Origin of the sequence: Devosia sp. XK-2, from assembly GCF_037113415.1 — a bacterium.
Taxonomy (GTDB): Bacteria; Pseudomonadota; Alphaproteobacteria; order Rhizobiales; family Devosiaceae; genus Devosia.
The window spans coordinates 3,195,001-3,642,161 of record NZ_CP146608.1 but is presented as its reverse complement, the minus strand read 5'-3'; the positions used below and the strand labels follow the sequence as shown (position 1 = coordinate 3,642,161).

The following is a 447,161-nucleotide window of genomic DNA, read 5'->3' as shown; positions in this document are numbered from 1 at the left end:
GTGCGCGATTTTCCCCAGCGGTTGATCGGCGCGCATTACGTCAACGTCTATTTCGGCTTCCCCAAGCCCGACGATGCCACGCCCGAGGAAGAGGCCTATTTTGAGCGGAGCAATTACTGGGCCTTTACAGAGGGCGCCTATGCCATGATCCAGGGAACAAAACCGGCGACGCTGGCGGTTGGCCTCAATGACAGCCCGGCGGGCCTGGCGGCCTGGATCCTCGAAAAATTCCATAGCTGGAGCGACAATGGCGGCGACATTGCCAACGCCTTCGAAATGGAAGACCTGGCGACCATTCTTTCTGTCTACTGGTTCACCCGGACCATTGGCAGCTCGGTGCGGCTCTATAAGGAGGCTTTCGCCGATGCCGAGCTTCCAAGAAAACCGGCGAGGCACGAGGTGCCACACGGTATCATGTTGCCGCTTCACGACAATCCCGCGCCGCGGGCCTGGGGCGAGCGCAACCTGTGGAACATTGTGCGCTGGAACGAACTGAGCGCCGGCGGTCATTTTCCGGCCCTGGAATTGCCCGAGGAGATGGCGCGGGACATTCGCGCCTTCCATCGCCAGATTGCGTGACCGGAGCGCGAGCGGCATAGACCGCTCCCGACGAATCTGGCACCCAAAACGAGAAAAGCGGGGCGGGACATGGACAAGACCGAACGACTGTTTTCGATCATGGATGCGCTCAGGCGCCATCGCCGGCCGATCACGGCCGCGGCGCTGGCCGAAGAGCAGAATGTCTCGGTGCGGACGCTTTATCGCGATATCCAGACACTGATCGGGCTGGGCGCGCCCATCGATGGCGAGGCGGGCGTGGGCTATATGCTCAAGCCCGGTTTTTTCCTGCCGCCGCTGATGTTTTCCCCCGAGGAGCTGGAGGCTCTGGTGCTGGGCGCGCGCTGGGTAGAAACGCAGCCGGATGACGATCTGGGCGCTGCGGCCCGCAATGCCCTGGCCAAGATCGCCACGGCCTCGCCCGAGGATTTACGCGACCGCATCAGCGACACCGCGCTGTGGCCCGTGGCGCTATGGGGACAGCGCAGGCCTATCCCGGTCCTGAGCGATATCCGCCTCGCCATGCGGCAGGAAAAGGCCGTTACAATCGATTATGAGGACGAGCAGGGCCGTCCGACCAGCCGCACGATCTGGCCGGTGGGCCTGGCCTTTTACGAGGGCAAGCAAACCATCGCCGCCTGGTGCCTGCTGCGTCAGGATTTTCGCAATTTCCGTACCGATCGGATTGCCTGCCTGACCCTGACCGAGGAACGCTACGGCAAACGCCGCGCGGTACTGGAGCGTGAGTGGCGCGCCAGTTGGAAGCATGACCGGCGCAATCATGAGAGCGAAGGCTAGGCCGCATTGCCAAACTCGGCTGTGTATTGAGCCAGAATCCCTTCCCCCTCGAGGGGAGAAGGTGGCCCAAAGGGCGGGATGAGGGGTTCAGCACTGCGATCTGACCGAGAAAACTTCACCCCTCACCCTGACCCTCTCTCCTGCAGGAGCGAGGGAACGCGGGAGCGCTGCTTCCTGATTGTAGAGATGCCTAACGCTCAGCTCATCCGCGCGTAAAGGCTTTCTGGCCTGACATTGTCATCGAGCCGGAAGCGATGATCGGCTGGCGGATGAGCGCGCTGGCCGCATTCCATGCGTGGGCAGATGCGGCAGCCGACCCCAATGGGCACGGTTTGCAGGTCGCTCGACAGGTCCATGCCGTCCGAATAGATCATCTCCTTGGCGTGATGGATGGCGCAGCCCAGTCCAATGGACAGATAGCGGCGCGGCGCATTGTAGCGGTAGTCGCCCTTGGTGATGGTGCGGGCAATACAGAAATAGCGCTGCCCATCGGGCATCTGGCTCAATTGCACATTGATGCGCTCGGGCGCGAGAAAGGCTGCATAGACGTTCCAGCGGGGGCAGGCGCCGGAATGGCGCGGAATATGAATGCCCGAAAGGGAAAAGCGCTTGGAAATATTGCCGGCAATATCGGTGCGCACGAGATGAAGCGGAACGCCGGAGGCGCCCTTGCGCTGCAGGGTCGTCATGCGGTGACAGACCTGCTCGAAAGAAGCGCCGAAGCGCCGGCCCAGCCGCTCGATATCGTAGCGATAATCGCGGCAAGCCTTGAGGAAGGGCACGTAGGGCATGATCAGGGCGGCGGCGAAATAGGCGGAAAGCACGTTGCGCGCCAGCATGGGCGCGTCGCCCTCGGGCAATTCGGCATCGTCGATGATCCGACCAATCTCCACCTCCGCGGCGATCTGGCCCAGATGCTGGGCGAGCAGGAAATTGGCCGTTTCCGCAGGCAGCAGGTCGGACACGAGCAGGTGCCGACGCGCCGGATCGAGCTGACGGGCAATGCCCTGGGGCAGGGAGGCCAGCCGCACTTCGAGCCCGAGCACATTGAACAGATAAGTGCGTATGGCGCTCTCGAAACTGTCGCCTGAATTGTCGATATCGGCCCGGACCCGTTCGGCGGCCTCTTCCAGCGCCGGAAAGTAATTGGAATTGGCCTGCAGGAAATCGGAGATGGCGTCAGTGGCCAGGTGGAAGGGCTCGGCCTCCCCATCCTGGCGCTGCGCGGGGGTGCCGGCCGAGGCCAGGCGATAGCGGTCGTAAAGCTTGAGCACGGCCCGCGCCGCCGCCGGATTGGCCTGGGCGAGATCGCGGATTTCGAGATTGGTCAGGTCGCTATCGGCGAAGATGTCGTCGCCAAAGGCCTCCATCAGGTCGCCAACCAGCCGCCCCTCATCGCTATCGACCAGTTCGCCCGGCTCAACCCCAAAATAGCCGGCAATCGAAAACAGCAACGGCACAGTGACCTTGCGCCGATTGTGCTCGATCAGATTGAGATAGCTTGGTGAAATGCCCAGCGATTGGGCCAGGTCGGCCTGATTGAGATGACGCTGCCGGCGCAACCGCTTGATGCGGCCGCCAATCTGGCTTTCGGCTGCTTCAACCATGATTTCCTCCACCCGTATTTTACAGACTTTACAAATCTGCTGCCGGAAATTGACCGCCTCTTTACAGCTTTACTGGCGCTTCTGCGGTTATTTCTTGCATATCTGCGTCGTTTGTCAAATCTTTACAGACATCAGCGAGGAGAAATTCCATGTCCCCAACTGCCGAACAGCGCGACGAATACATCACCATCATCGCCCCCACCGCCAATGAGGCCATGGCACAGTTCAAGGCCCGCGGCCTGGCCGCCCAGGGTTTTGCCATTGCCGGGCGTATTGGCCGGCATCAATTCACTCTGGTGGGTGGCGAGGATGCCCAGGAGTTGTTCTCCGGTGCCGGCATGATTGCCGCAACCTTCTGCCGCAGGGTGGCGATCTAGGCCCGCCGGAGTTCGAGGCCCGGCCATTCGAGCGCAGCTCTCATGGCCTTCTCGCCTAAATTCGCTCCACCGGAGCGAATTTGCGGCACGTCGCCGTCGCCTTCGAGCCTAGCTCTCAGGCCTTCATCACTAAAATTGGTCCACCGGACCAATTTTGCGGCAAGCCGCCGTTCTGAAGTTCCACGTGAATCATTGCCCTCCGCCCACGCGGCGGAATGGCCCCGTCATGTCCAAATTTGAGGAGAACCGACATGCTCGACAAACCAGCTCATCCCGAACGTTTCCCAACGCCGGATTATGCGCCTGACCGCTGGGACACGATTGCGCGCACCTACAGCCCCGCCGATGTGGCGCGTTTGGCCGGCTCACTGCCGATCCGGCATTCGCTGGCGGAAAATGGCGCCAAAAAGCTCTGGCAATTGCTGCAGTCGGAAGATTTTGTGCCGACCCTGGGCACTTTTACCGGCAATCAGGCGGTGCAGCAAGTCAAAGCGGGTCTCAAGGCCATTTACCTCTCCGGCTGGCAGGTGGCCGCGGACGCCAATTCCTCGGGAAATATGTATCCGGACCAGTCGCTTTATCCGGTCGACAGCGTGCCTTCCGTGGTCAAGCGAATCAACAAGGCGCTGCAGCGCGCCGACCAGATCCAGACCATGGAGCAGGCCGACGGCATTGCCACGACCGATCTCGACTTCTTCGTGCCCATCATTGCCGATGCCGAGGCCGGTTTTGGCGGGGCACTCAATGTGTTCGAACTGATGAAGGCGATGATCGAGGCCGGCGCCGCGGCGGTGCATTTCGAGGACCAGCTCGCTAGCGAAAAGAAATGCGGGCATCTGGGCGGCAAGGTTCTGGTGCCAACCAGCCAGTTTATTCGCACCCTCAATTCGGCGCGCCTGGCCGCCGATGTCATGGGTGTTCCGACGCTGATCATGGCGCGCACCGATGCCGAAGCGGCCCGGCTGATCACCTCGGACATTGACGATTATGACAAGCCCTTCGTCACTGGCGAGCGCACTGCCGAAGGCTTTTACCGCCTGAAAGGCGGGCTCGATTGCGCCATTGCCCGCGGTCTGGCCTATGCGCCCTATGCGGACCTGATCTGGTGCGAGACCAGCAAGCCGGATCTGGGTGAAGCGCGCAAATTCGCCGAGGCTATCCGCAAAGAGTATCCCGACCAGATGCTGGCCTATAATTGCTCACCCAGCTTCAATTGGGCCAAGCATATGGACGAGGCGGCCATGGCCAGCTTCCAGCGCGAAATCGCGGCCATGGGCTATAAATACCAGTTCATTACTTTGGCCGGCTTCCATAATTTGAGCCTGACCACGTTCGAATTGGCACGCAGCTACAAGGACAATGGGATGGCCGGTTATTCGCGGCTGCAACAGGCCGAGTTCGCCGCCGAAGCCCACGGCTTTTCTGCCGTGCGGCATCAGCGCGAGGTGGGCACCAGCTATTTCGACGCGGTCTCCATGACGGTGAGTGAAGGCCGCAGCGCCACCACCGCCATGGCCGAATCCACCGAGACGGCGCAGTTCCACTAGGCTTTGCGGGCGGCCCTTTTTTGGGCCGCCCCGGCCACTTGATCGGCAAAAGCGGGCGGGTTTAGGATTTTGTTTCCCACTCACCGGACCTTGCCGACCATGTCTCGCTCTGCCAAGCGCTTTGTGCTGGACCAGCTCGACCGGGCTGGAATTACTGTCGGGCCCACGCCCCCGGCAGATGTTGCCATTCACGACGAACGGCTTTTTGCCCGCCTCTTGCGCGATGGCACGCTGGGCCTGGGTGAAAGCTATATGGATGGCTGGTGGGATGCCGAGCCGCTGGACGGCGTGCTGTTCAAGCTCGCCTCGGCCCGGATACAGGATGCCTTTCCGCGGGACCTGCCGCTGATTGCCAGCGCCTTGCGGGCCCGCTTGCTCAATCCGCAGCGTCTGCGTCCGCGTGAGGTGGGCGAGAAACACTATGATATCGGCAACGACCTTTATGCCGCCATGCTGGACCGGCGCATGATCTATTCATGCGGTTATTGGGCGGAGGCCGATGATCTGGATGCGGCGCAGGAGGCCAAGCTTGACCTCATCTGCCGCAAGATCGGCCTTGAGAAGGGCATGCGGGTGCTCGATATCGGCTCGGGCTGGGGCGGCTTTCTGCAATTTGCCGCGCAGAACTGCGGCATTTCGGGGCTGGGTGTCACCATCAGCCAGGCGCAGGCGGCGCTGGCCAATGAGCGAAACCAGGGCCTGCCGATCGAAACCCGACTGACCGATTATATGACGCTCGAGGGCCAATTCGACCGCGTGGTCTCGATCGGCATGTTCGAACATGTCGGCTATAAGAATTACCGCGCCTTTTTCAGCAAGGTCCGCACCTTGCTCAAGCCGGACGGGCTTTGCCTATTGCATACGATCGGCGGCAACCAATCGGCCACCCACGGAGATCCCTGGTCGGAAAAGTATATTTTCCCCAATGGCATGCTGCCCTCCATCGCCCAGATCGGACAGGCCATGGAGAACCTCTTCGTCATGGAGGACTGGCACAATTTCGGTGCCGATTACGAGCGGACGCTCCTGGCCTGGCGCGACAATTTCGACGCTGCCTGGCCGACGCTTTCGGCGCGTTATGACGCACGCTTTCGCCGCATGTGGCGCTATTATCTGTCGGTCTTTGCGGCCCTGTTCCGCGCCCGGCAGACTAATTTGTGGCAGATCGTTCTCTCGCCAAACGGCGTGCCGGGTGGTTATCGTCGCGTCACCTGACCGGTCGCCGACGTGATTCACGTGAAACGCTTATCCACAGACTTATACACCGGGGTCAAAAGATCGACTGGCGCAAGGGCAGTTTGATCGGGCTGGGAAAGCCGGTCCGCAATTCGTCCCAGAAACGGTCGCGCAGGATCTCGGGGAAAACATGGCCTTCGGGCAGGGCGTGGCGGGCAAACCAGCCGGCCTCGCTGATCGCTTCGCCTTCGGCGGGATTGGCCGAGACGTCGATGTCACCAGAGACGTAATCGGCCAGGAACCAGAATTTCACCATGCGCGCGGAGGGGTCGATCAGCTCATCGATATAGGCCATGGCCCGTGCCCTGACCCTGACGCCGGCCTCCTCGAAAGCCTCTCGTTCCGCGGCTTCATGCAGCTCTTCGCTGCCTTCGGCGCCGCCGCCAGGGCCGGCCCAGAAGTCATGGATGCCCGGGCGATAGTGCCGAACCAGCAGAATATGATCGTCCCGCAAGGCGAGAACGCCAGCGGAAATGCGGTGTTTCATGGGAAAATCCGTCTGGTTAGCTGGCACCGAAATTGAGCCTATAGCTCAGCGCTTCGGCAATGTGGGGCCGGCTAACCTTATCGGAGGCGGAGAGATCGGCAAGAGTGCGCGCCACTTTGAGCACGCGATGATAGGCGCGGGCCGAAAGGCTGAAGCGTTCGGCGGCCTGCAAGAGCAGGGATTGGCTTTCCCGATCCGGCTCGACCAGCTTTTCAATGAGGGCCGCGGGTGCGGCTGCATTGGTCAGGACCTGGCCGTGACCGGCCTGGGCATAGCGCTGGCGCTGCCGCTCGCGCGCCGCCGCGACGCGTTGTGCGACCTTGGCCGAACTTTCCGCCGGGGCTGCGGGCGCGATCATATCGGCAGCGCTGACCGCGGGCACATCGATGCGGATATCGATACGATCCAGAAACGGTCCTGAGACCCGCGCCTGATAATCCCCGGCGCAGGCCGGGCCGCGCTTGCAACTATGGCCCGGCGTGCCGGCCATGCCGCATTTGCACGGATTCATCGCAGCGATCAGCTGGAACCTCGAGGGATAGGCAACCCGCGCATTGGCGCGGGCGATCACCGTCTCGCCGCTTTCGAGCGGCTGGCGCAGGCTATCGAGCACATTGGGCGCAAATTCGGGCAATTCGTCGAGAAAGAGCACGCCATTATGGGCCAGGCTCGCCTCGCCCGGCCGCACTTTGAGGCCGCCGCCCACCAGGGCTGCCATGGAGGCCGAATGGTGCGGCGCACGGAACGGGCGCCGATCGGAAAGCGCGCCGCCGGCCAATTCGCCGGCAATGGACTGGATCATGGAGATGTCGAGCAATTCGCGCGGCGAAAGCGGCGGCAGGATGGAGGGCAGGCGCGCCGCCAGCATGGATTTGCCTGCGCCGGGCGGCCCGACCATCAGCATATTGTGGCCACCGGCGGCAGCCACCTCCAGCGCGCGCCGCGCCACCGCCTGGCCGCGGACATCGATCAGGTCGGGCAGGTCTCCGGGCGCGGCCAATTGCCGGGCCGGTTGCGGCCGGGCCTGCAATTGATGACCGGTCAGATGATTGGCGAGGCCAATCAGGCTTTCGGCCGCGATAATGTCGATCTCTTCCCCGGCCCAGGCGGCCTCCGAGCCGGAGGGTTGGGGACAGATGATCCCCAGGCCCTTGGCGCTTGCCGCCATGGCCGCGGGCAGAACGCCCCCGACATGGGCCAGGCGTCCGTCCAGTCCCAATTCGCCCAAGGCCACATAGCCCTCGAGCGCGTCCTGCGGAATGGCACCCAGTGCCCCCATCAGCGCTAGGGCGATGGGCAGATCATAGTGGCTGCCTTCCTTGGGCAGGTCGGCCGGCGCCAGATTGATGGTAATGCGTTTGGGCGGAAGCCCGAGGCCTGAGGCAGTCAGCGCGGCGCGCACCCGTTCGCCGCTTTCGCGCACTGCCTTGTCGGGCAAGCCGACCAGCACCAAGGCCGGAAAACCCGGCGCAATCTGCGCCTGCACGTCGACCGGCACGGCCTCAATGCCCTGAAACGCCACAGTCGTTACGCGGGTGACCATCGGCTTTGCCCCCAATTGCCGCCGGTAACGCTAGCAGATCACTTCGGGCGCAGCAAGAACGAAGAGCGAACGAAAGATGGCCTGTTAACCATGCCTGCTGCCACAAAGGTTACCCTAAATCTCCATTAACCGGGCCGTGTTGAATCAAATGTCAGCTTTGGTTCTTGCGTTCGAGTTCTTCTGAAATGGCCCTGTCCCTGTCCCGCTCCGTCTCCGCCGCCTTTCGCGGCGCCGTTCTGGGCCTTGCCGTGGCGGCCCTGGCCGCCTGTGGCAGCATGGGCGGGCTTTATAGTGCCATTCCGGGCGACAATCGCCCGCATGCCGGCGTCGACCGGGCGCGCGGCATGCCCATCCAGGGGATCGACGTGGCGCGATATCAGGAAAATGTCGATTTTGCCCGCGCCCGGGCCGGGGGCACGCATTTCGTCTTCATGAAGGCCACCGAAGGCAAGGATTATGTCGATCCCAATTTCCGCGCCAATTGGGAACGCGCCCGTGATGCCGGCATGCCGCGGGGCGCCTATCACTTCATGACCTGGTGTTCGCTGGCTTCCGAACAGGCGGCCTGGTTCACCCAGAACGTGCCCTATGATCCGAGCGCCCTGCCACCGGTGCTGGATCTGGAATGGAACAACCATTCGAGCTGCAAGACCAAGCCCAACAAGGCCGATGCGCTCGAAAAAATCCGGCTGATGCTCGATGTGATGGAGCGCCATACCGGCAAGCTGCCCATCATTTATACCGATATGACTTTCCACCGCGATATTCTGGCGGGCGAATATTTCCCCAATGCCTTCTGGCTGCGCTCGACCGCCGCCGAGCCGCATGAGCGCTATGACAATCGGCCCTGGACCTTCTGGCAATATACCCAGACCGGCATCGTGCCTGGCGTACGCGGCGAGGTGGATCGCAACGTGTTCTATGGCTCGACCGAGGACTGGCTGATGTTCCTCTATACCGGCTGCGATCCGCGCGCCGTGGCGGCCCTGCAGGCCAGCGGCCGGTGCCTGCCGGCCAAATAGGCCCGCCTCGGCCGTTTGCGCTGTTCAAGCCCGGCGCTGCCGCATAATGTCACCCGGCGTGCCGGGCCAAGGGGAGACATGGGAATGGGTATTTTCAACGATCTGGGGCTCGATGGGTTGAGTGTGACCCTGATCGGGCTGGGTATCCTGCTTGTGCTGGTGCTGTTTGCAGGCGCCAAGACCGTGCCGCAGGGCTATAATTTCACCATTGAGCGGTTCGGCAAATATACCCGTACGCTCAAGCCCGGCCTCAACCTGATCGTGCCCTTCATCGATACGATCGGCAAGAAGATGAATGTGATGGAGCAGGTGCTGGACGTGCCGCACCAGGAGGTCATCACGCGGGACAATGCCACGGTCACGGCCAATGGCGTCACCTTCTACCAAATCCTGGATGCCGCCTCGGCGGCCTATGAGGTGACCAATCTCGAAAATGCCATTCTCAACCTCACCATGACCAATATCCGTTCGGTCATGGGCTCGATGGATCTCGATTCGCTATTGTCCAATCGCGACGAGATCAATGACCGGGTCCTGCGCGTGGTCGATGCCGCCGTATCGCCCTGGGGTGTCAAAATCACCCGCATCGAGATCAAGGATATCGATCCGCCCAAGGATCTGGTGGAATCGATGGGCCGGCAGATGAAGGCGGAACGCGAAAAGCGTGCCACCATTCTGGAAGCCGAGGGCCGGCGGCAGGCCGCCATTCTCAAGGCCGAGGGGGAAAAGCAGGCCCAGGTGCTCGAAGCCGAAGGCCGCCGCGAGGCCGCTTTCCGCGATGCCGAGGCCCGGGAACGCGCGGCGGAAGCCGAGGCCAAGGCGACCCAATTGGTGTCCGAGGCCATTGCCGCGGGCAATGTGCAGGCAATCAATTATTTCGTGGCCAATAATTACATCAAGGCGCTGGAGAAGGTGGCCACCTCGCCCAATCAGAAGCTGCTGATGCTGCCCGTCGAGGCCTCCAGCGTCATCGGGGCTATTGGCGGCATTGCCGAAATTGCCAGGGAGACCTTCGGCGCGGACAGGCCTGTGCAACCGCGCGCGTCCGGCCGCCCGCCCAATAGCACAAATCCCGGCCAGGGCTGACGGGACACGCCATGCAGATCGTCAATTTCCTTATCGAGAACGGTCCCTGGAGCTGGATCGTGGCCGGGCTGGTGCTACTGGCGCTTGAGCTGGTCCTGCCCGGCGGGTTCCTGCTCTGGATGGGCATTGCCGGCATCCTGACCGGCATTCTCACCCTGTTCCAGCCGCTGGCCTGGCCCGTGCAATGGCTGATTTTTGGCGTGCTCTCGCTGGTCTCGATCCTGATCTGGTTGCGCCTGACCCGCAACCGCTCGTCCCAGACCGACCGGCCTCTGCTCAATCAGCGCACCGATCATTTCATCGGCCAGGAAGCGGTGCTCGACCAGCCGATCGTGGACGGCTTCGGCCGCTTGACGCTGGGTGATACCAAATGGCGCATCAGCGGGCCGGACCTGCCTGCCGGGCAGCGTGTGCGCATTGTCGGCGCCGATGGGGCGGTGCTGCGGATCGAGCCGGTATAGGCAGTCTCCCGAAAGCATTCATTAACCATAAAATGCAAGGATCGGCGCGGCCTCAGCGGCCAATGCCGGTCCTTTTGCGTCTGCCGGCCGACATGTGCGGAGCGGGATGTGGCCCGGCAATATCTGACAGTGCTGAGCGTGTTGCTGGCCAATATGGCACTGGGCACGGCTGCTTGTGCCGACCCACTCATCGTTGACGCAAACGCATTGACCGAGGACCGGCTGACGCCGGGCCTTTATCCCGCCGCACCGGTTCCCGAAGGGTTTGACGTTCCGGCAGAGCCGGGGCATCCGCCTTTGGAGATTGACTGGTCCATCGGGCTTAAAGGCAGCTATACCCATACCAATACCGGGGATCGTTTCGTCACCACGCTGACCCCACAGATTTCCGCCACCCATCAGGGTGTGCGGACGGACTGGTCCACATCGGGCCGGGCGGAGCTCGCCCGCGACACTGACGGCACTTTGGGCGTTACCGGTCTCAATCTCGACCTTGAAACGACGACGCATCTGGACCGCGACACCAGCCTCACCGGATCGGCCAAACTCGATTTGTCGCGCGACCTCCCCTCGACGCCCGGGCTCGACCCGGTCGTGACCGAGCCGCCTCTGGTGGTTACCGGCACTTTGGGCGGTGGGATCGAGCGCCAATTCGGGCGCTTCAATCTGGGCCTTGATGGCACGATCGCCCGCACGGTCTATGGACCCACCACCCGCACCGATACCGGGGTCACCGACAATAGCGGCCGCAATGTCTGGGAGGGCGATGCCAAGCTACGGCTGGGCCTGCAGGCGACGCCCATTTTCGAGGTCTTCGGGGAGGCGAGCCTGGGCCGCGACTGGTTCGACCAGGCCTCGGGCGGCATCAAACCCGATGCCAATAGCAGCGCGCTGCGCGCCGGCCTTGCCGGCAACTGGAACGGCCTGTTGTCCGCCAGCGCCTCGATCGGTGTCGGGCGGCATGATTTCGACGATGCAGGCCTTAATGACATCACCACCCAGCTCTATGATGCCAGCGTGACCTTCACGCCCGATCCGACGCTCAATCTCACCGCCAAGCTGACCACGACAGTGGAACCCACGGGTGCGGACAGCGCTGGCACAGCGCGTGTGGCGCACACCGCGACGGCCAATGCGGATTATACCGTCAATTCCTGGCTGCGCCTGCGCGCGTCGGCCGATTGGGGCCGGTCCTGGCTGGAGGGCAGCAGCGAAACCGAAACGCGGCATGGGGCTGGGCTGGGCGCTGATTACAAGCTCAGCGCCCACACCGCTATTTCCGCCGATTACGCTTATGCACACCGCGACAATTCTGTCAGCGGCGTGCTGGACAGCCACACGGTCAGCCTGGGCGTCACCGTGCGGCGCTGACCGGCCGGCCTACAGCTGGTCTTCGAGATCGAGCTTTTTCAGCTCGTCGATGAAGCCGGGGCGGATATCGGGACGATCCAGGGCAAAGACCACATTGGCGGTCAGGAAGCCCAGTTTCGAGCCGCAATCATAGACCTTGCCCTCATATTTGACGCCGGTGAAAGGCTGTTGGCCCATCAGGGTCTGCATGGCGTCGGTCAACTGGATTTCGCCGCCGGCACCGCGGGTCTGTTCGGCCAGGAGGGTGAATATTTCGGGCTGCAGGATATAGCGGCCCGAGATGAACAGGTTCGAGGGCGCATCCTCACGCTTGGGCTTTTCCACCATGCCATTGATGGCAAAGCCCTGGTCGGGGCCGTCGCCGCGCACTACCACGCCATAGGATGACACATCCTCCCAGGCGCATTCCTCAACGCCGATAATATTGCCAGGACGCTCTTCGTAGGCGTCCATCATCTGCTTAAGCACGCCGGGTTTTGCCTTGAAGATCATGTCCGGCAAAAGCAGGGCAAAGGGCTGGTCGCCGACAATGTCGCGCGCGCACCATACGGCATGGCCGAGGCCAAGCGGTTCCTGCTGGCGGGTAAAGCTGGTGCGGCCGGCCGAGGGCAGGTCCTTCTGCAATTCCTCGAGTGCCTGGGTCTTGCCTCGGCTTTCCAGCGTCGCTTCGAGTTCGAACTGACGGTCGAAATGATCCTCGATCACCGCCTTGTTGCGGCCGGTGACAAAAACGAAATGCTCGATACCGGCCTCGCGGGCTTCATCGACCGCATATTGGATCAGGGGACGATCCACCACGGTCAGCATTTCCTTGGGCATGGCCTTGGTCGCAGGCAGAAAACGGGTTCCCAGCCCGGCGACTGGAAACACGGCTGTACGGACACGTTTGGACACGCGATGCTCTCCTGAGTGGCATTCGATGAGTAGGCGGCGTAAAGCTAAATCAACATCTGCCACATAATGTTGCAACCAAATAGCGTTGCAATGCCGGGAGTTAGCAATAATGACAGTCTTGGTTACCGGGGGCGCCGGCTATATCGGCAGCCATATGGTGCTCAATCTGGCCGATGCGGGTGAAAAAGTCGTGGTGCTGGACAATCTGGTGACCGGCTTCGACTGGGCCATCGATGGCCGCGCCATTTTCGAAACCGGCAATGCCGGCGATATAGAGCGTGTGCTGGGGCTGATCGAAAAGCACAATATCAGCGAAATCATCCATTTCGCCGGCTCTATCGTGGTGCCCGAATCGGTGACCAATCCGCTCAAATATTACGCCAACAATACCGCCACCTCGCGCAATCTGATCGAGGCTGCGGTCAAGGGCGGGGTGAAGCATTTCATCTTTTCGTCCACCGCCGCCGTTTATGGCATGACCGGGCTCGCCCCGGTGGTGGAAGATACGCCGCTCAACCCCATGTCGCCCTATGGCCGGTCCAAGCTGATGACCGAATGGATGCTGGCCGATGTCGCGGCGGCCCATGACATCACCTATGGCGTCTTGCGCTATTTCAACGTGGCCGGCGCCGACCCAGGCAAGCGCTCGGGCCAGTCGACGCCCGAGGCCACGCATCTGATCAAGGTGGCCTGCCAGACGGCGCTGGGCCAGCGCCAGAAGATGGATATTTTCGGCACCGATTATGAAACCCCGGACGGCACCTGCGTGCGTGATTATATTCACGTGACCGATCTGATTGCCGCCCATGCACTGCTGCTCAAGCATTTGCGCGGCGGGGGTGAGAGCACCACGCTCAATTGCGCCTATGGCAGGGGCTATTCGGTGCGCGAAGTGGTCGACACGGTGCGCAAGGTTTCGGGGGTCGATTTCCGCGCCGATGAGGGGCCACGCCGCGCCGGCGATCCGGCCTCGATCACCGCGACGGGCGAAAAGGTGCGGCAGATGCTGGGCTGGGTGCCCCAGCATGACGACCTGGAAGAAATCGTCGATACCGCATTCAATTGGGAGCGGCACCTGATGACCCGCAACCGATAGGAGACCTAAATGCTCTACCGGCTGATGGCTGCGATGTGGCTGGCGCTGGTGGCGCCCACCCTGGCGCAGCCGGCGGAGAGCTTTGACACCTTCCTGCGCGCCATGCGCAGCGAGGCGGTGGCGGCCGGTGTCAACGAAGCTTTCTATGACACCATAATATCGGGATTGACGCCGGATCCGCGTGTGCCGGACCTGGTGGAAACCCAGCCCGAATTCACCACGCCGGTCTGGGATTATCTGGACGGGCGGATCTCATCGGGCCGCATCGCGCGCGGCAAGGCCGCTCTTGCGCGTCATGCCGACCTCTTTGCCAAGACGGGGCAGGCCTATGGCGTGGACCCCTATGTGCTGGGCGCCATCTGGGGCATGGAAACCGACTATGGTGCCGTGCTGTCCAATGACAGCCTGATCCGCCCGATCGTGCGGTCGCTGGCCACTGTCGCCTGGCAACGGCGCAGCCGCTTTGCCGAGGACAAGGCCGATTTCATTGCCGCCCTGAAACTGGCAGTGGCCAATGGCGGGGTTTCACCCCTTGGCTCCTGGGCCGGCGCCATCGGGCATTTGCAGGTCAATCCATCCAATGTACTGGCCCATGGCACGGATGGGGATGGCGATGGACGCGTGGACCTCCATAATTCCCTGTCCGATGCCCTGGCCACCAGCGCCGTTTATCTCCGACGCCTGGGTTATCAACCGGGGCTCGACTGGGGATTTGAGGTCGAGGTGCCGGATGGCTTTGACTATCTCCTGGCCACGCGCGAGCAATTGCGGCCTGTGTCCTTCTTCGCCGAGCGCGGCATTAGCCGGGTCGCCGGGCGGCAATTTTCCGACCTCTCCACGCCGGCCTTTCTCTATGTTCCGGCCGGCAAAGAAGGTCCCAAATTCCTGATGACCGGCAATTACCTGGTCCTTAAGGGCTATAATTTCTCCGACAGTTACGCCATGGCCGTGGCCCATCTGACGGACCGGCTCAAAGGCAGTGGCCCCTTCCTCACGCCCTGGCCGCGCGATACGCAATTCCCCAATCTGGTCCAGCGCCAGGCCATACAGCAGGCGCTCAAACGCCTTGGCTATTATGATGGGGTGGTCGATGGCCGCATCGGGCCGATCACCCAGGCCGCCTATGCCCGCTTTCAGGCCGCAAATGGCATGGTGGCCGATGGCTTTGTGACCCGCGCGGCCTACGAGGCCCTCAATGCGGCCATACGGTAACGGGGACGGGAGCGGCGTGGTCAGAAGCGGGCGCGAGTGCTAGAAAGCGGCCATTGTGGTGCGGATATGGGCATGAAGCGGCTTATCCTTTGTTTGCTGGTGGGTTTGCTGGCGCTGGCCGACCTTGGCCCGGCGCTGGCCCAGAGCGCTACGGGCGAACGCCTGGTTCTGGCCCAGAACGAGCAGCCGCGCCGCCGGACCCTGTTTGACCTCTTGTTCGGCGACGAGCCGGAACCGGCGCCGCAGGTCCAGCAAACCCGCCCCCGGCCACAGGCAGCGCCAGCGCCATCTTTGCCGCCGCCCAAACCGGCGGTGGACAAGGCCCCGGACGCAACCCGCCTCGCCGTCTTCGGCGATTCCCTGGCCATCGACCTCAGCAAGGCGTTGGAGCGCTTTTATGCCGAAGACCCCAATCTGGTGGTGATCGGGCAGGGGGTTAGCTCGTCAGGCTTTGTGCGCGACGATTATTTCGACTGGAATGCCGCTCTCGCCGAACAGATCGCGGCCGACAGCTTCGATCTGGCCGTGGTGATCATCGGCATCAATGACCGGCAGGAGATCAATGCGGACGGGCAGGCCTTCGAGCCCTTGAGCGAGGGCTGGACCAATCAATACCAGGCGCGGCTCAACAGGTTTCTGGATCAGTTGCGGGCGGCGCGAAAGCCGGTGATCTGGATGGGCCTGCCCCCCATGTCGCGCAGCCAATATTCGGCCGCCATGAGCCAAATCAGCGCTTTGCACCGGCTGGCAGCCTTTTCCGGTGGCGCGGAATATCTCGATATTTTCGACCGCTTTGCCGACGAGGATGGCAAATATGCCGCCTATGGTCCGGATGTGAATGGGCAGAATGCGCTGATGCGCAAGGATGACGGCATCCACTTTTCCGCCGCCGGATCGGACAAGCTGGCCTTTTATATCAGCCAGTCCATTCGCACCTTCTACCGGGGCGGGCGGGTGAGCGTGGCCGTGGTCGATCCGCTGCAAGGCACGGACGCGGCCAATATGTTGCGGCCGCCCTTTCAGGGGCTGGGGCAGATCAGGCTGCTGGAAGTGGCCGGCGCCGTCATGCCACTGGGCCGGACGCCGGATCGGGCCAGCGAGCTTTTGACCTCCGGCAGCAGGGATCAGGCCCCCGCCTTGTTTCCGCTCGAGCAATTGGTGGATGCGCCGGCCGGTCGGGTGGACGCTTTCGGTCTCGGGCGCTCGCCCGAGGCGCTCAATGCGCCGCGCTAGCGGCAGGAGCCCAGACGGGTCTAGAGCGCCGCTGTGATCGGGGCCAGCAGCTCGGAGCGGGCGGCATCCGTAGCGGCCGCATTGGTGGCCAGGATGGCGACGATCAGCAGAGCCAATGCAGTAGCAAGACGCATGGGAAAACTCCTGTCCGGATGAATGCGTATAGCTCTGCGCGTCTGACCGGCCCGACGCAAGAACAGCGTTAAGACTTGCTTAACGCCGAAAATTTTCAGCAATTTGAACGGATTGAAATCAGGCGCCGAGCAGGCCGCTGGCTTTGATGCCGTCGAAGACGAATTGCACGGCCAGGGCCGCCAGCAGGATGCCCACGACACGGGACACCACCGACAGCCCGGTCAGGCCCAGAAGACGCTGGATGGGAATGGCAATGAGCAGGGTCAGCCAGCACAGGGTCAGAATGACCACAATGGCAGCCAGGACCAGCCAGAATTCGACATCGGTCTTGGCGCCGGTGGTCAGCAGGATAACGGCGGAAATGGCGCCGGGGCCGGCCATGAGCGGCATGGCCAGGGGAAAGACGGAGATATCCTGGCTCTGGCGGGCTTCGCTTTCCTCCTCATCGGTGGTGCCGGTACCGCCCGAATGGCGGGCAAAGACCATGTCGATGGCAATGAGCAGCAAGAGCACGCCGCCGGCGGTGCGCAGCGCGGGGATGGTGATGCCGAAGAGATCGAGAATGGCATTGCCCAGGACGGCGAAGAACAAAAGGATGGCCAAAGCCACCAGCACGCCGCGCGTGGCAAAGGTGCGGCGCTGGGCCGGCGTATTGTCCTTGGTCAGGGCGGCAAAAATGAACGCAATATCGGCCACACCGACCGTGGCGAACAGCGTGGCGAATGCGACGAGAAATGTGTTCATGCGTGCCCCCGGGCCCAAAACCCAGCACTAGGCCATTTGATCCCGTCCGCCAACCCCAGGGCCTAGCCCCGCCGCTTTTCAATCGTATCCCAGATCAGCACCGCAATGTCCGGCCCACCGAAGCGCTTGATCTCGCGGATGCCGGTGGGGGAGGTGACGTTGATTTCGGTGAGGTAACCACCGATGACGTCGATGCCCACAAAGATCATGTCGCGTTCTTTGAGCGCCGGCGCGATGCGCGCGCAGATCTCCTTTTCGCGCTCGGTCAGCGGGGAGAGTTCGGGCCGACCGCCCACATGCATGTTGCTTCGGGCCTCGCCATCGGCGGGAATACGGTTCAATCCCATGACCGGCTCGCCGTCGATGATGATGATGCGCTTGTCGCCCTTGCGCACATCGGGCAGGTAACGCTGCACCATGAAGGGCTCGCGATAATTGGCTTCGAACAGTTCGAGCAGGCTTGCCAGATTGTGGTCGCCCTCCTGGATGAAGAAGACGCCCGCGCCGCCATTGCCGTAAAGCGGCTTGACGATGATATTGCCGTGCTCGCGCCGGAAGGCGTGGATTTCGGCCCGGTCGCGCGTCACCAGGGTCGGCGGCATCAGGTCCGGAAATTCGGTGACGAGGATTTTTTCGGGCGCATTGCGCACGGCGGCGGGCGGATTGACCACCAGCGTCTGGGGATGGATGCGCTCGAGCAGGTGGGTGAGCGTGATATAATTCATGTCAAAGGGCGGGTCCTGGCGCATCAGCACCACGTCCTGGGTGGAGAGATCGACGCGGCTGGCCTCGCCCAAGGTGAAATGCTTGCCCTTTTCCGCATCGGTCACGCTGATCGGCTGGGCCAAAGCGCTGACCACATCGCCCTTTAGTGAAAGTGTATCGGGCGTGTAATGCAGCAATTCATGGCCGCGCGCCTGGGCTTCCAGCATCATGGCGAAGGTCGAATCCCCAACCGGGTTGATGGTTGAAACATGGTCCATCTGGACGGCGACTTTGAGCTTCATAGCAAGACTCACGCTGCAGGAAAGGCGTTGATGAGATGGCGTGGCCAGCGCCCCGGTGCAAGGAAAATCACGTCGAAACGAAAATCCTTGCCGGTTTCAGAGGGGTGCCGGGCGAGCCAATATTGCGCGGCGCGGCTGATCCGATTGCGGTTGATCGCGGCATGGGTCAGATATTCGTCGGCATTCCGGGCGCGCGTCTTAACCTCGACAAAAATAACCGTGTTGCCCTTTTCGACCACCAGATCAATTTCCCCCATCGGCGTTTTGAACCGGCGGTCGCGGATGCGGTAGAGCTTTATCTGCAAGAACAAAGCCGCCAGCGCCTCGCCGCGATGGCCGCGGCGTTCGGCCGTGACGCGCCGCTCACTGGGCGTTTTTGCGGGCGAGGGCGGCATCATAGACCTCCTTGCGCTTGAGACCGAAGCGGGCAGCGATTTCATCGACTGCGGCGCGCAACGGCTGATCGGCCATGGCCTCTGCCAACGCAGCCTGCCAATCTTCGGCAGAAGGTGCGCTGGGTGCCTCGGCACCGGCCACGACGATGACCGCCTCACCCTTTGTCTCCGCTTCAGCAAATTGATCGACCAGTTCTGCAAGCGATCCGCGAAACGTTCGCTCAAAACGCTTTGTCAATTCCAGCGCCACAACTGCCTGCCGCTCTCCGAACATTTCGGCCATGCTGGTCAGGCTGGCCCCCAGGCGCCGCGGTGATTCATAAAAGATCAGCGTTTCACGTGAATCTTTCAGTTTCTCCAGCGCATTGGCGCGGGCCCCGGCCTTAGGCGGCAGAAATCCATGAAAGGCAAAGGCGTCAGTGGGCAGGCCGGCCACCACCAGCGCCGAGAGCAGGGCTGAGGCGCCGGGAATGGGAAAGACTGGCAGGTCCTGTTCGGCCAGGGCCCGGATCAGGGGAAAGCCGGGATCGGAGAGCAGGGGCGTGCCGGCATCGGAGATCAGCGCAATGGTGGCGCCGGCGGCGACGCGCGCGGCAATGTCCTCGGCCTTGTCGCGCTCATTGTGTTCATGCAGGGCCTGGCGCCGCCCCTTGATGCCATAATGGTCGAGCAATTTTGCCGAGGTGCGTGTGTCTTCGCACAGAACCAGATCAGCGGCTGCAAGAGTTTCGAGCGCCCGCAGGGTAATGTCGCGCAGATTGCCGATGGGCGTCGCCACGACATAAAGACCCGGGGCCAGGGGCGGGGCCTCGAAGCGTGTTCCGGCGATGAAATAATCCCGTGTCTCGCCGTTCATCGCCCGTCCTTGCCTGCCTCAAACATTGGTTAACCATATGCGGCGACCTTGTTAACACATTGTGAGGATTTGAAACGGCTTGGGATGAAAATGGGCGGCAAAGGAGCAGATTGGAGCCGGCGCGCGATCCTGGCCGGACTGGCCTCGGCGCTGGCCGCCTGTTCGCCCGGTTCGCTGCAATGGGGCTCGCGCTCCTTTTCCCTGCCATGGGGCGGGGATAATGGGGGAGGCGGTGGCCTCTCCCCAATCGCCAGCGCACCGAAGGAACGGTTCGGGCGTGGCCGCGTCAATGTGGCGCTATTGCTGCCGCTTTCGGGTAATGCTGCGCTCAGCCAATTGGGACAGTCGCTGGCCAATGCCTCCAAACTGGCCATTGGGTTCATCGAGGCCAATCCCAATATTGGGGAGAATATCACCATCTCGCTACGCGATACGGGTGACAGCGCGGCTGGTGCGACAAGCGCGGCCAATGCTGCGGTGGTCGAAGGGGTCAAGCTGATCCTGGGCCCGCTGACCGCCGAGCAGGTGACAGCCGCAGGCAATGTGGCGCGGGCCGCCGGCATTCCGCTGATCGGCTTTGCCAATAATGGTTCGGTGGCGGGGCCAGGTGTCTATGTGCTCAATGTGCTGCCGGAAACCGAAATGAAGCGCGCGGTGCGCTATCTGCGCGATCAGGGGCGGCGCGGACCGGCCGGCATTTTTCCCGCCACACCCTATGGCGAAGCGCTGGCCACCGCCTTTCGACAACAGGCCATTGCCGCCGGCTTCAATCCCAGTGCGGTCTATACTTTTTCAAGCATTTCCGAGGCGCAGCAGATCATCGATCAGGCCAAGCCCCTGATCGAGCGCGGCATGATCGATGCCCTCTTCATCCCCGATCGGGCCAGCGCTGCAACCTTTGCTGGTCTCCTCGCTCAGGCCGGCGTCACCAACGAGACCGTGCAATTGGTCGGCTCGGCCGATTGGGCCCATGATGCCGGCTTGTTGCGCAATCCGGCTTTGGCCGGCGCGACCTTTCCGGCGGTCGATGAGGCGGGGCTCAATGCCATACGCGCCGATTATGCCGCTCGTTTTGGTGGCAATCCGCCGCAAATGGCCACCATTGCCTATACGGCCACGATCCTGGCCAATGTGAACACGCTCTCGCTGGCGACGCCGCCTTACGAGGCGAACCTGCTCACCAATCCGGCTGGCTTTGCCGGGCGAGACGGCCTTTTCCGGCTATATGCGGACGGTCGGAGCGATTATGCGCTGGTGATCAAGCAGATCGGAACGGGCGGGATAGTGACAACCGCAGATGGGGCCAGGATTTAGTATCGGGCGCCATAGGATTCAGAACCAGACATCGCCCACATCGCGGCCATCGCGCGCCAGATCGGTCCAGCTATGAAAGCCATCGAAACGCTGGATGGGGATGTGGGCCACCGCATCGGGTTCGGCGAGCCGGACGTTGACGGCCAGACGCCGCCGGCCATCGGCACCTGGTTGGGTCCCGCGCCAATAGGCCACGCAGCCGCACTTGGCGCAGAAGTGAAAGGCAAGGCTTTTCTCGCCCCGCATATAGGCGCTTGTCGGCCCGGACACGAAGACATCCTCGTTCTCATGGCCATAAATCCAAAGGGCGCCGTAGCGGCGGCAGATTGTGCAATTGCAGGCGGTGGCCGCGTCCGGTTCGCTCTCGAACCGCCAGCACACGGCGCCGCAATGGCAGGCGCCCTCGATCACTCCAGAATATCCCGGCTCATCACGCGGACCACGCCTGCCGCTGCCATATCGGCCCAGGCCTGGTCCAGCGAGCCATTGGCATCAATGGCGCGGGTCGCATCCTCGATAACGGTGACATCGAAGCCGCCTGCCGCCCCGTCCAGCGCCGTCCAGGCGACGCAGAAATCGGTGGCAAGACCTACAACATAGAGCCGGCCGACATCGCGTTCGTTGAGATAACCGGCCAGGCCGGTCAGCGTCTGCCGGTCGGCCTCCTGGAAACCGGAATAGCTATCGATGGCGCGGTTATAGCCCTTGCGGATGATGAGCTGGGCATGGGGGATGTTGAGGTCGCGGCTGAGTTCGGCCCCTTTGGTCTGCCAGACGCAATGATCGGGCCAGAGCACCTGGGTGCCATAGTCGAGCTCGGTGGTATCGAAGGGTGCCTTGCCCTCGTGCTGGCTGGCAAAGGAAATATGATCGGAAGGGTGCCAGTCCTGGGTCAGGACGACGTTTTTGAACCGACCGGCCAGCTTGTTGATCAGCGGCACGATCTCGTCGCCGCCCGAGACGGCAAGGCTGCCACCGGGCAGGAAATCATATTGCACGTCAACGACAACCAGCACGTCGTCTTCATGAATGGCGATGGTCATGCTTTGGCGGTCTCCCGGTCTATCCATTGCGCGCGGATCAGGCCGCGCACCGAATTGCCCAGCCAGATTGCATCGGCTTTCCGCAGATCGGCAAGAGTGAGCACGCGCTCTTCTGCCTTGCCTTGAGCGATCAGCTCGGCCCGCAGCGTTCCGGGCAGGAGACCGCAGTGGAGCGGCGGGGTCAAAAGGCGTCCCTCCTGCTCGACAAACAGATTGGTGAAACTGCCCTCGGTCAGTTCGCCGCGCTCATTGATAAAGACCAGTTCGTCCAGTCCGCACTCGTCATGCGCCTTCTGCCGCGGCGCGTCGTAAAAGGCGCGATTGGTGGTCTTGTGGGCCAGCCAGACCATGTTCGAATCAAGGGTCGCATCGGCAATGGCGAAGCGGAATTTGTCCGGGCTCGGCGGCAGGGGCACCGCGGTCAGATCCAGTCCGCTTTCGGCCAGGGTCAGGCGCACCCGCATGGCTTGGGTCCAATCCCGCGCCTTCCCGAACAGAAAGGATACGACCTCGCCCCGCTTCACAGGCAGGGCAAAATAGGCCGCCGAAGCAATCAACCGGTCCAGATGCCGGTCGAGCAGGGCATAGCCTTCGCCCGGCGTCCATTTGAAGGTCTCGATCAGCACCACCGGCGGGGCAGGGTCGGAGAGAAAATTCATTTTGAGCAGCGCCTCCCGATATTCATCGCCGGCCACCGAATCGGCGACGATGCCGCCGCCAATGCCGATTTCCCCGTGGCCCGCCGCATCGATCACGGCGGTGCGGATCGCGACATTGAAGGCAAAATCGCCATTTGGCGCCACATAGCCGATCGCGCCGGTATAGAGCCCGCGCGGCGCCTGCTCGACCTGGTCGATGATTTCCATGGCCCGCACTTTGGGCGCCCCGGTAATCGAGCCGCAGGGGAAAAGGTTCTCCAGCACGTCGATTATGCCCACGCCATCGCGCCGCCGGGCCTCAATGCCCGAGGTCATGGTGTGGAGGGTCGAAAAGGTCTCGACCGTGAAAAGGTCGCTCACCTTGACCGAGCCGATTTCGGCAATGCGGCCCAGATCATTGCGCAGCAAGTCAACGATCATCAGATTTTCGGCGCGGTTCTTTTCGTCTGAGGCCAGCGCCTCCCGTCCCGCCGCGTCTTCAGCAAGACTGCGTCCGCGCTTCAGCGTGCCCTTCATCGGCCGGGCCCGCAGGCGATTCCCGGTCCCCGATACGAAGAGTTCGGGCGAGCGGGAGAGCACATGATGGTCGCCGGCATGAATATAGGCGCCATAGGCGCATTTCTGGCTATGCGCGAGCGTGCGGTAGAGCCCCAGAGGATCGCCCTCGAGATCAAAATGCGCCTTGAAAGTGAGATTGACCTGATAGCAATCGCCTGCCGCGATCAGGGCCTTCACCCTTTCAAAGGCCTGTCCATAGTCATCCGGGGTAAGCGCCGGGCTGACCGGGCCGACGCGCCCCGCCGACGCCGCCGACAAGAGAGGCGTCACCGCGCCCGCCGCCAGGCGTTTGGGCGCATCATAGAGGCCCAGCCAGAGCAGAGGGGTCTTGCTGCGCGCGGGCAGCAGGGGTTCGAGCCGCTCCTCGAACAAGAAGCCCAGTTCATAGGCCAAGTAACCGGCGGCCCAGAGGCCATGCCGGCCGGCCTCAGCCATGCGGGCAAGGGCAAGCCTCGCCTCATCTGCCGTGTGGGCCACCAGCACCTCGCGCGCAGTCTCAAACAGCAGGTTCTGGCCGTCGGGATTGAGATTGTCGTGCAGCAGCACGGTGCCGGGCGTGATCATGAGGCGCTTCTAGCGATTTTCCTTTGTCGGCGAAATGGGCAGGCTTGGCGCGGGCCGCGACTAATGGCAGACATTGCCGGTCCGGACGCAGAAGGCGGCCGGCTTGAGGGACATATCATGAAGACCTGTCTGCTGGGTGGCCTTGCCGCCCTGGCGCTGGTGGCTGGCATTCTGCCCGCCGCGGCGCAAACCGTGGAATTCACGGTCATCAACAATAGCTCCTACGACCTGCATTACTTTTTCACCACGCCCAGCAATGAGAATAATTGGGGCGAGGACCTGCTGGGCGAGAGCGGCATTCTCGAAGCGGGATACCAGGCCACCGCAACCATTGGCGATGGCTCGGACCAGTGCCTTTACGATTTCCGCTTTGTCATGGAAAACGGCGCCGAGCTGGTCGAGCCGCAGATCGATATCTGCACGCTCAATTCCTATACCATCAACGATTAACCCTGGCGGCCGCCGGCAAAACCGGCGGCGGCCTTGGCCGCGAGGCCGGATTTTCCCCAAGAGCCATGCTTGAAGCCTTGGTGACACCCCCCTATATACGCCTCGAAGCCCCTAGCGGGCGCAAGTATGAACAAACCTATGAGGGACCCCGGCCTTTGAAAGGGCCAGGAAGCTGCTTTCGTTGAGAGGGCTTTCACAAGCGGGTTCGCTGAGAAAGAGGCAGAGTAAATGGCTAAAGTCATCGGTATTGACCTGGGTACCACCAATAGCTGCGTGGCCGTCATGGACGGCACCAATCCCAAGGTGATTGAAAACGCGGAAGGCGCGCGCACCACGCCCTCCATGGTTGCCTTTTCCAAGGATGGCGAGCGCCTTGTCGGCCAGCCGGCCAAGCGCCAGGCCGTCACCAATCCGGAAAATACCCTGTTTGCCGTCAAGCGCCTGATCGGCCGCCGTTATGACGATGCGGTCGTGGCCAAGGACAAGGACCTGGTGCCCTTCAAGATCACCAAGGCCGATAATGGCGATGCATGGGTCGAAGCGTCCGGCGACAAGTTCTCGCCGTCGCAGATTTCGGCCATGGTGCTGCAGAAGATGAAGGAAACCGCCGAGAGCTATCTCGGTGAGACGGTGACGCAGGCCGTGATCACCGTTCCGGCCTATTTCAACGACAGCCAGCGCCAGGCCACCAAGGATGCGGGCAAGATTGCCGGCCTTGAAGTGCTGCGCATCATCAATGAGCCGACGGCTGCTGCGCTCGCCTATGGCCTGGACAAGAAGAATTCGGGCACCATCGCGGTCTATGACCTTGGTGGCGGTACCTTTGACGTGTCGATCCTCGAGATCGGCGACGGCGTTTTCGAAGTGAAGTCCACCAATGGCGATACGTTCCTGGGTGGTGAAGACTTCGATATGCGTCTGGTCGATTACCTGGCCGATGAGTTCAAGAAAGAGCAGGGCATCGACCTGCGCAATGACAAGCTGGCTCTGCAGCGTCTCAAGGAAGCCGCCGAAAAGGCCAAGATTGAACTCTCGAGCTCGACCCAGACCGAAATCAACCTGCCCTTCATCACCGCCGATGCTTCGGGTCCGAAGCACCTGACGCTCAAGCTCTCGCGCTCCAAGCTCGAATCGCTGGTCGATGACCTGATCACCCGCACCATTGAGCCGTGCAAGCAGGCCATGAAGGATGCCGGCGTTTCCGCCTCGCAGATCGACGAAGTCGTGCTGGTGGGCGGCATGAGCCGCATGCCCAAGGTGCAGGAAGCGGTCAAGCAGCTCTTCGGCAAGGAACCCCATAAGGGCGTGAACCCGGACGAAGTCGTGGCTCTGGGTGCTGCCATTCAGGGCGGCGTGCTGCAGGGCGACGTCAAGGATGTGCTGCTGCTCGACGTGACCCCGCTGTCGCTGGGTATCGAAACGCTGGGTGGCGTGTTTACCCGCCTCATCGATCGCAACACCACCATCCCGACCAAGAAGAGCCAGACCTTCTCGACCGCCGAGGACAATCAGAATGCGGTGACCATCCGCGTGTTCCAGGGCGAGCGTGAAATGGCCGCGGACAACAAGCTCTTGGGTAATTTCGACCTGGCCGGCATTCCGCCTGCCCCGCGTGGCGTGCCGCAGATCGAAGTGACCTTCGACATCGACGCCAACGGTATCGTCAATGTCTCGGCCAAGGACAAGGGTACCGGCAAGGAGCAGCAGATCCGCATCCAGGCCTCGGGTGGTCTTTCGGACGCCGATATCGAAAAGATGGTCAAGGATGCCGAGGCCAATGCCGAGGCGGACAAGAAGAAGCGCGAGGCCGTGGAAGCCAAGAACCAGGGCGAATCGCTGGTCCACTCGACCGAAAAGTCGCTGGCCGATTATGGCGACAAGGTCTCGGCTGAAGACAAGGCGGCCATCGAAACCGCCATTGCCGATCTCAAGTCGGTACTGGATGGCGACGATGCCGAAGCCATCAAGGAAAAGACCGCAACCCTGGCCGAAGCCTCGATGAAGCTGGGCGAGGCCATGTACAAGGCCAGCCAGGCGGAAGCCGAAGCCAAGGCCAATGGCACTGCCGATGACAGCGATGACGATGTCGTCGACGCTGACTTCGAAGAGGTCAAGGACGACGACGACAAGAAGTCGGCCTAAGTCTGGTCGAACTGAATATGAAAGCCCCGGTGGAGACGCCGGGGCTTTTTGTTTGGGTTTACGACGCGAAGGGAGATCGGCTCTGCCATTCGAGCTGCCACTCAAGCATAGCTTTCGTGGCCTGCTTTGGCTTTCGCAGCGCCACTGGCGCTGCTTGCCCCTTTGGCGCCCGCCACGCAGTCTCATGGCCTTCTCGGCTCAGGGCCCGTGCCATTCGAGCCCAGCGCTCTCATGGCCTTCTCTCCTAAATTCGGTCCACTGGACCGAATTTGCCCTGTGGGCACGGCTCGAAGTGTTCCACGTGAATCCGTGCTGGTTGATCGCACCAGCTCCCCTTGCTAATACCCGCGGGCCTGCCCATATGCGGGTTTGAGCGCCGGCCTAGCCGGCCTTTCTTGATTTCAATCCAGCGCGACGACCAGAACGGCGCGACCGACAAAGAGAGTTTATCTTGGCCAAACGCGATTTCTACGAGGTGCTTGGCTGCCAGAAGGGCGCCGATGAAGGGGCCCTCAAGAGCGCCTATCGCAAGCTCGCCATGCAGTTTCATCCCGACCGCAATCCGGGCAATGAAGAGGCCGAGCACAAGTTCAAGGAAATCAACGAAGCCTACGATACGCTCAAGGATCCGCAAAAGCGGGCCGCCTATGACCGGTTCGGCCATGCCGCCTTTGAAAATGGTGGCGGACCGCGCGGGGGCCCGGGCTTCGGGCCGGAATTCGCCTCCTCCATGTCCGACATTTTCGAGGATATTTTCGGCGACTTCATGGGTGGCGGCGGCCGCCGTGGAGGCGGAGGCGGAGGCGGCGCGGCCCGCATGCGCGGTTCGGACCTGCGCTACAACCTGGAAATCTCGCTCGAAGAGAGCTTTGACGGCCGCACTGTCGAAATCGACGTGCCAACGCTGTCCACCTGCGAGACCTGCGATGGCTCGGGCGCCAAGCCGGGCACCGGCACCCATACCTGCCGGCAATGCAATGGCCATGGCAAGGTGCGCGCGGCCCAGGGCTTTTTCACCATTGAAAGGACCTGTCCGGTTTGTCAGGGCCGCGGGGTAATGATGGACCAGCCCTGCACCGATTGCGGTGGCCAGGGCAGGCGGCAGCAGAACCGCAAGCTTTCGGTCGATGTGCCCCAGGGCATTGAGGATGGCACGCGCATTCGCCTCGCCAATGAGGGCGAGGCCGGTCTGCGTGGCGGCCCGCCGGGCGATCTTTATATTTTCGTCTCCATCAAGCCCCACGAACTGTTCCAGCGCGATGGCGCCGATCTTTATGCCCGCGTGCCCATTTCCATGACCACGGCGGCGCTGGGCGGGGAATTCGAGGTGCCCACGCTTGATCAGTCACGCGCCAAGGTGAAGGTGCCAACCGGCACTCAGCCGGGCCAGCGCGTGCGCCTGAAGGGCAAGGGCATGCCCGTGCTCCGAAGCAAGGATGTCGGCGATCTTTATGTGCAGCTCGATATCGAGACGCCGCAGAACCTCTCCAAGCGCCAGCGCGAATTGCTCGAGGAATTTGCGCGGCTCGAAACCGACGAGACCAGTCCCAATTCAGGCGGCTTCTTCGACAAACTCAAGAAAATGTTTGAGGCTTGAGCCGGAAGTGAAATCGCTCCAGTGGAGCGATTTCCCGGCTCAAGGCCATGAGAGCTATGCTCGAATGGCGAGAAGGCCCCAAGAGCTATGCTCGCGGGGCGGGCGGGTCGGCCGCCCGGTGCTAAAGGTCTGGGGGACCCGTTCGTGCATGATATCGTCCTGACTTTTGACGACAATTTCTGGGGCCCGGCCTATGCGACCATGCGCTCGCTCTGCCTGACCAGTACCGATCCGAGATCGCTGCGCTTTCATGTCTTTCACACCGGCCTCAGGCCGGACAACCGCGCGATCATCCAGTCGATCGCCGGTGATTACGGCGCAGCGCTTCATCTGACCGATCTCAAGCAGTCCGACATTCTGGGCGCGCGGATTGCGGCCTTTCCCCGCATTCGCATGAAGCGGCTCAACCCGATCGTTTATGTGCGGTTGTTCCTCAAGGAGCTGCTGCCGGCCGGAACGGCGCGAGTGCTCTATATCGATGCGGATACCTTTGTGCGCAATCCGATTGAAAATCTGTTTGCCATCGACATGCAGGGCAAGGTAATCGCCGCCGTTCTGCAGCCGGACCGCATGCATTGCATTGCCGGCAGGGATCTCAAGGCGCGGTCCTGCTTTTCCATGGCCGAGCCCTATTACAATGCAGGGGTGATGCTGATCGATCTGGAACGCTATGGCCAGGTTGATTTCATCGCCGGCATCAAGGACCTGCCGGCCGAGGAGCTGGAGCAGTTCTATTACGACCAGGACATCCTCAATTTCGTGCTGCGCGGACAATTCCTCGAGCTCGATCCGCGCTGGAACATGCAAAACCCCGAGCCGGCACACGAGGTTTTCGACCCGCATATCCTGCATTACTCGTCCGACAGTCGGCCCTGGTGGCCCTGGACGCGGGTGGCCTTCAAACGCACCTATCGGCATCTGATGACCAATGCGCATTTTTATCGCTACCGGCGCGAGCAATATAGCCGGCTGGTCAAAGGCTGGCTGGGCCTGCGCTAGGCGGGCCCCCTAGGGCCGATACCTGCTTTAGGGCAGATCGATCCGGGCAGCCTGCAATTCCCCGACGAAATCGGAAATGGCTTTCTCTGCCGCTGTTTCGACATCGGCCAGGGACGTGCCATAGGGCACTTCAAGGCCCAGGCGCTTGGATGGATCATCTGCCCAGACAAAGCTGACAAAGCTCTTCTTCAGCCCGATATCGTGACTGAGATGGCTAATGGTCATTTTCGATGGCATCTGATCCTCCAAGTGTATCGTGCAAGTGTATCGCGGCTTGCCCATATCACCCCGGAATCAGCCGGCGGGAAACTGGCTCATATCCATATAGACATATTCCCAGACATGGCCGTCGAGGTCGGCAATGGCGCGGCCATACATGAAGCCATAGTCCTGAGGATCGCGCTGTTCGCGCCCTCCCGCCGCCAAGGCAGCGTCGGCGATGGCATCGACTGCCTCGCGGCTGTCGCGCGAAAGGGCATAGAGCGCGCCGATCTGGGCTTTCGCGTCCGGGATGGGCGTGCCGGAAAAATCCCTGAACTTCTCATGGGTGAGCAGCATCACATAGATGGTGTCGCTGATGACGATCGAGGCCGCGGTCTCGTCGGTAAACTGCGGGTTGTGATCAAACCCCAGCGCCTTGTAATAGGCCATGGCGGCGGCCAGATCGCGGACCGGCACATTGATGAAGATCGACGTGGTCATTGGGTTGCTCCCTTGAAACACTGTGTCAGACTGGCAAAGGCCTATATGCCTGCCAATTGTCTTGCAGCGACGAGCCGCGCGCGTCACTTTCGACACGTTCGACAAATTTGGAGGCGATATGAAGACGGCGCTTACCCTGTCCGGGTCCATCCGCAAGGGGTCCTATAACCGCATGCTGCAGCAGCATATGGGCCGCAAGCTTACCGAGGCGGGCGTCGCCGTCACCGAAATCAGCCTTGCCGATTTCGATATGCCGATCTTCAACGAGGATCTCGAACCCGACAATGTGCCCGAGGCGGCGGTCAGGCTGGCCGAGATGTGGCGCAGCCATGACATCGTCTTCATCGCGACCCCTGAATATAATGGCGGCGTGCCGCCGCTCCTGGTCAACACGGTCACTTGGCTCAGCCGTCAGAGGCCCAGCGTCTTCCGCCATGCCATTTTCGGCATTGGCGGCGTCTCTTCAGGAAAATATGGCACCATATGGTCCCTGAGCCATCTGCGTGACAGCTTGACCAAGGTGGGGACGCTGATCGTGCCGACCCTACTCGGCATCGGCCCGGCCGAAGAGGCGTTCGACGAAAAGGGGGATCCGGTGGAACCAGCCATCATCCGCAAGGTTGAACAGATGGTCCACGAACTCACCCATTTCAGCCGGGGATAGGATTGCGCGCGCTTTACCTCACCCATCCCCAGGTCAGGATCGATGCGGCCATCCCCGTCCCGCTCTGGGGCCTTTCGGCTGAGGGGCGGGCGCGGGCCGAGGCCTTTGCGGCGCGCAATGTGGTGCCCAAGGGCGCCATGGTGTTTTCCAGCCGCGAAACCAAGGCGCTGGAATTGGCCGAGCTGATCGCAGCGGCGGCCGGTACGCCGGTCTTTGCCGATCATCTGATGGGCGAGAATGATCGCTCGGCGACCGGCTTCCTGCCTCCGGCTCTGTTTGAAGAAACGGCGGACCGGTTCTTTACCTTTCCCCAGCAGAGCATTGATGGCTGGGAGAGGGCCATCGACGCGCAGGCGCGCATCGTCTCCACTATCCGTACCGCCAGCGCCTCGGTGCCACCCGATACGCCCGCTATTTTTTGCGGCCATGGCGCGGTGGGCACCTTGCTCAAATGCCGTATCGGCAATCGCCGCATTTCGCGCGAGGAAGACCAGGGCCATATCGGCGCGCCCGGGGGCGGCAACGGTTTTGTCTTTGATCTGGCCGCCAAACAGCTCCTCACCGACTGGACGCCGATGGAGGAGATTGCGGCGGACTGGTTCGAGTGAGCCAACGCTTTCCGCCCAGGGTCGCTCTCCTGCGCTCCCTCGCCCCTCAGGGGAGAGGATTAGGGTGAGGGGTGCAAGCCCCTCGGCAGGATCGCGAGGCGCCATTCGAGCATAGCCTAACGCCCCGTCCAGCTCTCCAGCCCAAACAGGTTCAGCGCGTCGTTGAGCGCGGGGGTCAGGCGGTCCAGCCGCTCGGTTTCACCCTCGACGTCGCGCAGCCGCATCGGCCCGGCCATGGGCACGGCATGGACCAGCGCTGCGCCCGCTTCGGTCAGAAACACATTGCGCGCCCGCCGGTCATCGGGATTGGTGCGCACCTTGCACAACTCCTTGCGCCGCAGATCATCGATGGCCTGACCCAGAGTGGCGGGGTGGGCGAGCAGGGCCTTGCGCAGGGCCGCGAGTGGAATATGGGGCCGCTCGGCCACGATATGCAGCACGGCCAATTGCAGCGCGGTGATTTTGTGATCGCGCTTGAGTGCGGCCTCAAAGGCCTTGAGAGCGGTGTCGAGCCGCATCCAGGCCACCATGGCCGCCAATGCCTGTTGCTGCATGATAAGGTCCGGTAAATACAAGCAGAAAGCGGCTTGATATGATGCCATAGCATTGCGCCGCAAGACTATTATGTTGACATAGGATCAACAGAGGGCTTGCCCTTGGGGTCTGGTTGTGCGAGGCGAGGGAAATTCACAAATCGGGAGAAAGACCATGACTGGCCAGTTGATCGTGGGCCTTGATGTTTCCACGCGCGCCCGCGCCGAAGAGATCGTCTCACTCCTGGGTGACAGCGTCGATTTCTACAAGATCGGCTATCAGTGCTTTTACGGCGCCGATGGGCTTAATCTGGGCAAGGCGCTGCTGGCCGCGGGTAAGAAGGTCTTTTTCGATCTCAAACTGCTCGATATCGACAATACGGTCGAAAAGGGCGTGGCGGCCATTGCCGAGACCGGCGCCACTATGCTCACCGTCCATGCCTATCCCAAGGCGCTGCGCGCTGCCCAGAAGGGGGCCCAAGGCAGCCCGCTAACCATTCTGGGCGTCACCGTCCTCACCTCCATGGACGATGAAGACGTCAAAGAAGCCGGTTATGCCCGCGACGCGGCGGGCCTGGTTGCCCTGCGCGCCCAGCAGGCCCGCGAAATCGGCATTGGCGGCGTCGTCGCCTCGGCCCGCGAGGCGGAAATGGTGCGCACCATCGTTGGCAAGAACATGGCCGTGGTCACCCCTGGCATCCGCCCGGCCGGTGCGGAGCTGGGCGACCAGAAACGCGCCATGACCCCCGCCGATGCGCTCAGCGCCGGCGCCTCCCACCTGGTCGTCGCCCGCCCCATCATCGCCGCAGCCGACCCGACCGCAGCGGCGAAAGCGATTCTGGCAGAGATGGCGGGGAAAAGGGTGAGCGTGGCTTAGGGGTGGAGCTCGAGCGGGAAGGGCGTGGGCTGCCAGGCATATTCCAGGCCGAGTTTTTGGACCTGCTTAGCCTCCCATTGGTGGAGCAAGCCAGCGATGGCACCGCGGTCGCCTTTGCGGGCGTAGTTGGCGAGCTGCTTGACCTCGTCCAGTTGTTGAAGCCCCTTGATCGCGCCACTGATCATGTAAGCGGCATCTGAGCTTTTGGGCCTTTTGGCCTGCAGGACCAAGCCTGCGCTCAATGTTTGGTTCAGCCCTGGCTCCAATGCCGCTACTCGGGCGTCAACGATGTTGCAGACCTCGTCCAGATGCCCCATTGCCGCTTCAACCACAGCGTGCAGTACCGGGTAGTGACCGATACGGGTGGTCCCGAAGCCCCTCACGGCTTGTGTATTGTTGAGGCTGATCAGTCCCTCGATGCTGTGCAGGGGTCTGAGCGCCTCATTCACAACCTGGCGGACGCAGACGATCAGTTTTTCGGCAAATTCCGGATCGGTCGACCACCCCACAGAGAGCTGGTTGGACCATGCATAGCCGGTCGGGTAGGACGGCGGCATGAATAGAATGCGATAGCTAGCAACTGGGGTGGGAAACGTCCTGTCTGACGAGCCGGCGAAGAGAATGAAGCGATGAATGTGATGCGTGGGAGAGAGGTATAGCTCCCGCTTGTTCAGGCGAAGATCGGGATGTTCCGCGAGAATCGACTTGGTCCAGCGCTTCACTTCTGCAGCGGTCGTCATCGACTGGGCCTTAGCTCAATGACGAAGAACATCTTAGCGTCGAAGTGTTCTCGCACTAGGTCCGCTATTTTCTTAACCCTCGCGGCGGTCAGCCCGTAGTTGCTGGTTTTGATATCATAGACGCAGACCGCCCCCATATCTCCCTTTCGGTCCTCTAGGATATCGAGCCGTGTGCTGCCACTGGTGCCATAGGGCACACGTTCTTCGTCGATCGTCATACTCAGTTCTGCTCGAAGGATTTTGTCCGCTTCCGCAGAATTCTTTCTCAGATCCTCCACCATGTTCTTGACCGCTAGATGCACCTTGGTTCCCCAGGTTTGCGCGCTCATGGTCCACCGCTCCTGCGACAATAGTTGCGCCGCTTCATCTGTCCAGCGCTGCGCATCTGGTAGGTATTTGCACGATTGGCGCAATCGTTCTTCGGTCAGACTGTCGACCAATAGCGGCAAGGCGTTTCGCTCGCCACTTGCACTCCACGCGCGAAAGCTGATGACGGATCGCTCGTCCTCCGCCATGCCCTGGCTCGCCGGAGCTTCCTGTTGCGCCATGTGGAGCGCAAGGAATGCCGCGCCGAGCAGGTCCAGGCCGCCGCCGGCCCCAAACAGGTCGAGCATCGGATTGGGCGACAATATCTGCGGGTTAGGATCGCGGAATGGATCAACGCGGTCAGGCCGAAAATCCGGCTCCAGCAATGTGTCCGCGTCTCCCATGAAGGCCATGCGCCTTTGGGCGTGTGTCACACGTGGACCACCCAGCGTCCAAGCAGATCGAAAGAGAGGCTCGGACTCATTGCCTAGATAGACCTGTTGACGTCCGGCTTCGCGGTCAATGCGGACCTTGCCGCCACCGGCCAAAGTAATCGTTCGGGAAACGAGCGTACGCCAAAATTTCGATTGAATGCGCGTGCCGTCTCGCAAGGCAACGAAGCTTTCCGCCAGGCTGCCATCCGGTCGAGACAGTGATTCGATCGAGGACCACAGTTCTGTACCGGTTGCGGCGACCTGCCGGACGTGCCGCAGGGGCTGCAGCTCATCCGCTATGCCCGGATCGCCGAAATAGGATTCGGCCCAACACCGGCAATTGCGCTCGGTACCGGGTGGTCCGCCATCCGGCGGATCATTCCGGGCAAATATGCGGCCCTCGCGCGCTTCGTGTTTAGGGCGAACGCGATCATCGCCGACTGTTCTCCACACATAGAAGCGCGTTTTAGCTACGACGGGCTCTTGGCCCAAGCCGACTTCCTTGTACTCGCCATCAGTCGTCGCGAGAGGATCGATCTTGTGGCCAAACCGGAGATAGGTGTCGAAGGCGCGCCGCCGCGCCTTGCTAATCAGTCGTTGTTCGCCATCTGCACGCACCATCGCTCATCCCCTTTTGCAAGGGGATGATCTCATTGACCAGGGCTGCGGGGATAAGTTGGACTACCCGGCCCAGCGCGCATAGCGCTCCAGGCGTTCATCGCGGCAACTGCGAGGCTGGCGCGATCGATCGCCTGGAGGCGACCGGTCGTCACCCCGCCAAACCATGCCTCTGGCTCAGCTCTTCGAGATCAAGCTGCGGTCTTGCGCCAATATGGGAAATGACTTCGGAAGCCGCGAGGCACCCGGTCCTTAATGCCGCATCCATGGTCTGGCCGCGCGCCAGGCCGAGCAGGAAGCCTGAGGCGAAAAGATCGCCGGCGCCGGTGGCATCCACAACCTTGTCGACCGGGAAGGCCGGTACGGAAACCACTTCGCCGTTGAAGACGGCCATGGCGCCCTCGGCGCCCATGGTGATGGCGGCCACTTCCGCATCCTTGGCGATTTCGCGCACCGCTTCGCCCAGATCGTCGGTCTCGTAGAGCGATTTCAATTCATTCACATTGGCAAAGACATAGTCGATGGTCTTTGAGCGGATGAGATCGAGAAATTCGGCGCGGTAGCGGTCGACACAGAAGGGGTCGGAAAGGGTGAAGGCGGCAGCGCGCTCATGCTTGTGGGCGTAGTGGGCGGCCAGCACGAAGGCTTTCTTGGCCTCGACCGGGTCCCACAAAAAGCCTTCCATATAGGTGATGGCGGCGCCGCCGATTTCGTCGGGCTTGATGTCACGCTCGGTCAGCTCATGGCAGGCGCCGAGATAGGTGTTCATGGTGCGCTCGCCATCGTCAGAGACGAAGATCATGGAGCGGGCCGTGAGGGCGCCATTCTTGAGCCGGGAGGTATTGTAGTGGACGCCAATGGTGTCCAGGTCCGCCTCGAAGACGTCGCCCAACGGGTCATCGGCGACCTTGCCCACAAAGGCGGCGCGACCGCCCAGCGAGGCGACGCCTGCCGCCGTATTGGCGGCCGAACCGCCCGAAATCTGCTGCCGGCCGAGCGGCATCTTGGCATAGAGGTCCTCGGCCCGATCGGTGTCGATCAGATGCATGATGCCCTCGGACATGCCCTCGCGCTCGATGAAGCCGGCCTCTACAGGGGCAATGATATCGACGATGGCATTGCCGATGGTGAGCACATCGAAACGGGTCTGGGTCATGAAGGGGTTCCGGCAGTTGAGACAAGGCCGTGAGCCGGTTTAGAGCATGATGGCGGGTGGGGCAATTCTTTTGGGCCGCTTCCCCGGCCCACCCAGTACGCCGCTCCGCCCTCGGACTTGATCCGAAGGCCTGCCGTTACAAGGCTAGCGTTCGGAGTGCTCCTCTGGTCGCGCCCGAGAACGATTTGGGTGGCACCGGCTAAAGCGAGGAAATGATCTCCTCGATCAGCTTTTCAGTGTCCTCGCCGGCGCGGATGGCGATCTGGCCATCGAGCAGCAGCACGGCTAGGCCATGAACCTTGGCCCAGGCGGCCAGCGCCTTGATGCGTCCGGCCCGAACATCGCCCCCAACCAGATGGCGCAGCGTCTCGAAAGCGGCATCGGCCGCCATGCGCAGGCCCGGCCGGCCATCCTTCTTCAATTGCGGGGAAAACATCAGCCGGAACAGGTTCGCGTTCTGCAGGGCAAAAACCACATAGGTCTTGCCCATAGCCGCCATGGGATCGTCCGGAGCGCTAGCCGCCACGGCCTCCATGCGCGCGGCAAAGCGCTGGAAACCGGTGACCGCCAAGGCTTCGAGCAGCGCGGCGCGGCTGGCGAAATGCCGATAGGGTGCCGCCGGCGACACGCCCACCGCCCGCGCCAGATCGCGCAGGCCCAGCCCTGCCTCGCCCTCCTGCTCGAGAATGACCAGCGCCGCCTCCAGCAAAGCCTGGCGGAGATTGCCGTGGTGATAGGGGCTGTTGGACGCCGATGTTGACATTGTTTACATGTGCTTTCATATATGTGTGCACTGTTAACATCTCGAAGGTTCGGCAGCAATGGATTGGGATCTGGTTCTGGCCGGCGGGCACCACCTGGCCGTATTCACCCTGGTCGCGATTTTTGCGGCAGAGTTCGCCCTGGTGCGCCCGGGCCTGTCGGGCCAGCGCGTCACGCAATTGGCGCGGATCGACGGCGCCTATGGGGCCGTCGCCGTGCTGGTCATTGCCATTGGGCTCTTGCGCATCTTTTTCGGCGCTGTGGACCCCAGCTATTATTGGGGCAATCATGCCTTTTGGGGAAAGATGGGTGCATTCCTCATTGTGGGCCTGCTCAGCGTACCGCCTACCCTTGCCTATCGGCGCTGGGCAAAAGCAGGACAGGGCGACGCCAACTACGCGCCTTCAAATACCGAAATTGCAACAAGCCGGCGGTTCATCCACCTTCAGGCGTTATTTCTGGCCTTTATCCCGCTCTTTGCTGCCACCATGGCCCGCGGCTATGGGAGCTGAGTGGCGAAGGGTTTCCCGCACTGCCATGAGGATCAGGCCCAAACGGTTCTGCCCCGTGCCATCTGCACCGCAGCCCCAATAATAGTCCATGGGCGCGTTTTCCACGATCTGGCGATTGCCCGTCGCGAGCAACATTTCGGCCAACGCCGCATGGGTGGCAAACTTTGTCGTCACGGCGCGCTGCATGATCTCGTCGCGCACATCGTCCCAATCAGCCCTGATAGGCAAAGCGCGGGTCATGCCCAGGGCCTTGGCTTGTTTGGGCTGGGTGCAGCCCCTTATCCGTTCGCGATAGGTCGGATCGTCAAATTTCTGCGCCTGAAAATAGTGCTCGACGGTGCGCCACCACACATCGTCAATGGCCACGCCATAGGGCGCGAAATTGGAAAATTCCGCATAGGCCTCAGTCTGGGCATAAAAATAGATCGCGTCGGGGTCATATTGGGTCATGCCCCTTTATGCCCGCCGCCACCTGAACCCATGTTGAACGCCATCACGCCCGATTGGGCAGGGACGATTTAGGTTCGAATCCGCACCATTGGGATATCGGGCAGCGCCAGCATTCAGGTTTGCGCGCCTTGCAGATATAGCGGCCATGCAGGATCAGCCAGTGATGGGCATGGAGCATGAACCGCTCCGGCACCTGTTTGGCCAACGCCAGTTCCACCTCGAGCGGCGTCTTGCCCGGCGCCAGACCGGTGCGGTTGCTCACACGGAAAAGGTGGGTATCGACGGCAATGGTGGGCTGCTTGAAATAGATATTGAGCACCACATTGGCGGTCTTGCGGCCCACCCCGGGCAGGGCCTCGAGCGCGGCGCGATCGTCCGGCACCTCGCCGCCATGCTTGTCGATCAGCATCTGGGAGAGGGCGAAGACGTTCTTGGCCTTGCCGCGATAAAGCCCGATGGTCTTGATCAGTTCGGTGATCTGCTCGACCCCCAAAGCCACCATGGCGGCGGGTGTGGGGGCCAATTCGAACAGGCGTTTGGTCGCCTTATTAACGCCAACGTCGGTCGCCTGGGCCGAGAGCACTACAGCCACCAGCAGGGTAAAGGCATTGATATAGTCCAGTTCGCCCTTGGGCTCGGGCTCGATCTCGTGAAAGCGCGTAAAAATCGCCTCCGCATCGGCGCGATTGAGCTTTTTCACTTTTTTGACACTCGCCATTCTCTCGGCCCCGATTTTCTGCCAGTATTTCGGCCAAGAGGACACATGATGCAAGCCACCACAACCAGTCCGCTCTTTGCCGCGACGCTGCGACCGGACAGGTCCTTGCGTCTGGCGGGCGGTTGGCTCGGTCTGGTCCTGGCGGGCATCATCGCCGCGCCGTTCCTGATTACCATTCCCGAATTTGTCGTGCCCGGTCTCGCCGCCTTTGGGGCCGGCACCGCAGCGCTTGCCCTTTTGAGCCTGCGCCAGTCGCGCCGGAGGCGGACCAGCCAGCAGGTCACTCTCTGGCCCGATCAGATCGAGATCGCTACCATCTCTCCGGACCGGGAAAAGCTGCTACAGCGCTTCAATCCCACGCAGGTCCGCCTGCGTCTGGTCCGCGACAGTTTTGAGCGCACCACCGGGGTGTTCCTGCGAACGCCGGATGGCGAGCTGGCGCTGGGCGCATTTCTCTCCACGGCCGACAAATCGAGCTTTGCCCGGGCCTTTGGCGCTGCCCTGCGCAAGGCGCGCCGTTCGGCCTGAATTCGGTCAAATCCGGGTCGCACCGCGTTGCTGCGCCGGATAAAACGGTGCGGACCATTGCATGAAAGACCCGGACATGAACCAGCTCCTGACGCTGACGCCGGACAGCGATTACGACACCATCCGCGCCGCCATCCGCTATTTGAGCGAAAATGGCCCCGACGCCACCGATATGGCGCGCTTCTCCCGCGCGCTGGGCCTGACCGAGCGACAATTGACGGACCTCTTCCGCCGCTGGTGCGGCCTCAGCCCCAAAAGCTTCGCCCAGGCGGTCGCGCTCGATCACGCCAAGAGCCTTTTGCGCGAAAAGGCCAGCGTGCTCGACACCACCTATGAAGTGGGGCTCAGCTCCACCTCGCGGCTGCACGATCTTTTCGTCACCTATGAAGCCATGCCACCGGGCATCTTCCGCGCCCAGGGCGAGGGGCTGGACATGGTCTGGGGCGTCGCGCCATCGCCCTTCGGCACCGCCGTGGTCACGGCCACCGAATATGGCATTTCGGGCCTGGGCTTTGCCGATGCGGAGACCAGTATCGAGGATGCGCTTGCCGATCTCGCCAATCGCTGGCCCAAGGCCCGGTTCACCCGCAATGATGCCCGCATTGCCGCGCTCGCCGCCGGCATATTCGAGCCAGGCCGCTGGTCGCCGGATCACCCTGTGCGCGTGGTGCTGATCGGCACCGATTTCGAGGTCAAGGTCTGGGAAACGCTGCTCAAAATCCCCTGCGGCAAGGCCACCACCTATTCCAGCGTCGCCCAACATATCGGACGGCCCAGCGCTTCGCGGGCCGTCGGTGCCGCAGTGGGCAAGAATCCAATCAGCTTTGTCGTGCCCTGCCATCGCGTGGTCGGCACATCAGGCGCGCTGACCGGCTACCACTGGGGCGTGCCGCGCAAGCGGGCGATCCTGGGCTGGGAGGCCGGGGTGGTCTCGGCCGCGCATTGAGGGCTTTGCTTCACGTGAATCCGTGAAACCTTGCAGCGCCCCCTCACCGACTCGGCTTCGCCGAGCCACCTCTCCCCGATGGGGAGAGGAAAAGGAGTGGAGTTCGCCGCTATTCTTCTCCCCATCGGGGAGAAGGTGGCGCGCAGCGCCGGATGAGGGGGATGCCCCAGCCACCGACCCTAAAGCTTCACGCGCTCGACCAGTTTCCCATCCGGGCCGATCTTATAGGTGGTCGGCTCGCCGGTGCCGATCTCGCGGGCGAGAATTTCGTCCGGGGTCAGGCCTTCAATGGCCATGACCAAAGCACGCAGCGAATTGCCATGGGCGGCGACCAGAACGGTCTTGCCCTGCTTGAGCAGCGGCAGGATTTCGGCCTCGTAATAGGGCAGGGTGCGCGCCGCGGTATCCTTGAGGCTTTCGCCGCCCGGCGGGGGCACGTCGAAGGACCGGCGCCAGATATGGACCTGTTCCTCGCCCCACTTTTCGCGCGCATCGTCCTTGTTGAGGCCAGCCAGGTCACCATAGTCGCGCTCATTGAGGGCGATATTGCGGGTGATGGTGACGTTCTCGATGCCCATTTCCTCCAGCATCAGGTCCAGCGTGTGCTGGGCCCGGCGCAGGCCGGAGGTGAAGTAATAGTCCGGCACCACACCGGCGGCCTTAAGGGCCTTGCCGGTGGCGCGGGCCTCGCCTTCACCCTTTTCGGTCAGGTTCGGATTGCGCCAGCCGGTGAAGAGGTTCTTGAGGTTCCATTCGCTCTGGCCATGACGCACCAGGATCAGCGTACCGCTCATGTTTTGGTCCCTTGAATCGAGAAAGGTTCAGTCGTTGAGGCCGAGCACATCGGCCATGGAATAAAGGCCGGGCTTCTGCCCGGCAGCCCAGAGTGCCGCCTTGACCGCGCCATTGGCATAGATGGTGCGATCCTGGGCCCGATGGTTGAGTTCAATACGTTCGGACTGTCCGGCCAGGATCACCATGTGATCGCCAATGACATTGCCGCCGCGCAGGGTCGCAAAGCCGATCGTGTCCGCTTCGCGTGGGCCGGTATGGCCATCGCGCACCCGCACCGAATGGTCCTTCAAATTGATATTGCGGCCGCGCGCCGCCGCCTCGCCCAGCATCAGGGCGGTGCCCGAGGGAGCGTCGACTTTCTTGTTGTGGTGCATTTCGAGCACTTCGACATCATAGTCGCCAAGCGCCCGGGCCGCCTTTTCGACCAGCACCGTCAGGGCCACCATGCCGGGAGAAAAATTGCCCGATTTGACAATGCGCGCGCCTGCCACAGCGGCAGCGGCAATTGCTGCATCATCAGCCTCGGAACAGCCTGTGGTGCCGATAATATGGATGAGACCCTTTTTTGCGGCCAGTTCTGCCAGGGCGACGCTGGCCGTTGGGGCGGTGAAGTCGATAATGGCATCGGCATTGTCGAACAGTGCCCCAGCATCGTCGCTGACCGTCACACCAAGCGGCTCGAGCCCGGCCAGGCTTCCCGCGTCCTTGCCTATAGAGGCAGAACCGGCGCGGTCCAGCGCCCCAACCAGTTCCACATCGTCATGGGCGGCAATGGCGGCAATATTGGCCTGGCCCATGCGGCCGCCCGCCCCGGCCACGATGATGCGCAATCTGGTCATGCCATAAACTCCCTGCAATTGCCCTCGCCTATAGCAGCGCCACGCCGCGCCGCCAACCGGGATGCCCGGAACCTTTCGGCTGTGCTAGGATTGGCCAAAACAACAAGACCCAAACGGATCTGTTCATGACTCTTACCAATGTGCTGGCCGGGATTGCCGTGGAAGATCTCGGCCATTCGCTGGTCTGGTACGAATATTTGTTCGGCCGCCCGGCCGATGCGCGCACCATGGTCGATGTGGCCGAATGGAAATTGCCCGGTGGCGGCTGGGTGCATGTGATGAGCGATGAGGACCGGGCCGGGGCCAGCGTGGTCATGCTGATCGTGGACGATATTGCCGAAGAGCTGGCAAGGCTGGAACTGCATGGCATCAAGCCGGTGGCCAAGGCGATTGGCGACTTCTTCAAGACCGCCAAGCTCCGCGACCCCGACGGGAACCTGATCATCCTCAGCCAGCCGCAGCAGGGGACGTATTAGTAGTTTGTCCCGACAAACGCCGTGCCGCCCTCGGACTTGATCCGAGGGCCAATTGCGGCATCCATCGACCGGGCTTGGTCCCCCGGGTCAGGCCCGAGGACTTCGCTCAAAGCCGTTTCAGCTTCACCTCATCGACCCGGTGATCCTTGCCCTTTTTGAGAATCAGGTCGGCGCGGCCGCGGGTGGGCAGCACGTTTTCGAGCAGGTTGGGCAGGTTGATCGTCTCCCAGACATTGCGGCCGAAAACGCCCGCCTCTTCCTCGCTCATTTCCGAAAATTTGCGGAAAAAGGAGGTGGGGTCGCGGAAGGCGGTGTCGCGCAGACGGAAGAAGCGGGTGAGATACCAGTCGCGCAAGTCCTCGACATCAGCATCGATATAGATGGAAAAATCGATGAAGTCCGAGGCAAAGACAATCGGCTTGCCGTCGCGCGGCAATTCGCCGGGCTGGAGAATATTGAGCCCCTCGACGATGAGGATGTCCGGCCGGTCGATGATCACTTCCTCGCCCGGCACCACGTCATAGACCAGGTGCGAATAGACCGGCACCGCCACCTTGGACCGGCCCGATTTGATATCGCCCAGAAAATTGACGAAGCGGGCGCGGTCATAGCTTTCCGGAAAGCCCTTGCGCTGCATCAGCCCGCGCGCTTCGAGCACTTTGTTGGGATAGAGAAAGCCGTCGGTGGTCACAAGATCGACCTTGGGGCTCGAGGGCCAGCGCGAGAGAAGCGCGCGCAAAATGCGCGAGGTGGTCGATTTACCCACCGCTACGGAACCGGCGACGCCGATGATGAAGGGTACCTTGTCGCCCGGCGTATTGAGGAAGCGCGAAGACACGTGGTGCAGGCCCTGGATGGCCTCGACATAATAGGAGAGCAGGCGCGAAAGCGGCAGGTAAACCTCTTCGGCCTCGGCCAGCGAAATCGGGTCGGTCAGGGCGCGCAGCCGGTCGATATCTTCGGCCGTCAGCGTCATGGGCTGGCCGTTCCGGAGATCGCTCCACTGGTCCTTGGTGAAGGTGCGATAGGGGTCGAGGGCGGCGGGACGCTTGGCCATTACGACTTGGTCCCCCTTGCCGCCTTTTCGGCCAGGCCCGACTGGGCGGTACGGGCATCGAGCTCAGCCATGACCTCGGCGAGCGGCACGCCCTCGGCCTTCAGAACCACCAACAGATGATAGAGCAGGTCGGCGCTTTCCTTGACCAACTCGGCCCGGTCATGGGTCACCGCGGCAATCACCGCTTCGGTGGCTTCCTCACCCAGTTTCTGGGCGGCCTTGTTGATGCCGCGGGCGATCAGCTTGGCGGTATAGCTGTCCTCGGGCGAGGCGGCGGCGCGCAGGCCAATGCGCGCTTCAAGCTCTTCAAGGGTCATTGTCTGGTCTCCTCGGTGCGGACCATTGGCGAAAACGAAAGCCGCCTGCAATAGAACTTAAGCCGCCCTGCCAGCGGCTGCGTCGCGCCGCATGGCAATGCCATGCTCAGCCATATAGGCCTTGGCTTCAGGGATGGTGAAGGTGCCGAAATGGAAGATCGAGGCCGCCAGCACGGCGCTGGCATGGCCTTGTTTCACCCCATCGACCAGGTGCTGCAGCGTTCCCACACCGCCCGAGGCAATGACCGGTACTTCAACGCTATCGGCAATCGCGCGGGTCAGTTCGAGGTCGAATCCGGATTTGGTGCCGTCCCGATCCATCGAGGTCACCAGCAGTTCACCGGCGCCGCGTTCGACCATTTTTGCGGCAAATTCCACCGCATCGATGCCGGTCGGCTTGCGCCCGCCATGGGTATAAATCTCCCATTCGGAGCGATTGTCGCCACCCACCTTCAGGCCCAGCCGCTGCTTGGCGTCGACGGAAACCACAATGCATTGATTGCCGAATTTGTCGGCGGCGCGGGCGATGAAATCGGGGTCGTTCACCGCGGCCGAATTGATCGCCACCTTGTCCGCTCCGGCCAGCAAGAGCTTCCTGATATCCTCGATGCTGCGCACGCCCCCGCCTACCGTCACCGGCATGAAGCAATGTTCGGCGGTGCGCGCCACTACGTCGAAAATCGTGTCGCGGCCTTCATGGCTGGCGGTTATATCGAGAAAGGTCAACTCGTCCGCGCCCGCCGCGTCATAGGCCATGGCCGCCTCGACCGGATCGCCGGCATCGATCAGATCGACGAAATTGACACCCTTTACGACGCGGCCGCCGGCCACATCCAGGCAGGGAATGATGCGGGTCTTGAGGCTCACCGGCGGCTTCCTTCTTCGATTTGCGCGTCCTCGCTGCGCTGCGGGCGTCGCGGGCGGGCGACATCGAGGCAGGGAATGATTCTCGTTTTCAAACTCATGGTTTTGAAGCCTTCTGCATCCGCCCCCAGGCGATGCGATGGATAATCAGAATAACCAGCCAGACGATCAGCGCGCCACCGCCCAGGGGCAGGGTCGCCAGCGCAAACCAGCCCATGACGAAGAGCATATAGAGCGTTCCACCCCAATCGGCACCGCCGATCATGCAGGGATTGATCGATCCTTCATTGAGCACGCAGCCATTGGCCTCGGCCAGAAAGCCCCCGAGCAGCACCGAAAAGACCGGCGCCATCGCAAAGAGCAGGATGAGCACCAGCAGCAGCCAGTAGATCCACCAGGGGAATCGCACTGGCCGCTCCTCGTTCATGCCGCCCTCAATTTGGCCAGTGCTTCACGTGAATCAATGCGCCCGTCATAAAGCGCCCGGCCGGAAATGGCGCCTTCGAGCACCTGGTATTCGGGCCGCGTCATGCGCTCGATATCGTCCATGGACGCCAAGCCGCCCGAGGCAATGACCGGGATCGACGTCGCCCGCGCCAGCTCCAGGGTCGAACTCCAATTGATCCCGGCGAGCACGCCATCCCGATCGATATCGGTATAGATAATGGCAGCGACGCCCGCGCCCTCAAAGCGCTTGGCCAGCTCGATCACCGAAAGCTCTGAGGTTTCGGCCCAGCCCTCGACGGCCACCATGCCCTTGCGCGCATCGATGCCTACCGCGACCTGGCCGGGCCACTTCTTTGCGGCGTCCTTGACCAGCGCAGGATCGCGCACGGCAATGGTGCCGAGAATGACGCGGGCCAGGCCCTTGTCGAGCCAGTTCTCGATATGGGTCAGATTGCGGATGCCGCCGCCCAGCTGCACCGGAAATTTGACCGTCTTCAGGATGGCTTCGACGGCCGCGCCATTGACGCTTTCGCCGGCAAAGGCGCCGTTGAGATCGACGACGTGGAGATATTCGAATCCCTGGTCCTCGAACGACTTTGCCTGCGCAGCCGGATCGTCATTGAAGACGGTGGCCTGATCCATGTCGCCGAGCTTCAAACGCACGCATTGGCCATCCTTGAGGTCGATGGCAGGGAAGAGGATCACGGCGTCCACCTCATAAAATTCTCGATCAGCTTCAGGCCCAGCGCCTGGCTCTTTTCCGGGTGGAACTGGGTGCCGAAAATATTGTCGCGGCCGATACAGGCGGTCAGCGGGCCACCATAATCGGTGGTCGCGACCAGATGCGCCGGATCATCGGTCCTGAAATGATAGGAGTGGACGAAATAGGCATGCAGCCCATCGGGGCCGGTGGCGATCCCGTCGAGCAGGGCATGCGACCGTGTCGCGGCAATGGTGTTCCAGCCCATATGCGGGATTTTTAAAGCCGGGTCGGCTGGCGTGATTTTTTCCACCGCACCCGGAATCCAGCCCAGACCCTTGGTGACGACCTTTTCGCGGCCCTCGCTTGCCAGCAATTGCATGCCGACGCAGACGCCCAGAAACGGCACGCCGCCCTTGATGACGCGTTCATCGAGCGCGTCGATCATGCCCGACACGGCCTCGAGCCCGGCCATGCAATCGGCAAAGGCGCCGACGCCGGGCAGCATGATCCGGTCGGCCCTGCGCACCACTTCCGGATCGTCCGTCACGATCACTTCGGACCCATTGTCGAGCGCGGCGGCTACCCGCTCAAAGGCCTTGGCGGCAGAGCGCAGATTGCCTGCGCCATAATCGATAATGGCGACGCTGCTCATGCCTGATCCTCCAGAGCGGCAATCCGGGCCAGGTCCGGGTCACTGGCGAAGCGATAGCCGGCCTTGGCATAGCCACGCCGGCCAAGCGCGCGTTGCCGCGCTGCGGGTGCGGCAAAGCCACAGGCGATGGCCAGCAGGATATAGAGCCAGATCACCGCATCGGCCCCAGTAAAGGGGGCGGCAAAACCCAGCGCCACGATCCCCAGCACATAGAGCACCAACTGCCCCCAGAGCCGATGGGCCAGCGCATGCACGGGCGGCAGCAAGGCGGCGAACCACGAAAATTTCTCCGGCACAGCCCTTGGGAGGGCACCCGCATCGGATCTGAGAATGGCGTAGAGGGTCAATTGGGGACACTCCAAGGGCAAGATGGGGTCCCCTTAGTGCAAAATGCGCAGAGGGGGAAGGGCGGAGCGTACCGCCTCGTGGTTCGAGGCCACGCTTCGCTCCGCGCCTCACCATCAGGGCTTCCAAAACTTTGGTGCTTCGGAAGCCCTCATCCTGAGGTGCCGCACAGCGGCCTCGAAAGACGAGGGCGCTCACCAGTCAAAAATGCTACAGCACGCCTTTGGTGCTGGGCACCCGGTCGGCGGCACGCGGATCGATTTCGACGGCCTCGCGCAGGGCCCGGGCCACCGCCTTGAACATGGATTCGGCCAGGTGGTGATTGTTGTCGAAATAGGCGTTTTCGATATGGAGCGTGATGCCCGCATTGGTGGCGAAGGCCTGGAAGAATTCGCGGAAGAGTTCGGTATCGATCTCGCCGATCTTGTTTTGCGAAAACTCGGCTTTGAACACGAGAAAGGCGCGGCCGGACACGTCCAGCGCCGCGCGTGTCAGCGTGCCGTCCATGGGCAGGTCGCAGGAGGCATAGCGGCGAATGCCTTTCTTGTCGCCCAGCGCATCGCGGATGGCCTGACCCAGCGCAATGCCGACATCTTCCACACTGTGATGGAAATCGATGTGCAGGTCGCCCTTGCAGGTCACCTCCATATCGATCAGCGAATGACGGCTGAGCTGGTCGAGCATGTGGTCGAAAAAGCCCACGCCGGTCTGCATCTTGTGTGCGCCAGTGCCATCGAGATTGATCGAGACGGAAATCTCGGTCTCGTTGGTCTTGCGGGCAATCTTGGCGGTGCGCATGGCAGGTCTCCGAAATTCGGCGTTCCCTAGCAGATAGGCAGCATCGCGTGAAGATTGGGTTTAGCAGGTCATTCTCGGGACTCCGCTCTTACAATAATACCCCGCGAGGCGCTGACCGTCGTGCGGCGCAAAGGCACGTCTGTTGCAATCTGGGTTCGCACCCCTAAATATCAGCCAACAGTTCGGAGTATTCTTCTCGATGAGTGACAATAATTTCCCCGGCTGGCACGGCACGACCATCGTTTCGGTCCGCAAGGGCAATAAGGTGGTGGTGGCCGGTGACGGCCAGGTTTCCATGGGCCAGACGGTGATGAAGCATACCGCCAAAAAGGTGCGGCGCCTGGCCAATGGCAAGGTGATCGGCGGCTTTGCCGGCTCGACCGCCGATGCCTTTACCCTGTTCGAGCGCCTCGAAACCAAGCTCGAGCAATATCCCGACCAGTTGATGCGGGCGGCCGTCGAACTGGCCAAGGACTGGCGCACCGATCGCTACCTGCGCAAGCTCGAGGCCATGATGATCGTGGCCGACAAGACCGACACCCTTGTGTTGACCGGCACGGGCGATGTGCTGACCCCCGATCACGGCGTTATCGCCATCGGCTCGGGCGGCAATTACGCCCATTCGGCGGCGCTGGCCTTGCATCAGGCCACCGAGCTCGATGCCGAGGAAATCGCCCGCCGCGCCATGAAGATTGCCGAAGAGATCTGCGTCTATACCAATGGCAATGTGACGGTCGAAACCATCGAGCTTTGAGCCAGTGACCTATACCATACGCCGCCTTGGCCCGAGCGACGCCGCCGCCTATCGCGCCATAAGGCACGAAGCGCTGGCAAATCACCCGGAAGCCTTTGTTTCGACCGCCGAGGGTTTTGCGCAGAAGTCGGATGACGAGATCGTGCAGACGCTTGAGGCGCTGACCATATTCGGCGCCGTCCTACCCGATGGTACTCTTGGCGGCATCAATGCGTTTTTGCGCAATGAAGGGGCCAAGGAACGCCATCGCGGCTGGATGATCCAGGTCTATGTGCGGCCCGATCAGCGCGGCACCGGCATGGCGCAGGCCCTGGTCGAGCATCTGGTGGAGCATGCCAGGCACCATGTGCTGCAACTCCATCTCGGCGTCTGGTCGGAAAATGTCCCGGCCATCAAACTGTATCAGCGGCTCGGTTTTGAAACCTATGGCACCGAACCCCGCTACCTCTTCGTGAACGGTCGATTTATCGACGAACACCTGATGGTGCGCTTCCTGGATTCAGATGGGTCCGACAGCAAGGCACCTGGAGCATAACAATGAGTGAAACCAATTTTTCCCCGCGCGAGATCGTCTCTGAGCTCGACCGCCATATTGTGGGCCAGGCCGATGCCAAGCGCGCCGTTGCCGTGGCCCTCCGGAATCGCTGGCGCCGGCAGCAGCTGTCGCCCGATCTTCGCCGCGAGGTCACGCCGAAGAATATCCTGATGATCGGGCCGACCGGTGTCGGCAAGACCGAGATTTCGCGCCGCCTGGCCCGCCTGGCCCAGGCGCCCTTCGTCAAGGTGGAGGCCACCAAATTTACCGAAGTCGGCTATGTCGGCCGCGATGTCGAGCAGATTGTGCGCGACCTGGTCGAGGCCGGGATCACCGTCCTGCGCGACAAGCGCCGACGCGATGTGCAGGCCCAGGCCCATCACAATGCTGAAGAGCGCGTTCTCGATGCGCTGGTCGGCACTTCGGCCACGCCCTCGACCCGCGACAGCTTCCGCCTCAAGCTCCGCAATAACGAGCTCGACGACAAGGATATCGAGATCGAAATGCAGCCCTCGCCGGGCGCTGGCGGGTTTGAAATTCCCGGCATGCCCAATGGCGGCATTGGCATGATCAATCTATCGGACATGTTCAAGCAGGCCATGGGCGGGCGCGGGGTCAAGCGCAAGATCAAGGTCAAGGATGCCTACGAGCCGCTGGTGGCTGAAGAGGCCGACAAATTGCTCGATCAGGACCAGCTCAAGGCCGAAGCGGTGGAGCTGGTGGAAAATCACGGCATTGTCTTTATCGATGAGATCGACAAGGTCGCGGCCCGCGAGGGCGGGGTTCAGGGCGGGCCGTCGCGTGAAGGCGTGCAGCGCGATCTCTTGCCGCTGATCGAAGGCACGACCGTTGCGACCAAATATGGACCGGTCAAGACCGACCATATCCTCTTTATCGCCTCGGGCGCCTTCCATGTCTCAAAGCCCAGCGACCTCCTGCCCGAGCTGCAGGGCCGCCTGCCGATCCGGGTCGAATTGCAGGCCCTGACCCGCGAGGACTTTATCGGCATTCTCAACGACACCGAGGCGAGCCTGATCAAGCAATATGTGGCGCTGATGGCAACCGAGGGGGTCACCCTTTCGGTTACCCCGGATGCCATCGACGCGATCGCCGATGCGGCGGTCAAGGTCAATTCCAGCGTCGAGAATATCGGCGCGCGGCGCCTGCAGACGGTAATGGAACGGCTGGTCGAGGAAATTTCCTTCGACGCACCGGATAAGGCCGGACAGACCGTGACCATCGACGCCGCCTTTGTGAAGGACAAGGTCGGCGTGTTGGCCGGCGATACGGATCTTTCCAAGTTCGTGCTGTAGGACGCATCCGCGCCTTCGCCTCCCTCCCCTCAAGGGCGAGGGAGCGCACCCTACCAAGCCTGGCATTCGGACTACCGCTTCTTGCCGGCCCGCTTGACCACTTCATCGCGCAGGAATTTCAGGTCCTCGGGGCCCAACCGGCTGATATCATCGCGCAGGCGATTGGCGAGTTCGGTAGCCTCCGGGCTCATGCCGCCGGTATCGATCGTGACCTTGGGATCGGAGATTTCGGCCAGGCGCTGCAGCTCTTCGGCCTCGTCCCAGATGACGTTGAAAAAGGCGATGATGCGATGGAGGAGAAAGGATGTGGGCTGGCCGCGCTTGCCATGCTCCAGCGCCGAGAGATAGGCGCTCGAAACGTTAAGCGCCGCTGCCATTTCCTTCAAGGAAATGGCGCGCGCCTCGCGCATGGCCCGCAATTTGGCGCCGAGCGGGGTCATTGCCGCCTCAGGCGCACATACCACGCCCCCTCTCCGCCATGGCCGCGTGCCGCCACGCTCCAGCCCGAGACCAGATGCGACAGGCCCGGTTCGGACAGCCAGATGGGCAGCATGGTGCGCAAAATGCCGCGCTCGGTCATGGCGGCGATATAGTCATTGTCGGTGCGCGCGCCTTTGCCGGTGATCACCAGAATTGTTCTATCCCCGCGTGCAGCGCGGGCCCCAATATAGCGGCGCAAAGCGTCACGTGCTTCGCTCTGGGTCATGCCATGCAGGTCTATTTTTCCGTCGATCTCGATCCGTCCCCGCCGGACCTTCTTGTGAATGGCCGGATCGACGGCGCGCTCGGCGCTCGACGAACCCGGTGCGGGCGCCTGATAGGACGGCAGGAAGGATTTTCCCGCTCTGAGCGGTTTCGGCGGCGCTTTGACCAGAGGTTCGGGATCGGCCTCCGGCACCGGCAGGGTGCCCGAACCAAGCTTGAGCAGGCCCTTACGCCGCAGCGGCTCTACCGTTGCGGCAACCGAAGTCCAGAGATGGAAATCATGCGGCAGGCGTTTCGAGCCACGCTTGGACATTGTCTGGCCTGCCGCAACAAATCAATCGAGCTGGCTGGTGGCCACGACCTTCCAATTGGGGTCGCGCGATTTGGGATTGCGCGAGAAGGTCCATTCATCGGCAATGGTCTGGACCTGATCGGCATTGCCTTCAACCAAATTGCCGTCCTTGTCGCGCGTGGCCGAGACCACCTCGGCATGGAAATCGACCGTGACATTGATGTCCTTCTTGTCGAATTCGGCATCGACAATGGCGATCCGGGGCAGGCCGACAAAGGTGAAGTCCACCTTTTTGCCTTCGGCCTCGCGCTCGGCAATGGCGCGCTGGAAGCTGTCGAAAATGGGCTTGTCGAGCAGGTTCTTGAGGGTCTGGCGATCACCTTCGGCAAAGGCGGTGACGATCATTTCATAGGCTTGCTTGGCGCCTTCAAGGAAGCTCTTGGGGGAGAAGGTCGCGTCCACCGCGACCACGGATTTGAGCCCTGCGGCCAAGTCCGCATTGCCTTCGGCGGCCTGCTCGATTTCGGCCTCGAGTTTCCGGGCCCGGCGTTCGTCATCAAGATCGGGCTGGGCCGCACGGGGGCGCATAGGCACCACGGTCTCCTCGTTTGCCGCGGCCTGTTTCTCGGTCGGGGTGGAGCGAGAACGGTCGATGGGCGGACGCTCATTGCCGGTCCGCGTGCCCAGCACAGAACGCAGCCGGAACAGCACGAAAACGGCGACGGCAATGGCGATGAGTGTCGGCAGATCGAGAAATTCGGCCATGAAGCGGGCACCCTAGATGTGAGGCGTCGAGAAAAAAGTTCGCTGGCGCTCGTTCCGCGCCATATCTGGCCTATATATAGGCAAAGCTTTAGCCCGAAACCAGTTCACGATGGGGCGAGTTGCGATTTTGCCGCGCCCCAAGGTGAACAAAGACCTCGCAAGGAGCCGCATGTGCCCCGCCTGATCGCCCTTTCCGTCCTGGCTCTGCCCTTGTTGGAAATCGCCGTCTTCATCATTGTTGGCCGCGCCATCGGCGTGCTGGCAACCCTGGCGCTGGTCATTCTTGCCGCCATTGCCGGCGGCCTGCTGCTGCGCCAGCAGGGCCTGGGCGTGGTTTCGCGCCTCAGAAACAACGTCAATGCCGGCACCATCCCGGGCCGCACGATGTTCGATGCCATGCTGATCGGTTTGGCGGCCATCCTTCTGGTGCTGCCCGGCTTTCTCAGCGACATCGCAGCCTTGGCCTTGCTGATCCCGCCGGTCCGTGCCTGGCTGTTCGCGACCCTTGCCGGACGCGTCCGCGTGGTCGAGACGACCACCAGTTATCGCCGCTATGACGGACCGGGAAATGGCGACGATAGTGGCACCCGGGCCATCGAGCTCAAGGACGAGGACTGGCGCGAAGGGCGCGACTAGACCGGCGCGCTTGTTCGCGTCAGCCAAAAGTGTTAGCCACACGGCCACAATTGCCTGAACTTGAAGTCAAAAGGGACCAGATAATGGCCGATGAAAACCAGGGCGCGGCGGCGCCGCAGCCCGGCAGCGCGCCCAGCATGAACCTTGTGGGTCAATATATCCGCGACCTTTCCTTCGAAAATCCCGGCGCACCCGGCACGCTTCTGGGCGGCGGCGCCAATCCGGCGTTCAATGTGTCGATCTCGGTCGGCGTCAAAAAGCAGAACGAGGAAATCTACGCCATCGAGCTCACGCTCAATGCCAAGGCCAATCGCGAAGAGACCGTGCTGTTCAATGTGGAACTGGTCTATGGCGGCATTTTCCGCATCAAGAATGTGCCGGAAAACCAGCTTTCGCCGCTCCTGATGATTGAATGCCCGCGGCTGATCTTCCCCTTTGCCCGTCAGGTCCTGGCCAGCGTCACCCAGCAGGGCGGTTTCCCGCCCCTGATGATGGAGCCGGTGGATTTCTCGGCCATTTATCGGCAGAACCTGGCCAAGCTCGCCGCCCAGCAGGGTGGCGCCGCAGGCGCCGAGGCGCCCAAGCCGAACTGATCGCGGCACCAGCTTGGTAAAAAATAAGCCCCGGTCCTGGCCGGGGCTTTATCATTGCGGGGTCATGCAATCTATTCGGCAATGGCGCTTTGATCATATTGCGCCCAGATTGCACTTTCGCCCATTTTCTCGACAAAGGCGGCATGGGCCTCAGCCTCGGCACTGCTGATACGGCCGGGCAGGGGCGTGGGACGGCGGGCCACCGCAATACGCGTCTGAACACTGAAGCTTGTGGCCTCCACTTCGGCAACAAGCGCCAAGCTCACCTGCTTGCCGCCGATCAGTTCGAGATAGACTTCGGCCAGGATCTCGCTATCGAGCAGGGCGCCATGGAGGGTCCGGCGGGAATTGTCGATGCCGTAGTGCTTACACAGCGCATCCAGGCTAACGCGGGCGCCGGGGTGCTTTTGCCGCGCGACCATGACGGTGTCGATCACTTCATTGGTCAGACGCGGCAGGCCGGCCCATTCCATTTCGGCATTGAGAAAACCCATATCGAAGGGCGCATTGTGGATGACCAGCGTTGCATCGCCGATAAAGGCGCGGAAATCCTCAGCCACTGCCTTGAACAGCGGCTTATCGGCCAGAAAGTCGTCGCCCAGCCCGTGCACCCGGAAGGCTTCCTCGGGCATGGAGCGTTCGGGGTTGATATAGACGTGATGGGTCTTGCCGGTGGGAATATGGTTGATCAGCTCGACGCAGCCGATTTCGACCAGCCGGTCCCCGCCCTGCGGGGAGAGGCCAGTGGTTTCGGTGTCGAGCACGATTTCCCTGATCATCGGTCCTGCCGTTCGGTGCGAATTTTCGCTACGATCTCGGCGACCTCAGCCTCGATTGCGGCAATGGGCCGGGTCGTATCGAAGAGCCAGTCGGCCCTGTCCTTCTTTTCGGCCTGCGGCATCTGCCGGGCAAGCAGGCTCTCCATCTTTTCCACGGTCATGCCCGGCCGCGCCATGATCCTCTCTCGCTGGATGGTTTCGTCCACAAAGGTTACTGCAATGGTGTCAAAACCATAATCATGCCCGCTTTCGAATAGCAAAGGCACCTCCACGGCCGCCAGGGCGTGGCCGTCCGCCGCCATCCTATCGAGGAATTGAGCGATAGTCTCACGCACCAGGGGGTGAACCACGGCCTCGAGCTGTTTGAAACCGGTGGGATCGGCGGCCAGGCGCCTGGACAGTTCGGCGCGGTTGACGATGCCGTTTTCCGCGACACCGGGAAAGAGCTGTTCAACCGGAGCGACCGCCTTGCCGGCATAAAGATCGGCAACCGCCTGGTCGGCAGAAAAAACCGGCACGCCGCATTTCTCAAACGCCGCCAGCAGCGTCGATTTGCCGGTGGCGATGGAGCCGGTAATGCCGATTCTGCGCATGGTTCAGGGATCCAGGGTCGCTTCGATGCGCGCCCGCAGGGCCGGCGTCACCCTTGGCTCCACGCCGAACCAGGCGGCGAAGCCGGGTACGGCCTGATGCAGCAGCATGCCCAGTCCATCGACCACCGGCAGGCCGCGCGCTCTCGCATCGGCCAGAAGCGGAGTTTCGAGCGGGCTATAGACGATATCGGTCACCAATGTGCCGGGCCGCAGCACATTGATGTCGAACTGCTCGAAACGAGTACCATGCATGCCCAAAGATGTGGTGTTGACCACAAGACCGGCCTGGGGCGCGAGCTGGTTGATATCGTCCAGCGTGCCGACGGTAAATCCGCCCGATCCAAATTCCTGGGCCAGGCGGTCAGCCGTAGCCCGCGTGCGATTGAGCAGGATCACCGGAATATTGCGGCTTTGCAGCGCCACCAGAATGGCCCGGGCCGCGCCGCCCGCCCCCAGGACCAGAGCGGCATTGAGACTATCGGACCATCCAGGTGCGTTGGCGTCGAGATTACCCAGAAAGCCGAGATAGTCGGTATTGGTGCCGTGCACCTTGCCGTTCCTGACCACCAGGGTATTAACCGCGCCGATCTTGCGCGCCAGGTCGTCGACACTGTCGCAGAGGGCAAAAACAGCCTCCTTGTGGGGAATGGTGACATTGCCGCCGGCAAATGCCCCGCTCCTCAACCGCTCAAAAAAGCCCGGCAAAGCCTCCGGCACCGCGTCGATAGCGTCGTAAGTGCCATCAATGCCGTGCTCGGCCAGCCAGGTCCCATGGATGAGCGGCGAGCGGGAATGGGCGATGGGGTGCCCGATGACGAAGGCCTTAATGGTCAATGCTCAATCCTGGAAATTCAGAAGGTCGGGCGCGATATCGCGCAGGGCCGCCAGAAGGGGAAGCAGGGGGAGGCCGAGAATGGTGAAATAGTCGCCGGTGATGGTCTCAAACAGGCGAATGGACGGCCCTTCGAGCCGATAGCTGCCGACCGAATTGAGCAGGGCCTTCCCTTCGAGCTTCATGATCGAGGTCCGCTCCTCCATCGAGAAATCGCGCATGGTCAGCTCGGCCGTCTGCAGATCGGACCAAAGCAATTGTCCATCCCTGACCAGGGTGACGGCGGCATGCAGGCGATGGGTCTTGCCGCGCAGATGATCGAGCTGGGCGGCCGCGTCATCGGGTGTGGCCGGCTTGTGCAAAAGTTCAAGGCCCAGCGCCAGGGTCTGGTCGGCGCCGATCACCAGATCGCCCGGATGGCTAGCCGACACGGTCTCGGCCTTGAACCTGGCAAGCAACAGGGCAATGTCGCGCGCATCGCCGCCGGCATTGAGAGCGTCCTGCTCGAGCGTGCGTTCATCGAGCGTCGCCGGATGGACGGCAAAGTGCAATCCGGCCTTGTGCAACAAGGCTTTGCGGGTCGAACTGGCGGAAGCAAGAATGAGCATGGGCCAAGTTTTTCCACACTGTCATCCCCAGCTCAAGGACGATCTGTGGCTTGCTCTGACAAGTTTGCCGGCACGCCCGGTTTATTCGACCTCGCTTCGAATTTGTTAACAATTGGTTTCAGCGCTGGCCGATGGGGGGCTGTGAAAAGCAGTGGGGAAAGCGCGATGAGGGCAGCGCGAGATATTCGCAGGCTCATCCACACCCGGAATCGAATCATTGACTCGGCATAGGCCTGTTTAACCTTTCATTAACGAATGGGCTGTCGTTAAGACTTTGGTAAGGTCTGCGGACAATTCACAAGCTGTTAACCATAGGCTGCGCGCAAGTGTCACTTCGGGACGCGATTGTGGGTCCAGAGGAATTCCAGCTAAACACCGCCATAAAGATAAAGAAGCGAAGCAAGAAAGACTCTTTTTAGGGTTTTGGAAGGGATGACTCCATGGCTCCAGTGCCGCACAAACCTCTTCTGGCCACTGTCCTAGGACAGCGCCAGGAGCGTCCCCCGATGTGGATCATGCGCCAGGCAGGTCGCTACCTTCCCGAATATCGGGAGACCCGCACGAAGGCAGCGAACTTTCTCGAGCTCTGCTACACGCCCGAACTCGCGGTCGAGGTGACGCTACAGCCGTTGCGGCGCTTCGACCTCGATGCGGCAATCCTGTTTTCCGATATTCTGGTCATTCCCGATGCGCTGGGCCAAAGCGTGCGTTTCGCGACGGGGGAGGGGCCCCTGCTCGAGCCGCTGGACGAGAAGGCCATCGATCGGCTGGATGGAGCACGGGCCTTGGAGCATCTGGCTCCGGTTTTTGAAACGCTGCGGCGCCTGCGCGCCGCGCTGCCGCCCGAAAAAACCCTGATTGGCTTTTGCGGCGCGCCCTGGACCGTGGCCACCTATATGCTGGGTGGACGCGGTTCGGCCGATCAATGGACCGCCCGGCGGTTTGCGCTGGAACATCCCAAGGCTTTCGACAGGCTTATCGATGTGCTGGTGAAAACGTCCATCGATTACCTCGCGGCCCAATTCGAGGCCGGCGCCGATGTGGTGCAGCTTTTCGAAAGCTGGGCGCTCAATCTGGACGATACCAGTTTTGCCCGGCAGGTGATCGAGCCCAATCGCCGTATCGTTGAGGGCCTGCGCCAGCGTGTGCCCAATGCGCCGGTGATCGGTTTTCCCCGCGGCGCGGCGGGTAATCTCCGGCACTTTGCCGAGACCACCGGCGTCAATGCACTGGGCATCGATTTTTCGACACCCATCGATTTCGTCAATGCCCATCTGCCCCCGGACCTGCCGGTGCAGGGCAATCTTGATCCATTGCGGCTGGTCGTGGGGGGTGAGGCGATGGAAAGCCAGGCCCGCGCCATTCTTTCAGCCTTCAAGAATCGCCCGCATATCTTCAATCTGGGTCACGGGATCGTACCCGAAACCCCGATCGGGCATGTCGAGCGGCTGATCGAGATCGTCAAGGCGGAATGATGCCCGCTGGATGGTCCAGCCCGGATTTATAGAGGAATTGCCATGTATGAATGGGTCAGGGCGCTGCATGTCATTTCGGTCATCGCCTGGATGGCCGGGATGATGTATCTGCCCCGGCTTTTCGTCTATCACGCCGAAAGTGCGGTCGGCTCGGAGAAATCGGAAACCTTCAAGATCATGGAGCGCCGGCTCTATCGCGGCATTATCACGCCAGCGATGATCGCGACCTGGATTTTCGGGCTCTGGCTGGCCTTCGGCCTCGGCATTGTCGATTTTTCGCAGGGCTGGATGTGGCTTAAAGCCGTGATGGTCATCGCGCTCAGTGGCGTGCATGGCTGGTATGGATCGATGCTGCGGGCCTTCCAGCAGGACCGCAACATGCGGCCGCATACATTCTACCGGGCCATTAACGAGATCCCGTTTGTCATGGCGATCGTCATCGTCATTGCGGTGATCGTGAAGCCGTTTTGATGGTTCGGCTTGTTCTGGTGCCCCGCCATTCTAGCGTAGCTCTCATGGCCTTCGGTGCTAAAATCGGTCCACCGGGCCGACTTTGCTGCGCAGCAGCTACGCCGAAGTTTCACGTGAATCGGTTTTCGGAATTTGCTTTCAACTTGAAACAGTGAACGGATCACGCTACATGGGGGCAAGGCATCCCCTCTATGCGCGACCACCCCGGTTGCTGCGCGGTGCCGAACTTCCCCATCATTCGACTGATCAGTCTTATCGATATCCCTCAAGGGCCCATCGCATACATGCAGAATATCAAGCTCAGTGAGCTCAAGGCCAAATCCCCGGCTGAACTCTTGGCGTTTGCCGAGGAACTCGAGGTCGAAAACGCGTCGACCATGCGCAAGCAGGAGTTGATGTTCGCCATTCTCAAGGAATTGGCCGCCCAGGACATTAACATCGTTGGCGAAGGCGTGGTCGAGGTGCTCCCCGACGGTTTCGGCTTCCTGCGCTCGCCCGATGCGAACTATCTTCCCGGACCTGACGACATCTATGTCAGTCCCAGCCAGATTCGCCGCTTCGGCCTCAGGACTGGCGATACGGTTGAGGGCGAAATCCGCTCTCCCAAGGAAGGCGAACGCTATTTCGCGCTTCTCAAAGTTTCGACCATCAATTTCGAAGACCCCGAGGCGGTTCGCCACAAGGTCAATTTCGACAATCTCACCCCGCTTTATCCCGAAGAGAGGCTCCGCATGGAGCTTCCTGATCCTACGGTCAAGGATCGCTCGGCGCGCCTGCTCGATCTGGTCGCTCCGCTGGGCAAGGGACAGCGCGCACTGATTGTTGCGCCTCCGCGCACCGGTAAGACCGTGTTGTTGCAGAATATTGCACAATCGATCGCCACCAATCATCCCGAATGCTATCTCATCGTTCTGCTGATCGATGAGCGCCCCGAAGAAGTGACCGACATGCAGCGCTCCGTGCGCGGCGAAGTCATTTCCTCGACTTTTGACGAACCGGCCTCGCGTCACGTCCAGGTCGCCGAAATGGTGATCGAAAAGGCCAAACGCCTGGTCGAACACAAGCGCGACGTCGTCATCCTTCTCGATTCCATCACGCGTCTCGGCCGCGCCTATAACACCGTGGTTCCCAGCTCCGGCAAGGTCCTTACCGGCGGTGTTGATGCCAATGCCCTGCAGCGTCCCAAGCGCTTTTTCGGCGCTGCCCGCAATATCGAGGATGGCGGTTCGCTGACCATTATTTCGACCGCGCTGATCGATACTGGTTCGCGCATGGACGAAGTGATCTTTGAAGAATTCAAGGGCACGGGTAACTCGGAAATCGTCCTTGACCGCAAGGTCGCCGACAAGCGCGTCTTCCCAGCCATTGACATCAACAAGTCGGGTACCCGTAAGGAAGAATTGCTCGTCGAATCCGATATCCTGCGCAAGATGTACGTCTTGCGCCGTATCCTCAATCCGATGGGGACGATCGATGCGATGGAGTTCCTCACCGACAAGGTACGTCAGACCAAGACGAACTCTGATTTCTTCGATTCGATGAATACCTAAATCCGGGCAGGGCGGGAGCCGATCATGCAGGCGGGCGACACGATCATGGCGCTCTCCTCCGGCTCCCTGCCGGCAGGTGTGGCCGTTATCAGGCTCTCAGGCCCATTGGTGCAACCGGCGCTTCAGCAGCTTGCCGGGGTCGTTCCGAAACCCCGGCAGATGAGCCTGCGCCATATTGGCCGCAACAAACGGCTCGACCAGGGGCTGGTCGTCTTTTTTCCAGGACCCAACAGCTTTACCGGCGAGGACTGCGCCGAGCTCCATGTGCATGGCTCGCCGGCTGGGGTGAAGGCCATTCTGGCCGAGTTGCGGAACCAGGGTCTAAGACTGGCCGAAGCCGGGGAATTCACCCGTCGCGCTTTTGAAAATGGCAAGCTGGACCTGGTCGAAATCGAAGGGTTGGGCGATCTTCTAGGGGCTGAGACGGAAAAGCAGCGGCAGCAGGCGCTGGCACGCTATGACGGCCGCCTGACGCAGGAAATTGATCATTGGCGCGATATCCTGCTCGATCTGCGCGCTGAGATCGAAGCGCGACTTGATTTTTCCGATGAGGGCGATGTTGCCCAGGACTTGCCGCAAAGCTGGCAGGTGCAAATGGCCGAACTCGAGCTCGCCATTGCCACGGCGCTGGCCTCTGTTGAATCCGGACGTATCGTGCGTGAGGGCATTCGCGTCGCCCTGGCCGGACCACCCAATGCCGGCAAGTCCAGTCTGATCAACGCGCTTTCCCGCTCTGACATTGCCATCGTCTCGGACGAGGCGGGCACGACCCGCGATGTGCGCGAAGTGCCGCTCGATATTGGCGGACAATTGTTCATCCTTCTGGATCTCGCCGGCCTGCGCGACACCGACAGCCGGGCCGAGGCAGAGGGCGTGCGCCGTGCACAAAAGGCCATAAATGAGGCCGACATCGTGCTCTGGCTTCGGGCCGCGGACATTGACGATGACACAAGGCCGGAGACAAAGGGGCGGCTCCTGACTATCGGCACCAAAGCCGATCTCGGCTCGGCCACAGAATGCGATTTGCTGGTGTCCAGCGAAACGGGGCAGGGCCTCTCGGCGCTCGTTGCGCGATTGGCCGAGCTTGGTGCGGATATGGCAGGCGGCGAGCCGGCGCTTGTCAGCCACGCACGGGATAGCGCCGCGCTGACGGCGGCGCTTGATGCTTTGGCCGAATGCCGCAACCAGCTGGGCAATTGGGAATTGGCAGCCGAAAGCCTGAGACGCGCATCGGCGGCGCTTGAACGGTTGATCGGCCGGCTGGATGCGGAGAGGGTGCTGGACCGGCTTTTTGCCAGTTTCTGCATCGGCAAATGATTCACGTGAAACATTCTTATTGCCGCGGTGGCGGCATCGACAATTGATTCACGTGAAACATTGGCTTATGTCAGACGCCTCGGAGAAATTGCCATGACTGATTATGCCGTCATCGTCGTCGGCGGGGGCCATGCCGGCTCGGAGGCCGCGGCCGCGTCAGCGCGTCTGGGTGTCCCAACGGCCCTGATCACCCACCGCTTCGCAACCATTGGTGAAATGAGCTGCAACCCGGCGATTGGCGGTTTGGGCAAAGGCCATCTCGTGCGCGAAATCGACGCGCTCGATGGGTTGATGGGTCGCGTCGCCGATCAGGCCGGCATCCAATTTCGGGTGTTGAACCGCCGCAAGGGACCAGCCGTTCGGGGTCCTCGGGCCCAGGCCGACCGCAAGCTTTACCGTCAGGCCATGCAGGCGGCGATCAGCGCGCAACCCAATCTCGACGTGATCGAAGGCGAGGTCGACGATATCGAGGTTACCGCCGGGGCGATTACCGGCGTTCGCTTGCTGGACGGTCGCTGCTATGGCGCCAAGGCGGTGGTGCTGACAACGGGCACCTTCCTGCGGGGGCTTATTCACCGCGGCGAAGAGACTGTGCCGGCCGGCCGGGTCGGCGAGAAGCCGGTTCTCGGCTTGTCGACGCGACTGGAAGGTCTGGGGCTACAACTTGGGCGGCTTAAGACAGGTACGCCAGCACGGCTTGATGGTCGGACCATCAACTATGCCGTTCTTGAGGAACAACCCGGCGACAATCCACCGGAGGCATTTTCGGCGCTGACATCGGCCATAACCACACCGCAGATTTCGTGCCACATCACACGCACGACGCAGGAAACCCATCGCATTATCGAGGACAATCTGCATCGTTCCGCCATGTATTCGGGACGCATCCAGTCGCGCGGCCCGCGCTATTGCCCCTCCATTGAGGACAAGGTGGTGCGTTTTGCCGATCGTGATAGCCACCAGATTTTCCTTGAACCTGAAGGGTTGGACGATCCCACGGTCTATCCGAACGGCTTGTCGACCTCGCTCCCGGCCGATGTGCAGGAAGCGTTTCTGCGCTCCATGCCGGGGCTCGAAAATGTGGTCATTATTCGCCCAGGTTATGCGATCGAATATGACTATGTCGATCCCCGCGAATTGCGACCTACATTGGAAGTCAAGAAGCAACCCGGCCTCTATCTGGCGGGCCAGATCAACGGCACCACGGGTTATGAGGAAGCGGGCGCCCAAGGCCTGCTTGCTGGGGCGAATGCCGCCCTGAGTGCAAAGGGCGCCGACCCGCTTATTCTGTCACGGACTGAAAGCTATCTCGGCGTCATGGTCGATGATCTGGTGACGCGCGGTGTCACCGAGCCCTATCGCATGTTCACTTCTCGGGCGGAATTTCGTCTGCATTTGCGGGCCGACAATGCCGATCAGCGGTTGACGCCGTTGGGCCTGGCACGCAGCCTGGTGGGCGTGGAGCGTCGCGATGTCTTTGCGGCGCGGGCGTCGTCCTTGTCCGAAACCCGCAAATTGCTCGATCAACTGTCCGCCTCGCCCAGTGAAGCCCGCAAGGCTGGCCTGGCTGTGAATGAAGATGGCAAGCGGCGGTCGGCTTTCGACCTGCTTTCCTACCCCGATCTTTCCGCGCATGACCTGCTTCCGCTGTGGCCGCAATTGGCCGATATCGATGGTGACATTCTCGAGCAGGTCGCGATCGACGCGCAATATGCCGTCTATCTCGATCGGCAAAAGGCCGATATCGAGGCCGTGCGCCGGGATGAGCAAAGGGCCATCCCGGACGGGCTGGACTATATGACGATACCTGGCCTGTCGATGGAATTGCGGCACAAGCTGGCCAATGCCCGGCCTCAGACTATTGCCCAGGCTCAGGCGATGGATGGCATGACGCCGGCTGCCATCACCTTGCTCCTGGCCGTTATTCGTCGCGGCCAATTGGCCAAGGCGAGCTGATGGCCGACTATAGCGCGATAGCGCCCTATACCGCCGCTTTCTCCAGGCCGCTGGACGAGGTCGGACGCGATCTGGAATCCTATGCCAAACTGCTGGCTAAATGGCAGGGTGTGCAGAATCTGGTTTCACGTGAAACATTGAGTGCGGTCTGGACCCGCCATTTTGCCGACAGTCTGCAGGTTTTAACGCTGACCGGGGCGGAGGATCGGCTATTTCTGGATCTGGGAAGTGGCGGCGGTTTCCCGGCACTGCCGCTGGCAATCGGCAGCAAGGGCACGGATCGGCGTTTCGTTCTGGTGGAGCCAACGGCGCGCAAGGTCAGCTTCCTGCGCACCGTCGCCCGCGAACTGGCGCTTGATGTCACGGTTATCGGCCGGCGCAGCGACGAAATTGATTCACGTGAAACAGGCTTTCCCGATGTCATCACGTCCCGGGCCTTGGCTGCCATGCCGCAATTATGTGAGTGGATGGCGCCTTTCTTTGGACCGAAAACCCGCGCCTTGCTGCATAAGGGGCGGGAACATGTTGAAGAGCTAACGGAATCGGGTGCGCAATGGCACCATGACGTGCTAATAAGCAAAAGCGATACCGATCCGAGCGGCGTGATCGTTGAGATTATGAATCTACGCCGAAAAACAATGCGTTAGCGGCAGACGGAGGCCAATTTGGCACCCCGGATTTTGACTTTGGCCAATCAGAAGGGCGGCGTCGGCAAGACGACGACGGCAATCAATCTGGCGACCGCCCTGGCCGCCATTGGTGAACGCGTCCTGATTGTTGATCTGGACCCGCAGGGCAATGCGTCCACGGGCTTGGGCATCTCCCGCACGGATCGGGCCCTCTCCGCCTATGATGTGCTGGTAGGAGAAGCCAGCGTGCCGCAGGCAGCGATCATGACCAGCGTGCCCAATGTGGCCATCGTGCCTTCGACCATGGATTTGCTGGGGGTGGAGCTCACCATTGCCGACCAGGCTGATCGTGCCTTCAAATTGCGCAATGCTTTCAAGCATTTGGATGACCTGCGCATCAATGATCAATCGATCAGCTATATCCTGATCGATTGTCCGCCCTCGCTGAACCTGCTTACCGTCAATTCGCTGGTGGCGGCCGACGCAGTGCTTGTGCCGCTGCAGTGCGAGTTCTTCGCGCTTGAGGGGCTGAGCCAACTTCTGCAGACCATCGAGCAGATCCGCTCGACGCTGAACCCACGGCTGTCGATCCAGGGCGTGGTGATGACCATGTTCGACAAGCGCAACAATCTCAGCGAACAGGTTCTAAACGATGTGCGCAGCGAAATGGGCGAGCTGGTTTATGAGACGGTGATCCCCCGCAATGTGCGGCTGAGCGAGGCCCCGTCTTATGGCAAGCCGGCGCTGCTCTATGATCTCAAATGTGCCGGAAGCCAAGCCTATCTGCGCCTGGCGACCGAAGTTATCCGCCGCGAGCGGCGGCTGAACGCTGCCTAGGAGCTTACCATGACCGACAAACCAACGCGCTTGGGCCGGGGCCTTGCCGCCCTGATTGGCGATATGGCGGCCATGGAGGGGGCGCGGGTCACCGAATCGGCCGGGGGCAGCAAACGGTTGCCGGTGGATTTCATCATTGCCAACCGCGCTAATCCCCGACGCACATTCGATGCCGAGCAATTGGAGGAATTGACCAATTCCATCCGGGAGAAGGGTGTGATGTCGCCCCTTCTGGTGCGGCCGACCGATGATCCCAATATATTCGAGCTGATTGCTGGCGAGCGCCGCTGGCGGGCGGCGCAAAAGGCCGGTCTGCATGATGTTCCCGTCATCGTTCGCGAGGTCGATGACAAGGAAGCGCTGGAGCTGGCCATTATCGAGAATGTGCAGCGCGCCGATCTCAATCCGCTCGAAGAGGCGCTGGGCTATGGCCAGCTCATCGAGCAATTCGATTATACGCAACAGGATCTGGCGCAGGTGATCGGCAAGTCCCGCTCGCATGTCGCCAATACTTTGCGGCTGCTGCGCTTGCCGGAGGATGTGCGGGGCATGGTGGCTAGCGGCACGCTGACGGCCGGGCATGCCCGGACTTTGATCACAGTCGAGGACCCTGCCACTCTGGCGCGCCAGATCGTCGACAAAGGCCTTTCGGTGCGTGAGGCCGAGGCGCTTAGCCAGCAACGTGACCTGCCCAAGCGCAAGCCGGTGGCCGAGCCAGCGCAACGTGACGCCGACACGCTGGCGCTAGAGCGGCGCCTCGCTGACGCATTGGGCCTCAGTGTGGCGCTCAATCACTCTGAACGGGGTGGTAAGGTCGAAATTCGCTACAAAACGCTCGAGCAGCTCGACGACATCTGCTTGCGCCTGACTGGCCGAACCAATTAAGGCGCTGAATTTAAAGCTGTTCCACGTGAAACCGCCCATATAGGGCGGTTTTTTGCGTCAGTGCCGAGGCGATCAATGCGTAGCGGCCATCATGCACAGCGCCAGGGTGGTGCGGCGTAAAACCGCCTCGGCCAGGGCCGGGCGCCGGCGCGAGTCGGACACGCCCTGCAAGAGCCGCTCGCTGGCCTGCGCCAGGGCCGGATCGGTCCAGAGGCGCAATTGCTGCTCCAGGGCGCCCATGCGCGAGAAATGCGGCTTGGGGCGCTGCCCGTCCAGCACGGCGCGCGCGCTCTTTCCGGCATCCACCTCGGTGCGCCAGCGCCGGAGATTGGCAAAGTGATTGGTCAGCATGGCCAGGAGCTGCTGCGGATTGACATTGGCTGCCAGGGCCCGGTTGAGGGCCAGTTCAAGCCGTTCCGCGTGGCCGCCGCCCGTGGCGTCGAGAATGGCGTCAATGGCCAGGGCGCCATTGTCGGCACAGAGCAGCAAGACGTCCTCGCGGGTCAGGGCCTTGCTCGCGGCGGCGTAAAGCGTGAGCTTTTCAAGCTCGCGCCGGGTCACTTCGCGGTCATTGCCCAGAATTTCGCGCAATGTGGGCACGACGTCGCTGTCCGCCTTGATGCCGGCCTGGTTGAAGGTCTCGCGCATCAGCGCCATCAGGGTTTCGTCCGAATCCGGATAGCAGGGCAAAGCGCGGCCAAGCTTGGCGGCTTCCACCAGCGAGCGCAGGGCATCGCGCGGCGTCAGATTATCTGCCTCGAGGACGATAGCGGTGCCGCCCGGATCGTCGCGCAGTTCGGTCAGCGGCATGACCAGCGCCTTGGTGGCATTGCGCACGCGGATGATGCGTTTACCGCCGAAGAGCGAGACGGAGCGCGCTTCGAGAACCAATTGCGACGGGTCGGACGCCAGTTCCGGCCCATCGAAGATCGTCACATTGGCGGATGCGGGATCGTCGCCGCTGAGAAAGCGGATGAGGCGCTGAGCGGTCTCGCGGACGAGGCCACCATCGGGCCCATAGGCGAGGAAAATCCCCTCGCTGAGATCGGGGCGCGCTGAAAAGCGCGCCACTTCATGGGCCTTGAGCGCCGTCATGCTAAATGACGATGTTGACGATGCGGTTGGGCACCACCACCACCTTCTTTGGCGCTTTGCCGTCCAGGGCCTTGACCACCACGTCCAGCATCAGAACCAGGGCCTCGACCTCAGCGGCTGGCAGGTCCTTAGCGACGGTGATTTCGCCGCGGCGCTTGCCATTGATCTGGATCGGCAGGGTCACCTCATCGTCCACAAGCATGGCCGGGTCCACCTCGGGCCATAGCGCGTCTGCGACAAGTCCTTGTTTTCCAAGCACTTCCCAGCAGCTTTCGGCCAGATGCGGCATCATCAGATTGATCAATTGCACCAGCTTTTCCACCCCATCGCGCAAAATGGGGGCAAGCGCGGCGGCGTTCTTGCCTTCCTTGGCCTTTACCAGAGCATTGGTCAATTCATAGATGCGGGCCACGGCGCGGTTGAAGCCGAGCCCTTCAATATCCTGCGCCACGCCGGCTACGGTGCGATGAATGATCTTGTTCAAGGCGAGTGCATCGGAACTGTCTTGCGCAACAGTTTGAGAAGACTGTTCGGAAATCTCGATGGTATCGTTGACCAGGCGCCAGATGCGTTGCTGAAAGCGGCTGGCGCCTTCAACACCCGATTCGGTCCATTGCACATCGCGTTCGGGCGGCGAGTCGGAGAGCATGAACCAGCGGGCCGTATCGGCGCCATAGGTGCGGACGATCTCGTCGGGATCGATGACGTTCTTCTTGGATTTGCTCATCTTCTCGATCGAGCCGATGGCAATGGGCGTGCCGGTAGTGGCATGGCGCGCCGTGCGGGTTTCGCCCTCGGTCTCGATAATGACATCGGTGGGCGGCACCCATTCTCCCCTTTCGCCCTTATAGGTCTCGTGGGTCACCATGCCTTGGGTGAACATGCCCTTGAAGGGCTCGTCCAAGCCCACATGGCCGGTGGCCTTCATGGCGCGGGTGAAGAAGCGCGAATAGAGCAGGTGCAGGATCGCATGCTCGATACCGCCGATATATTGGTCCACCGGTAGCCAGTGATCGGCCACGGTCGGCACAGTGGGCGTATCGGCATGCGGGGCGGTGAAGCGCGCGAAATACCACGAGGAATCCACGAAAGTGTCCATGGTATCGGTTTCGCGCCGCGCCGCGCCGCCACATTGCGGGCAATGGACATGCTTCCAAGTAGGGTGATGGTCGAGCGCATTGCCGGGCTTGTCGAAAGTGACATCCTCGGGCAGCACGATGGGCAGGTCCTTTTTAGGCACGGGCAGGGTGCCGCAAACCTCGCAATGGATCACCGGGATGGGGCAGCCCCAATAGCGCTGCCGGGAAATGCCCCAGTCGCGCAGGCGATAATTGACCTCAACCTTACCCTGCGGCTTGCCGTCGACCGTTCGGGCGCTGAAATGGTCGGCAATGGCCTTTTTGGCGTCCTCGATGGAGAGGCCGTTGAGGAAGTCGGAATTGAAGATGCTGCCGGCGTCGGTATAGGCCTCATTGCCGATGGCAAAGCTGGCCGGGTCCGCGTCGGGCGGCAGCACGACGGGCGTCACCGGCAACTCATATTTGCGGGCAAAATCCAGATCGCGCTGGTCATGGGCGGGACAGCCGAAAACGGCGCCTGTGCCATAGTCCATCAGCACGAAATTGGCGACATAGACGGGCAGGGTCTGGCCTTCAATTACCGGATGCTTGACGCGCAAACCGGTGAAGACGCCTTTTTTCTCAGCCTTTTCAAGCGTTTCGGTCGCGGTGCCCTGGCGATGAAATTCGGCGATGAACTCGGTCAGCGCCGGATCATTGGCCGCCAATTGAGCGCTCAGGGGATGATCGGGCGAAAGCGCGATGAAGGAGGCGCCGAAAATCGTGTCGGGGCGCGTGGTGAAGACCTCGATGCTGGTGGCATCGGTCTTGTCGCTGGCCTCCAGGGCGAACAGCAGGCGCAAGCCTTCGGACTTGCCGATCCAGTTGCGCTGCATGACGCGCACTTTTTCGGGCCATTCGGTCAGCCCATCCAGGGCCTCGAGCAGGTCCTCTGCGAAGTCCGAGATCTTGAAGAACCATTGGGTCAACTCGCGCTGCTCGACCACGGCGCCGGAGCGCCAGCCCTTGCCGTCGATCACCTGTTCATTGGCCAGAACGGTCATGTCGACCGGGTCCCAATTGACCTTGGAACTCTTGCGGGTGACGAGACCGGCTTCGAGCATGTCGATGAACATGGCCTGCTGGTGCTTGTAGTAGTCGGGCGAGCAGGTGGCGATTTCGCGCGTCCAATCGATGGAGAGGCCCATCGACTTCAATTGCGCCTTCATGGCCTCGATATTCTGGTAGGTCCAGGAGCCGGGATGGGTCTTGCGCTCGATGGCGGCATTTTCGGCCGGCAGGCCGAAAGCATCCCAGCCCATGGGGTGCAGCACATTCTTGCCGCGGGCGCGGTGATAGCGGGCCACCACATCGCCCATGGCATAGTTGCGCACATGGCCCATATGGATACGGCCCGAGGGGTAGGGGAACATCTCAAGGACGTAATAGGGGTCGCGCGGATCGTCATTGGCGGTGACGAAGCTTTGGTTCTCGTCCCAGACCTTTTGCCATTTCGGTTCGCTTTCGCGCGGATTGTAGCGTTCGCCGCTCACTGGTAATCGTCCTTGAAGAGTGGTGCCGCTGTTGACCGCAAAGGGCGGCGCAGCTTGCATTTTTAAGGGTTTTTGGCTACCGGGACCATCACCAGAAATCCCTCCCAAGGTCAACAGAAACGGGGCTGGCAAATGGCCGATAGCGCTGAAAGCGCCCAAGTGCGCCTGGACTATATTCGCGCGCGCATGGAAAAAGCACGCCGCCGTTTCGGGCCGCCGTCCCAGGCGGTAGAGCTGGTAGCGGTCTCAAAGACTTTTTCTGCCGATGCCGTGGAGCCATTTCTGGCTGCCGGCCAGCGCGTTTTCGGGGAGAACCGCGTGCAGGAGGCCAAGGAGAAATGGCCGGGTCTCAGGGAAAAATATCCCGATCTCACATTGCACCTGATCGGCCCGTTGCAATCGAACAAGGCGCGCGAGGCGGTAGCCGTATTCGACGTGATCGAAACGGTGGACCGGGACAAGATTGCCGGCGCATTGGCTGCCGAAATGGCCCGGGCACAGCGAAACCTGCCCTGCTTTGTGCAGGTCAATATCGGGGGCGAAGAGCAAAAGGCCGGCATTGGGGCCGATGAGGCGGTGGATTTCGTCCGCCGCTGCCGTACCGTTCATGCCTTGAATATTGTGGGCCTGATGTGCATTCCGCCCGAGGGCCAGCCGCCCGGCCCCTATTTCGCCCATCTGGCCGCCTTGGCCCGTGCCGCCGGGGTCGAGCAGCTTTCCATGGGCATGAGTGCGGATTTCGAGACGGCCATTGCCATGGGGGCCACCCATATCCGGGTGGGCTCGGCCCTGTTCGGGCAGCGATAGGGGGCGTTCCCTTGTTCTGCCAGCGACCTTACCGCTTAACGGTTCCATCATTCGCGTATAGCGCTCATGGTCTCCTGCCCTAAATTCGGTCCGCCGGACCGAATTTGCCCTTCGGGCACGGCTCGGAGTGCAACTTTTCCCTCTGCTGCCGCGTTGCTCGGGTTGAAATAACGTCGTTGTGATTGGCTGGCCAAAACTGGGTCGCAATAGTGTGGCCTTGGTCGGCTCAGAACGGAAAAGACCGGAGAAAACAATGAACAAGCGACGCATCCTTGTCGTAGATGACGACGCGGACCTGCGCCAGACCCTGGTCGAGCAACTCAAGGGCGAGCCTGATTTTGACCTTCTCCAGGCCGGAACGGCCAATGACGCGCTGCGGGCCGTGCGGGAAAACAATGTCGAACTAACCATTCTCGATGTCGGCCTGCCCGACATGGATGGACGCGAGGCCGTCAGGCTAATGCGCCAGGAGGGCTATAAGAGCCCGGTTTTGATGCTGACCGGACACGACACCGATGCGGATGAAATCAAAGGCCTGGAAGCCGGCGCCAATGATTATCTCACCAAGCCGTTCCGCTATCCGGTGCTGCTTGCCCGTATCAATGCAGCCCTCAGGCAACGCGACCAGAGCGAAGACGCGGTCTTCACTATAGGGCAATATAGTTTCCAGCCGGCCGCCAAAGTGCTGGAGACCAATGAGGGCATCAAGGTACGCCTCACCGACAAGGAAACCTCGATCCTCAAATATCTCTACCGCCATGGTCCCAAAACCATCACGCGCGATGTCCTTTTGAAGGAAGTGTGGGGATATAATAATCGCGTCACCACCCATACGCTCGAGACCCATATTTATCGTCTGCGGCAAAAAATCGAGCGCGATCCCTCCAATGCAAGATTGCTGGTGACCGAAGACGGAGGCTACCGTCTCGTCCCCTGATCGGCGCAAGGCCTTTTAATTCCCGGGCGAACCAGACTATAGCTTGATCCCGAACAGCCGTTCGCGCCAAGCGGGCGGTCCTTTTGGCGCAATGGGTCTGGTGCTGATGAGAATGGATGATGCGGCCGGGGTCCTGGCCCGGGCCGACTTCTTCGACATCTGCGACGATGAACAATTGCGCATGCTCGGCTTTGCCGGCGACCGCAAGCATTTCGAGGCCGACGCCGTCATTTATAAGGCCGGCGATGTACCCAGCGGCGCCTATGTGCTGATCGAGGGCACAGTCAAGGCCAGGCATGAGGGTGCGGAAGCAGGAAAACCCTATGCCCTGTCCGAACCGGGCAGCGTGATTTCGCCGACATCGCTGATCCTGGAAAAGCCGCGTCCCGTCACTTTTACGGCGGTCACTGATTGCGAACTGCTGTTCGTGCCGCGTACCGCCTTTCTCAAGCTTGCACGGCAAAGTCCGGACCTGGCGGAGCGGGCGGCGCAGCGCATCCAGCAGGAGCTGGGACGCTATATGCACGCGCTCGAGCCGCTCAGGGGCAAGATGAGGGGAAGCTAAGGCGCTTCTGGCAAAGTGGCAACGGTTTGCCCCTCGGGCTTCGACGCGAGGATCGGAAACGCAACAAGAAGAGCTGTAGGGCTTCCGCAAAAGGGCCGCAAATCCTCTGCATGTCACCCAGGTGGAGCGGGGCAGCACAGCATGGGCAGGGTCAAGGCGCGATTCGGCTGCGTTGGCGGCGTCGATCGCCATACACCTGCTATTGGTCCTGGCGCTGCTTGCGCTGGCCATTCCCGAGCCCTTTGCGCCTGCCGAAGGGAGCAGTATCTCGGTCGAGCTGTTGTCGGAGGCCGACTATGCATTGCTGACGGCGCCCGAACCCGAAGCGGTGCCCACCCCAAAACCGGCAGCCCCCGCGCCGAAACCAGCGCCGCCGGCATCGGCGGAGACTGGCCTGGTTGCGGCCACAGAATTTTATGCAGCCGATATCCTCGCTGACCCGGCCAACCGCGAGGTGCAGCAGAACTTTCCCCTGCTCGCCGACCGGGAGCAGATCATCCAGCTGTGCAATATCGAGGCGCTGGAGCAGTTGCGGATGGACAATGTTGCGGACAACCCCGATGCCCTGGTGGGATATGCCTTTGAGGGAATAAGCGTGACGGGACTATCGCTGGAGGCCCAGGGCGGTGCCTATCGGGCAGCCGGCAAATGGTACCGCATTGGCTACACCTGCGAAGTAGCCCCTGATATCCGCAGCGTTTCGGCCTTCGCCTATGCCGTGGGTGCGCCAGTCCCGGAAAGCGAGTGGGAGGCGCACTTCCTCAATGCCGATGATGACTGGCTGAATTGAACCTTACGGCCGTACGAAGCGGGCAATTACCGGCACGTGGTCGCTGGGCTTATCGGTCCAGCCGCGGGCCGGCTTGATGATTTCGGCGTCAATGGACCGTTCGGCAATATCGGCCGTTGACCAGATATGATCAAGGCGCCTTCCCTTGTCGGCCAGCTCCCAATTGGCGCTGCGATAGCTCCACCACGAATAGATCTTGGTGTCATAGGGGACATGTTTGCGCACAAGATCGGTCCAGCCATGACCGCCATTGAGAATGGCGTCGAGCGCTTCGGTTTCGACCGGCGTGTGGCTCACCACTTTTAGGAGCTGCTTGTGGCTCCAGACGTCGTTTTCATGCGGCGCGATATTGAAATCGCCGGCAATCAGGTGGCCGCGCTGAAAAATGGGTTCGTTGAACCAGGTCTTGAGCTCGTCGAGAAAGCCCAGCTTGTGCTTGAATTTGGGGTTGATTTCGGGATCGGCCTCGTCGCCGCCGGCCGGAATATAGAAATTGTGCAGCGTAAAGGGCCCGTGACCCATATCGATCAGCGCCGAAATGTGCCGGCTCTCGGGGATTTCGCAAAAGACTCGGCTTGAAATATCGGCCAGGGGAAATTTCGAGACGATGGCGACCCCGTGATAGCCCTTCTGCCCATGCACGGCCATATGCGGATAACCCGCCTCGATGAAGGCATTGCGCGGGAATTGGTCGTTCGTGCATTTGATCTCCTGCAGCATGAGCACATCGGGCTGATACTGCTTGAGAAAATCGAGCACCATATTGAGGCGCAGGCGCACCGAATTGATGTTCCAGGTGACGATGGAATGGGTCATTTGGGCGTCCGGGGAATCGCGTTTTGGCGTGAGCTTCTGTTATCGCGAAGGCTGGGGCAGGGGTAAAGCCGGAAATGGCGCTGATGGCCTGGTTGCTGACGGGAGGTGGCAGGAGTGCTCTTCCCAGCACCGCACATGCTTCCGTCCTTGGGTCGGGCCCGAGGGCGGCATGGTGTATGAGACAACCTAGCGGCCCGCTCGACGTTTCACGTGAATCCAACCGCACAAAACAAAAAAGCCCGGCGCAATGGCCGGGCTTTTTCAATTCTCAAAGAGCAAAGGCTCTTATTCGCTCTTGGCTTCGCCTTCAGCGGCAGCGGCCTGTTCGGCGGCGGCAGCAGCAGCGGCGGCTTCAGCGTCCTTGGCAGCCTGTTCGGCGGCAAAGGCTTCGGCAGCGGCGATCTTTTCAGCTTCGCGGGCTTCACGGGCGGCCTGGGCGGCGGTGCGCTCGGCGTCCTGAATCTTCTTGGTACGCGAATTGGTCGATTCGAAAATACGAGCCGACTTACCGCGACGATCACGCAGGTAGTAGAGCTTGGCGCGACGGACCTTACCGCGCTTGATCACTTCGATCGACGCGATATTGGGCGAGTAGATCGGGAAAACGCGTTCCACGCCTTCGCCATAGGAAATCTTGCGGACGGTGAAGCTTTCCATGATGCCGCCGCCGGAGCGGGCGATCACCACGCCTTCATAGGCCTGCAAACGTTCCTTGTCGCCTTCGCGAATCTTGACCCACACCTTGACGGTGTCGCCATGGGTGAATTCGGGGATTTCGCGCTGCGCGGCGAGCGCGGCAACCTGCTCGGCTTCGAGCTGTTCGATGATGTTCATTTTCGATCCGTTCTGATCTTTTCATAGGGATGACTCTCTAATGGGCTTTGGGCCCCGTCATCCGGTCTTGGTTGGTAACGGAAGGGCAGTCTTTTTGGTCTTGTCGCGGGCCGGTCCGATACGCCGGGCACGCGAATGGGCGGCTCATAGGGGAATTTTGCGCCAGAGTCCAGTGGTTTTGGGCTGTTTGGGCCGGGATGATCAACAATCGCTGCACCGCCCTCGGGCCTGACCCGAGGGCCATTCGAAACGCGTTGGGTGTTGAGGCAGGTCCTCGGATCAGGTCCGAGGACGGCCGGTGCGGGGGGAATCCCAGTTATCCTTCTTCAGCAGATCCGGCCGCCGCGCCCGCGTCAGTTCCAACGACTGCTCGTGCCGCCATTTGGCGATCTTGCCATGATCCCCAGAAACCAGAACGGGGGGGATTTCGAGACCTTCGAAATTCTGTGGCCGCGTATATTGCGGATATTCGAGCAGCCCATTTTCAAAGCTTTCTTCGTCGCGGCTATCGAGGGCGCCCAACACGCCGGGAATGAGGCGTATTACGGCCTCGAGCAGCACCATGGCTGCTACTTCCCCGCCGGCGAGCACATAATCGCCGATAGAAATTTCTTCGAGATTGCGGGCATCGATGACGCGCTGGTCCACGCCCTCGAAGCGGCCGCAGACGATGACCGCGCCCGGCCCTAGCGCCAATTCGTGCGCGCGCTGCTGGGTCAACGGCCGGCCCCGCGGCGACATCAGGATGCGGGGGCGTGGATCGTTTGCCGGAGCGACGGCGTCAATGGCCTTGGCCAGAATGTCGGGCTTGAGCACCATGCCAGCGCCGCCGCCCGAAGGGGTGTCGTCCACGGTGCGATGGCGGTCGGTGGCAAAGTCGCGCAATTGGGTGGCGCGCAGGGACCAGAGCCCGTCATTGAGCCCGCGACCCAAGACCGAGGCGCCCAGGGGCCCGGGAAACAGCTCGGGAAAGAGCGTGATGATATCGGCCGAGAACATCAGTCCGGTTCTTCCTCGCCCGGTTCTGCATCGAGCGGCGGCACGATGACCAGATAGCCATCGGCGAGGCGGATATCGGGCACAACGGCCTTGGTGAATGGGTAAAGAAAGGTGTCGCCGGAAAGCGGATCGCGCACTTCCAGAATGTCGCCCGCGCCATGGTCGTAAATGGCGCTGACCGCGCCGATGGAAACGCCGCTATCGAGCTGGGCATCGAGCCCGATCAGGTCGGCGTGATAGAAATCGTCCTCGTCCTCGATTTCGGGCAATTGGTCGCGCTCGACATACAGCGCCACACCATTGAGGGCCTCGGCGGCATTGCGGTCGCCAATACCCTTGAGACGGGCGATCAGCACATTCTTGTTGAGGCGCGCAGCCTCGATGGTGACGGTCAGGCCCGGCCGGTTGGTCGCGAGCGGTCCATAATGGGCGATGGCCTCAGGGTCCTGGGTGTGCGAGTTGATCCGCACCTCGCCCTTGATGCCATGCGCGGCGCCGATCGTGCCCAGTAAAACGGGGGATGGTTTGTCTGCCATCGACCTTCTCTTATTGCCTATATGGCTCCATAGCAGCGCCCGCATCGGGCGCAAACCCTTGTTAGCGGGCCGGAACCAGCTCGATGACGTCATGGGTGGATTCAAAGCGCGGAAAGGGCAATTCGAGCCGGTAGCGCACCGGCTTGCCGCTGACCTTGTAAAGGCAGCCAACCTGGCTGCGCTCGTCCTCTGCGTCATAGGCCATGGGCTGCTCATCGCCATAATGCAGCGCACCCCGATAAAAGAGCGCGCCGCCATCGGAGGGCAGCAAATCGCCCTTAAAGCGCTGCGAACCGGTCAGTTTCTCGATCACGGCGCCCTGGTGCGAAACCGCGCAGTCGAAATAGGCATAGGCGGTCAAAGGGAGCAGTCCGCCCAGCTTGATGGTGCGGCAATCATATTGGCCGTCGGGAAGGCTGGCGATGGGTGTTTCGCCAGCGCTGAACAGCGCCGAAACGGCCTGCCGGTCTGCGGCATTGTCCGCCAGCAGCGCCTCGGCAAGTCCGCGATAGCGCGCGGTCTCGAACCCGGTCATGCGATCCCCGTCGAAGGGGCTGATGGCTGCCTGCGCTGGAACTTCGCAGGCAAAAGGCGCAAGCTGGGACTGGGCGGCAAGTCCGGCCAACACTGTGGCGAGGATACGGAAGGGGACTTTGCGCATTGCGGGGCTCTCTTGTTCCAGATCAAGGAACCTTGCACGGCAATAGCGCTTTCTCAAGCAGAGCGAATATGGAGGCATAGATGTCCAAAGTCCTGACAGATCGAGAGGCCATTCGCGAATGGGTGATCGCGCGCGGCGGCAATCCCGTATTGATGGACGTTCCCGATGGCAGCAAGACGCGCACGGTGCTGCAATTGTCCTTCGGGCAGGCGAGCCTGAATTCCCTTGGCAATGAAGGACCCGACAGGATCGGCGGTTTCCAACTGGTGAGCTGGGAGGAATGGTTTGCGGCCCTGGACCAGGGCAATCTGGCCCTGATGGTGTCCGACGACCCCTCCGGCGGCAATGAGGCCGAGTTCAGCTTCGTCGAGCGCGACGAATAGGGGCCAAGAGCGTTGCGCCGTTTCGTTGAAACGCTGACATTGCTTCGAGCCCGTGTTTCATTGCGGGTTCAATCCTCGGGTCAAAGCCCCGAGGGGTAGACCCGTTGCTTTAGCTTGAAACGCGCTAGCCGGCCGCGGCCAGACTGCGCCGCAATTGCCTTTCCGCCGTGTCGGCCGCCACCGCCACCTGGTTGCGCCCGCGGGCCTTTGCGGCATAGAGGGCCTTGTCGGCCCGGGACATGAGCGCGGCCAGCGATTCATTGCCGTCGCGCGCGGCAATGCCGGCGCTCAGGGTGACGACCCACCCGATTTCATCGCCCAGATCGGAGGCAGAAAAGCGGGTGCGGATCGCCTCGGCATAGAGTCGGGCGGCGGAGAGATTGTGGCCTTTGAGGAGGATAGCGAATTCTTCGCCGCCAATGCGGCCGGCCAGCGCCGTCGGTCCGGTATTGTCCGCGATCAGCTCGCCCAGTCGGGCAATGACCTTGTCGCCCGCCAGGTGGCCGCAGGTATCGTTTATGCGCTTGAAGTGGTCGATATCCAAAAGCACGGCGCAAACGGGCTGGTGCAGGGCCGAGGCCAGCAATTCGTGGGCCTTTTCCTCGAATGTGGCGCGATTCAGCAGACCGGTCATGGCGTCGGTGGTCGAACGCTCATGCATGTGGCTGATGCGCACCAGAAGGTCGCGCAGCACCAGGGCCACGGCCAGGCCCAACAGGGCGGCAATGGTGATCAGGGCGATGGTCAATGGCTCTCCCACTGGCGGATGATCGCCCGGGGGTGGCCTGAAATTGAGCAAGGTATCCGCGCCCGGCACTGGCCCCGGACCCCGGCCGGGGCCGAGCGGGATCCGCGCCGGCAAGGGTGCGCCGGCCGCCAGTGTGCCGCGCAGCCCGATATGGGGTGGTGGCCCCATGCGCATCAGATCATTGGCGAACCAGAGCGCGCGTATGGCGATGACCGCCATGCCGGCGCCCAAGGCCAGTCCATAGGGCCAGGCCCGGGCCTGCAGGACCGGCACGATGGACCAGGCCATGAAGACCAATGTGGGCACGGGGCCCAGGAGGAACCACCAATGCGGTGGCGCTGCCGTGGCGATCAACGCCGTGGCCAGGGCGACATAGAGTGCGCCGCCGGCCAATATGGGCAAGGTGGGATTGGTGCGGGTGGCGCCTTCCCGGAAAAGACCCAGGGCGGTGATACAGGCCGCGGCATAGAACGTGGCCCAGCTCAGGCATTTGATCCAGTGGGAGGGGCCCTCGAAGCGCAGGGTGGCGGTGGTCAGCGCAATAGCCAATAGCGCAAAGCTGGCCGCCCACCAACGGAAGGTTGTCAGCCTGCGATTGATCGCATAGGCGACCAGGAAGCCGGCTGCCAGCAGCAAAGCCGGCACCGCGACCCCAAATGAGAACACATCGATCCGAGCCAAGGCGTCCACTCCTTATCGGGGGCAGAATAAAGGCAGCTCGTTAACGCAAGCTTGGCTTATGGCCCCGGAGTGGAATTCTAGTCGTCGGCATATTGTGCTGCCGCCTCAATGGCTTCCATGTCTTCATCGGAAAAGCCGAAATGGTGCCCCAGTTCGTGGATCAGTACATGGGTGACGATTTCACCCAGCGTGTTCTCGTCATGCTCGGCCCAATAATCGAGAATGGCGCGTCGATAAAGAAAGACGGTATTGGGCAATTGCCCAGTTTGCGGCGTGGCGCCGTCTTCGGTCATGCCAATGCCCGAAAACAGGCCCATCAGCTCAAACGGGCTTTCCATGCCGAAGCCTTCGAGCACGTCATCCTCGGCAAATTCGGCTACCGCGCAGGTGACGTCCGCGGCCAGAGACGCGAAAGGCTCCGGCAGGGCGCGGAGTGCCGCGCTTGCCAGAGCCTCGATATCGTCCAGGGTCGGGGCAGGGAGCCCCGACCAGTCTGTCTTTTTTACTGCCACTCGCGGATATCGACGAAGTGACCGGCAATGGCGGCTGCGGCGGCCATGGCGGGCGACACCAGATGGGTGCGGCCCTTAAAGCCTTGGCGGCCTTCGAAATTGCGGTTCGATGTCGAGGCACAGCGCTCGCCCGGGGCCAATTTGTCCGGGTTCATGGCCAGGCACATGGAGCAGCCCGGCTCACGCCATTCAAAACCGGCATTCTTGAAGATCACATCGAGGCCTTCGGCTTCGGCCTGGGCCTTCACCAAGCCCGAACCGGGCACCACCATGGCATTGACGTAGTCGGCGACCTTGCGGTCCTTGATCACGGCGGCGGCGGCGCGCAGGTCTTCGATACGGCCATTGGTGCAGGAGCCGATAAAGACGCGGTCGAGCTTGATATCGGTGATCGGGGTACCGGGTTTCAAACCCATATAGTCCAGGGCCCGCCATTTGGAGGCACGCTTGGTCTCGTCGGCAATGTCGTCCGGATTGGGCACCGCGCCCTGGACCGAGATGACGTCTTCGGGCGAAGAGCCCCAGGACACGATGGGCGGCAGATTGGCGGCATCGAGCACCACAACCTTGTCGTAATGGGCGCCCTCGTCGGTATGGAGCGTCTTCCAATAGTCGAGCGCCATGTCCCAGGCCTTGCCGGTGGGCGCGCGGGGCCGATCCTTGACATAAGCAAAGGTCTTCTCGTCCGGGGCGATGAGGCCGGCGCGGGCGCCGCCTTCAATGGTCATGTTGCAGACCGTCATGCGGCCTTCCATCGAGAGGGAGCGAATGGCTTCGCCGGCAAATTCGATGACATGGCCGGTGCCGCCGGCAGTGCCGATTTCACCGATAATGGCCAGGATAATGTCCTTGGCGGTGACGCCTTGGGGCAATTGACCATCGACACGCACCAGCATGTTCTTGGCCTTTTGCTGGATCAGAGTCTGGGTAGCCAGAACGTGTTCGACTTCCGAGGTGCCGATGCCGTGGGCGAGAGCGCCAAAGGCACCGTGGGTCGAGGTATGGCTGTCGCCGCAGACAATGGTCATGCCGGGCAGGGTGAAGCCCTGTTCGGGGCCGACGATGTGCACAATGCCCTGGCGATTATCGAACGGGTCGTAATATTCGATGCCGAAATGCTTGGTGTTCTCGGCCAAAGCGGCAATCTGGATGGCGCTTTCCGGGTCCGGATTGGGCAACGAACGGTCGGTGGTGGGCACATTGTGGTCGACCACGGCCAGGGTGCGCTCGGGGTGGCGCACCTTGCGATTATTCATCCTCAGGCCTTCAAAAGCCTGGGGGCTGGTCACTTCGTGAACCAGGTGCCGGTCAATATAAAGAAGGCTCGTGCCGTCCTCATTGTTCTGGACCAGATGGTCGTCCCAGATCTTGTCGTAGAGCGTGCGGGCCTTGGTCATATCCGTAGGTTCCTGGGGCAGGAATGAAAGATTGGAGTGGTTCTAAGCCCAAGCCGGGGCCAGGGTCAAGCACAACCGTACTCATGGGTACGGCTCGTTGGCGGCGGGGGTCAGGCGGCGGGTGCGTCGCGCAGATGCCGGATAGACAGGACACCGACAAGACTGGTGTCGAGCCCGATGCTATAGCGGCACCACAGGGCAATGCTGAGCTGGGCGATGACGCGCGATCCCATATTGATGGTGGCAGCGCCGACCAGGCCGAAGACCGGGATCGCCACAATCTGCAGCAGAAAGCCCAGGCCCATAATGGTGCCGAAGATAACGACATAGGGCCGCTCATGCCCGGTCATCATCATCACGATCTTGGAGGGGCCGGTAATGGCATCAAAGAGCAGACCGAAAGAGAGCAGGATCAGGATCAGCCAGCCATCGGCATAGGCGGGGCCGAACAGGCCCAGAATGTCGGTGCCGAAAAAACTGAAGGCGGCAAACACCACCAGCGAAAAGGCAAAGCCCGCCCAGGCGCATAGGGCGGTGATGGCCTGCGCCTTGCGCATGTTCCCGGCGTGAAAATGCTCGGCGACCATGGGCGCGATGACCAGTTCGATGGCGAAGGTAAAAAGGGTCATCAATCCGGCAGTGCGGAAGGCGTTGAAGTAAAGCCCCGAGCTTTCAATGTCGAGCATGAGCCCGATCAGGATGACATCGGCATTGAGCGCGGCCGTCTCGATCAGGGCGCCGAGCAGCAGCCATCCGCTCAGCCCGCCCCATTGGCGCCAATGCGCTATGACGGGCGCCGGCCGGCGCGCCGGCCAGATCGTATAGAGGCGGCGTGCTGCCGCCAGCATTTGCAGACCCAGAACGCCGAGCAATAATGCCGCTGAGAGCGCCAGGGCATCGGGTCCGCTGAGCACGATGCCCATGGCAAAAAGCCCCAGAACGGCCGCTGGCAGGGCCAGGCGCCAGAAGATGTCGCGCGGCAGAAGGGCGGTCCAGAGCGATCCCTGGGCCCGCAAAACCGATGAATTATATTCCGACAAGGCCAATGGCAGGATCAGAAAGGCGGCGCCAAAGAACTGGCTGACGCTGTCGCCAGGGGCCAGGAAAGGCTGATAGGCCAGCGCGGCCAGGCAGAGCAGCAGCGAAACGAGGAGGCCCGCGCCGATAGTAATGGTCGAGCCGGCCGCCACGGCCTGGCGGGCGCCCGTTTCGTCGCCTTTACTGCGGCGCTCGGCCCAGAGCCGCAAAATGGCCATGGGCTGGCCGGCCCCGGCCAGGATGGCCAGCACGGTGGCCAGCGCCAGTCCGAAGGCAAAATGCCCATATTCGTCGCTGGTCTGGGTGCGCGAAAGCACCACATAGGTGAGATAGGTCAGGCCCGCCGTCGCGACCTTGATGCCCAATGACCCGACCGAGCGCAAAAGCCCGGCCTGCAACAAACCATTGAGATCGCTGGGTATCCGCAAACGCATTGCAACCTGTTCCATACCGCTCCAGAGGCGGAGCGGCAGAGGGACCATGGCACAACGTTATCAAGAAGCCCTTACCTTCCGGGTTGGCTGGTAATTACATTTTGGTAATGCAGCCGGGCATGGCCGTCAGTGCCGGAAATGGCGCATCCCGGTCATGACCATGGCGATACCGGCAGCATCGGCGGCGGCAATGACTTCCTCGTCGCGCATCGAGCCGCCCGGCTGGATGACGGCGGTGGCGCCGGCCGCAACCAGGGCTTCGAGCCCGTCGGCAAAGGGGAAGAAGGCATCCGAGGCCACGACCGATCCTTGCGTCAAGGCGCCCTCGATACCGGCCGCCTGGGCGGCATCGATCGATTTGCGATGGGCAACGCGGGCTGAATCCACGCGGGACATCTGCCCGGCGCCGATACCAGCGGTGGCGCCGTCCTTGACATAGATAATGGCATTGGACTTGACGTGCTTGGCCACTTTCGCGGCCAGTTTGAGGTCGACCAGTTCCTGTTCGGTCGGCTGGCGCTTGGTCACGACCTTGAGCTCGCAATCATCGACATTGCGGTTATCGCGGCCCTGAACGAGCAGACCCCCGGCGACCGATTTGACCATCAAGCCGTCGGCCTTGGGATCGGCGACCCCGCCGGTCAGCAGCAGCCTGAGGTTCTTCTTGGCGGCAATGATGTCCTGGGCTTCCTGCGTGGCAGAGGGCGCGACGATCACCTCGGTGAAGACCTTGACGATCTCGGTCGCGGTGTCCGCGTCGATCTCGCGATTGGTGGCGACAATGCCACCAAAGGCGGAGACCGGGTCGGTGCGCAGCGCCTTGATATAGGCGGTCTTGAGATCACCGGCCACAGCCACGCCACAGGGATTGGCGTGCTTGATGATGGCGACGGCGGCGGTTTCGGCCGGATCGAATTCGGAGACCAGTTCGAAGGCGGCGTCGGTATCGTTGATATTGTTGTAGGAGAGCGTCTTGCCCTGCACCTGGGTCGCGGTGGCGACGCCGGGACGGTTCTCGCCGGTTTTATAGAAGGCGGCCCATTGATGCGGGTTTTCGCCATAGCGCATGACTTCGCTCAAAGTGCCGGCAAAGCTGCGATAATTGACATCGGCAAAGTCGATCTCGCGGGCGAACCAGCTCGAAATGGCGCTGTCATAGGCGGCGGTGCGGGCATAGGCCTTGGCGGCGAGGCGCTGGCGCATGTCAAAGGGAATGCCGCCCGATTTGATCGCCTCAAGGATCGCCGGATAGTCAGCGGGATCGACCACCACGGTCACGAAAGCATGGTTCTTGGCTGCCGAACGCACCATGGCCGGACCGCCGATATCGATATTCTCGATGATCTCGTCATAGGAGGCGCCGGAGGCGACGGTCTTTTCAAAGGGATAGAGATTAACGGCGACCAGATCGATGGGGCCGATGTCATGCTCGTCCATCGAGGCCTTATGGGCCGGATTGTCGCGCACCGAAAGCAGGCCGCCATGCACCTTGGGATGCAGGGTCTTGACGCGGCCATCCATCATTTCGGGAAAGCCGGTCAGGTCGGAAATATCGCGCACCGGCAATCCGGCCTCGCTGATCAGCTTATGGGTGCCGCCGGTGGAGACCAGTTCTACCCCGGCCTCTGCGAGCCCCTTGGCAAAGTCGGCCATGCCGGACTTGTCGAATACCGAAAGCAGTGCCCGACCGACACTTACCGTCTTGCCCATGAGATCTGTCTCGCGCTGGTGAAGGAGGAATTTCGCGCGTCCGCTAGCACGAGATGGGCCAAAGGCCAATCGCTTTAGGGCCTCTTGGCGCGATTTGACCGCGCTATTGCTGCTCGAGGGTGAAAATCCAGGCCACTTCGGTGTCGCTGGCGATATCGGTTTCCAGCACCAATTGCCGGGTGCGGTGAAAGCCAAGATAGGCAGACTGGCGCACGCTATCCTCTTCTCGGAATTGCGCGCCTTCCCAAAGAAAGCTCCAGGTGACGCCATTGGGCAGGACGAGCCGGGCAATGCCTTCGCCGGTGGTGCGGCGCACCTTGACCCCCGGCGCCAGGTGAAAACGCAGCGAGAGCAGGCCCTGCGGGGTGCCGGTTGGAACGATCCTGTCCTGTCCGACCAAAGTCGTGCCCTCCGACAAAAGGGTCAGCCGGCGTTCGATCTCGGCGCCATAATGGGCGGCATAGCCGGCGCTGGTCAGGGTCAGCATGTTTTCGCCGCTGTCCAGGGTCATGGCCGGCGTGCCGGCGCGTGCGGCTTTGTGATCCGGGCCTTCGGCATCTAAGGTGGGTGCGGAATGGGCTATGGTCTGGCGAAAGAGATCGCGGCTTTCGGGCATGTCGGACGGCGCAGGACCACAACTGCCGACAACCAGTTCGCTGCCATGGGCGAATTCGAAGGCCAAGGCCCCATCATGCGCCTCGGCATCAAAGCCCGGTGGCGGCCTTGCCCCGCTATCGGCAATCACCACGGTCTGTCCGTCGCGCACAATGCCATAGCCGCCCACCAGCCGGGAGCGCCGCGAGGCCGATGGCCCATTGGCCTGCACCGCCACCAGAATGTCGTGGGGCACCTGGCCGCAACCGTTAAAGTAGACAGGCTCGCCGCTCGAGAGGGTCAGGGCGTCGAGCGCCTCATGCATGCGGTCGATGCGATTGGCCAATTCGGCCATGGCGGGGCTGCCATGGCGCCCCACGGCCCGCCGCAGGCTTGCCAGCTCCACGAGCAGGGCCAATTGCTGGCGCGGATTGCGCGAGAAATGCAGGCCGTCGCTATCGAGTTGCTGGCCGAGCAAGGCTTCGAGCCGGGCGACATTGGTGTCGATATCGGGCACATCGACCAGATTGCACAATTCGGCACCCAGCAGGCCAATGGCGGCAAAGAGGGCCTCGATCGGGTCCGCGGCAAGCGCACCGCGGATGCGCAGGCTTTGCACCTGGGTGCCCAGGCTGCGCTGGATGGTGCGGGTCTGGTCGGGGGTTGCGCCATCCAGCACCAGGGTGAGGTGGCGTAGCCAGTTGAGCACGCGTTGAGCGGTCAGCGTCAGGGTCCAGCTATCGGCCTCGAATTGGCCCTCGCGGCCGATCCAGTCCAGTACCAGGGTGCGGGCAAACAGCTTCTCGCCGGGGTCGCGCACATCGCGGAAATGCCGCAACCAGGAAAAGCTATGCAGATTGTTCCACCAGTCGGGGTGGTCCACATCCAGCGAGAAGGGCGAGGCGCCGCCGGTTTCGAACAGTTTGGATGCGAGCAGGTAACGGCCCGACATCATTTCGCGCACGGCCTGGCGGTCGGCGGGGCGGAAATCGGGAAGGTCGCCGGCATAGGCATGATCGGTCTGGCCGCGCCAGGTCCAGCGCAGCATGGGCATGGTCACCACGCTGTCGGCAAGGTCGAGCGCAAAGCGGCGCCCGGCCGTTATCAGCCGTCCGCTCATCGCCGCCTTCTCCCCATGTCCGGGGAGCAAGCCACTGCCCTATGCTTGACCAAAATCACTCGAAGAGTCCTCGCCGGCCAATGATGCCGGTTGCCTGTTACCAAAGCCCTTAGCGTGTTCGCCGGAACCGCGCCACGAAGAACCCGTCCATCCCCGCATTTCCGGTGCCGGGGGTCATGGCAGGGTGGGTGCGCACCAGGCCTTTGTCGGTCACGGCCTGTTCCAGTCCGGCCATGTCCTTGGGTTCGATGGGCCAGAGCTCGAGGCCGGGCAGGGCATCAAGGATCCAGGACACCTGGTCTTCACCCTCGGCAGGCTCAAGTGAGCAGACGCAATAGATCAGGGTGCCACCAGGGGCCAGGCACCGGAAGGCATTGGCCAAAAGCGCCTGCTGCAGGCGGACGCGGCCGGCAATATCGCGCGTATTGCGGCTCCACAGCACCTCGGGATGCCGGCGAAAGGTGCCGGTGGCCGAACAGGGGGCGTCCAGAAGCACACCATCAAAGGGCGATGCCGGGTCGTAATTGGCCGCATCGGCCTCCATGATCCTGGGCGCATAGCCGAGCCGGGCCATATTCTGTTTCAGCCGTTCAAGCCGGCCGGTGTCGTTGTCCAAGGCGGTGACCTTATAGCCGGCCTTGATCAATTGGGCGGTCTTGCCGCCGGGCGCGGCACATAGATCAAGCACGGTCTGGCCGGGCGCGAGGCCCATGAGGCGCGCCGGTATGGCCGAGGCGGCATCCTGCACCCACCAGCGGCCCTCGGCAAAGCCGGGCAGGGCCTCCACGGGCCGGTCGCGGCTTTCGAGGCGAACGCTATCGACCAGAACCGGCTCGGCATTAAGCGCGTCGATCAAATCGGCATCCTCGTCGCGCAATGTCAGGTCCAGCGGCGCGCCCTCGATCAGGGCCTGGGCAAACTGAGCGACGGCGTCGGCGCCATAGGCCGCGGTCCAGCCCGCGAGGAAAGGGTCGGGCAGCAATCGGGCATTGTCCATCAGGCCGTAGCGGGCCGAATTGGCCTGGGCCCGGCGCAGCACGGCATTCATCAGGCCGCTGAGATGCCGGGCCTTGTTGTCGCGTTTGACGGCTTCGACGGCCAGGAACAGGGCGCTATGCGCGCCCAGATCGGGCAGGAAAATCAATTGGGCCAGCGAGAGGCGCAACACCGCTTCAAAGCTGCCAGAACGGGGCGGCAGGCCTTTTTCCAAAAGATCGGCCAGCACGTCATTGATCTGTCCATGGCGGCGCAGGGCCGTGGTGATCAGCCGGTTGGCCAGCGCGCGGTCCCGGCCATCGGCCAGGTCGCCGGCATCAAGGGGCGTAAAATGATCGTAGGCCAGGACGGCTTTCAGCCGCTGAGCGGCAGCAAGGCGAAGCTTGAGGCCCGCCGGTTCGGTGCGTTGCGCCAATTCGTCAACTCAGTCTCTTGCAGACGCCTGAGAGGCGTTGCTCTATCCCCAGGGCCCGCGGGAGCGGTCCTGATCTTCGGAACGTCCGGCGGTCGGCACGCGCCAGCCACCACCACTGGTGCTGCGCGGTGCAGCGGGCCGTGGGCGGCGCTGGGGCCTGGCGCCCTTATCGTCCACAGGCATGCCGGCGGCAAGCCTTTGCAGCGCGGCAATGCGATTGCCGGTGTCCGGATGGGTGGAAAACAGATTGTCCATGCGCTGCCCGCTCAGGGGATTGACGATATACATATGCGCCATGGCGGGATTGCGCTCGGCCGCGACATTGACCTGGCGTCCGGCCAGGGTGGCGATCTTGTTGAGCGCCGACGCCAGGGCCAGCGGGTCGCCGGAAATCTCGGCGCCGTGCCGGTCGGCTTCATATTCGCGGGTGCGGCTCACGGCCATCTGCACCAGCATGGCGGCCAGCGGGGCCAGGAATACCATGAGCAAAGCGCCAATGCCGCCCAGCGGGTTGTCGCGATTATTGCCGCCGCCAAAGAACAGGCCAAACTGGGCCAGGGCCGAAATGGCACCGGCCAGGGTGGCGGTGATGGTCATGGTCAGGGTGTCGCGGTGTTTGATATGGGCCAGCTCGTGGGCGACCACGCCCGCCACTTCGCGCGTATCGAGCTGGCGCAGCAGGCCCGACGATACGGCCACGGCCGCATTATTGGGGTCGCGTCCCGTGGCAAAGGCATTGGGCTGGTCGGTTTCGATGACATAGACTTTGGGGGTCGGCAGGCCGGCGCGCCTCGAAAGCACATCGACCATGTCATAAAGCTCGGGTGCGCGGCTGCGTTCGACCGGCACGGCGTTCTGCATGCGCAGAACCATCTTGTCCGAATTCCAATAGGCGAAGAGGTTAGTCGCAGCGGCGAAAACCAGGGCAATCATCATGCCGCCGGTGCCGCCGATGAAATAGCCCACCACCATGAACAGCGCCGTCATTGCCGCCAGAAGGACAAAGGTGCGCAGCGTATTGAACATTGTTTCGAACCCTTGGGTTGGAAGCGTTGAGCAACTATGTTGTGCGCCGAGCGGTTCGGTGCAAGCAGGGTGACCAATTTGTCATGGAAGAGAGCATGAGCGAGCAGGAGAAGAGTTCACCGGAGCCTGACACGGCCCAAGAGGAAAAGGCCCTGAGCCCGGCGGCGCAGCGTGCCCTGGCCGAAGCCGAGGCCCGGCGGCAGCAGATCGATGCGGCGACCGCCATGGCCCCCAGGGAAAAAGGCGGCCGCGGCGGGCTGGAACCGGTGCGTTATGGCGATTGGGAAATCAAGGGCCTGACCAGCGACTTCTAGAGACCCGGGTTTCGTCAGCCGGGGAAGAAATCGGTGATATTGTAGCCGGCGGCGGAGACTGCAAAAGTCGTGACCACGGTAACAATGGCGGCAATCAGCACATATTCGATGCGGGTGATCAGCGGCTGATGGCGCAAATGGGTCAGAACTCGATGCAGCATGCGGCTCTCTGGTCGGGAATGCGATAACGCCCGCAGAATGCTGCAGACAAGATGAACGGAGCCTGAATGGCTCAGCTCCGGGCCCGTTCTAGGGCGGGAAGCAGTTCGGTTTCAATAGCCGAAGGCGTCAAAGGGCCGACATGCTTATAGGTGATGACCCCCTCGGCATCGACCAGAAAGGTCTCGGGGACGCCATAGACACCCCAGTCGATGGAAACGCGGCGATCGCGGTCGGCCCCCACAGCGTCATAGGGATTGCCCAATTCGGCCAGGAATGCCCGGGCGTTTTCCGGCGCGTCGGAATGATTGATGCCGAACAGGCGCACGCCGGTCTCGGCCTTGAGCGCTTCGAGCAGGGGATGCTCGTCGCGGCAGGGAATGCACCAGGAGGCAAAGACATTGACCACGGTGACTTCGCCTTCAAGCGCGGCAGTGTCGAAACCGGGCACATCCAGGCCCTCGACCGGCGGGAGGTCGAAGGCCGGGGCCGGCTTGTCGATCAACACCGAGCGGACCAGGCTCGCATCGCGATCGATCGAAAAGGCGAAAACCGAGACCAGCGCCACCAAGAGGATCAGGGGCAGGGCAAAAAGGACATAGCGCATCAGCCGCGTTTGTCCCCGAGTGTTTCCAGCCGCGCCTTGACCCGCCTTGCATCGAAAACGATCCAGCCGATCAGCAGCGCCAGGCCGAGAAATATGCCGGCATAGGCGGCGATGATGAATTGGGCATGTTCCCCCAGCGCGATCATGCGGCCTCTCCACGTGCGGCGCGGCGCTCAAGCGTCACCAGGCGGCGCCGGCGGATTTCGGTATGCATGGCCACCAATTGCAGGGTGACGAAAAGCAGGGTGAAGGCAAAGAACATGATGAAAAGCGGCGTCAGCAGGGAGGCCGGCATGGTTGGCCCGTCCGGGCGGAAGACGCTGGCGGGCTGGTGCAGCGTCGACCACCAATCGACCGAGAATTTGATGATGGGCACATTGACCGCGCCGACAAGGGTGAAGACCGCGACAATACGCGCGGCCCGCAATTGATCATCGAAGGCGCGCCACAGGGCGATGATCCCCAGATAGATAAAAAGCAGGATGAGCGTCGAGGTCATGCGCCCGTCCCATTCCCAGAACGTGCCCCAGGTCGGGCGGCCCCACATGGAGCCGGTAAACAGCGCCATAGCGGTAAAGGCGGCGCCCAGGGGCGCGGCGGCTTTCATCGACACATCGGCCAGCGGGTGCCGCCAGACCAGCGTGCCCAGCGCCGAAACCGCCATGGCGGCATAGACGAACTGGCTGAGCCAGGCGGTGGGCACATGCACATACATGATGCGCACCGTATCGCCCATCTGGTAGTCGGCGGGCGAATTGAAGAAGGCGAACCACAGGCCCAGCAGGAACAGCACTGCTGTGACAGCCACCAGCGGCCAGATCAGCGGCCGGGTCCAGCCCATGAACTGGCCGGGATGGGCCAGCCGGTTCCACCAGCTCAGTTTGGGGATGTCATCAGTGCCGTCTAGATTCATGGGCGCGCTCTACTCTTCTCCCCAGTCTATCGCAAGTGCGGCGGCAAAGGGAGACAGGGCGCAGGCCATGAGACTGAGTGCCGCAAGCAGGAGCATGGCATTTGTCGCCTGGTCGGGCCCGCCAAGAGGCGCGATGGCGCCAACCCCGAAGATCAGCACCGGCACGCAAAGCGGCGCGATGAGGATGGGCGCGAGCAGCCCGCCGCGCCGCACGGCCACGGTTATGGCGGCTCCGAAGGTGCCGAAGGCGGCCAGGGCCGGTGTGCCGATCAACAGCGACAATAGGGTGCGGGCAAAGGTCGGGCCGTCCATGGCCAGGATCATGGCCAGAAAGGGCGATGCGAGGATCAGGGGCAGGGCGGCGGTCAGCCAATGGGCGATCACTTTTGCGGCAACTGCGCTGGCCATGGACATGTCGGCCAGCCGGTAGAGCGCCAGGGTGCCGTCGTCGCGGTCGGGCCGGAACAGGCGGTCAAGGCCCAGCAGCATGGCCAGGAATGCCGCGATCCAGATGATGCCGGGGGCGATGCGGGCCAGCAGCAGCCGGTCCGGGCCGACGGCGAAGGGGACGATGGCGCCGACAATGATGAAGAACAGCACCAGCGTCATCACCTCGCCGCCGCCGGCCAGGCTCAGGCGCAAGTCGCGCTTGAGGACGCCAAGAAAGCCGCTCATGCCGGGGCTCCCAGATTGAGGGTGGTCAATTGGGGCAGGGCGATATCGTCATGGGTGGCGATGACCGCCAGCCCACCGGCCGCGAAATGTTCGGTCAGCAGCTTTGCCAGCAAGGCCTGGCCCTGGGTGTCGAGAGCGGCGCTGGGCTCGTCGAGCAGCCAGACCGGGCGGGGCGACACCAATAGGCGCGCCAAAACCAGGCGGCGCTGTTGGCCGGCAGAAAGATAGCCGGCATCGAGATGGGCTGTCCGGCCGAGGCCCACGCGGTCGAGCGCGGCTTCGCACGGCACTTGGCCCGTGCCATTGATCTCGGCCCAGAAGCGCAGCGTCTGGAGGACGCTCAAGCGCGGCCGCACGGCGTTGCGATGTCCGCAATGGTGCATCAGGGGCCCATCGTCAGGGCCTGCACCCTCAAAATGAATATGACCGCCAAGCGGTGCAAGCAGACCGGCCAGGGTCAGCAGCAGGGTGGATTTACCCGCGCCATTGGGGCCGCGCAGCAGCAGCCCGGTCCCGGCCGGCACCTCGAGATCGAGATCGCGGGCAAGAATTGTCTCGCCCCGACCGCAGGCAAGCGCCTCAGTCTTGAGAATTATCGGGTGCTGGACTTGCCTTTGCGTCATGGCCCCATCTCGTATTGAACCAATGGTACGACTGGCAAGGGCCTATGTGATTGACTATAAGCCCTGAGAGATTGGATTCATTCCAGAAAAGCGCGGATTTTTCTTCGGCCCCAAGCCCCGGACAATCCCGCGCAACAGCAGCAAGAAGGGCGGAGCATCGTGACACAGATAGACAGCTTCAAATCCAAGTCGACGCTCACGGTCGGCGGCAAGACCTATACCTATTATTCCATTGTCGAGGCCGAAAAGAACGGCCTTGCCGGCGTCTCCAAGCTGCCCGGTTCGATGAAGGTGGTGCTGGAAAACCTGCTGCGCTTTGAAGACAATCGCACTGTGACCAAGGCCGATATCGAAGCGGTGGCGGCATGGCTGGTGTCGCGCACCAGCGAACATGAAATTTCCTATCGTCCGGCGCGCGTGCTGATGCAGGACTTTACCGGCGTGCCCGCCGTGGTGGATCTTGCCGCCATGCGCGACGCCACGGCCAAGCTCGGTGCCAATCCGCAAAAGATCAATCCGCTGGTGCCGGTTGACCTGGTCATCGACCATTCGGTCATGGTGGACAGCTATGGTACGCCTTTGGCGTTCAACCAGAATGTCGAGCTCGAATATGAGCGCAATGGCGAGCGCTATGAATTCCTGCGCTGGGGCCAGTCTGCATTCGACAATTTCCGCGTCGTGCCGCCCGGCACCGGCATTTGCCACCAGGTGAACCTGGAATATCTGGCCCAGACCGTCTGGACCAAGACAGAAAATGGCGAGACCGTCGCCTATCCCGACACCCTGGTGGGCACCGACTCGCACACCACCATGGTCAATGGCCTGGCCGTGCTCGGCTGGGGTGTGGGCGGCATCGAGGCCGAAGCGGCCATGTTGGGCCAGCCGATCACCATGCTGATCCCCGAAGTTGTGGGCTTCAAGCTTACCGGCAAGATCAATGAAGGCATTACCGCCACTGACCTGGTGCTGACCGTCACCGAAATGCTGCGCAAGAAGGGCGTGGTCGGCAAATTCGTCGAATTCTACGGCCCGGGCCTTGATTATCTCAGCCTCGAAGACCAGGCGACCATCGCCAATATGGCGCCCGAATATGGCGCCACCTGTGGCTATTTCCCGGTCGACGCCGATACGCTCAAATTCCTCACCACGACCGGCCGCGACCCCGATCGCGTGGCCCTGGTCGAGGCCTATTCCAAGGCCCAGGGCATGTTCCGCACTTCGGACAGCCCCGATCCGGTCTTCACTTCGACCCTGGAGCTCGATCTCTCCACCGTCGTGCCCTCGCTTTCGGGCCCCAAGCGTCCGCAGGACCGTGTTGCCCTCAAGGATGTGACTTCGACCTTTGCCAAGGCGCTGCCCGAACTGGCCGGTGGCCGTGCCGAGCGCACCCGCCTGCCCGACAGCAATGGTGAGGCGCGCTATGTCGATGAAGGCGCCACTGGCGTCGACGACATTCCCGAAGAAGCCGCCTTCCCGGTCACAGGCACCGATTATCATATCGACGATGGTTCGGTGGTGATCGCGGCCATTACCTCGTGCACCAATACCTCGAACCCCTCGGTGCTGGTGGCGGCCGGGCTGGTTGCCCGCAAGGCGCGGGCGCTGGGCCTTAATTCCAAGCCCTGGGTCAAGACCTCGCTGGCACCCGGATCGCAGGTGGTCACCGATTACCTGACCGCTGCGGGCCTGCAGGACGATCTCGACGCCATCGGCTTTAACCTGGTGGGCTATGGCTGCACCACCTGTATCGGCAATTCGGGCCCGCTGCCGCAGGCCATTTCCGATTGCATCAATGAGCACAAGCTGGTGGCCGCCTCGGTCTTGTCGGGCAACCGCAATTTCGAGGGTCGCGTGAACCCCGATGTCCGCGCCAACTACCTGGCCTCGCCGCCGCTGGTTGTGGCCTATGCGCTGCTCGGCACGCTCAATGTCGATATCACCACCGAGCCGCTCGGTACGGGCAAGGATGGCAAGCCGGTCTATCTCAAGGATATCTGGCCCACCAATCACGAAGTGGCCGAGATCGTGCGTCAGCACGTCCATGCCGACATGTTCCGCTCGCGCTATTCGGACGTGTTCAAGGGTGACACGCACTGGCAGTCCATCGCCGTGGAAGGCGGTGAGACCTATGGCTGGAACTCGTCGTCCACCTATGTGCAGAATCCGCCCTATTTCGAAGACCTGACCATGGAACCCAAGCCGGTGACCGATGTGGTCTCGGCCCGCGTCCTGGCGCTGTTCCTCGATTCGATCACCACCGACCACATTTCGCCGGCCGGTTCGTTCAAGCCGGCAACCCCGGCTGGTCAGTACCTGACCGAGCGGCAGGTGGCTCCAAAGGATTTCAACTCCTATGGCGCCCGCCGCGGCAATCACGAGGTGATGATGCGCGGCACCTTTGCCAATATCCGCATCAAGAACATGATGCTCGATGGGGTCGAGGGCGGCTTCACCAAGGGCCCGTCGGGCGAGCAGATGCCGATCTATGATGCGGCCATGGCCTATCAGAAAAAGGGCACGCCACTGGTGATCTTTGCCGGCAAGGAATATGGCACCGGCTCCTCGCGCGACTGGGCGGCCAAGGGCACCAACCTTCTGGGCGTCAAGGCGGTCATCGCGCAGAGCTTTGAGCGAATTCACCGCTCCAACCTGGTCGGCATGGGCGTCATTCCGCTGCAGTTCAAGGATGGCGAGAGCTGGCAGAGCCTGGGTCTCGATGGCAGCGAGACCGTCGATATTGTCGGCGTCGAGAGCATCGAGCCGCGCGCCATGGTCAAGGTCAAGATCACCCGGCCAAACGGCGAAGTGCTCAATGTCGAAACCCGCTGCCGCATCGATACCGCCAATGAGCTGGACTATTTCAAGAATGGCGGCATCCTGCACTATGTGTTGCGGAGCCTGGTGGCGGCGTAAGCACTGCTCACATTAATCTGCATCTAAGGATGGCGGCCCCGGTGGTCGCCATCTTTTTTTGGCCCAAATCGTGCCCTCACCCGCTTTTGACTAGGCAATTGCCAGGGCTGCGGCCTACAACAGCGCCCATGAATTTTCGCCGCTTCTCGGGATGCATTATCGGCATATTTATGGGACTGGCCCTCGTGGGGTCAGCCGGCGCCCAATCGGTGCGCCTCAACCCCAAGGCGGTGGTGGAGCTCTTTACCAGCCAGGGTTGCGCTTCCTGTCCACCCGCCGATGCGCTGCTGACCAGCCTTGCCGACCGGGACGACCTGTTGGCCCTGGCCTATCACGTGGACTATTGGGACTATATCGGCTGGGAAGATACCTTTGGCGACAAAGGTTTTTCGGACCGTCAGCGCGGCTATGCCAAAAGCTGGGGGTCGTCGCGTATCTTCACCCCGCAAATGGTCATCAATGGCGCCGAGGGTGTTGTCGGCTCGCGGCGCGACGAGGTCTATGATGCCGTGGCCTCGGCGCAATTGCCGCTCGAGATCTCGCTCACGGCCCATGGCGATATGCTCAAGCTGTCGGTGCCGGCCGATGCGGCGCTGGAAGATGCTTCGATCTGGCTGGTCCGCTATCTCGATCGGGCCGATGTGGCCATCGAGAAGGGCGAAAATGCCGGAAAATCCATGGTCTATACCCAGGTCGTGGTCAATCGGCAGGTTGTGGGCGTGTGGGAAGCCACCGAAGGCGCGGAAATCAAACTGCCGCTCGACCAGTTCCAGGACGGCGACAATGGCGGCGTGGCCATCCTCATCCAGCCCGAGCGCAATGGCCTGCCCGGGCCGATCCTGGGTGCTGCCGCCTATAGTTTCTGACGGCCCGGAGACAAAAATGCCCGCTCCGGGGGCGGGAGCGGGCAACTGACTTGGAGTCAACTCAAATGGGAGGCTGGCAATCGGGCCTTCTGGTTTGGGGGCTCGGTCGGCCCGATTGCCAGCCACTGGAGGCAATGTTTGAACGATGCTGACGCAATGGGGCGGTGTCAGGGACAAATCATGGCCGAATTGGGGAATTTTGTGCCCCTTGCCAAGCCCCGCGAATGCGCCGATCATGACCATGCGATGACAAGGCATTGAGGCGGCGTGCAGGGTTCTTCCAAGGATAGTCAGGCCAATCTGGCGCTGGTGCATGTGGGCGAGCCTGCCAGCCAGCCCAACCGGCCTGTGCAGCCCATCGTGGCTTTCGACCGCAGGGAGCTGATGCAGATCCTGGCCGTTTACGGCCGCAAGGTGGGCCAGGGCGAATGGCGCGATTATGCCATGGATTTCCTCAAGGACAGGGCGCTGTTTTCCATCTATGCGCGGGTCTCGGAGCGCCCGCTTTTCGTGGTCGAGAAGAACCCCAAATTGCGCAATCGCCAGGGCCAGTTCATGGTCACCAATCAGCAGGGCCGTATCCTGAAACGCGGGCACGACCTGGCCCAAGTGCTGCGGGTGCTCGATCCCGATCTGGCGGTGGTGGGGTGAGCCTTGTCATCCGTCCGGCGCGGGCGGAGGATGTGCCGGCCATCAGCGAGGTCCTGATCGCCTCGATCACCCAGCTCTGCCATGCCGACCACCATGACGATCCGCAGATGATTGCCGAATGGACGGCCAACAAGACGCCTTCGGGCATTGCCGACATGCTGGCGCGAGAGGGCTTTTTCATGGTGGTGGCCGAACTGGAGGGGGAGATCGCGGCTGTGGGTGCCACCACTGCGTCCGGCGAAATCGCCCTCAATTATGTGGCGCCGGATGCCCGGTTCCGCGGGATCAGCAAAGCCCTTCTCGCCCATATGGAGGCCGATCTCATCGCCCGCGGCTTTGCCGAGGGGCGGCTCAAGGCCACGGCCACCGCAAAAGCCTTTTACCGCGCGCAGGGCTGGTCGCTCGATGCCTTGCCCGATGGCAGCACGGCCTGCTTTGCCATGCATAAGATGTTGGATCGGTCGGCCTGACCTTGGCCAAGGATTTATCATGATCTCGGTGCAAACGCTCAGCGAAGCCGATCGCCGCCTTGTCGCGGATTGGGCCGCCGCCTGTGCGGAACGGGTGCTTTGGATATTCGAGGCCGAAAAGCCCGACGATGATCGCCCCCGCGCCGCCATTGCCCGGGCAAGGGCCTATGCCCGCGGCGCGCTCGATACGGCGACTGAAATTCGGGCCAGGTTTGGTGGCGGGAGCGCGGCGCGCGGCGTGTCTCCGGCGGCAGCGGCGGCCGCCCGATCGGCCGGCCAGGCCTCAGCGGTCTGTCACATGGGCGCGCATGCTTTGGGTGCGGCGGCCTATGCCGTCAAGGCGATCAGCCTTGCCGCACCCGACCAACCCCACCTTGTCGATGTCGAGATCGATTGGCAGCTGGGGCAGGTGACGGCCGATATGCGCATGGCGCTGCGCACTTTACCCGCGATCGGTACGGACCGGTCCGGGCCATTGGGGCCCGGGCTCCTGGCTTCAGGGCAAATGAAGCGGATCATCGGGCGCCTGCAGGCCCGGCTCGCCTGACGCGGCGCGCCGGCTGCGGCCTAAAGCGCCTTTTGCATATGGACGATGTCGAGCCAGCGGTCGAATTTGAAGCCGAGCTTTTCGTGCAGGCCGATATGGCGGAAGCCGAGCTTTTCATGCAGGCGGATTGAACCGGTGCCTTCGGCGGTGATGACGGCGATCATCTGCTTGAAGCCGAAGGCGCGCGATTGCTCGATCACAGCCTCCATCATCGCTCGTCCCAGGCCCCGGCCCTGGGCATCGGGCGCGCAATAGACCGAGTTCTCGCAGGTGAAGCGATAGGCCGGGCGCGGCCGATAGACCGAGGCATAGGAATAGCCCAGCACGGCCCCGTCCTGGCCCTGGGCGATGACGATGGGATGGCCCAGTTCGAGCATATGGCCGAATTTCTCGGCGAAGAAGGTTTCGCCCGGCGCGTCGAGATCGAAGGTCGCCACCGAATGATAGACATAGTGACGATAGATCGCCGTGATCGCGGGGACATCGGACCAGGAAAAGGGGCGCAGCAGATAGTCGGACATGGCGAGAGCGTTTCGAGCAAAAGTGGTAACGGTTTTGCGGTTCGGAAACGCGGCAAAACGAGGACAAAACAAAAGACCGCGGCTGTTGTAAGCCGCGGTCCCCATTTTCGTCCAACCAAATTCCTTGATCTTATGATCAAGGCCTTGATTGCTACTCGCGATTGCCGAACAGGCGGAGCAGCATCAGGAAGAGGTTGATGAAGTCGAGATAGAGCGAGAGCGCACCCATAATGGCATTCTTGGCCATTACGTCGGCACCATAGGCTTCCGAATAGCTTTCCTTGATCTTCTGGGTGTCATAGGCGGTCAGACCGGTAAAGATCAGCACGCCCAGCACCGAGATCGCGAAATCGAGCATGGACGAGCCAAGGAAGATGTTCACGATCGAGGCGATGATGATGCCGATCAGGCCCATCATCAGGAAGTTGCCCATGCCGGTCAGGTCGCGCTTGGTGGTATAGCCGTAAAGGCTCATCGCGCCGAAAGTGGCGGCGGTGATGAAGAACACCTTGGCGATCGAAGCGCCGGTATAGACCAGGAAGATGGACGACAGCGACAGGCCCATCACGGCCGCGAAGGCCCAGAAGATCGCCTGGGACGCGCCCACGGACAGCTTGTTGATGCCGAAGCTCAAGACCAGCACGAAGGCCAGCGGCGAGAGCATGATCACCCAGGCCAGCGGGCTGCCATAAAGCAGCTCGGCGTTCGCCTGGCTCGACATGGCCCACTGGCTGGTGAAAAAGGCCACCAGGCCCGTTACCACCAGGCCGAGGCCCATATAATTGTAGACACGCAGCATATAGCTGCGAAGGCCCTCGTCGATGGCCAAGGCCGAGCCGGCCCGCGCACCGAGGGTCTGACGGTCATATTCAGCCATTCTTTGGTTCCCTTTCCAAATAACGCATATGCGGTCTTGTCACCGCCGGGGGCAATTGGCGTTGCCACTTGGCTCGGAATATGGGGAGCCAATCCTTGATTGACAAGGATAATCGGACGCGTGCGACACTGGGACTGGCCCAATAAAGCGATTGTGTTAGGGTCGAGTGACGAATCGCGCGGACACTTGCCAGGGAGGCACATCATGCCCCGGCTCTTTACCGGCCTCGAAATCCCCGCCGAGGTGGGATTTGCCCTCTCGCTCAAGCGGGGCGGCCTTTCCGGCGCCCGCTGGATCGATCCGGACAATTATCACATCACCCTGCGCTTTATCGGCGATGTCGATGGCAATACGGCCGATGAGGTGGTCGATAGTCTCGACCGGCTGTCCAATTCGCTGCAATTCCCCATCCGGCTCACGCATCTGGGCACGTTTGGCGGCGACAAGCCGCGCGCGCTTTATGCAGGGGTGGAGCCATCGGAAGCGCTCAACCGGCTGCAGGCGGCCCATGAGCGGGTGTTGCAAAGGGCGGGCCTGCCGCCCGAGGGGCGCAAATTCGTGCCGCATGTATCGCTGGCGCGCTTGCGCGGCACCACGGCCGAGGATGTGGCGCGCTTTCTCGCAGAGGCGGCCCGATTCGAACCGCTCAGTTTCGTGCCGGCGCGGTTCGTGCTGTTTTCCAGCCGGGATTCGGTTGGGGGCGGTCCCTATCTTGTGGAACAAAGCTACCCGCTGGCGGCGTGAGGGACGGATCACGCTCTTGTTAGGATTGGCTTAACCCTAAGCGGGCAGACCGGGAGGCGCGGGGCAAATCGTGCCCCATTCCCGCCGCCTTTGGCTTTCATTTGAAGCAAATGCCGAACGGCGCGGCGGGGGCCGAGAGGTTTTTGACACCTTGGTAACCATGTTCGGGGCACATTGGGCGGACAGAACGCCCCCACGAACACCAGCAAAACAAGAGGAAGAATTGGCGATGACGACGAAAACCGGTGGCCTCATCCTTGGGCTCGCGGTGGCAACGGTCATGGCTCTGGCCCCGGCCGCTCAGGCCCAGCAGGCCACCGAGCTGGGCACGTTCAACGCCTGGTCCGCCTATACGGCGAGCGATCAGAGCGGTCAGCTCTGTTTTATCATTGGGGAGCCGCAGCGCAGCGAACCCACAGGCGTCAACCGCGACCCGGTCAAGTTCCTGATCGTGCACCGCAAGGGCATGGGCTCGAAAAACGAGGTCCAGACCCAGATCGGCTACCCCTATAATACCAGCGATGCCAAGGCCTCGGCCTCGGTCGATGGCAAGAGCTATGTCATGGCCGCCCGCGGTTCGACGGCCTGGCTGGCCTCGAGCAGCGATGAGCCCGGATTTGTCGCCGCCTTCAAGGCCGGCAATCAGCTTGTGGTGCGCGGCACCAGCCAGCGCGGCACCGATACGGTCGATACCTATTCCCTTTCCGGCGCCACCGCGGCGATGAATGCCATCGATGCGGCCTGCCAGTAAGGCATAGGAGCCAAAGACGGGCCGCTTTTCCCCACCCGGTCATGGTGCGGATCGGGGACTTGCCGAGACGCCCCCAAACACCCTAACTGGGCATCGGGCAAAAAGCCCCTTGCCCGGTTCTGCTAGAGCAAAATGCGTCCCGACGGAATCGGGACGTTTGCTCTATCTGTTTGTAGTCGCATCGTTTTTCGCGGAAAACCGGTACCCACTTTTTCGCGCGATGCTCTAATGGTAAAAGACCCGATGATCCGAATTTCCGCTCTCGCGCTTGCCCTTGTCACGACGCTGTCGGCCATTTTGCCGGCCGAGGCGCAGTCGGCGCGGGTTCTGGGCGATTTCCGAGACTGGTCGAGCTATGCGGCCGATGATGGCGGCGGCACGGTCTGCTTTGCCATGACCAGGCCCAAAAGCACCGAGCCGACCCCGAGCGGCTATGGCGAGGCCTATCTCTATATCACCAACCGCCCCGGCGAAGATGTGGTGAACGAGTTCAATGTGGTGGCCGGCTATACGTTCCAGACCGGTTCCACAGCCACGGCCAATGTCGGGGGCCAGAATTTCACGCTCTTTACCCAGAACGATGCGGCCTGGCTCGATGACAGCGCCCAGTCGGCCAATCTGGCCGCCGCCATCCGTGCCGGTTCGAGCATTTCCATCACCGGTACCGCTGCCGATGGCACGCAGGTCGTGCAATCCTATTCGCTGTCCGGTGCTACCGCCGCCCAACAGGCTATTGGCGCCGAGTGCTGATTTTTCAACACTCACGGTCCCGTCCTCGGGCCTGACCCGAGGACCTTTCAAGGTTCGCACCAGATCCGAGTGGCCCTCGGATCAAGTCCGAGGGCGGCCCGGGCTACTTTGATCGTTCTGCCCTCACCGCATCCCCGCCTCCCGCCAGCGTGACTTTGCGCTTTCCACCTGCCTGTGCTAAAGGCGCGCACTTCCCGCATCTGTTGAGCCCCCCGTGCCCGCCATGAGCCTTGCGCTGAACCTTGACCATTCGACCGCTATCCGCCCGGCGTCCACGGCGCGGCCGTCGCTGATCGGCTTGTCCAAGGCCGGCCTGGCGGAAACGCTGGTCAGCCATGAGGTTGTTTCGGAAAAGGAAGGGCGCATGCGCGCCTCCCAGCTCTGGAACTGGCTCTATGTCAACGGCGTCACCGATTTCGACCGCATGACCAATGTGGCCAAGCCGGTCCGCCAGAAGCTCAGTGAAACCTTCAATCTCGACCGGCCGGAAATCGTCACCGAGCAGGTTTCAGTCGACGGCACGCGCAAATGGCTCTTCCGCTTCCGCGATCCGGCCAATCCCCATATGCCGGCGGTCGAGGTCGAAACCGTCTATATCCCGGAAAGCGACCGCGGGACACTTTGCGTCTCTTCACAAGTCGGGTGCACGCTCACCTGTTCCTTTTGCCATACCGGCACGCAAAAGCTCGTCCGCAATCTCACCGCCGGCGAAATCCTGGGACAGATCCTGATGGCGCGCGAGCGTCTGGGTGATTTCCCTGGCGGTTCGCGCCCTGACGACGGAGGCCTGGTGCCGGGCGGCGAAACCCGCGCCATCACCAATATCGTGATGATGGGCATGGGCGAGCCGCTCTATAATTACGACAATGTCAAACAGGCTTTGCTCATCGCCTCGGCCGGCGATGGCATGTCCATTTCCAAGCGTCGCATTACGCTCTCCACTTCCGGTGTCGTGCCCTATATCGAGCCGACCGGGCGCGAGATCGATGTCATGCTGGCCATTTCGCTCCATGCCGTGCGCGACGATCTGCGCGATGTGCTGGTGCCGATCAACAAGAAATGGCCGCTCAAGGAGCTGCTCGAAGCCTGCAAGAATTATCCGGGCCTCTCCAACGCTCGCCGCATCACCTTCGAATATGTCATGCTCGATGGCATCAATGACTCTGATGCCGAAGCGCGCGAACTGGTGCGGCTCTTGGCCGGCATTCCCGCCAAGATCAACCTCATCCCGTTCAATCCCTGGCCGGGTTCGAACTATGGCACCTCGCCATCCTCGCGCATCGAGCGCTTTGCCGATATCGTCAACAAGGCCGGCTATGCCTCGCCCGTCCGCACCCCGCGCGGCCGCGACATCTTCGCCGCCTGCGGGCAGCTCAAGAGCGAGAGCGAACGGATGACCAAAAAAGACCGGGACGCGCTGCTGGCGCTCTGATGGTGGCGCTGGTCCCTGAGCTTTCGGTATCCGATATTGCCGCAAGTCGCCATTTTTATTGCGATCTGCTCGGTTTCTCGGTGCGCTACGCGCGGGAAGAAGAAGGCTTTGCCTATCTTTGTCTGGACGGCGCCGAGATCATGCTGGACCAGATCGGCATAGGCCGGGACTGGCGCACTGCCGAATTGGCGCGTCCGTTTGGCCGCGGGCTCAATCTGCAAATTGAGGTCGTGGCGCTGGAGCCGATCCTTGAACGCCTGGACGCTGCGGGTGTCCAGCTCTTCATGCCGGTTGAGACCAAATCCTATCGGGTCGATGAACGCGACGTCCTCCAGCGGCAATTCTGTGTGCAGGATCCGGATGGGTACCTGTTGCGGTTCTGCGAACGAACGCTCGAACCCTAGCGGATTGCTCGCTCCCCCTTCTCCCCTTGTGGGAGAAGGTGCCCGAAGGGCGGATGAGGGGGCAGGCCGGTGGGTATTACTCCCCCGCCACCCAATCGACGCTCCACTTGCCGCGCCCCTCGTCGCTGAGTAGTTCCGCCAGAAACGGCAGCAGTACGCGCATCTCCTGTTCCAGCACGAAAGGCGGGTTGATCACCACCATGCCAGTGCCGTGCAGGCGTGGTGGCGTCGAAGGCGCGCGGATGGTCAGTTCGAGCCTGAGGATTTTTGGGATGCCGGTCTTTTTGAGCGCTTTGACATAGGCATCGACCTCGCCCGGTTCCTTGATCGGATACCAATAGGCATAGGTGCCGCCCGGCCAGCGTTTATGGCCTTTTTCGAGGCTTTGCACCATGCGGGAAAACTCGCCCTTTTCCTCAAAGGGTGGGTCGACCAGCACCAGGCCGCGCTTTTCCTTGGGCGGCAAATGGGTGCCAAAAATGTCCCAAGCGTCGAGCTGGGTCACGCGGGTCTGAAAATCGCCGGCAAAGTTTTCTTTCAGCCGGTCAGCATCGATCGGATGGAGTTCGAAGGCCATCAGCCGGTCCTGCTCGCGCAGCATGTGTCGGGTGATGAAGGGCGAGCCGGGATAGTAACGCAGCGTTCCGTCCGGGTTCTGCGCCCGGACGGCGTCGAGATAGGGCGCCAGCAGTTGGGCCACGTCGGTGGGTGGTTTCACGTGAATCAGCCGGCCGATCCCGTCCTGCCATTCGCCGGTCTTTTCGGCCTGGTCGCCGAAAAGGTCATAAATGCCAAGGCCCGCATGGGTGTCGATCACCCGGAAGGCGGCGTCCTTCTTCATGAGATAGGCGAGGATGCGGGTCAGGATGACGTGCTTGACCACATCGGCGAAATTGCCGGCGTGAAAGGCGTGGCGATAGTTCATTGCGACCCTCCGGGGCAATTCGTGCCAGTGGCACGAATTGAGCAATGAACGCCCTGAGCCATGCGAGGGGCTTGATCCATAGTTATCAGTGCCGCGCCTGTGCCGTCAGGATGGTTGCCGCAAAGGCGGCAAAAATGGCGGCAAAGCTCCAGTTGAGCGCCTTTTCCACCCACTTGCTAGAGCGAAACAGGGCCGCCAGCCTCTCGGCCAGCAGCACTGTGACGATACCCAGCGGAATGGAAAGGGCCACAAATTCGAGGCCGAGAAAAATCAGCTTGCCGGTGGCGGCGGGGTCATGGGCGTCGACGAATTGGGGCAGGAAGGTCACGAAAAACAGAACGACCTTGGGATTGAGCAGGTTGATGCCAATCCCGGTCATAAAACTCTGACGCAGGGTCGGCGTCTTCCTGGCGGCTTCGGAAAGGCGCAAGCCGCCGCCATGCACGACCGCCTGATAGGCCAGCCACAAGAGGTAGATCGCGCCCGCGATCTTGAGCGCCAGGAACAGGGGCGGGGCGGCGATGATCAGAATGGAAATGCCGAAGGCCACCAGCATGGTATGGACCAATATGCCGGCCATGGCCCCGAACATGGCGGCCAGGCCATGCGCCCGTCCGTAATTGATGGCACGGCTCATCTGCAGGGCCATGTCCGGTCCCGGCGTGATGGCAAGAACCACTGTCGCCAGCGCGAAGGCGAGAAGGACGGGCAGATCGGGGACGAACACTGGCATAACTGGTCTCGGAATGGGTCGCCGGACCATCGCATTTTTCGGCGCGCCCGGGTAGGGCGTTCAGAACCTGTTCATTGACGGGGGCCTGGCCTCACACCGGGAGTTCGCGTCCGGCCTTGATCGTTTCCATGGGCACATCGGTCTTGACGCTTTGCACGCTCGGGATGCGCATTAGATAGTCCGATTGAAACCGCCAATAGGCGTGCAGGTCCGTGGTGACGATCCGCATGATGGCGTCGCATTCTCCGGTGGTGAGGTAACACTCTGCCACTTCGGGAAATTTTCGCACAGTCTCGGCAAACTGGTGGGTGGTTTCGGCGTCCTGGGTCTTGAACCAGATGCGCGCAAAAACCGTGAGCCCGAGCCCGAGCTTGGGCCCGTTGAGCACCGCAACATACTGGTCGATAACGCCTTTTTCCTCGAGCAACTTCACGCGCCGCAGGCAGGGGGAGGGCGACAGGCCCACGGCATTGGCCAATTCCACATTGGACATGCGGCCATTGCGCTGCAATGCTCGCAAAATCCGGCGGTCGATGGCGTCGAGCATTTCTGGCATTTTCCGCTTCACATTCTTCTGTGTTTGGCATGATATGCTACAAACTGCGCCAATATTGCGATGATCGCAAGTTCATTGCGCGATTGAGAGCTTATCCTGTCATCATCAGATCCTTTGGGAACACATCATGGCAAATGACATCAAGAAGGTCGTCCTGGCCTATTCGGGCGGGCTGGACACCTCCATCATCCTGAAATGGCTGCAGGAAACCTATAATTGCGAGGTGGTGACCTTCACCGCCGATCTGGGCCAGGGCGAAGAGCTGGAGCCGGCGCGCAAAAAGGCGGAAATGTTCGGCATCAAGGACATCCGCATCGAGGATCTGCGCGAGGAATTCGTTGCCGATTTCGTCTTCCCGATGTTCCGCGCCAACGCCATGTATGAAGGCCTTTATCTGCTCGGCACCTCGATTGCCCGGCCGCTGATTTCCAAGCGGCTGGTGGAAATTGCCCAGGAAACCGGGGCCGACGCCATTTCCCATGGCGCTACGGGCAAGGGCAATGACCAGGTCCGTTTCGAATTGACGGCCAATGCGCTCGATCCCTCCATCAAGGTCATCGCGCCCTGGCGCGAATGGGATTTGCGCAGCCGCACAAGGCTGCTCGAATATGCCGAAGCCAACCAGATCCCGATCGCCAAGGACAAGCGCGGCGAAGCACCGTTCTCGGTCGATGCCAATCTGTTGCACACCTCGTCCGAGGGCCGCGTGCTCGAAGATCCGGGCGTCGAGGCTCCCGACTATGTCTATCAGCGCACCGTCGATCCCGAACAGGCGCCCGACACGCCTGAATATGTCAAAATCGGCTTTGAAAAGGGCGATGCCGTCTCGGTCAATGGCGTCAAGCTGTCGCCGGCAAGCCTGCTCGAAAAGCTCAACGAGTTGGGCGGCAAGCATGGTGTGGGGCGGCTCGACCTGGTCGAGAACCGCTTTGTGGGCATGAAGTCGCGCGGGGTCTATGAAACGCCCGGCGGCACAGTGCTTTGGCATGCCCATCGCGGCATTGAATCGATCACGCTCGATCGCGGCGCGGCCCATCTCAAGGACGAGATCATGCCCAAATATGCCGAGCTGATCTATAATGGCTTCTGGTTCTCGCCCGAGCGCGAAATGCTGCAGGCGCTGATCGACAAGAGCCAGGAATTCGTCGCCGGCGAAGTTACGGTCAAGCTCTATAAGGGCTCGGCCAATGTGGTGGCGCGCACTTCGCCCTATAGCCTTTATTCGGAAGACCTCGTCACTTTCGAAGAAGGTGCGGTCGCCTATGACCACAAGGATGCCGAAGGCTTTATCCGCCTCAATGGATTGCGGTTGAAGACCTGGGCCGCGCGCAACAAGAAGGCGAAGGGCTGATCATCCTGACGAGGCGGGCTCGGGCCCGCCTCTTTTTCATGGAGGGGCAGCATGGCCGGGCGCATCGTCATTCTCAATGGGGCGCCCCGCTCGGGCAAGTCGACCTTGGCCCGCACCATTCAGGCCAATGTCCCCGGAACCTGGATCAATTGGGGCGTGGACAGGTTCAATGCCAGTCTGCCTGACGCCCTCCTGCTCGGCATTCCCGAGCCGGTGCGCCGCTGGCAGGTGGCGGTGCATGCCGAAACCGATTATGACCTGCGGCTCGATATGGGCATATTGTCGCCCGAGGCGGCCCTTTCACGAATTGTCCCGCGACTCGATTCGGACGTACCGGTTTAATCCCGCGTTAAGCCGGTCTCATTACCGTTCGCGCAGCGTCGTGAATTGGGCTTTTGGACGGGAGGTTCGATGCGCGCGGATGATGCGGACAATCTGGGGGAAGTGGCTGAAAAGCTGCTGCTTGATGCAGCGCTGGAAAGCATTCCCTATGGCTTTTGCGTCTGGTCGCCCCAGTTCCGCCTCGTCATGTGGAACAAGCATTATCGCGACTTTTACGGATTTTCTGAGGATGCCATCCATCGCGGGATGACGCTGGAAGATGTGGTGCATCTGTCCGCGCGGCTGGGCAACCATCCCGGTGAGGGCCCCGAAGCCTTTTACGAACATTATACCAGCCAATTGCTGGCCAATCGCGGCGGTGCGCGCCACAAGGCCCAGGAAGTGGTGCATGGCGGGCGCATTATCGAGACGGCCCATGTCTATTCCGAGCAATTGGGTTGGGTGGTCACGCATGAGGACGTGACCGACGAGATCGCCCGATCCGAAAGCCAGCAGAAGCGTAAGCTGGAGCTGGAGCGGCAGAACATCCGGCTGGACGCTGCCGTCAACAATATCTCGATCGGCCTTTGCATGATGGATGCGCGCGGGCGGTTGGTGATCTGCAACGAGCCCTATGCGCGCATTTACAATCTGCCCATCCAATTGCTCAAGCCCGGCACCCAGCTCGAAGACATCCTTGCCCATCTGTTCGATATCGGTATGTCGACCGGCGGCACCAAGGAAGACTATATCAATTGGCGCCGCGACGTGATCGCCCGACGCGAATATGGCAAGAATATCCATGAGTTGAGCAACCGCACCATTCTGATGCAGCACCATCCCATGAAGGATGGCGGCTGGGTCTCCACCCATGAGGACATTACCGAGCAGCGCCAGGCCGAAGCGCGCATTCAGCATCTGGCGCGGCATGATGCCCTAACCGACCTGCCCAACCGGATCGAGTTTCTCGAACAGATGGCGCGGGCCGAAGCCGCGCTCAAACGCGGGGAAAAGGCCGCGGTGCTCTATATTGACCTTGATCATTTCAAGGCCGTCAACGACACGCTTGGTCATGCGGTGGGCGATGAGGTGATCAAGCAGGCCGCAGTGCGTCTATGGGGTACGACGCGGGAAACCGATCTCCTGGCCCGGCTGGGCGGCGACGAATTTGCCCTGCTGCTGCGGCCCATCGACAGCATCGATCAGGCGGCCAAGGTGGCGGACCGTATCGTCAAGGCCATGCGGACGCCGATGAATATTGGCGGGCAGCAGATCGAGATCGGCGTCTCGGTAGGTATTGCGGTCGGTCCGGGCGATGGCATTACCACCGACCAATTGGTCAAGAATGCCGACCTTGCCCTCTACAAGGCCAAGTCCGAGGGACGATCCACCTATCATTTCTTCGAAACCGGCATGGATGCGGAATTGCAGCAGCGCCGCTCCATCGAGGCCGGCCTGCGATTGGCCATGCAGCGCGGGGAATTGCGGCTGATGTACCAGCCGCTGCTCGGGCTGGAGGAAAACTGCGTCACCTGTGTCGAGGCGCTGCTGCGCTGGGATCACGACGACCGCACGGTCTCGCCGGCCGAGTTCATTCCGGTGGCCGAAGAAACCGGGTTGATCGTGCCCATCGGGGAGTGGGTGCTGCACGAGGCCTGCAAGACGGCCGCCGCCTGGCCGGCGGATGTGCGGGTGGCGGTCAATCTTTCGCCCGTCCAGTTCCGACACAAGGATCTGGTGGGGCAGGTCCGGGCTGCTTTGACCGAGGCGCAATTGGAGCCCACCCGGTTGGAGCTCGAAATCACCGAAAGCCTGCTTCTGGCCGATAGCGAGAGCACGATTAGCGCGCTGCATGAATTGCGCAGCATGGGCGTGCGTATTTCCATGGACGATTTTGGCACCGGCTATTCCTCCCTGAGCTATCTGCGCTCTTTCCCCTTCGACAAGATCAAGATTGACCGCTCCTTCATGCGCGACCTGACCAGCCGCGTGGACAGTCAGGCCATTATCAGGGCGGTGATCGGATTGGGGCAATCGCTGGGCATGTCGACCACAGCCGAGGGCGTGGAGACCGAAGAACAGCTGGCCATGGTGCGTGAGCAGGGGGTTTCGGAGGTGCAGGGCTTCCTGTTCTCTCCACCGCTGCAGCCCAGCACTCTGGCCAATCTCTTGCATTCGGAAACAGCCAAGATCAACGTCCACCGCAAAGCATCCTGAAACCCGCTTGCCGGGCCTTGCCGCCACTGGCACTGTCCAGCCATGCGCATTGAGCTCCATGCCAGTCTGCTCGCCATAGCCCGTCGCGAAGCCGGTGCGGATCACGCCGAGGACCTTGTCCAGGAGGCCATGGTGGTGGCCGTGGAACAGGGCCGGATCGATCTTGCCGATGCCGGCACCGCACGCTGGCTTGGCGTGGTGGTGCGCAACAAGGCGCGCATGCATATGCGGGCCGCGCGGCGGCGCGCGCGTCGCGAAAGCCTTTGGCAAGCCGGGCAGAGCGCGGCACCGGTCGATGAGGTGCCCGTGGCCGAGATATTGGCGGGGTTACCCCCGGCGCTCCGAAGCCTCGCGGCGCTGGTTCTGACCGGACACAATAGGCGCGAGATCTCTTATCTGCTCAATCTGCCCGATACCGCCTTGCGGCAGCGTGTCTCTGCGCTCAAGCGCCATCTGGTGGCCAAGGGCCTGGCGGCGCCGCACGAATTGGCGGGGCTGCATCTGGACCTTGCCTATGGCCGCATTCGCGATGCTCTCCTGCCGGCCTTGATCCGCCATGGCGGCCGCTTTGCCAGCCATGACCCGGACGGACATTTATTTCTCCTGCGCCGCTCACAAAATCCAGACCGGCGGCAATAGGCTCATGTCGAAACCGGAAAGGACCTCGCCATGAAACTCAAGCCGAAAAATGTCAGCATCGTTTTCTATGTCAGCGATATTGCCCGCACCGAAGCCTTCTACGCCGAAACGTTGGGGCTCGCGCTTGAGCGCCAAGAGGGCGCCGAACCCTACTGGCTGCAGGCCCGTATCGAGAACGGCCCTGACCTCATTTTCTTTCAGATGGATGCAAGGCGGGGCGAAAGCCCGGCCATTGTCTTCGAACTCGAAGAGGGCGGGATTGACGATGTGGTGGCCGGCCTAGCCCTGCAGGGCGTCAATATCGTGACCCCGGTTTCCGAGGCGCCGGGCGGCTGGAGCGCCGATTTTCTGGATCCGGACGGCTTTGGTCTGGGGCTCTGGCAGTCCGGGGACTTGCCGCGATCGTTGAAGTAGTCAGCGCCGCTACGTGGCGGAGGCGGGGTGTTCGCAACCCCGCCTTGCGTCTCCTGCGCTTGTGGAAAACACCGTTCTCCTGTAAGGCAGCGCCAAATGCGCCCAAACCGGGTTTCCTCCGGACCGGGTGCCGTGTTTATTCCTGCATGGTTCAGTCGTTTGTCGCCGCCCTTATCGCGGCCCAAGGTATTGGGATCATGCCAAAGAGGCCTGACCCACATATGTCCCTGCGCAATATCGCCATCATCGCTCACGTTGACCATGGCAAGACCACGCTGATCGACGTGCTGCTCAAGCAGTCCGGTTCGTTCCGCGAGAATGAACGCGTCGAAGAACGCGCCATGGACAGCAATGATATCGAGCGCGAGCGCGGCATTACCATTCTGGCCAAAGTGACTTCGCTGATGTGGAAGGACACCCGCATCAATATCGTGGACACGCCCGGCCACGCCGACTTTGGCGGCGAAGTGGAGCGTATCCTGTCCATGGTCGATGGCGTGGTGATCCTGGTCGATGCGGCGGAAGGCCCCATGCCGCAGACCAAGTTCGTTCTCGGCAAGGCGCTGGCACAGGGCCTGAGGCCCATCGTTGCCATCAATAAGATCGACAAGTCCGACGAGCGGCATCTGGAAGTGCTCGATGAGGTCTTTGACCTGTTCGTCGCGCTCGATGCCACCTCCGAGCAGCTCGATTTTCCGGTGCTCTACGGCTCGGCCAAGCAGGGCTGGATGGCCGAAGACCCCGCCGGCCCCAAGGAAACCCTGGCGCCGCTGCTCGACAAGGTCGTGGAACATGTGCCCGAGCCGCAGGTGGAAGAGGGCGCTTTCCGCATGCTGGTTACCACCATCGAGCGCAATCCGTTCTTGGGCCGCATTCTGACCGGCCGCATTGCCTCTGGTTCGGTCAAGGCGGGCGACCCGATCCACACGCTCAATCGCGAGGGCAAGGAAGTGGAAAAGGGTCGTGTTTCCAAGGTTCTGGCTTTCCGCGGCCTTGAACGCGCGCCGATTGATATCGGCGAAGCGGGCGACATCGTCGCCATTGCAGGTCTGGAAACCTCGACCGTGGCCGACACTATCTGTTCGCCTGCGGTTTCCGAGCCGATTACCGCCAAGCCGATTGATCCGCCGACCCTCTCGGTGACTTTCCGCATCAATGACGGACCGTTGGCTGGCCGCGAGGGCGACAAGGTGCAGTCCCGCGTCATTCGCGAGCGGCTGATGCGCGAAGCCGAGGGCAATGTGGCCATCCGCGTCACGCCTGGCGACGACAATGACAGCTTTGACGTGGCCGGCCGTGGTGAATTGCAACTCGCCGTCCTGATTGAAAATATGCGCCGCGAAGGGTTCGAGCTGACCATTGGACGCCCCAAAGTGCTGTTCAAGGAAGAGAACGGCGTCCGCATGGAACCGGTCGAGGAAGTCATCATCGACGTGGATGACGAATTCACCGGCGCCGTGGTGCAGAAGCTCACCGAGCGCAAGGGCGAATTGACCGATATGCGTCCCTCCGGCGTTGGCCGTACCCGCATCAAGCTGCTGGTGCCCACCCGCGCGCTGATCGGCTACCAGCCCGAACTCCTTTCGGACACCCGCGGTACCGCCATCTTCAACCGCCTGTTCCACTCCTTTGTGCCCTATAAGGGCGACCTGCCGGGTCGTCGCACCGGTGTGCTGATCTCCAATGGCACGGGCCAGTCTGTGGCCTATGCCTTGTGGAACCTCGAAGATCGTGGCGCCATGCTGATCGATGCCGGCGTCGACATCTATGAAGGCATGATCATTGGCGAGCACAATCGAGAGAACGATCTCGAAGTGAACGCGCTCAAGGGCAAGCAGCTCACCAATATCCGCACCACCTCCAAGGACGAAGCGGTGCGCCTGACCACGCCGAAAAAGCTGACCCTGGAACAATCGCTGGGCTATATCGCCGAAGACGAATATGTCGAGGTGACGCCCAAATCGATCCGCCTGCGCAAGATCTGGCTCGATCCCAATGATCGCAAGCGCATGAGCCGCGCCGCCAAGTCGGCTTGACGTCAGTCGGCGTTTGCCGATACCCCCACCCTTGGTCCCTCCCCACAAGGGGAGGGAGACGATGGAACCGATAGGCCGATGCCTGCGCCTCCCTCCCCTTGATGGGGAGGGAATGAGGGTGGGGTGGAGCCGCGAGCGAGAAGGCGGTGGCCAAGCCATGACCGAATGGATCATCCAGATCATCACCGATCTCGGCTATGTCGGCATATTCCTGGTCATGCTGGCGGAATCGATCTTTCCGCCCATTCCGTCCGAACTCATCATTCCCTTTGCCGGCTTTGCCGCCGCCAATGGCGATCTCAACCTGGCGGGTGTCCTCGCCACCGCGACCTTGGGCGCGGTCGTTGGCATGTTGCCCTGGTATTTCGTCGGCCGCCTTTTTGGGCTCGCGCGCGTGCGCTGGCTGGCGGACCGCTATGGACGGCTCATGACCATGAATGCGGAAGAAATCGACGTCGCGGTGGCGTTTTTCCGCCGCTACGGGCCCATTATCGTGTTGTTTGGCCGATTGATGCCCATTATTCGCACGCTGATTTCCATCCCCGCGGGGCTCGCCGCCATGCCGCTGCCGCTGTTCCTCCTGGCGTCGACCGCCGGCGCGCTGGTCTGGAACACCTTCCTCACCCTGGCCGGCTATATCCTGCATGAGCATTATGAGCTGATCGAGGTGGTGCTCGATCCGCTCAGCTATGTGGTGCTGGCGGCGGTGGTGCTGATCTATCTGTTCCGGGTGATCACCTGGCGGCCGACAAGGGCGACGGATTAGGCTTTCGCATTCTGCATGCCTCTTGCAATTTGCGTCAGCCGTGATCGACGCAAAATGCGAATATTCACAATAGTTTAATCTTTGATCCCGGTTTTCCGGGCGCGGCAAACTGGCACGCTTTGTGCACTTGTGAGCGGGCCCGGCTAGAAGAGTTCTGCGTACCGGGCGGTCAGTCATTCGGGCCCTGCATCGCGTTTTTGGTGCAGGGCCCTTTCTGTCTTGCCCCATAGGCAAGTTTGCTCCAATGGACCAAATTAGGCGGGAAGGCCAAGAGAGCTATGCTCGATTGGCAGGCTCTTTTCCCCTTTGCCCCGCATGCACTTGCCCCAAGGGCGCACAGCCACTAGATAATTCTGACCCTTTGTTCCGGAGACGCAGATGCGCGCCGTTCTCGACATCATTCTGATCCTGCTCCAGCTCTATTGGTGGGTCCTGCTCATCATGATCATCATGAGCTGGTTGATCTCGTTCAATGTCATTAATACGCGCAATCAGTTCGTCGCCACGGTCTGGCAGGTGCTCAATCAGCTCACCGAACCGGTGCTCAGGCCCATTCGCCGCTTCATGCCCAATTTTTCCGGCCTCGATCTCAGCCCGCTGATTGCCTTCCTTCTGATCTTCTTCATCCAGTCGATCATCGGCTATTATCTCTACCCAGCGGTTCTCCGTGCCGGGATCTAGCCATTTTGGCCGATTGGCCCGGTTTCGCGCGGCCCACCGATAGTGGCCTCACGCTTTATCTCCGCGTCACGCCCAATGCCGGGCGCGACGCGATTGACGGCGCCGAAAGTCGCGATGATGGTTCGGTGGTGCTGCGCGTCCGCGTTACCGCAGTGCCCGACAAGGGCCGCGCCAATGCCGCGGTCATCGCGCTTTTGGCCAAGGCGCTCGGCGTCTCCAAATCCTCGATCAGCCTGGTCAGCGGGGAAACCAGCCGCTTCAAGACGCTTGCCATTGACCGCACTTCTCCTGACCTGCTGGCGCGTCTGACGGCGCTTGCCGGCTAGCCGGCGCGACAAAATAGCGCAATCACCATTGCTTAACCCATTATTCCCGCTAAGCTCCGGTTCCAGAGGGGGCCCGATGGAGGGCGGGGATTGGACCGGGCGTTAAAGACCCGGCCGGGACCGGCGCGGGCCCTCGGAGGAAATTTTTCGAGGGACTTCTTATGGATCTGGCACTTTGGCTGATCGTTGTGTGCGGTGGCCTCTCTATCGTCTATGGCGTGGTGACCACCCAGGGCCTGCTCAAGGCCGATGCGGGGTCGGCGCGCATGCAGGAAATCTCGGCCGCCGTGCGGGAGGGCGCATCGGCCTATCTCAAGCGGCAATATACCACCATCGCCATTGTGGGCGTGGTCATCCTCGTCGCCGCCTATTTTCTTCTGGGCATCTATGCAGCCATCGGCTTTCTCGTCGGCGCGGTGCTCTCGGGCGCAGCCGGTTTCATCGGCATGAATGTGTCGGTCCGCGCCAATGTGCGGGTAGCCCAGGCGGCAATCGGCTCGCTGGGCAAGGGGCTGGACCTGGCCTTCAAGTCGGGCGCGGTCACCGGCATGCTGGTGGCGGGGCTGGGCCTGCTCGGCGTCACGCTCTATTTCATCGTGTTGACCGGCATGGGGTTTGAACCCACCAGCCGCACCGTCATCGATTCCCTGGTTGCTCTGAGCTTCGGTGCCTCGCTGATTTCCATCTTCGCCCGTCTTGGCGGTGGCATCTTCACCAAGGGTGCCGATGTGGGCGGCGATATGGTGGGCAAGGTCGAGGCCGGCATTCCTGAGGACGATCCGCGCAATCCCGCAACAATCGCCGACAATGTGGGCGACAATGTCGGGGACTGTGCCGGCATGGCGGCGGATCTGTTTGAAACCTATGTGGTGACCATTGTCGCCACCATGGTGCTGGCCGCCATCATCCTACCCGATGCGTTCAAGCTCATCGGCATGGTGCTGCCGCTCGCCATTGGCGGGGCCTGTGTCGTCACCTCGATCATCGGCACCTATTTCGTCAAGCTCGGCTCGGACAACAACATTATGGGGGCGCTCTATAAGGGCGTCATCGCCACCGGTGTGCTCTCGCTCGTGGCGCTCCTGCCGGTGCTCTGGCTGATGTTCGGCGATATGAACGTCGCCATTGAAACCGCCTCGAAAACCTTCACCCCCTGGTCGCTGTTCTGGTGCGGCGTGGTGGGTCTGGTCATTACCGGGCTCATCATCGTCATCACCGAATATTACACCGGCACCAATCGGCGCCCGGTGAACTCGATTGCCGAAGCCTCGGTGACGGGTCACGGCACCAATGTCATCCAGGGCCTGGCCGTGTCGCTGGAATCGACGGCGCTTCCCGCCATCACCATCATTGCCGGCATTATCGTCACCTATTCGCTGGCCGGGCTCTTCGGCATTGCGGTGGCCGTTGCCACCATGCTGGCCCTGGCCGGTATCATCGTGGCGCTCGACGCCTTCGGTCCGGTCACGGATAATGCTGGCGGCATTGCCGAAATGGCAGGGCTTGATGACAGCGTCCGGCACAATACCGATGCGCTCGATGCGGTCGGCAATACAACCAAGGCCGTCACCAAGGGCTATGCCATTGGTTCGGCGGGCCTCGGGGCGCTGGTGCTGTTCGCGGCCTATACCGAGGATTTGAAGCACTATTTCACCGACCTCACCGTCAGCTTCGACCTCGCCAATCCTTACGTGGTGGTGGGCCTCCTCTTCGGTGGGCTGCTGCCATTCCTCTTTGGCGGCATGTCGATGACGGCCGTGGGCCGTGCCGCCCAGTCGGTGGTGGTGGAAGTCAGGCGTCAATTCAAGGAAAAGCCGGGCATTATGGCCGGCACCGACAAGCCCGATTATGGCCGCGCCGTCGATATGCTCACCAAGGCCGCGATCAAGGAAATGATCGTGCCGAGCCTGTTGCCGGTGCTCTCACCCATCGTGGTCTATCTCGTCATCCTCTGGATTGCCGGCCAGGCCAATGCCTTCTCCTCGCTTGGCGCCATGCTCATGGGCGTCATCGTCACCGGCCTTTTCGTCGCCATCTCGATGACGGCGGGCGGCGGCGCCTGGGACAATGCCAAAAAGAGCTTTGAGGACGGTTTTACCGATAGCCATGGCGTCACCCACCACAAGGGCAGCGACGCGCACAAGGCCTCGGTCACCGGCGACACCGTCGGCGACCCCTACAAGGACACGGCGGGTCCCGCCGTCAACCCGATGATCAAGATCACCAATATCGTGGCCCTGTTGCTGCTCGCGGTGCTGGCGCGCATGGGGATGTAAGGCATTTGCCTCAACTACGACGTGAAGAGGCCCGGGGCGAAACTCCGGGCGATTTCATGGGATCCGATCGAGTGAATAAAGCCAATACATTCAAAGGTCAGCTAAACTACGATCTTCTTCGGCGAGATCATCAAAAACAAGTTCGAAAAATAAACGATCTGTACATCGAGGCTGTTATGTCAGTTCGTGGATTGAGCGAACTGAGAAAGGAGGTTTCTAAGACAAAGTCAGAGCGGGTGCACCTGACGGCGCCAACCTCTAAGGGAAAGACTGCTAGAATTTCCAGAAGGCGTGAAGATTTACTTCTACTTATGGATGAAAGAATTCGAAGGAGAGAGTACATACAATCTTTGGTTTTCGCCGTTTCGCTGACGGAGGAATACATTTCTCGAAATTTGGCCAGGGTGATGCGCGCGTTTCCTCAGAAGGTGCTTATTTCTCCGGCAGGCACGCCAGATGATGGGGAAAAGACCGTTCAAGTTGATCTTCGCGATCTCATACAACTGGGAAGCTTGAAAAAAGCCATATCGCGAAAAGCGGCAGAAAGAACGAGAGAAGCGATGTATGCGACGCCTGCCAAATACGAAAAATACACTCGGAGTATCTGGGGCTTCTCCTTCGATAACGGCACTTGGGAGAATTTTGTGGAGATTAAAGCCACCCGTGACCTGCATGTTCACGGCGACGGCAAAATTAACGAGATATACCTAGGTAAGGTCGGCGCAAAGGCACGCGGTGCAGTCGAAGAACAGGCGGTGATCGATGCGGAATATCTAGAACGCTCAATTAGCTGTATGAAGCAAATTTATGGTCAGATTTACGCTGGCATGCGCGAAAAGTATATGTCTAGCCTCCAACTGCACGACGCTTTCGGGGACGAATTGGACCTTGGTTACTGACAACCTTGCCTTGCTGATGTTTGATCTACCGAGAATGAAACCCCCACCGGCCGTCACCCTCGGGCTTGACCCGAGGGGTCTGTACTTCAAGATGCCGGCATGGGCGGCTTTGTTTACATCCTTGCCGATATGCGGCGTGGGCGCACCTATATTGGTGTCACCAATAACCTATTGCGTCGTGTTTATGAGCATCGCGAAGGGCTGATTGCCGGATACACCAAGACCTACAATATCAAGCAGCTCGTCTATTTCGAGCAGTTTGGCGAGATAGGCATGGCCATTCAACGCGAGACCTCACTCAAGCGTTGGTACAGCCGATGGAAGCACGCGCTGATCGAGGAACATAATCCCGAGTGGCGGGATCTCTGGGATGACATCGCCAAGTGAAGTGCAGAACCCTCGGGTCAGGCCCGAGGGTGACGCGCGGTAGGTGGGGTTGGTCGGGTGGAAAGTGGGTTGGGCCACGGCAGGTCCAACTCAGCCGGCGTCGTGTCGCAAACCGCAAAACAAAAAATGTCGAACCCCTCGCCCCTCCCTCGTCGCCTAAGCGAAACGGGCGGCATAGTGCCGTCCGGAACCAGAGGGAAATCGTAAAAAATGCGTAAAGTGACAGCCGGTCTTTTTCATTCCGTCGATGGGGTGGTCGAGGACCCGTTCAAGTTCCAGTTCGACAGTTTCGACGATGAGCTCGGGGAAATGCTGACCGGGGTGCAGAACCAGGTCGACACCGTGCTCATGGGCCGGGTCGGCTGGGCGGAATGGGCGGGTTATTGGCCCAATGCCGAGCAGGACCTGGATTTCGCCCAGTTCATCAATGACGTGCCCAAATATGTGGCCTCGAACACGCTGAAAACGGGTGACATGGCGCAATGGTCCAATTCGTCCCTTATCGAGGGCGATGTGGTGGACTTTGTTCGCGGTCTGAAGTCCCAGCCGGGCGGCGAGATTGCGGCCATGGGCGGCATTTCGCTGGTGCGGCAATTGCTTTTTGCCGGGTTGATGGACGAGCTTTCGCTCATCACCCATCCGGTGGTTGCAGGTGAGGGCCGGCATCTGTTCGAGCCGGGCGATCCGACCACGCGGCTGGAACTGGTCCGTTGCGATGTCACCTCAAAGGGCAATGTGGTGCAGGTCTATCGGAAGCGGGCGGCGTAGTTCGCAATTCGATATGCGGCTCCTGTATCCCTTCTCCCCTGAGGGGAGAAGGTGGCCCGAAGGGCCGGATGAGGGGTTCAGTTTCGCAGCTATCCCCGGCGCCGAACCCCTCACCCTGACCCTCTCCCCTCAGGGGAGAAGGGAAGCGGATCCGCGACCGGCCAGTTCTGTCAGCCTCGTCACTACCCGGTTCTTCTCCCGCGTCAGCCCCTTGTAATCGAGCTGTTCGGGCGTGAGCGCTTCGATCTGGTCGATGAGGGAAGCCGCAATCTGCGTCGCATCTTCATGCGCTTCCAGCCGCTCCAACGGGTGCACGGAAATGCGGATCGTGAAGGCAATCGCTCCGGTTTCGGGCAATTTGCGCAGGGTCTGCCGCTCGACCCTCAGGTAGACCGGGTCTGCCCGCTCGCCCGCCCCGAAGCGACTATCGTGTGGTCCCGACATATCGGGATGAAACAAACGGTCATCGCCATAGAGCGAAAAGTTCCAGCGGATCATCGGCGTTTCGACCCGCATGGCGTCGAACATGCGCGCCATCACCTCGGCCTGCCGCGTGCCGGGGCCGAAGCCTGGAACAGGCGCATGGATGTCGGCCAGCACCTTCCCCATTTTCTCGCTCAGCACCCAGGAGGAGGGAAAGCAGAGGCTTGCCGCGCTCAGGCGCCAGCCTGTTTCGTCGCGCTGGAGAATAAGCAGGTCATCCTGCACCAGTTTTGTAGCGATCAGCAGCGGGCTTCCAGGACCTGTGAGATCAATCGTCTCATTGGTCGGAATGACTTCGATTCCGGTGCTGCTATGGCGCCATAGTTCCGGAAAATGCCTTGGAAGATGGTCGGCCAGCAGGGCCAGCAGTTCGGCCTGCGCCTTGCGGCTGCCTGCCAATTCCTCAAAGACAGCGTCTTTTCGTTCTTTAAGGAGCTTTGCCTTTTCCGCCAATTGTGCGGCCATGGCGGCGTCGGGTTCGAGCCAATCTGCCGGGTCGAGCGGCCTGGTGCCGATCCGGAACAGGCGGGCGGAAAGGTCATAGGGCAGGGGCGTCATGGCGGCATATGAAAGCGCTCATAGCGCCTTGGCAATGGGCCCCGACCTGACAGGTGGCCCCACTTGCTCTTTTGCCGCTGGCATTGAGCTGCTTGTGTGAGTCTGCAAGCGCGTGCGCCCTCGGGTCGAGCCTGAGGGCAGCGTTGTCGCCGGATATTGGTTTACGCAAATGTGGGGGTGGCCAATGTTTCCTCAAAGAGCTGAGCGAGGACCGATCATTGAGTGACCCCAGAAGTGTTCACTCCACCAGTTTCAGCGCCGGTATATTCTGTCCGTTCTGGTGCAGGATCAGGGATTTGACGTCGCCATTATTGACGTCAAAGGTGATCTGCGCGTCCGTTACCTTGTAGAAAAACTGGGTTTCGCTTTCCGGGAAAATCTCGAAAGCGTCCTGACCCGTCAACTGGGCGAAGAGTTTTCCGTCTTGCGTGGTGACGGTAATCACCGCGCCGGGCGCCAGCACATATTCACCGACATAATCATCGAAGAGCGCGGGATCGATTTCAACACTGGTGCGCAGCCTGGGCTGTTCGTTTAATGGAATGGCCGGATTGAGGATATGCATACCAATGTCGTTGACGCCCAATTGGGCCGCCATATTGGTGAGCACAACAACGCCATTGCCGCTCGTGCGGTCGAATCCCGCAAAGCTCGAATAGCCGCCGGTCATGCCATTGTGCCAGACGATCTCTCCCTGTCCTGTCGTGGTGATGAACCAGCCCAGCCCGATTGAAGTGCCTTCTTCGACCGGCCTGGTGCGCGCCAGCATGGTGTTGATGGCCGGTTCGAGCTCGGACGGGATCTGGCCGCTGGCGGCGCCTATGAACTTGATGAGATCGCTGCTGGAGGTAAGCAGCGCGCCGGCTGGGGCAAAGGCATCGAAATCCCAGTTCGAGGTCGGTTCTCGCGCGCCGTTGTGACCAGAGGCCAGCGCCTCGGGCGGGGCCGTGCCCGTCAATTCGAGGCTGGTTTCAGTCATGCCGAGCGGCGCAAGGATGTTTTCACTGATCACATTGCTAAAGTCAGTGCCACTCACATGCGCTATGGCAAGACCAAGCAGCGTGGTCCCGGCATTGTTGTATTCAAAGCTTTCGCCGACGGGCCGGGGCAGGGTGTAGTCGGCCAGCCATGCTTGCAGACCTTCCACGCCATAGCCGGAATAGGGATTGTCGGTCTCGCCAGCCAACAGGTCTGGAGGCAGGCCGGAGAGGGAAGCGCTGTGGGTGGCCAGATCGAAGGCGGTGATGGCGCGGCCCGGTGCATCTGGCAGCACAAAGCCCTCCGGCAGATAGTTGATTATAGGTGCGTCGAGCTCGATTTTGCGGTCATTGACCAATTGCGCCAAAGCCAGATTGGTAAAGACCTTGGTGATTGAGCCGGCCTCGAAAATGGTGTGTTCGGTAATCGGCTCTGCGCCGTCGAGCGTGAGTGTGCCGTGCGAGACGAAGCGGGTTTCCCCGTTTTCGATCACGGCCACGGCAATGCCGACATTGGCCTGATCACGACCGATACGGTCCGAAAGAATCTGGGCGATTTCGCCATCCGAGGGCATGGCGGCCTCCTGTGCCAGAGCGGGTGCAGCCAGAAGAGCAGCGGTCAGGATGGCAACAGATTTCATGAAAAAGCCCTCGGCATTGCGGAAAATCCATTCCTACAACGCCGAGGGCCGCAATTGGATCGAAAAAGCCTTCGATCTCGGTCTTAGCCCTTCTTGGCCAATGCGATCGAATCAAGGATCACCTTGCGGGCCTCGTCGATGCCGCCAATGCGGTCGATGCGGGCCCATTTGCCGGGCTCGAGGTCCTTGTAATGGGTGAAGAAGTGCTTGACGCGCTCGAGCTGGATTTCGGGCATGTCGCCAATATCCTGGATATTGTCATACATGCGCGTGAGCTTGGAGACGGGCACGGCGATGATCTTTTCGTCCTGGCCGCCATCGTCTTCCATGAACAGCACGCCGACCGGGCGGCTGCGCACCACGGCGCCGGGCACCAGCGGGCGCGAATTCATCACGATCACGTCGAGCGGATCGCCATCGCCGCACAGGGTATGGGGCACGAAGCCGTAATTGCCCGGATAGCGCATGGGCGTATAGAGGAAGCGGTCGACGAACAGCGCGCCCGAATCCTTGTCGATTTCATACTTGATCGGTTCGCCGCCAAGCGGCACTTCGATGATGACGTTGAGCTCGTCGGGCGGGTTCTTGCCGGTGGGGATCGCGTCGATATTCATTTGGTTCAGTCGCCGTTCATGGAGGGGGTCCAGGAGTGCGGCGGTTCTGCCCGCAATGGCTGGCAAAGGCAAGGCACAAACGGCCGCAGCAGCCCTGCTTTATTTGACGATCAGCACTGGAATGGTGGCACGGGCCAGGACTTCGGTGGCCTGGCTGCCCAGCAATAGGCGCGCCAGGCCGCGCCGGCCATGCGAGCCCATGACGATGAGATCGGTGCCTTTCTGGGCCGCGGTTTCCAGAATGCCGTCGGCGGGGCGATGGCGCGGCAGGTGCAGGGTTTGCGCGGAAATGCCCGCGGCCTGGGCCTTGTGGCGCGCCGCAGCGAGCAGATTGGCGGCCTCGCTGGCATAGGCTTCTTCCAGTCGCGCCAGGATGGGGCCGGCATCAATGGTGCCGAAGCCACCAGAGCCGATGCCCGTGGCAACCGGATCGGTCGCGGTCAGAATGATCAGGCTCGCGCCGTGGAGCCGGGCCAGCTCGAGCGCGATGTCGAGGGCCTTATTGCCAAGCTCGGATCCGTCCGTGGCGATCAGCAGGTTCTTGAACATCATCGTGTCTCCTTGCCCTCATACTATGTCGGCGCCATGATGGTGACGATTTGATTTCGATCATGAAAACGCTTGTCGGCCAGGGAGATTAGCTCAATGCGTGCGCCTGTCATCCGCAATCTTGTTGCGCCTCCTGCCCTTTGCGTTTTGGCGTTGGCGGCGACCCCGGCGCAAGCGCAATCGGGCTTTACCAGCGCCTATACCGATCTTGATCTCAACCAGTGTCTGATCCTCGAGGCCGACGATTTCGGCGCCAGCTGGGCCTGTCCCGGCTATAGGGGCTATCCCCTGCTGGTCGAGGAAGGTGATCTCAGATTTTCGCTCAGCTATGGCTTTGATGCGGATGAGAACAGCGTGGGCTTTCAGACCCTGCCACCCTTCAATTCGCTGGGAAGCAAGCTCGAATGGCGGTTGTCCAATGCGCTTGGCCGCTGGTTCCCGATTGCCACCATTGTGCGCTATCACACGGCTCACCCTGAAACCGGCGAGAATTATGGACAGGTGCTGGTGGTCAGCCAGATCCAGGACGGCAATAGCTGCCATATCGCCTATGTGGATGCGCGCGCCAATGCAAATGCCAATGAGCTGGCGCGGCAAGCGGCTGACAAGGCGGGGACTTTCGATTGCGCCAATGACGAAGTCGAAATTATCGGCAGATTCGAGGCCTATTAGCCTTCCTCGGACTCCGCTTCGGCCGCGCGGCCACGGATCTGGTTGCGCAATATGGTGCGGTCGCGGCTGGATACGCCGATCAGTTCGGCAATGCGCCAGACCATATTGTCCTCCAGTTCGTGGTTTTGCCTGTCGGCAAAAACCACGGTCCACATCATGCGGATGATCTCGATGCGGTCGTCCATTTCAAGCTGGATGAGGCCGCTGGTGAACTTATAGAAATCCACCGCCTCGGCATCGCGCCTGGCCGCTTCCTGGATCAGTTTGTCCACGGCGGTTTCATCGAGATCGTAGTGATCCATCAGGGCGCCGCGGATGGCCGCACGTTCTTCATCCTGCATGGTGCCATCGACCGCGGCCAGATGGACCAGCAAAGCGGCCACGGCCAGCTTGGGATCGTTCAGGCCGGCTGGTGCCTCGGGCTTTGCAAACAAACGGGTCAGGGCCTCGAACATGGCGGTCGGCCTTCCTCGGGGTCGGTGGAAATTGCAGGTTTGGGCGCGCCGGGAGGCGGACGAAGCAAGACTTAGCCATATGTGGTGCCGGCTCAATGGGGTTCATACCGCTCTCACGCGGTCTTGACCGGGTTGATGCAGTCCCGCCACACCGCATGACGCAAAAGGGACTCGACTCCTGAAAGATTCGGAGTCTAAATGTTCTTGTTTTGTTCGTATAGCGCATAGCATCATGCAGACCCAGAACCGCCAACAGCGCCTCGTCGCGCTGCGGGACATCATTGCCGATATTGAGCGCAAACCGGCTCTGGCTGAGGCCCGAACACAATCGGTTGCGGCGCCCGAGGCTGGCTTTCCGCGCTTTTCGGGTGGGTTGGTGCAGGAGGTCTTCACCGATGCGGTGCGCAATGGTGGCGCCAGTCTGGGTTTTGCGCTGGGGCAGGCCGGAACCCTGCTGACGGAAAAACGCGTGGCGGTACTCTATCTGCAGCTTGAGCGTGATGCGCAGTTTTTCGGTCTGCCCTATGGCCCGGGTCTATTGTCTTTCGGTTTTGACCCGTCCCGCTTGATGATCGTGCGCGCCAAAGAGATGAAAGAGCTGCTCTGGGTGGCCGAAGAGGCGCTGGCCTGCCGGGCGGTTGCCGGCATTGTCGCCGATATTGGCGGTGTGCCCGAGGCCCTCGATTTCACGGCCAGCCGGCGCTTGAGCCTCAGGGCTGCCGAAAATGGGGCCTCGCTGTTTCTCCTGCGCTATGGCACCCGGCGTGAAGCCAGTGCGGCACATCTGCGCTGGTGCCTGACGCCGCAACGCTCGGGCCGCAAGCCGTTTGACGAGCGTGCACCTGGGGCGGCGCGCTGGAGCGTGACCTTGGAAAAAGGCCTCAGCCTTATCCAGCAAACCCGATTTCTTCTGGAATGGACCGCAAATGGCTTTGCAACCCTGCCTGCTGAGCCCGGCCGTGAAAGCCGGCATGGAACGGCGCTTCCTCTCGCTCTTTCTAGCCGATTGGCCGACGGATTATCTCAAGCGGGCTGATTCCGGGCTGGTGTATCCTCTGGCTCTTTACGAAAGGGTCAAGGGTGGATTGCGGCTGGCGGCCGTGGATCGGGAAGCGGCGGCCGGCGGTCTGCGCGTGGGCCAGAGCGTGGCCGATGCCCGGGCGCTGATGCCGCGGATTATCATGAAAGAACTCGATCGGCCGCTTCTGGAAAGCGCTTTTGCCGATCTGGCCGACTGGCATTCCAATGCCAGTCCCCTGGTGGCAATCCTCACCGACCATGCCCCCTATGGCGATCTCATGCTCGATATTTCCGGCGTGCCGCATCTGTTCGGGGGTGAAAAAGCCATGCTGACCATGCTGATTGGGCGGTTGCGGAAACTGGGCTACAGCGTTTCGGGCTCTATTGCCCCGACCATAGGGGCGGCCTGGGCTATCAGCCATTTTGCCACGAGCCGGATTCTTCAGCCCGAGACCATGGATATGGTTCTCGACGCTTTGCCCGTGGCAGCCTTGCGGCTCGAGCAGGACCAGGTCGCGGCCCTGACCCAAATGGGGCTGACAAGGATTGGACACGTGCGGCAGCGGCCGCGCAAACCGCTACAGGCGCGTTTCGGCGCATCGCTATTGGTTCGGCTCGACCAGGCCTATGGCGCAATAGAAGAGCGGATGGTGCCGCGCCTGCCGGTTCTGGATCACTATGCCGACCAGCGCTTTGCCGAGCCGATTTCCCAGCTTGACGATGTGCTGGCCAGTGCCGGTGACCTGGCCAAAGAGCTTTGCGAGCATCTGGAACGCCATGGACTGGGCGCTCAGAGTTTTCACCTGTTTCTCTATCGGGTCGACCACAAGGTCATGACCCTTTCGCTCAATGCGGCCCGACTGACCCGCGATCCTGAACATATTGCGAGCCTGTTCCGGCATCGGGCGCAGAAGCTGGAGACCGAGAATTACGATCCCGGTTTCGGCATTGACCTTATACGGCTGGCCGCCAGTTCACTCGACCAGCTCGATAATGCGCAATTGGGTGCCTTCGAAACCGAGACCGGCGCTGCCGATCTCGATCGCCTGGCCGACCGGCTGGCGAGCCGGCTGGGCGCGATGTCGGTCCTCAAGCTCGATTTCCGGCAAAGCCATATCCCCGAACGCGCCGCGCGCCTGGTTCCGGCAATGGTGGCTGAGGCCGGATCCGGATCTGATCACCCGGCCTTGCGGCGTCCGCTTCGCCTGTTGCCAGCGCCCGAACAGATCCGGATCAATGCCGAAGTCCCCGATGGGCTGCCCGCTTCGATGATCTGGCGTGGCCAGACTTATCGGCTGACCAAGGGTGCCGGACCGGAGCGATTGGGGCCCGAATGGTGGCGGACAGGGGAAAGGTTGCAGCTTATTAAAGATCGCAATGAGGGTGCTCTTTCCGTGGCCTTCCCGGCGGAGGGAAACATATCCAAACCGGCCAAAGCCGACAAACCCGCCCCCCATGTTCCCGATCTGCCATTGCATGATCCCGAGGCGGTGACGCGCGATTATTACCTGGTCGAAGACGGAGAGGGGCACCGGTTCTGGGTGTTCCGCCATGGCTTTCACCGGCCCGGGGCGCCGGCCCTGTGGTATCTGCATGGGTTCTTCTCATGAGCAATGTCGTTTCCTTGCCGCCCAGGCCCATTGGACAAGGCCAGTCCATTGGCCCGGCCACAGATTTTGCCGAACTGGTCACCACCAGCAATTTCTCCTTCTTGCGCTCGGGTTCGCATCCTGAAGAGCTGGTTCTGGGCGCCATGCATCTGGGTATGAATGGGCTGGGTTTGTGCGACCGCAACAGCTTTGCCGGCGTGGTGCGCGGCTATGTGGCGGCGCGCGACAATCACCAGATTCACCCCGGTTTCCGCTATCTTGTCGGGGTCAGGCTGTGTTTTGCCGATGGTACGCCCGACCTTGTCGCCTATCCGACCGATCGGGCTGCTTACGGGCGCTTGTGTAAATTGCTGACCTTGGGCAATCGCCGCGGCGAGAAGGGCAAACCGACGCTCTATTTCAGCGATCTTTTCGGCAGTGCCGAACCTGGAGAAGCGGGATCGAACGAGGATTTTTCGGCCGGCCAGCTCTTCATTCTGATGCCCTATGAGAAGGATTGGGGGTTGAGCGAGGCGGCGCTGGCGCGCCTGAGCATGGCGGCGCCGGGCAGGGTCTGGGTGGCCGGTGTGGCGCGTCTGGATGGCGAGGATCGGGCTCGTCTCAATCGCGTCGACCAGATGGCGCGGCGCCACAGTGCCAGAATGATCGCCAGCAATGATGTCGCCTATCATGAGCCGAACCGGCGCATGGTGCTCGATGTGGTCACCTGTATTCGCGAACATGCAACGCTGAACGATGCCGGTTTCCGGCTTTCGGCCAATGCCGAACGATATCTGAAATCGCCCGGCGAGATGGCGCGGCTCTTTGCCGAATATCCCGATGCCATCGCCCAGACCGGGGCCTTTGTCGAGCGCATCGGCTTTTCGCTCAGCCAGCTCGAATATAATTACCCCGAAGAAACCATCGGCAATGGTGAAACGGCTCAGGAAACGCTGGCGCGGCTCACCTGGGCCGGCGCGGCAAGGCGCTTTCCGGAGGGGGTTCCAGAGGGCATCGCCACCACGATTGCCAATGAGCTCAAACTTATCGACGAGAAGAATTATGCCGCCTATTTCCTGACCGTGCACGACATTGTGCATTTTGCCCGCTATGAGCGGGGCATCCTGTGCCAGGGGCGTGGCTCGGCCGCCAATTCCACGGTCTGTTTCTGTCTCGAAATCACCGAGGTCGATCCGCGCAAGGCCAATCTGGTCTTTGGCCGCTTCATTTCCACCGAGCGCGACGAGCCGCCCGATATCGATGTCGATTTCGAGCATGAGCGGCGCGAAGAGGTGATGCAGTATATCTATCAGAAATATGGTGGCAAACGCACCGGGCTGACCGCCAATGTCATCTCCTACCGCTCCCGCAGCGCCATTCGGGAAACGGCCAAGGTGTTCGGCGTTTCGGACGACACCATAACGGCCTTTAACCAATTGCATTGGGGATGGGGCAGCTCGCTTGATCTGCGTGACCTGGAAAGCCTGGGGCTCAACCCGGATGACCCGGTCATGGCGCAGATGTTCGAGGTGGTCAAAGTGCTGCGCGGCTTTCCGCGTCACCTCTCCCAACATGTCGGCGGTTTCGTGATCACCCGGGATTCGCTGGAAAGCCTGGTGCCGATCGGCAAGTCGGCCATGGATAGCCGCACCATTATCGAGTGGAACAAGGACGATATCGATGCCTTGAAAATCCTCAAGGTCGATGTGCTGGCGCTGGGCATGCTGACCTGCCTCAGGCGGGCTTTTGACCTGATGGAGACGCATTACAAACACAAGGTGAAACTGGCGGAATTGCAGAGCGAGGAATTCGATTATCCCGAACAGGCCAAGCCGATCTACGAGATGACCCACCGCGCCGATACGATCGGGGTGTTCCAGATCGAAAGCCGGGCGCAGATGAGCATGCTGCCGCGCCTCAAGCCGCGGATTTTCTATGATCTGGTCATTGAAGTCGCCATTGTCCGGCCCGGCCCGATTCAGGGTGGCATGGTGCATCCCTATCTCAAGCGCCGGGATGGGATAGATCCATGGCAGGCCGATCCGGACGATCCGCTCGACAGGGTGCTGGAAAAGACGCTTGGCATTCCGCTCTTCCAGGAGCAGGCCATGCAAATGGCCATTATCGGCGCCGGCTTTACGCCGGGCGAAGCCGATCAATTGCGCCGGGCCATGGCGGCATGGCGCCGGACCGGCCGGATCGGCATTTTCAGGCAACGCTTCATCACAGGCATGATGAACAATCCGAAAAAGGCCTATAGCCGCGAATTTGCAGAGCGCTGTTTCTCCCAGATCGAGGGGTTCGCCGAATATGGCTTTCCCGAAAGCCATGCGGCGAGCTTTGCCCTATTGGTCTATGCCTCCTGCTGGCTCAAATGCCATTATCCCGATGTGTTCCTGTGCGCTTTGCTCAATTCCCAACCCATGGGATTTTATGCGCCCAGCCAGTTGGTGCGCGACGCCACCGAGCATGGGGTCGAAGTGCGGCCGGCCGATGTGAACCACTCGCTGCTCGAATCGACGCTGGAGACAAGCGAACGGGAAGTGAAAGACCATATCTGGCCCCGGCATCGTCCGATGGTGGATCATGTCTGGACGCGCCATGCCGTGCGCCTGGGGCTGCGCCGGGTGGAGGGGTTGGCAGAAAAAGACATTGAACGGATCGTTGCGGCGCGGGGCGCAGGCTACACGTCCGTCCGGGATCTGTGGCTGCGCACCAGGGTATCTATTGCCAGCCTCGAAAAACTGGCTCGGGCCGATGGTTTTGCGTCCATGGGGCTCAATCGCCGTGACGCGCTCTGGGCGGTAAAGGGTTTGCTGGGCACGTATGGAGCCGAAACCCTGCCGCTTTTTGCCCTGTCGGGCTCCCCTTCATCCGATAGAGCCGATGCAGAGCCCGGCCTGCCCATGATGAAGCCGGGCGAAGAGGTGATCCATGATTATGCGACGCTGTCCCTCTCGCTCAAGGGGCATCCCGTCCAGTTCCTCAGGCCCATGCTGATGGCGCGCGGAACCACCAGGGCCGAAAATCTTGTCCATGTCGCCAATGAAATCGTGGTGGAAGTGGCCGGGCTGGTGCTGGTGCGGCAGCGCCCGGGCACAGCCAGCGGGGTGATTTTTGCGACCCTGGAGGATGAGACCGGGGTGGCCAATGTGGTGGTCTGGCCCAAGCTTTTTGCCGATGACAAGATGCGCAAAACATTGCTGTCGAGCCGCCTATTGGCGGTGCGCGGCAAGGTGCAATCCGAAAAGGGGGTCATCCATGTCATTGCCCAGGATATGGAAGATCTGACCCCGCATCTGCTCGATCTGGCTGATGGCAAGGATATCGGGGATGCCGTGGTGGCCCGGGCCGATGAGGGCAAGGCCGGGCCGCCGGCCCCTCGGGGCCGGGAGCGGCAGGCCGCAACGGAGGCGGAACTGGCGCGCCGCCGCGCCTATGCGGCCATGCCCAGCGGCCGCAATTTTCATTAGATCTACCCTGCCCGTTTCAGGTCATTAGGGCATCGATCTGGCGGGCCATGGTGATATCCTTCTGGCTCAAACCTCCGGCATCATGGGTCGAGAGGTGGATCGAAACCCGGTTATAGACATTGGACCAGTCGGGGTGGTGCCCGCTTTTTTCGGCCAAGAGGGCCACCCTGGCCATGAAGGCGAAGGCCTCGGAAAAATCCTTGAACCGGAAATCGCGGCCGATCGCGTCCTGGCCCGGCTCATAGATCCAGTTGTCGAGCCTGGCCAATTCCGCCTCTCGCTCGGCATTGCTCAGTTTTTCCACCATTACTGTCTCCTCACATTTGATCATGATTAATGTCGGGTTTACCTTTCCGACAGGAAAACTTCCCTCGCGCTTGCCCCTGCGGCTCACTGAAACGTCATCTTAACCGCACAAAGCGTCTGCTTGGTCCAAACCGCTGTAGTTCAGACAACGCGCTCATGCCCCACAAGCTCCATAGCTGGACGCTCCCGCCAAACTGGCCCATAGGGCCGGATTGTGCTTTTTTGCGCGCCGCGCCGCAGCGGGGCGCCGGACATGTTTGAGGCCGCGCATAAAATCCTGCCGCCCGTCGATTACGTTTCGATGATCCGCTCGCTCTATGCCGACCGCCTCTCCATGCTTCTGGGTGCGTTCGGGTCGGCACTGGCCGCCCTTGTGGCTTCGCTGGAGGCGGAATCGACACTTCTGGCGGTCATTGCCGGGCTTTTCGTGGTTGTGGGCGTTTTGCGCTATCTGGACATGCGGGCTTTCGACAAGGTCGATCTGGCCGATGACGACGTGCAAATGGCCCAATGGTGGGAAAAGCGGGCAACCATAGGCGCGGCCATCATTGCCCTGCTCTATGGTATATGGTGCATGGTCAGCTTCTGGATCGTCGACGATGCCTTTGCCGAGCTGACCGCTGCCTGCGTCTCGGTATCGGTGCTGGTCGGCCCCGCCCAGCGCAATTTCGCCATCGACCGGCTCATGACAACCCAGGTACTGCTGATCGCCGGGCCGCTGGTTCTGGGCCTGCTGCTGGTGGGCAATATCTACTATGCCTTGCTCACCCTGCTTTTGCTGCCTTTCTTCATCAGCCTTAGAACGATTGCCGGCAATTCGCGGAAGATCCTGCTGCATGCCGTACATGGCCGGCTCAACGCCGCCGCGCTGGCCAATCAGCTGGATGCGGCGCTGGACACGCTCGAACATGGCCTATTGATGATCGACCGGCACGGGATCATCGAAGTGGTCAATGCCCGTGCCCTGGACGCCTTTGACCGCCGCGATCCCGATTCATGGCTCGACCGGCCATTCAGCACATTATGCAGCGAATTGGTGCGTACCGGACATATGTCGCAGGACGCCTATAAGCAGCTCAGCCGCCTGATCGAGGGCAGTTCGACCGGCAAGATGCTGCTCATTTCGGCGCCCGGCCGCTATTATGAAGTCACCGTCTCCTCGCGGGACGACAAGGCGGTATTGCTGCTTGAGAACATTTCCGATCGAATCGTCACCGAGGAGCGGATCAGCTATATGGCGCGTTATGACGCGCTGACCGAATTGCCCAATCGCGCCTATTTTGTCGAGCAGGTGGCCGAGGCGCTGGAGGAGCGCCGGAGCGGCCAGATGAGCGGACATGCTGCGCTGCTTGTCATCGACCTCGACGATTTCAAACACGTCAACGACACAATGGGGCATATGGCCGGCGATCAATTGCTGGTGGCCATGGGCAAAAGACTGCGGGAAGCCCTGGGCCCCGATGCCATATGCGCGCGGCTGGGGGGCGACGAATTCGTGGCCTTCTATCCGGGAGCCACCAGTTTTGAGGATAGCCAGGACCATGCACAGCGCCTGCTGCGCAGCACGGGGGCGGGCTTTGATCTTCCCGGCAGGCATGTTGATGTCAGCATCAGCATTGGTGCGGTTACATCGAGCGAAACCGATCTTGACCTTGAGGACCTGATGATCAAGGCGGATCTGGCGCTTTACGAGGCCAAGTCCGGTGGCAAGGGGCGGGTGGTCTTTTTCCACGACCGCATGGACACTGAATATCAGCAGCGTCAGCAGCTCAAGGCCGATCTGCGCCGGGCCATCGATGAACGCCAATTGCGCCTGGTCTATCAGCCGGTGATCGATCCGCGCCAGAACCGGATCGTGGGCTGCGAGGCGCTCGCCCGGTGGACCCATCCGACGCGCGGAAACATTTCGCCGGCCGAATTCATTCCGATTGCCGAAGAAACCGGCATGATCACCGACCTGACGCATCTGGTTCTGTCCATGGCCACCCGCGATTGCCTCGCCTGGCCGGACGATATCTCGGTGGCCGTCAATATATCGGCGCGAGATTTCCGCGCGGGTCAGGTCGAGAAGATGGTCATCGATATTCTTAAGGACAGCGGATTGCCGCCTGGCCGGCTCGAAATCGAGGTAACCGAGACCGCGGTGATCGAAGAGCAGGAAGCGGCGAGCGCGGCCTTGCGCATTCTCCGTGCGCGCGGCGTGGGCATCGCGCTCGACGACTTCGGCACGGGCTATTCGTCATTGAGCTATCTGCGGTCCATGCCCTTTACCAAGCTCAAGATCGATCGGAGCTTCCTGACCGATATCGAAACCGACCCCAAGGCGATGCGGCTTTTGGCCAATGTGGCGCAGCTGGGCCAAGACCTGTCTCTCAAGACCATCGTGGAAGGCGTGGAAACTGAAGCGCAGCTGGCCCGGATATTGGAGCAGACAGGGGCGGATCTTGTGCAGGGCTTCCTTTATGGTTCGCCCTTGAGCAATGAGGCCATGTCCTTGCTCCTGGCGTCCTATCGGCCGGGGCACGCCGTGGCCGAGCCACATCGCCTGGTCGCCAAACACTAGCGCACCCGCTCAACTACTTCTCGTCAGGCATGTCCCGGGGGCGCCCTGCGCCGGCTCCGGGCAAACCGTCACCACTGCGCGCTGCAAACAGGATTGATCACCCCTCGTGCCCGCCCGGTAAGAGAAGGCGGCATGGCGCGGGTTTTGCCGTTAACCAAATTTAACGCTTCGCCTTTGGGTTTTGTTAATATTTTGTTAACCTCTAGTCTCAGGTTTTTGTAGACGGCAGAAGCAGATGGTCGATTCCGACAGCGCAGCGGCAGTCCGTGCCGGTACACCGTCACGGTTCTCGGGCACGTTGATGGACGTGCTTGACTCGGTGAGTTATGCCCGCGTCGATCCTGGCGTAATTGACGACCCGATCTACAAATTGCGCTACCGCGCCTATACGCGCGAAGGCTTCATGGATCACAATCCGGAAGAAATCTGTATCGACGACCTCGACGATGTGCCCAATGGCATGAGCTTTGGCGTCTATATCAAATCCGAACTGGTCAGCTCTATCCGCCTGCATCTGCTGACCGCCGAACATCGGCGTTCGCCCAGCATGAAGGTATTCCCCGATATTCTCGGCCCCATGCTGGACCAGGGCATGACGTTCATAGATCCCAGCCGGTTCACGGCCGACCATGACGCTTCGCTGGCCTATCCGACCATGCCGTTCCTGACCCTGAGAATAGCGGCCATGGCCTCGGTTTATTTCGGGGTCAGCCAATGCCTTGCCATTGTCCGGCCAGAGCATGGCGCATTTTACCGGCGGGTCTTTGGCTCGGAACTGATCGCCGAGGAACGCTCCTATCCCGGGCTCTATTTTCCGGTCGCCCTTTACGGCGCGAGCGTGGATTCGATCCGCTCGCGCGTGGCGCAGCGGTTTCCCTTCTTTCTCTCAACCGCCGAGGAACGGCAGCATCTTTTCGCCGGCAGCAAGCCGCAGGGCGCGGAACTGCGCGTCCGCGCCTCGGCCCGGCATGCCTTTGAAAGCGCCCGCATCGCCTTGGAGGGCGGGGCGCCGGCGCAATAGACCCGCAGGCGGTCCGGACCACGGGTTGGTCCGGTCGGCACCAATGCCGGCGATTTGAGAAATTGTGGTGCCGCAGAAGGGACTCGAACCCCCGACCCCATCATTACGAATGACGTGCTCTACCAACTGAGCTACTGCGGCGTTCCAGGGGCTCTGCCCCGGCTAGATGGCGGGTCTTTTACTGGGCGTTTTCGGTCGACGCAAGGGGCAAGGATTGTTCGGTCGGCAAGAGCGCCGTGGCTGCTTCGGCGGCGGGGGAAGGGGTAACCTGTGGGCGCGCGGTGCTGGCCACGGGCACTTTCCATTCAAAGGCGTCCAGGCGCCCGGTCACCGGAGAAACGGGCTCCCATTCGTCGCTGACAATGCCATCGGCGGTCCAGGCCGGGTCGCGCGGCGCTCGAACGGCCCGGGCCAGCCATTCGCGGGCTTTCCCCTGGTCCCCGTTCTGCCCCTCCTCGATTTCGGCCATGAGGCTGGCAACGCCCTGGGTGGCGTCGCTGCCGGCAAAGGCGGCCAGCGCGTCGCGGGCGCGTGGCCAATCATAGGCGTCAATGGCCGCCCGGGCCATCGCCATGCCGGCAGCGCGGTGCGGGGGCGGCATTTCGACGATTTCGCCAAGACGCTTCAGGCGGTCGACGGCCGAGGCACCCGGCTGGGAATGGGCATAGAGCGCGGCAATATCGGGGTGACCGGTGGCCCGCCAGATGCGGCGCAGCAGGCTTTGCGCTCGCCGCACCTCGCCACGATTGGAATAGATGCGCGCCGCGATCAGCGCGGCCGGCACGAAATCTGGTAATAATTTGAGCGCGGTCAGGGCGTGATCGAGTGCTGCATTGGGCTGGCTGGTCTCAGTCTCCCGGGCTCTCGCCGTTTCGATGACGGCCTGGCGGCGGCGCTTTCTGGCCTTTTGTTCGCGGGTCGCGTTGGGCTCTGCATTGACCATGCCAACCGCTTCGGCCCATTGGCCGCGGCGGGCCAGATCGTTGAACACAGCCTCGCCTGCCCAGGCCGTTTCGGGAGCCAGTGACAAGGTCTTGCGGGCAAAGGTCAGGGCGGCATCGGGCCGGTTCTGGGCGCGGGCCTGATCATAGAGGCCGGTCAGGGCGGCGACGGCAGTTTTCTCGCTGGCGATCAACGCCCGGTAATGTTCGCGGGCGGCGGGCATGTCCCCCAGCGCCAGATCGGCGCGTGCTTCAAGCAGCTTGGCCGCGCCATTGTCGGGCAGGCGCGCCTGGGCCTCGCGGGCCATGATACGGGCGCGGGCCGGATCGCCGGCCTGCAGGGCGATAACGGCATCGGAGAGGGCATCGACGCCCTGTTCGCGCCGCCGCGCCGCACGGCGCCTGGCCATGGCCTTTGGCGCGCCAATGACACGACGGGCAATAGCCCAGGCGGCAATGACCAGGGCTGCAGCCACCAGAAGAATGACAACCGCGGTGCCCAGGCGAGGCTGCATGCGGTAGCCGGCCAATTCAAGGGTCAATGTGCCGGGCAGGGCGATGATCCAGGCGGCAATGCCGGCGATGACCAGGCTGCCGATGATCCAGGAGGCGAGACGGATCATGCGCCGTTCTCCCCGGTCAGGGCGTTTTGCCGCAATTGGGTGAGAAAGACCTCTGCGGCGGCCAATTGGGCAATGTCGCTGGCAATGTTTCCTGCGGCGGCTCGCATGGGCTCGGGCAAGGCGTTCAATTCGGCCTCTGCGGTGACGAAATCGCGGGCGGCAATGGCTGTTTCCAGCCGTGCAATGATGGCGTCGGGACTGGTGCCCTCCACAGCGCCGGTCGGTCTCATGGCGACCAGGCCCCGGAACCAGTCGGTCGCCGCGTCCTGCCAGTTGGCGTCGGCATCGGCAGGGCGGCCGGCCAGCATGTCGGGCAGGACCGCGGCAAAGCGATTTTGCACGGCGTCGGGCTGGGGCAGGCCCGTCGCAGCCTGACCGGCAATGGCCTCGGGCACCAGCAGATCGGGCTGTGCCCGGCGCAAGGCGGCCAATTCGGTTTCAAAGGGCCGGCCAGCCGCAAAGGCGCTTTCGAGGGAGGAGAAAATCAGCGGCAGACGGGCTGTTGCCAGGTTCGTATCATCGCTTGTATCGGCACTTTCGGTCAGGGCGGCGATTTCGGCGCGCGCCTCGGCCAGAAGGGCACTTGTCTGGGCCGAGCTGGTGCGCAGGGCGGTCAGTTCGTCTTCTATGGCGGCAAGGCTCTCGACCGCCGCGGTATCGGGCCCCTGGCTGGAGATATTGTCGATCCGCGCCGCCAGGGCGGCCAAGTCCTCGGCGCTCGCCAGGCCGGACAGGTCGGGTGCGGATGGTTGGTCGCTTTCCGCGGTTTCAAGCGCTGCGACGCGATTGCTCAGAGTGGAGAGCTCGTCCTGCACGGTGCCAGTCACTGTTTCGAGTTCAGGAATGGCGGTGGCGAACTGGCTGAGGCGCGGATCGGCCGGCGGCGGCAGTTGTGGGGATGCAGGCCATAGCCCATACCAGGCCAGGCCATAGGCTGCCCCCAGCCCAATCACCCCGCCCAAAAGGCCCGCCAGCCAAGCCCTGCCGGCGCTCGAGGCCTGGGACGTTTCACCGGGCGCGGTGGAGGGGCGCTCGGTTTTGCTTGAGGGATTGGCCGACCGGGTCGAATCAGCTGGCTTGGCGCCAGGAGCGGCTTTGGCCGTTCCTTCCAATACAGGCGGCTTTACGGCCCCGGACTTTCCGGCAGCGGTGCCAGTGGCGCCCGCATCTGCTTTGGGATCGGTTTGGGGCGTTTGCTTGCCGGTAGTGTCAGCCATGGCGCTTCCTTGTGCTTTGCTCCGATCATGGCCCAGTTTGCTCGCGGGCAAAAGCCAGCGCCAGCGTCATCATTGCTTCTTCGCTGGGATGGTCGGCCAGAAGAACACGAGTGAAATGATGTTCGAGCAGCGGCGCTGCAACATTTTCCGACAGGCAGATGACGGGCAGATTGCGCCGCTGGGGCTCGGCAATGGCCGGGGCGGCCAGGGCACAGAAAATCTCCGCCGTGCGGCGGGAATAAAAGAGGGCGGCGGCAAAGATGTTGGCGGCCAGGTCGCGACAGATCGCCTCGGACAGATCGGTCTCGGCGACCATTTCATAGACCGGAACAGTCACCACCATCAGGCCATAAGGGGCAAGGGCATGGGCCAGATCGCCGCTGAGATGTTTGGCTGAGGGATAGAGTACGGGGCCATCGAGCCGGGCCAGGGCGATGATCGTTGCCAGCGAATCAAGTGTGCCTTGGGCGGCGGTGACCTTGGTAAATCCCAATTGCCGCGCCTCATGGGCGGTGCGGTCGCCCACGGCGAAGACCGGTTTGTCGAGCACCGGCTCGAGCGGGGCCAGTTCGGACAGGGCCCGCAGGGCATTGGTGCTGGTCAAGGCCAGGGCCGCGAAGCCTTGGGGCGGCGGCAGATGGGCGTGAAGCGTCTGACGGCTCATCAGCGGGGCAATATCGGCCTCGATCTCGAGCGCGGCCAGCCGCTCCCGTGTCGCCTGCGCCTCCGGCTCGGGCCGGGTGATCAGCATACGCATCATTTTGCCCATTGGCCGAGCCAGTCCGGGCCGGCCTGGTCCAGAAGATCGCGCCCCACCGCCGCGCCCAGTGCCACCGGATCATCGCCGCTGGCTGCCGCGCGAAAACTGGTCTGGCCGTCAAGGCTGAGGATTTCGCCCTTGAGGGTGAGCACACCGTTTTCCCTTGTGGTCAGCGCACCGACCGGGGTGCGGCAGGAGCCATCGAGCACGCTGAGCATAGTGCGCTCGGCGGCGATGGCCATATGTGTTGCGGCGTGGTCGAGCGGGGCGATGATCTCCGCACTGTGCGTGTCACCCTGCCGGATGGCCAGGCCGATAGCGCCCTGGGCCGGTGCCGGCATAAAGTCCTGGGGATCGAGAATGGTGGTGGCGCGATGGCCTTCGCCGAGCCGGTTGAGGCCGGCCATGGCCAGCAGCGTCGCGTCGGCCACCCCGTCGAGCAGCTTTTGCAGGCGTGTATGCACATTACCCCGGAAGGGCACGATGCGCAGGTCGGGGCGCAGGCGCAATGCCTGAGCCGCCCGCCTGATCGAAGACGTACCGAAACGCGCGCCCTGGGGAAGGTTGTCGATGCCCTTGACCGATACCGAGATGAAGGCGTCGCGCACGTCCTCGCGCTCCAGAAAGGCGGCCAGGACAATGCCGTCGGGTAGACCGGTGGCCACGTCCTTGCTCGAATGCACGCCGATATCGATGCGTCCGCTCAGCAGCGCCTCGTCGATTTCCTTGGTGAAAACGCCCTTGCCGCCGATATCGGCGAGAGTGGTATTTTCTTTCTGGCTGCGGTCGCCGCCGGTTGAAAACACTTCAATCTCAATACGATCCTTGGCCACGCCATGGGCCTTAGAGAGCAGATCGCGCACCAGATTGGCCTGGGCCAGCGCCAGCGGGCTGCCACGCGTTCCAATTCGGGCGAAGGGGGTGGGCGATTGCATAATCAGGCAGTCCTAGTGTACGCGATAGGCTCATTTTGGAGTAGACCAGTTCGTCGTGACCGGGCAAGCACAAGCCATCATCCTGGGTATCGAAACCAGCTGCGACGAAACCGCCGCGGCGGTGGTCGTACGGGATCAATCGGGCCGGGGCACAATTCGTTCCAATGTGGTGCGGTCCCAGCTCGATGAGCATGCCGCCTTTGGCGGGGTGGTGCCGGAACTGGCGGCGCGGGCCCATGTGGAATGGCTTGACCACATTATCGCTCAGGCAGCGGACGAGGCCGGGATTGCGCTGGGCGAGGTCGACGCGATTGCGGCAACGGCTGGGCCCGGGCTGATCGGCGGCGTGCTGGTGGGATTGACCACGGGCAAGGCGCTGGCCGCGTCGCTCTACAAGCCGTTGATTGCCGTCAATCACCTCGAAGGCCATGCGTTGACCGCGCGGCTGACCGATCACGTGCAATTTCCTTATCTCATGCTGCTGGTGTCGGGCGGACACAGCCAGTTCGTGCTGGTGCGCGGCGTGGGCGATTACGAGCGCTGGGGCGGGACCATCGACGACGCTTTGGGCGAAGCTTTCGACAAGGTCGCCAAGCTCTTGAGCCTGGGGCATCCCGGCGGACCTGCAGTGGAGAAAATCGCACAATCTGGCGATGCCGGCCGCTTCAAATTTCCGCGTCCGCTCCTGCGCGAGCAGCGGTTGGACTTTTCCTTTTCCGGGCTCAAAACGGCCGTGCGGCTGCAGGCCGAGGCGCTGGCGCCTTTGAGCGACCAGGATGTGGCCGATATCGCTGCCAGCTTTCAGGCGGCGGTGACCGAGATTATCGCGGTGCGTGCGCGCCAGGCGCTGGAGCGGTTCGGAGCGGAATTGCCGGAGGCTGCGCCACAATTGGTGGTGGCGGGTGGCGTGGCGGCCAATCGGGCTATTGCTGGAGCGCTGCAGACCGTGACCGCGGAGATGGGCGCAAGGCTTGTCGTGCCACCGATTGGCCTTTGCACCGATAATGGTGCCATGGTGGCCTGGGCAGGGGCCGAACGGCTAGCGCTGGGCGCGGTCGACGGGCTGGCGGTCGAAGCGCGGCCGCGCTGGCCGCTCGATGCACCCGGCATGAAGGTGGGAGCAGATGCGGCTTGAAACCACAGCGGTGATCGGCGGCGGCGCCTGGGGTACGGCCCTGGCGCAGGCGGCTGCCATGGCCGGGCGGCAAACCAGGCTGGTGGTCCGCACCGCCGAGCAGGCTCAGGCCATCAATAGGGATCATGTCAACGCATCGGCATTGCCGGGGCAGGGCCTGCTCCCCGATATTGTGGCGACGGATCGATTGGACCCGGCCGATATTGTTATCCTGGCAGTGCCGGCGCAATCGACGCGCACATTGCTCTCTGGCCTCGAACCCGATCTGCTGGCGGGCAGGCCGGTCGTGCTGTCGGCCAAGGGGTTGGAGACTGGCACGCTGGCGCGACAGAGCGAGATTCTCCTCGATATGGCGCCAGAGGCCATACCCTATGTGCTGTCCGGTCCCAGTTTTGCGGCCGATGTTGCGGCCGGTCGGCCGACGGCGGTGACGTTGGCAGGGGACGATGCCAGCGATACTTCGGATCTCGCAGCGGCGCTGGCCGGTCCCAGTTTCCGGCCCTATGCGGCTGATGACCGGATCGGGGTGGAGATCGCCGGCGCGCTCAAAAATGTCTATGCTCTGGCCTGCGGCGCCGTGGACGGCGCCAGTTTGGGGGCATCGGCGCGCGCTGCATTGATAGCGCGAGGCTATGCGGAAATGGCGCGGGTGGTCACCGCCATGGGCGGCTCGGCCCATACGCTGACTGGGCTTGCCGGGCTGGGCGATCTGGCCTTGACCTGCACTTCGGTGCAATCGCGAAACTATCAATTCGGCATGGCGCTGGGCGCCGGCCGGGCCACCCACGATATTGTCGCGTCCGGTGCCAAGCTGGCTGAGGGCGTGGCCACCGCACCGGTTGCGGCGGCGCTGGCCAAGAGTCTGGGGATCGATGCACCGCTGATCGACGCGGTCGATGCCGTAGTTGCCGGCAAGGCGGATATTGCAGCTATTGTTGCGGGATTGATGTCCCGCCCGCTCAAAAGGGAAGCCTGAAACATGCTTTATGCGATGATTGCCAAGGACGCGCCCGGCGCATTGCAGACGCGCCTTGATATCCGTCCGGCGCATCTGGACCACCTCAATTCACTGGGCAAGAAACTGGTTTTTGCCGGTGCATTGCTCAATACCGAAGAACAGCCGGAAGGCTCGATCGTGGTGTTCGAGGCGGCCGATTTAGCCGAAGCCGAGGCCCTGGCTGCGGCCGATCCCTTCGTGCCGGCTGGCGTTTTTGCCAGCTATGAGGTCAAACGGTGGCGCATTGCCATCAATACAACCGGGGTGGAGCTCTGAGTCATGGCCTATTGGCTGATGAAGTCGGAACCAGATGTCTTTTCCTTCGACGACCTGGTGGCCAAGACGGCCAAGGGTGAGGCCGAGGAATGGCACGGGGTGCGCAATTATGCGGCGCGCAACAATATGCGGGAGATGAAAGTGGGCGACGAAGCCTTCTTTTATCATTCCAATATCGGCAAGGACATTGTGGGCATTATGAAGATTGTGGCACCCGCCCATCCCGACAGCACGGCCGAACTCAATGCCAAGGGCGAGGTGGTGTGGGAATGCGTCGATGTGCAGTCGGTCAAGCCGTTTCCCCGGCCGGTGAGCCTGGCGGAAATCAAGGCGACACCCGAACTGGCGGGGCTTGAGCTGGTCAAACTCTCGAGGCTTTCGGTGTCCAAGGTCAGCGATGCCGAATGGGCCCTGATTTGCAAAATGGGTGGCTTGTAGCCGTCCTCTCGGGGCCAGGCGCGCCAGTGGCGCGACTGGAGGCTACAAGGCCCGGAGAGCTATGCTCGCAGGGCGGGCACTTCCGTCCTCTCGGGGCCAGGCGCGCCAGTGGCGCGACTGGAGGCTACAAGGCCCGGAGAGCTATGCTCGCAGGGCTCGAATCCCTCTCTGTTCAGGTCCCGCAAATCGGCTTAAATTCCCCGGTGCAACGTTGCGAGGGGGAAGAGAAATGAATTTTCTTGCCGTCAATTGGCTGGCTATCGTGCTGGCTACCGTGGCCAGCATGGCATTGGGTGCGGCTTGGTATGGCGTTTTGTCCAGGCAGTGGCTGGAGGCGTCCGGGCGTCGAAAAGAGGATATCGATCCCAAGGACTTCATGCCCTATGTCTTTGCGGTCATCGTGCAGCTCGTCATGGCCTATTTTCTGGCCGTGCTGACGCCGCCGCTGGCCGGCGCCATGACTGTGGGGCATGGGCTGCAGATCGCCTTTCTGATGTGGCTGGGTTTTGTGCTGACCTCGATGGTCCTCAACCATCGCTATCAGGGCAAGCCCTGGTCGCTGACCGCCATCGATAGCGGCTATATACTAGCCGCTCTCCTGGTCCAGGGCGTGGTGTTGGGCCTGTTTGGCTAGCGCTTTTGCCGGGCGCGGGTCTTAACTTTCAGCGCCCATTGGCGGGGTCTTTGCCGGCTCTGCCAATGGGGCATATTTGTTGAGCAGCGGCAGCTGGGTCATGGAGAAGATCACGGTCAACGGCATGATGCCCCAGACCTTGAAGGCGACCCAGAAATCGGTCGAGAAACTGCGCCAGACCACTTCGTTGAGCACGGCCAGGACGACAAAGAACAGACCCCAATTGAGGGTCAGCTTCCACCAGCCCTCGGGCCGCAGCTTATAGACATCCCCGAAGACATATTTGAGCAGCGACTGGCCGAAGAGCAGCCCGCCCAGCAGCACCGATGCGAAAAGCGTATTGGTGATGGTGGGCTTGATCTTGATGAAGGTGTCGTCCTGCAGCCAAAGCGTCAGGCCACCAAAAACCAGCACTACGACGCCGGTGACCAGCGGCATGACGGCTATTTTCTTCAGGATAAACCAGCTCAGCGCCAAGGACAGAACCATGGCCGCCATGAACCAGGCGGTGGCGACAAAAATATCGGCGCGGCCGTTCATGATGAAAAAGACGACCAGCGGCCCAAGCTCAAGCGCCAGCTTGATGATCTGGGGCCGTGTCTCGTCCCAATTGATTTCCGGTTCGGCTTTTTCCGTCATCAGTCTTTCCGTAGCGTTGCAGCCAATGTGATGGCAGCTTTGCCCCGATGCAAGCCGATAGCGGGTAAGAGTGGTCAGATTTTGACTGTACCCAGAGGTCTTTTCCTCTCCCCATCGGGGAGAGAGGTGGCCCGGCGAAGCCGAGTCGGCGAGGGGAACTCTCCCCGCCACTCAACATCGCTTTCGTGGCCGTCTCACCTCAAATCGTTCCAATGGAACGATTTGCCGCTACGCGGACGGTTAGAGGCCTGCGATGGCGCGCGCAAAATCTTTGGCCTCGAAAGGCTCGAGATCGCCGACGCCCTCGCCGACGCCGATATAGTGGACCGGCAGGCCGAACTTTTTCGCGATGGCCACGAGAATACCGCCACGGGCGGTGCCATCGAGCTTGGTCATGACCAGACCGGTTACGCCAGCGCGCTGGCCGAAAATTTCAACCTGCTTAAGGGCATTCTGGCCGGTGGTGGCATCGAGGGTCAGCAGGGTCGCATGTGGCGCCTCGGGCTCCACTTTCTTGATAACGCGAATGACCTTTTCGAGCTCATTCATCAATTCGTCGCGGTTTTGCAGACGACCGGCGGTATCGATGATCAATATGTCGCGACCCTCGGCCTTGGCCTGGGTAACGGCGTCGAAGGCCAGGCCTGACGCGTCTGCTCCGGCCGGCTTGGCGATCACCGGTGCGCCGGTGCGCTGGCCCCAGACCTGCAATTGCTCGATGGCTGCCGCGCGGAAAGTGTCGCCAGCGGCGAGCATGACCGATTTTCCCTCGGCCGCAAATTTCTGCGCCAGTTTGCCGATTGTAGTGGTCTTGCCCGAGCCATTGACGCCGATCATCAGAATAACGAACGGCCTTTTGGTGCTGTCGATCGTTAGCGGTTGGGCGACGGGGCCAAGGACTTGTTCGACCTCGGCGGCCAGAACGGCGCGCACATCGTCGCCCGAGACATCCTTGTCGAAGCGGTCGCGGCGCAGGGCCTCGGTGATGGCCATGGCCGTGTCGATGCCAAGATCGGCCTGGATCAGCACGTCCTCAAGCTCATCGAGCGTGGCGGCATCGAGCTTGCGCTTGGTAAAAACCGAGGTGATCGAATTGGTGAGGTTATCCGAGGACCGCTTGAGGCCTGAGGCGAGGCGGGCAAACCAGCCCTTTGGCTGTTCAGGTTCGGCTACCGGCTGCGGCGCAGCAGCCAGCTCGTCCTCCACATCCTCGATATAGTCGGGCGTGGTCTCGGGTGGGCCGGGCGGCAGATCGTGCTCGGGCACCGGAGGCGGTTCGGTCGGCTCGACTGGCGTTGTTGGTTCGGTCTCCGGCTCGGGCACATCGGGGATGGCGTCCGGGGTCACCGGCGTTTCCGAGGTGGTCTCCTCAGGCGCGGGTGCTGGTTCGGGCTGATTGCCGCCAAACAGGCGCTGGAAGAAGCCGGGTTTCTTTTCGCTCATGCGATGTCCTTGATAATCACGCCGCGGCCTGACGGGGTGTGCCGGCCAGCCCGTCATCGCTCAGTCCGGAAATCCGAACGTCGAGCAATTGGCCAGCCTCGGCTCCGGCAATGCGCACGGGGATGAATTGTTCAGTCCGCCCCAGGCCGTTGCGTTCAACCAGAACAGATTCTGTCTGTCCAATGCGGCTGTTGCACAGCGCGCGGAACTGGGTCTCGCCCGCCTCGCGCAAGCGGCCGGCGCGCTTGCGGGCCACGGCCTTGTTCACCTGCGGCATGCGTGCTGCGGGCGTACCGGGGCGCGGCGAATAGGGAAAGGCATGGATATAGGTCAAATTCGCCTCCAGGATGAAGCGCAGCGAATTTTCGAACATTTCGTCCGTTTCGGTGGGGAAGCCGGCGATAATATCGGCGCCAAAGACCATGTCGGGCCGCAGCGCGCGCAGCTTATCGACCACGGCCAGGGCATCATCGCGCAGATGCCGGCGCTTCATGCGCTTGAGGATCATGTCATCGCCCGATTGCAGCGAGAGATGCAGATGCGGCATCAGGCGCCTGTCGGACACGGCTTCATAAAGGGCCGGATCGGCCTCGATGGAATCGATCGAGGAGATGCGCAGGCGCGGCAGGTCCGGCACGTGTTTCAGGATCGACTGAGTCAGCTTGCCCAGCGTCGGCGCGCCGGGCAGGTCGGGGCCGTAGGAGGTGATGTCGACCCCGGTCAAAACCACTTCGGAATAGCCATTGGCGACGAGCTTTTTGATCTGTTCGACGACAAGGCCCATGGGAACCGAACGGGACGGGCCGCGGCCATAGGGAATGATGCAGAAGGTGCAGCGATGATCGCAGCCATTTTGCACCTGCACAAAGGCGCGGGTGCGGCCATCCATGCCCTCGATGAGGTGTCCGGCGGTTTCCCGCACACTCATAATGTCGTTGACCTGCACCTTGTCGTTAAGGGGCGTGCCAAAGACCATGGGCTTATAGCTTTCGGCCTTGAGCTTGTCGGCATTGCCGATAACGAGATCCACCTCATCCATGTCGCCAAAGCTGCGCGCCTCGGTCTGGGCGGCGCAGCCAGTAACGATGATGCGGGCTTCGGGATTGTCGCGGCGGGCCTTGCGCACAGCCTGCTTGGCTTGCCGGACTGCCTCGGCCGTTACCGCGCAGGTATTGATAATGATGGCATTGTCGAGCCCGGCCTTTTCGGCCTCGGCTTTCATCACCTCGCCTTCATAGGCATTGAGGCGGCAGCCGAAAGTCAGTGTTTCGACCGCCATCAGGCCGCCTCGCTGCGCGTCCAGGTGCCGGTCGCTGGATCGAGCCTGCCGGACCACTCGTTTTCGGCGGGGCCGGTCAGGGTCACATGGTCGTTGTCGAGCCATTCCACCACAAGATCGCCGCCGGGCACGGTCACGGTCGCCTTGCGGGCGGTGCGGCGGGTGCGGGCGCCATTGACCAGGGCCGCGCAAGCGGCCGTGCCGCAGGCCTCGGTCAGGCCCGCGCCACGCTCCCAGGTCCTGAGGATGATACGGTCGGGGGCGACGACATTGGCAATGGATATATTGGCGCGCTCGGGAAAGAGCGGATGGTTTTCCAGCAGCGGTCCAAACCGGTCGAGCGCATAGGACCACACGTCGTCCTTGACCCAGAACGTGGCGTGGGGATTGCCCATGGAAGCGACCGAAGGGGAATGCAGGACCGGCGCGTCTATCGGGCCGATCTGGAGTTCCACCTTGCGGGTATCGGCAAATTCCTCATTGAGCGGAATGTCGTACCAGGCGAATTTTGGCGTGCCCATATCCACCGTGATCAGGCCGTTTTCGGCCTCTTCGCCAAACAGGATGCCGGCTATGGTTTCAAAGGTGAAACGCTGCCGGCCCTGTTCGGCGCTCAGCGTCTGGACCACGCAGCGCATGCCATTGCCGCAGGCTTGGGCCCTGCTGCCGTCGGAATTGATAATCTCGATATAGTTTGCCGTGCCCGGTGTCCTGGGATCGTGGATGGCCATGATCTGGTCAAAGCGCGTTTCGGCGCGCGCATTGATGGCAATAGCGGCCTCGGGCGTGATGCGGGCCGCGGTGCCGCGCATATCGGCAACGATTATCTGGTTGCCCAGTCCGTTCATTTTGAAAAAGGGGACGTCGCTCACGCCGCAATTCCACATTTGTGCCGCCCGGCAGGGCAGGTTTGCCGTCCTATATGGCGGAACTGACCTGTAATTGCCAGTCCGGCCCGTCGCGCGACGGACACGACCTGCCTGTCGATATCATCAGGGCGCTAAAATTTTCTTTTAGTTTTAACTATTTGCGTTGGGCTCGATCTTAACCAGCCGACCAGCTTTGGGATGCATATGGGTGTAGATGCGTTAGGCTGAGCTACCAATAATTTCTTCAGCGCCGCTCTTTCCGGGGACCGCACCGATGAATATGCCGCTCATTTCCGATCAGATCATTACCGACTGGCAGCCCCATTACCCCCAGATCTGGGGCAGCCAGGCATTGCGCCTGCAACATAGCCTGGCCAATTCGCCCCTGTTTACCGATACGGCTCTGGCCGCGTTGATCGAAAACAGCCCGCGCGAGGCCTATCACGTCAATTATTCGCAGAAGACGCCGGGCAATCCGCCCAAGCGGCGGGAGGGCGAGATCAAGGGGCTGTCGGGCGCCGAGGTGATCGAGACGGTCAAAAACGGCAATATCTGGGTCAATCTCGTGGCCCCGGCCAAGACCAACCCGGCCTATGGCGAATTGCTCGATAGCCTTTATGCCGAATTCGAGGAGCGGGTGCCCGGGTTCAAGAGCTATAAGCGGAACCTGACCATTCTCATTTCCTCGCCCAATGTCTCGGTGAAATACCATTCTGACGTGCCGGGCCAGAGCCTGTGGCAGGTGCGCGGCACCAAGAAGGTTTATGTCTATCCCGCCCAGGCCCCCTTCATTTCCCAGCCGGCGCTGGAAAAGCTGATCCTGGGACAATTGCGCGAAACCGATATGCCTTTCGAGCCATGGTTCGACGATTTCGCCCAGGTCTATGATCTGGAAGCGGGGCAGATGCTGCATTGGCCGCTCAACGGTCCGCATCGCGTGGTCAATCACGGCATGCTCAATGTCAGTTTCACCACCGAGCATTGGACCGATGATCTGCGCAAGCATTATGCGGTCAATTATGCCAATGGCGTGCTGCGCTCCAAATTGGGAATGCACAAGCTCAGCCAGCAGGTGACCGGCCTTTCCTATCTCACCAAGTTGGGCATTGCCGGGGCGGTGAAGTTCTCGCCGCTTAATCCGCAAAAGAAGAAAGTCTACAGCGTCGACTTCCAGGTCGACCCATCGGCGCCCGAGGGTGTGCGGGATATTCCGGCGCACAGTTTCGAGAAATGAGTATTGCCGGCGCGATTTCCGGTTCAAGAGACCGCCGCGCCCGGGGCGCGCAAGCAGCCAGCCGCGGTCTGCGGGCCTCGGTTGTGCAGACCGGAGCGGCCCTCGAGGTTCTGGCGCACCGGTGGCTCGAACTGGAAACGCGCAGCAGCGGTCTGGGCTTGTTTCAAAGCCTGGGCTGGGTCAAAGCGGTCTTTGCTTTCGAGGCGGCGCGCGGCAATCGGGATTTCGATCCCGTCATTGCCGTGGCTGAAGATGACAGGCGATTGGTCGCTGTGCTGCCGCTCGAGCGCATCCGGACCGGCAGGCGGTCACTGCTGGTGCCTTTGGGACATGCCTTTGCGCAAGTGTCGGATGTCCTGATCGATGCCGATACCGATGCGGGCGAGGCTGTGTCCCGTTTGCTGCATGCGGCCCTGGCGGCATCGCCTGCCGACGGGGTGAGCCTACTCAAGGTGCGCGATGGCTCGGCGCTGGCTCGGGGCATGCCCAGAACCTGTATCCAAACCGGCGAGGCGCAGGGCGCGCCCTATGTCGCACTCGACGCCTATGTCGATTTTGCCAGCTATTTTTCGTCCATCCGGGCCAAGACGCGCAAGAATATGCGCAATGCGCGCAATCGCCTGGAGCGGTCCGGCCCTGCCACATTGCGCCGTCTTGACCGACCCGAGGATCAGCGGGCGCTGATTGCGCGTACGCTGGAAGGGCGGGCAGATCGGCTCAGCGAGCAGGGGCTGACCTCGCGCGCCTTCCGCGAAGGCGGGTTTGCCGATTTCTGCACGAGCCTTGTAGGGCGCGACGATATCGATATTCGCGCCTTTGTTCTGTTGCATAATGACCAGCCTCTGGCCGAGCAGTGGGGCTTCGTCCATGGCGATCGCTACTACGCCTATGTGGCCAGCCGCGACTTCTCCCATTCCGAGGAAAGTCCTGGCAGGCTGCAATTGAGCGATATTATCCGAGCCTGCGCGGAAGAGGGTCTTAAAGGCTGCGATCTGGGTGTACCGGCCATGCCGTACAAACTGACATTTGCCACACAGACCGTGGTGGTGCGCGACTATGCACTGCCAGCCACGCCGCGCGGCTGGGTCATGTTCCGGGTCTGGGACGTGCTGTTGCGGCCCGCAATAAAGCGGCTGGTTCTGGCCCTACCGACGCGGTTGCGTTCGCGCCTGATGCGGCTGGCAGGGCATGGGCATTAATCCCTAGGCACCGCGGCCCCTGACGACGACGTCAGCGCGATCGCGTGGATGGGTGGCCATATAGAGCTCAACGCTGGGCAGGAAATAATCCCGCCATTGCCTGTGCCAGGAACGTCCGTCGCGGTCATAGGCGGCAGCGAGTGTCGTTGCCGCATCGCTCTGCACCCAGATTCGCAGGTCATAGAATGGAGATAGCGTTTCGCAGAGCGCCGACACGCCTTCGATCACGACCGGGCCGGCTCCGGCATGTAAGGTTCGGGGCCCTGCGAGTTGCCCCGTCGCCCAGTCATAGGGCTGATAAGTGCAGGTCTGATCCGTAGTGAGCGCCGCTGCCGCCTCCAGAAACTCGGCATATCGCATATAGGGGAATGGATAGGCTGGCCGGTGCGGCCATGGCCAAAGGTCTTCGGGTATGACGAAATCGTCCAGATAGAGGCAGACCGCACCCAATTCCGCCTGCAGGTGCTCGGCGAGGGTCGATTTGCCCGATACAGGCAGACCATCGATCCCTATGGCCCGTTTTCCTTTGGCCAGTGCAAGCGCCTGGGCTGTTTCAATCATTGCCATGTCGCCCCCGCCGCCGCCGCAATTGCGGGATTACCATAAGACGTCCCCGGCATGGGGCGCCACTCAGTTCCCTGGTGGACCGGCGCGATATTTGTCCATCACCATGTCGAGCCGGGCGTTGGTGATATCGGGATTGATCGCCTGCAGGCAGGGCAGAAGAATGGCCTTATTGTTGCGTTCGCGCTGGCCGTTCAGCTCTGCTTCGGTCCGGGCCGGGCTGACGCCGGCAAAACAGGTGGCAAATTGCAGCGGCGTTACGTCGAGTTCGGCCGCAATAGCGGTGACCGGCCGGTTTGCATCGTTGAGTACGGCCTCGGGCGTTGAGACGGCAAAGGCGGGTATGGACACGGCCAGAAGCGGCAGGGCCAGGGCAATCTTGAGCGGGCGAGTCACGTCATTTCCTCCTTTTTTGGGATAGGAGAAAGGATGACGGCAGCCCGCGGCCGGGGACAAGTTAGGGTTTGGTCATTGTTTTGCCCGGCCCGTCACGAACCGGAAAGGCTACGGACAGGTTGGGGCGCTCCTGACACGTGGTGACGGCCCCTGACGATAAGGGAGTGCTCATGAACCAGAAGATGTCTCCCAGAATTGCCCGACAGGTCGCGGCCCTGCCGCTGCGTCCGGATATGCGCGTGCTCGAGATCGGCTGCGGCCCGGGCGTGGCGGCGCGGGCGGTCAGCCATATGCTCGGCTCGGGCAAGATCGTTGCCATTGACCGCTCGGCCAAGGCGATCGCACTGGCCATTGCGGGCTCGGCTGCGGAATTGGCGAGCGGGCGGTTGGAATTCCGGCAGGCGTCCGTCGAAACCTTCCAGCTTTATGCCAATGAATCCCGGTTCGATCTCGCCTTTGCCATGCGGGTGGGCGCGCTGGATGGCCGGCATCCCGAATTGGAACAAGCAGCCCTGACCCAGCTGAAGGGCGCGCTTGGTCCGGAGGGGCTGCTGTGCATTGATGACCGGCCGCCGATCCGCGTCCGCGATCTTGCCGGCTTTCCTTGACTCGTCGTCGGCTTTCCCCTAAAGCCAGCCCGTTCATCAGGCTTTTGCTCCTGACCAGCCGACCGGGGCCCCGCAAGGGTTCCACGATCCCGGAGGCCAACATCCGCCAGCGCGTTGCGCCCGCGGGTGGGTTTTGCATTTGGCCTTATGGACCCTATCTCTTGCGGGATTGGCCTGCGAGCGAAAAGGACGAGACATGTTTGAGAGCTTAAGCGACCGGCTTGGCAAAATTTTCGATGGTCTTCGCGGACGCGGCGCGCTCAACGCGGCCGATGTCGATGCGGCCATGCGCGAAATCCGCCGGGCGCTGATCGAGGCCGATGTTTCGCTCGAAGTGGTCCGCGCCTTTGTCGAGCAGGTGCGCGAGCGCGCCGTCGGCGCCGAGGTGACCCGCTCTGTGACGCCGGGCCAGCAAGTGGTCAAGATCGTCAATGACGAGCTGGTCCAGGTGCTGGGTTCGGACGCTGTCACCATCGACCTCAATGCGCCCGCGCCCGTCACCCTCCTCATGGTGGGTCTGCAGGGTTCGGGCAAGACCACCACAACCGCCAAAATCGCCAAGCGCCTCAAGGACAAGCAGCGCAAGAATGTGCTGCTGGCCTCGCTCGATACGCGCCGCCCGGCCGCCATGGAACAGCTCAAGGTGCTGGGCGAGCAGGTGGGTGTCGATACGCTGCCCATCGTTGCCACCGAGACGCCGGTTGAGATTGCCCGCCGCGCCGAGCGCGAAGCGCGCCTGGGCGGTTATGACGTGCTCATCCTCGATACGGCCGGCCGCACCCATATCGATGAAGAGCTGATGGCCGAAACGGTCTCCATCAAGGAGATCGCCAAGCCGCACGAAATTCTGCTGGTTGTCGATGCGCTGACCGGCCAGGACGCGATCAACGTCGCGCGCAGTTTCGATAGCCGTCTCGACGTGACCGGCATCGTCATGACCCGTGTCGATGGCGATGGGCGCGGCGGTGCGGCGCTTTCGATGCGCGCGGCCACCGGCAAGCCGATCAAGCTGATTGGTGTGGGCGAAAAAATGGATGCGCTGGAGGATTTCCATCCTTCGCGTATCGCCGACCGTATTCTGGGCATGGGCGACATTGTCAGCCTCGTCGAAAAGGCTGCCGAGCACGTCTCCGCCGAAGACGCCCAGAAGATGGCCAAGAAGCTCAAAAAGGGCTCCTTCGACTTCGAGGATCTGCGCAGCCAATTGCAGCAGATGAAGAAGATGGGCGGCATGGGCGGCCTGATGGGTCTGCTGCCCGGTGCGGGCCAGCTCAAAAAGGCCATGGCCGGCGCCAATATCGACGAGAAGGTCTTTGACCGCCAGATCGCCATTATCAGTTCCATGACCAAAAAAGAGCGGGCCAATCCGGACCTGCTCAATGCCAGCCGCCGCAAGCGCATTGCCGCTGGCGCGGGCGTCGAGGTCTCGGAAATCAACAAGCTCGCCAAGCAGCACCGCCAGATGGCCGACATGATGAAGAAGGTCGGCAAGGGTGGCATGGGCGCGCTGGGCGGTATGTTTGGCGGCAAGATGGGGCAGATGATGGGTGGCATGCCCGATCTGTCGAAAATGGACCCCAAGCAGCTCGAAGCCATGGCCCGCCAGGCCGGCGTCGACCCTGAACAATTGAAGGGCCTGCCCTCGGCAGAGCTTCCCGCGCAGAAATCGCTGCCCAGCGACGTCAATGCGCTTTTGAAATCCTCCGGCGGACCGGCTTTGCCCGGTCTTGGCGGAGCGCCCCGTTTCCCTGGCCTGCCGGGCCTGGGCAAGAAGAAATAACCCCGAATATAACAACTCGACTTAACTGACAGGACTGCAAAATGGCTCTCAAGATCCGCCTTGCCCGCGCTGGCACCAAGAAGCGCCCCTTCTACCACATCGTCATTGCCGATGCCCGTTCGCCGCGCGATGGCCGTTTCATCGAAAAGCTGGGCACCTTCAACCCGCTGCTCGCCAAGGACGCTGAAAACCGCGTCGTGCTGAACAATGAGCGCGCCCAGCATTGGCTGTCGCAGGGCGCCCAGCCCACCGACCGCGTGCTGCGTTTCCTGGACGCTGCTGGCCTTGCCAAGCGCGAAGCCCGCAACAACCCGAACAAGGGTGTCCCGGGCGATAAGGCCAAGGAACGCGCTGAAGAAAAGGCCGCTCGCGAAGCTGCGGCCAATGCTCCGGCTGAAGCCCCCGCCGAGGAAGCCGCTTCTGCTGAATAAGCGTCTGGCATTTGCCTGAATGCAAAAGCCCCGGTGGTGACACCGGGGCTTTTTGTTTGTGCGAAGTGTCCTGACTCACTCGATGTCATTCCGGCCTTGGCCGGGGTGACTGCCGATGGTCAGCTGAGATCGGTCCTTATTTCTTCAACTTCGCCAAAATCGCCGCGCCCATTTCTTCGGTGCCGACGGTCTTGCAATTGTCCTGGGCGATATCGCCGGTGCGCAGGCCATCGCTGAGCACGGCCGAGATGGCGCCTTCAACCTGATTGGCCAGCTCGCCCATATTGAACGAATAGCGCAGTGCCATGGCGAAGCTGGCGATCATGGCGATGGGGTTGGCAATGCCCTGGCCGGCAATGTCGGGGGCCGAGCCGTGCACGGGCTCATAGAAGGCCTTGCGCTTGCCGGTCACCGGATCGGGCGCGCCGAGCGAGGCGGAGGGCAGCATGCCAAGGGAACCGGTGAGCATGGCAGCAACGTCCGAGAGGATGTCGCCGAACAGATTGTCGGTGACCATGACGTCGAACTGTTTTGGCGTGCGCACCAGCTGCATGGCGGCGTTGTCGGCCAGAATGTGGTGCAGCTCGACGTCGGGATAGTCCTTGCCGACGCCCTTGACCACTTCGTCCCAGAGCACGCCGGACTTCATCACGTTTTTCTTGTCGGCAGAATGGACTTTGCCGCCGCGGGTGCGGGCCAGGTCGAAGGCCACGCGGGCAATGCGGTCGATTTCATAGGTCTCATAGACCTGGGTGTCCACGGCGCGCTTCTGGCCATCACCCAGGTCGGTAATGGTTTTCGGTTCACCGAAATAGACGCCGCCGGTCAATTCGCGCACGATCAGGATATCGAGGCCTTCCACCAGCTCGCGCTTGAGCGAGGAGGCCGAGGCCAGGGCCGGATAGCAGATGGCGGGGCGCAGATTGGCAAAAACGGCCAGTTCCTTGCGTAGGCGCAAGAGGGCGGCTTCGGGACGGTGTTCATAGGGAACATTGTCCCATTTGGGACCACCAACAGCGCCGAAGATCACCGCATCGGCGGCCTTGGCCTTGGCCACGTCTTCGTCGGTAATGGCCACGCCATGGGCATCATAGGCAGCGCCACCGGCGAGGCCCGAATCCGTCGAGAAATCCGTCAGGCCTTCGGAATTGGTCCAGGCGATGAGCTTTTCCACCTCGACCATGATCTCGGTGCCGATGCCGTCACCGGGCAAAAGGAAAAGGGAATGGGTGGCCATATTGGAACAAGCTCCTTGCCGTACTGGTGGGTACACCTTGAAATTGGTGCCGACATACAAGGTTTTTCGGGGTTTGCGCAAGGCGGCTTCAGTTAAATCCGTTCCGGTCGAACAGCACCCAGAAGGCGAAGATGTTGGTGAGGAAATGGGCCAGGCCGACATAAAAGACCGAGCCGGTGCGCCAGGCGATCCAGTTCCAGAGCAGGCCCAGTCCGGCGGCGCCGCCCACGAGCGCGAGCGCACCTCCGTCAAAGACGATGCCATGGCTCATGGCGAGCGGCACATGCCAGGCCGTGAAAAGGCCCCAGCCCAGCCAAAAGCCGAGACGCGGCCTGTCGCGAAACGTGCCCATGAAACCGCCGCGCCAGGCGATTTCTTCGACCGGTCCATTAATGGTGGCGATCAGTAGGGCCAGATACATTGAGCCACTGGTCAGGATCGAAGTATTGGGCGCGAAATTGACCATTGCCACGAGCCCGGCCTGCGCCAGCAGCAGCGGAATGATCCACCAGTCACGCCAGGGCAGCCTTTCTGAAAACAGGCGCCCGTCATTGCCCTCAAGCGCATGCCAACCGATGACCGGCAGGCAGAAAAAGAGCCAGTAGAAGGTCAGCGCGAAGAGATAGCCATATTGCGGATGCCAATTGGTCAGCGCCGGCACAATGAAAAACAGCGCCCCGATCAGGAGCGCTGCGTGAAACGTGAGGGCGATCTGCTTGCCGGTCTGGTGTGCCGGGGCCCCGTGGTTCGACAAGCTCACCATGGGGCTCTCCACCTCAGCCATGGCTGGTCGCCGCACCGATGCGGGCGGTGACTTCAATCTCGATCTTCATGCCTTCTTCGATCATCTGGACGATGAGCATGGAGGCGGCGGGGCGGATATCCTTGAAGACGGGACCGACCGCGGCCACGACCTGGTCCACGTCAGCGCGGTCGCCAACATAATAGACCACGCGCACCGTGTCCTGGATCGAGGAGCCGGCTTCCTTCAGAGCCTTGTCGATGGTGGCCAGGGCGTTCTTGGCCTGCTCTCCAACGCTTTCGGGCATTTTCATGGTGGCATAGTCATAGCCGGTCGTGCCGGACACATAGACCGTATCCTCATGCCGCACGGCGCGGGAATAGCCAAAAGTGGCTTCGAAAGGGGAACCGGTGGAAACGCGCTGGACCATTGGAGGATCACTTAAGATGTTTGAGAAGGAAGTGCCGGATGTGGCCGGGCGGATAGTCGGCAATTGCGCCGAATTCTGTGAAGCCCAGCTTTTTGTAAAAGCCCGGCGCCTGAAAGCTGAAGCTGTCGAGCCAGATGCCCAGGCATTGTCGCTCCCGCGCTAAAGCCTCGGCCCGTTGCATCAGGGTCAGACCGAGGCCCTGGCCGCGCAGGCTTTTGGGGACCGCGAGCAGTTCAACAAACATCCAACCAAAGAGAATGCGTCCGGTAAGACCCCCATTTGCAGCACCTGTTGCGGGATCACGCAGCGAAAACGCGAAAGGTTCGGGAGGGCCATAGGCTCCACCCGTTGCCTTCATATTGTGGTCGAGCAGGCAGTCAAAAATGGCCGATCGTGTCTCCGGCAGCGGCTCGGGCTCGAAGACGATCTCGACCATGGCGGGCTCAGAGCCAGGGGCGCTCGTTGGCCATCTTGCCTTCAAAGGCCGAGATGGACGGATCGGATTTGAGCGTGCCGGCAATGTCGTCGAGGCCTTCGAGCAGGATATGCTTGCGGGCCGGGTCGATGTCGAAATTGAGCGTGCCGCCGTCCGGGCCCTTGATGGTCTGGCTTTCCAGATCGATGGTCAGGGTGGCATTGGAGCCGCGCTCGGCATCGTCGAGCAGGAGCTTCAATTGTTCGGGTGTAACGACCAGCGGCAGAATGCCGTTCTTGAAGCAGTTATTGTAGAAAATGTCGGCAAAGCTGGTGGAGATCACACAGCGGATGCCGAAATCGAGCAGGGCCCAGGGGGCGTGTTCGCGGCTGGAGCCACAGCCGAAATTGTCACCGGCAATGACGATCTGGGCGTTGCGGTAAGCGGGCTTGTTGAGCACGAATTCGGCGTTTTCCGAGCCGTCCTCGTTGTAGCGCATTTCTGAAAACAGCGCGGTGCCCAGGCCCGTGCGCTTGATGGTCTTCAGGTACTGCTTGGGGATGATCATATCGGTGTCGATATTGATGATCGGCAGGGGTGCCGCGACACCGGTCAGAGTGGTGAATTTGTCCATGGGGCCAACAAACCTCGCTATTGGGCTTGGTCATCGCGCATAAGCAGGGCTGCGGTCAAGGCCTAACCGTACCGAAGCGTACGGTTGGAGCGCCGATGTATCGGTTCCGTCGTCTCCCTCCCCTTGATGGGGAGGGATCAAGGGTGGGGTGGGCCTCGCACACCTTACTCGCGGAGAGACGCCCCCGCCCTGCTCGATAACGGACTTAGCGAAGGGCTAAGTCCTATCTCGCTTCCCTCCCCACAAGGGGGAGGGTGCGAAGGAGCCGTGAGGGGTGCTCAGGGCCAGAATTACGAGTTAAGCCGCCAGGCTCTCCCGCGCCCCGACGCCAAGCATGATGTTGAGGTTCTGCACGGCCGCGCCGGAGGCGCCTTTGCCCAGATTGTCATAGACAGCGCAGATGACGGCCTGATGGAGCGCGTCATTGGCAAAGACATGCAGGGTCAGCGTATTGGTGCCGTTATGGGCCTGCGGATCGAGCGCCGGGGTCTTGCCCAGGTTCGGATCAAAGGGTGCCACGCGGACAAAGCTGTCAGGGATGGCGGCGTAGTAGTCGCTCAGCGCTGCGTGCAGGTCCTTGCCCGTGGGGATTTCGGCAGACATATCGGTGTGGATGGGCAGCGAAGTCGACATGCCCTGGGCAAAATTGCCCACCACCGGCTCGAAGAGCGGCGCCCGGCCGAGCTTGGCGTAATGGGCCATTTCGGGCAGGTGCTTGTGCTGGAAGGTCAGGCCATAGGGCATGTATTGGCTGGCCGCATCGCCCTGCGCCTCATAGTCCTCGATCATCTGCCTTCCGCCGCCGGAATAGCCCGAGACGCCGTGATAGGAGAGCGGAAAATCATTGGGCAGCAGCCGCGCCTCGATCAGGGGGCGGGCAGCGGCGATCAGGCCCTGCGGCCAGCAACCGGGATTGGCGACATAGCGGGCCTTGGCGATTTCCGCGGTCTGGCCGACATCCATTTCGGCAAAGCCATAGGCCCAGCCCTCGGCCACGCGATGGGCGGTCGAGGCGTCGATCACACGCGTTGTGTCATTCTCGATCAGCCGCACGCTTTCCCTGGCGGCATCATCAGGCAGGCACAGGATGGCGACGTCCGCCTGGTTGAGCAGGCGCTTGCGCTCATCGAGATCCTTGCGCTTGTCTTGGGCAATGGAGATGACTTCGAGGTCGCGGCGGCTGGCAAGGCGCTCGCGGATCTGCAGACCCGTGGTTCCCGCTTCACCATCGATGAAAATCTTCGCGACCATGTTTCATGCCTCCGTGTGGGACGCGGCGGTAATGCGGCCAAGCTGTCCCGACGTCAAGACCATAGCGCCCCAAGGATAGATGTGGTTCCGGGGTGGGATTGTCTTTAACTGGGGCGAATGGCACTACTTTGACCAAACGGACAAAACCGGGAGAGGCTCATGACCACGCCGCACAATCACGCCAAGCCGGGCGATTATGCCGAAGCGGTGCTGCTGCCGGGCGATCCGCTGCGGGCCAAATGGATTGCCGAGACGTTTTTCGAGAACCCGAAACTGGTCAATTCGGTGCGCAATTGCCTTGGATTTACCGGCACCTGGAAAGGCAAGCCGGTTTCGGTGCAGGCCTCGGGCATGGGCCAGCCGTCGCTCTCGATCTATGTGCATGAGCTGATCAATGTCTATGGCGCCAAATCGCTCATTCGCGTGGGCACCTGCGGCGGGCTCAATGCCAATGTCAAAGTGCGTGACGTGATCCTGGCGCAAGGCGCCTCGACCGATAGCTCCATCGTCAAGGGCCGGTTCGGGGCCTTCAATTTTGCGCCGATTGCCGATTTCGGTCTGTTGCGCTCGGCCGCGGACAAGGCCGATGCCAGGGGGCTGCGCTATCATGCGGGCAATATGCTTTCCTCGGACATTTTCTACCATGCCGACGGCTTTGCCGGTTACGACAAGCTGCCCGATCATGGGGTGATCGGCGTCGAGATGGAGGCGGCGGCACTCTATACGCTGGCGGCGCGGTTCGGTGTGAAAGCGCTGACCATCTGCACCATGACCGATTGCCTGATCACCCATGAGGAGATCGACGCGGAAGCGCGGCAGACCTCGCTCAAGGATATGGTGGAACTGGCTCTGGACGTAGCGGTGGACGCCTGATGGCGCGCGCAATTCGCATTGCGGACCGCCTCTCAGGCGCCATGGACCGGCGCGACGAGGTGCCCAATGTCGAACTGGCTGAAGAGATTGTCGGGTCCGGGGATAAGGCGGCCATTGGAGAATTGGTCGATCTGGTTCGCGAGGGCACAGTGCGGCAACGCAATGATGCTATGAAGGTGCTCTACGAGATTGGCGCACGCAATCCGGACCTGATCGGGGGCTATTGCCCGGTCTTTCTTGAAGCGCTGGGCAGCCGGACCAATCGTCAGGTCTGGGGGGCGATGCAGGCGCTGGATGCGGTGGCTGAACTCCGCGCCGACGAAATCGCGGCGGAACTGCCCAAAATCATCGAAGCGGCCGATCGCGGTTCGGTCATCGCCAAGGATCGCTGCACGTCCCTCCTGACCAAGCTGGCGCGGGCGGGCTATGCCGAGAAGGCCGTGCCGATCCTGGTGGAGCGATTGAAGGACGCGGCGCCGAACCAGTTCCCCACCTATGCCGAGGAAACAGCCAGCGTGGTGACGCCGGCGGAAAAGCCGGGCTTGATTGAAACCATTCGCAACCGGCTCGAAACCATCAGCCAACGCTCAAAGCGCGCACGCCTTGAAAAGCTGTTAGGTAAACTCAACGGATGAAAGCGTCATCCGCTCTGTCAGCTTTGCGCCGGCACATGTAACGAACATACAAGGAGGCCGATCTTGGCCATTATCGCGATGATCCTGGTGGGGCTGGTGGCCCTGATCCATATCTATATCATGCTGCTCGAAATGATCTGGTGGGCGACGCCGCGCGGCCATAACGCCTTTGGGCTGACGCCCGAATTTGCCGAGCAAACCAAAGTGCTTGCGGCCAATCAGGGTCTTTATAACGGCTTTCTGGCCGCCGGTCTCATCTGGGGGCTGGTCTATCCGGTCGCCGAGTTTGCTTGGCAGATCCAGATCTTCTTCCTCGCCTGTGTGGCGGTGGCTGGTCTTTACGGCGCAGTGACATCAAGCCGCAAAATTTTGTTCGTCCAGACCGTGCCGGCGGTGATCGCGATTATTGCAGTGATGTTGGCGTAAAGATCCCCACCCCGGCTCTGCTGCTGCCCTCTGGGCCAAGCGACGCTACCCTCCCCACAAGGGGGAGGGATTGAGGGTGGGGGGCGGTGTTGCTCCTAGCCCCGGGCCAGCGCCCCCAGCACGCGCACCCAGCTGCGGATGCCGCGGTGATAGCTTTCGAGATCGTATTTCTCATTAGGCGAGTGGATCTGGTCGTCCACATGGGCAAAGCCGATCAGAAGCGTGTCGAGGCCGAGGATCTTTTTAAAATCGCCTGCCACCGGGATGGAGCCGCCCGAACCGGTGATAACGGCGGGCTTGTGCCATTCGTCCGAAAGGCCCTGCAGCGCTTTTTGCAGATATTCGCCATCCGCCGGCACGGTAATGGCCGGCGAACCGCCATGAGGCGTGAATGTCACCGAGCAATCGGGCGGCACCATCTTTTCCACATGGGCGCGGAAGGCGGCGCGGATCTTGTCCGGCTGCATGCCCGAAACCAGGCGGAAGGAAATCTTGGCCGATGCCTTGGCCGGAATAACCGTCTTGAAGCCGTCGCCGGTATAGCCGCCGATCATGCCGTTGATTTCGCAGGTCGGGCGTGCCCAGAGCATTTCGAGCACCGAGCGGCTTTGTTCGCCAGCCGGAACCGAGAGGCCCGCTTCGCCCAGAAAGGCCTTTTCATCAAAACCCAGGCCCGCCCATTGGGCTTTGAGTTCGGGTGAGATTTCGGCCACGTCGTCATAAAAGCCGGGCAGGGTCACCGAACCATCAGGGGCGCGGAGGCTGGCAATAATGTCGGCCAGAACCTGGTTGGGATTGCGGGCCGCATTGCCGAACATGCCTGAATGCAGGTCCTTGTTGGCGGCGGTGATTTCGATTTCATCGGCGACCAGGCCACGCAGCATGGTGGTGATCGAGGGCGTCTGGCGGTCCCACATATCGGTGTCGCAGACCAGGGCGATATCGGCTTTCAGTTCCTCGGCATGCTCGCGCATGAAGGGCGGCAGGTTTTTGCCGCCGCTTTCCTCTTCGCCTTCGAGCATCATCGAAATACGGATGGGCAGCGAGCCGGTGGCCGCTTTCCAGGCACGACAGGCTTCGATAAAGGTCAGCATCTGGCCCTTGTCGTCCGATGCGCCCCGCGCCACGATCACCTTGCGGCCATCGCGCTCAACGATCGCCGGTTCGAACGGATCGGTGTGCCACAGGTTCAGCGGATCGACGGGCTGCACATCGTAATGGGCATAAAACAGCACATGCGGGCCCGGCTGTTCGGGGCCGTGCGCAACCACGATGGGATGGCCGGGCGTGGGTCGGGCGGAGGCAGCAAAACCCAAATCTGTCAGTTCACCGGCGATCCAGTCGGCCGCCTTCTGGCATTCGGCGGCAAAGGCGGGATCGGTTGAGATGGATTTGATGCGCAGAAGGTGAAACAAGCGTTCCAGGCTTTGCTCAAAGCCCTGATCGACGGCGGCCAGAACAGTGTCGATTGGGGCGGGGCTGGTCATGGCGGTCATCCTTTATGCGAATCCGTCTTGGAGCGGTGGCGCACCATCGCGCGGGCCGCGCGGCGCTGTCCAGTGGCATATGGAACGGTGTTATTGTCATACTAATGCGTGTGTGGTTAGGTCTGCCGGTTATATGGGTTGAATGGGGTTGGTATGGACAGGTCCGGTGGACGCGCGCGACATTCGGGGGATCTGATTGCCTCGCTTTCCGGCCGCAATCCGGCGCGCAATCTGCATTCGGACGTGCTTTGGGAACTGGGGCTGGCCATCGTGTCGGGCCAGTATGCCGAGGGCGAAATCCTGCCATCGGACAGCGAATTGCTGGAGCGTTTCAAGGTCTCGCGCACAGTGCTGCGCGAAGCCCTCAAGACCCTGGCCGCCAAGGGGTTGATCGAGGCCCGGGCGCGCATTGGCACGCGTATTTTGCCGCGCAATCGCTGGAACCTGTTCGATGCCGATGTGCTGGCCTGGTTCTTCGAGCTGGGGCCGGAAGTGGGGTTTTTAAGAAGCCTGGCCGAGGTGCGCATCGGTATCGAAATCGAGGCTGCGGCCCTGGCGGCGGAACGCTGCGGCGCCGAGGAGGCGGAGGCCTTGATCGGGTGGGTCGAAAAGATGGCCAGTTCGGAAACGCCGGCCGATTTCGCCCGTTATGACCTCGAATTCCACAAAGCCGTGGCCGAAGCCTCGGGCAATCCGTTCATGGCCTCGATCAGCGCGCTGGTGGAAATGGCCTTGACGGCGGCTTTCACCATTTCTTCCCCCGTCAACGATCCGGCAGCGCTGGAGGTGACGGTCGGCGTGCATCGGCGCATTGCCGAGGCGATTCGCGACGGCGATGCGCAGAGTGCGCGGCTGGCCATGCGCGACGCCATCGCCCAGGGCTTCGACCGCGCGGCCGGGCGGATGGAAAACAGCGAATAGGACAGTTCAGAGCGGGTGCCGCACCAGCCGGGAATTGAGCAGTTCGCCGCGCTCGCTCAGGATGGCATAGGCGATGCCACAGATGAGCGAGTTGACCCGCCGCAGCGATCGCACGGTTTCCAGATGCAATTCGCTGGTCTCGAAGCTATTGGGATTGCCCGAGCGCAGCCGGGAGAAATGATCGCCCATGCTCTTGCGCTCCAGAACGCCGACGGCGTCCTTTTCGGCAACCAATTGACGGGCGGAGTCCACGTCTTCCGATACGAGCACGTTGAGCGCCAATTGCAGATTGCTCATCACGCGCGCATGCAGGTCAATCAATTCTCCCCAACCTGCACTCGAAAACGTCAGGCGCCGCTCCTGCAACTGGTCGGCCACCCGCAGCAATTGCCGGACGATGATATCGGCGGCCTGTTCGAGGCTGACGGCATAATTGCTGAGATCCGAAGCGCGGCGCGCCTGGTCGTTCTCCATGCTTTCCCAGTCGAGCTGGGCGAGAAACAGCTTGATCGAGGAGTTCGATCGATCCACCTCGGGTTCCAGGGCCTTGACCCGGCGGATGGCCGCCTTGTCATCGGTCCTGAGGATTTCGATGGCCGGCTGAAGCATGACCTCGACCAATTCGCTCATGCGCAATAATTCGCGCATGGCGCTGGCCAGGGCGACGTCCACATTGCCCTGATGCTCGTTTGCCAAGGCGGTCTGGCGAAAGCGGGTGACGTCCGCGGTTTCGCTGGCCGGCGCCTCGCGCACCATACGTCCGAGCAGGTGGGTCAAGGGGGCGGCCAATGGCAGCCCGATCACCAATATGGCGAGGTTGAAGGCAATATGGAGCAGGCTTGCCTGTTGCCCGACATTGCCGGGCAAGACGGGAAGCAATGGCAGCAGGAATTGCAGCAGGATGAGGCAAGCCAATGCCCCGCCGCCGCGCAACATCACCGCGCCAATGGCAATGCGGCGGGCGCGCACATCTCCGCCCCGCGTCATGCCGAAGGCGATCAGCGTTCCGCCCAGATTGGCGCCCAAAACCAGCGAAGCGGCAATTTCGAGCGGAATGATTCCGGCGGCACCAAAGGTGATGATGACCAGCACGCTGGCCACCGAAGAATAGGATAGCCAGGTGACGGCGGCGGCTACCAGAAACCCGGTCCAGGGATCGCCGCGCAGATAGCTGACTGCGACCTCGAGAATGTCGCTATCGCGCCAGGGCGTCGTCGCCTCCGAGACCATTTCGAGCGAGAGCAGGACGAAGGCCACCCCAAGGATCATGCGGCCCAATTGCTTGGTCCGGCGGGAGCTGCCACGCAGGAACAGCGTGCCTCCGATGATGATGAGCGGCGCCAATAGCAGGGACAGGTCGAACGAGAGAATGCTGGCCACGATGGCAGAGCCGAAATAGGCGCCCAGCACCAAAGCCAGGCCCGTGGCCCCTGCAAGCAATCCCCCCGAGGCAAAACCGGATGCCAATGTGGCGACAGCGGTGGAACTCTGGAGTGCGATGGCCATGGCCGCACCGACCAATGCGGCGGAAAAGGCGCTCCTTTCTGCTCGGGCCAAGGTGCGCTTGAGCTGGGCCGAATAGGCACGTTCCACGGCGGTGCGCACCATGCGAACGGCCCAAAGCAACAGCACGATTGCCGCCACCAGATGCACGATGATGAAATACATCAAACCGTCTCTTTTCCCTCCCGCCCCAGCGTTCGGGGACGAACCTGCATAATGTTCACACGAACACGAATTACGCAACACGCTCGGCACAATCTTGAGGCCGCCAGCCCGGCCACCTGGTAAGTTCCTGATAAAACACAAATGTGTTGCCCCCAGGCCGAACGCTTCGTCGGGGCGAATGTTCATTTGAACATTTTTCGGTTGCAAAACGCGCTCTGGTCGGTACGAATCCTTCTTCGTCCTGAGGCAGGGAGGCCTCAGCGAACAATAAAAGGGAGAGAGCATGTTCAAGAACGCATTGTTCCTGTCCGCAGGATTGGCCGCCGTAATGGCCGTCACACCCGTGATGGCGCAGACGGAGATCGCCTGGTGGCACGCCATGGACGCTGAACTCGGGCAAAGGCTAGAAGCGATTGCCCAGGGCTTCAACGATAGTCAGGACCAGTTTGTGGTGGTGCCCAGCTATAAGGGCACCTATCCCGAAACATTGACGGCCGCGATTGCGGCCTTCCGCGCCAATGAGCAGCCGGCGATCGTCCAGGTGTTCGAAGTGGGCACCGGCACCATGATGGCGGCCGAGGGCGCCGTGAACCCGGTCTACAAGCTCATGGCCGACAATGGCGAGCCCTGGGACCCGAGCGCGTTTCTGGCGCCGGTGACGGGTTATTATTCCGACACCGAGGGCAATATCCTCTCGATGCCGTTCAACTCGTCGACGCCCATCATGTATTACAACAAGGACGTGTTCGAGAAGGCTGGCCTCGATCCGGAAACGCCGCCCAAGACCTGGGCAGAGCTCGAGACCATGAGCCGGCAGATCATGGAATCGGGAGCGGCCCCCTGCGGCTTCACCACAGGTTGGGTCAGCTGGGTGCAGCTCGAAAACCTCTCGGCCATTCATGACCAGCCCTATGGCACGCTCGAAAATGGCTTTGGTGGGCTGGGGACCGAATTTACCTTCAACGGTCCTGTCCAGGTCAAGCACTGGGAAAACCTGAAGAAATGGGCCGATGAAGGGCTGTTTGAATATGGCGGCCCGGTGGGCGGGGGCGATGCTCCGCCGAAATTCTACGCGCAGGAATGCGCCATCTATATGAACTCCTCGGCCTCGCGGGCCGGTGTCATCAACAATGCCAAGGAGTTCGAGGTCGGCTTTGCGCCGCTCCCCTATTATGAGGATGTGATCGAGGAACCCAAGAACTCGATCATTGGCGGCGCGACCCTTTGGGCGCTCAATGGCAAGGACCCGGAAGTCTATAAGGGCGTCGCCCAGTTCTTCACCTATCTTTCGAGCCCCGAAGTGCAGGCGCAGTGGCACCAGGCAACCGGCTACCTGCCCATCACCAATGCGGCTTATGAACTGGGCAAGGAACAGGGCTATTACCAAGCCAATCCCGGTTCCGACATTGCCATCAACCAGATCACCCGCGGCACGCCTTCGGCCAATTCCAAGGGCATCCGCTTCGGCAATCTGACCCAGGTCCGCACGGTAGTGGATGAGGAATTCGAGGCGCTGCTCTCGGGCAGCAAGACGGCGCAGGAAGCGCTGGACGCCGCGGTGGAGCGCGGCAACCAGATCCTGCGCGACTTCGAAGCGGCCAATAGCTGAACCTCCCGCGATCACCCCGGCCCATCGGTGCCGGGGTGGTCCATCCGGGCGGCCAACGGCCGCCCGGTCCATTCGGGTGTGACTGTCGGGGGAGCTTTCAGTCCATGCAAACCAAGCGCACAATCTTTCCAAACAAGCTGCTGCCCTATGCCTTGCTGGCACCACAGCTTGCCGTGACGCTGATCTTTTTCATCTGGCCGGCTGCCCAGGCGGTCAAATCCTCCTTCGAACGCGAAGACCCTTTCGGCTTTCGAACCACATTCATCTGGTTTGAAAATTACACGCGCCTGTTTTCCGAGCCCGGCTATGTCAATGCGCTGACCAAGACGGCCATTTTCGCGGTGTCGGTGACGCTTTTGTCCATGAGCCTGTCGCTCTTGCTGGCCGTGGCGGTGAACCGCGTCATCAAGACCAATCGCGTCTACACGACCCTGCTGGTCTGGCCCTATGCGGTGGCCCCCGTGGTTGTCGGTATTCTGTGGTGGTTCATGTTCAACCCCACGATCGGTATCGCGCCTTATCTGCTGCGTGGCCTCGGCATCAGCTGGAACCATCGTGTCGATGGGGCGCAGGCCATGATCCTGGTCGTCATCGCGGCGAGCTGGAAACAGATCTCGTACAATTTCCTGTTCTTCGTTGCCGGGTTGCAGTCGGTGCCCCAGGCGCTCAACGAGGCTGCGGCCATCGATGGAGCAGGACCGTTCAAACGGTTCTGGACCATCGTCTTTCCGCTCCTCTCGCCAACCACCTTCTTCCTGCTCATCGTCAACATCAACTATGCCATGTTCGACACGTTCGGCCTGATTGACGCCACCACCAATGGCGGGCCGAACCAGGCCACCAATATCCTTGTCTACAAGGTTTACGCCGACGGCTTCCTTGGCCTCAATATCGGTTCGTCCGCCGCCCAGTCGGTCGTCCTGATGCTCATCGTCATCGCCCTCACCGCCATTCAGTTCCGCTATGTCGAGCGGCGCGTGCAGTATTAGGAGCCCGGACAATGGTAGAAAATCGCCCCTGGCTCAGTGTCCTCACGCATCTGATGCTGATCACCGGCGTCGTCATCGTCGTCTTCCCGGTCTATCTCGCCTTCATCGCTTCCACCCATGGCAGCGGCGACTTCATGCGCGGCCTGGTGCCGCTCCTGCCCGGACCGCATATGGCCGAGAATTACGGCCGCATGCTCACTGAAGGCATTTCGACCGCCGGTGCCCCGCCGCTTTCGATCATGCTGATGAATTCCACCATCATCGCCGTCATCATTGCGGTGGGCAAGATCGCGATCTCGCTGCTGTCGGCCTATGCGATCGTGTTCTTCAAGTTCCCATTCCGGCTTCTGGCTTTCTGGATCATTTTCATCACGCTGATGCTGCCGGTCGAGGTGCGCATCATTCCCACCTTCGCCGTCGTCGCCAATCTGGGCCTGCTCAATTCCTATGTGGGGCTGACCTTGCCCCTTATTGCCTCGGCCACGGCCACTTTCCTGTTCCGCCAATTTTTCCTGACGGTCCCGGATGAGTTGATGGAGGCGGCCCGCGTCGATGGGGCGGGTCCGATGAAGTTCTTCCGTGATATCCTGTTGCCATTGAGCCGGACCAATATCGCGGCGCTGTTCGTCATCCTCTTCATCTATGGCTGGGTGCAGTATCTCTGGCCGCTGCTGGTGACCACCGACAGCCGCTACTACACCGTCGTCATGGGCATTAAGCGCCTGGCGGCGACCGCCGATTCCGAACCTTTGTGGAACCTCGTCATGGCCTCGGTGATCCTGGCCATGCTGCCCCCCGTCCTTGTCGTCATCTTCATGCAGCGCCTGTTCGTCAAAGGCCTGGTGGATACGGAGAAATAAATCATGGCAACCATCAACCTGGTCGACCTCAAGAAGAATTACGGCAATGTGCCGGCGGTCAAAGGCATCGATCTCAGCGTCGCCGATGGGGAGCTGATCGTCCTGGTCGGGCCGTCCGGCTGCGGCAAATCCACCCTGCTGCGCATGGTGGCGGGCCTTGAAACCGTCACCTCGGGCCGGATTGAGATCGGCGGCAAGGATGTGGTCCGCGCCGAACCGGCCGAGCGCGACATCGCCATGGTGTTCCAGAACTATGCGCTCTATCCGCATATGAGCGTGCGCGGCAATCTCGAATACGGCCTCAAGAACCGGGGTACGCCGCGGGCCGAAATCGACCGTCGCGTTCAGGAAGCGGCAGACATTCTCGAGATCGGCGCATTGCTCGATCGCAAGCCGCGACAGCTTTCGGGCGGCCAGCGCCAGCGCGTGGCCATGGGCCGTGCCATCGTGCGCGAGCCGGCAGCCTTTCTCTTCGACGAGCCGCTCAGCAATCTCGATGCCAAGCTTCGGGTGCAGATGCGGGTGGAGATCAGGCGATTGCAGCGCCGCCTCAAGACCACCAGCCTCTATGTCACCCATGATCAGCTCGAAGCCATGACGCTGGCCGATCGCCTGGTGGTGATGAATGGGGGCCTGGTCGAACAGATCGGGACACCCACCGAGGTTTATGACCGTCCCGCGACCCTGTTCGTGGCCGGCTTTATCGGCTCGCCACCGATGAACCTGATCCCGGTTGCGGCGCTGGGCAAGGGTGTGAACCTGGGTGCCGGCACCGACATTGTCGGCCTGAGGCCCGACCAGATCCATCTTGAGCGCCCGGGTGGGGACGTGCTGACCCTGAGCGGAACGGTGGAGCTGCTCGAGCCGGTGGGGGGAGAAAGTCATCTCCACATCCGGATACCGGATGTGGAGCAGGCCATTATCTTGACCGTGCATGGACGGCCGGCACTTGAGGAAGGGGCGCCAATTGACATGTTTGCGCGTCCCCAGGACATCCATCCGTTCAACCGCGAAAGCGGTCGCCGGACAGACACTATCTAGTATCACGACCTCGAACCCCGGCAGACGCCATGACCAGCAACACCCTTCCAGGACCCTCCCGCAACGAAGTGCAGGCCCATCGCGGCGCATCGGCCCTGGCGCCGGAAAATACCCTGGCCGCCTTCCAGCTCGCCGCCGAACAGGGGGCCAAATGGGTCGAGCTCGACGTAGCGCTTCTGGGTGACGGCACGCTTGTCGTTATTCACGACGACAGTGTGGATCGCACGACATCCGGTTCAGGTTCGCTCGGCGATCTGACGCGGGCGGACCTTGACCATCTCGATGCGGGAAGCTGGTTTGGCCCGGACTATGCGGGGCAGCGCCTGCCCACTCTCGACGCGGTGATCGCCGAACTCGGACGGTTAAATCTCAGTGCCAATGTCGAGATCAAGCAGCATAAGCACCACAAGTCGCTCGATCAGCTTATCGAGGCTGTCGAGGCGTCCATCAGTACCCGCTCGGCGGTAACCGAGATCATGATCTCGAGCTTTGACCCATTGGCGCTGGCGGCCATGCATCGGCGTGAACCGGGGCTTGAAATGGCCATGCTCTGGGGGCGTCCGCCGGAGGATTGGGAAGCCCAGCTCGCGGCTATCCCCGCCGCCACCATCCATATGCATTACAAGGCCCTCAGCATTGGCTTACTCGAAGAGACGGCAAAACGGGGCATCAAGGTACGCGCCTGGACCTGCAATAACCCGATGGAACTGGTTTCGTTCTGGGATGCTGGATTGACCGGTGTCATTACCGACAATCCGGCATTGTTCCTGCGCTAGGAGAGGGGGCGGCTACGGTCATGCTGTCGGACCGACAACGCAATATTCTGACCCTGATCGAGGCCGAGGGTGCTCAATATATCGAGCAGCTGGCCGAGCGCTATGAGTTGACGACCCAGACCATCCGGCGCGACATCAATGCGCTTTGTGATCAGGGTTTCGCGCGCCGCTTTCACGGCGGTGTCGACGTTCCGGTCGGGGCGAGGAACATTTCGGTCAATGCCCGCGCCGCGCTCAATGCCGGGGCGAAACGCGCCATAGGGCGGCACGTCGCTGCGGCCATCCCGTCCGGCTCCACGGTCTTTATGGGGATCGGCAGCACGGTGCAGTTTGTCGCTGCGGCTCTGCGCGAGCATGGCGCGCTGCGCGTCGTGACCAATAATATCGATGTTGTTCTGACGCTGAGCGGGGCCCCCCAGATCGAAGTGCATATGACGGGCGGCATTCTGCGTCACAATGACCGCGACGTGGTGGGGGCCGATGTCCTGCACTATTTCGACAAATTCTATGCGTCACATGCCGTGATCGGCGCCGGCGCCCTGGACGCAGCCAAAGGCATACTCGACTTCAGCTATTCGGAGGCGCAGGTGACCATGAAGCTGATCGAAAACGCGCGCCAGCAGTTTCTGGTCGCCGATGCCAGCAAGTGGACGCGGGATGCCTCGGTGCGCGTCGCGCCATTTTCGGCCGTGTCCCATTTCTATACCGATAAGCTACCGGACCAGGGGCGGGCGCGTGACGCCCTGGACGCGGCCGGCATCCATGTGGAACGCTGCGGGACGGATGGATGAGCTTTCTTGGTTCGGGGCCGGAAAGTGAAGACCTGCGCGATATCCGCCTGGTGTTCACCGACATTGACGACACCCTGACAACGGGCGGCCGCCTGCTGCCCCAGACCTATCAGGCCCTGTGGGATTTGAGCGATGCGGGTATTGCCGTCGTTCCGGTGACCGGGGGGTCGGCGGGCTGGTGCGAGCATATCGTGCGCGCATGGCCCGTCGCCGCCGTGATCGGGGAGAGCGGCGCCTTCAGCATGACCGCCCGGCAAAACCGCGTTGATATTGAATTCTGGGATGATGAAGCCCGCCAGGCCGAACGTCAATCGAAGCACCTGGCGGATATCCATCCGCTTTTGGGCGCTTTTCGCCTCGCACATGACCAGAGGCTTCGCCTCGCCGATGTTGCCATCGACATTATCGACGCCCCGCCCGCCGAAGTGGACCGTCTGGCCGAGCGCATCCGGGCCATTGGTGGCAGCGTGGCCATCAGTTCGGTGCATATCAACACCTGGCTGGGGTCGTATAACAAGCGGACCATGAGCGAGCGCCTGTTACAGCGAATGGGGATTGGTGTGGCGGATTTGAGCCGTCAGGTCAGCTTTGTCGGCGATTCGCGCAATGACGCGCCCATGTTCGCATTGATCCAGAACTCGTTCGGGGTGGCCAATATCCTGCCGATCCTGCCGCAGCTTTCGGCCCGGCCGCGCTGGATTGCTGCCGACGAAGCCGGCCTTGGCTTTGCGGCCATTGCAAAAGCAATTGTCGCCGCCAGGACCGTCCAACACGATCTTGCACGTCGCCGATAGCGTGCGTCAGTCAGCTTTGGCGATGCGCAATTGTTGCCAAGGCCGCCTGCTAGGTGATCTTGGCCATGATGATCTTGCGGGCCGCTTCAGGATCCGGCGGCAGCACGGCCCGGCTCAATGCTTTTGAATAGGCATGTTGCGGATTGCCCAGCACGTCCTGGGCCACGCCCGCTTCCACCACATCTCCCCTGTGCATGATGATGACGCGGTCGGAAATGTAATAGGCCGTCGAGAGGTCATGGGTGATGTAGATGATCGATACGCCCAACCGGTCCCTGAGGTCACGGAAAAGATTGACGATCGACATGCGCAGCGACGCATCAACCATGGATACCGGTTCGTCGGCAACGATCAGCTTGGGCTCCGGGATCAGCGCGCGGGCCACCGCGATACGCTGCAATTGCCCACCGGAGAGCTCATGCGAATAGCGCCCGCGCACTTCGGCCAGCGACAGGCCCACATGGTTGAGGGCCTTGTCGGTCGCTGCATCTATCGCGGTCTTGTCCTTGAGGCCCAGAAAGCGCTTTGCCGTCGAGAACAGGAAATAGTCGATGGCCGTCAGCGGATTGAATGCTTCGAACGGGTTCTGAAAGATGGGCTGTGCCCGGGCCATGAATTTGAGTCTGTCAGCGCGGCCGCGGATCGCGGCGATATCCTGCCCCATGAACCGCAAAGTGCCGCTGGTTGGCGTTTCATCTCCCAGGATCATGCGCGCCGTTGTGGTCTTGCCGCTGCCGGACTCTCCGACAATGGTGAAGATTTCCGGCCTGTCCTCGTCCAGGGTGAAGCTGACATTCTTGACGGCGCGCAGCGTGGCGCGGTCGAAAAATCCACCGATCCGATAGTCCTTGTTGACGTTTTTAAGCTCGAGAAGCGCGCTCATGCGACCTGCACCTCCCCGGCGCGCCAGCAAGCGACGCGGCCGGTTTGCCGCGCCACGAGAGGCGGATTTTCGCTTTTGCACTTGTCCACGGCCAGCGGGCAGCGCGGATGGAAACGGCAGCCGCTGGGGGGCTCGGCCAGATTGGGCGGTTTTCCCGGCAATGCGCTGCGCTTCTTGTTGTCGCCAATCCGGGGGAGGCTCGAAATCAGATGTGCCGTATAGGGGTGTTGCGGGTGGCGGAATACGTCGAGCGTCGGCCCTTCTTCCACCAGCCGCCCGGCATAGACAATGCCGATCCGGTCCGCGATGGCGGCATGCACTGTCATGTCATGGGTCACAAAGATGATGGATGCGCCCATGCGCTGCTGGATATCCTTGATCAAGGCCAGCACATCCTGCTGCACCAGCACATCGAGCGCGGTGGTGGGTTCGTCGGCAATGATGAAGTCAGGCTCGCAGACCGTGGCCAGCGCGATGGTCAGGCGCTGTCGCATGCCGCCTGAGAGTTGGTGGGGGAAGGATTCAAGTACGCGCGGGTCCAGACCAATGCGCTCGAGATGTGTCTCGACGCGCGCCCGAAAAGCCGTCTCGGACAGCCCCATATGCTTGAAAGCAAAGTCGTAGAAGGCGTGCTTGACCCGGCGCACCGGATTGAGCACGTTCATCGAGCCTTGCATGATGTAGCTCAAATTCTGCCAACGCGCCGCCTTCATGGCCCGCGGATCAGCATAGACATCGAGGGTGCGATCGCCGAATTCGAATTTGACCGAGCCTTCCACGACCCGCAAAGGCGGCGTGATCGCGCCGGCAATGGTCTTGATCAATGAGGACTTTCCGGACGAGGACTCGCCGGCAATGCCGTAGATTTCGTTGCGGTTGATGGTCAGGCTGACATCATCGACGGCGCGCACTTCGCGGCGGACGCCAAAATAGTTCATCTGATAATAGGCCTTGAGGCCTTCGACGCGCAGCACGGAATTGGTGGTGGTCGGCGCCTGGAGAGTATCAAGCATGTTCAGGCTCCCATCCGGCTCAGGCGGCTGCGCGGATCGATATATTCATTGACCGATATGGCGAGCAGGAACAGGCCGAGGAACAGTAGGACAATGGCGATGATGGGGAAGGCGATCCACCACCAGATACCGGCAATGATGGCCTGGTGCTGGTTGGCCCAATAGATCATGCCGCCAATGGTGGGGCGGTTGATGTCGGAAAAGCCCAGCACGGACAGGGTGACTTCGAGGCCAATGGCCCAGATGAGATTGTTCATCGCCGTAAAGAAGATGACCGGCATCACGTAAGGCAGGTGCTGGCGCACCAGGATTTGCGGCACGCTCATGCCGGCAAAAACGGCATGGCGGGTAAATTCGCGGCTGCGCAGGCTCAGCGTGACCGAGCGGATGAGGCGGGCATCATAGTTCCAGCCCAATAATGCGGCCGTCGCGGCCAGAACCGGCCAACTCATCGAGTCGCGCATGACGAAATAGACCAGCAGCAGGATGGGAATATTGGGCAGGGCGATCATGGTGTCGTTGAGCGTCATCAGCGCCTGGTCCCAGCGGCCGCCGAGATAGCCCGAGAGCATGCCGATGGCGACGGCCAGGAGACGGCTGAGTATTGTAACGGTGAGACCGAACAGCATCGTGTTCCAGATCGCCGAGCTCATCTGCCAAAGCACATCCTGGCCACGCGAAGTGGTGCCGAACCAGTATTGGGCCGATGGCGGCATGTCGGGCGGCAGGAGATAGATGGCGGTGTCCGGAAGCGGCGCCCAGAAATGGGCGAGCGCGAACAGAAAGATGGCCAAGGTCAGCACGAAGCCGATGGCGAATTCGATATTGTAGCGCAAAAGGTCGCGCAGAATCTTGAACATGGCTCAGCTCAGCCTCACGCGCGGATCGATCAGCGGATAGATCAGATCGATGATGAATACGGCAACGGCGACGGCGATGATCGAAATGGTGGTGACCCCGAGCACCAGGGCATAGTCGCCCCGGTAGATGCCCTGGATCATCAACCGGCCGACGCCGGGATAGTTGAACAGGAATTCGGTGATCACGGCCCCGCCAAAGACATTGCCCAGGCTGAGGGCCAGACCCGTCAATTGCGGCAGCAGGGCATTGCGCGCCACATATTGGGAGAAGATCTTGTTGGAGGACACGCCACCAAGCTCGGCATAGACCACATGGTCATCGGTGACGATGTTGGAGACCAGCGAGCGCATGGAAATGAACCAGCTGCCCAGCCCAACAAACACCAGGGTCAGTGCGGGCAAAGTGCCGTGCAGGATCAGCGAGCGCAGATAATCGAGCGTCAGGCCGGGCTGCAAATTCATCTGCGCGCCGCCCGATATGGGCAGGATGGGCCAGATGAAACCGAAGGCCAGCAGCAGGCACAGCCCGATAATATAGGCGGGCACCGGATGCAGCGCCATGACGGCGGCGCCCGAGAGCTTCAGGAGCAGATTTGAGCGATAATAGCCGGCCAGCGCGCCGAGCAGATTGCCCAGGCTCCAGCTGATCACCAGCGACAGGGTGAGCAGGCCGATGGTCCAGGGCAATGCGCCCATGATCAGCGACATGACCGGGGTGGGGAAGGCGGACAGGGATGGCCCGAAATCGCCACGAATGACGCGGCCCCAGAACGCCAGATATTGCTCGAGCATGGAACCCTGCAGGCCATAGAGTTCCTGCAATGCCTGGCGCATCAGCTCGACCGAGCGCGGATCGGTTGCACCGAAATTGGTCATCAGGGCCACTGACTGCTCCACCGGGTCGACCGGTGAGAGATTGGTGATCAGGAAGGCCAGCGAAACACCCAGAAAAATCACAAGGAAGAACTGGAAGAGGCGCCGGCCGAGATATTTGGCAAAGCCGTCCATCGGGGGTCCGCTCTGGTATGTGTGGTGAAAAGCGGGCGGGGCCTTGTGACCCCGCCCGCAGGCACTATTGGGCCGATTTGAGCGCGACGATCATGTAGCGCAGGTTCGACCAGAACGGACCGGAGGCCGAATAGGGATCAGCGGCGCTCGGATAGCCGGTCCAATAGGTGGTGTCGAACGGCGCGAACTTATTGTAGGCCATGAGCGGAATGAACGGCATCTCTTCCACGGCCAGCTTGAGATAGTCCATGCCGAGTTCGGCGACCTCAGGCGAGTCGAAGTTTACCGTGCGGTTGGCTTCGATGATGGCATCGAGGCGTTCGTCTTCCCAACGCGTCAGGTTGCGCGGCGGCTGTGTTTCACCCGGCGGCTTGATGAAGTCCGAGTGATAGCTTTCGAGGAAGAAGGAGAGGTCGGGGTGACCGCCCCAGGTCTCGACCGTCCAGTAGATGGCGACGTCGAAGTCACCGCCGCCCAGGCGCTGGCCATTGGTGGGGCCGGCCACATCGACCGTGGTCTGGATGCCTTCCATCGACCATTGCTGGGCGATGATGGTGCCGGCGCGGGCCAGGGTCGGGATATTGTCACCCTCGACCATCAGCTTGATGGTGAAAGGGGTCCCGTCGGGCTTGAGCCACTGATTGCCGTTCTTGGTGAAACCGGCCTTTTGCAGCAGGGCTGTGGCAGCGGCGGGATCCTGTTTCCACCAGCCGAAACCGAACATGCGCTTGAGCTGGTCGGTATCGTCGGGGATGCTGTCGCCCCATTGCGGCTTCACCAGCGCTGCGATCTGTTCGGAAATGGTCGGGTCATAGGGCTTGATGGTGCCATTGCCGGTATCGAGCTCGAAATTGGCGAGCCAGTCCTGCATCGGTACATAATAATCGGTAATGGCTGTGCCGGTGGGCGGGGTCGAGAGCGCTGCCAGATTGGCCGCGCCGCGATAGGAGCCCATGGATACCGAGCGGATATCGATCATCAGCGCCAGGGCCCAGCGCACATCCTTGTCGGCAAAGGGTTCGCGCTGATGATTGAACAGCACGGAAGGCAGTGTCGGATCGGGATGGGCAAAGGGGAAGCCGGGGAACCAGTATCTGGTGTTCTCGCCGGCATCGCGGGCGATGGTGAACATGCCTTCGGGAGCAATGTCGTTGATCACGTCGAGATTGTGGTTCATCTGCTCGATGACGCGCGCATCCGGGTTACCGGCATTGCGGTAGACGACGTATTTGACCTCCGGCTCCTGGCTCAGCTCCATGCCGATTGAGGTGCGCTGCCAGTCGTCGCGCAGCTTCCAGATCACCCAATTGCCAGCCGTGTCATAGCTGTGGAGCTGATAGGCCGAGAGCGAGACCGGCGGATTGTTATTGTAGGTGAGTGGATCGTCCACCGCTTCAAAGACATGCTTGGGCATGATCCAGGCCGCGTTCCAGCGCACGGTGAAAAGCGTGTGGAAGCGGGAATTGGGTGCCTTGAGCTTGAAGACCACGGTATTGCGATCCGGCGCCTCAACGCTGTCCACATTGACGGTGAAGGGCGCGCTCCAGCCCATGCCCGGATGCGCGATCTGGGTCTCGACGGTATAGACGACGTCGTCAGACGTGAATTCGACGCCATCGCTCCAATAGATGCCCTCCTTGAGCTTCACCGTCATCTCGGTGAAGTCCTCATTATATATCGGCTTGTCCGAGGCCAGGGCGTTGGTCCAGGCCGCATCGCCCGTGCCATCGGGATTGATGAACCAGAATGTGTCGGCGGTGAGCTGCTGCAGACCATTATTGCTGGCGCCACCGCCGGGGGCCCATAGATTGAACCATTCGGCATTCTGGGCCGCTGGCCCCTGAATGATCAGCGCCTCTTCGCGGGGAATGCCCGCAATAAAATCCTGGGCGGCAACCGGCATCACCGACGCGGCGATGGCAAGTGCGGCTGCGGCCAGCTTGTTCAATAGCATGGTCGATCCTCCTGAAGCCCGCTTAGCGGACAGCGACTGCCGGACGCCAATGCCCGGCTCGGCCGCCTTCCTTGTTTCGACACGGAGCGCACAGACTCCTCCTGCAACCCCGGTCCGCGCCCTTTATCGACAATTTCCGGCGCCAGAGCAACAGGATTATCGACAAAAATGCGTCTGCTGTTCGGATTAATCGTGGTTTTGCGCTGTTCTGGCTCGAATCTCGATCTATATTATTGACAAACTAGAGTGTGGCGATAGGCTATATATCGATGATTGCCGCCCGGAGTGGCGATCTTGTCCCGGGTTCAAGGGTGGAGAAATTCAGATGACAGCGACTTATGACGTCCGCATCGCGGTCGATGCAGGCGCGAGCCGCGGCGCGTATCGGCCATTGTGGAACTGGTTCGGCTATGACGAGCCGAATTACACAAATACCGACAATGGCAAGAAGCTGCTCAAGGAGCTGACCGAACTCAGCCCCGAGCCGCCCCGCATCCGCACGCATAATTTGCTGACGTCAGGGGACGGGAAATATGCGCTGAAATGGGGCTCGACCAATGCCTATACGGAGGATGGGAACGGCAATCCTGTCTATGACTGGACCATTATGGACCAGATCTTCGATGCCTATGTCGAGGCCGGCAATATCCCTCTGATCCAGGTGGGCTTCATGCCGGAAGCCCTGTCCGACGATCCCGGCCCCTATAAGCACAATTGGTCGCCCGAGGATAAGTACGCCACCATCATGACCGGATGGGCCAATCCCCCCAATGACCTCAAGAAATGGGGCGACCTTGTCCATGCCTGGGCGCGACACCTGGCCGATCGCTACGGCCAGGACAAGGTTCTGACATGGCCCTGGGAGGTGTGGAACGAGCCTGACGGGCTCTATTGGAAGGGCACCGTTCGCGAATTTTGCGATATGTATGATGTCACTGCCAAGGCCATCAAGGCGGCCCTCCCTGGTGCGCGTGTCGGCGGCCCGCATACCTGCGGCGCCTTCAACAATCCAAAGGCCCAGGCATTCCTCCGCGAATTCCTGCAATATGTCGTCGACAACAAGTCGCCCATCGACTTCATCGCCTTTCACGCCAAGGGCAATCCGGTGATCTGGAAGGATCATGTGCGCATGGGGCTGCACAAGCACCTTCGCGACATCGAAGCCAATCTGGCCATTGTCAACGAATTCCCGACCCTCAAGCACCTGCCTACCGTTATCGGCGAATCCGATCCGGAAGGGTGCGCGGCCTGTTCGGCCCGGGTCCATCCGCAGAACGGCTATCGCAATGGTCCGCTTTATGGCGCCTATGTGGTGGAAAGCATGATCCGCACCTACGAGATCAGCCAGCGTGCCGGCATCGAAATCGAGGGTGCCGTCACCTGGGCATTCCTGTTCGAGGACCAGCCCTGGTATGACGGCTTCCGCGACCTGGCGACGAACGGTGTCGACAAGGCCGTACTCAATGGCTTCCGCATGCTCGGCAAGCTCAAGGGCGAGTGGATCGAGGCAACGTCGGACCACGCGCTGGATGTGCAGGCTATCATGGAACATGGCGTGCGCGAGCAGCCCGATGTCAACGCCGTCGCCACCCGCGATGATGGGGGTGTCTCGATCCTTGTGTGGAACTATCACGATGACGATGTGGAAGACGGTGCGGCCAATGTGACCGTGAGCCTGTCCAACCTGCCTGCGGGGCGGCACACGCTGACCCACTATCGCATGGACAAGGACCACTCCAATTCATTCGGCGTTTGGCAGGCCATGGGCTCGCCCCAATCGGTGATCGGCGAGGACTTCAGGAAACTCGAGGCCGCAGGTCAACTCGCCGTCCTCGAAACCGGCACGGTTGATGCGTCCTCTGGCGCTGCGACCCTTGTCACCACTCTGCCCCGACAAGGCGTCTCACTGCTTCGTATCGACTATTAAGGCCGGCACGGCCGCGCCCCAACCTCCCGGTGGCGCGGCCCCTTTTCGGGTGCTTTTGCAACCGGTCTTGAGCGCAAGAGGCAATTGCCGCCGCCAGATGGGGCGTATCGGACCTCTTCTGGGGCATGTTCAGGAAAAGCGCGTGGCGGTTTCCTGGTGCGAATATGCGACAGAACATTTCAACCCGACCGGCTCTAGTGGCCGACCAGATCGATATAGCGCCGCTTGGAGGGTTGGAGATGGTCGACGCAGAGCTGGGCCAAGACCCAATTGTCCCGCCCCTGCAGCATCTCGATCATCAGCCTGTGCTGACTGTGTGAAATATCGAGCGCTTGCCGATCCGCCATGGAATTGGCCCGCACCGGCAGGCTGTAGCGCATATACAGCTCAATCGTCTGGACCAGATATTTATTGCCGCAGGCACCAAACAGGGTCAGGTGAAAACGGTCATTGGTCTCATGCACGCCGCGCAGATATCCGCTCTCGATATGCTCGCCGTGCTCTTTATGGATAGCGAGCAATTCATCCACTAGCGATTGCGGCGCCGGCAAGGGAATGAGCAGCGCCGCCTGGCGTTGCACCAGTTCGCGCACGGCATAGATCTGCTGCACTTCGTCGGGCGTCAGCGAGCGCACGGTGGCGCCCTTGTTGCGCTCGCGCACGACGATGCCCATCTGCTCGAGCTGAACCAGAGCCTGACGCACGAAATGCCGGGTCACGGGGAAGCGGGAGAGCAGGGAATCTTCGGTGAGGCGCGCGCCGGGCGCCAGGCGACCGAAGATGATGTCCTCCTCCAATGCCCGCACGATGCGCTCGTCATCAAGCTCGATATCAGTGTCCAGATCAGACATGGCGTGCCCCTCAAGCGCAACGTTCAAATACCGTTCCTATCAGATCGCGGCGGCGGGTTTAAATCCACTGATACGATAGGCAGCCTCGACCAGCGCCAATGTGTTGAGATTGTCGGCGGCCTCCGTCTCAAATCGCTCTTTATTGCGCAGGGCGGTGACGAAATGGGCGATGGCCCCATCATAGGCGGCCTGATAACTCTGTGCCGGATCAAAGCGCAGCTCGCGCGGCTGAGGCCCAAAAAGGCGCAGGACCGAAACATCAAGATGGATGGTGCCTCGGGATCCCCAGAGCCACAATTGATCAACCGGCGCCGGTGGCGCGCCGTGTACCGCCAGATTGCCCGAGATCGTCAGCGGCAGCCCGTCGTCACGCCGTGTCAACGAGAGGATGGCGCTGTCCTCGCCGATGATCTCATCATTGCTGCGCCCCAGGCGCGCCAGATGCAGATCGAGCTCACCCAGGAGATAGCGCAGACTATCCAGATGATGGATCAAGACTTCCATGACCAGAAGCCTGGCCTCCCGGCGGAAAAAGGGCTGCCGCGCCAGGGCAGGCCGCAATCCCTCGGCGTCGGCAAGCATGCCGCTGGAATGGAAATCGAGCCGCGCGGCGATCGGGTCGCCCAAGAGGCCTTCCTCGATCCAGGCGCGCAGGGCGCGATAATATGGGCGAAACCGCCAGTTCTCATGCACCATCAAAGGAACGGAACTATTGACCCGGCGCACCAGGTCGCGCGCCTGTTCCAGATCCGTGGCCAGCGGCTTTTGGCACAGCATCGGCAGGCCGTGATCACGTCCGACCAGGATATTGTCGGCATGAAACTGGCGGGGCGTGGCAATATCGAGCGCGTCGAGCTTTTCGCTGGCCAGCATTGCTTCCAGGCTTGCATAGCGGCCACCAATACCGAAGACGTCCGCCCGTGTTGCCAGCGCCTTGGGGTCAGGGTCGCAGATGGCGACGACCTCTGCGTCCTCGACGCGTTGCCAGGCGGGCAGATGATATTGCGTGACCCAGCCCGCTCCAACCACTCCGATGCGCACTCAATCACCTCTTGTCAATAATTCGGTCCGTTTGAACGGGATCGACGCTTCGGCGTCCAAAGCGTCTTCTGCTGAATTTAAGTGCATTTTCGCCCTATCCGCAATGAGAGGCGCGCGTTTTCGGCCAACATATTATTGACAATACCTTGTTTCACTGTAGGAATGACGAAAATTGCCGCAAAGGATGTCGGCGGGGAGGATGATTGTGACGCGCGGGCTTCGCAGACGTTTGACGAGCTATGGCGATCAGGACTTTTCCCTGTTTTTGCGCAAGGCCTTCATCAAGGCCATGGGCTATTCGGACGATGCGCTGGACCGGCCGATCGTTGGCATTGCCAATACTTATTCTGACTATAATCCATGCCACGGCAATGTTCCGCAGCTCATCGAGGCGGCCAAGCGCGGCGTCATGCTGGCCGGCGGCATGCCCATGGTCTTTCCCACCATCTCCATTCACGAGAGTTTTGCCTCGCCCACCTCTATGTTCCTGCGCAACCTGATGGCGATGGAAACCGAGGAAATGGTGCGGGCCCAGCCCATGGATTCGGTGATCCTGATCGGGGGGTGCGACAAGACCATCCCCGCCCAGGTCATGGCGGCCGCCTCCAGCGAGGTACCGGCTATCGTGCTGCCAACCGGCCCCATGGACACCGGCAATCATCGTGGCGAGCGCCTTGGTGCCTGCACCGATTGCCGCCGCGTCTGGGCGCAATACCGCGCCGACCAGATCGATGGTGACGAGGTCAATGAAATCAATGGCAAGCTCGCAAGCTCGGTGGGCACCTGCACCGTCATGGGCACTGCCTCGACCATGGCCTCACTGGTGGAGGCCCTGGGCCTGGCGTTGCCAATGGCCGGCTCGGCCGCCGCCACATCGGCCGAACGCATGCGCCTGGCCGAGGAAACCGGCCGCGCCGCCGTTGCCATGACAGAGACGGGACTGACCGCGTCCGAGGTGCTGACCCCTGCCGCCTTGCGCAATGGGCTGGTGACCTTGCAGGCCCTTGGCGGCTCGACCAATGCCGTTGTCCATCTCGCCGCCATTTATGGGCGCTTGGGCAAAAAGCTCGACATGGCCGAGTTCGATGCCATCGGGCAACAGGTTCCGGTCCTGGTTGACCTCAAGCCCTCCGGCAGTGGTTATATGGGCGAATTTCATGCCGCCGGCGGGGTGCCGCGGCTGCTTTCCGAGCTCTCCGATCTGCTCGATCTGTCCGCGCCCCGAGCCTTTGGCGGCACCCTTGCCGATACGATCGGCACGCAGCCACCACGCTATGAAGAGCAGATCATCCGCCCGCGCAGCCGGCCGATTTCAACCTCGGGGGCCATTGCAGTCCTCTCGGGCAATCTGGCGCCGCGCGGCGCCGTCATCAAGCATTCCGCCGCCGATCCGCGGCTGCTTTTTCATGAAGGCCGCGCCGTCGTTTTCGACTCGGTCAAGGACATGATCGAGCGGCTTGACGACCCGTCCCTCGAGATCACGGCCGACGACGTTCTGGTCTTGCGCAATGCCGGGCCGAAAGGCGCTCCTGGCATGCCCGAGGCTGGCTATATTCCCATTCCACGTCACCTGGCGCGCCAGGGGGTCAAGGATATGGTGCGTCTTTCCGATGCGCGGATGAGCGGCACGGCCTTCGGTACTATCGTCCTGCATATCACCCCGGAAGCCGCCGATGGCGGGCCATTGGCGGCGGTCAGAACGGGCGACCATATCCGTCTCGATGTCCCCAATCGCAAGCTCGACCTGCTGATCGGCGCCGAGGAGCTGGCCGCACGCATGGCCGAGTTGCCGCCAGCGCCTGCAGCCCCGGCGCGCGGCTATGCCCGCCTCTATGACCGGCATGTGACCCAGGCCGATGACGGGCTCGATTTCGACTTCCTTATGGCCGCGCGATGACTGAGCCGATCGAGGCGCCGCTGTGCCTGGCGCCGCGCCCCTTGCGCAATCCGCGCCATCTGCGCCTGCCGCCGGGAAGTTGCGACACCCATTTCCATGTCTTTGCTCATGGCGCGCCTCTGGCGTTGCCGCGCAGCTATACGCCCCGGATCGAAACCATTTCGGGCTGGCTGGCGCTGGCCGATAGTTTCGGCATTGCGCGGGGCGTCCTGGTGCAGCCCAGCGTTTATGGCCTCGACAATACTGTGCTGCTGGAGGCGCTGGCCCAAGCTCCTGACCGCCTCCGGGCCATTGTCGTTATTTCGCCCGACATCTCGGATGCAGACCTTGTCCGCCTCGACAGGGCCGGCGTGCGCGGTGTGCGTTTCAATCTGCGCAATAAATCGGGTATTGGTTTTGACGCGCTCGAAGCCCTGGCGCCGCGCCTGCGCCGGCTCGGATGGCATGCCCAGTTTCAGGTGGGACCCGAGACCATTGCGACAGTGGGCGAATTGGCCAGGCGGCACGATCTGGTCGGGGTTATCGACCATCTGGCCTTCATGCCGCTCGATCCGCCGGGCGCCGCTCTTGATGATCTCCTGCATGTGCTGGAAACCGGCCGGGTCTATGTCAAGATCTCCGCGCCCTATCGGCTCAGTGACACAAACAAGCATGATGGCTACCAGCAAGCGCTGCAAACGCTGGCGGCCCGCTCGCCAGGCCGGCTTTTATGGGCGACGGATTGGCCGCATACAGAGCTCTTCTCCAGCATGCCCGAGGATGATGATCTGGTGGCGTTGAGCCTTGAGGCTTTGCCGTCCGAAACCCATGCCGCCATCTTCGCGGACAACGCCAATATGCTCTATTTTTCGCATTGAAGAGATCAAGGAGACGCCGATGCCACTGCTGACCGAGGACGCAAAGGGCGTCTATGTCATTGCAGTCACGCCCTTTCTGGACAATGGCGAGATTGACTGGACCAGCGTCGACCGCATGGTCGATTTCTACCAGGAGAAAGGCGTTACCGGCCTGACCATTCTTGGGCAGCTTGGTGAGGCCCCCAAGATGACGTCGGACGAATCCAAGGCTATTGCCAGGCGCGTGCTGGCGCGGGCCAAGGTGCCCGTCATTGTCGGCGTCACGGCCCCGGGTCTGGCGGCCATGCGCGAACTTGCCGATACCGTCATGGAAATGGGCGCCGCCGGCGTGATGGTTGCGCCGCCCTGGACCACCAGGACGGACGATCAGGCCTATGCCTTTTACGCCTCGGTCGGCGAGGCCCTGGGCACGACCCCGTTCGTCCTGCAGGACTATCCGCTGACCACCAATGTCACCATCGCGCCCAAGGTCATCGACCGCATCGTGCGCGAGGTGCCCAATTGCGTCATGCTCAAGCATGAGGACTGGCCGGGCCTGGGCAAGATTTCCGCCCTCCGCGCTTCATCGGACAAAGGCGAAACCCGCAGAATTTCAATTCTGTGTGGCAATGGCGGCCTGTTCCTGCCAGAGGAAATGGGGCGCGGCGCGGATGGCGCCATGACCGGTTTCTGCTACCCGGAAATGATGGTTGGCGTGGTCGAAAACTATGCCAGGGGCGATGTCGAGCGCGCCCATGACATTTTCGACGCCTACCTGCCCCTGGCCCGCTATGAGCAGCAGCAAGGCCTGGGCCTGGCGGCCCGCAAATATGTCCTGGCCAAACGCGGCGTCATCTCATCCGCGGCTTTGCGCAAACCAGGCGCAAGCCTGTCCAAGCTTGACATCGTTGACGTTGAGCGCCTCCTTGCGCGCCAGACGAAACGCCTTGCGGAGATCGGCGCATGAAACTGGGACTGGACGGCAAGCGCGCACTTGTTCTGGGCGCCAGCAAGGGCCTTGGCGCTGCCATTGCGGTGGCTCTCGCCAATGAAGGCGCGCATGTCATCGGGGCCGCCCGATCCGTTGAGGCCATAACCGCGCTCGATGCGCGGGTTGATCGCGCGCTGGGCGGAGGCATCACGGCGCTGCCGCTCGACCTTGCCGACCCCAATTCGGTGGAGGCGCTGACCGCGCAATTGGCCAAGATCGACGGCGTGGACGTTCTGGTGAACAATTCCGGCGGGCCCCCGCCAGGCGAAGCGGCAAACCTGCCTGCGGATGACTATGCTAAGGCCTTCAATGCCATGGTCGCGCCGCTGATCGCGATTTCGCTGGCGGTGCTTCCGGGCATGCGCGCCCGCAAATGGGGCCGCATCGTGAGCCTCACCTCATCGGGCGTCGAGGCACCGATACCGCGTCTGGCCATTTCGAACGCCCTGCGTCAGTCGCTTGTGGGATGGAGCAAGACATTGGCGGGGGAAGTCGCGGCTGACAATATTACGGTCAATATCGTGGTTCAGGGGCGTATCCATACCGACCGCGTGGACGAGCTGGACGCGGCTGCCGCCAAGCGACTCGGCAAGAGCATTGATGAAATCCGGGCTCAGTCGATTGCGGCGATTCCGGCCGGCCGCTATGGCAGGCCGGACGAGTTGGCCGATTTGGTGACGTTTCTCTCCAGCGAGCGCGCCTCCTATACAACCGGAAGCGTGGTCCGCATCGATGGCGGGATGATCAGGTCCATCTAGGCCATTTCATCGCCAGGCTGATCATCTGTTCTTCGCCTCCCACCTTTCAAGGGGGAGGGTGGTCGAACCGCGTCGGACTCGATGTGCGTGACGCGGCCGCGGCTTGACGCTAGGCTAGCGAGCAAGAAAAGCAAAAATGCAGGTGCAGGGGAGGACGTGTGGCCGGGCAGCGCAGAGCGACATGGCATTTTCGCATTGCAGGCGCGGTCCTTGTATTCGGTCTTGCCGCTGCAGCCTATCTGCTTGCCCATGAAGCCGGCATGGATCGGCTTGCCGGCCAGTTGCGCGACCGGCTGACCCTGTCGCAACGATCGGTCGAGAGCGAAATCGAACGCTTCGCCTATCTGCCCCAGGTGCTGGGCGAGGATAATCGTGTGCTGGCGCTTTTGAATCAGCCCTCGGATGAGCGCGTGCAACTGGTCAATCGCTATCTGGCCAATGTGGCCCGGCACGCCCAGGCGGATGCGGTCTACCTCATCGACCGGACTGGCTTGACCCTGGCTGCCTCGAACTGGGATCTGCCCAGTTCCTTTGTGGGCCACAATTACGGTTTCCGGCCCTATTTCAGCGATGCGCTCGCGCTGGGCCGGGGCGCCTATTATGCCGTGGGCGTAACCACCGGCGTGCCGGGTTATTTTCTCTCCAGCCGTATCGATGGCCCGGATGGGCCGCTGGGCGTGGCGGTCGTCAAGGTCGACATGTCTCCGCTTGAGCGCGTCTGGGCGGAGGCGGGCGAAATGACCGGCGTGGCCGACAGCGCGGGCATCGTGTTTTTGAGCGGTGTGCCCAATTGGCGCTATCGCCCGCTTTATGCCCTCTCGGACACCGACAAGACGCGGATCCAGGCGGAGCGTCGCTATGACGGTAATGACGTATTTTCCCGGGTCCCTTTGGTCGACGTGCTTGAGACGTCGGGTCTGACCACGGTCAGCCAGGAGGGCTTGCCGCGTTTGGCCATGAGCACCGCCCTGATCGCGCCTAAGGGCTGGCGCCTGTTTAGCGCATTGCCCTCGGCACCGGTGCGCGATCAGGCCCAATTGGTGGCCGGTGTCGTGGGTCTTCTCACACTGGTCTGCCTGCTCCTGGGTCTTTATGCCTATCAGCGGCAGCAGCTCACGCGCTTCAGGCTTGAGCAGAATGCCGTGTTGGAGCGTCGTGTAGCCGAACGCACCGGTGCTCTGGCGCGCGAGGTCGAAGAAAGAAAGCGCGCGGAAGACGAATTGCGCCACACCCAGGACAGTCTGATCCATGCGGCCAAGCTGGCCGCTTTGGGGCGCATGTCCGCAGCCATCGTCCACGAGGTGAGCCAGCCACTCTCGGCATTGGACAACACGCTTGCCGCGGCAAGCCTGCATGTCCGCAAGCAGAATATCGAGAAATCCGCCGCCTCCATCCAGGCCGGTCGTGACCTGCTTAAGCGAATGCAGCGCACCATCAAGAATTTGAGGACCTTTTCCTCGCGCGCCAAGAGCCTGCCCAGCGAACCGATCTCCCTTGAACAATCTATCGCAGAGGCCCTCGAAATCGTCGCGCCAAGGGCCAGGGAAAGTGGCGTCACAACGGTGCTGGAGGGGGCGGACAGGGCGATCATGGCCGCGGTGAACCCGGTGCGTATCGAGCAGGTGTTCATCAATCTTCTTATCAATGCGATCGACGCCACGGCCAGCATGGGCAATTCCCAGGTTCTGGTCAGGCTCGGACAATCCGGGGATATGGCTTTGGTGGAATTTTGCGATGCTGGTCCCGGCATTCCACACGACATTGCCGACCAGATCACGGAGCCATTCTTCACGACCAAGGCGACCGGCGAGGGCTTGGGCCTGGGTCTCTCCATATCCCGCGCCATCCTTGAGGATTATCAAGGCACTCTGGGTTTCACGTCAGCGCCGGGCGGTGGCACATGCGCGACTGTTTGTCTGCCGCTGGCCTTCCATCAGCCCAAGCTCGAGCCTGCCAAATGACGCGCGGCCGGATCGTTTTTGTCGATGACGAGCCCGATCTCTGCGCTGCCGCAGCCGATTGGCTGGGTGCCAGCGGCTTTGAGGTTGAGAGTTTCAGCGATCCCCGAGCGGCGCTCGGCGGCGTCGATGGCGCGGCCTGCGACTGCGTGGTCTCGGATATGCGCATGCCCGGCCTTTCCGGCCTCGACTTGCTGCGCGAAATCCGCCAGCGCGAGCCCGAACTGCCGGTTATTCTGCTCACCGGCCATGGCGATGTGCCGCTGGCCGTGGAAGCCATTCAGGCCGGCGCCTATCACTTCCTCGAAAAGCCCTATGATGCCGATCAGCTGGTTTCCATTCTCGACAATGCCGTGGAGCGGCGGCGGCTCAAGCGGGAAATCCGACGCCTGCAGGTGGGATCGGAGGACCTGGATACCAGGCTGATCGGTATTTCTCCCGCCATGGCGGCAGTCCGCCGCTCGGTGCAGCGCCTGGCAGATATCGATGTGGATGTGCTGATCACCGGCGAAACCGGCACGGGCAAGGAAGTCGTTGCCCGGGCATTGCATGATTTCGGCCACCGCCGCGCCGGGCCGTTCGTGGCCATCAATTGCGCGGCCATTCCGGAAACGATCTTCGAAAGCGAGATATTCGGGCATGAGCGCGGCGCATTTACCGGCGCGCAGGCGCCGCGGCAGGGGCGCATAGCCTATGCTTCGGGTGGAACGGTGTTTCTCGACGAGATCGAATCCATGCCTCTGGCGCTGCAGGCCAAGGTGCTGCGCATCATCCAGGAGCGGGTGGTCGAGCCGATCGGATCCAACCGGCAAATACCGGTCGATGTCCGGTTCGTCGCCGCAACAAAGGTCGATCTCAAGGCGGAAAGCGAAGCCGGCCGGTTCCGGAGTGACCTTTATTTTCGCCTCTCTACTATTGATCTGCCGCTGCCCCCGTTGCGCGACCGGCCCGAGGATGTGCCGCTGCTCTATGCTGTGTTCGCGCGCCGCGCGGCCGAGCGATACGGCCTTGGCTTCAAGGAATTGCCACCCGAGCTCGGCCTATACCTGTCGCAGCAGCGCTGGCCGGGCAATGTTCGCGAGCTCAAATCCTATGCCGAGCGGGCGGTGATCGGGCTCGATTCTCCGGCCCTGCAGCAGGCGGCGCCCGGCAATCTGCCCGAACTGGTTGCAGCCTATGAGGCCAGGATCATTGCTACCACGCTCGCCGATACTGGCGGTGCCACGGCCGAAGCGGCCAAACGCCTCGGCGTGCCGCGTCGCACGCTCAATGAAAAAATCGCCAAATATGGCCTGCGCCCGGGGCCGGAGCCTGGCGAAACTTTGCCAGGCTGACCTTGCCGGCTGGCGAAATCTCGCCCGGTCTCGCCAGAAAGGTCAATGATTTCAATGCTGCCGGTTTGGCACGGGGCTTGCTCCTCATTGGTCGGGACGCCGCAATGACCGGCGACCACCAAACCTTTTGGGAGGAAATCGATGACTAATGTGATGACGCGCCTGGGCGCGGCAGCCTTGCTTTGCACCGCCCTTGCCACGCCGGCCGTCCATGGCCAGGAATTCATAAACGTCCTGACCGGCGGCACATCGGGCGTCTATTACCCGCTGGGCGTTGCCCTTAGCGAAATCTATGGCGACGGGATCGAAGGGTCGCGCGTCCAGGTACAATCAACCAAGGCGTCGGTCGAAAATCTCAACCTTCTGGCCCAGGGCCGTGGGGAAATCGCCTTTGCCCTTGGCGACTCGGTGGCCTTGGCCTGGGCCGGCAATGAAGAGGCCGGCTTCCCGCAACGGTTGGAAGGCCTGCGGGCGATCGCTGCCATCTATCCCAACTATGTGCAGATCGTTGCCGATGCGCAGTCCGGTATCGAAACGCTGGAGGATCTGCCGGGCAAATCCATGTCGGTGGGAGCGCCCGCTTCGGGCACGGAGCTCAATGCCCGCGCCATCTTCCAGGCCGCGGGCCTGAGCTATGATGACCTTGGACGGGTGGAATATCTGCCCTATGCGGAATCGGCCGAACTGATCAAAAACCGCCAGCTCGATTCCACCTTGCAGTCCGCGGGTCTGGGCGTAGCTTTCATCCAGGACCTGACCGCCACCCACGAGATCAATATCGTGGCCATCCCGGCAGAGACGGTCGTGCAGATCGGCGAACCCTATGTCCCGGCCATCATTCCGGCCGGCACCTATAGCGGTCAGGACGAGGATGTGCCGACCGCCGCTATCGGCAATATCCTTGTGTCCCATGAGGGCGTCAGCGAAGAGACCGCCTATCAGATGACCAAGCTGTTGTTCGAAAATCTCGACCGCATGCGGGCGGCCCACAGCGCGGCCGAAAGCATCGACATCAATGCGGCAATCAAGGGTCTTCCTATCCCGCTGCATCCGGGCGCGGAACGCTATTACCGCGAACAGGGCATCATTCAATAATGCCCACAGGGTCCGCCGTCCTAGCCGGCGGGCCCGCACCTTGCTCTTCTGGGAGGAAAGAGACCTATGACCCAATCCGGTGACGTTCGGGCCGATGCCGTCGCCCATCAATCCGACGAGGATATTGCCGAGGGCCTGCCGCCGGGCTTCGGCCCGGGCATTACCGGCAGGATCGCCTTTGGCATAGCCATTGCCTTTGCCCTGTTCACGCTCTGGACCGCCGCCTATGGCGCTTTGCCAAGCCAGGTCGTGCGCGCCATGCATGTTGGCTTTCTGCTGCTTCTGACTTTCGGCCTGGTGGCAAATCTGGTGGCCAAGTCCTCCCCGGCCAAAGCGCTGTTCTGGGCGCTGGGCGCGGTCGGGTTTTTCACCGGCGTCTATAATTGGGTCTTCTACGCGGACCTTATTCGCCGCACCGGCTTTCTCACCACGATGGACCTTGTCGTGGGCACCAGTGTGGTCGTGCTGGTCTTTGAGGCGGCGCGCCGTATCCTGGGGTGGCCGCTCGCGCTGATCGCGGGCATTTTCCTCGCCTACTGCTTTTTCGGGCAGTACCTCCCCTCGCCGCTGATCCATCGCGGCTATGATTTCGAGCTGATCGTTGAGCATTTCGGCTTCGGCACGGAAGGTATTTACGGCACACCGATCTATGTGTCGGCTGCTTACATCTTCATCTTCGTGGTCTTTGCCGCCTTTCTCGAACGGGCCGGCATGCTCAAGCTGTTCAACGACTTCGCCCTCGGCCTGGTTGGCGGGTCGCGGGGCGGTCCGGCGCAGGTGGCGGTCCTGTCCTCGGCGCTGATGGGCACAATATCGGGCTCCGGTGTCGCCAATGTCGTAGCTTCCGGGCAGTTCACCATCCCGCTGATGAAGCGCTTCGGCTACCGGGCCGCCTTTGCGGGGGGCGTGGAGGCCACAGCATCGATGGGCGGGCAGATCATGCCGCCGGTCATGGGAGCGGTTGCCTTCATCATGGCCGAAACGCTCGATGTTCCATATGCCGCGATTGTGCAGGCGGCCATCATTCCGGCCCTACTCTACTTTGCCGTCTGCTTCTGGATGGTGCGTCTGGAAGCGGCAAGGCTCGGGCTCAAGGGCATGCCCCGGGATCAGCTTCCCAATCCCTGGCTGGCGGTCAAGGAGCAATGGCCCCTGATCCTGCCTCTTGCCGCGCTGATCTATCTGCTCATGGCCGGCTATACGCCCGTCTTTGCCGGCACAATGGGCCTGGCGCTGGTGGTGGTTCTGATCCTGGGTACGCCGCTGGCGGCCCGTATCGGGCCTATGGCATTTCGCGTGGTGTTCTGGGTCGCGCTGGGTCTGGCCGCAGCCTCGTTCGCCTGGGTCGGCGTCAATCTGCTATTTGCTGTGATCGTGGGGCTGATCGGGGCCTGTGCCTTGTTCAAGGGCGGCCGGGAGACACTCGTTATCTGCCGCGACGCACTGGCCCAGGGCGCGCGCAATGCCCTACCCGTGGGGGTTGCCTGCGCGGTGGTGGGCGTGGTGATCGGCACCCTGACGCTCACCGGCATTGCCTCGACCTTTATCAGCGCCATTATCAGCATCGGGGAAAGCAATCTTTTCCTCTCGCTCGTCCTGACCATGCTGACCTGCCTGGTGCTGGGCATGGGCATTCCCACTATCCCCAATTACATCATTACCTCCTCGCTGGCCGGACCGGCGCTGCTTGACCTGGGCGTGCCGCTGCTGGTCAGCCATATGTTCGTTTTCTATTTCGGCATCATGGCCGATCTCACCCCGCCGGTGGCATTGGCTTGCTTTGCGGCGGCGCCCATCGCCAAATCGAGCGGGCTCAAGATTTCGCTCAATGCCATCAAGCTGGCGGCGGCCGGATTCGTGATCCCGTTCATGGCCGTCTTCACGCCGTCCCTGATGCTCCAGGAAGGCGGCTGGATGGCCGAGGCCTTCGGCTATCCGGTGGAGGTCGCCTATGTGATCTTCAAGGCCTGTGCGGGTATAGGGCTGACCGGCGTGGGGCTTATCGGCTTCCTCTTCGTCAGGGCCGGGGTGGTGGAGCGCGCAGCCTTCCTTGTCGCAGGCATTACGCTCATCCTGGCGCTGCCAATGACTGACGAAATCGGCTTCGCTTTGGGACTGGCCCTTGTCGCGTTCCAGATCTGGCGGGCGCGCAAGGCGCGCCAGAATGTTGCGGGGCAAGCTTCATGAGCCTGTGCATCGCCGCAAGCGGTAAGCTTATCGCGCTTGCGGCGACCGCATTCTCGCTCAGTTGGACACATTCGGTGGAAAAGACCACCTGGTCGGAAAACTGGATTGTCGAGGGCGGCGCGCTCAGGGTCGTGGAGGCCAGCGTGGAAGGATCGGGCGCCGGGATCGATCTTCCCGGCAATGCGGTGCAGCGCAATGGCAGGTGGGTCTATTCACCGCATCTTGCGCCGGTCGAGACCCTCGTTCTTGCAGCATCCGGCGCCACAATCTCGCCCTGGACGCTTTGCACCGAGCAGTCCTGTCTCGAGCTTGGTGCCGCCGCGGCAGACCCCGTCAAAATCTGGACGGCAGCGCTTTGCAGCACCGATGGGTGATCTCGGCGCGTGAGGTGGGGAAAATGGTGGAGCTGAGCGGGATCGAACCGCTGACCTCGTCATTGCGAACGACGCGCTCTCCCAACTGAGCTACAGCCCCTCACCAAGGCGCTATATGGACAATATCGGGGCCGAGGGCAAGGGGGTGTGGCGGCCGATATGATCGCGCCGCCGCCCGGCATGGGCTAGACGATCCTGTGTTTGATCAGGCTTTCGGCCGTGGCCATCAGGGCGTCATTGGCCGGGACCAGGGATTTGCCCAGAAGGGTGATTGTCGGGCCCGAATCGAGGCGCTTGGCATAGCCCAGTTCCCCCAGATTGTCGCGCACGTCCCGGTCGAACAGGGCATAGAGCCGCACGACCCAATCGGGCATTTCCAGGCGCGGTATTTTCCTGTCGGGGAAGTGCGTGCGCAGCAGGCGGGCCACGTCGATGAAATAGAGTGGCTTATCGGCCATGGGAAAGCGCTGGCCGCCGGCCTGTGGGTCGGTCATGGCCGCGATATGGGCCGCTGCGACGTCGCGCACATCGACGACGGTAATGGGAATGCGCGGGGCAGCCGGCACCGAACCGTCGAGCAGGCGCTTGACCAGAATGGCCGAGGTGCCCGGATCCTCGTCGAGCAGGGGCCCGAAAATCCCGCTCGGATTGATGGTCGCGAGGTCGTTGCGGCGGCCTGCCGCCTCCATCATTTCCCAGGCGCGCCGCTCCGCGCGGGTCTTGGATTCGATATAGGCATTGACCGGGCGGCCATCGAGCCGGGTCCAGTCGCTGGCTGAGAATAAAGGCGCGCCGGTCTTTTCATGGCCATAGGCGATGGCCGCCATGGAGGAGGTCAGAACCACGCGCTCGACCTGGGCCTTGAGGGCGGCGGTAATGGCTCGCTCCGTGCCGGCCACGGCCGGACCGATCAATTGGTTACGGTCGCTTGGCATTTTGAGCAGAAAGGGCGATGCGGTGTGCTGGAGATAGCGCACGCCATCCATGGCCGCGTCCCAGCCCTGGTCTGCGGTCAGGTCCAGTTCGACAAATTCGAGCTTCGAGATGTCGGCACCCGCTGCTGTAAGGGTGGCGCGGACCTTGTCGGCTCTTGCAAGGTTGCGGACGCTGCCGCGCACCTTATAACCGGCATTGAGCAGGGCGAGGGCAACGTGGCCGCCGAGAAAGCCGGATATGCCGGTCAGAAGAACGGTGTCACTGCTGGGCTTGGACATGGTTGGTGCTCCTTGAATTGAACGATATATACGAATATCGTTCAATTTGTTCAATACACGAGGATGAATTTGGCATTGAATGTGACCGGACGTGGAGCGGAGAAGCGGGAGCGTATCCTGTTTGCGGCGCGAAACCTGTTTTTGCGCAATGGCTTACGCGCCACCACTATGGAGGCTATTGCGCGCGAGGCGCAGATCGCCAAGCCTACGCTCTATGCGCAATTTGCCGACAAACATGCCGTGTTTGGTGCCTTGCTGGAGCAATTGGTCGCCGACAAACATGCCGCATTTGACGCCGCTTTGAGTAGTGAGGGGCCGGTGGCGGACCGGATTGGGCGGGCACTGGTGGCGAAATTCGACGTTGTCGCGGCGGCGGTGGCCGGGTCTGTCCATGCGGACGAATTGTTTGCAGCCCATCATGAGGGGGCAGAGCTTTTCGCGCGCTCGAATGAGGAAATTGCCCAGAGATTGGCCGGTGAACTGCAGGCCGCCGGCATTGCCCGGCCCGAGCCCCTCGCGCGGCTGGTTCTGGCCGCGGCCAAGGGTGTGGCCGAGGAGGGCATTGCCTCGGCCAACCTTTCCACTGATCTGATGATCCTGGCCGAGCGGCTGATCGGGCCGGAACTGGGCGGCTAGGGCCAGCCAATAGCCAGCCCGATCAGGCTTAGCGGGCCACCCTGGCCCAGGCGCCAGTCTTTTCGCTTTCGAAAATGGCGTCGATCACCCGCATGGAGGCGATGGCGTCCTCGACCCCATAGGGCAGCGGTGTCTTGCCCAGCACTGCCTGGGTGAAGGCTTCGGCCTGTTCGGTATATTGGTCGCAGGCGGGCAGGATTTCACGCCGGGCCAGCGACCCATCCACGGGCGAACCGATATCGACGGTGATCGCGGTGCGCTCATTGGCGGGCGCATTGAAGGGAATGATGATTTCGGCTTTGGCTTTGGTGCCGAAGATCTGCACGCGCTGGTGCGGTGCGGCCTGGGTGGAGCAGGTAAAGCTCAATTGCCGCCCGGTGCCAAAATCGGCAAGAACCGAAGCCAGTCGGTCGGTGCCGAAATTGGGGTCGCGCTCGACCAGCGAGACGACGCGCTCGGGTTCACCCTCAAAGAAAAAGCGCCCCGCTGTAATCGGATAGCAGCCAATATCCATAATGCCGCCGCCGCCGATATCGGCCTGATTACGCACATTGCCCGGATCGACATTGTGATAGGTGAAGACCGCATTGATCGCGCGGATCTCTCCCAGTTCGCCCGCGCGGATAATCTCGCGCGCCCGGTGCCATTGCGGGTGGAAGCGCACCATGAAGGCTTCCATGAAAACCACGTCTTTGGGGATGTCTCGGAGCTGTTCGGCCTCGGATGCCGAAAGGGCAATGGGTTTTTCGCATAAGACATGTTTGCCGGCCCGGGCCGCGGCCAATGTCATGGGCACGTGCAGATGATTGGGCAGGGGATTGTAGATGGCGTCGATATCGGGATCGGCGAAGAGCTCTTCATAGGAGCCATAGGCCTTGGCGATGCCGAGCCGGTCGGCGGCGGCGCGGGCCTTGGCCGCATCGCGCGAGCCAATGGCCACGACCTCGGAGCTGGGTGAGGCCTGAATGGCCGGGGTTACCTTTTCCATGCCGATATTGGCGGTGGACAGAATGCCCCAGCGAATCTTGTGTGTGCTCATAGTCCGGTCCCTCCTTTTTGCGTTGGGTAGCCTCGCTGTGGCCATCAGCGCAAGGGCGACGTGGCTGCATCGCTTGGCGAAGAAAGCAGCGGCGTTTCACTGTTCGGTACAACTTGCACCGGTCAACACGTCAGCTATATTGTCGCATTATCGGGAGAGGTAACATGCAAATTGACTGGGGCTGGGTGCAGTCAGTGTTGGTTGTTAGTGTTGCCGTTGGCATTCTTGCTAATTTTGGCGTAAAAATCTGCGAGACGATCTTTAGCCATGGAATGGGGTTCTTTAGCTTCCACCGGCGTAAAACCTTCACGCATCATCTAATATATATGAGAAAGCTTGCGAGCGATCCGATTGAGCGCTCCTCTTTCTTTCATTTTCATTGGTCGGATCTGGCGTTCAATGCGTTTGGCGCTCTCGTGAGCACTATCGCCTTTTTTGCCTTGTCCGGTCGTCAATTGAAATGGCCGACTCCTGACCTTGCCTCGTGGCTGCTTACCGCATTCGCGCTACTGGTATTGATGAGTGTTGCTAATGTCCTTCGGCAGATATGGAATATTCGCGTCAGTGCCTTGTGGCTGCATGACTTTGAGAGGGCGGAGGCGTGGTTCTTGAAAACCTTCGGCGCCTTTCCCGATGGATATCTGCCTCTGTTTACAAGCAGCGAGAAAGGATCTGGTGGCCCCGTTGAAGCATCGCCGCCGGCGAGGACCAAGGCGCGAAGGGCCATCAAGGGGAGGAGTGCGGCTGCTACCTCTGTGAGTTCGTCTGACTAAGGCGACCGTTCGCGTCCCATCGTCCCGCGCCGGCGTCGCACACTTGCGTGCGGGACGCCATCCGCTGCCCACTCACCAAGTCGTCATCGTGCCCCGCTTACCCCTTGGCAGTTCTGCCTCGGTTCTGCCGATAAGCTTATGTTAATCTCTTCCCGCGGCCCGGTGGCGGGCCCATAGCTTCGGGGGATCCATGCAGCTCAAGCCCAATGCTTTTCGCCTGCACGAGACGGCGCGCGACGTCGAAACCATGAGCCGGTTCGCGCTGGCCGTCCTGGCCCTGGCCTCGGGTGTTTACACCTATCTGGGTGTCCGGGGGCTGCTCGATGGATCGGCGAGCTTTGTGTTCTTTGCCGCCATCATCTATTCGGCGGCCGTCTCGGTCGCCATCTATGCCTTCTGGACCTATATGATGCGCTTCATTCCGCTGGTGGTGAGCGGGGTGCAGCGCATGGGGCTATTCGCGACCATGCTGGCGGGCTCGGTGATGATCATCGCCATGAGTTCCTGGCTCAATGCGGCCGCCTTGGCTGGCTCGGCGGCGCTGGAACAGCATATGGCCGTGACCCTTCAGGGCTATGCCGAAGATCTCGATGCCGCTCATGCCAAGGCCCTGGCCAGCCAGAGCCTGTTGCCCGATGTCGAGCGGGCCTCGGCCCGCTTTGCCGCCCTTGCACAGGATGAGCGGGAGAGCGGGGCGCTGACCGGCACGCAGGGCTCGGGGAGCGTCGTGCAATTGCTTAGCCAGATGAGCACGCAGATGACCCAGCTTGCCGGCACCATTTCGGGCTCGCGCGAAGAGGTGGCAGTGTTGTTTGAACAGGGGTCCGAACGGCTGGCGAGCATGCGCGAACTGGTGTCGACGCCGGGCCAGATCGAGCCGCGCTCTGACGCCTTCCAGGCCGAGGCGGTGCAGCTTTCCGCCGTCATCGCCGCCCTGCAGCAGACCGATGTGGCGGCCTCGGTGCGCCGCGCGGCCACAGACCTGTCCGCTGGCTTTATCGCGCCGGTGGCCGATGGCCGCGTCGGCGATCTCGCGGTGCGGCAGAACCAGGTCATGGCCACGGTGCAAAGTTCGGTCGATGCGCAATCGGCGGCATTGGTGGCGGCGGCCGATGAAATCCTGGCAACGCCGGGCGTCGAGCAGCGGCGTTTCGTGCCGCTCTCCTCTGCCGAGGCGGTCATTCGCTATTGGAGCGATTTCATCCCGTCCTGGGCGGGCGCAATTTCCATCGATCTGTTGCCGGTCGTGCTGGTGCTGGTGCTGATGATCGTCAACGATGCCATGCGGCGCGAGGCCGAGACGCTCAAGGAGGCCGAAACCATTACCGCCGCCGAAATGTTGCGTGCCATGGCGCTTTACAAGCGCATGGAGGCCGAGGGCGCGGCGGAGGCGGCCGAGGCGCTGACCCCGCAGATTGCCGAATTCGAGCGGCCCGATGCGGGCGATGGGCCCGACACCGAAGAGGCGGCACGCGCCGCCGACGAGGGTCGGGTGACGCCCATTGATGCGGCCCAGCGCAAGCGTGGCGATGGACCGCGCCCGGCATGAAGACAGAGGCTAATGCCCGCATCGCGGCAGGCGAGGCGCCATGGTACCGGCAGGCGATTGCCTGGCTGGCGCGGGTCGAGGATGGGACTATTCTGCGCTTTGCCTTTTTCGCCCTCCTGGCCGGTACGATCGGCGTGCTTTTTGTCGATTACCGCGAATTGAACGCCAATGGCGCCGCGGCGCTGAGCGATATGCCCCAACCCATCCTGCCCCCGGCAACCAGCGAGGATGGCGGTGGCAGACCGCGGCCGGCGCTTGATACGCCTCCCGATATTCTGGACCAGCCGCTCAGGATCGAACTGGGCGCGGGCGGCATCCTGCGGCTGACCGGAACCATCGATCCGGGCGCAGCAAAAAGATTTGAACAGGAGATCGCTCAAAGAGGGGAATATGTGTCAACCGTGCTGCTGGATTCGCCCGGTGGCTCGGTCAACGATGCCCTGGACATAGCAGGTCTGGTTCTGGAGAAAGGTCTTGATACGCTGGTGCCGGACGGTGCGCTTTGCGCGTCATCCTGCCCCATAATATTCGCCTCGGGCGATATGCGGCGGGCAGGGCGTGAGGCGGCGATCGGGGTGCATCAGATTTATGCGGCGGCGCTGGGCGCGTCCAGCGTGGATGCTCTGAGCGTGGCGGGGGTTGCCATGGCCGATGCCCAGACGGCCACGGCGGAGATTACCCGATACCTGGGCAAGACCGGTGTCGATCCCGCGCTCTGGCTGCATGCGCTCGAGACACCGCCGGACCGGCTCTACTATTTCATGCCCGAGGAACTCGAGCGTTATCGGCTCGTCACCCAGTGGGAGGATAACTGAAACGGCAAGCGGAACCGGAGGAGGACCGGCCCGTTTCGGACCTGAACAGACAAAGGCATCAGGCGAGGAGGCCAGAGATGAAGCAAGCCCAAATGCTGACCCGGCACCGGGATATCCAGAACTGGGTCACCGATCGCAGGGGGCGCCCTGCCATAGCCCGGGTGCGTGACCGCTTCGGGGATGAACGTGCCCAGCTCAAGCTGCGCTTTTCCCAGCATGACGAGGGGCGGGAAGATAGCGGCATGAGCCCCTGTTCCTGGACGGCCTGGCTGGCCGAACTGGACCGGCAGCATCTGGCGCTCAAGGTCGATCCGGCCGGCGATTGCGAACTGGTATCGCGTCAGGTCATGAACTGAAGCGGTTGCCGCTCTGGCCGGCTCCGCCCCTTGCGTGGCGGGACATGCCGGGAACGGCCATGCGGACGCAGTCCCGTCCTTCGCTTTTGGCTTCATAAAGCGCGCCATCGGCGCGGCGCAGCAGATCGGACAGGTGGTCGTAGGGCATGAGCTGGGCGACACCGAAAGACGCGGTGGCCGGCGTTTTAAGACCTGTGGCCCCGGCCGGCAGCCCGCGGAAGGCATGACGCACGGTCTCGGCATAAAGCTTGCCGGTGGTGAGATTGGCGCCGGGCAGAAAGGCGCCGAATTCCTCGCCGCCCAGCCGCCCCAGAACGGCATGGGGCGCGGCGCATTCCTGCAGGACCTTGGCAAAGGCGGAGATGACATCGTCGCCGGCCGCATGGCCATAGGTGTCGTTGATCTGCTTGAAATGGTCGAGATCGGCAACGATCATGACCGCCGGGACGCCGGAGCGCGTCGCCAGGGCGAGGGCCCGGTCGCCCCGATCCTCAAAGCCGCGGCGGTTCAACAGACCCGACAGGGCGTCGGTTTCCGAGCGCGCCGTCATCTCGGCCATGACGTCGCGCAGGATGATCAGCAGCATAATCAGGCCATTGGCGATCAGCAGGATCGCCCCCACCGTCTGGGAGAGAGCGGCATAGGTCGAGGACATATAGGCCTGTGGTGCGGCGCCCGAGCCGATCGCCGTGGCCAGGACCGGCTTGGCCAGGAAATGCAGGGCCGACAAAAAATAGATGGCCAGGAGAGCCAGATCCAGCGCCGCCTTCTTCTTGTTGGCCATGATCACGCTCAGCCCTATGGCCTGGATCATGGCATAGGGTGCCTGGTAGAGCAGATTGCGCGCAAAGCTGGCCCGCGGCATGTCGAGAATGGCGATATTGACCGCCAGCGAGGTGATGACGGCCACAAGCAGCACTGTCCAGGGCGGGGCGATCCGATAGTGATGCGCCAGGCCTATGACGCAGCCGGCCAGGGCCAGCAGGAAAACGGCGAAAATACCGAAGCTGACCAGTCGGTGGTCCTGCTGATAGGGCAGGATGAATTCGAGCACCACATCGACCACGCCCAGGCCATAGGCAAAAGCCAGCCAGCGCGCGCCCATTGCCGAGCGTTGATAGGCCGCGACAACGCCGAAGGCGGTGGCGAAAATGCCCGCGACAAACAGGTTTATGGCCAGCACGAAGGCGGCGGCGCTCATGGTCTCGATTCCATAGTGGATCCGGGACCAATCCTAGTGCCGCGCGCAAGAACGAGACGTTAATGGCGGCCTGCTCAGTCGCCCTGACGCGGTGCCACGCCCAGCGCCTCGGCCAATAGGGCAAAGGAACGCCGGCGCAGCGCATAGGAATGGATGGTGGTGGTGATCATCACCTCGTCGGCCCCGGCAGCGCGCGCCTTTTCGCTGATGGTCTGAGCCAATTGGCCAGGATCACCCACCAGCCAGAGCGGGGATTGCTGCTCGATGACCTGTTGCTGCTGCGGCGAAAGAACGCGGGCCGCCGCCTCTTCGGGCGGCATCAACTGGCGTTGTTCGCCGGTTACGAACAGCGCCCAGCTCACCGCCTGCGACCGGGCCAGAAATTCCGCCTCCTCCCGGGTGGGGGCGCAGATCGCCGAGAGGCACAGAATAGTGCGCGGCTCGGGGAAATCGGCGGATGGCTGGAAGGCGTCGCGATAAGCGGCAAAGGCCGGCGCGGCCGGCGTATGGCTGAAATGGGCGGCGAAAGCATAGCCAAACCCCAATTGTCCCGCCGCCTGGGCGCTGGCGCCGGACGATCCCAAGAGCCATTTGGGCGGCAGGGTGATGCCGCCGGGCGAAACCGGCACGCGGGAAAAGGGATGGTCGGGGGGAAAGCCATCTTCGTCAAAGGCCATCAATTCGGCCAGATAGGCCGAGAATTCCTCGCCGCTGCCGCTCCTGAGCGCCCGCATGGCATAGCCGTCTCCGCCCGGTGCGCGGCCCAATCCCAGATCGATGCGGCCCGGATGCAGCGCCTCGAGCGTGCGATAGGCCTCGGCAATACGCAAAGGCGCGTGATTGAGCAGCATGACGCCGCCCGATCCGACGCGGATATTGCCGGTGGCCGCCGCCGCGCTGCCAATCAGGATTTCCGGGACCGAAGAGGCAATGGAGGGCATGCCGTGATGCTCGGCATACCAGAGCCTTTCATAACCCAGCCGGTCGGCCTCCTGGGCCAGCAGCACGGTTTCGGCCATGGCCTGCTGCGTGGTGGAGCCCTGGGCGATGGGGGCCAGATCCTGCAGGGAAAGGGCAAAGGGAGCGGACATGAAAGACCTTTAAGCAATTTGTTTTATCGGTAGATCACGATGGTTGCACCATACGTCAAGGTTTGTGCGGCATTTTTGTCATCGTGCTGATGCTGCCGGGCAATTGACTCGGCCGCCCGGCAATGGCCCTATGCGCAGCAATTGCGGGAGTGTCGAATGTTAAAGTGGATCGGCCTGATTGTCGGGGGCCTTGCGAGCCTGTCGATTATGCCGGTCAGCGCCCAAAGCATGCTCGATCCGCATCCGCTGGCCGGTGTGGTCGATGAATTGCGCTTTGGCCTGCATGCCCATGACGTGCATCACGCGGCCTTGCCTTTCCTGGTGCAGGATTGGGATTTGAGCCGCGTTGAAGATATCAGCTTTGACGTGCTCTTCACCTCGCCGGATGCCGATATATTCCGCTGGATCGGATCGCCCCGGCCCGAGGTCGGTACGACCATCAGCCTGGGCGGCCGCGACAGCCTGGTTCACGCCAATCTGACCTGGCAATTGCCGGTCTTCGATACGCCGGTCTATCTCGAAGCCGGTCTGGGTGCGGCCATTCACGATGGCGCCCTGACCGGGGCGGCGCCCGGCCGGCAGAATTTTGGCTGCCGGATCAATTTCTACGAGCGCTGGGGCGTGGGGCTCAATGTGAGCGAGACGGCCACGGCAACCCTGACCTATGAGCACACCTCGAACAATGACTGGTGCGCGGCCAATGACGGCCTGTCCAATTTCGGCCTCCGCTTCGGCTGGAAGTTCTAGCCGGCCTCAGGCCGCCTGGCCGGCGGTCCAGCCTGAGGCCCAGGCCCATTGGAAGTTATAGCCGCCCAGCCAGCCCGTCACGTCCACCGCCTCTCCGACAAAGAAGAGGCCCGGAACCTGCCGCGCCATCATGGTCTTGGCGTCGAGCCCGGTGGTGTCGATACCGCCCAAAGTCACCTCGGCGGTGCGATAGCCTTCCGAGCCGACCGGCTTGAGGGTCCAGCGCGACACCTGCTCGGCGGCCACTGCCAGCTTCTTGTCCGAAAGATCCCCAACCATGCCGGGCTGGTTGAACATGTCGCCCAGAAGCTGGGCAAGGCGCTTGGGCAGTTTCTCGCTCAACACGGTTTGCAGATGCAGTTTGGGCGTGGTCTGGCGCGCGGCGCGGAACAGCTCCAGCGCGTCCTCGCCGGGCAGCAGGTTGACCGAAATGGTGTCGCCCTCGCGCCAATAGGACGAGATTTGCAAAATGGCGGGGCCGGAAAGGCCGCGATGGGTGAATAGAAGCGCTTCCTCGAACTGCGTCTTGCCGTGGCCGACAATGGCATTGGCGGAGACGCCGGCAAGGGGCTTTAATTGCTCGAGCGCACCGGGCTCGAAGGTCAGCGGCACCAGGGCCGGTCTGGTCTCGGTGACCTTGAGGCCGAATTGCCGGGCAATGTCATAGGCCAGGCCCGTGGCCCCCATTTTGGGGATGGATTTGCCACCGGTGGCCACCACCAGGCTCGAGGCGGTCACCCGTCCATCGCCGATCATGACGTCAAATTCATCGCCGGCCCTTTCCACGCTCCCCACCTGCCGTCCGGTCCAGATAGCGGCGCCGGCGGCGCGCAGGTCATTGGTCAGCATGGCCACGATCTGGGTGGCCGGGCCGTCACAGAAGAGCTGTCCCAGCGTCTTTTCGTGAAAGGCAATGCCCTGTTTCTTGACCCGGGCAATGAACATCTCGGGCGTGTAGCGCGACAACGGGGAGAGCGCAAAACGTGGATTGCTGCTCAAAAAGCGTTCGCGGCCAAGCTGGTGGGTGGCATTGATATTGGTGAAATTGCAGCGTCCGCCGCCCGAGATGCGGATTTTTTCGCCCGGATCGCGGGCATGGTCCACCACCAGCACCTTGCGGCCGCGCTTGCCCGCCTCTATGCCCGCCATCATGCCGGCGGCGCCGGCTCCCAGAATGATCACGTCGAAATCGGGCATTCTTTTCCTCGGTTCGGGGCATTCAGCCCTGCGCTGGCCTGCCCTTGGGCTTGACCCGAGGGCCACTCTCAATGCGGTATGCGCTGGTAATGGTCCTCGGATCAAGTCCGGGGACGGCACCGTCTTGGAAGAGGCATGGCTGGCAAATTCATTGACTCTTTCCTATTTCGGCGTATGACAAGTCCTGCTTTTTCATAGGAAGCCTCGTTCGTCATGCGCAGCCGCAGCAGCATCAAAGCCGCTCTTGCCACCACCCGGTTCACCACCGGGGGCATGCCTGCCATGACCAAAACCACCAAAACCGCCTGACGCTTTTCCCCGGGTCGCACTCCCGACGGGGAGAGGCGCAAAAGCACTGACCGCGATGGCCCAGCCCATCGCGCGGGGGGCGAAAATGGTAAGGAACCGGAGTTCCATTATGGGTTATCGCGTCGCTGTCGTCGGGGCCACAGGCAATGTGGGCCGCGAGGTTCTCAATATTCTGGCCGAGCGCAAGTTCCCGGCTGACGAAGTCTTTGCGCTGGCATCGTCCCGCTCCATCGGCAAGGAATTGTCGTATGGCGACAAGGTGCTCAAGGCCAAGGACCTGCAGCATTTCGACTTCTCCACGGTCGATTTCGCCATCATGTCGGCCGGTGGCTCGATTTCCAAGGAATGGGCGCCCAGGATTGCCGCGGCCGGGGCCATTGTGATCGATAATTCGAGCTATTGGCGCTATCACTCGGATGTGCCGCTGGTCGTGCCGGAAGTGAACGCGCATGTGCTGGATCGTTGGCTTGCCGATCCCAAGCGCACCAATATCATCGCCAATCCCAATTGCTCGACAGCGCAGCTGGTGGTGGCGCTCAAGCCTTTGCACGATGCCGCCAAGATCACGCGCGCCGTGGTTTCGACCTATCAGTCGGTCTCGGGCGCCGGCAAGGAAGGCGTGGACGAGCTGTGGAACCAGACCAAGGGCATTTTCGTCAATGACAGCCCGACCCCGGGCAAGTTCCCCAAGCAGATCGCCTTTAACGTCATCCCGCATATCGATGTGTTCATGGAAGACGGCTACACCAAGGAAGAGTGGAAGGTGCTCGCCGAAACCAAGAAGATCCTCGATCCCAAGATCAAGGTCACTTGCACGGCGGTGCGCGTGCCGGTCTTTGTGGGGCATTCCGAAGCGGTCAATCTCGAATTTGCCAATCCGATCACGGCCGACGAGGCCCGCGATATCCTGCGCGAAGCGCCGGGCGTCTCGGTCATCGACAAGCGCGAAGCGGGCGGCTATGCGACCCCGGTCGAGAGCGTGGGTGAATATGACACCTATGTCAGCCGTATCCGCGAGGATGTGACGGTCGAAAACGGCCTCGCCCTCTGGGTAGTCAGCGATAATCTCCGCAAGGGCGCGGCACTCAATACGGTGCAGATCGCCGAGACTCTGATCGAAAAGGGCTACAAGGCCCGGGCTTTGGCGGCTTGATCTCGACTATTCTTCTCCCCCTCGGGGGAGAAGGTGGCGCGAAGCGCCGGATGAGGGGGACACTTCCACAGCCGCTTGCGTTGTGGTCAGTTCCCCCTCACCGACTCGGCTGCGCCGAGCCACCTCTCCCCGAGGGGGAGAGGAATAAGGCATCGGCACCGCGTCAGAGGTGCCCTGAAAGTTTCGCGCATGCCGCTTCGCCACATCCTCCTGGCCCTTCTGGTCGTCGCCATCTGGGGCTTTAATTTCGTCGTGATCAAGTTGAGCGTGGAGGCCATGCCGCCGATCCTGGCGGCAGCGCTGCGCTTTGCGGCCGCCGCTTTCCCGGCCGTGCTGTTCGTCAGGCCCCCCAAGGCGCCGGCCTGGATCGTTGTCTCGTTCGGATTGGCCTTTGGCGTGGCGCTTTACGGCTTTCTCAATCTGGGCCTGGCCTGGGGCATGCCGGCGGGCCTTTCTTCGCTGGTGCTGCAGACCCAGGCCTTTTTCACCATGGTGATGGCCTTTGTGCTTCTGGGCGAACGGCCGAGCCGCTTTCAGGTCATCGGTGCCGGCATTGCCTTTGCCGGCATTGGTGTGATCGCCTCGGAGCGGCTGGAGGTCACCAATCTTTTGCCACTGGGCCTGGTGCTGCTGGCGGCTCTGAGCTGGGGCCTGGCCAATGTGCTCACCAAGAAGGCCGGCAAGGTCAATGCGATCTCGTTTACGGTCTGGGGCGTGCTGGCCGCGCCCTTACCGCTTCTGGGCCTGTCGCTCATGACAGAGGGCTGGCCGGCTATTTCGGCGGCGCTTCGAGAGTTTTCCTGGTCCGATGCGGGGTTGATCGCCTTTCTGGCCTATCCGGCGACGCTTTTGGGCGGCGGCATCTGGAGCTGGCTGCTGGGCCGGCACCCGGCATCGGTGGTGGCGCCCTTTACCCTATTGGTTCCCATTACCGGCCTGGCATCGGGCTATCTGGTGCTGGGCGAGACCGTCACGCGGATCGAAATATTGGGGGCCCTGCTGGTGATCTGCGGGCTGATCGTCACCCTGCGCAAGGCCAGGAAAAGCGAGCCGCCCATTCGCCTGGACTAGCCGGGAAAAAAGGCCGCCATTGGCGGCCTTTTCTTGAACTTAGTCCTCTGACGTGTCGGACAGCGACCCGCCCGGGTCGAGCGGTGTGGCCGGCGCGCTCATCGTGTCGTCGCCGGGTGCGGGTGCAGGCACGCTGCTGGGCTGGAGCGCGTTCAGCTCATCGACGTTCAGGCTGCCATTGGCATCGAGATCGGCGGCGTTGAATTCGTCTTCGGTCAGATCGGGCCAGACGGCCTGCAATTCTGCAAAGCTCAGCTCGCCGCTGGCATCCAGATCGACGTCGGCAAAGCTCATGGGCGTCTGGGCCAAAGCCGGCGCTGCCGCCATGGTCAGGACGGCGAGGCCGAGGGCAAATTTATGCATGGGAAAGGGTCTCCAGGTTGGGGTGTCCACACCCCGCATGTTGAAAAGCCGCGGCCACCCCGGGACGATTGGGGTGGCCGGCTGTGCGCCCTTTAATGCGCCTTGCACCCGGTATTTTGGGGGCGCCGGTGCAAGGGGCGGGGCCACCAGGTCTTATTCAGCAGCCGGGGCTGCGGAAGCGGCGACCAGGGCGTCATATTCCTCGATCGAAAGCTCGCCATTGCCATCGGTATCGGCGGCAATGAAGGCCTCTTCGGTCAGGTCCGGCCAGGCCACCTGGGCCTCGGTCAGCGAAACGCCACCGCTCATATCGGTATCGACCGAAGCGAAGTCGGTCGCGGCCTGGGCCATGGCGGCACCGGACAGGCCGAGGGCGAACAGCGAGGTCAGGACGATCTTCTTCATGGGGTAACTCCATGTTGCTTTTGAGGAGGAACGGCACGCGGTTCGAACCGGTGCCGGCGGGGCGCTGCTTGGCGATCCGCGAGACAGACAATCGCGGCCCAATGTGGCTCGCGCTGGCCGGCACAAGGGCGTGAGCGGACAATTTCCGCGGCGTTTTTTGGGCATTGTGAGGTGCTTGCGGTGCGGGGGCTTGCCAATCACGGTTGCGTGAAAGCGCGCCTGCCGGCAGTCGTGTTCACACTCTAGTGATCACGATCATGGCCGGCTCAGTACAGATTTGCGGCAAAACCGGGATAAGCGGGCCGAGGCAAATGCAGGCGTCAGGCTTGTCCGGAAAAAGCGGGGCGGGGCATTAAGCCTCAGAGTTGGGGGCGGATAAAATCGCCATTATTGTCCATGATCCACAATTCGCCGGTCGAAATATCGAACCAGGCGCCGTGTACGGCCAGCACACCCTCGTCTTCGAGCGATTTGACATAGGGGAAGGTGCGCAGATTGCGGATGGAATTGCGGATCGATATCCGTTCCATGGCCGTCTGCCGCTCGGCATCGGTCATGAGCCTGTTCTGACCCAATTGGCTGGGCAATTCTCCCAGCATGCTCATCCATTTGCCGATGAAATCGCCGCTATCGAGCGGTTTCATATGCGGGTCGAGCGCGGCGGCAATGCCACCGCAGCGGCCATGGCCCATCACCACGATATTGGCGATGTTGAGCCCCTTGATGGCAAATTCGATTGCCGCCGAAGTGCCGTGCTGGCCGCCATCGGGCTGGTAGGTGGGAACCAGATTGGCCACATTGCGCAGCACGAACAGCTCGCCCGGGCCGGCGTCGAAAATCATTTCGGGCGCCGCGCGGCTGTCGCAACAGGCGATGATCAGCGTGGTGGGTTTTTGCCCGGACTCCGCGAGGTCGCGAATGCGCTCTTTTTCCCGGGCATAGCGTCCGGACATGAAATTGGCGTGGCCGTCGAGAAGGTGCTGAGGAAAGCTGTGCATGTCGTTTCGATTAGCTGTAAGAGGCGACAAGATCAATTCCCGGCATTGGGATGCCGGAGCATAGGGGTCATGCATGCTAATCTATCGTTTCCTCAGCGGCGAGGATGACAGCGCCTTTTGCCACAAGGTGACCAAGGCACTCTCGGAAGGCTGGGAGCTGCATGGCAGCCCCACCTATGCCTATGACGCGGTCAGCAAGAAAATGCGCTGCGGCCAGGCGGTGACGCGTGTGGTCAAGGACCAGCCCTATGATCCGGAAAAGAAGCTGGTGGACTACTGACCGGCCGCAGGCGAAATCGCTCCAGTGGAGCGATTTCAGGTCAGGAGGCCACGAGACCTATGGTCGAGTGGCGGCTCGAATGGCGAGCAGCGACCAATCCCTGATATCGCCAGGAAAACGGTTCCGCCCTCGGACTTGATCCGAGGGCCAATACGAGCGCCCGAGGTGTTGAGACTGGCCCTCGGGTCGGGCCCGGGGGCGGCGCGGTGGGGGGCGAAGCACTCCGCCCGTCACCAAATCACTTCCACGAAAGCAGGAAGCCTCGTTTCGGTCGCTGCGGCCGGAATAGTTCGGGCAGACTAGCCCAGTCGCTGCAGCGCCAGGTGCTGGAGCAGAATAATGGTCTTGGCATCCACGATGCGGCCGTCGCGCGTCATGGCCATGGCCTCGTCGAAACCGAGTTCGACCAGTTCGATTTCCTCGCCCTCATGTTCCAGGCCGCCACCGGCATGGCGCAGCGTGTCCGCGCCATAGCGGGCAATAAAAAGGCTCACCTTTTCGGTCAGCGAGCCGGGGCAGGTATAGATATCGCAGACATGGCTGATATCGGCCGGCTCGTGGCCGGTCTCCTCGAGTGCCTCGCGCGCCGCCGCCTCTGCCGGCGCGTCACCATCGAGCAGGCCGGCACAGACTTCGAGCAGGTCGGGCTGATCGCCATTGAGCAGGGGCGGCAGCCGGAACTGGCGCACCAGCAGCACACTATTGCGGTCCCTGTCATGCAGCAGCATGGCCGCGGCGCTGCCATGGTCATAGACCTCGCGCTCGAGCCGCTGCAGCGTGCCGTTTTTATGCCGGTAGTCCAGCGTGACATTGGAGAGCGTGCCCCAATTCTTCGCCAGCAATTTCGCGCCGACAATGGTGATGCGTTCGGTCATGTCCAGGCTCCGTGCTGCCGCATCGCATAACCCATCCGCCATGCTCACGATAGGCGGCTTTTCCTCCTCTGCCTGGTCCGGCCGGCTGAACGGCAGCTAAATGGGCGGTTCACGCTGGCGTGAGCTGGTCTGGGCTAGACGATGCGCCATCAAAAGGCAGGCCAGGCGCCTGCCACATCATTGAAATGGAGATCTATTGTGACCAAAACCAAATTGCTTCTTGCCGCCGGCATGGCCCTTGCAAGTCTGATGAGTGCCGCACAGGCCCAGGCGGCAACCCGCGAAGTGGATATCGGCATGGAAACCTTTGCCAATCGCTGCGTCGATCAGGGCGGCGTCTTTGCCGCCGATATGCCGGTGCTGACCTGTCTTGTCGCCTCGGTGCAGGTGGACTGTACCTTCCTTGACACGCACTATGCCGAATGCAGCTGGCCCGGCATCGACAATCGCGTCGCCGTCAACCGGCTGATCGGCATGGCCGATGCCAGCACCCTGTCCGGCGGGGGCGGCAGTGCGGGCGGCAAGGGCGGTGGCATCGACCTGCCGGATTTCCCGATCAAGTGGAAATAAGACTGTCTACCGCCGGGCTCGCCCGGCGGTTTTGCTTTCCGCCGTCCAGTCCTGCCGGGTCCAGATCGTTTTGTCGTCAGGCTGGCGCGGTTTTGCCGCCCGTTCCCAAAAACAATTTTCATTTTAGGCGCTTCCCAGATTTGCGCGGGTCGCATTCATCGTCCCCCTCCCCCTTGAGGGGAGGGGTTAGGGGTGGGGGTGGTTATCAGGCCACCGATGGACCCCCACCCTCAATCCCTCCCCTCAAGGGGGAGGGAGGCGAAGGAGCCGATACTTCCCCACCTGGCCAGGTCATGGCTGCAGCCGCACGTCGAACAGGCTGTTCGTTCTGCGAACAAAGTGCGGGATGCGCCAAAAGTTGCATTCTCTCATGGTCTCAGGGCTTTGATTTCGTAACCATTGGGCGTTAAAGACTCGAACCATTCCAAACTGGACGCGACATATGCGCCGCATCAGGAAAGGCCCCGGAACGCCCCATGTCGGTTAGAGCCCGTCCCACATCCCCGCATCTGCAGATCTATCGCTGGACCGTCACCATGGCGATGTCCATCATCCACCGGATCACCGGCATCGCCAATTATGCCGGCATGGCGCTTTTGGCCATCTGGCTCCTGGCGGCCGCTTTGGGCCAGGATGCGCTGACCCAGGTCAATTACATTTATGGCAGCTGGTTCGGCCAATTGGTGCTGTTCGGCTTCACCTGGAGCCTGGTGCATCACATGTGTGGCGGCTTGCGCCACTTCGTCTGGGATTTTGCCGTGATGATGGAGCCGGGACAGCGTGAGCGCATGGCCTGGGCCACGATCATCGCTTCGGTGGTCCTCACCCTCCTGATCTGGACATTGTTTGTGTGGATGGCCTGACATGCGTGACACCGTGATAACCACCGACAAGATCGCCAATCCCAAGACCCATTATGGGGATGCGAAGGCCTCCACCCGCCATTTCATCACCCAGCGCACCACCGGCGCCATCAATATCGTGTTCCTATGCTTCCTGCTCTTCGTCATCGTGCGCCTGGCCGGGCAGGACAGGTCCGATGTCGTTGCGCTTTTGGGCAATTGGTATGTCGGCCTGCCCTTTGCGGCGCTGATCGCCATTGCCACGGTGCATATGCGCAATGGCATGCGCGATACGCTGGAAGATTACCTGGCTGGCTCGATGTATCGCCTGGCCATGATGCTCAACACGCTCTTCTGCCTGGCCGTGGCGCTGCTCGGCGCTGGCTCCGTGCTTAAAATCGTCTTCTGGGGTTGATCAAAATGGCTGAATACGAACTGATCGACCACGAATTCGACGTTGTGGTGGTGGGTGCCGGCGGCGCGGGCCTCCGCGCCACGCTGGGCATGGCCGAACAGGGGTTCAACACCGCCTGTATCACCAAGGTCTTCCCCACCCGGTCCCACACCGTGGCGGCGCAGGGCGGCATTGCCGCTTCGCTGCAGAATATGGGCCCCGACAGCTGGCAGTGGCACATGTATGACACCGTCAAGGGGTCGGACTGGCTGGGTGACAATGACGCCATGGAATATCTGGCGCGCGAGGCCCCGGCGGCGATTTACGAGCTGGAACATTATGGCGTACCCTTCAGCCGCACCAATGAGGGCAAGATTTACCAGCGCCCGTTTGGCGGCCATATGACTGAATTCGGCGATGGTCCGCCGGTGCAGCGCACCTGTGCCGCCGCCGACCGCACCGGCCACGCTATTCTGCACACGCTTTATGGCCAGTCGGTCAAGAATGATGCGCAGTTCTTCATCGAATATTTCGCGCTCGATCTCATCATGGGCGATGACGGATCGTGCCAGGGCGTGATCGCCTGGAAGCTCGACGATGGCACGCTGCATCGCTTCCGCGCCAAGACCACGGTGCTCGCCACCGGCGGCTATGGCCGCTCCTATTTTTCGGCCACCTCGGCCCATACCTGCACCGGCGACGGCAATGGCATGGTGGCCCGCGCCGGCCTGCCTTTGCAGGACATGGAATTTGTGCAGTTCCACCCCACCGGCATTTATGGCGCCGGTGTGCTGATTACAGAAGGCGCGCGCGGCGAGGGCGGCTATCTCACCAATTCGGAAGGTGAGCGCTTCATGGAGCGCTATGCCCCCAATGCCAAGGATCTGGCCTCACGCGATGTGGTCAGCCGCTGCATGACGCTGGAAATCCGCGAAGGCCGGGGTGTCGGCCCCAAGAAGGACCACATCTACCTGCACCTTGATCACCTTGATCCCAAGGTTCTGCATGAGCGCCTGCCGGGCATTACCGAAAGCGCCAAGATTTTTGCCGGCGTTGACCTCACCCGCGAGCCCATCCCGGTCCTGCCCACGGTGCACTATAATATGGGGGGCATTCCCGCGAACTATCACGGCGAGGTTTTGAACCCGACCGCCGAGGACCCCAATCGCATTGTGCCGGGCCTGATGGCCGTGGGCGAGGCGGCCTGTGCCTCGGTGCATGGCGCCAATCGGCTGGGTTCGAACTCGCTGACCGATCTCGTGGTGTTCGGCCGCGCCGCCGCCATCCGGGCAGGCAAGGTGATCGACAAGGCCGCGCCGGTGCCGGGCATCAACAAAGCCCAGGACGAGAAAATCCTCGCCCGCTTTGATCGCCTCCGCAATGCCAATGGCTCCCAGCCCACGGCCAAACTGCGCGACGAGATGCAGCGGACCATGCAGGCCGATGCGGCCGTGTTCCGCACCTCTGACTCGCTCAAGAACGGCGTCAAGGCGATGACCGAGATTTATGGTCGCCTGCCCGACGTCAAGGTCACCGACCGCTCGTTGATCTGGAATTCGGACCTGGTGGAAACGCTCGAGCTCGAAAACCTCATGACCTGCGCTATCGCCACGGTGGTCTCGGCCGAGGCCCGGCACGAAAGCCGCGGCGCGCATGCGCATGAGGATTTCCCCAATCGCGACGATCAGGAATGGCGCAAGCATACCCTCTCCAGGGTCGATGTCGGCAATGGCGCGGTGGATTTGAGCTATCGTCCGGTGATCACCGATCCGCTGACCCCACAGGCAGAGGGCGGCATCGATCTCAAGAAGATCGCGCCCAAGGCTCGCGTCTACTAGGGAAAGGCAGATGTGTCATTTGTGCGAGGAACGCAGCTATGACGGAGGCCGCAGCAATGCGGTGCCGGTGGCCCCGGCCGCCAAGCCGTTGCCTGCGCCCAAGCCGGGGCAGCCGGCCGGACAGGTGCGCAAATGAGTGACGCTGGCTATTCAGGCACGCCGCTGGCGCAGAAGCTGGGGCTCAAGGATGGCGGGCGCGTGCTGTTCGTCGACCTGCCGCGCGCCCTGTCGGAGCTGACTGTGGCGCGTGACTTCGCCCAGCTTGGGGACATTGCGCTTGATGGCCTGGGCGCCGAGAAGGGGCCCTTCGATTTCATCCACCTGTTCACCACCTCCCGCGCGGTACTGGAAAATGTGGTGGAGCGGTTGAAGGCGCTGATCGTGCCCGATGGGATGATCTGGGTAAGCTGGCCCAAAAAGGCCGCGAAGGTTGCCACCGACGTGACCGAGGATGTCATCCGCGATGCCGCCCTGCCCAGGGGCCTTGTGGACGTCAAGGTCTGCGCCGTGGACCAGACCTGGTCGGGTCTGAAGCTGGTTATTCGCAAGGAGTTGAGATGAAGCGTCTCATCGCATGTGTGCCACTGCTTTTGCTGAGCGTTCCGGTGTTTGCCGCTGCCCCCACAGCAGCACAGAAGGACGAGTTTTACCGGGTCTGTATGGATATTTCAGAAAATCGAACGCTTTGCGCCTGCAAGGCCGATGCGGCCATGAGCCTGATCGACGAGCGCTTCATGGGCGTGGTCATCGCTGCGATGAAGGGCGGCTCGCTCGCTGTCAGCGAGTCCGTCACCTATGACACTTATATCCGCAGGTCGAACCAGGTCTGCAAGCCGAACTACTGATCGGACGAAACGGAATTTCCTTGGGGCGAAAACCCCGAAGTTGAGAAGGAAGAGCGAAGAAAATGGCCGAACTGACATTGCGCAAGGCCGACCAGCCGCAAAAGGGCAAGACCTGGCCGAAACCGGAAGGCGCGACGCGCCTGCGCGAGTTCCATATCTATCGCTATGATCCGGACAAGGCCGACAATCCGCGCATCGATACCTATTTCGTCGATCTCGACAATTGCGGTCCGATGATCCTGGATGCGCTGCTCTATATCAAGAACAATACCGATCCGACCCTGACGCTGCGCCGCTCCTGCCGCGAGGGCATTTGCGGGTCCTGCTCGATGAATATTAATGGGCTCAACACGCTGGCCTGCACCAAGGGCATGGATGACTCCGCGGGCCCCATCAAGATCTACCCGCTGCCCCATATGCCGGTGGTCAAGGACCTCGTCCCCGACCTCACCAATTTCTACGCTCAGCACCGCGCCATCGAGCCCTGGCTCAAAACCACTTCGCCCACGCCCGACAAGGAGTGGACGCAGTCAGTCGAAAACCGCGCCAAGCTCGACGGGCTTTACGAATGCATTCTGTGCGCCTGCTGCTCGACGTCCTGCCCGTCTTATTGGTGGAATGGCGAGAAATATCTCGGGCCCGCTGCGCTGCTGCAGGCCTATCGCTGGCTGATCGACAGCCGCGACGAAACCACGTCGGAACGGCTCGACAATCTTGAAGACCCCTTCAAGCTTTATCGCTGCCACACCATCATGAACTGCGCCAAGGTCTGCCCCAAGGGGTTGAACCCGGCCAAGGCCATTGCCCAGATCAAGAAGATGATGGTGGAGCGCAAGGCCGCTTAAGGCCTGCTTTTGCTCGATCCGGAACGAAAACGGCGGGACCCGAGGTCCCGCCGTTTATTATTCGTTCATCAAGCGGGTCCAGGACCCTAGCGCAGGGTGATCTGGCCGGCCTCGAACAGCGTCTTGCAGTCGGCGGCATCGTGCTCGAGATCGCTATCGAGCAGGGTGGTGGCCACGCCCGGGCCTTCAAAGCGCGGATCGTCGCAGATGTTGTCATCGGCATAGGACGAGCTATTGTCGCCGAAATAGACGCCGGAAGAATCGTAGGGCGCGCCAAGGGCATAGTCGGCGGTGAAGACCGGCTTGATGGAGATTTCGCCACTGGCTTCGAGCGCGCGGCAATCGCTGGCATCGGCCATCACATCGCCACCTTCGAGCTTTTTGGCCATGCCCGGCCCGGTGAAGCGCCAGTCGTCGCATTGGCCGTCATTGGCCCATTCGGAGCTGTCCGATCCATAGTTGAAGAAGCCCCCTAAATCATTGACAGACTTAAGGAAAGCGGTTCCGGCCAGGAAGGCGGCGCGGCAGTCACTGGCATCGTGCAAGCGGTCCGCATCCAGGGTTTCTCCCGCTACGCCGGGCCCGGTGAAATCAGGGTCATCGCATTCCCCGTCATTGGCCCAGGTGCTGCTGTCGTCACCGAAATCGATGCGGGCGGCGATCTGTTCGAGCATGCCGGCGGAGGCAGTATTGGCCGCTGGCGCAGCCGGTGCGGCGTCGTCGCCGGCCAGGGTGATGGTGCCGTCCTCAAAGGCCTGACGACAGTCCGAGGCATCGTGCATGATATTGATATCCTCGAGCTGGCTGGCCATGCCCGAACCGACAAAACGCGGATCGTCGCATTCGAGGTCCTTGGCCCATTCGGAGCTATCGTCCCCAAAATCGATATCGCCGATCATGGCCGGGTCGCTGTCGCCCACAAGGGTTATGGTTCCGGCCTCGAAGGCGGCGCGGCAATCGGTGGCGTCGCGACCGATATCGGCGTCGAGCAGTTCGGACGCCATGGCCGAACCGGCAAAGCGCGGATCGTCGCATTCCCCGTCCTTGGCCCATTCAGAGCTGTCGTCGCCGAAGTCGATATCGTCATTGGCGGTCGTTGCGGCTGTTGTGCTCTCGGCCAGGCTTATGCTGCCGGCCTCGAAGGCGGCGCGGCAATCGGTGGCGTCGCGGCCGATATCGGTGTCGAGCAGTTCGGATGCCATTGCCGAGCCGGCAAAACGCGGATCGTCGCATTCTCCGTCATTGGCCCATTCGGAGCTGTCATCGCCAAAATCGATCTCGGTGCTGGCCTGTGCCAGGGCCGGAGCGGACAGGCCCGCCATAAGCAGCAGCGCCAGGCCCACGGCTCCCAGGCGCTTGTCAATTGCACGCATCGCTTGTTCTCCCTCAACGCTTTCTGTGACCCATTTGCGCTCACCTTATAGCGGCTTTGTGGCAGCCAGAAGTGTGAAAACTACCCGGCTTTGGCCCGATTGCGCGCTTCGCGCCTGGCAAAAAGCCAGGAGCCGAGCAGAACCATGGCGGTGCCGAGCGCATGGAACAGGGTGAATTCCTCGCCCAGCACGAGCACGGCCAGGATGATGGTGACAATGGGTCCGAAAGAGGCCGTCGAAGAGGTGGCGCGGGCACCAATACGCGAAATTCCGGCATTGAGCAGGAAGGACGGCAAAACGGTGCCGAAAATGCCCAGCGTCAGCCCAAGCGACCAGATATAGGGGGTGAAACTGCCATAGGCGGACAGGCCATCGGTTATCATGCTCTGCCCAATGGCGAGCACCGCGGCGGTGGACATGCCGATGCAGGTAAAGAGCGCGGTGCCCAGCACCAGCATCTGCCGCCTGGCCAGATGCTGGTAAAAGGCGAAGGTTATGGCGGAGCCCAGCACCAGCGCGGTGCCTGCAAACAGGCCTTGAGGACGGACGCTCAGGTTCCAGGCAAAGATAACCAGCAGGCCGCCATAGCTGAGCAACATTGCCGGGATCAGGTTCCAGCTCATGCGGTCGCCGAAGAACCAGACCCCGAACAGCAAGACAAAGAACGGATAGGTAAACAGCACCAGCCGCTCATATTGCGCCGTAACGAAGGCCAGGCCCGCGAAATCGAGATAGCTCGCAACATAATAGCCCAGGGCGCCCACGGCCATGGCGGAGAGCAGCCGCATGGGCGTGAGCAGGGTGCGCAATTGCGGATTGCGGCGCAAAAGCGAAAGCAGAATGAGCAGATAGACCGGCAGGGCCACCAGCATGCGCAAGGCAAGCGTGGCTTCGGTGGACACACCCTCGGCAAAGGCGAGCTTGATGAAGATGCCCTTGGTGGAGAACAGGGCAGCGCCGCTAAAGGCCAGGGCATAGCCGGTGATATCGATTGAGTCCGCGGAGGAGGGAGGCGAACGGGTCATGGACGGTTCTCTTTATGCCGCCCCGAGGTTTCCAGCCGGCCACCGCGAAGGCGGGCCGGTTGAAATCAAAAGCTGAATATCAGCCTTCGTCCCGGGCCCAGATGGGACCAAGAAGCAGAAGAATGGAAAGAGAAATCTGCGGGTACGAAAGCATATGGTGGTGATAAGCGCAGGCGTTTTCCGAGCCAAGCCCGGATTTGGCGATTCCGTCCAGTGTCGCGTCAGCCGCGGGGATGGGCCTTGGCATAGCTGTCCAGCAATCGCTCGGTATCGACGGCGGTGTAGATCTGGGTGGTGGAGAGACTGGCATGGCCCAGCAATTCCTGGATGGCGCGCAAGTCGCCGCCCTTGGCGAGCAGGTGGGTTGCGAAGGAATGCCTCAAAGCGTGGGGCGTGGCCGAGGGTGGCAGGCCCAGGGCCGAACGCAAATCCTGCATGCGCAATTGAATGAGACGCGGCGAGAGCACGCCGCCTCGTACACCGCGGAATAGGGGATCGTCAGGCCAGAGCTTGAAAGGGGCAAGCGAGAGATAGGTGTCGATTGTCTGCCGGACCGGGGTGATCAGCGGCACCATGCGGACCTTGCCGCCCTTGCCGGTGACGCGCAGCGTATCGGTTTCCAGATCGGCTTTTGTCAGGGCCAGCGCTTCGGAAATACGCAGGCCGGCCCCATAGCACAGTGAAATGACCGCCATGTCGCGGGCGGCAATCCAGGGGCGGTCTTCGATCTCGTCGGTGGTCTCTATGGTCCGCTTGGCCTCGACCACCGTCAGTGCCTTGGGCAGCGAGCGCGGAATTTTGGGTGTGCGGATGACGTTAAGGGCGTCGGTGGCCAGGGTGCCTTCACGTTCAAGATACCCAAAAAAACTCTTGAGCGCGGAGAGGACCCGCGCCAGCGAGCGTGAGCCAAGGCTTTCGGCGCGGCGCTGCGCCATGAAAGCCCGAATGTCGGCACCGCGCAGATCCTTGAGCGTTGCGAGCGTCACTGGTCCGGCCACATGGCCCGAGAGAAAGCTTATGAACTGGCCCAGATCGCGGCCATAGGCTTCAAGCGTCTTGGGTGCGAGGCGGCGAACCGATCCCAGTTCGCGCAGCCAGGCATCCATGCGGGCGCGGACGAATTCATCGGTGGCAAAGGCGCTGTCGGTCATGGCGGCAATTTACCGTTTCCCGGTTAGCAAACGGTAGCGTGGCAATGCCACCTCACAGATCGCTCCAATGGCGCAGATATTGCGGCGGGGCCAGGCCAAGATCGGCATAGAGATGGCCGGGCAAGGGGCGTGGCCGGCGACGCGGCCGGCTGATCGATAGGAGCCAGTCATATAGGCTGGCCTGTCCACCAATGTCCTCCACGCTGCGGGGATTTTCGTGGTGTTGTTTCGGTTGCATCGCCTGCTTCTCTCATTCGATGAACAAGGAGAACACTAGCGGAACATTGTGACAGTCAATGTCAGCAGGGGCGGCCGGAATGCATCGTCCCAAAGGTAAATCAAACGTCTATCGGTTTGGTAAACCTGCGCTTAACCGGATGGGTGGCATGGTCGCGTCAAAAGCCGGAGAGAGCCATGGGCATTCGAGAAATTGCGGGGCTGACATTGGCCACCCTGTCCATTGTCCCGGCAGCGGGCCAGGACATGAGCTTTTCTGGAGCCTGGTCCGAGAACGGGTCTTATTGGTCCGGCTATGGTGCGAGGAGCACGGAGGCCACCTCGGTCGATGGCAATTTTCGGCTGCGGGCCAGCCTGGGCGCGACCTATCTTGAGGGCAATGAATTTGTCTATTGGGGCAATTATAGAGCGAGCAAGCTGATCTGGCAGACGCTGGCGCCGGTGCTGCGGGGTAGCGTCTCGGCAGATTTGGGCTATGGCGTCAGCATTGCCGCTGAGGGTGGGGTCGCTTTACGCGGCGATTCCCACATGGTGGACTATGACTGGCTCAATGGCGACGATACATTCGAGAACTGGACCCATCGTTCTGAACACCCCGATACCCATCTGGCACATTTCTGGACCGGTTCGGCCACAGTCGGCTATGCGCTGGCCGATGTCGAAGACGCCGTCATCCGCCTGCATGGCGGCTTCCAATATACCGACGTGAAATGGGACGCGTTTGGTGGCTCCTATGTCTATAGCGATCCGGGTTTTCGCGACGACGTAGGCAATTTTGCCGAGGGCGAACCCGGTGTTTCCTATCGTCAGCAGATGCCCGAAATCTTCCTGGGCGTTGATGGCGAGCAATATTACGGCAAGCTACGGGTCGGCGGGGTGATGCGCGCCGGTCTGGTGATCGGCGCCGTGGCGACTGACGATCACTGGATGCGCGATCTGCGCTTTACCGACACGATCTATGTCCAGCCGTCGGTCGAACTGGGTCTGGATGCCGGCTACGAACTGGGCCGCAATGTCGAACTGACGCTGGCCGGGCGCTTCAGGCACATGTTTGAGCAGCGGGGTGACACCTCGTCCTACAATACGGTGTCTGGCGTCACCCAATATTACACCAATAGCGCGGCTGCCTCTTTCACCCAGGCCGAGATGACGGCGGGTCTGCGCGCGCGATTCTGATCACGCGACAAGGTTTGGCTTTGGCCGAATCGCCTGCTGCCCCTATCTATGGCGCAGGAGAACGGAACGCGCACAAACATGGTCGAAGCTGGTGGCATCGTTGCGGTAATGGTCGGGGTGGCCGTGGACGGCCCCTACAGCTATCGCGTGCCCGAAGGGATGAGCGTCGAGCGTGGCTCGATCGTCGCTGTGCCACTGGGGCCGCGCCTTATTCTGGGTGTGATCTGGGGGCCACCCAAGGACATGATCGCGCATAACCGGCTGCGGGATATTGCCCATGTCTATCCGGTGCCGCCGCTCTCGGAAGAATTGCTCAAATTGGTGGAATGGGTGGCGCGTTATACGCTGACGGCGCCGGGCCAGGTGCTGCGCGGGGTGCTGCGCTCGCCCGAGGCGCTCGATCCGCCCAAGCCGGTCATCGCCTATCGCCGCACCGGGCATGAGCCGGAAAAGCTGACCCCGGCACGCCTGCGGGTGCTCGATTGCCTGATGGACGACATGGCCTGGCCCAAGCCGGCCCTGGTCGGGGCCAGCGGTGTTTCGGCCTCGGTAATCGACGGGCTGGAGCGGGCAGGGGCCGTGGAAAAACTTGAAATGCCCGCGCCGCCTGTGGTGATGCCGCCGGACCCGGATGACAATCCGGCCAGCCTCAATCCTGAGCAGCAAAAGGCGCTGGACCAGATTCTGGCGCTCGATGCGCGTCAATTCGGCGTCGCCCTGCTCGATGGTGTCACTGGCGGCGGCAAAACGGAAGTCTTCTTCGAGGCGGTGGCCGATACGCTGCGCGCGGGGCGTCAGGCGCTGGTGCTGCTGCCCGAAATCGCATTGACCAACACTTTTATCGACCGCTTTACCCGCCGGTTTGGCACCAAACCTGCCGAATGGCATTCGGACATGACGCCGGTGCAGCGGGCCAAGGTTTGGCGCGGTGTGCTGGAGGGGACGGTCCGGGCGGTGGTCGGGGCCCGTTCGGCGCTGTTTCTGCCCTTTCGGGAACTGGGCCTTCTGGTGCTCGATGAGGAACATGATGGCGCCTATAAGCAGTCGGACGGGTTCACCTATCATGCCCGCGATATGGCCATTGTCCGGGCCAATCTGGCGCAGGCGCGGGTCGTCCTGTCTTCGGCAACGCCATCGGTGGAATCGCGCAACAATGCCAATATCGGCCGCTATGCCCATGTGACGCTGGAAAGCCGGTTCGCCGAAGCGGCCATGCCCGATGTCACGGCCATCGACATGCGAACCGACGGGCCGGAAAAGGGTGAATGGATCGCTCCGACGCTGGCGCGCGAAGTGTTCGCGGCGCTTGATCGCGGTGAGCAGGCTTTGCTGTTCCTCAATCGGCGCGGTTATGCGCCGCTGACCCTGTGCCGCTCCTGCGGCCATCAATATCAATGTCCGGACTGTTCGAGCTGGATGGTGGAGCATCGCTTTCGCGGCGTTCTGATGTGCCACCATTGCGGGCATGAAATGCGCACGCCCAAGGCTTGTGGGGAATGTGGAGACGCAGACAGCCTGGTCGCTGTCGGCCCCGGCGTCGAGCGGGTGGCGGAGGAGGCTGCGGCGCGGTTCCCCGATGCGCGGCGGGTTGTGCTCTCCACCGACATGGGCAGCCACGCCCAATTGCGGGAGCGTTTTGCCGAGATTGAGCGGGGCGATTATGACCTGATTGTCGGCACGCAACTTGTGTCCAAAGGCCACCATTTCGAGAAGCTTTCCGTTGTCGGCGTGCTCGATGCGGATCTCGGGCTGGCCCACGGCGACCCGCGGGCGGCGGAAAAGACCTTTCAAATCCTGACCCAGGTCGCCGGTCGCGCCGGCAGGGCCTCCAAGCATGGCAAGGCGTTTTTGCAGACCTATCATCCCGACCATCCGGTGATGAAAGCCATGGTGAGCGGGGATCGTGAGGCGTTCTACGCCCAGGAATTGCTGGCGCGGGAGGCTGGCGGCATGCCGCCATTCGGGCGGCTGGCTGCGCTGATCATCTCGGCCAATGAGCAGCAGACGGCCATGGCCTATGCCAAGGTGTTGCTAGCGACCGCGCCCATGGCCGATGGTGTGCGTCTGTTCGGGCCGGCCGATGCGCCGGTGGCGATGATCCGTGGCCGGCATCGTGTGCGGCTATTGGCGCAATCTGGCAAGGATTTCGATCTCTCGGGCTATATGCGCTTCTGGTTGTCCAATGCCGAGAAGCCCCGGGGCGACCTCAAGGTGCAGGTCGATATCGATCCGATGAGTTTCATGTAGGCGCACAAAATGATGTCGCGCCCAATAAAGAGCAAGACATCCTTTACCTTTCCGCCCCAATCTGCGGCAAGCCGCGGAGTGATGACCGAGGCTAGCGGCGGGCGGTGTGCTTACCCAGCCATCCCAAACCGCCCGCTGCGCCCCCTACCCCGGTCAGAAGACCGGCGGCGATCAGAAGATCACCAAGACATAATGCGAGCATATTCCTTAAGCCTTCGTAACAACGCGGGCGGCTTTGTCATGTCTGCATCCGGGCTGGTCCTATCACTGCTCACATGGCGCTCACGGCCGACCTATCCAAATTGACCTCCCGGGCCGATTGACCCGGCGGGCGGCAGCGGCGCCTTGCATCCTTCGGACCGGCTCCTGCCATTTGAGCGCAGCTCTCATGGCCTCCTCGCTACAAATCGCGCCACTGGCGCGATTTGGCCGTTGGGCTTGGCTTGTGCCACTCGACCATAGGTCTTGCGTCCTTCGGACCGCCTTCGAAGTGCGACACTTTTGTCGCGATTGAATCGGGCCGCCGTGCCTTGCATGGCGCGCTGGCCTTGTGCTAGAGGGGGCGCGATTTCCTGGGGGGTCGAGGTGTGCCCCCTTTCCGGACAAGAACAAGCGTCGGCAACGACCCGAAATTCCCTTCTGGGACGGGCCGGGACCGAAGCAGATAAACAAGAGGGTGAAGCGGCATTGGCAGCGCAAAATTCAGTGCTTACCCAGATTGCGCGGCCTTATGCGTCGGCGCTGTTCGATCTCGCCCAGAGCGAGAACCAGCTGGCATCGGTGGAAACTGGCCTTTCCGACATTTCCCGACTGATCGGTGAAAGCGACGATTTCTCGCGCTACCTCCGCTCTCCAGTCATTTCCGGCGACGTCAAGGCTTCGGCGCTCGATGCGATCCTCAATAAGGCCAAGGTCAATCCACTGGTTGGCAATTTCCTGCGCCTGGTGGCCAGGAATGGGCGCCTGTTTGCTCTCGATACCATTATTGCCGTGTTCCGCGAGCTGGCCGCTGCCGCCCGCGGCGAAGCCACGGCCGATGTGACATCTGCAGCCCCGCTGACCGATGCGCAGGCCAAGGCCCTTGCTGAAACGCTTAAGGCCAAGCTGGGCAAGACCGTCACGCTCAATCAATTCGTCGATCCCTCGCTGATCGGTGGCCTTCAGGTGAAGGTCGGCAGCCAGATGATCGATAGCTCACTCAAGACAAAACTCGCTGCGATGAAAATCGCCATGAAAGAGGTCGGATAATGGACATCAAAGCCGCGGAAATTTCTGCGATCCTCAAGGACCAGATCAAGAATTTCGGCCAGGAAGCCCAGGTTTCCGAAGTTGGTCAGGTGCTTTCCGTCGGTGACGGTATTGCCCGTGTTTATGGCCTCGACAACGTGCAGGCCGGCGAGCTTGTCGAGTTCCCCGGCGGGGTTAAGGGCATGGCCCTGAACCTGGAAGCGGACAATGTCGGCGTCGTGATCTTCGGTTCCGACCGCGCCATCAAGGAAGGCGATGTCGTTAAGCGTACCGGCGCCATCGTGGATACCCCGGTCGGTCCGGGCCTGCTCGGCCGCGTGGTCGACGGTCTGGGTAACCCGATCGATGGCAAGGGTCCGATCGAGCATACCGAGCGCAGCCGCGTTGACGTCAAGGCGCCGGGCATTCTGCCGCGTAAGTCCGTGCATGAGCCCATGTCGACCGGCCTCAAGGCCATCGACGCGCTGATCCCGATCGGCCGTGGCCAGCGTGAGCTGGTGATTGGTGACCGCCAGACCGGCAAGACCGCCATCATTCTCGATACCTTCCTCAACCAGAAGCCGGCCCATGATGCCGACGCTTCGGACACCGACAAGCTCTATTGCATCTACGTGGCTGTTGGTCAGAAGCGTTCGACCGTTGCTCAGTTCGTCAAGCAGCTTGAGGAATCGGGCGCTCTGCCCTATTCGATCGTGATTGCCGCGACTGCTTCGGACCCGGCGCCGCTCCAGTACATTGCGCCCTTCACCGGTTGCGCCATTGGTGAATGGTTCCGCGACAATGGCAAGCATGCCGTGATCGCCTATGACGACCTGACCAAGCAGGCCGTTGCCTACCGTCAGATGTCGCTGCTGCTGCGCCGCCCGCCGGGCCGCGAAGCCTATCCGGGTGACGTTTTCTACCTCCATAGCCGTCTGCTCGAACGCGCTGCCAAGATGAACGAAGACCATGGTCTTGGCTCGCTGACCGCACTGCCGGTTATCGAAACCCAGGCCAACGACGTGTCGGCCTATATCCCGACCAACGTGATTTCGATCACCGACGGCCAGATCTTCCTTGAAACCAACCTCTTCTTCCAGGGTATCCGCCCGGCCGTGAACGTTGGTCTGTCGGTGAGCCGCGTGGGCGGTTCGGCCCAGATCAAGGCGATGAAGCAGGTTGCCGGCTCGCTCAAGGGTGAGCTTTCGCAGTATCGCGAAATGGCCGCCTTCGCCCAGTTTGGTTCGGACCTTGACGCTGCTACCCAGCGCCTCCTGAACCGCGGTGCGCGCCTGACCGAGCTGCTCAAGCAGCCGCAGTTCAGCCCGCTCAAGACTGAAGAGCAGGTCGCTGTAATCTTTGCCGGCGGCCAGGGCTATCTGGATACGATCCCGGTCAACAAGGTGCAGGATTTCGAAAAGCACGTGCTCTCGAACCTGCGTGCAAAACATGCCGATCTCTTGAAGACCATCGCAGTCGAAAAGCAGCTCAGCGACGATACCCGCGCCAAGCTGAAGTCGGCACTGGACGAGATCAAGAAGACCTATTCGGCGTAAAGCCTGAAGGAGACGACAGGCAATGCCGTCGCTTAAGGACTTAAAAAACCGGATCGACTCGGTCAAATCGACCCAGAAGATCACCAAGGCCATGCAGATGGTCGCGGCGGCCAAGCTCCGTCGCGCCCAGGAAGCTGCTGAGGCTGCCCGTCCCTATGCCGAGCGCATGGGCAAGGTGCTGGCGGCGCTTGGCGCCGTTTATGATGGCCAGGAAAATGCCCCGGCACTGCTGGGTGGCACAGGCAAGGACGACGTGCACCTGCTGGTGGTTGCCACCGGTGAGCGTGGCCTGGCCGGCGGGTTCAACTCGTCGATTGCCCGTCTGGCTCGCGACCATGCCCAGAAGCTGATCAGTCAGGGTAAAACCGTCAAGATCCTGACTGTGGGCCGCAAGGGCCACGATATCCTGCGCAGGCAGTATCCGGAATTGATCGTGGATACGTTCAACTTCCGTGAAATCAAGCAGGTGGGGTTCACCCAGGCCCAGCAGGTCGCCGACAAGGTGCTCGCGCTGTTTGCCGCCGGTGAGTTTGACGTGGCCACGCTGTTCTTTGCCAAGTTCGGCTCGGTGATCAGCCAGGTCCCCACGGCGCATCAGCTCATTCCAGCCAAGCTGGAAAAGGTTGAGGCCGAGGGTGACGTCAATGCCCCGGCCGTGCCCTATGAATATGAGCCGAGCGAAGAAGCGATCGTCGAGGATCTGTTGCCGCGCAACATTTCCGTGCAGGTGCTGCGCGCGCTGCTCGAGAACTCTGCCTCGTTCTACGGCGCGCAGATGTCGGCCATGGACAATGCGACCCGCAATGCCGGCGAAATGATCAACAAGCTGCAGCTGAGCTACAACCGCCAGCGGCAGGCCCAGATCACCAAAGAACTCATCGAAATCATCTCGGGCGCGGAAGCGCTCTAACCCATCAGCGAGGACGAACAAATGGCAGAGAAGAAGGCCGGTCGCGTTTCGCAGGTCATTGGCGCCGTCGTTGACGTGGTGTTCGACGATCACCTGCCCGCCATCCTGAACGCACTTGAAACCACCAATAATGGCCAGCGCCTGGTGCTCGAAGTGGCCCAGCACCTCGGCGAGAACGCCGTGCGCACCATCGCCATGGACACGACCGAAGGTCTGGTTCGCGGCACCGAAGTGTTTGATACCGGTGCTTCGATCTCGGTGCCGGTCGGCGACGAGACCCTTGGGCGCATCATGAATGTGATTGGCGAGCCAATCGACGAAGCCGGCCCGGTTTCGACCGCTGGCCGCCGCGAGATCCACCAGGAGGCTCCCTCCTTCACCGAACAGTCCCCTGAAGCCGAAGTGCTCGTCACCGGCATCAAGGTGGTGGACCTGATCGCCCCCTATGCTCGTGGTGGTAAGATTGGTCTGTTCGGTGGCGCCGGCGTGGGCAAGACCGTGCTGATCCAGGAACTGATCAACAACGTCGCCAAGGCGCATGGTGGTTATTCGGTGTTTGCGGGCGTGGGTGAACGCACCCGCGAAGGCAACGACCTTTACCACGAAATGATCGAATCGGGCGTGAACAAGGACCCCAAAGAGCATGGTGGCTCGGCCGCCGGCTCCAAGTGCGCCCTTGTGTTCGGCCAGATGAACGAGCCTCCCGGCGCCCGCGCCCGCGTGGCTCTGACCGGTCTGACTGTCGCCGAGCACTTCCGCGATCAGGGCCAGGACGTGCTGTTCTTCGTGGACAATATCTTCCGCTTCACCCAGGCCGGCGCCGAGATGTCGGCTCTCTTGGGTCGTATTCCGTCCGCGGTGGGTTATCAGCCGACGCTGTCGACCGATATGGGCGCGATGCAGGAACGCATCACCACCACCACCAAGGGCTCGATCACCTCGGTGCAGGCCGTTTATGTGCCGGCCGACGACTTGACCGACCCGGCTCCGGCCACGACCTTTGCGCACCTTGATGCGACGACCGTTCTTAACCGTGCGATCTCGGAAAAGGGTATCTACCCCGCCGTGGACCCGCTGGCGTCGAACAGCCGTATTCTCGATGCGAATGTTGTGGGTGAAGAACACTACAACACCGCACGCGAAGTTCAGTCGATCCTGCAGAAGTACAAGGCTCTCCAGGACATCATTGCCATCCTGGGCATGGACGAACTCTCCGAAGAAGACAAGCTGACCGTGGCCCGCGCCCGCAAGATCGAGCGCTTCATGAGCCAGCCCTTCGACGTGGCCGAAGTGTTCACAGGTTCGCCAGGCGTGTTCGTGTCGCTCGAAGACACGATCAAGGGCTTCAAGGGCCTGGTGGCGGGCGACTATGATCACCTGCCGGAAGCAGCCTTCTACATGGTCGGCACCATCGAAGATGCCGTTGCCAAGGCCCAGAAGCTGGCCGCGCAGGCCGCCTAATATCGGATCGGGCCGCACTTGCGGCCCGCCATCTCGTCATGGGGCCCGGATGAGAATTCGGGCTCTTTTGCCAAAGGACCAAAAGAATGGCTGAAGGCCTCAAGATCGAGATCGTGTCTCCTGAGCGGCTGGTGCTGTCCGAAACCGTTGCATCGGTCACGGTTCCGGGCACGGAAGGCTATTTCACCGTTATGGACGACCATGCGCCGTTCATGACGACGCTGAGGCCTGGTTTCATCACTGTGACCAAGGATGGCGGCGCTGCTGATATCTATTTCGTGAAGGGCGGCTTTGCCGATGTATCGGCCATGGGGCTGACCATTCTGGCCGAGCAGTCTGTGCCCCTCTCTGAATTTGACCATGGCGACCTGCAGGCCCAGATCAAGGCGGCCGAAGAAGAGCTTAACCGCGCTGCGACGCCGGAAGACAAGTCTTATGCGCAGGCGGTGGTATCGGCATTGCTCAACCTGACAATCGAGGCGCAGCATATCGATGGTGCGCATGTGCATTAAGGCCCATGCGTCTTAGCTGAACTGAATAGGCCGCCTTTGGGCGGCCTTTTTGCCGCTCGATTGAGCATGCCGCACAGATTTTGTGCAAACAATTGATTTCAAACAAAATTTTACGATCTCAACGACTGTTTAACTCCTGACACGCACTCTCCCGAGCGGGGATGAGGCGAACCTGGCCGATAGCGGCCGGCTTATCGGGGGTACGACAATGGGATCCTTCCTGGGCAATGTCCGGCTGACTTTCGCCATTTCCGCCATGACCATCGGCGCCATCGCTGTCGCCATCCTGGCGGTGCTGGGCGGCCTCTATCTCAGCCTCAGCGGTACCGTGGCGCAAGACGCCGACAAGGCCTTACGTGACGCCACGCGCATTGCCGCTCAGATCCTCCAGGTTAATCTGCCCAGCCTCGACGTGACGGTCGATGAAACGGGTAATGTCGTGGCGATGACCGCGCGCAGCATGCCCCGCTTCCGCACGCATGACGTGATCGACTCGGTGGCCGGCGTGGCCGGGCACGACGTGGCTGTCTATGTCTATGATGCGGAAAACAGCCCCGATATGGTGGTGGGCAGCACCAGCCAGCTCGACCCCGCGGGAGAGCGCCTGATGGATGCGGCCATTGTCGCGGGCTCGTCCACATTCGAGACCCTCCAGGCAAATGAGCCGTTGCGCCTGTCGAGCCAGATGAACGGCAAGACCTATCTTTTAAGCTACAGGCCGATTGCGACGGCGGAGGGCGCGGTCATTGGCGCCCTGATGGTCGCGGTCGATCAGGGACCGATTGTTGCGGTGCTGAGCCAGTCGATGATGGTTCTGGGCGGCATAGGCGCCATCGGCATGGTGCTGACGGCTATCGGAGCAGTGTTGGTCGCTCGCAAGTTGATGCGACCCATTCCGGAACTGAGCAAGGTCATGGACCAATTGGCCGCTGGGGACCTGGATCTGGCCGTGCCCTACACGGCGCGCCGCAATGAGATCGGCGCCATGGCGCGAGCCCTGGAAGTGTTCCGGACCAGCGGCAAAGAAAAGGCGATGCTCGATGCGCAGGCCAGGCGCCATCTGGCTGAAGCGGTCGACCACACCGGCCAGTTGCAGGCGATTTCGCGCAGTCAGCTTGTGGTGGAATTTGCTCTCGACGGCACCGTCCAGACCGCCAATGACAATTTCCTGCAGCTATTGGGCTATGAGCTTGAGGATATTGTGGGCCGGCCCAACGCCCAGTTCCTGTTCGACGCCGATCCCGCCAGCGACAGCTATCGCCAGTTCTGGCAGCAACTGGCTGCTGGCGAATTCAAGAGCGGCGAATATCGCCGCCGCCGCAAAGACGGCAGCGAAGTCTGGATCCAGAGCACGTTCACGCCCATTTCGGACACTGATGGCAAGGCCTATAAGGTTGTGCAGTTCGCCACCGATGTGACAGCGCGCAAGCGGTCCGTTGCGGCCATTGGCGCGGGGCTGAAACAGCTCTCCGAGGGTGATCTCACCAGCGCTATTGCCACGCCATTCCCGCCCGAATTTGAAGATCTGCGAGTGGCTCTTAACGGCACTGTTATGCGCTTTGCCGATGTGGTCGGGCAATTGCGGACCACGACGCGATCCCTGCGTACGGCCAGCGGCGAATTGCTGTCCGGCGCCAATGATCTTTCCGAGCGTACCACCCGGCAGGCCGCAACGATCGAGGAGACCTCGGCGGCCATGGAGGAACTGGCGGGCACCGTGGCCAGCAATGCCGGCATGGCCGAACAAGCCGCGGAAAAGGCCGAGACGGTGTCAAAAGCGGCAGCAGAAAGCGGCTCGGTCATGGGCGAGGCCAATGGGGCCATGGAGCGCATTACCCAGTCTTCTGCCAAGATTTCCAATATTATCGGTATGATCGACGATATTGCGTTCCAGACCAATCTGCTCGCCCTCAATGCTTCGGTGGAAGCGGCAAGGGCTGGCGATGCAGGGAAGGGTTTCGCGGTGGTGGCTGTGGAAGTGCGGCGTTTGGCGCAAAGCGCCGCGCAGGCTTCGTCCGAGGTCAAGGCTCTGGTTGAAATGAGCGCCGAAGAGGTCAAGGGCGGATCGGGGCTCGTTGCTGCGGCGAGCGAGAAGCTCAAGGCTATGCTCGAAGCGGTGCAAGAGAATAGCGAATTGGTGCGATCCATTGCCCGGGCCAGCCGCGAACAAGCAGCGTCTATTGAAGAGGTCAGTTCCGCCGTCCGTACACTGGACCAGATGACCCAGCACAATGCGTCGCTCGTGGAAGAAACCAATGCAGTTATCGAGCAAACGGAAGGCCAAACCCGGGCGCTCGATGGGATCGTGGATATTTTCAAAATGGCTGACGAGCCGGGCGAGCCAAAGGCGGTCGCAAGGCGATCACGAGCCGCCTGAATTGATAACTTCCACCCGAGCAGGAATTCATCCTCCGTTTACGCAATAATCCTAACCTACTTTCCGAAGTCGGTTGCCCTTGCCGAACTGAGGAGAAGATTATGCCAAATCACCTGTTGCGTGCAGGTCTGCTAGCTCTGCTTGCAGGCGCCGGTCTGAGCGTTACCGCACCGCTGGCGCAGGATGAATTCACCGCGCCCCTGACGGCCCTGGCGGAAGGCGACATCGCCGCGTTTGCCAGCAATTCCGTACTGATCGACGCGATTACCGCCCAGAACGCAATCACGGGTGCTTATGATCAAGCTCAGATCGATGCATTGGATCAGCAGTGGCGCGCCGAAGTGGGCGCGTCCAGCCGGCCGCTGATTGATGCGACCCTGGCCAATGCCGCGTCGCAATATCTGGCAGAGGTGCAGGAAGCATCTGCCGGCAAATATACCGAAATCTTCGCCATGGATGCCAAGGGCCTTAACGTTGCCCAAAGCACGCTGACCTCCGACTACTGGCAGGGCGACGAGGACAAGTTTACGGCCAGCTATGGGGCGGGTGCAGGTGCGGTCCATATCGGCGAGATCGAGCAGGACGAAAGCACCCAGGCCTTCCAGAGCCAGGTCTCTATCCCAATTACGGATCCGGCCAGTGGTGCGCTGATCGGCGCAATCACCGTAGGCGTGGACGTTTCCATGCTTTGATCTTGTTGCGGCGGCCAGAAGGCCGCCGCAGTCCTCTTTACCGTCAGGTCATTGGCTATGTTTAAACTCACTCTCGCCCGTAAGATCGTCGGATTGGTGCTGCTCGCTTTCGTGATTGGTGCCGCCGCCATAAGCTATGTGGGGGCCAGCCAGAACGCGACCCTTCTGCGAGCGGAACTGGAGCGGGCCAATGTGACGGTCTCGATGGCCGGTACAGAGCAATTGGCTGGCGGTATTCGGTTTGGTAAGGCGGATTCTGTTTTGGCTGCCTATGAAGGGCTCACCGAGTCTCTAGGCGATCAGTTTGCGGCCGGCGCCAGCTACGGCCTGCAAGGCAATATGATAGCCGGAACGGCTCAGGACGCCGACACACAAGCCGCGCTCGACGCCGTGGCTTCCGAGGCTCTTAAAAATGACGCTGTAGACATGAACACTGTTGGCGCCATCGCCTATGTGGCGGTGCCCGCCCATTTCGGTCCAGACAAGGCCGTGGTCGGGGTGGCTGCCTTTGCCTGGGACATGAGTGAGAGCCTTGCGCGCCAAAGCCAGACGCTGGTCACATCCGGGCTGGTTGGGGCTGTGGTCATTGTTCTAGCCGTCGCCGCCTTGGCATTCTTTATCAGCCGAACAGTTACCGGACCGCTTCTGGGTCTGGTCCGGTGCGCGTCTGGCATTGCTGCCGACCCCGGTTCGGTCGACACGGTACCTGCTTCCGGGCGAGGCGACGAATTGGGCGAGATGGCCCGCGCCATTGCCGTGTTCCGTGACAATGGTCTCAAGGTCAGCGAGATGGATAAGGCGGAGGCCGCGCAAAAAGCGCGTGCCGAGGCCGAACGCGCTGAAATGATGGCTGCCCTGCATGCGGCGTTTGGCGCGGTGGTGGATGCTGCCGTCGCGGGTGATTTTTCCAAGCGCGTCGAAACCAGTTTTCCCGATACAGAACTCAATGCTCTGGCTCAAAGCGTCAACAGTCTGGTGACCACTGTTGATTCGGGCCTCACTGAGACCAGTTCCGTTCTGGCGGCGCTCGCCGATACAGATCTGACCAAACGCATGAGCGGCCAGTATAGCGGTGCCTTTGGCGAACTGGCTCAAAACACCAATACCGTGGCCGAGCGCCTGACCAATGTTGTCGAACAATTGCGCGCAACTTCTGGCGCCCTGAAAGTTGCCACCAGTGAAATTCTCGCCGGTGCCAATGATCTGAGCGAGCGCACCACCCGGCAGGCAGCCACCATCGAGGAAACCTCGGCCGCGGTGGAGCAGTTGGCGAGCACTGTTGGCACTAATGCCAGCCAGGCCACTGATGCTTCAAGCAAGGTTGAGGCCGTGCTGCGTTCCGCTGACAATGGCGGCGCGGTCATGGGGCGCGCCACCGAGGCCATGGATCAGATTACCCAATCTTCCAGTGAGATATCCTCGATCATCGGTCTGATCGATGATATTGCCTTCCAGACCAATCTTTTGGCCCTCAACGCCTCGGTGGAAGCGGCACGGGCCGGTGATGCCGGCAAAGGCTTCGCCGTGGTTGCTGTGGAAGTGCGACGCCTGGCGCAGTCGGCGGCCTCGGCGTCTTCCGACATCAAGGCATTGATCGACAAATCCGTAGGCGAAGTGGCCCAGGGCTCGCGTCTGGTCGCAGAGGCTGCCGAGCAATTGTCGGTGGTGCGTGAAGCGGTGAGAGCGAACTCCGCGCTTCTCGAAGGCATAGCGCAGGCTAGCCGTGAACAGGCCAATGCCATTGACGAAGTCAATATTGCCATTCGTCAGATGGACGAGATTACGCAGCACAATGCCGCCTTGGTTGAGGAAACCAATGCGGCCATCGAACAGACTGAGGCTCAGGCGGTGAAGCTGGACAGTATTGTATCGGTGTTTAAGCTCGACGATCGCGTGGTGGCGGCGCGCCAGGCGGCCTGAGCTCAGGCCAGAGCCGCGTGCACCAGAGCCCGGGCGTGCAGGTTGGTTGTATCGTAGGTGGGCAGGGTGCTGGTGCTGTCATCGATCAGCATGCCGATTTCGGTGCAGCCCAGAATCACGGCCTGGGCGCCGCGGGCCGCCATCCGGTCGATGGCCGACTGATAGATGCGGCGGGACTCCTCGCGCACAATCCCTTTGCACAGCTCCTCATAGATGATGCCGTTGAGATTGGTGTGGTCCACGTCGGGCACCAGCACCGTCAGGCCGTGGCTGACGAGACGGCTCTTGTAGAAATCCATTTCCATGGTGAAACGCGTGCCCAAGAGCCCTACCGTGTCATAGCCGTCGGCGAGCAGGGCCTGCGCGGTAGGATCGGCAATATGGATGAAGGGCAGATCGACGCCATCGAGCATGATGTCGGCGACGATATGCATGGTATTGGTGGCTAGCCCGAGGATTTCGGCGCCGGCCTTCACAAGGCCCTTGGCTGCCGAATTGAGTTGCCGTCCGGCCGCATCCCAGTCGCCGGATGCCTGCATTTGGGCGATCGGAGCGAAATCCAGCGAATGCATGATGACGGGCGCCGAGTGCAGGCCACCGAGCCCTCTTGCCGTTTCCTCGTTGAGAATGCGGTAGTAGTGGGCGCTGGATTCCCAGCTCATGCCCCCGATCAGGCCGATGGTTTTCATGATCGTCTCACGTGTGGGTAAACCGCTGCGGGATATCGCCGAAGGCTTCGACGACCTTTTCATAGGCGGCGCGTTTGAACGGCACGATCAAGGATGGCGCGCGGCTGAGTTTTTCCCAGCGCCAGGCGTCAAATTCGGCCTCATGCTTGCCGCCATCGGGCTCAGCAATGTCGATTTCGCTCTCATCCCCGGTAAAGGCGAAGGCGAACCAGCGCTGACGTTGTCCGCGATATTTGCCTTTCCAGGCCTTACCCAACGCGTCATCGGGCAGGTCGTAGAAAATCCATTCCGGCGCCTCGGCGAGCAGGCTCACCGAGGTTATGTTGGTTTCCTCGCGCAACTCTCGCAGGGCGGCCTTGAGCGGGTCCTCGCCCCTGTCAATGCCGCCTTGGGGCATCTGCCAGGCCGAGCCGTGTTCGGCGGACTGATCTGGGTCGCCCGCGGATTTGCGATGACCCAGCAAGACATTGCCATGGGGATTGAACACGGCGATGCCCACACAATCGCGATAGGGAAGGGATTCACGGTCCGGCCGGCTATTGGTCATCGATCTACTCAGGTTCTTTGGGGGCATGATCGTATTTCCTCCCGGGCGTCTGGCCCGGTCCGGTGACCATGTGTTATTTCATCAACGCGCTGACCGGAACCAGCGCAATTCCCTTGGCGTCGAGTTCTCGCGCCCATTCGGACACGGCCTGCACCGAAATGGGCAGCGCACTGACAATACCAATGGCGCCGCCACTTTCCATGGCCTCGGCCTCAAGGCTGGCAAGCGCTGAGAGAATAGAGGCGCGGGCAGGATTGGCATCGATCACCGCGCCGGCGCGGGCAAAGGGTACCTTGTTGGCTCCGGCGAGCTGAGCGGCAACGGAGCGGTTGGACGAACCATCATCCAGATAACCCAAGCCGCGCGCGCCCAGCTCTTCCATGATCGGGCCCATGTCGGTGGCCGAGGCGGTAAAGCGGGCGCCCATATTGTTGATCACGCCAAAATAGCCGCCGAAGCGCGCCATCAGCCAGAACAGCTTTTCAAGATTGTCGCGCGGCGTTTCGCCCGTCAGCATGGTATGCGGGCCCGGATCGTTCTGAGGGTAGTCGAAGGGCTCCAAGGGCACTTCGAGCATGACTTCATGGCCGGCGGTTCGCGCTGCCGCTACGGTATTGACCAGGGAGCGGCCATAGGGCGCAAAGGCCAGGCTCACCTCGTCGGGCAATTGATCGATCGCGTCGAGCGAGCCTTGTTCATTGATGCCCAGACCTGTCACGACGATGGCGATCATGGGGTGTCCCGCCGTCAAGGCTGCGCCGGCATCACGCCGATAGGCCAGGAACGGTGTCAGCCCGGTGCCGGACATGCGGGGGATGGCGCCATGGGCCGTTTCCTCGCTGAGGTCGGGCAGCATGCCGAACTGGTCCGGTCGCTCTCCGGGACTGGTGCCCATACCCGGGGCGGGCACCGCAATGATCGAGCCGTCGGCCGGGAATTGCCCAGGGTCGGCGGTAATGGTGGCCGGCCCGGTCGCCACATTATTGGCCACTGAATTGCCATTGCGTGTTGAGGTGATCGCCACTTCCAGGCTCGGGCGGCCGCCATCGGGATCGTCCACCAATATCAGGCGCAACGCAACGCCGCCAACTATCAGGAGGATGACGACCACAAGCAGGCGGGCGAGCGGAAAGTGAAATTTTGCCGCGCGTTCCCTGTTCCGGCGACGACGTCCGGTGAGCGGTGTGGACAGATCATCGGCCATTCGCGCTTTGCTCATCCCCGGCTGGCAATAGTACGGGATGCGGCACGAATCATGCCGCATCCCAGTCTATCATGGCGCGCTTTCATTCGCCGCTGGGCGGGTAGGCCGGATCGGTTTCCTCGCCCATGATCAGTCGGATGGCATATTGAAGCTGGGTGTCCTCCGCCCTGTCGGCCGGGATATAGACCGAGGAACCAACGGTTGATTCCTCCTGGCCCTCAATGGTGATATGCCCGGCCAACCCGGCCTCGCCAATAATTTCGTCGCGGCCCTGGAGCTCCTCGGGCACCACCTGGCGCACCTCGATATCGGGCGTGATGCCCAGCGCCTGAATCGACCGATTATTGGGCGTGTAGTAGCGCGCGGTGGTTAAGCGCATGGCGCCGTCCGGGCCCAGCGAAATGATGGATTGCACCGAGCCCTTGCCGAAGGAACGGGTGCCGACAAGGGTGGCCCGCTTATGGTCCTGCAGGGCACCGGCGACGATCTCGGACGCGGAGGCCGAGCCACCATTGATCAGCACCACCAGGGGCACATCGGCGAGGCGCGCATCAAGCGGATCGGGCGCGGCATCGTAGCGGGCGCTTTCGCTTTCCGTGCGGCCACGGGTCAGGACCACGGCACCGCGCTTTAGGAAGGCGTCAGCCACATAGACGGACTGATCGACAAGGCCGCCGGGATTGTTGCGCAGATCCAGAATTATGCCCTTGGGCGGCACATCGCTGCGCTCTTTATAGATATCTTCAATGGCCCGCTCGATGCCGACAAAGGCCTGTTCGGAGAAGCGTGACAACCGCAACAGGGCGACATCGCCATCGCCCTCGGTTTCTCCGCCCTCCATGGACCAGCGCACGGCCCGCATGGAAATGATGCCACGGGTCAGCTCGAACTCCAGCGGATCGCTGACGCCTTCGCGATAAACGGTAAGCTTGACCTTGGTGCCAACCTCGCCGCGCATTTTTTCGACGGCCTCGTCCTGGGTCATGCCCTGGACGGCCGCACCGTCGATCTCGACGATCAGATCGTTGGAGAGGATGCCGGCGCGGGCGGCGGGTGTGTCATCAATGGGAGAGACAACCTTGATCAGGCCTTCCTCCATGATGATTTCCACGCCCAGGCCACCAAACTGGCCCGACGTGTCCTCGCGCATATCGGCATATTCGACCGGCGGCAGATAGCCCGAATGCGGGTCGAGCGAGGTCAGCATGCCCTGGATGGCAGCTCGGATCAGTTCCTGCTCGTCGGGTGGGTCGACATATTCGGCGCGGATGCGATCGAAGATTTCTCCGAACAGGTTGAGGTCGGAATAGATTTCGAGGGGATCGCGCGGCGCCGCAGCGCGCTCGGCGGCGGTCGGCTCGGCCTGTTCACCACTGGGATTGGGCTCGATTTGTTCCTCCACCGGTGCCGGATCGGCCGGAGCCTGGTCCTGAGCGATCAGCACGGTGGCGGGGACCAGCACTGCCGCGGCAATGGCGGCAAGGCGAAGGATGGGCAGGCGCATGGATATCTTATCCCGTCTGTTCTTGTCTGGCCCACCACCCGGCCGGGTCGAAAGGCTCGTTGTTTTCTCGCAGCTCAATATAGAGGGTCGGCTGGTCGTTTCCAGCTTTGGTCCCCACGGTTCGTCCAATTGTGCGTGATCCCATGGTGCCGAGCGGCTCGCCCATTTGCACGAATTGGCCGATTTCGGCCGTGATGGCGCCCAGACCCGCCAGCAGAGCGGTGTAGCCGCTGCCGGCATTGAGAATGACGATCTGGCCATAATTGAGGTAAGGGCCCTTATAGAGGACCCAACCATCTGCCGGGGCCAACACCTGGGCGTCTGCACGGGTGACGACCGATTGGCCCTGGGAAATGCCGCCGCGCCCATCATTGGCACCGAAATCGACCACGGTCACGCCATTGGCGGGGGGCACCAGATAGCCCCGCGCCAGCGGGAAGGGCACGGCGGGCTGAGTGCGGGCCGCGTCGGCAAAGGCGAGTTCGATGGCCTCGGGCGAAAGCTGGGGCAGGTCCGGATCGGCGGTCGTCGGTGCCGCCGTCGCTCCGGCCGCTGCGCGCTCCGAGAGCGCGCCGATCAGTTCACGCAATGTGCTGGCGCGTTCGGCCAGGGCAATGGCTTCGGCTTCCTCGGCCTGCAGCTCGACACTCATCTGGTCGATGCCGACCTTGCGTGCAGCGATCAGCGTGGCGATGCGCAATTGCTCTTCCTCGAGCACCTCATGATTGGCCTTGAGGGTCTCTTCTTCAGCGAGGGCGGCCTGCTTGATCTCGGTCAGGGCCTGCAGGTCGGCGGCCACCGCATCGGCGCGCTGGCGCAATTGCGGGAGAATGGCCGCGATCAGCATGGCGCCGCGCGCAGAGCCCAGAGCATCGCCGGGATCGACGATCAAGGCCGGGGGCGGATTGAGGGAAATGCGTTCGAGCGCGGCCAGGACATTGGCGATTTCTGTGTCGGCGCCATCAAGCCGTCCCCGCACTTCGAGTTCGCGCACGATCAGATCGGAAATGCGCTGTTCGACATCGGCGACTTCGATTTCGGCCAGCTTCACGCGCTGCGCGGCGGCGATCAGGGCGGCATTCTGCTGGGTCCTGTCGCCCTCCATGGCGGCGATTTCGGCCTTGAGTGCATCGATCCGCTCCCGGCTGAGGGAGAGCGTGGCTTCCACTTCGGCCAGGTCGGCGGCATTATTGGCGGCGGGGTCTGCGGTCTCATCGACGAGCGTTGCCGGATCGTCTACCGGTTCGGCCCCTGCCTCGGGCGCGGCACTGTCCTGGGCCGGTTCAAGCGGCAGGGATGGCCGCAATTGGACATCGGATGCCGGATCGGCGGTTGCGTCGGTCTGGGCCATAATGGGCCAGGCCAGGCATCCAGCCACCAGTGTGCCCGCCAGCAGGGCCGCTACACGATTTGCCGGCCGCTGGGGCATGGCGTCTCCAGAATAAGGGCAGGGCCCCCGAATCAATGCGGGCACTTTAGCAAGAGCGCGGCAAACCGCCGGTTAACATTGTTTAACCATAGCGTGAGCGATCAATCGCCACGGTGGTAGGGGTGGCCCGAAAGGATGGTGGTGGCGCGATAGAGCTGTTCGGCCAGCATGATCCGGACCAGTTGATGCGGCCACACCATGGGCGAAAAACTCACCACCAGGTCTGCCGAGCGGACAAAGTCGGGATCGATACCGTCGGCGCCGCCGATGACAAAGCCCAGGGATGGCCGGCCGTCGTCGCGCCAACGTCCGATCCGGGCGGCAAAACGCTCCGAATCGATGGCTTTGCCCCGTTCATCGAGCATGATGGTGACGCCCTCGGGCAGGGCGGCGCGCAGGGCCCTGGCTTCTTCGGCCTTGCGGGCGGCGGCCGAGCCGGCGCGCGATTCATTGATCTCGGTCACCTCGAAACCGGTCAGCGCCAGAGGCCTGCCACTGGCAGTGGCCCGGTCAAGGTAACGGGCCACGAGCTCCCGCTCTGGCCCGTTTTTCATCCGGCCGATGGCCGCGATCACAATGCGCATTGAACCGGGTTTGTCCGCTCAGTGCTGGTCGGCGGCGAAATCGGCCTGCCACATCTTTTCGATATTGTAGAATTCGCGCACTTCGGGGCGGAAGATATGCAGGATCACATCGCCGGCATCGACCAGCACCCAATCGCAGTGGGGCAGACCTTCAACGCGGGGCTTGCCGTAACCATTGTCACGCAATGCCGTGATGACCTGGTCCGCCACGGCGCCAACATGGCGCTGCGAGCGGCCCGAGGTGACGATCATATGGTCGGCCAGGGACGATTTGCCGGCAATGTCCACCGAGACCGTTTCTTCGGCCTTGGCGTCATCCAGCGTATCGAGAATGAGGTCGATCAGGGGCTTTTGCGCGCCGGCCATGGTGGCGGGCGTAGCGGGGGCAGTGTTTTCGGGCAGCGCGGCCATCAGAAACGGCCTTCCGCCCATGCGAGTGCACGGGTCATGCGAGAGATGAGCATCCTTGGTTGTTGATCGGAATGTTGCGGCGTCGTGAAAACGGCAAGCCGTCTGTTCCTGTTCCGGTGACAATGATCACACTTGGTCCCGAATATGCGCTTTTGCGAGCCTTTTCGCAAGATCGGGACCATGGGCAAGCTTAATGTCGGTTTCGTGACGCCCTGATGGCGGTGGATGAAAGGCCTGATTGCCGGCCCTGCAGGTAGATCCAGGCCGGGGCCCGGCACTGGGCCAGAATAGCAGCATCGGTTTCATCGATCTGGGCATAGTCGAGCGTGGTGGCCGCACGCGAGGCGAGGGCCCGGTGCGATGAGCCGGGCCGCACATAGACGGCGATGGGCAGGCGGGCGGCAATGTCGCGCCAACGCTGCCAGCGGTGGAAATCGGCCAGGCTATCGGCCCCCATGATCCAGACAAAGCGGCGGTCCGGCAGTGTGCGGGTGAGGAAATTGACGGTCTGCCAGCTATAGGCAAAACCTCTGGCCGCTTCGAAACCGGTTACGCGCACGCGCGGGTTCGCGATCAACGCCCGCGCCGCGAGGACGCGATTTTCCAGCGAGGGCAGGTGCGAATTGTCCTTGAGCGGATTGCCCGGCGTGACCAGAACCCAGAGCGCATCGAGCTCGAGCCGCCGCAACGTCTCCTCCATGACCAGCAAATGGCCCGGATGCATGGGATTGAAGCTGCCGCCAAACAGCCCGATCCGCATGCCGGGTGCAGAGGGCGGCAGATTGGTGATGCCGGGGATGTGGTACGGCGGGCTAAGGGTCAAGGGCTAGGGCCTCAACTGCCCATTGCCGCGGACGCGATATTTGAAGCTGGTCAATTGCTCTACGCCCACGGGCCCGCGCGCATGCATCTTGCCCGTGGCGATGCCGATCTCGCCGCCAAAGCCGAATTCACCGCCATCGGCAAATTGGGTCGAGGCATTGTGCATCAGGATGGCAGAGTCGATCTCATTGAAGAACTTTTCGACGGCCGCAGGGTCTTCGGCAATGATCGCCTCGGTATGGTGGCTCGAATAGTGCTCGATATGGGTGATCGCCGCTTCGATGCTGTCGACGACCTTCACCGAGATGATGGCGTCCTCATATTCGGTCTGCCAGTCCTCTTCGGTCGCGGGTCTGGCATCGACAACCATGGACAGGACGGTCTTGTCGCCGCGGATCTCGCAGCCCTTGGCAACCAGCGCTGCAATGATCGGCCTGAGATGGGTATTCACGACGTCCTTGTGCACCAGCAGCGTCTCCGCCGCCCCGCAAATGCCCGTGCGCCGCATCTTGGCGTTAAGGGTCACGCTGACGGCTTTGTCGAGATCGGCGCTTTTGTCGATATAGACATGCACCAGGCCCTCGAGATGAGCGAAGACCGGCACCCGTGCCTCGGCCTGCACACGAGCCACCAGCGTCTTGCCGCCGCGCGGCACGATGACATCGATATTGCCGTTGAGACCCTTGAGCATTTCGCCCACCGCGGCGCGGTCGGTGGTGGGCACCAGTTGCACGCATTCAACCGGCAGGCCGGCCAGATGCAGTCCATCGAGCAGGCAATCGACAATGGCGCGGCTGGAATGAAAGCTGTCGCTGCCACCACGCAGAATGACGGCATTGCCGGACTTGATGCATAAGGCGCCGGCATCGGCGGTGACATTGGGGCGCGATTCGAAGATCACACCGATGACGCCGAGCGGCGTGCGCACGCGTTCGATATGGAGCCCGTTGGGGCGGTCCCATTCGGAAATGACGGTGCCGACAGGATCAGGCAGTTCGGCAATGGTTTTGACGGCCTCAATGATGCCGTCGATACGCGCGTCGGTCAGCAGCAATCGGTCGAGAAAGGCTTTCGAGATGCCCTTTTGCTCGGCTGCCTGCATGTCCAGCGCATTGGCTTCGAGGATTTTCTTCCGATGCGCATTGATAGCGCCGGCGGCGGTCAGTAGGGCCGTGCGCTTCTGCTCGGGCGTGGCGATCTTGAGCGCATTGGCGCCCTTGCGCGCATTGCGGCCCAGTTCGGCCATCAGGACGGAAATGTCACTCGCGGTGGCTTCAGCCAGGCTCATGATCGGCCTCTTGTCTCGGTGTCGTTTCTGCGCTGCCGGTCAGCACCAGATTGTCGCGATGCACCAATTCGGCGCGGCTGTCCATGCCAAGCAGCGCGACAATGGTGTCGCTGCGCTTGCCCATCACCAGGCGCGCATCGTCGCTGTCCAGGCCCACAAGACCCCGGGCGATTTCGCGTCCATCAGGATTGGTGACAGCAATGGTATCGCCGCGTTCGAAGTCGCCGGTGATGCCGGTAACGCCGATGGGCAGAAGGGATTTGCCTTGATTGAGGGCATGCGCCGCCCCTGCATCGACTTGTACAGTGCCCGAGACGGCCAGCGTGCCCATGATCCATCGTTTTCGCGATTGCGCCCGCGTCGTTGCCGGCCTGAAAAGCGTGTGCAGCCCGCCCTCGACCAGGCGCTTGAGCGGATGGTCGTCGGTGCCCTTGGCAATCACCATTGCGGTCCCAGCCAGGGTCGCGATCTTGCCGGCTTCGAGCTTGGTGGTCATGCCGCCGCGCGAGAGATGACTGGCTGCCCCCCCGGCCATGGCTTCAATCGCTGGCGTGATGGCCTCGATAACGGGCAGATGGGTGGCGCTGGGGTCCTTGGCGGGTGGCGCGGTGTAGAGCCCGTCAATGTCGGAAAGCAGGACCAGCAGATCCGCTTCGATCATGGTGGCGACGCGCGCTGAGAGCCGATCATTGTCGCCATAGCGGATTTCGGCCGTGGCGACGCTGTCGTTCTCGTTGATAATGGGTACGGCACCCAGGCCCAGCAATGTCTGGATGGTCGTGCGGGCATTGAGATAGTAGCGCCGCTCCTCGGTAATGTTGGGGGTGATGAGGATTTGCCCGGTGACGATGCCATGCTGGCCGAGCGCCTCGGCCCAGGCCTGGCTGAGGGCGATCTGTCCGGCGCTGGCGGCGGCCTGGCTTTGTTCCAGCGTCAGGGCAAGCGCGGAGAGACCCAACAGGCCCCGGCCCAGCGCGATGGCTCCGGACGAGACAATGACGATCTCTCGTCCCTCGGATTTGAGCGCGGCAATGTCCTCGGCCAAAGCCGCCAGCCAGGCGCTGCGCAGCTTGCCTTGCTTGTCGACCAACAGGGCCGAGCCGATCTTGATGGTGATCCGGCGATAGGTGGCGAGGGGGTTCATTTGGCAACAAACTCGATGTGCTCCCTCCCCCCTTGAGGGGGAGGGTTGGGGTGGGGGGTGGCGCAATGATCCACTGATCGACCCCCACCCTCGGTCCCTCCCCTCAGGGGGGAGGGATGCAAAGGAGCCGCATGGTCCAGGCTGATCCGGCCGGAGAAGGTCACGGCGTCCATTTCTCTTCGGTTTTTTTCCGCTCAGCCTCGGCCTGTTCCGCTTTTTCGGCGTCGAGAATGTTGAGCACGTCATAGAGCACCTGGTCGACGCCCTGCCCGGTGGCGCCCGAAATGGTGCGGATCTCGGCCTTGGACACCTTCTTTAGCGCCTTGACCTTGGCCTTGAGCTCTTCGGGTGTCAGCGCGTCGATCTTGTTGAGCACGACGATTTCAGGTTTTTCGGCCAGCACATCGGCATAGGCTGCCAATTCGTAGCGCACCGCCTCATAGGTATGCGCCACGTCTTCATTGGTGCCGTCGATGAGGTGGATCAGCACGCCACAGCGCTCGATATGACCCAGGAAACGGTCGCCGATGCCCACGCCTTCGCTCGCCCCTTCGATGAGACCGGGAATATCGGCCAGGACAAATTCGCGCTCGCCAATGCGCACCACACCCAGATTGGGGTGCAGCGTGGTGAAGGGATAGTCGGCGATTTTGGGCTTGGCGGCAGAGACGGCCGAGAGAAAGGTCGATTTGCCGGCATTGGGTTGGCCGACCAGACCCGCATCGGCGATGAGCTTCAACCGCAACCAAATGCCTTTTTCGATACCTTCCTGACCGGGATTGGCGCGGCGGGGCGCCTGGTTGGAGCTGGTCTTAAAATAGGCATTGCCGAAGCCGCCATTGCCGCCCCTGAGTAGGGTTACGCGCTGGCCCACTTCGGTGAAATCGGCGATCAGGGTCTCCTGATCTTCCTCAAAAATCTGGGTGCCAACCGGTACGCGTAGGACGACATCGGCGCCATCGGCGCCGGTGCGGTTCTTGCCCATGCCATGCACGCCCGTGCCGGCGCGGAAGTGCTGCTGGTAGCGGAAGTCGATCAGCGTATTGAGGCCATCGGCACATTCGGCGATGACATCGCCACCGCGTCCGCCATTGCCGCCGTCAGGGCCGCCGAATTCGACGAATTTTTCACGCAGGAAGCTGACGGCGCCGGCGCCGCCGGAACCGGACTTGATATAGACCTTGGCTTGGTCGAGGAACTTCATGCCTTTGCCGTGCCTTCCAGCACCTGTTGTGTCGCGCCCGCCACATTTTTGACGGGTGGCCAGCCCTGCTGGTAGCGCTCACGTGTCAATTTGGTGTCGATATGCGCCACCTCGGCGCCGCGCGCAAGGCAGAGCAGGGTTGAACGGCCAGTCTCGGTAAATCCCAGCCGGTGCTGGATGGCCAGCGATGCGGCGTTGAAATGGAATACGCCCGAATAGATGGTGGGGGCGCCGGTGGCTTCGAAGAACCACCGAATAGTCGCGATGGCGGCCTCGGTCATGATGCCTTGTCCCCAATGGGGCTTGCCCAGCCAGTAGCCGATAATTGCGCTTTCGCCCAAGGGCTGGAAACCGATATGGCCCACATAGCCGATGCCAGCCAGCTCAATGGAAAAGCTGGCCTGGTTGGCGGGCAGGTCGGCCTCCTGGGTGGCCAACCAGGCGCGCGCATCGGAGAGATGGTAGGGAAAGGGCACGCGGGCCAGATTGCCGGCCACGTCCATATCATTGAGATAATGGGCAATGGGCTCCGCGTCGCCCAATTGGGGCGCGCGCAGAACCAGCCGATCGGTGAAAAGCGTAGGGATCAAGCACGCCACTCCATGACATAGAGCGGTTTGCCGCGATGACGCTCGACGACGCTGTGTGTTTCTTCGATGGTGGCAAAGCCGGTTTTTTCCAGAACCCGCACCGAGCCGGAATTGGCCGCCAGAACGCGGGCGCGGACGGGGCTGAGGCCGATGGCGCTGGCGGCCGCCATCAGAGCCGAGACCGCCTCGGGCGCAAAGCCCCGGCCCCAATGGCGTTCACCCAGCCAATAGCCCAGTTCAGTGGGTTTATCGGCATAAAAATAGAGCCCGATTACGCCTTTGAGTCGGTCGTCGTCTCGCCCGGCAATGACATAGCTGCGCTTGTCGGGTTTGATCGAGAACCGTTCGATAAAGCCACGGCCATGCTCTTGGAGATAGGGGAAAGGCAGGCTGGCGGTGGGTTCGAGTACGTTCCAATTGTTGGCTTCGGCGACCAGGTCATCGAGATCGGAGGCATGTGGCGCACGCAGCACCAGGCGTTCGGTCTCAATGCTTTGAGGAAGCTCGTCTCTCAGGCGCATGCCTTGGTCTCCAAAATATTCCAGCGCTCGCGCGTCAGCCTGGTCAGTACATGTTGTACATTATGCTGCAGGGCGTGGGAAAATCGCATGTCGTGTCCTATCGGCTCAAAGCCCAGTTTGGTCTTGACCCTGAGAGAGGCCCGATTGTTGTGATGTGCACTGGCGGAAATATGGTCGGCGTCCGAATTGGCGAAATGCCAGTCGACTACGGCGCGCGCCGCTTCTGAGGCATAGCCCCTGCCCCAGTGGGGCCGGGCGATCCAAAAGCCCAACTCATTGGTCAGGGCGACACAGCCGATCAGGCCACGACCCGGGAGATCGATAATGAACAGCGATCTCTCCGGCCCATTTCTGGGGGCAAGGCGGAGCCAGTCGCTGGCCATGGCGAGGGTGAACGGGAAGGGCAATGGGGTCAGCCAGCGGGCGACGGCAAAATCGCTAACTCCCAGGGCGAAGCAGGGCGCGTCGTCCGGACGGGCGGGGCGTAGGAGAAGGCGGGTGGTCCGGAGTTCGGTCATCTCTGGTCGAACTCCAGCCGCATCTGCATGACCCGGCGCCCGGTCAAGGTTCCAGTCGTGTCGGTGTCTTCGCCGATCTCGATGAAGCCCAGTTTTTTCAGGACGTTGCGGGACGCGTTATTGTCGAGCAAGGCGCGGGCGCGCAAGCCCGGGGCTCGGGCCGCTCGTGCTGCGCTCACCACTGCAAGACCGGCTTCGGTGGCAAAGCCCTGTCCCCAATGAGGTTGGCCCAACCAATAGCCCAGTTCGGGCAGGCGGCCAGGCAGCAGGTGTAGCCCTATCACGCCGACAAAGGCTCCGGCTTGCTCGATTGCCCAGGCAAATTCGCTATCGCCCCGCGCGATATTTTCAACGAAGAAGCGGCCGTCGCTTTCCATATAGGGATGCGGCAGGCGCGACAGGACCTGGTGAATAGCTTTGTTATTGGCCAGCAAGGCCATTTCCGGAACGTGTGCCAGAGCCGGGACCACAAGGCTCAGACGCGCGGTGCGGATGGCGGTCGGCAGTCTGGCATCGAGGGTGGTTGCGAGAACGGTCATGGCAAATGCTCCGGGAAGAAAAAAGGGGAACCGGTGGACCGGTTCCCCTTTGCATCTGCTTTGTTTTTTCAAACGCGGCGCCGGGGAACTGGTCTCCGGCGGGTTTGAAAGGCTTGCCGGGTTATTCGGCGGCCTCTGCCGGGACGACAGACACGTGTACTTTGCTGTTCGCACGGGTGCGGAACGCAACTTTGCCGTCGATCAGGGCGAAAATAGTGTGGTCCTTGCCCAGGCCGACGCCGGTGCCCGGAGCCCACTTGGTGCCGCGTTGACGCACAATGATATTGCCGGCAATCACAGCTTCGCCGCCAAACTTCTTGACGCCGAGACGACGGCCAGCGGTATCACGACCGTTGCGGGACGAGCCGCCTGCTTTCTTATGTGCCATGGTTCTCGGTTCCTTTTATTCTTCGCTGGCCTTGGGAGCGGCCTTCTTGGCCGGGGCCTTCTTTGCCGGCTTTTCAGCGACAGTATCTTCGGTCTTGGCGGCGGCTTTCTTGGCCGCCGGCTTCTTGGCGGGAGCTTCGGCAGCAGTATCGGCCTTGGGAGCAGCCTTCTTTGCCGGCGCCTTTTCGGCAATAGCTTCAGTCTTTTCGGCCTTGGCAGCAGCCTTGACAGTCGGCTTCTTGCCGCCGGTCAGGATCTCGGTGATGCGCACGGTCGAGAGCAACTGGCGGTGGCCGTTGCGGCGGCGCGAATTGTGGCGGCGGCGCTTCTTGAAGACGATAACGGTCTTCTGCTTCTTGGTCTCGACCAGCTCGGCAGCCACGAGGGCGCCTTCCACCAGCGGAGCGCCGATGGTGTCGCCGACCATGAGGACCTGGTCAAAGGTCACAATATCACCGGCCTCAGCATCGAGCTTTTCGATCTTGATGACGTCGTCAGCAGCAACCTTGTACTGCTTCCCGCCCGTCTTGATAACGGCAAAAGTCATTCAGTTCAGCCACGCGAAAGTTCACGTGGTCCCTTTTTCTGTCGCGCTCTGCGGCGCCGCGGCTTGCATGCCATTCCGCGGGCTTTTCGAAACGTTGAGGCCGAAGATTTCGGCCGGCAGCCTCGAGCAGCGTTTTCAAACAAAACCAGCGCACCGGACGGACCAGTGCGCAGATTGGAGGGCTTATCGAGGGAAAGTCCTCAAGAGTCAAGCCATTTGGCACGCTTTGGCTGGTTCAGCCTTGGCTCAAGGCATACCAGTTTCGCAAGCGTACCTCGACGGCGGAATCCACGTCGGTCTCAAGTGGCGAGAGGTCGCTTTGACCATAATGATATGGATAGACGATGCCGGGCTTGAACGTGTTAATTGCCGCGACGGCCTGTTCGGGTGTCATGGTGTAGGGCAGGTTCATGGGCAGGAAGGCGACGGCAATGTCGGTCAGGCCCAGCATGTCGTCGGTCGGCTCGGTATCGCCTGCCACATAGACCTGGGCGTCGCCAAAACTGAGCACATAGCCGTTGCCCACGCCGATGGGATGATAACGCATCCGGTCCTCGGTTGTGTTGTGGGCGGCGATAGCGCGGATGGGAATGTCCAGGATTGTGCTGTTGTCGCCGTTGACCATGGCCATGGCATTGGCTTTCAGCGCGTCGGGCAGTTTGCTCAGGACGTCGCCATTGGTGACCAGTGGGGCATCGCCGGCAATGGCCTCAATGGTGGGAATATCGAAATGATCGCCATGACCATGGGTGATCAGGATAGCGGACGGGGCCGGAAGCGACGCATAGCGCGTGGCGCCGCCCACAGGGTCGACATAAAAGGCCTTGCCGCCAAATTCGAGCACAAGGCTGGCATGATCGACCGGGTGGATGACGAGGTCCCCGGCGCTGGTGGGTAGCGTGTCGGCCATGGGCATCTCCTGGGCGACGGATGCGGTCAGTCTGGCGGTCATGCCGGCGAGAGGCAGGCCGGCCATGCCGACGATAAATGTGCGGCGTGCAACCATAGGTGCAGTCTCCCTGTTTGTCACAAGGACCCCAAGACTAACGCCTCAAGCGCGATCTGGATGGGGCAGCACGCAATTGTGAGATGGGGGAGGTGGCTGGCCGTCTCGATGCTGTTTGTCGAAACCGCGCATAAGGGGTGTTGCAGGCGTGCCAAGGCTATGTCATAAGCCGCCCCGTATCGACCAGCCGCGCCCCTTCTGGGGCGTTTCGATCTCGCGGAGAGATGGCAGAGCGGTTGAATGCACCGCACTCGAAATGCGGCATAGGGGCAACTCTATCGGGGGTTCGAATCCCTCTCTCTCCGCCATTCTCTTTTTGTAAATGCTTGAAAGCGTAACAGGGCCCGATCTTCGTGGTCCAAAACGCGCCCGCAGAACCCCTGTTTGCTGATCCTTCGCGTCGACGTGGTCGAACGGGTGACGCCATCATGCGCAAGAAAACCGCCGAAAATCCAGGGAAGTGGATGCGCCGCTTGGGCTTTGCCAATGTCGAATTGCGGCCCAGCCATCGTTGGAGGCACCGCTCCAAGATGGTTGCACGGCGGGTCTGGATGGACTCTGGCGCGCGGGAATACATCCGGGACCCCGCGGAGTATATAGATGCAAAGGGCTACGGCGATCGGCTGGCGCCCGCTCTGACAAAGCAGCCTGCATTGATACCAGCACTCATCCTTTGTTTTTGAGCTAAAAGGACATGGCCGAGACACGCTGCGATGCTATACTTTCGCTTATCGCCTCGGCGTCCATGCTTTGAAGAGCTTCATCCTGTGCGGCAATTTCGAGCAATTCCGCAATGGCAGTGAAGCATGTCCCCATCCTCGTCGGCCGGCAGCAGTTCCATAACCAATCTCAACCACGCCATTCTGGCTGGCGGACTCTTGAGACCACACAGACCGACCGCTTCTCCGGCGGCCACTAGCGTCCAACTGCCCGGTCCATGGCTGTCGGTCCTGCTGCCTGTGATTTTGGCGCTTGGCTATGGCCCGGTTGTGGAGCGTGGCTGTTGCTTGGCGGTTCCCACCCAGGCGTTGGCACTGGCTTCATGGTTGATGTCGGCCGGCCCAATGTGGCAGGTATGGGTGCACTGTCCAACGCGAGCCAATGCATTTGACCACGCAGCGTGAAATTGCCAGACGTGCCAAAACCTCGCTCAAGACCGTGTCGCGGGTGATCAACCAGGATCCTCTCGTTAATGCCGAGACGCGGGCACGCATCGAGGCCATCATCGCCGAAATTGGCTACGAACCATCCCAGGCCGCGCGCATGATGCGCTCGCAACGCAGCAATATCATCGGTTTCCTGGCTGATCGCGTCGCCACTTATTCATCGTCCATCGACCTGATACGTGGTGCACAGGACGTTGCCTGGGAACGCGGCAAGCAGATGATGCTGTTCAATATTGAACGCGGCGGGCCCAGTGCGGCTCTGGCCGACAGCCAACTCGCCGCTTTCCGGGCCGAAGCGATCATCTATGCAGCAACGTTCCACCAACAGGTCGACATCGACCCCACAAGTGTACCGCATGTCCTGCTCAACTGCTTCGACGGGAAAGGGCGGCACCCAACCATCATTCCGGATGACTACCAATTGGCGCTGGACCTTACCGACATCATTTTCCAGCGCGGCTATCGCCGCCCGGTTCTGCTCAACCTCAACACTGACGTCGTCGCCAGCGATCTGCGCAAGCAAGGCTTCATCGACGCGGCTCGAGCTGCTGGGGTTGACGTGTCAGCGCGGGTCCATACGGCCGTGGTTTCTGCCGCAGGCGCGCCAACTCAGTTTGTGACCCGCCAGATTCTTGCCGCGCTCTTTGCCGGGCCGGACCGACCTGACCTGGTCTTGTGCGGCCAGGACATCATGGCGATGAACGTCTACTTCGAACTGGCCGAGCTTGGTTTGAAGGTTGGAGAGGATATTGCTGTGGCCAGCTTTGACAACCTCGAGCCGATCGCAGGGTTGCTGAAGCCCGGTCTTTCGACAATGGAACTGCCCTATTATGAGATGGGCCGAGCGGCCATGAACATGGCCATTGATGGCCCGCACGATGCCCAAGTGGTTCGTCTCAAAGGCAAATTCGTCGAACGTTCCTCGCTCTAGCGCGCTCGCCTCAGGCGATTTTAGTGCCGCATCAGGCACTGCAAAGCTCCAATTTTGCACAGCTGCCATGCGCTATTGACAACGTGAGACAATCGACATTAACAATTGTCTCACGTTGTCATAAAGCGATGACGCCGCTCTCGGAGGAGATAAACGATGAAGCATGCCCTTTATGCGGGGGTGGCCCTGGCCGCCTGCGCCATGTCCTCAAACGCCCTTGCCGGCCAGCTCACCGCCTGGGTGATCGACGGCGATAGCGAGAAGCCCTATTTCACCCAGCTCGAAGAGACCTTCAACGCCAAGTATGGCGCCGAGGGCATTAGCGTCGATGTCGTCCCGATCCCGAGCTACAACGACGCCATCCAGGCTGCGACGCTCTCGGGCGGCCTGCCGGATGTGATCATGCTCGATGGCCCCAACATGGCCTCCGTGGCCTGGGCAGGCACTATCCGGCCGATCGGTGACCTGCTCGACCCAGCCATCATCGACGACCTGCTGCCCGCCATCAAGGCGCAGGGCACCTATGGACCCGAGGAAGAGTTCTACTTCGTCAGCCCCTACGATTCCGGAACCATCCTGTGGGGGAACAAGGCGCTGCTGGAAAAGGCCGGCGTCCGTATCCCCACCGGCGTCGAGGACGCCTGGACGCAAGAGGAAATGGCCGAGGCGCTGGAAAAGCTTGCCGCTCTTCCGGAAGTCGAATGGCCGCTCGACGTCAAGATGAACTATGGCGCCGGCGAATGGATGACCTACGGCTTCGCGCCCTTCGCCCAGTCCAATGGCGGCGACATCATCGACCGCGAGACCTGGATTGCCGAGGGCACGATCAATTCCGGGGCCAACGTCGCTACCCTGACGACCCTGCAGGACTGGAACAAGGCCGGCTATATCGTTCCGGCCAGCGCCGGTGACAACAAGTTTTACGGCGAGAAGACCGCGGCTCTCTCCTGGGTCGGAAACTGGATGTGGCCGGCGCATCGCGAAGGCCTGGGCGATGACCTTGTCCTGATCCCGCCCCCGGCCTTTGGCGATGCCGGACCGGTATCCGCCAATGGTGGCTGGGGCTGGGCGGTACCGTCCTCCTCGACCAATCTCGAGGACATCAAGGTCTTCTTGAACTATGCCATGTCCAGCGAACAGGTTGCTGCCTATGCCGATACGACCGGCTATGTGCCTTCGCGCGCCTCAGCCATTCCGCTGTCGGAAACCTATGGTGCCGGTGGGGCCGGCGAAATCTTCGCCAAGCTGGCCGAATGCTGCGCCATTGTCCGCCCCGTCCACCCTGCCTATCCGGTGATCACCAATGCCTGGGCCACCGCGGTGGTCAACGTGCTGTCGGGCGATGTCGACGTGAAGGCCGAGCTTGATCGCGCGGCACAGACCATCGACCAGGACATTGCCGACAATGACGGCTACCCGCCCTTCGGGCAGTAAGCCGCAACACGGGCGCGCCACCTCCCGGCGCGCCCGCCAATTTTGGCCGATCCGGCCGGAGGATATCTCATGCGTATCAGGACCAAGGGGCAGGCCCAGGAATGGGCAATGCTGCTGCCGGCGCTGATCTTCATCACCGCTCTTATCGTAGTGCCCTTCCTGCTTTCGGTGTGGTTCTCCTTCACCGACCAGCGACTCGTGCCGCGGCCGATCCCCACCAAGATCATCGGCACGACCAATTACGAGCGCATGTTTGTCGATCCGCTGTTCTGGCAGGCGATCTGGAACACGGTGCTGTTCGCGCTGATCGTGACGCCGGTGCAGCTCGGCATGTCGCTAGGCGCCGCCCTGGTCCTCAATTCGGCCATCCCATTCCGGAGCTTCTTTCGCGCCATCGCCATCCTGCCGCTGTTGCTGCCGATGACGGTGATCGTCTCGATCTGGGCCGTGCTGTTCCGCATCCCGTCGGGGCCGTTCAACGCCGTCTATCAGTGGTTTGCCGGCCAGGGCGCTTATGTCGACTTCCTGGGCAATTCGTCGACAGCACTGCTCGCCATCGTGGCACTGTCGGCCTGGGCAACCTTTCCCTACCAGATGCTGATCTACCTTGCCGGCTTGCAGGATATTCCGCAGGATCTCTACGAGGCGGCCAAGCTCGATGGCGCCAAGGCCTGGCAGCGCTTCCGCTATGTCACCTGGCCGGGCCTGCGCAACGTCAACATCTTCCTTTTGATCATCACCACGGTGGGCGCTCTCAAGCTCTTCACCCAGGTCGACATCCTCACCAAAGGCGGCCCGAATGGGGCCACCACGACCATCATCCACTACCTGTTCAAGCAGGGCTATTCGACCCAGAAGGTCGGCTATGCCTCGGCCGTTGCCGTTTTCTTCTTCCTTGCCGTTACAGCCATCGCGCTACTGCAGCGCCGCTTCCTCAAGAACGAGGGAGAAGCCTGATGCGCATGCCCCGCGACGCCATCCTGCCATCGTTGTTCGCGCTGCTCCTCGCACTGGGCGTGCTGTTGCCGCTCCTGATGATGGTCACCATCAGTCTCAATCCCAATGAGCAGGACATCATGGTGTCCATGGGCTCGATCCGCTCGTTCATTCCGCAGGTCTTCAGCCTGCAGAACTATATCGATGTGTGGACCGATCCGGTTCATCCGTTTGTACGCTACCTGGGCAATACGGCGCTCATCACCTTTTCGACTCTGGTGTTCTCGATCCTCTTCAACTCAATGGCCGCCTTTGTCCTGGCACAGGGCACGTTGCCCGTCCGCAAACCGGTGATGATCCTGATCCTGGCGACCCTCGCGGTCCCCGGCGAAAGTCTCGTGCTGCCGCAATTGATGATGGCTGGCTGGGCCGGGCAGATCGACAGCTACCAGGTGCAGATCGTGCCCGGTGTGGCCAATGCCATGGCCATCTTCCTCTTCTACCAGTTCTTTTCGCGCCTGCCCAAGGAGCTGATCGAGGCGGCACGGATCGACGGGTTCAGCTTCTTCCAGATCTACCGCCATGTCGCCATGCCGCTCTCCAAGCCGGTAATTTCCGCAATTGCCGTGCTGCAGTTCCTCGAAATCTGGAACGCCTATCTCTGGCCGGTCATGGTCACGCGCGGCCCAGAATACCGCCCGCTGTCGGTGGCCATGTCAGCCTATTTCGGCACCAATCAGGCGGCATGGGGCAATATCATGGCCTTTGCCGTCTCCATGGCCGTGCCCGTTATCCTTTTCTTCCTCATTCTCCAGCGCCAGTTCATCGCCTCGGTGATGTCCTCGGGCGTCAAGGGCTAGTTCATGACCGAAACCTATCGTCCCCATCTGCACTTTTCGCCACGCCGCGGCTGGATGAACGATCCCAATGGCATGATCCGCGTCGATGGCATCTGGCATCTGTTCTACCAGCACGATCCGGACAGCACGGTGCATGGGCCAATGCATTGGGGACACGGCACCAGCAGCGATCTCGTAAACTGGACCGAGCAACCTGTGGCCCTTTATCCCAATGCCCTGGGCACCTGCTTTTCCGGTAGCGCCGTCGAAACCGACGTGGGTGTAAAACTCTTCTACACGGCCCATAGCCGCACAGCCGATGGCGAGGACTATCAGGTGCAGTGCCTCGTCCATGCCAATGACGATCTCTCAAACTTCGAGAGCGATGCTTCGAATCCCGTCCTGCCCAATCCCGGCCTTGCTGCCTTCCGCGATCCCAAGGTCATCTGGCATCAGGCCAGTGGCAAATGGGTCATGCTGGTGACCGAGGGACAGTGCGTCGGCTTCTATGGTTCGAGCAACCTGCGCGACTGGACTTATCTCTCGAGCTTCGGAGAAGCCCATGGCCGGCATAGTGGAGGCCCTTGGGAGTGTCCCGATATGGTGCCTCTTGCCGCGCCCAATGGCGAAACGGTCTGGGTGCTGATCATCGGGCTTAATCCCGGGGGATATGCGCAGGGGTCGGGCACGCAGTATTTCCTGGGCAGCTTCGACGGCACGCACTTTACCAATGCCAACCCGCCGCAAACCGAACTCTGGCTCGACTATGGCCGCGACTACTATGCCGCCCAGACCTTCTTCGAACGGGGTGGGACGAAGACACCCACGGCCATCGCCTGGGCCAGCAACTGGCTTTATGCCCGGCAGACAAAGACCGGGGCCTTTCGCGGCGTCATGTCCCTGCCGCGCGAACTGCGGCTGGTCGGTACGCCCGATGGCCTGCGCGTCGCTGCCAGCGCGCCCGCTTCCGTTGAGGCGGGCTTTGAGGGGCAGGGCGCACCCGGCACTTACCGGCTGGACCGCAGGATCACGCTTGCGCCGGGCGAACAGTTGGCGATCCACCTTTTCGGGGAAGATCAGCCGCACTTCATCGTTTCTCGCACCAGCGGTAACCGGGGTTCGATCCGGACGATGCGTCAGCCCGTCGATGGCATGGACGGGTTCGGGCACGACTATGCCGTGGACCTGCCCTGGCCTGGCACCGGCGCGCTGGACCTGACCCTCTTCATCGACCGCGGCCTCGTTGAGCTCAGCGCCGCCGACGGCCTGATCTGGATCACCAACCTGTTCTTTCCCGCCCATCCGGAAGCTGCTGTTGTCATGCGCAGCCTGGAGGCGATCGATGCGTAGGCTCGTGGTCATCCTGCTGGCCGCCACCAGCTTTGCTGCCGCGGCCGAGGCGGCACCGCTCTATTTCGCTGGCGAAGTGGCCGGGGTTGGCGACCCCAATCCGTTTTTCGAGGACGGCACCTATTCGGTCTTCTACCTGCAAAACCAGGGGCGGCATCCCTGGTGGATGGCCCAGACCTCGGACCTGCGATCCTGGTCGACCCCGGTCGAGGTCGTGCCGGTGGGCGAGGCCGGGACATCGGACTACTGGACGGGCAGCGGCAGCGTCGTCGCCGACCCCGATGGCGGCTATCGCCTCTATTATACCGGCCACAATCCGGAGGCCCGGCCCAAGGAAGTCACCATGGAGGCTCGCGCGGAGACCCTGGTGGGCCCATGGACAAAGGTCCCCCAGGCAACCTTTGCCGGCCTGCCCTCCTATGACGAGTGGGACTTCCGTGACCCGTTCGTGTTCTGGAATGCTGAGGTCGAAGCCTGGTGGATGCTGATGACTACGCGGCACGACGGTAGTGCGGCTATCGGGCTCTATACGTCGCCCGACCTCGGTGCCTGGACCGCCGCCGCTCCCCTCTATGCCGAGGAATCGCCGCTCAACCTCGAAGTGCCGGACCTCTTTACCGAAGGCGGCGACTGGTTCTTGATCTATTCGGACCAGCGCGAGGCCTCGCGGCAGGTGCGCTACCTCAACGCCGTCGACAGCACCGGCCCCTACGCATACGGACCCTATGACGCCCTCGACGGCCGCGGTTTTTATGCAGGCAAGTCGGCCGGGACCGGGGATGATCGGCTGCTGTTCGGCTGGGTGGCGCACAAGAGCCTGCGCAAGGACGCAATGAATTTCGTCTGGGGCGGCGATCTCATCATGCATGCGCTGCACCGCATGGCGGATGGCGCGCTGGCCGTTAGCCTGCCCGCACAGCTGGGCGCGCAGTTCGATACCGAACGCTCAGCGCTTTCGATGGGCGAATTGCAGGCGGGCACGCCTGACACCGCCATGCGGATTCGCGCCACGGTAAACGTGACACCCGGCACCCGTTTCGGCATCGCCTTCACGGCCACCAATTCGGGCCGGGTCAGCACGCTTGAGCTCGACACCGAACGTGGCGACGCCGTCTTTTTCTACAATGGCGACCCTAATGGCGCGCCCCGCGTGGCCTTTCCGCCCAGTCCCGACGGGGCTTATGCGCTCGATCTCGTGGTCGATCCGGAGCTGGGCCTGGGCGTTCTCTACATCGATGATTTCCGCGCCCTGAGTTTTCGCTACTACCGGGTGGGCGCCACCACGATTTCCCTGTTCGCCGTTGACGGCTTCGTCGCCCTCGACGGCACCGTATCCGTCCGCAGCACCGACCAAACCGGGGAGAAGCCCAATGGCTGACGTCACCTTCAGCAATGTCCAGAAGCGCTATGGCGTGGTGGAAGTCGTTCCCGGCCTCGATCTCACCATTCCCGACGGATCCTTCACCGTGCTGGTCGGCCCTTCGGGTTGCGGCAAGTCCACCTTGCTGCGCATGATCGCCGGCCTCGAGGAAGTCTCGGGCGGCACGATCCACATTGGCGGGGACGACGTGACCACGCGCGATCCGTCGCAGCGCGGCATCGCCATGGTGTTCCAGTCCTACGCGCTCTATCCACATATGAGCGTTGCCGACAATATTGGCTTCGGTCTCAAGCTCTCGGGCATGCCCAAGGCGGAAATCGAAGCGCGGGTGAATGAAGCGGCCGACACGCTGCAACTCACCCATCTGCTCGACCGCAAGCCCAAGCAGCTGTCGGGCGGTCAGCGCCAACGCGTTGCCATTGGCCGTGCCATCGTGCGCAAGCCCAAGGTCTTCCTCTTCGATGAACCGCTATCCAATCTCGATGCCGCCCTGCGCGCCCAGATGCGTGTGGAACTGGCCGAACTGCATAGCCGCATTGGTGCCACCATGGTCTATGTCACCCATGACCAGGTCGAGGCCATGACCATGGCGGACCGTATTGTTGTGCTCAAGGATGGGCATATCGAACAGGCCGGCGCGCCCATGGAGCTGTACCGCAAGCCTGCCACGCCCTTCGTCGCCGGTTTCATCGGCTCCCCGAAGATGAACTTCATCACCGGGGAGGAAGCCAGGAAACTGGGTGGCGACACGATCGGCATTCGTCCCGAGCATCTGCGCATCACCGCGGATGCTCAATGGCCGGTCACGGTCCGCCATGTCGAACATCTCGGTAGCGAGACGCTGATCTACGTCACCTCCGCAACACTTGGTCCACTTACGATCAAGGCCGAAGGCGACGCAGGCAGGTCAGCGGGAGAGATAATCCATGTCGGTTACGACGCCGCTGATCTCCACTGTTTCAAGGATGGCACAAGGGTCGAACGATAGTGGCCGGGAATGCGCTCGTTCAACGCGGTCCTGACGCCCCTGGAAGAGATAGATCCGACTTCGCTAGCGCTGTGCGTTGGCGATAGGGCGCAGAACTTCGGTCTGTTCAGCTTGTTCGGGCAGCTGGCGGTCTATGCCAATGTACCCTATGTCTGCCAAGCGTCTTGGGCGCGCCGCAGGGGATAGGAGAGTCCATGGCGGAAGGGAGCGCCTTTAGCCTATTGTGACCCCGAACACTGTTCCAACGGCCGCCGTCGCCACCATTGCCAAGGCGCCCCAGAGGGTGACCCTGGCGGCGCCGCGAACGACGCCGGCGCCCCCGGCCGATGCGCCCAGCCCGCCCAGAGTCGCGAGACCCAAAATGGTCGATGCCGCCACAAGAAGTGCAACGGCACGTTCCGGTACGAGCAGTGTGACGATCAGCGGAACCACCGCACCGACGGCGAAGGTGAGCGCCGAAACCACCGCGGCCTGGATCGGGCGTGCGGTCACGGTTTCGGAGATACCGAGCTCGTCTCGCGCATGCGAGCCGAGCGCGTCTCGTTCCGTCAGTTGAATAGCAACCCGCTCGGCAAGGTCCCGGTCGAGCCCACGGTCGACATAGATTTGGGTCAGTTCCTCGAGTTCCGCGTCTGGCGTTTCGGCGAGTTCGCGGGTTTCGCGGGCGAGATCGGCACGCTCGGCATCGGTCTGCGAACTGACCGAGACATATTCTCCTGCCGCCATGGACATGGCCCCGGCCACCAGGCCTGCCAGCCCGGCGATCAAGACCTCCGGCTTCTCCGATCCCGCGGCGGCCACGCCCACAACCAGGCTGGCTGTCGAAACGAGGCCGTCATTGGCGCCCAGAACGGCCGCCCGCAACCAGCCAATGCGATGCACCATATGGATTTCGGAATGGGACAGACGGCTCATGGCGCGGCTCCTTGTGCGATCTCGGCCTGTCGGTTGGGGACGGCCTCTCGCTTCATGGCGGGCTCATGCGGCGCAATACGTAGCGCGCGCAGGGCATTGAGGATTACGGCGACGTCGATGACTTCCTGCAGGACCGCGCCCTGTACCGGGGTGAGATAGCCAAAGGCGGCTGCGATCATGCCGAGCACCGAAAGGCCGATCCCGGCGACAACACTTTCCACGGCGATCCGACGCGAAGCCCGCGCAATCTCGATCCCCGGTCCCAGCCGGTCGACGCGGTCCACCAGAAGCACGACATCGGCCGCCTCGGCAGAGGCTGCCGCACCCCGCGCACCCATGGCGACGCCGACATCGGCGGCTGCGAGCGCGGGCGCATCGTTCACCCCGTCGCCCACCATCATGACGGGCCCTCGCTTGCGCTCGGTGAGAACGAGCAGAACCTTCTGGTCGGGCGTCAGCCCAGCGCGCAGCGCGTCGAGACCGAGTCCTTCGGCCACCCGTTCGGCCACGTCGGCACGGTCGCCGGTGGCAAGAAGGATGCGCGCGATCCCCTCGCGGCGCAGTCCGCCAAGCATGGCGCCCACGCCCTCGCGAAGCGGATCGGACATCACCAGATATCCCGCCAGGCGACCGTCCACGGCGACCGCGACCATGACGGAGCCGGCGGCGATTGCTGCGTGACCGCCCGGTCTCCGCCCGATGCGGGACGCGACGAAGCCATCCCCACCGACAATGACCTGGCGGTCCTCGACATGGCCCACGACGCCTTCGCCGGCGATCTCCGCCACCTCCGACGGGATGGGCAGGGAAAGGCCCCGCGCCTTTGCGGCGGCGACGATGGCCTGCGCGACGGGGTGCTTGGAGGCCTGATCCAGCGCGGCGGCGAGGCGCAGGATGTCGTCCTCTGCCAGCCCGTCATGGCTGGCGATCGACACGATCTGCGGCCGTCCGTCTGTCAGGGTGCCGGTCTTGTCCAGGATCAGCGTGTGGGTGCGGGCCATCGTCTCGAGCGGCCCGGCACCCTTGATGAGCACACCGAAATGCGCGGCACGTGACAGGCCGGCGACCAGCGCCACCGGCACCGCCAGGATCAGCGGACAGGGCGTGGCAACCACCAGGACAGCGACCGCCCGTATCGGATCGCCCGTCAACCACCAGGCCGCAGAGGCGATGCTGACGGTGAGCAAGAGAAAACCCAGGGACCAGCGGTCTGCCAGCCGCGACATCGGCGCCTTGGATGCCTGCGCCTCCTCGACCAGCCGGACGATGCCGGCATAAGTGCTGTCCTTCGCCTCGCGCGTGGCGGACAGGTCGAAGGCTTCGCCCGCATTAGTCGAGCCGCTCATGGCGTCGTCGCCGCGTGCCAGGCGGATCGGCAAGGACTCCCCCGTAAGCCCGAGGTGTCCAGGAAAGCCGCTTGGGACGCCACGGCGCCGTCCACCGGAACGACGTCGCCCTGGCGGATCAATAGACGGTCACCGGGGACGATCTCGTCGAGGGGCACGTCCTCCAGCCTGCCGTTGCGATGCCGCGTCGCCGTCCGGGGCACGCGCGAGAGTAAATCGTGCATCTCGCGTCGGGCTCGGCCCTCAGCGAAGGCTTCAAGGAACGTGCCGCCCGAATACATTACCGCAACGACCGCCGCTGCGAGGGTCTCACCGAAGACGAGCGCCGCCGACATGGACAGAGCGGCCACGACGTCCAGCCCGACTTCACCTCGCCGGGCGCTGCGAAAGATCTCGAGCGCGAGCGCGACGAGCGCCGGAGCAACGCCGACGATCCAGAACAGGTTCCCAATATCGGCCTGGCCGGCCAGGTAGAACGCCAGGCCGCCGATCAGGCCGGTCGCCGCTATGAGCAGGATGGCTGTCTTGAAGCGGTCGGTCCGAGTCGTTTCCATGCGACTCATCTCCCCTCGGTTGGGGCACCTGCCGCTGGCATTTCGGAAAAAAGTCCTCCGACTCCCACGCCCCCGATATTTTCATCATTATCGCGCAGGAGAAACAGGGCGTCGAGCCTGCGTTCTCGGGCAATCACTGCGCCTTTGACGGGTCCGAGCACCATGAGCGCCGTCGCCCAGGCGTCTGCCTCCGCACAGGTGCGGGCTACCACGGTCACGGAGGCCGGCGACGCGACCAGCGGGGCGCCGCGCATCGGGTCCATCGTGTGCGACAGACGCTGCCCCTGTACCTCAACCCAGTGGCGGTAGTCACCCGACGTGGCCACCCCGGCGTCCCCAAGCGCCAGGATCGAATGCGGTGTCCGGCGTTCGACATCCGGCAGCTCGACCGCGATGGTCCAGGCCTCGCCATCCGGTCGGAGCCCCATGGCGCGCATTTCCCCGTCAATGCCGACCAGCGCATCGGCGACCCCGTGGTTTTGCAGGACCTCGGCCAGCCGGTCGACGCCATGACCCTTGGCGATACCATTCAGATCGAGTGTGACGGGCGCGGATTTGCGCACATGGTCACCTTTGATCTTGAGGACTTGATGCGCGGGGCGCCGCGCCGCGGCCATTGCGGCACGGATACGCTCGGGCGCGGCGCCCTCTGGTCCGAACCCCCAAGCGGTCACCGCATCACCCATCCCGATGTCGAAGGCCCCACCAGAGGCACTACCGATCTCAAGGCCGAGCCTGAGGACCGCGGCCAGTTGCGAAGGAACTCCCACCCATTCGCCTACTGGCGCCGCGTTGAGCCGCACCAGATCGCTGTCGGGCTTCCAGGTGGACATCTGGGCATCCACATCGTCCACCGCTGCTTGGAGCGCCCGGCGGATCGGCTGGGGATCGAGGCCCGCGTCCGCGAAGAACAGCGCGGACCAGCGGGTGCCCATGGTCGGGCCATTCAGGGCGATGCGCGCGCGCTCAGTAGACATCTTCGACATACCGCCCCTCGGCCTTCAGAATTGCAGGCGTGAGCCCGGCCGGCGCGAGGATTTCTGTCAGCGCTTCTGCCACGCCCGCGGCCATGTCGCGTCCGCCGCAAACCATGATGCGCGCCCCATTGCGGACATGCTCCAAGACCTGCGCCGCCTCCCCGCGCAGGGCATCCTGCACATAGTGGGGCTGTGCCCCGCGCGAGACGGCCGTGACCAACCGAGCCAGACGCCCCTCGCGCTGCCAGATTGGGAAATCGTCGCCGTAGAAGAAATCACTGGCGGGGTGGCGCATGCCGAAGAACAAGTGAACCGGCCTGCGGCGCGCATTGCCGCGCACGAAGCCCGTGAGTGGTCCAATGCCCGTCCCCGCGCCGATCAGGATGAGCGGCGCCCGGCTGCGGCCCGGCCGGAAACCGGGGTTGCGGCGGAGGAAGGCAGACACCGTGTCGCCCGGCTCAAGCGCAGTCAGTTGCCCCGAGCAGAGGCCGCCGGGATGCTTCTTGACCACGATCTCGATGAAACCGTCATGGCGCCCGGAGGCAAGTGAATAAAGCCGCGGGATGGCGCTGCCCTCGGGCACGATGCCGATCAGGTCACCGGCCTGGAAGCGGACGAACCCCGCCCCTCGCAGCCTTTGCCAAAGCGAAACGCGCGGAAGCGCAAAGCGGAGGATGGCGGTCGGAGCCTGCACCTCGGCGCCATAGTCGCGGCGCGAGACGAGGGTCAGCCTGTCGATGGCCGGCAGGACTGGCTGGTGCGACAGGTCGAGCGCCATGCCGAGCACCTCGCCGAGCGCGCGGCCCCAGCGGGCGAAATCCTGCGGCGACTGACGATCGACGGTGTCGAGCGGCAGGAGCGCGTGCCAGCCTTTGGCCTGTGCTGCCTGCACGACAGCCCCGGCGAAGGCGCAATAGGCCGGAAAGCTGCGGTCGCCGAAGCCGAGCACTGCCAGCGCAATGTCTGGCACCGGCTCTAAAGCGTTTAGCCGGTCAACGAAGCCCTTCGCCGATGCCGGCGCCGCCCCGTCGCCATAGGTCGCGGCGAGAAGGATGATGCGCCGGGCGTTGGCGTAGCGCTCCGGGGCGAAGCCCGACATCGGGCCGACATGGACGCTATGACCGGCCTTGGTCAGGGCGGCGTGCAGGGTTGCGGCAAAACCCCAGGTGCTGCCGCCCTCGCTGCCGACGAGCAGGATTGTCTCGGCGCGTCCGGCCGGTTGATTGCCCCGGATGCGCGGCCGCCCGCGCCGCCCGGCAAGCCAGACCAGAAGGCCGGTCGCACCCATCGCGGGCACGCCAAGCGCCGTGAACCCGAGCACGACGCCGAGCGCCGCCGCCCCTTGTCCGGTGTGCAGCATGTAGATGGTCTCCGAGGCGCGCTCCCATCCCGTCAGCTCGACCCAGGCCAGCAGAGCACCGTCGCCCTGATCGAGATATCCGGTGCCCCGGTCCGTCCTGAGCGTGAAGACATCCGTCGCATCACCGGGATAGGGAAAGCTCAGCTCACGCAGTTCGGCGAGGGGTGTCTGTTGCAGCGTCGGCATCTGGTCAAGCGCGACCCCCATCTGGCCGCTCACTATCGTGGGGACGGCCGGCGGGGCGCCCCCGTCCGGCAAAAGATTGAAGGTGGAGGCGGTCATCCACAAGGCAGTCGTCGACGACAACGCAAGGCCGACGACGGCGATCCGGGCGATCTCGACATGCAGCCTGCCCGCGACGGGACCACGCAAGGGCGCGAACCAGCGCCGCCAGCCGCCCGCTCGCCGCGCGACGAGCGCTGCGCCGGAGAGCGAGAGGACCAGTATGGCCGCGGCGCCTGCAGCCATGGCCAGGCGCCCGCCATCTCCGAGGAACAGCGAACGGTGCAGGCCGGTCAACCAGCGTTCGATCTGGTTTGGATCAGCAGAGGCTACGCCCTGGCCCGTCGCGGGATCGATCACGGCGGCGCCCGGCGCCCCTGCATCGAACCAGTAGGCCGTGATCCGGCCTGAGGGCGAGCGGCGGATCTGCTCGACACCCGGATAGACAGCCTGGATGCGGTCTGCGAGGGCGGCGACGGTCAGACCGGCTTGCGCTTGCGGCGCAGCAGCGCTCTCAGCCGCCGGAAAGATCGACAGCGCGGCGCCGCTCAAGCTCAGGATGGTGACCAGCACAAGGGCAAGAAGACCCGGCCAACGATGGAGTGCTCGGATCATCGCTTCATCCTCACTTGTAGGTGAAACTGGCAATGTAGCGGCGCCCGACCACCGGCTTGCCCGCCCCCTCGATTGTCAGCGGCACCGCCACTTCGTTCGGGCTGTCGCGCATGTCTTCGACGGCCGCATCGACGTGGAGCGTATAGCCCGCGTCGAACAGCGCATCGGCCAGGTCGAGGGTGATCTCCAATGTGCGGCCCGCACCGACGCTGGCGCCGGTGATACCGTTCACCTGGCCCGTGTCACCACCTGTGGCGCGGTACCAGTCGCTCAGATGCTCGTAGTATTTGGACTTGCCGCCGGCCATCCAGAGGCTGCCGACATAGGCGCCCGAGGCGTCGGTGACGTAGAAGGCAAGGTAGGCGCCGTCGCCGCCGTAATTGTTGAGGGTGGTGGTGAACGTCACCGGCTGCGCCAGGGCGAGGCTGGGAAGCGTCAGCGCTGTCGTCAGCGCGAGCGTGGCGAGAAACGATTTCATCGGATGATCCCTTGTTCTCAGAGGTACTGTGGAGCGGGTCAGTTCATCTGAACCTGCGGCGGAGCACCGGTCCTGAAGAGGCCGTTCTGTGGTGGGGCAACAATGCCAGCGGGCGCAGGATTGCGGAGCCCACCGCGGCAATCGTTGTTGTCGTCGTCATCGCTATCCTCGTCGCCATCACCATCGGTGCCACACTCGGCATCATCGTGACCCCGAGGCGAACCGTTTTGCCAAGGGCGGTCATCATCCTCATCGTCGCCCACCAGAGCGATCGACATGGTTTGCGGGCCGTCATCGAAGAGCGTTGCGACCGACCGAGGGGCGCCGTCGGTCGGGGCCCGCATCGCGCTCCAGGCGGGGACGCCGATGGCAATGGTCAGCACCGTGGATGCGACCAGAAGTGTGAGGGTCTTTTTCATCGCAGGGTCTCCTTTCGTCTGCTGAGGACAATGTGGAGAGCCGAGCTGAGGGCATCCTGACGCCTTGGCAGCTTCCGCTTCAGCTTGCCGTCAGGAATATGTTGGTTGCTGCGGGGACAGGCTCCCGGGATGGCCTGGAAGATGGGGGCAAGGGATTGAGGCTGGCGTTCGGCCCGTTTTGCGATCGCAGAGGAATTTGCAGCACGCATGGCCCGAGCGGGGCGCTCGCGACGCGAAAATCCGGCAGGGGCAATCAGCCCAGGGTGTTCGAGGCACCCCGGCATCGGTAAGGCGGGTCAGGATCAGCGGGCTCAGCCGTCAACAGCGCCTTCGCGATCCCGGTGTGGGCGATCGTCCTCGTCCTCATATTCGAACGCAATGACCTGCAGCGTTGCCGGGTGGATCGTCACCTCGATCGGGCGCCCTTCGGCATCCCGGCCGATGATCTCGTAACAGCCGTCGTCGATCTTGATACGGCGCACCGTCCAGCCGTTCTCCTCGGCCAGCCGGGCGACCGCGTCGCGCGGCTGCCAGTCAGCCATCGGCACGAGACAATCGTCATCCGCCAGGGCGGCGCCAGCTGGGAGGACTGCGAGAAAGCCGAGAATTGTCAATGTCTTCTTCATAGGTCAAACTCCCGCCGCGGCCATCTTGATACCAGTCATGCAAGGCGAAGCTGACATCAGCCTGAAGGGGCCTCACCCGCCGCTTCAGCGTGCTGTCAGCCGGGCGGACCATGAAGGGTTATCAGAAAAGGACGGGGACGAGGATGCGCATCCTGCTGATCGAGGACGACACGGTTCTGGGCGCTGCAGTGCGCGACCAGATTGCGGCCGACGGCCAGTCGGTGGATTGGGTGACGCGGCTCGACGCCGCCGGCGATGCTGTAGAATCCACATCCTACGACCTTATCCTGCTCGACCTGATGCTGCCCGACGGGCGTGGTATTGGCTTTCTCAAGGGATTGCGTGCGCGGGGCGGCGTGACGCCGGTCATCATCCTGACCGCACTCGACCAGGTCTCGGACCGGATCGAGGGACTGAATGCTGGCGCCGACGACTACCTGGTCAAGCCCTTCGACCTCGCCGAACTCTCGGCCCGGATCGGCTCGGTGGCCCGCCGTTATAGCGGCAATCCGAACCCCATCGTGACCCATGGCCCGCTGGAGGTCGACCTCGCCGCGCGCAGTGTTCGCTGCAACGGCAGGCCGGTTCAACTGACAGCCCGTGAATGGGCGCTGTTCGAAGCCTTTCTTGCCCGCCCGGGTCAATTGCTGTCCAAGGCCCAACTGGAAGACAAGCTCTATGCTTTCGACGCCGAGGTGGAAAGCAACACCATCGAAGTCCATGTCAGCCGGCTGCGCAAGAAGCTTGGGGCCGCCGTTATCGAGACCGAGCGCGGTATGGGCTACCGGCTGGGCAAGCCATGAAGTGGCCCGCCAGCCTTCAGGGCCGCCTCGGTCTCTCGCTTGGCTTCGCGCTGACGGTGTTATGGCTGCTTGCGGCGACGGTGACGTCCCTGATCGTCAGGGACGAGATGGACGAGGTCTTCGACAGCGCCCTGCGCGAAACGGCGGAGCGGATCCTGCCGCTGGCGGTAACCGATATCGTGGGGCGGGAAGAACAGGGGATTACGCAACGGCTTGCCCCGATCCGGGGACATGACGAGTTCTTCACCTACCTCGTCCGGGATGTCGAGGGGCGCATCCTGCTGCAGTCGCACGAGGCCGATCCCGCCCTGTTCCTGCCCTGGGACGGGACGGGCTTCCGGCAGACGGCGACCCACCGGTTCTACAGCGACGCAGCCCTTCAGGAGACGATCCGCATCACTGTTGCCGAGCCGCTGGCGCATCGCGCATCAGTCGCGCGGGAAATCCAGATGGGCCTCGGTCTGCCGCTGCTGATCATGCTCCCGGTCGCACTGGTCGCCATCATTCTGGCGGTCCGTTTCAGCCTCGATCCTCTGCGCCGGTTTCGTTCGCGGCTGGAGGCTCGCGGTGCCCGTGACCTGTCGGTGGTCCCTGCGAACGACCTGCCCACAGAGATCGGGCCCTTGGCCGAAACGCTCAACGGCCTTCTGACCAAGCTCCGCGAGGCGTTCGAGGCCGAACGCAGCTTCGCCGCCAACGCCGCGCACGAGTTGCGGACGCCGCTGGCAGGCGCCATTGCCCAGGCGCAGCGGCTTCGGTCGGAAACTGAAGACAAAGCTGCGGCGCAGCGCGCCGTCGATATCGAGGACACACTGAAACGCCTGACGCGCCGCACGGAGCGCCTGATGCAACTGGCGCGCGCTGAGGGCGGACGCCTCCAGTCGGACATACCATACGATGTGAGGGCGGCCATGCGACTGGTCATCAGTGATATGACCCGCGGCCCGCAATCATCCGAGATTGCACTGGACCTTCCCCCGACCCCGGTGCTCTCGACCATCGACCCTGACGCATTGGGAATCGTCTGCCGGAACCTGGTGGAGAACGCCCTCCGGCATGGCGCTGGCCATGGTGAAGTCCGGGTATCCGTCACGCCAGGCGGCGATCTGGTTGTCTCAAATGCCGGACCGGTCCTGGACCCGGACCTCCTCGCGCACCTAACCGATCGCTTTCACCGTGACACGCGCAAGTCTGACGGCAGCGGATTAGGGCTGACCATCGTTGCTGCGATTGCGAACCGCACCGGAAGCAGGCTTGCCCTGGCTTCGCCGAGGACCGGAGCGCAGGACGGCTTCGAAGCGCGTTTTCACCTCCCCACAACGACATCTTCAGACTGAACGATGGTCCGCTGGACTGGAAGCAGGTCCCAATCCTGCATTCCTCGGACGATGTCGCCGGAATAGGGTGTCGTCGAAACGTAGTCGGTAATGATGCCGATGATGTTGCTGCGGCTCGAGCGAATGCTTCTGGCCGCCAGATTGGGGATATAACCCAAGCTGTCTATGGCCAACTGTACCTTCTCGATCGTACCGGGAGTAACGTTTGGCTCGCGGTTGACGACGCGCGACACCGTCTTGCCTGACACGCCCGCGACGCGCTCGAAGCTCAAGGTCTGGCGTCGCAAATCGGTTTCGACCCGTTCGCGCAATCCCCGCAGAGCATTTGCAAACTTGACCAAAGTTCCGAATTTGGTGGCACTGCGTTGCGCTATCCATTGCGCGTGATAGCAATATTGCTTGCGTCCTTTTCCGTCCCGGCCAGTTGCTTGAATATGCCCGCGGGCGTCTTTGCAGATCCACACATCTGACCAGGCGAGCGGAATAGCCAGAGCGTTGATCTGCGCCAATTCGGCCGCTCCGGGCCGTTCGCCACTATCGGCAAAATAGGAAAATCCCCTGCCGCGCTTCCGGCGGCGCTATCCGGCGTGCTCGTCGGAGGAAAAAACCAGTTGCGGCCCGGGCCCAATTTCGTCAGCGCGCATTCGGTCCAGCACTATCCTTGCCAATTGCATCTGAACTGCCTCCGATCCCAGCCACAATGGCTTGCTGGCCGGCCGCGTTCCCGGGCGCATGCAAAGGTGAACGGAACGGCCAACAGCGCCTTGCGTTGATCGGGTGTATCGAGTCGAGGAGGTGCCCATGCCCGCTACCCGCCCGATTTGGAAAGGCCAGCTGCGCCTGTCGCTTGTGTCCATCCCGGTGGAGCTGTTCAGCGCCGCGCGCAGGAGTGCCAAGCCAGGTTTCCGGCAGATCCACGAGCCGACCGGCAAGCCGATCCACTATGAAAAGGTCGTGGCCGGTGTGGGGCCGGTGGACAAGGACGAGATCATAAAAGGCTTCGAATATGAGAAGGGCGATTATGTCCTGCTCACCGACGAGGAGATCGATGCGGTCAAGCTTGAAACGCGCAAGACACTTGAGCTGACCCAGTTTGTCGGCGCCTGCGAGATCGACCCGATCTACTATGACAAAACCTATTTCGTCGTGCCGTCCGACGAACTGGCCGAGGATGCTTTCCGCGTCATTCGCGATGCTCTGCGTAAGACCGAAAAGGTGGGGTTGGGGCAACTGTCGATGCGAGGCAAGGAATATCTGGCCGCCATCAAGCCCAGTGGCACCGGGCTAATGCTGGAAACGCTGCATTATGAGGAAGAAATCCGCAAGGCCGATCCCTTTTTCTCGCAGATTTCGGGCAAGAAGGCGGAGGCTGAATTGCTCGAGGTGGCGACAGCGCTCATTGAAAAGAAGACGGCACCCTTCGACGGGGGCGCCTTCAAGGATCACTACCAGAATGCCCTGCGTGGCCTGATCAAGCGCAAACTGAAGTCCAAGGGCCGCAAGATCACAGCCAGCGAAGAGGAGGCCGCAGAGCGTCCGAGCGGTGAAAATGTGGTCGATCTCATGGCGGCGCTCAAGCAGAGCCTTGAAGGCGGCGGCAAGAAGAAAGCGGCATCGGGCAAAGCGTCGGCGAACAAGTCCGCCTCCTCGCGCAAGAAGGCGAGCTGACCATGGCGGAAGGGAAAGCTGCGGATCTGCTCAAGGACTACAAGGCCAAGCGCAACTTCGCCAAGACGCAGGAGCCCACCGGTGCCGCGCCCAAAAGCGGCAAGGCCGGCCGCAGGGCTTTCGTCGTGCAAAAGCACGATGCCACGCGGCTCCATTATGACTTTCGCATTGAACTGGATGGTGTGCTCAAAAGCTGGGCCGTGACCAGGGGGCCGTCCAATAATCCGGGCGACAAGCGCCTTGCTGTCAGGGTGGAAGATCATCCGCTCGAATATGGCGGCTTTGAAGGGACAATTCCTGCGGGTGAATATGGTGGTGGCACGGTCATGTTGTGGGACCACGGTACATGGGAGCCGATCGGAGATGCTCATGATGGCCTTGAAAAGGGAGAGCTCAAGCTCCGCCTGTTCGGGGAGCGGATGAAGGGGGAATATGTCCTGGCGCATATGAAGGGGCGTGATACCAAACGCGCCAATGCGCCGGACCGTGAAAACTGGCTGCTGATCAAGCATCGCGATAGCTATGCCCGCGACAAGGACACGTTGACCACGCGCTTTACGCGCTCTGTTGCGAGCGGCCGCGATTTCAAGCAGATCGCCAGTGGTGCCGAGCCGGTCAAAAATAGCTACGTCAAAGCGGACGTGGTTTGGCATTCCGATCCGAAGGCAGTCGAAGAGGTCGACCAGAAGACGCGCATTGGGCGCCCGGCGGCTCGCGGCAAGAGCCCCGCCTTCCGGCCGGTCCAACTGGCGACCCTGGTCGATAGCGTGCCTGCCGGTGATGGCTGGCTGTTTGAAATGAAATATGATGGCTATCGTTGCCTGGCCTCTATCGAGGGCGAGACCGTTCGCCTGTTCACCCGCAATGGCTCGGATAGGACCGAGCAGTTCGGTGCCCTCATTGAACCGCTACAAAATCTCAAGATCGGGTCGGCGCTCATCGATGGCGAGATCTGCGCCTTTGACCAAAAAGGCCGCACGGATTTCTCGACCCTCAAATCGGTCCTCTCGGGAGGCGGACGATTGGAATATTTCGCCTTTGATCTGCTTGAGGCCAATGGCACCGACCTCACCAAGCGCCCACTGGTTGAGCGCAAGGCGCAGCTTGAAAAGCTCTTGGCCAAATCGGGCATGAAAGACCCCGTTCAATATTCCTCGCATATCAGCGGACATGGGCAGAATGTTCTGGATGCCCTATGCCGCGAGGGACATGAAGGGGTCATCGCTAAACGCGCGGATGGCCCCTATCGGGGAGAGCGCACCAGGAGCTGGCTCAAGATCAAATGTGTGAAGCGCCAGGAATTCGTCATTGGCGGCTGGTCCCCATCGCGCAAGAGGCGCGGATTTGCCTCCCTGCTGCTGGGCACTTGGGAAGGGGACAAATTGCTCTATCGCGGCCGCGTGGGTACTGGCTTCAGCCAGGACGTATCGGCCGAAATAAATGAGAAGTTCGGTAAGCTGGCGCGCAAGACCAGTCCATTTGATGCTGTGCCCAAGGATCGGGCGCGCGATGCCAAATGGGTCAGGCCGGAACTGGTTGCCGAAATCACTTATGCCGAGCTGACGGCCGACCAGATTTTGCGTCATCCCAGCTTTGTCGGCCTGCGTGGCGACAAGCCGGCAAAGGAGGTTCGCATGGAAAAAAGCCAGGCCCTGCACGATGATGGCCAAGCCATTGCCGACAAGCTAAATATCCGCCTGACCTCGCCCAACCGTGTCGTCTATCCGGGCCAGGGCATCACCAAGTCGCAATTGGTCGCCTATTACGAGGCGGTGGCGCAGGCCATGCTGCCCCATATTGAAAACCGGCCGCTAAGCCTGGTGCGCTGCCCACAGGGCCGCGCCAAACACTGCTTTTTCCAGAAGCACGATACGGGCGGTTTCCCCGAGCAGCTTCACTCCCGCGCCATTGCGGAGAAGGACGGGGAGAGCAAGGACTACTTCTTTGTCGATGATCTGGCGGGCCTGGTGGCCGGCACGCAGATGAATGTCCTGGAATGGCACATCTGGGGCTCGCGCTTTGACAATGTCGAAAAGCCCGACCGGCTGGTCTTTGACATCGATCCCGATGAGGGGCTGGATTTTTCCGCCGTGACCAGTGCCGCGCTCGAGATAGGCGACCGCCTCAAGGATCAGGGCCTTGCCAGCTTTCCGATGGTATCCGGTGGCAAGGGTATCCATGTCATCGTGCCGCTCAAGCCGGTTGCCGCCTGGCCGGAGGTCAAGGCATTTTGCAAGGACTTCGCCCAGCAGATGGCCGCGGACGCGCCCGAGCGTTTCACGGCCAATCTGTCCAAGGCCAAGCGCAAGGGCCGTCTGTTCATTGATTATCTGCGCAATGAGCGCGGCTCGACGGCCATTTGCCCCTGGTCCGTCCGTTCACGCCCCGGCGCGCCAGTTGCCACACCGGTGGCCTGGGATGAAGTGGGGCAATTAAAGGCGGCCAATGCTTACTCTCTGGCGGCGGCGATTGAGCGGGCCGGCTCCGAGCGCTGGCCGGAATATTTCAACCTCAGCCAATCCCTGACCAAGTCGTGACGCGGCGCGCTGGCGCGTGCGCATCAGGTCCATTTCAGGTGTGGCGAACTATTTCGCAACTATCTGGCGCCTGGGCGATTTGTTCCTTGGGTAAGGGAACAAAGGCGCGATGGGTCATCTGTCCATTCACATGGCACAACATCTGGTGGTGATGAACCTGCTGGTGCCTGCCGGCATCTATTTTCTTGCTCGGCACTGGTCCCTGAGCGGCATCTGGCGCTGGTGGCCTTGGGCCACGGCGGCGCAACTTGCCCTGATCTGGGGATGGCATGCACCAGCCGCGCTCGGAGCCGCCATGGCCAATCCGCCGCTGACACTGTTGATGCATATCAGTCTGGCGGCGTCCGCGGCCTGGTTCTGGGCCTCAATCGCGGGGATGCCGCGGCAGGAACGCTGGCGTGCTGCCCTAGCTCTTCTGATCACCGGCAAGCTTTTCTGCCTGCTCGGCGCCCTGCTGGTTTTTGCGCCGAACGCGCTTTTCGGTCCGCCTGCTTCGCATCCGCAGGAGGTTTTGAGCGGGGCCGGGCTGGCCGACCAGCAAATGGCCGGCCTGGTCATGCTGGTTGCCTGTCCGCTGAGCTATGTCACGGCCGGTATCGTGCTGGCTGGGCGCTGGTTCCTATCCCTGGATGAGGACCAAGGGGCCCATGCCTGAGGAAGAGGTGATCAGGGTCCGGCGGTTGACACGCTGGCAGCGGATAGGCGTTGCCGTTCTTCTGGTGATCGGCGCCCTTATCCTGGGCAGCGTCATTTTCGTGCTTTCCGGCGTCTATAATATCGCAGCCTCGCGCGATCATTGGTCCGTCACGAATTTTGCGATCACGGTTCTGCGGGACCGTTCAATTGCGACGGCCTCCAGCGCGATTGAGGTCCCCCCGCTCGATGATCCGGATCTCTATCGCCTGGGCGAACAGCATGTGATGGGCGCCTGCTCCACCTGTCACGGCCGCCCGGGTCGGCCGCTCAATCCGCTCTATACCCATATGACGCCCAGCCCGCCGGACCTGACCGGCGCCATGGCGCATTATAGCGCCAATGAAGTGTTCTGGATTGTCAGCCACGGGCTCAAATATACCGGCATGCCGGCCTGGCCCGGCTCGGGGCGGCCCGACGAGGTCTGGTCGGTTGTCTCCTATCTCGACCGGTTGAACGGCCGACCGGAGATTGGCGCCAACATGAGCGAGGAGAAGATTGCGGCCGCGCAGTCCTTCGAGAGCTGCGCGCGATGTCATGGCGGTGAGGGCACGGCACCGGTCAGCGCCCTGGTGCCCCGGCTGGAGGGACTATCGGAGCCTTACATCGCGCGGGCGCTCGCGGAATATCGCAGCGGTATTCGCGCGAGCGGTTTCATGGCGCCGGTGGCGCATGACATGTCCGAGGGGGAGATCGAGGCCTTTGCCCGTTATTATTCGGGCTTGACCGTGCCCCGCCAGGACGAGCCCTTGCGGGCTGACGACATTGCGGCTGGCCGTCAGATCGCCGAAACGGGCGTGGCTGAGGACGATGTGCCTGCCTGCGATAGCTGCCATGGCGGGGTCAATCCACAGATCCCCGAGTTGCGGGGGCAGAGCGCGCGATATCTGGCGACGCAGCTCAAGCTCTGGCGCAATGGTGGCTACCGCGACGCCTCCGCGCAGGGCCGGATCATGGCGGTTATCGGCCGGCGCCTGGGAGAGGCGGAGGCCGAGGCAGTGAGCACCTATTACGCAGCGCAGGCAACGGACGGGGGGGCGCCATGATGCGCCGCGCCGCCACAATTCTGGGCCCGACTCTGGCGCTCGCAGCCTGCTCGCCGCAGCAGTCGGTCCTGCACCCCACAGGCGCTGAGGCGGGGCAGATCAGCACGCTGTTCTGGGTCATGACTGGCGGTGGCGCGGTCATTTTCGCGCTGGTTCTGCTGCTGGCTGCTTTGGCTATTTTCGGGTCGGTTGGGTTTCGGCGGCGGTTGGCGGGGGAGGGTGTCGTCAAATGGCTGGGCATTGCCCTGCCGGTGACGGTGCTGACGGTGCTGCTGGTCTATGGCTTCCTGATCCTGCGGGCTGGTGGCGCCGTGGGGGGAGGCGAGCCGACCATGCGCATCGCCATTAGCGGCGAGCAGTGGTGGTGGCGGGTGACTTACCAATTGCCGGACGGGCAACGCATTGAAAGTGCGAATGAAATTCACCTGCCGGTGGGTGAGACCGTGGCCCTTGAATTGACCACTGCGGACGTCATTCACAGCTTCTGGGCGCCCCGCCTGGCGGGGAAATTGGATATGATTCCGGGGCGCACAAATGTGTTGACCGTGACCGCGACCGAGCCGGGGATCACCCGGGGGCAGTGCGCCGAATATTGCGGCGGGGCGCATGCTTTCATGTCGTTCCATGTGGTTGCCCACGAAAAAGAGGATTTCTCCGCCTGGCTCGAAGCGGAGGCAGAACCGGCCCAGGACCCCGTTAATGAACGAGGTCTGAACGGACAGCGCTTGTTTTCGGCCAATGGCTGCGGCGGATGTCACAGTGTGCGCGGCACCGGAGCGGACGGAACCATCGGCCCTGACCTCACTCATGTGGGCGGCCGGCATTCGCTGGCGGCGGCGACCCTGCCCAATAGTGCCGAAGCGATTGCCCGCTTCATCGTCAACAACCAGCACATCAAGCCCGAAAACCGGATGCCGGAATATGCCACCTTTTCCGAAACGGAACTGGCAGATCTTGCGCTCTATCTTGAAGGATTGCGCTAATGCTCGACTTCGCCAGTGCCCCGGTCTGGATCAATATCGGCGTCTTCGTCGCGTCGGCGGTCGTGGTGTGGATCGCGGGGACCAAAATTGCCCGCTATGCCAATGTCATCAGCGAGCGGACCGGGATCGGGCAGGCACTGATCGGCATTGTGCTGCTGGGCGGGGTGACCTCACTGCCCGAATTGGCCGTGGCCATCACTTCGGCAGCGACCGACGCGCCGGACCTGGCGGTCAATTCCATTCTGGGCGGCGTTGCCATGCAGGTGGCGATCCTGGCGGTCGCCGATCTGCTGATCGGCAGGGACGCGCTGACCAGCGTGCTCCCCGATCCCAAGGTCATTTTGCAGGCAGGTTTCAAAATCCTGCTGCTCTCGATCGTTACCGCCTCAATCATTGTGGGGGACACACCCGTGCTCGGTGTGGGCCTGTGGATGTGGCTATTGCTCGCGGCAACAGCGCTTAGTCTTTATGTGCTCTCCAAGGTGCAGGGCGACGTCAATTGGAAGCCCAGCGATCCGGAGATCTCCGAGGAGAAGGAAAAGGAACGCTCGGACAAGGCCGCAAAAAAGGACGAAGACAAGACGCTCAAATGGGCCGTGTGGCGGGCGAGCATTGCCGGCGTCGCGATTATCATTGCCGGTTATCTGCTCTCGCGTACCGGCGATGCGCTGGCCGAACAAAGCGGGCTGGGCGAGAGCTTTATCGGCTCGGTCCTGGTGGCGCTATCGACCTCGCTGCCGGAAGTCAGCACGGTGGTCAGCGCTGTTCGTGCAGGCCTATACACCATGGCCGTGTCCGACATTTTCGGCACCAACCTCTTTGACATTGCCTTCCTGTTCATCGTCGACCTGGTCGGCGGTGAGGGGGCGGTGATGAACGATACCGGTCCCTATGAGGGCTTTGCCAGCATCATCGCCATAACGGTGACGGCGATTTTCATCGTCGGTCTGGCCGAGCGGCGGAACAAGACGATTTTGCGCATGGGCTACGACTCGCTGGCGGTGCTGCTGACCTACCTTGCCGGCCTTGTCGTGCTGTTCTTCCTAAGGTGAGGCTATGACAGAACAGGATTTCAAGCTTCCCAATCCCGACCCGCGGCCCGACGGCGAGCTGGAAGAGCTCAAGCGCATCTGGGCGACGCCCAAAGGCCTTGGTTTGCTCACCGCGGTCAACAATACCGTGGTGGGCACGCTCTATATTGGCGCCGCTTTCCTGTTCTTCGTGCTGGCCGGCATTCTGGCATTGCTGATGCGCACGCAATTGGCGGTGGGCGACAACAGCTTTCTCAGCCAGGACCTCTACAACCAGATGTTCACCACCCATGGCACGACAATGATGTTTCTGTTCGCCGTGCCGGCGGTGGAGGCACTGGGCGTAATGCTCTTGCCGCAAATGCTGGCGGCGCGCGACCTGCCCTTTCCGCGCCTCTCGGCCTTTGCCATCTGGGCCTATATCATTGGCGGGCTGGTGTTCTTTTCGACCATTTTCTACGACCTGGCGCCCAAGGGTGGCTGGTTCATGTATCCGCCGCTGACGCTGACGGAATATCAGCCCGGGGATAATGCGGACTTCTGGCTGCTGGGCATCGGCTTTATCGAAATATCGGCCATTGCCGGGGCCATCGAAATCATTGTCGGGGTGCTGCGGACCCGCCCGCCGGGCATGACGCTAGCCAAAATGCCGATCTTTGCCTGGTCGATGCTGATTTTTGCGGCGATGATCGTCTTCGCCTTTCCCGCGGTGATCCTTGCCACCATGCTGCTCGAAATCGAGCGTGCCTTTGGCTGGCCCTTCTTTACTGCCGCGCTGGGCGGCGATGCGCTCCTCTGGCAGCACCTGTTCTGGTTCTTCGGCCATCCGGAGGTCTATATCATCTTCCTGCCGGCGGCGGGGCTGGTCTCGATGATGATCCCGACCATGGCGCAGACCCCGCTGGTCGGCTATCGGCTGATCGTGGTGGCACTGATCGCCACCGGTTTTTTCAGCTTCGGGCTCTGGGTGCACCACATGTTCACCACCGGCATTCCGGGGTTGAGCCTGGCATTCTTCTCGGCGGCCAGCATGGCGGTGGCCATTCCCTCGGGCATTCAGGTCTTTTCCTGGATCGCGACCATGGCGGCGGGGCGGCAGCGGTTCCGGATCACGGTGCCATCGCTGTTCATCCTCGGTTTTCTCTTCATCTTCGTGCTGGGCGGTCTGACCGGGGTTATGGTCGCGGTCGTGCCCTTCGATTTCCAGGCCCATGACAGCTATTTCATTGTTGCTCATTTCCACTATGTGCTGGTGGGTGGCATGGTGTTTCCGCTCTTTGCGACCTTCTATTACTGGGCGCCTTTGGTGAGCCGGAAAATGCTGTCCGAGCGCCTGGGCAAATGGGCGTTCTGGCTGATGTTCATCGGCTTCAACACCGCCTTTTTTCCCATGCATATTACCGGGCTTGCGGGCATGCCGCGGCGGGTCTGGACCTATCCGTCCAATCTGGGCTGGGACGCGCTCAACTCGATCTCGACGCTGGGCGCATTCATCATGGCCGCCGGGGTCGGGGTCTTTATCATCGACCTCATTCGCAACTTCCGCTTTGGCGAGGGCGGCCCGGAAAATCCCTGGGGCGCGGGCACGCTCGAATTCCTGCCCAATGGCGTCTATTCGACCCGCTCCATACCTCATGTGACGAGCCTGGAGCCTGTCTGGGACCGGCCGAGCCTGGGCCAAGAGGTCGAGGCTGGGCAACATTATTTGCCCAACGCGCCGACCGGGCGGCGCGAAACGCTGGTCACCTCGGCCATTGAGGCCAAGCCGCAATATGTGCTGCAAATGCCGGGCCCGAGCTGGTCACATCTGATTGCGGCGGCGGGCACGGCCGGCTTTTTCCTGTTGCTGACGATCAAACAGGTGCACCTGGCCCTGGCCTGCGGCGTCATCGCCATCGGCGCCTGCATTTTCTGGGCCTGGCATCTCGACCGCCCCAGCCAGGGCGAGGTTGAGGTGGCCAAGGGCCTGCGCCTGCCGACCTATATTACCGGGCCGCTGTCCCATAGCTGGTGGGCCATGGTGGTGCTGATGCTGGTCGGCGCCTCGCTCTATGTCAGCTATGTCTTTTCCTATCTCTATCTCTGGACCGTGTCGCCGGAGGTCTGGGCTCCAATTGGTGCACCTGATCTGCCGGGACTGACCTATCCTCTGCTCTCGGCTCTGATGCTGGTGCTGGGCACTGGCGCCATGATCCTCAGTGGGCGGATGCTGCCCGAGAGCGGCCAGCGGTCGTGGACCGGCATGGCGTTGCTGATTATGGCTGCCGCGCTGATGGCCGGGGCCGTCGCGCTGGAAATCCGGGGCCATTGGCAGACCGGCCTGCGCCCCGGCGCATCGTCCTATGGCGCCATGGTTTATATGGCCTCGGTGCTGCAGGCGCAGGTCAGTTTCGCCGTGGTGGTGCTCGGCCTGTTTGCCTTGGGACGGCTTGTCACCAGGCAGCTCGATCGGGTGCGGCGCGTGACCTTCGACAATGCGGCGCTGCTTTATTATTACGCCGCCGGGCAGGGCCTGTTCGGCCTATTGCTGGTGCACGGCTTCCCAAGGACTTTGGGGTGAGCGAGATGGACGACAGAACTTCCTCCCGCCAGATGATCGGCACGCTGGTCTTTCTTATCTTCGGCCCCGTTCTCTGGGCGGCGAACCTGACGGTCATTTATGGCGCGCAATCCTCGCTGTGCGCATTCGGCGCATTGCCGCCCGCTGCCATTGCGCTGCTGATCGGCGCGGCGACACTGGCATTGGTCGCGGCCGCCATCCTGGCGCTGATATGGCCCGCCGGGCTGTTTCATCGCTTGACCGGGGTGAGCGCACCGGCAGAGCAATGGCCGTTTCTCAGCGGGGTCATGCGGCTGCTCGCGGGGCTCTCGGTTCTGGCCATGATCTATTTCGGCGCCGCCATCCTTGTCATGCCGACCTGCGCTCCGCTGCGGTAGCGCAGGTCACGTTTGTGCTGGCGGGGTTTTGTCGCCCCCCTTGAGGGGGAGCGTCAGGATGGGGCGCTGAGGTTCTAGCGAACTGTGCATGTGCGGATAGGTTGACACCCCCACCCTCAATCCCTCCCCACAAGGGGGAGGGAGGTGAAAGAATAGCGGGTCCAGCGAAAAGTGAAGCGCCCTAATCTTCCTCGGCACAAGAAAAAGCCCGGCTTAGGAGCCGGGCCTTGTCGTTCCGCCTATCGGGTTCAATCCTCTTCGGGCAGGGCCCAGGCGATGAGGTAATCGCCAATGGGCGTTTCCATGAAATGGTGGCCGCCCGGGGCGATGGCGATGAACTGGCGATCGCCCACCGAATAGGTGATGGGTGTGGTCTGGCCGCCCGCAGGCAGGACGTCGCTCCAGACCGTTTCGCCCGTCTCGATATCGATAGCGCGGATGAGATTGTCCGTGGCGGCGGCGATGAAGATCAATCCGCCGGCGGTGACCAGGGGGCCGCCATTATTGGGCGTGCCGATCTTGAGCGGCAGCATGGACGGGATGCGGAAGGGGCCATTGGCGCGGGCGGTGCCCAGCGGCACATCCCAGAGCGTTTCGCCCGTTTCCAGATCGATGGCCCGCAACCCGCCATAGGGCGGCTGCTTGCACATCAGGCCCGTCCAGCTTTCGCGCCAGCCGGCATTGACCGAGATGGCATAGGGAGATCCCAATTGCGGCCCGGCCTCGGAGGCGCCCGGTTCATATTCCGGCTCGAAAATGGCATGGGCTTCGCCCGCTTCCTCACGGGGGATGAGGCGGTTGTAATTGGGCATGTCGTTATAATTGGCCACGAGAATGCCACGCTCGATATCGACCGCCATCGACCCCCAATCCTGCCCGCCATTATAGCCCGGATATTGAATCCAGCGCCCGTCGCTGGTGGGCGGGGTATAGGCGCCCTCATAATTGGCCATGCGGAACTGGATGCGGCACCAGAGCTGGTCGAGCGGGCTCATGCCCCACATGTCCTTTTCCTCCAGAGCCGGGAAGAGCAGGCTGTGATAGGTGGAAAAGGGCTGGGTGGGCGAGAGATAGCCCGGCTCCACGCCGGTGCCGGTGGGCACTTCGCGCTCCTCGACGGGGAACAGGGGCTCCCCGGTTTCCCGGTTAAGGACGTAGATGTCGCCCTGTTTGGAGGAGAGGATGATGGCCGGAACCGTGCCGCTGTCGGTGGGGAAATCGACGAGGCTGGGCTGGGAACCGAGGTCATAGTCCCAGACGTCGCGGTGCACGGTCTGGAAATGCCAGATATCTTCGCCGGTCGTCACATCCACTGCCACCAGCGATGTCGCATATTCATTCTCCAGTTCGCTGCGGTTGGAGCCGTAATAGTCGACGGCGGAATTGCCGAGCGGCAGATAGACCAGGCCGCGTTCCTCGTCGGCGGCAGCAGTGGTCCACATATTGGGCGTGCCGCGGGTGTAGACTTCGCCTTCGGCAGGCGCGCCGCGATTGTCCGGATTGCCCAGGTCCCAGGCCCAGGCCAGTTGGCCGGTAACCGCGTCATAGCCGCGGACGACGCCCGAGGGCGAGTCCTCGGCCTGACCGTCCTGCACCTGCGCGCCGGTGACGACGATGCCGCGCACGATGGTGGGCGCCGAGGTGATCGAATACCAGCCCGGAACCGTATCGCCGATGCCGTCTTCGAGATAGACCTCGCCATTCTCACCGAAATCGGGGCAGGGTTGGCCCAGTTGCGCATCCACCGCGATCAGGCGCGCATCGAGCGTGCCCCAGATGATCCGGGTGGCGCAGAGCGCGTCCGGTTCGGCATCGGGCACCGTGTAATAGGCGACGCCGCGGCAGGTCGCGCCATAGGGGATGGCGTCTTCGGGGACTTCGGGATCGAAGCGCCATTCCTCGCGGCCGGTGGCGGCATCCACGGAAATGGCGATGCCCATGGCGCTGCAGATGTAGAGATCGTCGCCGACCTTGAGGGGCGTGTTCTCGGGCGAATATTTACCCTCGGCCTTCTGACTGGGCATGTCGCCGGAGCGATATTCCCAGACGCGTTCGAGTCGGTCGACATTGCCCGGGGTGATGTCGGCGAGCGGCGAGAAGCGCCGGGCCTGATAGGTGCCGCCATAGGCCGGCCAATCGGCGCCGGTCTCGAGCGTTTGGGCCGCGGCGCGCAATTGCACCCCGGTCGGCGTGGTGGGTGCCGCAGGCTCGGCCGGCTCGGCCTCAGCGGGCGGTTGTGGCACATTCCGGGGATCGGGCGGGGTGACCTCGACATCAGGCGCCGCCTCGGGCGCAGGCGGCTCGACCGGCTCGACTGGCGCGCTGGCATCGGGGGCGGGCGTAACGGTTTCCTGGGCAATGGCGCGCTCGGTATTGGCCGGGCCGACAAGGCCGATTGCGGCCGCAAATCCGGCGATTGCCAATGCCGCGGGGCCGGCCGCATAGGGACCGCCGAAACGCCAGCGGCGCCGCAATGCGGGAATGGCGAGGAGCACCAGGACGAGGATAACGCTGGGTGCCACCAGCCGCGGCACTTGCGCCCAGCCATCCAGCCCCACTTCCCACAGGGCCCAGAGGACGGTGAAGAGATAGGTCGCCAGATAGGTCCAGACCGCCAGGATGTCCCGGCGGACGAGGAAGGCTGCGGTGGCCAGGAGGCCAAGGCCTGCCACCAGATAGTACCAGGAGCCACCCAGCGTCGCCAGCCAGACGCCGCCGACAAGAATGAGGGCACCCAATAGGCCAACCAGCACTCCCAGGCCCCAGGCATACCACCGTCCGGCCGGGTGTGAATCGCGGGATAATGTCGTTGTGTCAGTCATGACCGTTCCTCCTGCCGTTTCAGGGCCAACGAAGGGTCAGGACATGCGTTCCGGAAAAATATTCCAGATTAGGCCGGGTTGGTCTCCCTAGACGCGCTCGAGGGCAATGGCGATGCCCTGGCCGACGCCGATGCACATGGTGGTGAGGGCTCGTTGCTGTCCGGAAAGGCTCAGCTCCAGCGCCGCCGTGCCGGTGATGCGGGCGCCGCTCATGCCCAGGGGATGGCCAAGGGCAATGGCGCCGCCATTGGGATTGACGCGCGCATCGTCCTCGGCAATGCCAAGATCGCGCAGAACGGCGATGCCCTGGCTGGCAAAGGCCTCGTTGAGCTCGATCACGTCGAAATCGGCCTGGGTGAGGCCGAGCCGTGCAAAGAGCTTCTTGCTGGCCGGCGCCGGACCCATGCCCATAATGCGCGGCGGCACGCCGGCGGTGGCGCCGCCAAGAATGCGGGCAATGGGGGTGAGACCATGCTTTTTCGCAGCGGCTTCCGAGGCAATGATCAGCGCTGCAGCACCATCATTGACCCCCGAGGCATTGCCCGCCGTCACCGTGCCATTGGGGAAGAGGGCCCGCAATTTGGCCAGGGTTTCCATCGTGGTGCCGGCACGGGGATGTTCGTCCGTATCAACAACAACCGGTTCGCCCTTCTTCTGTGGGATAGTGACCGGCACGATCTCTTGGGCGAGGCGGCCATTGTTCTGGGCGGCCACGGCCTTGTCCTGGGAGCGGACGGCGAAGGCGTCCTGCGCCTGGCGCGAAACGGAAAATTCCTGCGCCACGTTCTCGCCGGTCTCGGGCATGGAATCGACGCCATATTGCGCCTTCATCAGCGGATTGACGAAGCGCCAGCCAATGGTGGTGTCATGGATCTCAGCATTGCGCGAAAAGGCCGTCTCGGCCTTGGGCAGGACGAAGGGCGCGCGCGACATGGACTCAGTACCGCCGGCAATGACCAATTCGGCCTCGCCGGACTTGATGGCGCGGGCCGCGGTGATCACCGCATCCATGCCCGAGCCGCAGAGACGGTTGATGGTGGTGCCGGTGACACTGACCGGCAGGCCGGCCAGCAACAGGCTCATGCGGGCGACATTGCGATTGTCCTCGCCGGCCTGATTGGCATTGCCGAAGATGACGTCGTCGACCGCCTCCCAATCCACACCGGCATGCTCGGCCATCAATGCCTTTAAAACAATGGCGCCCAGATCATCCGGGCGAACCGGGCTCAGCGCCCCGCCAAACCGGCCAATAGGGGTGCGCCTGTAAGCGCAGATAAAGGCGTCAGTCATTGCCGTTCTCCCGATAGAGCCATGGATCGCGCTGCTCTATTATAATCAGGAGGCTATATCGCTGATTGAAACTGGCGGGTAAAATGACAATTTGGCCGCCATCTATTACCTGAGGTAATAGATGGCGATGGACTGCCAATGAGCAGATGGACCTTCGCGCCGATCAGCGATTATGGCTTTTGCGCCAAGCCTCGAATTCGGCGGCGAAATGCTCCTGGGTTCCCGGATAGAGGCCGATGACTGGCGTGCCGGCCTTGACCTTTTCGACCACGAAATCCTCATAGGCAGTCATTTCCACCGCTTCGTCGGCGACGTCTTTGGCGATGGCCTGGGGGACGACTATGACGCAATCGTCGTCGCCCACCACGATATCGCCGGGGAAGACGGCCACGTCGCCGCAGCCAATGGGCACATTGAGATCGAGCGCCTCGTGCAGGGTCAGGTTGGTCGGGCTCGAGGGCCTTGTGTGATAGGCGGGAATGGCCAGCTCGCCAATGGTTGCCGCATCGCGAAAACCGCCATCGGTGACGACGCCAGCGACACCGCGCACCATGAGCCGGGTCACCAGGATATCGCCGGCCGAGGCGGCGCGCGGGTCCTTGCGGCTGTCCATGACCAGCACATGGCCCTCGGGGCAGGTTTCGACCGCGACGCGCTGGGGATGGGCCGGATTGCGGAATTCGGTGAGTTGGTTGCGGTCCTCGCGCGCCGGAATATAGCGCAGGGTATAGGCGGGGCCGACCATATTGACGCCCTTGGCCTTGACCGGATGCACCCCCTGGATGACCTGATTGCGCAGGCCGCGTTTGAAGAGGGCGGTGGCCAGGGTCGCGACCGAAACGGCCATGAGCTTGTCGCTCAGCGCTTTATCCATTGCCGTTTCTCCTTAGGTCAGCTTGTTGGTTGCAATGAAGGCGTCGAGCCTGGCCCGTTGCGCTGTGGTCAGCGGCCAGGCGGATGGCGGCCGCGTCGGGCCGCAGCTCCGGCCCAAAGCCAGAAGCGCCGCCTTGATGGCCGTGACATTGGTGCCGTTCATCTCCTCGGCGCGGATGTCCTCAAAGGTCTTCATGCCGGCGATCAGTGCATTGGCGCGGGCATAGTCATCCGCTGCGAGCGCCGCATGGATGGCCATTGAGCGCTCCGGCCAGACATTGATGAGGCCGGAGGTGAAGCCGCGCGCGCCGACCGCGTAAAAGGCGGGCGCCCAGATTTCGGCCAGCCCGCCGATCCAGACCAGGGACGGATCGCAGGCGGCCTTGGCCTCGGCCAGTTTGAGGGGATTGGGTGTTGCCCATTTGATACCCTTGACCTGCGGCAGCGCGCAGAGATCGGCAATGGCTTTGGTGCCAATGGCGTCATTGCGCAGATAGAGCATCATTGGCAGGCCATCGGAGGCATCGGCAATGGCTTTCAGATAGTCGACAAGTCCACGTGGCGACACGAAGGGGTCAGGCGGCTGATGCACCATGAGCGCAGTTGCGCCGGCCTGCGCCGACACTTTGGCGAGGGCCATGGCGTCGCGAATGCCGCGACCGATGCCCGCCAGAACCGGGGCGCGACCATCGACCAGCCGCACCACCTCGCGCACCATGATCGAGGCTTCCTCGGTGGTCAGGGCATAAAACTCGCCAGTATTGCCATTGACCACGGGCATGTGGAGGCCGGCGTCGAGCGCCCGATCCAGGATGGGCGTCAGGCGGTCCGGTGCGACATTGCCCGCGTCGTCATAGGGGGTGACCAGAATGCCGGAAATGCCGGTCAGCGCTTGCTCAAGCGTGCGTGCCATTGTCCTGGCCTTTGCTAGAAAATGTCGGGTTCGCCAGCGGACCGGCCGAAATCGCGTTCGAGAAAATCGAAATCGCAGCCCTTATCCGCCTGGGTCACATGTTTGGTATAGAGCCAGCCCCAGCCGCGTTCAAAACGCGGTGCTGGCGGTGTCCAGGCGCGGCGGCGGCGCTCGAGCTCAGCGTCGGTCACCAGCATGTCGAGCCGCCGGTTGGGCAGATCGAGCCGCACGATATCTCCGGTTTGCAGGAGAGCCAGCGGGCCGCCGACAAAGCTTTCCGGCGCCACATGCAAGACGCAGGCGCCATAGGAGGTGCCGGACATGCGGGCATCGGAAAGGCGCAGCATATCGCGGTATCCCTGTTTGATCAGGGCCTTGGGTATGGGCAGCATGCCCCATTCGGGCATGCCCGGACCGCCCTGGGGGCCGGCATTGCGCAGCACCAGAACGTGGTCGGGCGTGACGTCGAGATTGTCGTCGTCGATGGCCTTTTTCATCTCCGGATAGGAATCAAAGACCAGGGCCGGACCTTCATGGCGGTAATATTTCGGATCGCAGGCCGCCGGCTTGATGATCGCACCATCCGGACAGAGATTGCCGCGCAGAACCGCCAGAGAGCCTTCGTGATAGACCGGGTTGGTGAGCGGGCGGATGACGTCGTCATTATAGACTGTCGCTCCGGCGATATTCTCGCCCAGGGTCTTGCCATTGACGGTGAGGACGGTGGTATCGAGCCGGTCCATGATCTGCTTTTGGAGGGCCAAGAGACCGCCGGCAAAATAGAAATCTTCCATCAGATAGTCCTTGCCCGAGGGCCGGACATTGGCGAGCAGCGGCGTGTCGCGGCCCAATGCATCGAGATCGTCCAGCGTCAGGACGAGGCCGGCGCGGCGCGCCATGGCGATGAGGTGAACAACTGCATTGGTGGAGCAACCGGTGGCCATGGCAACGATGGCGGCATTGCGCAATGCGGCCTGGGTGACGATGCGGTCAGGCGTCAGATCCTCCCAGACCATATCGACAATGCGGCGGCCGCATTCGGACGCCATGCGGGCATGGGCCGAATCCACGGCCGGGATGGACGAGGCGCCCGGCAGGGTAAGGCCCAGGGCGTCGGCAATGGCGGTCATGGTGGAGGCCGTGCCCATGGTCATGCAGACGCCGGCGGAGCGGGCTATGCCGCCCTGCAAGCCCTGCCATTGCGCCTCGCTGACATTGCCGGCGCGGCGTTCGTCCCAATATTTCCAGGCATCCGAGCCCGAGCCCAGCGTCCGCCCGGCATAATTGCCGCGCAGCATGGGCCCGGCGGGCAGATAGATCATCGGCATCCCGGCGGAGAGACCCCCCATGATGAGGCCGGGCGTGGTCTTGTCGCAGCCGCCCATCAGCACCACGCCATCGAGTGGATGCGAGCGGATGGTTTCTTCGGTCTCCATGGCCAGCATATTGCGATAGAGCATGGATGTCGGCTTGGTGAAGCTTTCATCGACCGACAGGACCGGCAATTCGACCGGAAAGCCGCCGGCCTGCAGCACGCCACGTTTGACCGCCTCGACCCGCTCGGGGAAATGGCTATGGCAGGAATTGAGCTCGGACCAGGTGTTGAGAATGCCGATTATGGGCCGGCCCATAAACTCGTCCTCGGCATAGCCCAATTGCAGCATGCGCGAGCGGTGGCCGAAACTGCGCAGATCATCGGGCGCGAACCAGCGGGCCGATCGCAGGTCCTCGACTGTCTTGCGGCGCGCCAGAGCCATATTGCCACCTCCCGAGTGGCGACAATGTATGCGCATACATCATAGTCGGTCAATCAGTGCATAGCTATTTCGAGCCGCTTGCACCGAGAAGCTGTAAGCGCATACAGAAGTGATGAACCCATTTGGTGAGAATGATGGTGGCCCATAGCAAAAGCGGGCTTGGACGGGGCGGCAGCGTGACCATGGCCGAGGTGGGGCGGCTGGCCGGGGTCTCACAGGTCACCGTGTCACGGGCGCTGTCGTCGCCGGACAAGGTGTCGCCCGAGACCCTGCAACGCATCCAGGATGCCATTGCGCGCACCGGCTATGTGCCCAATGCGGTGGCGGGGGCGCTGGCATCGCGCAAATCCAGGTTGATCGCGGCATTGGTGCCTTCGATCACCAATATTGTCTATGCGAGCCTGCTGCATGCCTTCTCCGAGATTATGCGGAGGCATGGCTATCAGATCATATTGTCCGAAACCGGTCTCGATCCGGCGCGCGAAGAGCAGGCAATTGCCGCGCATTTGTCACGGCGGCCCGATGCCATGCTGCTGACCGGGGTGCATCACAGCGCCGGGGCGCGGCGCATGCTGCTCAATGCCGGCATTCCGGTGGTCGAGATCTGGGACATATCGGATTCCCCGATCGATTGTTGTGTCGGCTTCTCTCATGCGGAGGCGGGGCAGACCGCGGCCGAGTTTGCCGTGGCGGCCGGTTATCGCCATGCCGCCACCGTGACCGCCGGCGATGAACGCGCCATGCGCCGCCGCGATAGCTTTGTCGCCCGGTTTGGCGGCCGCATGGGCACAGTCGTGAGCGGCGTCGATTTTTCGGGTTCGGCGACTTTGGGACTGGGCCGGCAGGCGCTGGCGCAATTGCTCGACGGGGGCATGGAAAAGGGGACGGTTCTGTTTTGCAGCTCGGACCAGTTTGCGCAGGGCGTGCTGGTTGAAGCGGGGGCGCGAGGTCTGCGCGTGCCGGGGGATGTTGCCGTGATCGGTTTTGGCGACCAGGATTTCGCGGCCATGACGGAGCCGGCGCTGACCAGCATCCGGATCGACCGCCAGGCTTTGGGCGAGGTCGCGGCAAAGGCGCTGGTGGAGCGGTTCGGCTTAGGGCAGGGGCTCAGCGCCGTCCACAATGTCGGCTTTGAACTGGTGCGTCGCGCTTCGGCATGATGCCCAATCGGGCGGGCGGCCCTAGAGCAGCAAGGCGTCTCTTAGAGGGCGCTCGGCATAAGCGCGCAGGTCCAGATCGGCCTCGATGTGATCGATATGCTGGAGGATGAGGGCGCTGGCGCGTTCTGCGTCGCGGTCGCGCAGGGCGGCGACAATGTCGCCATGTTCGTTGTGCCCGCAACTGGATGCACCGGTGCGCCCGTAAAGCGCGATGACCAGGGAGGAGCGGGCAATCAGTTCTTCCATGAAGCGCTGCATGATGGCATTGCCGGCAATCTCGGCCAGCAGCAGGTGGAATTCGCCTGATGCCCGGATGGAGGCGCGGCGTGAGGCCGGCCCACGCTCGGCGATCAAGCGGCTTTCCGTCGCCAGACAGGCCTCGAAGCGGGCAAAATCGGCCTGTTTGCCGTTTATGGCGGCGGTGCGGGCAATGCCGGTTTCGATCTGCCGCCGCGCTTCGAAAAGCTGCCGGGCCTCTTCCGGGCTGGGACTGGCGACAAAGGCGCCACGATTGCGCTCGGCCCGCACCAGGCCTTCAAAGGTCAGTGATTGCAGGGCGGCGCGCACCACGGTGCGGCTGACATCGAACAGCTTGCCCACTTCGGCTTCCGAGAGCTTGGTGCCAGGCACCAGGCGATGCTCGACTATGGCGTCGCGCAAATGGTCGCGAATGGCCATGGCCCGGTCATCGGCTTGCGGGGCGGCTTCGGAATGGGACGATTGGATCATGGTGCACCTGGTTCCTTTTGACAGGATTTGGGGCCGGGCGAAAGCGAAACATCGCGTCCAATCACATTTATAGATTGCATACAATCTGACCGGCATATTGCGAACAACTGATTAAATGTTGGGCATTTTGGCAAAGTGATGTTGGGCGAGGCAGTCTTGGCCCTGAGAGAAAAACGCGCTGCGCCAGCTGATTAAGCAGCAAAACCGGCACTTGGCATGGCAGTTGCAATTCAGACCCCGTTACAGGGGGTGTGGATGAGCAAGGCTGCCTCGATCGATATCGCGTCCGTCTCCAAGATTTACGGCCAGACCACGGCGGTGGACGATATCAGCCTCAAGATTCCGGCCGGGACCTATTGCTGCCTGCTCGGGCCCTCGGGCTGCGGCAAGAGTTCGACGCTGCGCATGATTGCCGGGCATGAGAGCATTTCGGCCGGCGACATCAGGCTGGGCGATAGCGTCATCACCGACCTGCCGCCGGCCAAGCGCGGCACGGCGATGATGTTCCAGTCCTATGCGCTGTTTCCGCATCTCGACCTGGTCGACAATGTCGCGTTCAGCCTGGCCATGTCGGGCATGTCCAAGCCGGAGCGCCGCGCCAAGGCACTGGACATGCTCACGCTGATGCAGATGGAGGCCTATGCCGATCGGCATCCGGCCCAGCTTTCGGGCGGGCAGCAGCAGCGTGTAGCGCTGGCGCGCGCGCTCATTACCGATCCCGAAGCGCTGTTGCTCGATGAGCCGCTTTCGGCGCTCGATCCCTTTCTCAAGGTGCGTATGCGCGCCGAGCTTAAAAAGCTGCAGAAAAATCTCGGCATTACCTTCGTGCATGTGACCCATAGCCAGGAAGAGGCCATGGCGCTGGCCGATCTCATTGTGGTGATGAGCGATGGACGTATCGAACAGGCCGCCGCGCCGCGGGAGATTTTCGAGCGTCCCGCGACCGCCTTCGTGGCCCGCTTCATGGGCGACCACAATGTCGTTTCCGGACGCTCGGCCGGCGATGGCGATGGGCTGGCCCAACTGGATGTAGCCGAGGGCGGGCGTTTTGCCGCCATGGGCCCGGCGCCGGCGCCGGGGCAGCCGCTCGACATTGCCGTGCGCACCGACCGGGTGCGGCTCGGCGAGGCGGCGGCCAAGGGGCTCGGGTTCACCGGCATGGTCTCCAATATCGAATATCGCGGTGCCAGCGTGAAGATCGCCTGCGACGGCGCCGGCATTTCCGACTTCACCGCCATCCTCTCTGACAAGGTGTTCTTTGCAGCGCCGGTCAAGGTGGGGGACGCGGTGCCCCTCAATTGGGACGCGGAGGACGCCATCGTTCTCGGCCGTCTCGATAGATGAATCGTCAATCCAGCGAACAGGGACAAGAGCTATGACGACGACTGAAAACAAGGCGGGCATCAGCCGCCGAAATTTCCTCAAGACCGGAACGGCGGCCGTGGCGGGTGCAGCGGTCGGCTCGGGGGCCATTACCGGCTTCCCCACCATCTGGGCGCAGAACCCGATCACGCTGCGGCAGTTCGGCACGGGCGTCTCGAACCTCAATGCCATTGCCGAGAAGTGCAAGGAAGACCTCGGCATTACCCTCGAGATGACGGCCACCGACTCGGACGCTGCCGCCCAGCGGGCCGTGACCCAGCCGGACAGCTATGACATTGCCGATATCGAGTACTGGATCTTGAAGAAGGTCTTTCCGACGGGCGTCATCCAGCCCATGGATACGTCGCGCCTGACCTATTACGACCAGATCGTGCCGCTATTCAAAACCGGCAAGCTGCTGCCCGACAGCGTCATCGCCCAGGGCACTGCGCCGCATACGGTCGGTTTTGTTGAAGGACCCGACAGCACCACCTTTGCCAGCGGCGAGACCGGCTGGTTCACCATGGTGCCGACCATCTACAATGCCGACACCTTGGGTATCCGTCCGGACCTGGTGGGTCGCGAGATCACCACTTGGGCCGATATCATGGACCCGGCCTTCAAGGGCAAGACCTCGATCCTCAACATCCCGTCCATCGGCATCATGGATGCGGCCATGATCATGGAGGCCATGGGCGAGATCACCTATGCCGACAAGGGCAATATGACCACCGAGGAAATCGACAAGACCATCGATTTCCTGATCAAGGCCAAGCAGGACGGCCAGTTCCGCGCCTTCTGGAAGAGCTTTGACGAGAGCGTCAACCTGATGGCGTCGGGCGAAGTGGTCATCCAGTCCATGTGGTCGCCGGCCGTGGCCGCCGTCCGCTCGCGCGGCATCCCCTGCAAGTATCAGCCGCTCAAGGAAGGCTATCGCTCCTGGGGTGGTGGTCTGGGTCTGGCCTCTCACCTTTCGGGCGCTCAGCTCGATGCGGCCTACGAATATATCAACTGGTACACCTCCGGCTGGGTCGGCGGCTATCTCAACCGCCAGGGCTATTATTCGGCCAATATGGAGACGGCCAAGAACTACATGTCCGAAGACGAATGGGGCTTCTGGATCGAGGGCAAGCCGGCCCAGGGCGATATTCTGGCGCCCGATGGCACCGTCATGGAAAAGGCCGGCGCGGTGCGCGATGGCGGCTCGTTCGAAGAACGCATGGGCAAGGTCGCCTGCTGGAATTCGGTGATGGACGAAGACCGCTACATGGTCCGCCGCTGGAACGAGTTCATCGCGGCGTGATGACCGTGTTGGGGGCGCATAACTGCGTCCCCAAACACTACTTGGCCCGCGGGCACGGCCCTGGGCACTTTTGACCGGGAACGAATAACGATCGGCCTTAGGACTAAGTCCGAGGGCGGCACGAGAGACGTGGAGAGTGTTGTTGAACAATCTGCTGGCCCGCGCCACGCCCTATCTGCAGGCGACACCGTTGACGCTGATCCTGGGCTTTTTCCTGGCACTGCCCATCGTGCTGCTCGTTATTGTCAGCTTCTGGGACTATGACTTTGCCGGCATGTATCCGGGCTTTTTCACCTTCAACTATGCCGAAACGCTGGGCTCCTGGGTTACTTGGCGGACCTATGGCAATACGCTCAAATTCGCCTTTCTGGTCTGGGCGATCACGGCGTTTCTCGGCTTCTGGGTCGCCTATTTCCTGGCCTTTCACATCCGCAGCGCCGCCATGCAGATGGTGTTGTTTCTGGTCTGCACCGTGCCGTTCCTGACATCCAATATCATCCGCATGATTTCCTGGATTCCGGTGCTGGGACGCAATGGACTGGTCAATTCCACCCTTGTCAGTGCCGGGATTATCGACCAGCCCATAGAGTGGCTGCTCTATTCCGATTTCGCCGTGGTCCTGGCCATGGTGCATCTTTATACGCTGTTTATGGTCACCCCGATTTTCAACACCATGATGCGCATCGACCGCTCATTGGCGGAGGCGGCGCGTGATGCCGGGGCGAAGGATTGGCAGATCATCTGGCATGTGATCCTGCCGCTGGCCAAGCCCGGCATTGCCATCGGCACCATTTTCGTCGTGACCCTGGTCATGGCCGATTTTTCGACCGTTCAGGTCATGTCGGGCGGTCAGTCTGCCTCGGTGGCGCTGATGATGCGCAATCAGATGAGCCTTCTGCAATATCCGGCAGCGGCAGCCAATGCGGTGGTGTTGCTGATCCTGGTTCTGGTGATGGTCGCTGGCATCCTGCGCATCGTCGATATTCGCAAGGAGCTGTGAGATGAGCGAAAAACGCAGCCCCGGCTTTTATGTTCTGGCCGCCTTCTTTGTCCTGTTCGTGCTATTTCTTTATGGCCCCCTTTCGGCGGTGTTCATCCTGAGCTTCCAGGGCCCTTCCGGGGGGCTGACCTTCCCTCTCAATGGTGTGTCGCTGCACTGGTTCTTCAACCTTTTCGAGCGTCAGGCCGTGGGCGATTTTGGCGCCAGTTTCGGCCGCTCCTTTGCGCTGGGGCTGATGGTGATGGCCGTAACGGTGCTGGTCTCGCTCTTGGCGGGACTGGCATTCCGGCGGCGGTTCTTCGGCGCGACGCCGCTATTTTACCTCACCATTGCCAGCCTGGTCGTACCCTCGATCATCGTCAGCCTGGGCATCGGCGTGCTCTATCAGCAGGTGGGTATTCGCCCCGCCTGGTTCAGTTCGGCCTTTGGGGCGCATCTGACCTGGACGCTGCCGTTTGGTGTGCTCATCATGTTCGCGGTCTTCAACCGTTTTTCGCCGAGCTATGAGGAAGCGGCACGCGACCTTGGCGCTTCCTCCTGGCAGACATTCGCCCATGTCGTTCTGCCCATGATCGCCCCAAGCCTGATCGGCGTCGGGCTTTTCGGCTTTACCCTGTCCTATGACGAGTTTGCGCGGAGTCTCTTGACCTCGGGCAGCGCCAATACTTTGCCGCTCGAAATCTATGGCATGACCACCAATGTCACCACACCCGTGCTCTACGCGCTGGGTACGGTGACCACATTGTTCTCGTTCCTCGTCATTCTAGGCACGATCCTGGCCATCAGGTTGGTGCAGAACAGACGGCTGCGCGCATGACACGTCTGCTTGTTGTCAATCCCAACACCACGGCCAGTATGACCGAAACCATCGACGCGGCTGCCCGGCAGGCAGCGGCACCGCAAACGGATGTGAAGGCGGTAACCAGCGCCATGGGGCCGGTTTCCATTGAAGGGTTTTACGACGAGGCTTTTGCCGTGCCCGGTCTGTTGGCGGAGATCGCGACCGGCGAGAAAGCCGGGGCCCAGGCGGCCATTATCGCCTGTTTCGACGATACCGGGCTCGATGCGGCCCGGGCCATGGCGGGTATTCCCGTGCTGGGGATTTGCGAGAGTGCGTTGTCGCTGGCCGCCATGGTCGCCAAGCGGTTCACCGTGGTGACCACAATGGAGCGCTCGCGCGTGCCGATCGAGGAATTGGTGGATCGCTACGGCATGGGGCGCAAGGCGCATGTGCGAGCGGCCAATATATCGGTGCTGTCGCTCGAAGACCCCAATTCGGGTGCGCGCGACAAGCTCCGGAGCGAAATCACCCGCGCCATTGCCGAGGACAATGCCGAAGCTATCGTCCTGGGCTGTGCGGGCATGGCCGACCTGGCGCGGACCCTGCAGGCAGAATTCGGCATGCCGGTGATCGACGGGGTGGGCGCGGCGGTCAAGCAGGCCGAGGCCCTGGTGGCGCTGGGGCTATCGACATCCAAGCGCGGGGCTTATGCTGGACCGGTCTCCAAACCCTATGCCGGCATGATGGCCGAATTCGCACCGTGACAGTTGATATCCGCACACTTGACCTCGACGACATTGAAACACTGATCGATTGGGCTGCTGCGGAGGGCTGGAATCCGGGCGTCGTGGACGCCTCCGCCTTTCATGCGGCTGATCCGAAGGGTTTTCTTGGCGCCTTTGTCGATGGCGTCATGGTGGCCGGCATTTCCGTGGTCGCCTATGACGACGATTTCGGCTTTCTGGGGCTTTATATCTGCCATCCCGATTTTCGCGGGCAGGGCTATGGCCGGGCCGTCTGGGATGCGGGCATGACCTATCTGGGCAACCGCATTGTCGGGCTCGATGGCGTGCCCGAACAGCAGGCCAATTATCAGCGCATGGGCTTTGCCGCAGATTACGAGACGGTCCGCATGGGCGGCGTCTTGCGGCGCGTTGCGGCCCGGCATTGCCACATCGAGGTGCTCGACAGCGTCGAGCCCGTGCGCGATGTGGACCAGGCCTGCTTTCCGGCCCGACGCGACAGGTTCCTCGAGGCCTGGATTTCGCCGCCGCACCAGGCCCTGGTGGCCATGCGCGATGGCCAGCCCTGTGGCTATATGGTCGTTCGCGCCTGCCGCAAGGATCGCAAGATCGGGCCACTCTTTGCCGCGGACCTGGCGAGCGCGCGCGATCTCATCGGTGCCATCGAGGGGGTGGTGCAGATCGATGTGCCCCAGTATCAGACTGGCCTGCTTGCCGAGCTGGACGCGTTGGGCTTTAGCGCGCAATTCCGCACCGCCCGCATGTATCGCGGCCCGGCACCGGCGCTGCGGCGCGAACAGATTTTCGGGGTGACCTCGCTCGAACTGGGCTGATGCCGCTGGGGCCTTACCCTGGGCGTTGACTTTGCCGACCCCGGCGGCCATTCCGGGCTTGTCCTTGTCTTTAATTGTGCTGGTTTCGATGGCGCGGCTGATCCTGTTCAACAAGCCTTTCGGGGTGCTGTCGCAATTTACCGGGGGCGGGCCGGGCGAGACGCTGGCTGACTTCGTCAAGGTCCCCGGCGTCTATCCGGCGGGGCGATTGGACAAGGACAGCGAGGGCCTGCTGCTCTTGACCGATGACGGGAAATTGCAGGCGCAGATTTCCGCACCGCGCTACAATAAGGAAAAGACCTATCTGGTTCAGGTGGAGGGGGTTCCGACCGAGGCGGCGCTTGTCCAATTGCGCGAGGGCGTGGTGCTCAAGGATGGGCCGGCCCGCCCGGCCAAGGCCAAGCTGATCGATCCGCCGGAATTGTGGGAGCGCGATCCGCCGGTTAGATTTCGCAGAAGCGTGCCCGATAGCTGGATGGCGCTGACCATTACCGAAGGGCGCAACCGGCAAGTGCGGCGGATGACGGCAGCGGTGGGGTTTCCCACTCTTCGGCTGGTGCGCTGGCGGATTGCGGACTGGACGCTGGAGGGGATCGCTCCCGGGCAATGGCGCGAGGTGCGTGCCGGCATAGGGACGCAGCGCCGCTGAGCGTCAAGCGCATAGCACCAATGAAGGGCTGGCGCTGCGCCTCGGTTTGCCCTATCTCCCGCGCAAAAGGCCGGACCATGTTGGCGCCGGCAGGGTTGGAGGACTGAAAGTGTCGACCCAGACCCCGAACAAGCGCCTGACCACGCGCGATATTGCCGCCATGCGGCAACGCGGCGAGGCGGTGGCCATGCTGACCGCCTATGATGCCACCATGGCCGCGTTGGTCGATATGTCCGGTGCCGACATGATCCTGGTGGGCGATAGCCTGGGCAATGTGGTGCTTGGCCATGAAACCACCTTGCCGGTGACGCTCGACGACATGATCCGCCATGCTGCTGCCGTCAAACGTGGGTCGCACCGGGCATTGCTGGTCTGCGACATGCCCTTTGGTTCGGTGACCAATCCGGATAGCGCGCTCACCAATGCGGTGCGTATCATGAAGGAAACCGGGGTCGAGGCGGTCAAGCTCGAAGGCGGGATCGCCATGGTTCCGACTGTTGAGAAGCTGGTGGCCCATGGCATTGCCGTGGTTGCCCATATCGGGTTGACGCCGCAGCATGTGCACCAGATGGGCGGCTATTACATGCATGGCAAGGACGAGGCCTCGGCCGGGCGGCTGCGCGAAGAGGCGCGGGCTTTGGAAGCGGCTGGGGCCTTTGCCATTGTACTCGAATGCGTCACGCCGGCGCTGGCCGCCGAGATCACGCATATGCTGACCATTCCCACGATCGGCATCGGTTCGGGCAAGGATTGTGCCGGCCAGGTGCTGGTGATCAACGACCTGATCGGACTCAATACCAGCCCGCCACCCAGTTTTGCGCGGCCGCGGGCCGATGTGGCCGGCATGGTCAGAAAAGCGGTTGGAGAATATGTGGCCGAGACCAAGGCCGAGCGCGGTCCGATACCGCTCGTGCGGCGGGTCGATTGACGCCATGGCCAATATTCTGATCGCCATTTCCGGTTCGATTTCAGCCTATAAGGCCGCCGATCTGGTCTCCGAACTGGGCAAGGCCGGGCATCAGATGCAGTGCATTTTAACCAATAGCGCCAAGGAGTTCGTCTCTCCGCTGGTGCTCGAAACGCTTTCGGGGCGCAAGGCGCGGTTTGAGCAGTTCGGGCCCGATGTTTCGGGGACCGAGCATATCGATTTTGCGCGCTGGGCTGATCTTATGGTTTTTGCGCCGGCGAGTGCTAACCTATTGGCACGACTGGCTTTAGGGCTGGCCGATGACCTGCCTTCGACCGTGGCTTTGGCGACCGAGGCGCCGATCCTGATTGCGCCGGCGATGAATACGGTCATGTGGGAAAAACCCATTGTACAACAGCATCTTGCGACGCTGGTAGAGCGCGGCGCGAGCGTTGTGGAGCCGGCATCGGGGCTATTGGCTTGTGGCGAAGTGGGCATGGGCAAGCTCGCGCCGGTGGCCAATATCGTTGCGGCCATTGAGGCGATGCTGCGCCCGGAGGGGGTCCAGGACCTCGTTAATGAACGTATTCTGATCACCGCGGGCCCCACGACCACGGCCATCGATGCGGTGCGCTATATTACCAATCATTCCACCGGCCGCATGGGTGCCGCCATGGCCGAGGAAGCGCTGCGGCGCGGCGCGATGGTCGATTATGTGCTGGGCGTGGACAAGGGCGTCGTGCGGCCCAAGCCGCCGCGGGGGACCGAGAACCGTTTCCATCTGTTCGAAGTGCGGACCGCCGAAGAAATGGCGGAGGCAGCGCTCAAGGCCCTGCCGGGTACGACAGGCGTTGTGGCCACGGCGGCGGTGATGGATTATTCGGTTGCCTCGCCCTCGGCCAGCAAATTGAAGCGCGCTGCCGATGCGATTGCGCTTGATCTGGTGCCGTCCACCGATGTGCTGGCGAGCTTGAAACAGGCGGCCAATGGCCAATGGTTCCTCGGCTTTGCGGCCGAAACCGATGATGTCGAAGCCCATGGCGCCGGCAAGCTCAAGGCCAAGGGGCTCGATTTCCTTTTTGCCAATGCAGTGAGCAAGCTCGGCGATCAAGGCCAGACCGGCTTTGCCGTGGGCACCAATGCGGGCGTCCTGCTGTCGGCCAAGGGTGCGCGGCACGAATTGGCGCTGGGTCCCAAGGCCGAGATCGCCCGACAGATCTGGGACATCATCGCATGACGCTTGTTCTTCGTGACAAGGCCAGCCTCAGGGCCTGGCGCGCCAAGGTGACCGAGGGCACGCGGCTGGGCTTCGTGCCGACCATGGGGGCGCTGCATGAGGGCCATATGAGCCTGATGGCCCGGGCGCGCGAAGCGGCGGACCTCGTCATTGCCTCGATCTTCGTCAATCCGCTGCAATTCGGGCCCAATGAGGATTTGAGCCGCTATCCGCGCCCCATCGAAGCCGATATCGACAAGCTCGAGGCGGCGGGCGTGGATGCGCTGTTCCTGCCTTCGGTGGAAGATATGTATCCCCAAGGCGCCTCGACCCTGGTCGAGGAAACGCTGGTTTCGGGGCCCCTTTGCGGCGCCGTGCGGCCGGGACATTTCCGCGGCGTCACCACGGTGGTGCTCAAGCTCTTCAATCTGGTGCAGCCACATGTGGCCGTGTTCGGGCAGAAGGATGCGCAGCAATGCGCCGTCATCGAGCGCATGGTGCGCGATCTGGATGTGCCGGTTGAAATTCTGCGCGGACCGATCGTGCGGGAGGCCGATGGATTGGCGCTGAGTTCGCGCAATGTCTATCTCTCGGCGGAGGATCGGGCAGCGGCCCCGCTGCTTCACAAGAGCCTTGAGGCGGTGGCGGAGGCCTATGCGGCCGGCGAGCATGATACGGAGAAACTGGCGCAGATCGGCCTTTCCGTCCTGGCCAGATCAGAGCGCATCAAGGCGCAATATTGGGAAGTGCGCGACCCCGAAAGCCTGGGGGCCATTGCTACCGTCGGTATGCGTGGCGCCCTGCTGGCAGTTGCGGCCTATCTGGGCACGACGCGGCTGATCGATAATCTGGTGATCGGGCCGGAGGGGTAGGGCCAGATGTTGTCGTTCCCTTCTCCCCTGAGGGGAGAAGGTGGCCCGAAAGGACCGGATGAGGGGTTCAGTTCTGCGCCCTTGCTGATGGGTTCTCACCCCTCACCCCAACCCTCTCCCCTGAGGGGCGAGGGAGTTTAAGCCGGTGCTCGCGCTGCTTACTCGGCGGCGACGTTGAGCATTTCGGTGCTGGCCAGTTTGTTGTCGCCGAAAAAGCGCAGGGGGCGGATTTCGTAGGAGCCGGTGCCGGGATTGGCCTCGGCCAGCTCGCGGGCGAAATCCAGCGCCTCGTCCATATCGGCGCAATCGGCGACATAGAAGCCCAGAAACTGTTCCTTGGTCTCGGCAAAGGGGCCGTCGAATACGGTTGGTTCGCCATTGGACTTGCGCAGGGTCTTGGCCTCGTCGGTGTTCCAGAGGCGGACCACGGGCCCCATCTTGCCTTTGGCTGCCATGCCGGATTGAACGTCCAGCAGGCGCGCTATGCAGGCGTCGTCTTCTTCCTGGGTCCAGGTGGAGACGACATTTTCTTCATTGTAGCAGAGAATTGCGTAGAGCATGGGAATCTCCTCAGACGTTTTGGGAGGAGACTATGCCAATAAGGCCGGCAATTCCAATATGGCCTGCCCCGGTCCTGCGCCGGGCGGGCGAGGAGATTTTCAAGGGCAAGATTGACCCGACTCCCCCGCCCCTTTAGTCCTTAGCCTTGCGGAACAAAGGAGGAATCCATGGATTATCGATATCTGGGACGTTCGGGACTGAAAGTCTCGGTGCTGACCATGGGGACCATGACCTTTGGCGGATCGGAAAAGATCGGCAATACCAGCCCGGAAGATGCGGCGCGACAGGTGGATATGTGCCTGGATGCCGGGATCAATCTCTATGACACGGCCAATGTCTATAATGCCGGGGTCTCCGAGGAAATTCTGGGCGATGTGCTCAAGGAGAGCGGGCGGCGGCAAAGGGCGCTGGTGGCGACCAAGGTGCGCTTCAAAATGGGTGACGGCCCCAATGAGATCGGGCTGAGCCGCCACCATATCATCGCCCAAGCCGAGGCGAGCCTCAAACGCCTCAAGACCGATGTGATCGACCTTTATCAGGTGCATGAATGGGACGGGATGACACCCGTCGAGGAAACCATGGAGGCGCTCGATAGCCTCGTGCGCTCGGGCAAGGTGCGCTATATCGGCTGCTCGAACTATTCGGGCTGGCACATCATGAAGGCGCTGATGGCCGCTGAAAAAGTGCATGGCCAGCGCTTTGTTTCCCAGCAGATCCATTATTCGCTGCATAGCCGCGACGCCGAATATGAGCTGGTGCCCATTACCCAGGACCAAGGCCTGGGCATGCTGATCTGGTCGCCGCTGGCCGGGGGATTGCTGTCGGGCAAATATCGCCGCGACAGCGGGCCGGAGAGCGGGCGGCATGTCGGGGGCTTCCGTGAGCCGCCCGTCTATGATTGGGACCAGCTCTATTCCGTCATTGACGTGCTCGTGGCCATTGCCGAGGCGCGCGGTGTCTCCGGCGCGCAGGTGGCGTTGAGCTGGCTATTGGGCCGGCCGGGTGTGACCTCGGTCATCATCGGCGGGCGCAATGAAAAGCAGTTTGCCGACAATATCGCCGCAGCACGGTTCAAGCTCAGCGACGACGAGCGGGCGCGGCTCGATGCGGTCAGCCGTCCGCCGCTGCTTTATCCCTATTGGCATCAATCCTTTACGGCGCAGGACCGGTTGAGCGCAATCGATCTCGACCTGATCGGGCCCTATGCCGAGGAGTTCAAGCGTGGCTGACCTGGTTATTCCCGCGCCGCAGCCGGTGTTGGTGCCGGTGCAGGGCGGCGGCTTTTTTCCGGTGCGGCGCATCTATTGCGTCGGTCGCAATTATGCCGAGCACGTCAAAGAAATGGGCAATGATCTGCGCGATCCGCCATTCTTTTTCGACAAGCCCGCCGATGCGGTGGTGATCGATGGCGCGCCAATCGCCTATCCGCCGCAAACGCAGGACCTGCAGCACGAGATCGAGCTGGTGGTGGCCATTGGCAAGGAGGGCGCCGCGATCGGCGAGCACGACGCGCTCGATCACGTATTCGGCTATGCCGCCGGGCTCGACATGACGCGGCGCGACCTGCAGGCCCAGGCCAAAAAGGCCGGCCGGCCCTGGACCATGGCCAAGGGTTTTGACCAGTCTGCCCCTATCGGCACGATTGCGCCGGCCAGCGCCATCGGCCATCCGGCGCGTGGGGCGATTACGCTCAGCGTCAATGGCGCAGAGCGGCAGCGGGGCGACCTTGCCGACCAGTTATGGAACGTGAGCGAAACCATAGCCTTTCTCAGCCGCCTGGTGACGCTCAAGGCCGGTGACCTGATCATGACCGGCACGCCGGCCGGGGTCAGCGCGGTGCGGCGGCGCGATGTGCTGGAAGGCCAGATTGAGGGTGTCGGTACGGTCGCGACGGTGATCGCCTGATGCCGCCGGTCTGGTCGAGCCAGCAGGATGCGGCACTGGTCGCGGTTTCGGCCTGGCTCAAGGACAAGAACGGCCCTCAGGTGTTCCGCCTGTTCGGCTGGGCGGGCACCGGCAAATCGACCCTGGCGGTGCATCTGGCGCAGGATGTCCGAAGCGTCAAATATGCCGCCTTTACCGGCAAAGCGGCCATGGTTATGCGCAAGCGCGGCTGCAAGGGCGCGCAGACCATTCATAGCCTGATCTATACGCTGGTGAGCGAGAAGGAGGGCGAGCCGCGCTTCGTGCTCGACCCCGAAAGCCCGGCGGCCGATGCCGACCTGATCGTCATCGATGAGGTGTCGATGGTGGATGAGCAACTGGGCGCGGATCTGCTGAGCTTCGGAGTCAAGGTTCTGGTGCTGGGCGATCCGTTCCAATTGCCGCCGGTGCAGGGGGCGGGGTTCTTCATCAATAAAGAGCCCGACATCATGCTGACCGAAATCCACCGCCAGGCGGCGGACAATCCGATCATCCAGCTCTCCATGGCGGTGCGCGAGGGCGGCTTTCTCGAGCACGGCCGCTATGGCGAAAGCGTGGTGGTGGGGCGCGACCAGGTGGATCGGGACGCGGTGCTGGAGGCCGACCAGGTGCTGGTGGGGCGCAACAAGACGCGGCTGACCTATAATGACCGCCTGCGCGAATTGAAGGGCCTGCCCTTTCACGAGCCGGTGGTGGGCGATCGCATGGTGTGCCTGCGCAATAATCCGCGCAAGCGCCTGCTCAATGGGCAGATCTGGATCGTCACCGACGCCACACGGCGCTCGAACGGCAAATGGAGCCTGCTGCTGGCCGATGACGAGGGCAAGGGCGAGGCGCGGGTTTTGACCCACAAGGCGTTCTTTTCGGGCGAGGAGGATGCCATGAGCTGGCCCGAGCGCCGGCAATTTGACGAGTTTACCTTCGGCTATTGCCTCACCGTCCATAAGGCGCAGGGCAGCCAATGGGACAATGTTTATCTCTTTGACGAGAGCTTCGTGTTCCGAGAGGAGCGGGCGCGCTGGCTCTATACCGGGATCACGCGGGCGGCCGAGAAGATTACGATTGTGAGCTGAGGCGCGGTCCGTGTAGCGGATGAATGGTTTCGGGCGCGTTTTTTTGGCCCGGGTCCGCCATTCGAGCATAGCTCTCGTGGCCTTTGACCCTAAAATCGCTCCACTGGAGCGATTTTGCCTTCGGCACGGGTCAAAGTTCCAACATACTTGACCTGATCTATAGAGCTTGCCGCGTGACCGATCCGAATGGCTGATATGTCATTGGCAGGGAAAGCTTGCGCTGCCCGGGGAAAATACCCCATTGTTTTAATCGAGATAACCGAACGGCCCGGAGGCGTTGATGCACCACGATACCCCCCTGATCTCCACGATCGTCGCGGGTCTGGTGCTGGCCTATATTTTCGGCATGGTGGCCAATCGGCTGCGCATGCCGCCTTTGGTGGGGTATCTGTTTGCCGGCATTATCGTGGGGCCCTATACGCCGGGCTTCATTGCCGATCAGGCGCTGGGGGCGGAGCTGGCCGAACTGGGGGTGATCCTCCTGATGTTCGGCGTGGGCCTGCATTTCTCGCTGAAAGACCTGATGAGTGTCCGGGCGCTGGCCATTCCGGGGGCGGTGGCGCAGATGGGCTTTGCCACGCTTCTGGGCATGGGGCTGGGGCTGATGCTGGGCTGGGAGCTGTTCGGCTCGATCCTCTTCGGTCTGGCCTTGTCGGTGGCCTCGACCGTGGTGCTGCTCAAGGCGCTGCAGGACCGGCGGCTCATTGAAAGCGAGCGGGGCCGGATCGCGGTAGGCTGGCTGATCGTGGAAGACCTGGCCATGGTGCTGGCGCTCGTGCTGGTGCCGGCCATTGCGAGCCTTAACGGCGCGGTCGAGGGTGTGCACGACCCCTTCGTGTCCTTTGTCACCCGGCTTTTGGGTATCGATATCGGCATCTGGGGCATTCTGGGGCTGACCCTGCTCAAGGTTGCTGCCTTTGTGGGCTTCATGCTGGTGGTGGGGCGGCGGATCATTCCCTGGGCCCTGCATGGCACCGCCCATACCGGCAGCCGCGAATTGTTCCGCCTGGCGGTGCTGGCCATTGCGCTGGGCGTGGCGCTGGGATCGGCGGTGCTGTTCGGCGTGTCGCTGGCGCTGGGCGCGTTCTTTGCCGGCATGATCCTTTCGGAAAGCGAGCTTTCCCACCGTGCCGCGCAGGAGACGCTGCCGCTGCGTGACGCCTTTGCGGTGCTGTTCTTCGTGTCGGTGGGCATGTTGTTCGATCCCACCATTATCGTGACACAGCCGCTTCTGGTGCTGGCCACGGTGTTCATCATCGTTATCGGCAAATCGCTGGCTGCCTTCTGGATCGTGGTGTTGTTCCGACGGCCGGTTTCGACGGCGCTGACCATTTCCGCCTCGCTGGCGCAGATCGGTGAGTTTTCCTTCATCCTGGCCAGCATGGGGGTGGCACTTGCCATTCTGCCCTCGGAAGGGCAGGACCTGATCCTGGCCGGGGCGCTGATTTCCATCGTGCTCAATCCGGTGGTGTTTTTCGTGCTCGACCTGGTCAAGCCGCGGCTCGAGGCCCGGGTGGCGCGGCGCGATGAGAGCGTCGAGCCGGCCGGCGAAACGCGGATGGAGCCCTCCATGGCGGCTGAAGGGCCTGCCACGACCGACGCGCCATCGGAAGGTGCGGTGGATCGCGGTGCGCCGGGCGCTGATGACGATACGGGTGAGCCCTCGCACCAGACCGGCCATACCGTGCTGGTGGGCTATGGGCAGGTCGGGCGCATCGTGGCGGCCGGCATCAAGGCCGACGGCGGCGGGCTGGTGGTGATCGAGGATTCCGATCATGACGTGGCGGCGGCGCGGGCCGAAGGATTTGAGGTGATCTTTGGCAATGCCGCCAGCGAAGATGTGCTCAAGCTGGCAAACCTGGCTCAGGCGCGGGCGCTGCTGGTGGCGATTTCCAATGGCTTCGAGGCCGGCTCGGTCTGCGAAAGCGGGCGCAAGCTCAACCCCGATATCGCCATTATCAGCCGGGCCTATTCGGAGGAGGAAGAGACCTTCCTGCGCGATCTGGGCGCCACCACGATCATTCGCGGCGAACAGGAAATCGGCAAGGGCATTCTGGCCTTCCTGCGCGGCGCGGCGGGCGCGGACAATGCCGGTGTCGACCTGCCCGAGGACTCCAAATTGCCCACGGCCGAGAATATCCTGGCCAATGCGGCCATGGGTGCGGCCCTGACCGAAGCGGCGCTCGGTGAGCAGCCGGACGAGGTCAAGGACGCGGCGACCGGTGAGCCGGGCGAAGCCAAGGCTACCGATCCCTCCAAAGAGGCGGACGAGGCCGAGGCGGAAGCGGTGACGCCTTCTGCCGAAACTGGCGAGAAGGCGGAAGCCGAGATTGCCGTGGTCGATGCGGCGCCCCTTGCCGAGGCCGAGCCGGAAAGTCCTGCGGACGAGGACGCGGAAGCCGAGATGGTGGTGCCGCCGGCGGTGATCGAGCCGATTGTCGAAACGCCCTCGGTGGGTGAGGCGCCGGCCGAGATCGACGAGATCGTCAGCCTGCCGGAGGCCGAAGAGGGGCCGGAACGGGATGAGGGCGGCGGCGGCGAGGATGATGAGTCCGGGCCCGGGCAGGACGCGGGTCAGCCCGTGCCGCCGGTCGAGCCGGAAAAGAAGGACTGATGGCGGTCAACGCCTGGGGGGACGCATGATATCGCAAAAGGCGAAATATGCCTTGCGGGCACTGGTATCGCTGGCGCGGGCCGGACGCGGGCAGAGCCGGATGATCGGGGAGATTTCCAAGGATCAGGCGATCCCGAAGAAATTCCTCGAACAGATTTTGCTGGAATTGAAGCGCGCCGGCCTCGTCAATTCGCGCCGCGGCCGCATGGGCGGTTATGAGCTGCTCAAGGCGCCCGAGGAAATCACCTATGGCGAAGTGCTGCGGCTGATCGATGGGCCGATCGCGCCTTTGCCGTGCCTTTCCAAGATCGCTTACAAGAAATGCGTCGACTGCCAGGACGAGGGGTCTTGCGAAATCCGCCATGTGTTCGAGCGGGTGACGCTGGCGACACGGGCGGTGCTCGATCAGACGAGCCTGGCGGATTCGCTCAATCTGGAAGATTTGCCGGTTTAGTACGGCTCGGTTGCCGATGCCGCCGGTCCTTTCCCCCTCAGGCGAAAAGGCCATGAGAGCTATGCTCGAACGGCGCATTGTGGTCTTTGCCGAGAGGGTTGCACCCCTCACCCCAGCTCTGCCAGGTCGCCAAGGCGCCCGGCGACGCTACCCTCTCCCCTGAGGGGCGAGGGGACGAAGGAGCCGCTGTGCTTGGGCGCCCGCCTTAGCCGAATACCACCGTCTTTTTGCCATTGAGCATGACCCGGCTTTCCAGGTGCAGCTTGACGGCGCGGGCGAGGACGCGGCTTTCGATGTCGCGGCCGGCGGCGACCAGGTCGTCGGGGCTCATGGCATGGGTGACGCGGGCGGTTTCCTGCTCGATGATCGGGCCTTCATCGAGGTCCGGGGTGACGTAATGGGCGGTGGCGCCGATGATCTTGACGCCGCGCTCATGGGCCTGGTGATAGGGCTTGGCGCCCTTGAAGCTGGGCAGGAAGGAATGATGGATATTGATCACCTGGCCGAAAAGGCGGGTCGAGAGATTGTCCGACAGCACCTGCATATAGCGGGCCAGCACCACCAGATCAGCGCCGGTGGTTTTGACGATGTCCAATATCTGGGCTTCCTGCTCGGGCTTGGTGTCTTTGGTGACCGGCAGATAATGGTAGGGGATGCCGGCATCTTCGGCAATTTTGCGAGCATCTTCATGGTTGGAGACGATGGTGGCCACTTCGGCATCGAGCCAGCCGACCCGGATCTGATAGAGCAGATGCAGGAGGGTGTGGTCGAATTTGGAGACCAGGATGACGATGCGCTTCTTGCGGCTTTCATCGGAGAGCGCGGTTTTCATGTCGAAGCGCTCGATGGGCGATTTCAGTGCTTTCTCGATAGCATCGCGGCCAATACCCTCGGGCGCGGCAAAGGCCAGGCGCATGAAGAAGCGGCCGGTCTCGCGATCCCAGAACTGATTGCTCTCGGCGATATTGGCCTTGAGCGCCGCCAGTTCAGTGGTAACGGCGGCGACGATGCCGGGCCGGTCGGTGCAGGAAAGGGTCAGGACGAAATTGGCCGAGGACAAGGCTGCCTCCAAGTTTATTTGTAGCGCTTCCGAACCGAAAAACCGGCAACCACTTTTTCTGGAAGCGCTTTGGGCTCGGGCAGGGGTATCAATGGCTTGGGCGGCGGCGTCAAGTGCGTTGGCAGAAACAGAAAAGGGCCGTTCTTTCGAACGACCCTTCCTGAGCTTATCGGCCTTGAGGGCCGGGAGGCGCGTGCTTATCCGAGATCACTCCCAGTCAACACACGAAAACCCAGACCTTCCTCAAGAGCCAAAATCTCATAAGACACTGGATCACCTCCTTTGCTTTGGTTGAACATGGGGTGAGCTTGCCTGCGTTTTCCGGGCCTGTCCAGTCATTGATTTGTCACGATTTTGCAGGGAGGTGTGGTCGGTGCGCACCGAGGTGGATTGCGTCAGTGCGTGCCAAAATCGTTGTAGGGAGTTTGAAGGACTACCGCAGCATAGATTTCAAGCAGCGCCTGGCGCGTTTGGTCAGTTTCCTCTACATACCGATAATTCATGGCCCGGATGCGCTTCTTGGCAGCGGCAAACTCTCGAATGAACTCCTCGGTCGATGCCACGACCTTTCTACTGCCATCCTTGGTGTAGGAAGCGGGCGGGAGCTTCAACGCTTCAGCGACGAGCCGAAAGGCGAAGCTTGCTTGATTATGTCGAGAGCCTTCGCGCGTGTGAAGGAAGAAACGCTTCCGCAACCTGTTTGAGCGGCCTACGTAGAGCGGTTTGTCGCCATCGCTAAAGAGATAGATACCGCTTACTGGCATTTTTGTTGGGGGAGGAACCCCGGCATGAGGTTCCATAGCGACCAGTTGCTCAAACTTTGGGTGCAAACCTTCTACAAGCGCACGAAAACGTTCATCCACGCTCTTTCCTCCCTCAGTATGGACGCCCGCCGCTTATCTTACGCCTGCCCGCTTTTGGGCTTGCTCCTGAGCTGGATGATGGTGGCCGCCAGAACACCGAGCGCTACGATGCCGATAATGATGGTGGCGAGCGCATTGACGTCGGGAGAGACACCGAGGCGTACCTTGGAGAAGATGACCATGGGCAGGGTCGAGGAGCCGGGGCCGGAGACGAAGCTGGCAATGACCAGATCGTCCAGCGACAGGGTAAAGCCCAGGAGCCAGCCCGAGACCAGGGCCGGGGCGATGATGGGCAGGGTGACATCGAAGAAGGTGCGGACGGGCGAGGCACCCAGATCCATGGCGGCTTCTTCAAGGCTCCGGTCGAAATCGGAGAGGCGGGACTGCACCACCACGCAAACATAGGCGGTGCAGAAGGTGGCATGGGCGATGACGATGGTGAGCATGCCGCGGCCCTGCGGCCAGCCCAGAATGCCTTCCATGGCCACAAAGAGCAGCAGCAGGGAGAGGCCGGTGATCACGTCGGGCATGACCAGCGGGGCCGAGACCATGCCGGAAAAAAGCGTGCGGCCACGAAAGCGGCGGAAGCGCACCAGGGCCACGGCGGCCAAGGTGCCCAGGACCAGGGCAATGGTGGCGGAAAGCGCGGCGATCTGCAGGCTCAGCCAGGCGGCGCCGAGCATTTGCGGGTCGCGGAACAGCTCGCCATACCATTGGACCGAGAAGCCCGACCAGACGGTGACCAGCCGGCTTTCGTTGAACGAGAAGATGACCAGCGAGACGATGGGTGCATAGAGGAAGGAAAAGCCCAGAGCCGCCGCGATGGGAAGGAACCAGCCGCGCCGCATCTTATTTCTCCACCACCGCGCCCTGGGCGCGCTGCAACAGCATGATCGGCACCACAACCACCAGCAGCATGGCGACCGCGACGGCGGCGGCGCGAGGCCAATTGGTATTGGTGAAGAACTCGTCCCAGAGGACGCGGCCGATCATCAGGGTTTCCGGGCCACCCAGAAGCGAGGGAATGACGAATTCGCCAATGGCGGGAATGAAGACCAGCATGGAGCCGGCAATGATGCCGGGCAGGGAAAGCGGCAGGGTGATGAAAAGGAAGGTGTGCACCGGCCGCGCCCCCAGATCGGCCGAGGCTTCGAAGAGCGAGACGTCGAGCTTCACCAGGGTCGTATAGAGCGGCAGGATCATGAAGGGCAGGTAGGTGTAAACAATGCCCACATAGACGGCGAAATCGGTCTGCATCATCACGATGGGCTCGATGCCGAAGAGCCCGAGAAACTGATTGATCACCCCATTGCCGCGCATGAAGCCGGTCAGCGCGTAAACGCGCAGGAGGAAGGAGGTGAAGAAGGGCAGGATCACCAGCATGAGAAGAATATTGCGCCAGCGGTCGGGCGCGCGAGCAATGGCATAGGCCATAGGATAGCCGACCAAGAGCGTGATCACGGTGGCAATGGCGGAAATGCGGATGGAGCTCAAATAAGCGGCGACATAGAGATTGTCGGTGAAGAGGCGAATGTAGTTATTGAGGTGCAGGGTCAATTGCACCGTGCCCTCTTCACTGGTCAGAAGCGGCGTATAGGGCGGACGGCCGAATTGCTTATTGGCCAGCGAAATGCCGAAGACGACGGCCAGCGGGATCAGGAAAAAGACCAGCAGCCAGAGCACCGGCGCGGCCAGCACCAGCATGCGCCCGGTAATGCCGACGCGGGCCAGGCCTTTTTCGACGGCATTCCAGGGTTTGAGCCGCCGGGGCGGGGGAATGGTGGGGTCGTGGGTGGCGGTCATGAGCGGGCTCCGCAACAGTAGGCGAACGCGATGCGCCCGCTCTCCCTAAGGGGAGAGGGTTGGGGCGAGGGGGCCTTCCGGCAGGAGCCGGTGCCGAGGAAGGCCCCCTCACCCGGCGCTGCGCGCCGACCTCTCCCCCAAAGGGAGAGGTGGCCTGCGGCCATTTCGCTTTCGTTCCTCATGACGTCAGCACCGAACCGGCATCTTCGTCCCAGGTGACGTAGACCTGTTCTTCCCAGGTGATGGCGTCGGGGTTGCCGCGGACCGAATTGGTTTGGGAAACGCGGATACGTTTGCCGCTTTCGAGCGCCACCTGATAGACCGAGATATCGCCCAGATAGGCGATTTCCTCGACCACACCGGCTGTGACATTCGCCCCGTTCTTGCCGGCCGGGCGCTCGCGGCTCAGCACCATTTTTTCCGGGCGGATGGCCCACCACAATGTCTGTTCAGGCGCGCAGTCGACGCCATGGCCGACATAGATGTCCGAGCCCAGCTCGTTGGAGCGGATACGCACATGGTCCGGTTCGTCCTCGGTCACCACGCCCTCGACCATATTGACCGAGCCGATAAAGCCGGCCACGAAGCGCGAATTGGGGAATTCATAGATATCGGTGGGTTCGCCGATCATGGCGATTTCGCCCTGGTTCATCACCCCGATGCGGGTGGCGAGCGTCATGGCCTCTTCCTGGTCGTGGGTGACCACGATGAAGGTGACGCCGAGGCTCTCCTGAATCTTGACCAGCTCAAACTGGGTTTCCTCGCGCAGCTTCTTGTCGAGAGCGCCAAGGGGTTCGTCGAGGAGGAGGAGTTTGGGGCGTTTGGCGAGGGCGCGGGCCAGGGCCACGCGCTGGCGCTGACCACCGGAAAGCTGATGCGGCTTGCGCTTGCCATAGTCTTCGAGTTTGACCAGGGCCAATAGCTCAGCCACGCGCGCATTGATTTCGGCGCGGGGCAGGCCATCGCGCTTCAAACCATAGGCAATGTTCTGTTCGACCGACATATGCGGAAACAGCGCATAGGACTGGAACATCATATTGACCGGCCGGTCATAGGGCGGCACGGACGTCATGTCCTGGCCGTCGATCTCGATGGTGCCCGATGTCGGGGTTTCGAAACCGGCCAGCATGCGCAGCAGGGTCGACTTTCCCGAGCCGGAGCCGCCCAAGAGGCAGAAGAGTTCGGATTTGTAGATGTCGAGCGAGACATCGTTGACGGCGATGATGTCGCCGAATTTCTTGGAGACGTTCTTGATGCGCACGAAGGGCTTGTTATTGGCCGTATCGCGCCATGGACGCGTATCGATCGCAAGCTGCGGTTTTTTTGCCATGACGCTCTAGCCGGATAAGGGCAGGGACGGTGAGTACCGTCCCTGCTGTGTGGATGTTACTGACCGGTCTTGATCCGGGTCCAGGTGCGGGTCAGCACCTCTTCGAACTCGGGCGAATGGGCCGTCAGCGCAAAGGCATTGGCGACCGTCTCGGCCGGCGGATAGATGCCGGGATTACCCTTGACCTCTTCGGAGACGAACTCGGTCGCGGCCAGGTTGGGATTGGCGTAGAACACATAGTCGGTGATCGCGGCCACCACTTCAGGCTGCATGATATAGTCGATGAACTTATGGGCATTGTCCGGATGCGGGGCATCGGCGGGAATGGCCAGAAGGTCCATCAGCGTGGCGGCGCCTTCCTTGGGAATGACATAGCCCACCTCGACGCCTTCAGCGGCGCTGTCGGCGGCAATGAAGATATCGCCCGAATAGCCCAGCGCCAGGCAGATTTCGCCATTGGCCAGGTCGTCAATGTACTGGCTGGAATGGAAGTAGCGGATATAGGGCTTGACCGCGGTCAGGGCCGCTTCGGCCGCGGCGAGGTCTTCCTCGCTCTCCGAATTGGCGTCCTTGCCGATATAGTGGAGCACCGTGCCCATGACCTCGGAGGGGCTATCGAGCAGGGCAATGCCGCAACCGGCGAGCTTTTCGGCATTTTCGGGCTTGAACAGGATGTCCCAGCTATCGATCGGGGTATCGGCGCCCAGCGCTTCGGTGACCTTGGCGACATTGTAGCCCAGGCCAATGGTGAAGGTCATATAGGGCACCGAATGGGCATTGTCCGGGTCATGCTCGGCAGCCACGGCCATGACGGCGGGGTCGAGATTGGCCAGATTGGGCAGCTTGGACTTGTCGAGCGGGAGCAGCAGGCCGGCCTTGACCTGGCGCTCGAGGAAATTGCCGGTGGGCACGACGATATCGTAGCCCGAATTGCCGGCCAGCAGCTTGGCATCGACGATCTCGTTATTGTCGTAGACGTCGTAATTGACCTTGATGCCGGTCTCGGCCTCGAAATTGGCGATGGTGTCGTCGGCAATATAGTCGGACCAGTTATAGACGTTGAGCACCGGCTCCTCCTGCGCAATGGCAGGGCTCGCAGCCAGAACAGCGCCAAGGGCAATGGCGAGCGACTTTTTCATCAGTTTAGTCTCCTAAGGGGGACGTGGTGGAGGCGATTTGGCGTCCATGCGGACCGCCGGTTCGTGGCGACAGGCGCCCTTTCGCGGAAAGAGCCGCGGCTCAACCCCGGGGCCTCATGGTCGAGACCCCGGAAATGGGATGAAACTGAACTGGATATGCGCCAAGGGGCGGCGCCCACAAGCGCCAGAAGCCGTCGCTGCGATCAACCCGTATAGGGGCGTGTATCGAGGCGCATCCTGCGCGCCATCAACAATGGTCCTAGCCAGCGACGTGCCCTTTCCCTCTCAAAGACAGGGGCAAATTATCGCCAAACCGGAAGGCCGACAAGGCGGTGGCGGCCAAGTTTTTGCAGGACTTGACCGCGCCGGTGGCGCGGCGCAAAAGCAGCGCCAATCCCCTTGCCCGCGCGGCAGGACATAGAGCGTATCCGGAGTGAACAAGAGCATGAGTGCAAAGGCCTATCTGTCGGTCTCGGGCGAAGTGGAAGCGGCATTGGCGGGCGGCAGGCCGGTGGTGGCGCTCGAATCCACCATCATTACTCATGGCATGCCCTATCCGCAGAACCTTGCCATGGCGCGCGAGGTCGAAGATGTGGTCAGGGCCAATGGTGCGGTGCCGGCCACGATCGCGGTGATGGATGGCAAGCTTTGCGTCGGTGTTTCGGGCGCGGATCTGCAGCGCCTGGCCGAGGAAGGGCATGCCGCGGCCAAAGCCAGCCGGCGCGATCTCGCCAATCTTCTGGCGCGGGGCGTCATGGCCGGTACGACCGTTGCCACCACAATGCAGATTGCGGCCATGGCCGGCATAAGCATTTTTGCTACCGGCGGCATTGGCGGGGTGCATCGCGGCGCCGAGGCCAGCTTTGATATTTCCGCTGATCTTGAAGAACTGGGGCGCACGCCGGTTGCCGTGGTTTGCGCGGGGGCCAAGTCTATTCTCGATATCGCCAAGACGCTCGAAGTGCTCGAAACCAATGGCGTGCCGGTGCTCGGGTTCGGCACCGATGAATTTCCCGCCTTCTGGGCCCGCACCAGCGGCCACAAGGTGGATCAGCGCTTCGATAGCGCCGCCGAGGTGGCAAAAATGCTGGCCATCCAGTCCGACCTCGATATGGGCGGCGTGCTGATCGCCAATCCGATCCCGGAAGCCGATGCCTGGGAGGCATCTGCCATTGAGGGCTTTATCGCCCAGGCGCTGGGCGATGCTGAAGCCCAGGGCATCCGGGGCAAGGCGACGACGCCCTTCCTGTTGCAGCGCATTTTTGAACTCACCGAGGGCAAGTCGCTTCAGAGCAATATTGCCCTGGTCAAGAACAATGCCAAAGTGGCGGCCGAGATCGCCGTGGCCCTCGCCGCCTTCAAGGCTTCGCCCAAGGCATGAATGCCCGGGTTCTGGTTGTCGGCGATGTGATGACCGACATTATCGTGCGGCCCGATGGCCCGATCGTTCCGGGCTCGGACCGCCGCGCGGAAATTCGCCATCGGCCGGGCGGCTCTGGCGCCAACCAGGCGGTCTGGCTGGCGGCGGCCGGCGCCGATGTGCTGTTTGCCGCGCGGGTAGGCGCCGATGAAAAGGCAGAATGCGAAAATTATTTCCGGGGGCGGGGCGTGGTGCCGGCGCTGGCGGGCGACAAGGCGCTGCCATCGGGCGTGCTGGTGACCCTGCTCGATCCGTCGGGAGAGCGGAGCTTTCTCACCGATCGGGGCGCCAATCTCAATCTTTCCGCGCAAGACCTGCCCGAGAGCCTGCTCGACGGGATCGGGTTGCTGGTGATCTCGGGCTATAGTTTTTTTGCCCCGGGTCCGCGCAAGGCGGTGCAAAGCCTCATCGGCCTTGCGCGCAGCAAGGGCGTGGCCATTGCCATCGATCCGGCTTCGACTGGTTTTCTCGAAGAGGTCGGGCCGCGGATTTTCCTCGATTGGGTGGGCCCGGCCGATTGGCTGTTTGCCAATGAAGCCGAAGCGGAGCTGTTGAGCGGGGAGGCCGATTTCGGCCTGCAAATGCAGGTGCTGGGCCAGCAATTTGCGCATGTGGTCATCAAGCGCGGCCGCTTCGGCGCGGCTTTGGGCGGGCGCGACGGCGTCATCCAGAGCCGGCCTGCGCCATTGGTGCAGGTGGTCGATACGACCGGAGCCGGCGATGCTTTTGCCGCCGGTTTCGTGGCTGCCCTGATGCGCGGGGAAGGGCATGAGGCCTGCCTGACCGCCGGGATTGCAGGCGGGGCGAAGGCGGTGCAAACGCTGGGCGGCCAGCCGGGCTAGGCCATTGCGCCCTGTGTTTCAGGAATAGCTGCTGTTCAGTCATCTGGACGCGTTTTTTGGGCCGTGAGCTTGACGTATGCGTCAATGCGCCTATTTCCGGCGGACCAATGTAAGGAGTCCGCTATGAAGCGCGCCGTTTATTCGCAGTTCGGTCTGCCCCAGAATGTCCTCAGCACCGAGGAGGTTGACCGTCCGCAGCCCGGCGCGGGGCAGGTTCTGGTGCGCATGGTTCTGTCCCCTGTCCACAATCACGACCTGATGACCACTGCGGGGCAATATGGCTTCAAGCCGAGCCTGCCCGCAGGGGCCGGCACCGAAGCTGTTGGTGTGGTTGAGGCCCTGGGCGAGGGCGTGACGCATTTGCAGATGGGGCAGCGTGTAGCCGGTGGTGCCCAGGGCACCTGGGCTGACTACTATCTTGCCGATGCGCGCCGCGTTGTTCCCGTTCCGGCCAGTGTTGACGATGAAACGGCCTGCCAGCTCGTTTCCATGCCGCTGAGCGCCAAAATGCTGCTCGATACGCTTGGGGTCGAGAAAGGTCAGTGGATTGCCCTGAACGCGGCCAATGGCGCGGTTGGGAAGCTGGTGGCACAATATGGCGCAGAGCTTGGCATCAATGTGCTGGGTCTGGTCCGCCGTCCTGAAGCGGTTGCCGAAATGGCAGCGCTCGGTTTCGACAATATTGTGGCGACCGAGGGAGCCGATTGGCAGGACAGGGTGCGCGCCATCACCGGTGGCGCCCCCATTGTGCGTGGGGTGGAATCGCTTGGCGGCGAGGGCGCCGAGCAATTGGTTGGCATTCTGGCGGACGGAGCTGAATTGATCAGCTTCGGCGCCATGACCGAGAAGCCACTTGAAATATCGGCCAGTCACCTCCTGTTCCGACGCATTACGGTCAAAGGGTTCTGGGGTGCCAATCCGCCGGTTCAGCCGGAACGGATCGGTCAATTGCTCGGGGAGGTTGTCGCCGACGCGGCCTCGGGCAAGCTCAAACTGGCCATTGAAGCGAGCTATGGGCTCGACGAGGTCGCCAAAGCCGTCGCCGCCAGTGGTGAGCCGGGCCGCAAAGGCAAGATCGCCATTCGCGGCAGCTAGTCACAGCGCCTGACCAACACAAACAAAGGGGTTTGCCGAAAGGCAGGCCCCTTTGTTGCATCTTCAGCGGCAGTAGCCGCTATGGCTCGGCGGGGTCCCGAACGGCAACGATCACGGTGTCAGCAAGCGCATCGGCCAGTCCGGCCCAATTACCCGCGAAATCGGCCAGAACAAGACCGTCCGGGCTTATGACGTCAAAGCTCCAATTGCCTTCCGGCTTTGGAAAAGCGTCGATATAGGTGGCCAGGGCTTGGCGAGATTCATCGCTCAGGCTGCGATTGGGCATCATGTCGAGCATGGCCAATATGTCGGCCTTGATCACGCCGATCCTAGGGCGCGGGTCCTCGTCAAAGGGCAAGAGTCCGAGCACCATGGGCGCGAAAACGGTGGCGAACAGGCCCCGATCATCCAGCTTCAGGGCCAGTTGATTGAGACGGCCATTGATCTCACCGCGGTCGACCGACTCCATATCGGTATTATCGAAGTCTGACAGCGAGGCGGTGAGAAAAAGGCTTCCCAGCCGGTCGGTTTTGAAGTCGAAAGAAACCGTGCTGGTCAGCGCCTCGGGGTCGGTCTCATAGACGAGGTGCAGGTCCATCACCATTGCCATCAATCCGGTGATGTAATCCTGCAGCGGCGAGCCGGTCTGGGGCGCAATGCGCATGCCTTTAATGGAGAGGTCCGCGGCGGGCAAAATGTCGCCGGCCGGGTAGGCGTGCAACAGGTCGGGGCCGCGCAGCGTCACCTCCTCAATGGTGTAATGCACATAATTGGACACTGCGAAGGCGACATTGCTGGCGTGGCATCCGCCCTCGACATCCTCGATGGACGTATCGGGTCCAACCACCAGCTCGGATATGGAGGCCGCCAGGGCCGCACAGTCTGGCAGGGCCTTTATCTTTTCTGCCGGCTGGGCCAGCGCTGCCGAGGGCATAAGCGACAGGATCAGAGCGAAAGCGGCAAAAAGGCGCATAGATTGTCTATCCTTTGGTCTACGCATGGCATGATGCGGTCAAGCGCGCCCAGAATGTGGCAACCCGGGATTTTTTAGGTGTAGCCCAGCATTTTATCCTGTTCGCGCCGCAGCGCAAAAAGGCGGGTAGAGCTGTCGGGCTGGGCATTGGCGCTGGTCAGCAGCTCCCCTTTTTTCACCGGTGCAGTCACCTTGCCGCCCTCCAGCAGGCCCACCGGCAGGGCGCCGGCGGCGCGGGCATCGGTGATGGTCATGGCATAGGAGCGATAGCAGGTTTCGCCAATGGCATCGAGCGGCTCGCCGGGCTTGAGATCGCGCTTGGCGACCGCGCAGACCTCGGCCACCGGGGTGGCCAAGGGCACCATGTCGGGCCTGCCGGTCAGCATGATGCGGGCGCAGGTGAGCGGCACTTCAAGGCTGGTCAAATGATAGGGTCGGAAGAAGGCGTAATAGGGCCCATGGCCGATATGCAGGTCGTCCATGCGCTCGATGATGCGGGGATGCTCTGCCTTGACGATGACGAAGACGCCCGGCGCCACGCCCTTGCCGATGGTGAAATCGACCACGCCGGATGAATTGAGAATACCGCCATCGGCCTTGGGAATGAGTACCTTGGCCATGTCATCGCGATGGGTGGCGGGGCCGTGCATGCCCGGAATATCGGGCTTGAGCCCTGTGGCATTGGCAATGGCCGTCATTTCCACGGCTGTCTTGGAGCCGTCGACAAATTCCACCAGCATGCGCGGGTTCATGTTCCGGCGCGTGGCTTCCTCGCGATAGTCATCGGGCACGGCATCATGTTTGAGCGGATTGTTCTTGCCCTTGCCGGCCGCGACAATGTCGAGGCCAAGCGCGGAGACAAATTCGATCAGCTCCATGCAGGATGAGGGTTCGTCGCCAGCGCCGACCGAATAGACGACGCCCAGCTTGTCGGCCTGGGCCTTCAAATAGGGCCCGATGGTGACGTCGGCCTCGACATTCATCATCACCAGATGCTTGCCATGTTCCATGGCCATCAGGTCGTAATCGGCGGCGACGCCCGGCTTGCCGGTGGCGTCGATCACCACATCGATATTGGGAGTGGTCACCAGCGTTTCAGCCGAGGTGATGGCGATCTTGCCCTGTTCGATGGCCGCGGTGGCGGCAGCAGGCGTGTCGGCCACCTTGCCCATGCTGTTCTCGCCATAGGCAATGGTCATGGCATCGAGCGCGGTATGGGGGCGGCGCGTGGCGACGGCCGCCATTTCGATGCCCGGCATCAGGCTCATCTGGGTGACCAGATCCGTGCCCATCTCGCCCGAGCCGATCACGCCGACACGGATGGTCTTGCCCTGGTCGGCGCGGGCGGCAAGGTCACGGGCAAGGCCGGTGAGGGCGATTTTGGTGGGCATGGGGCGGTCCAGTTCGGGTGTTGCGGCATGCGATAGCGCCGTGTGCCGACGGGGGCAAGGATTTCTCGGAACTTCGGTCGGGGCATGGGGCGGGAAATATCACTGTGCCGCCCTCGGGCTCGACCCGCGGGCCAGTTGGCAACGAGCTGGATATGCGGGTGAGGCGCGATGCGGACGGGATCGCCTTTCGAGCTGCCATTCGAGCACAGCTCTCATGGCCTTCTTGGCTCAAAGGGCTCCGCCGGAGCCCTTTGTCCTGTGGACCGCCAGCGAAGTCTCAAGGCCTCTGCGCCTCCGGTCGCTCCGCTGGGGCGCCCGGCCCCGGAGTTCTTGGCCCAGCCCTGCGAGCATAGCTCTCCGGGCCTATTCGGCTCTGATCGCGCCACTGGCGCGCTCAGTCCCTGCGGGCACGCCTCATAGTTAGCAATTCTTAAACCGTTGGGGCTGAATATGCGGCTTGGAGAGAGCTCCGGGGGCACCCTTATATTATGGCCAAGCAAATTCAGCAGACGGTCGCCTTGCCAGAGGTTATCGATCTTGATGCGATCGATGCCATTCGCGACCAGTTGATCGACGCATTGGAGGATGGACCGGTGACGGTGCAGGCCGGCGCGGTCGAGCGGGTTTCGACCAATGCCCTGCTGCTGCTGGTCAGCGCCGCTGAAACGGCCCGGAGACACCATTTTGATTTCGCAATTGAAGCGCCAAGCGCGGCCATGAGTGCCGCGATCGAGCGGCTGGGCCTTGAGGCCCAGTTTTCGGGGATGATGAAACAATGACGCTGCGCGTACTTACGGTCGACGATTCACGCACAATTCTGGCCATGCTGCACCACACCCTGAGCAATGCCGGGTTCGAGGTGCTGCAGGCCGAGGATGGCAAGCAGGGTCTGGATATGCTCAGGGCCGAGACGGTCGACGTGGTCATCACCGACATCAATATGCCGGTGATGGACGGCATTGAATTCATCAAGAATGTGCGCGCCACCGGGCAACATAATTCGCTCCCCATCCTGATCCTGACCACCGAAACCAGCCAGGACAAGCGCGACCAGGGCAAGGCCGCCGGCGGGACCGGCTGGATCGTCAAGCCGTTCGATCCGGAAAAGCTGATCTCGGTCATCCACCGCGTCGTGCACTGAACCCCGGACTAGAAACGACCCAGAAGGGTCGGATGAGCGAAACGAATGAGTGATCTGGACGACTTCAAGGCCACCTATTTCGACGAATGTTCCGAGCTTTTGACTGAGCTGGAAGAGCAGTTCGCCGCCATTGAGGAGGGCGAGCGCGGGGCCGACCGCCTCAATGCGGTGTTCCGGGCCATCCATTCGATCAAGGGCGGCGCGGGCGCCTTCGGCTTTTCGGCGCTGGTGGGCTTTGCCCATGCCTATGAAACCCTGCTCGATTATGTGCGCGACGGCCGGATCGAACTGACCGACGATGTGGTGCATCTATGCATCCGCGCCAATGATATTGTCGCCGATCACGTCAATGCCGCCCAGACCGGCGAGGGCCTGTCCGCCGATTATGGCGCCGAGGAAAAGGCGCGCTTCGACGCCTTGGCGCGCGGCGAGACCGCGGGCGAGGGTGAGAACGGCGAGGATATGGGCGGCGAGATCGTCGAGGATTTCGACATCGATTTCACGCCGGTCATGGTCAATCTCGACGCGCCCATGGCCGCCGGCGAAGCGCCGGTGGAGGATGTGTTCGAGGCCGCGCCGATGACGGTGGCCGAGGGCCAATGGGAAATCCGGTTCACGCCGCATCGCGCGCTTTATGCGCGGGCCAATGATCCGCTGCTGCTGTTCCGCGAGCTGGCGGCCCTGGGCACGATGAGCGTGCGTGCCATTATGGGCGATGTGCCGCCGCTGAGCGATTTCGAGCCCTTTGCCGTCTATTGCTCCTGGGAGATCACGCTGATCGCGCCGGGCCTGAGCGAAAGCGATATTCGCGAGGTCTTCGAATTTGTCGATGGCGATTGCGATATCGTCATTGCCCAGGCCGGGATGGTTCCCGGATTTGCCGATCTGGTGCCCGATATCGCCGAGCCGGCCGCAATGGCCGCTGAGGTCGATGCCGAGCCGGACCTGTCGAGCCTGCTTGCCTTGACCGAAGAGGAAGTGGCCGCCCCGCAGGAGCCCGTGACGCCGCCAGCCGCCTTTGCGCCAGAGCCCAAGGCCGCGCCGGCAGGCAGCCAGGACAAGTTCGAAGAGGCGCCGGCGATCAGCTTTGCGGCGCTGGCCGACGAGATCAAGCCGCCCGCACCTGCCGCCAAGCCCGAGGCCGCGCCGGTGGCCGCTGCCAAGGCGCCATCGTCCAATGGGGACAGCGAGGAAGGCGGCGGGCGCTCGGTCGGAGTGCAGTCGATCCGCGTCGATCTCGATAAGGTGGACCGCGTCGTCAACATGGTGGGTGAACTGGTCATTACCCAGTCCATGCTGACCCAGCAGATGGATGAAACCCTGCGCGCCCGCTATACCGAATTGGTGCGGGGCCTCGAAGTTCTGGCCCAGACCACGCGGGGACTGCAGGATTCGGTGATGGCGATCCGGGCCCAGCCGGTCAAATCGGTGTTCAGCCGCATGCCGCGCCTGGTGCGCGAGCTGGCGAGCAAGACCTCGAAAAAGATCAAGCTCGAGACCATTGGCGAGAACACCGAAATCGACAAGACGGTGATCGAGCAGCTCTCCGATCCCTTGACCCATATGATCCGCAATTCGGCCGATCATGGCATTGAAAGCCCGGAAAAGCGGCTGGCGGCCGGCAAGCCCGAGACCGGCACGATCCGGCTTTCCGCCGAGCAGGCGGGCGGCAATATTCTCATCATCGTCGAGGACGATGGCGCTGGCATCAATCGTGAACGCGTTCTGGGCCTGGCCCGCGACAAGGGGATCGTGGCGCCCGATATCACCCCAACCGATGAGCAGATCGACCAGCTGATCTTTGCGCCGGGTTTTTCCACTGCCGAGGCGGTGAGCGATATTTCGGGCCGCGGTGTGGGCATGGACGTGGTCCTGTCCAATATCAAGAAGATCGGCGGTTCGGTGCATGTCAGAAGCTGGACCGGCAAGGGTTGCCGCATGACCCTGAGGCTGCCGCTGACCCTGGCGGTGCTCGATGTCATGCTGGTCAAGGTGGGCGGCGGCCCCTATGTGGTGCCGCTCTCGTCCATTGTTGAAACCATGCAGTGTTCGCGCGCCAGCTTCGAGCGGGTGCCCTCGGGCGGACGGGTGCTGCAGGTGCGCGGCGAATATGTGCAGGTCATCGACCTGGCGCAGCGTTTCGAGCTCACCAGCCAGCAGAATCCGGACGATCAGTTCGTGGTGCTGTGCGAGGCCGAGGGCAACCAGAAAGTGGCGCTGGTGGTGGACGATATTATCGGCCAGCAGCAGGTGGTGATCAAATCGCTCGAGGAGAATTTCGAGAGCGTGGACGGCATTGCCGGCGGCACCATATTGGGCGACGGCAATGTGGCCCTGATCGTGGACGTGCAGGGGTTGCGTACCACCCATCTGCACCAGAACGCGGCGTAGCAGCAAAGCGCATGCCGCTGTTAAGGAATTGGCGTCGATTGACGCGTTAGATTGAAGGAAACGCCCAGGACGGGCGGGCATGAAGAGGCGAGAAATATGGAAGCGCTGAGCCTTCGCGACGATATGGGCGACAAGACGGCCGCGGTCGGTCAGAACACCTTGCAGCTGATTGCGTTTTCGATCGGCGAACAGACCTATGGCGTGGAAATCACCACGGTCAGGGAAATCCGCGCCTGGAATGGCGCGACCCCATTGCCCAATACCCGCGAATTCGTGCGCGGGGTCATCAATCTGCGCGGCACCATCGTGCCGATCTTCGATCTGCGCGCCCGTTTCGGCGACGGCCAGACCTCGCCCACCAAGAACCATGTCGTGGTGGTGATGAGCGTGGGCGACAAATGGGTCGGTATCCTGGTCGATGCGGTGAGTGACATTCTCACCGTCAACCGCGACGATATTCATAATGTGCCCGAGGGCAATTCCATCGATACCGAATTGCTCAATGGCATTGTCACCCATGACAGCCGCATGGTCGGGCTGATCGATCTGCATGCCGTGGTCTCGGGCGCCAAGATGGACGGCTAGGGCCGGACAGGTTCGAGACCGGAATTTTGGGAAGGGCGCCGGGCGGCGCCCTTTTTGTTTGGCCCCCGGGAGCGGCATATGCGCGGGTGGCTGGATGGCGAAATGCCGGGGCTGCCCCTAGGATCAATCAAGTGCGCGAATGGCCATTTCCGCGATGAAAGCGGGATCGGCAATGGCTTCGATTGCCGCAATACGGTTGCCGGCAAAGCTGATGCGCAAAGCCAAAGCGATGGTGCCCGCGGGAGCGATGACAATGCCCGGGTCGCCATCGACCATTGCCAGCTCGGCTGTCTGGGCACGACCGCTGAAGAAGTGTGCTACAGCTTCGGCTCCATGAAGGCCTTGTTCGGAGCCGAGCCGCGCGGCCACATCGTCGAAATTGAATGCGACATCGGGCGCCAATAGCGCGATGAGCCCGGGCAGATCGCCTTGGCGCGAGGCGCGGAGAAAAGCTGACACTGCGGCCTCGCGAGCTTCGCGCGCTGGCGTCGCCAGCGGACCGGATTGTACCCGGCGGCGCGCCCGGCTGGCCAATTGCCGCGCTGAGGCTGAACTGTGACCAAGGATAGTGCCGATAGTCTCGAAGGGCACGTCGAACATGTCATGGAGAATGAAGGCGACGCGCTCGGCCGGATGAAGGCGCTCAATCACCTGGGCCATGGCGTCGCCCACGGCATCGGCCAGATCGCGTGCCGCATCGGGCAAATCGGTGGTGGACACGATATATTCCTCTGCGGGTTCCAGCGTGTCCTCGGCACGGCGCTTGCGACTGCGAAGCCGGTCAAGGCACAACCGGCTGACAACTGTGGTCAGCCAGCCGCCGACATTGTCTATGATGGCGTCGCTGCTAACGAGCCTGAGCCACGTGTCCTGTACGGCATCCTCGGCATCGCTTGCCGAACCGAGAAGGCGCCGGGCGATGTTCATCAGGCGCGGGCGGTTGGCTTCAAATTCATTGAGCAAGCTTATGTCGGTCATCTCATGGTCCCTGGGGGATCGGCGGCCAGCCGATCCCCGATTGTCCGGCATCAAGCGGCAGCGGCGGCTTTAACGTGAAATTGCTGCCGCGTTGCGGCGTTGAGCCGGTTCCACAGATTGGTAGTGGCAATCTCAAGAAGCAGGGCAGCCAGCTCCTCCTGGGTAAAGTGACGGCCGGCTTCGGTCCAGAGCGCATCCGATACCATTTCGCCACCATCCACCAGGGTGACCGCTTCGGTCAATTCGAGGGCCACTTTCTCGGCCTCGGAGAACAGGCTCGAATGACGCCAGGCGGCAATTGCATAGAGCCGGTCCTCGGTCTCGCCGGCCTTCCGCGCTTCGCGGGAATGGAAACTGACGCAGTAACTGCAACCATTGAGCTGGCTGGTGCGCACATGGGTCAGCAGGGCAAGCCTGGGCGGGACATTGCCTGTGCGGGCGGCGGCAAGGGCCTGTCCCAATGCAATAAGGGCGGGGCCGACATTGGTGACGGCAAAGGCGGGGTTCTGCATGCGTTGGGTCATCTTGTTTTCCTTCAGTGTTTTGGCAACGCCGTCATTGGCTCGCCGTCCCTTTGACGCTGTGGGCGGTGGCCGTGTGACAAAGTCGCGAGATTTTTTTTTGAAGGTGTCCGATGTCGATGATGGGCGGGTGGTTTGAGAGCTGCGGATGTCGGCGCCTGGCGCAGCTCTCACTTGTGCTCTGCTCAAACGCAAAAAGGCGCCCGGGGCGCCAGCGTTCGGAAAAAGACCGGAAGGAAGCCTAGAACAGCTCGGCGTCGCCGTGCGCCTGATGGGCGGCAATGCCGGACAGCGCAGGGACGCGCAATTCGTCCAGCGTCAGGCTGGCCCAGATTTCGTCATAGACGCTATCGGGTGCGGTGGGCGGCAGAAGCGCGAATTGGCGCACGGCCAAAGCCATATTGTGGCAGCGCTGCTCGATACGGTCCTGCCCCTGAAGCGCGGTGATGATGTGCTGTACCGCTTCACGGACCGTGGGGTCCTTGCTGAGCTGCTTGTCGGCGAGCATTTCGAGCGCTTCGGTGATGCCTTCTAGCATGGAAGCGGTCTGCCGCGCCGTCTCGTCCAGTTCTCGTGCGAGTTTTTGCAGTGACATTGATAAACTATCCTAGCCCCGTTCCCTCAACCCTATAGCGCCATTTCTAAACCTCTCCTTGCGCAATCGCTCCTGCCCAGCGAACTCGTCGGTCTTGGTTAGCAATTGGATAACGAGTTTTCCTCTACCATCCGAACCAATTCGCCCGCAGAGGTAGATATAGACGATATGCCCCCGACCAATACCCTGCCTCCCGAGTTCGACCGTGGTGTCGTAACCACTGTCCATCAGGGAGATTGTCATGTCTCCAATGCGGCGGACGTGACCTTTTCCACGGTTCTGGGCTCATGCATATCGGCCTGTGTCCGCGACAAGGTCGCGCTGGTGGGCGGGATGAACCACTTTCTGCTCGCCGAGCAGTCCGGTTCGGCCAAGGACCGCTATGGGGCCTCGGCCCGCTACGGCGCCTTTGCCATGGAACAATTGATAAACAAGGTCCTGTCGCAGGGCTCGGGGCGGAAAGCGAACCTTGAGATCAAGGTGTTCGGCGGCGGCAAGATCAATGCGGCGCTGGACGATGTGGGGGCCAAGAATATCGAATTCGTGCGCCAGTTCCTGGCTGATGAAGGCTATAGCGTGCTGAGCGAGGATCTGGGCGGCACCTTTGCGCGCCGCGTTCTGTTCAAACCCCATTCCGGCCGCGCCTTCGTCAAGCGTCTCGACAGTGATGCCGGCGCCAATGTGGCCCAGGAAGAACTGGCGATCGCGCGCCGCCGCGTGGTGGTGCCGGCGCCGGTGGACGATATCGAATTGTTCTAGGTTCTTGCTCTGTTAAGTTTCCGATACCCGGGCCTCGACTTACGAAAGTCTTACCGGGGTTCGCGCCCTTATAGACTTGATTAACCATTATGCGGATAGGGTCCGGCCATGCCGGACCGTGCCGCCTTTAGTGTTGATTCGCGCGCTCCCCGCCGGGGAATGCGCCTTATGCTGGCCGCTTCCGCTCTCTGGACATTTTACGGCGTTGCCGCCGGCGGCATGCTTTTAGCCATGGGCCCCGGGCCGGCCTGGTTCACGGCCATTGGCAGCCTGGCGGGGCTGTCCGTCGCCGGGTGCCTGGTGGGGGGCGCTATTTTCGATCAGCGCGATGCCCGCCGCCTGGCCGCGATAGCGCAGGCCGCCGGGCTGGCCGACCGGCCGGGCGAAGTCCTCTCGATTGCCTCGATTGTGGAACGGCTGGGCCGGCGGCTGGAAAAGGCGCATCATTTCCGCGCGGCGCTGGGGCTGCTCGATGCACCGCTGCTGGTGGTAGACGAGCACGGCATTATTCTGGCGGCCAGCCGCGGCATGGAGCAATTGGCCCCCGGCGCGGTGGAGGGCGAAACGCTCGATGGCCTGTTCGGCGCAGGTTACCTGGAGGGCGGCGGTGGCGCCCCGGAAGAGGCGCTGGTGCTGCTCCAGGGCAAGCGGTTCGTCACGCAACGCCGGCCGCTTCCGTCGGGACGATATGCGCTCGAATTGAGGCCGGCCGGACAGTTTCTGGAGGATGACCGGCTCGATCTGGTGCTCGAAGCCTTGCGGCAGGGGCAGACGGGTTTCCGCTTCGAGGCCGAGGCGGTCGAGGCCCAGCCGGTACTGGGCGAGGTCAATATTGTGCTTGAGGCGCTGGACAAAGGCGTCGAGCAAATGCGGTCAGTGCTGCGGGGCGACAGCGCCATTGTCGAGGCGCTGCCCTTTGCCAGCGAAGCGCAGATGGCGCAGGACCTGCTCTCGGGCCTGGATGAACAGCAGCGCGACCAGGCCCAGGCCCGCATTGCCCTTGAGGCCCGCCTGGCCTCGGTCAAGGACCTCCTGACCCAGTTCGAGGCGCGGGCGGCAGCGCTGGAGCAATCGGCCGAAACGGCGCGGGCGTCGCTGGCCGCCGGGGTCGAGAAAATGGCGGGGCTCGAGGGGCAGTTGCAGGCGGCCCAGCGGCGCAATAGCGCGGCAGAGGGGCTGGCGGCCAAGGTGGACGAGGCGGCGGCGCGCACCCGGGCGCTGGTGGGCGAGATCGATCGCATGGCCCAGGAAATCGACACCATGACGGCCGGCATCGAGGATGTCTCGTTCCGCACCAATCTGCTGGCACTCAATGCCGCGGTCGAAGCGGCTCGCGCCGGCGAGAAGGGAGCGGGCTTTGCCGTGGTGGCCGATGAAGTGCGCCAATTGGCCCAGGTCACCAATCGATCGGCCAAGGATATCCGCATTATTGCCGATAAGGGACGCTCCCAGGCCCGGATCGGGCTGGAGGAAGCGGCCGAGCTGCAAAAAATCACCGCGGCATTGCGTGAGAATTTACGCATTCTAAGCAATGCGCCGGACACTATTGGGGCTGATGCGGAGGCAGATGAGCGCCCCAAGGTGGTGCCTCAATCCGCAAGGCCGGTGGCCGAACGCCGCGATCAGGAGATCGTGTTCGGCCAGCGCGCTGCCAGCTAGATCCGGTAGAAACCGGCATAAAAGGGGTGGTTGCATGGAACAGGGGGAATTCTCCCTCAGCGAGCGGGAGTTCGCTCGTATCAAGGCCCGCGTATATGCGGTGGCCGGCATCTCGTTGAGTGAAGCCAAGCGCACATTGGTGGTGTCCCGGCTGTCCAAGATTGTCCGGGCCCTGCAATTGCCCAGCTTCGATGCCTATGTCGATTATCTCGAGCGCAATGGCTCGGCGCAGGACGGGCAGGATTTCGTCAATGCGCTGACCACCAATCTCACGCGCTTTTATCGCGAAGACCATCATTTCGAGCATTTGCGGTCTTATGTGGCGACGCTGATGGCCGAGCGGCCGCGCGACAATCGCTTGCGGATCTGGTCGGCTGGCTGCTCGACCGGGCAGGAACCCTATACGATCGGCATGGACCTGCTATCGGCCTTTCCCGAGCTCAAGCGCTGGGATTTCAAGATATTGGCGACCGATATCGACACGGCCGTGCTCGCCAAGGCCGCAGGCGGGGTCTATCCGGACAGCGAGCTCAATGGCTTGTCCGCCGAGCGGGCAAGGCCGTTCGAGCGCGGGGGCGGGACGATCCGCATTCCGGCCGCGGTGCGCGACCTGGTCTCGTTCAAACCTCTCAACCTGATCGGCCCCTGGCCCATGAAGGGGCCGTTCGATGCCATTTTCTGCCGCAATGTGGCGATCTATTTCGACAAGCCCACCCAGGGCGAGATGTTTGGACGCTTTGCCAAGATGCTGGCGCCCGAGGGTTTCCTTTATATCGGCCATTCCGAAAATCTTGGTTCGGGTGGCGAAGGCTTCCGGCTGGTGGGCAAGACCATCTACCAGTCGCGTGAAAAACTGAACAAACGAGCGGCATGATGAGCATCAAGGTTCTGGTCGTCGACGATTCGGCGCTTATCCGGGAAGTTCTGGCCCGCATGCTGATGCGGGATGGGGATATCGATGTGGTGGGGACCGCCACCGACCCGATCGATGCGCGCGAAAAGATCAAGGCGCTCGACCCCGATGTGGTCACGCTCGACATTGAAATGCCCAATATGAACGGGCTGGCCTTTCTCGAGCGGCTGATGCGGCTCAGGCCCACGCCGGTGGTGATGGTCTCGACCCTGACCAAGAAAGGGGCCAGCGAAACGCTGCTGGCGCTCGAATTGGGCGCGGTCGATTTCGTGGCCAAGCCCAGTGCGGAATTTGCCGGCGGGCTTGATGCCTTCGGCGTGAGCCTGCGCGACAAGATCCGTGCGGCCGCCAAATCGGATGTGCGTGGTCGTTCTGTCAGCCGGGCCGAGGCGCCCAAGACTGGCAAGGTACCGCTCAAGACTGCGGCTGCACCCGATGGTGCGCTTATCGCGATTGGCGCCTCGACCGGTGGGGTCGAGGCCATCCGCGCCGTGCTCAGCGAAATGCCGGCGGACTGCCCGCCCGTGGTCATTGCCCAGCATATGCCGGCGGGCTTTACCGGGCGTTTTGCCGCACGGCTCGATGAATTATGCGCCCTCAAGGTGGTTGAGGCCGAGGATCGCATGCCGCTGCTGCCCGGCCATGCCTATGTGGCCCGCGGCGATTATCACCTGCGCGTCGAGCGGTCTTCGGGGCAGCTCAAATGCCGGCTGGGCCAGGACGGATTGGAAAGCGGCCACAGGCCAAGCGTCGATGTGCTGTTTGAATCGGTGGCCAAAGCGGTCGGCGCCATGGCGGTGGGTGCCATTTTGACCGGGATGGGCCGGGATGGCGCGCGTGGGCTCAAGCTGATGCGGGATGCGGGCGCCTATACGGTGGGACAGAGCCAGGCATCCGCGCTGGTTTACGGGATGCCGCGCGTGGCCTTTGAGGAAGGCGCGGTCGTGGAACAGGCGCCGGTCGAACAGATCGCGGCCAAGCTGGCCAATGCCCTGGTGAAACTGAAATCGGCCGCATGAGGTCAGGCCTCGCGACAATGCCAATCGCACGGTTGAGAGATTTGTAACGCTTGGCCCATAGAGTTTAAGTCAAGTGCGGCCCGAAGGCCGAAGGCGCGTAGAGGTAAGAACAACCATGCCAAAAGCAAGCGCTGTTAGCGTGCTGATCGTCGATGACCAGCAGTCCATGCGTGGAATTTGTAAGTACATCCTGACACAGCTTGGTTTCAAGGACATCATCGAGGCCAAATCCGGGCGTGATGCGCTGGGCAAGCTCGAAAAATCCAATGTCGATCTGATCATTTCGGACTGGAACATGGAAGATATTGACGGGCTGACGCTGTTGAAGGTCATCCGCAAGCATCCCCGTACCCAGGCCATGCCGTTCATCATGGCCACGGGCCGCTCGGACAAGGAGCAGGTTAAGGAAGCCATTTCCTTTGGCGTCAACAATTACATCATCAAGCCCTTCGATGCCTCGACCATGAAAAAGCGCATTGAGGCGGTGATCGGCGCGCTGACCTGATCACTGCATTGCGCTGGCGAGTCCGAACGCCCTGCCCCGGTGGCAGGGCGTTCTGCTTTTCGAAAAATGCTTTTGTGATAGGCATTTGCCTAAAATTTGGGCCATCGGGAATTATCCGTAAGAAGTGATTAATCCTGGCCCGGTATCGTTTCCGCAATGACGCGTTGGCGTCGCGCGACCGTCTGCGCATGGGTGTTGGGTCCCCATGCGGCCTTGGGGATGCGGTCGCTGTTGGGGAGCACAATTGCAATGAAGTTCATTCCGCAACTCAGGATCGCCCAGAAGTTGCCGCTGGCCCTGGTCGGCTCGGCGCTTGTGGTCAGTGCCGGGGTGGGCATTGCCAGCTATCTGATCGGCCTTGGCACGGTGCGGGATCAACGCGATCAGTCCATGCAGGCATCGCTCAATACTGCGAGCGCGCTGGTCAGCGACTATTATTCGGGTGCGGAAGTGGACCTGCGGCTCTTTGTGCAGCGCTCCGACACCGTGACGGCCATGAAGAATCTGACGCGGTCGCTGGATGAATTGCGCATGGGGCTCAAGGAGCGGGCGGCGCTGCAATTGCAGACTGCCTATGTGACCGATAGCCCGAATCCGGAAGACCGCGCCGCCGTGGACAGCGTGGGCGCGATGGGCGCCAGCTACGATCCGGTGCACAAGCGCTATCATCCCGGCTTCCGCACGCTGCAGTTGGAACGCGACTATTCGGATGTGCTGATGATTTCGGCGGCCGGCGATGTTGTCTATTCGGTGGCCAAGAATACCGATTTTGCCACCAATGTGGTGACCGATACGACGGCCGCCGCTTCGGGCCTGGGCCAGGCCTTCGCGATGGCCAAGGATCTGACGGAAGGCCAGGCAGCCTTTGTCGACTTCTCGCTTTATGGTCCGACCGGCACGCCGGAGAGCTTCATGGCCATGCCCGTATTCGACAAGGACGAGAAGACCGGTGTCATGGTGCTGGCCATTTCGCCCGATGTCATGAGCGATGCCGTTGGCGGGCTTTCGGGCCTGGGTCGCAGCGGCGAAGTGGTGGTGGTAGGTCAGGACGGGCTGTTGCGCTCGGAATCGCCGCGCACCGAGGCGCCGGACGTGCTCGCAACGACGCTGACCTCCGATGTCATTGCCGGCGCCTTTGCCGGCGAGACGGGGGAAGGCATCAGCACCGATTATCGCGGCGCCCCCATGGTGGTGCGGGCCCAGGCGGTGAGCGTGGGCGATGTCACCTGGGCCGTGGCGGCCGTGCAGCCGGAAGACGAGGCCTATGCGGCGGTCGTCCAGATGCGCAATATGACGATTATGGTGGGCGGCATCCTGCTGGCCATTGCCGCGGTGGTCGGATTTTTCTTTGCCCGTTCGATCAGCAGGCCCATTTCCCGCCTGACCGATACGATGGAGACGCTGGCCAGCGGCGAGCTTGATGTCGAGGTTCAGGGCGAGCGCCGCGCCGACGAGATCGGGGCCATGGCGCGGGCGGTCGAGATATTCCGTGAGAACGCGCTCAAGGTCCATGAAATGACCGAGGCCGAGGCGGCACGCATCGTTGCCAACCAGGCCGAACGCGCTGCCATGATGCAGGAATTGCAGCGGGCCTTCGGGCAGGTGGTCGATGCGGCCATTGCCGGGGACTTCTCCCGCCGCGTTACCGCCGAATTCCCCGATGACGAGCTCAATACCCTGGCCCGTTCGGTCAATGAGCTGGTCGAGACCGTGGATCGCGGTGTCAGCGAAACCGGCTCGGTCCTGGCCTCGCTGGCCAATACCGATCTGACCCAGCGCATGCAGGGCGATTATCAGGGCGCCTTTGCCCGGCTCAAGGTCGATACCAATGCGGTGGCTGACAAACTGGCCGATATTGTGGGCCAGCTGCGCGACACCTCGCGCACGCTCAAGACGGCCACCGGCGAAATTCTGTCCGGCGCCAATGACCTCTCCGAACGCACCACCAAGCAGGCGGCGACCATCGAAGAGACCTCGGCGGCCATGGAGCAATTGGCATCCACAGTGCTGGCCAATGCCGACCGCGCCAAAGAGGCGTCCACGGTGGCAACCAGCGTGACCCATACGGCCGAGCAGGGCGGGCAGGTCATGGGCGAAGCCACCGAGGCGATGGAGCGCATCACCCAGTCTTCGGCCAAGATTTCCAATATTATCGGGCTGATCGACGACATCGCCTTCCAGACCAATCTCCTGGCGCTCAACGCCTCAGTGGAAGCGGCGCGGGCCGGGGAGGCCGGCAAAGGCTTTGCCGTGGTGGCCGTGGAAGTGCGGCGCCTGGCCCAGTCGGCGGCGCAGGCGTCGAGCGACGTCAAGGCGCTGATCGAGCAGAGCGCCGAAGAGGTCAAGGGCGGCTCCAAGCTGGTGGCCGATGCGGCCAGCCGGCTCGAGGAAATCCTGGCCTCGGCGCGCTCCTCGAGCGAATTGATGAATGGCATTGCCCGGGAGAGCCGCGAACAGGCTTCGTCCATCGACGAGGTCAATACCGCGGTGCGCACCATGGACGAGATGACCCAGCACAATGCAGCGCTGGTCGAGGAGATGAATGCCTCGATCGAGCAGACCGAGGCGCAGGCCAGCCAGCTCGACAGAATTGTGGACATCTTTGCGCTCGAAGAGCGGGCCGCGGTGGCTAAGGAGGTTCCGGCCCCCGTCGCCAAGGGACCGGTTCAGGCGATCAGCCAGGGCGCGCGCGGCTTGCAGGCCAAGCTCAGCACGGCTGCCAAGTCCTATCTCTCCAAGGGCAATGCGGCTGTCGATACCGATTGGAGCGAGTTTTAGCCCTGGGATTGCCCGCCAGTGATTGGCGGGCTTTCGCGCAAAGTGCCGGCAAACTGAAAATTGCCGGTCTGAACCGGGCAATCGCGTGGCCGAATTTACAGGAATGCGGGCCCGAAATGAAAATGCGGACCTGCTAAACCATTGTAATATTTGATTAAATTAATGAGCCCTACTCTTGCCTCCAAGGTGCAACGCTTGGGGGCAGGCATGTTCGGTTTGGTGTCGCGGCTTTTTGGCCGCTTGAGTCTCAAATTTCAGATTTCGGGCCTGGTCATGGCGGCCATTGTGGTCTCCATCGGCGTGGTGGCCATGGCGGTCTATCTCAGCTTTTCCACGACCATGATGCAGCAGGGGCGCGACCGGCAGGAGACCAATCTCAAGACCGCGGCGACGATCTTTGCCGCCGCCACCAATAATAAGGGCGGAACGGTCGTCCACTGGACCGAAACGGGCGATATGAGCCAGGTCACCGGCTGGGCCCTCCTGCCCTTTTTCGATACCGAACTGGTCGATGGCATTTCCCGGGTCATCGGGGCGGAAACGGCGATCTATATCACCGACAAGGATAGCGGCGCCCTTGTCAACAATACCACTACGCTCAAGACCGATGCCGGCGAGAGCCTCAAGGACAGCGTGATTGATCCGGCGGGACCGGTCATGGCGGCACTGAGTGCCGGTCAGGGCTGGTTCGGTGAAGAAGAGCTGGCGGGGCGGCAATATTATTCGGCCTATTTCCCGGTCAATCGCGAGGACGGGGCGCTGGCCGGGGCGCTGTTCGTGGGCGAACCGGTTGCTGCCATCGAGCAGTCGGTGAGCCAGATGATGGGTTTTCTGGCGATAATCGCGCTGGTGACGGCATTGGTGCTGGCCGTGATCGGCTATGTGGTTAGCCTCGGCATTATCCGGCCCATTCCACGCATTGCCAGCGCCATGGGGACGATTGCCGAAGGTGCTTATGACACCCAGGTGCCCTATCGCGATTTGGGCAATGAGGTGGGGAGCATGGCGCGGGCGGTGGAAGTCTTCCGCGAAAACGGCTTGCGGGTGAGCGAGATGACCGAAGCGGAGGCGGCGCGCATCGTTGCCGACGAGGATAATCGCCGCAAGATGATGGCCGAGCTGCAATCCGCCTTTGGCGAGGTGGTCGATGCGGCCGTGGCGGGGGATTTCGGCCGCCGCGTTGCCACCCAATTTCCCGATGAAGAACTCAATGTGCTGGCCTCGAGCGTCAACAATCTGGTCTCGACCGTGGATCGGGGCGTGACCGAAGTGGGCTCAGTGCTGGGCGCGCTGGCCAATACCGATCTGACCCGCCGCATGGAGGGGGACTATGAGGGCGCGCTGGCCAAGCTCAAGGACGATACCAATGCGGTAGCCGACAAGCTCAATGAGGTGGTCGGGCAATTGCGCCAGACCTCGGGTACGCTCAAGACCGCGACCAGCGAGATCCTGTCCGGTGCCAATGACCTCTCCGAACGCACCACCAAACAGGCCGCAACCATCGAAGAAACCTCGGCGGCCATGGAGCAATTGGCAACGACCGTCTTGACCAATGCAGAACGGGCCCAGGATGCGAGCCGCAGCGCCGCGCTGGTGACCCAGACCGCCGAAGATGGCGGCCAGGTCATGGCCGAGGCAACCGGGGCCATGGAGAAGATCACCGCCTCGTCGGGCAAAATCTCCAATATTATCGGGCTGATCGACGACATCGCCTTCCAGACCAACCTTCTGGCGCTCAATGCCTCGGTTGAGGCAGCACGGGCCGGGGAGGCGGGCAAGGGCTTTGCCGTGGTGGCCGTGGAAGTGCGGCGGCTGGCTCAGTCGGCAGCGCAGGCGTCGAGCGACGTCAAGGCGCTGATCGAGCAGAGCGCGGCCGAGGTCAAGGGCGGTTCGCGGTTGGTGGCCGATGCCGCCAGCAAGCTCAATGCCATTCTCGAAGCCGCGCGCACCTCCAATCAATTGATGGGTTCGATTGCCACGGAAAGCCGCGAACAGGCCGCCTCCATCGACGAGGTCAATACCGCGGTGCGCACCATGGATGAGATGACCCAGCACAATGCGGCCCTGGTCGAGGAGATGAATGCCGCTATCGAGCAAACCGAGGCGCAGGCAACCCAGCTCGACTGGATCGTCGACGTGTTCACCGTATATGACCGGGCCGAGCCGGTTGCTGCCACGCAACCCGTTCCCCCGCCGGCAAGCAAGGCGCGGGTGCAGGACAGGGTCAGAAGTGCGGGCAGGGCCTATCTCGGCCAGGGCAATGCGGCGCTCGAGGCCGATTGGAGCGAATTCTAGAGCTCGTAGTCTATCGCGTTTCCCAGGGGCAAAGCCGTTTCCACCTGGCCGGAAACGCTCCGGCCCTGGGCAGCTGAGCACTGCGCGTAAGCGGTTTCGGAAGGGTACGACGCCGCTTGCCGGGAGCCGGTCCCGATATTTTTCGGCTTTTTTTGTCTTTGGAATATCATCGAAAACGATTGCGGGATTTTCCGTACAGTTTTCGGTAAATAGTTTACTCTAGCGTTCTCCGCCTGTGGGCCGGCTCCAGAAGGATGACCGGGTTCGAACGGGGGAGTACCGCTATGAAACCAATTGCGCGCTTTTTGGGTAATGTGCGCATGACCACCACCATTCTGGTTCTGGTCATGCTGTCCATTATTGGCTCGATCACCGCCGTATCGGCGGCGATCTATCTTAGCCTGCATGACCGGTCCATGGCGGATAGCGAGGTGCAGCAGGAGACCAATCTGGGCGTGGCCGCGACCATTCTCGAGCGGCGCATTTCCGGTTCGGTACTGAGCTGGGACGAAGCGGGACAGATCGCCTCGTTCCAGAGCTGGGCCATCCCGCCCTTCTACGATACTGAGGTGATCGATTCGGTGACCCGGGTGACCAAGCAGGACGCGGCCATCTATGTCACCGACACGGCAACAGGCGACATGGTTGCCAAAACCACCAGCGTGATGGCGGATGCGGAAAGCCGCGCCGTCGGGGGCACACTGGCCGCCGATAGCGAGGCCGTGGCCACGCTCAATGCCGGCGAAATGTTCCTCGGCCGGCTCGTTATCGAGGGCACGCAATATTACGCCGCGCTGCAGCCGATCCAGAAAACCAGTGGCGAAGTCATGGGCGCCATCTTTGTGGGCACGCCCATGGTCAATGTCGAGGCGGCGGCCAATTCGGTCCTCAGCCTGATCGGCGTGGTGGGTGGCGCGGCGACAGCGGCGTTCGGTGCCATTGGCTTTTTCGCCTCGCGCCTGATCACCCGTCCCATTCCCAAGCTTGCGGGGACCATGGATGTGGTGGCGCAGGGCAATTATGAGGTTGATGTGCCCTATACCGACAAGGGCAATGAAGTGGGGGCCATGGCCCGCGCTGTCGAGGTGTTCCGCGAGAACGGGTTGCGCGTCAGCCAGATGACCGAGGCGGAGGCGGCCCGGATCGTGGCCGATGAGGAAAAGCGGCGGCAGATGATGACCGAATTGCAGGCCGCTTTCGGCGAGGTGGTCGACGCGGCCGTTTCGGGCGATTTCACCAAGCGCGTGCATGCCGAATTCCCCGATGCCGAACTCAATAGCCTGGCGGGCAGCGTCAATAATCTGGTCGAAACCTTCGACCGTTCTGTGGAAGAGGTGGGCCAGGTGCTCGGCGCCATGGCCAATACCGACCTGACGCGCCGCATGACCGGCGAATATGAGGGGGCTTTTGCCAAGCTCAAATCCGACATCAATGCGGTGGGCGACAAGCTGACCGAAGTGGTCATGCAGTTGCGCCGCACTTCGGGTTCGCTGAAGACGGCAACCGGCGAAATTCTGTCTGGCGCGAACGATCTGAGCGAACGTACCACCAAGCAGGCGGCGACCATCGAGGAAACCTCGGCGGCCATGGAGCAATTGGCATCCACTGTGCTGGCCAATGCCGAGCGCGCCAAGAATGCCAGCGCCAGCGCCTCCCAGGTCACCCGGACGGCCGAAGAGGGTGGGCAGGTGATGGATGCGGCCAATGAGGCCATGGAGCGCATCACCCAGTCCTCGGCCAAGATCTCCAATATTATCGGCATGATCGACGATATTGCCTTCCAGACCAATCTGCTGGCGCTCAACGCCTCGGTGGAAGCGGCGCGGGCCGGCGATGCAGGCAAGGGCTTTGCCGTGGTGGCCGTGGAAGTGCGGCGGCTGGCACAAAGCGCGGCCAGCGCTTCGGCAGATGTCAAAGCCCTGATCGAGCAGTCCAGCGGCGAGGTGACGACCGGGTCCAAACTGGTCGGTGAGGCTGCCGGCAAGCTTGCCAGCATGCTCGAGGCCATTCGCGAGAATACGCTGTCGCTCGAAGCCATTGCCCGGGACAGCGCCGAACAGGCGACGTCCATCGAGGAGGTCACCTCGGCCGTGCGCACCATGGACGAGATGACCCAGCACAATGCGGCGCTGGTGGAAGAGACCAATGCGGCCATCGAACAGACCGAGGCCCAGGCCACCGAACTGGACCGGATCGTGGAAATCTTCGCCATCGATGGCGCGGCCACGCAGCGGCCGGACAGCGCCCCCAGCTTGCAAAAACCGGAAGCCAGGGCCGCCATTGCCCCCACCCCCCGGTTCCAGACACAGGGCAATGCCGCCATTTCAGCGGATTGGGACGAGTTCTAAATACCTCTGATTGTTCAAGGAAAAAGCGGCCTGCGAAAGCAGGCCGCAAGCATTTGGCAAGGATAATACTCAGTTAATCTGCCGGGCTTAGGATTATTCCCAATGAGACACGGGCTGCGCGGGGCCTGGTGTATTTTGGGGCCCATATAATTGATCAGCGCAATCAAGAGCCGCCTTGGCAATATCAGGATGACAAGCGCCATTGGCGTTTTGGTCATCAGTGCAACCCTTCTGTCGGTAGCCCTGGTCTCGGGCGCGATTTATCTCAGTCTGGGCGATGCGCTCAGGCAACAGGCCAAGGACCAGCAGACCTCCAATCTCAAGACGGCGGCGACAATCCTGTCGAGCCACCTGCCGGGCGCCGAAGTCGCCTGGAACGAGGATGGGTCCCTGGCCAATGTGACGGCCTGGGCCATGCCGCGCCAGTTTCTCAACCACGACATCGTCGATGCCATTGTGCGGCTGACCGGCGAGACGGCCACCATTTTCGGCTGGGATGGCACCCAGGAAGACTTCGTGCGCATGACCACCACGATCCTGGACGACAATGGCGAGCGGGTCGTGGGGACGACGCTGGGACAAGCCAGCCCGGCCTATGCGGCGGTGATCAATGGGGAGGCCTATTTCGGCGAGGCCAAGATTCTGGGCAAGGATTATTACACGGCCTATCAGCCGATCCAGGACCAGGCGGGCAAGCCGATCGGTGTGCTCTATGTCGGGGTGTCCAAGGCCGGCGTCGAGGGGGTCATCAATTCGGTGCTCATGCTGCTGCTGGCGGTGGGTGGCGTCGCTTTGGTGATCATCGGCCTGGCGGGCTTTGTCGCTTCGCGGCTGCTGACCGCGCCGGTGCCCAGGCTGGCCAGCACGATGAAGGTCATTGCCCAGGGCGATTACGAGACCGATGTGCCCTATGTGGACCGCAGCAATGAAATCGGCGAGATGGCGCGCGCGGTCGAGGTGTTCCGCGAAAATGGCCTCAAGGTCAGCCAGATGACCGAGGAGGAGCGCGCCGCGTCGCAGCGCCGCCGGATCGAGCGCACCGATATGATGGTGGCCCTGCAGGCCGCGTTCGGGGAGGTGGTCGATGCCGCCATTGCCGGCGATTTTACCAAGCGGGTGCATGCGCAATTCCCCGATGCCGAGCTCAATGGCCTAGCCGGCAGCGTCAACAGCCTGGTCGAAACGGTGGACCGCGGCCTGTCGGAAACCGGTGAGGTTCTGGCGGCCCTGGCCGATGCCGACCTGACCCGGCGCATGAATGGCGAGTATCAGGGCGCCTTTGCCAAGCTCAAGACCGATACCAATGCGGTGGCCGAAAAGCTGAGCGAGGTGATCGGCAAGCTGCGCGTCACCTCGCGCGCGCTCAAGACCGCAACCGGCGAAATCCTTTCGGGCGCCAACGATCTTTCGGAACGCACCACCAAGCAGGCGGCGACCATTGAAGAGACTTCGGCAGCCATGGAGCAATTGGCCAATACGGTGGCCGAGAATGCCCGCATGGCCCATGATGCCAATACATCGGCCACGACGGTGTCGAGCGACGCGGCGCGCAATGGCGAGGTGATGGACAAGGCCAATCTGGCCATGGAGCGTATTACCCAGTCTTCGGCCAAGATCTCCAATATTATCGGGCTGATCGACGATATCGCCTTCCAGACCAATCTGCTGGCGCTCAATGCTTCGGTCGAGGCGGCGCGGGCCGGGGAGGCCGGCAAGGGCTTTGCCGTGGTGGCCGTGGAAGTGCGGCGGCTGGCCCAGAGCGCGGCCCAGGCCTCCTCGGAGGTCAAGGTGCTGATCGAGACCAGCGCCAGCGAGGTCAAGAACGGCTCGGACCTGGTTTCGAGCGCGGCCACGCAATTGCGTGACATGCTGGGCGCAGTCACGGCCAATGCGGGCCTGATGCAGGCCATTGCCCAGGCCAGCAAAAGCCAGGCCACGGCAATCGAAGAGGTCAGCGTCGCCGTGCGGAGCCTGGATGAAATGACCCAGCACAATGCCGCCCTGGTCGAGCAGACAAATGCGGCTATTGAGCAGACCGAGGCGCAGGCCGGGGAACTGGATCGCGTCGTCGATATTTTCAGGCTCGACGAGATGGAGCCAGCCCAGGCCGCGGCTCCGGCCGCACCGCCCAAACGCGCGCAGCCGGCGCAAAAGGCGGCGCGCGTCTATCTCAATCAAGGCAATGCGGCCATATCGTCGGACTGGGACGAGTTCTGACCGGGGGGGACCGGCATGATCGGATGAGCAAAGGGGCGCATGGGCGCCCCTTCTTTTTTGGCGATCCGCGATCGTGCTTTACCAGAGCTTAACGCGGCCATGGTCTAGTCGGGATGGACGCAGATTTGAACATTGGTGAACCGGTCGGCTGACCGGTCAATTCGGCGGGCGTCACCCTCCGCTTTGGTATTCGACAGACCGCTCATCGAGCGGAGCGCGTGCACGCGCATGCGCAAGACACAAGCCGGGCCAGAAGGTCCGATGCATATAAGGCAGAAGGCAAATGAAACTGAGCGACTTGTCCATCCAACTCAAGCTGGTGCTGGGTGCGGGTGTTGTTTTCGTGCTCGCCATGGGGGGCCTCATCGCAGGGGGCCTGTCCCTCATGTACCAGACCGCCGGGACAGAGGCGGAAGAACGGGCCCGGGCCCTTCTGGGGCAATATTCGCAATTGGCGAGTGGCCAGATGGGCAATGTGATCACCCATGCCCAAACGACGGCCGCCACGGTCGAAGCGCTGATCGAGGGCGCGGCGGATCGCGATGAAATCGGTCGGGTTATCACCCGGGCCCTGCAGTCACGGCCGTCGGTGGTGGGCATGACAGCAGCCTTCGAGCCCAATGCCGTGGATGGCTTGGATGAAATGTTTATCGGGCATGCCTATTCGGACGAGACCGGCCGCATGGTGCCCTACTTCACCCAGCAGGATGGCAAAGTCTCGGTCGAGCAGCTCGACATGTCGCCCGAAGCGGGCACGGAAGGCTGGTATGACCTGCCCTTGCGCGAAGACCGCACCCTGCTGACGCCGCCCTATACCTATCCGATCAATGGGGTGGACGTGCTGATGAGCACGATCAGCGCGGTGGTGCACAAGAATGGCGCGCCGGCCGGCATCGTCACCGCCGATCTGACGCTGGACACCATCGCCGCGGTCATCGGCCAGCTCAAGCCGTTCGGCGTCGGTTCGGTCGACCTGGTCAGCAATGCCAATACCTGGATCGTCAATGCCGATCCGGCCCTGGTCGGCCAGCCGCTGCAGCCCGAAATTGCCAATGCGCTTCTGGACGAGACGTTGATGCAGAGCGGCACGACCTATACGGACCCCAGCGGAACCACACAATTCGTCGTCACGGCACCGCTGGCCTTCAGCGGCGTGGATGAGCGCTGGACGATGATCATGCAGGTGCCGGTGGCCACCGTCTATGCCGGCGTCGATGCCATGCGCAATATGGCCCTGGTAGTGGCCGGTGGGCTCTTGGCCGGGGTCTTGGTGCTGGTGTGGTTCGGCGCCGGGGTCATTGCCAGGCCGATCCGCAAGATGACCGAGCTCATGGGCGTTCTGGCGCAGGGCAAATATGATGTCGAGGTGCCCAATCAGGATCAGCGGGACGAGCTGGGCGGCATGGCCCGGGCCGTGGAAATCTTCCGCGAAAACGGGCTGCGTATCAGCCAGATGACCGAAGCCGAGGCGGCCCGCATCATTGCCGACCAGCAGGCGCGCCAGGCGATGATGAGTGAATTGCAGCTCGCCTTTGGCGAGGTGGTGGACGCTGCGGTCAGCGGTGACTTTACCAAGCGCGTCAATGCCAGCTTCCCCGATGCCGAACTCAATAGCCTGGCCGGCTCGGTCAATGCGCTGGTCGAAACGGTCGACCAGGGGATCGGCGAGACCGGCAAGGTGCTTGAGGCGCTGGCGCGCACCGACCTGACCCAGCGCATGGATGGGCAGTATCAGGGTGCTTTCGCCAGGCTTCAGCAGAGCACCAATACGGTGGCGGAAACGCTCAGCCAGGTGGTGAGCGGGCTCAAATCGACCTCGCGGACGCTCAAGACGGCGACCGGCGAAATCCTTTCGGGCGCCAATGATCTTTCCGAACGCACCACCAAGCAGGCAGCGACGATCGAGGAGACCTCGGCCGCCATGGAGCAATTGGCCAGCACGGTGCTGCAAAATGCCGATCGCGCCCGCGACGCCAATGCCATTGCCCAGACCGTCAGCCAGACGGCGGAAGAGGGCGGCGTGGTGATGAGCCAGGCCAATGAGGCGATGGAGCGCATCACCACATCCTCGGCCAAGATTTCCAATATTATCGGGCTGATCGACGATATCGCCTTCCAGACCAATCTGCTGGCGCTCAATGCCTCGGTGGAAGCGGCGCGGGCCGGGGAAGCGGGCAAGGGTTTTGCCGTGGTGGCGGTGGAGGTGCGGCGCCTGGCGCAAAGCGCCGCTGAGGCCTCGGCCGATGTCAAGGCGCTGATCGAAACCTCGGCGGGCGAAGTGGGGACCGGTACCAAGCTGGTGGCGGATGCAGCCGCCAAGCTGGCCGCCATGCTCGAGGCCGCCAGGTCCAATACCAGCCTGATGGAGGGCATTGCCCGGGAGAGCCGCGAGCAGGCTTCCGCCATCGAAGAGGTTACGGTCGCGGTGCGGCAGATGGACGAGATGACCCAGCACAATGCGGCGCTGGTGGAACAGACCAATGCCGCCATCGAGCAGACCGAGGCGCAGGCTTCCGAGCTCGACCGGATCGTGGCCGTGTTCAGGATCGAGGGCGCGGATGGGCAGGCCGATCACAGCATGATCAAAGCGCCCGCCTCCTCGCCCGCGCCCAAGCTCCGCCAGGCTGCGCGCACCTATCTCAGCCAGGGCAATGCGGCCATTTCGGCCGATTGGAGCGAGTTCTAGGAGCGGCATTCTCCCATCGCGATCAAGGGCCGGCGCCGATTGCGCCGACGTTACCTGAAAGAACATGGAACAATATCCATGCCTCTATATTCCGGTCTCATTTAGAGGTCTTTGTTGGAGGGCGAATCTGGGGCCTCTTATACGGTAAACACGTAGTCATTTTATGATTACATATTAACCCTCGGCCCCAATATTTTGTCGTGGTTGGTTTGTGGGTCGAGCGGGGGGATATGGACAGGCGATCTATTACGGCGCGCGCAAGCCGGTCGGGACCGATAGGCCCCGCGGCGACTTTACGGAACATTTACCCCAAAACGCCGAATTCGGGCTGGTTGATCCAGGTCAAGATTTGGGCGTCAGGGGTGGACACATTATCCCTTCCTCTTGCATGGACAGGTCAGATCGATGGCTCCCGGATCCTCGGATATTCTGCAATCCCGACTGGACTTTATTGGGCTTGATGAAGCGGCGCGTGCCCGCCTCGCGGCCATTCAGCCCAGTATCGAAACGCATCTGGAACCGGCCTTGTCGCGGTTCTATGCCAAGATCGGCACCGTGCCGGCCGTCAGCCGCTTCTTCGATGGCAAGCCGCAAATGGACCGCGCCAAGTCCAAGCAGGTCGGTCACTGGCAGGCCATTGCCACCGGGCAGCTCGACGACAGCTATATGGAAGCGAGCAGCCGCGTCGGCTTGCGCCATGCCAAGATCGGGCTTGAGCCGCGCTGGCACATTGGCGGCTATGGCGTGATCATGGAGACGCTGGTACGCGGCATTGTCCAGGACAGTATGGCGGCCGCACTCAGGCCCGAAAAGGGCGCGTTCGGCAGGCCCAGCCCGCGCAAGGCCGAGGCGGTCATGGATGATGTCAGCACCATGACGGAGGCCCTGATTGCGGTGCTCAAATCCATGCTGCTCGATATCGATATTGGCGTGACCGCCTATTTCGACAAATTGACCAGCGATGCCCGCGAGGCCGATGACGCGGCGCGCGCCAAGATTCAGAAGGCCGTGGCCGCAACCGGGGCGGTGCTCAAGGATGTCGCGCAGGGGGATCTGACCAGCCGCGTCACCGAGGAGTTGGATCCCGAATTCGACCAGATCAAGGAGGACACGAATGCGGTCGCCGAGAAGCTGGCCGAGATCGTGGCCCAGTTGCAGCAGACCTCCCGTTCGCTCAAGACAGCGACCGGTGAAATTCTTTCGGGTGCCAATGACCTGGCCGAGCGCACCACGCGCCAGGCCGCCACGATCGAGGAAACGAGTGCCTCGATCGAGCAATTGTCTGCTGCCGTCGTTGAAAATGCGAAGCGCGCGGCCAGCGCGAGCGACACGGCGCTGCGGCTGGCAAAAAGCGCCACGGATGGCGGCGAGGTGATGAGCGCGGCCAATCAGGCCATGTCGGCTATCGAAACCTCGTCGGGCAAGATTTCCAACATTATCGGCATGATCGACGATATTGCCTTCCAGACCAATCTATTGGCGCTCAACGCCTCGGTCGAGGCGGCGCGGGCGGGCGAGGCGGGCAAGGGTTTTGCCGTGGTGGCCGTGGAAGTCCGGCGCCTGGCGCAGAGCGCGGCCCAGGCCTCCAGCGAGGTCAAGCAATTGATCGAAACCAGTGCGGGCGAGGTGCGCAATGGCACCCAATTGGTGGCGCGCGCCGCCGAAACCCTGCAGGACATCCAGGCCCGGGCCGAGGAAAGCGCCGGGCTGATCGACACGATCGCCCGGCAGAACGGGGAGCAGTCGGGCTCGCTGGAAGAAATCACTGTTGCCGTGCGGCAGATGGACGAAATGACCCAGCATAATGCGGCGCTGGTGGAAGAGACCAATGCCGCCATTGAGCAGACCGAAGCGCAGGCCGGGGAACTGGACCTTATCGTGGCGGTGTTCCGCACCGGTGAGCATCCCGTGGCGGTGGCAGCGCCGCCGCAGCCGCCGGCGCGCGCCAAGCCGGCGCTGCATAGCGTAGGCAATGCGGCCCTCTCCAGCGACTGGCAGGCGTTCTGAAACGGCTGCTGACGCGGCCTGTCAGGGCCATGGTGGACAAGGCGGATAGCGGTCTTCCGCCTGTCCCTGCCTGGAGCGCGTCATGGATATTCTTGACCCCGCCATTGTCCGTGCCGCAATGTTGGGGCGGCCATGAGCGAGCTGGACCGGCTATTGGAGCCGCTGCCACCCGCCATCGGTATTCTGTGCCGGGCGGTCGTGGGCCTGCTCGAAACCATGCCGCTGTCCAGCCAGGTGAAATGGGGCTGGCGCAGCGTTAATTTCCGACATGCCCGGGCCGGCCTGATCTGCGCGGTCTTTCCCTATGAAGACCGCGTGGCGGTCTATTTCGAGCAAGGACGCCTATTGGAGGATCCCGAGGGATTGCTGCAAGGCGATCATCTCAAAAAGGGCCGCTTCATGCGGCTCTATCCGGGCGATCGGGTGCCTGAGGCGGCCATCGCCATGCTGGTGGGCGAAGCGATTGCACTGGGCCTTGCCGGGTCGGGACTACGTAGAAGCCGATAGGGTTTTGTTAACCATGATATTTACCTCGCAGGGGTCTGATCGGGCTGAGTGACAGCGCAGATCGGCGGGGCAATATGCAGGACACATTTCAGCAAAGACTCGATTTCGTCGGGCTGGGTGGCGACGTGGCGAGCCGGCTGGCGCCGATCTCGCCGCTGATCGAGCGCCATATCGAGCGGGCTTTGCAGAGCTTCAATGCGCAGGTGGCGACCACGCCCAGCGCGGCGCGTTTTCTTTATGGCCGGGACCGCATCGAAACCAATGGCGAGGGACTGGCCGAGCATTGGCGCGCCCTGGCCCAGGGGCGGTTCGACAATCACTTTGCCGAAGCGGCCCAGCGCATGGGATTGCGCCATGCCCGGATCGGGCTGGAACCGCGCTGGCATGTGGGCAGCTATGCCAGCCTGGTCGACACCCTGGTTCGCGGCATAATTCAGGACGGCATGGCAGCGGCGGTCGAGGATAGGCGCGGGACGCTGGGTCTCTTCGGGCGGCCGGCCCCGGCAAGTCTTCGTCTGGCCGTTGAAGGGATTTCCGAGGGCCTGGCAACATTGCTGGCGGGCGTGCTGCTCGATATCGATCTCAGCGTTTCGGGTTATGTCGCCAAGCTGCGGGAAGAGGGGGTGAACGGGGCCGAGGCGCAGCGGCAGCGCTTGCGCCAGGCCGTGCGTGAGGCAGGGCGGGCGCTCGAGCTGGCGGCCGAGGGGCGCAAGGATGTGTCCCTGGCCGCGCCTTCGGACCCCGATCTGGCGCCGCTGCATGCCGGTGCCGAACGTCTTGCGGACAAGGTCATGGCTCTGGTCGAGGACCTCGATTGCTCGAGCGCGGCCCTGCGGGCGGTCGCCGGGCAAGTGGTGGATAGCGGCAGGCTATTGCTGGCCGGTGGCGAGGGTCAGGGCCTGGTTGTCGCCGGGCTTGCCGAGCGACTGGCCGAGGCGGCAGCTACCGAAAAGGACAATCGCCCGGCGCTCGACGCCCTGGAGCGTTCGCTGCGGGCCCGGTCCCGGCGGCGGAGCGCGGCGCGCAGACCGGCCGCGGCGGCACGGGCGAACCTCATGGCCTTGCGGGCCGAACTGGGCGAGCTGGATGCCTTTGCCGAGCAGCTTGATGCCCTGCATGTCAGCCTGCAACTGGCTTTCGCCGAGAGTGACGCTGATGCTCTTACCGGGATCAGGACCGGGATTGGCCAGCTTGCCGCGGCGCTGCGGACCCATAGGGCGCAGTCGGAGCGGGCGCGCGACGATCTGGTCCGCAATGTCGCGGCGCTGGAAGACGCCCTCGAGAAGCTGGCGGGTGGAGCGCCCGCCGAGGCCAGAGCGGCAGGCCAAGCGACCGAGGCCCTTGGCGCGCAGGCAGCTATCCTTGAGGAGGCGGCAAAAGCGCTTGAGGCGCTGCGTGATGCGCAGGCGGCCGATTTGGGCGAAAGGCGGATGGCGATGGATGGCTTGCGCGAGGCCTTTGCTGACCTGGCTGCAACCCTGGCCCCTGCCCCGGACGATGAGCATGTCGGCATCAGCTTTCCGGCGCCGGACCAAGGCGCATTGGCGGCGCATTGGCATGGCGGATAGGCGCGGGGCGGGATTGCCCTTTTCCGACACAGCGGGCATGAAGACGCCTGCTGGAGAACGGAGACAAACGGCATGGCGCGTATTGGTCTGGTGGCCCACGACGACAAGAAAGATGACCTCTGTCGTTGGGCTGAAGCGCATAAGCATAAGCTGACCCAGCATGAATTATGGGGCACGGGCACGACGGGCAGCCGGGTAACGGCGGCAACCGGGCTCGATGTGCATCTGCTCAAAAGCGGTCCATTGGGCGGCGATCAGCAATTGGGCGCCATGATCTGCGAGGGGCGGCTGGACGTGCTGATCTTCTTTATCGATCCCCTCTCGGCCCAGCCCCATGATGTTGATGTCAAAGCCCTGACGCGTCTGGCTACGCTTTACGATGTGCCGCTGGCCAACAACAAATCCACAGCAGACGCCGTGCTGGCGGCGGTTTGAGGGTTAGCATAAGGTTGATATTCAGCCGTTCTTGTGAGCAGATGCCGCAAAATCGCCCGGATTGAACCGGGCAAACAGGCATTCAGGAAACCCGGGGCTCATTGGAACTTGTCCTCAGACTTGGTCATAGACGTTCGCAACGTCTCAAAACGCTTTGGCGGCCTGACGGCCGTCAATAATTGTTCGCTTTCGGTCGCGCGCGGCTCGATAACCGGGCTGATCGGTCCCAATGGCGCGGGCAAATCCACCCTGTTCAATATCGTTGCGGGCAATATCGTGCCCGATGAGGGGCAGGTGATTTTTGACGGCGACGATGTGACCGGCCTTGCGCCGCACCAATTGTTCCGCATCGGCATGCTGCGCACCTTCCAGATCGCGCATGAATTTTCGCAGATGACGGCGCTGGAAAACCTGATGATGGTGCCGGGCGATCAGCCTGGTGAACATCTTGTCGACGTCTGGTTCCGCCCCGGCCTGGTCAAAAGCCGCGAAACCGAGGTGCGCAAGAAGGCGCTGGATGTCATCGATTTCCTTAAACTGGGGCATGTGCGCGACGAATTGGCGGGCAATCTGTCGGGCGGACAGAAAAAGCTGCTCGAGCTCGGGCGCACCATGATGGTCGATGCCAAGGTGGTGCTACTCGACGAGGTGGCGGCGGGCGTCAACAAGACGCTGCTCAATGACCTGGCCGGCAATATCGAGCGGATGAACCGCGAGCTGGGCTACACTTTCTTTGTCATTGAACACGACATGGACCTGATCGGGCGGCTCTGCGACCCGGTGATCGTCATGGCGCAGGGCGAAAAGATCGCCGAAGGCGCCATGGCCGAGATCCGCGCCAATCCGGCCATTGTCGAAGCCTATTTCGGCACCCCCGTGGAGGGTGTCTGATGCGTGTCTCCTTGTCCGAAAACCGGTTCCCACTTTTCGGGGAGACCCGTTGATGCCCCTAATTGAACTCAAACACGTCGTGGGCGGCTATGGCGGGGCGCCTATTCTCAATGGCGTCAACATTGCCATCGAAAAAAGCGATATTGGGGTCATTGTTGGCCCCAATGGCGCGGGCAAATCGACCACGCTCAAGGCTATTTTCGGACTGTTGAAAGTCACCGGCGGCACGATCGACTTTGGCGGCGAAAACATCGCCAATTCCCTGCCTGACAGACTGGTGCCCAAGGGCCTGAGCTTCGTGCCACAGGAAAAGAACGTCTTTACCTCGATGAGCGTCGAGGAAAACCTGGAAATGGGCGCCTTTACCCGCAAGGACGATTTTTCCCAGACCATGGCCTGGGTCTATGAGATGTTCCCGGTGCTGGCTGAAAAGCGCCGGCAGCCGGCGGGCGAGCTTTCGGGCGGCCAGCGGCAGATGGTGGCCATGGGAAGGGCGCTGATGAGCAAGCCGAGCCTTTTGATGCTCGATGAGCCTTCGGCGGGCCTGTCGCCGCGCTATGTGATCGAGATTTTCGAGACCATCCAGCGGGTCAATCAGGAGGGTGTGGGCATCCTGATGGTCGAGCAGAATGCGCGCCAGGCGCTGGCTTTTGCCACCAAGGGCTTTGTGCTCGCGGGCGGGCAGAACCGTTATACCGGCACCGGGGCGGAACTGATCGCCGATCCCGAAGTCGCCAAGTCGTTCCTCGGGGGCTGAGCCGTGACCGAAATCATCTTTTTCATCAATCAGGTGGTCATTTCCGGCCTGGTTCTGGGCTGTATCTATGCGCTGGGCGCCATCGGCATCACGCTGATTTTCGGCATTTTGCGCTTTGCCCATTTCGCCCATTCCGAATTGATGACCGGCGGGGCGTTCATCGCCTTCCTCCTGGCTTCGGCCTTTGCGGCCTGGGGCATCGTGACACCGATCCCGACCGGTTTTGTGGTGCTGCCCATTGCCATGGTGCTGGCCGCCGTTTTGGCATTGGGGATCGATAAAGGCTTTTATGCCCCGCTCAGGAAGCGCGGCGCCAAGCCGGTGACGCTGCTGATCGCCTCTATCGGCGTGACGCTGATGATCCAGGGGTTGATCCGCCTGTTCTTCGGCGCCGGGTCCTATTCCTTCTTCGAGAACGAGGCCAAGGAAATCTTCCGCATCGATACCTCGGCCATCGGCTCGACCCGGCCGCTGGTCATCACCGAGCCGCAAGTGCTGATGATCCTGGTGACGCTGGTTTCCGTGATTGCGCTGCATTTCTTCCTCACCCGCTCACGGCTGGGCAAGGCCATGCGCGCCATGGCCGACAATGCCGATCTGGCGCAGGTCTCGGGTATCAATACGGCGCTGGTGGTGCGGGTCACCTGGGTGATTGCCGGGGCGCTGGCCTGCATGGCCGGCACCATGCTGGCGCTGGATGTGACGCTGAAGCCGGATCTGGCCTTCAACATCATCCTGCCCATCTTTGCAGCCGCCATTGTGGGCGGGCTGGGCCAGGCCTATGGCGCCATTGCCGGGGGGCTGCTGATCGGCTTTGCCGAAACACTGGCCGTCTTTAACTGGACCATGCTGTTCCGCCCGCTCAATGCCGTCTTGCCCGACTGGCTGCAATTGCCGCCGCAACTGGCGCTGGTGCCCACCGAATATAAGCTCACCGTGGCCTTCGTCATTCTGGTGGTAACATTGCTGGTGCGGCCCACCGGTATCTTTAAGGGAGCCTCGACATGATCCAGCGTTCTCTGACCCTGTTTGGCGGCCTTTTCGTTCTGATCCTGGTTATCGGCTGGGTGATGGGCCTGCCCTTCACCTCCTCGCGCCTGGTCGAAGCGGCTGCCTATGCGCTGATTGCCCTGGGGCTCAATATCCAGTGGGGTTATGGCGGGCTCTTCAATTTCGGGATTATGGGCTTCCTGATGGTGGGCGGCGCGGCCGTCACCTTCATTTCCTATCCGGTCAATCCTGAATTCTGGGGCTCGGATGGCCCGATGATGCTGGGCCGGGCTTTGCTGGCCTTTGCCGGCGGAGCGTTGATCGTGCTGGCTGCAAGGCAGTCGCACCGCATCGGCATTACCGGCAAGTGGAAGGGGGCGCTGACTGTCCTCGCCTGGTTCTGCGCCTATATTCTTTATCGCAGCCAGCTCGATCCGGCGGCAGCCTATATCGAGAGCGTCGGGGGTGGCTGGGTCGGCGGGCTTGGCGCCCATCCCGTATTGGGCTGGGTCTTCGGTGGCGTGCTGGCCGCGGGCATCGCCTATATTGTGGGCAAGATCTGCCTCGGGCTCCGCACCGACTATCTCGCCATTGCAACGATCGGTATTTCCGAGATCATCCGGGCGCTGATCAAGAATATGGATTGGCTGACCCGCGGCACGCTCACGGTTTCGCCCATTCCCTGGCCGACACCGCTGCCGCAGGATTACCAGGCGGGCGGCATGGATATTGCCGGGTCGCTGATCGCGGCTCGCGCCGGCTATCTGGTGCTGGCGCTGGTGGTGCTGGGGCTGGTCATGTGGCTGATTTCCCGCGCCTATGCCGGGCCCTGGGGCCGGATGATGCGGTCCATTCGCGACAATCACATCGCCGCCTCCTCCATGGGCAAGAATGTCACTGCGCGGCAGCTCGAGATCTTCGTTTTCGGCTCGGTGCTGATGGGCATTGGCGGCGCCATGCTGGTCAGCTTCGTGCAGATTTTCGATCCCTCGAGCTACCAGCCGATCAATCATACCTTCCTGATCTGGGTCATGGTGATCGTGGGTGGCGCGGGCAACAATTGGGGTGCGCTCTTCGGTGCGGTCCTACTCTGGCTGATCTGGGTGGTCTCCGAGCCGCTTTCCAAGGCCGTATTCGACTTTGTCAGCTATTGGTCGACCAATGCCGGCTGGGGCGCCATTCCGGAAATCGAAGCGCGTTCTGCGCAGATGCGCGTCTTCGTGCTCGGGTTGGTGATCACCATTGCCCTCAGGTTTGCGCCCAAGGGGCTGATCCCGGAAGTGGTGAGGAGGGAGGGGTAATTGCTCCGCCTGTTTCCGGCATTGCGCCGCCCTCGGGCCTAATCCGTGGGCCACTTTTCGCGTGCAGGAATGCGGCGATTAATGTGTTCATAGCGGCCCTCGTATCAAGTCCGAGGGCGGTCCGGTGGGTTGGAGACCACCGGGATAGCCGCGATACGGGACTTACCGCCGCGCCGTCATCCAGAACCACTCAGTGGGCAGCGCGTCATAGCCGCTGCCCATTGTCGTTTCGAGGCTGAGGTCGGCCCAGCCGGTTTTTCGATAACTCGCCTCAAGGGCTGAAGCGTCGGGATAGTTATAGTAGCGGCCCATGGCGTCGCGACCGTCGCCGGTTCCCGCCTTGAAGCTGGCGACGAAGACCCCGCCGGGGCTCATGGCTCGGCGGATGCGCGAGAGAATATCGGACAGATCGGCGGCGGGCACGTGCAACAGGCTGGCACAGGCCCAGACGCCGTCATAGGCCTCGGTCGCGTCGATCTCTTCGAACCGCATCATTCGCGCGCGCTCGCCCACGCGCTTGTGCGCTTCGGCCACCAGTTCGGGCGTGCCATCCGTAGCGTCGACGTCAAAGCCTTGTGCCAGCATATATTGGGCATCCATGCCATTGCCACAGCCCAGTTCGAGAATGCGGGCGCCGGCGGGGAGGGCGGCGAGGAAGGTCTCCAGTCGTTCGAGGGTCGGTCGGGTCCGGTGCTGCGCATAGGTGGCGGCGTTGTCGGCATAAAAGCGCAGGGTTTCGTCGTCGCTCATGGCTGCTCCTTAGGAAAAAGGCCCGGGATTGCTCCCGGGCCTCATAGAGATCGAACCTTCGTGCCCTGCGAGCGTAGCTCTCCGGGCCTAAGCTCCGCAAAACCCTCCACTGGAGGGTTTTGCCCGCGCATAGCGCGGGATGGAGCTTAGTCAATCAGGCCCTTTTCGACGAAGGTGCCGCCTTCGACGGCCAGTTCGACGATGATGCCGTCCACGTCGCCGGCTTCGTCAAAGTCAAGCGCGCCACCGGCGCCTTCATAGTCGATATCGGTGCCGGCCGCGATCAGCTCCTTGGCCTTGGCCCATTCGCCCGGACGGATGATTTCGCCCGGAGCCGAAGCGACATCACGCAGAGCAGCCGAGAGGCCATCGCGCGAGGCCGAGCCGTTCTTCTCGATGGCCAGGGCCATCAGGAAGGCAGCGTCATAGGCCTGGGGCGCATAGGTGGCATTGGCCTCGAAGCCTTCGCCGCCGAAGCCGTTGTAGATATCGACCGATTCACCGCTCGGCGCACCGGCGCGGGTGGCGATCAGGCCTTCGACGGCAGAAGCGTCGATGCCGTTGAGCAGGTCGTCGCCGACCATGCCGTCACCGCCCACATAGGTGGTGAAATTGCCGCTTTCCACGGCCTGGCGCAGCATGGTGTTCCCCGAAGCATTGGCATAGGCCAGGATGACCAGGTTCTGAGACGCAACCAGATTGCCCAGCTCGGCGCGGTAGTCGGCCTTGCCTTCTTCGTGGGCGAGATTGGCCGCCACGGTACCGCCACCGGCTTCATAGGCAGCGGCCAGCGCATCGGCGAAGCCCTTGCCATAGTCGTTGTTCACATAGGTGATGGCGATGTCGTTGACGCCCTTGGCCAGCAGCAGATTAGCCATTTTGACGCCCTGAAGCGCGTCGGACGGGGTGGTGCGGTAGACAAGGTCATTGTCTTCCAGCGTGGTCAGGGCCGGGGCCGAGGAGGCCGGCGAGATGAAGACCACATTGCCCGAAAGGCCAGAGCCATTGAAGGCGCCGATGGTTTCGCCGGTGCACAGGGCACCCACGACGCCGGTGACATTGTCGGTATTGATCAGGCGGTCGGCAGCGGCGGCGGCGGCAGTGGCGTCGCAGGCCCCGTCAGCCGAAAGAATGGTCAGTTCACCGCCCAGAATGCCACCCTGCTCATTGACCTGGCTCACCACCAGCTCGGCGCCGGCAAAGATCGGCGGGGTCAGGGATTCGATGGGGCCGGTGAAGCCGCCGATGAAACCGATGGTGGCGCCGCTGTCCTGGGCCAGGGCCGGTGCGGCAATGGTCAGGGTGGTGGCGGCAACCGCCAGGGTCAGGGTTTTCTTGAACATGGACGTCCCTCTGTTTGCTGTCGTGCGCCGGGTGGTCTTGCTGACCTCGCTTCTTTCGGCGCCACAACGGTCAAGGGGGCGCGATGGGCGCCCCGCTGGGAGGGGACTGTTGCACAAGTTCGTGGTCGATGTCACCGGGGATTGCGCGCCAAAACCATGAGGCGTGGCGGTTGCTTAACGCGTCGGGCTTGGGCAAGACTGCGGGCCGGACCCGAAGGGGCATCAGGAAGCCAGAATGCGTTTTGTCCGCCTCGTCATGATCGTGCTTGGGCTGAGCCTGCCAGTGCTTCCCGCCCTGGCCCAGATCACCGTGCTCGACTCGGCACAGGACGCCGAAGCCGTGGGCGTCCCGACTGCGCCGAGCGAGCCCCTGCCGGCCTGCGGCAGGCGTCCGCTATCCATCGCGCGGATGAGCTGGCCTTCAGCGGCCCTTTTGGCCGAAATTCATGCCCGCATCCTTGCTGACCAGTTCGACTGCGACATACGCGTGGTGCAGGGCGACCAGGCGGCCACCATCTCTTCCATGGGCTCGATCGGGCAGCCGCAGATCGCACCCGAACTCTGGATCAATCGCATTGCCGATCTGTGGAACGGGGCGATGGAAGGGCAGATGGTGCGCAGCGCCGCGCCCAGTTATGCGAGCAGCCAGTTCGAGGGCTGGTATATGCCCTCGGCGCTGGCGGCAAGCCTTTCCACGCCGCCGACTGCAGCCGGATTGGCCCAGGCCCTGGCGCAGCTACCGGCGGCGGGGCGGGTGCAGTTCATTTCCTGCCCCATCGATTGGGCCTGCTCGATCATCAATCGCAATCTGATCGCCGCCCATGGCCTTGATGACCTGGTGACACTGGTCGAACCGGCCAATCGGCTGGAAATGGACCGCCTGATTGCCGAGGCCGTCAATCGGCGCGAGCCTTTCCTGTTTTATTATTGGCAGCCCAATGCCATCCTGGCGCAGCTCGATTTCGTCGCCGTGGATATGGGCGATTATAACGAGGCGGCGGCGCAGTGCCTTGCCGGACGAACCTGTGCCGACCCCAAACCCTCGGCCTTTCCCAGCGATGCGGTGGTCACCGCGCTGGCCGAGCGAGTCTTCACCGAGACGCCGCTGATCGCAGGCTATTTCCAGCGTGCCAGCATGCCCCTTGTGGAGATGGATGAATTGCTGGCCCAGCTCAACCAGCCCGGGGCGAGCGTGGAGAGCGTTGCCGATCGCTTTGTGGCTGAGCGCGCGGAATTATGGCAGGGCTGGGTCGGCGCCGCGCCCTGAGCGCCGGATCAGGGCCTTTGATATTTTTTCGACTTGTGAAAAGTTGAATTTCTACATGTTTGCTTCTTGCGAAAGCAAGAAGTCATGTCCTTTCAGTTTACTTGCAAAGACTGCCAATCCATCTCGTCAAGAAAAGCGGTGGCATAAGGTCTGTTATTGATCAAATATTGCCAGATTTGACACACAATTCTGCCATCTTTATGGTCCGGGTCATTCCATAACCTGCAGGAGCAGACCTGATGATTTTGAAATCCGGTGGCGTCGCCGCCGCGATCGCTGTTGCCTTTTTGTCGGCCGCAAGCGTTCCCGCTATCGCCCAGGATGCCGATGCCGCCCAGTGCGGTACTGATCGCACCATCGACATTGCCGAGATGACCTGGCCTTCCGCCGCAGCCCTGGCGCATATTCATGCGACGATCCTGGAAAAGGGATATGGCTGCGATGTCGAGATTGTGGCCGGGGATACCGTTCCCACTTCGTCTTCGATGATGACCCGTGGCACCCCTGCCATTGCCCCCGAGCTGTGGACCAGCGCCATCGAAGATGCCTGGGCCGAGGCGATTGAAGAGGGCACTGTGGTGCGCCTTGCTGATGCCATCACCGATGGGACCGTCGAGGGCTGGTTCATTCCCCAATATACCCAGGAAGCCAATCCCGAACTGACCACGGCCGAAGCCGTGATCGCTCATCCCGAACTCTTCGCCGATCCGGAAGAGCCGAGCCAGGGCCGCCTTTATTCCTGCCCGCCGGGCTGGGCCTGTGAGCTTTCGACCTCGGCCCTGTTCGAGGCCTTCGACATGGAAGAGACCTGGAACCTGTTCTCGCCCGGTTCGGGTGGCGCTCTTGACGCGTCCATCGCCCGTGCCTTCACCCGTGAAGAGCCGATCCTGTTCTACTATTGGGGTCCGACCGCCATTCTGGGCAAATATCCGGCCGTGCAGCTCGAAATCGGCGAAACCAAGCCCGAGGTCTATGCCTGCAATACCGATCCCGATTGTGACGAACCGGCCGGCGTGACGGCCTATCCGTCCAGCCCGGCCGTTATCGGCGCTGCCGCCTGGGTTCCCGAAGAGGCTCCCGTCGTGGCCGAGTATCTGTCCAAGGCGGGCCTGACCAATGCCCAGATTTCCGAGCTTTTGGTCTATGGCGATGAAAACCAGGCCGATGCCGAGGAAACCGCCGAGAACTTCCTTCTGACCAAGCAGGACGTCTGGACCACCTGGGTTCCCGCTGAGGTTGCCGAAAAGGTGCTGGCCGCGATTGGCTAAGACATCGAAAGCATAATTGTTGTGGCGGTCGGGTCCTTGGGCCCGGCCGCTTTCCGCGTTCGATCCCCAAGCCAACACGACTGTCCGGCCAAAACGGCCCGGCGCTAGCCGGGCAACAGACCCATCAAGACATGCCGCTGGCTTTGGGATCGCACGAATAATCCGGCTCTTTGAAGAGAGACCTAATCTCATGTTTCCAGAACTGATCGATACCCGCCCCTGGCGCCGGGCCATTGACGATGGCCTCAATTGGGTGGTGCGCAATTGGGGCGATGAATTCGAGGCCGCGGCCTATCCGCTGCTGATGCTGCTCAATACGATTGAAGACATTTTGATCGCCATTCCCTGGTGGCTGATCATGGCCATCCTGGTGGGCATTGCCTGGCTGGCGACGCGGCGCTGGCAATTGCCGGTGGTGGTGCTGGCCTCGCTTGTCTTTCTCGGCATCATGGACCTTTGGGAAGATGCCATGGCCACGATGGCGCTGATGATCGCGGCAACGCTGACCGCCATTGTCATCTCCATCCCCATCGGGGTGTGGATGAGCCGCTCTGCCCGGGCGCGCCAGTTGATCACGCCGCTGCTGGACCTGATGCAGACGCTGCCCAGCTTCGTCTATCTCATTCCCACGGTGATGATTTTCGGTCCGGGCAAGATCCCGGCGCTGATCGCCACCATCGTCTATGCGGCGCCGCCCTTGATGCGGCTCTCTGATCTCGGATTGCGCTCGGTCGATCCGGCCGTCATGGAGGCCAGCCGCGCCTTTGGCACCACGCCACGGCAGCGCCTGCTTGGCGTACAGATCCCCCTGGCCTTGCCCACGATCCTGGCCGGCATCAACCAGACCACGATGATGGCGCTCTCCATGGTGGTCATCGCCTCGATGATTGGGGCCGGCGGGCTCGGCTATCAGGTGCTGCAGGGCATTGGCCGGCTGGAGGTCAGCCGCGGTCTGTTCGCCGGTCTCGGTATCGTCGTCCTCGCCATCATTTTTGACCGCATCACCCAGTCTTTCGGCAAGCAATTGCAGGCCCGGATCGGGCTGGCGGAGGCACGCTAATATGCACGACACAAAAACTGATACGGGCCTTGCCATCCGCATGCGCGGCGTGACCAAGATTTTCGGCGAGGACCCGCAAGCCGCGCTGGCCCTGCTGCAGCAGGGAAAATCCAAGGCCGAAGTGCAGGCCGAAACCGGTCACGTAGTGGGGCTGGACAATGTCTCGCTCGACATTGCGCGTGGCCAGATTTTCGTGGTCATGGGCCTGTCGGGCTCGGGCAAGTCGACGCTGATCCGCCACGTCAACCGCTTGATCGATCCGACGGCCGGCGAGATCGTGGTCGAGGGCAATGACGTGCTCAAGATGAACATGAGCGAACTCAGGACCTATCGGCGCAATACCGTGGCCATGGTGTTCCAGAAGTTCGGCTTGCTGCCGCATCGCTCCGTCATCGACAATGTCGCCTATGGGCTGGAAGTGCGCGGGGTGGACAAGGCCGAGCGGCTGGAGAAAGCCGCCAAATGGATCGAGACCGTGGGTCTGGCGGGCTATGAAAATTCACGGCCGCGCCAGCTTTCGGGCGGGCAGCAGCAGCGCGTGGGCCTGGCCCGGGCGCTGGCGCTCGATACCGATATCATCCTGATGGACGAGGCCTTTTCCGCGCTCGATCCGCTGATCCGCTCGGGCATGCAGGACCAGCTCATCGAATTGCAGAAGAGCCTGGGCAAGACCATTTTGTTCATCACCCACGATTTCGACGAGGCGCTCAAGATTGCCGACCGCATTGCCGTGCTCAAGGACGGTGCCGTCCAGCAGGAGGGCAAGCCGGAAGACATCGTGCTCAAGCCGGGCAATGAGCATATCGAGGAATTCGTGCGCGAGGTGAACAAGGCCCGCGCCATCCATGTGCGCACGATCATGGAGCGCGGCACATTCGAGGATTGCGAATATAAGGTGCCAGCCGATGCTCGCTGTGAGGACGTGCTCCCCTATTTCGCCGAACATCAATGGGTCGGCGTCACCAATGAGGCGGGCGAGCAGATCGGGCGGGTGACCGCCAAGCGCATTATCGGCGCTTTGGCGCGGTACACGCCGGGCGTTGGCGAAGGCTAGCCGCTAACACATCATAAACCGTCTCCCGTCACAGGGGCCGCGATGTCATCGACCTGTCGCAGACGGGCGGTAGCGTCCGGCCCCTTTGGGCTGTTCTGCACAGTTTTTTCGTTGATTTGCAGGTGTTTAGCATTGATTCAGACTTGTGGCGCATTCTGGGCAGGCCTCGACCATCCAGGTGCCCTATGCAGGTTAAACCTATCTTTGCATCCGTAAACCAAGCCTATGATTGGCTGCGTCTGACCGTTGGGTTGCTGGCAAGCGCGCTATTTGTCCTGAGTATTCTGACCCTGCTCGGCTTTGGCGCCCGGGAGGTGATTGCCTCGGCCATGGCGGGGCTGGCCATCGCCATTCCCCTGGTATTGCTGATGGCGCATCGGATGATGCGGCGGCGGGTGGCAGACGCGCAGAACGCGATTGCCGAGGCGCTGGCTTCGGCCCATCGCGATGCGCTGACCGGCACGTTCACGCGCTCCTATTTTCTCGACGAGCTCAATCGTTTCGCCAGGCGCGGCTCGCTCTCGGCGTTGGGTTATCTGCAGATCGATATGGATAATCTCAAAGTGCTCAACGATACCGAGGGCCATGGCGCCGGCGATGCGGCGCTGGTGGCCCTGGTGCGGGCCATGCGTAGCCTGATGCCCGGCGCGATCATCGGCCGGCTGGGCGGAGACGAATTCGGCGTGCTGGTCCCGGGCCATGACAATAAGCCGGCCCTGTGCCGGCTGGGCGAGCAATTGTTGCAGGCGCTTAACGAGCCGCATTTCATTGCCGGGCGCGCGACCCGGCTTTCCGCGACCATCGGGGTGGCCCTGGCACCGCTGGACAGCGACGATCCCACCGAACTGATCGCCATTGCGGACCTGGCGCTTTACAAGGGTAAGCAGGCCGGGCGCGGCTGCGTCGTGCCATTCGATCCCGATATGCAGGGGGATGAGCGGCATCGCCGCTTCGTCGAGCGCGAATTGCGCGCGGCTATTCTCATGGATGAGCTGGAGCTGCATTATCAGCCGGTTTTCGACAGCCATACGCTGGAGCCGCGTTCGCATGAGGCCCTGGTGCGCTGGCGGCATCGGGTGCGCGGCATGATCTCGCCGGACAAGTTCATCGGCGTGGCCGAACAGAGCAATCTCATCGACCGGTTGGGGGAATGGGTGCTGCGCCGGGTCTGCGCCGATCTCAAGCGCCTGGACGGACCGGTGGCCGTCAATGTTTCGCCCAAGCAATTGCGCCGCCCCGACTTCGCCGAGAGCTTTGCCGATATTCTGCTTGAAACCGGTACGCCCCCCGCCCGTATCATTGTCGAAGTCACCGAGAATGTGCCGCTCAAGGCGGGCAGCGTCGAGATGGACAATCTGGCCGCGCTGCGGGCCATGGGCATTCGCGTGGCGGTGGACGATTTCGGGGCCGGACATGCGAGCCTGCATTATCTGAGGGACTTTGCCTTCGATATCATCAAGATCGACCGAACCTATGTCGCTCAATTCGCCGCCAATCCGGTCAATGGGATGATCGTTTCAGCCGTTTGCGAGATTGCCCGGGCCCTCGATCTGGAGGTGGTTGCTGAGGGGATCGAGACCGAAGAGCAGATGCGTATGCTGGTTGATGCCGGCTGCACGGCGCTACAGGGCTATCATCTGGGCCGGCCCAGATCGCTCGAGGAACGAGCGGTGATCCGCGCCGCCTGAGGACTGCGACAGCTCCATGACAGCTTTGCCCGCCAGCCAGTTGCGCCCTGCATATCGGCGTGGCTATAACGGGGCCACACGCGCACCAGCGTCATGCCTGCAGAAATTGGCCGGACCAGGCCGGGTGCTGCAGGGGTTATGGGAGTGAAGGCCTTGGAATTGAAGCGGATCAACGATCACGTCAGCGTCTCTGGACAAATCCAGCCCGAGGACGTCAAAACGCTCAAAGACCTAGGTTTCGTCGCCGTCGTCAATAACAGGCCCGATGGCGAATCGCCGGATCAGCCGGCGGGCGCCGAGATAGAAGCTGCCGCCAAGGCTGCCGGTCTTGCCTATCATGCCATTCCGCTGGGGCGTGAAGGGGTCAATCCCGATCTCGTCAATGCGACCAAAGCCGTGCTTGAGGGGAGCGACGGCAAGGTGTTTTGCTTCTGCCGTTCAGGCACGCGTTCGACGACGCTCTGGGCGTTGAGCCAGGCCGGGGAAGTCCCGGCAGACCAGATCATCGCCCAGGCCGCCGAGGCGGGCTATGACATGAGCCATCTGGCCGGATATCTCGGCCAGAACTGATTTGATCTATTTGACGGTTGGGCGGTCAACCGTCCGTCCGCGCCGTCGGTTGTAGCTGAGCCGGACCCTTTCACGGTCCTTGCCCCCTCCTGCTCGGAATGGACATCGATGCCCATCAAGAAAATCCTCGTCGCCAATCGCAGCGAAATCGCCATTCGCGTGTTTCGCGCTGCCAATGAACTGGGTCTGAAGACCGTCGCCGCTTATGCCGAAGAGGACAAGCTGGCGCTGCACCGGTTCAAGGCGGACGAGGCCTATCTCATCGGCAAGGGCAAGGGCCCGGTCGAAGCCTATCTTCAAATCGACGAATATATCCGCATCGCCCGTATTTCCGGCGCCGACGCGATCCATCCAGGCTATGGCCTGCTCTCGGAAAGCCCCGAATTCGTCGATGCCTGCGAGGATGCGGGCATCACCTTTATCGGGCCGCGAGCGCAGACCATGCGCGATCTGGGCAATAAGGTTGCCGCGCGCAATATGGCCATTGCCAGCAATGTGCCAGTGGTGCCGGCCACCGAGGCGCTGCCCGACGATATGGAGGCGGTCAAGCGCATGGCCGCGGAGATCGGCTATCCGCTGATGCTCAAGGCGAGCTGGGGCGGCGGCGGGCGTGGCATGCGCCGCATCATGGATGAATCGACGCTGGTTCACGAGGTCAGCGAAGGCAAGCGAGAGGCCAAGGCGGCTTTCGGCAAGGACGAGATGTATCTCGAAAAGCTGATCGAGCGCGCCCGCCATGTGGAAGTGCAGTTGATCGGCGACGATCACGGCAATCTCGTGCACCTGTTCGAGCGCGACTGTTCGGTGCAGCGGCGCAATCAGAAAGTGGTGGAGCGCGCACCCGCGCCCTATCTCTCCGATGCCGTGCGCAAGGACCTGACCGATGCCGCTGTGCGGCTCGGCAAGGCCGCCAATTATCGCGGCGCCGGCACGGTCGAATTCCTCATGGATGCCGATACCGACAAGTTCTACTTCATCGAAGTGAACCCGCGCATCCAGGTGGAGCATACCGTCACCGAGGAAGTGACCGGCATCGACATCGTCAAGGCGCAGATCCACCTGCTCGACGGCGCGGTCATCGGCACGCCGGAATCGGGGGTGCCGCTCCAGGAAAATATCCGGCTCAATGGCAATGCCATTCAATGTCGCGTCACGACGGAAGACCCGGAACAGAACTTCATTCCCGATTATGGCCGCATCACCGCCTATCGCGGCGCCACCGGCTTTGGCGTGCGCTTGGATGGTGGCACAGCCTATTCCGGCGCGGTCATCACCCGCTATTACGATCCGCTGCTGGAAAAGGTCACCTGCTGGGCGCCCAGTGCCGACGAGGCCATTGCCCGCATGCATCGTGCCCTGCGCGAGTTCCGTATTCGTGGCGTCGCCACCAATCTGGCGTTCCTTGAAAACATCATCACCCATCCCGATTTCGTCGAGAACCGCTATACAACGCGCTTCATCGATACGACGCCGGACCTCTTTAATTTCAAGCCGCGCAAGGACCGGGCGACCAAGCTTCTTACTTACATTGCCGACGTCACCGTCAACGGGCATCCCGAAGTGCGTGACCGGCCGCGGCCACCCGCCGATGCCGCTGCGCCCATCGTGCCGGAATTTGCGCCGCTCGCCACCATTGACGGCAGCCGCCAGGTGCTGGATCGCGACGGGCCGATGGGGCTGGCGCAATGGATGAAGGACCAGAAGCGGGTTCTTTTTACCGATACCACCATGCGGGACGCGCATCAGTCCTTGCTGGCGACGCGCATGCGCTCTTTCGACATTACCCGCATCGCCCAGGCCTATTCGCGCGGTCTGCCGAGCCTGTTCAGCCTCGAATGCTGGGGCGGGGCGACGTTCGATGTGTCCATGCGCTTCCTGAACGAAGACCCGTGGGAGCGGCTGCGGCAGGTGCGCGAAGGCGCGCCCAATATCCTGACGCAGATGCTGCTGCGCGGCTCCAATGGGGTGGGCTACACCAATTATCCCGACAATGTCGTCAAGTTCTTTGTGGCCCAGGCAGCCAAGGGTGGCGTCGATATTTTCCGCGTTTTCGACTGCCTCAACTGGGTCGAGAATATGCGCGTCTCCATGGACGCGGTGATCGAGGCCAATAAGGTCTGCGAAGGCGTGGTCTGCTATACCGGCGACATGCTGGACCCCGACCGGTCCAAATATGACCTCAAATATTATGTCGCGCTGGCCCGGGAGTTGGAAGCGGCCGGCGCGCATGTGCTGGGCATCAAGGATATGGCGGGGTTGCTGAAGCCTGCCGCTGCCAAGAAGCTGATCTCGACGCTGAAGGAAGAGATCGGTCTGCCGATCCACCTGCATACCCACGACACCTCCGGCGCCGCAGCGGCAACCGTGCTGGCGGCGGTCGATGCCGGGGTCGATGCCGTGGATGCGGCCATGGATGCGCTCTCGGGCACCACCTCGCAGCCCACCCTGGGCTCGCTGGTCGCGGCCATGGCCGATACTGATCGCGATCCGGGACTGGACGCCAAGGCGATCCGCCAGATTTCGTTCTACTGGGAGGCCGTGCGCACACAGTATCGCGCCTTTGAGAGCGATCTCAAGGGCGGCGCCTCGGAAGTGTATCTGCACGAAATGCCGGGCGGCCAGTTCACAAACCTGAAGGAACAGGCGCGCTCGCTGGGTCTGGAAACCCGCTGGCACGAGGTCGCCCAGACCTATGCCGACGTCAACCAGATGTTCGGCGATATCGTCAAGGTCACCCCGTCCTCCAAGGTGGTGGGCGACATGGCCCTGGCCATGGTTTCGGCGGGGATTTCCCGCGCCGATGTCGAGAACCCGGATAAGGACATTGCCTTCCCCGACTCGGTCGTGGGCTTCTTTGCCGGCGATTTGGGCCAGCCGCCCGGCGGTTTCCCGGAAAAGCTGCAAAAGAAGGTGCTCAAGGGCAAGACGCCGCTCACCGAGCGTCCCGGCTCTTATCTCAAGCCCATCGATCTCGAGGCCGAGCGCAAGAAGATCGCCGATGAGGTGGGCCAGCCGGTCGACGACTATCGCCTGGCCTCGTACCTCATGTATCCCAAGGTCTATTCGGATTTCGAAAAGACCCAGGATCGCTATGGTCCGACCGAAGTGTTGCCCACGCCGGTCTATTTCTACGGGCTCAATGAAGGCGACGAACTGCTGGTCGATATCGAAAAGGGCAAGACGCTGGTCGTCACCTATCAGGGCCGCGCCCCGACCAATGAAAAGGGCGAGGTGCGGTGCTTCTTCGATCTCAACGGCCAGCCGCGCACCATTACCGTGCCGGACCGGTTGAAAGCCGGGGATGTGGTCGTGCGTGCCAAGGCGGCTGCGGGCGATCCCAAACAGGTCGGCGCGCCCATGCCCGGCGTCATCTCGACGCTGGCCGTCAAGGAAGGCCAGGCGATCAAGGCCGGCGACGTGCTCTGCTCGATCGAAGCCATGAAGATGGAAACCGCTATCCATGCCGAAGTCGATGGCACGGTGGCCGAACTCCTGATCAAGCCGGGCGACCAGATCGATGCCAAGGATTTGCTGGTGCGGCTGGACTAGTTTTGTTCCCTTCTCCCCTTGCGGGAGAAAGTGCCCGAAGGGCGGATGAAGAGTTCCTCAAGACCTGATCGGAGGGTGGGAACGCCTCACCAGTCTCGGCCTGCGGCCGATCCACCCTCTCCCACAAGGGGAGAGGGGACGGCGGTGGTGCTATTTCCGCCGCGCGGTACCATCCACCGTCGGGCCATATTTGCCGGCATAGACCTTGGCCGGCACCGGCAGGCGCGAAACGATCCAGCTCACCATCAGCGGCACCAGTACGATATCGTCCACCCAGCCGAGCAGGGGGATAAAATCGGGCAGGATGTCGAAGGGGTTGACCAGATAGAAGGCGACGAACAGCGTCGCAGCCTTGAGATGGAACGGCGTTTCGGTCGCCCAGAAGGCTTTCCAGAGCTGCACAACTTCCTTGCGGAACAGGACGAGGCGGGTGAGAAGCATGGTCATCATGCCATCTTAAATGGCGCCCCGTCCCGCAGGTTCAAGATCGGCCCGATCACGAAATGGCGCACCCCGTCACGCCAATGTCCGGTTGCCAGGCTTAAAAGGAAGCCCTATTTCCCAAAGGGTAGCGAATGATCGAGGTTTGAGATGGCCGGTCCAGCGCCGCGCAGGCAATCGGTGGGCGTCAATGTGGGTGGTGTCATGGTGGGCGGCGGCGCCCCCGTGGTCGTGCAGTCCATGACCAATACCGATACCGCCGATATCGACGCGACGGTCAAGCAGGTCATGCAATTGGCTCGCGCCGGTTCGGAGATCGTGCGCATTACCGTCGACCGCGATGAAGCGGCGGCGGCCGTGCCGGTCATTCGCGATCGCCTCGCCTTTATGGGCTATGACGTGCCGCTGGTGGGTGATTTCCACTATATCGGCCACAAACTCCTCACCGACCATCCGGCCTGTGCCGAGGCCCTGGCGAAATACCGGATCAATCCGGGCAATGTGGGCTTCAAGGCCAAGCGCGATACGCAATTTGCGACCCTGATCGAAATTGCCAACAAATATGGCAAGCCGGTGCGCATCGGGGTCAATTGGGGTTCGCTAGACGAAGAGCTGCTGACAAAGCTGATGGACGAGAATGCCGCCTCGGCCAATCCGATTTCGGCCGCTGCCGTGCAGCGCGAGGCGATCATCCAGTCGGCGCTGCTCTCGGCGGCTCGCGCCGAAGAGTTGGGCATGGGTCGGGACAAGATCCTGCTTTCGACCAAGGTTTCGGATGTTCAGCACCTGATCGCGGTCTATCAGGACCTTGCCGCGCGCTGCGATTATGCGCTGCATCTGGGTCTCACCGAGGCGGGCATGGGCTCAAAGGGCATTGTCGCTTCTTCGGCAGCCCTGGGCATTCTGCTGCAGCAGGGGATCGGCGATACGATCCGCATTTCTTTGACCCCCGAGCCGGGCGGCGACCGCACCACCGAGGTCAAGGTGGCGCAGGAATTGCTCCAGACCATGGGTTTCCGCCAGTTCCTGCCAGTGGTGGCGGCGTGCCCCGGTTGCGGGCGCACCACGTCCACCACCTTCCAGACGCTGGCCAAGGACATTCAGGACCACCTCAATACCTCCATGCCCGAATGGCGTGAGCGCTATCCGGGCGTCGAAACGCTGTCGGTGGCGGTCATGGGCTGCATCGTCAATGGGCCGGGCGAGAGCAAGCACGCCAATATCGGCATCTCCCTGCCCGGCACCGGCGAAACGCCCGCGGCCCCGGTCTTTGTCGATGGCGAAAAGGTCGCGACCCTCCGGGGCGCCGACGTGGCGGATCAGTTCAAGGTCATGGTGGCGGACTATATCGAGCGCAAATTCGGTACTGGAAAGCAGGACGCGGCGGAGTGATCAGCCGCGTTTCGCCTCCCACTCGGGCAGCGGAAAGACCCGGTCATAGGCCCAGTTAAATACCAGCGCATAACCCATATAGAAAAGCGCGAAGGCCAGGTCCATCACCAGCGCTTGCCAGAGCGAGATGCCAAGATAAAGCGCGATCAGCGGCATGAGCATCAGCAAGAGGCCAAGCTCGAACAGCACGGCGTGGAGAATGCGGATGGCCCCCGATTTCAGCGTGGTCCCGGCCAGCCGGTTCAGCGCGTGATCGAAGATCAGGTTGTAAATATAGTTCCAGAGCATGGCGACGGTGGCGCTGCCCACGACGATGACGGCGCTGTCGCCAGCATGGAGCTGGAAGACGAAGGCGCCCAAAGGCGTCGCGATCAGGATGCCTATGACTTCAAAGGAAATGGCGTGGCGGATACGGTCGGTAATTGTGCGCATATGGAGCCCCTTCGGGTTCCGGGCCGTCCCGATCGCTGAACCCGAAATGGGGGAGGTCGTCCTCGCTTGCCCCGGCATATAGACCGGTCCGCCGTCTCCGGCAAGCATTGGCGGGCAGGTCAGATGGTCCGGGACCGCAAGGCAAAGACACCGGCGCGGGTGGGCGCGCCGCCGCCCATATCGGGCACGGCGTAATCCGCAATCAGCGAGAGATGATCGAGCGGCAGGCTCTTGCGGTAAGGGTCCCCCACCAGAATGGTGGTGCCGCTCGCGGCAGCCCGGCGCAGAAGCGGCAGGGTTACTGCCACCACGTCGCTATCGTAGAAAACATCGCCCGCCAGGATGATGTCGGCTGGGGGCAGGTGCGGCTGATCCCAAATATCTATCGACACCCCATTGGCCTCCGCATTAAGCGCCAGGGCTGCCGGCGCAATCGGGTCGCTGTCCAGCGCCCAGATCTTTACCGCCCCGGCCTTGGCTGCGGCTATGCCGACCAGGCCCGATCCGGCGCCGAAATCGAGCACCGTCTTGCCGGCAACGGCTTCGGGATGTTCGTGCAGATAAAGCGCGAGCGCGGCGCCACCGCCCCAGGCATAGGCCCAATAGGGCGCAGCGTCGTCGAACCCTTCCCCGGCCAACCAGCCGATCAGGCCCGATTGCGGCGTGGGCGTATGGAGGGACATATCGGGCCGGAAGGGCAGGGTGCGCAGGGGCAGGCGCTGGCCGATGAAATCCCTGGCGCGCTGGTTCAGTCCGGCAATTGGCATGCATCCACCCATTGGCCGCCGCAGAGGTCGGCCAGCCGGTCCACGCTCAGTTTCACCGAGGCATGGGTGTCACCGGCAGCCGGAATCACGAGGTCGTAGATTTTGAGCGAGGCATCGAGATAGATCGGCAGGGCGGCGGGCAGACCGAAGGGGCAGACACCGCCCACGGGGTGGCTGGTCAGGCGAAAGACGTCCTCGGCGCCCAGCATGCGCGGGCGCCCGCCAAAGGCGGCCTTGGATTTCTGGTTGTCGAGCCGGGCATCGCCGCGGGTTACCAGCAGCACCTCTTCGTCGCGCACGCGGATGCAGAGCGTCTTGGCGATTTGCCCCGGCTCCACACCATGAACCTGCGCTGCCAATTGCACGGTGGCGGTGGAATCACTGGTAACAAGGACAGAGAGATCGGGGGCGCGGGCTGCGAGATCGGTGCGGACGGTATCAAGGCTCATCGATTGGTCTTTCAGCAAGGTCTATCAACACATGGCGGCTCGTTGCGCTTGCAGGCGTTCGGGCTCGGTCGGTCGTGCACATCCATCAGAAGAGCCTTGCCAGCTTTTCCTCGAATTCGGCGCGCATTTTGTAATGCACCGGGGTCTTGAGCACGCGCTCCATCAATTCGGGTTCGATATCGCGCTCCCCTTCCAGGGCCAGCAATTGTCGCACCGTAATGCGGTCCCCCTCGAAGGGCACATAGATGACTGGTTCGCCGGTCCGGATATGGCCGGGCTTGAGCACGCGGCAATAGGCGCCCGGCCGTCCGGCCTTAAAGAATTGCTTGACCCAGGCCGGGCTGCCCATGCGCGCGGCAAAGACGGAGCAGGGCGTGCGGTGGGATGTCACTTCGAGCAGCACCTCGTCGATCTCGAAGCGGTCACCAATGGCCACTTCGCGTCCCTCCACGCCGCCGATTGTCAGGTTCTCGCCAAAGGTCCCGGGGGCAATGTCGCGCTCAAGCGCCTCTGTCCAGTGATCATAATCGTCAGCGAAATAGACATAGATGGCCTGGTCGACGCCGCCATGATGCTTACGGTCGATGATCGCGTCGCCGGTGAGCCCGTCCTTGGTGATCTCGATCTCGACCTCTTCGGGAATGGGTTCCTTATAGATGCCGGTCATGGCCGATTTGGCGGCAATGGGCCGCGGCTGGCCGATATTGATGCTTTGCAGAATGGCCATGCTAGTTCTCCCGGCTGGCAAAGAAGCGGGCGGTGGCGCGCAATCCGTCCGCCCGGGGACCAAACGTGCGCAGGGCCGAAATGGCTTCATTGACCGTGGCGTCGAGCATGGCGCGGGCACCATCGAGCCCGAGTCGGGCCACCAATGTCTGTTTGCCGAGGGCGGCGTCCTTGCCGGTGGCCTTGCCCATGGCTTCGGGCGTGGCGGTGACGTCCAGAATATCGTCGGCCAGCTGGAAGGCGCGGCCGGCGGCCTCGGCATAGGCGGTCAGTGCCGATAGGGCCCGCGGATCGGCCCCGCCCAATAGGGCGCCCATGCGCACCGAGGCGCGGATCAGCGCGCCGGTTTTCATGGCTTGCATCATGGCGATATCGGTTTCGGAAAAGCCCCCCTTTTCGCCTTCGATATCGCGCATCTGTCCGCCCACCATGCCGCCCACGCCGCCGCCGGCGGCCAGTTCCGCCACAAGGCGGACGCGTATTTCGGCGTCGGGGTGGCAGGCCGGATCGGCCAGAATGGCAAAGGCATGGGTCAACAGCGCGTCACCCGCCAGAATGGCGGTGGCCTCGTCAAAGGCCTTGTGCGCGGTGGGGCGGCCGCGTCGCATATCGTCATCGTCCATGGCGGGCAGATCGTCATGAATCAGCGAATAGCAATGGATCATTTCCACAGCCATGCCGGCCATGAGGCTTTGCTCACGTGGCACAGAAAAGATCGCCGCGGCCTGCCGCACCAGCAGGGGCCGCAGCCGCTTGCCGCCTTCGAGCGCGCCATGGCGCATGGCGGCCACGACACGGTCGGGCGCCGGGCCGGGGCCCGAAAGCCGCGCGCCGGAAAGATAATCGGAAAGCCCGGCCTCGATAGAACGGGCGCAGTCGGCGCTATCGGCGGAAAAGTCGTACATGGCCATGTTGCTAGCGTTTTGGGTGAAGGGCGGCAAGGGGTGAGGGGTTGCGCCGGTGCACGCGGCAATTCATGAAGGCCCCATGGCCCGGCGCAAGAAAACTCTTTGGCACTATCTTCGCATCCCTGTCGGCATTCTGGCCGTGCTTGTCGCCATTCCGCTGGTGCTGACACCGGTCTATCTCGTGGTTCAACCTGTTTCCGTGCCCATGCTGGCGCGTCTGCTCACCGGGCAGAGTGTGACGCGGGAATGGCGGGATATCGACGATATTTCCGATCGGTTGAAGGCCGCGGTCATCCTTTCCGAAGATGGTCAATTCTGCCGCCATTGGGGCGTCGATATCGCCGCTCTCCGCATCGAGATCGACAATTATCTCGCCGGGCGGGAGACGCGCGGCGCCTCGACGCTGACCATGCAGGTGGCGCGCAACCTTTTCCTCTGGAACCAGCAAAGCGCCGTGCGCAAGGCGCTCGAAGTGCCATTGGCCGCCTATATTGACCTGGTCATGCCAAAGCGCCGGATCATGGAGATCTATCTCAATATCGCTGAATGGGGGCCGGAGGGCGAATTCGGTGTTGCCGCCGGGGCGCTGCGGGCCTTCGGGCGCGAGCCGCAAAATCTCGACTGGCAGACAGCGAGCCTTCTCGCCGTTACCCTGCCCAATCCCATCCTGCGCAATCCGGCTCGGCCCAATGCGGGCCTCCTACGCCTTGCCGGCATCGTCGAGAACCGCGTACGCCAATATGGCGACCGGGCCGCTTGCGTCGGGCGGGATGGGCGGCTGGCTCTATGAAGGCCGAAAGACTCGGATTTGAAGGGGTATTGGCGCACAAAACCCTCTAGCCAAGCCGCTCTTTCTCCTCTATAGACCCCAGCAATCCTGACAGAGAGACCTCTCTGGGCCGCTTTGGCGGCACAATGAATTTGAATTCGGAGTACCGACCATGGCAGTGCCAAAACGCAAGACCTCGCCGATGAAGCGCGGTTTCCGTCGCTCGGCCGACGCGATTGCCAACCCGACCTATGTCGAAGACAAGGATTCGGGCGAGCTGCGCCGTCCGCATCACGTTGATCTCAAGACCGGCATGTATCGCGGCCGTCAGATCCTCGCGGCAAAGAAGTAAGCCGAAAGGCTGTTTGGCGCAGATGCGCTTTATCTGATATTCAGCGGCCGGCCCCCAAAAGGGTCGGCCGTTTTGTATTTCCGCCGCCTAGAGAAGCGGCCAAACCGGAGCTGAGGGCAAGGATGAGCACGCGCGTTGAATCGGACACTATGGGCCAGATCGAGGTTCCCAGTGACAAGTATTATGGCGCGCAGACCGCCCGGAGCCTCATGAATTTCGACATCGGCGGCGAAAAGATGCCGACCGAGATCATCACCGCTTTCGGCATCCTCAAGAAAGCGGCGGCGCTGGCCAATTTCAAGCTGGGGTTGATGGACGAAGCCACGCGCGACCTCGTCGTTGCCGCGGCCGATGAAGTCATTGCCGGCAAGCTCAGCGATCATTTCCCGCTGGTGGTCTGGCAGACCGGCTCGGGCACGCAGTCGAACATGAATGTCAACGAGGTCATTTCCAACCGCGCCATCGAAATGGCCGGTGGCACAATGGGGTCGAAAAAACCCGTCCATCCCAATGACCATGTCAATATGAGCCAGAGCTCCAATGACACCTATCCCACCGCGATGCACATTGCGGCGGTCGAGGCGGTGGAAGGCTATCTCTATGAGCGCGTGCTGCTGCTGCGCGACACATTGGCTGCCAAGTCCGAAGAATTCATGGATGTGGTCAAGATCGGCCGTACCCATTTGCAGGATGCAACGCCGCTGACCCTGGGCCAGGAAATCTCGGGCTGGGTGGCGCAGATCGATTATGCCCTGGCGGCCATCAAGGCGACCATGCCGCAATTGAAGGAACTGGCTCTGGGCGGCACTGCAGTCGGCACCGGGCTCAATGCCCATCCCGACTATGCCGTCACCGTCGCAGCCGAAATTGCTTCGCTCACCGGTCGCGACTTCAAGACCGGGCCGAACAAGTTCGCGCTGCTGGCCGGTCACGACGCCTTTGTGGGCACGTCGGGCGCGCTCAAGCAGCTTGCTGCTGCCTTTATGAAGATCGCCAATGACGTGCGATGGCTCGCCTCCGGCCCCCGTTCGGGCCTGGGCGAAATCACCATCCCGGAAAACGAGCCGGGCTCCTCGATCATGCCGGGCAAGGTCAACCCGACCCAGTCCGAAGCCATGACCATGGTTGTGGCCCAGGTCATGGGCAATGACGCGGCTATCGGCTTTGCCGCCAGCCAGGGCAATTTCGAGCTTAATGTCTTCAAGCCCGTCATTGCCTACAATTTCCTGCAGTCGGTGCGCCTGCTCGCCGATGCCGCCAAGTCGTTCAATGACAATTGCGCCGTGGGCATCGAACCGGACGCCAAGCGCATCAAGCAGCTTGTCGACCAGTCGCTAATGCTGGTGACCGCACTCAACCGCAAGATCGGCTACGACAATGCCGCCAAGATCGCCAAGACCGCCCACAAGAACGGCTCGACGCTCAAGGAAACCGCCATCGAACTGGGCCTGCTGACGGCGGAAGAATTCGACGCCGAGGTGAAGCCCGAGCAAATGGTCGGGCCTTTGAAGCTCAAGAAGTAGCCCATGGGCTGGGAGGCCCTCGGCCGCTGGGGCAGCGATGTCGTGCGCGTCGACCGCTTGGCGGGCGGGGTCGCGAATGATGTGTGGAGCCTGCGCGTCAATGGCCAATTGGCCGTTGGCCGGGTGGGGCAGCGGGGCGCCGCCGATCTCGGTTGGGAAACCGAGCTGATGCTGCATCTGTCGAGCAACGGCATGAGCGTGCCGTTGCCCATCCCCACGACCGATGGTGCGCTCTTTGCCGATGGTCTGGTCGTCATGACCTATGTCGAGGGTGTGTCTCCGCAAACTGCCGAAGACTGGAGCCGCGTCGCCGGTGCGCTGCGCCAGTTGCACGAGTTGACGCGGGACTGGCCACAGCGTCCCGGTTGGAAATCGTCCACCGACCTGCTGACGGACAATTCGGGCACGCGCATCAATCTCGACGCCATGCCAGCGGAGGCCGTCGAGAGATGCCGCGCGGCCTGGTCAAGGCTTGTCGGGCGCCCGCGCTCGGTGGTCCATGGCGATCCCAATCCGCGCAATATCCGCATTACGGCCGAGCGGGTGGGTTTCATCGATTGGGACGAGGCCCATGTCGATGTTTCGGACCTGGATCTCAATCTGCCGCACAATGCGGCCAGGTATGCGCCGGATATGCAAGATCTTGTTGGCCAGGCGTCGGCAGCCTGGGAGGCCGCCGTGTGCTGGCGTGATGCGCATGCTGAGGAGCAATTGGCGCTGGTGCGTCCCGTCTAGGGTGAACCTGCGGCGTTTTCAGCCCCTGACGGCCGCCTCGATTTTCGCCACGTCGATCTTTTTCATGTCCATCATGGCATCGAAGGCGCGCTTGCCTGCCTCGCCGCCGGCCTGCATGGCCTCGCTGAGGGCGCGTGGGGTGATCTGCCAGGAAATACCCCATTTGTCCTTGCACCAGCCGCACATGCTTTCCTCGCCGCCATTGCCGACAATGGCGTTCCAATAGCGGTCGGTTTCTGCCTGGTCCTCGGTGGCGATCTGCATGGAAAAGGCTTCGGTGTGCTTGAAGGCGGGGCCGCCATTGAGCCCGATGCAGGGAATGCCCATTACGGAGAATTCCACGGTCAGCACTGCACCGGCCTGGGTGGAGGGATTGTCACTTGGCGCCCGGTGCACAGCGGTGACGCGGGTATCGGGAAAGGTTGCCGCATAGAAATTGGCGGCCTCTTCGGCGCCGGTATCATACCAGATGCAGATTGTGTTCTTGGCATTGGCCATGGGTCGTCCTCCTATTGGCCCTAATGGGCCATCAATGTGCTGCCCCTTATTATTGGCAGCTATCGACGCGACGTTTGACGGGGCGCGGTTTGAACATGGCCGGCAATTTCCTTTGCCGGGGCGGCTGCTCTTCCGCCATTGCCAAAGCTCTGGCATGCTGCGCGCCACATTCGCGGAGGCCAGAGATATGAGCGAAACCGTCATCCTGCCCACAGGCCGCGCGCCGCGCCGTAAGGGCAATGGCTTTATCATCCCGCTGCTGATTGTGCCTTTCGTGCTCTATAATCTCGCTGTTTTCCTGTTTTTCGGCGGCAATCCGGTCAATTGGGGCGCGGGCCTGTTCGCCATTCCCATGCCCTCGGGCATGCCCTGGGCCATCACGGCTGGCGATTTCCTGCTCGTGATCGGCATTATCCTCTTGTTCTTCGAAGTGCTCAAATCCACCAATACGGCGCGCTCCTCGATCATCGAGCATATGCTGTCCATGCTGGTGTTTGTGGCGTTCCTGGTCGAATTCCTGCTGGTGGGCGCGGCCTCGAGCTCGGTCTTTTTCCTGCTCATGGTGATGAGCCTGATCGATGTGGTGGCAGGCTTCACCGTCTCGATCACCTCGGCCAGCCGCGATGTCTCGATGAGCTAGGCTGGCCTTCTAGGCCAAAACAGTCTTCCGATAGCCCTGCGGCATGCGCCGCTGGGTGAGGCGTGCCGTCTGTCCATAGGCGCCGACTGCGCCTTCATTGGTGCCCATGCGGCGGGTGCGCTGGGTGGGCATATGGGCGCGGGCGGCGATCAATTGGCTGACAAAGGCGGCTGTCGGGGCGCTGCGGGCCAGCGAGGGGCGCGGCCCGGCCGGGTCCTGCACCACGGGTAGATGGCAAGAAACTGTTTCGCTTTGTGCCAGATCGGACATTGCCTGTACCATTTCGGGTCGCCCTGTCCCGGAATGGAACAGAACATGCGACACCATACCCCAATAGGGGCAAGCGCCGTGCCAGATGGTAACACTTCGTTAACGAAGTTCGATCCGCAAAAGTGATCGGTTCACAGGCAATTCAATTCAAAGGGCCACCCGTTGCCGGGCGGCCCTTTGGCAATGTCAGCCTTCCTTGCTCGGGCGGGAGACTAGAAGTTGTCCTTGCCCTTGCGGATGGCGGCGAAAACCTCGGCGGGGTCCGCCCCTTCGAGGCCGTAGACCTTGGCCATTTCCGGCATATCGGCGCGGAGGAACGGATTGGCTTTTTTGTCCTCACCCAGATTGAAGGGGATGGTTGGCCGGCCCGCCGCGCGTAGCGCATCGACTTCGGCGGCGCGGGCCTTGAGCGCCGCATTGTCGGGGTCGATGGAAAGGGCAAAGCGGGCATTGGATTGGGTATATTCGTGACCGCAATAGACCAGGGTTTCGTCGGGCAGATCGCGCAGGCGCGTCAATCCCGCCCACATGGGTCCGGGCGTGCCCTCGAACATGCGCCCCACGCCGAGCGAAAACAGGGCATCGGCTGAGAACAGGTGCCCACCCTCGGCATCGTAAAACACCACGTGGCCCAGCGTATGGCCGGGCGTTGCCATCACGGCAAAGCGGCTTTCGCCAAGCTCGATGGTGTCACCATCGCCCACCAGCTCGTCGAGCCCTTCGATCTTGTCGGCCTCGTCGCGCGGGCCGACCACGCGCGCGCCAAAGGCGGACTTCAATTCGGCAATGGCCTCGACATGGTCGATGTGGTGATGGGTGATGAAAATGTCGGTCAGCGTCCAGCCGCGCTGGATGAGCGCCTCGCGGATGGGGCCGGCTTCGGGCGCGTCGATGGCAGCGGTGCGTCCGGAGGCCTGGTCATGCACCAGATAGCCGAAATTGTCGCTGCGGGCGGCGAATACGTCCACGATCAGGCCCATATTCTGTCTCCTTCGAATCCTTTGTGCCCGCAAGCTAGGGAGCGTCCGACGCAATGACAATGCCGCATTGGACAAGTTCATCGGCCTTTGGCACTGTCCGGTCATGACCAGCGATGTCGTCCGCCTTATCGGTTTTTACAAGTCCCCGCTCGGGCGCCTGTCGCGGGCGCTGGTGCGCGAACAGGTCATCGAACTTGCCGGCGATCTCAAGGGACGCAGGGTTCTGGGGCTGGGCTTTGCCACGCCCTATTTGCGCTTTGCGCTGGAGCCGGCCGAGCGGGTGCTGGCCTTCATGCCCGAGCGGCAGGGGGCCTCGGCCTGGCCGCGCGAGGGCCCGTCGCGCACCGTGTTGTGCGACCCGCTCGAAATGCCGCTCACAGACGCTGCCATTGATCTTACCATCGCCATTCATGCGCTCGAACATGTGGCCGATGCGGAAGAATTGATGCGCGAGCTGTGGCGGGTCACGGCGCCCAATGGGCATCTACTGCTGGTGGTGCCGCGGCGCCGGGGCATCTGGGCGCAGCGCGACAACACCCCTTTCGGGCAGGGGAATCCCTATTCGGGCGGCCAGCTCGACAAGCTGTTGCGCGACCATTCCTTCGTGCCCGAAGTCTGGCGCGATGCTCTGTTCCTGCCGCCATTCCAGTCGCGCCTGGTGCTCAAATATCCGCGCTTTTTCGAGGGGTTCGGACGCATGCTCGGTCCGGCCATGAGCGGGGTCATCTGCATCCGCGCGCGCAAGGAGGCTTTCCCCGCCGTGCCGCGCCGCAAGCGCGCCGAGCGCTATGTCAGATTGCCAGGGATGAGCACGGCCACGGCGCGCAGCGGATAAGATCTCGCCCAGTTCGATGCGATTTGGCCGGCAGTCGCCTCGAAGCCTTTGCCATTACGTCTTGATTTCACTATGGTCCGCCCGGCTTTTCCTGCCGGTTAGAAATCGTCTCATGTCCGATATAAAGCGTCCCACGCCACAGCCTGGAATTCTTGATATTGCGCCCTATCTGCCGGGCAAGTCCGGCGCGCCGGGTAGCAAGACCGTCAAGCTTTCAGCGAATGAATCTCCGCTTGGCGCCAGCCCCAAGGCGATGGCGGCTTTCGCGGAGGCTGCCGCGCATCTGGAAATCTATCCCGAAGGCTCTTCGCGCCTGTTGCGCAAGGCTTTGGGCGATGTGCATGGCGTGGACCCCAATGCCATTGTCTGCGGCAATGGCTCGGACGATCTGCTGCATCTCCTGGCCCAGACCTATCTGGGTGAAGGCGACGAGGCGGTGATGAACCGGTTCGGCTTTTCGGTCTATCCGATCATTACCAAGGCCGCTGGCGCCCAGATCGTCCTGGTCGAGGAAACCGACTACACCGCAAATGTCGATGCGCTTCTGGCCGCGGTGACGGAGCGGACCAAGGTGGTTTGGCTGGCCAATCCCAATAATCCCACCGGCACCTATCTCAGCACCAGCGAAGTCGAGCGCCTGCATGCGGGGCTGCGTCCCGATATCCTGCTGGTCATCGACAATGCCTATGCCGAATATGTCACCGCCGCCGATTTTGCGGTGGGGCTCGAGCTGGCCCTGAGCAAGGACAATGTCGTCATGGTGCGGACCTTCTCCAAAATGGGCCTGGCGGCAGCCCGCATCGGCTGGATGGTTGGGCCCGACCATATTGTCGATGCCATCAATCGCATTCGCGGCCCGTTCAATGTCAATCTGCCCGCGCAGATGGCCGGGGCCGCCGCTGCGCGCGACGCCGCGTTCAACGAGAAGCTCAAGGCGCATAATGCGCAATGGCGGGATTGGCTGACGGCAGAGCTTTCGGGCAATCGTATGCGTGTGGTGCCCAGCCAGGCCAATTTCGTCATGGTGTTGTTCGAGACGCCCGCTTTGGCGGCCAAGGCCTTCGAAACCCTGGCTCAGGCGGGTTATATCGTGCGCGAAATCGGCGCTTCCTATGGCATCGACAATGGGCTGCGCATTTCCATCGGCTCGGAAGCGGCCATGCGCGGCGTGGCCGATGTGCTCAAATCCATGGATGACATTCAATGAGCGTGCATTTCCGCAAACTGGCGCTGGTCGGCATCGGCCTGATCGGTTCCTCAATTGCCCTGGCGGCCCGGCGACAAGGGCTGGTCGAGGTCATTTCCATCGCCACGCGGCGGCAGGAAACCCTCGATGAAGCTCGCGAACTGGGCCTGGGCGATATTTATACGCTCGATGCGGCCGAGGCGGTGCAGGGTGCCGATCTTGTCATCCTCTGCGCGCCAGTGGGGGCCTATGGCGCCCTGGCTGCGCAGATCGGCCCGCATCTCAAGCCCGGTGCGATTCTTTCCGATGTCGGTTCGGTCAAGGAACATGTGGTCAGGGTCGTCGGCCCGCATGTGCCAGAGGGCGTCAGCTTCATTCCCGGCCATCCCATTGCGGGCACCGAGCATTCAGGCCCCTCGGCCGGCTTTGCCGAGCTTTTTGCCGGGCGCTGGTGCGTGCTGACCCCCACCGATGGCGTGCCGCAGGCCGATACCGACAAGCTGGTTGCCTTCTGGCAGGCCATGGGGTCTGACGTTGAATGCATGGACGCGGCCCATCACGACATGGTTCTGGCCATTACCAGCCATATTCCGCATCTGGTCGCCTACAATATCGTAGGCACGGTGGCCGATCTCGAGGCGGCAACGCAGTCCGAAGTCATCAAGTTCTCGGCCTCGGGCTTTCGCGATTTCACTCGCATTGCCGCCTCCGACCCGGTCATGTGGCGCGATGTGTTCCTGACCAATAAGGATGCGGTTCTGGAAATGCTGGGCCGCTTCAGCGAGGACCTTTCCGTGCTGCAGCGCGCCGTGCGCAATGGCGATGGCGCCGCGCTGGAAGCCATGTTCACCCGCACCCGCGCCATCCGCCGCTCGATCATCGATGCGGGGCAGGAAACCGCCGCCCCCGATTTCGGTCGCCCGCATGAAAGCCCGCCCGTCCCGGACGTGCCCTTTGTCCGCGAACATGGCGGCGGGGACGATGCTTGAGCCCGTCCCATAGGGCAAATCTCCCCGGTGAGGAGAAGGGCTAGAACAGCGGCGCCAGCGCCGCGATCGGCACCAGGCCCGAGGACAGGCCGCCACCAGCAAAGTTGAGCTGGTTCTTGTGCCGGCCATCCTCGCCGGGCACGCCCAGCACCAGGGTGCGCCAGGGCTCCTCGATATAGGGGCCGATGCGCTCGGCGACGCCAAGCGAGTTGATGCTCAGCGTGCCGGTGGGATAGCCCTGCGCATCGAGCGCCAATTCGCCGCTGGCATCGAGGTCGGCACCGCCATCATTGGCGCGAATGCCCACAATGCGCAATTTGCCCCCGGCCTGCTGCCAATCGGGTAGCATGGGCCCCAGACCCCAATTGCGGATGTCGTCGGGCAGGGCTGTGACCTCCAGCTCCACCTCGGCATTGGTCTGGCTGAGGTCGATACCGGGGGCGGAAATATCGTCGGCGCGCAGATAGCCGGCAAGGGCCGCACGGCCGGTTTGCGGATCGTGCTGCTCGGGCATGTCGAGCAGATGCGCTTCGATATGCCCGGCCGAGGCGATCAGCGTGTCGCCGAACAACTGATCGGTCCAGGTGACGGCATTGGCAAGGATGGAGAAACGCGCGATCCGCCAGTTTTCGAGCCGCAGGCTGGCTTCGCTATCGGTCCAGTCGACCTCCTGGCGGGCCCCGGTGAATGCATCGGAAATGGCCAGGGGACCGGTGAGCGAACCCAGCAGGTGATTGGGCCGATAAACCATGGCGCTGACCCGCATATAGGGGATTTGCACCAGAAGGTCGCCCGAAACCAGCGCGGCATTGCTGCATTCGGCATCGAAGCGGAAGGGGAAGCCGCCAATAGCGAGATCGGTGCAGACCAGTTGCGGGGCAGTTTCGCCATCGGCAAGGGCCAGCACTTCGATCTGCTGGCGCAATTGGCCGGCAAAGAAGAACCAGGCCCCGGTCCAGGCCAGAACGAGGGTGAGGACGATGCCGCCCAGGATGATGATTCGTTTTTTCATGGCCTCTTCATATCCTTGCTGCGGTCTCGTCAGAAGCGGGTTTGCATCGCGCGTGGAAGACGCCACATATGCCCCCATTGCCAGACAGGCCTATCATGGTCTTGCCCGGCACATTCGGGGTCGATAGCCTAAGGGTGAAAGTGGTTGCGCTATGGCGAATAGGGAAGAGTTAGAGACGCCCGGCAATACGCATTGGGTTTTTGGCTATGGTTCGCTGATCTGGAATCCGGGCTTTGCCTATCTCAATGCGCAACAGGGGCTTTTGCGTGGCGCCCATCGTTCGCTGTCGATCATTTCCCACCATCATAGAGGCACCCCGGACGTCCCGGGCCTGGTCTTCGGGCTAACGCGGGGCGGTTCGTGCCGGGGCATGGCCTTCGAGGTGCCGAAAAGCGATTGGGCAGAGGTGCGGGCCTATCTCGATGCGCGAGAGCTGGTGACAGCGGTTTATCGCGATGTTTGGCGGCCGGTCACGCTGGCCGATGGGCAACGGGTCAAGGCGCTGACCTATGTGGTCGATGAAAGCCATGAGCAATTTGCCGGCCAGCTCAGCCTTGAGGCGCAATTGGCCATGATCCGGGCCGGGGTGGGCATATCGGGTCGCAATGTCGATTATGTGCTCAATACCGCCCAGCATCTGGTGCGGTTGGGCATCCGGGACCGGGCGCTCATGAAGCTTGCGCAGCAATTGGAGAGCGAGGCCAGGCCGGGCGGCGGCGAGGATCAGGCGGCCTGAGCGACCAGGCCAGGCGCGGGCGCCGCTTGTTCGAGGTCCCAGATGGTGGCGAGACGATTTTCAGGCGTGGCAAGGCTGAAGACATGGGTGGCGCAGTCGAGCGCCAGCCGGAACCGGCTGCGGCTCATCGGGTCGGCGACAAGATCCTGGGTCGAGCCGACCCAGAGCACATGCCTGCCTTTGGCAATGAGGTAGAGTTCTGCCTCTTCCATGGCGAAATGCTCAAGGCTGCGGGCCTCAAGGCCATAGTCGCGACCGGACCGGCCCTGCCAATGCACAAGGCCGGGCCGATATGGGTTCACCCTTTGCAACTCACCCGAAGGCATCATTGGACATTCCCCTGCGTCCCCAGAAGAAGAACAAAATTAGAACAAACTTTATCTATCGTCAAGCCCTGTCCGGACCCGGCACTACATCTATGGATGCGTTCGGGTTCCTGGTCAATATCTAGTGGTTTTTCTGCTGCGCCATAGCATCAAGGCGTTCTCGCAGACGGGCGTCGGGGGGGCGGCCGATACCCTGGTCCAAAGCCTCCAGCGTCAGCCTGGTGGATTCGGGTTCGATGGCCTGGGTCAGGCGCGCCATGAAGGTCTTGGCGTCAAGCCCGGGCTCGATGGGCGGCAGAAACTTTGCCCGCGCAGTGCCGGGCCAGATCACAAGGCTGTTGCGACCCCAGAAGAGACCGGAATTCAGCGCTACGGGCACGACCGGCACATTGAGTTCGGTATACATGCGCACAATGCCCTGGCGGTATTCGGCCGGCGCCAGAGACGCCTTTCGCGTGCCTTCGGGATAGATGACGATGCGGCAGCCCCGATCGATCGCGGCGCGGGCCTGGCCGATCATTTCGGGAATGGCCTGGGCGCCTTTTTGCCGGTCGATCTCGATGCAATCGAGCGAATGGGCGGCCCAGCCGAAAAAGGGGATGCGCATCAGCTCCTTCTTGGCGATATAGGCGGGGCGGCCAGTATGCGGGAAGATTGCGAAAATATCCCAGTCCGACTGGTGTTTGGAGGCGATGATGCAGCCGCCGGGTGGGATGTTTTCATCGCCTTCGACCTGGGTGCCCATGCCTGTCAGCAGGCGCAGGAAAACCACATTGGACCAGCACCAATAGCGGGCGATGGCCCAGCCAAAGCGCGTGCGTCCGAAGATGATGCCAATGCTGCCCGCAATGATGGCCAGGATGATCGTCTGGCCAATAAAGACGAGGTAAAACAGGGCGGTCCGTATCGCCTGAATTGCGGCCCTGATCGCCATATGCTCCCCCCGCTCAGCCGATTCTAGAAAGGTTCAGGATGCTTCGCTGAGATAGCGCCGAACCGTCAAGCGAGAGGTTATGGCCGTCAGCGCCGCAATGACAGGCACCACTGCCAGAACAAAGATGATGCCATCCCAGCCGAGCAGGAATTGGCCGAACAGCACGCCGACCTGGGCGGTGGCCTCGCTGGGCAATACGCTGCCCGCCGCCATGCCGATCAAAAGGAAGAACAGGATGGCCAGGAGAGCACCCAGAATGCCGCCCTGCGAGCCGATGGAGAGAAACCGCCCCTGGAATTCGCCCGCGATGAACTTGTTCGACGCGCCGATGAAGTGCAACACATCGACGATTTCGCGATTGGTGGCCATAGCCCCGCGGGTGGCGAAGATGATGGCAAGAACCGTGGCCACCCCGATCAGACAGAGAACCAATACCCCCGAAAGCACTACCGTGCCGGCCATGGTGTTGAGCTGCTGCCGCCAGGCAGCGTGGGTGTCGAGGCTAGCCCCATTAATGGCCCCCAGATTGCGCTGCAATTGCTCGATATCGGCCTCAGCCGGGTCGGATAGCTGGACGACGACCAGCCGCGGAATGGCGATGGCGGAAAGATCAAGGCCGGCCCCGAGCCAGGGTTCGAGCAGGGCCTGGCTTTCCTCGATGGTCAGGGCTCGCGCATTGGCGACGCCGGGCGTGGATTGGGCCAGCGACACGGCGGTTCGCAGATTGGACTCCATCACCTCGCCTTCGGCCGGGCGGATCTGGATGGTGAGTTCCCGTCCCACATCGGCTGACCAGGCAATGGCCGATTTCTGCACCAGCACGACGCCCCCAAGCGTTACGGCCGAGAGAAAGGCCATGATGGTCACGAGCAGCAGCAGGGTGCGGCCGGCAACGCTCTTTTCGGGCACGATGGGCGCGGCGCCGCCACGGCGCGGCAAAAGAGCGATCCATTGCCTAATCATGAATGGTCAACTCCCCCTTGTTCAGCACCATGCGCGGATAGGGGAAGCGGTCGAGCAGCGGCAATTCATGGGTGGCCAGGATGATGGTGGTTCCCAGGGTCCGGTTGAGCTCGGCGAACAGATGCACGAGGCGGCTCGAGAGATCAGGATCGACATTGCCGGTGGGCTCATCGGCCAGTAGCACTTTGGGCCGGGCGATAACGGCGCGGGCAATGGCGGCGCGCTGTTTTTCGCCACCCGAGAGCAGAGTGGGCAGGGCATGCATGCGTTCACCCAGCCCCACCCATTCGAGCAGTTCGATGACATTGGGGCGATATTCGCTCTCGGGCTGGCCGAGCACGCGCAGGGGCAGGGCGACATTTTCGAACGTGGTCAGATGATCGAGCAGCCGGAATTCCTGGAACACGATGCCGATATGCCGGCGCATCTGCAAAAGACTGTCCTGGTCGAGATTGCCCACATCCTCGCCGAACATGGTCACCTTGCCCCGGCTGGGCTTGTTGGAGAGCAGGAGCAGACGCAAAAGGCTGGTCTTGCCGGCGCCCGAGGGGCCGGTCAGGAAATGAAACGAGCCCGGTTCGATCGAAAAGGTCAGGTCTTTGAGTATTTCGGGGCCATTGCCATAGCGCAGGCCCACATCGGAAAACTCGATCAAGAACGGGCGCTCCCAGCTCATCGGATCAAAACGGCGGCACAAAGCGAATCAGCTTTGCGCCATCATAGCAGCGCGAACCCGCGCTTGCGGCATGGAGGGGTCATTGGCCGGGGGAAAGCGGCACAATTTTGATCGCTGGGGAGTTTGAGGAGTCTTAACCCCGCAGAGGATAGGGTCTGGGACCGTTCCGGGAGTTCGCACGCCCTCCGATGATCATCACCTGCCCGCATTGCCACACCAAGTATCAGGTGACCTATGAGGCCATTGGCTCTGCCGGTCGCAAGGTGCAATGCGCGCATTGTCATCAGGCCTGGACCCAGGATGGCAAGGCAACGCCGCCGCTCGAAGAGGCCGGAAGTGAGGCCCCGACGGCAGATGACAAGCTTTTTGATGCCATGGCCGAGGACGCTCTGGACGAGGTCATGAAGAGCGAGGAGAGCGCCGTGGCCGCCAGTAAAGGCCGGAATGCGGCCATCCCGCCCAAGGTGTCCTCGCCCTTGCCGGGCCTGGATGCGGCGGCGCTGCAGCAGCGGCAGGCGGCGTTTTCGCGCCGGCAACATGCCATGGTTTCGCGTCTGCCTCTGGCCCGCCTGCGTCGCGCGGCCCGTATCGGAAGCGTTTTGATGCTCGCTGGCCTATTGGGTGGCGCCTATTTCTGGCGCGTACCGATTGTGGAGCGCTATCCGGACCTGGCCGGACTTTATGAGGCGGTCGGGCTCGGGGTGAATGTGGTCGGGCTGGACTTTGTCGATCTTGAAACGCTCAAGACCCTGTCGGGTGGCAATGATGTGCTGACCGTTTCGGCGCAGATCGTTGGCCGATCCCGCACGCCGGTTGCGGTGCCGCCAGTGGTGGTCAGCCTGCTCGACGAAACCGGCCATGCCGTTTACGAGTGGAGCGTGGCGCCGCGGGTGCGGGACATGATGGCGGGCGAACGCGCCACATTCGACACCAGGCTGTCATTGCCGCCCAGCGAAGCGGTTCGGGTCAGGCTGAGTTTTGCCGGTCGCGGCGCGGCTCCAGAGCGCGGTGCTGCGGCCCCGGAGCCGCCCGCCCCTGAAGCGGATGTTTCAGCGCCTCACGAAACGCTCCCAGCTTCGGACCAGGCGCCGCCGCCGGTTTCAAACTCTCATTAGGGATCGCCGGCCTATGGATAAGGGAACGATCCGCACCATCTTATATTTTCACGTTTTGCCGGGGGCATGGCGGTGATCGCCGGCCCCGATTGAAGTTTAGGAGAGCGCCTATGGCCCGCGTCCTGGTTGCCGAAGACGATCCGTCCGTCCGTGCCTTTGTCGTCAGCGCTTTGACGATGAAGGGATATGAGGTGGTGGCGGAGGAGGATGGGGGCCTCGCCGCCGAAACCATCGATGCCGAAGGCGGGCGTTTTGACCTCATGCTCTCCGACATCAAGATGCCGGTGATGGATGGCATAGCGCTGGCCCTGCATGTCGGGGCGTCTTATCCGGACGTGACGATCCTGCTCATGACCGGCTTTGCCGACCAGCGCGAGCGCGCCCATGGGCTGGATGCGCTGATCTACGATGTCATCGCCAAGCCCTTTACCCTGGCAGACCTGCTGGCCAAGGTGGATGATGCACTGGCCGGAAGGCCGGTAGAGGTGGTGTCACTGGCGCGGCAATCGCTGTAATAGGGCGGTCCTCTCCTCATTTGGGAGAGGAATGAGGGGGCGGCGGCGCAGCCTCACACCCAGTCGGGCACGCTATCGAGGGCGATCAGGTCGTCGAGCGATTTGCGCGGGCGGATGACGTGCCAGCGGCTGCCATCAACCAGCACTTCGGGGATCAGGGGCCGCGAATTGTAGGTCGAGGCCATTACGGCGCCATAGGCCCCGGCGCTGATTACCGCAAGTAGGTCGCCTTCCTTGACGCCGGGAATAGTGCGTCCCTTGGCCAGATAATCGCCGGTTTCACAGACCGGGCCGACAATGTCGCCGGTGATGGGCGGCAGGTTGGATTGGTTGACCAGCTCGATATCGTGGTGGGCCTCGTAAAGGGTGGGGCGGATGAGATCGTTCATTGCCGCATCGACAATGATGAAATCGGCCTCGCCCTTTTTCACATATTCGACCTTGGTGACGAGAATACCGGCATTGCCCACCAAGAGGCGGCCCGGTTCAATCACCAGCGAGCAGCCCAATTGCCCGACCTTGTCGCGCACGACCGCAGCATAGGCTTCGGGATGCGGGGGCGCCTCCTGGTCGTGATTATAGGGGATGCCAAGCCCGCCCCCGACATCGATATGTTCGATGACGTGCCCGTCGGCCCTCAGCGATGTGACCAGTTCGGCCATCAGGCCAAAGGCATTGCCGAAGGGCTCGAGATCGGTGATCTGGGAGCCGATATGCATGTCGACACCCACCGCCTTGAGATTGGGCAGTTCGGCAATGCGGCGATAGACCTCGCGGGCGCGCTTATAGGAAATGCCGAACTTGTTCTCACTCTTGCCGGTCGAGATCTTGGCGTGGGTGCGGGCATCGACATCGGGATTGATGCGTACCGAAACCTTGGCGGTCAGGCCTATATCGGCCGCGACCATGGAGAGGCGCTCCAGTTCGGGCTCGCTTTCGACATTGAAGCATTTGATGCCGGCTTCGAGACCCCGCCGCATTTCCGCGACGGTCTTGGCCACGCCGGAAAAAACGATCTTTTCCGCAGCAATGCCGGCGGCCAGAGCGCGCTCCAGCTCGCCAAGCGAGACCACATCGGCGCCGCAACCTTCGGACGCCATCAGCTTGAGCACGGCCTGGTTGGAGTTGGCCTTCATGGCATAGGCGATCAGGGTCGGGATGCCATCAAAGGCTTCACGCACGACGCGGACATGGCGGCGCAGGGTCGCGCTGGAATAGACATAAAAGGGTGTGCCGACCTCGCGCGCCAGATCGTTGAGATTGACGTCCTCGGCAAAAAGCACGCCGTCCCGGTGTTGAAAGTGATGCACCACAATAAGCCCCGCTGGGTCGATACGGCCATGATGCCGTCACCCGAGGTGACGGGGATAGGTCGCGCTGTCCTTCGTTTCAGGCACCTCTAGAGCAGGTGGGGCGAAAACGAAAGCCAGACTTATCGATCCGCCTCATAAGCGGCCTCGATCCGTTCGGCGACCAGGTGCTGCAATCGCCAGAGATGGGGGTCGTGGATGCCCATCTGCTCGAGATGGTCGACCGTGGCGTGGAGATATTCGGCCATGGAGCCGCGCGTGCCGGTGGCGCGGGCCAGCACATCGGCGATTTCGGCCTCGTTGAGCCCGGCAACATAGCGGCCGGAAAAACGGTCGATACAGAAGGTCAGCGCCCGCACCGTCCGTTCGCCAGATCGTACCTTGACCCAGCGGGGCGGGAAGGCGGTGGGCAGCCAGCCCATTTCACGCTCGAAGAGCTTGGTGAGGCATTCGTCGCGCCGGTCGGGCGGAAGACGATAGAGGGCGCCCTTGCAGGCCCCGCCCCGATCGAGAGCCAGCATGAGGCCGGGATTGGTCTCGCTGCCGCGGAAGCGGGTGTTCCACCCCAGACAAAAGGCCCGGTGCCAGCCATGCAGCAGGCCGGTGCGCATTTCGACATAGTCGCAGGCCGGTTTCCAGATCAACGAACCATAGGCAAAGACCCAGGTTTCGTCGTGATGGTCGGGACCCTCGAAGAGCTGGGCAATGGTCGCCGCATGGTCTTCGGCCGTGGCCTCGCGCAGCCCCGGTGGCGGTGGGGGCAGGGCCTCAACGGTTTCGGCCGGCTGGAGATAGGCGACATGACGGGCGGTGAGGCGCATCTGTCGCGGTGTCGTGGCCATTGACGCAGTCCAAATCAATCCTTGCGCGGCAAGGCTATTGCGCCGGCCAAATTATGCAATACCGCCGTCGCCATGGCTGCCATGTTTCTTCGCCTTGAGCGGGCGCGGTTCGTGATGTTCACCAGTCAGCGCGGTTTTCCAGCGGGCGGCCTGGGCCAGCACATTGGCAGGCGCGGTGCCGCCATAGGAGGCGCGGGCGGCGACCGAGGCTTCGACGGTGAGCACTTTGTGGATGCGGCTATCGATGCGGTGATCGATGAGCTTGAAATCTTCGATGGTGAGACCTTCGAGGCCGCAATTTTTCTGCTCGGCCATGGAAACGATCTGCCCGGTAATGTGGTGGGCGTCACGGAAGGGAATGTTCAATTCGCGTACCAGCCAGTCGGCGACGTCGGTGGCCGTCGAAAAGCCTGCCGAGGCCGAGGCGTGCATTTTTTCGCGATTGGGCTGCATGTCGCTGACCATGCCGGTCATGGCGGCCAGCGACAGGGACAGGGCGTCGAGCGCGTCGAAGGCGACTTCCTTGTCTTCCTGCATGTCCTTGGAATAGGCCAGCGGCAGGCCCTTCATGACCACCAGAAGGGAATTGAGCGCCCCCAGAATGCGGCCGATCTTGGCGCGCACCAGTTCGGCAGCATCCGGATTGCGCTTTTGCGGCATGATCGAGGAGCCGGTGGTGAACTTGTCGGAGAGCTTGATGAAGCCGAACTGGGCCGAGGACCAGATCACCATTTCCTCGGCAAAGCGGCTCAAATGCATGGCGCAGATCGAAGCCGCTGCCAGGGTCTCGAGAATGAAGTCCCGGTCCGAGACGGCGTCGAGCGAGTTGGCCGTCGGACGGTCAAAACCCATGGCCTGTGCCGTCATGTCCCGGTCGATTGGATAGGGCGTGCCGGCCAGCGCGGCCGAGCCAAGCGGGCTTTCGTTGAGGCGGGCGCGGGCATCAGTCAGGCGACCGGCATCGCGGCCAAGCATTTCGACATAGGCGAGCAGATGGTGCCCTAAGGTCACCGGCTGGGCGTTCTGCAGATGGGTGAAGCCGGGCAGAATGGTCTCCGCCTCGTCCTCGGCGCGGGTCACAAGCGCCAGTTGCAGGGCTTTGACCTGGCCGACCAGGGTGTCGATATAGTCGCGCACATAGAGGCGGAAATCGGTGGCGACCTGGTCATTGCGGGAACGCGCAGTGTGCAGGCGTCCGGCGGCATCGCCGATCTTTTCGCGCAGGCGGCTCTCGACATTCATATGGATGTCTTCGAGTGCACGCGAGAATTTGAAATTGCCGCTCTCGATTTCGCCGAGCACCTCGTCTAGACCGCTGAGGATAGCGTCGCGGTCGGACTGCGTCAGAATGCCCGTTGCGGCGAGCATTGTGGCATGGGCCTTCGATCCGGCAATATCCTGGCGGTAAAGGCGCTGGTCGAAGCCGATGGAGGCATTGATTTCCTCCATAATGGCATCGGGCGCCTCGGCGAAACGGCCGCCCCACATCTTGTTGCTCAGAGCCTTGTCCGACGGAGACACCATGGAAAATACCCGCTCAAAAGGCCCCCGATCCGTAGTTTCCTGGGCACTGCCCGTGGCGGTGGGGGTGGTCGTTGTTGCTGGGTCTATAGCGGCATGGCTGATGCTGGGCAATGCCGGGAGCGCCAATGAATGCCCGGTGCAGCGGGCCCAGGCGCAGATCGTGGACGCCGCCGCGGTGGGCCAACTGGCTGCATTGAACGGCACCGGTGAGGGCCGCGGCTATGCCGATATGGCGTTCAAGGACGCTTCGGGCGCTCAGATGAGCATTGCCGACTTTGCCGGCAAAGCGCTGCTGGTCAATTTCTGGGCGAGCTGGTGTGTGCCCTGCCGCGAAGAAATGCCGGCGCTCGACGCCATTGCGGGCGAATACAATTCGGACATGTTCATGGTCTTGCCGATCAATCTCGATATTGGAGAGAGCGGGTTGGGCAAGGCGCAGGACTTTCTTGACGAGGGGCAGTTCGAAAACCTGCCGCTTTATGCCGACAACACCTTTGCCGCTTTTGAGCGATTGAAGCGTGAAGCGGTGGCCATCGGCCTGCCGGCAACGCTGCTGCTTGATCCGGAGGGGTGCGAGCTGGCGGTGCTGCAAGGGCCGGCCGAATGGCACAGCGAGGACGGCAAGGCGGTGATCGAGGCGCTGATCGGGCTCAGGGGTTAGGCTGTTCCGTCAGGAAGCACCCCCATCCGCACTGCCGTCCTCGGGCCTGACCTGAGAACCTCGAACGCGAGCACCCTACATGGCTTGACCGGCCCTTGGGTCAAGCCCGAGGGCGGCACAGTGGGCGTATAGGTACCAAGAACCTAAATCAGCAAATCCACTTCCGCCCCGTTGAGCGGCGTGTCGCTCGGCCCGGTGGTGGGCACGGGGGAGGCGGCATTTTCGGCCTGGGCCCGCATCATTTCGGCGCGCAGGCGCGCGACTTCGAGCAGGTGGCCCGATTGCGGCACGGCCTTTTCGTGGACCATGCGATTGATCATCACCGAAGGGGAAATGCCGATGCCATTGCTCATGACATGCGCCTCAGGCCTGCTTGTCGACCTTGAGGCCCTGTCCCGGCGGGGGAGCGGCCGGGGCGTCAAGAGCGGTCTGCATGAGGGCATTGAGCAGATTGGCTTCCATCTCATGGGCCTTTTTGAACACGGCAATCTGCACCGAATTCTGCGTCAGCGCCGTCTGTGCGGTCAGCAGATTGGTGGAAAGATCGGTGTTCACGGGCGCAGGTCCTGATGGTGAGCGTCCGCATAGACTAGTTAAGCCGAGTTAACGCTTCTTTGCCCGACGCGGTTAATTTGTGCCGATCAGCGCCCGCCAAAGAGCGGCACCTTGCGGCGCTTGAACAGCGGGGTCAGGGCCATGCCGGCAGCAAAGCCGCCCAGATGGGCCCACCAGGCCACTGGTTCGTCCGAGCCGATGACGACATAAAAGAGCTGGGTGGCGATCCAGAAGCCGAGCATCCAGAAGGCCGGTACGGGCAGGGGGATGAGCCAGACAATGCGGGCCAGAACGAAAACCCGGGCATGGGGATAGAGCAGGATATAGGCGCCCATGACGCCGGCCACGGCGCCCGAAGCGCCAATCAAGGGGCCATTGCTCTCGAGATTGAACAGAAGATGGGCCAGGGCCGCCAGCACCGCGCAGGCGAGATAGAAGACCAGATATTTGATATGCCCGAAGGCGTCCTCGATATTGTCGCCAAAGACCCACAAAAACAGCATGTTGGAGAGCAGGTGCAGCCAATCGGCATGGAGGAAGGCATAGGTGAAAAGGTTCGCCCAGTCGGGCAGCCAGGGCAGGGGCTGGGGATAGAGATCGCGCACGACGATCGGGATCATGCCGAAATCGATGGTGGCCTGATCGAAGGCCGCCTGTGGCAGCACTGACTGGATCAGGAATACCACCATGGTGATCCCCATCAACCCATAGGTGACGAAGGGGAAATCGACGTGGCGGATGGGATTGGTGTCGTGCAGGGGCAGGAACAGGGCCGGTCTCCTTGGCAGCGCTGACCGGCCGGAGGTGGCTCAGCCCTTGTTGAGGTCACCATAATTACCCGGCACCCACAAGACGTCGCTGGCGCCATTGTCATTGGCGACGCGGCCGAGAACGAAAAGCAGGTCGGAAAGACGATTGAGATAGCGCAGGGTTTCCAGGTTCGTGTCTGGTTCGGCCGCGATCAGGGCGGCGACAAGACGCTCGGCGCGGCGGGTGACAGTGCGGGCCAGATGCAGGGCGACGGCCAGAGAGGTGCCGCCGGGCAGGATGAAGCTGGTGAGCGGAGCGAGATCGGCATTGAAGCGGTCGATCTGCTGCTCGAGCCAAAGGGTCTGGACCGGCCGGATGCGCAGGCTGGGCTGGTCGGTCCCGGGCAGATCGGCACCAGGCGTGGCCAGATCGGAGCCGACATCGAAAAGATCGTTCTGGATACGCGCAAGGGCCGCGTCGATGCGGGGCCTGGCAGTGGAGGCGAGCCGCGCCTGGCCGATAAAGGCATTGGCCTCTTCAACCGTGCCATAGGCCTCTATGCGCAAATCGTGCTTGGGGCGGCGCGGGCCGCGCACCAGGCCCGTCGAGCCGCTATCGCCGGTGCGGGTGTAGATGGTGTTGAGCTTGACCAAAGCGTCCCCCGGATTGGTTCAGTTGCCACCACCACCGCCGCCGCCGCCGAAGAAGAACAGGGCGCCCATAAGCAGCAGCAGGGCCACGGCCTGGCCGATGACGCGCAGGCGCATCAGGCGCTGGCTGGTATTGCCCGGCCCGCCCTTGAGCATGTTCCAAAGGCCCAGGCCGAGCACGATGACCACAAAGAGCAGAGCCAGGGCGATGGCGATATTGAGAAGGGTTTGCATAATAGCCTTAACGTGAAAGCGGCGAAGTTGGATCGCCCTTGATATAGGCGGTGAGGCCCTCCGCCACAGCATCATAGATGGCACGAATTTTGTGCGAGGTGAACAATTCCCTGTGCGTAGTCAGCCAGATCGGCAGGGGCGGGATGGCGACATCGACGGGCAATATGACCAGGCCCCTGGTTTGGCGGACGAGGTTGAGCTGGGCAAAGCCTATGCCCAGACCAGCTTTGAGCAATTCCCAAAGATGGGGCTGATCGTCCGAGCGCAATGGAAAATTGTCCCGCGTGACATCGAAACCGAGCGCGCGGGCGTGGCGGATGATTGCGTCGGAGCGATCAAAGCCAATAATGTCATGGTCCCAAAGTTCGTTGAGCGTGGTCGGCGTGCCGCGCCGGGCCAGATAGCTTTGATGGGCAACCGCGACGAGCGGTATATCGCCCAGATGCCTGGTGACCAATTCGAGCTGGGTGGGACGGAACATGCGTACGGCAATGTCGGCCTCACGCATCAACAGGTTTTCCGCCGAATCGGTGGGCACCGATTCAATGGCGATGCGCGGATGCATCCGGCGGATGCCGGCCAGAATATCGGGCAGCACATAATTGGAGATCATGGTGCTGGCCGTCAGGCGCACCGTGCCGCCGCTGTCATCCTGGGCACCGGCGGCCAGAATGGCAGCCTCAGCAAGGGCGCCCCTGGCGCGATCGACCGATGCGTAAAGCCGCAAGGCGGTGGCATTGGGCTTGAGCCCGCTCAATTGCCGCTCAAACAGCGAGAGGCCGAGCTGGGCTTCCAGGGCCTCGATATGGCGGCCGATCGTGGGTTGGCTGAGGCCGAGATGGCGCGCAGCAGCCGAGAGCGAGCCCTCGGCAATCACGGCGGCGAAGCTGCGCCACAGGGACCAATCGGGCTCAATATTCATTTTTGAATGTCTGATTTAGGTTTTTGCGCAATCGCTATTCGTTAGCGTAGCGCGCATCTTGAACTCCAGCAAGAGCAAGGAGCACATGATGACCAAGGGACATGTCACAATTCTGGGCAGCAATGGCCATATCGGCCATGCGGCCATGATCGCCTTCCGCGATGCGGGTTGGGCCGTTGCCGGCCTCGGGCGCGTTAATCGCAAGCCGGTCGAGGGCACGCAATTCATTGCTGGCGATGCCAGCGACATCAAGGTGGTGCGCCAGGCGATTGCCGGGGCCGACGTCGTCGTTCAGGCGCTGCATCTGCGCTATGATCAATGGGGTGAGGGCCGCGCCGAAGCGCAGCTTCAGGTGGTGCTCAATGCCATGGCCGGCACCGGCAAGACGCTACTGTTTCCCGGGACGATCTATAATTATCGCGCCTCGGACCGGACTATCGCGCCGGGCCTGCGCCAGAGTGGCGAAAAGCCGCGTGGGGAAATCCGCATCCGGCTCGAACAGATGTTGCGGCAGGCGGCGGAGAATAACGGCTTTCAGGTGGTTATCCTGAGGGCCGGGGACTTTTTCGGGCCGGGCAATCGCGACGAATGGTTCGATGCAGCCATGCTGATGGATCATGGCAAGGGGCGGCTCTATCATCTGGGCGCGCTCGATATGCGCCATAGCTGGGCCTATCTGCCTGACTTAGCCCGCGCCTTTGCGGTGCTGGCCGAAAGGCGCGATACGATGAAGGCCTTCGAGAATTTCCACTTTGCCGGCCATTGGGTGAGCCATGGGCAGATCATGGTGGCCATTCAGTCGGGGCTGGGCCAGAAGCTCAAGGTCTCGCCCCTGCAATGGTGGGCCTTGCGAGCCGTGGGGCTGGTCAATCCGGTTATGCGCGACATCTATCGCATGCGCTATTTGTGGCAGAATGAAATGGAACTGGTCGATCCGCGTCTCGATGCCCTGTTGGGGCCGGACTTTGGCACGCCCTTCGAAACGGCGGTGACCGAGACCGTGCGCGAATTGGTGGCGGCCAGGACGGCCAAGAGGAGCGCGGCGTGATGACGGAAAAGACCCTGAAAGACGTGATCTTGTGGCAGCGGGTCGAGGGTGCGCTGGTTTTTGCAGCGGCATTGGCGCTCTACTGGCCGCTGGCGCCGGCCATGCCCTGGTGGTTGGCTCTGCTGCTATTCTTTGCTCCGGATCTCAGCTTTACCGCCTATAGTCTGGGGCCGCGCATTGGGGCCCGGATTTATAATCTGGTGCATGTCTATGCCTTTGGCGCGGTGCTGCTGGCGCTCGGCGGATTGGTGAACGCACCCCTTATGGCCGCGCTGGGAGCCCTCTGGCTGGCCCATTCCGGTTTCGACCGGATGATGGGTTATGGCCTCAAGGCGGAAACCAGCTTCCAGGACACACATCTGGGGCGGATCGGGAAGCGGACATAAAGGAAAGCGTGCGAAGTGGTGTCCCCTCGCCCCTCAGGGGAGAGTTAGGGTGAGGGGTGCAGCCATATGGGGAATACAGGTTCTGGACCCCTCATCCGGCCCTATCGGGCCACCTTCTCCCGTGAGGGGAGAAGGGACACCGCCCGCTGCACGTCTTCCGGGGTCCAGCCTTGCGCCCGCAAGTCCCGCAGGCTTTGTGAGCCCTTCGATTTGGCGAGCTTTTCGCCATTATCGGTCAGCAGCAGGCGGTGGAAATGGTAATAGGGGGTGGGCAGGCCCAGCAGCATTTGCAGCAGAACATGGATATCGGTTGCCGCTTCCAGGTCACGGCCGCGGGTGACATGGGTGATGCCTTGCGCGGCATCGTCGACAACGACGCTTAGATGATAGCTGGTCGGGGTGTCCTTGCGCTGCAGCACCGCATCACCCCAGCGCTGGGGGCGCGCGTAGCGGATTTGCGGGCGGTCGAGAATGGTCGGACCGATCACCGAAAAGGTCAGCAGGCCGGTGCGCTCTATGGCCGCTTCGGTATCGAGGCGAAACTGGACCGGGTCGCCGCGTTCGAGCCTTTCGATGCGCTCAGCATTGGAGAGATGTCGGCAGGTGCCGGGATAAAGGGGGGCGCCATCGGGATCGGTAGCATTGGCCTTGTCGGCAATGTCGCTGCGTGAGCAGAAACAGGGATAGAGCAAATCCATGTCGCGCAGGCGGTTGGCGGCCCCGGCATAGATGTCGAAGCGATGGGACTGGTAGACAACCGGTTCGGGCCAGCTCAGGCCAAGCCAGGCAAGGTCTTCAAAAATCGCCTGGGTAAATTCGGGTTTACAGCGGGCGATGTCGATGTCTTCGATGCGCAGCAAGGCTGTGCCGCCCAGTTTTTGCGCGGCATCCCAGGTGGCCAGCGCCGAAAGGGCATGGCCCAGATGCAGATAGCCATTGGGGCTGGGAGCGAAGCGGAGAAGCGGCTTGGACATGAGCACAGGAATATCGCGGTTTTGACGGGCAATACCATTCTATCGCAGGCAACGACACCACGCATCGACACGCCCGAGGGCGTGGCCTGGCATTTGGAGGCGTTGATCAGCTTTGCTCCGCATCTGGCACCGATGCTGCAGAGTGTCGGAACCGTGCTGCCGCGGGTCAATCCAAAAGGCTTTGCCGGTATGGCCAAGGTGATTTGCGGGCAGCAGCTATCGGTGGCCAGCGCGGCTGCGATCTGGGGGCGCTATGAGGCGCTTGACGGGGGGCTGGAGCCGGAGACCTATCTGACGCTGAGCGAAGAAGAGGTCAGGGCCACCGGTTTTTCCCGCGGCAAGTTCCTGGCCCTGCGCGCGGTTGCCGAGGCGATTGCGGCAGGCGAACTTGATCTGGGTCACATCGATGGCCTGCCGGCCGAAGAGGCCATTGCCCGGTTGGTGGCACTCAAGGGTATCGGGCCCTGGACGGCCGAGGTGTACCTGCTGTTTTGTGCCGGGCATCCCGATATTTTCCCGGCCGGCGACCTGGCCCTGCTCAAGGCGGCCCATCACGGGCTTGGACTTGACGCCCGTCCGAGCATCAAGGAAATGATCGACATCGCGCGGGACTTCTCGCCGCACCGCTCGGCGGCGGCGCTGTTGTTCTGGCGCTATTTCGCGGCGCTCAAGAACAGGGATTCCAGCCTTTTATGACCAAACTTTCCGGCCCCATGCTTGCCCCTGCCAATGGCGGGGCACCCGATAGCGCCGTGGTTTTGCTGCATGGCTATGGCAGCGATGGCAATGACCTGATCGGGCTGGCGCCGCATTGGCAGAGGCTTTTACCCGGAGCGCTGTTCGTTTCCCCCAATGCGCCAGAGCCATTGGGTATGGGCGGCTACCAATGGTTTGCCATCGATTGGGCCGGCGACCGGCTGGCCAGCCGGCAGACCGGCGTGGTTTCGGCGCGGCCGGTTGTGGTGGAATTTCTCAACGATCTGTGGGCGCAGACCGGGATTGTGCCGGAGCGGACAATCCTGGCCGGTTTCAGCCAGGGCGCGATGATGGCGCTGCATGTCGGTACGTCTTTGCCTCAAGAACAGACCTTGATGGGCGTGATCGGATTTTCGGGCGCTTTCCTGCCGCCCGATGGATTTGGCGGCGTCGAGCTTGCAACACCGCCGATTTGCCTAGTGCATGGCGACATGGATGACGTTGTCGATCCCAATCTGAGCGCCGAGGCCGATTCGGCACTGCGCGAGGCAGGCTTTGACGTCCGCTATCATGTCAGCCGCGGGGTGGGGCATGGCATTGCCCCGGACGGGCTGGCTTTTGCCACCGCCTTCATCGAGACATTGGCCAAAAAATAAGCTTGCCGTGCCCGCTTCACACGCCCGACACAAAGGGCTTAGTATAAGAGGGCTATGGACTTACGCGATTCCCGCTTCGGGAGACTCAAGTGACTATCCATGTGTCGCCTGAGGCTTGTCCCGCCCTCGTACTGAACGCCGACTTTCGGCCGCTCAGCTATTATCCACTGTCATTGTGGTCCTGGCAGGATGCCATCAAGGCGGTGTGCCTGGACCGGGTGAACATCGTTTCCCACTACGATACGGTCATCCACTCGCCCAGCTTCGAAATGCGGCTGCCGAGCGTCGTGTCGCTGCGCGACTATATCAAGCCGGCGCGGCATCCGGCCTTCACGCGCTTCAATGTGTTCCTGCGCGACCGCTTCCAGTGCCAATATTGCGGCTCGACGCATGACCTGACCTTTGATCACGTCATTCCGCGTTCCAAGGGCGGATTGACGACATGGGAGAATGTCGTGGCGGCTTGCGCGCCTTGCAACCTCAGGAAAGCCAATCGGCTGCCCAGCGAGATCAAGATGTTCCCGCATCAGGCGCCCTATGCGCCGACCGTGCATGACCTGCACAATAATGGCCGGTCCTTCCCGCCCAACCATCTGCACCAGAGCTGGCTCGACTATCTCTATTGGGATATCGAACTGGAGCCTTGATCGCTCAGGCGCTGTCCGTGGAATCTGGCCGCGGCGCGCCTTGAGCTAGGTGCGCCCACGCCGCGCCTGAAACAGCATCGCGGCCAGCAGCAGCACGACAATAGCGGCCGAAATCAAGGCATTGTAGCCAGCCAGGGAAATCCCCAGAAAGCGGAATTGGACGACGTCGCAGCCGATGACGGGCTGCAGGTCGTTGAGCATGTCCATGGACAGCTCATTGCCCACGCCGGTGCAGGCGGTGGGGCCGGGCCAGAAGCCCCATTCGACGCCGGCATGGAAGCCGCCGAGCCAGGCGCCCCAGGCAAAGAGCGCGGCGACAATGGCAATGGCGATATACCAGACCGTGAGTGGCAGGCCGTTCCACAGGATCAGCGCCAGGGCCAGCAGCGGCAGGCCCCAATAATAGGGCAGGCGCTGTTCGAGGCAGAGCTCGCAGGGCTGCAATCCGCCGATGAATTGCGAACCCAATGCGCCCAATATGGTGGCGAGGCCCAGAATGAAGGCGAACCCGGCGGCGATCTTGTCGAGGGGGCGCGTGGTGCTCATGAAAAATCCTGGTATGACGCTATGCGACTAGGCCAATAGTGCGCAAATCCGGCCTTGGCCAGAGCTATACGCGCTCGTGATCAATCACCGGGCAGGGTGATGCCAAGAGCCCGGCGCAAGGCGATGGCATTGGCCGGAGCATGCAATTTATCCTCATGCACGAAATAGGCATAGACATCCCGGCCCGCATCGCGCCATTGGCCCATCGTCTCTGCCCACTCGTCGATGTCGGCCTGGCCATAGCCGTTCGCGTCTAGCCGGGCCGGGCCCTGCAGCCGGCAATAGGCGAAATCTGCCGTTAGCTCGCGGGCCGGATTCTCTGCGGTATCGGCAATGACCCGGGCAATGTTATATTTGGCCAAAAGGTCATTGGCCTCGGGGGCGTCAAAGCTTTGGTGCCGTGGCTCGATGGCATGGCGGATGGTGCCGATCTCGGTCGCGTCGAGGAACGGTTCGGCTTTGGTGCTGTCGGCCTGCCTGGCAAGCGCCAGGTAGGCCTCGGACGTTCTGGGCAGCAGTTCGAGAAAAGCGGCGAAACTTTCCCTGTCAAAGGCCAGGTTCGGCGGCAATTGCCAGACAAAGGGGCCGAGCCGATTGCCTAGCGCCAGGGGACCGGAGGCGAAAAAATTAGCCAGGGGTTCGGCGCAGTTCTTCAACCGCTTGATATGGGTCACCAATTGCGGGCCCTTGACCGAGAACTGGAAACCCTCAGGGGTTTCGCCGGCCCAGCGGGCGAAGCTGGCCGGCTTTTGATTGGCGCGGAAGGTGGCGTTGATCTCGATGCTGGTCAGGCGGCTGGCGGCATAGGCGAGCTCGTTCTTCTGCACGAGGCCCTTGGGAAAGAAGGTGCCACGCCATGGTGCAAAGACCCAACCTGCCGTGCCCGTTCTGATCGTGCCTTTTGTGTCCATGGAGTCCTCCAGCGGGGTTGAGCTTGGCGTTCGACGAACAGATTGGCAATGGGGCACACCAAAGCGGGGCCAGTATGAGGCCTTGCGGCGGCAGTAATCTTTTTTTGCCGTATTTGGGTGCATGGTGAATGAACAGTTTCAAGGGGCCTTCTGCTTGCGCCGCACCACATTTGCATCTTTTGCCACCGTCATGCTGGCGGGATTGGGCCCAGCTCAGGCGCAGGCTTGCGAGGCCCTGCGCATGGTACCGGCCGGTCAGGTGGTCAAGGTGACCGATGGCGATACGGTGGTGCTCGATTCGGGGCTGGTGGTGCGGCTGATCGGCACCCAGGCGCCAAAACTGCCTTTGGGTCGCGAGGGATTTCCCACCTGGCCGCTGGCGCCGGAGGCCAAATCGGCGCTCGAAGCGCTGGTGCTGCATAAATCGGTGCAGCTGGGCTATGGCGGCGAGGAAGTGGATCGGTATGACCGCGCTTTGGCACATCTGTTTGTGTCCGATGGCAACGAGGACCTGGTCTGGGCACAATTGCATATGGTGCAAACCGGACTGGCGCGGGTCTATTCCTTCCCGGACAACCGGCAATGCCTCGATCAACTCTTTGCGGGCGAGGCCCAGGCCCGCGCCGAGCGGCTTGGAATCTGGGCCGATCCCTATTACAGGGTGCGAGCGGCGGAACGACCGGCCGAACTGGCAGGGCTGGCGGGCAGTTATGAATTGGTCGAGGGCCGGGTGCTGCTGGCTGACCGGAGCGGCTCGCGGGTCTACCTCAATTTCGGCCGGATCTGGAAGGAAGACTTCACCGTGGTTTTGGAAGCCCCGGCGCTTCGGCTTTTCGCCCAGGACGGGTTGGATCCGCTGACGCTGGACGGGGCGCTGATCCGCGTGCGCGGGTGGGTGGACAAACGGGATGGTCCACGCATCGAGGTCACCCATCCCGAGCAGATCGAGGTTCTGGCGAGGCAATGACCGCGCAAATGGGTAGCAAATTCTGGCGGTTGGGGGTTCTGGCGGTCGGCCTTGTGGCGCTGACGGCCTGTTCGTCGCTGGTCGGTTCTGGCATCAATGTGGCGCGCACGGGGGATAATCCCGCGCCCACAGTGGTGCCGGAGGGCACCGATCCAGACGATTCGGTTGTGGGGTTGCGCGAGCATCCACGCATCGTCGCCGCCTATGGCGGTGTCTATGAGGACCGTCAGGCCGAGATCATGGTGGCCCGCATTGTGGGCCGGCTCCTGGCGGCGGCTAATCAGCCCAATGCGCAATTCCAGGTCACTATTCTGGATACATCCGAGGTCAATGCCTTCGCGCTGCCCGGCGGCTATATTTATGTGACGCGCGGCATTCTGGCGCTGGCCTCCGATACCAGCGAATTGGCGGCGGTGCTGGCGCATGAGATTGCCCATGTCACCCTGCGCCATGCCCGGGCCCGGACCGACCGCACACGCCAGACGCGGATTGTCGATCGCGTGATCACCGGAATTTTCGGCGGCGATACATCGGCCGATGCCACCGCCAACCGTACCCGCGAACAGCTTGCCGCCTTCAGCCAGAACCAGGAGCTGGACGCCGACAAGGAAGGCATCAAATTTTCCGGCAAGGCCGGATATGACCCACAGGCGGCGGCCCGCTTTCTGGGGGTCATGAGCCGGTTTGCCGCCTTCTCGGCGGGTGCAGCCAGCGGCAGCGACGGGTTCCTGTCATCGCATCCCTCGACCCCGGCGCGTATCGAAACGGCCATGAGCACGGCGCGGTCCATGTTCGGGGCGACCAGTGCGGGCGAATCGGATCGCGAGGCCTATCTCTCGGCCATTTCCGGCCTCAGCTTCGGGGACAGTCCGGCGCAGGGCTCGATTGTGGGGCAGCGCTTCATCCATCCGGCCAATAAATTCACCTTCACCGTGCCGCATGGCTATACGCTGCAGACCTCGCAAAGCGCGGTGGTCGGGGTGGCCGGCGATGGCGAGGCGGTGCGTTTCGACAGTGCCCAGGTCCAGCCCAGCATGTCGCTGACCGATTATCTCAAATCGGGGTGGATTGCCGGGCTCAAGACCGACACGGTGCAGGCCAGCCAGCACAATGGCATCGAGATGGCCTCGGGGTTGGCGCAGACCGATCAATGGTTCTTCCGCGTGGCGGTGATGCGGCTCGATGGCGAGGTCTATCGCTTCATCTTTGCCGCCAAGAGCGACAGTCAGCGGTTCTCGCAGGGCGCGCAGGCGACATTGGAAAGCTTCCGGCGCACCAATGCCACCGATCTCTCGCAGATCCGGCGGCTGGCCATCAAGCTGGTGAAGGCCCGGCCCGGCGATAATGCCGACCGGCTGGCCCAGCAAATGGCCAATATCGCCGGCGCGCGGGAGCTGTTCTATATTCTCAACAATCTTTACCCGGGCGATCCGCTGGTGCCGGGGCAGGATTACAAGATCGTGGCGCGGCCCTAGACGCGCTCAGTAGCTGCCGATCTTGTTGGAGGCCGATTTCAGGGTGTCGGCAGCCTGGGTATTGAACAATTCGCCGACCGCATTGCCGAAAACGGTAAAGGTGGCGAGCAGCGCCACACCGATCAATGTGCCGATCAGCGCATATTCTATGGCCGTGGTTCCGGTTTGATCGGCGAGAAAGCGCCGCATGATCTGCCTTGGCATCTCTGCTCCCTGCTTGCGGCCTTCTGGCCGCGCCCGGTTAGAGAAGATCGCAAAGAGCTGCGATCAAGGGTTCGTCAGCCGGTGGCATGGGGTAGTCGCGCAAAGCCTGCGGGCGCACCCATTTGAGGGCCTGGTGCTCGTGGGTCTGCGGCGTTCCCTGCCATTTCCGGCAGACGTAAAGTGGCATTAACAGGTGAATGTTTTCGTAAGCGTGGCTTACGAAGGATAGCGGAGCCAGGCACGCCTGCTTGGTCTCGATCCCCAGCTCTTCCTTGAGCTCACGGATCAGCGCGGCTTCCGGCGTCTCATCGGGCTCAACCTTGCCGCCGGGAAATTCCCATAGGCCCGCCATGGCCTTGCCCTCGGGACGCTGGGCAATGAGCACCCGCCGGTCAGCATCGACAAGGGCGCAGGCGACCACGAGCAGCAGGGGTTTGTCGGTCACTTGGGTGCTCCGGGAATGCGGTATGAGTAGTCGTATTGATGGCTATAGCCGAGGGATTGGTAGAGCGCCTTGCCGGCGGGGTTGTCAGCCTGGACGTTGAGGGCGGCGATGGTGGCGCCCTTGTCGCGGGCCCAGGCCAGGCCAGTGCGCATCATGGCAGTGCCCAGGCCCTGGCGGCGTCGCGTCGGGTCGGTAATGACATTTCCGGCGATGACAATGCCGTTGGAAATGGCCATCAGGCCCGCGGCGGCCGCCTCGCCATCGCGATGGACGACGATGCCGCAGGCGGGCACCGCCATGACCGCCAGCAGGGCGCGCATGCGCACCAGCATGGCGTCATCATGGCCTTGCAGCTTTTGCTGGGCCGCTAGAAATTCGGGGTCGAGCAGGGATAATGACCTACCCTCAGCATCCGGCTCATGGGCGCCGAGTTCCATGGCGTAGAGGTGGGACTTGTCGATCTCGACCCAGCCGGCCTGATCGAGCGCCTGGTTGAGGGCGGGCGCCGAAAGCGGGGTGATACGGAAGACCGGCTTGGCGCCATTGACGATCAGCCAGGAGCTGGCGCTGATGATCCTGAGATCGACATCGGCATCGTCGGCCGGGTCGAAGCATTGGGCCGAATTGGCGCGTTTGGTATAGCCGCCGGAGGCGCGGCGCACCCAATTGCCATCCCACTGGACGGTGATGCCTGGCCAGGCCTCGAGACCGGCCCGTTCGAAAGTTTCAACCGATGGGAGCGTCACGTCAGCTCCGATAGTCGCCGTTGATGGTGATGTAGCCATGGGTGAGATCGCAGGTATAGACGGTCGCTGCGCCGTCCCCCAGGCCCAGGGATACGGTCAATTCCAGTTCCTCGCCCTTCATATAAGCGCTGGTGGCGGCCTCGTCATAACCCTCGGCGCGTTCGCCGTTGCGGGCCACCACCAGATCGCCGAAGCGGATGGCGAGCCTGTCACGATCGGCCGGTTCGCCCGCCTTGCCCACGGCCATGACGACACGCCCCCAATTGGCGTCTTCGCCGGCAATGGCGGTTTTGACCAATGGAGAATCGGCAATGGCCTTGGCGATGCGGAAGGCGCTTTGGTCCGAGACGGCGCCTTCGACATGGACTGAAACCTGTTTGGTCGCGCCCTCGCCGTCGCGGACCACGTGAATGGCCAGTTCGAACAGCACGTCGGACAAGGCTTGCCCAAAGATTTCGGCACGCGGATCATCGAGGCTCAGGATCGGCTCGAGCGCGGCCTTGCCGGTGGCGAAGGCGAGCAGGGTGTCGGAGGTGGAGGTGTCGCTGTCGACGGTGATGGAATTGAAACTGGTCTGGTTGTGTTTGGCCAGCAGGAACTGGAGCACGTCAGCTGCGATGGGCATGTCGGTAACGACGAAGCTGAGCATAGTTGCCATGTCCGGGGCGATCATGCCCGAGCCCTTGGCAATGCCATTGATCTTGACCTCGACCCCGTCGATGTCGAGCACGGCGCCCGAGAGCTTGGGATAGGTGTCGGTGGTCATGATGGCTTTGGCGGGGTCAATCCAGGGCGTGGCACCCAGGCGGGTGGCGGTCTCGTCCAGCACACCGGTAAATTTGCCGGCATCGAGCGGTTCGCCGATGACCCCGGTGGAGGCCAGGAAAATTTCATCGGTGGAGCAGCCCAATGCCTTGGCGGCGATCTCGGCAGTCTGCTGCACGGCGTCCTTGCCCTTGACCCCGGTAAAGGCATTGGCATTGCCCGAATTGACCACGAGACCCCGGGCCTTGCCGCCAGGCAGGTTAGCGCGGCACCAGTCGACGGCGGCCGAGGAGCATTTGGAGCGGGTGAGGACGCCCGCCGCCACCGTGCCTTCGTCAAAGGCCATGAGCAGCACGTCGGTGCGGTTCTTATATTTGATGCCAGCCTCGGCCGTGGCGAAGCGCACCCCCTCGATGGCCGGCAGATCCGGATAGGATTTCGGAGCGAGCGGGGAAACCGGATGGGCAGCCATGGACAGAACCTTGCGCGGGCAAATCAAACTGATGCAGACGGGTGTGCCTCAAAGCTGTGGTGGGTGCAAGCTTCGACCCGTGCCGCAGGTCGGAAGGCTCCGGTGGAGCCTTTCGAGGGCAGAAGGCCATGAGAGCTAGGCTCGAATGGCGGTAACCCATGCTGCGGGTCCCAGTGTCCCAATGCCCGTTACGTCCCGCTGGGGTGCTCGGGCGCAGCATGCAGGATTTGCGACTCGGTGGAATGGGTCAGGTGCAGGTAGCGTTCGAACTGCACCAGGATATCGGCGATGATCTGATCGCGATGCATGCCCATAATGTCGTAGCCGCGGCCGCCGCTGGAGAAATAGGTGCGGGCCTCATAGCGCAGGTCGGGCTTGCCGCCCCCTAGGGGTGCCAGAATGGGCATGGGCTGGCTGGCCAGCGCCACCCCATAGACGAAGTCGCGCACCCCTTCGGCGGGGGCCCTGAGGGCGATGCCGCCGCCCTCTTCTTCCATCACCTCGGCCGGGCGGCCACGCTGGGACAGTTCCTGGGCCACCTGGGCGAGGGCGGGGCGGGCCTCCTTTTCGAGGAATTGGGTGACATCGCGCTCACCGGGGGCCCGCAGCATGAGGCCGAGGCGCCGCTGCCAGGTGACGCCGGAAGCCGGTTGGGCCGGGGCAAAGGCGGGGGTGGCATGAGCTTCCTGTTGGGCAAGGTCGGCGCGCATGCCGACAAAGAGCGACCAGACCAGGGCCAGCATGACGAAGGTGAAGGGCAGGGCGCTGGCTATGGTGGCCGATTGCAGGGCACCAAGGCCCCCGGCCAGGAGCAGGCCCGAGGCGACGACGCCTTCGAGGACGCACCAGAAGACGCGCTGGCCGGTGGTGGTGGCCGTCTCCCCGCCCGCTGCGATGGAATCCACAACCAGTGAACCGGAGTCGGACGAGGTGATAAAAAAGATCGCCACCAGAAGAATGGCCAGGGTCGAGGTTACGGCGGGGAAGGGGAGATATTGGAAGAACTGGAACAGGCCCACCGATACGTCATTGGCAATGGCAGTGCCCAATGCGCCCGCAGCCACGCCGGTATCGATGAAAATGCCGGTATTGCCGAAAACGGTCATCCAGAAAAAGGTGAAGCCGGCGGGGATGAACAAAACGGCGGTGACGAATTCGCGCACTGTGCGGCCGCGGGAAATACGGGCGATGAACATGCCCACAAAAGGCGACCAGGAAATCCACCAGGCCCAGTAGAACAGGGTCCAGGCATCGATCCAGGGGGTGGGCTCATAGGCGTAGATGTTGAAGGTGCGCAGCACCAGCCTGTCGAGATAGAGCCCGAGATTTTGCACAAAATCGCGAAAGAGGCTGGCGGTTGGCCCCACAAAGAGCACGAAGAACATGAGCAGGATAGCCACGACCAGATTGGTCTCGGAGAGAATGCGCACGCCCTTGTCGAGCCCGGTGACCACTGAAACAGTCGCAAGGGCCGTGATCACGGCGATCAGCGGCAATTGCACCATGGGCGTGATCGGGACGCCCAGCAGATAGTTCAATCCGGCATTGATCTGGGAGACGCCGAGGCCGAGCGAGGTGGCAATGCCGAACATGGTGCCGACAATGGCGAAGATGTCGACGGCATGGCCGATGGGTCCGTTGATCCGCTCCTTGAGCAGCGGATAGAGGCCCGAACGAATGGTCAAGGGCAGATTGTAGCGATAGCCGAAATAGGCCAGCGACAACCCGACCACGGCATAAATGGCCCAGGCATGAATGCCCCAATGGAAGAAGGTGACGCTCATGGCTTCGCGCATGGCCTCGACGGTGCGCGGCTCGGCGGTCGGCGGGGCCATGAAATGGGTCATGGGTTCGCCCACCGCATAGAACATCAAGCCAATGCCCATGCCGGCGGCAAAGAGCATGGCGATCCACGAGGTGAATTTGAAATCGGGGGTGGAATCGTCAGGGCCCAGCTTGAGCCGCCCATAGCGCCCGAGGCAAAGCAGCAGCACGGCAATGAGGAATATGCCGACGGCGAGCAGGTAGAGCCAGCCGAAGCTGGTGAGAATGCCCGACTGCAAAGCGCCGAAAAAGGTGCCGGCGCTATTGGGAAAAACCACGCCAATGGCGAGGAAAATGGCAATGATGACCACCGATCCGAAAAAGACCGGCGGATTGATGACGAAGCTTTTGAACATAATGCCCCCCGAAAATGACCTCAGGGACCGGCAAGTTAGCCGGGCCCCGAAAGTTTGAATGGGTGGGGGCGCAGATGGTTCCGCTGCTTCCGGCCTTCAGGCGGCCAGTTTCTTTTTTCCGGCGATAAAGGCGCCGAAGCGGGAGGTGATGAAGGGGACGATGAAAAAGACAATGGTGGTGGCCATGAGCGGCACAATGATGAAGCTGCGCTGCCAGAATTCCCAACCGGGGGTCAGGACACTGACCAGCGTGGCATAGACAACCACGATGGGATAGACGGCAAAGCTCATCAGAAACGCCATACGGGCACGGGAGGCAAATGGCATGGAAGGCTCCAATCGAAACGGTACGTTCCGTTATATATCGAAACGAGCCGTTTCGTTCAAGTCTTTTCTTTGGAGTGGTTTTGGCCCATATTGAGGCCATGGACACGAGCATTGAAGACACAGAGGACGGCGCCCGCCGCTCAATCGGTGCGCGGCGCAATCCGGCCAGCCAGGAAGCCATTCTCGATGCGGCGCAGGCCGTGCTGCAGGAGAGCGGCATAGGCGGCTTTTCCATCGAGGCAGTGGCGCGGCGGGCGCGTGCGGGCAAGCCCACCATCTATCGCTGGTGGCCCAACCGCACCGCATTGATGCTGGACGTCTATAAGCGCTTCAAGAATACGCGCGGCTTTCCCGATACCGGCACTCTGCGCGGCGATCTCGTTGCGCTGCTCGAAAACCATCTCCTGGGCTTCTGGAAAGACAGCCTTTGCGGCCTGGTCTATCGGGCGATCATCGCGGAGGCCCAAAGCGATCCGGACGCTGCGGCCGTGCTCTTTGCCTATCAAGCGGAACGCAAGAAGGCCACGGCGGTGATTGTGGACCGGGCCAAGGCGCGCGGCGAAGTGGGGGCGGAGGTCGATGGCGAGCTGATCGTTGACATGATCGTTTCGTTCGCCTGGCACCAATTGTTGATCGGCCGGGTCGATGAGGCCATGAAGGTCATCGATGGGGTGGTCGACGGGGTGCTGATGGGCTGCGCTGGCTATAAGGGGGCCAAATAAAAAGCCACCCGATTAAAACCGGGTGGCGCGGAATTTGCCGGGCGCAGATTACTGCTGCGCCGCTTCGCCTTCGGCGGCCGCATTTTCTGCGGCTTCCTGGGCATCGAACTTGGCCTTGAGCTCGGAGTCCTGGATATTGACCTCGACGCCGGCCATCAGCTCATCGACCTTTTCGGTGAAGATGCGCATCAAAAGCTGGTTCTGAATTTGCGGGGCCACCTGTTCAAAGGCGGGCGGGGCGGACTGGCGCTTTTCTTCCAGCTTGATGATGTGCCAACCGAACTGGGACTGCACCGGATCGGAAATGGCGCCCTGTTCCAGGGCGAAGGCGGCTTCCTCGAAGGGCCTGACCATCATGCCGCGGCCGAAAAAGCCCAGATCGCCGCCATTGGCCGCGCCCGGATCGATGGAATGTTCACGGGCGAGGCTGGCAAAATCGGCGCCGCCATCGAGCTCTGCCTTGAGCGTATTGGCCTCTTCCTCAGTTTCCACCAGAATGTGGCTGGCGCGCACTTCTTCGGTCGGCTGGAAGCCCTGGACAAAGGTGTCATATTCGGCGCGGATGGCATCCTCGGTGACGGCACCGGCAATGGCCTCGGCGAAATAGGCGCGCCTGAGGGCGCGCTCCTCAAGATATTCGCGGCGCTGGGCGAAGATTTCGGTCTGGTCCATGCCGGCCTTGCGGGCGGCGGCGGACATCACCTTCATGTCAATCAGGATGCGAACGAGGAAAGCGCGGCGCTCCTCGGGCGGCATCTGCGCCAGGTCCTGGGCCATGTCTTCGGCGGCAAAGGCCAGATCGCCCTCGGTAATGGTCTCCTCGCCAATAGTGGCGACCACAGTGGAGGGATCGACGGGAGCCGGTTCGGTGGCGGCGGGTTCAGCGGGCTGGCCGGCGGCGTCTTGGGCAAAGGCACTAAGAGCGGGAGCGGCGGCCAGCAGGACAGCGAGGCTGGCGGCGCGCAGGAGGCGCTGGGTCGAATGGGACATGGCGATAAACGTGTCTCCTTGGCGGGCCTTTTTTGAAGGCAAGGCCGGCGTGATCAGAATTTTCCGGCATCCCGCTCGCATGGCAAGGGGGCCAAAATGTGCCCGGCAGTGCGGCGCTCACTCAAGTGTCATTGCAAGCGCGGTTTGCTCGCCTGGCCGCTGGGGTGGGGAAGGTGTGGCCCATTTCCGATACGTTGACAAGCCTGACACCCACTCTTACATCTCAGCCGCTTTTTCATTGAACGTGGGACCGCCCATGGGCCCAAAAGCCCGGCGGGAACCATGCAATTATCCGCAAGCGGGAACCGCAAGGAGTTCCCCAAGTTGTGACGAGGCGAAACGGGGCTCGCCAGAGCCCGCATTGAAAATGCAGGCCGCCCGCCCCATCGTCCCGCCGCTCACAAACAAAGGACCGTAAAACAATGGCACTTGCTGCGCTGGCCCGAAAGATATTCGGGACGACCTCGGACAGGCAGGTCAAGCGATATCAGGGCAAAGTGGCAGCGATCAATGCGCTGGAGCCGGAACTGGCCAAGCTCAGCGACGATGCGCTCAAGGCGCGGACCGCCGAGTTCAAGGCGCAGCTCGAACAGGGCGCCAAGCTCGACGATCTGGTCGTTCCGGCCTTTGCCACGGTGCGTGAAGCGTCCAAGCGCGTTCTGGGGATGCGGCATTTCGACGTGCAGCTCATCGGCGGCATGGTGATGAATGACCGGTCCATTGCCGAAATGCGCACCGGTGAGGGCAAGACGCTGGTGGCGACCCTGCCCATGTATCTTAATGCGCTGACTGGCAAGGGCGCGCATCTGGTCACGGTCAATGATTACCTGGTCAGGCGCGACGCCCAGTGGATGGGCCAGATCTATAATTTCCTGGGTCTGAGCTATGGCGTGATCGTGCATGGCCTCAACGATGCCGAGCGCAAGGCGGCTTATGCGGCCGATATCACCTATGGCACCAATAATGAGCTCGGCTTCGACTATCTGCGCGACAATATGAAATATACCCGCGCCCAGATGGTGCAGCGCGGGCATGAATTCGCCATTGTCGACGAAGTGGACTCGATCCTGATTGATGAGGCGCGCACGCCGCTGATCATTTCGGGCCCGTCGGAGGACCGGTCCGAGCTTTACGTCAAGATCGATCAGTTGATCGGGGTGATTGGCGAGGGCGATTACGAGCTCGATGAAAAGCACCGCGCCGCCACCTTTACCGACCAGGGCGTTGAAAAGCTCGAAGCGGCGCTGGGCGAAGCGGGCCTATTGCGCGGCGGCTCCATGTATGACGTGGAAAATGTGGCGCTGGTGCACCATGCCAATTCGGCGCTCAGGGCCCACAAGCTGTTCCGCAAGGACAAGGACTATATCGTTCGCCAGACGCCCGAAGGCGGCGAAGTGGTGATCATCGACGAATTTTCCGGCCGCATGATGCCGGGCCGCCGCTATTCGGAGGGCCTGCACCAGGCGCTCGAGGCCAAGGAACAGGTCAAGATCCAGGCCGAAAACCAGACGCTGGCCTCGATCACCTTCCAGAACTATTTCCGTCTCTACAAGAAGCTGGCCGGCATGACCGGTACGGCGGCGACCGAGGCGGAGGAATTTGCCGATATCTACGGGCTGGGCGTCACCACGGTGCCGACCAACCTGCCCGTCCAGCGTATCGATGAAGACGATGCGATCTATCGCACGGCCGAGGAAAAGTTCGAGGCCATTGCCGATCTGATCAAGGAATGCCAGGAGCGCGGGCAGCCGGTGCTGGTGGGCACGACCTCGATCGAGAAGTCGGAAATGCTGGCCGAGTTGCTGCGCAAGAAGAATGTGGGCACCATGAATGTGCTCAATGCGCGGCACCACGAGCAGGAAGCCTTTATCGTGGCCGATGCGGGCCTGCCCGGGGCCATTACCATTGCCACCAATATGGCTGGTCGCGGTACCGATATTCAGCTCGGCGGTAACCTGGAAATGCGTATTCAGCGCGAGACCGGCGAACTCGAGGGCGAGGCACGCGAGGCCAAGATTGCCGAGATCAAGGTCAGGATTGCCGAGGACAAGCAAAAGGCGCTGGCCGCGGGCGGGCTGATGGTGATCGGTACCGAGCGGCATGAAAGCCGCCGCATCGACAATCAGTTGCGCGGCCGTTCCGGTCGCCAGGGCGATCCGGGCCATTCGAAATTCTTCCTCTCGCTTCAGGATGACCTGATGCGCATCTTCCCGGTGGATTCGATGGATTCCATGCTGGGCAAGCTGGGCCTTGAGCAAGGCGAGAGCATTACCCATCCCTGGGTCACCAAGGCCATCGAGCGGGCGCAGGGCAAGGTCGAGGCGCGCAATTTCGACATCCGCAAGAACATCCTGAAATACGACGATGTGATGAACGATCAGCGCAAGGTGATCTTCGAGCAGCGTCTCGAATTCATGGATGAAGAGGATGTGAGCGAGACCATTGCCGAAATGCGGCATGACGTGGTCGAGAACATCGTCGCCAAGGCCATTCCGCCGCGCTCCTATCCCGAGCAGTGGAATACCGAACAGCTTGCCGCGGCGGCCAAGACCTACCTCAATATCGATATTCCGGCTGCCGACTGGGCGGCCGAGGATGGCATCGATGCCGAAACGGTCGAACAGCGCATTCGCGAGACTGCCGACGCCCATATCGCCGCCAAGTCCGAGAAATATTCGCCTTCCATCATGCGCCAGGTGGAAAAATCGATCCTGCTGCAATCGGTGGACGGCCTCTGGCGCGAGCATCTGGTCATGCTCGATCACCTCTCCAAGGTCGTGGGCTGGCGCGGCATCGCCCAGCGCGATCCGCTCAACGAATATAAGCAGGAAGCCTATGAGCTGTTCCAGGCCATGCTGGGCAATCTGCGCGAGCTGGTCACAACCCAGATCAGCCATGTGGAACTGCAGATCCGCCAGCCCGAGCCGCCGCCGCAGCCGGCGCTGGACCTCAGTAAGCTCACCGAAACCCATATCGATCCGCTGACCGGCGAGAACGATGCGACCGGCGACGATGTGGCCAGCCGCGACGGACTGCCGCCAGTGGACCCGAAACTGCTGGTGGGCGTGTCGCGCAATGCGCCCTGCCCCTGCGGATCGGGCAAGAAGTTCAAGCACTGCCACGGCGCCTTCGCCTGAGGCAGATGAAACAAATGCAAAGGGCGGCTTCGGGCCGCCCTTTTTGTTTTTCGGTGCTTGCGCTAGCTTCGTCCTATGGACAATTCGGACCTCATCCATCGCGCCAGCCAGCTTCTCAAGCCCCATGTGACCGGCGCGGGCAGGTTAATTGGCGATGTGGGGGCCGTGGTGGTCTCGGACAGGGGCGAGATCTATGGTGGCGTCTGTGTGGACACGTCCAGTTGGGGGCTTTGCGCGGAGCGGAGCGCACTGGCTGCCATGGTCAGCGCGGGCGAGTATCGCTTCCGGTCAGTTGTGGCCGTCTGGCGCGACCCGGAGACCAATTCTCTGCATGTCCTGCCACCTTGCGGCGTCTGTCGCGATTTCATGCGCCAATTGGACGATGCCAACCTCTCAGCCCAGGTCATTCTGGGAAAGGATCGGAGCAGGACGCTCGCGGAACTCTTGCCTGAGCACGCTTGGCCGGAGCCGGTCAAGGACGGATAAGCTCAGCAGCTCACGCGGATTTCGGCATAGCCGGTGAGGCCTTCATCGCCGCTGGAGGTGACAGCGATGGTGCAGGCGCTGCCGGGCAGGGGCATGGTGCCGCCCGAGGCGACGGAGGTGCCGTCGGCCAGGGTGATATAGCCATTGTCAACAAAGCCGACATTGACCGCTGCGGACTGGCCGCAGACGGGATAGGTGTCGCCGGCGGCAACAAGCAGCCGCATGCCAACGGGCAGGCAGTCGTCCTGGTTCGCTTCGGCCGGCGCAGCGGCGGGCATGGCGGAAGCGACGGGTGCCGGCACATTGCTGCCCGCGGCCGCTTTTTCGAGGTTGGTCAGCCGGTCGCGCAATTCGGCTAGCGTTTCGCCGCCCCCGCCATTGCGGGCATAAAGATCGAGGCTGACGCGCAATTGGGCCAACTCGGTCGAAAGGCGCATGATTTCCTGCTGCCCCTGGATGTAGATCCAGCCGGCAAAGGCAAAGGCGGCAATGCCGAACAGCACGGCGGCAAAGGCCAACAATCCAGGCAGGCGCGATGGGCGGTGGACCGGTTGCCGGGCGCCGGCAGGCCGCTCCCGGGCGGTACTTTCTTGCCGCTGCGTTGCCGGGCGCAGGTCATCGAGCGCCCCATTAGGGGTGTCGCGATCCGGCTTTTTGCCTTCCGGCTGGTCCATCGGGGCCGTCCTTGATTTTTCCGTCCGCAGTCTGCCCCAACTGGGGCAGAACTTTGACCTTTACAAGGGCCCGGTGGCGGCGGACCGGACGGTCAGGGGCGTTGGGTGGCCGGCGTGGGCATGCCTGTGGTTGCCTCGCCCCCGGTTTGCGTGCCGCTGCCGAAGAGACCTCCAATGCCGGAGAAGAAATTGTTGACCGCCTCGCCGCGCTGCTTGAGCGCCGCCTCCTCGGCGGCCTTGCGCTCCTCCGCCTTCTTGGCCGCCTCGGCCTTATTGGCGAGGTCCGCCTCGTCGGCCGCGAGCTTCTCGCTCAAGGCGGTATTGCGCTGCGAGGGCGGACAGGTGCCGGCGGCATCGAGCGGACCGGTGCTGGCGGGGTTGAAGATATATTGCTTCTCGCACACGTCCCAGACCGGGGGCGTCTTGGTCAGCTCGAAATAGTCATGGCCTTCCTTGATGTCTTTCCAGAAGTCCATATGCGGGCTGGTGGCATGCTTGGCCATATTGGCCGTGGTCATGCGGAAGGGGAAAATCTGGAGCTGGAAGCTGGCATTGCCGCCCTTGAAGCTCTCTCGGGCCAGGGCGTAGATTTCGGCAATGCCAGCATCGGTCATGGCATAGCAGCCGCGCGAGGAGCAATCGCCATGCACCATCAGGTCCGAGCCGGTGCGGCCATGGACGCGATCGAACTTGTTTGGGAAGCCGGTATTGAAGGCCAGGTAATAGTTCGAGCGCGGGTTCATCAGGCCCGGGGTGATCGTATAGAAGCCTTCCGGGCTCTGGCGGTCGCCTTCCTTGAATTTGGGCCCGAGATCGCCCGAATAGGCACAAATCTCATAGGTCTTAAAGAGCCGATAGGTACCTCCGGCGGTCTTCTTCCAGACCTCGAGCACCGCCTCTTCCTTGAATATACGCACCACCATGCCGTCGGTGGGTGACGAGCCCATATTGCGCAGGCCCTGCACAACCCCGCTGGAGAGGGGTACATTGTGGCGATTGTTATCGCCCTTGACGAAATTGGAGCACGCGGCCAGGCCAAGCGTCAGCCAGACCAGGATGATGAAGGCACCGAGGCGGTTAAAGGTGGTGGCAGTCAAAGGAAATCAGCCCGTCACTAAAAAAGCCCGGCGATCGGGCGAACCTTAGCGCAGTATGAACCGCTGCGGTGAACGAAGCCTTTACCATGGCGCTGCGCGCGCCGGAAGCGGGGCCGGATCACGCGGTTGTGTGGAGCGATTGCCTGTGGGCGTCCGACAGGCGCTGCTCAATCTAAAGGTTGGTGCCGATGGCCAGGAATTTCTCGCGGCGGTGTTCGCGGGTTTCGAGGCGCGACTTGCCGGCGAAGTCCTTGAGGAAGGTGGCCAGGGCGCCTCGCGTCGCCTCCATGATGGCGCCATGGTGGCGATGGGCGCCGCCGGCCGGCTCGGGAATGATGGCGTCAATGACGCCAAAGCCAAGCAGGTCCTGGGCGGTGATCTTCTGAGCGGTGGCCATATCCTGGGCGCGGGCCGCGTCGCGGAAGAGGATCGAGGCGCCCGCTTCTGGCGAAATCACCGAATAGATGGAATTTTCCAACATCAGCACGCGATTGGCCGTGGCAATGGCAATGGCGCCGCCCGAGCCGCCTTCACCGATGATGATGGCGATATTGGGCACGCCCAGTTCAAGGCCCTTTTCGGTGGAGCGGGCGATGGCCTCGGCCTGGCCGCGCTCCTCGGCGCCGATGCCGGGATAGGCGCCTGCGGTATCGACAAAGGAGATGACGGGAATGGAGAAGCGGTCGGCCATTTCCATGATGCGGACGGCCTTGCGATAGCCTTCGGGATTGGCCATGCCGAAATTGTGCTTGAGGCGCGTTTCGGTGGAATTGCCCTTTTCCTGGCCGAGCACGGCAACCGGCGTGCCGTTGAAGCGGCCAAAGCCTGCCTGCAGGGCTGCGTCCTCGCCGAATTTGCGGTCGCCGGCCAGCGGCGTCCATTCGGTGATCAGGGACGACACATAGTCGGAAAAATGCGGCCGCTGCGGATGGCGGGCCACCTGCGTCTTCTGCCAGGGCGTCAGCTTGCGATAAATCTCGACCAGCGCTTCGTCGGCGCGGGCCGACAGCCGGTTGACCTCTTCGTCGATGGACACAGCCTGATCGGTCTGTGCCAGTGACTTGAGTTCGGCGATCTTAGCTTCGAGATCGGCGACCGGTTTTTCAAAATCGAGATAAGACTGCATCCCACCGCCCAAAAGGGTCATTGTTCTGGCACGAGGCTCGTTTGCGGCCCATGCATCATGGTCCGCTGCTCTTGCGCCCTAAAGTGGCCGGAAAGTGGCGGTGGAGCAATGGCAAGTCAAGCTCTGGGCAGGAAATGGTTGCGATTTCGTGCGCCCGGCTCAACCCGTGGCCAGCGGATGATGGCTTTCCACCAGAGAGCGGAGCCTTTCATCGAGCACATGGGTATAGATCTGGGTTGTGGAAATGTCGGCATGGCCGAGCAGCATCTGCACGACCCGGAGGTCGGCACCGCCGGCCAGAAGGTGACTGGCAAAGGCGTGGCGCAGAACGTGGGGGGCGACGCGCGCCGACGAAATACCGGCCCGCGCGGCCAGCGATTTGAGGTCGCGGGCAAAGACCTGGCGGGAGAGATAGCCGGTCTCGCCCTTGGCCGGAAACAGATAGGGGCCGGGCTCGAGCGTTTTGACCCAGAGACGCACGGCATCGCGGGCCCGGTCGTTCATGGGTACGACGCGATCCTTGTTCCCTTTGCCTGTGACGGTGATGAAAGCGGCATCGCGCATCACGGCGGCGCGCTTGAGACTGACCAGTTCGGAGACACGCAGGCCAGTGGCATAGAGCATTTCAAGCAGCACATAGAGCCGCTGCGCGGCCAATTGCCTGGCCGGGCTGGCCGGGGTGTTGGCCTCGGTTTCGGCCAGCGAGAGCAGGCGGTCGACTTCGGCGATGGAGAGCACTTTGGGCAGGGCGCGGCGGGCCTTGGGGCTGGCCACGATGCGGGTGGGGTCATCGCTTCGGATGCTATCGGCGCAAAGGAATTTGTGAAACTGGCGCACGGCCGACAGGCGGCGGGCGCTGGAGGCCGCTGACAGGCCTTCGGTTTTGAGATCGTCGAGCCAGGCGGTGACCGTGTCGCGGCCGGCCGTTTGCAGCGTTTGCCCTTGCGCCGCTACAAAGGCGGCGTAGTGCGTGAGGTCACGGCGATAGGCCTCGATCGTATTGGCCGCCGCGCCACGCTCGGCACTCATCATTTCGAGAAAGCCGCCGATCAGGTGTCCGCCGCTCATTGGCCGGTGCTGGGCTGGGAGGTCACATTGGGCTGCGGCAGATTGCCGGCGGGGCGGCTGGCTTCTGTTTCGCCCAGCAATTCGCGCGTGGGAATGCGCTGGCTGACTTCCTTGGGGGTCGGCTCAACGAAGGTGACGAGCACGAACATGCCGGCATAGACCAGGCCCGCCAGAAAAATCAGGGTGATGAGCAGGCGGATCAGGGTGGGCATAGCATTCCTTATGGGCCGGCGCGGCGCCAATATTATCGGCAAAAGGTTGCGGTTGTGTTGTCTCGCAGTGTCGCCGAAACAGGCCCGCGTGATCAACTGGCGTGGTGCCGTGCTTGACAGGCCGGGTCCGGACCGGTTGATAGCGGCGATGATCGGAGGGCGTGGCAGGTGAGCAAGAGCGATGGCGGCGGACGGCAGGGCCGGGCCAAGGCACTGGCCAGCCGGCTCGATGGCCGCCCGCTGGTGCTGGTGGGCATGATGGGTGCGGGCAAGACCACGGTCGGCCGGCGGCTGGCCAGCCGGCTGGGGCGCCGCTTTATCGACAGCGACGAGGAAATCGAGCGCGCCGCGCAGATGAGTATTCCGGAAATTTTCGAGCAGCGCGGCGAGGGCGAGTTCCGCGCCGGAGAAATGCGCGTCATTGCCCGGTTGCTCAAGGAAAAGGATATCGTACTCGCGACCGGTGGCGGGGCCTTTGTCAATCCCGAGACGCGGGCGCTGGTCAAATCAGGGGCCGTTTCGGTATGGCTCAAGGCCGATCTCGATGTGCTGTTCGAGCGGGTGTCACGGCGGTCCAACCGTCCTTTGCTCAAGACGGCCGACCCCAAGGGCACGCTCGAAAAACTGATTGCGGACCGCTATCCGATCTACCGGGAAGCGGACATTACCGTGATCAGCCGCGATGTGCCGCAAGACCAGGTGGCCGGCGATGTCGTGGGCGCATTGCTCGACCATTTCAAGAAACAACAGGTTTAGGATCATGGCGCAGATCGATCACACAGTTCATGTTGCGCTGGGCGAACGGGCCTATGACATTTTGATCGGACCCAGGCTGATCGATGAGGCCGGCGCCGTGCTTGCCGAAAAATTTCCGGGCCGGCGGTATGGTATTGTCACCGACGAGAGGGTGGCCAAGGCGCAATTGCCGCGTCTGGAGGCGGGGCTGACGGCGGCAGGGCTCTCCTATGACGTCATAACAGTACCGGCCGGCGAGGCCACCAAGAGCTATGCCATGCTCGAAACAGTGGTCGAGGGCCTGCTTGCGGCCAGGCTTGAGCGCGGCGACCTGGTCATTGCCCTTGGCGGCGGCGTGATCGGGGACCTCGCCGGTTTTGCCGCCGCAGTCACCCGGCGCGGCATGGATTTTGTGCAAGTGCCCACCTCGCTTCTGGCGCAGGTGGATTCCTCGGTGGGCGGCAAGACGGGCATCAATTCGCCCCATGGCAAGAACCTGGTCGGCGCCTTTCATCAGCCCAAGCTGGTGCTGGCCGACCTTTCGGCACTCGATACGCTCGATCCGCGCCAATTCGCTGCCGGCTATGCGGAAGTCGTCAAATATGGGCTGATCGACGAGCCGGACTTTTTCGAGTGGCTGGAAGCCAATCGCGCCGAAATCTTTGCCGGCGGGCCGGCGCGGGGGGAAGCCATTGCCCGTTGCTGCGCCCACAAGGCGCGGGTGGTGATCGAGGACGAGAAGGAAACAGGGGTCCGGGCGCTGCTCAATCTGGGGCATACATTCGGGCATGCACTGGAAAAGGATACCGGTTATTCAGACCGGCTCTTGCATGGCGAGGGGGTCAGCATCGGCATGGTGCTCGCCCATGGTTTTTCCAACAGGCTCGGGCTGGCGCCGGGGCAGGATAGCGGCCGGGTGGCGGCCCATCTCAAGGCCGCGGGCCTGCCGACCAGGCTCAGCGATATCCCGGGGCAACTGGGCTCGACTGACACGCTGATGGCGGCCATTGCCCAGGACAAGAAAGTGTCGCGCGGGGCGCTGACTTTCATCCTGACGCGGGGCATCGGCCAGGCCTTTATCGAAAAAAATGTCGATCCCGAAGCCGTGCGGGCCTTTCTGGAGGAGATGCGTTCATCATGAGCCTTACTCTGTGGCTGACCTCGGCGGGCATTCTCATTCTGCTGGCCATGAGCTTTTTCTTTTCCGGTTCGGAAACAGCACTGACTGCGGCCTCGCGAGCGCGCATGCACCAGCTTGCCCGTTCAGGCGACAAGCGGGCTGTGTTGGTGGAACATCTCACCAGCGAAAAGGAGAGGCTGATCGGCGCGATCCTATTGGGCAATAATATCGTCAATATCCTGGCCTCGACCCTGGCCGCCAGCGTGCTGATCGCCCTGTTCGGCGAGGCGGGCATTGCCTATGCCACCATTGCCATGACGGCGGCGGTAGTGGTGTTTTCCGAAGTGCTGCCCAAGACGCTGGCGCTGATGCGGCCCGATGGCTTTGCACTCACCGTTTCGCCGGTGATCCGGCTGGTGGTGATCGTCTTTGCGCCAGTGACCCTGGCGGTGCAGGCCATTGTCAATTTCATCCTCAGGCTCTTTGGGCTGGACGCGACCAATGTCAGTGCCATTTCCGGGCATGATGAAATCCGTGGCACGCTGGACCTGCTGCATTCGGAAGGCGAAGTGGTCAAGGGCGACCGCGACATGCTGGGCGGCCTATTGGACCTGCGCGACCTGGTGGTCAGCGACGTTATGGTGCACCGCACGCAGATGCTGGCGCTCGACGCCACCATGGCGGCGGACGACCTGGTCAAGGCCGTTCTCGAAAGCGCCTATACCCGTATTCCGCTCTATCAGGGCGAGACCGACGACATTGTCGGCATTGTTCATGCCAAGGACGTGCTGCGGGCCTTGATGGCCGTGGATGGCGATGCCAGCCGCGTGGACCTCAAGCAGATCATGGCCAAGCCCTGGTTCATTCCGCAATCGACGCCGGTGCAGGTGCAGCTCTCGGCGTTTTTGAAGCGGCATTCGCATATGGCGCTGGTGCTGGACGAATATGGCGTGCTCGAAGGGCTGGTGACGCTGGAAGACATCATCGAGGAAATCGTCGGCGATATTTCCGACGAGCATGACGAGCCGGACGACGAGGCGGTGTTCGGGATCGACAAGCAGGACGATGGCAGCTTCATCGTCGATGCCAGCATTGCCATCCGTGACATCAACCGGCTGCTCGACTGGGACCTGCCGGACGAACATGCCAATACCGTGGCCGGCATTGTCATCAATGCCGCCAAGCTCATTCCCGAGCCCGGACATGAGGTGGAGGCGCATGGTTTTACCTTCCTCGTGCTGGAACGGGACCGGCAAAGGGTGTCGAAAGTGAAGATCACCCCCCGAGCGGAGGGTGGCGAAGTTTTAGCCGAATGACTATATGGCCTTGGCCGGCAGCACCTCGATGGCGAGGGCATGCACGCTGGCCTTCAATTCATCGTCAAGCGCTTCCATCACCGCACGGTGTTGCGCAACGCGGCTTAGCCCGTCAAAATTGCGGGTCGCGATTCTGACACGAAAATGGGTTTCACCGCCCTCACGCCATCCGGCGTGGCCGTGGTGAGACGCGGATTCATCGATCACCTCCAGATGGAGGGGAGAGAATTTTTCGCTGAGCTTGGCGTGGATCGTGTCCGTCATGGACATGGTGTCGGCTCCGATATCTGACTGTAGACACAACTAGGCACAATGAAACTGCAATCCAAGCTCTTCGATAATATTCGTGTCCGGCCCCGGCGGGAGGAGAAGTCTGAGCCGGTGGGGGTGAAGTGCGATTGGGAGGGCTGCGAGGCGCCCGGCGAGTTCAAGGCGCCCAAGGGCGTGCGCTCGGAAGGGCAGTATCACAATTTCTGCCTTGAGCATGTGCGCCACTATAACAAGGCCTTCAATTACTTCGCCGGCATGAGCCCGGAAGAGTTGGACGAGGCGCTGCATACCCCGCCCAAGGCCGAATCGCGGTCGAGCTTTGCCACTGGCAATCCCGGCGCGGCCCGGGCGGCGGGGCGCAATGCGACCAAGCCGGGGGACAAATATGGCGACCCGTTCGGGGTCTTTGCGCGCTATCGCTATCAACAGTCCAAGCGCCCGGCGACCGAGCGCGTCAAGCCGCTCAATGAACCGGACCGACGAGCGCTGGAGGTGCTGGGCTTTACCAAGCATGCCAAATCCGACGAGATCAAACGGGCTTATAAGGACCTGGTCAAAAAGCACCATCCGGACGTCAATGGCGGGGATGCCTCGTCCGAGGAGCGCCTGCGTTCGGTGATCGCGGCCTATACGCATCTCAAAAAACAGGGTTTCGTGGTGCGCTAGGCCATGCCCTAAGGGCGGCGGCGCATGCCAAAGCCAAGGCTACCCGCGCCGTCACATAGCTGCTATAGAGCCACCGCCTTCAAAGAATTTTTCCTTGCATTTCCAAGAGTCCGACCATGACTGAATTCGCCAATCTGCCCGATACCGAATACCAGGCGCGGGAGCTTTTCGGCATCGATACCGACATGGTGGTCAAGGGCTACAAAGAGCGCACCGACCACGTGCCGCCGATCGATCCGGACTATCTGTTCGACCGCAATACGACTTTGGCGATCCTGGCCGGCTTTGCCTATAATCGCCGCGTCATGGTGCAGGGCTATCACGGCACCGGCAAATCCACCCATATCGAGCAGGTCGCGGCGCGGCTGAACTGGCCGCTGGTGCGCGTGAACCTCGACAGCCATGTGTCGCGTATCGACCTCGTCGGCAAGGACGCCATTGTCCTCAAGGACGGCAAGCAGATCACCGAATTCCGCGACGGCATCCTGCCCTGGGCGGTGCAGAACAATGTCGCGCTGGTCTTCGACGAATATGATGCCGGCCGTCCGGACGTGATGTTCGTGATCCAGCGCGTGCTTGAACAATCGGGTCGCCTGACCCTCTTGGACCAGAACCGCGTGATCATCCCGCACCCGGCCTTCCGGCTGTTCTCGACCACCAATACGATCGGTCTGGGCGATACTTCGGGGCTCTATCACGGCACCCAGCAGATCAACCAGGGCCAGATGGACCGCTGGAGCATCGTGACGACGCTCAATTATCTGCCGCATGACAAGGAAGTCGGCATCGTTCTGGCCAAGAACAAGAGCTATGCCGAGACCGAAAAGGGCAAAAAGCAGATCGCCAATATGGTGCGCCTGGCGGACCTGACGCGTTCGGCCTTCATCAATGGCGATATCTCGACCGTCATGAGCCCGCGCGGTGTCATCACCTGGGCCGAAAACGCCGTCATTTTCGGTGGCGATATCGGCTTTGCCTTCCGCCTGACCTTCCTCAACAAATGCGACGAGCTCGAACGCCCGGTGGTAGCCGAGTTCTACCAGCGCGTGTTCGGCGAAGACCTGCCGGAAAGCTCCGCCAATCTGGCGGTGATGGCTTAATTTGCAGTATTGGACCCTCTGCTCCCCTCCCCCTTGAGGGGAGGGGCCGGGGGTGGGGGTCCATCGGGTAACCACTGATCCACCCCCTCCCCAACCCTCCCCTTAAAGGGGGAGGGGGCGCAGGTCTCACTTTCCGTGCGAAGCCAAGGCGCCAGTCCAACTGACGAGCGTAATCATGGCAACTCCCCCGCGCAGCAAAGCCAATAAGCCCGACCAGACCCAGGCCTTCAAATCGGCCATGGGTGCAACGGTGCGCGCCATCGGGGCAAAGCCGGACCTTGAGGTGAGCTTTACCGCCGACCGGCCCCTGCTCACATCGGACAAGGCGCGGCTGGCCAATCTGCCGCGCCTGCCGACCAAGCGCGATATCGCAATTGCCCGGGGGCAGGGCGATGCCATGGCCATGCGCCTCGCCAGCCACGATCCGGACGCGCACCGCAAGCGGTCGCCCATGGATCCGCAGGCGCGGGCGGCCTTCGACGCGCTTGAGCAGGCGCGGGTGGAATCGCTGGGTTGCATTCGCATGCCGGGCATGGTGGGCAATATCCACGAAATGCTGGAGGATCGCCTTTTCCGCGCCAATTTCGCCGAGGTCGATGACAAGGGCGATGCGCCTTTGGCCGAAGCACTGGGGCTGATGCTGCGCGAAAAGCTGGCTGGGGTCGAGGTGCCGCCGTCAGGCCATGCGCTGGTCGATCTGTGGCGCAAGGAGATCGAGGCCAAGGCCGGCACCTCGATAGAAAAACTGCTCGATACCTATGAGAGCCAGGACGAATTTTCGCGCGCGGCGCGGGCCGTGTTGCGCGATCTCAACCTGATCGCGGAAAGCGATATGGAGGACCCGTCTGAGAGCGACGAGGACTCAAGCGAGGACAATCAGCCCGAACAGGCGCAAGGCTCCGACGAGTCGCCCGAGCAGGGCGAGGGCGAGAACGAACAGTCCGAGAGCGAAGAAGACCAGCAGGCTGGCGAGAGCGAAGATACCGGTGACGTTGAAGGCATGGAGGCCGATATGGCCGATGCCGACGAGGATGCCGAGGCCGAAGCGGGCGAGGATGCGCCCATGCCCCCGCCTGCCAAGGATGGCGGCGAGCGGCTCTCCAACCAGTTCAACTACAAGGTCTTCACGCAGAAATATGACGAGATCGTCAAGGCGGCGGAACTCTGTCCCCCCGATGAGCTCGATCAGCTGCGGACCCTGCTCGACAAACAGCTCGAGAATCTGGCCGGGGCGGTGGCGCGGCTGGCCAACAAGCTGCAGCGGCGGCTGATGGCCAAGCAGAACAGATCATGGCAGTTCGATCTCGAAGAAGGCCTGCTCGACACGGCGCGGCTCACCCGCGTCGTCACCGATCCGCTGCAGGCGCTGAGCTTCAAGGTCGAGAACGATACCGATTTCCGCGACACGGTGGTGACGCTGTTGATCGACAATTCCGGCTCCATGCGCGGCCGCCCGATCACCATTGCGGCGATTTGCGGGGATATTCTCGCGCGCACGCTGGAGCGGTGCGGCGTCAAGGTCGAGATACTGGGGTTTACCACTCGCGCCTGGAAGGGCGGCAAGTCGCGTGAAGCCTGGCTCGAAGCCAACCGCCCGCCCAATCCGGGTCGGGTGAACGATATCCGCCATATCATCTACAAGGCCGCTGACGAGCCCTGGCGCCATGCCCGGCGCAATCTCGGGCTGATGATGCGCGAGGGGCTCCTCAAGGAAAATATCGACGGCGAGGCGCTCGAATGGGCGCGCAAGCGGTTGATGGCCCGACCCGAGCAGCGCCGCATCATGATGGTGATTTCCGATGGCGCGCCGGTCGATGACTCGACCCAGTCGGTCAATGCCGGCAATTATCTTGAAGCGCATTTGCGGCAGGTGATCGAGGATATCGAGACCCGCTCGCCCATTCAGCTCGTGGCGGTGGGCATTGGCCATGATGTGACGCGCTACTATCGGCGTGCCGTCACCCTGCTCGATGCCGAGGAACTGGCCGGGGCGCTGACCGACGAGTTGGCGGCCCTGTTCGACGAAGAGATGCCGGCGCAGACACGGCGGCGGGCGCGGGGATGATGCTGCGGGCCGCTCTTGCCGCAGCCGTGCTGCTCCTGGCCCAATCGGCCGGAGCGATGGAACTGTTGGTCAGTGCGGCGCCGGTGACCCGGTTCAAGGGCGCCGAACTCGACCAGAAGGTGGACCGGTTGGTCTTTCGCGGTGGCCTTACACTGCAAAGCCCGGTGGATACATTCGGTGGCCTGTCCAGCGTCACGCAGACAGGTCCGGACCAGCGCATCGCCTTCATCTCGGACCGGGGCAATTTCATTGCCGGGCAATTGGCCTATGACCAGGCGGACCGGCTGATCGGCCTGATCGGGGTGACCATTGAGCCGATGCAGAATTCGGGCGGTGCGGTGCTGCCGCGCCAATATGCTCGCGATGCCGAAGGCATGGATACGGTCTGGCGCAATGGGGAGCCGGCGGCGGTCCGGGTGGGGTTCGAGCATCTGACTCGGGTAGCCGATTTTGCCATTGCCGATGGGCGGCCGGGTGGCGCGGCGCGGGAAATTGCCATCCCGCAATGGCTGACCGATCTCAGGACCAATGAAAGTCTGGAAGCGGTTTGTATTGCCCCACCGGCTTCGCCCATTGCGGGGTCGACATTGCTTTTGACCGAGGAAGCGCTGGACGAGAATGGCAATCACCGCGGCGAATTGCTGGGCGTCAATGACAAGGGGCCCATCGGCTATGTCAATTCGCCCATCGTCAATCCAACCGATTGCAAGTTCCTGCCCAATGGCGATCTTTTGGTGCTCGAGCGCGGGGTGTCGCTCTTCGCCTTTGTCATGAATTTGCGGCTTGTGCCGGCCGATCAGGTGCGTCCGGGCAATCTGATGCAGGGCGAATTGCTGCTCTCGGCCCAAGGCGGCGAAATCGACAATATGGAAAGCCTGATGGTGCATCAGACGCCCGGCGGCGAGACGCGCGTGCTCATCGGCTCGGACAATAATTTCAACGATTGGCAGCGCACCCTGCTGCTCGAATTCACATTGCCAGAATAAGAAACGCCGACCCGCTGGAGCGGATCGGCGTTTAAAAATCGGCTATTGGCCAAGCTCTCAGGCGGCGGCGCCGAGCGGCGGCAGCGGCTTGAGCTTGCCCATGAGCGCCCGGTAAGGTGCCAGCAGCAGCAGCGCGGCGAGGAACTTCATCATGAAGTCGCCGCAGGCCAGCGAGAACCAAAGCGGGACTTCCGGGCCGATGCCCAGCCAGGGTGCGGGGAAACCAAGCGAGCCATCCTCAAGCCCGAAAAGCGTATCGATGCCAGCCAGAGCCGGGGCAAAGGCGATGGTGAAGAAGATGGTGGTGTCGAGCACCGAGCCAAACAGAGAGCCGGCCAGCGGTGGCAGGAACCAGGACCGGGCCGCGCGCAGACGCGAAAAGATGGCGATGTCGAGCAATTGGCCGATCACGAAAGCCACGGCCGATGCCAGGGCAATACGCTGTGTGGTGGCAGCGGTGCCTTCGGGGTTCCAGGGCAGCGGGTGATAGCTGAGATAGAAGGAACAGGCCAGACCGACAACAAAACCGACCAGCACCACAAGGCGCGCCTTTTGCGCGCCGTCATAGCGATTGGTCAAATCGGTGACCAGGAAGGCGAAGGGAAAGGTAATTGCACCCCAGGTCAGTAGGTCGGCCAAATTGACCGATCCAATCTGGACGTTGAGGGGGTAGAGGACCAGGACATTGGACGCGGCGACAACCACGACCATAGCGGCAACGGCCGCCAGAAGACGAGACAGCATCTGACTGTACCTTTATCTATCCGCTGACCGGCATCAGACCGGGGCGGGAAAAACGAACCGCGCGAGGCTCGGGCGTCGCGCGGGTCGAAAGACGATCAGGAAAGCGCTTAGCCGGCGAGGGCGGCGCGGATTTCCTTCTTGAGGCCCTGGGCGAGCGGGGAGAGGTCGGCGTCGTCCTGCTTGAGCAGGAACGCGTCCAGACCGCCACGGTGCTCGACCGTGCGCAGGGCAGAGGTGGTGATGCGCAGCTTGACCGGACGATTGAGCGTGTCCGAGATCAGGGTGACATTCACCAGATTGGGGAGAAAGCGGCGGCGGGTGCGGTTGAGGGCATGCGAAACATTGTTGCCCATCATAACGCCCTTGCCGGTGAGTTCGCAGCGACGTGCCATTTTTTAGATCCTGTTTGTGTAAAGGTCCTGCGTGGCGGAAAGTCCGCAACGGGCCTCATTTGTCATGAAATCTGGCGGGTCTTTAGAGAATTGGGGGCCATTCGTCAAGGCAAGAGCCCAGACAAAGGGGCGCGAGCGCCTTGCTTGTGCCCGACAGGGACGGCAATTTGGACCGAACCAGTGATTCGTCCCGCCCGGCCAGCGTCTCGCGCGGGCCATGCAGCCGAGAAGACCTTACGTGATCCGCACTGCCCTTGCCCTTATTGTCGCGCTTGTTCCGTTTTCCTTTTCTTCAGTGCAGGCCGCGCCCGTGGATGCCAGCGTCAGCTATGTGGTGACGGTGGGTGGGATCAATGTGGCCATGGTCGATATTGACCTTGATGATAGTGGTGCGCGCTACGAGCTGGCGCTGTCGGCGCGTGTGGCTGGGCTCGGGAGCGTGGTGGCCAGTGGCACGGCCAGCGCCAAGGTGTCGGGCGTTTCAAGCGGCGCTAGCCTGCAATCGCAGAGCTTTGCGCTCGAAACGCGCGCCAACGGCGAAGTGTTTACGGCCAATGTGGGCTATGAGGGGCGCAATGTCAGCGCCTTTCAGGTGCAGCCGCCGGTGCTGGATGCCTATGACAGGGTGCCGCTCGAACGCGGTCATCTGACAGGCGTGGGCGACTTTCTGTCTGCTTTCATCCTTAAGGGGCGTGAGCTGGACCGGAGCCTGTGCGAACGCACGCTCAAGATTTTTACCGGCGTCGAGCGTTTCAATATCAAGCTTGGCTTTCTCGACAATGACGAAGCAACCTCGCCGCGCACCGGTTATCAGGGGCCGCTGGTTGCCTGCTCGCTCAAATATCAGCCGATCTCGGGACATTTCCAAAGCTCGGAAATGACCAATTACCTGGCCGATACCAGCCGGATGATCCTGTGGTATGCGCCGCTGGGCCAGACCGGCTATTTCATCCCCTATCGGGTGATCATCGGCACCTCGATGGGTGATCTCTCCATGGTGCTGACGCGCGCCCAGAGCTAAGGCGCCTGTCCCGCTTTCGGACGGTCAAAGGCTTTTTTGACAATTTGGCGACATCTGCGCCCAGCGATTGCAGCGCCTACGCGTTAACGGCGTCGAGCAATCGCGCCAATATGACGGTAAGGCCGCAGCAGGATTCGGGCCTCATGGCGCAAAATTAAGCCGATCTTTACCTCGGTGAACACGATTTCGGCCGTTCGGGCGCTTTTGCCGGGCTTCTGGTGTGCCTGGGACCGCCAGGACACCATATCTGGCTGAGAACAAAGCCGAATTTGTGATTCTGCCCCGATTCTGTCTCTGTTCGTTCCGGGTTTGGACCGAGTGTTAACCTTGGGCGGACGCGCCGTGTCGGACTGTACCGCTATGAAACAATCATAGAGTTTCCAGGGTAGCGATGCGCTGGCGTGAGTCGATTGTGAAGGCTTGGCGCAGGACGGCAGGGCTACCCGGAAAGGTGCCCGAAACCTGGAAGGTTACAAGGATGCGATCCTTGTCCATATCGACCTGCTGCAATTGATAGCGCGGGTGATAGCGCTCCTGGACACTGCGCAGCCAGAGCGCGATTGCGGCCTGCCCGCGATGCCATTGCCCTTCATCGCGTACCGCGGCGTCGGGCGCAAACAGGACCGCCGCCTCGGCGGGATCCGTCCGGTTGAAATATTGCGCGATCGGTTCGGGAATGCTGGCAGGGGCAAGTGCGGGCATCTTATGGGTGCTCCAAGGTATGCGTTGCCTCTGTAATGCGGCATGGCGTTGACAGCTTCCGTCAGCAGCCATTGTCCCATCCCGGCACGTCAATGCGGTTTTTCGTCAAGATCAGAATGGAAAGGGCAGGACTCATTGGCACGACGATATGAAGACAAGAAAAAATCCACAAAAACAGACGTTTACCATGTCTTCAGATTTGACCGATCCGGCCCGAAATTAACCCGATGGCAAGCAGTCTGAACACGCTTTGGCCCTGAAATGCCGCCGGGCGCAGGTTGGCCGCGGTATTTGGCACCCATTAGTATGAAATGGGGCGGGGCATCTACCATATCTAGCCGTGAACAAAGCCAGACTCGGTGAGTCGCACCGATTCGGTTCTGTTTCGTTCCTTATCCGTTCCGGCCATTAAGATCGATGACAGAACCGTGGCAAAGATGTCCTTTGCTGGGACAAAGCGCCAAGCCCCCTCGCAAGGCGGCAAGGGACCGCTTACATAGGGCGCGATGAGCTTTTCTCCTTCCCATTCGGTCAAGGCCATTTTGGGGCCGACCAATACCGGCAAGACCTATTATGCCATCGAGCGCATGCTGGCCCATCCCTCCGGGATGATTGGCCTGCCGCTGCGCCTTCTGGCGCGCGAGGTCTATCAGCGGATCGTCGAGCGGGTCGGCGAACAGGCCGTGGCCCTGGTCACCGGCGAAGAGCGGATCGTGCCTGCCAAGCCACGCTATTGGGTGGCGACGGTCGAGGCCATGCCCATGGATATCCATGTCGATTGCGTCGCCGTGGACGAAATCCAGACGGCCATCGATTTTGATCGCGGCCATGTCTTTACCGACCGGATATTGAAAGCGCGCGGCCTGCAAGAGACCCTGTTGCTCGGCTCGGCCACCATGGCGGGGGTGGTGCGCAAGCTTATCCCCCACGCCGAAATCATCGATCGGCCGCGCTTTTCGCAATTGACCTATGCCGGTTCCAAGAAATTATCGCGCCAGCCGGCGCGCAGCGCCATTGTCGCGTTCTCGGCCCGCCAGGTCTATGCCATTGCCGAACTGATCCGCCGCGAACGTGGTGGTGCGGCCGTGGTGATGGGTGCACTTAGCCCCCGGACCCGCAATGCCCAGGTCGAGCTCTACCAGAATGGCGATGTGGACTTTCTGGTCGCCACCGACGCTATCGGCATGGGCCTTAACCTCGACATCCACCACGTCGCCTTTGCCGACGATACCAAGTTCGATGGCCACCAGAGCCGGCCGCTGACACCCTCCGAACTGGGGCAGATCGCCGGACGCGCGGGGCGGCATCGGCATAACGGTACTTTTGGCGTCACCGGCGGCACCGAAGGGTTCGACGAAGAGCTGGTGGTGCAGCTCGAAACCCACGATTTCCAGCCGATCAAGCAGGTGCAGTGGCGCAATTCGAACCTCAATTTCGGCTCTATAGAGGGTCTGCGGAATTCCCTTGAGCTGATGCCGCAGGACAAGACGCTGACCCGGGTGCCGATCGCGACCGATCAACATGCGCTGGAATTTCTGGCGCGAAATGAGGCCGGTGCCTTGGCGCGCGGCCATGATGCGGTCAAACTGCTTTGGGAATGTTGCCAGATTCCCGACTATCAGGGCATTTCACCGGCTGCGCATGGCGAGATCGTTACGCGCATTTATTCGGATTTGAGACGAATTGGAACGGTTCGGGCAGACTGGATTGCCGAGCAGGTCCGGTTTTGCGACAATGCGGAGGGCGACATTGACACACTCAGCAACCGGATCAAGCAGGTCCGTACCTGGACCTTTGTCGCCAATAGAAAAAACTGGCTTGAAGACCCCATCTATTGGCGCGAAAAGACGCGAGACATTGAGGACCGCCTGAGTGATGCGCTGCACGAGCGTCTCACCCAGCGCTTCGTGGACAGGCGCACCAGCGTGTTGCTCCGCCATCTGAAAGACAAACGTATGGTATCTCCCGAAATCAACAGTCAAGGCGAAGTGCGGCTGGAAGGTCATCTGATCGGCACGCTGGAAGGCTTCCGCTTCACCCTGGCCCGCAATGACGGCGACACGGACGCCAAGGGGCTGCGCGGCGCAGCCGATTCGGTCGTTGCCCCGGAGATACACCACCGTGCCGAGAGATTGGCCGGTTCGCCAAATGAAGAATTCGTGTTGGCCACCGATGGGCGGCTGCGCTGGCGCGGCGAAATCGTGGCCGAACTGGCCGAAGGCGATAGCCTCTACCGCCCTCGCATCATCATGCTGGCCGACGAGACGTTGACCGGACCGGACCTGGAAAAGGTGCAGGACCGGCTCTCGCTCTGGCTCCGGCACCATATCAATACCGTGCTCGAACAGGTCATGGCGCTCGAGGCGCCGGCCGATCTCGAAGGCACGGCCCGGGGCCTGGCCTATCAGCTGTTTGAACATATCGGGCTGTTGCCGCGCGCGGCGGTGGCCGACGAGGTCAAGGGGCTGGACCAGGATGTGCGCGGCAAGCTCAGAAAACTCGGCATCAAGTTCGGCGCCTATCACATCTATCTGCCGCTCTCGCTCAAACCCGCGCCGCGCGAGCTGGCGCTGATTCTGTTTGCGCTCAAAAATGGCGGCGTGCGCCAGCCCGGCGTCACCGATATTCCCCATATCGTGCTCTCGGGCCGCACCTCGTTCCTGGTCGATCCGGAAGTCGACCCGCGGTTATACGAGATCGCCGGCTTCAAGGTGGCGGGCAAGCGGGCCGTGCGTGTCGATATTCTCGAGCGCCTGGCCGATATCATCCGGCCGCTGGTGGCGCTCGACGCCGGTCGTCCCTATCAGGGCGAATTGCCGGCAGGCGCTGCCGAGGGCAATGGTTTCCGCGTGACCGTGGAAATGACCAGCCTCCTGGGCTGCTCGGGCGAGGACTTTTCGTCCATTTTGACCTCGCTGGGCTACCGGGTTCGCCGCACGCCCAAGGTGGTCGAGGCACCTGCGCCCGTGTCGCCAGCCGAGGCGTCGGAGGAAAGCGAAGCGCTGGACCAGGTGCTGGAGGCTGCACCTGCCAGTGTCGAGCCGGTGGATGAAGCGGCCGCTGCGACCGCAACCTTGGAAGAGACAGGTCCCGCCGAAGGGGTGGTGCCGGATGCGGCACCGGCCGATGCAGCTCCTGCCGAACCGGCCGAGCCGGAATTTGACGAAGTCTGGTTCCCTGGCGGCCGCCGCCAGAACGATAATCGCCGCCATGAAGGGCGCCAGCGCCGTGAGGGCGAAGACGGCCAGCGGCAGAATAATCGGCCGCGTCACGGCAAGGGCCCGCGCCGTCCCGATGGCGAGGATCGCGGCCATGCCGGCAAGCCGCATAATGGCAAGGGCCGGCCGGACAAGCCCGACCGTGGCGAGCGCAAGGATCGCCGCCCGCCGCGTGAGGACCGCAAGCCGGTTTTCGATCCGGACAGCCCCTTTGCAGCGCTCGCCGCATTGCGCGGCAAGTCGGAGTAGGGATTGACAGGGCCGGGTCAGGCGCCGCTTCGCAAGGAGCGGCTGGACCGGTTCCTGTTCTTCTCGCGCGCCGTCAAGTCGCGCACCTTGGCGCAGAAAATCATCGAAAGCGGCGCCATCCGCGTCAATTCGGAAAAAACCGAGCGCACGGACTATAAGGTCGGTGCGGGCGATGTGCTGACCATGTCGCTGAATAACCGGATCGTGGTCTGGCGCATTCTCGATTGCGGCACACGGCGGGGGCCTGCCACCGAAGCCCAGACGCTTTACGAGGATATGTCCCCTCCGCCCGTACCACGCGCCGAGCTCACCCCCTATGATGCGGCGATTGCCGCGCGGCCAGCGGGTGCAGGCCGCCCGAGCAAGAAAGAGCGGCGCGAGACGGACCGGTTGCGCGGATTGGACGAGGATTAGTAGCCCCAGAAGCCCGCCACCCTTGATGCGGAGGGAATGAGGGTGGGGTGGCTACCGCGTGAGGACTATGGGGCAGATCATTTCCCAATCTGCCCCAACCTGCGCCAAACCGTCCCCCCTGACAGCCTTGCGATAGCGCAGAAAACGGTTTAGCACCGATCCCGTTGAGACAGGCGGGCTGACCTGCCCCCTGCGTCAGGCCGCGTTTAGATGGGATCGCCTCCTAGATGACCTATATCGTCACCGACAATTGTATCGCCTGCAAATATACCGACTGCGTGGAAGTGTGTCCGGTGGACTGCTTCTATGAGGGCGAGAACATGCTGGTGATCCATCCGGACGAATGCATCGATTGCGGCGTGTGCGAACCCGAATGCCCCGCCGAGGCCATTAAGCCCGATACCGAAAGCGGGTTGGACGAATGGCTTGAGCTCAACCGCAAATTCTCTGCGTCCTGGCCGAACCTGACCGAACGCCGCGATCCGCTGCCCGAGGCAAAAGAGCGTGATGGCGAAGACGGCAAACTGGCCAAATATTTTTCCGAGGAGCCCGGCGAAGGCGACTGAGTCGCAGTGCCTATCTGCGGTCAAGACCAAATAGAGCAGTCCTGACAAGTACTTGTCATGGTTTCGTCACATCAGGTCGTGGGTGGCCTGCTGGGGTATCGAAGGTCTGATTCGTTCTTTTTGATTCTGCTGAAAATTTGTGCTATGGTCTTGCCATATGCAGTTGAGCCCAACCCAGCCCGTGCCGCGAAGGCACGATTTTTTTGACACCAGACAGAGCTGATCGATGACGTTCCGGCAAGGCGGATCCGGCGCGACATGGGATTGACTGCGCATATGCGCCCGGGTCGGGCGCCAAACAAGTAGGATGGCCGGCCTTGCCGCAAGGAACCAGCCATTTGGGGCGTCAACAAGGAGTTCGAAGCATATGGTAGCCAAGAAGCAGCAGCAGCGGCTTGGGTTCAAGACGGGCGAGCATGTCGTCTATCCGGCCCATGGCGTCGGTATGATCGTCGCCATTGAAGAGCAGGAAGTCGCTGGCCTGACCCTCGAGCTGTTCGTGATCAGCTTCGAGCAGGACAAGCTGACCCTTCGCGTACCTGTCGCCAAAGTGAAATCGGTCGGCATGCGCAAGCTGGCTGAGGACGACGAGGTCCAAAAGGCTCTCGACACGGTCACCGGCCGTGCCCGCGTCAAGCGCACCATGTGGTCGCGCCGTGCCCAGGAATATGAAGCCAAGATCAATTCGGGCGATCTGATCGCCATTTCCGAAGTGGTCCGTGATCTCTACCGTTCCGAAGAACAGCCCGAGCAGTCCTATTCGGAACGCCAGCTGTTCGAGCAGGCCATGGACCGCATGAGCCGCGAAATCGGCGCGGTGCGCAAGCTGACCCTCACCGAAGCGGTGCAGCTCATCGAAAAGCAGCTCGCCAAGAGCCCGAAGCGCACCAAGGCCGATGCCGCCGAAGCCGAAAGCGACGAAGAGGCGGCATAAGCCTCTTTGCGATCCCATTAAGAAGGGCCGGTGGAGACACCGGCCCTTTTTTGTGCATTGACTGTCACTACGCAATCGTGCTCAATAGTGCGCATGAGCACTAAGGAGCACTCAAATGAATTATGTATGCCTCCCCTTCCCGACAAGCCTCTACAACCGCATTGTTCTCCAAAGCGAGGGTAAAGTAGACCCCACCCGCTTGGTTGCCGATCTCGTTGAAAACTATATGGAGTCAAATGGCAAAGACCTGAAAGGTCTCATTAGCGTTGAGGAAGCTCGCCCAATCGATCGCCAATATGGCGATCCGGGGAGAGCCCACTTGTGGGGTAGCCTCAAGCTGCCGAATGGCACTGAACTAAGGATGAGATACAAGCACAAGACCCACTACGGTCGAATTGTCCACGAACAGGTCGAATGGGAAGACGGGATCTACAACTCCGTGTCTCAGTGGGTCCGGGCCGTTGCTGAAAACACGTCGCGCAACGCATGGCACGACGTGTGGGTTAAGCGTCCAGGCGATCAAGATTTCATCTATAGTGACGCTTTGCGCCGAGATTCTTGATCACACCGAGATACGTGAAGAGAAGCGGCCGGTGGTGACACCGGCCTTTTTCACGTCCGGGCTGTCTTGCAGGCGTCACGCTTCGGGTTCACAAGATGCCGCCGCCGGAGCCCTTCATGTCCAATTATGTGTTTCTCGCCATCGCCATCATCGCCGAGGTGATTGCCACCAGCGCCCTCAAGGCATCGCAGAGCTTTACGCAAGTGCTGCCGTCGATTCTGGTGATCGTGGGCTATGGCGTGGCCTTCTACTGCCTTTCGCTGACGCTCAGGACGATCCCTGTCGGCATTGCCTATGCCATCTGGTCGGGCGCCGGCATCGTGCTTGTCTCGCTGATCGGCTTTGCTTTTTACGGCCAGAAGCTCGATGTCTGGGCCATTGTCGGCATTGGGCTGATCATTGCCGGGGTGATGGTCATCAACCTTCTGTCGAAGTCGGCGGCGCATTGAGCCGATAGGCTCCAGAGGCGAAAGCCGCAATCGACGCCGCGACCGCCTCGGCGCGATCCAGCCCGCCCACGTCCAGCACATGGCGCTCATAATCGCCCAGATCGGCGAATTCGGCGTGCAGGGACCGGACCACAATGGGGTCTGTGAGGCTGTCGCCACCGCGCTCCTCGCAGCGCGACACCGCCTCATCGGCCGAGATGCGCAGCACCACATAGTGGAGCGGCAGGCCGAGCGTCAGGAAGGCCGGCAGGGCCCAGGGCCGGATGACGCCATCGAGCACCACGAAATAGCCGTTGCGGGCATAGGTGCCCGCAACGCCCGCGGCAATCTCCATGACCATCTCGTTCTGGCTGTGCGATTGCGGCAGCCAGGGGTCGATCTTGCCGGTCTTGATATAGCCCCAGAAATCGTCGGAATGCAGATGCACCTTGGGCAGGCCCGGCAGATGCGCGAGCGCCTCGGCGGTGGTGGTCTTGCCCGAACCGGGATGGCCGGACAGGATCAGGATATGGCCGGCAAGGGGATCGAGATGCGCCGCGTTCATTCGGTCACGCGCAAAGGGTCGTAGGACACCATGACATGGGCAGAAAAGGCCGGTCTCCGGGTCAGGGTGGCGTAATATCGTTCGATCGCCGGCCAGGTTGGGCGGGCAATATCGATGTCGAAATAGCGGTAGAGTACATGGCCGAACTGGATGTCGGCCAGAGTGAAATTGTCGTCCGCAAGGAAGGTTTGGTCGCTCAGTTGCGCTTCGGCGATAGCGAGATGCTTTTCCAGCCGATCAAGGCCTGCGGCCAGCACTGCCGGGTCGCGGCGCGCGGGCGCGGTGCGCACGACCTGCCAGAAAACCGGGCCGGTAAAGTTCAGGGCGACATTGAGCTTGGCCCATTCAGCCCATTTGTCGACGCTGGCGCGCTTCACCGGATCGGCGGGCCAGAAGGTTTCCTGGCCGTAGCGGGCGGCGAGGTAGCGCAGAATGGCGCCGGTCTCCCATAGCGGCTCCTCGTTGCCGTCACGCAGGACCGGCACCAGGCCATTGGGATTCATGGCGAGGAATTCGGGCGTGTCGTTGCCGCCATGGACATGGCCGACATCGTGGCGCCGATAGTCGAGCCCCAATTCGCCGATACACCACATCAGCGCCTGCACATTTGACGAGGTCTTGCGGCCCCAAATGGTCAGCGTCATGGCTCTGCCTTGCCCAAAACGTCCTTCATGCTGACCGTGGCGCTGCCGGGCCGGAGAGGTTTTTGCTGGCTTTCATGCGGCACCCAGCCGGCCAGCCAGATGATTTCCAGAGTCGCGCGGACCCGGCCGTCGGGATCGGCATCGCGGGCGGCATAGGCCTGGGCGGCGGCGGCAAGCAGGCTGCGGGTGGCGAATTTGCGCGGCCGGTCGGCCAGCGGATTGGAGGCGCCCAGGGCCTTGAGTTCGGCCATCAGCGCAAAAGGCGTTGCATAGCGCACGCGATGGGTTTCGACATCGGCCACGGGCAGGGCAAAGCCGGCACGCTGCAGCAGCGCTCCGGCATCGCGCACCTGCGCCATGGGCGCGACGCGGGCCGAAGCGCCACCGGAAATCTCCAGATCGGCCGCCAGAAAGGCGTCCCGCAATTCGGTCAGGCTTTCGCCACCGAGAAAGGCCGCCATCAGCAGGCCATCGGGCTTGAGCAGGCGGCGCAGGCGCGCCAGGTGGCCGGGCACGTCGTCGACGGCCTGCAGATGCAACAGCGACACAATAAGATCCTGCTCGCCTTGGGGCAGAGGCGGAAAGTCCTCGTCCGAAAAGGCCTCGATCCGTTGCACTGTCACCGGGCCATTGGCGGTGAACAGGGTTTGGGGGAGCGTTTGGGCATCCGGCCCGATCAATATGGCGCGGGTAAAGTCGCGTTTATAGGTGCTGAGACGATCCGCCAGGTCTTCAAGAACGAGGCTGCGCACGAAATTGTCCGAGGCCGGGCGGCGGCGGAGATTGCGGGCAATCTGGGCAGGATCGAACAGGCGCGGTGGGGCGGTCATGATGGAGGACTTTCGCCGTGGCGTCGGGACTTTCGCCCGGGCGCGATCATGGGCAATATGGGTCTTATGGAGACCGGGGCCGGGGAAGTCAAAGACATTGGGAATGGGGCGCGGCTGCGGCAGATGCTGGCCGGGCTGGGCGCCGGGCTGCTCGATCTGGTCTATCCGCCCGGATGCGCTGCCTGCAAGGCGCCGCTTGTGAGCCGGGACGGATTGTGCCCGCAATGTTTTGCCAGCCTCAAGCAGATCAGCGCGCCGCTTTGTCCGGTGCTGGGCATTCCCTTCGAGACCGATCCCGGTCCCCAGGCGCTGTCGGCCGAAGCCCTTGCCGATCCGCCGCCCTTTGACCGGGCCCGCGCGGCTGTGGCCTACAGCGAGATTGCCGGCACGCTGGTCAGCCGGCTCAAATATGGCGACCGGCCTGAACTGGCGCGGTTTTGCGCTGGGCTGATGGCGGCGGCCGGTCGTGATTTCTGGGATGACGGGCCGGTTCTGGTGCCTGTGCCGCTGCATGTCAGCCGGCTGCGGTTTCGCCGTTATAACCAATCCATGCTGCTGGCGCTCGAACTGGGGCGGCTGACCGGTTGTGTGGTCGATCCGCATCTGGTGCGGCGCCAAAAAAAGACGCGACAACAGGTGGGATTGAGTGGGGATGGGCGATTGCGCAATGTGCAGGGCGCTTTTTCTGTTCATCCATTGTTCATGGAGCGGCTCCAGGACCGGCCCCTGGTGCTGGTCGACGATGTCTATACCACCGGCGCCACCGTCAAGGCGGTGACGCGTGTGCTCAAGCGCGCCGGTGCACGCGAGGTCAATATTGTCACCTTTGCCCGCGTTGTCATCGGCGAGGATCTGCCCATATAAGGGAGCAAGTCCCTGATATTCACGAGCCAGGAAACCAATGGCCAAGGTTGAAATCTATACCACTCCCACCTGCCCCTATTGCCACGCCGCCAAGGCGCTGTTGCGTGAGAAAGGCGTGGATTACACAGAGATCACCGTGCTCGACCCCGACCTGCGCGAGACAATGACTCAGCGCGCGCATGGACGCCGCACGGTCCCGCAGATCTTCATCGATGAAATGCATGTGGGCGGCTATGACGATATGGCGGCGCTCGACCGGCGCGGCGGCCTGGACCCGATGCTGGCGGGGTAGCGGGCAAACATGAGAATTGCCGCCATCCAGATGTGCTCGGGGCTCGACCCCGCGGCCAATCTCGCCGCGCTCGAGCCTTTGCTGGCCGAGGCGGCTGGGCAGGGCGTCGACTATGTGCTGACGCCCGAAGTCACGATGATCTTTCCGGAGGACCGGGAGCAGTTGCGATCGGTAGCGGCGCCCTTTGAGGGGCATCCGCAGCTTGCCCTGGTGGGCAGGTTGGCGCGGCAGCACGGCATATTCGTGCAGATCGGGTCCTTGCCCATTCCGCTTGAAGATGGGCGGTTCGCCAATCGCTCGGTGCTGTTCGGGCCGGACGGGGCGCAGCGCGCCACCTATGACAAGATTCACCTGTTCGATGCCGATATCGCCGGGCTCAATGCCTATCGGGAAAGCGCTACCTATAGGGGTGGCGAACAGGCGGTGACGGCCGATCTAGGCGAGTTTAGGCTCGGCTTTTCCATCTGTTATGACATGCGCTTTCCGCGCCTTTACAATGCCTTGGCCAATAGTGGCGCAACGCTGATGGCAGTGCCGGCGGCCTTTACCGTGCCCACGGGGCAGGCGCATTGGCATGTGCTCTTGCGCGCCCGCGCCATCGAGACCGGCTCCTACGTTATTGCTGCTGCGCAGGGCGGGCATCACGCCAATGGCCGGGCTACCTATGGGCATTCGCTGATCGTGGACCCCTGGGGCAAGATCATTGCCGAGCTGGACCATGACCGGCCCGGTGTGCTGGTGGCGGATATCGACGCCGCCGCGGTGGCCGAGGCGCGCCGCCGCGTGCCGGCATTGGCCAATGCGCGCGATTTTGCGGTGCCCGATTTGCACCGCTAAGTCTGTTTGCCTATATCGGTTTATAGGCGTTCACGTTCTAGAGACGACGACAAGACCCGTGATCCAGTATTTGCTTCAATGTTCAAATGGCCATCGCTACGAGGCCTGGTTCAAAAGCGCCGCCGCCTATGACGAGCAGCAGGCGCGCGGCATCGTGACCTGCGCCCAATGCGGCGATGCCCATGTCGAAAAAGCCCCCATGGCGCCCAATGTGGCGCGCACGGATAGTGACAGGGTGCCGCTGAGCGCCAATCATCCCGAAGCTGCCAAAATTCGCGCCATGCTGCGCCAATACCGGCAGAAGGTGATGAGCGAGGCCGAAAATGTCGGCGACCGCTTTGCCGAAGAAGCCCGCAAGATCCATTTCGAAGAGGCTGAGGCGCGCGGCATCTATGGCGAGGCAACGAAAGACGAAGTGCTTGGCCTGATCGAGGATGGCGTCGAATTCCTGCCTCTGCCCGATATCGGTGAAGACAATTGAGCCTTTTTGTTCGTGACGGCTTCGATGCAGCGCTGACCACCTTGCCGGGTGTGACACTTGTCGATCAGTGGGAGGCGCGCGTCGCCAAGGTGGGCGGCAAGGTCTTCTGCCTACTCTCGGACGCGGCACCGCACAGCCTCGTATTCAAATGCGGCGAAGAGAGTTTCGATATCCTCACCAGCCTGACGGGGGTCCGGCAGGCTGCCTATTTCGCCAAGCGGCAATGGGTCAATGTTGCCGCCGATTCAGAGCTCAGCGATGAGGATGTGCTGGCCTATGCCAAACGCTCACATGCCCTGGTGGCCAAAGGGCTGACCAAGAAGCTGCGGGTCGAGCTCGGCATCATTTAAGGATTTGGGAGGTTGGGTCGGCCCGATAGGGAGGGTGGAATCCCCGCTATCGGGCCTGACCAGACCAGCAAACCTTGGCAGGCCGCTGGATGGCTAGGCGCGTGTTAGCACCGGCATCAGGGCTTGTCACGACAATTTCATGACACCGGCGGCGCTCGGGCGGAAGCCGCAGCCGCGATAAAAGCCGTCGAGATGGGGCTCGTAATCCACGTGGAGCCATTCGGCGCCGCGTTTGCGCGCCAGGGCCTGGGCCTGGCGGACCAGCTCGGTTGCAATGCCGCGCCGTCGATGGGCCGGATCGGTGCAGGTGTCGAGCAGGAAGGCGTGGACGCCGCCATCCCAGGCGATATTGACGAAGCCGATCAGCTCGCCGCCTTCATAGGCGCCGACATGGCCCAGGCTTCGCTCCAGGACAGGACGCATCGGCCGGGCCAGCGGCGCGTTCCAGGCGCGCCGCCACAACTGGTCCAGCTCCGCTTCGGCGGGAAAGGGATCGATGCGGTAGTCCGGCAAGGGCGCGCCTCGCGCCTCAGTTCCAGAGCTTGTCGATCGCCTTGGTGTCGCGCACGGCACCCTTGGCGGCCGAGGTTACCAGGGCGGCATAGGCCTTGAGTGCAGTCGTCACCTTGCGCTTGCGGGGCTGGGCCGGCTTCCAGCCGAGCTTATCCTGCTCGGCACGGCGGGTGGCCAGTTCGGCATCGGAGACCAGCACATTGACGGTGCGGTTGGGGATGTCGATCTCGATCATGTCGCCCTCGCGAACCAGGCCAATGGCGCCGCCTTCGGCCGCTTCGGGGGAGGCATGGCCGATGGAGAGGCCCGAGGTGCCGCCCGAAAAGCGGCCATCGGTCAGGAGCGCACAGGCTTTGCCGAGACCCTTGGATTTGAGATAGCTCGTGGGATAGAGCATTTCCTGCATGCCCGGGCCGCCCTTGGGGCCTTCATAACGGATGACGACTACGTCGCCTTCCTTGATCTCATTGGAAAGGATGGCCTTGACCGTCATGTCCTGGCTCTCGAAGACGCGGGCCGGGCCGGTGAACTTGAGGATCGACTCGTCCACGCCCGCGGTCTTCACGATGCAGCCATCGATGGCGATATTGCCCTTGAGCACGGCGAGGCCCCCATCCTTGGAGAAAGGATTGTCGGGCGAGCGGATGGCGCCATTAGTGCGGTCGGTGTCCAATTCCTTCCAGCGATTGGACTGGGAAAAGGCCTGGGTGGTGCGCACGCCGCCGGGCGCGGCCATATAGAACTGGCGCACGCTTTCCGAATTGGTGCGGGAAATATCCCATTTGTCGATGGCATCGCCCATGGTGGCGGCGTGGACCGTGGGTTCGGTGCGGTTGATCAGGCCCGCACGGTCGAGCTGGCCGAGAATGGCGAAAATGCCGCCGGCGCGGTGTACATCTTCCATATGCACGTCCTGCTTGGCAGGGGCGACTTTCGAGAGCACCGGCACTTTGCGCGAGAGCGCATCGATATCGTCCATGGTGAAATCGACGCCGCCTTCATGGGCCGCGGCCAGGATGTGCAGCACGGTATTGGTCGAGCCGCCCATGGCGATGTCGAGGCTCATGGCGTTTTCAAAGGCGGCCTTGGTGGCGATGGAGCGGGGCAGCACGCTCTCGTCCTCCTGCTCATAATAGCGGCGGGCCAGATCGACGATCAGGTGGCCGGCCTCCTGGAACAGGCGCTTGCGGTCCGAATGGGTGGCCAGGGTCGAGCCATTGCCCGGCAGCGAGAGGCCGAGGGCCTCGGTCAGGCAGTTCATGGAATTGGCGGTGAACATGCCCGAGCAGGAGCCACAGGTGGGGCAGGCGGCTTCTTCGACGGCCTGCACTTCCTCATCGGTATAATGGTCGTCGGCGGCCATCACCATGGCGTCGACCAGGTCGAGCGCCTGGAGCTTGCCCTTGACCAGCGCCTTGCCCGCTTCCATCGGGCCGCCGGAAACGAAGACCACGGGGATGTTCAAACGCATGGCGGCATTGAGCATGCCGGGGGTGATCTTGTCGCAATTGGAAATGCAGACCATGGCGTCGGCGCAATGGGCATTGACCATATATTCCACCGAGTCCGCGATGATGTCGCGGCTGGGCAGGGAATAGAGCATGCCGTCATGGCCCATGGCGATGCCGTCATCCACGGCGATGGTGTTGAATTCCTTGGCAACGCCACCGGCCGCCTCGATCTCGCGGGCCACCAGTTGACCGAGATCCTTCAAATGCACATGGCCGGGCACGAATTGGGTGAAGGAGTTCACCACGGCAATGATGGGCTTGCCGAAATCACCGTCCTTCATGCCGGTGGCGCGCCAAAGGCCACGCGCGCCGGCCATGTTGCGGCCATGGGTAGTGGTGCGGGAACGATAGGCAGGCATGGCGGATATCCTCGGTCTGGCTCACCGGTGGGGCCGGTTCTATTGTTCCTGACTGTTTAGACCCATTCCAGCGAGGCAGCAAGAAAAATCCGTACCGTACCGTACGGTACGCTCTGAGCCGGCAGTGCAGCCACAAAATCTCCCCCACTGGGGAGGTTTTAGGTGAGGAGGCCATGAGACTTCGCGGTGGGTCCGCAGGACAAGCAGCGCCAGTGGCGCTGCGCCAACGAAGAAGGCCATGAGAGCTAGGCTCGAATGGCGTAAAGGCCGGCGGCGTGGCAGCAAAATTCCCCCGTCCCGGAGATCCCGTCCATGCGGGAGGGCCGGTTTCGACCCCGTTCGGCCAATCAGCGTTCAGAAGGATGAAGCTTCAGGCGGATGCCAAGAAAGCTGAAGCTGTCAGGTTTCGGGACGTTTGCGACAGCTATATGGCTTTATCGGCGGAAGGCGGTTGCCGCTCTATGCAGCGGCTCGCTTTTCGAACATCGAACCGAATTGCAGCAGGCCGGTCGGTGTGAAGGTGACGATGCGGGTTGATTTGTCCAGGCGCGCCCAACCTAGCTCGACAAAACGGGCAAGCATCGCTCGCCCCAGGCTGCCCGCCAGATGCGAGCGGCGTTCGCTCCAATCCAGGCACTCCCGGCAGAGCTCGGAGCGGCCGGCGGCGAGTGTGTCAATGTCGACGCCCAACCTGGCGGCAAAATCCCGGCCCGCTTCCGTCAGCCGCAATCGGCCGCTGCTCAGATCGAGAAAATTTTGCGCCACAAGGCTATCGAACATCTGGACGCCCATGTCGCCGGCCAGATGGTTGTAACAGATGCGGGCCTGCCGCAGCGCCTTGTCCTTTGGGCCTGTGCGGCTGCGAAGGTGCCCGGCACCGGCCGCGAGACCCATCAAGGCTTCCAGAACACCCGCCACCTCGGGCGAGGCGAGCCCGAAATATTTGTGGCGCCCCTGTTTGCGGGCAAGCAGAAGTCCACCCTCATGCAGCCGGGCAAGATGCGAACTCGCCGTTTGCGCTGTGATCCCGGCCTCGGCGGCCAGTTCGGTCGCGGTGAGTGCCTTGCCGCTCATCAGCGCGACCAGCATGTTCGCCCGGGCGGGATCGCCGATCAGGGCGGCAATACTGGCGATGTCTGGGCCTTCCTTCATACTTCGATCATAACCGAACCATCCACAACGCAACAGCGCCTATGGTGGGCCCGAAGCAACCGGAGAAAGCCGCCATGCTGACCTGCATCATTCGTTATCAAATCGACCCGACGAAGAAGGAGCAGTTCGCGCAATATGCCCGCAACTGGGGGCAGGCGATCCCGCGCTGCGGCGCGGACCTGATCGGCTATTTCGCGCCACATGAAGGCTCGACCACACTGGCGTATGGCATCTACAACATCGCCAGCCTCGCCGATTACGAGGCCTATCGCGCACGGCTGGCCGCCGATCCGCTCGGGCGCGAGAACTACGAATTCGCCAATCGGGAGCGCTTCCTGCTGCGCGAGGACCGGACTTTTCTCAAGCTCGTCTCCGCGCCGCATGGGATCCGTTCATGATAGCGGTCATCTTCGAGGTCGAACCGGCCGAGGGACGGGAAACCGCCTATCTCGATACTGCCGCCGCGCTGCGGCCGCTTCTCGACGAGATCGAGGGGTTCATCTCCGTCGAGCGCTTCAAGAGCCTCACTCATCCGGACAAGGTGCTCTCGCTGTCCTTCTTCGAGAACGAGGAGGCCGTGGTCCGGTGGCGTAATACGGCCGAGCACCGACGGGCGCAGAGGATGGGGCGAGGCGGCGTGTTTCGCGACTATAGGCTGCGCATCGCGCATGTCCTGCGCGACTATGGCTTGTCCGGGCGGGACCAGGCGCCCTCGGACAGCCGTGCTGCACACGAATGACGAACATTGTCGAGGGCCCACACGAAACCGGCCGCACCGACTTCCGGATGACAAAGCATCGCGGGCGCATATGACCGGGCACTTCGCGCCGAAATGGCCGGGAGTACGGAACGCGGGGCGGCGGGTGGCGTTTTGTTATGGAAATCGGAAGGAGGACAAAATGGAAGCCATTCCCAATGCAATCCACGAAGGCATGAAGGTCGTGGACAATGCCATGCAGCCCATCGGCACGGTAGAAATGTTCCGCAGTACTGACGAGGTGCCCGATCAACCCGGGATTGACGCGGCCGGCGTGAGCCCGGTTCTGGAAGACGAGCGAAACGATCTGATGGCCCTATTGGCCGACATGTTCGGCCCGGACGACGATCTGCCGCGTGAAATGCAGGAAAAGGCGCTGCGCGAGGGCTTTGTGCGCCTGGATGCCGATGGGCTGTTTGCCGCGGACCGCTATATTTTTCCCGAGCATATCGATCGTGTCGAGGGTGAGCGTCTGGTGCTCCGCGTCGGGCGTGACGCCCTGCTCAAGGCCTGATCGCCGGGACCCGCTGGCGGTCCTGGGCCGTCTCCGGCCTTAACCACGGCGGTTTACCACCCCGGCAAACTTGCGGGCGCACCTTGGTAGAACTGCGGATTACGGAGACGGCAGTGGCGCCGATGATCACTCCCATGGTGGCTCCGGCCATCGCAAATTGGGAGACGAGCATGTTGTACAAGCGTTTGATTGCAGCCGTCATGGTGTCGGCTGTGTTGATGCCGTCCCTGGCCTCGGCCGGGGGACTTCTGGGCGGGGTATTGGGGGGCGGCGATGCCGGCGGTTCCAGTGTTCTGGGCATTGTCGGGGATGGCGATAGCGGCGCTCTGGTGACGCTCAATTCAGGCAATGCCGGGGATAGCGGGCTGGTCAATGTCGGCCTGGGCGGCAGCGAGGGTGTTGTGACCGCCAATGTGGGCGGGGGTTCATCGCCCGTTGTCGATGCCTCGGTTTTGGGCTCGAGCGGCGTTGTCGATGTCAATGCCAATCTGGGCAGTCTGGATGCCAATGTGAATGTGGGCGGGTCGAACGGCCTGATCGACATCAAAGTGGGCGGCGGCTCGGGTAGCGGCAATGGTGGAAACGGCGGCGGCAACGGTGGTAGCGGCGGCTCCAATGGCCATGGCGGGTCCAATGGCGGCTGGTTCACGTCCGGTCATGGCGACAGCTCGTCGAGCGCGTCGGCGGCCAGCGTCACTGCCGTATGTGCAGAAGCCAATCCAAGCCAGTTGATGGCGCTGTTCCAGCAGAGCTCTACGCGCGGGTGGAACCGGGCCAGTGGCATCCAGCTCATTCTGGTCAAGGTTTGTGCCAATCTGCGGCGTCAGATGGCCAATTGGCTGGCCGGCAATGTCGACTATCGCCGCCTGCTGGGCGCGGTGGCGCAAGACCCGCTGATCAATGCCGCGCTCAGCCGCACTCAATACAAGCCGGGTCATGTGCTCGGGGTGCACAAGCAGGGTGCGACGCTGATGGTCTACGTGTTCTGACCCGGCCTCCGGTCAGACCGTGGAGGGCCGGCCGCCTGCCCGCGGCCGGTCTTTCGGTGCGTCAGGCGGGGCGGGCCGCCAGAACCATATAGTTGACGGCCATGTCGGGCGAGGTCCGCCATTCATCGGCCAATGGGTTGAACGTCACACCGGTCTGATCGATGACCGAAAGGCCATTGCGGCGCAATTGGGCATTGATTTCCTCGGGGGTGAGGAATTTCTTCCAGTCATGCGTACCGCGCGGCAGCCAGCGCAACACATATTCGGCACCGATAATTGCCAGGGCCCAGCTCCGCGCCGTGCGGTTGAGCGTGGCGGTGAACATCAGCCCGCCTGGGGCGACGAGATCAGCACAGCTCTTCATATAGAGCGGGACATTATCGACATGCTCGACCACTTCCATGTTGAGCACCACGTCGAAGCTTTCACCAGCCTCGGCCAGGGCCTCGCTGGTGGTAGCGCGATAGTCGATATCGAGCCCGGATTGTTCCGCGTGGATTTTGGCGATGGCGATATTGCGCTCGGCCGCATCGATCCCGGTGACCGTCGCGCCCAACCGGGTGAGCGGCTCGCACAAGAGGCCGCCACCGCAGCCGACATCGAGAATGCGTAACCCCTCGAATGGCTTGAGCGACGCCCCGTCACGGCCAAAATGGCCGAGCAAATGGTCGCGGATATAGCCCAGACGCACCGGATTGAATTTGTGCAGCGGCTTGAACTTGCCTTTGGGATCCCACCATTGTTCGGCCATAGCCGTGAACTTGGCGATTTCGGCGTCATTGACGGTGGTCTGGCTCATGGGGCAGCTCCTTATGCGCCCATATGACCCAGACGCCGGGGCAGGGGCAAGGCGCGGCCTGTCGCAGGGCGGCTGGTTTGCCGATGCCCATTGATTGCGCATCGGCTTTGTGGCATGTCCGCGCCCAACATTTAAGCGTACCGCCGGGTTCGGCGGCTCAGCGGGGAAATTGTCTTGGCCCGTATCGTCGTCAAGTTTGGTGGCACTTCGGTGGCCGATGTCGAGCGCATTCGCAATGCTGCGCGCCATGTGAAGCGCGAAGTGGAAGCCGGCAATGAAGTGGCCGTGGTGGTTTCGGCCATGAGCGGCAAGACCAATGAACTGGTCGGCTGGGTCAATGAGGCGTCCAAATTTCACGATGCGCGCGAATATGACGCCGTGGTCGCCTCGGGCGAGCAGGTGACCGCGGGGCTGATGGCCATTGTCCTTTCTGAAATGGGCATTCAATCGCGCTCCTTTGCCGGCTGGCAGGTGCCGATCCATACCGACGACGCGCATGGCGCTGCGCGGATCACCGATATCGATCCCACCGAGCTCGACAAGCGCATGAAGGATGGCTGGGTGCCGGTCATTACCGGTTTCCAGGGCATTTCGCCCCATGGGCGGGTGACAACGCTGGGGCGGGGCGGCTCGGATACGTCGGCGGTTGCGGTGGCAGCGGCGGTCAAGGCGGATCGCTGCGATATCTATACCGATGTCGATGGCGTCTACACCACCGATCCGCGTATTGTGCCCAAGGCGCGGCGCATGACCAAGATTTCCTTTGAGGAAATGCTGGAAATGGCCTCGCTCGGCGCCAAGGTGCTGATGATCCGCTCGGTGGAAATGGCCATGGCGCACAAGGTGCGGCTCACCGTCCGCTCCAGTTTCGATGACCCGGACGCGCCGCAGATCGCGCCCGATGGTACGCCCGGTGTTCCGGGCACGCTTGTCTGCGATGAGGATGAGATCATGGAACAGCAGATCGTTTCGGGCGTCACGCTCGCCAAGGCCGAGGCCAAGATCACGCTGCGTAAGGTCAAGGACAGCCCCGGCGTTGCCGCAGCCATTTTCGGCACGCTGGCCGACAAGGGCATCATTGTCGATATGATCGTGCAGAATATCGCCGACGATGGTGCGACCACCGACATCACCTTTACCGTGCCCGACAGTGAATATGACAAGGCCGTCAAGGCGCTCGAGGACAATGGCGGACGCTTTGAATATGCCCGTCTCTCCGGCTCACGTGGCGGTGCCAAGGTCTCGGTGGTGGGCGTGGGCATGCGCTCTCATGCCGGCGTTGCCGCATCGATGTTCAAGGCCCTGGCGGACAAAGGCATCAATATCCAGCTCATCACGACTTCGGAAATCAAGACCTCGGTATTGATCGATGAAGAATATGCTGAGCTTGCGGTTCGCGCTTTGCACACCTATTACGGTCTGGACAGACAGGACGCCTGACCCAGTCGAGGGGACAAGGGCCGCGTCCTTCAAATAGGGGGGCGGCTTTGCGGGCTGCCTTGGAGAGGCATGGTCACGACCATAGGCGGCCCAAGGGTGCTGCTGCGGCAGTTGCGCGAGACGATGGCGGAGCCCTTGGGCTCGCAGGATCGTCTCGACAAGATCGTGGGCCTGATCGCCGAGAATATGCGGGCCGATGTGTGCTCGTTCTATGTGCTGCGAGATGACGGCGCGCTCGAGCTGTTCGCCACGCGTGGCCTTAATACCGAATCGGTGCACCTGACGACCCTGCGCCTGGGGGAAGGCCTTGTGGGCCTGATCGCGGCCGAGGCCGAGCCGTTGAGCCTGGATGACGCCACCAGCCATCCCGCTTTTGCCTATCGGCCCGAAACGGGCGAAGAAAAATACAATTCCTTCCTCGGTGTGCCGGTGCTGCGCGCCGGCCAGACGCTGGGCGTCCTGGTGGTGCAGAATGCCGAGCGTCGCCATTATGGCGAGGATGAAACCGAGGCCATGCTGACCACGGCCACAATCCTGGCCGAGATGATCGCTACCAGCGATTTCGACAATCTGATCAAGCCCGGGTCGGATATCGATCTCAGGCGACCTCGCATGTTCAATGGTGTCAGCTTTACTGATGGGGTCGCGCTGGGGACCGTGGTGCTCCACGATCCGCGCGTGGTGGTCACCAATTTCATCGCCGAAGATACCGAGGCGGAAAAGCAGCGACTCGATGCGGCCCTGGCCTCGATGCGCGTCTCTATCGATGCCATGCTCGACCATGGCGATATGCAGCCGACCTCGGATCATCGCGAAATTCTCGAGACCTATCGCATGTTCGCCAATGATCGGGGCTGGGTGAACCGGCTGACCGAGGCGATCGACAACGGGCTTTCGGCCGAGGCGGCGGTCGAGCGGGTGCAGAACGATACGCGCGCCCGCATGCAGCGCCAGACCGACCCCTATATCCGCGACCGGCTGCATGATCTGGACGATCTGGCGAACCGCCTGCTGCGCGTCCTGACCAATACCAATCAGCCGGCGCATCGTGATCTGCCGGACAATGCCATTCTAGTGGCCCGCAATATGGGGCCGGCCGAATTGCTCGAATACGACCGCAAGAAATTGCGCGGCGTGGTGCTCGAAGAGGGCGGGGCGACGGCGCATGTGGCCATTGTCGCGCGCTCGCTGGGCATTGTGGCCGTGGGACAGGCGCAGTCCATCGTGTCGATGTGCGAAAGCGGCGATGACATCATTCTCGATGGGCCGCTGGGTCAGGTTCATCTCAGGCCCACGCCCGATGTCGAGCAGACCTATATCGACAAGGTGCGCATATCGGCACGGCGCCGGGCGCATTATGCCGCGCTCAAAGACAGGCCGAGTGTCACCAGGGACGGCGTCGAGATCACGCTTTTGCACAATTCGGGGCTGGTGGCGGACCTGCCCATGCTCGATGATACCGGCGCGGCCGGGGTCGGGCTGTTCCGGACCGAATTGCAGTTTATGATCGCCAGCCGCCTGCCAAGGTTGCAGGAACAGGTCGATCTTTATGCCGAGGCTATGGAGATTGCCGGCAATCGGCCGGTGGTGTTCCGGCTGCTCGATATCGGCGGGGACAAGGTGGTGCCCTATCTGCGCTCGGCGGCCGAAGAAAATCCGGCCATGGGCTATCGCTCGATCCGGCTGGGGCTGGATCGGCCGGGGCTGTTGCGCACCCAGATCCGGGCGCTGCTGCTGGCGGCGCGCGGGCGGCCGCTCAAGATCCTCGTGCCCATGGTCACCGAAACTTTCGAGTTCCGGCAGACAAAGAGCGTGCTCAACAAGGAAATCGAGCGCCTGAGGCGTGCCGGCCAGCCGGTGCCGGAAAAGGTCGAGATCGGCGCCATGGTGGAAGTGCCCTCGCTGTTGTTCGAGCTCGATCAGATCCTGCCCGAAAGCGACTTCGTTTCCATTGGCTCGAACGACCTGGTGCAGTTCCTGACCGCCGCGGATCGCGCCAATCCACGCGTATCCAAGGCCTATGACCCGATTGCGCTGCCAAGGCTCAGGGCCATTCGGCTGGTGGTCGATGCGGCGGCGCGGCACAATAAGCCGGTGACCATGTGTGGCGAACTGGCAGGCAAGCCCATGGAAGCGCTGGCGCTGATGGCCATCGGCATGACGCGGCTGTCCATGGGGCCGGCCTCGATCGGTCCGATCAAGGAAATGATCCTCAATCTCGAATTGAAGCCCATCCAGGCCGCCATTTCCGAGGCGCTCAGTGTCGGGGCCAATGGTCATTCGGTGCGTGAATTGCTGACAGAATGGGTGGATAAGCAGAACCTGCCCATGGGGTAGGGTCGGCATTGGCCGCTTGATGTTGCGCGTCGGGGTCATTACACCCCGGAGCGTAATTTCGGTGAAAGACCAAGAATGCCCAACCTGCCTCAGGACAAGCTCGACGCCCTCGAAACGCGCTTCCAATATATCGAAGCGGCTTTGAGCGGCGGTGCGAGCCCAGACGAGCTGGCTAGGCTCTCCAAGGAGCATTCGGACCTCTCGGAGATCGTGGGTGAAATCACCGCCTACAAAAAGGCCCTCAAGGACCATGCCGAAGCCGAGGCGCTGCTGAAAAGCGGCGATAAGGAATTGGCCGAGATGGCCGAGATGGAAATCGAGGCGCTGGACGAAAAGATCGAGCAGCTCACCCAGTCCATCCGCATTCTGCTGCTGCCCAAGGACGAGGCCGACGAGAAATCCATTATCCTGGAAATCCGCGGCGGCACCGGCGGCGACGAGGCGGCTTTGTTTGCGGGCGATCTGTTTCGCATGTATGAGCGCTATGCGGCATCGCGCGGCTGGAAGGTGACGGTGATGGAAGAAAGCCCCGGGGAAGTTGGGGGCTTTAAGGAAATCATCGCCAATGTGTCGGGCAAGGGCGTTTACGCACGGATGAAATATGAAAGCGGCGTGCATCGGGTGCAGCGCGTGCCGGCGACCGAGGCTTCGGGCCGTATCCATACCTCGGCGGCGACTGTCGCAGTGCTGCCTGAAGTCGAAGATATCGATATCGACATCAAGCCCGAGGATATCCGCATCGACACGATGCGCGCGTCGGGCGCGGGCGGGCAGCACGTCAATACGACCGACTCGGCGGTGCGCGTCACCCATATCCCGACCGGCATTGTGGTGACTTCGGCCATGAAGAGCCAGCATCAGAATCGGGCTCAGGCCATGGTGGTGCTGCGCTCGCGGCTCTATGAGATGCAGCGCGAGGAGCGCGACAGCGCCCGCTCGGCCGAGCGCAAGGGACAGGTGGGATCGGGCGACCGCTCCGAGCGCATCCGCACCTATAATTTTCCGCAGGGCCGCGTCACCGACCATCGGATCAATCTGACGCTTTATAAGCTCGACAAGGTGATCGCCGGCGAATCGCTGGACGAGTTGATCGAAGCGCTGATCACCGAGAACCAGGCCGCGCAATTGGCGGCCATGGAGCAAAGCAACTGAGCGAGCAGCCGAGCATTGGTGCGCTTTGGCGCGGCTGGCGCGATGTGCTGGCGCGGCTCGGCTTTGAAACCGCCGCGCTCGATGCCAAAATTCTAGTAGGGCAAGCTTTGGGTCTGGATGCGCTGGCGTTGGCAACGCGCGAACAGGAGCCGGTGACCGACGGGCAGGCGGCGCTGGTCGCCGATCTGCTACAGCGGCGGATGACCGGGCAATCGGTCGCGCGCATTCTGGGCGAGAAAGAGTTTTTCGGCCTGCCATTCGGGCTCAATGGCGCAACGCTCGAGCCGCGTCCGGATACCGAATTGCTGGTGGAGCTGGCCATCAAGGCGCTGCCCGAAAGCGGACAGTTCTTGGACCTTGGAACGGGCACGGGTTGCATACCCATCGCCATTTTGGCCAATCGGCCGGATGCGCATGCCCTGGCCACCGATATCAATCCCGATGCGCTGGAGATGGCCCGTCTCAATGCAGCGCGGCACGGGGTGGCCGACCGCCTTACCTTTGCGCAGGGGAGTTGGTTCGGGGCCCTGCATGTCACGTCGCCAATAGGGGAGTGCGGATTTGACCTTATCACGTCAAACCCGCCCTATATTGCGAGCGCCGTGGTGGAGACGCTGGCGTCGGAAGTGAAGGATTTCGACCCGCGCCTGGCGCTTGATGGCGGGCCGGATGGGCTTGCGCCCTATCGGATCATTGCTGCGGCCGCCACGGCGCATATGGCGGGCGGTGGCCAAATCCTGGTGGAGATTGGTCACGATCAGGGCGAAAGCGTGCGGGCCCTGTTTGCCGGGCATGGTTTTGCCGATATCGCCGTTCACAAGGATATCAATGGCCTTGATCGTGTGATCCAGGCGCACCACTTGAAAGGCCAGTAGCAGGCCCGGTTGGGCACAAATGCAGTTTGTGCTAGTCAAACCGAGCCGAAGCGGTTAGTTTGTAACTGCTGTCAATGGCGCATCATGGGCGCCGCGGCGATCACACCCGATCCAAAATGCAGTCTGCTGCTGGTGCAGCGCGGTTCCGGAGGCCCGGAACGACGCGGGGGACGGGATGGACTTGTCCAGGGTCGTTGCCGACCGCATTCGGTCTTCATGAAGCCAGATGAGATTCCGCAAGGCGCGCTGTTACTGCCGACGGGATCAGGGCCAGATCGGGTCTTTATGCCGATCCGCCCGTTGATGTGACGCTTAGCTTTTTAGAGTTAGACAAAGCGACCCGATGAGACCTAATCAGAACAAGAACCGGCAGCGTGGCCGGAATGGCGGACGCAAACATGTCAATCCGCTGTCACGCAATTACGAAAGCAATGGACCGGATGTGAAGGTGCGCGGTAACGCCGCCCATATCGCCGAGAAATATATGCAGTTGGCCCGCGATGCCCAATCTTCGGGCGACTCGGTGATGGCTGAAAATTATCTGCAGCATGCCGAGCACTATTTCCGCATCGTCTCTTCCGCTCAGCAGGCCATGAATGGCCCACGCGAAGGCCAGAGCCAGGACGAGAACGAGTTTGAAGACGACGTCAGCGACGTCAATTCGCGCTTCTCCTCGCCCCAGCCGGTGCAGCCGGCCCAGCAGAGCAATGATAGCGAAAGCGAACAGGCACCGGCCGCCGCCGAGGCCGGCGACAAGCCGGCAGACGAGGCCGCCGCGGCAGAAGGCGAGGGCGAACAGCCGGCGCGCAAGCCGCGCGAGCGCCGGCCGCGCCGCCGCCGCAATGCCGGAGGCGAGGCCAATGCCGATGCCGCCAATGCGCCGCAGCCCGAAACGCCGGAGCTTCCGGCCTTTCTCACCGGCAACGCCGCCGAATAGGAATGGCGCGAAGAAATATGAAATGCCGGGTTCAGTGCCCGGCATTTTTGTTTCCGATCAATGACGCGGGGCCGTCTGGCTGAAATTCTCTCCCATGCCCTCTTTTGCATGGACGCGGACGACCTACATCTAGGTCGAGCGATGCGCCGATATGGGCATGGTTCAAACGACGCTTCCGACGTCATGCCGGTGCCATTGGGCCGGATGGCGGGCGAGACAAGGAGAGTTGCATTGAATATCGAGAAATATACCGAGCGGGCCCGTGGCTTTATCCAGAGCGCACAGACCGCTGCCCTTAGCCAGGGGCACCAGCAATTTTCGCCCATTCACCTGCTCAAGGTGTTGCTGGACGACGACCAGGGCATGGCCAATGGGCTGATCGAGCGCGCCGGGGGCGATGCCAAGGCCGCGCGGGCCGGCGTTGAAGCGGCGCTGAACAAAATTCCTAAAGTCAGTGGCGATGCAGGCCAGCTTTATCTCAGCCGCGAATTGGCCAAGGTTTTCGACACCGCAGAACAGGCCGCGCAGAAGGCTGGGGACAGCTTTGTGACGGTCGAGCGCCTGCTTTTGGCGCTGGTGATCGAAAAGGACAGCGACGCCGGCAAGATTTTGAGTTCTGCCGGTGTGACCGCGCAGGGTCTCAACGCGGCTATTGAAGAAATCCGCAAGGGGCGTACGGCTGATTCTGCCTCGGCGGAGAGCGCCTATGATGCCCTCAAGAAATATGCACGGGACCTGACGAAGGATGTGCGTGAAGGCAAGCTCGACCCGGTGATTGGCCGGGACGAGGAGATTCGCCGCACCATTCAGGTCTTGAGCCGCCGCACCAAGAACAATCCGGTGCTGATCGGTGAACCCGGCGTGGGCAAGACCGCCATCGCCGAGGGCCTGGCCATTCGTATCGTCAATGGTGACGTGCCCGAATCGCTCAAGAACAAGAGCCTGCTCGCGCTCGATATGGGGGCGTTGATTGCGGGCGCGAAATATCGCGGTGAGTTCGAGGAGCGGCTGAAATCGGTGCTGAGCGAGGTGCAGGCGGCCGAGGGGCAAATCATCCTGTTCATCGACGAGATGCATACGCTGGTCGGCGCAGGCAAGAGCGAAGGCGCCATGGACGCGTCCAATCTTTTGAAACCGGCTTTGGCACGGGGCGAGCTGCACTGTGTTGGCGCGACGACGCTCGATGAATATCGCAAGCATGTCGAAAAGGACCCGGCACTAGCCCGGCGCTTCCAGCCCGTCTTTGTCAGCGAGCCGACCGTTGAGGACACGATCTCCATCCTGCGCGGTCTTAAGGAAAAGTACGAGCTGCATCACGGTATTCGCATCGCCGACTCCGCGCTGGTGAGTGCGGCCACTCTTTCCAACCGCTACATCACCGACCGGTTCCTGCCCGACAAGGCCATTGACCTGATGGACGAGGCCGCCGCGCGGCTGCGCATGGCCGTCGACAGCAAGCCTGAGGCCCTGGACGAGCTGGATCGCCGCATCATGCAGCTCAAGATTGAGCGTGAGGCGCTCAAGAAGGAGACCGACGAGGGGTCCAAGACCCGGCTCGAGCGGCTCGAACATGATCTGGCGGGCTTGGAAGAGCAGGCGCAGACCCTTTCGGCCAAATGGCTCAAGGAGAAGGAACGGCTGCAAGGCTCGACCAAGATCAAGGAAGAGCTCGATGCCGCCCGCTCCCAGCTCGAAATCGCGCAGCGCCAGGGCGACCTGGCCAAGGCCGGTGAGCTGGCCTATGGCGTCATTCCCGATCTCGAAAAGCGGCTCGCCGCTGCTGACGATGCGGACGGCGACGGCAAGCCTGATCCGGTCATGGCCAAGGAGACGGTCGAGGCCACCGATATCGCACAGGTCGTTTCGCGCTGGACCGGCATTCCGGTGGACCGGATGATGGAAGGCGAGCGCGAAAAGCTGCTGCATATGGAAAATTCGCTCGGTGCCCGCGTCATCGGCCAGTCCGAGGCTGTGGCTGCCGTCGCCAAGGCGGTGCGTCGTTCGCGAGCGGGCCTGCAGGACCCGAACCGGCCGATCGGCTCGTTCATGTTCCTGGGCCCCACTGGCGTGGGCAAGACCGAATTGACCAAGGCTTTGGCGCAATTCCTGTTCGATGACGAAACCGCCATGGTGCGGCTCGATATGTCCGAATTCATGGAGAAGCACTCGGTGGCCCGGTTGATCGGGGCGCCTCCGGGCTATGTCGGCTATGATGAAGGCGGGGTGTTGACTGAAGCAGTGCGGCGCCGGCCCTATCAGGTTGTGCTGTTTGACGAGATCGAAAAAGCCCATCCGGACGTCTTCAACGTGCTCTTGCAGGTGCTCGACGATGGCCGGTTGACCGACGGTCAGGGGCGTACAGTGGATTTCCGCAACACGGTCATCATTCTCACCTCCAATCTCGGGGCCGAATATCTGGTCGAGCTCAAGGATGGCGATCCGGTCGAGCTGGCGCGCGGCAAGGTTCTGGACGCGGTCAAGGCGGCCTTCCGGCCCGAATTCCTCAACCGGATCGACGAGATTCTGCTGTTCCACCGTCTGGGGCGCGAGCATATGAGCAATATTGTCGATATCCAGTTCGGGCGTCTTGAAGCGCTGCTCAAGGATCGTGACATCACCCTGGCGCTGACCTCCAAGGCGCGCGATTGGCTGGCCAATGAAGGTTATGACCCGGCCTATGGGGCCCGGCCGCTCAAGCGCGTCATCCAGCGTGAAGTGCAGGATGAGCTGGCCGAGGAAATCCTTTCCGGCAATGTCAGCGATGGCGGACACGTGCTGGTGGATGCCGATGAGAACGGCATTGTGCTGCGGCCCGGCGGAACGGGTGAAACGCACGCCGCGGCCTGACCGTATTCTGCTTCGATCCCATGGGGGCCGGCCGCAAGGCCGGCCCTTTTCGTTGTCAGATTCGGAAGTCGGGCGGCGCAGCGAGGTAGCGATAGGCGCCATCCTTGTGTTCGACATATCCCAAAGACGGAAAATCCAGATGCATGCCGGCGACCATGAGATCCTGGCTGGCGACGATATCGAGCATACGTCGGCGACTAGCAATGGCGGTGGGACCATCCGCGTCGAAGGCGACGGACCAGTCCGGATGGGCGAATTGATAGGCCGGCGTGTGCACCAGGTCGCCCCAGATCAGCAGGGCCTCGCCCCGGCTTTCGATGCGCAGGCCCATATGGCCCGGCGTATGGCCGGGCAAGGGTATTGCCGTCACGCCAGGGGCGATTTCGGTTTCCCGGTTCATTGCCAGCACGAGACGGCCTTCCGCATAGGGGGCGAGCTGCGATCTGGCGGCCAGCGTCATGCCCTTGAACGCTTCTGGAATGGCGGCGAGCATGCCATCGTCATGGGCGAAGGCCCATTCGACCTCGGCCGTGACCAACTGGGCATTGGCGAGCCGGCGGCTACCGTCGCTGGCGGTCATGCCGCCGACATGGTCGATATGGGTATGGGTGAGAAAGAGGGTGTCGATCTCCTCCGCCGATACGCCGGCCAGGGCCAGACTCTCCAGCCAGCCGCCGGCCGTGGGCCCCAGGGCCGTGCCGGCGCCGGTATCGACGGCGATCAGCCGGTCAGGGGTGCGGATCACATAGGCATTGATCGAGATGACGGTATTGACCGGGTCGTGCAGTTTATGCGCGACCGTGGCCGCTGCCTGGGCAGCCTCGTTTTCAAAGCCGAGGATCAGCTCATTGGCAATGGGACCGCGCCCGTCGGACACGGCGATCACCTCGATTTCGCCGATACGGTGGCGGAGAATGGCCGCTGGACTTTCGATTGTTTCGACCCCTTGTTCGGCAAGGGCAGGCGCCTGGCGCAACAAGGCGGGTATGGCGAGGGTGGCTGGCGCCAGGGCGAGGCCGCCAAGGAGCTGTCGGCGGGATAGGCTGGCTCTGGTATCGGGCATGTCGGAAGAACCTCCAATTGTGGATGGGGTTCGATTTAGATATAAGCGATACCGGAAATAAGCGGGCATGTTCTTGGATATGATATAAGAGATGGTTATGGATTTAGTCGCGCTGCGCAGCCTGGTGGCGGCGGTGGAACAGGGCTCTATATCGGCGGCCGCCAAGCATCTGAGCGTGACCCAACCGGCCGTCAGCCAGAAATTGGCGCAGTTGGAAGGCGCGCTTGGGCAGTCTCTGCTCATCCGGTCGCGGCGCGGTGTGGTGGCGACGCAAGCCGGTGCACTGGTTTTGACCCATGCCAGGCGAGTGCTGGCCGAGTTGAGCGCCATGCAGTCGGGCTTGCAGGTGCTGCGCGGGGCCGTCTCCGGACGCTTGCGGCTGACTGTCAATGTGCTGTTCGGCCAGACCATAATGGGGCCCATGCTCACCGCATTGCACCAACGATATCCGGACCTGCATATCGAGATGGTGGCCAGCGATGCGCTGCTCGATCTCGACCGGGATAATGTCGATGTCGCCATTCGCTCGGGCCGGATGGGGGACTGTGCTGGATTTGTGCAGCGGATCGGCTGGATGGGTGGGGTGTTGATCGCCACGCCGACCTATCTCGATGCGGTTGGCCGCCCCTCGGGTCCGGACGATCTGGCGCGGCTGAGCTATATCCAATATCGCGAAGATCCCGAAGAGGCCGAGATTGCGCTGGTGCATGGCACCGCGCCGCTCAAGGCGCGCGTGTCTCCGGATTTTTCCGCGCAACATCCCGAACTGCTGCTGCATGCCGTGCTGGGCGGCATCGGCTTTGCCAAGGCGCCGCGCTATCACGTCGCCGAGCGCATCAGAAAAGGCGTGCTCGAAGAGGTTCTGCCCGGCTACGCACCCGCGCCAAAGCCGATCTATATCCTGGCGCGCGACCATCTGCGCGGCACGCCCAATTTCAACGCGCTGCGCGAGATGGTCGTTGCGCATATGGCGCAGGTTGAGGGCCTAGCCCGGGAGGGCGAGCCCGAACTTTAGCCTTGCGCCCCCGATGAAACCCGCCTAGAACAAATCCAGAACATTTCTGGTGCTGAGAGGAGATGAGCGTGGCCGACCGCATCGACTATATCGAGTTTCCGTCCAACAACCGTGCGGGCACAAGCGGCTTTTTCCGGGCCGCCTTTGGCTGGGGCATAACCAGCTATGGCCCGGATTATGACGGGCTCGAGGGGGCTGGCATCGATGGTGGGGTGGACCAGGCCGATAACCGCGTCACGGCCACCATGGCGGTGATCCGCACGCAGGACCTGGACGATGCCGAGCGGCGCGTGGTCAAGGCCGGTGGCGTCATTACGCGCCCGCAGTTCGATTTTCCCGGCGGGCGCCGATTCCATTTCCGGGAGCCGGGCGGCAATGAACTGGCGGTCTATGTGACGCGGCCGGAATAAGCGGGCGGTTCAGTTGGTCTGCGCGACGGATACCGGAGCAGGTTCGCGGGCCATAAGATCAGTGATCTGGGCGATGGTCTGGTCGAATTCATCCCGATATTGCGCGGCCAGGACATTGTCCTTGGGCAGCTTGACGCTGAGAGGGTCGACCAGATTGCCATTGATCTTGATCTCGAAATGCAGGTGTGGCCCGGTGGACTGGCCGGTCGAGCCGACATAGCCGATGATCTGGCCCTGGCGCACGCGCGAGCCGACACCCAGACCGTCGACATAGCGGGACATGTGGCCATAGGCGGTCTCATAGCCATTGACGTGCTGGATTTCGACCTTGTTGCCATAGCCGGACTGCCATTTGTAATAGCTGATGACACCGTCGCCGGACGCGTAGATGGGAGTGCCGGTGCGCGCAGCCAAGTCAACGCCCGTATGGAGTTTGCGCGTCTTGAAGATGGGGTGGATGCGGTAGCCGAAGCGCGAGCGCAGCGTGCCGCCACCCTCCAGCGGCCGGCGATTGAGGAAGCGCTTTCCGGTTTCCCCATCGGGGTCATAGAAGTCGACCGTGCCGTCATCGGTCGTGAATCGGTAAAGCTCGCGCTTGGTCCCCGAGAGCGTGAGACTCACATAGAGCAGTTCGTCCCCACCGGCGCTGCCATCCACATCGCTGGCTTCGAGAATTTCGATTGTATCGCCGGCGGCGATGCGCTTGGTCATGTCGATGTCATAGGCAAACATGCCAATGATCCGCTCGATCGTATCGTCGCTGAGATCGTGCTTGCGGCCAGTCTCCCATATCGAGCGATAAACCGTGGGCAGGTTGCCCACATTAATCTGTTCGACATCCTCGGCGGGAAAATCCACCCAGTCCGGCTGCAGGCCGACAACATATTGACCATTGTCGCTCAGGGCCACGGTCGCGATATGCCGATCCCCGGGCGCGCCCTCGGGGCGATAGATCGACATGCGGTAAGGCACCAGGCTCGTCGCGCCATTGCCGAGCGGACCGTAAAGAATGCGCAGGCGAATGCCGGCCGGCAGACCGGCGGCGGGCATCAGATTGGCCAATGTGCTTTCCACCATGCCCACCTGCGCCGGCGTGAACCCATTGCGCTCAAGCGTATCGCGAAGCGGTCCCACTTCGCGCACGGTCAGGAAGCGTTCGGTGCGCCCCAGCGTTTCGCCACTGGCCAGAGTGGTCTTGGGCACAATGGTAACATTTTCGGCGATGCCGGTGACCGTATTGTCCGGACCGGATGAAAGATCGCGCAGGCTCGGGGCGAGCGCTGCATAGGCCAAGGCCGGGCTCGCGCCGTCAACGGTGAAAGGCGCGCCAACCATGGCACGCACGAAATCGGCCGCACTCTGATCGGTAACGGCGCGCGCCGGGACAAAACCCTCCGGTATGGCCGACTGATTGACCGCAACCTCGCCGTCCACATCGGTGCCATATACATCGGTGGCGATATCGAGCGCCGCGCTGGTCAGCGGCTGCGTCTTGTTGAGAATGGCAACCGGATCATAGGTTGGCACGTCTGCCGATAGCGAGGTCGCCGTGGTGGCCAGTGTTGCCCCGATGCGTACAAAGGGCTGGTTGCGGATGATTTCGCGTCCGTCCACGGTCTGGCGCGTCGCCGCCTCGATGATTTCGCGATCCGAGCGAGTGGCCGCGACCGGGCGCAGGCGTGACGTCTTGGATGTGAGATCCGTGGCCAGGGGCTGGTCGATACGGGGCGCGGCCAGTTTGAGGGCAGCATAGGCGGTCGAGAACGTGTCCTGACCCTGAAACGAAACGTAAAGCGCGGCGCCCATCAACAAAACGCTGGTCAGGCCGGTCATCACGGTGCCGCTCAGCCAGGCAAAGCTGAGCTCGCGCCCCTGCGGGATCTCACCATCGGTGGATTGCACGGTCAGCGCCGGACCGTCTTCGTAGCCGGTCGCCTGCAGCATGGCTGCATGGCGTCGTCTTTGCGTCGCGTTCAACGCTCCATCCTTACATTGGGTGGTGTTTCTTGTTTCCTTGCCGGCTCGTTCGGCCTGGACGCTAAAGCGCAATGCGTAACCTACGTATGCGCGCGCGCCTTAGCAATGCTTGTGCTGCTATCCTCAAAAAATGCGGCAAAACTGGGGGAGGTGGCCAATGCCGCAGGTCCTATGCCCGGACTTGTATTCCCACCCAAGCATTCCCATTTCTGCAGGGACAGC

General features: G+C 62.2%; 449 protein-coding genes, 3 tRNA genes and 5 pseudogenes (2 of these 457 only partly in view). 251 read left to right on the top strand and 206 right to left on the bottom strand.

From position 1 onward, the window contains the following. Positions 1–579, top strand: partial view of an epoxide hydrolase family protein gene (locus V8Z65_RS17965; RefSeq protein ID WP_338721540.1) — the 3' portion only. Its footprint begins 540 nt before the window's first position; only the last 579 of its 1,119 coding nucleotides appear in the window; its start codon lies off the left edge, out of view; the stop codon is at positions 577–579. A gap of 69 nt (positions 580–648) precedes the next feature. Beyond that, positions 649–1,356 (top strand): YafY family protein, encoded by a 708-nt coding sequence (locus V8Z65_RS17960; RefSeq protein ID WP_338721539.1) that lies wholly within the window; start codon positions 649–651, stop codon positions 1,354–1,356. Positions 1,357–1,553: 197 nt separating this feature from the next. Here V8Z65_RS17960 and V8Z65_RS17955 read toward each other — a convergent pair whose 3' ends face one another. Beyond that, complete coding sequence (locus V8Z65_RS17955; RefSeq protein ID WP_338721537.1) at positions 1,554–2,963, bottom strand: short-chain fatty acyl-CoA regulator family protein; 1,410 nt, start codon at positions 2,961–2,963, stop codon at positions 1,554–1,556. 149 nt (positions 2,964–3,112) lie between these two features. On the opposite strand from V8Z65_RS17955, the gene V8Z65_RS17950 reads away from it, so the two are divergent. The 3 genes from V8Z65_RS17950 to cfa all read left to right on the top strand — a co-directional run bounded on the left by V8Z65_RS17950 (position 3,113) and on the right by cfa (position 6,102). Beyond that, positions 3,113–3,340, top strand: a complete 228-nt coding sequence (locus V8Z65_RS17950) for a hypothetical protein (protein ID WP_338721535.1) — start codon at positions 3,113–3,115, stop codon at positions 3,338–3,340. 251 nt (positions 3,341–3,591) lie between these two features. Beyond that, positions 3,592–4,887: an isocitrate lyase gene (aceA, locus tag V8Z65_RS17945; protein ID WP_338721533.1), complete on the top strand. Its 1,296-nt coding sequence runs from the start codon at positions 3,592–3,594 to the stop codon at positions 4,885–4,887. Positions 4,888–4,986: 99 nt separating this feature from the next. After that, positions 4,987–6,102: a cyclopropane fatty acyl phospholipid synthase gene (gene cfa, locus V8Z65_RS17940; RefSeq protein ID WP_338721532.1), complete on the top strand. Its 1,116-nt coding sequence runs from the start codon at positions 4,987–4,989 to the stop codon at positions 6,100–6,102. A gap of 55 nt (positions 6,103–6,157) precedes the next feature. Here cfa and V8Z65_RS17935 read toward each other — a convergent pair whose 3' ends face one another. Beyond that, positions 6,158–6,610 carry an NUDIX domain-containing protein gene (locus V8Z65_RS17935; protein WP_338721531.1) on the bottom strand — a complete coding sequence of 151 codons (453 nt, stop codon included), beginning with the start codon at positions 6,608–6,610 and terminating at the stop codon, positions 6,158–6,160. Positions 6,611–6,626: 16 nt separating this feature from the next. Beyond that, on the bottom strand, positions 6,627–8,153 hold the full coding sequence (locus tag V8Z65_RS17930; protein WP_338721529.1) for a YifB family Mg chelatase-like AAA ATPase: 1,527 nt from the start codon (positions 8,151–8,153) through the stop codon (positions 6,627–6,629). A 185-nt stretch (positions 8,154–8,338) separates the two neighbouring features. Between V8Z65_RS17930 and V8Z65_RS17925 the strand changes: the two genes are divergently transcribed. From V8Z65_RS17925 to V8Z65_RS17910, 4 genes are all read left to right on the top strand, one after another. Continuing rightward, positions 8,339–9,175 carry a GH25 family lysozyme gene (locus tag V8Z65_RS17925; protein WP_338721528.1) on the top strand — a complete coding sequence of 279 codons (837 nt, stop codon included), beginning with the start codon at positions 8,339–8,341 and terminating at the stop codon, positions 9,173–9,175. 84 nt (positions 9,176–9,259) lie between these two features. After that, positions 9,260–10,261 (top strand): SPFH domain-containing protein, encoded by a 1,002-nt coding sequence (locus tag V8Z65_RS17920; protein ID WP_338721527.1) that lies wholly within the window; start codon positions 9,260–9,262, stop codon positions 10,259–10,261. Between the two features lie 11 nt (positions 10,262–10,272). After that, entirely contained in the window at positions 10,273–10,722 is a 450-nt protein-coding gene (locus V8Z65_RS17915; RefSeq protein ID WP_338721525.1) for an NfeD family protein, read from the top strand. Between the two features lie 108 nt (positions 10,723–10,830). Continuing rightward, a complete protein-coding gene (locus V8Z65_RS17910) occupies positions 10,831–12,093 on the top strand; it encodes an outer membrane beta-barrel protein (protein ID WP_338721524.1) in 1,263 nt (420 codons plus the stop codon). 9 nt (positions 12,094–12,102) lie between these two features. On the opposite strand, the gene galU is transcribed toward V8Z65_RS17910, so the two are convergent. Beyond that, positions 12,103–12,987: a UTP--glucose-1-phosphate uridylyltransferase GalU gene (gene galU / locus V8Z65_RS17905; protein WP_338721523.1), complete on the bottom strand. Its 885-nt coding sequence runs from the start codon at positions 12,985–12,987 to the stop codon at positions 12,103–12,105. Positions 12,988–13,096: 109 nt separating this feature from the next. Between galU and galE the strand changes: the two genes are divergently transcribed. The 3 genes from galE (at position 13,097) to V8Z65_RS17890 (ending at position 16,528) form a co-directional block, all read left to right on the top strand. After that, positions 13,097–14,083 (top strand): UDP-glucose 4-epimerase GalE, encoded by a 987-nt coding sequence (gene galE, locus V8Z65_RS17900; RefSeq protein ID WP_338721522.1) that lies wholly within the window; start codon positions 13,097–13,099, stop codon positions 14,081–14,083. A 9-nt stretch (positions 14,084–14,092) separates the two neighbouring features. Next, positions 14,093–15,295, top strand: coding sequence for a lytic murein transglycosylase (locus tag V8Z65_RS17895; RefSeq protein WP_338721521.1), 1,203 nt, complete (start codon positions 14,093–14,095; stop codon positions 15,293–15,295). Positions 15,296–15,367: 72 nt separating this feature from the next. Continuing rightward, positions 15,368–16,528, top strand: a complete 1,161-nt coding sequence (locus V8Z65_RS17890; RefSeq protein ID WP_338721519.1) for a DUF459 domain-containing protein — start codon at positions 15,368–15,370, stop codon at positions 16,526–16,528. A gap of 252 nt (positions 16,529–16,780) precedes the next feature. Here V8Z65_RS17890 and V8Z65_RS17885 read toward each other — a convergent pair whose 3' ends face one another. From V8Z65_RS17885 to rsmI, 4 genes are all read right to left on the bottom strand, one after another. Further along, positions 16,781–17,407, bottom strand: a complete 627-nt coding sequence (locus V8Z65_RS17885) for a MarC family protein (RefSeq protein WP_338721517.1) — start codon at positions 17,405–17,407, stop codon at positions 16,781–16,783. A gap of 62 nt (positions 17,408–17,469) precedes the next feature. Next, complete coding sequence (gene gshB, locus V8Z65_RS17880) at positions 17,470–18,414, bottom strand: glutathione synthase (protein WP_338721516.1); 945 nt, start codon at positions 18,412–18,414, stop codon at positions 17,470–17,472. Between the two features lie 8 nt (positions 18,415–18,422). Further along, positions 18,423–18,809 (bottom strand): YraN family protein, encoded by a 387-nt coding sequence (locus V8Z65_RS17875; RefSeq protein ID WP_338721515.1) that lies wholly within the window; start codon positions 18,807–18,809, stop codon positions 18,423–18,425. Next, complete coding sequence (rsmI, locus tag V8Z65_RS17870; protein ID WP_338721514.1) at positions 18,778–19,665, bottom strand: 16S rRNA (cytidine(1402)-2'-O)-methyltransferase; 888 nt, start codon at positions 19,663–19,665, stop codon at positions 18,778–18,780. The genes V8Z65_RS17875 and rsmI overlap by 32 nt, the downstream gene beginning before the upstream one ends. Positions 19,666–19,755: 90 nt before the next feature. Between rsmI and V8Z65_RS17865 the strand changes: the two genes are divergently transcribed. After that, a complete protein-coding gene (locus V8Z65_RS17865) occupies positions 19,756–20,979 on the top strand; it encodes a penicillin-binding protein activator (protein ID WP_338721513.1) in 1,224 nt (407 codons plus the stop codon). 18 nt (positions 20,980–20,997) lie between these two features. Here V8Z65_RS17865 and V8Z65_RS17860 read toward each other — a convergent pair whose 3' ends face one another. Genes V8Z65_RS17860 through pabB form a run of 3 tightly spaced genes read right to left on the bottom strand, consistent with a single transcriptional unit; the run spans position 20,998 to position 23,803 of the window. Beyond that, the gene (locus V8Z65_RS17860; RefSeq protein ID WP_338721512.1) at positions 20,998–21,390 is read right to left on the bottom strand and encodes a GFA family protein; all 393 of its coding nucleotides are present in this window, start codon (positions 21,388–21,390) and stop codon (positions 20,998–21,000) included. Beyond that, on the bottom strand, positions 21,387–22,022 hold the full coding sequence (pncA, locus tag V8Z65_RS17855; RefSeq protein ID WP_338721511.1) for a bifunctional nicotinamidase/pyrazinamidase: 636 nt from the start codon (positions 22,020–22,022) through the stop codon (positions 21,387–21,389). Before pncA ends, V8Z65_RS17860 begins: the two co-directional genes overlap by 4 nt. Further along, positions 22,019–23,803 (bottom strand): aminodeoxychorismate synthase component I, encoded by a 1,785-nt coding sequence (gene pabB / locus V8Z65_RS17850; protein WP_338721510.1) that lies wholly within the window; start codon positions 23,801–23,803, stop codon positions 22,019–22,021. Before pabB ends, pncA begins: the two co-directional genes overlap by 4 nt. Before the next feature lie 117 nt (positions 23,804–23,920). Here pabB and V8Z65_RS17845 point away from each other — a divergent pair, with 117 nt between their 5' ends. From V8Z65_RS17845 to V8Z65_RS17830, 4 genes are all read left to right on the top strand, one after another. Continuing rightward, on the top strand, positions 23,921–24,253 hold the full coding sequence (locus V8Z65_RS17845) for a hypothetical protein (protein ID WP_338721509.1): 333 nt from the start codon (positions 23,921–23,923) through the stop codon (positions 24,251–24,253). Positions 24,254–24,481: 228 nt separating this feature from the next. After that, entirely contained in the window at positions 24,482–26,395 is a 1,914-nt protein-coding gene (gene dnaK, locus V8Z65_RS17840; protein ID WP_338721508.1) for a molecular chaperone DnaK, read from the top strand. A gap of 451 nt (positions 26,396–26,846) precedes the next feature. Continuing rightward, complete coding sequence (dnaJ, locus tag V8Z65_RS17835; protein ID WP_338721507.1) at positions 26,847–27,992, top strand: molecular chaperone DnaJ; 1,146 nt, start codon at positions 26,847–26,849, stop codon at positions 27,990–27,992. 144 nt (positions 27,993–28,136) lie between these two features. Continuing rightward, the gene (locus V8Z65_RS17830; RefSeq protein WP_338721506.1) at positions 28,137–28,991 is read left to right on the top strand and encodes a glycosyltransferase family 8 protein; all 855 of its coding nucleotides are present in this window, start codon (positions 28,137–28,139) and stop codon (positions 28,989–28,991) included. A 27-nt stretch (positions 28,992–29,018) separates the two neighbouring features. Here V8Z65_RS17830 and V8Z65_RS17825 read toward each other — a convergent pair whose 3' ends face one another. Together V8Z65_RS17825 and V8Z65_RS17820 are read right to left on the bottom strand one after the other, a co-directional pair. Continuing rightward, positions 29,019–29,228, bottom strand: coding sequence for a hypothetical protein (locus V8Z65_RS17825; RefSeq protein WP_338721504.1), 210 nt, complete (start codon positions 29,226–29,228; stop codon positions 29,019–29,021). A gap of 57 nt (positions 29,229–29,285) precedes the next feature. Then, a complete protein-coding gene (locus tag V8Z65_RS17820) occupies positions 29,286–29,693 on the bottom strand; it encodes a VOC family protein (protein WP_338721503.1) in 408 nt (135 codons plus the stop codon). 118 nt (positions 29,694–29,811) lie between these two features. On the opposite strand from V8Z65_RS17820, the gene V8Z65_RS17815 reads away from it, so the two are divergent. Together V8Z65_RS17815 and V8Z65_RS17810 are read left to right on the top strand one after the other, a co-directional pair. Next, entirely contained in the window at positions 29,812–30,357 is a 546-nt protein-coding gene (locus tag V8Z65_RS17815) for an NADPH-dependent FMN reductase (protein ID WP_338721502.1), read from the top strand. A gap of 2 nt (positions 30,358–30,359) precedes the next feature. Beyond that, the gene (locus V8Z65_RS17810; protein ID WP_338721501.1) at positions 30,360–30,965 is read left to right on the top strand and encodes a histidine phosphatase family protein; all 606 of its coding nucleotides are present in this window, start codon (positions 30,360–30,362) and stop codon (positions 30,963–30,965) included. Between the two features lie 116 nt (positions 30,966–31,081). Here the strand turns inward: V8Z65_RS17810 and V8Z65_RS17805 are convergent, their stop codons facing one another. After that, positions 31,082–31,519, bottom strand: a complete 438-nt coding sequence (locus V8Z65_RS17805; RefSeq protein ID WP_338721500.1) for a MarR family transcriptional regulator — start codon at positions 31,517–31,519, stop codon at positions 31,082–31,084. A 154-nt stretch (positions 31,520–31,673) separates the two neighbouring features. On the opposite strand from V8Z65_RS17805, the gene pyrF reads away from it, so the two are divergent. Continuing rightward, entirely contained in the window at positions 31,674–32,375 is a 702-nt protein-coding gene (gene pyrF, locus V8Z65_RS17800; RefSeq protein ID WP_338721499.1) for an orotidine-5'-phosphate decarboxylase, read from the top strand. On the opposite strand, the gene V8Z65_RS17795 is transcribed toward pyrF, so the two are convergent. The 4 genes from V8Z65_RS17795 to V8Z65_RS17780 all read right to left on the bottom strand — a co-directional run bounded on the left by V8Z65_RS17795 (position 32,372) and on the right by V8Z65_RS17780 (position 36,392). Beyond that, positions 32,372–33,115, bottom strand: a complete 744-nt coding sequence (locus tag V8Z65_RS17795) for a hypothetical protein (protein WP_338721498.1) — start codon at positions 33,113–33,115, stop codon at positions 32,372–32,374. The genes pyrF and V8Z65_RS17795 overlap by 4 nt on opposite strands. Then, positions 33,112–34,476 carry a phage minor head protein gene (locus V8Z65_RS17790; protein ID WP_338721497.1) on the bottom strand — a complete coding sequence of 455 codons (1,365 nt, stop codon included), beginning with the start codon at positions 34,474–34,476 and terminating at the stop codon, positions 33,112–33,114. The genes V8Z65_RS17795 and V8Z65_RS17790 overlap by 4 nt, the downstream gene beginning before the upstream one ends. Before the next feature lie 148 nt (positions 34,477–34,624). Next, the gene (locus V8Z65_RS17785; RefSeq protein WP_338721496.1) at positions 34,625–35,629 is read right to left on the bottom strand and encodes an adenosine kinase; all 1,005 of its coding nucleotides are present in this window, start codon (positions 35,627–35,629) and stop codon (positions 34,625–34,627) included. 199 nt (positions 35,630–35,828) lie between these two features. Continuing rightward, positions 35,829–36,392 carry a TetR/AcrR family transcriptional regulator gene (locus V8Z65_RS17780; protein WP_338721494.1) on the bottom strand — a complete coding sequence of 188 codons (564 nt, stop codon included), beginning with the start codon at positions 36,390–36,392 and terminating at the stop codon, positions 35,829–35,831. Between the two features lie 58 nt (positions 36,393–36,450). On the opposite strand from V8Z65_RS17780, the gene V8Z65_RS17775 reads away from it, so the two are divergent. Next, a complete protein-coding gene (locus V8Z65_RS17775) occupies positions 36,451–36,903 on the top strand; it encodes a DUF2214 family protein (protein WP_338721492.1) in 453 nt (150 codons plus the stop codon). On the opposite strand, the gene V8Z65_RS17770 is transcribed toward V8Z65_RS17775, so the two are convergent. Together V8Z65_RS17770 and nth are read right to left on the bottom strand one after the other, a co-directional pair. Further along, positions 36,844–37,353, bottom strand: a complete 510-nt coding sequence (locus tag V8Z65_RS17770; protein ID WP_338721491.1) for an NADAR family protein — start codon at positions 37,351–37,353, stop codon at positions 36,844–36,846. The two genes, V8Z65_RS17775 and V8Z65_RS17770, sit on opposite strands and share 60 nt — an antisense overlap. Before the next feature lie 43 nt (positions 37,354–37,396). Next, complete coding sequence (gene nth, locus V8Z65_RS17765; RefSeq protein WP_338721490.1) at positions 37,397–38,071, bottom strand: endonuclease III; 675 nt, start codon at positions 38,069–38,071, stop codon at positions 37,397–37,399. A gap of 45 nt (positions 38,072–38,116) precedes the next feature. Between nth and V8Z65_RS17760 the strand changes: the two genes are divergently transcribed. Together V8Z65_RS17760 and V8Z65_RS17755 are read left to right on the top strand one after the other, a co-directional pair. Next, positions 38,117–38,599: a DUF2244 domain-containing protein gene (locus V8Z65_RS17760; RefSeq protein ID WP_338721489.1), complete on the top strand. Its 483-nt coding sequence runs from the start codon at positions 38,117–38,119 to the stop codon at positions 38,597–38,599. Positions 38,600–38,675: 76 nt separating this feature from the next. Continuing rightward, positions 38,676–39,545 (top strand): bifunctional helix-turn-helix domain-containing protein/methylated-DNA--[protein]-cysteine S-methyltransferase, encoded by an 870-nt coding sequence (locus V8Z65_RS17755; protein ID WP_338721488.1) that lies wholly within the window; start codon positions 38,676–38,678, stop codon positions 39,543–39,545. A gap of 179 nt (positions 39,546–39,724) precedes the next feature. Here V8Z65_RS17755 and V8Z65_RS17750 read toward each other — a convergent pair whose 3' ends face one another. Together V8Z65_RS17750 and dapB are read right to left on the bottom strand one after the other, a co-directional pair. Next, positions 39,725–40,339 carry a 2,3-bisphosphoglycerate-dependent phosphoglycerate mutase gene (locus V8Z65_RS17750; RefSeq protein WP_338721487.1) on the bottom strand — a complete coding sequence of 205 codons (615 nt, stop codon included), beginning with the start codon at positions 40,337–40,339 and terminating at the stop codon, positions 39,725–39,727. Between the two features lie 27 nt (positions 40,340–40,366). Further along, on the bottom strand, positions 40,367–41,179 hold the full coding sequence (gene dapB / locus V8Z65_RS17745; RefSeq protein ID WP_338721486.1) for a 4-hydroxy-tetrahydrodipicolinate reductase: 813 nt from the start codon (positions 41,177–41,179) through the stop codon (positions 40,367–40,369). Between the two features lie 125 nt (positions 41,180–41,304). Here dapB and V8Z65_RS17740 point away from each other — a divergent pair, with 125 nt between their 5' ends. Further along, the gene (locus V8Z65_RS17740; protein ID WP_220305314.1) at positions 41,305–41,655 is read left to right on the top strand and encodes a VOC family protein; all 351 of its coding nucleotides are present in this window, start codon (positions 41,305–41,307) and stop codon (positions 41,653–41,655) included. A 106-nt stretch (positions 41,656–41,761) separates the two neighbouring features. Here V8Z65_RS17740 and coaA read toward each other — a convergent pair whose 3' ends face one another. From coaA to hisB, 8 genes are all read right to left on the bottom strand, one after another. Beyond that, positions 41,762–42,712, bottom strand: a complete 951-nt coding sequence (gene coaA / locus V8Z65_RS17735) for a type I pantothenate kinase (protein ID WP_338721485.1) — start codon at positions 42,710–42,712, stop codon at positions 41,762–41,764. Next, the gene (locus V8Z65_RS17730) at positions 42,712–43,029 is read right to left on the bottom strand and encodes a phosphoribosyl-ATP diphosphatase (protein WP_338721484.1); all 318 of its coding nucleotides are present in this window, start codon (positions 43,027–43,029) and stop codon (positions 42,712–42,714) included. Before V8Z65_RS17730 ends, coaA begins: the two co-directional genes overlap by 1 nt. A gap of 57 nt (positions 43,030–43,086) precedes the next feature. After that, the gene (gene hisF, locus V8Z65_RS17725) at positions 43,087–43,896 is read right to left on the bottom strand and encodes an imidazole glycerol phosphate synthase subunit HisF (RefSeq protein ID WP_338721483.1); all 810 of its coding nucleotides are present in this window, start codon (positions 43,894–43,896) and stop codon (positions 43,087–43,089) included. A gap of 94 nt (positions 43,897–43,990) precedes the next feature. Continuing rightward, positions 43,991–44,302 (bottom strand): hypothetical protein, encoded by a 312-nt coding sequence (locus V8Z65_RS17720; protein ID WP_338721481.1) that lies wholly within the window; start codon positions 44,300–44,302, stop codon positions 43,991–43,993. 14 nt (positions 44,303–44,316) lie between these two features. Further along, positions 44,317–45,045 (bottom strand): 1-(5-phosphoribosyl)-5-[(5-phosphoribosylamino)methylideneamino]imidazole-4-carboxamide isomerase, encoded by a 729-nt coding sequence (gene hisA / locus V8Z65_RS17715; protein ID WP_338724070.1) that lies wholly within the window; start codon positions 45,043–45,045, stop codon positions 44,317–44,319. Further along, positions 45,042–45,695, bottom strand: a complete 654-nt coding sequence (gene hisH, locus V8Z65_RS17710) for an imidazole glycerol phosphate synthase subunit HisH (RefSeq protein ID WP_338721479.1) — start codon at positions 45,693–45,695, stop codon at positions 45,042–45,044. The genes hisA and hisH overlap by 4 nt, the downstream gene beginning before the upstream one ends. Further along, on the bottom strand, positions 45,692–46,042 hold the full coding sequence (locus V8Z65_RS17705) for a DUF2628 domain-containing protein (protein ID WP_338721477.1): 351 nt from the start codon (positions 46,040–46,042) through the stop codon (positions 45,692–45,694). The genes hisH and V8Z65_RS17705 overlap by 4 nt, the downstream gene beginning before the upstream one ends. Before the next feature lie 208 nt (positions 46,043–46,250). Beyond that, the gene (gene hisB, locus V8Z65_RS17700) at positions 46,251–46,838 is read right to left on the bottom strand and encodes an imidazoleglycerol-phosphate dehydratase HisB (protein ID WP_338721476.1); all 588 of its coding nucleotides are present in this window, start codon (positions 46,836–46,838) and stop codon (positions 46,251–46,253) included. A 199-nt stretch (positions 46,839–47,037) separates the two neighbouring features. Here hisB and hslV point away from each other — a divergent pair, with 199 nt between their 5' ends. From hslV to hslU, 3 genes are read left to right on the top strand one after another with little or no spacing between them, the layout of a single operon-like run. Then, positions 47,038–47,592: an ATP-dependent protease subunit HslV gene (gene hslV / locus V8Z65_RS17695; RefSeq protein ID WP_338721474.1), complete on the top strand. Its 555-nt coding sequence runs from the start codon at positions 47,038–47,040 to the stop codon at positions 47,590–47,592. A 4-nt stretch (positions 47,593–47,596) separates the two neighbouring features. Further along, the gene (locus V8Z65_RS17690) at positions 47,597–48,127 is read left to right on the top strand and encodes a GNAT family N-acetyltransferase (protein WP_338721472.1); all 531 of its coding nucleotides are present in this window, start codon (positions 47,597–47,599) and stop codon (positions 48,125–48,127) included. Positions 48,128–48,129: 2 nt separating this feature from the next. Beyond that, complete coding sequence (hslU, locus tag V8Z65_RS17685) at positions 48,130–49,440, top strand: ATP-dependent protease ATPase subunit HslU (protein ID WP_338721470.1); 1,311 nt, start codon at positions 48,130–48,132, stop codon at positions 49,438–49,440. Between the two features lie 71 nt (positions 49,441–49,511). Here hslU and V8Z65_RS17680 read toward each other — a convergent pair whose 3' ends face one another. From V8Z65_RS17680 to V8Z65_RS17670, 3 genes are read right to left on the bottom strand one after another with little or no spacing between them, the layout of a single operon-like run. After that, positions 49,512–49,880 carry a helix-turn-helix transcriptional regulator gene (locus V8Z65_RS17680; protein WP_338721469.1) on the bottom strand — a complete coding sequence of 123 codons (369 nt, stop codon included), beginning with the start codon at positions 49,878–49,880 and terminating at the stop codon, positions 49,512–49,514. Then, positions 49,877–50,458 (bottom strand): Smr/MutS family protein, encoded by a 582-nt coding sequence (locus V8Z65_RS17675; RefSeq protein WP_338721468.1) that lies wholly within the window; start codon positions 50,456–50,458, stop codon positions 49,877–49,879. Before V8Z65_RS17675 ends, V8Z65_RS17680 begins: the two co-directional genes overlap by 4 nt. Before the next feature lie 21 nt (positions 50,459–50,479). After that, positions 50,480–51,202 carry a Tim44/TimA family putative adaptor protein gene (locus tag V8Z65_RS17670; protein WP_338721467.1) on the bottom strand — a complete coding sequence of 241 codons (723 nt, stop codon included), beginning with the start codon at positions 51,200–51,202 and terminating at the stop codon, positions 50,480–50,482. A gap of 171 nt (positions 51,203–51,373) precedes the next feature. Here V8Z65_RS17670 and V8Z65_RS17665 point away from each other — a divergent pair, with 171 nt between their 5' ends. Both V8Z65_RS17665 and secB read left to right on the top strand, forming a co-directional pair. Further along, the gene (locus V8Z65_RS17665) at positions 51,374–51,838 is read left to right on the top strand and encodes an FxsA family protein (protein WP_338721466.1); all 465 of its coding nucleotides are present in this window, start codon (positions 51,374–51,376) and stop codon (positions 51,836–51,838) included. Between the two features lie 83 nt (positions 51,839–51,921). Beyond that, the gene (gene secB / locus V8Z65_RS17660) at positions 51,922–52,431 is read left to right on the top strand and encodes a protein-export chaperone SecB (RefSeq protein WP_338721464.1); all 510 of its coding nucleotides are present in this window, start codon (positions 51,922–51,924) and stop codon (positions 52,429–52,431) included. Between the two features lie 71 nt (positions 52,432–52,502). On the opposite strand, the gene dnaQ is transcribed toward secB, so the two are convergent. Genes dnaQ through V8Z65_RS17640 form a run of 4 tightly spaced genes read right to left on the bottom strand, consistent with a single transcriptional unit; the run spans position 52,503 to position 55,243 of the window. After that, positions 52,503–53,207: a DNA polymerase III subunit epsilon gene (dnaQ, locus tag V8Z65_RS17655; protein ID WP_338724069.1), complete on the bottom strand. Its 705-nt coding sequence runs from the start codon at positions 53,205–53,207 to the stop codon at positions 52,503–52,505. Beyond that, positions 53,207–53,803, bottom strand: coding sequence for a dephospho-CoA kinase (coaE, locus tag V8Z65_RS17650; RefSeq protein WP_338721462.1), 597 nt, complete (start codon positions 53,801–53,803; stop codon positions 53,207–53,209). Before coaE ends, dnaQ begins: the two co-directional genes overlap by 1 nt. Before the next feature lie 3 nt (positions 53,804–53,806). Then, positions 53,807–54,637 (bottom strand): shikimate dehydrogenase, encoded by an 831-nt coding sequence (locus V8Z65_RS17645; protein WP_338721461.1) that lies wholly within the window; start codon positions 54,635–54,637, stop codon positions 53,807–53,809. A 3-nt stretch (positions 54,638–54,640) separates the two neighbouring features. Continuing rightward, entirely contained in the window at positions 54,641–55,243 is a 603-nt protein-coding gene (locus V8Z65_RS17640; protein WP_338721460.1) for a Maf family protein, read from the bottom strand. A 440-nt stretch (positions 55,244–55,683) separates the two neighbouring features. On the opposite strand from V8Z65_RS17640, the gene hemE reads away from it, so the two are divergent. From hemE to V8Z65_RS17600, 8 genes are all read left to right on the top strand, one after another. Further along, positions 55,684–56,718 (top strand): uroporphyrinogen decarboxylase, encoded by a 1,035-nt coding sequence (hemE, locus tag V8Z65_RS17635; RefSeq protein ID WP_338721459.1) that lies wholly within the window; start codon positions 55,684–55,686, stop codon positions 56,716–56,718. Between the two features lie 42 nt (positions 56,719–56,760). Then, positions 56,761–57,189 carry a protoporphyrinogen oxidase HemJ gene (gene hemJ, locus V8Z65_RS17630; protein ID WP_338721458.1) on the top strand — a complete coding sequence of 143 codons (429 nt, stop codon included), beginning with the start codon at positions 56,761–56,763 and terminating at the stop codon, positions 57,187–57,189. Positions 57,190–57,473: 284 nt separating this feature from the next. Continuing rightward, complete coding sequence (gene rho / locus V8Z65_RS17625; RefSeq protein ID WP_297111355.1) at positions 57,474–58,739, top strand: transcription termination factor Rho; 1,266 nt, start codon at positions 57,474–57,476, stop codon at positions 58,737–58,739. 24 nt (positions 58,740–58,763) lie between these two features. Further along, positions 58,764–60,056 (top strand): tRNA uridine-5-carboxymethylaminomethyl(34) synthesis GTPase MnmE, encoded by a 1,293-nt coding sequence (gene mnmE / locus V8Z65_RS17620; RefSeq protein WP_338721456.1) that lies wholly within the window; start codon positions 58,764–58,766, stop codon positions 60,054–60,056. A 93-nt stretch (positions 60,057–60,149) separates the two neighbouring features. Beyond that, positions 60,150–62,012 carry a tRNA uridine-5-carboxymethylaminomethyl(34) synthesis enzyme MnmG gene (gene mnmG / locus V8Z65_RS17615; protein WP_338721455.1) on the top strand — a complete coding sequence of 621 codons (1,863 nt, stop codon included), beginning with the start codon at positions 60,150–60,152 and terminating at the stop codon, positions 62,010–62,012. Next, positions 62,012–62,659 (top strand): 16S rRNA (guanine(527)-N(7))-methyltransferase RsmG, encoded by a 648-nt coding sequence (rsmG, locus tag V8Z65_RS17610; protein WP_338721454.1) that lies wholly within the window; start codon positions 62,012–62,014, stop codon positions 62,657–62,659. The genes mnmG and rsmG overlap by 1 nt, the downstream gene beginning before the upstream one ends. An 18-nt stretch (positions 62,660–62,677) precedes the next feature. Then, complete coding sequence (locus V8Z65_RS17605; protein ID WP_338721453.1) at positions 62,678–63,478, top strand: ParA family protein; 801 nt, start codon at positions 62,678–62,680, stop codon at positions 63,476–63,478. Between the two features lie 9 nt (positions 63,479–63,487). Continuing rightward, positions 63,488–64,363 (top strand): ParB/RepB/Spo0J family partition protein, encoded by an 876-nt coding sequence (locus V8Z65_RS17600; RefSeq protein WP_338721452.1) that lies wholly within the window; start codon positions 63,488–63,490, stop codon positions 64,361–64,363. Positions 64,364–64,435: 72 nt separating this feature from the next. Here V8Z65_RS17600 and holA read toward each other — a convergent pair whose 3' ends face one another. Together holA and leuS are read right to left on the bottom strand one after the other, a co-directional pair. Beyond that, positions 64,436–65,458, bottom strand: a complete 1,023-nt coding sequence (holA, locus tag V8Z65_RS17595) for a DNA polymerase III subunit delta (protein WP_338721450.1) — start codon at positions 65,456–65,458, stop codon at positions 64,436–64,438. Between the two features lies 1 nt (position 65,459). Beyond that, positions 65,460–68,069, bottom strand: coding sequence for a leucine--tRNA ligase (gene leuS / locus V8Z65_RS17590; protein WP_338721449.1), 2,610 nt, complete (start codon positions 68,067–68,069; stop codon positions 65,460–65,462). A gap of 132 nt (positions 68,070–68,201) precedes the next feature. Here leuS and V8Z65_RS17585 point away from each other — a divergent pair, with 132 nt between their 5' ends. From V8Z65_RS17585 to V8Z65_RS17570, 4 genes are all read left to right on the top strand, one after another. Beyond that, entirely contained in the window at positions 68,202–68,876 is a 675-nt protein-coding gene (locus V8Z65_RS17585) for a YggS family pyridoxal phosphate-dependent enzyme (RefSeq protein ID WP_338721448.1), read from the top strand. 253 nt (positions 68,877–69,129) lie between these two features. Then, entirely contained in the window at positions 69,130–69,813 is a 684-nt protein-coding gene (locus V8Z65_RS17580; RefSeq protein WP_338721447.1) for a response regulator transcription factor, read from the top strand. A gap of 106 nt (positions 69,814–69,919) precedes the next feature. Next, positions 69,920–70,378 (top strand): Crp/Fnr family transcriptional regulator, encoded by a 459-nt coding sequence (locus V8Z65_RS17575; protein WP_338721446.1) that lies wholly within the window; start codon positions 69,920–69,922, stop codon positions 70,376–70,378. Between the two features lie 172 nt (positions 70,379–70,550). Beyond that, positions 70,551–71,168: a DUF930 domain-containing protein gene (locus V8Z65_RS17570; protein ID WP_338721445.1), complete on the top strand. Its 618-nt coding sequence runs from the start codon at positions 70,551–70,553 to the stop codon at positions 71,166–71,168. Between the two features lie 3 nt (positions 71,169–71,171). Here V8Z65_RS17570 and V8Z65_RS17565 read toward each other — a convergent pair whose 3' ends face one another. The 5 genes from V8Z65_RS17565 to V8Z65_RS17545 all read right to left on the bottom strand — a co-directional run bounded on the left by V8Z65_RS17565 (position 71,172) and on the right by V8Z65_RS17545 (position 75,014). After that, a complete protein-coding gene (locus tag V8Z65_RS17565; protein ID WP_338721443.1) occupies positions 71,172–71,984 on the bottom strand; it encodes an exodeoxyribonuclease III in 813 nt (270 codons plus the stop codon). 285 nt (positions 71,985–72,269) lie between these two features. Next, positions 72,270–72,818, bottom strand: coding sequence for a 50S ribosomal protein L19 (rplS, locus tag V8Z65_RS17560; RefSeq protein WP_338721442.1), 549 nt, complete (start codon positions 72,816–72,818; stop codon positions 72,270–72,272). A 279-nt stretch (positions 72,819–73,097) separates the two neighbouring features. Then, the gene (trmD, locus tag V8Z65_RS17555) at positions 73,098–73,820 is read right to left on the bottom strand and encodes a tRNA (guanosine(37)-N1)-methyltransferase TrmD (protein ID WP_338724068.1); all 723 of its coding nucleotides are present in this window, start codon (positions 73,818–73,820) and stop codon (positions 73,098–73,100) included. After that, entirely contained in the window at positions 73,817–74,353 is a 537-nt protein-coding gene (gene rimM, locus V8Z65_RS17550; protein WP_338721441.1) for a ribosome maturation factor RimM, read from the bottom strand. The genes trmD and rimM overlap by 4 nt, the downstream gene beginning before the upstream one ends. 61 nt (positions 74,354–74,414) lie before the next feature. Then, a complete protein-coding gene (locus V8Z65_RS17545) occupies positions 74,415–75,014 on the bottom strand; it encodes a DUF4893 domain-containing protein (RefSeq protein WP_338721439.1) in 600 nt (199 codons plus the stop codon). A gap of 80 nt (positions 75,015–75,094) precedes the next feature. Between V8Z65_RS17545 and V8Z65_RS17540 the strand changes: the two genes are divergently transcribed. Next, positions 75,095–75,397, top strand: a complete 303-nt coding sequence (locus tag V8Z65_RS17540; RefSeq protein ID WP_338721438.1) for a hypothetical protein — start codon at positions 75,095–75,097, stop codon at positions 75,395–75,397. Between the two features lie 124 nt (positions 75,398–75,521). Here V8Z65_RS17540 and V8Z65_RS17535 read toward each other — a convergent pair whose 3' ends face one another. The 8 genes from V8Z65_RS17535 to htpX all read right to left on the bottom strand — a co-directional run bounded on the left by V8Z65_RS17535 (position 75,522) and on the right by htpX (position 86,068). Continuing rightward, positions 75,522–76,826, bottom strand: a complete 1,305-nt coding sequence (locus V8Z65_RS17535) for a GGDEF domain-containing protein (protein ID WP_338721437.1) — start codon at positions 76,824–76,826, stop codon at positions 75,522–75,524. Between the two features lie 77 nt (positions 76,827–76,903). Continuing rightward, positions 76,904–77,338, bottom strand: a complete 435-nt coding sequence (locus tag V8Z65_RS17530) for a metallopeptidase family protein (protein WP_338721436.1) — start codon at positions 77,336–77,338, stop codon at positions 76,904–76,906. Further along, positions 77,329–78,735 carry a 3-isopropylmalate dehydratase large subunit gene (gene leuC, locus V8Z65_RS17525; protein ID WP_338721435.1) on the bottom strand — a complete coding sequence of 469 codons (1,407 nt, stop codon included), beginning with the start codon at positions 78,733–78,735 and terminating at the stop codon, positions 77,329–77,331. Before leuC ends, V8Z65_RS17530 begins: the two co-directional genes overlap by 10 nt. Positions 78,736–78,845: 110 nt before the next feature. Further along, the gene (locus tag V8Z65_RS17520) at positions 78,846–80,207 is read right to left on the bottom strand and encodes an oligosaccharide flippase family protein (protein WP_338721434.1); all 1,362 of its coding nucleotides are present in this window, start codon (positions 80,205–80,207) and stop codon (positions 78,846–78,848) included. Positions 80,208–80,333: 126 nt separating this feature from the next. Continuing rightward, positions 80,334–81,917 carry a bifunctional phosphoribosylaminoimidazolecarboxamide formyltransferase/IMP cyclohydrolase gene (gene purH / locus V8Z65_RS17515; protein ID WP_338721433.1) on the bottom strand — a complete coding sequence of 528 codons (1,584 nt, stop codon included), beginning with the start codon at positions 81,915–81,917 and terminating at the stop codon, positions 80,334–80,336. A 103-nt stretch (positions 81,918–82,020) separates the two neighbouring features. Further along, complete coding sequence (locus V8Z65_RS17510) at positions 82,021–83,631, bottom strand: heparinase II/III family protein (RefSeq protein ID WP_338721432.1); 1,611 nt, start codon at positions 83,629–83,631, stop codon at positions 82,021–82,023. Positions 83,632–83,740: 109 nt separating this feature from the next. After that, entirely contained in the window at positions 83,741–85,042 is a 1,302-nt protein-coding gene (locus V8Z65_RS17505) for an RsmB/NOP family class I SAM-dependent RNA methyltransferase (RefSeq protein WP_338721431.1), read from the bottom strand. Positions 85,043–85,084: 42 nt separating this feature from the next. Further along, positions 85,085–86,068, bottom strand: a complete 984-nt coding sequence (htpX, locus tag V8Z65_RS17500) for a zinc metalloprotease HtpX (protein ID WP_338721430.1) — start codon at positions 86,066–86,068, stop codon at positions 85,085–85,087. Between the two features lie 95 nt (positions 86,069–86,163). Here htpX and V8Z65_RS17495 point away from each other — a divergent pair, with 95 nt between their 5' ends. Beyond that, positions 86,164–86,382, top strand: a complete 219-nt coding sequence (locus V8Z65_RS17495) for a DUF1674 domain-containing protein (protein ID WP_338721429.1) — start codon at positions 86,164–86,166, stop codon at positions 86,380–86,382. Between the two features lie 14 nt (positions 86,383–86,396). Here the strand turns inward: V8Z65_RS17495 and V8Z65_RS17490 are convergent, their stop codons facing one another. The 6 genes from V8Z65_RS17490 to ccmA all read right to left on the bottom strand — a co-directional run bounded on the left by V8Z65_RS17490 (position 86,397) and on the right by ccmA (position 89,359). Continuing rightward, complete coding sequence (locus tag V8Z65_RS17490; RefSeq protein WP_338721428.1) at positions 86,397–86,543, bottom strand: hypothetical protein; 147 nt, start codon at positions 86,541–86,543, stop codon at positions 86,397–86,399. 71 nt (positions 86,544–86,614) lie between these two features. After that, entirely contained in the window at positions 86,615–87,148 is a 534-nt protein-coding gene (locus V8Z65_RS17485) for a DsbE family thiol:disulfide interchange protein (protein ID WP_338721427.1), read from the bottom strand. Beyond that, the gene (gene ccmD / locus V8Z65_RS17480) at positions 87,148–87,294 is read right to left on the bottom strand and encodes a heme exporter protein CcmD (protein ID WP_338721426.1); all 147 of its coding nucleotides are present in this window, start codon (positions 87,292–87,294) and stop codon (positions 87,148–87,150) included. The genes V8Z65_RS17485 and ccmD overlap by 1 nt, the downstream gene beginning before the upstream one ends. Beyond that, positions 87,291–88,061, bottom strand: coding sequence for a heme ABC transporter permease (locus V8Z65_RS17475; protein WP_338721425.1), 771 nt, complete (start codon positions 88,059–88,061; stop codon positions 87,291–87,293). Before V8Z65_RS17475 ends, ccmD begins: the two co-directional genes overlap by 4 nt. Before the next feature lie 9 nt (positions 88,062–88,070). After that, complete coding sequence (gene ccmB / locus V8Z65_RS17470) at positions 88,071–88,736, bottom strand: heme exporter protein CcmB (protein WP_338721424.1); 666 nt, start codon at positions 88,734–88,736, stop codon at positions 88,071–88,073. Next, positions 88,733–89,359 carry a heme ABC exporter ATP-binding protein CcmA gene (ccmA, locus tag V8Z65_RS17465; RefSeq protein ID WP_338721422.1) on the bottom strand — a complete coding sequence of 209 codons (627 nt, stop codon included), beginning with the start codon at positions 89,357–89,359 and terminating at the stop codon, positions 88,733–88,735. The genes ccmB and ccmA overlap by 4 nt, the downstream gene beginning before the upstream one ends. A gap of 156 nt (positions 89,360–89,515) precedes the next feature. Here ccmA and acnA point away from each other — a divergent pair, with 156 nt between their 5' ends. The 5 genes from acnA to V8Z65_RS17440 all read left to right on the top strand — a co-directional run bounded on the left by acnA (position 89,516) and on the right by V8Z65_RS17440 (position 94,806). Beyond that, entirely contained in the window at positions 89,516–92,272 is a 2,757-nt protein-coding gene (acnA, locus tag V8Z65_RS17460; RefSeq protein ID WP_338724067.1) for an aconitate hydratase AcnA, read from the top strand. 128 nt (positions 92,273–92,400) lie between these two features. Next, a complete protein-coding gene (locus tag V8Z65_RS17455) occupies positions 92,401–93,138 on the top strand; it encodes a DUF1223 domain-containing protein (protein WP_338721421.1) in 738 nt (245 codons plus the stop codon). Positions 93,139–93,438: 300 nt separating this feature from the next. Next, complete coding sequence (locus tag V8Z65_RS17450) at positions 93,439–93,789, top strand: DUF2794 domain-containing protein (protein WP_338724066.1); 351 nt, start codon at positions 93,439–93,441, stop codon at positions 93,787–93,789. Further along, entirely contained in the window at positions 93,786–94,259 is a 474-nt protein-coding gene (locus V8Z65_RS17445) for a GNAT family N-acetyltransferase (RefSeq protein WP_338721420.1), read from the top strand. The genes V8Z65_RS17450 and V8Z65_RS17445 overlap by 4 nt, the downstream gene beginning before the upstream one ends. 19 nt (positions 94,260–94,278) lie before the next feature. Continuing rightward, entirely contained in the window at positions 94,279–94,806 is a 528-nt protein-coding gene (locus V8Z65_RS17440; RefSeq protein WP_338721419.1) for a putative immunity protein, read from the top strand. 20 nt (positions 94,807–94,826) lie between these two features. Here the strand turns inward: V8Z65_RS17440 and V8Z65_RS17435 are convergent, their stop codons facing one another. Both V8Z65_RS17435 and V8Z65_RS17430 read right to left on the bottom strand, forming a co-directional pair. Further along, a complete protein-coding gene (locus V8Z65_RS17435; protein WP_338721418.1) occupies positions 94,827–95,327 on the bottom strand; it encodes an N-acetyltransferase family protein in 501 nt (166 codons plus the stop codon). Between the two features lie 151 nt (positions 95,328–95,478). Beyond that, positions 95,479–96,204, bottom strand: a complete 726-nt coding sequence (locus tag V8Z65_RS17430) for a Bax inhibitor-1/YccA family protein (protein WP_338721417.1) — start codon at positions 96,202–96,204, stop codon at positions 95,479–95,481. Between the two features lie 204 nt (positions 96,205–96,408). Between V8Z65_RS17430 and thpR the strand changes: the two genes are divergently transcribed. The 5 genes from thpR (at position 96,409) to V8Z65_RS17405 (ending at position 100,285) form a co-directional block, all read left to right on the top strand. Further along, complete coding sequence (gene thpR / locus V8Z65_RS17425; protein ID WP_338721416.1) at positions 96,409–96,948, top strand: RNA 2',3'-cyclic phosphodiesterase; 540 nt, start codon at positions 96,409–96,411, stop codon at positions 96,946–96,948. Between the two features lie 229 nt (positions 96,949–97,177). Beyond that, positions 97,178–97,699, top strand: a complete 522-nt coding sequence (locus V8Z65_RS17420) for an invasion associated locus B family protein (protein WP_338721415.1) — start codon at positions 97,178–97,180, stop codon at positions 97,697–97,699. Positions 97,700–97,942: 243 nt separating this feature from the next. Further along, a complete protein-coding gene (locus tag V8Z65_RS17415) occupies positions 97,943–98,449 on the top strand; it encodes an invasion associated locus B family protein (protein WP_338721414.1) in 507 nt (168 codons plus the stop codon). Positions 98,450–98,672: 223 nt separating this feature from the next. Then, complete coding sequence (rlmN, locus tag V8Z65_RS17410) at positions 98,673–99,881, top strand: 23S rRNA (adenine(2503)-C(2))-methyltransferase RlmN (RefSeq protein WP_338724065.1); 1,209 nt, start codon at positions 98,673–98,675, stop codon at positions 99,879–99,881. Then, positions 99,881–100,285, top strand: coding sequence for a VOC family protein (locus V8Z65_RS17405; protein ID WP_338721413.1), 405 nt, complete (start codon positions 99,881–99,883; stop codon positions 100,283–100,285). Before rlmN ends, V8Z65_RS17405 begins: the two co-directional genes overlap by 1 nt. Positions 100,286–100,361: 76 nt before the next feature. Here V8Z65_RS17405 and V8Z65_RS17400 read toward each other — a convergent pair whose 3' ends face one another. From V8Z65_RS17400 to V8Z65_RS17390, 3 genes are all read right to left on the bottom strand, one after another. Then, on the bottom strand, positions 100,362–101,210 hold the full coding sequence (locus tag V8Z65_RS17400; RefSeq protein WP_338721412.1) for a 23S rRNA (adenine(2030)-N(6))-methyltransferase RlmJ: 849 nt from the start codon (positions 101,208–101,210) through the stop codon (positions 100,362–100,364). Between the two features lie 85 nt (positions 101,211–101,295). Beyond that, positions 101,296–101,943, bottom strand: coding sequence for a LysE family translocator (locus tag V8Z65_RS17395; protein WP_338721411.1), 648 nt, complete (start codon positions 101,941–101,943; stop codon positions 101,296–101,298). A gap of 91 nt (positions 101,944–102,034) precedes the next feature. Continuing rightward, positions 102,035–102,499: an Lrp/AsnC family transcriptional regulator gene (locus V8Z65_RS17390; protein ID WP_338721410.1), complete on the bottom strand. Its 465-nt coding sequence runs from the start codon at positions 102,497–102,499 to the stop codon at positions 102,035–102,037. 127 nt (positions 102,500–102,626) lie between these two features. Here V8Z65_RS17390 and V8Z65_RS17385 point away from each other — a divergent pair, with 127 nt between their 5' ends. The 13 genes and pseudogenes from V8Z65_RS17385 to V8Z65_RS17325 all read left to right on the top strand — a co-directional run bounded on the left by V8Z65_RS17385 (position 102,627) and on the right by V8Z65_RS17325 (position 115,580). Then, positions 102,627–103,850, top strand: a complete 1,224-nt coding sequence (locus V8Z65_RS17385; protein ID WP_338721409.1) for an argininosuccinate synthase — start codon at positions 102,627–102,629, stop codon at positions 103,848–103,850. A gap of 51 nt (positions 103,851–103,901) precedes the next feature. Next, a pseudogene (locus V8Z65_RS17380) lies at positions 103,902–104,024 on the top strand (chloramphenicol phosphotransferase); the annotation flags it as partial. Positions 104,025–104,261: 237 nt separating this feature from the next. Next, entirely contained in the window at positions 104,262–106,388 is a 2,127-nt protein-coding gene (locus V8Z65_RS17375) for an EAL domain-containing protein (protein ID WP_338721408.1), read from the top strand. 42 nt (positions 106,389–106,430) lie between these two features. After that, positions 106,431–107,027, top strand: coding sequence for a transcriptional regulator (locus V8Z65_RS17370; RefSeq protein ID WP_338721407.1), 597 nt, complete (start codon positions 106,431–106,433; stop codon positions 107,025–107,027). A gap of 30 nt (positions 107,028–107,057) precedes the next feature. Then, positions 107,058–107,441, top strand: a complete 384-nt coding sequence (locus V8Z65_RS17365; RefSeq protein WP_338721406.1) for a VOC family protein — start codon at positions 107,058–107,060, stop codon at positions 107,439–107,441. A gap of 221 nt (positions 107,442–107,662) precedes the next feature. Then, positions 107,663–109,477, top strand: coding sequence for a translational GTPase TypA (gene typA, locus V8Z65_RS17360; RefSeq protein WP_338724063.1), 1,815 nt, complete (start codon positions 107,663–107,665; stop codon positions 109,475–109,477). Between the two features lie 157 nt (positions 109,478–109,634). After that, positions 109,635–110,243 carry a DedA family protein gene (locus V8Z65_RS17355; RefSeq protein ID WP_338721404.1) on the top strand — a complete coding sequence of 203 codons (609 nt, stop codon included), beginning with the start codon at positions 109,635–109,637 and terminating at the stop codon, positions 110,241–110,243. Positions 110,244–110,621: 378 nt separating this feature from the next. After that, positions 110,622–110,924: a YggT family protein gene (locus V8Z65_RS17350; RefSeq protein ID WP_338721403.1), complete on the top strand. Its 303-nt coding sequence runs from the start codon at positions 110,622–110,624 to the stop codon at positions 110,922–110,924. Positions 110,925–110,929: 5 nt separating this feature from the next. After that, positions 110,930–111,250, top strand: a complete 321-nt coding sequence (locus V8Z65_RS17345) for a DUF167 family protein (RefSeq protein ID WP_338721402.1) — start codon at positions 110,930–110,932, stop codon at positions 111,248–111,250. A gap of 161 nt (positions 111,251–111,411) precedes the next feature. Beyond that, positions 111,412–113,526: a sodium-translocating pyrophosphatase gene (locus V8Z65_RS17340; protein WP_338721401.1), complete on the top strand. Its 2,115-nt coding sequence runs from the start codon at positions 111,412–111,414 to the stop codon at positions 113,524–113,526. A gap of 71 nt (positions 113,527–113,597) precedes the next feature. Beyond that, positions 113,598–114,425 (top strand): hypothetical protein, encoded by an 828-nt coding sequence (locus V8Z65_RS17335; protein WP_338721400.1) that lies wholly within the window; start codon positions 113,598–113,600, stop codon positions 114,423–114,425. A 99-nt stretch (positions 114,426–114,524) separates the two neighbouring features. Beyond that, positions 114,525–114,812, top strand: a complete 288-nt coding sequence (locus V8Z65_RS17330; RefSeq protein ID WP_338721399.1) for a GIY-YIG nuclease family protein — start codon at positions 114,525–114,527, stop codon at positions 114,810–114,812. 210 nt (positions 114,813–115,022) lie between these two features. Further along, positions 115,023–115,580, top strand: coding sequence for a dihydrofolate reductase family protein (locus tag V8Z65_RS17325; RefSeq protein ID WP_338721398.1), 558 nt, complete (start codon positions 115,023–115,025; stop codon positions 115,578–115,580). 129 nt (positions 115,581–115,709) lie between these two features. On the opposite strand, the gene V8Z65_RS17320 is transcribed toward V8Z65_RS17325, so the two are convergent. The 4 genes from V8Z65_RS17320 to V8Z65_RS17305 all read right to left on the bottom strand — a co-directional run bounded on the left by V8Z65_RS17320 (position 115,710) and on the right by V8Z65_RS17305 (position 119,405). Beyond that, on the bottom strand, positions 115,710–116,621 hold the full coding sequence (locus V8Z65_RS17320) for a DUF3445 domain-containing protein (RefSeq protein WP_338721397.1): 912 nt from the start codon (positions 116,619–116,621) through the stop codon (positions 115,710–115,712). Positions 116,622–116,859: 238 nt separating this feature from the next. Next, positions 116,860–118,239 (bottom strand): serine hydrolase, encoded by a 1,380-nt coding sequence (locus tag V8Z65_RS17315; protein ID WP_338721396.1) that lies wholly within the window; start codon positions 118,237–118,239, stop codon positions 116,860–116,862. An 83-nt stretch (positions 118,240–118,322) separates the two neighbouring features. Further along, positions 118,323–118,853 (bottom strand): inorganic diphosphatase, encoded by a 531-nt coding sequence (gene ppa / locus V8Z65_RS17310; protein ID WP_338721394.1) that lies wholly within the window; start codon positions 118,851–118,853, stop codon positions 118,323–118,325. A gap of 99 nt (positions 118,854–118,952) precedes the next feature. Further along, positions 118,953–119,405 (bottom strand): universal stress protein, encoded by a 453-nt coding sequence (locus V8Z65_RS17305; protein WP_338721393.1) that lies wholly within the window; start codon positions 119,403–119,405, stop codon positions 118,953–118,955. 93 nt (positions 119,406–119,498) lie between these two features. Here V8Z65_RS17305 and V8Z65_RS17300 point away from each other — a divergent pair, with 93 nt between their 5' ends. Beyond that, a complete protein-coding gene (locus tag V8Z65_RS17300) occupies positions 119,499–120,074 on the top strand; it encodes a hypothetical protein (RefSeq protein ID WP_338721392.1) in 576 nt (191 codons plus the stop codon). Here the strand turns inward: V8Z65_RS17300 and V8Z65_RS17295 are convergent. Beyond that, positions 120,071–120,529: a TerB family tellurite resistance protein gene (locus V8Z65_RS17295; RefSeq protein ID WP_338721391.1), complete on the bottom strand. Its 459-nt coding sequence runs from the start codon at positions 120,527–120,529 to the stop codon at positions 120,071–120,073. The two genes, V8Z65_RS17300 and V8Z65_RS17295, sit on opposite strands and share 4 nt — an antisense overlap. A 232-nt stretch (positions 120,530–120,761) precedes the next feature. On the opposite strand from V8Z65_RS17295, the gene V8Z65_RS17290 reads away from it, so the two are divergent. The 3 genes from V8Z65_RS17290 to V8Z65_RS17280 are packed head-to-tail and all read left to right on the top strand — an operon-like array spanning position 120,762 to position 126,611. After that, a complete protein-coding gene (locus V8Z65_RS17290; RefSeq protein ID WP_338721390.1) occupies positions 120,762–121,565 on the top strand; it encodes a hypothetical protein in 804 nt (267 codons plus the stop codon). Then, positions 121,456–123,159 (top strand): DNA polymerase Y family protein, encoded by a 1,704-nt coding sequence (locus V8Z65_RS17285; protein WP_338721389.1) that lies wholly within the window; start codon positions 121,456–121,458, stop codon positions 123,157–123,159. Before V8Z65_RS17290 ends, V8Z65_RS17285 begins: the two co-directional genes overlap by 110 nt. Continuing rightward, entirely contained in the window at positions 123,156–126,611 is a 3,456-nt protein-coding gene (locus V8Z65_RS17280) for an error-prone DNA polymerase (protein WP_338721388.1), read from the top strand. Before V8Z65_RS17285 ends, V8Z65_RS17280 begins: the two co-directional genes overlap by 4 nt. Positions 126,612–126,627: 16 nt before the next feature. Here V8Z65_RS17280 and V8Z65_RS17275 read toward each other — a convergent pair whose 3' ends face one another. Continuing rightward, entirely contained in the window at positions 126,628–126,918 is a 291-nt protein-coding gene (locus V8Z65_RS17275) for a 4a-hydroxytetrahydrobiopterin dehydratase (protein WP_338721387.1), read from the bottom strand. Between the two features lie 252 nt (positions 126,919–127,170). Here V8Z65_RS17275 and V8Z65_RS17270 point away from each other — a divergent pair, with 252 nt between their 5' ends. Together V8Z65_RS17270 and V8Z65_RS17265 are read left to right on the top strand one after the other, a co-directional pair. Further along, on the top strand, positions 127,171–129,480 hold the full coding sequence (locus V8Z65_RS17270) for an EAL domain-containing protein (protein ID WP_338721386.1): 2,310 nt from the start codon (positions 127,171–127,173) through the stop codon (positions 129,478–129,480). Positions 129,481–129,715: 235 nt separating this feature from the next. Further along, positions 129,716–130,501 carry a hypothetical protein gene (locus V8Z65_RS17265; protein ID WP_338721385.1) on the top strand — a complete coding sequence of 262 codons (786 nt, stop codon included), beginning with the start codon at positions 129,716–129,718 and terminating at the stop codon, positions 130,499–130,501. Between the two features lie 65 nt (positions 130,502–130,566). On the opposite strand, the gene V8Z65_RS17260 is transcribed toward V8Z65_RS17265, so the two are convergent. The 5 genes from V8Z65_RS17260 to hemC form a co-directional block, all read right to left on the bottom strand. Next, positions 130,567–130,642: transfer RNA gene (locus V8Z65_RS17260), tRNA-Thr, on the bottom strand. Between the two features lie 37 nt (positions 130,643–130,679). Then, the gene (locus tag V8Z65_RS17255) at positions 130,680–132,065 is read right to left on the bottom strand and encodes a heme biosynthesis HemY N-terminal domain-containing protein (RefSeq protein WP_338721384.1); all 1,386 of its coding nucleotides are present in this window, start codon (positions 132,063–132,065) and stop codon (positions 130,680–130,682) included. Further along, positions 132,062–133,282, bottom strand: a complete 1,221-nt coding sequence (locus V8Z65_RS17250; protein ID WP_338721383.1) for a hypothetical protein — start codon at positions 133,280–133,282, stop codon at positions 132,062–132,064. Before V8Z65_RS17250 ends, V8Z65_RS17255 begins: the two co-directional genes overlap by 4 nt. A 25-nt stretch (positions 133,283–133,307) precedes the next feature. Then, positions 133,308–134,042, bottom strand: a complete 735-nt coding sequence (locus tag V8Z65_RS17245; protein WP_338721382.1) for a uroporphyrinogen-III synthase — start codon at positions 134,040–134,042, stop codon at positions 133,308–133,310. Then, the gene (hemC, locus tag V8Z65_RS17240; RefSeq protein ID WP_338721381.1) at positions 134,039–134,977 is read right to left on the bottom strand and encodes a hydroxymethylbilane synthase; all 939 of its coding nucleotides are present in this window, start codon (positions 134,975–134,977) and stop codon (positions 134,039–134,041) included. Before hemC ends, V8Z65_RS17245 begins: the two co-directional genes overlap by 4 nt. 55 nt (positions 134,978–135,032) lie before the next feature. On the opposite strand from hemC, the gene tsaD reads away from it, so the two are divergent. From tsaD to V8Z65_RS17215, 5 genes are all read left to right on the top strand, one after another. After that, a complete protein-coding gene (tsaD, locus tag V8Z65_RS17235) occupies positions 135,033–136,112 on the top strand; it encodes a tRNA (adenosine(37)-N6)-threonylcarbamoyltransferase complex transferase subunit TsaD (protein ID WP_338721380.1) in 1,080 nt (359 codons plus the stop codon). Further along, the gene (locus V8Z65_RS17230; protein WP_338721379.1) at positions 136,102–137,088 is read left to right on the top strand and encodes an NAD(P)H-dependent glycerol-3-phosphate dehydrogenase; all 987 of its coding nucleotides are present in this window, start codon (positions 136,102–136,104) and stop codon (positions 137,086–137,088) included. The genes tsaD and V8Z65_RS17230 overlap by 11 nt, the downstream gene beginning before the upstream one ends. Positions 137,089–137,091: 3 nt before the next feature. After that, the gene (locus V8Z65_RS17225; RefSeq protein WP_338721378.1) at positions 137,092–137,385 is read left to right on the top strand and encodes a YciI family protein; all 294 of its coding nucleotides are present in this window, start codon (positions 137,092–137,094) and stop codon (positions 137,383–137,385) included. 3 nt (positions 137,386–137,388) lie between these two features. Then, entirely contained in the window at positions 137,389–137,823 is a 435-nt protein-coding gene (locus tag V8Z65_RS17220; protein ID WP_338721377.1) for an EVE domain-containing protein, read from the top strand. Between the two features lie 229 nt (positions 137,824–138,052). After that, positions 138,053–138,457, top strand: coding sequence for a DUF1761 domain-containing protein (locus V8Z65_RS17215; protein ID WP_338721376.1), 405 nt, complete (start codon positions 138,053–138,055; stop codon positions 138,455–138,457). 21 nt (positions 138,458–138,478) lie between these two features. Here V8Z65_RS17215 and V8Z65_RS17210 read toward each other — a convergent pair whose 3' ends face one another. The 4 genes from V8Z65_RS17210 to dapF form a co-directional block, all read right to left on the bottom strand. Next, positions 138,479–139,096, bottom strand: a complete 618-nt coding sequence (locus tag V8Z65_RS17210) for a septation protein A (protein ID WP_338721375.1) — start codon at positions 139,094–139,096, stop codon at positions 138,479–138,481. Between the two features lie 240 nt (positions 139,097–139,336). After that, positions 139,337–140,539 (bottom strand): signal recognition particle-docking protein FtsY, encoded by a 1,203-nt coding sequence (gene ftsY, locus V8Z65_RS17205; RefSeq protein WP_338721374.1) that lies wholly within the window; start codon positions 140,537–140,539, stop codon positions 139,337–139,339. Positions 140,540–140,555: 16 nt separating this feature from the next. Further along, the gene (gene mtaB / locus V8Z65_RS17200; RefSeq protein WP_338721373.1) at positions 140,556–141,818 is read right to left on the bottom strand and encodes a tRNA (N(6)-L-threonylcarbamoyladenosine(37)-C(2))-methylthiotransferase MtaB; all 1,263 of its coding nucleotides are present in this window, start codon (positions 141,816–141,818) and stop codon (positions 140,556–140,558) included. Further along, positions 141,818–142,666 carry a diaminopimelate epimerase gene (gene dapF / locus V8Z65_RS17195; RefSeq protein WP_338724062.1) on the bottom strand — a complete coding sequence of 283 codons (849 nt, stop codon included), beginning with the start codon at positions 142,664–142,666 and terminating at the stop codon, positions 141,818–141,820. The genes mtaB and dapF overlap by 1 nt, the downstream gene beginning before the upstream one ends. 295 nt (positions 142,667–142,961) lie before the next feature. Between dapF and V8Z65_RS17190 the strand changes: the two genes are divergently transcribed. Together V8Z65_RS17190 and V8Z65_RS17185 are read left to right on the top strand one after the other, a co-directional pair. Continuing rightward, positions 142,962–143,921, top strand: coding sequence for a hypothetical protein (locus tag V8Z65_RS17190; protein WP_338721372.1), 960 nt, complete (start codon positions 142,962–142,964; stop codon positions 143,919–143,921). Further along, complete coding sequence (locus tag V8Z65_RS17185; protein ID WP_338721371.1) at positions 143,918–145,120, top strand: GNAT family N-acetyltransferase; 1,203 nt, start codon at positions 143,918–143,920, stop codon at positions 145,118–145,120. Before V8Z65_RS17190 ends, V8Z65_RS17185 begins: the two co-directional genes overlap by 4 nt. A 3-nt stretch (positions 145,121–145,123) precedes the next feature. Here the strand turns inward: V8Z65_RS17185 and V8Z65_RS17180 are convergent, their stop codons facing one another. Both V8Z65_RS17180 and V8Z65_RS17175 read right to left on the bottom strand, forming a co-directional pair. Further along, the gene (locus V8Z65_RS17180) at positions 145,124–145,681 is read right to left on the bottom strand and encodes a hypothetical protein (protein WP_338721370.1); all 558 of its coding nucleotides are present in this window, start codon (positions 145,679–145,681) and stop codon (positions 145,124–145,126) included. A 69-nt stretch (positions 145,682–145,750) separates the two neighbouring features. Continuing rightward, on the bottom strand, positions 145,751–146,080 hold the full coding sequence (locus V8Z65_RS17175) for a hypothetical protein (protein ID WP_338721369.1): 330 nt from the start codon (positions 146,078–146,080) through the stop codon (positions 145,751–145,753). A 170-nt stretch (positions 146,081–146,250) separates the two neighbouring features. On the opposite strand from V8Z65_RS17175, the gene V8Z65_RS17170 reads away from it, so the two are divergent. The 3 genes from V8Z65_RS17170 to rpsP all read left to right on the top strand — a co-directional run bounded on the left by V8Z65_RS17170 (position 146,251) and on the right by rpsP (position 148,899). Then, positions 146,251–146,688, top strand: coding sequence for a methyltransferase domain-containing protein (locus V8Z65_RS17170; RefSeq protein ID WP_338721368.1), 438 nt, complete (start codon positions 146,251–146,253; stop codon positions 146,686–146,688). A gap of 196 nt (positions 146,689–146,884) precedes the next feature. After that, positions 146,885–148,468 (top strand): signal recognition particle protein, encoded by a 1,584-nt coding sequence (gene ffh / locus V8Z65_RS17165; RefSeq protein WP_338721367.1) that lies wholly within the window; start codon positions 146,885–146,887, stop codon positions 148,466–148,468. 41 nt (positions 148,469–148,509) lie between these two features. Then, positions 148,510–148,899 carry a 30S ribosomal protein S16 gene (gene rpsP, locus V8Z65_RS17160; protein ID WP_338721366.1) on the top strand — a complete coding sequence of 130 codons (390 nt, stop codon included), beginning with the start codon at positions 148,510–148,512 and terminating at the stop codon, positions 148,897–148,899. 136 nt (positions 148,900–149,035) lie between these two features. On the opposite strand, the gene leuB is transcribed toward rpsP, so the two are convergent. The 6 genes from leuB to argC form a co-directional block, all read right to left on the bottom strand. Then, on the bottom strand, positions 149,036–150,136 hold the full coding sequence (gene leuB, locus V8Z65_RS17155) for a 3-isopropylmalate dehydrogenase (RefSeq protein ID WP_338721365.1): 1,101 nt from the start codon (positions 150,134–150,136) through the stop codon (positions 149,036–149,038). 88 nt (positions 150,137–150,224) lie between these two features. Beyond that, entirely contained in the window at positions 150,225–150,899 is a 675-nt protein-coding gene (locus tag V8Z65_RS17150) for a CPBP family intramembrane glutamic endopeptidase (RefSeq protein WP_338721364.1), read from the bottom strand. A 13-nt stretch (positions 150,900–150,912) separates the two neighbouring features. Continuing rightward, positions 150,913–151,308 (bottom strand): RidA family protein, encoded by a 396-nt coding sequence (locus V8Z65_RS17145; protein ID WP_338721363.1) that lies wholly within the window; start codon positions 151,306–151,308, stop codon positions 150,913–150,915. Positions 151,309–151,315: 7 nt separating this feature from the next. Then, entirely contained in the window at positions 151,316–151,744 is a 429-nt protein-coding gene (locus V8Z65_RS17140; RefSeq protein WP_338721362.1) for a GNAT family N-acetyltransferase, read from the bottom strand. A 7-nt stretch (positions 151,745–151,751) separates the two neighbouring features. Then, positions 151,752–152,357 (bottom strand): 3-isopropylmalate dehydratase small subunit, encoded by a 606-nt coding sequence (leuD, locus tag V8Z65_RS17135; RefSeq protein WP_338721361.1) that lies wholly within the window; start codon positions 152,355–152,357, stop codon positions 151,752–151,754. Positions 152,358–152,654: 297 nt separating this feature from the next. After that, positions 152,655–153,608: an N-acetyl-gamma-glutamyl-phosphate reductase gene (gene argC, locus V8Z65_RS17130; protein ID WP_338721360.1), complete on the bottom strand. Its 954-nt coding sequence runs from the start codon at positions 153,606–153,608 to the stop codon at positions 152,655–152,657. Positions 153,609–153,767: 159 nt separating this feature from the next. Between argC and deoD the strand changes: the two genes are divergently transcribed. From deoD to V8Z65_RS17115, 3 genes are all read left to right on the top strand, one after another. Next, positions 153,768–154,481, top strand: a complete 714-nt coding sequence (gene deoD, locus V8Z65_RS17125) for a purine-nucleoside phosphorylase (RefSeq protein WP_338721359.1) — start codon at positions 153,768–153,770, stop codon at positions 154,479–154,481. Beyond that, a complete protein-coding gene (locus V8Z65_RS17120) occupies positions 154,481–155,116 on the top strand; it encodes a hypothetical protein (protein ID WP_338721358.1) in 636 nt (211 codons plus the stop codon). The genes deoD and V8Z65_RS17120 overlap by 1 nt, the downstream gene beginning before the upstream one ends. 69 nt (positions 155,117–155,185) lie before the next feature. After that, positions 155,186–155,542 carry a DUF1304 domain-containing protein gene (locus V8Z65_RS17115; RefSeq protein ID WP_338724061.1) on the top strand — a complete coding sequence of 119 codons (357 nt, stop codon included), beginning with the start codon at positions 155,186–155,188 and terminating at the stop codon, positions 155,540–155,542. Between the two features lie 95 nt (positions 155,543–155,637). Here the strand turns inward: V8Z65_RS17115 and V8Z65_RS17110 are convergent, their stop codons facing one another. After that, positions 155,638–157,029, bottom strand: coding sequence for a M20/M25/M40 family metallo-hydrolase (locus V8Z65_RS17110; protein ID WP_338721357.1), 1,392 nt, complete (start codon positions 157,027–157,029; stop codon positions 155,638–155,640). Positions 157,030–157,182: 153 nt separating this feature from the next. Here V8Z65_RS17110 and V8Z65_RS17105 point away from each other — a divergent pair, with 153 nt between their 5' ends. Continuing rightward, positions 157,183–157,950, top strand: a complete 768-nt coding sequence (locus tag V8Z65_RS17105) for a FadR/GntR family transcriptional regulator (protein WP_338721356.1) — start codon at positions 157,183–157,185, stop codon at positions 157,948–157,950. Positions 157,951–157,956: 6 nt separating this feature from the next. Here V8Z65_RS17105 and V8Z65_RS17100 read toward each other — a convergent pair whose 3' ends face one another. Beyond that, positions 157,957–159,618, bottom strand: a complete 1,662-nt coding sequence (locus V8Z65_RS17100; RefSeq protein ID WP_338721355.1) for a Na/Pi cotransporter family protein — start codon at positions 159,616–159,618, stop codon at positions 157,957–157,959. A gap of 283 nt (positions 159,619–159,901) precedes the next feature. Between V8Z65_RS17100 and ugpB the strand changes: the two genes are divergently transcribed. The 7 genes from ugpB (at position 159,902) to V8Z65_RS17065 (ending at position 166,478) form a co-directional block, all read left to right on the top strand. Then, complete coding sequence (gene ugpB, locus V8Z65_RS17095) at positions 159,902–161,227, top strand: sn-glycerol-3-phosphate ABC transporter substrate-binding protein UgpB (protein ID WP_338721354.1); 1,326 nt, start codon at positions 159,902–159,904, stop codon at positions 161,225–161,227. Positions 161,228–161,331: 104 nt separating this feature from the next. After that, the gene (ugpA, locus tag V8Z65_RS17090) at positions 161,332–162,216 is read left to right on the top strand and encodes a sn-glycerol-3-phosphate ABC transporter permease UgpA (RefSeq protein ID WP_338721353.1); all 885 of its coding nucleotides are present in this window, start codon (positions 161,332–161,334) and stop codon (positions 162,214–162,216) included. Between the two features lie 11 nt (positions 162,217–162,227). Then, a complete protein-coding gene (ugpE, locus tag V8Z65_RS17085) occupies positions 162,228–163,076 on the top strand; it encodes a sn-glycerol-3-phosphate ABC transporter permease UgpE (RefSeq protein WP_338721352.1) in 849 nt (282 codons plus the stop codon). 3 nt (positions 163,077–163,079) lie between these two features. After that, on the top strand, positions 163,080–164,117 hold the full coding sequence (locus V8Z65_RS17080) for a sn-glycerol-3-phosphate import ATP-binding protein UgpC (protein ID WP_338721351.1): 1,038 nt from the start codon (positions 163,080–163,082) through the stop codon (positions 164,115–164,117). A gap of 29 nt (positions 164,118–164,146) precedes the next feature. Further along, positions 164,147–164,893, top strand: a complete 747-nt coding sequence (locus V8Z65_RS17075) for a glycerophosphodiester phosphodiesterase family protein (protein ID WP_338721350.1) — start codon at positions 164,147–164,149, stop codon at positions 164,891–164,893. A gap of 20 nt (positions 164,894–164,913) precedes the next feature. Then, positions 164,914–165,684: a DeoR/GlpR family DNA-binding transcription regulator gene (locus V8Z65_RS17070; RefSeq protein ID WP_338721349.1), complete on the top strand. Its 771-nt coding sequence runs from the start codon at positions 164,914–164,916 to the stop codon at positions 165,682–165,684. Then, positions 165,681–166,478 (top strand): HAD-IIB family hydrolase, encoded by a 798-nt coding sequence (locus tag V8Z65_RS17065; RefSeq protein WP_338721348.1) that lies wholly within the window; start codon positions 165,681–165,683, stop codon positions 166,476–166,478. The genes V8Z65_RS17070 and V8Z65_RS17065 overlap by 4 nt, the downstream gene beginning before the upstream one ends. A gap of 49 nt (positions 166,479–166,527) precedes the next feature. On the opposite strand, the gene V8Z65_RS17060 is transcribed toward V8Z65_RS17065, so the two are convergent. The 5 genes from V8Z65_RS17060 to V8Z65_RS17040 all read right to left on the bottom strand — a co-directional run bounded on the left by V8Z65_RS17060 (position 166,528) and on the right by V8Z65_RS17040 (position 172,196). After that, the gene (locus V8Z65_RS17060) at positions 166,528–167,361 is read right to left on the bottom strand and encodes an ABC transporter ATP-binding protein (protein ID WP_338721347.1); all 834 of its coding nucleotides are present in this window, start codon (positions 167,359–167,361) and stop codon (positions 166,528–166,530) included. Further along, complete coding sequence (locus V8Z65_RS17055; RefSeq protein WP_338721346.1) at positions 167,358–168,374, bottom strand: ABC transporter ATP-binding protein; 1,017 nt, start codon at positions 168,372–168,374, stop codon at positions 167,358–167,360. The genes V8Z65_RS17060 and V8Z65_RS17055 overlap by 4 nt, the downstream gene beginning before the upstream one ends. A 2-nt stretch (positions 168,375–168,376) precedes the next feature. Continuing rightward, positions 168,377–169,234 carry an ABC transporter permease gene (locus V8Z65_RS17050; RefSeq protein WP_338721345.1) on the bottom strand — a complete coding sequence of 286 codons (858 nt, stop codon included), beginning with the start codon at positions 169,232–169,234 and terminating at the stop codon, positions 168,377–168,379. A gap of 3 nt (positions 169,235–169,237) precedes the next feature. After that, entirely contained in the window at positions 169,238–170,242 is a 1,005-nt protein-coding gene (locus tag V8Z65_RS17045; protein WP_338721344.1) for an ABC transporter permease, read from the bottom strand. A 64-nt stretch (positions 170,243–170,306) separates the two neighbouring features. After that, the gene (locus V8Z65_RS17040) at positions 170,307–172,196 is read right to left on the bottom strand and encodes an ABC transporter substrate-binding protein (protein WP_338721343.1); all 1,890 of its coding nucleotides are present in this window, start codon (positions 172,194–172,196) and stop codon (positions 170,307–170,309) included. Positions 172,197–172,521: 325 nt separating this feature from the next. On the opposite strand from V8Z65_RS17040, the gene V8Z65_RS17035 reads away from it, so the two are divergent. After that, positions 172,522–174,123, top strand: coding sequence for a beta-xylosidase (locus V8Z65_RS17035; RefSeq protein WP_338721342.1), 1,602 nt, complete (start codon positions 172,522–172,524; stop codon positions 174,121–174,123). 194 nt (positions 174,124–174,317) lie between these two features. On the opposite strand, the gene V8Z65_RS17030 is transcribed toward V8Z65_RS17035, so the two are convergent. Both V8Z65_RS17030 and V8Z65_RS17025 read right to left on the bottom strand, forming a co-directional pair. Further along, complete coding sequence (locus V8Z65_RS17030; protein ID WP_338721341.1) at positions 174,318–174,974, bottom strand: GntR family transcriptional regulator; 657 nt, start codon at positions 174,972–174,974, stop codon at positions 174,318–174,320. 39 nt (positions 174,975–175,013) lie between these two features. Then, positions 175,014–176,015: a Gfo/Idh/MocA family oxidoreductase gene (locus tag V8Z65_RS17025; RefSeq protein ID WP_338721339.1), complete on the bottom strand. Its 1,002-nt coding sequence runs from the start codon at positions 176,013–176,015 to the stop codon at positions 175,014–175,016. Between the two features lie 205 nt (positions 176,016–176,220). Between V8Z65_RS17025 and V8Z65_RS17020 the strand changes: the two genes are divergently transcribed. The 9 genes from V8Z65_RS17020 (at position 176,221) to V8Z65_RS16980 (ending at position 187,445) form a co-directional block, all read left to right on the top strand. After that, on the top strand, positions 176,221–177,912 hold the full coding sequence (locus V8Z65_RS17020; protein WP_338721338.1) for a dihydroxy-acid dehydratase: 1,692 nt from the start codon (positions 176,221–176,223) through the stop codon (positions 177,910–177,912). Further along, positions 177,909–178,769 (top strand): amidohydrolase family protein, encoded by an 861-nt coding sequence (locus V8Z65_RS17015; protein WP_338721337.1) that lies wholly within the window; start codon positions 177,909–177,911, stop codon positions 178,767–178,769. Before V8Z65_RS17020 ends, V8Z65_RS17015 begins: the two co-directional genes overlap by 4 nt. 19 nt (positions 178,770–178,788) lie before the next feature. Next, a complete protein-coding gene (locus V8Z65_RS17010) occupies positions 178,789–179,715 on the top strand; it encodes a dihydrodipicolinate synthase family protein (protein WP_338721336.1) in 927 nt (308 codons plus the stop codon). Next, a complete protein-coding gene (locus V8Z65_RS17005) occupies positions 179,712–180,497 on the top strand; it encodes an SDR family oxidoreductase (RefSeq protein WP_338721334.1) in 786 nt (261 codons plus the stop codon). The genes V8Z65_RS17010 and V8Z65_RS17005 overlap by 4 nt, the downstream gene beginning before the upstream one ends. Before the next feature lie 158 nt (positions 180,498–180,655). After that, a complete protein-coding gene (locus V8Z65_RS17000) occupies positions 180,656–182,458 on the top strand; it encodes an ATP-binding protein (protein WP_338721333.1) in 1,803 nt (600 codons plus the stop codon). Then, positions 182,455–183,789: a sigma-54 dependent transcriptional regulator gene (locus tag V8Z65_RS16995; protein WP_338721332.1), complete on the top strand. Its 1,335-nt coding sequence runs from the start codon at positions 182,455–182,457 to the stop codon at positions 183,787–183,789. The genes V8Z65_RS17000 and V8Z65_RS16995 overlap by 4 nt, the downstream gene beginning before the upstream one ends. Before the next feature lie 141 nt (positions 183,790–183,930). Beyond that, positions 183,931–184,884 (top strand): TAXI family TRAP transporter solute-binding subunit, encoded by a 954-nt coding sequence (locus V8Z65_RS16990; protein WP_338721331.1) that lies wholly within the window; start codon positions 183,931–183,933, stop codon positions 184,882–184,884. Positions 184,885–184,950: 66 nt separating this feature from the next. Then, positions 184,951–187,071 carry a TRAP transporter permease gene (locus V8Z65_RS16985; RefSeq protein ID WP_338721330.1) on the top strand — a complete coding sequence of 707 codons (2,121 nt, stop codon included), beginning with the start codon at positions 184,951–184,953 and terminating at the stop codon, positions 187,069–187,071. Then, positions 187,068–187,445: a DUF1850 domain-containing protein gene (locus tag V8Z65_RS16980; protein ID WP_338721329.1), complete on the top strand. Its 378-nt coding sequence runs from the start codon at positions 187,068–187,070 to the stop codon at positions 187,443–187,445. The genes V8Z65_RS16985 and V8Z65_RS16980 overlap by 4 nt, the downstream gene beginning before the upstream one ends. Before the next feature lie 24 nt (positions 187,446–187,469). On the opposite strand, the gene V8Z65_RS16975 is transcribed toward V8Z65_RS16980, so the two are convergent. Further along, positions 187,470–187,545 (bottom strand) — tRNA-Ala (locus V8Z65_RS16975). A gap of 85 nt (positions 187,546–187,630) precedes the next feature. Beyond that, a complete protein-coding gene (locus tag V8Z65_RS16970; protein WP_338721328.1) occupies positions 187,631–188,659 on the bottom strand; it encodes an aldehyde reductase in 1,029 nt (342 codons plus the stop codon). 81 nt (positions 188,660–188,740) lie between these two features. Between V8Z65_RS16970 and V8Z65_RS16965 the strand changes: the two genes are divergently transcribed. Further along, positions 188,741–189,295, top strand: coding sequence for a helix-turn-helix domain-containing protein (locus V8Z65_RS16965; protein ID WP_338721327.1), 555 nt, complete (start codon positions 188,741–188,743; stop codon positions 189,293–189,295). A 28-nt stretch (positions 189,296–189,323) separates the two neighbouring features. Here the strand turns inward: V8Z65_RS16965 and V8Z65_RS16960 are convergent, their stop codons facing one another. Further along, positions 189,324–190,334, bottom strand: coding sequence for a Gfo/Idh/MocA family oxidoreductase (locus V8Z65_RS16960; RefSeq protein WP_338721326.1), 1,011 nt, complete (start codon positions 190,332–190,334; stop codon positions 189,324–189,326). 164 nt (positions 190,335–190,498) lie between these two features. On the opposite strand from V8Z65_RS16960, the gene V8Z65_RS16955 reads away from it, so the two are divergent. From V8Z65_RS16955 to V8Z65_RS16940, 4 genes are all read left to right on the top strand, one after another. Continuing rightward, a complete protein-coding gene (locus V8Z65_RS16955; protein ID WP_338721325.1) occupies positions 190,499–191,107 on the top strand; it encodes a hypothetical protein in 609 nt (202 codons plus the stop codon). Positions 191,108–191,297: 190 nt separating this feature from the next. Then, the gene (locus tag V8Z65_RS16950; RefSeq protein WP_338721324.1) at positions 191,298–192,656 is read left to right on the top strand and encodes a hypothetical protein; all 1,359 of its coding nucleotides are present in this window, start codon (positions 191,298–191,300) and stop codon (positions 192,654–192,656) included. After that, on the top strand, positions 192,653–193,471 hold the full coding sequence (locus V8Z65_RS16945) for a hypothetical protein (RefSeq protein WP_338721323.1): 819 nt from the start codon (positions 192,653–192,655) through the stop codon (positions 193,469–193,471). The genes V8Z65_RS16950 and V8Z65_RS16945 overlap by 4 nt, the downstream gene beginning before the upstream one ends. Before the next feature lie 77 nt (positions 193,472–193,548). Continuing rightward, the gene (locus V8Z65_RS16940; protein ID WP_338721322.1) at positions 193,549–193,827 is read left to right on the top strand and encodes a hypothetical protein; all 279 of its coding nucleotides are present in this window, start codon (positions 193,549–193,551) and stop codon (positions 193,825–193,827) included. Here V8Z65_RS16940 and V8Z65_RS16935 read toward each other — a convergent pair. Both V8Z65_RS16935 and V8Z65_RS16930 read right to left on the bottom strand, forming a co-directional pair. Beyond that, positions 193,817–195,028 carry a GGDEF domain-containing protein gene (locus V8Z65_RS16935; RefSeq protein ID WP_338721321.1) on the bottom strand — a complete coding sequence of 404 codons (1,212 nt, stop codon included), beginning with the start codon at positions 195,026–195,028 and terminating at the stop codon, positions 193,817–193,819. The two genes, V8Z65_RS16940 and V8Z65_RS16935, sit on opposite strands and share 11 nt — an antisense overlap. A 74-nt stretch (positions 195,029–195,102) precedes the next feature. Beyond that, positions 195,103–196,119, bottom strand: a complete 1,017-nt coding sequence (locus tag V8Z65_RS16930; RefSeq protein WP_338721320.1) for an LLM class flavin-dependent oxidoreductase — start codon at positions 196,117–196,119, stop codon at positions 195,103–195,105. Positions 196,120–196,275: 156 nt separating this feature from the next. Here V8Z65_RS16930 and V8Z65_RS16925 point away from each other — a divergent pair, with 156 nt between their 5' ends. Continuing rightward, positions 196,276–196,866 (top strand): acyloxyacyl hydrolase, encoded by a 591-nt coding sequence (locus V8Z65_RS16925; protein WP_338721319.1) that lies wholly within the window; start codon positions 196,276–196,278, stop codon positions 196,864–196,866. Between the two features lie 6 nt (positions 196,867–196,872). On the opposite strand, the gene V8Z65_RS16920 is transcribed toward V8Z65_RS16925, so the two are convergent. Continuing rightward, positions 196,873–198,063 carry an NAD(P)/FAD-dependent oxidoreductase gene (locus V8Z65_RS16920; RefSeq protein WP_338721318.1) on the bottom strand — a complete coding sequence of 397 codons (1,191 nt, stop codon included), beginning with the start codon at positions 198,061–198,063 and terminating at the stop codon, positions 196,873–196,875. A 418-nt stretch (positions 198,064–198,481) separates the two neighbouring features. Between V8Z65_RS16920 and V8Z65_RS16915 the strand changes: the two genes are divergently transcribed. After that, the gene (locus V8Z65_RS16915) at positions 198,482–199,525 is read left to right on the top strand and encodes an aspartate-semialdehyde dehydrogenase (RefSeq protein ID WP_338721317.1); all 1,044 of its coding nucleotides are present in this window, start codon (positions 198,482–198,484) and stop codon (positions 199,523–199,525) included. Between the two features lie 189 nt (positions 199,526–199,714). Continuing rightward, a complete protein-coding gene (locus V8Z65_RS16910; protein ID WP_338721316.1) occupies positions 199,715–200,596 on the top strand; it encodes an EamA family transporter in 882 nt (293 codons plus the stop codon). A 39-nt stretch (positions 200,597–200,635) separates the two neighbouring features. Here V8Z65_RS16910 and V8Z65_RS16905 read toward each other — a convergent pair whose 3' ends face one another. The 3 genes from V8Z65_RS16905 to V8Z65_RS16895 form a co-directional block, all read right to left on the bottom strand. Further along, complete coding sequence (locus tag V8Z65_RS16905; protein WP_338721315.1) at positions 200,636–200,959, bottom strand: hypothetical protein; 324 nt, start codon at positions 200,957–200,959, stop codon at positions 200,636–200,638. 153 nt (positions 200,960–201,112) lie between these two features. After that, positions 201,113–201,364 carry a hypothetical protein gene (locus V8Z65_RS16900; protein WP_338721314.1) on the bottom strand — a complete coding sequence of 84 codons (252 nt, stop codon included), beginning with the start codon at positions 201,362–201,364 and terminating at the stop codon, positions 201,113–201,115. A 359-nt stretch (positions 201,365–201,723) separates the two neighbouring features. Beyond that, positions 201,724–202,362: a carbonic anhydrase gene (locus V8Z65_RS16895; RefSeq protein WP_338721313.1), complete on the bottom strand. Its 639-nt coding sequence runs from the start codon at positions 202,360–202,362 to the stop codon at positions 201,724–201,726. A gap of 73 nt (positions 202,363–202,435) precedes the next feature. On the opposite strand from V8Z65_RS16895, the gene V8Z65_RS16890 reads away from it, so the two are divergent. Continuing rightward, positions 202,436–202,642 (top strand): DUF1737 domain-containing protein, encoded by a 207-nt coding sequence (locus V8Z65_RS16890; RefSeq protein WP_338721312.1) that lies wholly within the window; start codon positions 202,436–202,438, stop codon positions 202,640–202,642. A 299-nt stretch (positions 202,643–202,941) separates the two neighbouring features. Here the strand turns inward: V8Z65_RS16890 and V8Z65_RS16885 are convergent, their stop codons facing one another. Continuing rightward, positions 202,942–203,517: an NUDIX domain-containing protein gene (locus tag V8Z65_RS16885; protein ID WP_338721311.1), complete on the bottom strand. Its 576-nt coding sequence runs from the start codon at positions 203,515–203,517 to the stop codon at positions 202,942–202,944. 198 nt (positions 203,518–203,715) lie between these two features. Between V8Z65_RS16885 and V8Z65_RS16880 the strand changes: the two genes are divergently transcribed. From V8Z65_RS16880 to V8Z65_RS16850, 7 genes are all read left to right on the top strand, one after another. Further along, positions 203,716–204,087: a hypothetical protein gene (locus V8Z65_RS16880; RefSeq protein WP_338721310.1), complete on the top strand. Its 372-nt coding sequence runs from the start codon at positions 203,716–203,718 to the stop codon at positions 204,085–204,087. 476 nt (positions 204,088–204,563) lie between these two features. Beyond that, positions 204,564–204,950, top strand: a complete 387-nt coding sequence (gene sdhC / locus V8Z65_RS16875) for a succinate dehydrogenase, cytochrome b556 subunit (protein WP_338721309.1) — start codon at positions 204,564–204,566, stop codon at positions 204,948–204,950. Between the two features lies 1 nt (position 204,951). Beyond that, positions 204,952–205,344: a succinate dehydrogenase, hydrophobic membrane anchor protein gene (gene sdhD, locus V8Z65_RS16870; protein ID WP_338721308.1), complete on the top strand. Its 393-nt coding sequence runs from the start codon at positions 204,952–204,954 to the stop codon at positions 205,342–205,344. A 5-nt stretch (positions 205,345–205,349) separates the two neighbouring features. Continuing rightward, positions 205,350–207,161 carry a succinate dehydrogenase flavoprotein subunit gene (gene sdhA / locus V8Z65_RS16865; RefSeq protein ID WP_338721307.1) on the top strand — a complete coding sequence of 604 codons (1,812 nt, stop codon included), beginning with the start codon at positions 205,350–205,352 and terminating at the stop codon, positions 207,159–207,161. Between the two features lie 132 nt (positions 207,162–207,293). After that, positions 207,294–207,722 (top strand): DUF3052 domain-containing protein, encoded by a 429-nt coding sequence (locus V8Z65_RS16860; RefSeq protein WP_338721306.1) that lies wholly within the window; start codon positions 207,294–207,296, stop codon positions 207,720–207,722. Next, on the top strand, positions 207,719–208,006 hold the full coding sequence (locus V8Z65_RS16855) for a hypothetical protein (RefSeq protein ID WP_338721305.1): 288 nt from the start codon (positions 207,719–207,721) through the stop codon (positions 208,004–208,006). The genes V8Z65_RS16860 and V8Z65_RS16855 overlap by 4 nt, the downstream gene beginning before the upstream one ends. A 62-nt stretch (positions 208,007–208,068) precedes the next feature. Next, positions 208,069–208,851: a succinate dehydrogenase iron-sulfur subunit gene (locus tag V8Z65_RS16850; RefSeq protein WP_338721304.1), complete on the top strand. Its 783-nt coding sequence runs from the start codon at positions 208,069–208,071 to the stop codon at positions 208,849–208,851. Positions 208,852–208,937: 86 nt separating this feature from the next. Here the strand turns inward: V8Z65_RS16850 and V8Z65_RS16845 are convergent, their stop codons facing one another. From V8Z65_RS16845 to V8Z65_RS16830, 4 genes are all read right to left on the bottom strand, one after another. Further along, the gene (locus V8Z65_RS16845; RefSeq protein WP_338721303.1) at positions 208,938–210,224 is read right to left on the bottom strand and encodes a hypothetical protein; all 1,287 of its coding nucleotides are present in this window, start codon (positions 210,222–210,224) and stop codon (positions 208,938–208,940) included. Between the two features lie 80 nt (positions 210,225–210,304). Continuing rightward, a complete protein-coding gene (locus V8Z65_RS16840; RefSeq protein ID WP_338721302.1) occupies positions 210,305–211,249 on the bottom strand; it encodes a DMT family transporter in 945 nt (314 codons plus the stop codon). Between the two features lie 221 nt (positions 211,250–211,470). Further along, positions 211,471–212,400, bottom strand: a complete 930-nt coding sequence (locus V8Z65_RS16835) for a tyrosine recombinase XerC (RefSeq protein ID WP_338721301.1) — start codon at positions 212,398–212,400, stop codon at positions 211,471–211,473. Positions 212,401–212,452: 52 nt separating this feature from the next. Continuing rightward, entirely contained in the window at positions 212,453–212,638 is a 186-nt protein-coding gene (locus V8Z65_RS16830) for a hypothetical protein (protein ID WP_338721300.1), read from the bottom strand. A 176-nt stretch (positions 212,639–212,814) separates the two neighbouring features. Here V8Z65_RS16830 and V8Z65_RS16825 point away from each other — a divergent pair, with 176 nt between their 5' ends. The 10 genes from V8Z65_RS16825 (at position 212,815) to V8Z65_RS16780 (ending at position 226,715) form a co-directional block, all read left to right on the top strand. Further along, positions 212,815–213,813 (top strand): omptin family outer membrane protease, encoded by a 999-nt coding sequence (locus V8Z65_RS16825; RefSeq protein WP_338721299.1) that lies wholly within the window; start codon positions 212,815–212,817, stop codon positions 213,811–213,813. 78 nt (positions 213,814–213,891) lie between these two features. Then, positions 213,892–216,060 carry a primosomal protein N' gene (locus tag V8Z65_RS16820; RefSeq protein ID WP_338721298.1) on the top strand — a complete coding sequence of 723 codons (2,169 nt, stop codon included), beginning with the start codon at positions 213,892–213,894 and terminating at the stop codon, positions 216,058–216,060. A 687-nt stretch (positions 216,061–216,747) separates the two neighbouring features. Further along, positions 216,748–217,308, top strand: coding sequence for a F0F1 ATP synthase subunit delta (locus V8Z65_RS16815; RefSeq protein ID WP_338721297.1), 561 nt, complete (start codon positions 216,748–216,750; stop codon positions 217,306–217,308). After that, positions 217,308–218,843 carry a F0F1 ATP synthase subunit alpha gene (gene atpA, locus V8Z65_RS16810; protein WP_338721296.1) on the top strand — a complete coding sequence of 512 codons (1,536 nt, stop codon included), beginning with the start codon at positions 217,308–217,310 and terminating at the stop codon, positions 218,841–218,843. Before V8Z65_RS16815 ends, atpA begins: the two co-directional genes overlap by 1 nt. A gap of 22 nt (positions 218,844–218,865) precedes the next feature. Beyond that, positions 218,866–219,753, top strand: coding sequence for a F0F1 ATP synthase subunit gamma (locus V8Z65_RS16805; protein WP_338721295.1), 888 nt, complete (start codon positions 218,866–218,868; stop codon positions 219,751–219,753). 21 nt (positions 219,754–219,774) lie between these two features. Then, a complete protein-coding gene (gene atpD / locus V8Z65_RS16800; protein ID WP_338721294.1) occupies positions 219,775–221,214 on the top strand; it encodes a F0F1 ATP synthase subunit beta in 1,440 nt (479 codons plus the stop codon). Between the two features lie 86 nt (positions 221,215–221,300). Then, positions 221,301–221,726: a F0F1 ATP synthase subunit epsilon gene (locus V8Z65_RS16795; protein WP_338721293.1), complete on the top strand. Its 426-nt coding sequence runs from the start codon at positions 221,301–221,303 to the stop codon at positions 221,724–221,726. A 208-nt stretch (positions 221,727–221,934) separates the two neighbouring features. Then, a complete protein-coding gene (locus V8Z65_RS16790; protein WP_338721292.1) occupies positions 221,935–224,103 on the top strand; it encodes a methyl-accepting chemotaxis protein in 2,169 nt (722 codons plus the stop codon). Between the two features lie 101 nt (positions 224,104–224,204). Continuing rightward, on the top strand, positions 224,205–224,795 hold the full coding sequence (locus V8Z65_RS16785) for a hypothetical protein (RefSeq protein WP_338721291.1): 591 nt from the start codon (positions 224,205–224,207) through the stop codon (positions 224,793–224,795). Between the two features lie 57 nt (positions 224,796–224,852). Beyond that, entirely contained in the window at positions 224,853–226,715 is a 1,863-nt protein-coding gene (locus V8Z65_RS16780) for a methyl-accepting chemotaxis protein (protein ID WP_338721290.1), read from the top strand. A gap of 2 nt (positions 226,716–226,717) precedes the next feature. Here V8Z65_RS16780 and V8Z65_RS16775 read toward each other — a convergent pair whose 3' ends face one another. The 18 genes from V8Z65_RS16775 to V8Z65_RS16690 form a co-directional block, all read right to left on the bottom strand. Continuing rightward, positions 226,718–227,404: an aspartate/glutamate racemase family protein gene (locus tag V8Z65_RS16775; RefSeq protein ID WP_338721289.1), complete on the bottom strand. Its 687-nt coding sequence runs from the start codon at positions 227,402–227,404 to the stop codon at positions 226,718–226,720. 7 nt (positions 227,405–227,411) lie between these two features. Next, entirely contained in the window at positions 227,412–227,951 is a 540-nt protein-coding gene (locus tag V8Z65_RS16770; RefSeq protein ID WP_338721288.1) for an RNA pyrophosphohydrolase, read from the bottom strand. 73 nt (positions 227,952–228,024) lie between these two features. Beyond that, positions 228,025–229,155 carry a divergent polysaccharide deacetylase family protein gene (locus V8Z65_RS16765; RefSeq protein ID WP_338721287.1) on the bottom strand — a complete coding sequence of 377 codons (1,131 nt, stop codon included), beginning with the start codon at positions 229,153–229,155 and terminating at the stop codon, positions 228,025–228,027. 82 nt (positions 229,156–229,237) lie between these two features. Next, positions 229,238–230,659 carry a S41 family peptidase gene (locus V8Z65_RS16760; RefSeq protein ID WP_338721286.1) on the bottom strand — a complete coding sequence of 474 codons (1,422 nt, stop codon included), beginning with the start codon at positions 230,657–230,659 and terminating at the stop codon, positions 229,238–229,240. A gap of 7 nt (positions 230,660–230,666) precedes the next feature. Further along, a complete protein-coding gene (locus V8Z65_RS16755) occupies positions 230,667–232,088 on the bottom strand; it encodes a peptidoglycan DD-metalloendopeptidase family protein (RefSeq protein WP_338721285.1) in 1,422 nt (473 codons plus the stop codon). 101 nt (positions 232,089–232,189) lie between these two features. Beyond that, on the bottom strand, positions 232,190–232,672 hold the full coding sequence (gene rlmH / locus V8Z65_RS16750; protein ID WP_338721284.1) for a 23S rRNA (pseudouridine(1915)-N(3))-methyltransferase RlmH: 483 nt from the start codon (positions 232,670–232,672) through the stop codon (positions 232,190–232,192). Positions 232,673–232,690: 18 nt separating this feature from the next. Beyond that, positions 232,691–233,038, bottom strand: coding sequence for a ribosome silencing factor (gene rsfS / locus V8Z65_RS16745; RefSeq protein ID WP_338724060.1), 348 nt, complete (start codon positions 233,036–233,038; stop codon positions 232,691–232,693). 235 nt (positions 233,039–233,273) lie between these two features. Next, positions 233,274–233,906, bottom strand: a complete 633-nt coding sequence (locus V8Z65_RS16740) for a nicotinate-nucleotide adenylyltransferase (RefSeq protein ID WP_338721283.1) — start codon at positions 233,904–233,906, stop codon at positions 233,274–233,276. Between the two features lie 3 nt (positions 233,907–233,909). After that, positions 233,910–235,193 carry a glutamate-5-semialdehyde dehydrogenase gene (locus V8Z65_RS16735; protein ID WP_338721282.1) on the bottom strand — a complete coding sequence of 428 codons (1,284 nt, stop codon included), beginning with the start codon at positions 235,191–235,193 and terminating at the stop codon, positions 233,910–233,912. After that, the gene (gene proB / locus V8Z65_RS16730; RefSeq protein ID WP_338721280.1) at positions 235,180–236,337 is read right to left on the bottom strand and encodes a glutamate 5-kinase; all 1,158 of its coding nucleotides are present in this window, start codon (positions 236,335–236,337) and stop codon (positions 235,180–235,182) included. Before proB ends, V8Z65_RS16735 begins: the two co-directional genes overlap by 14 nt. Positions 236,338–236,497: 160 nt before the next feature. Next, on the bottom strand, positions 236,498–237,541 hold the full coding sequence (gene obgE, locus V8Z65_RS16725; RefSeq protein WP_338721279.1) for a GTPase ObgE: 1,044 nt from the start codon (positions 237,539–237,541) through the stop codon (positions 236,498–236,500). Next, the gene (locus tag V8Z65_RS16720) at positions 237,538–238,131 is read right to left on the bottom strand and encodes a GNAT family N-acetyltransferase (protein ID WP_338721278.1); all 594 of its coding nucleotides are present in this window, start codon (positions 238,129–238,131) and stop codon (positions 237,538–237,540) included. The genes obgE and V8Z65_RS16720 overlap by 4 nt, the downstream gene beginning before the upstream one ends. Continuing rightward, entirely contained in the window at positions 238,128–238,652 is a 525-nt protein-coding gene (locus V8Z65_RS16715; RefSeq protein ID WP_338721277.1) for a GNAT family N-acetyltransferase, read from the bottom strand. Before V8Z65_RS16715 ends, V8Z65_RS16720 begins: the two co-directional genes overlap by 4 nt. Then, positions 238,643–239,170 carry a GNAT family N-acetyltransferase gene (locus V8Z65_RS16710; RefSeq protein ID WP_338721276.1) on the bottom strand — a complete coding sequence of 176 codons (528 nt, stop codon included), beginning with the start codon at positions 239,168–239,170 and terminating at the stop codon, positions 238,643–238,645. The genes V8Z65_RS16715 and V8Z65_RS16710 overlap by 10 nt, the downstream gene beginning before the upstream one ends. Continuing rightward, positions 239,167–239,709, bottom strand: coding sequence for a GNAT family N-acetyltransferase (locus V8Z65_RS16705; RefSeq protein WP_338721275.1), 543 nt, complete (start codon positions 239,707–239,709; stop codon positions 239,167–239,169). The genes V8Z65_RS16710 and V8Z65_RS16705 overlap by 4 nt, the downstream gene beginning before the upstream one ends. 121 nt (positions 239,710–239,830) lie before the next feature. After that, positions 239,831–240,097: a 50S ribosomal protein L27 gene (gene rpmA, locus V8Z65_RS16700; protein WP_338721274.1), complete on the bottom strand. Its 267-nt coding sequence runs from the start codon at positions 240,095–240,097 to the stop codon at positions 239,831–239,833. Positions 240,098–240,112: 15 nt separating this feature from the next. Next, positions 240,113–240,643 (bottom strand): 50S ribosomal protein L21, encoded by a 531-nt coding sequence (gene rplU / locus V8Z65_RS16695; RefSeq protein ID WP_338721273.1) that lies wholly within the window; start codon positions 240,641–240,643, stop codon positions 240,113–240,115. Positions 240,644–240,878: 235 nt separating this feature from the next. Then, complete coding sequence (locus tag V8Z65_RS16690; RefSeq protein WP_338721272.1) at positions 240,879–241,649, bottom strand: MBL fold metallo-hydrolase; 771 nt, start codon at positions 241,647–241,649, stop codon at positions 240,879–240,881. 218 nt (positions 241,650–241,867) lie between these two features. Here V8Z65_RS16690 and V8Z65_RS16685 point away from each other — a divergent pair. From V8Z65_RS16685 to ugpC, 9 genes are all read left to right on the top strand, one after another. Then, positions 241,868–241,957: transfer RNA gene (locus V8Z65_RS16685), tRNA-Ser, on the top strand. Positions 241,958–242,077: 120 nt separating this feature from the next. Next, entirely contained in the window at positions 242,078–242,332 is a 255-nt protein-coding gene (locus V8Z65_RS16680; RefSeq protein WP_338721271.1) for a hypothetical protein, read from the top strand. 418 nt (positions 242,333–242,750) lie between these two features. After that, positions 242,751–243,746 (top strand): LacI family DNA-binding transcriptional regulator, encoded by a 996-nt coding sequence (locus tag V8Z65_RS16675; RefSeq protein ID WP_338721270.1) that lies wholly within the window; start codon positions 242,751–242,753, stop codon positions 243,744–243,746. 156 nt (positions 243,747–243,902) lie between these two features. Next, entirely contained in the window at positions 243,903–245,180 is a 1,278-nt protein-coding gene (locus tag V8Z65_RS16670; RefSeq protein ID WP_338721269.1) for an extracellular solute-binding protein, read from the top strand. Between the two features lie 69 nt (positions 245,181–245,249). Further along, positions 245,250–246,137 carry a sugar ABC transporter permease gene (locus tag V8Z65_RS16665; protein WP_338721268.1) on the top strand — a complete coding sequence of 296 codons (888 nt, stop codon included), beginning with the start codon at positions 245,250–245,252 and terminating at the stop codon, positions 246,135–246,137. Next, positions 246,137–246,976, top strand: a complete 840-nt coding sequence (locus tag V8Z65_RS16660; protein ID WP_338721267.1) for a carbohydrate ABC transporter permease — start codon at positions 246,137–246,139, stop codon at positions 246,974–246,976. The genes V8Z65_RS16665 and V8Z65_RS16660 overlap by 1 nt, the downstream gene beginning before the upstream one ends. Before the next feature lie 3 nt (positions 246,977–246,979). Further along, complete coding sequence (locus tag V8Z65_RS16655; protein ID WP_338721266.1) at positions 246,980–248,305, top strand: glycoside hydrolase family 32 protein; 1,326 nt, start codon at positions 246,980–246,982, stop codon at positions 248,303–248,305. Further along, entirely contained in the window at positions 248,298–249,683 is a 1,386-nt protein-coding gene (locus tag V8Z65_RS16650) for a hypothetical protein (protein WP_338721265.1), read from the top strand. The genes V8Z65_RS16655 and V8Z65_RS16650 overlap by 8 nt, the downstream gene beginning before the upstream one ends. After that, positions 249,676–250,674 carry a sn-glycerol-3-phosphate ABC transporter ATP-binding protein UgpC gene (ugpC, locus tag V8Z65_RS16645; protein WP_338721264.1) on the top strand — a complete coding sequence of 333 codons (999 nt, stop codon included), beginning with the start codon at positions 249,676–249,678 and terminating at the stop codon, positions 250,672–250,674. The genes V8Z65_RS16650 and ugpC overlap by 8 nt, the downstream gene beginning before the upstream one ends. A gap of 213 nt (positions 250,675–250,887) precedes the next feature. On the opposite strand, the gene V8Z65_RS16640 is transcribed toward ugpC, so the two are convergent. The 7 genes and pseudogenes from V8Z65_RS16640 to V8Z65_RS16610 all read right to left on the bottom strand — a co-directional run bounded on the left by V8Z65_RS16640 (position 250,888) and on the right by V8Z65_RS16610 (position 258,186). Then, on the bottom strand, positions 250,888–251,589 hold the full coding sequence (locus tag V8Z65_RS16640; RefSeq protein WP_338721262.1) for a VIT family protein: 702 nt from the start codon (positions 251,587–251,589) through the stop codon (positions 250,888–250,890). After that, positions 251,586–253,489, bottom strand: a pseudogene (locus V8Z65_RS16635) (heavy metal translocating P-type ATPase). Before V8Z65_RS16635 ends, V8Z65_RS16640 begins: the two are co-directional and overlap by 4 nt. Positions 253,490–253,494: 5 nt before the next feature. Continuing rightward, the gene (locus V8Z65_RS16630) at positions 253,495–254,475 is read right to left on the bottom strand and encodes an FAD:protein FMN transferase (RefSeq protein ID WP_338721261.1); all 981 of its coding nucleotides are present in this window, start codon (positions 254,473–254,475) and stop codon (positions 253,495–253,497) included. Beyond that, positions 254,456–256,663 (bottom strand): PepSY domain-containing protein, encoded by a 2,208-nt coding sequence (locus V8Z65_RS16625; RefSeq protein ID WP_338721260.1) that lies wholly within the window; start codon positions 256,661–256,663, stop codon positions 254,456–254,458. The genes V8Z65_RS16630 and V8Z65_RS16625 overlap by 20 nt, the downstream gene beginning before the upstream one ends. 10 nt (positions 256,664–256,673) lie before the next feature. After that, on the bottom strand, positions 256,674–257,141 hold the full coding sequence (locus tag V8Z65_RS16620) for a DUF2271 domain-containing protein (RefSeq protein ID WP_338721259.1): 468 nt from the start codon (positions 257,139–257,141) through the stop codon (positions 256,674–256,676). Between the two features lie 38 nt (positions 257,142–257,179). Further along, the gene (locus V8Z65_RS16615) at positions 257,180–257,560 is read right to left on the bottom strand and encodes a hypothetical protein (RefSeq protein ID WP_338721258.1); all 381 of its coding nucleotides are present in this window, start codon (positions 257,558–257,560) and stop codon (positions 257,180–257,182) included. A gap of 311 nt (positions 257,561–257,871) precedes the next feature. Next, positions 257,872–258,186: a PepSY domain-containing protein gene (locus V8Z65_RS16610; RefSeq protein ID WP_338721257.1), complete on the bottom strand. Its 315-nt coding sequence runs from the start codon at positions 258,184–258,186 to the stop codon at positions 257,872–257,874. A gap of 143 nt (positions 258,187–258,329) precedes the next feature. Between V8Z65_RS16610 and V8Z65_RS16605 the strand changes: the two genes are divergently transcribed. Both V8Z65_RS16605 and V8Z65_RS16600 read left to right on the top strand, forming a co-directional pair. Further along, positions 258,330–258,989 (top strand): response regulator transcription factor, encoded by a 660-nt coding sequence (locus V8Z65_RS16605; protein ID WP_338721256.1) that lies wholly within the window; start codon positions 258,330–258,332, stop codon positions 258,987–258,989. Then, complete coding sequence (locus V8Z65_RS16600) at positions 258,986–260,326, top strand: ATP-binding protein (RefSeq protein ID WP_338721255.1); 1,341 nt, start codon at positions 258,986–258,988, stop codon at positions 260,324–260,326. The genes V8Z65_RS16605 and V8Z65_RS16600 overlap by 4 nt, the downstream gene beginning before the upstream one ends. A 29-nt stretch (positions 260,327–260,355) precedes the next feature. Here the strand turns inward: V8Z65_RS16600 and V8Z65_RS16595 are convergent. Continuing rightward, positions 260,356–260,871, bottom strand: a pseudogene (locus tag V8Z65_RS16595) (LacI family DNA-binding transcriptional regulator); the annotation flags it as partial. A gap of 256 nt (positions 260,872–261,127) precedes the next feature. Between V8Z65_RS16595 and V8Z65_RS16590 the strand changes: the two are divergent. From V8Z65_RS16590 to V8Z65_RS16555, 8 genes are all read left to right on the top strand, one after another. Further along, positions 261,128–261,994, top strand: coding sequence for a Ku protein (locus V8Z65_RS16590; protein ID WP_338721254.1), 867 nt, complete (start codon positions 261,128–261,130; stop codon positions 261,992–261,994). Positions 261,995–261,996: 2 nt separating this feature from the next. Next, entirely contained in the window at positions 261,997–264,531 is a 2,535-nt protein-coding gene (gene ligD / locus V8Z65_RS16585) for a DNA ligase D (protein WP_338721253.1), read from the top strand. Positions 264,532–264,640: 109 nt separating this feature from the next. Next, positions 264,641–265,186 (top strand): cytochrome c oxidase assembly protein, encoded by a 546-nt coding sequence (locus tag V8Z65_RS16580; RefSeq protein ID WP_338721252.1) that lies wholly within the window; start codon positions 264,641–264,643, stop codon positions 265,184–265,186. Continuing rightward, positions 265,179–266,270 carry a c-type cytochrome gene (locus tag V8Z65_RS16575; protein WP_338721251.1) on the top strand — a complete coding sequence of 364 codons (1,092 nt, stop codon included), beginning with the start codon at positions 265,179–265,181 and terminating at the stop codon, positions 266,268–266,270. Before V8Z65_RS16580 ends, V8Z65_RS16575 begins: the two co-directional genes overlap by 8 nt. Further along, a complete protein-coding gene (locus tag V8Z65_RS16570) occupies positions 266,270–267,253 on the top strand; it encodes a c-type cytochrome (protein ID WP_338724059.1) in 984 nt (327 codons plus the stop codon). Before V8Z65_RS16575 ends, V8Z65_RS16570 begins: the two co-directional genes overlap by 1 nt. After that, complete coding sequence (locus tag V8Z65_RS16565) at positions 267,253–268,305, top strand: sodium:calcium antiporter (RefSeq protein ID WP_338721250.1); 1,053 nt, start codon at positions 267,253–267,255, stop codon at positions 268,303–268,305. The genes V8Z65_RS16570 and V8Z65_RS16565 overlap by 1 nt, the downstream gene beginning before the upstream one ends. A 4-nt stretch (positions 268,306–268,309) precedes the next feature. Further along, positions 268,310–270,844, top strand: coding sequence for a cytochrome c oxidase subunit I (ctaD, locus tag V8Z65_RS16560; protein WP_338721249.1), 2,535 nt, complete (start codon positions 268,310–268,312; stop codon positions 270,842–270,844). A gap of 5 nt (positions 270,845–270,849) precedes the next feature. Further along, positions 270,850–271,221, top strand: coding sequence for a hypothetical protein (locus tag V8Z65_RS16555; protein ID WP_338721248.1), 372 nt, complete (start codon positions 270,850–270,852; stop codon positions 271,219–271,221). Between the two features lie 248 nt (positions 271,222–271,469). Here V8Z65_RS16555 and V8Z65_RS16550 read toward each other — a convergent pair whose 3' ends face one another. The 5 genes from V8Z65_RS16550 to araD all read right to left on the bottom strand — a co-directional run bounded on the left by V8Z65_RS16550 (position 271,470) and on the right by araD (position 278,876). Then, entirely contained in the window at positions 271,470–274,043 is a 2,574-nt protein-coding gene (locus V8Z65_RS16550) for a PQQ-binding-like beta-propeller repeat protein (RefSeq protein WP_338721247.1), read from the bottom strand. A gap of 87 nt (positions 274,044–274,130) precedes the next feature. Beyond that, the gene (pcaF, locus tag V8Z65_RS16545; RefSeq protein WP_338721246.1) at positions 274,131–275,333 is read right to left on the bottom strand and encodes a 3-oxoadipyl-CoA thiolase; all 1,203 of its coding nucleotides are present in this window, start codon (positions 275,331–275,333) and stop codon (positions 274,131–274,133) included. 163 nt (positions 275,334–275,496) lie between these two features. Continuing rightward, positions 275,497–276,207, bottom strand: coding sequence for a ribonuclease activity regulator RraA (locus V8Z65_RS16540; RefSeq protein ID WP_338721245.1), 711 nt, complete (start codon positions 276,205–276,207; stop codon positions 275,497–275,499). 12 nt (positions 276,208–276,219) lie between these two features. Beyond that, positions 276,220–277,119: a dihydrodipicolinate synthase family protein gene (locus tag V8Z65_RS16535; RefSeq protein ID WP_338721244.1), complete on the bottom strand. Its 900-nt coding sequence runs from the start codon at positions 277,117–277,119 to the stop codon at positions 276,220–276,222. Positions 277,120–277,133: 14 nt separating this feature from the next. Further along, positions 277,134–278,876, bottom strand: coding sequence for an L-arabinonate dehydratase (gene araD, locus V8Z65_RS16530; protein WP_338721243.1), 1,743 nt, complete (start codon positions 278,874–278,876; stop codon positions 277,134–277,136). 137 nt (positions 278,877–279,013) lie between these two features. Between araD and V8Z65_RS16525 the strand changes: the two genes are divergently transcribed. Continuing rightward, complete coding sequence (locus V8Z65_RS16525) at positions 279,014–280,036, top strand: LacI family DNA-binding transcriptional regulator (protein ID WP_338721242.1); 1,023 nt, start codon at positions 279,014–279,016, stop codon at positions 280,034–280,036. A gap of 21 nt (positions 280,037–280,057) precedes the next feature. Here the strand turns inward: V8Z65_RS16525 and V8Z65_RS16520 are convergent, their stop codons facing one another. Continuing rightward, the gene (locus tag V8Z65_RS16520; RefSeq protein ID WP_338721241.1) at positions 280,058–280,765 is read right to left on the bottom strand and encodes a GntR family transcriptional regulator; all 708 of its coding nucleotides are present in this window, start codon (positions 280,763–280,765) and stop codon (positions 280,058–280,060) included. Positions 280,766–281,020: 255 nt separating this feature from the next. Between V8Z65_RS16520 and V8Z65_RS16515 the strand changes: the two genes are divergently transcribed. From V8Z65_RS16515 to panC, 10 genes are all read left to right on the top strand, one after another. Beyond that, positions 281,021–282,109: an ABC transporter ATP-binding protein gene (locus V8Z65_RS16515; protein WP_338724058.1), complete on the top strand. Its 1,089-nt coding sequence runs from the start codon at positions 281,021–281,023 to the stop codon at positions 282,107–282,109. Positions 282,110–282,140: 31 nt separating this feature from the next. Continuing rightward, a complete protein-coding gene (locus tag V8Z65_RS16510; protein ID WP_338721240.1) occupies positions 282,141–283,430 on the top strand; it encodes a PotD/PotF family extracellular solute-binding protein in 1,290 nt (429 codons plus the stop codon). Between the two features lie 142 nt (positions 283,431–283,572). Further along, a complete protein-coding gene (locus tag V8Z65_RS16505) occupies positions 283,573–284,430 on the top strand; it encodes an ABC transporter permease (protein ID WP_338721239.1) in 858 nt (285 codons plus the stop codon). Between the two features lies 1 nt (position 284,431). Beyond that, complete coding sequence (locus V8Z65_RS16500; RefSeq protein ID WP_338721238.1) at positions 284,432–285,247, top strand: ABC transporter permease; 816 nt, start codon at positions 284,432–284,434, stop codon at positions 285,245–285,247. Then, complete coding sequence (locus V8Z65_RS16495; RefSeq protein ID WP_338721237.1) at positions 285,244–285,975, top strand: aspartate/glutamate racemase family protein; 732 nt, start codon at positions 285,244–285,246, stop codon at positions 285,973–285,975. The genes V8Z65_RS16500 and V8Z65_RS16495 overlap by 4 nt, the downstream gene beginning before the upstream one ends. Beyond that, positions 285,972–286,787 (top strand): GNAT family N-acetyltransferase, encoded by an 816-nt coding sequence (locus V8Z65_RS16490; protein ID WP_338721236.1) that lies wholly within the window; start codon positions 285,972–285,974, stop codon positions 286,785–286,787. The genes V8Z65_RS16495 and V8Z65_RS16490 overlap by 4 nt, the downstream gene beginning before the upstream one ends. 58 nt (positions 286,788–286,845) lie before the next feature. Then, positions 286,846–287,436 carry a pseudouridine synthase gene (locus V8Z65_RS16485; RefSeq protein WP_338721235.1) on the top strand — a complete coding sequence of 197 codons (591 nt, stop codon included), beginning with the start codon at positions 286,846–286,848 and terminating at the stop codon, positions 287,434–287,436. Between the two features lie 109 nt (positions 287,437–287,545). After that, the gene (gene panB, locus V8Z65_RS16480) at positions 287,546–288,364 is read left to right on the top strand and encodes a 3-methyl-2-oxobutanoate hydroxymethyltransferase (RefSeq protein ID WP_338721234.1); all 819 of its coding nucleotides are present in this window, start codon (positions 287,546–287,548) and stop codon (positions 288,362–288,364) included. Positions 288,365–288,368: 4 nt separating this feature from the next. Continuing rightward, the gene (gene coaBC, locus V8Z65_RS16475; protein WP_338721233.1) at positions 288,369–289,580 is read left to right on the top strand and encodes a bifunctional phosphopantothenoylcysteine decarboxylase/phosphopantothenate--cysteine ligase CoaBC; all 1,212 of its coding nucleotides are present in this window, start codon (positions 288,369–288,371) and stop codon (positions 289,578–289,580) included. Further along, entirely contained in the window at positions 289,577–290,431 is an 855-nt protein-coding gene (gene panC / locus V8Z65_RS16470; RefSeq protein WP_338721232.1) for a pantoate--beta-alanine ligase, read from the top strand. Before coaBC ends, panC begins: the two co-directional genes overlap by 4 nt. Positions 290,432–290,589: 158 nt before the next feature. On the opposite strand, the gene V8Z65_RS16465 is transcribed toward panC, so the two are convergent. Beyond that, complete coding sequence (locus tag V8Z65_RS16465) at positions 290,590–290,991, bottom strand: YciI family protein (protein ID WP_338721231.1); 402 nt, start codon at positions 290,989–290,991, stop codon at positions 290,590–290,592. 168 nt (positions 290,992–291,159) lie between these two features. On the opposite strand from V8Z65_RS16465, the gene V8Z65_RS16460 reads away from it, so the two are divergent. The 5 genes and pseudogenes from V8Z65_RS16460 (at position 291,160) to V8Z65_RS16440 (ending at position 297,056) form a co-directional block, all read left to right on the top strand. Then, positions 291,160–292,221, top strand: a complete 1,062-nt coding sequence (locus V8Z65_RS16460; RefSeq protein WP_338721230.1) for an aldo/keto reductase — start codon at positions 291,160–291,162, stop codon at positions 292,219–292,221. A 1-nt stretch (position 292,222) separates the two neighbouring features. After that, positions 292,223–292,897: a fumarylacetoacetate hydrolase family protein gene (locus tag V8Z65_RS16455; protein ID WP_338724057.1), complete on the top strand. Its 675-nt coding sequence runs from the start codon at positions 292,223–292,225 to the stop codon at positions 292,895–292,897. Next, positions 292,897–293,988, top strand: a complete 1,092-nt coding sequence (locus tag V8Z65_RS16450; protein WP_338721229.1) for an AAA family ATPase — start codon at positions 292,897–292,899, stop codon at positions 293,986–293,988. Before V8Z65_RS16455 ends, V8Z65_RS16450 begins: the two co-directional genes overlap by 1 nt. A gap of 280 nt (positions 293,989–294,268) precedes the next feature. Further along, a pseudogene (locus V8Z65_RS16445) lies at positions 294,269–296,044 on the top strand (cation:proton antiporter); the annotation flags it as partial. 583 nt (positions 296,045–296,627) lie between these two features. Continuing rightward, on the top strand, positions 296,628–297,056 hold the full coding sequence (locus tag V8Z65_RS16440; protein WP_220305017.1) for an Rrf2 family transcriptional regulator: 429 nt from the start codon (positions 296,628–296,630) through the stop codon (positions 297,054–297,056). A 205-nt stretch (positions 297,057–297,261) separates the two neighbouring features. Here V8Z65_RS16440 and purU read toward each other — a convergent pair whose 3' ends face one another. From purU to V8Z65_RS16410, 6 genes are all read right to left on the bottom strand, one after another. After that, a complete protein-coding gene (gene purU, locus V8Z65_RS16435) occupies positions 297,262–298,116 on the bottom strand; it encodes a formyltetrahydrofolate deformylase (protein WP_338721228.1) in 855 nt (284 codons plus the stop codon). 395 nt (positions 298,117–298,511) lie between these two features. Then, positions 298,512–298,979 carry a hypothetical protein gene (locus V8Z65_RS16430; protein WP_338721227.1) on the bottom strand — a complete coding sequence of 156 codons (468 nt, stop codon included), beginning with the start codon at positions 298,977–298,979 and terminating at the stop codon, positions 298,512–298,514. A 38-nt stretch (positions 298,980–299,017) separates the two neighbouring features. Next, positions 299,018–299,827 (bottom strand): ABC transporter permease subunit, encoded by an 810-nt coding sequence (locus V8Z65_RS16425; protein WP_338721226.1) that lies wholly within the window; start codon positions 299,825–299,827, stop codon positions 299,018–299,020. A 1-nt stretch (position 299,828) separates the two neighbouring features. Then, complete coding sequence (locus V8Z65_RS16420) at positions 299,829–300,782, bottom strand: ABC transporter permease subunit (RefSeq protein WP_338721225.1); 954 nt, start codon at positions 300,780–300,782, stop codon at positions 299,829–299,831. A gap of 178 nt (positions 300,783–300,960) precedes the next feature. Further along, positions 300,961–302,112, bottom strand: a complete 1,152-nt coding sequence (gene potA / locus V8Z65_RS16415; protein ID WP_338721224.1) for a polyamine ABC transporter ATP-binding protein — start codon at positions 302,110–302,112, stop codon at positions 300,961–300,963. 56 nt (positions 302,113–302,168) lie between these two features. Continuing rightward, complete coding sequence (locus V8Z65_RS16410; protein ID WP_338724056.1) at positions 302,169–303,254, bottom strand: polyamine ABC transporter substrate-binding protein; 1,086 nt, start codon at positions 303,252–303,254, stop codon at positions 302,169–302,171. Between the two features lie 442 nt (positions 303,255–303,696). Between V8Z65_RS16410 and V8Z65_RS16405 the strand changes: the two genes are divergently transcribed. From V8Z65_RS16405 to V8Z65_RS16395, 3 genes are all read left to right on the top strand, one after another. Then, entirely contained in the window at positions 303,697–304,632 is a 936-nt protein-coding gene (locus V8Z65_RS16405; RefSeq protein WP_338721223.1) for a pseudouridine-5'-phosphate glycosidase, read from the top strand. Beyond that, on the top strand, positions 304,629–305,513 hold the full coding sequence (locus V8Z65_RS16400; RefSeq protein WP_338721222.1) for a sugar kinase: 885 nt from the start codon (positions 304,629–304,631) through the stop codon (positions 305,511–305,513). Before V8Z65_RS16405 ends, V8Z65_RS16400 begins: the two co-directional genes overlap by 4 nt. A 123-nt stretch (positions 305,514–305,636) precedes the next feature. Continuing rightward, positions 305,637–306,608, top strand: a complete 972-nt coding sequence (locus V8Z65_RS16395) for a zinc-binding dehydrogenase (RefSeq protein WP_338721221.1) — start codon at positions 305,637–305,639, stop codon at positions 306,606–306,608. A gap of 79 nt (positions 306,609–306,687) precedes the next feature. On the opposite strand, the gene V8Z65_RS16390 is transcribed toward V8Z65_RS16395, so the two are convergent. After that, the gene (locus V8Z65_RS16390) at positions 306,688–307,581 is read right to left on the bottom strand and encodes a hypothetical protein (protein ID WP_338721220.1); all 894 of its coding nucleotides are present in this window, start codon (positions 307,579–307,581) and stop codon (positions 306,688–306,690) included. A gap of 74 nt (positions 307,582–307,655) precedes the next feature. After that, positions 307,656–308,972: an NAD(P)H-dependent oxidoreductase gene (locus V8Z65_RS16385; RefSeq protein WP_338721219.1), complete on the bottom strand. Its 1,317-nt coding sequence runs from the start codon at positions 308,970–308,972 to the stop codon at positions 307,656–307,658. Positions 308,973–309,460: 488 nt separating this feature from the next. Between V8Z65_RS16385 and V8Z65_RS16380 the strand changes: the two genes are divergently transcribed. From V8Z65_RS16380 to V8Z65_RS16365, 4 genes are all read left to right on the top strand, one after another. Then, entirely contained in the window at positions 309,461–309,751 is a 291-nt protein-coding gene (locus V8Z65_RS16380; protein WP_338721218.1) for an STAS domain-containing protein, read from the top strand. Then, positions 309,748–310,113: a response regulator gene (locus tag V8Z65_RS16375; protein ID WP_338721217.1), complete on the top strand. Its 366-nt coding sequence runs from the start codon at positions 309,748–309,750 to the stop codon at positions 310,111–310,113. Before V8Z65_RS16380 ends, V8Z65_RS16375 begins: the two co-directional genes overlap by 4 nt. A gap of 45 nt (positions 310,114–310,158) precedes the next feature. Continuing rightward, positions 310,159–312,504 (top strand): chemotaxis protein CheA, encoded by a 2,346-nt coding sequence (locus V8Z65_RS16370; RefSeq protein WP_338721216.1) that lies wholly within the window; start codon positions 310,159–310,161, stop codon positions 312,502–312,504. 96 nt (positions 312,505–312,600) lie between these two features. Further along, on the top strand, positions 312,601–313,089 hold the full coding sequence (locus V8Z65_RS16365; protein ID WP_338721215.1) for a chemotaxis protein CheW: 489 nt from the start codon (positions 312,601–312,603) through the stop codon (positions 313,087–313,089). 123 nt (positions 313,090–313,212) lie between these two features. Here V8Z65_RS16365 and V8Z65_RS16360 read toward each other — a convergent pair whose 3' ends face one another. The 3 genes from V8Z65_RS16360 to V8Z65_RS16350 form a co-directional block, all read right to left on the bottom strand. Continuing rightward, positions 313,213–314,067 carry a sigma-70 family RNA polymerase sigma factor gene (locus tag V8Z65_RS16360; protein ID WP_338721214.1) on the bottom strand — a complete coding sequence of 285 codons (855 nt, stop codon included), beginning with the start codon at positions 314,065–314,067 and terminating at the stop codon, positions 313,213–313,215. A gap of 50 nt (positions 314,068–314,117) precedes the next feature. Further along, a complete protein-coding gene (locus V8Z65_RS16355; RefSeq protein WP_338721213.1) occupies positions 314,118–314,591 on the bottom strand; it encodes a carboxymuconolactone decarboxylase family protein in 474 nt (157 codons plus the stop codon). A 238-nt stretch (positions 314,592–314,829) separates the two neighbouring features. Further along, entirely contained in the window at positions 314,830–315,183 is a 354-nt protein-coding gene (locus V8Z65_RS16350; RefSeq protein WP_338721212.1) for a hypothetical protein, read from the bottom strand. 168 nt (positions 315,184–315,351) lie between these two features. Between V8Z65_RS16350 and V8Z65_RS16345 the strand changes: the two genes are divergently transcribed. The 18 genes from V8Z65_RS16345 (at position 315,352) to V8Z65_RS16260 (ending at position 340,818) form a co-directional block, all read left to right on the top strand. Beyond that, positions 315,352–315,942, top strand: a complete 591-nt coding sequence (locus tag V8Z65_RS16345) for a chemotaxis protein CheD (protein WP_338721211.1) — start codon at positions 315,352–315,354, stop codon at positions 315,940–315,942. 168 nt (positions 315,943–316,110) lie between these two features. Beyond that, positions 316,111–317,601: a methyl-accepting chemotaxis protein gene (locus tag V8Z65_RS16340; protein WP_338721210.1), complete on the top strand. Its 1,491-nt coding sequence runs from the start codon at positions 316,111–316,113 to the stop codon at positions 317,599–317,601. 34 nt (positions 317,602–317,635) lie between these two features. After that, positions 317,636–318,475 (top strand): protein-glutamate O-methyltransferase CheR, encoded by an 840-nt coding sequence (locus V8Z65_RS16335; protein ID WP_338721209.1) that lies wholly within the window; start codon positions 317,636–317,638, stop codon positions 318,473–318,475. Then, positions 318,472–319,533, top strand: a complete 1,062-nt coding sequence (locus V8Z65_RS16330) for a chemotaxis response regulator protein-glutamate methylesterase (RefSeq protein WP_338721208.1) — start codon at positions 318,472–318,474, stop codon at positions 319,531–319,533. The genes V8Z65_RS16335 and V8Z65_RS16330 overlap by 4 nt, the downstream gene beginning before the upstream one ends. A gap of 115 nt (positions 319,534–319,648) precedes the next feature. Beyond that, positions 319,649–320,038 carry a response regulator gene (locus V8Z65_RS16325; protein WP_104892861.1) on the top strand — a complete coding sequence of 130 codons (390 nt, stop codon included), beginning with the start codon at positions 319,649–319,651 and terminating at the stop codon, positions 320,036–320,038. A 249-nt stretch (positions 320,039–320,287) separates the two neighbouring features. Further along, complete coding sequence (locus tag V8Z65_RS16320; RefSeq protein ID WP_338721207.1) at positions 320,288–322,816, top strand: methyl-accepting chemotaxis protein; 2,529 nt, start codon at positions 320,288–320,290, stop codon at positions 322,814–322,816. 240 nt (positions 322,817–323,056) lie between these two features. Continuing rightward, on the top strand, positions 323,057–325,111 hold the full coding sequence (locus V8Z65_RS16315) for a methyl-accepting chemotaxis protein (protein WP_338721206.1): 2,055 nt from the start codon (positions 323,057–323,059) through the stop codon (positions 325,109–325,111). Between the two features lie 284 nt (positions 325,112–325,395). Continuing rightward, complete coding sequence (locus V8Z65_RS16310; RefSeq protein ID WP_338721205.1) at positions 325,396–327,459, top strand: methyl-accepting chemotaxis protein; 2,064 nt, start codon at positions 325,396–325,398, stop codon at positions 327,457–327,459. A 189-nt stretch (positions 327,460–327,648) separates the two neighbouring features. Further along, positions 327,649–329,676, top strand: coding sequence for a methyl-accepting chemotaxis protein (locus tag V8Z65_RS16305; protein WP_338721203.1), 2,028 nt, complete (start codon positions 327,649–327,651; stop codon positions 329,674–329,676). Positions 329,677–329,959: 283 nt separating this feature from the next. Beyond that, a complete protein-coding gene (locus V8Z65_RS16300; RefSeq protein WP_338721202.1) occupies positions 329,960–332,362 on the top strand; it encodes a methyl-accepting chemotaxis protein in 2,403 nt (800 codons plus the stop codon). 405 nt (positions 332,363–332,767) lie between these two features. Further along, entirely contained in the window at positions 332,768–334,369 is a 1,602-nt protein-coding gene (locus V8Z65_RS16295) for a methyl-accepting chemotaxis protein (RefSeq protein WP_338721201.1), read from the top strand. A gap of 132 nt (positions 334,370–334,501) precedes the next feature. Then, the gene (locus V8Z65_RS16290; RefSeq protein ID WP_338721200.1) at positions 334,502–334,876 is read left to right on the top strand and encodes a DUF1801 domain-containing protein; all 375 of its coding nucleotides are present in this window, start codon (positions 334,502–334,504) and stop codon (positions 334,874–334,876) included. Between the two features lie 74 nt (positions 334,877–334,950). Continuing rightward, positions 334,951–336,444 carry a protoglobin domain-containing protein gene (locus V8Z65_RS16285; protein WP_338721199.1) on the top strand — a complete coding sequence of 498 codons (1,494 nt, stop codon included), beginning with the start codon at positions 334,951–334,953 and terminating at the stop codon, positions 336,442–336,444. 72 nt (positions 336,445–336,516) lie between these two features. After that, positions 336,517–336,879 (top strand): methylglyoxal synthase, encoded by a 363-nt coding sequence (locus V8Z65_RS16280; protein ID WP_338721198.1) that lies wholly within the window; start codon positions 336,517–336,519, stop codon positions 336,877–336,879. Between the two features lie 120 nt (positions 336,880–336,999). Further along, complete coding sequence (locus V8Z65_RS16275) at positions 337,000–337,770, top strand: ABC transporter ATP-binding protein (protein WP_338721197.1); 771 nt, start codon at positions 337,000–337,002, stop codon at positions 337,768–337,770. Between the two features lie 52 nt (positions 337,771–337,822). Then, on the top strand, positions 337,823–338,527 hold the full coding sequence (locus V8Z65_RS16270; RefSeq protein ID WP_338721196.1) for an ABC transporter ATP-binding protein: 705 nt from the start codon (positions 337,823–337,825) through the stop codon (positions 338,525–338,527). A gap of 3 nt (positions 338,528–338,530) precedes the next feature. Next, positions 338,531–339,535 (top strand): branched-chain amino acid ABC transporter permease, encoded by a 1,005-nt coding sequence (locus V8Z65_RS16265; protein WP_338721195.1) that lies wholly within the window; start codon positions 338,531–338,533, stop codon positions 339,533–339,535. A 62-nt stretch (positions 339,536–339,597) separates the two neighbouring features. Then, positions 339,598–340,818 (top strand): branched-chain amino acid ABC transporter permease, encoded by a 1,221-nt coding sequence (locus tag V8Z65_RS16260; RefSeq protein WP_338724055.1) that lies wholly within the window; start codon positions 339,598–339,600, stop codon positions 340,816–340,818. Positions 340,819–340,980: 162 nt separating this feature from the next. On the opposite strand, the gene V8Z65_RS16255 is transcribed toward V8Z65_RS16260, so the two are convergent. After that, the gene (locus V8Z65_RS16255) at positions 340,981–341,568 is read right to left on the bottom strand and encodes a class I SAM-dependent methyltransferase (RefSeq protein WP_338721194.1); all 588 of its coding nucleotides are present in this window, start codon (positions 341,566–341,568) and stop codon (positions 340,981–340,983) included. A gap of 146 nt (positions 341,569–341,714) precedes the next feature. Continuing rightward, positions 341,715–342,911, bottom strand: coding sequence for an ABC transporter substrate-binding protein (locus tag V8Z65_RS16250; RefSeq protein ID WP_338721193.1), 1,197 nt, complete (start codon positions 342,909–342,911; stop codon positions 341,715–341,717). A 235-nt stretch (positions 342,912–343,146) separates the two neighbouring features. On the opposite strand from V8Z65_RS16250, the gene V8Z65_RS16245 reads away from it, so the two are divergent. The 7 genes from V8Z65_RS16245 (at position 343,147) to pyc (ending at position 353,367) form a co-directional block, all read left to right on the top strand. Then, on the top strand, positions 343,147–344,178 hold the full coding sequence (locus V8Z65_RS16245; protein WP_338721192.1) for a glycine betaine ABC transporter substrate-binding protein: 1,032 nt from the start codon (positions 343,147–343,149) through the stop codon (positions 344,176–344,178). A 239-nt stretch (positions 344,179–344,417) separates the two neighbouring features. Further along, positions 344,418–345,446 carry an ABC transporter substrate-binding protein gene (locus tag V8Z65_RS16240; RefSeq protein ID WP_338721191.1) on the top strand — a complete coding sequence of 343 codons (1,029 nt, stop codon included), beginning with the start codon at positions 344,418–344,420 and terminating at the stop codon, positions 345,444–345,446. 190 nt (positions 345,447–345,636) lie between these two features. Next, positions 345,637–346,506: a proline/glycine betaine ABC transporter permease gene (locus V8Z65_RS16235; RefSeq protein WP_338721190.1), complete on the top strand. Its 870-nt coding sequence runs from the start codon at positions 345,637–345,639 to the stop codon at positions 346,504–346,506. A 1-nt stretch (position 346,507) separates the two neighbouring features. Next, complete coding sequence (locus V8Z65_RS16230) at positions 346,508–347,560, top strand: glycine betaine/L-proline ABC transporter ATP-binding protein (RefSeq protein WP_338721189.1); 1,053 nt, start codon at positions 346,508–346,510, stop codon at positions 347,558–347,560. A gap of 185 nt (positions 347,561–347,745) precedes the next feature. Continuing rightward, complete coding sequence (locus tag V8Z65_RS16225; RefSeq protein WP_338721188.1) at positions 347,746–349,248, top strand: bifunctional diguanylate cyclase/phosphodiesterase; 1,503 nt, start codon at positions 347,746–347,748, stop codon at positions 349,246–349,248. Positions 349,249–349,401: 153 nt separating this feature from the next. Then, positions 349,402–349,818 carry a TIGR01244 family sulfur transferase gene (locus V8Z65_RS16220; RefSeq protein ID WP_338721187.1) on the top strand — a complete coding sequence of 139 codons (417 nt, stop codon included), beginning with the start codon at positions 349,402–349,404 and terminating at the stop codon, positions 349,816–349,818. A 108-nt stretch (positions 349,819–349,926) separates the two neighbouring features. Beyond that, positions 349,927–353,367 (top strand): pyruvate carboxylase, encoded by a 3,441-nt coding sequence (gene pyc, locus V8Z65_RS16215; RefSeq protein ID WP_338721186.1) that lies wholly within the window; start codon positions 349,927–349,929, stop codon positions 353,365–353,367. A 150-nt stretch (positions 353,368–353,517) separates the two neighbouring features. Here the strand turns inward: pyc and V8Z65_RS16210 are convergent, their stop codons facing one another. Further along, on the bottom strand, positions 353,518–353,814 hold the full coding sequence (locus V8Z65_RS16210) for a DUF1232 domain-containing protein (RefSeq protein ID WP_338721185.1): 297 nt from the start codon (positions 353,812–353,814) through the stop codon (positions 353,518–353,520). Between the two features lie 144 nt (positions 353,815–353,958). Here V8Z65_RS16210 and ispG point away from each other — a divergent pair, with 144 nt between their 5' ends. After that, a complete protein-coding gene (gene ispG / locus V8Z65_RS16205; protein WP_338721184.1) occupies positions 353,959–355,200 on the top strand; it encodes a flavodoxin-dependent (E)-4-hydroxy-3-methylbut-2-enyl-diphosphate synthase in 1,242 nt (413 codons plus the stop codon). Here ispG and V8Z65_RS16200 read toward each other — a convergent pair whose 3' ends face one another. The 5 genes from V8Z65_RS16200 to V8Z65_RS16180 form a co-directional block, all read right to left on the bottom strand. Next, positions 355,201–355,632: a PACE efflux transporter gene (locus V8Z65_RS16200; RefSeq protein ID WP_338721183.1), complete on the bottom strand. Its 432-nt coding sequence runs from the start codon at positions 355,630–355,632 to the stop codon at positions 355,201–355,203. A 119-nt stretch (positions 355,633–355,751) separates the two neighbouring features. Beyond that, positions 355,752–356,399, bottom strand: a complete 648-nt coding sequence (locus tag V8Z65_RS16195; protein ID WP_338721182.1) for a 50S ribosomal protein L11 methyltransferase — start codon at positions 356,397–356,399, stop codon at positions 355,752–355,754. Beyond that, positions 356,381–356,848: a YbaK/EbsC family protein gene (locus tag V8Z65_RS16190; protein ID WP_338721181.1), complete on the bottom strand. Its 468-nt coding sequence runs from the start codon at positions 356,846–356,848 to the stop codon at positions 356,381–356,383. The genes V8Z65_RS16195 and V8Z65_RS16190 overlap by 19 nt, the downstream gene beginning before the upstream one ends. An 85-nt stretch (positions 356,849–356,933) precedes the next feature. Next, positions 356,934–357,575 carry an MOSC domain-containing protein gene (locus V8Z65_RS16185; RefSeq protein WP_338721180.1) on the bottom strand — a complete coding sequence of 214 codons (642 nt, stop codon included), beginning with the start codon at positions 357,573–357,575 and terminating at the stop codon, positions 356,934–356,936. A gap of 1 nt (position 357,576) precedes the next feature. Beyond that, entirely contained in the window at positions 357,577–358,479 is a 903-nt protein-coding gene (locus tag V8Z65_RS16180; protein ID WP_338721179.1) for a polyprenyl synthetase family protein, read from the bottom strand. Positions 358,480–358,561: 82 nt separating this feature from the next. Here V8Z65_RS16180 and V8Z65_RS16175 point away from each other — a divergent pair, with 82 nt between their 5' ends. The 4 genes from V8Z65_RS16175 (at position 358,562) to V8Z65_RS16160 (ending at position 361,861) form a co-directional block, all read left to right on the top strand. Then, the gene (locus tag V8Z65_RS16175; protein WP_338721178.1) at positions 358,562–359,272 is read left to right on the top strand and encodes a transglycosylase domain-containing protein; all 711 of its coding nucleotides are present in this window, start codon (positions 358,562–358,564) and stop codon (positions 359,270–359,272) included. Positions 359,273–359,423: 151 nt separating this feature from the next. Beyond that, positions 359,424–359,603, top strand: a complete 180-nt coding sequence (gene rpmF / locus V8Z65_RS16170; protein ID WP_220304966.1) for a 50S ribosomal protein L32 — start codon at positions 359,424–359,426, stop codon at positions 359,601–359,603. 122 nt (positions 359,604–359,725) lie between these two features. Next, the gene (gene fumC / locus V8Z65_RS16165; protein ID WP_338721177.1) at positions 359,726–361,126 is read left to right on the top strand and encodes a class II fumarate hydratase; all 1,401 of its coding nucleotides are present in this window, start codon (positions 359,726–359,728) and stop codon (positions 361,124–361,126) included. A gap of 3 nt (positions 361,127–361,129) precedes the next feature. Beyond that, a complete protein-coding gene (locus V8Z65_RS16160) occupies positions 361,130–361,861 on the top strand; it encodes a phosphotransferase (RefSeq protein WP_338721176.1) in 732 nt (243 codons plus the stop codon). Positions 361,862–361,879: 18 nt separating this feature from the next. Here the strand turns inward: V8Z65_RS16160 and V8Z65_RS16155 are convergent, their stop codons facing one another. Next, positions 361,880–362,359 carry a VOC family protein gene (locus V8Z65_RS16155; protein ID WP_338721175.1) on the bottom strand — a complete coding sequence of 160 codons (480 nt, stop codon included), beginning with the start codon at positions 362,357–362,359 and terminating at the stop codon, positions 361,880–361,882. 187 nt (positions 362,360–362,546) lie between these two features. On the opposite strand from V8Z65_RS16155, the gene V8Z65_RS16150 reads away from it, so the two are divergent. Continuing rightward, positions 362,547–362,999, top strand: coding sequence for a hypothetical protein (locus tag V8Z65_RS16150; RefSeq protein ID WP_338721174.1), 453 nt, complete (start codon positions 362,547–362,549; stop codon positions 362,997–362,999). A gap of 9 nt (positions 363,000–363,008) precedes the next feature. On the opposite strand, the gene V8Z65_RS16145 is transcribed toward V8Z65_RS16150, so the two are convergent. Together V8Z65_RS16145 and gloB are read right to left on the bottom strand one after the other, a co-directional pair. Then, complete coding sequence (locus V8Z65_RS16145; RefSeq protein WP_338721173.1) at positions 363,009–363,269, bottom strand: hypothetical protein; 261 nt, start codon at positions 363,267–363,269, stop codon at positions 363,009–363,011. A 212-nt stretch (positions 363,270–363,481) separates the two neighbouring features. Further along, positions 363,482–364,249 (bottom strand): hydroxyacylglutathione hydrolase, encoded by a 768-nt coding sequence (gloB, locus tag V8Z65_RS16140; RefSeq protein ID WP_338721172.1) that lies wholly within the window; start codon positions 364,247–364,249, stop codon positions 363,482–363,484. A gap of 67 nt (positions 364,250–364,316) precedes the next feature. Here gloB and V8Z65_RS16135 point away from each other — a divergent pair, with 67 nt between their 5' ends. From V8Z65_RS16135 to V8Z65_RS16125, 3 genes are all read left to right on the top strand, one after another. Continuing rightward, positions 364,317–365,084: a class I SAM-dependent methyltransferase gene (locus V8Z65_RS16135; RefSeq protein ID WP_338721171.1), complete on the top strand. Its 768-nt coding sequence runs from the start codon at positions 364,317–364,319 to the stop codon at positions 365,082–365,084. A gap of 121 nt (positions 365,085–365,205) precedes the next feature. After that, a complete protein-coding gene (gene hisC / locus V8Z65_RS16130; RefSeq protein ID WP_338724054.1) occupies positions 365,206–366,291 on the top strand; it encodes a histidinol-phosphate transaminase in 1,086 nt (361 codons plus the stop codon). After that, positions 366,288–367,259: a prephenate/arogenate dehydrogenase family protein gene (locus tag V8Z65_RS16125; protein ID WP_338721170.1), complete on the top strand. Its 972-nt coding sequence runs from the start codon at positions 366,288–366,290 to the stop codon at positions 367,257–367,259. The genes hisC and V8Z65_RS16125 overlap by 4 nt, the downstream gene beginning before the upstream one ends. Positions 367,260–367,299: 40 nt before the next feature. Here the strand turns inward: V8Z65_RS16125 and V8Z65_RS16120 are convergent, their stop codons facing one another. Next, a complete protein-coding gene (locus tag V8Z65_RS16120) occupies positions 367,300–368,271 on the bottom strand; it encodes a DUF2125 domain-containing protein (RefSeq protein ID WP_338721169.1) in 972 nt (323 codons plus the stop codon). Positions 368,272–368,422: 151 nt separating this feature from the next. Between V8Z65_RS16120 and V8Z65_RS16115 the strand changes: the two genes are divergently transcribed. Then, positions 368,423–369,007, top strand: a complete 585-nt coding sequence (locus V8Z65_RS16115) for a gamma-glutamylcyclotransferase (RefSeq protein ID WP_338721168.1) — start codon at positions 368,423–368,425, stop codon at positions 369,005–369,007. Here V8Z65_RS16115 and V8Z65_RS16110 read toward each other — a convergent pair. The 4 genes from V8Z65_RS16110 to ftsE all read right to left on the bottom strand — a co-directional run bounded on the left by V8Z65_RS16110 (position 368,995) and on the right by ftsE (position 371,885). After that, positions 368,995–369,336, bottom strand: a complete 342-nt coding sequence (locus V8Z65_RS16110; RefSeq protein WP_338721167.1) for a hypothetical protein — start codon at positions 369,334–369,336, stop codon at positions 368,995–368,997. The genes V8Z65_RS16115 and V8Z65_RS16110 overlap by 13 nt on opposite strands. A gap of 118 nt (positions 369,337–369,454) precedes the next feature. Continuing rightward, positions 369,455–370,267: a lysophospholipid acyltransferase family protein gene (locus tag V8Z65_RS16105; protein WP_338721166.1), complete on the bottom strand. Its 813-nt coding sequence runs from the start codon at positions 370,265–370,267 to the stop codon at positions 369,455–369,457. Between the two features lie 33 nt (positions 370,268–370,300). Next, positions 370,301–371,230 (bottom strand): ABC transporter permease, encoded by a 930-nt coding sequence (locus V8Z65_RS16100; protein WP_338721165.1) that lies wholly within the window; start codon positions 371,228–371,230, stop codon positions 370,301–370,303. Further along, on the bottom strand, positions 371,223–371,885 hold the full coding sequence (gene ftsE, locus V8Z65_RS16095) for a cell division ATP-binding protein FtsE (protein ID WP_338721164.1): 663 nt from the start codon (positions 371,883–371,885) through the stop codon (positions 371,223–371,225). Before ftsE ends, V8Z65_RS16100 begins: the two co-directional genes overlap by 8 nt. 209 nt (positions 371,886–372,094) lie before the next feature. Between ftsE and V8Z65_RS16090 the strand changes: the two genes are divergently transcribed. Together V8Z65_RS16090 and V8Z65_RS16085 are read left to right on the top strand one after the other, a co-directional pair. Next, on the top strand, positions 372,095–373,021 hold the full coding sequence (locus V8Z65_RS16090) for a DUF3426 domain-containing protein (RefSeq protein ID WP_338721163.1): 927 nt from the start codon (positions 372,095–372,097) through the stop codon (positions 373,019–373,021). A gap of 110 nt (positions 373,022–373,131) precedes the next feature. Next, positions 373,132–373,536 (top strand): response regulator, encoded by a 405-nt coding sequence (locus tag V8Z65_RS16085; protein WP_338721162.1) that lies wholly within the window; start codon positions 373,132–373,134, stop codon positions 373,534–373,536. Between the two features lie 53 nt (positions 373,537–373,589). Here the strand turns inward: V8Z65_RS16085 and lysA are convergent, their stop codons facing one another. The 3 genes from lysA to argH form a co-directional block, all read right to left on the bottom strand. After that, positions 373,590–374,846 carry a diaminopimelate decarboxylase gene (lysA, locus tag V8Z65_RS16080; RefSeq protein WP_338724053.1) on the bottom strand — a complete coding sequence of 419 codons (1,257 nt, stop codon included), beginning with the start codon at positions 374,844–374,846 and terminating at the stop codon, positions 373,590–373,592. A gap of 122 nt (positions 374,847–374,968) precedes the next feature. Beyond that, positions 374,969–375,688 (bottom strand): gamma-glutamylcyclotransferase, encoded by a 720-nt coding sequence (locus V8Z65_RS16075; RefSeq protein WP_338721161.1) that lies wholly within the window; start codon positions 375,686–375,688, stop codon positions 374,969–374,971. Between the two features lie 51 nt (positions 375,689–375,739). Then, positions 375,740–377,188, bottom strand: a complete 1,449-nt coding sequence (gene argH / locus V8Z65_RS16070; RefSeq protein ID WP_338724051.1) for an argininosuccinate lyase — start codon at positions 377,186–377,188, stop codon at positions 375,740–375,742. 22 nt (positions 377,189–377,210) lie between these two features. On the opposite strand from argH, the gene V8Z65_RS16065 reads away from it, so the two are divergent. Continuing rightward, complete coding sequence (locus V8Z65_RS16065) at positions 377,211–377,873, top strand: TlpA disulfide reductase family protein (RefSeq protein ID WP_338721160.1); 663 nt, start codon at positions 377,211–377,213, stop codon at positions 377,871–377,873. Between the two features lie 143 nt (positions 377,874–378,016). On the opposite strand, the gene V8Z65_RS16060 is transcribed toward V8Z65_RS16065, so the two are convergent. From V8Z65_RS16060 to V8Z65_RS16035, 6 genes are all read right to left on the bottom strand, one after another. Then, entirely contained in the window at positions 378,017–378,226 is a 210-nt protein-coding gene (locus V8Z65_RS16060) for a hypothetical protein (protein ID WP_338721159.1), read from the bottom strand. Positions 378,227–378,236: 10 nt separating this feature from the next. Beyond that, positions 378,237–378,428 (bottom strand): putative motility protein, encoded by a 192-nt coding sequence (locus V8Z65_RS16055; RefSeq protein ID WP_338721158.1) that lies wholly within the window; start codon positions 378,426–378,428, stop codon positions 378,237–378,239. A gap of 86 nt (positions 378,429–378,514) precedes the next feature. Further along, positions 378,515–379,117 carry a rhomboid family intramembrane serine protease gene (locus V8Z65_RS16050; RefSeq protein ID WP_338721157.1) on the bottom strand — a complete coding sequence of 201 codons (603 nt, stop codon included), beginning with the start codon at positions 379,115–379,117 and terminating at the stop codon, positions 378,515–378,517. Positions 379,118–379,237: 120 nt separating this feature from the next. Next, positions 379,238–379,831, bottom strand: a complete 594-nt coding sequence (locus V8Z65_RS16045) for a cob(I)yrinic acid a,c-diamide adenosyltransferase (protein ID WP_338721156.1) — start codon at positions 379,829–379,831, stop codon at positions 379,238–379,240. Between the two features lie 18 nt (positions 379,832–379,849). Then, positions 379,850–380,062: a twin transmembrane helix small protein gene (locus tag V8Z65_RS16040; protein WP_338721155.1), complete on the bottom strand. Its 213-nt coding sequence runs from the start codon at positions 380,060–380,062 to the stop codon at positions 379,850–379,852. A 7-nt stretch (positions 380,063–380,069) separates the two neighbouring features. Next, positions 380,070–380,984 carry a LysR family transcriptional regulator gene (locus tag V8Z65_RS16035; RefSeq protein ID WP_338721154.1) on the bottom strand — a complete coding sequence of 305 codons (915 nt, stop codon included), beginning with the start codon at positions 380,982–380,984 and terminating at the stop codon, positions 380,070–380,072. An 88-nt stretch (positions 380,985–381,072) separates the two neighbouring features. Between V8Z65_RS16035 and V8Z65_RS16030 the strand changes: the two genes are divergently transcribed. Continuing rightward, on the top strand, positions 381,073–382,032 hold the full coding sequence (locus V8Z65_RS16030; protein ID WP_338721153.1) for an NAD-dependent epimerase/dehydratase family protein: 960 nt from the start codon (positions 381,073–381,075) through the stop codon (positions 382,030–382,032). Then, positions 382,032–382,418, top strand: coding sequence for a DUF4260 domain-containing protein (locus tag V8Z65_RS16025; protein WP_338721152.1), 387 nt, complete (start codon positions 382,032–382,034; stop codon positions 382,416–382,418). The genes V8Z65_RS16030 and V8Z65_RS16025 overlap by 1 nt, the downstream gene beginning before the upstream one ends. A gap of 101 nt (positions 382,419–382,519) precedes the next feature. On the opposite strand, the gene gluQRS is transcribed toward V8Z65_RS16025, so the two are convergent. Beyond that, positions 382,520–383,392, bottom strand: coding sequence for a tRNA glutamyl-Q(34) synthetase GluQRS (gene gluQRS, locus V8Z65_RS16020; protein ID WP_338721151.1), 873 nt, complete (start codon positions 383,390–383,392; stop codon positions 382,520–382,522). A 21-nt stretch (positions 383,393–383,413) separates the two neighbouring features. Between gluQRS and V8Z65_RS16015 the strand changes: the two genes are divergently transcribed. From V8Z65_RS16015 to V8Z65_RS16005, 3 genes are all read left to right on the top strand, one after another. Further along, on the top strand, positions 383,414–384,088 hold the full coding sequence (locus V8Z65_RS16015; RefSeq protein ID WP_338721150.1) for a DNA-3-methyladenine glycosylase 2 family protein: 675 nt from the start codon (positions 383,414–383,416) through the stop codon (positions 384,086–384,088). After that, positions 384,085–384,744, top strand: coding sequence for a prolyl oligopeptidase family serine peptidase (locus V8Z65_RS16010; RefSeq protein ID WP_338721148.1), 660 nt, complete (start codon positions 384,085–384,087; stop codon positions 384,742–384,744). Before V8Z65_RS16015 ends, V8Z65_RS16010 begins: the two co-directional genes overlap by 4 nt. Positions 384,745–384,833: 89 nt before the next feature. Beyond that, the gene (locus V8Z65_RS16005; protein ID WP_338721147.1) at positions 384,834–385,391 is read left to right on the top strand and encodes an HNH endonuclease; all 558 of its coding nucleotides are present in this window, start codon (positions 384,834–384,836) and stop codon (positions 385,389–385,391) included. A 45-nt stretch (positions 385,392–385,436) separates the two neighbouring features. Here the strand turns inward: V8Z65_RS16005 and V8Z65_RS16000 are convergent, their stop codons facing one another. Continuing rightward, a complete protein-coding gene (locus tag V8Z65_RS16000) occupies positions 385,437–385,937 on the bottom strand; it encodes a disulfide bond formation protein B (protein WP_338721146.1) in 501 nt (166 codons plus the stop codon). Positions 385,938–386,017: 80 nt separating this feature from the next. Continuing rightward, a complete protein-coding gene (locus V8Z65_RS15995) occupies positions 386,018–386,848 on the bottom strand; it encodes a DUF72 domain-containing protein (protein ID WP_338721145.1) in 831 nt (276 codons plus the stop codon). Positions 386,849–387,002: 154 nt separating this feature from the next. Between V8Z65_RS15995 and V8Z65_RS15990 the strand changes: the two genes are divergently transcribed. Together V8Z65_RS15990 and V8Z65_RS15985 are read left to right on the top strand one after the other, a co-directional pair. After that, positions 387,003–387,815 (top strand): thermonuclease family protein, encoded by an 813-nt coding sequence (locus tag V8Z65_RS15990; RefSeq protein ID WP_338721144.1) that lies wholly within the window; start codon positions 387,003–387,005, stop codon positions 387,813–387,815. 8 nt (positions 387,816–387,823) lie between these two features. Further along, entirely contained in the window at positions 387,824–389,290 is a 1,467-nt protein-coding gene (locus V8Z65_RS15985; RefSeq protein WP_338721143.1) for a M48 family metalloprotease, read from the top strand. A 6-nt stretch (positions 389,291–389,296) separates the two neighbouring features. On the opposite strand, the gene V8Z65_RS15980 is transcribed toward V8Z65_RS15985, so the two are convergent. The 6 genes from V8Z65_RS15980 to V8Z65_RS15955 all read right to left on the bottom strand — a co-directional run bounded on the left by V8Z65_RS15980 (position 389,297) and on the right by V8Z65_RS15955 (position 394,429). Next, complete coding sequence (locus V8Z65_RS15980; RefSeq protein WP_338721142.1) at positions 389,297–389,494, bottom strand: Flp family type IVb pilin; 198 nt, start codon at positions 389,492–389,494, stop codon at positions 389,297–389,299. A gap of 37 nt (positions 389,495–389,531) precedes the next feature. After that, positions 389,532–389,939, bottom strand: a complete 408-nt coding sequence (gene mutT / locus V8Z65_RS15975) for an 8-oxo-dGTP diphosphatase MutT (RefSeq protein ID WP_338721141.1) — start codon at positions 389,937–389,939, stop codon at positions 389,532–389,534. Continuing rightward, positions 389,936–390,685 (bottom strand): GNAT family N-acetyltransferase, encoded by a 750-nt coding sequence (locus tag V8Z65_RS15970; RefSeq protein WP_338721140.1) that lies wholly within the window; start codon positions 390,683–390,685, stop codon positions 389,936–389,938. The genes mutT and V8Z65_RS15970 overlap by 4 nt, the downstream gene beginning before the upstream one ends. A gap of 1 nt (position 390,686) precedes the next feature. Further along, on the bottom strand, positions 390,687–391,922 hold the full coding sequence (gene argJ, locus V8Z65_RS15965) for a bifunctional glutamate N-acetyltransferase/amino-acid acetyltransferase ArgJ (RefSeq protein WP_338721139.1): 1,236 nt from the start codon (positions 391,920–391,922) through the stop codon (positions 390,687–390,689). 188 nt (positions 391,923–392,110) lie between these two features. Continuing rightward, the gene (locus tag V8Z65_RS15960) at positions 392,111–394,102 is read right to left on the bottom strand and encodes a BCCT family transporter (protein WP_338721138.1); all 1,992 of its coding nucleotides are present in this window, start codon (positions 394,100–394,102) and stop codon (positions 392,111–392,113) included. A 96-nt stretch (positions 394,103–394,198) separates the two neighbouring features. Then, positions 394,199–394,429, bottom strand: coding sequence for a hypothetical protein (locus V8Z65_RS15955; RefSeq protein ID WP_338721137.1), 231 nt, complete (start codon positions 394,427–394,429; stop codon positions 394,199–394,201). A gap of 98 nt (positions 394,430–394,527) precedes the next feature. Between V8Z65_RS15955 and V8Z65_RS15950 the strand changes: the two genes are divergently transcribed. Then, on the top strand, positions 394,528–395,151 hold the full coding sequence (locus tag V8Z65_RS15950) for a TetR/AcrR family transcriptional regulator (protein WP_338721136.1): 624 nt from the start codon (positions 394,528–394,530) through the stop codon (positions 395,149–395,151). A 48-nt stretch (positions 395,152–395,199) separates the two neighbouring features. On the opposite strand, the gene V8Z65_RS15945 is transcribed toward V8Z65_RS15950, so the two are convergent. After that, positions 395,200–396,141 (bottom strand): peptidylprolyl isomerase, encoded by a 942-nt coding sequence (locus V8Z65_RS15945; RefSeq protein WP_338721135.1) that lies wholly within the window; start codon positions 396,139–396,141, stop codon positions 395,200–395,202. 422 nt (positions 396,142–396,563) lie between these two features. Here V8Z65_RS15945 and secA point away from each other — a divergent pair, with 422 nt between their 5' ends. Further along, positions 396,564–399,278: a preprotein translocase subunit SecA gene (gene secA, locus V8Z65_RS15940; RefSeq protein ID WP_338721134.1), complete on the top strand. Its 2,715-nt coding sequence runs from the start codon at positions 396,564–396,566 to the stop codon at positions 399,276–399,278. A gap of 75 nt (positions 399,279–399,353) precedes the next feature. After that, complete coding sequence (locus V8Z65_RS15935; RefSeq protein ID WP_338721133.1) at positions 399,354–399,764, top strand: hypothetical protein; 411 nt, start codon at positions 399,354–399,356, stop codon at positions 399,762–399,764. 2 nt (positions 399,765–399,766) lie between these two features. Here V8Z65_RS15935 and V8Z65_RS15930 read toward each other — a convergent pair whose 3' ends face one another. The 5 genes from V8Z65_RS15930 to V8Z65_RS15910 all read right to left on the bottom strand — a co-directional run bounded on the left by V8Z65_RS15930 (position 399,767) and on the right by V8Z65_RS15910 (position 403,941). Continuing rightward, positions 399,767–400,438 carry a hypothetical protein gene (locus V8Z65_RS15930; RefSeq protein WP_338721132.1) on the bottom strand — a complete coding sequence of 224 codons (672 nt, stop codon included), beginning with the start codon at positions 400,436–400,438 and terminating at the stop codon, positions 399,767–399,769. A 92-nt stretch (positions 400,439–400,530) separates the two neighbouring features. Continuing rightward, positions 400,531–401,535 carry a murein L,D-transpeptidase family protein gene (locus V8Z65_RS15925; protein WP_338721131.1) on the bottom strand — a complete coding sequence of 335 codons (1,005 nt, stop codon included), beginning with the start codon at positions 401,533–401,535 and terminating at the stop codon, positions 400,531–400,533. Positions 401,536–401,707: 172 nt separating this feature from the next. Further along, positions 401,708–402,661, bottom strand: a complete 954-nt coding sequence (locus V8Z65_RS15920) for an acetyl-CoA carboxylase carboxyltransferase subunit alpha (protein ID WP_338721130.1) — start codon at positions 402,659–402,661, stop codon at positions 401,708–401,710. 159 nt (positions 402,662–402,820) lie between these two features. After that, positions 402,821–403,729: a site-specific tyrosine recombinase XerD gene (locus V8Z65_RS15915; protein WP_338721128.1), complete on the bottom strand. Its 909-nt coding sequence runs from the start codon at positions 403,727–403,729 to the stop codon at positions 402,821–402,823. After that, positions 403,726–403,941 (bottom strand): histidine kinase, encoded by a 216-nt coding sequence (locus V8Z65_RS15910; RefSeq protein ID WP_338721127.1) that lies wholly within the window; start codon positions 403,939–403,941, stop codon positions 403,726–403,728. Before V8Z65_RS15910 ends, V8Z65_RS15915 begins: the two co-directional genes overlap by 4 nt. A gap of 168 nt (positions 403,942–404,109) precedes the next feature. On the opposite strand from V8Z65_RS15910, the gene V8Z65_RS15905 reads away from it, so the two are divergent. Genes V8Z65_RS15905 through V8Z65_RS15895 form a run of 3 tightly spaced genes read left to right on the top strand, consistent with a single transcriptional unit; the run spans position 404,110 to position 407,112 of the window. Continuing rightward, positions 404,110–404,697, top strand: a complete 588-nt coding sequence (locus V8Z65_RS15905; protein WP_338721126.1) for a shikimate kinase — start codon at positions 404,110–404,112, stop codon at positions 404,695–404,697. Between the two features lie 4 nt (positions 404,698–404,701). Next, the gene (aroB, locus tag V8Z65_RS15900; RefSeq protein WP_338721125.1) at positions 404,702–405,817 is read left to right on the top strand and encodes a 3-dehydroquinate synthase; all 1,116 of its coding nucleotides are present in this window, start codon (positions 404,702–404,704) and stop codon (positions 405,815–405,817) included. Continuing rightward, entirely contained in the window at positions 405,814–407,112 is a 1,299-nt protein-coding gene (locus V8Z65_RS15895) for an HlyC/CorC family transporter (RefSeq protein WP_338721124.1), read from the top strand. Before aroB ends, V8Z65_RS15895 begins: the two co-directional genes overlap by 4 nt. Here the strand turns inward: V8Z65_RS15895 and V8Z65_RS15890 are convergent, their stop codons facing one another. Continuing rightward, positions 407,113–407,376, bottom strand: a complete 264-nt coding sequence (locus V8Z65_RS15890) for a BolA family protein (RefSeq protein ID WP_338721123.1) — start codon at positions 407,374–407,376, stop codon at positions 407,113–407,115. Positions 407,377–407,424: 48 nt separating this feature from the next. Here V8Z65_RS15890 and V8Z65_RS15885 point away from each other — a divergent pair, with 48 nt between their 5' ends. From V8Z65_RS15885 to V8Z65_RS15870, 4 genes are all read left to right on the top strand, one after another. Continuing rightward, positions 407,425–408,048: a DnaJ domain-containing protein gene (locus V8Z65_RS15885; RefSeq protein WP_338721122.1), complete on the top strand. Its 624-nt coding sequence runs from the start codon at positions 407,425–407,427 to the stop codon at positions 408,046–408,048. Between the two features lie 116 nt (positions 408,049–408,164). Further along, positions 408,165–409,148 carry a cobaltochelatase subunit CobS gene (gene cobS / locus V8Z65_RS15880; RefSeq protein ID WP_338721121.1) on the top strand — a complete coding sequence of 328 codons (984 nt, stop codon included), beginning with the start codon at positions 408,165–408,167 and terminating at the stop codon, positions 409,146–409,148. Between the two features lie 175 nt (positions 409,149–409,323). Further along, positions 409,324–411,213 carry a cobaltochelatase subunit CobT gene (gene cobT, locus V8Z65_RS15875; RefSeq protein ID WP_338721120.1) on the top strand — a complete coding sequence of 630 codons (1,890 nt, stop codon included), beginning with the start codon at positions 409,324–409,326 and terminating at the stop codon, positions 411,211–411,213. After that, positions 411,213–412,199, top strand: coding sequence for an esterase-like activity of phytase family protein (locus V8Z65_RS15870; protein WP_338721119.1), 987 nt, complete (start codon positions 411,213–411,215; stop codon positions 412,197–412,199). The genes cobT and V8Z65_RS15870 overlap by 1 nt, the downstream gene beginning before the upstream one ends. Before the next feature lie 57 nt (positions 412,200–412,256). Here the strand turns inward: V8Z65_RS15870 and V8Z65_RS15865 are convergent, their stop codons facing one another. Together V8Z65_RS15865 and rpmB are read right to left on the bottom strand one after the other, a co-directional pair. Beyond that, entirely contained in the window at positions 412,257–412,943 is a 687-nt protein-coding gene (locus tag V8Z65_RS15865; RefSeq protein ID WP_338721118.1) for a queuosine precursor transporter, read from the bottom strand. A 107-nt stretch (positions 412,944–413,050) separates the two neighbouring features. Then, positions 413,051–413,335, bottom strand: a complete 285-nt coding sequence (gene rpmB / locus V8Z65_RS15860) for a 50S ribosomal protein L28 (protein WP_338721117.1) — start codon at positions 413,333–413,335, stop codon at positions 413,051–413,053. A 238-nt stretch (positions 413,336–413,573) separates the two neighbouring features. On the opposite strand from rpmB, the gene V8Z65_RS15855 reads away from it, so the two are divergent. Next, a complete protein-coding gene (locus V8Z65_RS15855; protein ID WP_338721116.1) occupies positions 413,574–414,356 on the top strand; it encodes a DUF3108 domain-containing protein in 783 nt (260 codons plus the stop codon). Between the two features lie 369 nt (positions 414,357–414,725). Here V8Z65_RS15855 and V8Z65_RS15850 read toward each other — a convergent pair whose 3' ends face one another. Then, positions 414,726–415,058 (bottom strand): nuclear transport factor 2 family protein, encoded by a 333-nt coding sequence (locus V8Z65_RS15850; RefSeq protein ID WP_338721115.1) that lies wholly within the window; start codon positions 415,056–415,058, stop codon positions 414,726–414,728. A gap of 506 nt (positions 415,059–415,564) precedes the next feature. Between V8Z65_RS15850 and V8Z65_RS15845 the strand changes: the two genes are divergently transcribed. From V8Z65_RS15845 to V8Z65_RS15820, 6 genes are all read left to right on the top strand, one after another. Further along, complete coding sequence (locus tag V8Z65_RS15845; protein ID WP_338721114.1) at positions 415,565–418,525, top strand: helicase-related protein; 2,961 nt, start codon at positions 415,565–415,567, stop codon at positions 418,523–418,525. A 3-nt stretch (positions 418,526–418,528) separates the two neighbouring features. Further along, entirely contained in the window at positions 418,529–418,939 is a 411-nt protein-coding gene (locus V8Z65_RS15840; protein WP_338721112.1) for an RNA-binding S4 domain-containing protein, read from the top strand. 227 nt (positions 418,940–419,166) lie between these two features. Further along, complete coding sequence (gene fdxA, locus V8Z65_RS15835) at positions 419,167–419,505, top strand: ferredoxin FdxA (protein WP_338721111.1); 339 nt, start codon at positions 419,167–419,169, stop codon at positions 419,503–419,505. A gap of 367 nt (positions 419,506–419,872) precedes the next feature. After that, the gene (locus tag V8Z65_RS15830; RefSeq protein WP_338721110.1) at positions 419,873–420,439 is read left to right on the top strand and encodes a CarD family transcriptional regulator; all 567 of its coding nucleotides are present in this window, start codon (positions 419,873–419,875) and stop codon (positions 420,437–420,439) included. Positions 420,440–420,554: 115 nt separating this feature from the next. Beyond that, a complete protein-coding gene (locus tag V8Z65_RS15825) occupies positions 420,555–421,001 on the top strand; it encodes a hypothetical protein (protein ID WP_338721109.1) in 447 nt (148 codons plus the stop codon). Positions 421,002–421,117: 116 nt separating this feature from the next. Further along, positions 421,118–421,450 carry an SMR family transporter gene (locus V8Z65_RS15820; protein WP_338721108.1) on the top strand — a complete coding sequence of 111 codons (333 nt, stop codon included), beginning with the start codon at positions 421,118–421,120 and terminating at the stop codon, positions 421,448–421,450. On the opposite strand, the gene V8Z65_RS15815 is transcribed toward V8Z65_RS15820, so the two are convergent. From V8Z65_RS15815 to V8Z65_RS15805, 3 genes are read right to left on the bottom strand one after another with little or no spacing between them, the layout of a single operon-like run. Then, a complete protein-coding gene (locus V8Z65_RS15815) occupies positions 421,419–421,994 on the bottom strand; it encodes an AAA family ATPase (protein ID WP_338721107.1) in 576 nt (191 codons plus the stop codon). The two genes, V8Z65_RS15820 and V8Z65_RS15815, sit on opposite strands and share 32 nt — an antisense overlap. Next, on the bottom strand, positions 421,991–422,638 hold the full coding sequence (locus V8Z65_RS15810; protein ID WP_338721106.1) for a glutathione S-transferase family protein: 648 nt from the start codon (positions 422,636–422,638) through the stop codon (positions 421,991–421,993). The genes V8Z65_RS15815 and V8Z65_RS15810 overlap by 4 nt, the downstream gene beginning before the upstream one ends. Further along, entirely contained in the window at positions 422,635–423,468 is an 834-nt protein-coding gene (locus V8Z65_RS15805) for a methyltransferase domain-containing protein (protein ID WP_338721105.1), read from the bottom strand. Before V8Z65_RS15805 ends, V8Z65_RS15810 begins: the two co-directional genes overlap by 4 nt. 48 nt (positions 423,469–423,516) lie before the next feature. Between V8Z65_RS15805 and V8Z65_RS15800 the strand changes: the two genes are divergently transcribed. Genes V8Z65_RS15800 through V8Z65_RS15780 form a run of 5 tightly spaced genes read left to right on the top strand, consistent with a single transcriptional unit; the run spans position 423,517 to position 426,292 of the window. Further along, entirely contained in the window at positions 423,517–424,332 is an 816-nt protein-coding gene (locus tag V8Z65_RS15800; RefSeq protein WP_338721104.1) for a ComF family protein, read from the top strand. A gap of 37 nt (positions 424,333–424,369) precedes the next feature. Next, positions 424,370–424,624 carry a glutaredoxin 3 gene (grxC, locus tag V8Z65_RS15795; protein WP_338721103.1) on the top strand — a complete coding sequence of 85 codons (255 nt, stop codon included), beginning with the start codon at positions 424,370–424,372 and terminating at the stop codon, positions 424,622–424,624. A gap of 9 nt (positions 424,625–424,633) precedes the next feature. Continuing rightward, positions 424,634–425,461, top strand: a complete 828-nt coding sequence (locus V8Z65_RS15790) for a carbon-nitrogen hydrolase family protein (RefSeq protein WP_338721102.1) — start codon at positions 424,634–424,636, stop codon at positions 425,459–425,461. A gap of 58 nt (positions 425,462–425,519) precedes the next feature. Continuing rightward, positions 425,520–425,942 carry a DUF1178 family protein gene (locus V8Z65_RS15785; protein ID WP_338721101.1) on the top strand — a complete coding sequence of 141 codons (423 nt, stop codon included), beginning with the start codon at positions 425,520–425,522 and terminating at the stop codon, positions 425,940–425,942. Further along, positions 425,939–426,292 carry an MmcQ/YjbR family DNA-binding protein gene (locus V8Z65_RS15780; protein WP_338721100.1) on the top strand — a complete coding sequence of 118 codons (354 nt, stop codon included), beginning with the start codon at positions 425,939–425,941 and terminating at the stop codon, positions 426,290–426,292. Before V8Z65_RS15785 ends, V8Z65_RS15780 begins: the two co-directional genes overlap by 4 nt. Positions 426,293–426,418: 126 nt before the next feature. Here V8Z65_RS15780 and V8Z65_RS15775 read toward each other — a convergent pair whose 3' ends face one another. The 3 genes from V8Z65_RS15775 to V8Z65_RS15765 form a co-directional block, all read right to left on the bottom strand. After that, on the bottom strand, positions 426,419–426,805 hold the full coding sequence (locus tag V8Z65_RS15775) for a GNAT family N-acetyltransferase (RefSeq protein WP_338721099.1): 387 nt from the start codon (positions 426,803–426,805) through the stop codon (positions 426,419–426,421). A 16-nt stretch (positions 426,806–426,821) separates the two neighbouring features. Further along, positions 426,822–428,675, bottom strand: a complete 1,854-nt coding sequence (gene ilvD, locus V8Z65_RS15770) for a dihydroxy-acid dehydratase (protein WP_338721098.1) — start codon at positions 428,673–428,675, stop codon at positions 426,822–426,824. Positions 428,676–429,134: 459 nt separating this feature from the next. Then, complete coding sequence (locus tag V8Z65_RS15765) at positions 429,135–429,827, bottom strand: winged helix-turn-helix domain-containing protein (RefSeq protein ID WP_338721097.1); 693 nt, start codon at positions 429,825–429,827, stop codon at positions 429,135–429,137. 74 nt (positions 429,828–429,901) lie between these two features. On the opposite strand from V8Z65_RS15765, the gene V8Z65_RS15760 reads away from it, so the two are divergent. From V8Z65_RS15760 to V8Z65_RS15745, 4 genes are all read left to right on the top strand, one after another. Then, positions 429,902–430,225, top strand: a complete 324-nt coding sequence (locus V8Z65_RS15760; RefSeq protein WP_338721096.1) for an NIPSNAP family protein — start codon at positions 429,902–429,904, stop codon at positions 430,223–430,225. Further along, complete coding sequence (locus V8Z65_RS15755) at positions 430,222–430,566, top strand: antibiotic biosynthesis monooxygenase (protein ID WP_338721095.1); 345 nt, start codon at positions 430,222–430,224, stop codon at positions 430,564–430,566. Before V8Z65_RS15760 ends, V8Z65_RS15755 begins: the two co-directional genes overlap by 4 nt. Positions 430,567–430,726: 160 nt before the next feature. After that, a complete protein-coding gene (locus tag V8Z65_RS15750; RefSeq protein ID WP_338721094.1) occupies positions 430,727–431,098 on the top strand; it encodes a hypothetical protein in 372 nt (123 codons plus the stop codon). A 170-nt stretch (positions 431,099–431,268) separates the two neighbouring features. Then, positions 431,269–432,087: a hypothetical protein gene (locus V8Z65_RS15745; protein ID WP_338721093.1), complete on the top strand. Its 819-nt coding sequence runs from the start codon at positions 431,269–431,271 to the stop codon at positions 432,085–432,087. A 61-nt stretch (positions 432,088–432,148) separates the two neighbouring features. On the opposite strand, the gene ubiG is transcribed toward V8Z65_RS15745, so the two are convergent. Further along, positions 432,149–432,886, bottom strand: a complete 738-nt coding sequence (gene ubiG, locus V8Z65_RS15740) for a bifunctional 2-polyprenyl-6-hydroxyphenol methylase/3-demethylubiquinol 3-O-methyltransferase UbiG (protein ID WP_338721092.1) — start codon at positions 432,884–432,886, stop codon at positions 432,149–432,151. Between the two features lie 174 nt (positions 432,887–433,060). Here ubiG and V8Z65_RS15735 point away from each other — a divergent pair, with 174 nt between their 5' ends. From V8Z65_RS15735 to clpB, 6 genes and pseudogenes are all read left to right on the top strand, one after another. Further along, positions 433,061–434,326, top strand: coding sequence for an aspartate kinase (locus V8Z65_RS15735; RefSeq protein WP_338721091.1), 1,266 nt, complete (start codon positions 433,061–433,063; stop codon positions 434,324–434,326). A 69-nt stretch (positions 434,327–434,395) separates the two neighbouring features. Continuing rightward, positions 434,396–436,663 carry a phosphoenolpyruvate--protein phosphotransferase gene (gene ptsP / locus V8Z65_RS15730; RefSeq protein ID WP_338721090.1) on the top strand — a complete coding sequence of 756 codons (2,268 nt, stop codon included), beginning with the start codon at positions 434,396–434,398 and terminating at the stop codon, positions 436,661–436,663. A gap of 75 nt (positions 436,664–436,738) precedes the next feature. Beyond that, positions 436,739–437,815 carry a peptide chain release factor 1 gene (prfA, locus tag V8Z65_RS15725; protein ID WP_338721089.1) on the top strand — a complete coding sequence of 359 codons (1,077 nt, stop codon included), beginning with the start codon at positions 436,739–436,741 and terminating at the stop codon, positions 437,813–437,815. Next, positions 437,737–438,690 (top strand): peptide chain release factor N(5)-glutamine methyltransferase, encoded by a 954-nt coding sequence (gene prmC / locus V8Z65_RS15720; RefSeq protein WP_338724050.1) that lies wholly within the window; start codon positions 437,737–437,739, stop codon positions 438,688–438,690. Before prfA ends, prmC begins: the two co-directional genes overlap by 79 nt. Before the next feature lie 343 nt (positions 438,691–439,033). Continuing rightward, positions 439,034–439,273 (top strand): annotated as a pseudogene (locus V8Z65_RS15715) (DUF4167 domain-containing protein); the annotation flags it as partial. A gap of 585 nt (positions 439,274–439,858) precedes the next feature. Next, positions 439,859–442,474: an ATP-dependent chaperone ClpB gene (clpB, locus tag V8Z65_RS15710; protein ID WP_338721088.1), complete on the top strand. Its 2,616-nt coding sequence runs from the start codon at positions 439,859–439,861 to the stop codon at positions 442,472–442,474. Between the two features lie 55 nt (positions 442,475–442,529). Here the strand turns inward: clpB and V8Z65_RS15705 are convergent, their stop codons facing one another. After that, entirely contained in the window at positions 442,530–443,537 is a 1,008-nt protein-coding gene (locus V8Z65_RS15705; protein WP_338721087.1) for an MBL fold metallo-hydrolase, read from the bottom strand. Between the two features lie 97 nt (positions 443,538–443,634). Between V8Z65_RS15705 and V8Z65_RS15700 the strand changes: the two genes are divergently transcribed. Both V8Z65_RS15700 and V8Z65_RS15695 read left to right on the top strand, forming a co-directional pair. Further along, positions 443,635–444,552, top strand: a complete 918-nt coding sequence (locus V8Z65_RS15700; protein WP_338721086.1) for a LysR substrate-binding domain-containing protein — start codon at positions 443,635–443,637, stop codon at positions 444,550–444,552. 62 nt (positions 444,553–444,614) lie between these two features. Then, positions 444,615–444,962, top strand: a complete 348-nt coding sequence (locus tag V8Z65_RS15695; protein WP_338721085.1) for a VOC family protein — start codon at positions 444,615–444,617, stop codon at positions 444,960–444,962. Between the two features lie 9 nt (positions 444,963–444,971). On the opposite strand, the gene V8Z65_RS15690 is transcribed toward V8Z65_RS15695, so the two are convergent. Continuing rightward, positions 444,972–446,906 carry a M23 family metallopeptidase gene (locus V8Z65_RS15690; protein WP_338721084.1) on the bottom strand — a complete coding sequence of 645 codons (1,935 nt, stop codon included), beginning with the start codon at positions 446,904–446,906 and terminating at the stop codon, positions 444,972–444,974. A 6-nt stretch (positions 446,907–446,912) separates the two neighbouring features. Between V8Z65_RS15690 and V8Z65_RS15685 the strand changes: the two genes are divergently transcribed. Next, positions 446,913–447,161: the 5' portion of a hypothetical protein gene (locus tag V8Z65_RS15685; RefSeq protein ID WP_338721083.1), read on the top strand. It continues 228 nt past the right edge of the window; the window shows 249 of its 477 coding nt (coding positions 1–249); the start codon lies at positions 446,913–446,915; the stop codon falls past the right edge of the window.

Coding starts and splice junctions, on each gene's coding strand:
- V8Z65_RS16280 (WP_338721198.1), top strand. CDS start 336,517: ATGGCGCGTATTGGTCTGGTGGCCCACGACGACAAGAAAGATGACCTC.
- V8Z65_RS17440 (WP_338721419.1), top strand. CDS start 94,279: ATGATCTCGGTGCAAACGCTCAGCGAAGCCGATCGCCGCCTTGTCGCG.
- mtaB (WP_338721373.1), bottom strand. CDS start 141,818: ATGGCGGTCGAAACACTGACTTTCGGCTGCCGCCTCAATGCCTATGAA.
- leuC (WP_338721435.1), bottom strand. CDS start 78,735: ATGACCAAGGCCCGCACGCTCTACGACAAGATCTGGGACGACCATCTG.
- V8Z65_RS17295 (WP_338721391.1), bottom strand. CDS start 120,529: ATGTTCGAGGCCCTGACCCGTTTGTTTGCAAAGCCCGAGGCACCAGCC.
- htpX (WP_338721430.1), bottom strand. CDS start 86,068: ATGTTCAATACGCTGCGCACCTTTGTCCTTCTGGCGGCAATGACGGCG.
- coaBC (WP_338721233.1), top strand. CDS start 288,369: ATGGCCAATATTCTGATCGCCATTTCCGGTTCGATTTCAGCCTATAAG.
- ugpC (WP_338721264.1), top strand. CDS start 249,676: ATGGCTGACGTCACCTTCAGCAATGTCCAGAAGCGCTATGGCGTGGTG.
- V8Z65_RS16555 (WP_338721248.1), top strand. CDS start 270,850: ATGGACGACAGAACTTCCTCCCGCCAGATGATCGGCACGCTGGTCTTT.
- V8Z65_RS15910 (WP_338721127.1), bottom strand. CDS start 403,941: ATGCCCACCCTGATCCGCCTGCTCATCACCCTGATTTTTCTGGCGGGC.
- V8Z65_RS17520 (WP_338721434.1), bottom strand. CDS start 80,207: ATGCGTTTGCGGATACCCAGCGATCTCAATGGTTTGTTGCAGGCCGGG.
- V8Z65_RS17485 (WP_338721427.1), bottom strand. CDS start 87,148: ATGCGCTATGTCCTTTTTGCCCTGCCCCTGATCCTCTTGGTGGCGCTG.
- V8Z65_RS15930 (WP_338721132.1), bottom strand. CDS start 400,438: ATGGACCAGCCGGAAGGCAAAAAGCCGGATCGCGACACCCCTAATGGG.
- ccmA (WP_338721422.1), bottom strand. CDS start 89,359: ATGACGCAAAGGCAAGTCCAGCACCCGATAATTCTCAAGACTGAGGCG.
- rimM (WP_338721441.1), bottom strand. CDS start 74,353: ATGGCAGACAAACCATCCCCCGTTTTACTGGGCACGATCGGCGCCGCG.
- V8Z65_RS17575 (WP_338721446.1), top strand. CDS start 69,920: ATGAGAATGGATGATGCGGCCGGGGTCCTGGCCCGGGCCGACTTCTTC.
- V8Z65_RS16840 (WP_338721302.1), bottom strand. CDS start 211,249: ATGACCCGTTCGCCTCCCTCCTCCGCGGACTCAATCGATATCACCGGC.
- V8Z65_RS16665 (WP_338721268.1), top strand. CDS start 245,250: ATGCGTATCAGGACCAAGGGGCAGGCCCAGGAATGGGCAATGCTGCTG.
- V8Z65_RS15700 (WP_338721086.1), top strand. CDS start 443,635: ATGGATTTAGTCGCGCTGCGCAGCCTGGTGGCGGCGGTGGAACAGGGC.
- pncA (WP_338721511.1), bottom strand. CDS start 22,022: ATGACCATCGCCATTCATGAAGACGACGTGCTGGTTGTCGTTGACGTG.
- V8Z65_RS16405 (WP_338721223.1), top strand. CDS start 303,697: ATGAGTGCAAAGGCCTATCTGTCGGTCTCGGGCGAAGTGGAAGCGGCA.
- V8Z65_RS17755 (WP_338721488.1), top strand. CDS start 38,676: ATGAACCAGCTCCTGACGCTGACGCCGGACAGCGATTACGACACCATC.
- V8Z65_RS16300 (WP_338721202.1), top strand. CDS start 329,960: ATGAAACTGAGCGACTTGTCCATCCAACTCAAGCTGGTGCTGGGTGCG.
- hslV (WP_338721474.1), top strand. CDS start 47,038: ATGAGTGACAATAATTTCCCCGGCTGGCACGGCACGACCATCGTTTCG.
- V8Z65_RS16915 (WP_338721317.1), top strand. CDS start 198,482: ATGGGTTATCGCGTCGCTGTCGTCGGGGCCACAGGCAATGTGGGCCGC.
- V8Z65_RS16660 (WP_338721267.1), top strand. CDS start 246,137: ATGCGCATGCCCCGCGACGCCATCCTGCCATCGTTGTTCGCGCTGCTC.
- V8Z65_RS17780 (WP_338721494.1), bottom strand. CDS start 36,392: ATGTCAACATCGGCGTCCAACAGCCCCTATCACCACGGCAATCTCCGC.
- V8Z65_RS16785 (WP_338721291.1), top strand. CDS start 224,205: ATGCCAAATCACCTGTTGCGTGCAGGTCTGCTAGCTCTGCTTGCAGGC.
- V8Z65_RS15960 (WP_338721138.1), bottom strand. CDS start 394,102: ATGTTCAAAAGCTTCGTCATCAATCCGCCGGTCTTTTTCGGATCGGTG.
- V8Z65_RS16775 (WP_338721289.1), bottom strand. CDS start 227,404: ATGAAAACCATCGGCCTGATCGGGGGCATGAGCTGGGAATCCAGCGCC.
- V8Z65_RS16125 (WP_338721170.1), top strand. CDS start 366,288: ATGAGCGTGCATTTCCGCAAACTGGCGCTGGTCGGCATCGGCCTGATC.
- ubiG (WP_338721092.1), bottom strand. CDS start 432,886: ATGAGCCAGACCACCGTCAATGACGCCGAAATCGCCAAGTTCACGGCT.
- V8Z65_RS17120 (WP_338721358.1), top strand. CDS start 154,481: ATGGCGCGCGCAATTCGCATTGCGGACCGCCTCTCAGGCGCCATGGAC.
- V8Z65_RS16835 (WP_338721301.1), bottom strand. CDS start 212,400: ATGACCGACAGCGCCTTTGCCACCGATGAATTCGTCCGCGCCCGCATG.
- mnmE (WP_338721456.1), top strand. CDS start 58,764: ATGCAGGCGGGCGACACGATCATGGCGCTCTCCTCCGGCTCCCTGCCG.
- V8Z65_RS16995 (WP_338721332.1), top strand. CDS start 182,455: ATGACGCGCGGCCGGATCGTTTTTGTCGATGACGAGCCCGATCTCTGC.
- V8Z65_RS17220 (WP_338721377.1), top strand. CDS start 137,389: ATGGCCTATTGGCTGATGAAGTCGGAACCAGATGTCTTTTCCTTCGAC.
- V8Z65_RS16065 (WP_338721160.1), top strand. CDS start 377,211: ATGGAAAATACCCGCTCAAAAGGCCCCCGATCCGTAGTTTCCTGGGCA.
- V8Z65_RS15830 (WP_338721110.1), top strand. CDS start 419,873: ATGGTAGCCAAGAAGCAGCAGCAGCGGCTTGGGTTCAAGACGGGCGAG.
- V8Z65_RS15810 (WP_338721106.1), bottom strand. CDS start 422,638: ATGACGCTGACCATTTGGGGCCGCAAGACCTCGTCAAATGTGCAGGCG.
- V8Z65_RS15980 (WP_338721142.1), bottom strand. CDS start 389,494: ATGCCAAGGCAGATCATGCGGCGCTTTCTCGCCGATCAAACCGGAACC.
- V8Z65_RS16230 (WP_338721189.1), top strand. CDS start 346,508: ATGCACGACACAAAAACTGATACGGGCCTTGCCATCCGCATGCGCGGC.
- V8Z65_RS15745 (WP_338721093.1), top strand. CDS start 431,269: ATGTTGTACAAGCGTTTGATTGCAGCCGTCATGGTGTCGGCTGTGTTG.
- V8Z65_RS17430 (WP_338721417.1), bottom strand. CDS start 96,204: ATGGCTGAATATGACCGTCAGACCCTCGGTGCGCGGGCCGGCTCGGCC.
- V8Z65_RS17395 (WP_338721411.1), bottom strand. CDS start 101,943: ATGCCAGTGTTCGTCCCCGATCTGCCCGTCCTTCTCGCCTTCGCGCTG.
- secA (WP_338721134.1), top strand. CDS start 396,564: ATGGCACTTGCTGCGCTGGCCCGAAAGATATTCGGGACGACCTCGGAC.
- V8Z65_RS17820 (WP_338721503.1), bottom strand. CDS start 29,693: ATGACCACGTCGATCTTCATCAATGTGCCGGTCCGCGATCTGGCCGCC.
- V8Z65_RS16110 (WP_338721167.1), bottom strand. CDS start 369,336: ATGATGCCTTCGGGTGAGTTGCAAAGGGTGAACCCATATCGGCCCGGC.
- V8Z65_RS17285 (WP_338721389.1), top strand. CDS start 121,456: ATGGCTTTGCAACCCTGCCTGCTGAGCCCGGCCGTGAAAGCCGGCATG.
- V8Z65_RS15870 (WP_338721119.1), top strand. CDS start 411,213: ATGCTGCGGGCCGCTCTTGCCGCAGCCGTGCTGCTCCTGGCCCAATCG.
- V8Z65_RS16655 (WP_338721266.1), top strand. CDS start 246,980: ATGACCGAAACCTATCGTCCCCATCTGCACTTTTCGCCACGCCGCGGC.
- V8Z65_RS17540 (WP_338721438.1), top strand. CDS start 75,095: ATGTCCAAAGTCCTGACAGATCGAGAGGCCATTCGCGAATGGGTGATC.
- V8Z65_RS17055 (WP_338721346.1), bottom strand. CDS start 168,374: ATGCTTGATACTCTCCAGGCGCCGACCACCACCAATTCCGTGCTGCGC.
- V8Z65_RS16210 (WP_338721185.1), bottom strand. CDS start 353,814: ATGACCATGCTTCTCACCCGCCTCGTCCTGTTCCGCAAGGAAGTTGTG.
- V8Z65_RS15985 (WP_338721143.1), top strand. CDS start 387,824: ATGGGTAGCAAATTCTGGCGGTTGGGGGTTCTGGCGGTCGGCCTTGTG.
- atpD (WP_338721294.1), top strand. CDS start 219,775: ATGGCAGAGAAGAAGGCCGGTCGCGTTTCGCAGGTCATTGGCGCCGTC.
- V8Z65_RS16735 (WP_338721282.1), bottom strand. CDS start 235,193: ATGAGCCTGGCTGAAGCCACCGCGAGTGACATTTCCGTCCTGATGGCC.
- V8Z65_RS16025 (WP_338721152.1), top strand. CDS start 382,032: ATGACGGAAAAGACCCTGAAAGACGTGATCTTGTGGCAGCGGGTCGAG.
- V8Z65_RS16710 (WP_338721276.1), bottom strand. CDS start 239,170: ATGACCGAACTCCGGACCACCCGCCTTCTCCTACGCCCCGCCCGTCCG.
- V8Z65_RS17015 (WP_338721337.1), top strand. CDS start 177,909: ATGACTGAGCCGATCGAGGCGCCGCTGTGCCTGGCGCCGCGCCCCTTG.
- V8Z65_RS16860 (WP_338721306.1), top strand. CDS start 207,294: ATGAGTGACGCTGGCTATTCAGGCACGCCGCTGGCGCAGAAGCTGGGG.
- ccmD (WP_338721426.1), bottom strand. CDS start 87,294: ATGATCGCGCTGGGGGAACATGCCCAATTCATCATCGCCGCCTATGCC.
- V8Z65_RS16105 (WP_338721166.1), bottom strand. CDS start 370,267: ATGGCGATCAGGGCCGCAATTCAGGCGATACGGACCGCCCTGTTTTAC.
- V8Z65_RS17390 (WP_338721410.1), bottom strand. CDS start 102,499: ATGCCAGAAATGCTCGACGCCATCGACCGCCGGATTTTGCGAGCATTG.
- V8Z65_RS16145 (WP_338721173.1), bottom strand. CDS start 363,269: ATGTCCGATCTGGCACAAAGCGAAACAGTTTCTTGCCATCTACCCGTG.
- ptsP (WP_338721090.1), top strand. CDS start 434,396: ATGGTCACGACCATAGGCGGCCCAAGGGTGCTGCTGCGGCAGTTGCGC.
- V8Z65_RS16325 (WP_104892861.1), top strand. CDS start 319,649: ATGCCAAAAGCAAGCGCTGTTAGCGTGCTGATCGTCGATGACCAGCAG.
- V8Z65_RS16040 (WP_338721155.1), bottom strand. CDS start 380,062: ATGCAAACCCTTCTCAATATCGCCATCGCCCTGGCTCTGCTCTTTGTG.
- V8Z65_RS17565 (WP_338721443.1), bottom strand. CDS start 71,984: ATGACCCATTCCATCGTCACCTGGAACATCAATTCGGTGCGCCTGCGC.
- V8Z65_RS17145 (WP_338721363.1), bottom strand. CDS start 151,308: ATGGTCCAGCGCGTTTCCACCGGTTCCCCTTTCGAAGCCACTTTTGGC.
- V8Z65_RS16825 (WP_338721299.1), top strand. CDS start 212,815: ATGGGCATTCGAGAAATTGCGGGGCTGACATTGGCCACCCTGTCCATT.
- V8Z65_RS17075 (WP_338721350.1), top strand. CDS start 164,147: ATGACCAGCAACACCCTTCCAGGACCCTCCCGCAACGAAGTGCAGGCC.
- V8Z65_RS16570 (WP_338724059.1), top strand. CDS start 266,270: ATGCGCCGCGCCGCCACAATTCTGGGCCCGACTCTGGCGCTCGCAGCC.
- V8Z65_RS16060 (WP_338721159.1), bottom strand. CDS start 378,226: ATGAGCAATGGCATCGGCATTTCCCCTTCGGTGATGATCAATCGCATG.
- V8Z65_RS16330 (WP_338721208.1), top strand. CDS start 318,472: ATGATGAGCATCAAGGTTCTGGTCGTCGACGATTCGGCGCTTATCCGG.
- gluQRS (WP_338721151.1), bottom strand. CDS start 383,392: ATGTCCAAGCCGCTTCTCCGCTTCGCTCCCAGCCCCAATGGCTATCTG.
- typA (WP_338724063.1), top strand. CDS start 107,663: ATGTCCCTGCGCAATATCGCCATCATCGCTCACGTTGACCATGGCAAG.
- V8Z65_RS16520 (WP_338721241.1), bottom strand. CDS start 280,765: ATGATCCAATCGTCCCATTCCGAAGCCGCCCCGCAAGCCGATGACCGG.
- ligD (WP_338721253.1), top strand. CDS start 261,997: ATGGCGGAAGGGAAAGCTGCGGATCTGCTCAAGGACTACAAGGCCAAG.
- V8Z65_RS15695 (WP_338721085.1), top strand. CDS start 444,615: ATGAGCGTGGCCGACCGCATCGACTATATCGAGTTTCCGTCCAACAAC.
- V8Z65_RS16690 (WP_338721272.1), bottom strand. CDS start 241,649: ATGGTTGCACGCCGCACATTTATCGTCGGCATGGCCGGCCTGCCTCTC.
- V8Z65_RS17140 (WP_338721362.1), bottom strand. CDS start 151,744: ATGGTCGAGATCGTCTTCGAGCCCGAGCCGCTGCCGGAGACACGATCG.
- argJ (WP_338721139.1), bottom strand. CDS start 391,922: ATGGCTGCCCATCCGGTTTCCCCGCTCGCTCCGAAATCCTATCCGGAT.
- sdhA (WP_338721307.1), top strand. CDS start 205,350: ATGGCTGAATACGAACTGATCGACCACGAATTCGACGTTGTGGTGGTG.
- V8Z65_RS17600 (WP_338721452.1), top strand. CDS start 63,488: ATGACCGACAAACCAACGCGCTTGGGCCGGGGCCTTGCCGCCCTGATT.
- V8Z65_RS16335 (WP_338721209.1), top strand. CDS start 317,636: ATGGAACAGGGGGAATTCTCCCTCAGCGAGCGGGAGTTCGCTCGTATC.
- ugpE (WP_338721352.1), top strand. CDS start 162,228: ATGGTAGAAAATCGCCCCTGGCTCAGTGTCCTCACGCATCTGATGCTG.
- V8Z65_RS16805 (WP_338721295.1), top strand. CDS start 218,866: ATGCCGTCGCTTAAGGACTTAAAAAACCGGATCGACTCGGTCAAATCG.
- V8Z65_RS17045 (WP_338721344.1), bottom strand. CDS start 170,242: ATGGACGGCTTTGCCAAATATCTCGGCCGGCGCCTCTTCCAGTTCTTC.
- V8Z65_RS15920 (WP_338721130.1), bottom strand. CDS start 402,661: ATGCAGTCTTATCTCGATTTTGAAAAACCGGTCGCCGATCTCGAAGCT.
- V8Z65_RS17065 (WP_338721348.1), top strand. CDS start 165,681: ATGAGCTTTCTTGGTTCGGGGCCGGAAAGTGAAGACCTGCGCGATATC.
- V8Z65_RS15995 (WP_338721145.1), bottom strand. CDS start 386,848: ATGGACACAAAAGGCACGATCAGAACGGGCACGGCAGGTTGGGTCTTT.
- pyc (WP_338721186.1), top strand. CDS start 349,927: ATGCCCATCAAGAAAATCCTCGTCGCCAATCGCAGCGAAATCGCCATT.
- pcaF (WP_338721246.1), bottom strand. CDS start 275,333: ATGACTGACGCCTTTATCTGCGCTTACAGGCGCACCCCTATTGGCCGG.
- panC (WP_338721232.1), top strand. CDS start 289,577: ATGACGCTTGTTCTTCGTGACAAGGCCAGCCTCAGGGCCTGGCGCGCC.
- V8Z65_RS17355 (WP_338721404.1), top strand. CDS start 109,635: ATGACCGAATGGATCATCCAGATCATCACCGATCTCGGCTATGTCGGC.
- thpR (WP_338721416.1), top strand. CDS start 96,409: ATGCCCCGGCTCTTTACCGGCCTCGAAATCCCCGCCGAGGTGGGATTT.
- hisB (WP_338721476.1), bottom strand. CDS start 46,838: ATGCGCACCGCCAAGATTGCCCGCAAGACCAACGAGACCGAGATTTCC.
- V8Z65_RS16680 (WP_338721271.1), top strand. CDS start 242,078: ATGCGCAAGAAAACCGCCGAAAATCCAGGGAAGTGGATGCGCCGCTTG.
- coaE (WP_338721462.1), bottom strand. CDS start 53,803: ATGCGCAGAATCGGCATTACCGGCTCCATCGCCACCGGCAAATCGACG.
- V8Z65_RS16950 (WP_338721324.1), top strand. CDS start 191,298: ATGCAGCTCAAGCCCAATGCTTTTCGCCTGCACGAGACGGCGCGCGAC.
- V8Z65_RS17225 (WP_338721378.1), top strand. CDS start 137,092: ATGCTTTATGCGATGATTGCCAAGGACGCGCCCGGCGCATTGCAGACG.
- leuB (WP_338721365.1), bottom strand. CDS start 150,136: ATGGCCACCCATTCCCTTTTCCTTTTGCCCGGTGACGGCATCGGCACC.
- V8Z65_RS16630 (WP_338721261.1), bottom strand. CDS start 254,475: ATGTCGAAGATGTCTACTGAGCGCGCGCGCATCGCCCTGAATGGCCCG.
- V8Z65_RS16250 (WP_338721193.1), bottom strand. CDS start 342,911: ATGTTCAAGAAAACCCTGACCCTGGCGGTTGCCGCCACCACCCTGACC.
- V8Z65_RS17845 (WP_338721509.1), top strand. CDS start 23,921: ATGAAGACCTGTCTGCTGGGTGGCCTTGCCGCCCTGGCGCTGGTGGCT.
- fumC (WP_338721177.1), top strand. CDS start 359,726: ATGAGCACGCGCGTTGAATCGGACACTATGGGCCAGATCGAGGTTCCC.
- V8Z65_RS16050 (WP_338721157.1), bottom strand. CDS start 379,117: ATGGTGGTATTCCTGATCCAGTCAGTGCTGCCACAGGCGGCCTTCGAT.
- V8Z65_RS16075 (WP_338721161.1), bottom strand. CDS start 375,688: ATGGCCACGACACCGCGACAGATGCGCCTCACCGCCCGTCATGTCGCC.
- V8Z65_RS15790 (WP_338721102.1), top strand. CDS start 424,634: ATGAGAATTGCCGCCATCCAGATGTGCTCGGGGCTCGACCCCGCGGCC.
- V8Z65_RS17875 (WP_338721515.1), bottom strand. CDS start 18,809: ATGCCGCCCTCGCCCGCAAAAACGCCCAGTGAGCGGCGCGTCACGGCC.
- V8Z65_RS17770 (WP_338721491.1), bottom strand. CDS start 37,353: ATGACCCAATATGACCCCGACGCGATCTATTTTTATGCCCAGACTGAG.
- V8Z65_RS16270 (WP_338721196.1), top strand. CDS start 337,823: ATGCCCCTAATTGAACTCAAACACGTCGTGGGCGGCTATGGCGGGGCG.
- V8Z65_RS17865 (WP_338721513.1), top strand. CDS start 19,756: ATGGGCGGCAAAGGAGCAGATTGGAGCCGGCGCGCGATCCTGGCCGGA.
- V8Z65_RS15705 (WP_338721087.1), bottom strand. CDS start 443,537: ATGCCCGATACCAGAGCCAGCCTATCCCGCCGACAGCTCCTTGGCGGC.
- V8Z65_RS17750 (WP_338721487.1), bottom strand. CDS start 40,339: ATGAGCGGTACGCTGATCCTGGTGCGTCATGGCCAGAGCGAATGGAAC.
- V8Z65_RS16600 (WP_338721255.1), top strand. CDS start 258,986: ATGAAGTGGCCCGCCAGCCTTCAGGGCCGCCTCGGTCTCTCGCTTGGC.
- V8Z65_RS16640 (WP_338721262.1), bottom strand. CDS start 251,589: ATGAGCCGTCTGTCCCATTCCGAAATCCATATGGTGCATCGCATTGGC.
- V8Z65_RS17825 (WP_338721504.1), bottom strand. CDS start 29,228: ATGCCATCGAAAATGACCATTAGCCATCTCAGTCACGATATCGGGCTG.
- V8Z65_RS16885 (WP_338721311.1), bottom strand. CDS start 203,517: ATGACCGAACGCATCACCATTGTCGGCGCGAAATTGCTGGCGAAGAAT.
- V8Z65_RS16425 (WP_338721226.1), bottom strand. CDS start 299,827: ATGCGGCGCGGCTGGTTCCTTCCCATCGCGGCGGCTCTGGGCTTTTCC.
- V8Z65_RS15955 (WP_338721137.1), bottom strand. CDS start 394,429: ATGCCATTTGCCTCCCGTGCCCGTATGGCGTTTCTGATGAGCTTTGCC.
- rho (WP_297111355.1), top strand. CDS start 57,474: ATGCAGAATATCAAGCTCAGTGAGCTCAAGGCCAAATCCCCGGCTGAA.
- V8Z65_RS15800 (WP_338721104.1), top strand. CDS start 423,517: ATGGGCAATATGGGTCTTATGGAGACCGGGGCCGGGGAAGTCAAAGAC.
- V8Z65_RS16715 (WP_338721277.1), bottom strand. CDS start 238,652: ATGCGCCTGAGAGACGAGCTTCCTCAAAGCATTGAGACCGAACGCCTG.
- V8Z65_RS16820 (WP_338721298.1), top strand. CDS start 213,892: ATGGTCGAAGCTGGTGGCATCGTTGCGGTAATGGTCGGGGTGGCCGTG.
- V8Z65_RS16535 (WP_338721244.1), bottom strand. CDS start 277,119: ATGGCACGCACGCTTGAGCAAGCGCTGACCGGCATTTCCGGCATTCTG.
- V8Z65_RS16245 (WP_338721192.1), top strand. CDS start 343,147: ATGCGTTTTGTCCGCCTCGTCATGATCGTGCTTGGGCTGAGCCTGCCA.
- V8Z65_RS16285 (WP_338721199.1), top strand. CDS start 334,951: ATGCAGGACACATTTCAGCAAAGACTCGATTTCGTCGGGCTGGGTGGC.
- V8Z65_RS17060 (WP_338721347.1), bottom strand. CDS start 167,361: ATGAGCGCGCTTCTCGAGCTTAAAAACGTCAACAAGGACTATCGGATC.
- V8Z65_RS16365 (WP_338721215.1), top strand. CDS start 312,601: ATGGAAGCGCTGAGCCTTCGCGACGATATGGGCGACAAGACGGCCGCG.
- ugpA (WP_338721353.1), top strand. CDS start 161,332: ATGCAAACCAAGCGCACAATCTTTCCAAACAAGCTGCTGCCCTATGCC.
- V8Z65_RS17760 (WP_338721489.1), top strand. CDS start 38,117: ATGATGCAAGCCACCACAACCAGTCCGCTCTTTGCCGCGACGCTGCGA.
- hemC (WP_338721381.1), bottom strand. CDS start 134,977: ATGCAATCGCCCACCCCCTTCGCCCGAATTGGAACGCGTGGCAGCCCG.
- V8Z65_RS17435 (WP_338721418.1), bottom strand. CDS start 95,327: ATGTCCGACTATCTGCTGCGCCCCTTTTCCTGGTCCGATGTCCCCGCG.
- V8Z65_RS16780 (WP_338721290.1), top strand. CDS start 224,853: ATGTTTAAACTCACTCTCGCCCGTAAGATCGTCGGATTGGTGCTGCTC.
- mnmG (WP_338721455.1), top strand. CDS start 60,150: ATGACTGATTATGCCGTCATCGTCGTCGGCGGGGGCCATGCCGGCTCG.
- V8Z65_RS16615 (WP_338721258.1), bottom strand. CDS start 257,560: ATGAAAAAGACCCTCACACTTCTGGTCGCATCCACGGTGCTGACCATT.
- hemE (WP_338721459.1), top strand. CDS start 55,684: ATGGCTCCAGTGCCGCACAAACCTCTTCTGGCCACTGTCCTAGGACAG.
- V8Z65_RS17300 (WP_338721392.1), top strand. CDS start 119,499: ATGCGTGCGCCTGTCATCCGCAATCTTGTTGCGCCTCCTGCCCTTTGC.
- V8Z65_RS17785 (WP_338721496.1), bottom strand. CDS start 35,629: ATGACCCAGACCCGTTTCGATGTGCTCACCATCGGCAATGCCATCGTC.
- V8Z65_RS16575 (WP_338721251.1), top strand. CDS start 265,179: ATGCCTGAGGAAGAGGTGATCAGGGTCCGGCGGTTGACACGCTGGCAG.
- V8Z65_RS16375 (WP_338721217.1), top strand. CDS start 309,748: ATGACGCTGCGCGTACTTACGGTCGACGATTCACGCACAATTCTGGCC.
- holA (WP_338721450.1), bottom strand. CDS start 65,458: ATGACGGCGCTCAAGGCCCATGAAGTGGCGCGCTTTTCAGCGCGCCCC.
- sdhC (WP_338721309.1), top strand. CDS start 204,564: ATGTCGGTTAGAGCCCGTCCCACATCCCCGCATCTGCAGATCTATCGC.
- rsmG (WP_338721454.1), top strand. CDS start 62,012: ATGGCCGACTATAGCGCGATAGCGCCCTATACCGCCGCTTTCTCCAGG.
- V8Z65_RS15850 (WP_338721115.1), bottom strand. CDS start 415,058: ATGCCCGCACTTGCCCCTGCCAGCATTCCCGAACCGATCGCGCAATAT.
- ccmB (WP_338721424.1), bottom strand. CDS start 88,736: ATGAGCGGCTTTCTTGGCGTCCTCAAGCGCGACTTGCGCCTGAGCCTG.
- V8Z65_RS16540 (WP_338721245.1), bottom strand. CDS start 276,207: ATGGATAAAGCGCTGAGCGACAAGCTCATGGCCGTTTCGGTCGCGACC.
- V8Z65_RS17670 (WP_338721467.1), bottom strand. CDS start 51,202: ATGGCCGAATTTCTCGATCTGCCGACACTCATCGCCATTGCCGTCGCC.
- V8Z65_RS17915 (WP_338721525.1), top strand. CDS start 10,273: ATGCAGATCGTCAATTTCCTTATCGAGAACGGTCCCTGGAGCTGGATC.
- V8Z65_RS16395 (WP_338721221.1), top strand. CDS start 305,637: ATGAAGCGCGCCGTTTATTCGCAGTTCGGTCTGCCCCAGAATGTCCTC.
- V8Z65_RS16795 (WP_338721293.1), top strand. CDS start 221,301: ATGGCTGAAGGCCTCAAGATCGAGATCGTGTCTCCTGAGCGGCTGGTG.
- V8Z65_RS17925 (WP_338721528.1), top strand. CDS start 8,339: ATGGCCCTGTCCCTGTCCCGCTCCGTCTCCGCCGCCTTTCGCGGCGCC.
- V8Z65_RS17375 (WP_338721408.1), top strand. CDS start 104,262: ATGCGCGCGGATGATGCGGACAATCTGGGGGAAGTGGCTGAAAAGCTG.
- V8Z65_RS17805 (WP_338721500.1), bottom strand. CDS start 31,519: ATGCAGCAACAGGCATTGGCGGCCATGGTGGCCTGGATGCGGCTCGAC.
- rsfS (WP_338724060.1), bottom strand. CDS start 233,038: ATGGCCGGCGCGCAAAAGCCCCTGATCGACCTCATTCTCGATACGCTG.
- V8Z65_RS15915 (WP_338721128.1), bottom strand. CDS start 403,729: ATGAGCGGCGGACACCTGATCGGCGGCTTTCTCGAAATGATGAGTGCC.
- V8Z65_RS17255 (WP_338721384.1), bottom strand. CDS start 132,065: ATGATCCGTCTCGCCTCCTGGATCATCGGCAGCCTGGTCATCGCCGGC.
- grxC (WP_338721103.1), top strand. CDS start 424,370: ATGGCCAAGGTTGAAATCTATACCACTCCCACCTGCCCCTATTGCCAC.
- aceA (WP_338721533.1), top strand. CDS start 3,592: ATGCTCGACAAACCAGCTCATCCCGAACGTTTCCCAACGCCGGATTAT.
- V8Z65_RS17265 (WP_338721385.1), top strand. CDS start 129,716: ATGGTCGATTCCGACAGCGCAGCGGCAGTCCGTGCCGGTACACCGTCA.
- argC (WP_338721360.1), bottom strand. CDS start 153,608: ATGGTCGCGAAGATTTTCATCGATGGTGAAGCGGGAACCACGGGTCTG.
- rlmH (WP_338721284.1), bottom strand. CDS start 232,672: ATGCGCATTGTGATCGCGGCCATCGGCCGGATGAAAAACGGGCCAGAG.
- V8Z65_RS16010 (WP_338721148.1), top strand. CDS start 384,085: ATGACCAAACTTTCCGGCCCCATGCTTGCCCCTGCCAATGGCGGGGCA.
- V8Z65_RS17230 (WP_338721379.1), top strand. CDS start 136,102: ATGCGGCTTGAAACCACAGCGGTGATCGGCGGCGGCGCCTGGGGTACG.
- V8Z65_RS16955 (WP_338721325.1), top strand. CDS start 190,499: ATGCAAATTGACTGGGGCTGGGTGCAGTCAGTGTTGGTTGTTAGTGTT.
- V8Z65_RS17680 (WP_338721469.1), bottom strand. CDS start 49,880: ATGACCCCGCTCGGCGCCAAATTGCGGGCCATGCGCGAGGCGCGCGCC.
- V8Z65_RS16755 (WP_338721285.1), bottom strand. CDS start 232,088: ATGCCCCAGCGGCCGGCAAATCGTGTAGCGGCCCTGCTGGCGGGCACA.
- V8Z65_RS17895 (WP_338721521.1), top strand. CDS start 14,093: ATGCTCTACCGGCTGATGGCTGCGATGTGGCTGGCGCTGGTGGCGCCC.
- V8Z65_RS17890 (WP_338721519.1), top strand. CDS start 15,368: ATGAAGCGGCTTATCCTTTGTTTGCTGGTGGGTTTGCTGGCGCTGGCC.
- V8Z65_RS16790 (WP_338721292.1), top strand. CDS start 221,935: ATGGGATCCTTCCTGGGCAATGTCCGGCTGACTTTCGCCATTTCCGCC.
- V8Z65_RS17400 (WP_338721412.1), bottom strand. CDS start 101,210: ATGAACTATCGCCACGCCTTTCACGCCGGCAATTTCGCCGATGTGGTC.
- hemJ (WP_338721458.1), top strand. CDS start 56,761: ATGTATGAATGGGTCAGGGCGCTGCATGTCATTTCGGTCATCGCCTGG.
- V8Z65_RS16925 (WP_338721319.1), top strand. CDS start 196,276: ATGTTAAAGTGGATCGGCCTGATTGTCGGGGGCCTTGCGAGCCTGTCG.
- V8Z65_RS17315 (WP_338721396.1), bottom strand. CDS start 118,239: ATGAAATCTGTTGCCATCCTGACCGCTGCTCTTCTGGCTGCACCCGCT.
- V8Z65_RS16765 (WP_338721287.1), bottom strand. CDS start 229,155: ATGGCCGATGATCTGTCCACACCGCTCACCGGACGTCGTCGCCGGAAC.
- V8Z65_RS15755 (WP_338721095.1), top strand. CDS start 430,222: ATGATAGCGGTCATCTTCGAGGTCGAACCGGCCGAGGGACGGGAAACC.
- V8Z65_RS17815 (WP_338721502.1), top strand. CDS start 29,812: ATGAAGACGGCGCTTACCCTGTCCGGGTCCATCCGCAAGGGGTCCTAT.
- V8Z65_RS17150 (WP_338721364.1), bottom strand. CDS start 150,899: ATGGTGAGCTTGTCGAACCACGGGGCCCCGGCACACCAGACCGGCAAG.
- V8Z65_RS16420 (WP_338721225.1), bottom strand. CDS start 300,782: ATGACCGCCACCCACGACCCCACCATTCCCCCGCCCCGGCGGCTCAAA.
- V8Z65_RS16320 (WP_338721207.1), top strand. CDS start 320,288: ATGAAGTTCATTCCGCAACTCAGGATCGCCCAGAAGTTGCCGCTGGCC.
- V8Z65_RS17010 (WP_338721336.1), top strand. CDS start 178,789: ATGCCACTGCTGACCGAGGACGCAAAGGGCGTCTATGTCATTGCAGTC.
- V8Z65_RS17930 (WP_338721529.1), bottom strand. CDS start 8,153: ATGGTCACCCGCGTAACGACTGTGGCGTTTCAGGGCATTGAGGCCGTG.
- V8Z65_RS16960 (WP_338721326.1), bottom strand. CDS start 190,334: ATGAGCACACACAAGATTCGCTGGGGCATTCTGTCCACCGCCAATATC.
- V8Z65_RS16295 (WP_338721201.1), top strand. CDS start 332,768: ATGGCTCCCGGATCCTCGGATATTCTGCAATCCCGACTGGACTTTATT.
- ilvD (WP_338721098.1), bottom strand. CDS start 428,675: ATGCCTGCCTATCGTTCCCGCACCACTACCCATGGCCGCAACATGGCC.
- V8Z65_RS17495 (WP_338721429.1), top strand. CDS start 86,164: ATGAGCGAGCAGGAGAAGAGTTCACCGGAGCCTGACACGGCCCAAGAG.
- V8Z65_RS16225 (WP_338721188.1), top strand. CDS start 347,746: ATGCAGGTTAAACCTATCTTTGCATCCGTAAACCAAGCCTATGATTGG.
- V8Z65_RS16305 (WP_338721203.1), top strand. CDS start 327,649: ATGACAAGCGCCATTGGCGTTTTGGTCATCAGTGCAACCCTTCTGTCG.
- V8Z65_RS16985 (WP_338721330.1), top strand. CDS start 184,951: ATGACCCAATCCGGTGACGTTCGGGCCGATGCCGTCGCCCATCAATCC.
- V8Z65_RS16845 (WP_338721303.1), bottom strand. CDS start 210,224: ATGCGTGCAATTGACAAGCGCCTGGGAGCCGTGGGCCTGGCGCTGCTG.
- V8Z65_RS16770 (WP_338721288.1), bottom strand. CDS start 227,951: ATGACCAATAGCCGGCCGGACCGTGAATCCCTTCCCTATCGCGATTGT.
- V8Z65_RS16370 (WP_338721216.1), top strand. CDS start 310,159: ATGAGTGATCTGGACGACTTCAAGGCCACCTATTTCGACGAATGTTCC.
- V8Z65_RS17190 (WP_338721372.1), top strand. CDS start 142,962: ATGAATATGCCGCTCATTTCCGATCAGATCATTACCGACTGGCAGCCC.
- V8Z65_RS16495 (WP_338721237.1), top strand. CDS start 285,244: ATGACACGTCTGCTTGTTGTCAATCCCAACACCACGGCCAGTATGACC.
- V8Z65_RS16160 (WP_338721176.1), top strand. CDS start 361,130: ATGGGCTGGGAGGCCCTCGGCCGCTGGGGCAGCGATGTCGTGCGCGTC.
- V8Z65_RS16990 (WP_338721331.1), top strand. CDS start 183,931: ATGACTAATGTGATGACGCGCCTGGGCGCGGCAGCCTTGCTTTGCACC.
- V8Z65_RS16550 (WP_338721247.1), bottom strand. CDS start 274,043: ATGACTGACACAACGACATTATCCCGCGATTCACACCCGGCCGGACGG.
- V8Z65_RS17080 (WP_338721351.1), top strand. CDS start 163,080: ATGGCAACCATCAACCTGGTCGACCTCAAGAAGAATTACGGCAATGTG.
- V8Z65_RS15825 (WP_338721109.1), top strand. CDS start 420,555: ATGAATTATGTATGCCTCCCCTTCCCGACAAGCCTCTACAACCGCATT.
- V8Z65_RS16155 (WP_338721175.1), bottom strand. CDS start 362,359: ATGGCCAATGCCAAGAACACAATCTGCATCTGGTATGATACCGGCGCC.
- potA (WP_338721224.1), bottom strand. CDS start 302,112: ATGGCAAAAAAACCGCAGCTTGCGATCGATACGCGTCCATGGCGCGAT.
- V8Z65_RS17640 (WP_338721460.1), bottom strand. CDS start 55,243: ATGCTCATTCTTGCTTCCGCCAGTTCGACCCGCAAAGCCTTGTTGCAC.
- V8Z65_RS17350 (WP_338721403.1), top strand. CDS start 110,622: ATGCGCGCCGTTCTCGACATCATTCTGATCCTGCTCCAGCTCTATTGG.
- V8Z65_RS16240 (WP_338721191.1), top strand. CDS start 344,418: ATGATTTTGAAATCCGGTGGCGTCGCCGCCGCGATCGCTGTTGCCTTT.
- V8Z65_RS17290 (WP_338721390.1), top strand. CDS start 120,762: ATGCAGACCCAGAACCGCCAACAGCGCCTCGTCGCGCTGCGGGACATC.
- V8Z65_RS17490 (WP_338721428.1), bottom strand. CDS start 86,543: ATGCTGCATCGAGTTCTGACCCATTTGCGCCATCAGCCGCTGATCACC.
- V8Z65_RS16930 (WP_338721320.1), bottom strand. CDS start 196,119: ATGTCCGCTCCCTTTGCCCTTTCCCTGCAGGATCTGGCCCCCATCGCC.
- leuD (WP_338721361.1), bottom strand. CDS start 152,357: ATGGACAAATTCACCACTCTGACCGGTGTCGCGGCACCCCTGCCGATC.
- prfA (WP_338721089.1), top strand. CDS start 436,739: ATGCCCAACCTGCCTCAGGACAAGCTCGACGCCCTCGAAACGCGCTTC.
- V8Z65_RS17245 (WP_338721382.1), bottom strand. CDS start 134,042: ATGATGCGTATGCTGATCACCCGGCCCGAGCCGGAGGCGCAGGCGACA.
- V8Z65_RS17320 (WP_338721397.1), bottom strand. CDS start 116,621: ATGACGCCCCTGCCCTATGACCTTTCCGCCCGCCTGTTCCGGATCGGC.
- araD (WP_338721243.1), bottom strand. CDS start 278,876: ATGGCTCTGGCGCGCCGCAAGACAGTCGAGGACCTGCGATCGGCCCGC.
- V8Z65_RS15760 (WP_338721096.1), top strand. CDS start 429,902: ATGCTGACCTGCATCATTCGTTATCAAATCGACCCGACGAAGAAGGAG.
- V8Z65_RS17030 (WP_338721341.1), bottom strand. CDS start 174,974: ATGTCTGATCTGGACACTGATATCGAGCTTGATGACGAGCGCATCGTG.
- cobT (WP_338721120.1), top strand. CDS start 409,324: ATGGCAACTCCCCCGCGCAGCAAAGCCAATAAGCCCGACCAGACCCAG.
- V8Z65_RS17885 (WP_338721517.1), bottom strand. CDS start 17,407: ATGAACACATTTCTCGTCGCATTCGCCACGCTGTTCGCCACGGTCGGT.
- V8Z65_RS16290 (WP_338721200.1), top strand. CDS start 334,502: ATGAGCGAGCTGGACCGGCTATTGGAGCCGCTGCCACCCGCCATCGGT.
- V8Z65_RS17280 (WP_338721388.1), top strand. CDS start 123,156: ATGAGCAATGTCGTTTCCTTGCCGCCCAGGCCCATTGGACAAGGCCAG.
- V8Z65_RS17250 (WP_338721383.1), bottom strand. CDS start 133,282: ATGGCTGACACTACCGGCAAGCAAACGCCCCAAACCGATCCCAAAGCA.
- V8Z65_RS15865 (WP_338721118.1), bottom strand. CDS start 412,943: ATGCTGTCTCGTCTTCTGGCGGCCGTTGCCGCTATGGTCGTGGTTGTC.
- V8Z65_RS15765 (WP_338721097.1), bottom strand. CDS start 429,827: ATGAAGGAAGGCCCAGACATCGCCAGTATTGCCGCCCTGATCGGCGAT.
- V8Z65_RS17385 (WP_338721409.1), top strand. CDS start 102,627: ATGGCAAATGACATCAAGAAGGTCGTCCTGGCCTATTCGGGCGGGCTG.
- V8Z65_RS17405 (WP_338721413.1), top strand. CDS start 99,881: ATGGTGGCGCTGGTCCCTGAGCTTTCGGTATCCGATATTGCCGCAAGT.
- atpA (WP_338721296.1), top strand. CDS start 217,308: ATGGACATCAAAGCCGCGGAAATTTCTGCGATCCTCAAGGACCAGATC.
- V8Z65_RS16855 (WP_338721305.1), top strand. CDS start 207,719: ATGAAGCGTCTCATCGCATGTGTGCCACTGCTTTTGCTGAGCGTTCCG.
- V8Z65_RS16030 (WP_338721153.1), top strand. CDS start 381,073: ATGACCAAGGGACATGTCACAATTCTGGGCAGCAATGGCCATATCGGC.
- gshB (WP_338721516.1), bottom strand. CDS start 18,414: ATGAAGCTCAAAGTCGCCGTCCAGATGGACCATGTTTCAACCATCAAC.
- galE (WP_338721522.1), top strand. CDS start 13,097: ATGACAGTCTTGGTTACCGGGGGCGCCGGCTATATCGGCAGCCATATG.
- coaA (WP_338721485.1), bottom strand. CDS start 42,712: ATGGCCAAGCGTCCCGCCGCCCTCGACCCCTATCGCACCTTCACCAAG.
- pabB (WP_338721510.1), bottom strand. CDS start 23,803: ATGATCACGCCCGGCACCGTGCTGCTGCACGACAATCTCAATCCCGAC.
- V8Z65_RS16900 (WP_338721314.1), bottom strand. CDS start 201,364: ATGAAGAAGATCGTCCTGACCTCGCTGTTCGCCCTCGGCCTGTCCGGT.
- V8Z65_RS16940 (WP_338721322.1), top strand. CDS start 193,549: ATGAAGCAAGCCCAAATGCTGACCCGGCACCGGGATATCCAGAACTGG.
- V8Z65_RS17330 (WP_338721399.1), top strand. CDS start 114,525: ATGGGCGGCTTTGTTTACATCCTTGCCGATATGCGGCGTGGGCGCACC.
- ugpB (WP_338721354.1), top strand. CDS start 159,902: ATGTTCAAGAACGCATTGTTCCTGTCCGCAGGATTGGCCGCCGTAATG.
- rpmA (WP_338721274.1), bottom strand. CDS start 240,097: ATGGCACATAAGAAAGCAGGCGGCTCGTCCCGCAACGGTCGTGATACC.
- V8Z65_RS16500 (WP_338721238.1), top strand. CDS start 284,432: ATGAGCGAAAAACGCAGCCCCGGCTTTTATGTTCTGGCCGCCTTCTTT.
- V8Z65_RS16310 (WP_338721205.1), top strand. CDS start 325,396: ATGAAACCAATTGCGCGCTTTTTGGGTAATGTGCGCATGACCACCACC.
- V8Z65_RS16235 (WP_338721190.1), top strand. CDS start 345,637: ATGTTTCCAGAACTGATCGATACCCGCCCCTGGCGCCGGGCCATTGAC.
- V8Z65_RS17005 (WP_338721334.1), top strand. CDS start 179,712: ATGAAACTGGGACTGGACGGCAAGCGCGCACTTGTTCTGGGCGCCAGC.
- ctaD (WP_338721249.1), top strand. CDS start 268,310: ATGACAGAACAGGATTTCAAGCTTCCCAATCCCGACCCGCGGCCCGAC.
- deoD (WP_338721359.1), top strand. CDS start 153,768: ATGACCACGCCGCACAATCACGCCAAGCCGGGCGATTATGCCGAAGCG.
- V8Z65_RS15805 (WP_338721105.1), bottom strand. CDS start 423,468: ATGACCGCCCCACCGCGCCTGTTCGATCCTGCCCAGATTGCCCGCAAT.
- V8Z65_RS15845 (WP_338721114.1), top strand. CDS start 415,565: ATGAGCTTTTCTCCTTCCCATTCGGTCAAGGCCATTTTGGGGCCGACC.
- V8Z65_RS17185 (WP_338721371.1), top strand. CDS start 143,918: ATGAGTATTGCCGGCGCGATTTCCGGTTCAAGAGACCGCCGCGCCCGG.
- V8Z65_RS16905 (WP_338721315.1), bottom strand. CDS start 200,959: ATGCATAAATTTGCCCTCGGCCTCGCCGTCCTGACCATGGCGGCAGCG.
- V8Z65_RS17050 (WP_338721345.1), bottom strand. CDS start 169,234: ATGTTCAAGATTCTGCGCGACCTTTTGCGCTACAATATCGAATTCGCC.
- V8Z65_RS17740 (WP_220305314.1), top strand. CDS start 41,305: ATGACTCTTACCAATGTGCTGGCCGGGATTGCCGTGGAAGATCTCGGC.
- dnaK (WP_338721508.1), top strand. CDS start 24,482: ATGGCTAAAGTCATCGGTATTGACCTGGGTACCACCAATAGCTGCGTG.
- V8Z65_RS15750 (WP_338721094.1), top strand. CDS start 430,727: ATGGAAGCCATTCCCAATGCAATCCACGAAGGCATGAAGGTCGTGGAC.
- V8Z65_RS16390 (WP_338721220.1), bottom strand. CDS start 307,581: ATGCGCCTTTTTGCCGCTTTCGCTCTGATCCTGTCGCTTATGCCCTCG.
- V8Z65_RS17955 (WP_338721537.1), bottom strand. CDS start 2,963: ATGGTTGAAGCAGCCGAAAGCCAGATTGGCGGCCGCATCAAGCGGTTG.
- V8Z65_RS17325 (WP_338721398.1), top strand. CDS start 115,023: ATGCGTAAAGTGACAGCCGGTCTTTTTCATTCCGTCGATGGGGTGGTC.
- V8Z65_RS16850 (WP_338721304.1), top strand. CDS start 208,069: ATGGCCGAACTGACATTGCGCAAGGCCGACCAGCCGCAAAAGGGCAAG.
- V8Z65_RS17070 (WP_338721349.1), top strand. CDS start 164,914: ATGCTGTCGGACCGACAACGCAATATTCTGACCCTGATCGAGGCCGAG.
- hslU (WP_338721470.1), top strand. CDS start 48,130: ATGAGTGAAACCAATTTTTCCCCGCGCGAGATCGTCTCTGAGCTCGAC.
- V8Z65_RS16650 (WP_338721265.1), top strand. CDS start 248,298: ATGCGTAGGCTCGTGGTCATCCTGCTGGCCGCCACCAGCTTTGCTGCC.
- V8Z65_RS16180 (WP_338721179.1), bottom strand. CDS start 358,479: ATGTACGACTTTTCCGCCGATAGCGCCGACTGCGCCCGTTCTATCGAG.
- V8Z65_RS17775 (WP_338721492.1), top strand. CDS start 36,451: ATGGATTGGGATCTGGTTCTGGCCGGCGGGCACCACCTGGCCGTATTC.
- V8Z65_RS16340 (WP_338721210.1), top strand. CDS start 316,111: ATGCTGGCCGCTTCCGCTCTCTGGACATTTTACGGCGTTGCCGCCGGC.
- V8Z65_RS15885 (WP_338721122.1), top strand. CDS start 407,425: ATGAAACTGCAATCCAAGCTCTTCGATAATATTCGTGTCCGGCCCCGG.
- V8Z65_RS16705 (WP_338721275.1), bottom strand. CDS start 239,709: ATGACCGTTCTCGCAACCACCCTCGATGCCAGACTGCCGACCGCCATC.
- V8Z65_RS16195 (WP_338721182.1), bottom strand. CDS start 356,399: ATGCCAATTGCCGGACTGAACCAGCGCGCCAGGGATTTCATCGGCCAG.
- V8Z65_RS16945 (WP_338721323.1), top strand. CDS start 192,653: ATGAAGACAGAGGCTAATGCCCGCATCGCGGCAGGCGAGGCGCCATGG.
- V8Z65_RS16620 (WP_338721259.1), bottom strand. CDS start 257,141: ATGAAATCGTTTCTCGCCACGCTCGCGCTGACGACAGCGCTGACGCTT.
- V8Z65_RS15690 (WP_338721084.1), bottom strand. CDS start 446,906: ATGCTGCAGGCGACCGGCTACGAAGACGGTCCGGCGCTGACCGTGCAA.
- V8Z65_RS17040 (WP_338721343.1), bottom strand. CDS start 172,196: ATGCTATTGAACAAGCTGGCCGCAGCCGCACTTGCCATCGCCGCGTCG.
- V8Z65_RS17730 (WP_338721484.1), bottom strand. CDS start 43,029: ATGACCCTTGAAGAGCTTGAAGCGCGCATTGGCCTGCGCGCCGCCGCC.
- ppa (WP_338721394.1), bottom strand. CDS start 118,853: ATGAATATCGACGCGATCCCCACCGGCAAGAACCCGCCCGACGAGCTC.
- dapF (WP_338724062.1), bottom strand. CDS start 142,666: ATGAACGGACTGGGCAACCAGATAATCGTTGCCGATATGCGCGGCACC.
- V8Z65_RS15950 (WP_338721136.1), top strand. CDS start 394,528: ATGGACACGAGCATTGAAGACACAGAGGACGGCGCCCGCCGCTCAATC.
- V8Z65_RS16360 (WP_338721214.1), bottom strand. CDS start 314,067: ATGACCGACATAAGCTTGCTCAATGAATTTGAAGCCAACCGCCCGCGC.
- V8Z65_RS17585 (WP_338721448.1), top strand. CDS start 68,202: ATGGCCGATAGCGCTGAAAGCGCCCAAGTGCGCCTGGACTATATTCGC.
- V8Z65_RS16565 (WP_338721250.1), top strand. CDS start 267,253: ATGCTCGACTTCGCCAGTGCCCCGGTCTGGATCAATATCGGCGTCTTC.
- V8Z65_RS16980 (WP_338721329.1), top strand. CDS start 187,068: ATGAGCCTGTGCATCGCCGCAAGCGGTAAGCTTATCGCGCTTGCGGCG.
- V8Z65_RS17420 (WP_338721415.1), top strand. CDS start 97,178: ATGACGACGAAAACCGGTGGCCTCATCCTTGGGCTCGCGGTGGCAACG.
- V8Z65_RS17920 (WP_338721527.1), top strand. CDS start 9,260: ATGGGTATTTTCAACGATCTGGGGCTCGATGGGTTGAGTGTGACCCTG.
- V8Z65_RS16150 (WP_338721174.1), top strand. CDS start 362,547: ATGAGCGAAACCGTCATCCTGCCCACAGGCCGCGCGCCGCGCCGTAAG.
- V8Z65_RS16120 (WP_338721169.1), bottom strand. CDS start 368,271: ATGAAAAAACGAATCATCATCCTGGGCGGCATCGTCCTCACCCTCGTT.
- cobS (WP_338721121.1), top strand. CDS start 408,165: ATGACTGAATTCGCCAATCTGCCCGATACCGAATACCAGGCGCGGGAG.
- V8Z65_RS16580 (WP_338721252.1), top strand. CDS start 264,641: ATGGGTCATCTGTCCATTCACATGGCACAACATCTGGTGGTGATGAAC.
- V8Z65_RS17370 (WP_338721407.1), top strand. CDS start 106,431: ATGCGCATTGAGCTCCATGCCAGTCTGCTCGCCATAGCCCGTCGCGAA.
- V8Z65_RS16675 (WP_338721270.1), top strand. CDS start 242,751: ATGCATTTGACCACGCAGCGTGAAATTGCCAGACGTGCCAAAACCTCG.
- V8Z65_RS16000 (WP_338721146.1), bottom strand. CDS start 385,937: ATGAGCACCACGCGCCCCCTCGACAAGATCGCCGCCGGGTTCGCCTTC.
- V8Z65_RS17305 (WP_338721393.1), bottom strand. CDS start 119,405: ATGATGTTCAAGAACCTGCTGATCGCCACGGACGGATCCGAGCTTGGC.
- secB (WP_338721464.1), top strand. CDS start 51,922: ATGGCCGATGAAAACCAGGGCGCGGCGGCGCCGCAGCCCGGCAGCGCG.
- V8Z65_RS15815 (WP_338721107.1), bottom strand. CDS start 421,994: ATGAACGCGGCGCATCTCGATCCCCTTGCCGGCCATATCCTGATCCTG.
- V8Z65_RS17415 (WP_338721414.1), top strand. CDS start 97,943: ATGATCCGAATTTCCGCTCTCGCGCTTGCCCTTGTCACGACGCTGTCG.
- V8Z65_RS16185 (WP_338721180.1), bottom strand. CDS start 357,575: ATGGCCATTCTGCAAAGCATCAATATCGGCCAGCCGCGGCCCATTGCC.
- proB (WP_338721280.1), bottom strand. CDS start 236,337: ATGAACCCCCTCGCCACCTATCGCCGGATCACCATCAAGATCGGCTCG.
- V8Z65_RS16895 (WP_338721313.1), bottom strand. CDS start 202,362: ATGCACAGCTTTCCTCAGCACCTTCTCGACGGCCACGCCAATTTCATG.
- V8Z65_RS15895 (WP_338721124.1), top strand. CDS start 405,814: ATGAGCCTTACTCTGTGGCTGACCTCGGCGGGCATTCTCATTCTGCTG.
- V8Z65_RS16345 (WP_338721211.1), top strand. CDS start 315,352: ATGCCCCCGACCAATACCCTGCCTCCCGAGTTCGACCGTGGTGTCGTA.
- V8Z65_RS17105 (WP_338721356.1), top strand. CDS start 157,183: ATGGACAGGTCCGGTGGACGCGCGCGACATTCGGGGGATCTGATTGCC.
- V8Z65_RS16970 (WP_338721328.1), bottom strand. CDS start 188,659: ATGTCCAAGCCCAGCAGTGACACCGTTCTTCTGACCGGCATATCCGGC.
- V8Z65_RS16255 (WP_338721194.1), bottom strand. CDS start 341,568: ATGAGCGACGACGAAACCCTGCGCTTTTATGCCGACAACGCCGCCACC.
- V8Z65_RS17215 (WP_338721376.1), top strand. CDS start 138,053: ATGAATTTTCTTGCCGTCAATTGGCTGGCTATCGTGCTGGCTACCGTG.
- V8Z65_RS17100 (WP_338721355.1), bottom strand. CDS start 159,618: ATGTATTTCATCATCGTGCATCTGGTGGCGGCAATCGTGCTGTTGCTT.
- V8Z65_RS16465 (WP_338721231.1), bottom strand. CDS start 290,991: ATGCTCTACGCAATTCTCTGCTACAATGAAGAAAATGTCGTCTCCACC.
- V8Z65_RS16190 (WP_338721181.1), bottom strand. CDS start 356,848: ATGAGCCTTGATACCGTCCGCACCGATCTCGCAGCCCGCGCCCCCGAT.
- V8Z65_RS16035 (WP_338721154.1), bottom strand. CDS start 380,984: ATGAATATTGAGCCCGATTGGTCCCTGTGGCGCAGCTTCGCCGCCGTG.
- gloB (WP_338721172.1), bottom strand. CDS start 364,249: ATGGGCCTGATCGTGGACGTATTCGCCGCCCGCAGCGACAATTTCGGC.
- V8Z65_RS17935 (WP_338721531.1), bottom strand. CDS start 6,610: ATGAAACACCGCATTTCCGCTGGCGTTCTCGCCTTGCGGGACGATCAT.
- V8Z65_RS16910 (WP_338721316.1), top strand. CDS start 199,715: ATGCCGCTTCGCCACATCCTCCTGGCCCTTCTGGTCGTCGCCATCTGG.
- V8Z65_RS16400 (WP_338721222.1), top strand. CDS start 304,629: ATGAATGCCCGGGTTCTGGTTGTCGGCGATGTGATGACCGACATTATC.
- V8Z65_RS16385 (WP_338721219.1), bottom strand. CDS start 308,972: ATGCCCACCAAAATCGCCCTCACCGGCCTTGCCCGTGACCTTGCCGCC.
- ffh (WP_338721367.1), top strand. CDS start 146,885: ATGTTTGAGAGCTTAAGCGACCGGCTTGGCAAAATTTTCGATGGTCTT.
- ispG (WP_338721184.1), top strand. CDS start 353,959: ATGGCCGGTCCAGCGCCGCGCAGGCAATCGGTGGGCGTCAATGTGGGT.
- rsmI (WP_338721514.1), bottom strand. CDS start 19,665: ATGAACGGCGAGACACGGGATTATTTCATCGCCGGAACACGCTTCGAG.
- V8Z65_RS17545 (WP_338721439.1), bottom strand. CDS start 75,014: ATGCGCAAAGTCCCCTTCCGTATCCTCGCCACAGTGTTGGCCGGACTT.
- rpsP (WP_338721366.1), top strand. CDS start 148,510: ATGGCTCTCAAGATCCGCCTTGCCCGCGCTGGCACCAAGAAGCGCCCC.
- aroB (WP_338721125.1), top strand. CDS start 404,702: ATGGCGCAGATCGATCACACAGTTCATGTTGCGCTGGGCGAACGGGCC.
- V8Z65_RS17110 (WP_338721357.1), bottom strand. CDS start 157,029: ATGACCAGCCCCGCCCCAATCGACACTGTTCTGGCCGCCGTCGATCAG.
- V8Z65_RS17365 (WP_338721406.1), top strand. CDS start 107,058: ATGAAACTCAAGCCGAAAAATGTCAGCATCGTTTTCTATGTCAGCGAT.
- V8Z65_RS16350 (WP_338721212.1), bottom strand. CDS start 315,183: ATGTCACTGCAAAAACTCGCACGAGAACTGGACGAGACGGCGCGGCAG.
- V8Z65_RS17790 (WP_338721497.1), bottom strand. CDS start 34,476: ATGGTGCGTGCAGATGGCGAACAACGACTGATTAGCAAGGCGCGGCGG.
- V8Z65_RS16920 (WP_338721318.1), bottom strand. CDS start 198,063: ATGCCCGATTTCGACGTGATCATTCTGGGAGCCGGCGCCGCCGGCATG.
- V8Z65_RS17180 (WP_338721370.1), bottom strand. CDS start 145,681: ATGATTGAAACAGCCCAGGCGCTTGCACTGGCCAAAGGAAAACGGGCC.
- nth (WP_338721490.1), bottom strand. CDS start 38,071: ATGGCGAGTGTCAAAAAAGTGAAAAAGCTCAATCGCGCCGATGCGGAG.
- V8Z65_RS17960 (WP_338721539.1), top strand. CDS start 649: ATGGACAAGACCGAACGACTGTTTTCGATCATGGATGCGCTCAGGCGC.
- V8Z65_RS16460 (WP_338721230.1), top strand. CDS start 291,160: ATGGATTATCGATATCTGGGACGTTCGGGACTGAAAGTCTCGGTGCTG.
- V8Z65_RS17795 (WP_338721498.1), bottom strand. CDS start 33,115: ATGACGACCGCTGCAGAAGTGAAGCGCTGGACCAAGTCGATTCTCGCG.
- rplU (WP_338721273.1), bottom strand. CDS start 240,643: ATGACTTTTGCCGTTATCAAGACGGGCGGGAAGCAGTACAAGGTTGCT.
- V8Z65_RS16100 (WP_338721165.1), bottom strand. CDS start 371,230: ATGATTAGGCAATGGATCGCTCTTTTGCCGCGCCGTGGCGGCGCCGCG.
- V8Z65_RS16260 (WP_338724055.1), top strand. CDS start 339,598: ATGGGCCTGCCCTTCACCTCCTCGCGCCTGGTCGAAGCGGCTGCCTAT.
- fdxA (WP_338721111.1), top strand. CDS start 419,167: ATGACCTATATCGTCACCGACAATTGTATCGCCTGCAAATATACCGAC.
- V8Z65_RS16115 (WP_338721168.1), top strand. CDS start 368,423: ATGGCGAATAGGGAAGAGTTAGAGACGCCCGGCAATACGCATTGGGTT.
- V8Z65_RS17675 (WP_338721468.1), bottom strand. CDS start 50,458: ATGTCCAAGCGTGGCTCGAAACGCCTGCCGCATGATTTCCATCTCTGG.
- V8Z65_RS16830 (WP_338721300.1), bottom strand. CDS start 212,638: ATGCAACCGAAACAACACCACGAAAATCCCCGCAGCGTGGAGGACATT.
- V8Z65_RS17340 (WP_338721401.1), top strand. CDS start 111,412: ATGGATCTGGCACTTTGGCTGATCGTTGTGTGCGGTGGCCTCTCTATC.
- sdhD (WP_338721308.1), top strand. CDS start 204,952: ATGCGTGACACCGTGATAACCACCGACAAGATCGCCAATCCCAAGACC.
- V8Z65_RS16085 (WP_338721162.1), top strand. CDS start 373,132: ATGGCCCGCGTCCTGGTTGCCGAAGACGATCCGTCCGTCCGTGCCTTT.
- V8Z65_RS16515 (WP_338724058.1), top strand. CDS start 281,021: ATGAGCAAGGCTGCCTCGATCGATATCGCGTCCGTCTCCAAGATTTAC.
- rpmF (WP_220304966.1), top strand. CDS start 359,424: ATGGCAGTGCCAAAACGCAAGACCTCGCCGATGAAGCGCGGTTTCCGT.
- rlmN (WP_338724065.1), top strand. CDS start 98,673: ATGAGCCTTGCGCTGAACCTTGACCATTCGACCGCTATCCGCCCGGCG.
- V8Z65_RS16090 (WP_338721163.1), top strand. CDS start 372,095: ATGATCATCACCTGCCCGCATTGCCACACCAAGTATCAGGTGACCTAT.
- V8Z65_RS15890 (WP_338721123.1), bottom strand. CDS start 407,376: ATGACGGACACGATCCACGCCAAGCTCAGCGAAAAATTCTCTCCCCTC.
- purH (WP_338721433.1), bottom strand. CDS start 81,917: ATGGGCAAGACGGTAAGTGTCGGTCGGGCACTGCTTTCGGTATTCGAC.
- V8Z65_RS17270 (WP_338721386.1), top strand. CDS start 127,171: ATGTTTGAGGCCGCGCATAAAATCCTGCCGCCCGTCGATTACGTTTCG.
- V8Z65_RS17210 (WP_338721375.1), bottom strand. CDS start 139,096: ATGACGGAAAAAGCCGAACCGGAAATCAATTGGGACGAGACACGGCCC.
- V8Z65_RS17035 (WP_338721342.1), top strand. CDS start 172,522: ATGACAGCGACTTATGACGTCCGCATCGCGGTCGATGCAGGCGCGAGC.
- V8Z65_RS16200 (WP_338721183.1), bottom strand. CDS start 355,632: ATGCGCACAATTACCGACCGTATCCGCCACGCCATTTCCTTTGAAGTC.
- V8Z65_RS16625 (WP_338721260.1), bottom strand. CDS start 256,663: ATGATCCGAGCACTCCATCGTTGGCCGGGTCTTCTTGCCCTTGTGCTG.
- V8Z65_RS16935 (WP_338721321.1), bottom strand. CDS start 195,028: ATGAGCGCCGCCGCCTTCGTGCTGGCCATAAACCTGTTTGTCGCGGGC.
- V8Z65_RS16590 (WP_338721254.1), top strand. CDS start 261,128: ATGCCCGCTACCCGCCCGATTTGGAAAGGCCAGCTGCGCCTGTCGCTT.
- V8Z65_RS17510 (WP_338721432.1), bottom strand. CDS start 83,631: ATGAGCGGACGGCTGATAACGGCCGGGCGCCGCTTTGCGCTCGACCTT.
- cfa (WP_338721532.1), top strand. CDS start 4,987: ATGTCTCGCTCTGCCAAGCGCTTTGTGCTGGACCAGCTCGACCGGGCT.
- V8Z65_RS15945 (WP_338721135.1), bottom strand. CDS start 396,141: ATGTCCCATTCGACCCAGCGCCTCCTGCGCGCCGCCAGCCTCGCTGTC.
- V8Z65_RS17275 (WP_338721387.1), bottom strand. CDS start 126,918: ATGGTGGAAAAACTGAGCAATGCCGAGCGAGAGGCGGAATTGGCCAGG.
- ftsY (WP_338721374.1), bottom strand. CDS start 140,539: ATGAGCGAAAAGAAACCCGGCTTCTTCCAGCGCCTGTTTGGCGGCAAT.
- hisH (WP_338721479.1), bottom strand. CDS start 45,695: ATGAGCAGCGTCGCCATTATCGATTATGGCGCAGGCAATCTGCGCTCT.
- V8Z65_RS17950 (WP_338721535.1), top strand. CDS start 3,113: ATGTCCCCAACTGCCGAACAGCGCGACGAATACATCACCATCATCGCC.
- V8Z65_RS16605 (WP_338721256.1), top strand. CDS start 258,330: ATGCGCATCCTGCTGATCGAGGACGACACGGTTCTGGGCGCTGCAGTG.
- V8Z65_RS17475 (WP_338721425.1), bottom strand. CDS start 88,061: ATGAATCTAGACGGCACTGATGACATCCCCAAACTGAGCTGGTGGAAC.
- V8Z65_RS16510 (WP_338721240.1), top strand. CDS start 282,141: ATGACGACGACTGAAAACAAGGCGGGCATCAGCCGCCGAAATTTCCTC.
- V8Z65_RS16890 (WP_338721312.1), top strand. CDS start 202,436: ATGCTAATCTATCGTTTCCTCAGCGGCGAGGATGACAGCGCCTTTTGC.
- V8Z65_RS16355 (WP_338721213.1), bottom strand. CDS start 314,591: ATGACCCAACGCATGCAGAACCCCGCCTTTGCCGTCACCAATGTCGGC.
- V8Z65_RS16175 (WP_338721178.1), top strand. CDS start 358,562: ATGGCCCGGCGCAAGAAAACTCTTTGGCACTATCTTCGCATCCCTGTC.
- V8Z65_RS15820 (WP_338721108.1), top strand. CDS start 421,118: ATGTCCAATTATGTGTTTCTCGCCATCGCCATCATCGCCGAGGTGATT.
- V8Z65_RS17580 (WP_338721447.1), top strand. CDS start 69,130: ATGAACAAGCGACGCATCCTTGTCGTAGATGACGACGCGGACCTGCGC.
- V8Z65_RS16760 (WP_338721286.1), bottom strand. CDS start 230,659: ATGCGCCTGCCCATCCTTCGCCTTGCCGCCATTGCCGCGGCAGTGCTG.
- dapB (WP_338721486.1), bottom strand. CDS start 41,179: ATGACCAGATTGCGCATCATCGTGGCCGGGGCGGGCGGCCGCATGGGC.
- V8Z65_RS16450 (WP_338721229.1), top strand. CDS start 292,897: ATGCCGCCGGTCTGGTCGAGCCAGCAGGATGCGGCACTGGTCGCGGTT.
- V8Z65_RS15935 (WP_338721133.1), top strand. CDS start 399,354: ATGGACAATTCGGACCTCATCCATCGCGCCAGCCAGCTTCTCAAGCCC.
- obgE (WP_338721279.1), bottom strand. CDS start 237,541: ATGAAGTTCCTCGACCAAGCCAAGGTCTATATCAAGTCCGGTTCCGGC.
- V8Z65_RS16610 (WP_338721257.1), bottom strand. CDS start 258,186: ATGAAGAAGACATTGACAATTCTCGGCTTTCTCGCAGTCCTCCCAGCT.
- V8Z65_RS17455 (WP_338721421.1), top strand. CDS start 92,401: ATGAATTTTCGCCGCTTCTCGGGATGCATTATCGGCATATTTATGGGA.
- V8Z65_RS17170 (WP_338721368.1), top strand. CDS start 146,251: ATGAACCAGAAGATGTCTCCCAGAATTGCCCGACAGGTCGCGGCCCTG.
- rplS (WP_338721442.1), bottom strand. CDS start 72,818: ATGAACATCATCGAACAGCTCGAAGCCGAGCAGGTTGCCGCGCTCGCC.
- V8Z65_RS16670 (WP_338721269.1), top strand. CDS start 243,903: ATGAAGCATGCCCTTTATGCGGGGGTGGCCCTGGCCGCCTGCGCCATG.
- rpmB (WP_338721117.1), bottom strand. CDS start 413,335: ATGGCACGTCGCTGCGAACTCACCGGCAAGGGCGTTATGATGGGCAAC.
- pyrF (WP_338721499.1), top strand. CDS start 31,674: ATGACTGGCCAGTTGATCGTGGGCCTTGATGTTTCCACGCGCGCCCGC.
- V8Z65_RS16440 (WP_220305017.1), top strand. CDS start 296,628: ATGATATCGCAAAAGGCGAAATATGCCTTGCGGGCACTGGTATCGCTG.
- V8Z65_RS16380 (WP_338721218.1), top strand. CDS start 309,461: ATGGCCAAGCAAATTCAGCAGACGGTCGCCTTGCCAGAGGTTATCGAT.